The following is a 461,373-nucleotide window of genomic DNA, read 5'->3' on the forward strand; positions in this document are numbered from 1 at the left end:
CGACTGGGCCATTCAGCGCGAATGCGCCGATGTCTGTCTGCCAGCGCAGGAACCGTGGCCCCACGCGCCGCGCCAGACGCCGCCCGCGCCTTTCGGTACCCCCTTCGATTTTGCCCGCAATCTCGCCTATCTTGACACCCTGCTGGCCGCCTACGAACGCGCGCAGGGGCAGGCGGAAATCGATGGCGGCGATAGCGCTTACTGGGCATGCGCGGCCGCCAGCGTGGCTTACCAGGTCTTCTCGCTGCGCTACACGGCAGGCCTGCCCTTGCCCGAAGTGGAAACGGCGCTGGAAGCTGCCATCGGCGCCTGCGAAGCGGCACGCGCGGCCCTGGCCGAGGCCTACGATGACGATGCCTTGCCCGCCTTTGATTTCGAACAATTGACGGATTACGCGCGTACCCTGCAGCTGCTGGGCGCGGCCCTGCTGTTCGGCCGCCACGACCTGGCCGCCCGCCTGGCCGCCCTGCAGACGGCCTTCGACGGCGAAGACGGCGTGTACGAAGCGCTGCTGTCGACGATCGATGCGCAGCGTCCAGCCGTCGACGAATGGTATTTCGCCGAGCCCTATTCGGCCCTGTTCGAGTGCCTGGACGCGGACGATGCCGCGCAGCAGCTGGAACACCTGCGGCACTATCTGGCCAGCTGGCATGGCGCGCTGGTGCACGAAGACTGGTTCAACGGCCATTTGCGCGCGCACGGCCTGGGCGGCTACTACGGCCTGTGGGCCTTCGAGGCGGCCGCCGTGGCCAAACACCTTGGCCTGGAGCGCTGCGCGCTGGCCCACTGGGTGATGCCGCCCACGCCCTGAATGCCCCGTTTACTTTTAGATAAATATCAATGATCAATACCGCAGCCCTGTTCGGCACCGCATTTTTACCCGGCCAGGCCGGCTTCGACATCGAGACGATCACGGGCCTGGCTGAATGGCGGCTGGACGTACCCGTGCTGTTCAAGCTGCTCATCGGCGCCGGCACGCAAGCAGTCGCCTGGCCCATCTACGGCGATGGCGAAGACTGCCCCTGCGTGCTGGCCGCGCCGATGGCGCAGGCACAGGCCAGCTGGCAAGCGTTGTCCGCGCTGATGGACCGGCCGCGCGACGCGGCCGCCATCGTCGCGCGCAGCGCCATCAGCAGCCTGCTGGCCAGCGGCCAGGCGTGGCTGATCCTCGATTGCGTGCAGCTGATCGCGCACGATATCGGCACGCCGGAATACGCGGCCGCGCTCGAGGCCCTGCGCGCCGAGGCGCATGCCCTGCACTCTGCCCTGCAGCGCGGCGACCGGGACGCGTTGGCGCCGCTGCTGGCCGCTGGTTCCGCATCGCCTGCGACCGGCTACTGGTCGGCGTCCGCCAGCGCGCAACTGGCCGATGTCGAGGAACTCGATGCGGAAGATGTACCGTTCCTGCAAGGCCTGGAAGTGGCGGGATGGGAGGAAGACGCGCTGTGCTATGCAGTCAGCGCCGCCGCTGAACCGGACGTCACCGGCCTCGTCACGCCCTATGGCCGCTGGATCGTGCCGCTGTCGCAGCGCTATGTCGACCTGGGCGTTTACTACGCGGACGATGGCTGGATCACCTTTGCCACGGCGGACGCCCCCGATGCACACGGCGTGCTGGACCTGAACGGCACGGTGGTGCTGCCGCCGTCCCCCGGAGCCCTGTACGTCATCAGCCCCCATCTGGTACAGAGAATCGCGCCGGACGGCGCCAGCCGCCTGCTGCGCCTGCCCGACGGCGCGCTGCTGATGGACGGGGTGGACAACATCTGCCAGCGCGACGATGGTTTGATCGACATCGAACGCCAGACGGGCGATGACGACGAGCGCAATGTGCACGGCGTGGTCGACACCACGGGCAAGGTGGTGGTGCCGGCCTCCTACAGCTCCGTGCAGGATTTCGGCACGAAGAAGAAAATCGCCATCGTCAGCCAGCGCATCGCCGGGCGCTTCCTGTTTGGCCTGGTCAATAGCCAGGGCGAGCTGCTGGCGCCCTGCCAGTACGAAGCCATCGATAGCGCCACCACGTCGTCGCCGCCCAAGCTGCGCAAGAATCTGATCTTCGCCATCGATGCGCAAGGCCTGGCCTGCATGCTGACGCCCGATGGCAAGCAGGCGTTTACGCCGCTATATCCGCCCGCCCACTATCTGCGCGGCGTGGCCGTGCAAAGCGACTTTTTATATGTGGTCAACGATGGCATGGCCTGGAGCATGGATTTCACGGGCCAGCTGCTGGAGCAGTTCGACACCGTGGAGAACTTCAAGGCGGCCATCACGGCGCAATTGAGCGAGTCCATCGGCCTGGGCAAGAAAAAACCCGCCAAGCGCCGCAGTTTCACGCCGGCGCAGATCCTGGCCAAGGCCGACCGCGAGCAGTTGCGCGCGCTGGCCGCGCTGCTCTTGCTGGGCGATGCGGCACTGGCCGCACGCTGCGTGGACATCACCCTGGAAGAACTGGCGGATGACGACCCGGAAGAGGAATACGAAGGCGAGACGCCCGAAGCGGCGTGTTTCTTCCTGCTCTGGTCCACGGCCGCCGATGCGCTGGGCCACGGCACCACCCTGGACTGGAAATCGGTCGATGAAGTGCCGCGCATCGCCCGGCACATCGACCTGCCCGCGCTGCGCGATTTTTCGTGGGCGCAGCGCGAGGATGGCGACGCGATGGCCGAAGGCCTGGCCGCCATCGCCACCCACCTGGCGCCGCATCAGCTGCGCCTGGTGAACCTGCACGGCGGCGAGGACACGTATTATCTGGGCGTGGTACGCACGCAGGATGCGGCCGCGTTCAGCAAGGCGGCGCTGCAGGCGGTCCTGCGGCCCGTGCTGCTGTGACGGCTTGCCGGCCCGTCTGCTGATATCGCACCCGGCCGGCAACATGGAGCGCCGTTGCTGGCCGGGTGCATCTTTACTTGACGGAACGATCGAACAGCGCCTTGTCAAAACGCAGGGTAATGACTTCGGTATCGTCCGGCTTGCCTGGCTTGCGTCCGTCTTCACCGGGGTAGTTCGTGTCAATTGCCACGACTAGCGTGTGGGCATCGAGGACTTCAACGCTCTCCACCGAGTCGAAAGGCATGCTGAACTTACCCACGGGCATATTGCTCGCCTGCCCGCCGATGCCTTTGGGGTCGGAGATATTCAGCAAGTCCACCAGCAGCGTTTTCTTGAGGGCGCCATCAGCATCTTTCTCCTTCAGGTCGACCAGGTACAGGCGCTTGATCACGGCCTTGGCGCCCCAGAAGCCGTCGCGCTCGATGAGCACGAACTTGCTGCCGCCGACATTGGTCATGTCGCCGATCACGACGCCATTATCCTTGGCCGCGCCATCCTTGCGGTACACGAGGTTCTTGCCGGTATAGCGCATGGCGGCGGGGTCGAACTCGAAGATGTTCAGGTAGCGCTCATCCGCGGTAACGGGCCGCAGGGACGGGTCGCTTGGCGCCGCTTCCGGCACCGCGTAGAGCAGGCTGCGGTCGGCGTTATAGGCCAGGCTTTCGAAACCGCGGCTGCCTGACAGGGTGATGCTGGCGCCCTTGCCCAGCACTTCCGGATTGGCCGGGCTGCGCAGGAAGGGATGGGGAACGGGATCGCCCATGAGCGTGCCGTTTTTGTCGAAGTGCAGGATATACGGGCCGAACTCCTCGCCCACGAACCAGGTGCCATCGGCGGCGCGCGCGAGCGATTCAATGTCGAAGTCAAAACCGGTCAGCAGGCGGCCCGCGCGAATGCGCGCATCGACGGCGATACCGCTGTCGGAAAAGACCAGCCCGCCGGAGGTGTTGCTTGGGTAGTTGACATAGTCGGCCGTGATTTTCAGGTCGATGCCCTTGCCGTCGTTTAAGAAACCCCTGGCGTCGTTGAAGGCGAGAAAACTGTTGATCTTGATGCTGCCCGGCGTCTTGCTGGCGTCTGCGTCCGTGCGGAAGTTGATGCTGGCGTTATACAGGCCGAGCACGAAATCGGCCGAATTGCCCTTGGCGCCGTAGCCATTGTCGGCCATGGCAGTCCAGCTGCCGTCGTCATTCCTCAGCAGAGCGGAGAAGCCGGGAATCGGCACGCCATTGGCAAACGGCGGGCTGACGCCAAGCGCCGCGGCCATGAACTGTCCGGAAACCGGCGCCGGCCAGCGCGCCGTGTCAGGCAACGCTGCCCAGCCGACCAACTGGTGCGGCAGCCCTTCCCCCTCCTTGGGCACCGCGTCGGGAGCCGCAGAGGAACTGCCGCCGCAGGCAGCCAGCATGCCGCTCACCATCACGATGGCCAAGCCGCGGCTCCAATTCAAACCGCTCAAATGACAACGCATATTTGCTTCCTCTACAAGATGAATGGAGAGGAAAGCTTACCGGCCTTCGGTGACCAGTCTATGACATGCGTCGCTATCGCGCGGGGCAGATGCAGGCAGCGCGCGCACCGCCGGGCCCGTCAATTGCAGCGCACTTCCCCGAAATGCTGCGCCAGGCTCAGGCCCAGTCCCTGCTCCACGGCGTTTTCCACCTGCGCGGCCAGCGCGGCCGCCTCTTCCGCCGCCTTGATGTCGCGCTCGTTGGTGGAGCCGGCCGGATAGCCGGAGTTCACGCGCATGCCGCCGAAGACGAACAGGCGGTAGACGTCGGCCAGGCTGATGCGGTTGACGTTGCCCAGCAAGACCCAGTGGTCGGAACTGTCGGCCACGCGCTTGCCCCACTGTACCCGCACGGCGCCGTCCACGTTGACCCGTCCCACCCAGCCCTGCTGCACCATCTTGTCGAGCAGGGTTTCCATCTCTTCGAAGCCCAGGCGCGTGCTGCGGCGGATCTCGGCCGCGCCCACGAGGGCCGAATCGGCGCAGTGGCACGCCTGGTGCAGCACTTTCAGGATGGCGACGGCGTCGACGAATTCGCTGCCCGGTGCCGCTTCGTACCACCAGCGCTCGTATTTCACGACGGGCAAGGCGGCCACCAGCAAGGCGCCCACCAGGGTGATCATCCAGCTCAGGTATATCCACACGAGGAACAGCGGCAAGGCGGCCAGCGCGCCATAAATGCGCGAATAGGTGGGGAATTCCTGGATGAATTCGCCGAAGCCGCGCTTGGCCACCTCGAACGCCAGCGCCGCCAGCAAGCCGCCCCAGGCCGCGTCGCGCCAGTCCACGTCGCGGTTCGGCACGGCGATGTAGAGCAAGGTAAACGCCAGCATGGTCAGGCCGATCGACACCAGCGTGTAAAACACGGCGCCGATGAACGGCACGGCGCCCACCACGCCGCTGGTGGCCATGAAGAGGCGCGAGGTCACCGTCAGCGACACGCCCACCAGCAGCGGCCCCAGGGTGACGATGGCCCAGTAGACGAGCAAACGCTTGGTCCAGCGGCGCTCCTGGCGCACGCGCCAGATGCGGTTGAAGACGCGCTCGATCAAGCCCATCATGCCCACCGAGGTGACGATCAGGGCGCCCGCACCGATGGCCGACAATCGCGTCGCCTTCGAGGCAAACGTCGTCAGGTAGTCGAGGATGGTGTTCGAGATGCCCTTGGGCATCACGCTTTGCACGAAATAGTCTTCCAGCGCGTGGCGGAAGGTATTAAACAGGGGGAAGGTGGTGAAGATGGCCAGGGCCAGCGTGAGCAGCGGCACCAGCGCGAACACGGTGGCGAACGTCAGGCTGCCGGCCACTTGCGGCAGGCTTTCCTCGCGCACGCGGCGGCGCGCGAACTGCAGCAGGTCGCGCGTTTCGGACCACGTCAGGCCGCGCACGACGTCCAGCCCCATGCTCAGGGTGCGCCACAGGTATTGGAAGAACGGGAATATATATTTTGAAAACATGTGCAAAATCAGAACGGCGCCATGACAGCAGTCGTATCAGGCTGTAAAGCGCCCTATAATACCAATGATGAAGCCAACCAATCTGATTATTCTCGTATTGTTTTATTCACGCCATGGCGCCACGCGCCAGTTGGCCGAGCTGATAGCCCAGGGAGTGGAAAGCGTGCCTGGCTGCGATGCGCGCCTGCGCACCGTGCCCGCCGTCTCCACCGTAACGGAAGCGACGGCGCCCGAGGTGCCGCCTGATGGCGCGCCTTATGTGGAACTGGACGACCTGCAGGAATGCGCGGGCCTGGCCCTGGGCTCGCCCACGCGCTTCGGCAACATGGCCGCCGCCATGAAGTACTTCTGGGATGGCACGGCCAGCGACTGGCTGGCCGGCAGCCTGTCCGGCAAGCCCGCCTGCGTGTTCACGTCCACGGGCAGCCTGCACGGCGGCCAGGAATCGACCCTGCTGTCGATGATGATCCCCCTCTTCCACCACGGCATGCTGGTCATGGGCTTGCCCTACACGCACCCGGAACTGATGACCACCTCCACGGGCGGCTCGCCGTATGGCGCCACGCACTGGTCGGGCATAGACGGCGACAAGGCCTTGAGCGACGATGAAAAACGCCTGGCCGTCGCGCTGGGCCGGCGCCTGGCGGAAAACGCCGCGAAACTGGCAGGCGCATGATGCACGGCACACTGCACAAGTATTTTCACTGGGGCGCCATCGCCAGCCTCGTCACCCTGATCGTCTGGTGTCTGCTGTGGGAAACCGTCGTCGCGCCCCTGCAGCCGGGCGGTTCCTGGGTCGTATTGAAAGCGGCGCCCCTGCTCATTCCCCTGTACGGCGTCATCAAGCGCGACGTCTACACCCTGCAATGGTCGTCGATGGTGATCCTGCTGTACTTTACGGAAGGCGTGGTACGCGGCTACAGCGACACGAACCCCACCTCGGCCCTGATGGCCTGGGGCGAGGCGGCCATCGTCTGCGTCTATTTTGTCTGCGCCGTGCTGTATCTGCGCCCGTATAAAAAGGCGGCCAAGCGCATGGCCAAAGAGCTTCTGGAAAAAGTGAATAAAGTGAGCATCAAGAAATGACTGGTCAAACCGATTTCCTCGCCGCCTGCCGCGACCTGCTGGGCGACACCTACGTCCTCACCTTGGACGCCGACACGGCGCCCTTCCTCACCGACTGGCGCGACAGGTTTACGGGCAAGGCCCTGGCCGTGCTGCGCCCCGCCACCGTGGAGCAGGTGGCCGCAATCCTGCGCGCCTGCGCGCAATGGCAGGTGCCCGTCGTGCCGCAGGGCGGCAATACGGGCCTGGTGCTGGGCAGCATCCCCGATGCGGCCGGCACGGCCGTCGTGCTGTCGCTGGCGCGCCTGAACAGCATCCGCGCGCTCGATCCCGTCAACCGCACGATCACGGTCGATGCCGGCTGCATCCTGCAAACCATCCAGGAAGCGGCCAGTGCCGCCGGCTGTCTGTTCCCCCTGTCGCTGGCGGCCGAAGGCAGCTGCACCATCGGGGGGAATCTGGCGACGAACGCGGGCGGCACGGCAGTACTGCGCTACGGGAACACGCGCGAGCTGTGCCTGGGCCTGGAAGTGGTCACGCCTCAGGGCGAGATCTGGAGCGGCTTGCGCGGCCTGCGCAAGGACAATACCGGCTACGATTTGCGCGACCTGTACATCGGCGCCGAAGGCACTCTGGGCGTGATCACGGGCGCGGTCATGAAGTTGTACCCGCAGCCGAAGGCCTGCATCACGGCGCTGGCCGCCATGCCCTCGCCCGCCCACGCCCTGCGCTTGTTAAGCCTGATGCAGGACCATTGCGGCGCCAGCCTGACGGGTTTTGAACTGATGTCGCAATACTGTTTGCAACTGGTAGCGGAGCAATTTCCGCAGCTGCCGCGCCCGTTCGCCGACGCGCATGGGCAGTCGCATGGGCAATATGTGTTGCTGGAACTGTCCAGCAGCCAGTCCGAGGCGCATGCCGTGGAATTGCTCGAAGCGAGCATCGGCGCGGCCCTGGAAGACGAGTTGATCGAAGACGCCGTCGTCGCCAGTTCCGTGGCGCAGTCCGAAGGCCTGTGGCAGCTGCGCGAACATATTCCGCTGGCGCAGGCGCAGGCGGGCAAGAACATCAAACACGATATCTCGCTGCCCATTTCCCGCATCGCCGACTTCATCGCCGTCACGGATGCGGCCCTTGCGTCAGCCTTCCCCGGCTGCCAGCTCGTGTGCTTCGGCCACCTGGGCGACGGCAACCTGCATTACAACGTGGCGCCGCCAGCCGGCATGACGGACCGGGATTTCCTGGCCAACCAGGATGCCATCAACCGCATCGTGCACGACCAGGTCCACGGCTTTGGCGGCTCGATATCGGCCGAGCACGGCATCGGCGCACTGAAAAAGGCGGATCTGGCGCACTACAAGTCGCCGCTGGAACTGCAGCTGATGCGCGCCGTGAAGCAGGCGCTGGACCCGCAAAACATCATGAATCCGGGGAAGATATTGTGAAGCCATCGTCTCTCCTGCTCTGCGCCATGGCCTTGCTGGCCGGTTCCGCCAGCGCGCAGGACGTCTACAAATGTGTGCAGGATGGCCAGACCAGCTATAGCGCCACGCCCTGCACGGGCGGCCAGCTGCAGATCCTGGAAGTTCCCTCGCCTCCGCCCGCCGTCGACAAGGGCGCGGCCACGCGTCAGGAACGGGTGGCCAGCCAGATGGAAGCGGCGCGCAAGAAGCGCGAAAACCTGGAAGACCAGGCGCGCGAACGGGCCGCCAAACAGAAGGAAATGCACGAGAAGCATTGCGCCCAGCTACGGCTGGAACAAAAATGGGCGGCGCAGGACGCCGTCGGCGCGGGTGATAAAACCCGCAATGCGGCGCAACTGAAAGCGCGGCGCGCCGGCGAGCGCCTGGCCGTTGAATGTCTGAATTGAGTGCGCCGGCAGCCAATCCTGCAGGTATGCGCCTGTTGTCGCGCTGGCTGCTGCTGGGCGAATGGCGCGCGCATCCCGTGCGTGCCTTCGTCGCCATCCTCGCCATCGCCATCGGCGTGTCGCTGGGCTTTGCCATCCATTTGATCAACGCGGCCGCCTTCAATGAATTTTCCACGGCCGTCAAAAGCCTGTCCGGCCAGGCCGACGTGCAGGTGGCCGGACGCGAAGCGCTGTTCGACGAAGCCGTCTACCCGTGGCTGGCGCAGCGCGACGGCGTGGCCGTTGCCTCGCCCGTGCTGGAACTGCAAGCCGGCGTGAGCGACAAGAAGGACGGCGGCCCGCTGCACATCCTGGCGCTCGACGTCTTCCGCGCCGGCTTCATCTCGCCCGACCTGATCGGCGCGCCGGCCGAAGGCCAGCCTTTCGACACCCTGGCCGACGACGCCATCTTTTTATCGCCTGCCGCCTTGCGCTGGCTCGACGTCGCCGAAGGCGGCCAAGTCGCGCTGCAATCGGGCACGGGCACGGTGTCCCTGCGCGTGGCCGGTTCGCTGCAGCGCGCGCGCGCCGGCCAGCGCATCGCCGTGATGGATATCGGTGCGGCGCAATGGCGCTTCAACAAGCTGGGCAAGCTGTCGCGCATCGACTTGAAACTGCGCCAGGGCGTCAACCGCGACGCCTTCCAGGCCGCGCTGAGCAGCGCGCTGGAAACGCAGTACCCGGGGCGTTTCCAGGTAGGCCAGCCGAATGATGAAAACCAGAATAGCCGCAACAATAACCTGAGCCGTGCCTACCGCGTCAACCTGACGGTGCTGGCCCTGGTCGCCCTGTTTACGGGCGCGTTCCTCGTGTTTTCCACGCAGGCCCTGTCCGTCATCCGCCGCCGCGGCCAGTTCGCGCTGCTGCGCGTGCTGGGCATGGAGCGCAGGCCATTGCTGCGCCAGGTGCTGCTGGAAGGCGCCAGCCTGGGCGTGGTCGGCGCCGCGCTGGGCATCGCCGGCGGTTATGCCATGGCGGCCGTCGCCCTGCGCTTTTTCGGCGGCGACCTGGGCGCCGGCTATTTCGCGGGCGTGCAGCCGCAGGTGCAATTCACGCCCGTCGCCGCTTTCGTGTATTTCGCGCTGGGCCTCGGCGTGGCCTTGCTGGGTTGCGCCGCGCCCGCGCTGGAAGCGGCGCGCGCGGCCCCCGCCATCGCCCTGAAATCGGGCAGCGAAGAAGTTGTGACGACGCGCCTGGCCAAGACCTGGCCAGCGCTGGCGTGTCTGCTGCTGGCCGGCGCCTTGACGTTCCTGCCGCCCGTCTTCGAGCTGCCCCTGTTCGGCTATCTGTCCATCGCCCTGCTGCTGATCGGCGCCATCGCCCTGATGCCGCAGCTGGCGGCCGTCGTCTTCCGCGCCCTGCAAGCCGCCTGGCTGCGCACGGAAACGAGCAAGCATGCGCCCGTGCGCAGCCTGACCGTGGCCCGCCTGGCGAACGCCTCGGGCCAGGCCGGCATCGCGCTCGGTGGCGTGCTGTCGAGCTTTAGCCTGATGGTGGCGATGGCGATCATGGTGTCGAGTTTCCGCGTTTCCGTCGACGACTGGCTGCTGCAGATCCTGCCGGCCGACGTGTACACGCGCCCGGCGGCCAGCGGCGGCACGGCGGGCCTGAACCCGCGCGAACAGGCGAGCATCACCGCCCTGCCCGGCGTGGCCAGGGTGGATTTCCAACGCCTGCGCTCGCTGTCGCTGGCGCCGGACCGCCCGAACGTCATGCTGCTGGCGCGCCCCATCAACTTGCGGGACCCTGGCAAGAGCATGGTACTGGTGGGCGACACCCTGCCCGTGCCGGCAGGCAGCCGGCCCGTGTGGCTGTCCGAAGCGGCGGCCGACCTGTACAACGTCAAGCCTGGCCAGCAGATCGCGCTGCCGCTGGCGGGCGGCCGGCACAAGTTCTTCGTCGCCGGCATCTGGCGCGACTATGCGCGCTCGTCCGGCGCCATCCAGATGCCGCTGGACGACTACCGCGCCCTGACGGGCGATATGGACGTCAGCGATGCGGCCCTGTGGCTGGCCAAAAATACCACGGGCGAGCAGTTGCAGCAGCGCCTGAAAGCCCTGCCCTTCGGCGCCAGCCTGGAAGTATCGAACCCGTCGGCCATCCGCGCCCTGAGTCTGCAGATCTTCGACCGCAGCTTCGCCGTCACGTATTTACTGGAAGCCATCGCCATCGTCATCGGCCTGTTCGGCGTGGCCGCCACGTTCTCGGCCCAGACCCTGGCGCGCGCGCGCGAATTCGGCATGCTGCGCCACGTGGGCGTGACGCGCGGCCAGATCCTGTCCATCCTGGCGCTGGAAGGCGGCGCGCTGACGGCGCTGGGCATCGCCACCGGTTTTGTGTTGGGCCTGTTGATCAGCTTTGTGCTGGTCTTCATCGTCAATCCGCAATCGTTCCACTGGACCATGCAGCTGCACCTGCCGTGGTCCTTGATCGCCACTGTGGCCGGCGCCCTGCTGACGGCCGCCGCCCTCACTGCCCTCATCGCGGGGCGCCAGGCGCTGTCCGCTGGCCCCATCCGCGCCGTCAGAGAGGACTGGTAATGCGCCGTTTGACTTGTTTATTATTGTTTTGCAGCGCCGCCGCCATCGCCGCGCCGCCCGCGTTCGCCCCCGTCACGCCGCTGCCGGCCGGCCAGACCCTGCGCATGCCGCACGATTTCGGCGCCCATCCCGCCTATAAAACGGAATGGTGGTACGCCACGGGATGGGTAAAAACCGCCGGCGGCGAGCAGCTGGGCTACCAGGTGACATTCTTTCGCAGCGCCACGTCCGCCGACGCGGACAACCCCAGCGCCTTCGCGCCGAAACAGCTGATCATCGGCCATGCGGCCCTGTCCGATCCGAAAGTGGGCAAGCTGCTGCACGACGAGAAAAGCGCGCGCGAAGGCTTCGGCCTGGCCTACGCCAAGGTGGGCGACACGGACGTGAAACTCGACGACTGGCGCATGCAGCGCCAGACCGACGGCAGCTACAAGGTCAGCCTGGCCGCGCGCGACTTCAGCTTGCAGCTGACCCTGGCGCCCACGCAGCCCGTGCTGCTGCAGGGCGTTGGCGGCTATTCGCGCAAGGGCGCGCGGCCCGCGCAATCGAGTTACTACTACAGCGAGCCGCAGCTGCGTACCACGGGCACCATCGCCCGCGCGGGCGGCAAGCCGGAAGCGGTGACGGGCGCCACCTGGCTCGATCACGAGTGGTCGAGCCAGGTGCTCGATGCGGACGCCAGCGGCTGGAACTGGATAGGCGCCAACCTCGCTGACGGCGGCGCCCTGATGGCCTTCCAGATCCGCAGCAAGACAGGTGCTAAACTATGGGCGCACGCGACATGGCGCGATGCGTCCGGTAAGATGACGCAGTACGCGCCCGGCGACGTCGATTTCACGCCCACGCAGCTGTGGCGCTCGCCCCGCACACAGGCCGAATACCCGGTCGCCACCGAGATCCGCACGGGTGCCACGCGCTGGCAGATCAAGCCCCTGCAGGCGGACCAGGAGCTCGATTCACGCCGCTCGACGGGGGCCGTGTACTGGGAAGGCGCCGTGACGGTGGAGCGCGACGGCCAGCCGGTCGGGCGCGCCTACCTGGAAATGACGGGCTATGTCCAGCCGATGAAGTTGTAAGCAATGCATAAAATGCCGGGGTCAGACCCATCGGGTCTGACCCCGGACAAGCAAAAAAGTAAATCAAAGCGAAAAACAATGACAACCAGCACAGAAACAGGCAGCACCAGCAAAGCAACCGCCGCAAGTACCGCACCGACTCCCGACACCGGCAGCAGCCGCGAACTGAAAAAAGGCAGCCTGGCCGCCTTCAAGGGCTTGATGCCCTTCCTGACGCCGTACCGCAAGCAGTTCTTCCTGGCCGGTATCGCGCTGGTGGTGGCCGCCGCCTCGACCCTGGCCATTCCAGCCGCCTTCAAGCAGATGATCGACCTCGGTTTCGGCGGCGCGGCCGGCTCGAAAAGCATCCAGCACGTCGACCTGGTGTTCCTCGCCCTGTTCGGCGTGGCGTCCATCCTGGCCTTGGCCACGGCGGCGCGCTTTTATACGGTGTCGTGGCTGGGCGAGCGCGTCACGGCCGACATCCGCAGCGCCGTGTACCGCCACGTCGTCACGCAAAGCCCGGAATTCTTTGAAACGACGCAGACGGGCGAAGTCCTGTCGCGCATCACCACCGACACGACATTGATACAAGCCGTGGTCGGCACCAGCATCTCGATGGCGCTGCGCAATGTGCTGCTGTTCCTGGGCGGTCTGGTGATGCTGTTCGTCACCAGCGCCAAGCTGGCGGGCATCATCATCGGCCTCTTGATCCTGGTCGTCGTGCCCATCATCGTGTTTGGCCGCCGTGTGCGCAAGCTGTCGCGCGTTTCGCAGGACCGCATCGCCGACGCGTCGGCCATGGCCGGCGAAATCCTCAACGCCATGCCCACTGTGCAGGCGTTTACGCACGAGAAAATCGAATCGAAACGCTTTGGCGACTCCGTCGAAGGCGCCTTCATGACGGCCATGCGCCGCATCCGCGCCCGCGCCCTCTTGACCATGATCGCGATTTTGCTGGTCTTCGGCACCATCGTGTTCGTCCTGTGGCTGGGCGCGCGCGCCGTGCTGGAAGGCGCGATGACGGGCGGCGACCTGGGCCAGTTCATCCTGTACGCTTCCATCGTGGCCGGCGCCATCGGCGCCCTGTCCGAAGTTATGGGCGAAGCGCAGCGCGCCGCCGGCGCCACCGAGCGCCTGCTGGAACTGATGGCCGTCAAATCGGAAATCGAATCGCCTGCCACGCCGCTGCCGCTGCCCGCGCGCGCCGCGAACGGCGCTTCGCTGTCGCTGGACGACGTCATGTTCTCGTATCCGTCGCGCCCCGATACGCACGCGCTGGACCACGTCAGCCTCGACATCCGCGCCGGCGAAACGGTGGCCGTCGTCGGCCCGTCGGGCGCCGGCAAGACCACGCTGTTCCAGCTGTTCCTGCGCTTCTATGACCCGCAAAGCGGCAGCATCCGCCTCGATGGCGTCGACATCAAGCAGCTCGACCTGCACACCCTGCGCGACGCCATCGGCATCGTGCCGCAGGATACCGTGATTTTCTCGGCCGACGCCATGGAAAACATCCGCTATGGCCGCGCCGGCGCCAGCGACGAGGATGTCATCGCCGCCGCGAAGATGGCGGCCGCCCACGAATTCATCGAGCGCCTGCCGAACGGCTACAAATCCTTCCTCGGCGAACGGGGCGTGCGCCTGTCCGGCGGCCAGCGCCAGCGCATCGCCATCGCCCGCGCCCTGCTGAAAAACCCGCCGCTGCTGCTGCTCGACGAAGCGACCAGCGCGCTCGACGCGGAATCGGAACGCCTGGTGCAAAAGGCGCTGGAAGCGGCCATGGTGGGCCGCACCACCGTCATCATCGCGCACCGCCTGGCCACCGTGCAGCGGGCCGACCGCATCATCGTCATGGAAGACGGCAGGATCGTCGAGACGGGCACGCATGCGTCGCTGGTGGCGCTTGGCGGCATCTACGCGAATCTTGCCGCACTGCAATTTCATCACGTACAGCTCAATCCAGCGGAATAATCATGAACGCACTTTTCCACGCCAACCTGGGCATCACCGATTTCTGGACCTTTTTACTGGGGACCATCTTCATCGTCATCCTGCCCGGTCCCAACTCCATGTACGTGCTGTCCGTGGCCGCCCAGCGCGGCGTGCGGCCCGCCTACCAGGGCGCCTTCGGCATCTTCGCCGGCGACCTGATTCTGATGGTGCTGTCGGCCTGCGGCGTCGCTTCGCTGCTGAAAGCCAGCCCGGCCCTGTTCTACGTCGTGAAATACATCGGCGCGGCTTACCTGGGCTGGATCGGCCTGCAGATGCTGATAGGCTGCTGGCGCAAGCTGCGCGCGCCCGCTCCCGCTGAAGGCGAAGCGGCAGCCGTGCCGCCCCCCGTCAAGGAAAGCGCCCCGTTCCGCAAGGCGCTGATCATCAGCCTGATGAACCCGAAAGCGATTTTGTTCTTCATCTCGTTTTTCATCCAGTTCGTCGACCCGGCCTTTGCAAAGCCCGTGCTGTCCTTCATCGGCCTGGGCCTGATCTGCCAGGTGATCAGCTTTACCTACCTGACGGCCATCATCTTTGTCGGCGCGCGGCTGGCCGAGACCTTCCGCCGCCGTCGCCGCCTGTCGGCCGGCATGGGCGGCGGCGTGGGCGCCATGTTCATCGGCTTTGGCGCAAAACTGGCCACGGCCACCCTGTAAGGAAAACACCGTGAACGAGCTTGAACTGCGCCAGCGCTGCCACACCATCCTGCCGGGCCACCGCCAGCCCACGCCAGCGGCCACCTTCGCCGCCATGGCCGCCTGGTGCGATGCCAACGATGTTGCGCACGATACCTATGGCGAGGGCGCGCTGATCGAACAGTTCGAGAACAAGATCGCCGGCCTGCTCGGTTTCGAGGCGGCCGTGTTCTGCATCACGGGCACCATGACGCAAGTCACGGCCCTGCGCCTGACCTGCCAGGACCGGGGCTCGCGCCTCGTCGCGCTGCACCCGACCTCGCACATCCTGCGCCACGAGCGGGGCAACCATGAATTGCTCGATCACTTCAAGGGCTTGATGCTGGGCGACCCGCACCGCCCGTGGACGGTGGACGACCTGCGCGCCGTGCCCGATGCGCTGGGCGCCGCGCAGGTCGAACTGCCGATGCGCGAAATCGGCGGCCAGTGTCCGTCGTGGGATGCCTTGAAAGACATCAAGCGGCACTGCCGCGAACGCAATATCCACCTGCACATGGATGGCGCGCGCCTGTGGGAAGCGCAAGCCGGTTTTGGCCAGTCCCTGCCCGCCATCTGCGACGGTTTTGATTCCGTCTACGTGTCGCTGTACAAGGGCATCGGCGGCCTCGGCGGCGCCATGCTGGCCGGCAGCCGCCCGTTTGTCGAGCGTGCGCGCGCGTGGTTCCACCGCCAGGGCGGCAACATCGTGCACCGCACGCCCTACGTGGTGGCCGCCGCCATGCAGTTCGACGCGCGCCTCGCCGCCATGCCCCGCTATTTTGCGCGCACGCAGTGGCTGTACGCGCTGCTGCGCGATTTTCCATCGATCGCCGTCAACCCCGCCCAGCCGCAAGCGAACATGCTGCATCTGCACCTGCCCGTGTCGCGCGAGCGGGCCATCGCCATCCGCAACCAGGTGGCCGAAGACCACGGCATCTGGCTGTTCGGCCGCGCCAGCCACGCGGCCCTGCCCGGGCACAGCGTGGTGGAGTGGTATGTGGGCGACAACTTGCTGGAACTGCCCGACGACACCGTACGGCTGGCCTTGACCCTGCTGGATCAGGCCATGCGTAACAAGGCACCATCGGCACCATCGGCGTAGGTCGGGGTAGGTCGGGTTAGCGCATAGCGCGTAACCCGACAACACCACAGCAACAGCCATCGCCAACAATACCGTCGGATTACGCGCGGCTTCGCCACGCTAATCCGACCTACACCCTACCGCGCCCAACAGCGCACCACCGCTGGGGTCTGCCCAAAAAAAAAAGCGCCCGAAGGCGCTTTTTTCCTTTCATGGCGGCCGGGTTGGCCGCCACTACCTGCTTAGAACTTGTAGTTATAAGCGAGACCGATCAACTGCATGCGGGTCTTGAACAGGCCCTTGGTGGTTTCACCGTTGCCGGTGCAGCCCGTCTTGACCGGCGAGCAGTCGTTTGTGTAGTTGACGTCAGCATCCTTGAAGTCGATATAGCTGTAAGCCAGGTCGATCGAGGAATTGGCGTTCAGCTTCCAGTTCGCGCCGATCGAATACTGCATGCGGTCGCTGTCCGGCAAGGCCGGGTGGCGCAATTCGGCGCTGCGGACCGGCGCCTGGTCGTGGGCGATACCGGCGCGCAGCATCAGGCTTTCGCTGTACTTGTAGTTGGTGCCCAGCGACACGCGGTAGGTGTCTTTCCAGTTCTGGCGAATGCGCTCGGCGCCTTCGGCCGTCGGCGGGAACTGGATGTCCAGGTTCTGCAGGCGCGAAGTGCGGGTCCAGGTGACGTCGCCCATCAAGGCCCACTTATCATCCATCTGATGGAAGGCGTTGACCGACAGGGTTTCCGGCGTGCGCAATTCCACCAGCGCTTCCGAATTGACCTTGTTCGATGCCTTGGCGATGAAGGCGTTCACGGCCGGATTGCTCGTCACTTGCGAGAAGTCCCAGATGGTGCTGCCCTTGAGCTTGTGCGAAATCGACGAGCGGTAGGCGATACCGAAACGCGTGCCTTCGTTCAGCTGGTACAGGTAGCCCAGGTTGAAGCCGAAGCCCCAGTCATGGCCATCCATCGAGGCATGGCCATCCTTGATCGGGCCCTGCAGCGCGGCGCCCGCAGCTTGCGCCGCAGCCAGACCCTGCGTCTTGGCGATATTGGCCAGGAAGGCCTGCGATGCGCTAGGGGCAAACTTGCCCAGGAAAGCAACCGAACCCGGCACGTCCACGCCCTGGCCCAGTTCCGCCTTCATGTATTCGGCCGTCACGCCGAAACCGAACGAGTGGTGCTGGTCCAGCTTGAACGACACGGAAGGATTCAGGGCGATGGCTTCGAGCTTGATATTGGTGATCGCGTAGCGGCCATACCAGTCGTTGCCGTAGTCAAGCTTGGCGCCATACGGCACGAACAGGCCAGCGCCGACGGTCCACTGCTCATTGATTTTCTTGCTGGCATACAGCGCTGGCGCGAACACGGCATCCGGCGCATAGTCCTTGGTTGCCGCGTAAGGCGTGCGGTTGCCCGGGAAGAAAGGCTTGGAGCCCGAATCCGTGTAGGTCGAATGCGGTACCACCAGGGTGCCGCCGCCCACGAATTGCGTGCCTTCCAGGCGCGCCATGCCGGCCGGGTTATAGAAAATGGTCGACGCGTCGGCCGCTTCGGCGCCGCTGGCATCGGCCGTGCCCTGGGCGGAAACGCTTTGCGAGCCGAAACGGTAGCCCGATGCCTGGGCGGTGGAAGCGAAGCCGGCGCATGCGACGGCGATGAGGAGGGGCAGATATTTATGTTTCAAGTTAGTCTCTCTTTATTATATGAAGTGTCTTCGTCACATTGTCCCGGGTAGCTCAACCTCACCCGTCCTGCACTGTTCTTGCCGCCGTGAACTCCAATTCACTGACGGCATGAGCGAAGCATATAATATTTTTTAGAAAAAAGCGAACGTTCGCTCTTTTTATGAAACAGCGTTGTTTTCCATGCCAATCACGACGCACTACAGCGCCGGCGCCGGTGCTGGAAGCGGTATCAGGAAGCGCTGATGCATCAGCGCCAGCATCTGTTCGGCCGGCACGGGACGCGAGATGAAATAGCCCTGCACTTCATTGCATTGCAGCGCGCGCAGGATGTCGAGCTGCTCGCGCGTCTCCACGCCTTCGGCCACCACGCTCATGCCCAGCGCATGCGCCATCGACAGGATGGCGCGCACGAAGACCTCGCCCTGCTCCGAGCGGCCCAGCTCCATGGTGAAGGCGCGGTCGATCTTCAAGCCATCCATGGCGAACTTCTGCAGCTGCGACAGCGAGGAATAGCCGGTACCGAAATCGTCGACCAGCAGGCGCACGCCCAGCGCGCGGATGGCCGACAGCTGCTCCACGGCGCGGTTCTGCTCATCCATCATGGCCGATTCCGTGATCTCCACCTCGATCAGGCGCGCGTCGATGCGGTGGCGCGTCAGCGCCGACGCCAGCACCTGGTGCACGTCGCCGCGGCCGAACTGGCGCGCCGACACGTTGATCGATACGGGCACCAGTTCCAGTCCGCTGGCTTGCCAGCGTGCCATCTGCAGGCACACCTTTTCGATGACCACTTCGCCCAGCTGCGAAATCAGGCCGCTGCTCTCGGCCACGGGGATGAATTCCAGCGGCGGCACCATGCCATGCTGCGGATGGTGCCAGCGCACCAGCGCCTCCATGCTGCACAGCTGCCCGCTCATGGCGTCGACGCGCGGCTGGTAGACGACGAGGAACTGGTCCTGCTCCAGCGCCGCCACCAGGCTTTGCTCCAGTTCGCGGCGGCTGCGGATGGTTTCGAACAATTCCGGCTGGAAAAAGCGGTGATGGCCCTTGCCCGCCACTTTCACGGCGTACATGGCGATGTCGGCGTTCTTCAGCAGCACTTCCGTCTCGGCGCCATCGCGCGGATACAGGCTGATGCCGATCGAGGCCCCCATCTTGTGGCGTTCGCTGCCCAGGTAAAACGGTTCGTCAAAGGCGATGGCGATGCGCTGCGCCACCTGCTCGGCGCGGCTGTCGTCCTCCACGGGGTCGAGCACGACAACGAATTCGTCGCCGCCCAGGCGCACGACGTGGTCGCCCGGCCGCAGCACGGCCTTCAGGCGCAGGGAGGCGGCGCGCAGCACTTTATCTCCCTCGGCGTGGCCCTGCGTATCGTTGATATCCTTGAAGCCGTCCAGGTCGATGAACAGCAGCGCCAGCATGCGCCGCGCGATGGCGGCGCGGCCCAGGGCGCCGGGCAGGAATTGCTGCAGCCAGTATCGGTTGGGCAAGCCCGTCAAGCCGTCCTCGTTGGCCAGGCGGCGCAAGTCGCGCTCGTGCTCCTTGGCCGTGCTGATGTCTTGCAGAGTGACGGCCAGGCGGTCGCCGCTGCGCACCAGGCGCCGGCGTATCCAGCGCAGCTTGAAGGGATTGCCTTCCGGCAGCTCGATCTCTTCCTCGGAGAAGCCGGACTCCATGGCGGCCCGGTAATTGTGGATCAGGTCGCGGAAATACGGCTCATGGGCGCGCGACTGCAGGCGCATGCCCAGCAATTGTTCGCGCCGCACGCCGAAGTAGCCGGCGCCCGGCTCGTTGCAGTCGACCATCTCGAAATCGAGGATGCTGCCATCGGCGCCGCGCAGGGCGGCGATGATATAAAAGCCGTCGCTCGTGCCTTCGGTGGCCATGCGGTAGGCATTGCGCACGCCTTCGGACTGGTGGTGGCGCCACGCCAGGCGCAGCGACAGCACCGTGGCGACGGCGGCAAAGGCCAGCAGCAGCACGGTGACGGCCAGCGCGATGCCGATATAGATGGTGCGCGTTTCCTCGTAGGGGTGCAGCATTTCGCCGTCCGACAGGCCGACCACGGCCGCAAACGGATAGGCTTTCAACGCCTGCCAGCCCACATAACGGCTTTGCTTGTCGGAAAAAGCGATCCGGCCGCCCGAATGCAGGGCGCCGCTCTCCGTTTCCAGGAAACTGGTGTCGAGGAATGGCGTACCCTGTGCGCTCTGGGCCGGCAACACGCGCGCACCGAGACGCGTGCTGAACAGCTCGCCCTCTTCCCCCACCATGGCGGACATACCGAACTTGCCGAAATTGACACTGTTGTAGAATTCGGAAAAATAGCTGGAGTGGATGGAGATCAGCAGCACGCCGTCGAAATTGCCATCCACGTCTTCCAGCCGGCGCGTGAAATGCACGAGGCTTTCGTCGGCGCCCGGGGGTGCCGCCGCTTCGCTGGCGGCATTGGCCTTTCCCAGCGCGATGCGCAGCGCGCTGGAATTGCTGCGCCAGTGGCGCAGCAGGAAATCGCTGCGCTCGTTGACGCGCAGGCGCTGCAGCGGCGCCGTGGCCGTCACGGGATGACCCTTGCGGTCGAGAATGGCGACGATGGCAAATTGCGGCAAGGCATACATGCCCTGCGTCTTCAATTGGTCGAGACGCAACTGGCCGCGCGAATTTTCCCATTCATACTTGAGCTGCAAGGTCAGCTGGTCCATCTGCTCCAGGGTGCGCAGCAGATACTGGCTGTAGGCTTTCGACAACGAGGAAACGCTGTCGAGCGCCTGCTGCTGCGCCACCTTTTTTTCCGCCTCCAGCTGCAGCAAGGTGGCCGTCCACAGCACCGCGCACAGGACCAGCCCCAGCAAGGGCCAAGCCAGGATCAGGCGCAGATTGGCCTTGAAAAAATCGGCCCTGCTCATCTCCACTACGGCGCCGTTATTATTATTTACAAATTGTCGCAAGAACATGGTGCAGCGTCTGCCGTTTCTGTGTATTTCTTCAAGGACACACAAATTACCACAGAGTCATGTTTACAGGTAAGCCGGCCGCGTAATTATGTATGCGGCCCGCAGACCGCCTGTCGCGCCTGCGTTACAATCACCATCCTTACCGTTGGAGAAATACATGCAGCAATATCAAGATTTGATCAAGACCGTGCTCGAAACGGGCAGCTGGCAAGACAACCGCACGGGCATCCGCACCCTGAGCGTGCCGGGCGCCATGATGCGTTTCGACTTGGCCAACGGCAACTTCCCTGCCGTCACGACCAAGAAACTGGCTTTCAAATCCGTGATCGGCGAATTGTGCGCCTTCCTGCGCGCCTCGCGCAACGCGGCCGAGTTCCGCGCGCTGGGCTGCAAGGTGTGGGACCAGAACGCCAATGAAAATGCGCAATGGCTGGCCAACCCCTACCGCGAAGGCGAGGATGACCTCGGTCCCGTGTATGGCGTGCAATGGCGTCAATGGCCTGCGTACAAGCTGCTCGACGCCGACCAGCCCGCGCAAATCGCCGACGCGCAAGCGAACGGTTTTACCCTGGTTGCCCCCATCGTCGAGGACGGCGTGCAAAAAGTGCTGCTGTACAAGGCCGTCGACCAGTTGCGCGAATGCCTGGACACCATCATGCACAATCCCGGCAGCCGCCGCATCCTGTTCCACGGCTGGAACCCGGCCGTGCTTGATGCCGTCGCCCTGCCCGCCTGCCACTTGCTGTACCAGTTCATCCCGAACGCCAGCACGCGCGAAATTTCGCTGTGTTTATATGTGCGCAGCAACGATATCGGCCTGGGCACGCCGTTCAACATCGCCGAAGGCGCGGCCCTGCTGCACCTGGTGGCGCGCCTGACGGGCTACACGCCGCGCTGGTTCACCTACTTCATCGGCGACGCGCACATCTATGAAAACCACCTCGACATGGTGGAAGAACAATTGAAGCGCACGCCGTTCCCGGCGCCCAAGTTTGTCATTTCCGACCGCGTGCCCGATTACGCGAAGACGGGCAAATACGAACCGGAATGGCTGGAAAAGATCGAACCGTCGGATTTCTCGCTGGAAGGTTATGAACACCATGCGCCGATCAAGGCGGCGATGGCCGTCTGATGGCGGTCGCACCGCTGGCAGCCCTGCACCGCAAGCTGTTTGACGAAACGGACGGCGTTAAGTTTTCCAAGCTGAAAGACCGGTTGCTGAAAAAGCATGCGGCCGACGAGCGGCAAGCCGTGCTCGCTATCCTGACCGCCTACGCCAGGGAAGGCCAGTTGCTGCACTGGCGCGCCTTCCTGATGACGGATATCGTCGCCCTGGCCGAACCGGGAGAATACGGCGATTTTTTCAGCTGGAGCCTTGATATGGACGGCCTCGCCTACTGGGGCGTGGATGGCATGCTCAAAAGCATGGGCAAGGAGGCGTATGCTCCGCTCGTGGCCTTGGCCACTGCGGAAAATGCCAAGCTGAGCGTGCGCGCCAAGGCCGTGAAAAGCTTGGCCGTCTTCAGCCGCCAGCCTTTCGATGCCGGTTTGCCGTACGATCCCGGCCATTGGAAGGAAGAGCAGCTGCGACTGGAGGCTGTACAGGCCTGGCAGCGCGATGGCTACCCGGATGGCGCAGGCCATGCGGCGCCCGCCACTCACGCGGCGCTCGAGGATCCGCGCACGCCGCTGGAAAAGGCTGCCGCCAGGCTGGAGAAAAAACTGGCGGCCCGGCGCAAAAAGGAGCAGGACCTTGCGCAGCCATCGAACTGGCTGACCATCGCCAGCGCCGCCGACATGGCCGGCATCGCGCAGCGCTGGGCCTTGCCGGAGCAGTACCGGCGCTTCCTGGCTTGCCATTCGCCGCTGCGGGTGTTGATCGACAGCCCACAGTATTTCCAGGGCTTGAGCCTGTACGGCGCGGCCGGGCTGGTCAAGGCCCAGTCCGGTTACGCCTGGGATGCCGTCAGCGGCGCCGCCATCGCCGGCTGGCCGGAACAGTACCTGGTGATCGCCGACGCGGGCGCCGATCCGTATTGCCTGGACCTGGGCGCCATTGCCGGCGGCGATGCGCCTGTGTACACAGCCGAACACGGCATGGGCACATGGCGCTTCGAGCGCCATGCGGACAGTTTCATCGACTTCCTGAACGAGATCGCGGCGGCGGCCTAGCCTGCTTCGCCTCCCGGTCCGCCCGGGCCGGGACCGCCTGGGCCGCCCGGCCCCCGTCCGCCCGGCGGACCGAAGCGAGGTTCCCGTTCGCCCTCTTTCGCCGCCGACGTGGCGCCGCCCAGGCGGTACGACAGCCCCACGTAAATCATGCGTCCATCGAAGCGCCGCGTGCTCGTCTCGCGCAAGGAAGCGCTGTTGATGACGGTTTCCATCTTGTTGCTGCTGAACACATCGGTCACATTCATGACCAGGCTCAATTGCGGCGTCACAGTGTGGCGCCAGCTCACGTTCAAGGTGTTGTTCGGCGAGCGGTAGCCCTGTCCCGACAGCATCTTGCCCTGCATTTGCAGGGCCAGCTGCAGCTGGTTGGCCGGGTTGATCTGGTAATTGAGGCGCGCGCGGCCGCTCAGGGCATTCGCCGTGCGCGTGCTGCGGTTGCCCAGGTCGTCGGAACTCGTCTGCTGGCTGCGCGCCAGGTTGCCGCTCGTGTTCAGGGTCAACGATGGCGTGAGCTTGCCGCTGACGCTGAACTCCAGGCCGCTCGAATGGCTGCCCTCGCCGTTTTCCCGCGTTGTCAGCAGCACATTGTCACTGATGAAATAGCGGTAATCGACGATGGCATCCGTGTCGCGCCGGTGGTAGGCACGCAAGCTGCTTTCCAGACCAAACAATTTGGTTTCATAGCCGATCTCGAACGAATCCGTCTGTGTGGGTTTCAGCTTCGGGTTGCCGGCCGACACATTGAACTCGTCGCGGTAGATCACGTACGGATTCAGGTCGCCCGCGCTCGGGCGGCGCAGGCGGTGCGCATAGCTGAAGCGCAAATTGCTCTCGTCGCTGACCTTATACGTGGCAAACAGGCTGGGAATGTAGTTGACGTAATTGTTGCCGGCCTCGACGCCGCTGGTGATCTGGCGCACGTTCAAGTCCGTGTATTCGGCGCGCAAGCCGGCCAGCGCACCCCAGCGCTCGCTCAGGCGCATCTGGTAGGAACCGTACAGCGCGATGGTGCGTTCGTCGAGCTCGAAACGGTTGCTGCGCATGGGGTTGACGGTGGCAAGCAGGCTGATCGGATGGATGTCCGTGTACAGGGTGTCGAAGCTGCTCTTGTTGTCGGCCACCTTGTAGCCGAGCTTGGCCGTGCCGCCCGCCAGCGGACGCTCGTAGTCGCCGCTGAAGTCGACGATGCGGTTGCCCGTCTCGCTGTGCTGGCGCGCGCGGCTGTCGAAGGTGTTGACGGGCGCGACCGCATAGGTATTGGCGTAATCGCTGTCGCTCTCGTTGGTCGACGACGACACGCGCAGGTCGATCTTGAGGGTTTCGCCCGGCAACTCGCCCTTGTGGTCGTAGCGCGCGCCCCAGCTGTAGTTGCGGCTGTCGCCGTTGCGCACGGTGCTGCGCACATAGTCGCCGATGGTGCTGCCCGTGCTGTCGCCATTGAGGTAGCGGTCGAGCGAACGCTGGTCGTTGCTGCGCCCGTTATACGACACGCTGGCGGCCAGGGTATCGTTGGCGTTCAGGTTGTAATTGACGGTGCCATGCAAGCCCAGCGAGTCGTTCAAGCCATTGCTGGTGGACTGCTGGCTGCTGGGGGCGAACGCGCCCGTGTCACGCTCCAGGCGCTCACGGCTGACCTCGGCCACGGAATTGCGGCCGTCATGGCGCACATTGATGCCGCCCTGGTAGCCCCACGGCCCTTCGTTATAGGTGCCTGAGACGGAGCTGTTGTAGCGCCCGGCGATGCCGGCATTCGCGTTCACGGTGGCAAAGCCGCCCGGCTTGCGGTTGCGCCGCATCACCAGGTTCAGGATCGGGCCGCCACCGGCCTCATTGCCGAACTGGGCGCCGGGATTGTTGATCACTTCCACCGATTCGATATCGTCGGCGGCCATGGCGTTCAGGGTGGCGCCGCGCGAATCGCCCTGCAGCATGGCCGACGGCTTGCCATCAATCAATATCTGCACATTGCTGCTGCCGCGCAGGGAGACGGACCCATCGGGATCGACGGCCACCGACGGCACATTGTTCAAGGCATCGGCCGCCGTGCCATTGGTGCTGCCGACGTCGGACTTGACGTCGTAGACTTGCCGGTCGATGCGGCCCGTGGGACGTTCGGCCGTCACGCTGACGGAAGGCGGAGACCCGGCGGCCGGCGCCGGCTTGACGGCATTGTCGCCGGTGACGGTTTGCGCCTGAACAGCGGCGCCGGAGACGAGCAGGCTGCCGCCCGCCAGGCAATGGAAAAGAAGTTTATGCATTTGGCTAAAAGATAATCGAGACGCTACGGATGAGGCACTACGCCGCAGCGTGAGAGCACATGTGTGGGCACAGTTCAAGCATGCCACGATTACAAGGAGCAAAGCAAATGCGAACCATTGTTATTTACTTCAATTTACAAATCTCTTGCACTTGTGGCTGTACAGCCTCATCCGATGACCTTTGCGCTATCTTTACGTTACCTCAGCAAGCCATTGCCGCGCGCCAGTTTCAGCCAGCCCGGATATTCCGTCATCAATAAATCATACAGTTCTGCGTCGCTGTGCTCGTCGGGCGAGCTGACGGAAAAGTAATTGGCGTTGTCGACCAGGCGGCCCTGCAGTTCGTCGAGCTTTTCCAGAAACGGGAAGTCGGAATCGGCAAAGGCGGCGAGAAACTTGCTTTTCGACTTGCGCCCCTTGCCGATGCCCATGAATTGCCAGAAGATGGGCTCGTTACTGGCCCAGCGCAATTGCTTTTCCGTCGTCGCCTGGTCGCTGGTGCCGCCATCGGTCACGAACATGACGTACACGGGCAGCTCGGCCGCGACGGGCCGCGTGCGCTCGCCGCCACGGGCATCAGGAAAATAAAACGCGCGGATCGCCTGCATGGCGGCGCCGTAGCGCGTGTCGCCCTCGAGCGGATGGCGCTGTATGGCCTGGCCCACATAGGTATTGCAGTTGCTCAAGGCCATCGGTGCCGGATGGTGGACGTTCTTGCCGAACAGGAAAACGTCGATCTCGCCATCGTCGTCGAACTTGCAGCCCAGCGCCAGGATGCGCTCGGCAAAGCGCTGCACCAGCCCCTCTTTGTACAGCCGTCCCATGGAGCCGGAAATATCGAGGCACAGACACACCTTGGCCCGGTGCTCCGACAGGCCCACTTTTTGCAGGGACACGCCCGCCTGCTTGACCAGGCTCACCAGTTGCGGTGCCTCGCGTTCGACGCGCTTTTCCAGATTGATCTTTGCCTGCATGACGGCCGAAGCCTGCGCAGGCGCGGCAGGGGTGGCAGGAGTGGCCTGGTCGACTTCGCCGCCGAAGTGGCGCACCAGCGCATCGAGGCCCCCATTGAAGCCCTGGCCCACGGCCATGCAGCGCCAGCCGCCATCCTTGCGGTAAATTTCTGCCAGCATGACGGCTTTTTCTTGCGCAAAATCACTGCCCGCGAACGCGAAGCGGGCCAGCTCGCGCCCGCCCGCCTGCAAACGCACGTGGCCCGATTGCAGTTGCGACATCACGCCGCCGCCATCAATGGAAGCCGTCACGACGAGGCGGTTGATTCCGGCCGGCAAGCGCGCCAGCTGCAAGGCAAACTCGGCCATGTCGCCGCCGCTGCCGGCGCGCGCTTCCACGCCGCCGCACGGCGTGCGCGGCTGGTTGAAAAAAGTCATGTAGCGCTCGTCGGACAGCTTGCCGGCCGCATCGAGGCCGAAACAGGCCACGTCCAGCGCCAGGCCCTGGGCGGCAACGCCGACCTGCAAGACGCCATCGGGAACGAGATTGGCCAGCGGCAAGCGCTGACCCTTGGACAAGGTTTCCATCAGTGTCTCCTAGGCAATGTAGCGGCGTGGATTGTCCGCATTGCAATCATCTTCATCTTCCTTGTCCTCGCCCTTGAAGACGACGGGACCGTTGAAGGCCAGTTGCAGGTTCTCGCCCTGCCAGCTCAGCCACGGCGTCGCTTCGCTGCCGGGCTCCGACGTCTTGCCGGACGGCTCGAGGATGATGCTGTCGGGCGTGACGCGCGCCATGCCGATCACATAGGTGTAGACGGAATCGTCGTCGGCCGCCTTGGACAGGCGGAAATCAAAGTCGCACTCGACGATCTGCTGGCCATACTGCATGACCATCTTCGGCCGCATGGAGGCGACCGACACGGCGCCGTTGGCCACCGCCGAGTACACGCTGAAGACGAGGCCCACCGTGCCGCCGTAATGCTGCGCCAGCGCAGGATTGACTTCCACCGTTTCCGTGGCCGGTTCCTTGCCCGCCGCACCGGCCACGTCGCCCAGGTGGCGCACGAAAGGCATGCGGTCGAAGTTCCCGGCCGTGTCCGGCGCCTGGATGAAGCGCATCTGGCCGTTCGGCAAGAGGATGCCGACCCGCAAATCGAGGTCGTCGTTATCGTCGTCGCCATCGCCGTTGTCGACCCAGGTGGCCTTGACGGTCAGTTTGTTCGGCGCGCCCGCGCCCTTTTCCAGCGATACCTTGTGCGTCTGCCCCGCCTTGGTCAGCGAAATTTTCGACAAGGAAATCTTGGGTGCCGGCGCCGGTTCCGCCGCCGCCTGGGCCACTTCGCCGCCGAAATGCGCGACCAGTGCGTCCAGGCCGCCATTGAAACCCTGGCCCACGGCCATGAAGCGCCAGCCCCCGTCCTTGCGGTAGAACTCGCCCAGCATGACGGCTTTTTCTTGCGAAAAATCAGACCCGGCAAAGGCGAAGCGGGCCAGTTCGCGCCCGCCGTCGAGCAGGCGCAGGTAGCCGCTGCCGAGCTGCGCCATGGTGGCCGCCCCATCGATGGCGGCCGTGACGACGAGGCGCTCGATGGAAGCAGGCAAACGGTCCAGCTGATAGCTGAAGCCTGCCGCATCGCCGGACGGCGCCGATGTTTCCACGCCGCCGCACGGCGTGCGCGGCTGGTTAAAGAAAGTCATGTAGCGGTCGTCGGACAGTTTACCGGCGGCATCGAGGCCGAAACAGGCAAAATCCAGCGGCACGCCGGCACTGGCGAGCCCCAGTTCCACGACATTGCCCGTGACGAGGCCGGACAGCGCCAGGCGCTGCCCCTTGATCAGGTTTTCCATGGGATTATGTATTCAGGTGTGGGAGTTTCGGACAACGGCCCAGGGCAAGGCGCGTCGTCCGAAGACAGTACGAATAGTACGGCGAGGCGGCGCAACGCCGCCATGGGCCGCTTTTTTACATTGCAACGCCTGACAAAACCGTAGCGAGCGGCAACGAGTTGTGGCCGAGACGCGGAGCTGTGCTTTAGCACAGTGAGCATCGGAGGCCGCAAATCGCGACGCGCAGTAGGTTTTGACAGGTGTTATTAGGCGTTGATGCCGAAAGAACGTGCCAAGGGGCCCAGGCCGCCTTTGAAACCCTGGCCGATGGCCTTGAATTTCCATTCGCTGCCGGCGCGGTAGATTTCGCCGAAGATCATGGCCGCTTCCGTCGAGCCGTCTTCCGACAGGTCGTAGCGGGCGATTTCCGTGCCGTTGTCGCCGTTCAGGCAACGGATGTAAGCCTTGCCGACCATGCCGAAGTTCTGCTTGCGGTTTTCCGCATCGTGGATGGTGACGGCCACGGCGATCTTGTCGATGTCGGCCGGCACGTTGGCCAGGTCGACGGCGATTTTCTCGTCGTCGCCGTCACCGCCGCCCGTGGTGTTGTCGCCCGCGTGGACGATGGAGCCGTCAGCCGACTTCAGATTGTTATAAAAAATGAAATCAGCGTCGGAACGGGCCTTGCCATCCGTTTTCAGCAGGAAGGCGCTGCCGTCCAGGTCGAAAGCGGCGCCATCGGTGGCGCGCGGGTCCCAGCCCAGGCCAATCACGATTTTCTTCAAGCCAGGAGCTTCCTTGCTCAAGTTGACATTGCCGCCTTTTTGCAAACTGATCGCCATGGTGTTTCCTCTTTAATGTGTGGGTTGCATTCGGTGTTTCAGGTCACGTCGCCGGTACCCCGGCTTGATGAGCCATGAGCCTACCATAAAGTTCCTGCTTGTCAGCGGCGCACTATTGAAAATAATGCCATGCGGAAAATGCCGTACGGCTGTCCTAATACGCAAAATGACGGATAATGCCGCTCGACAAAAATTTTCACCCTCATGAGCGACTTGAACCCGGGTTTGTCCTTGAACAATACCAAGATACGGCTCGACTGCATCCCCGGCACCCTGTGCGACGAGCGCCTGTGGTCGCGCCTGGCCCCTGCCCTGGGCGGCGCCTTTGATCTACGGCATGTGCCGCTGCACCAGGCGCGCACGCGCCCGGAGATGCAGACACTGATTGCCAACCATAGCGCGCCACGGGCCCACCTGGTGGGCTTTTCGCTGGGCGCCTACCTGGCGCTCGAACACGCGCTGACGCACCCGCAACGCGTGCAATCCTTGACTTTGATCGCCAATTCCGCCAAAGGTTTGCTGCCGGCGGAAATCGAAGCGCGCCAGCGCATCGTCGCCATGCTCGAGCGCAATGCCTATGCGGGCATCACGCGCCAGCGCCTGCGTGAACTGCTGCACCCGTCGCACCTGGACGATGCCGCCATCACGGGCCTGATCCGGCAAATGGGCCTGGACCTGGGCAAGGACGTGCTGCTGGCGCAATTCATCACCACGATAGACCGCCCCGACCTGATGGCACGCCTGCCGGAACTCGATTTTCCCGTGCTGATCGTGGGCGCCGAAGACGACAAGCTCGTCCATCCCGACGATTTGCGCGCCATGGCGGCCCGCCTGCCGCATGCCACCTTGCACTTACTAAAAGACAACACCGGCCACATGATTCCGCTGGAAGCACCAAGCGAGCTGGCGCAAGCCATGCGTGCGCATCTGGAGGCTGCCGGCAATTTCAACGATAATGACGGGCATCGGGCCATGCCCCCACCACTTTGACAGAAGCAATGAGCCATTTGACCATCATCGTCGCCACCGACCAGCAAGGCGGCATCGGCATCAACAACACCTTGCCGTGGAAACTGCCGGAAGACCTGGCGCATTTCAAGCGCCTGACGACGGGCCACCCCATCCTCATGGGCCGCAAGACCTTCGATTCCATCGGCCGGCCGCTGCCGAACCGCCGCAACATCGTCATCACGCGCAATGCCGACTGGCGCCATGAGGGCGTGGAAGCGGTGCCGTCGGTGGAAGCGGCCATCGCCCTGCTCGATGGCGCCGAAGGCTACGTCATCGGCGGCGCCGAGATTTACCGGCAGTCGCTGGCCCTGGCCCAGCGCTTGATCATCACGGAAATCGGCCAGACCTTTGATTGCGACGCGTTTTTCCCTGCCGTTGACCATGCCGTGTGGCAAGAAACCGCGCGCGAGGCCCATGTTTCGGAGAAATCCGGCCTGCCTTACGCCTTTGTCACGCTGGAACGCAAAGCCTGATAAGGTGATGTCGATCGCCAGCATGTTGCTGTAATACCCCTGTCACACCCATGCGTCACGCTAGCGTACGCTTGTGACGCTTTGATGCGATATTTTTTTCCCGCAGACGCCGCATTTCTGCGAGAATCCCGTTCTTATTTTTTTTCTGCGGCTGCCGGGTTGTACGACCGCCTGACCGTCGCGCCCTAGTCCGCCCCTTCACATCTGTCAGGGGCGGCTTGCTTTTTTGGAGACATGCATGAAATTTCGTTTCCCCATCGTCATCATTGACGAGGATTTCCGTTCTGAAAATACGTCCGGCCTGGGTATTCGCGCCCTTGCCGCCGCAATGGAAAAAGAAGGCATGGAAGTGCTGGGCGTGACCAGCTACGGCGATTTGTCGCAATTTGCCCAGCAACAATCGCGCGCGTCAGCCTTCGTGCTGTCGATCGACGATGAAGAATTCGGCGGCGGTTCCATCGAGGAAACGGACCACGCGCTCAAGTCCCTGCGCGCCTTCGTCGAGGAAATCCGCTACAAGAACGCCGACATCCCGATCTATCTGTACGGCGAGACGCGCACTTCGCGCCACATCCCCAACGATATCCTGCGCGAACTGCATGGTTTCATCCACATGTTCGAAGATACGCCGGAATTCGTCGCGCGCCACATCATCCGCGAAGCGAAATCCTACCTGGACGGCCTGTCGCCGCCGTTCTTCCGCGCGCTGGTGCACTACGCCAACGACGGCTCCTACTCGTGGCACTGCCCCGGCCACTCGGGCGGCGTAGCCTTCCTGAAGTCGCCGATCGGCCAGATGTTCCACCAGTTCTTCGGTGAAAACATGCTGCGCGCCGACGTCTGCAACGCCGTCGAGGAACTGGGCCAACTGCTCGACCATACGGGCCCGGTCGCCGCGTCCGAGCGCAATGCGGCGCGCATCTTCAATGCCGATCATTGCTATTTCGTCACCAACGGTACCTCGACCTCGAACAAGATGGTGTGGCACTCGACCGTGGCGCCGGGCGACATCGTCGTCGTTGACCGCAATTGCCACAAGTCGATCTTGCATTCGATCATCATGTGCGGCGCCATTCCCGTGTTCCTGATGCCGACGCGCAATCATCTGGGCATCATCGGCCCTATCCCGCTGCATGAATTCACGCCGGAAAGCATTGCCCGCAAGATCGAGGCGAACCCGTTCGCGCGCGAAGCGAAGAACAAGAAGCCGCGCATTCTCACTATCACGCAATCGACCTACGATGGCGTGATCTACAATGTGGAAACCCTGCGCGAAATGCTGGACGGCAAGATCGACACCCTGCACTTCGATGAAGCATGGCTGCCGCACGCCACCTTCCACGATTTCTACAAGAATATGCACGCCATCGGCAAGGACCGTCCGCGCGCCAAGGAATCGATGATCTTCTCGACCCAGTCCACGCACAAATTGCTGGCCGGCCTGTCGCAGGCCTCGCAAATCCTCGTGCGCGAATCGGACACGGTCAAGCTGGACCAGGATGCCTTCAATGAGGCTTACCTGATGCACACCTCCACCTCGCCGCAGTATTCCATCATCGCCTCGTGCGACGTGGCAGCGGCCATGATGGAAGCGCCGGGCGGTACGGCCCTGGTGGAAGAATCGATCATGGAAGCGCTCGATTTCCGCCGCGCCATGAAGAAGATCGACCAGGAATGGGGCCAGAACTGGTGGTTCCAGGTGTGGGGTCCGTCCACCTTTAACGACGAAGGCATGGGCCAGCAGGAAGACTGGATGATACGCGCCGAGGACGACTGGCACGGCTTCGGCGACCTCGCTCCCGGCTTCAACATGCTCGACCCGATCAAGGCGACCATCGTCAACCCGGGCCTGTCGCTGGACGGCCAGTTCGGCGACACGGGCATTCCCGCGTCCATCGTCACCAAGTACCTGGCCGAGCACGGCGTCATCATTGAAAAATGCGGCCTGTACTCGTTCTTCATCATGTTTACCATCGGCATCACCAAGGGCCGCTGGAATACCCTGCTGACGGCCTTGCAGCAATTCAAGGACGACTACGACAAGAACCAGCCGATGTGGCGCATCCTGCCGGAATTCGCGGCGGCCAACCCGCGCTATGAAAAAATGGGCTTGCGCGACCTGTGCCAGCAAATCCACGATTTCTACAAGGCGTACGACGTGGCGCGCTTGACGACGGAAATGTATCTGTCGGACATGATCCCCGCCATGAAGCCCTCGGACGCGTTCGCCAAGATGGCGCACCGCGAAATCGAGCGCGTGGCCATCGACGAACTGGAAGGCCGCATCACGTCCATCCTGCTGACGCCGTATCCACCAGGCATCCCGCTCTTGATCCCGGGCGAGCGCTTCAACAAGACCATCGTCGACTACCTGCGCTTCGCGCGCGACTTCAACGAGCGCTTCCCGGGCTTCGAGACGGATGTGCATGGTCTGGTGAAACGCGAAGTCGATGGCAAGCGTGGTTACTTCGTCGACTGCGTCCGTCAGTAACGATTCATCCAATCTGCTGCGCGTCGCGACTTGCGGCCTGCGATGCTCACCGTACTTCAGTACGGTTGCGCTTCTCGGCCACAATTCGCTTCCGCTCGCTACGATTGGATGAACCGTCGTGACGTTCGTTAAAAACGGTTAATTCTGACGTTTGTTGTACGTCATTCAATAGCGCCGCCTGATGTGAGTCAGGCGGCGTTTTTCATTGTGTGCCTCCCGCGCACGCTTGTGCCAGATCAAACGGCTGGGGTATCGGGCTTCTAAGATGGGCGACTCGTGCCCTGTGATGGCTGGCATATGATGCTCAAGGTGTGGCTGGAAATCGTGCAGCAGGCGGCGGCTGGCAGTGGCGCCTTGCTGATGTCGGCCTTGAAGCAGGCTCAGGTAACTATAGCCCGGCGGCACGAAGGTGAGGAAGATGCAGCGGGCATCGTGTTGTTTGCCGAGGCCGATGCCGCGCTGCTGCGAGCACTGCCGGCGCTGTGCTGCCATGCCCGCGTGCTGGCCATTGCCGCCTGCGGCCAGTCCCCCAGCTGCGCGCAACAGCGCGCACTGATGGCGGCAGGCGTGCTCGACGTGCTGCTGTGGCCGGCGGGCAGCGTCGATGCGGGCCCGGTGCTGGCGCGCCTGCAGCGCTGGCAAGCCGTGGCGCAGCTGCTGACGTCCAGCGCCGTGCGCCGGCAGCTGGTGGGCGACAGCGCCGCCTGGAGCGCCCTGCTGCACCAGGTGGTGGAAATGGCCGCCTTCAGCCAGGCGTCGATGCTGATCACGGGTGAAACGGGCACGGGCAAGGATTTACTGGCGCAACTGGTCCACCGCCTCGGCAACTGCAGCGGCGGCTTCATCGTCCTCGACTGCACCACCCTGTCGCCGGAACTGGCGGGCAGCGAACTGTTCGGCCATGAACGGGGCGCCTTTACGGGCGCGGCGGCCGCGCGCGACGGCGCTTTTGCCCTGGCGGACGGCGGCGTGCTCTTCCTCGATGAAGTGGGTGAATTGCCGCTGCCGCTGCAGGCGCAGCTGCTGCGCGCCATCCAGGAGCGCAAATACAAGCGCGTGGGCGGCAATACCTGGCAACCAACCCAGTTTCGCCTCGTCTGCGCCACCAACCGCGAGCTGGAAGACGAAGTGGCGCGCGGCGCCTTTCGCGCCGACCTGTATTACCGCATCGCCGGCTGGCGTTGCCAGACGCCGCCCCTGCGCGAGCGCCAGGACGACATCCTGCCGCTGGCCCGGCATTTCCTCGCCGAACTGGCGCAACAAGAGCCGCCCCCGCTGGACGCCGCCGTGCTCGAATATCTGCTGCTGCGCGATTATCCGGGCAATGTGCGCGAACTGCGCCAGACCGTCACGCGCATCTGGCACCGCCATTGCGGCCCCGGCCCCATCACCATCGGTGCCTTGCCGCCCGAGGAACGGCTGCTGGCGCCGGCCTGGCCCGACCAGCATTTCGAGGCGGCCGTGCGGCGGGCCCTGGCCCAGGGCTGCAAGCTGTCGCACATCACACGCTGCGCCGCCGACGTGGCCATCCGCCTGGTGCTGGCCGAGGAACACGGCAACAACCAGCGCGCCGCCGCCCGCCTGGGCGTGACGGACCGCGCCCTGCAGATACGCCGCAAGGCGGCCGCCTGCACGGCGCAAGCCGCTACTGCCGCGACACCGCTGGCCACGCCAGCCGCCCTGTGATCTGCCTCACGCCAGGCCCGCCAGCCGCAAAAAATTGCCCCCCGTGATCAGCGCCGCATCCAGCGGCGGCAAGCCCAGCAAGTGAATCTTGTGCAATTCCAGCCCCGGATGCAACCAGGGGCCATCCGAGCCGAACAAGACCTTGTGCGGCCCGGCACGGCGCACGGCCTGTTCCAGCAAATCAAAGCGGCGCACGCCCGAGCTGTCCGTATGGATGTTGCGGTGGCGTACCAGATGGTCGATCAGCGCCAGCTGGGCCGCCCAGTCGTCGCCGAAACTGCCCAGGTGGGGCAGGATGAAGTTGACGTCGGGATACTGCTGCGCCAGCAGTTCGGCCACGGCCACCTCGCCGGCCGGGTCGTACAGCACGGGCAGACCGAAGAAACGGGCCGCGTCGCACACTTCGCCGCTGATGCGCGCGTCAAAGCGGTGCGCCTTGATGCCGACAAAACCATAGCGTTCGACGGCCGTGCGCACCAGGTCCATGATGCGGCCCCGGTCGCGCCGCGCATGCACGAAGGCAAAGCCATAAAAACGCTGCGGATCGGAAGCGGCCAGGCGCGCCACGCCGTGGTTGGCAATCGCATAATCGGAGTGGAAGGCGGCGAACAGCACGCTGCGGGCGATGCCGGCCGCCTGGGCCCGGCGCAGGTAGGCGTGCAGCGGCGCATCGCTGTCCCACGGCCCGCTCAAGCCGTCGCCTGGCCCCGCATGGCAGTGACTATCGATGACCAGCGCCATGCCCGCCTCCCTGCGCTCAGTTCCAGTCGCCCATGACGACGATGCGGTTGCCGCGTCGGCGCCAGCGCCCGCTTTCCTCTTCCTGCTGCGGCGCAGGCGAGCGGAAATGCGGCAATTGCTGATGCAAGGCCCGCGTCAGCGCACTCTCGATGGCGCGCGCACTGCCATCGCCGTCGGCCGCCAGACGGGCCGCCTGCCCCGCGATGCGCACGAAGCGGCGCGCCATCTCCAGTTCGCGCTCGGCCGGCGCCTCGGCTTCCATTTCCAGCTCCAGCGCATCGCTGGCCGCGCGCCCCAGGGCGGAACCGAGCGCCGTGCCCACGCCCGGTATCGGTATCATCGAACCGAGAGCGCCGCCGACGAAGGGCAAAGCCGTCTTGGCCACGGCCTTCAAGGCGCCGCCCAGGGGCTTGGCCACCTTGGCGATAGTGGAACCCACTTTCTTGACGCCCTTCCATACGCTCTTGAAGACCTTGCCGAGAAACTGCTCCAGTTCCTCCTCGCTGGCCACTTCCAGCAATTCCATGGCCAGCTGCAATTCCTCCTCTTCGCTCAAGACGGCCGGCGCCGCCCCCTTGCCGGGCCAGTCCGGGCCGAATTCCAGCACTTCAAACGCGGCGCCGGCCCGCTGCCGGCATTGCGCGCATGCGCATTCGAGTTGGTGCATGATGCTCTCCTTCGCAATGATCAAGGCGTGGCTTCCGGGTCCACATTCAGCTCCACATTTCACCGAGCACGGCCAGTTCCAGTTCGCGCCGCTGGTTGGTCAGCACGCCGCGCTGGTTGGCGAACATGTCGTCGTGGATGCGCTGCTCGATGCGGCGCCGCTGCGCCGCCGAGGACAGGGGCGCCACATACACCTGGTGCCCGCTCAGGTCCACGCCCATCATCTGGCCGCACAGCCGGTGCTGCAGCAGGCGCCGGTGCAGGTCGTCCGTCTGGCCGCTGTAGGCGCGGCGGCGCCCGCCCGCATCGAATTCGATCACATACAGGCCCGGCCCCCGGCCATTCGGATCGCGCAAGGCATTGGCCAGCGTCCCCAGCGCCAGGTAATTGAGGGCGGCCGCTTCCGGCACCCGGCCCATGGTGCCGGCCAGGGTCGGCGGGATTTCGCCCTGCTGCTGGCCGTCGTCCTGCCCCTGGTCCTGCCCTTGGTCCTGGTCAGGTTCCGGCTCCTGCTGGTCTCCAAACGCGGGTTCCGCCACGGGATAGGGCGCCGGATAAAGCGTGGGATAGATGGCCGGATAGCCGCCCCAGCCCCGGTAGCGCGGCGGCAGGTAGGACAAGGGCGGCGGCGCGGGGCGTGGGGGCCGACGCGCCGGATTCGCCTGGTAGCGCGGCGGCATGGGGCGGCGCGGGCCGCGCAGTGGGGGCCGCGCGCGCACGCCGCCGCCATAGCGCCCGCTGCCGGGCCGCCAGCGCTCGCCCTCCCACTCGGACTCGGATTCCCCCTCCTGCGCCCACTCCTGCTCCTGCTCCCACTCGTACTCACCTGCCGCTGCCGCTTGCCCCGCAAAGGGCAGCATTTCAAACGCGTCGTTCATATCGCCTCCTCGTGTGATGTTCAAGCAAATTCATCGCCTGCTCCAGTTGCCCGGGCGTCTGATCGGCCCGCAGCAGAAAAGTCAGCGCCCCGGGACCTTCCCCCGCTTGCGCCAGCGCCAGCACGCCCGCCGCGCGCAAGGCTGGCTGCAAGTGGGCGCGTCCGGGCAGGCGCTGCACGGGAAAGCTGCCGCCCCGGCAAGCGATGCCAGACGCCGCCATCCCCGTCCTCCATTGCGCCACCCTGTCCGCCAGCCTCGCGCGCAGCGCGTCGCCGTGGCGCGCATTGAGCGCCACGGCACGCCGCGCGGCCGCCAGCACGGCGGCCGACGGCGGACTGGCATGCACGCGCGTCTGGCTGTGCGCCGCAAAGCGCTGCAACAGGCCGCCGCTGCCCGCCAGCACGGCCAGCGGCACGCCAAAGCCCTTGGCCAGCGAGGCGCCGACGATCAAATGGCCGCCCGCCTCGTCGCAAGCGCCCTGCAAGCCGTGCAGCCGCGCCGAGCCGCCGCCTTGCGCGCCCGCCACGCCCAGCACCTGTGTATCGTCCAGCAGCAGATAGCCGCCGCCCTGGCGCGCCAGGGCCGCATAAGCGGCCAGCGGCAAGACCTGGTCGCTGCCCGGCACATAGCCGTCGGCCAGGATCAACGGACGCCGCCCCTGCCTGCCCCAGGCCGCCGCCAGGCGCCGCAGCGCCGCCATATCGCCGCTGGGAAACAAGCGCAGCGGCAAGCCCAGCGCCTGCGCCCGCTCGGCGCCCCAGCGCGCGATGGCATAGCTGCCGCCATCGACGAGGATCACCAGCCGCTCGGCAGCCAGCATGCCGAACAGGTCCCAGAACAGGTGCAGGGTCGACGGCAGCACGCAAGCGGCCTCGCAGCCTTGCAACGCAGCCAAGTCCGCGGCCAGCGCTTGCGCGCCCGGCGGCTCCCGCAGCGCGGCCGGCTGGCCCAGGGTCAGGCTGCTCCACGGCGTCAGCGAGGCCGCCGGATGGCGCATGCCCAGGTACAGGGCACTGGTAAAGTCGAGCATGCACGCGCCCCGCTCCCGCCCTAGACGCTGCGCAGCTGCTGGCTCAGGCGCTGGCGCAGCAACACCGAAGGCATCGTCGATTCGACCACCGGGTCGCTGCTGTCGACGGACAGATCGACCCCCGTGGCGGCGCGGTAGCCATGGATATAGCCTTGCACTTGCGGCCGCCAGAAGCGCGCCCAGTTGAATGCCTGGGTCGGTTCATAGATATCGCTCCAGTTGCCGTAACGCACGGAAAGCAGCAATTGCTCGCCAAAGATGGCCAGGTTACGGAAATGCATGACGCTCGTGTCCGTCCAGCCCTGCAGTTTCTTCATGGCGTCGACCCTGTCCATCCACGGTTCCGGATACGCCACCATCACGCGCGTGGGCAAAAATTCGCGGAATTCTGGCCGCGCCAGCATCCATTGCTGCATCAGCATCTCGATGCGCGCCGTCGACGGCAAGTCGCCGAACTGGTTGTGCGCGCCCTGCGACAGGATCAGGTGGATCTCCTTGAGTGCATTCAACACGGGGAAGGCATCCGCCTTCACGGTGGTGTCGTCATCCTGCTTGTAGAACGAGGTCAGCAGGCGCAGCAAGTGGTGGAAGGCTTCCAGGAATTTCGAGCGGCTGTCGGCTGGCCGGAAATGCTGCACTGCCTTGCCGTCCAGGCGCACACCGTAGTGATGGTCATACTCGTAGTTCCGGCGCATCACGGTCAGCCGATGCTGTTCATCCTGCGTGTATCCCCACAGTAAATTATTCAGCGGACGCAGCATGTCGATTTCCGTGTTCGACAAAGGATCGAGATGGTTGCCCGGCGCGCGCAAGTTCTGGAAGCGCTGCGCGATGGCGTTCATGGTCTGCACCAGCATGCCCTCTTCATGCCAGTACGACCAGATCAGTTCCAGCAGACAAGGATTGGCCAGCTTTTCCTGGATGATGCCAAAGCACAGGTCGACCTCGCCTTCCTGGCCGCGCGGGATGCTGATGGGGATGTCGGGCAGCTTGCGGCGGATCACGGCCAGGTAGGGCAAGGTCTGGAAGCCGTCGACGTTTTCCAGGTAGTCGTGGCGCAGCACGGTTTCCAGGTCGCGCCCTTGCGGTATGTCGCGGCGGTCCAGGTAGGCGTTGTCCTCGGCCGGATTGAAGGCCAGCGGCTGGTTCAGCACGCCGCAATTGACCATCACGAACGCTTCCGTCGCCACTTTCAGCACGCGGTAGGAGTCGGCATCGGAAAACGGCAGCGCGCGGCGCTGCTTGAGCTGCTGGAACATGTCGGCCTTTTTCACGAAGCGTTCCTGCTCGAAACCCCGTACGCTGGCCAGGTCGCCGCAAAACAGGCTGTCCATAAAATGCAGGTAGTTGGTAAACGACATCGCCTCGGTACTGTTGCGTATCAGGGTCCACAGCGGCAAGTCTTCCGTCGGCTCCGTTTCCGTGCGCGTCAGCGACACGCCCACGTTGCCCGTGATGGGCTGCGGCTGGCGCTCTTCCGTCTCGTATTCCGCGTCGAGCGCCAGCATGGCGTGCGGGCTCAGCCCTTCCGGCACGGGCAAGGCGTTGCGCAGTTCGGGACGCTGCGACAGCATCATCTGTCCCATGAAGCGGTGCATGCCGGCGCGCCGCACTGGCGTGGAAAACGCGTTCGGCGTACCGCGCATGGGCACCCACGGCGCGGCGGCCAGCAGTTGCACCTGGTCGCGCCCGTCGGCGCTCTGATCGCCGTCAAACGAGACGGTGGCGATGGCGCGGTCGCCCACCCTGCCGAACTGACAGTCGCTGGGATGGCAGTCGGCCGTTTCAAACGCCAGCGTCACCTGCGGGTTGAGTTGGGGCGTGAAGCACAATACGGCGCTGCAGCCGGCCTGCACCGTCACGCACTGGGGCGCCGTGGCGGGGAAATTGCCATACACCCCCACGTAACTGCCCGTCATCAGGTCGGTAAACACGGTGCCGCCACGCCCATCCGTCCAGCGCACGCCCACCAGCATGGCGGGATCAGGCACCCAGGTGGCGGCATTGAAGTTGTGGCAATCCGCCTCGGCTCCCCGGTACAGGCTGATGGCGGCATTGACGACCATGGCCCCGCTGTCCTGCTCGTGTACGGTGACCGCGATGCTGCCGCCGTGGTGTTTCGGACCCGCCTGGCCCGCCCCTCTGCTTTTGCTGCTCATCTTGCTGCTCATGTCGTTCTCCTCAATGGATAATCAAACGGGATGCCAGGGGCGGCAGCAACCTGCCGGACTGGCGGCCATGCCGCACGACGTCGGCGCACAGCTCCGACGTGTCCAGGGTGCTGCGCAAGGCCCAGTGGGTCAGCAAACGCCCCAGCAGCTCGCTTTCGTCTTCCGGACTCAAGGTACCGCTGGCGCGCGCCTGGCCCAGCACGGCGAACACCAGGGTCGGCGCGGCCTGGTACATCTGCGCCGGCGCCAGGGTCCAGCTGCGAAACAGCTGCGCCAGCATGGCGGGCTGGCGCGTGTGCACGGCCATGGCTTCGACCAGCGAGCCGCCGCGCAAGGCCGGTGGCCGGTGCTGCACCAGCAAGCCCACGAGGGCCGCCATGCTGGCCTGCAGCTGCTCCAGCAGCCGCTGCCGGGCCGGCGGCAGGCCGGTCAGCGGGTAGTACGACAGCCACAGCTGCTCCAGCCGGTCCCATTGCGGATGCGGATACAAGGCCCGTCCCATGGCACAGCTCAGGCGCACCCGCAGCCATGGCACCGGATGGGGATCGTCGATATTGAGGCGGAAGACAAACACGCGCGGCAGGCTGACCACGCCGATCAGGCCCAGGGTGGCGGCCACGCCGACCCGCGCCAGCGACCAGAAGTCGGCCACGATCTCGGAAATCCACCGCTCCCACAGCTGCCACACGTGCACCAGACCGCTGCCGCCGTGCTGCATGGCTTGCAGCACGGGCCGCAAGGACGCCACCAGGTCCAGCAGCGCCGCGCCCTGGTGGCCCACCTCGTGCACCAGCGACGAGGCGATGCTGCTGCCGATCATGCGTTCGCGCGGCAGGCGGATGATGGCGACGGGATTGTCGCCGCCGCCCGGCAGGCGCGTGCGCGCGCGGCGGATGGCGGCGCCCGGCCCCCGGTCCAGGTAGCAGATCACGGGCGGCGCCTGGTACACATTGCCGGGCAGCGCCAGCGCATCGGCGGCAACGATGTCGAGACCGGCCAGCCAGACGCCCGTCTTGTGCTCGCTGCGCTGCGTGATGACTTCGTTGAACAGGTCGAACTGGGTCAGCGCGGCATTGAATTTCAGGCGCAGAAAGGTGAAGCGGCGCTGCGCCTCGGCGGCGGTGGCCATGCTGGCGCCATCGGCGTGCTCGCGCCGCAGCCAGTGCTGGAACTGGGCCACCATGCGCCGCAATTCACGCCGGCCCTGCACCAGCTGGCTTTCGATGGCCGACTGGGCGCTGGGCATCAGGGCGGCCGCCAGCACCGTCGGCTCGATCAGCGCGAACGGTTCCAGCCGCGCCAGACGCGTCAGCAGCGAGCGCGCCTCCTGCGCCAGCATCCAGGCAGCATAAGCGCCGATGGCCATGATGTCAGACGCCGTACAGGACGATCTTGTGGCCCTGGCGCGCCCAGCGCCCGCTGGAGGGGCGCATGCCCGCCGAGCCCCTTGCCGCGCCGCCCTGCGCCATGGCCCCGCCCGCAGCGGCGCCACTGCCGTTCTGCGTGGCGACCTGGCTGCCGGGGCGGCCCAGCAGGCCGGGCGCGAACTGGCGCGCCGCCGCGCTGGCAGCCGCCTGGGCGATGGCGCGCGGGTCGCCCGAACCGCGTGCCTGCGCGGCGCGGTTGACGGTGTCGGCGGCCAGGCGCACGAACTGCTTGGCGCCCTCGAACTCGCGGTCCTCATTCGACGACGCTTCCGCTTCCAGCCCCAGCGCGCTGCCGGCCGCGGAAGCGAGGCCGCTGCCGATCTTGGCGCCCAGCGGGCCGCCGAAATAGCCGCCGATGGCGCCACCGGCCAGGGGAATCGCCTTTTTCGCTACACCCTTGAGCACGCCGCCGATGGCCTGGCCCACGGGCGACTTGATGATGCCGCCCGCCACCGAGGCGGCCTTGCGCAGGAAATTGCCGAGGAACTGTTCCAGTTCGGCTTCATTGCTGACCGACAGCAGTTCATTGGCCAGTTCCATTTCCTCGGCTTCGGAAAACATGGCGCTCGCGCCACCCTCGCCGCTCCACTCGCCCTGGCCAAACTCGAACTGTTCCGCTTCAAAGCCGGACATCTCCTGCCCGTATTCCAGGGTCGTACGATCTAAGTCATGCATGATGAGCTCCTAAAAGTTAGCACCTCGGTTGACACTACAGCGCCGGACAGACTGGCCGTCCGGCTAACAATCGAGCACGACGATGTGCCCGCCCTCGCGGCGCCAGCGGCCACCGTCCGGTCCTGGCGCTTGCGCCGCCTGCCTGAGCAAGCCTGGCGCCACGCTGCGTGCCACTTGCAACAGGGCCGTTTCCACCCGCGCCCTGGGCGCGCGCGCGCCCGTGCCGCCGTCCTGCGTCAGCGCCGTATTGACGGCATCGATCAGATGCACGACCTGGCGCGCCAGTTCGAATTCCTTGTCTTCCGGGCTCAAGCCCTCCAGTTCCATGCCGAAGATGCCCGCAGCGCGCCGCTTGAGCGCCTGCGGCGAACCGCCATGCAGGGGCAGCAGGGGCGCCACCACCTTGCCCAGCAGCTGGCGCAGCGGCCCTTCCAGCGGCGTGCCGCGCACTTGCTGGCCCGCCGCGGTGGCGCCCAACTGGCGCGCCAGGAACGCGTCGAACTGGGACGGCGCCTGCAATTCCAGCAACTGCGCCGCCAGTGCCAGCTCATCTTCGTGCTGCAGGGACAGCACGCCCGGCGCTTCCGGCAATTCCATTTCGGGACGATAGGCGAGCAGGCGGCTGGTCATGACAGGCTCCGGTGAAAGGCGGGCAGGTGGTCCATGCCTCCCTGACGCAAGGGCCATGCCAGCCGGGTGCAGGGGAAAAACGGGACGCGACGGCGAACGCCTTTTCGCCGATGCGATAAAAACCATGGTTTCCGGCGAAGCTGTTTTCGCCCTGTCCATGAGCTTTCAAACAAGCTTAATTAGAGGGAATTTATTACGTCGCCTATCGACCACAAGCAGGCGTTCGCGTAAAAATATTTTTCCATTTGTAAAAAATAAAGTTCATCAAAATACTATAAAAAATCACTTAACATCGGTCAAAAATGCATTAAATCGAAAAATAGACAAGACGCAAATGTTCTTTTGAGCACGCACTTTCAGTAGGCAGGCAATACAATAACGAGGTCAGATTTTGATTGCCACAAAGAAACTAAATGATCCATCCTACTTTGCGCCGCTTGCTGGCTGCTGTAACACTTCTGAGTTTGCTGAACGCCTGTGGTGGCGGTGGCGGCGACAGCCCGACCGCCACGGTGGCGCCGCCTGCGGAAATGAAGCCGGGCGAGCCGGCAGTTCCCGCAGAAACCGTCCCGCCGCCCCCACTGACCACGCCACCGGCCGCGAAGGTGACGACATTTACGCGCCAGCAGGCGTCACGCTTCCTGGGCCGGGCCACGTTCGGGCCGAATATCGCGGCCATCGATGCACTGGCCGCCAGCGACAGCAACGCCTGGTTCCAGTACCAGTTTTCCAGACCGCAAAGCTTGCATCGCAAATATCTCGATGCGAAATTTCCACCAGCGGACACGACGGCCAGCAAGGCCTTGCCTCAGAATTTTTATGAATCATTCTGGCAGCAGGCCGTAGGCGGCGACGACCAGTTGCGACAACGCACGGCGTTTGCCTTGTCGGAAATTTTCGTCATTTCCACGCAAAACGAAGCCGTGTGGCCGCACGTGCGCGGTGTTGCCAGCTATTACGACATGCTGGGACAACATGCTTTCGGCAACTTCCGCACCTTGCTGCAAGGCGTCGCCACGCATCCGATGATGGGTCTGTATCTGTCGCACCTGCGCAATCAGAAGGAATCGGCAACGCGTACCCCGGATGAGAATTTTGCCCGCGAAATCATGCAGTTATTTACGATCGGCCTGTATCAGCTGAACGCTGACGGCAGCTTGAAATTGTCCGGCGGCAAGCCCATCGATACCTACTCGCGCGACGATGTGAGCGGCCTGGCGAAAGTATTGACAGGCTGGAGCTGGGCCGGACCAGACCAGGCCGCTAACCGTTTCTTTGGCAGCGTGGCCGATCCGGACCGCGACTGGAAACCGATGCAGAATTACACGGCCTTCCATTCCACCGGAGAAAAACGTTTCTTGGGAGTCAGTATTTCGGGCGCCACTACCGGCGAAGCCGACCTGGCGCAAGCCCTCGACACTCTGTTCAACCACCCGAATACAGGCCCCTTCTTCGGCCGCCAGCTGATCCAGCGGCTCGTCACCAGCAATCCCAGCCCCGCCTATGTGGGCCGGGTAGCGGCCGCGTTTGCCAATAATGGCGCTGGCGTGCGCGGCGACATGCAGGCGGTGCTGCGTGCCGTGCTGCTCGATCCGGAGGCGCTGGCCCCGGCCGGCACAACCTTGCGTACGGGGAAATTGCGCGAACCGCTGGTACGCCTGGGCAACTGGATGCGCGCCTTTAACGCCAAGGATGCAGCTTCGCAATACCGCATCTATTACCTGAGCGATCCGCTCACGGGCCTGGGCCAGAATCCCATGAATGCACCCTCCGTCTTCAATTATTTCCGTCCCAGCTATGTCCCGCCCAATTCGCCGCTGGCCGCCGCCAGTCTGGTGGCGCCGGAAATGCAGATCACGGCAGAGCCGTCCGTCACCGGCTATCTGAACTTCATCCAGGACGCCATCAGCGGCGGCGTGGGAGAAAATGCCTCGGTGAAGGCGGACTATGCGGCCGAGCTGGCCCTGGCCGACCAGCCGGCAGCCTTGCTCGACCGCGTCGACCTGCTGCTCTTGGCCGGCAACATGTCGACCAAGCTGCGCGGCACCATCCTATCCACCGTCAATAGCGTGCCGATTCCGGCCGCCACCGGCAGCAATGCCGCACAGGTCAACCTCGCAAGAACCTACCGCGTACGCCTGGCCATCTTCCTGTCGATGGCCTCGCCTGAATACCTGGTCCAGAAATAAGGAAGCCGCATGTCCCATCTCCCCCCTTTTTCCCGCCGCCGCTTCCTCGGCTCCATGCTGAGCCTGGCCGGCAGCACGGCCGCGCCGTTCGCCCTCAACCTGGCAGCCATGGGCCAGGCTGCCGCCCAGTCGGCCGATGACTACAAAGCGCTCGTGTGCCTGTTCATGGCTGGTGGCAACGACGCCTTCAACACGGTGCTGGCAACCGACACATCGTCCTGGAATGAATACACGCGCCTGCGCAACACGGGCAGCAATGATTCGATCCACCTGCCCGCCGTCGGTGCAGCCGGTGGCGTGTTGCCCATCGTGCCGGCCACCGTGCAAGCGGGACGCAGCTTTGCCCTGCATCCCTCCCTCGTTCCGCTGAAAAGCCTGTTCGATGACGGCCGCGCCGCCGTCGTCGCCAATGTGGGCACCCTGATCCAGCCAGTTACCCTGGCGCAATATAAGGCGGGCGGCGTGGCCCTGCCGTCCAAGCTTTTTTCGCATAACGACCAGCAATCGACCTGGCAGTCGGGCCTGCCGGAAGGCGCCAGCGTGGGCTGGGGCGGACGTCTGGGCGACTTGCTTGGCGCGGGCAACAGCAACGCCATGTTCACGGCCGTATCCGCGGCATCGAACGCGCTGTTCCTGAGCGGACGCCAGGTGCGCCAGTTCCAGGTGGGCCAGGCCGGTGCGGTGCCGATTCGCAATATCGATCTCAGCGGCAGCCTGTTCGGCACGGCGCAGGGGCCGGCGGCATTGCGTGAAATCATCACGACGGCCGGCAGCGACCTGATGGAACAGGAACATGTGGCCACGATCGGGCGCGCCATCTCCAGCCAGAGCGTCCTCAGCGGCGCCATGCTGGCGGCCGGCGCGGGGGGCGTGCCGAATCCCCCGCCCTACGTCAATCCGAACACAGGCGCGTCCGGCGTCAATCCGCTGGCCGTGCAATTGCAGACGGTGGCGCGCATCATCGGCGGACGCGGCGCCCTGGGGGTGAAACGGCAAGTATTTTATGTGACCCTGGGCGGCTTCGACACGCATGACCGGCAAAAGGCGCTGCATGCCGACCTGATGGCCCGGCTGGCCCATGCGCTCGCCTACTTCGACACGACCCTGGCGGCCCTGCAGGGCGCGGATCTGCGGCGCCAGGTGACGACCTTTACGGCGTCGGACTTCGGCCGCACCTTCAGCAGCAACGGCGATGGCACGGATCACGGCTGGGGCGCGCACCACTTTGTCGTGGGCGGCGCCGTCAAGGGCCGCGACATCTACGGCACCTTCCCCGTCACGGGCCTGGGCCATGAGCTGGACGTCGGTTCCGGCGCCCTGCTGCCGACCACCTCCGTCGACCAGTACGGCGCCACGCTGGCCAAGTGGTTCGGCGTGGCCGACAGCCAGCTGGCCGAGGTGTTCCCGAACATCGGCAACTTCAGCCGGCGCGACCTGGGGTTCATGACGACAACTTAGCCATTCACGGCGATCGTCAGCGTGACGACGTAGCCATCCGTGGCATTGCCCGTCACCGTGGCCATCTGCAGGCTGGTGCCGTCGCTGAAGACATTGTCGCTGGCATAGCTGATCTGCGCCAGGTTGCGCACGCTGGCCGTGTAGCCGCTGGCCGTGTAGGCCTCATTCAACGTTGCCATTGGAAAAGTGAACTGCGAGGTCTTGATGCGGTTCGAGGCAGAGGCTGCCTTGGCCAGGCTGGGATAGACCTCGACATGCACGTGCGGCATGCGCCCCGCATAGCAGCCGGGAAAGATCGTCGTGAAGCTGAGGTTGCCGGCGCTGTCCGTTTCCTGCACGCCGCGCAGGTAATTTTGCGCCGTCACGCCGCTCGAATACAGCGAATACAGGCCGTCGCGGTCGCAATGCCATACATACACGGCGTAACCGGCCAGGCTGGCGCAGCTGCCGCTGGCGTTAAGCAACTGCAGCTTGATGGTGAGCGGCACACCCGCCGCCACACCCGTGGCGCCGTTAAAACTGGCGCGGATATCGCTGCGCACGACACCCGACTGGTTCAGCACGTTAATGATGCTGCCGCCATAGGTGTTCGTGCCATCGGCAGGATACGGCCCGCCCGTTTCCTCGGGAATCACTGTGCATGCGCCCGTGCTGGGTGTCGTGACCCCAGCGGCGGCGCTGCCTGCCGCCGCGCCGCTGGCGTCCGACCCGCCGCCGCAGCTCATCAGGGGCAAGGTGGCGGCGCCGGCCAGCAGCCAGCGCAGCACCTGTCGCCGCTCGGCCGCCTGTTGCCGCATCATTTCGAGGTCGGATGCCAGACCGTGATCATGTAGTTCCATAGATATTCCATCAAGTGGGGCAAGCCCGCCAAGGCGGGATTCAGGCTGGCGCACAGGTACAGCGCCTGCGTCGCATGGCGCGAGAGCGCCTGCAAGCTGCTGCCCGGACGCAAGGCATGGATGCGCATGCTGGCTCTCCCTGCGCTCGCGCCTGCCGCTTACTCGGAGCGCCGGAGGTCGCGCGGACCCTGGCGGCTGTCGTGCCGCTGCAGCGCCTGCTGGCGCTGTGCCGGCGTCAGCACGGCCAGCAATTGCTGCTCCAGCCGCGCATGCTGCAAGCTGATCTTCGCCATGGCTTGCGCCGCCGTGTTCGCCAGCGCGCTGGCTTGCGCATCATCGTAGGCGCTGGAGGCGGCCAGCGCGCGCAGCTGCTCGTGGGCCTTGAAAGCGATCTTTTCCTGTTCCCGCAGCAAGGGCGCCTGGGCGTAGGTGGCGGCAAAAATTTTATCCTGCTGCGCTTCGCTCAGGTCGATGCCATGCAGGAACGGCGGCAAGCCTGGCGCGCCGGGTCCGCCTGGGCCGTGACGGAAGCCGGACGGCGGCCCCGGCATGGCGCGCGGCGGCGGGCCGGACGGCGCAGCGTCCTGCTGGGCCAGGGCGAGCAGCGGCATGCTGCAGGCGCACAGCAGCAACAGGGATACGGCAATACTCAGGTATTTCATCGGGCGTTCCTTTCGTGGAGATCAGCGCTGATTGTCGGCGTCTGGCGTGTAAAGCAACGTCAGGGCCGCGTAAAAGCGTGTAAAGGAAGCTGCGCAAATGTAAGCGGACGTATGTAAAAGCGGGTAAAAGGGCCCTGAACCGCGCCTGTTGACTGCTATCATCGGGCGATATTCACCCGAAAAAAGCACAGGCATGAGCAAGGTTTTGTTAATCGATGACGACGTGGAACTGGTCGGCATGTTCCAGGAATACCTGACGCAGGAAGGTTTCGATGCCCGCGCCGTGCATGACGGCGAAAGCGGCGCGGCCGAGGCGCTGACGGGCCTGTACGCCATCGCCATCCTCGACGTCATGATGCCGCGCATGAATGGACTGGAAACCCTGCGCCGCATCCGCGCCGGCAGCAATCTGCCCATCCTGATGCTGACGGCGCGCGGCGACGATACGGACCGTATCGTGGGCCTGGAGCTGGGCGCCGACGATTACGTGACGAAACCGTGCACGCCGCGCGAGCTGACGGCGCGCATCCGCGCCATCCTGCGCCGCGCGCAGGCGGCGCCGCACGACAGCTCGGGTCTGGCGCCGCTCACCGTAGGGCAACTGACGATGTGGCCGGAACAGCGCCGCGTTTCCTGGGCCGGCGCGCACCTGGAGCTGACGAGCACGGAATTCAACTTGCTGGAAGTGCTGGTGCGCCATGCGGGCAAGCCCGTAAGCAAGAATCAATTATCGGAACTGGGTCTGGGCCGTCCCATGGCCCGCTTCGACCGCAATATCGACGTGCACTTGAGCAGCCTGCGCCGCAAACTGGGCAGCCTGGCCGATGGCCGCTCCTGCCTGCAGACCGTGTACCGTCTCGGCTACCAGCTGATCAAGGAGTAAGCGTGGGCCGTCTGTTCTGGAAGTTTTTTCTGTGCATCATGCTGGCGCAAGTGACGGCCACCATCGGCATCGGCGGCACCTTCTGGCTGAAAAACCGGGCGGCACAGCAGGAGCGGGCCCTCGACATCGACACCAGTCCGCCCGCGCAAATGATCATCGAGGCCGCCAGCGCCACCCTGGAAGCGGGCGGCAGCCAGGCCTTGCGGCAATTCCTGAGCAAGCTCGAGCGCATGCGCGTGTTTGCCGTCGATGCGCGCGGACACGAACTGATGGGCCGCGCGGTGCATCCCGCCATGCTGGCCAAGGCGCGCGCCATGCTGGAGCAAAGCCAGGCCCATCCCGTCGTGCGCACGGTCACCGGCAGCGACGGCCAGCGCTATCTGCTGTTCCTGCCCTCGTCCGAACGCTTCCGCAATGCCGAAGCGGGCGCCGCGCGCGACACCCTCAATGCCGTCACCCTGAGCGGCCCGCGCGCCATGGGAGCCGGTCCACGGCCCCACGAAGCGGGCACTGCGCCGCCACGCGGCGAATTCGGCCGCGGCCCGCCCCCGCGCATGGACACGCCCTACCGCACCTTCATTCCCCTGGGGGCGGCCATTGCCGCCAGCCTGCTGTTTTCTTTCCTGCTGGCCTGGTATTTTGCGCGCCCCATCCGCGACCTGCGGCAAGCGTTCGAGGCCGCCTCGCACGGCAATCTGGCGCCGCGTTTTCACGCCAGCGGCAAGCGCGGCGATGAATTGACGGACCTGGGCCGCGATTTCGACCGCATGACGGGCCGCTTGCGCAGCCTCATGGATAGCCAGACACGTCTGCTGCATGACGTCTCGCACGAGTTGCGCTCGCCGCTGGCACGCCTGCAGGCCGCCATCGGCCTGGCGCACCAGCAGCCGGAAAAGATGGCCGCCTCGATGCAGCGCATCGAACGCGAAAGCGAACGCATGGATAAACTGATCGGTGAACTGCTGACGCTGTCACGGCTGGAAGCCGGCGCCGGGCAAACGGGAGCCGGGCACATGCACAGCGAAGACGTCAGCATCGCCGACCTCGTGCACGACATCGTGGACGACGCCCGCTATGAGGCGCGGGCACGCCAGTTGAACGTCGAACTGGCGGGCGATGCGGCCATGCCCGACGCCAGCGTCACGGGCCAGCCAGAATTGCTGGCGCGCGCCGTGGAAAACGTGGTGCGCAACGCCGTCAAGCACAGCCCCGATGGCGGCACGGTGGAAGTGGAACTGTCGCGCATGTCCGACTGGCTGCGCATCGCCGTGCTGGACCGGGGCCCCGGCGTGGCTGGCGCGGACCTGGCGCGCATTTTTGAACCGTTCTTCCGCGCCAGTAATACCCAGCACAGCACGGATGGACACGGCCTGGGCCTGGCTATCGCCCGGCACGTCATCAACGCCCATGGCGGCCGCATCGGGGCCAGCTTGCGCAGCGGTGGCGGCTTGTGCGTGGAAATGCTGCTACCCGTCAAAACGCCAGGCTGACCTGTCGGCGAGCCTGGCGCGTGGATGTGTTGTTACGCCTGCGTATCGATGATGCTGCCCAGGGTCGACGCGCTTGACCTGGCGGGACTCGCCACGGTCTCGGCACTGCTGGCCGTTTGGGATTCGCCTTGCGCCGCCTGCTGCGCGGCCGCCGCCTGTAGCTGGGCAATTTGCGCCTGCAAGGCCTGGATTTGCTGCGCCAGCTGCTGCTGCAGCTTTTGCGACGCGTCCGTCTGCTCGCCCTTCTGTGACTCCGTCAACTGTTTTTGCGCCGCCGTGATCTGCTTTTGCAGCGCCGCGATCTGCGCACTGCTGCCCGCACTGGCGCTGCCGGCCGCGCCGACTGCGCTGCCGGAACCGATTGCCGCTACCATATTGCCTCCCTGATTATTCAACACCTTATTATCGGCGCGCAAGGTACTCAATACAGGGCGGCAAGTGTAAAGGCGGGTAAAGCCATGTAAAGACGCCGCGCGCACCATCCGATTGCACGCCAGCAAGAAAAACTGGCACACTGGCGCTTCCTGCCTTGACCACGATCCATGATGATGACGCCCCTGCTGCCCGCCCTGCCCGACCTCGTGCCCCGCCAACGCTGCGGCGTGATCGAGTTTCCCGTCCACCACATGCGTGGCGGCACGTCGACGGGCCTGGTCTTGCACGGGACCTGCGTGCCGGCCGAGCAAACGCTGCGCGAGGAATTGCTGCGCCACCTGATGGGCGTGCCCCAGTCCGGCCGGCAGCCGGGCAACCGGCAAATCACGGGCCTGGGTCGGGGCACGCCCACCAGCAATAAAGTCTTCCTCGCCGAGGTGGAACAGCATGCGGGCCAGCCGCGCCTGGTCAGCACCCTGGCCCAGCTGGCTGGCGAACACGGCGATATCGACTGGAGCGTGAACTGCGGCAATATGTCGTCCGCCCTGCAACTGTGGGGGCTGGACAGCGGCGTGATCGAGGCACTGGCCATCGGCGCGCACGATATCGATATCCGCAACACCAACACGGGCGTCATCACCACCTCGCGCATGGCGCGCGAACGCGACGGCAGCTTTACGGCCGCCAGCATTCCTGGCGTGACCGGCAACTTCCCCCGCGTGGACCTGTTCCTGCGGCAGCCGGCAGGCGCCAAGACGGGAAAATTATTACCAACAGGCAATGCGCAGGATGTGGTGCACGGTTATGTGGTCTCGTGCGTGGATGTGGCCGTGCCCATGGTCATCGCGCCAGCGAGCCAGTTCGGCAAGACGGCGCACGAGTCCATCGCGGAACTGGAAGCGGATACGGCTTTCATGCAGGCGATCCGCCAGGTGTGGAGCGCGGCGGGACTGCTGATGGGCTTGCGCAAGCGCGATGGCGGGTTGATGACGTTGGCGGAACTGGAACGCAGCGAAACCATCCCCAAGTTCTGCATCGTGGGGCCGGCGGCGGAAGAGGGAAATATTGCGGTGCGTTACTTTACGCCGCAATCGGGCCACGCCTCGCTGGCGGTCTCGGGAGGCTGCTGCCTGGCGGCCGCTTGCCTGATACCGGGCACGGTGGCGCATGCGCTGGCGCGCGGCGTGCCGCCAGTCAAGCAAGCGGAAACAGAGATGGAACTGGGCCTAGCCAACCCGGCCGGCATCCTGGACACCACCATCGTGGCGCGCCAGGACGCGGTGACGGGCAACATCGCCATCGACGGTGCGGCCTACCGGCGCAGCGCGCAAATCTTGCTGCGCGGCCATGTTCCCCTGTACCAGCCGTCAACCGCGCTGAAGGCGTGGCTGCTGAAACAGATTTAAAGCAGGACTGGCGCCCCGCCCGTTCAAGCAATCAATCAGGTCTTCGGCAATGTCACGCCGACCTGGCCCTGGTATTTGCCGCCGCGGTCCTTGTACGAGGTTTCGCACACTTCGTCGGATTCGAAAAACAGCACTTGCGCCACGCCTTCGTTGGCGTAGATTTTCGCCGGCAACGGTGTCGTATTCGAAAACTCCAGGGTCACATAGCCTTCCCATTCCGGTTCGAACGGGGTGACGTTGACGATGATGCCGCAGCGCGCATACGTGCTCTTGCCCAGGCAAATCGTCAAGACGTTGCGGGGAATGCGGAAATATTCCACGGTACGGGCCAGCGCGAACGAATTCGGCGGGATGATGCAATAGCCCTTGCCCGACACATCGACGAAGTTATTCGCGTCAAAATCCTTGGGATCGACGATGGTGGTGTTGATGTTGGTAAACAACTTGAACTCGTCGGCGCAACGGATGTCATAGCCATAGCTGGAGGTGCCGTAGGAAACGATGCGGTTGCCGTCGCGTTCCTTGACCTGGCCCGGTTCGAACGGCTCGATCATGCCCGTTGTTTCCGCCATGCGGCGTATCCATTTATCGCTTTTAATCGTCATCGCAGGGGTATCTTTCTAGAATATCGAATGGCTGGGGCGGCGCGCCAGGTGCAGGCGCGGCCCGAATGGCAGGATTTTACGCGAAAATCCGCCGCTGTTGGCCCCCATCCCCTGAAAATCCTTGGCGGAAGGCTATTGTTTCGACAGCAATGCCGTGATCATCTCGCGCACCACTTGCGCCGTCAGTTCCGGGTTTTCCATGGGAAACAGATGGCCGCCCGGCACCTGGCGGAAAAACTTGCCGACCAGCTTGCGCGTGGCCGTCAAGCCCGCCTGGCGGCATTCCACCGATTCCGTGCCGCCGATAAAGCCGATGGGCACGGGAAACCCATCCTTGACGAGGCCGCCGATATGGTGCGGCAAGCTGCGGTAGACCTGCGTTTCCACTTCGCGCGTAAAACGCAGCTGCACCCCGTCCGGATGGGGAGCCAGGCCGCTGTCGATGTAATCGCGCAAGACTTGCGGCGCCCAGATGGCGAACATGTCCTTGGCCGCGAAGTGTTCATACGCGGCTTGCGCATCGGGCCACAGCTTGCGCCGCCGGGCGGAAAAACGCGAGGGGGAAAACCGCTCGCCCAGCGCCGTGTTGCGCGCCAGGCGCACCAGCAAGGCGCGCCAGCCCGCCACCACGGGCGAATCGAGCAAGACCACGCAACGCACCAGGTCGGGCCGCTGCTTGGCCACCATCACGCTGAGCATGCCGCCCAGCGAATGGCCGACGAGGATCACGGGCGCGCTGTAGCGGCGCTCCAGGTCGTCGATGTACTCGCGCACCAGCTCGGGCCAGCCCGTGCTGACGGGGTAATCCGGATCGTGCGCATGCATGTCGAGCGCCTGCACGGTGTAGTGCTGGCCCAGCAAGCCGAACAGCTTGCGGTAGGTGCCGGCAGGGTAACTGTTGGCGTGGGCAAAGTGCAGTTGCGGGAGGGTCATCGTGGGACGGTGCCGGTGAATGCGATAGGCAATTGTAATGGCATGCCGGCAAGACGGATCAGAGGAAGACCTCTAATTTGCGAGCTGGCAGCGGGCGCGCTGGCGCCATGCCGGGCACGAACGAGGCCAGTACTTCGCCCAGCTCGGCGTTGGAATCGACCACGCAAAAAGCATCGTCAAACGCATGGTGACAGTTCATGGGATTGCGCACGACGATGCACTCCAGCCCGGCCGCCCTGGCGGCGCGCAAGCCGCGCGGCGAGTCTTCGACGGCCACGCAGTCGGCGGCGGCCAGGCCAAGGCGCTGCAAGCCCAGCTGGTAGCCGTCGGGCGCCGGCTTGCTCTCGCCATACATTTCGCGCGTCAGCACGAAGTCGAAGTGGCTGAGCAAGCCCGTGGCCGCATGGCTGATGCGGAAATGTTGCTCATAGGCGCTGGTGACGACGCCCATGGCCACATGCGGGCGCAGCGCCGCCAGCACTTGCCCGATGCCGGGGATGGCCAGCTGCCCCGCCTGGCGCAGGCGTTGCGCAAACAGCTCGGTGCGCTCGGCCCGCAGGCGCTCGACCAGCTCAATGCTGTGCCCCTGCCCCAGCAGCAGATGCCAGGCGCCGTAGTTATTGTCCAGGAACCAGTCAAAAAATTGCTTCGGCGTCAAGTCTATGCCGTAGGGCAAGAGCAAGTCGCGGTTGCTTTCGTAAAACAGCTGTTCGGTATCGACCAGCACGCCATCGTTGTCCCACAGCACGCCCCGGATGGTTTTCATGGCTTGTTGTCGTTCAAAAACTTACTTGAAGAAAATGTCGTAGGACAACTTCACGATCAGCAGCACCAGCAGCACGAGGAAGAGGATGCGCACGAAGGCGGCGCCGCGGCGCACGGCGATCCAGGTGCCCGTCAGGGCGCCCAGGATATTGCACACGGCCATGGGCGCTGCCACCGCGTAGACCACGTGGCCGGCGGGAATGAAGAAGGCCAGCGCGGCCACGTTGGTGGCGATATTCACCAGTTTCGAGCAGGCCGAGGCGAGGATGAAATCGAAGCCGAAGACGCGGATGAACAGGAAAATCAAAAAACTGCCCGTGCCCGGCCCGAACAGACCGTCATAAAAGCCGATGGCGCCACCGATGACGATGGCGAGGATGCGCTCACGGGGGCCGATGGGGCGCGCTTCGCGCGTCGTGCCGAAATCCTTCTTGATGAAGGTGTAGATGGCCATGATGATGATCAACACCAGCACCATTGGGCGCACCACTTGCTGCGGCACGTAGGACACGGCGGCCGCGCCGATGAAGGACATGACGAAGGCGCTGGCCACGGCCGGCAGCACCAGCAGCCACGGGATGTGGACCTTGCCGACAAACGAGCGGGCGGCAAACGTGGTGCCGCAGGCGGACGCCAGTTTATTCGTGCCCAGCAAGGAGGTCGACGCCATGTTCGGCATCAGGTTGAACAGGGCCGGCAGCTGTATCAGCCCGCCCCCGCCCACGGCGGCATCGATCAGGCCGGCAAAGAAGGCAAATAAACACAGCAGCGAGATGGTCAGCATGATAGGCAATATGGAATGGGCGACAGCGGCAGTATAGGCGTCAGGCACTTTTTCGGATGCAACTTCAAATTGCGGAAAACGCAATCAGGCGTAACGCTTGACGGAATGCGCCCCGTGCGGTCTACTGGCCTCTTTTGCCGGGAGTCACGCGATGTCGATGAAACTGATGTGGGAGATCCGCGCCTTTTGCACCGTGGTGGAAAAGCGCAGCTTCATCCATGCGGCGCGCATGCTGGGACGCTCGCCGTCGGCCGTCACGCGCGCCATCCAGTTCCTCGAAGACGCCATCGGCGCCGAGCTGATCCTGCGCACGCAAAAGCAGTTCACCCTGACGACGGCCGGCGAGACCTATTACGCGTCGGCCAAGCACTTGCTGGAAACGCAGGCCGAGGCGGAAGAGCAGCTGGCAGAGCTGAGCAACTCGCCGCAAGGCTGGGTGCGCCTCTCGGCGCCGGAAATTTTGTCGCTGGGCTTCCTGCCGAAAGTGGTGGCGCAATTTTCGCGCGACTATCCGAACGTGTCCGTGGACATCCATTTCTCGGACAAATCGATCGACCCCATCCAGGAAAAGCTCGATTTCGCCATCCGCGGCGCCTTCCCCCAGTCGAGCGAGCTGATCGGCTATCCCCTGTGGAACTACCGCCGCTACATGTACGCCTCGCCCGACTATATCGCCCGCATGGGCGCGCCCGAGGAACCGGAAGAGCTGGCCGGCCACGACATCATCATGCACTCGGCTCCCCGCATCCTGCGCGACTGGCATTTCGTTTCCACCGAGCGCAACGTGCGCTACCAGGTGCAGCCCCGCTTCCGCTTCACTTCCGGCATCGCCACCTTCCAGGCGGCCCTGGAAGGCGCCGGCATCGTGCGCCTGGCCAGCTGGCTGGCCGAGCCGTTTGTCGCCGCCGGCACCTTGCGCCGGGTCTGCACGGCATACCGGCTGACGTCATCTAAGGAGCTGGACCCGAGCATCCATGCCGTGTATGGCACGTCGAGGATGGCCAAGGGGGCCCGGCTGTTTCTGGAATATGTGCGGCAGCGAGGGCTGGAAATACCCGATGAACGGGCAAGTTAGCATCTATTTCGCGGCGATGACGTCGCTATACACGGCGAACTGCGCGCCATCGAAAACAAAGGCGGCCACCTCGCGCATGCCCAGTCGTTCATGCGCACGCAGCGAGCCGATATTGTCGCGCCGGATGAACAGCACCGCCTCCGCACCCCCATGCCGCGCGCGCATGGCAGAGTACAGCAGCACCAGCAAGCCCTGCCCCCGCTCCGAGTCCGCGATGCAGACGGGGCCATACACGTAGGCCTTGTCACTTCCCCGATACGCGGCCAGCATGGCCAGCACCACGGGCGCCTGCGCGGTGGCAGCTGCATCGCTGAACAACACGCCAACGACAGGCCCGTCCGCTGCGCGCCGCGCCACAATGACGGGCGATTCGCCATCCGCCATGCTGGCCACCTTGTCGCGCGAAAACTCGCCCGTCAGGCTGCCGCCCCGCGAGGGGGAATTAGCTTGCAACAAGGTCGTGATGGCGTCGATGTCGGCGGCCTGGGCCAGGCTGATCAGATAATGGCTGCTTAAATGTAACAATCAACGCTCCTCGATTGGGTTCTTCCGTTGAGATGCTGCTGAAGCGAATATGAAAACAGCTAGTGTGCAACTGCACAGTCCGCCACCTTGCTGGCCTTGGCGGCATCGGCCACCTGTACGGCGCTGCGCTTGACATCTCCCCACAGGTAAAAGATAAGAAAAATTCCCACCAGTGGAAAAATAAAGTGCAGGACCTCGTACTTTTTTTGCGGTGCAGGACACTCTTCGCCAGCGCAGCTCTTCTTTCGCCATAGCCCCACCACGCCGTAGCGACATAAATAAATAACTGCGTTCATCGTCACTGCGAGTATCCACACTATCGAAATAATAAGGAGGCTGAATAACCATTGTCCGATATTCGGCAGAAAACTCTTCGTCAGCACGTCCGAAAAGACGAGCGACAATAACATCCCGGTGCTAATTGACACTGTATGCGAGATGCCATGTATGACAGGCACCAGCACTTTCTGCCTGAAAAAATGCCCCCACTCGGCAGTCAACAACATGGTGCATGCCGCCAGAAAAAGGACAAGATTGAACAAGGGTGCTGGAATATCCTGGTAATGCACAATGAATTTGCGCTGTAGCGATTTGGCCATGTCATTGACAGGCTGATCAATCGTAAATTGCAATCCAAACAAGATCAAGCCAGTAAACAAGCCGCTCGCGATACCAATACCCGTATGCTGTATCGCCTGCGCCAACGCTGGCGAAATCCCCTCCACATAACGTAACCCCTGATCCCACCGAATCGAACGCAAGCGCCGGTAAGCAGCGTCGGCCTTCGCCAACCAGCGCTCGAAGGGATTGCATTCATCGCACATAATGGGTCTCCTGTCCGGCATCCGATGAGGCGCACTGCCTTATCGCCCATGCCAGTACCGTGGCCGACTGGCCCGGTACAACGTCGCATCGATATCGTCGCCAAATTCCAGCACCACCGCCCCCGTCACATCCGTGCGCAGCCGGGCAATGCCCATGTCGCCATAGCGCGCATACACTTGCGGCTTCGGATGTTTGTAGCGGTTCCGGTGCCCGACCTGGAAAATCGCCAGGGCCGGATGGACGGCGTTCAGAAAGGCCGGTGTCGACGAGGTGCCGCTGCCGTGGTGCGGCGCCAGCAGCACGTCGGCGGCCAGGTCGCCATCGGCCGAGCGCGCCAGCAACTGTGCTTCCTGCGCCGCCTCGATGTCGCCGGCCAGCAAGATTGCATGCTTGCCGGCCGTGATCTTCACGGTGCAGCTGCGGGCGTTCGGTTTCAGTGAAATGTCCGTGTGGCTGGCGGGTAATGGGTGCAGCATGGCGAAGCGCACGCCTTCCCAGATCCAGTTCTGGCCCGCCACGCAATGCAGATACGGACGCCGGGCTTGCCGCCGGGCCTCGACGGCCGGGTGGCCATCGAACAGGGACGAAGCCAGCCAGCCCACTTGCACGTTCTCCAGCAGAGAGATAGCGCCGCCCGCGTGATCGAGGTCGCTGTGCGAGATGATCACGCCGTCGAGCTTGCTGATACCCCGTGCGCGCAGATACGGCACGATGACACGGCTGGCGCCGTCGGAATCGAGACTGTAGGCGGGGCCCGTGTCGTACAGCAGTCGGTGATCGTGGGTTTCCACCAGCACGGCCATGCCTTGTCCCACATCAAAGGCCGTGATCCACATCTGGCCCGGCTGCGGGCTGGACGGCAAGGCCGTCAGCAGCGGCAGCCAGCCCAGCATGCCGGCCCAGCGCTGCGGCCATCCGCGTGGCGCCAGCAGCCAGGCCGTGCCGAACAATGCCCAGCAAAAACTCCACCATGGCGGCGCGGGCGCCGTCCAGACGGCAAAGCGGCGCGCACCGAGCCAGTCCAGCACCTGCGCCAGCATCTGCACGATGGCGTGCGCCAGCAGCAGCAACCAGTCGCACAGGGGCGCCGGCAGCAGGCTGCCCGCCAGGGACAAAGGCGTGACGACCAGGCTGATGACGGGTATGGCCAGCGCATTGGCGACGGGCGACACGAGCGAGACTTGCGAAAACAGCAGCATCGTCAACGGCACCAGCCCCACCGTCACCACGTATTGCGTATGCGCACCGAGCGCCACGGCCGCACGCAGGCGGCGCCAGCGGCTGGCGTTCTCCGGCAACGGCGCCGTGGTGCGGCCCGCCGTCGCGTACAGCATGGTGGCGACGGCGCCGAACGACAGCCAGAAACCGGGCCACAGCACGGCCCACGGATCAAGCAGCACGACCACGCCCAGCGCCAGGCACAGGATATGGATGATGCTGGTGATGCGCCCCAGCCACAGGGCCAGCGCCACCACCAGCAACATATATAAAGTGCGCTGCGCGGGCACGCCGAAGCCGGCCAGCAGCACGTACACCAATGCCGCCAGCGCACCGGCCAGCGCCGCCACCTTTTGCGCCGGCAACAGCAAGGGCAGTTGCCGGTCGGTAAAGAATGAGCGCCGCCACAGCGCGCCCGCGCCCAGGGCGAACAAGCCCGCGATCATCGTAATATGCAAGCCGGAAATCGAAATCAAATGACTGACACCCGTGCGGTTGAACACTTGCCAGTCCGACTGGGGAATGGCGCGCTGGTCGCCCACCACCAGCGCCACGATCACGCCCGCATACTGTTTATCTTCCAGGCTGCGCAGTATGCGCGCACGCAATGCCGCGCGGCTCGCTTCCACCACATTGCCGAAAGCGGGCACGAAGGCGGCCACGCGCACGTTCGGCGTATCGGCGCGCGGCTGCGGCCGCACATAGCCGGTGGCGCGTACGCCCTGCTCCAGCAGCCATGCCTCGTAATCGAAACCCATGGGATTCGCGTTGCCGTGCGGGCGCTGCAGGCGCACCGTCAGGCGCCAGCGTTCACCCGGCTGCACGTCGCCCACCTCGTTCGTCACCTCATCGCGAAAGCCCGCATACCAGGACAGGGCGATCAAGGGCGGCACCTTTGCATTGAGTGCCTTCTCCACGGCAAAATTGAAGCGCACGCCCTGCTCGAAGCGGTACGGCAAGCTGGCCACCGTGCCCGTCACGACGATGTCCTGTCCCTCGTCGGCCAGCGCCAGCTGCGGCGTCATGGCGGACTGGGCCAGCCAGGCGGCCCAATAAAAGCCCAGCCCCACGCCGGCCGAGAGCGCAATAGCGGAACGCCAACAGGAACGCCAGCGCGCGTGTCGGCACAACAGCCACGCCATCAGCAGCGCCGCGCCAGCGATCACCGACAGCAGCGCGCCCGCGTGCGGCGGCAAGCCTGCCTGCGTCTGCAACCAGGCGGCGCCAGCGGCAAAGCCGAGTATCAGGATGCGCATGGGAAGGCAGAATCAAGGCAAAATCGGCTCGCTGCGAAAGGGGCTCAGCTACTGTGATCGTTTTCCACGCCTTGCCGTCTGATCTGGCGCAAAGGTGCACTGGATAAGAACGCTCATGCACTGCATCCACCAGCTACACCTTGTCCTATGCCGTACTGACCGACCTCGTGTCGGTCAGCAATAACCCCTTGGCGGTGCTCGACCTGGTCTGCGGCGAAGGTCATGCGTTCATGGACGCTGCAGCGCCGCTGCAAGCCGGCGACGGATTGATCGCCACCGGCTGGGGACTACGCGCCGCGCACGCACGGGCAGCCTGAACTGCCATGGGCGGCATGGCTTGCTGGCGTCAGCGGCAACAGGCTACGATAGTGGCTGCCGCAGCGCGCAGTATTCCTCCCGTCAATTGCAGGATTGCAGGCAGGCGGACCGCTCGGCGCCGCACTCGGCTTGAGCGGTACCGGCGGCGATGCAAGCCCGCCATTCGGCAGCGCAGGCGCTATAGCAGCTGGCAAAGGCTGGCGTCGCCGTTACCGCCAAACCGAGACCTGACGCAAAAAGAAATGCAGCGAGCTTTTTATTCATGGAGTTCTCCCAAAGTCGGATGGCTGATGAATCCCCGCGCGCGCCATCCTCTGGCGCAGGGCCACATACACAGGTATGTCGGGTGTCATCGCGCGCTGGCCGTACGTCAGCGCGAAATGGAAAATCCTGCGGCCTCCAACGTATCCTGGAGCACCGTCAAATCAAAGCCGTGCATATCAACGGCACGCCCCAGCCGATAGCCAGAGCGGCATCCAGAATAATGCCGTAGTCGCCGTCAATTTCAGATATTTTGAAAAGATACCAAAATTCCCTTGCAAAATCTGAATCCATGATCAGCTCGCCATTATTAATTGTCAAGACAATTCAATTCATTTCACGCCATCGGCCAATTCCTTGCGCAATGAAAAATACAGACACGATACGAATATCATCACCATGGCTATCGATAAAAACATACTCTTTGTTACCATCGGCGCCACGGCAATTGAAATTTTAATGTTAAATTCAAAAAATTAACAAAGTTAATAAAAATACATTCATGGAAATTCCAGCCAAATAAAAATGCAGCAGGGAAAAACCGATAAGCGCAAAGCACCGGATATCGGATTCCCATTCCGCGTTCAAGCAAGATGATTGGCAAGCAGGCGGCAGCGCCGCCCTCCATGGTTGCCAGTTGCGTATCCGCCTCAAGGAATCATCGTTTTACAGATCAGCGCTCGTGCGGCGGCCGCACCGTGCTCCGGGGAAAAATCTTGCCCTGCGCACGGTATAATCGGCCTCGCTTACTTCAACACCCAGGCACGACATGACTTCCTCCGCACTTCCTCCCGATACTTCCACCGACCTTTCCGACAGCAGCGAAGACAATAACGACGCCACCCTGGTCGCGGAACTGGGGGAGCTGGCCGAGCATATCCGCCTGGTCAAGATGGAAGGCCGCGTCTTCGTGCGCTTTTCCGGCGTGGTCAAGGCAGGCCACCTGGTGGTGCCGTATGCACTGGTGCCAAGCCAGGGCGTGCTGGCGCGGCCGGCCAAATGGCGCAAGATGGACCGCGAGACCAAGCTGGCCCTGGTGCGCGAGCGGGCCAGCGCGGCCGTCTTCGAGGAACTGCGCCAGCATGTGATGGATTTCGTCGCCGATATCGCAGGCCTGAGCGAGGATGTAGACACGGACCCGATGGTCTTCCTGCACACGCTGGCCGACATGCAGACGTCGGAGCCGGCCGGCATGGTGTTCGACCGCATCCGCCAGCGCTTCAACCACGCCATCGAGCGCCAGCAGGAGGAACAGCACGCGGCACGCACGCGCCAGAGCATCAACCTGGCCGAGTATCCCGCCTCGTTCGAGATGGCACGCCGCCTGCCGCGCCGCTTCATCGCCCTGCTGGGGCCCACGAACTCCGGCAAGACGCACCGCGCCATGGAAGCGCTGGTCAAGGCGAAGAGCGGCATCTATCTCGCGCCATTGCGATTGCTGGCTCTGGAAAACTACGAACGCCTGCAGGAAGCCGCGCCGCATGGCAAGCCGCTGGCCGTGAGCTTGATCACGGGCGAGGAGCGCAGGGTCGTCGACGGCGCCACGCACGTGGCCAGCACGGTGGAAATGCTGGACACGAAAACCGTCGTCGAAGTGGCCGTCATCGATGAAATCCAGATGCTGGCCGATCCGGACCGGGGTGCCGCGTGGACGGCGGCCGTCTGCGGCGCGCCGGCCCACACCGTCTACCTGGTGGGGGCGCCCGAAGCGCGGCGCGCCATCGAGGCGCTGGCCGAACGCCTGGACTGCCCGCTGGAAGTGCACGTCCTGAAACGCATGGCGCCCCTGTCGATGGAGCCGACGGCCGTGCGCAAGGTGCGCAACCTGCGCCGCGGCGACGCCGTCATCGCCTTTTCGCGCCGCGAAGTGCTGATGTGGCGCGACATGATCACGGAAACGGGATTATCGGTGGCCACCGTCTACGGCAACCTGTCGCCCGAAGTGCGGCGTGCGCAGGCGCAGCGCTTCCGCGACGGCACGGCCGATATCGTCGTCGGCACGGATGCGCTGGCGATGGGCCTGAACATGCCGATCGCGCGCATCGTCATGACCACCTGCGTCAAATACAATGGCCGTGAAGAGGAAGAGATTTCGGCCGCGCTGGCGCGCCAGATCGCCGGACGCGCGGGCCGCTATGGCGTGCATGAAGAGGGACTCGTGGCCGGCTACGACAACGAGACGCATGAAGTGATGCGCGCGCTGCTGAAGGAAAAGCTGCACCCGCTGAACACCAGCGGCTTTGCCGTGGCGCCCTCGCTCGAACATCTGCACCGGATTTCGTCGGTGACGGGAGAGCTGTCGCTCAGTAAACTGCTGCGCCGCTTCATCCACAATATCGACGTGCCGGACGGCTTCTTCTTCCCGCGCATCACGGAAGACCAGAAGGAGCGCGCCGTTTGGCTCGACACCCTGCCCCTGTCCGTGGCCGACAAATTTACCTTGTCGCTGGTGCCGATATCGAGCAAGGTGCCGTCCCTGCAGACGGCGTGGGAGCACTGGGCGAAGAATCTGTCGCAGGGAAAAACGAGCACCTTGCGCCAGCACGCGCACGGCGGCGGCACGCAGAATCTGCAGCAGGTGGAAGACACTTGCCGCTACTATTCCGCGTATGCCTGGCTCAGCTACCGCCTGCCCGAATTCTTCCCCGATATCGCGGTGGCGCAACACCTGTCGCGCGATGCGTCCGAGCGCGTCGATTCCATCCTGCGCGCGCACAATGCGGCCTCGCGCGGACGGTCGAAGAAGTTCAAATAAGCGTCACCTGACGGGCCAGAACCAGACCTCGCCGCAATCCCAGTAGCATTCGCTGCCGCACACTTTCACGCCGATGGAGGGCAGCAGGATGTCGATATGCCCGCCCGCGCCGCCCAGGTAGCCGGGAATGCGGAAGAAGGCGACGACGCCCTGGCGCTGGCCGATGCCTTCCATGGCGTCATCCCTGGTAAATTTTTCCGGCGCGCCAAACATCGAGGGGCTGGCCAGCATGTGCGACAGCTTGGCCTGCCCCGGTTCGATCAGCGCGCCCTTGAATGCCCCCTTGCGTATCGCCATTCGGCCCTTGACCTGGACCCCGGCCTTGATCAGGGCCAGGCTGACGCGGATGGCGCAGGTGTTGGCAAAGCTGTCCTTGCCGATCAAGTCTTCCCAGCCGATTTCGCGGAACAGGGCCGCCTGATCGACGGCCGCCACGCTCGAGTAATTTTCACGCAGCTTGATGAATGCAGGTTTCACGTCAGCCTCCCGTCATCCCTGGTCGACAGGGACATCAGGCCGATTGTAGGAGGATGCGGCAGCTCCGCACTGAGCGAGATCAAGCGTAAACCGACCGCACCCGTAACGCCAACAACAACGTCGGATTACGCGCGGCATAGCCACGCCAATCCGACCTACTTGAGCATGTAGGTCGGCTTAGGCCAAAGGCCGTAAGCCGACGCCCGCCGTAACGCCAGCGAGGACGTCGGATGAAGGCCGCTTACGGCTTGCCCGGCGCCGCATAATGCAGCTTGAGCACCAGCCCGTTATGGTCGTCGGCCATGTAAATATCGCCATCCTGGCCCAGCTTCACGTCGACGGGCGCGCCCCTGCCCTGCTTGCCCTTGCGCTCCCAGTTGCTGATCAATTCAACGGACTTGCCCAGCGGCGCACCGGCCTTGTCGGGCAGCAGGGCCACCAGGCGGTGGCCGTTGCTGCGGTAGCCGTGGTAGCCGATGATCAGGCTGTTCTTGTACAGCTCCGGGAAGCGGCTGGCCGTGTAAAACGTCATGCCCAGCGGCGCGGCGTGGCCGGGCAGCAAGCGCTGCGGCGCCGCATATTGGGCGGCGCAAGCCGTCTTCGGATATTCGGGACTGGCGACATTGTCGTCGTAGCAGTACGGCCAGCCGTAATGCTGGTCCGCCTTGATCAGATTGAGCTCTTCATGCGGCAGGTTTTCGTCGCTTTTGAGCTGCGGCATGGCGGCCTGGATGGCGTCGCGCGCGTTTTCCGCCTGCCACAGTTCGCCCGTGACCGGATGGAAGGCCAGCGCCATCGAATTGCGCAAGCCGCGCGCATGCGTGCGCCAGCTCGTCACCGTGCCGGCCGGCCAGGCCATCTTGTATTCGCGGATGGCACCCAGCGCTTCCGGGCCTTCCGCCGAAGCACAGGCCTTGGCCGGATCGGGCGCCTTGCCATCGTTCTCGCAATGGTCGGTGCTCGATCCCACATTCACGTACAGGTCGCCCTTGGGGCTGAAACGCATGTTCGTCAGCAGATGCAAACCGAGGCCCGGCAGGCGCGGCGTCTTGGCCGTGCCGCCGATCACGTCGGTGGTGGCGCGGGCCGGGTCGCGCAGATCGAAACGGAAGATGCGTCCCACCTCGCCCACGTAGACCAAGCCGTCCGGTCCCTGCACGATGCCGTTCGGGCGATCAAGCTTGTCGAGCAGCAGCTTGCGTTCGTAGCCGCCACCGGCCGCCTTGGGCTGCAGCAGCCACAATTTGCCCTGTTTCGGCGCCCATCCCGTCATGTCCGTGACGAGGATGTCGCCATTCGTCAGCGGCAGCACGCCACGGGGAAATTTCAGGCCGTCGGCCAGCACGGCCACGCAAAAACCGGCCGGCGTGGTGACGTCGAGGCGCGGCATGCCGTCGCACTGGGCGCCGCCCGCCGCCATGGCGGGCGCAAACGCGCCGGAAAGGCAGGCCGCCAGGGCGCTCGCAAGCATTTTCTTGTTCATGGTCTCATTCCATCAAGGGTAATCGGGGCAGCACGGCGCGCGCGTTGGCGCTGGTTTGCGCCGCCACATCGGCAAGTTCCAGGCCGCGCAATTCGGCCAGCACGGCGCCGATGCGGGGCAATTCTTCGGGGCTGTTGCGGCCCGGGTGGATCCAGCTGGGCGAAATATCGGGCGCGTCCGTCTCCAGCACGATGGCGTCCAAAGGCAGTTCGCTCGCCATGCGGCGTATCTGCAAGGCGCGCGTAAACGTCATGGCGCCGCCGAAACCGAGCTTGAAACCGAGATCGATATAGCCCTGCGCCTGCTGGAAGCTGCCATTGAACGCATGGGCGATGCCGCCGTTCGGGCGGATCTGGCGCGCGTGTTTGAGGACGATGTCCTGCGAGCGGCGCACGTGGGCCAGCACGGGCAGGTCGAAGTCGCGGGCGATCTTCAGCTGCTCGCGCAGGAAGTGCTCCTGCTTGGCGCGCATGGCCGGTTCGCACAGCATGGGAATGAAGAAATCGAGGCCGATCTCGCCGATGGCGACAAAACGCGGATCATGCATGGCCAGCGCCACGGTTTCGCGCAGTGCGATCAGATCGTCTTCCGTGGCCTGCGGCACGTAGATCGGGTGGATACCGAGCGCATAGCAGGCGTTGGGCGCCGCCGCCAGGTCGCGCACGATGGCGAAATTGGCCCGTTCGACGGCGGGAACGACGATCATGCCCACGCCCTGCTGCTGCGCGCGCGCCGCCACCTGCAGCGATTCGCTGCCGAATTCATGCGCGTCGAGGTGGCAGTGCGTGTCGATCCACATGGCGGCTCCTTAGTACTGGTACGGCTGCAGCCCTTCGTCCGTCAGGCGCAGCACGCGGTCGCAGCGCCTGGCCAGTTCGATATCGTGTGTGACGATGACGAAGGCCGTGCCCAGGGTGCGCGACAGTTCCAGCATCAGGTCGAAAATCTGTTCGGCCGTGGCGTGATCGAGGTTGCCCGTCGGTTCATCGGCCAGCACGCAGGCCGGCTGCGTGACGAGGGCGCGGGCCAGGGCCACGCGCTGACGCTCGCCGCCCGACAATTCACCGGGCGTATGCGTGACGCGCTTGGCCAGGTTGACGCGCGTGAGGATTTGCTGCGCCAGTTCGGTGGCCGGAGCGCGCTTCATGCGCCGTATCATCAGCGGCATGGCGACGTTGTCCAGCGCGGAAAACTCGGGCAGCAGGTGGTGGAACTGGTAGACGAAGCCCAGCGAAGCATTGCGCAAGTCGCCGCGCGCCTTTTCGCTGAGGGTGGCGAAATCCTTGCCCAGCAGGGTCACCTTGCCGCTGGTGGGCGTATCGAGCCCGCCCAGCAGGTGCAGCAGGGTCGATTTGCCCGAGCCGGAGGCGCCGACGATGGCGACGCGCTCGCCGCGGTGCACGTCGATATCGATGCCGGCCAACACCTGCACCTTGTAGCTGCCCTGCGTAAAAGTCTTGCCCAGGCCACGGCAGCTAAGGACGGCGGAATCGGCGGAAGCGCCGTTGGAGGCAGGTTTGTTCAGATCGGTCATGGTCGTATTCAGTGGTTTATTCATAGCGCAGGGCTTCCGCAGGTTTGACGCGGGCAGCCCACCAGCTTGGGTACAGGGTCGCCAAAAAGGCGAGGATCACGGCCAGCACGCCGATCTTGGTGACGTCGGGCCAGCGCAGGTCGGACGGCACGGTGCTGATGAAATAGATGTCCTTGGAGAGGAACTGCACGCCCAGCAGGTGCTCGATGAAGGGCACGATGACGTCGATGTTCATCGCCACCAGCACGCCGCCTCCGACGCCCAGGATCGTGCCGAGGATGCCCACCAGCGCGCCCTGGATCATGAAGATCTTCATGATGGAACGGGGCGAGGCACCCAGGGTGCGCAAAATCGCGATATCGGCCTGCTTGTCCGTCACCGTCATCACCAGGGTCGAGACGAGGTTGAAGGCGGCCACGGCGATGATCAAGGTCAGGATGATGAACATCATGCGTTTTTCCGTCTGCACGGCGGCAAACCAGTTTGCGTTCAGCTTGGACCAGTCGCGCAGCCACAGGTCGCCCGGCATGGTTTTCTTCAGTTCCGCCGCCACTTGCGGCGCCTGGTTCATGTCGGCCAGGCGCAAACGCAGGCCGGACGGGCCGTCGAGGCGCAGCAGGCGCTGGCCGTCTTCGATATTGATGAAGGCCAGACCGGCGTCGAATTCATTGTGGCCCGCCTGGAAGATGCCGCTGACGGTAAAGCTGCGCATGCGCGGCAGCACGCCGGCCGGCGTGACCTGGCCCTGGGCCAGCATCAAGGTGACTTTTTCGCCGAGGTTGACGCGCAGGGCGCGCGCCAGCTCGATGCCCAGCACGATATTGAAGGTGCCCGGCTGCAGGGCCTTGAAGCTGCCCATGCGCGTCTGGCCCGCCACGTCGGACACGTTCGGCTCCTCCTCGGGCAGCACGCCGCGCACGATGGCGGGACGCAGCGCATCGTCGCGCAGCAGCATGCCCTGGGTTTCCACGAATGGCGCGGCGCCCTTCACGGCCGGATTCTTGAAGGCTTGCGCCGCTTCCGCGCGCCAGTCGGGCATGCTGCCGCTGTTGTCGAACACTTCCACGTGGGCCAGCACGGACAGCATGCGGTCCGTCACTTCCTTCTGGAAGCCGTTCATCACGGACAGCACGACGATCAGCGCCGCCACGCCCAGGCCGATGCCGGCCATGGAAATGAGCGAGATGAAGGAGATAAAACTGTTGCGGCCACTGCGCTTGCCGGCCCGCGTGTAGCGCAGGCCGACCAGCCATTCGAAGGGAAGATTTTTTAACATGCTTGTGAAGTGATTGATTCTTGTGTAAGCGACATGCCACCGTGCCAACCCAATGGCGAAGTGCCGGGGTCGGACCCTGAGGGTCCGACCCCAGGTTCTGCCTTAGGGGTAATTTTCTTATTCATAGCGCAGGGCCTCGGCCGGCTTGACTCTGGCGGCGCGCCAGCTCGGGTAGATGGTGGCCACCAGCGCCAGGCCAAAGGCGATCAGGCCGATCTGCGCCACGTCCAGCCAATGCACGTCCGACGGCACGGCGCTGATCTGGTAGATTTCCTTGGAGATGAAGTGCAGGCCGAAGATGCCTTCGATGAAGGGCACGATGACGCCCACGTTCAGCGCCAGCACGACGCCGCCGATCACGCCCAAAGCACTCCCCAGCAAGCCCACCAGCGCGCCCTGGATCATGAATATCTTCATGATGGAGAACGGCGAGGCGCCCAGCGTGCGCAGGATGGCGATATCGGCCTGCTTGTCGGTGACCGACATCACCAGGGTCGAGACGAGGTTGAACGCGGCCACGGCGATGATCATGCTGAGGATGATGAACATCATGTTCTTCTGGCTTTGCACCAGCGCATACCAGCTGGCACTGGCGCGCGACCAGTCGCGCATCCACAGCTGGCCCGGCATCGATGCCTTCAGTTCGCGCGCCACCTGGGGCGCCTTGTTCATGTCGTGCAACCGCAGACGCAGGCCGGACGGGCCGTCGAGCTGCAGCAGCTGCTCCGCATCCTGCATGTTCACAAACGCCAGGCTGCCGTCAAGTTCATTGTGACCCGCCTCGAAGATGCCGGCCACCTTGAGCGCGCGCATGCGCGGCATGACGATGCCGTTGGCCGGATCGCCCGCCCTGGGCTCGCGCTCGAGCATCAGGGTGACGTTCTGCCCCACTTTCACGCCGAGCGCCTTGGCCAGGTCGATGCCCAGCACGATGTTGTACGAGCCCGGCGTCAATTCCTTGAAACTGCCCTGCTTCATCTGGGCGGCCACGCTGGAGACGGTGGCTTCCTGCTGCGGCAGCACGCCGCGCACGACGGACGGGCGCATGGTTTCGTCATTGAGCAGCATGCCCTGGGTTTCCACGAACGGCGACACGGCTTTCACTTGCGGGTTGGCGTAGGCGGCGCGCTCCTGCGCCTGCCAGTTGGGCATGGAACCGCTCGTGTCGAACACCTCGACATGGGCCAGCACCGACATCAGGCGGTCGGTGACTTCCTTCTGGAAGCCGTTCATGACGGAGAGGACGACGATCAGGGCGGCCACGCCCAGGCCGATGCCGGCCACGGAAATGAGAGAGATGAAGGAAATGAAGCTGTTGCGGCCACTGCGTTTCCCGGCGCGCGTATAGCGCACGCCGACCTGCCACTCAAAAGGAAATTGTTTGATGATGCTCATGCGCTCCCGCGACAACGATGATATGCGAGCGCGCAGTGTGCCACACAATGGGCATTTCATGCATGATCTCTGCGTCATCTCTGTGTGAAACCGCGCACGCCGGCGCTATTTTACCTCCTGCGCCAGGCCGAAAACCCGCAGCAGCTGCCCCGCCAGCGCATATTGCCGCATCTGCGCCAGGGTCAGACGGTGCAGCTGGTCGATGCGCCGCTGCTGTATCGTGAAATAGCTGTCGCGCGTCTGGATGACCTGCTGCAGGTTGCGCCGGCCCGCCTCGTACTGGATGGTCCCGCCGCGCACGACGAAGGCCATCTTCTTTTCCTGCTCGTCAAGCAGGGCCAGCGTGCGCTGCGCATTGGCGATGCGCGGCAGCATGCTGGCCAGGTCGGCGCGCGTGCCCTGCTCGGCGCGCGCCACGTCCGCCTCGGCCGCCTGGGCGCGGCTGATGCTTTCGTCGCGCTGCGCCAGGCTGCCCCCGCCGAGCGGGATTTCCCAGGAGACCCCCACCGACCAGCCCCGCTGCTGGATGGTCGACGGCGGCGGCGTGGTCTTGTTATTGAGCAGATGGCTGACATTCAGATCGATTTTGGGGGCCAGGGTGGCCGCCACGCCACGCACGCGCAACTGGGCCGCGGCGGCCCGCTCGCGCGCGGCGCGCAACTGCGCCTGCTGCGTATCGGCATTCTCCAGCGCCTGCGCCGGCAGCGGCGCAAAGGCGAAATCGGCAAACTGCGCCACCGGCTCGAAGGCCAGCGCCTCGAGCTTGATGCGCGCCGCCTGCTGGTCCGTCAGCAAGCCGTCGTGCACCAGTTCCGCGTCCAGCTGCGAACTTTGCGCCAGTTCGCGGTCCACTTCCGACGATTTGCCCAGTTCCGCCTGGCGCGTCACCTGCCGCACCAGCTGCGTCACGTCGCGCAGGCGTTCCTGCGACTGCTGCAGGCTGCGTTCCAGGCGCTGCATGTCGAAATATGCTTCGGCCAGCTTTTCCGCGCTTTCCGCGCGCGCGCGCTCCACGTCGAAAGCGGCGCCCGCCATCTCGCGCTCGGCCGCATCAAGTTCGGCGCGGTCGGCGCCGCCGTTGTACACGTTCCAGCGCACGCTCGCTTCCACCTGGTGCGTGCGGCGCTCGACCTCCAGCGTCCCATCGAGGTCCTTGCTGCGCCCCCGCGTCGCCTGCAGCGCCGCAGTGGGAAACAGGCGCGAACGGGCCTGCTTGTAGCGCGCTTCGGTGGTGGCCAGCGCCGCCTGCGCCGCAATCACCTGCGGATCGCGCGGCACGGCGCGCGCCAGCAAGGCAGGCAAGCCGCGCGCGGACTGCGCCTGGAAAGTGGCCGGCGGCGCGGACTGGGCCGCCGCGTTTGCGCAGGCCAATGCCATGCAAATTAAGAAGGCACGCATCACCGCTCCTGCAGGGAAGACTGCAAGCCGCGCAGCACGGGCTTGAACACATATTGCAGCACCGAGCGGCGCCCCGTCAGGATGCCCACGTCGACGGGCATGCCTGGCGTCACCGGCAATACCTTGCCGTGCGCCGTCAGCTGGCTGCGGTCGGTGCTCAGCTGCACCTCGAAATACGGTTCGTTGCGCTCGTCGGGAATCGCGTCCGCCCCCACGCGCACCACTTGCGCCTGCATGCGGCCATAGGTGGTGGCGTCGTACGCCAGCACATTCGCCGACGCGCTCTGTCCCACATGGATAAAACCGATGTCCGACGGCTTCACGCGCACGGAGATCAGCATTTCCGAATCTGCCGGCACGATTTCCAGGATAGGTTTACCCGGCTGCGCCACGCCGCCGACGGTTGCCACCAGCACGCGGTTGACGACGCCGTCGACGGGTGCCGTCACGTCGCGCCGGCTCACCTGGTCCTGCTGGCCTTTCACGGTGCTGGCCAGGGCGCCGGCCTTGGTTTCATACTCGCTGCGCTGCGCGCCCCACTGGCCGCGCATGCGCGCTTCCACTTCGCCCGCCTGCGCCTGTGCCTCGGCCAGGGTGGCCGTCAGGCGCGGCACGGAGGTGCGCAGGCTGTCGAGTTCCGTGCGCTGCTGCTGCACACGCTGCTGCGCATTCAGGTAGTCGCCGCGCGAACCGGCACCCTCTTTGAAGAGCCTCTCCTCGATGGACAGGCTTTCCAGGGCGATCTTCAAGCCCGTGTCGAGCTGGGCGATGCGGCTGTGCGCCTCGGCCAGCTCGCCACGGCGGCGCGTCACGCCTTCGCGCGCGGCCGCCGTGGCCGACGCGAATTCGCGCTGGCCGTCGCGCCACAACTGCGTTTCCTTGGCGATCAGCTCGGGCGCCTCTTTCTGCCATTCCGGCGCAAACTGGGGCGTGCCGCCGGACAGCAGCGCGTCGAGGCGTGCCCTGCCCGCCAGCGCGGCCAGCCGGTTTTGCACGCTGGCGCCCAGGTTGGCCTCGTACTGGGCCGTGTCCAGGCGCAGCAGCAAGTCGCCGCGGCGCACGCGCTGGCCCGGCTTCACCAGCATTTCACGCACGATGCCCCCTTCCAGGCTTTGCACTTCCTGCAGGTGCGATGGCGGCGTGATGGCGCCCCGGCCATTCACGGACACGTCGAGCTGGGCGAACATGGCCCAGGCCAGCGCCAGCACCAGCAGCACGGACGTCAAGGCCAGCATGCGGATGACGATGCGCTGCGGTTCGCGTTCCGGGTCCGGGTGGGCCGCCGGCAGCGGGCGGGCGTTCGGGGCATTGAGGGCGCTCATGCCGCCACTCCCTGTTCCACCGCAGGCTTGGCCGCCTGGCTGTTCAAGACGCGCATGACGTCGTCGCGCGGGCCGTCGGCCACGATGCGCCCCTTGTCGAAGACGATCAGGCGGTCCACCAGCGCCAGCATGGCCATGCGGTGCGTCACCAGCACGATGGTCGTCTCCTTTAAGGTACGCAGCCGCCCGATCAAGCGCTGCTCGGTGGCCGGGTCGAACATGCTGCTCGGCTCATCGAGCAGCAACATCGGCGGTTTCACCAGCAAGGCGCGGGCCATGGCCACGGCTTGCCGCTGGCCGCCGGACAGGCGTTCACCGCGTTCGCCCACTTCCGTCGCCACGCCGTTGGGCAGCTGGGTGATGATGTCGTCGAGGCAGGCCAGGCGGATGGCGTCGAGCAGGCTGGCGTCGTCGGCCTGGCTGCGTCCCAGTTCGATGTTTTCGCGCAGGGTGCCGTGGAACAGGGTCACGTCCTGCGGCACGTAGCCTATCTGGCGGCGCAGGCTCAAAGGGTCCAGCTGGGTGCTGGCCAGGTCGTCGAACAGCACGCTGCCGCTTTGCGGGCCGTACTGGTTCAGCAGCAAGCGCAGCAAGGTGCTCTTGCCGGAACCGAGCTTGCCGATCACGCCGACCCGTTCGCCGGGGCGGATGTGCAGGTTGAGCTTATCGAGCAGCGGCGGCGAATTCGGGTAGGCAAAGCCCACGTCGCGAAATTCGATGCGCCCGGACAGGGGCGGCGCCTGCAGGCTGGCCGTATCATCGTCGGTGGGCGCTTCCATGATTTTATTGAGTGCGTGATACGACAGCTTGGTCTGTTCCCAGCGTATGATCAGGCCCGCGATCTGGCTCACGGGCGCCAGGGCGCGGCCCGTCAGCATGCTCACGGCGATGATCTGGCCCAGGGTCAGCAGATGCTCGCCCATCAGCAAGGCGCCCGTGGCCACCACGGCCACGCCGGACAGGGCCAGCACGGCCGTGTTGATGTAGTTGACCCGGCTGACGATTTCGCGCGTCTCGACGCTGTTGGCGGCGATGGCCACCGTCAGGCTTTCCCATTTGCGCCGGCTCCACGCTTCGGCGCCCAGCGCCTTGATGGTGTCGAGGCCATTCATGGTTTCAAACAGGTGCGCCGTGCGCTGCGCGCTTTCCTGCATCGAGGCGGCCACGTGGCGCGCCAGGGCCGCGCGCGAGGCGAAGGCGACCAGCAGCAGGATCGGGATGACTGCCAGGGGCACGAGCACGAGCCAGCCGCCGACCAGGGCGATCACCAGCAGGAACAGCAGCAGGAACGGCAGGTCGCCCAGGGTGGTCAGGGTGGTGGAGGCGAAGAATTCGCGCACGGATTCGAAATCGCGCACGGTATTGGCCAGGGTGCCCCCGGAAGCGGGCCGGCTGGCCGCGCGCAGGCGCAGGCACTGGGCGAAAATGTTCGACGACAGCGCCACATCCATGCGGCGCGACGCCGTTTCCACCAGTTCGCCGCGCAGCAGGCGCAGGGCCAGCTCGAAGCCCGTCAGCACCACGACGGCGATCGTCAGCACCCACAGGCTGGACGTGGCATTGTTCGGGATCACGCGGTCATACACGGCCATCGCATAGAACGGCACCAGCGCGCCGATGACATTGAGCACCAGGGTGCCCAGCAGGGCCCAGCGGAAGACCCAGCGGTTGCGGTTGAAGACATCCCAGAACCAGCGCCCCGCCACCGGCATGCTGTAAAGCAAGCTGCGCTGGTCGAAGAACATGACGGGACGCACGGCCACCCAGCGCCCATCGGGCACTTCCCGCGCCAGCGCGGCGGCGTCAAACCAGGCGCTGCCTTCGATGCCGGGCACGTGGCATTCATATTTGCCATCGGCAATGGCCAGTATCACCAGCGCCTGCCCTTCCCCGTTGAGCAGCAAGGCCGGCATTTCCGTGGGACGGCGTGGCTTATCTACCGGCAACACGGTGCCGGTCAGGCTGGCCTGCGCCAGCGCCTGTTCGAGAAAGTCAGCCGTGGCCGGTGCAGCCTGGGCCGCCACGCTGGCGCGCAGGCGCTCGGCCTGCACGGCAACGCCGAAAAAGCGCGCCAGGAAGACGATGGCGTCGGCGATGGCATCGGTGGACATGCCGGCGGAAGCGGTGGAAGTGTCAGGGGGTGGGGTCATGATGGATTCACAATAAAACGCTGCGGCGCGCCGGTCGGGCGCGCCGCAGCGGGAACGCTATCGCTTGCGCGATGAGTGATGACTAATGAGTAATAATTAAGTCAGCGCGGAAGCGCCCTTGCGGCGGCGCGCCATGAAGCCCAGCAAGCCCAGGCCCGCGACCAGCATGGCCCACGTCTGCGCTTCCGGCACTGGCGACACGGCCAGCAGGGTTTGCGAAGCTGGGTTGACGCTCGTCAAGCTCGTGTAGTTGTACAGGTTCTGGATGGCGCCATTGCCCGTGGCCACGCCCAACATGGTGTTGGCCTGGCTGACGACGGCGTTGCTCAGGTTTTTGAAGCGCAGGTCGCCCGTCAGCAGGTTCGTGTTGTCGTTATTCAATTCCCACAGGGCCAGCTGGAAGGCGGCGGCGCTGTTGGCGCTGGTCGCTACAGTCGCGATGGACGAAGCGTAATACCCTTCATACAGGCGCTTGACGGCATCGCTGGCGGCGAAAGCGCCGCTGCTGTAGCTGTTCGAACTGTTGCTTACGGCCACATGGGGATCGAGGCAAAACGCCAGGAAGGTGTTGCTGTCGTACTTGACTTCCCACAAGGTCGGCGAGATTGCGCTGCCCGAGCCGAAGGCGCCACCGGCAGCCGTAAACAGGCTGACGCTGTGCGAATCGACGACTTGCAGGTTGGAAGCGGCCAGGGCGCTGCCGCTGGCGAGGGCGAAAGCGGCTGCGGCGATGGCGCCGCGAACGATCAGGTGCATGGATTGTTTCATTGTGGTTTCCCTATTTCGATTATCAAGTGTGAAAAAAGCGTGGAAAGCGCCGGCGCCCCGTGACGGGCGCGCCGGTGCGGCATTGCCGGGCAGGCTCATGGCCCGGCAAGGGACATCAGGCAGCCATTTCCTGGGGCTGGGTATTTACGTGAGCCATGGCGCGGCGCAAGAGGTCGGCCATTTCGCACTGGGCCTGGGCTTCTGCGGCAGGGGTTGCTGCGGCGGCCGGCGCGGCGGCGACGGTGGTCACCGTGCCATCCTGGCCCAGCACCACGTCGAGCGTGCTGTCGTCGCGCAGCAGGTCCGCCATGCTGGGCAGATGCACGCCGGCGGCGGCCGCATCCTTGGCGTCGACGTTGAAATACACGTCCGTCATGTCGACCGTCTTGCCGTCGGCCAGGGTGGCGCTGCTGCGCTCGAGGTGCAGATTGCTGTTGGCGTCGAGGAAAGGCAGTTCCGTGTAGCTGACCGCCAGGCTGGCCACGCCGGCGTCGTGCAGGGACATCAGCTCGCCATCGTCCGTGACGCCATTGCTGTTGGCGTCGCGCCAGATGCGCAGTTCGGCGAACTTGTCGTCATGCGCATCGACCACGCCGTCGTGGTTCGAGTCATAGCTGGACAGCTTGGCGAAGCCCGTGCCCTTCTCGTTACCACCGAACAACTCGGAGATGTTGTCGATCTTGCCATTGCCATTGCTGTCGATGGCCAGCAAGCCGTCATGGGCCGAGACCCAGCCCGTCTGGATGGCGCTGCCCGTGCCCAGCAGGTCGAAGCTGCCGTGGAAGTCGGCGCGGGCGATCGTGTGCACGCCGTCACCGTTGAGGTCGATGACGATGGGCGTGATGGCCGCATCCCAGCTCATGTCGTTCTGACCCGACGCCAGCTTCAATATGTCCGTGTAGACCACGTTGGACGTCGTGCCGTTGCTGTTGACATCCGAATCGATATTGTCGTTCGTGCCCACGTTCTTCGCGCCCCATTTCCACGTATCCATGGCGTAGCCCGCGTGGTACACGCCCGACTTGTCGAATTTCAGGGAATAGCTGCCCGGATCGAGGTTGCTGAACAGATAATTGCCGTTGGCATTCGTGTAGGTGGTGGCCAGCAGCACGCCGCTGCCCGAGTACAGCTGCACCTTGATGTTGGCGATGCCCGCCTCGTTGTAGTCTTGCACGCCGTCATGGTCGGCGTCGCGCCACACCTTGTCGCCCAGGCTGGCCTTGCGGTAGATGCCCGCATCCCAGCTCATGTCGTTCTGGCCGGCGGCCAGGTTGATCAGGGACGAGCGCCCCGTGCTGACATCGACGTCGGAATCGGCCGTATCGCTGCCCAGATTGGCCTTGGTGTAATAAAAGCCTGATGGACGGATGACTTCAACCTTGTAGCTGCCGGCCGCCAGTTCGCTGAACAGGTAGTTGCCGCTGGCATTCGTCGTCGTCGAGGCGATGACCACGTTGCTGGCGTTGAGCAGGTTGACTTTTACGCCCGCCACGCCCAGCTCGCCTGCATCCTGCACGCCGTTGTAGTTATTGTCTTCCCACACGCGGTCGCCGATGGAGGCCGTGTTGAGTTTGACCAGGCCGGCATCCCAGTCCAGCTGCACATCGCCCGACTTCAAGCTAGCCCATGTGGTGGTGAAGCCGCTGGCCGGATTGACATCCGAATCCGTGGCGTAACCGCCGATATCGGCCTTGGTGAAGCCGTAGCCGGCCGGCGGCACGAAGCCCAGGTAATATTCGCCTGGCACCAGGTTGCTGAACAGATAATTGCCGCTGGCATCCGTGGTGGCGCTGGCCACGACGACGCCTTGCGCGTTGTACAGATTGACTTTCACGCCACACACGCCCGCCTCGCCCGCATCCTGCGTGCCGTTGCCGTTCGCATCGAACCAGACGCGGTCGCCGATGGACGCCGTCTTGTACAGGCCGGCATCGAGATCCTTGTAGTTCTGGCCCGCGGCGACCGTCACCTGGCCGCTGTTGCCCAGCGTGTTGATGTCGCTGTCGAGCGCGTCGCTGCTGCCCGCATCCTTGACGGTGGTCAAATAGCCCGCGGGGGCGACGACGGCGATGGAATAGGTGCCCGGATCGACATTGAAGTTGTAATAGCCGGTGGCGTCCGTCAGGGTCGAGCCGATCACGCTGCCGGCCGCATTTTTCAGCTGCACGGTAACGCCGCCGATGCCGGACTCGCCCGCATCCTGGATGCCGTTGGCGTTGCTGTCATGCCACACGCGGTCGCCCAAGGTGGCCGGCAAGGCCACGATGCCGGCATCCACGCTGTGGTTGCTGTCGCCCGAGGCCAGCAGCACTTGCGCCGTCCTGCCATCGGCATTCGCGTCCGAATCGCGCTGCTCGTCGCCGCCCTGGTCCTGGCCCGTGAAGGTATAGCCGGCTGGCAAGGTGGTTTTATCGAATTGCACGCTGTAGGCGCCCGGTTTCAAATTCGTGAACAGGTAGTTGCCGTTCGCATCCGTCACCACAGGGCTGCCGACGGCGTTGCCCGACGCATCGAGCAAGGTCACTTTCACGCCAGCAGCACCCGCTTCGCCCGCATCCTGCACGCCATTCTTGTTGGTATCGAACCAGACCCGGTCGCCCAGCTCGGCCGTGCGGTACAGGCCCGCGTCCAGGGTCAGGTTGGTTTCGCCCGGCGCCAGGGTGACGGGCGCCATCTTGCCGCTGGCATCGATATTGCTGTCCTTGCCCGCGTCGCCGCCCTGGTTCGCTGCCGTCGGCACATAGCCGGCGGGCGCCACCACGGTCACGGAATACGTGCCCGGGTTGACGTCAAAGTGGTAGCCGCCGCTGGCGTCCGTCGTGGTGGAGGCGACCACATTGCCGGCCGTATCCTTCAATTGCACGACCACATTGGCGATGCCCGCCTCGCCCGCGTCCTGCACGCCGTTGGCATTCTTGTCTTCCCAGACGAAGTCGCCCAGGTGGGCCATCGGCACCTTGAAGGTCAGGTAATGGGGCGCCAGGCTCAGGTCTTGCGCATTGCAGCCGGCCGTGCCGCCGTCATCGCGCACCTTGAAACCGAGGTCGAAGTCGCCCGCCACCGTCTGGCTCGGCACGAAGACCAGGTGGCCCGCGCGGATGTCGTCGATCGACACTTCCGTGCCCACCGCCACGGCTACGCCGTTGAGCAAGACCTGGCCCGCCGTGGTGGTATTCGTGATGACGATGGACTTGAAGCCGTCGTGCTCGACGTCGTCGTGGAAGCCGAAATCGCCTTCGCTGAGCACCACGCTGTTGCCATTGGTCAATGTAAACGTCTTGTCGGCCGCGTCGGGCGCGTCGTTGACGCGGTCGATGATGACTTGCAGGCTCAGCTGGACGATATCGCCATTGCCCTTGTCGATCGTCACTTCGATGGTCGAAAAGCTGCCGTTGTAGTTGGCGGCCCAGTCGCCGGGACGCACATACACGGTGTCCGCATCGAGCATACCGAACAGCGGTGTGTTCTCGGTCGATTCCGTATCGTCAGGCAAGAGCACGGTGAAATTCTTGATGTTCAGTTCGCCTTGCACCGAGTAGCCGGCCTGGATCAGCAGGTCGCGGATATCGAAATTTTTGTTGATGTCTTCGCAGACGTGGACCGTGGTCGACAGGTTGTAGGTAGTCATGCGGCCTCCTGACGGCATGCCACGGCGGCAGCAGGAGCGGAAATACGAGGGGCCAGGGCGCGATCAGCCTGGCCGCGCAAAGCGGCGAATGTATACATAAGTGGGCTTCCAAGAAGGGACTTGTTTAAAAATGAAGCCGGCAGATCTTGTATACAATTTCGAGGGACACAGGAGCCAGACGACGCAACCACGCAGCAGGGGGTGATTGTCTTTCTGATATTAAGTTAGCGCAATTATATCCACTATCTTTTCAAAAGAGAATCATTTTCCGATGATAAAGATAAAATTTCAATAATGAAGATGCTTTATTGATATTTTTAATATGCAAGGCGGCTGGCTTGCCCGCGCCAATCTGTGGCAATGATCGAGGCGAAAACACATGCGCCCTACTCGCACGCCGCCGCTATCGCCTACAATCTCGGGATGAATCAACTTACCCTCGTCTTGCCCTTCGCCTTGCCCAACGCCGAACTGGCTGCCGACCTGCTCAAGGTCTTGCAGGCGCCCGCGCTGGCAGCGCTGCTGTCGCGCACCTCCACATGCAATTTAGAAACTTTTGACAACGCCAACCGCTTGCTGCCGCATGAAGCGTGGCTGGCGCACGCCCTGGACCTGTCGCCCGCGCCCAACGGCGCGGCGGCGCAGGCGGCCTTTGCCGCCCGGGCCATGCGCGGCTACGGCCTCGTGCCGGAACCGGGCGCACGCTACTTCCTGCTGCATCCGGCCCACCTGGCCATCGCCCGCAGCCATATCAGCCTGGAAGACTTGCGCCAGCTCAAGCTGAACGAGACCGATGGGCGCGCCCTGTTCGACATCGCTGCCCCGTATTTCGACGAGATCGGCCAGCCGCTGGCGTATGGCGACGCGGGCACCTGGTTCATGCGCGCCGACGGCTGGTCCGACTTGCAGTGCGCCACGCCCGACGCCGCCACCACGCAAGACCTGTCCGTCTGGATGCCGGAAGGCGAGCACGCGCGCGCCGCGCGCCGCCTGCAGAACGAAGTGCAGATGCTGTGGCATGAACACCCCGTCAATGCGGCGCGCGAAGAACGGGGCTTGAAAGCCATCAATGCGTTCTGGATCTGGGGCGGGAGCGTGGCCACGAGCGAAGCTGCACGCTGCGCGGCCAGCCTGCATACGCAGAATGCACCGGGCTGGTTGGCAGCGCTGGCGGAACCGGCGCGGCGCGATGCCAGTCCAAACAGTGTGCTGACGGACCAATCCGACACGATCGTCGTGCTGGGCGGCTTGACCGAAGCGGCACAGGCCCAGGAATGGGGCATGTGGCTGCAGCAATTGCAAGCGCTGGAAACGGACTGGTTCGCGCCCCTGCTGGCGGCCTTGAAAGATGGCCGCCTGGGCCAGCTGCGCCTGGTGCTGAGCCACCGCGACGCCTGGCTGGACGTCAAGACCAGCAAGCATGCGCAGCGTAAATTCTGGCGCGCGATTACCCTGAACAAGTTGAAAGCATCATGACCCGTACCCGCATCGCCACCCGTCCCTGCCCTTACCGCGAATCCGAATTGCTGCGCCAGGGAGGCATCCACCCCGTGCTGGCCCGCCTGTACGCCTCGCGCGGCCTGTCCGACGCGAAAGAACTGTCGATTGAGGCCAAGGACTTGATACCGCCGTCCGGCTTGCTGCACATCGGCGCGGCCGGCGTCTTCCTGGCCGATGCGATTGCCGCCAAGAAACGCATGGTCATCGTGGCCGACTACGATTGCGACGGCGCCACGGCCTGCGCCGTGGCCATCCGCGGCTTGCGCGCCATGGGCGCCGACGTCGATTTCATCGTGCCCAACCGTTTTGAATACGGCTACGGCCTGACGCCGGAAATCGTCGAACTGACGGCGCGCGAAAAATCGCCCGACATCATCATCACCGTCGACAACGGCATCGCCAGCATCGACGGCGTGGCCGAGGCGAACCGGCGCGGCATGCAGGTCGTCGTCACCGACCACCATTTGCCGGCCGACACCCTGCCCGACGCGGCCGTCATCGTCAACCCGAACCAGCCTGCCTGCGGTTTTCCCAGTAAACATCTGGCCGGCGTCGGCGTCGTGTTCTACGTCTTGCTGGCCCTGCGCGCGGAGCTGCGCCGGCGCGGCATCTTTGATGCGCAGACGCAACCCAAGCTCGACAACCTGCTCGACCTGGTGGCGCTGGGCACGGTGGCCGACGTGGTGCGCCTCGATACGAACAACCGCATCCTCGTCGCGCAAGGCTTGAAACGCATGCGCAAGGGCAATATGCACGCGGGCGTGGCGGCGCTCTTTCGCGTGGCGGGCCGCGAAGCGCGCAGCGCCACGCCGTTCGACCTGGGCTTTGCCCTGGGACCGCGCCTGAATGCGGCCGGCCGCCTGCAAGACATGTCGCTGGGCATCGAATGCCTGATCACGGACGACGAAGGCCGCGCCTGGGCGCTGGCGCAGCAATTGAACGACATCAACCTGAAACGCCGCGAAATCGAGGCGGAAATGCAGGATACGGCCCTGCTGCACCTCGACGATTTCGAGCCGGCCAACAGCAGCACCATCAGCGTGTTTGACGAATCCTGGCACCAGGGCGTGATCGGCATCGTCGCTTCGCGCCTGAAGGAAAAATTCTACCGCCCGACGATTACCTTTGCACCCGGCGCCGACGGCTGGATCAAGGGTTCCGGACGCTCGATTCCCGGTTTCCACTTGCGCGACGCGCTCGACCTCGTGTCGAAACGGGCACCGAGCCTGATCGACAAGTTCGGCGGCCACGCCATGGCGGCGGGCTTGACCATCCGCGCCGACGCCTTCGACGCCTTTTCCCAGGCCTTCGAAGCCGTGGGCCAGGCTTGGCTCAGCGCCCAACAGCTGGAACGGGTGGTGGAAACGGATGGCCCGCTGGAAGACGCGTATTACACGACGGCCTTCATCGAGCTGATGGATGGCCAGGTGTGGGGCCAGGGCTTCGCCCCGCCCGTCTTCTGCGACGAATTCCGCGTCGTCAGCCAGCGCATCCTCAAGGAACGGCATTTGAAACTGTTGCTGGAAAAGAACGGCGTGCGCTTCGACGCCATCTGGTTCGGCCATACCGATGCCCTGGGCGAACGGACAAGGGTCGCCTTCCGGCTTGATGCGAATGAATACAATGGCACGACCAAGGTGCAATTGATGGTGGAGCACGCCGAGCCTGCCTGATGGCACCGGCCCAAACCTCGCGCGAAGCGCTTTGCCGCAACTTATGAAAATTTTGGTTGCGTGTACTAAATTTCAACACGCGGTATGACGGTTCCCCGCCATGCTCAACGATAGGAATATCTTTACACACATCGCCAGCCAGAGCTGGGCACCCCATCTACATGCAGTAAAGAGTAAAGCAGATATCCATCACTGTACTCAGCCGCGTGCTGCCAGCATAAGAGACAGATGTTAAGTCTGCTCCGCACATTCTGCTTCGGAGGTGTTCAACATCTTGCGTAGCGCCTTTGCGGACATGCCAAGATTTAGTTCAATCTCTGCCTGTCCAGCGGGATCCTTTAGCGTCTTCTGCAGTTCTTTAGATCTCAACAAAAGGGCACGGAGCCGGCAGGCAGCGGGTGGATGGGAGTCCTCTCTATATTGTTTGCTGAGTTCTTCATCACTGATGAAGGCCAGCAAGGTAGGAATGGCACCGATGAAGGAATATCCGGTCTTCTCTACCAAATCCAGTGCAAATTTATCTGCCGCATATTCATTCGCACGCGAAATCTTATTGTTTTGTGCATTATGCCTCAATGCAATATGCCCAATCTCATGAGCCACGACAAATGCAAGGGCCTCGTTCATGAGCATGTTAACAATGCCGCTAACCCGCACCTGTTCCTGTGGCGACCAAGATGCCATATCGACATGAGCCCATAATGGAAAAGTAAGAATTTCTAGCTCGACAAACACCATGCCGCGGCGCGCGGGCGGTTCCACAATAGCCCTAAGATACTGTATATATTTTAGCAAATTTCGACGCTGTGTTGGCCATTGCTCACATACGGCGAAGGCAATAGAAAGCAGCCATATCTGCGAACATAAACCTTGGTTAATGACGATCTGCATGCTATCGACTTGAGCCCGCGCGTTCATTTCAAGCCAAGGGACGATAGTAATGATATCTTCTTTATCTCTGATGTCTGGATATGCGGCCAATTTCGGGCGAAAAACTGCCAATGCACGGGACATGGATATCTTGCAAGCTGTATCGACTTGAGATGCTATTTGCGTCTGCATGGCTGTGGCGGCTTGCGCCCCCGAAGCAGCTAACAATGCCGCCAGCATGTAGCAGTACCGTAAACTTGTACAGGCTCTACTCATGGTTTTCCTTGGATGTTGATCAAACCTCGCTGCTGATCGAATTTCAAAGGTAGGCTCAAGTTGGTCGGCCGCACACGCTCGTCAGTGCGACGAACAAAATCTTCGAATTGCGATGCAGTTCCCTTCAGGAAAAATTCTTGCAGCGCCCCATCATATTGCTCTTTCGCTTGCTTCCATGCCGGTACGGTTTCTGCATTCCCCATGCCATTAAAACTGGGATCCCCCCAAACCTTGACGGCATCGCGATACACGATTGCTAAAGCTTCACATGGCGGCTTTCCGCGGTTAATGCTACGCATGGCTATATAAAAATTGTTATCACAAAGGTGTTTGCGGTTGATAGCATCAACAGTGGACTTTACCAGCCGTATATCCTGCGTGCATCGAGGAGAATGGTACAAGTCCCCGCCTTCTTTACAACGCATATAAGCACATTCGCCGTCTATCCGTCCCTCGCAATGACTGTAGCAAGTATCGTGATCGTTGCAACAGGAGGCGAACGAGCATACTAGCAATGGAATTGAATTCGGTACTACCCACACGTTCCAACCACTACCGCAACCGTTCGGTGCTGCGATTGCCCAGTTCCATTGAAATAATATTATTAAAAAAAGGAAGTAACGCATGGCAACTCCTTGATATAGGCTAGGACAGGGCGTCACGCAAGGCGCACCAGCAGCCCTTTAAGCATAGTCTTGACCAAGTACTTAACTTTGATAGTTATCAAGGCTAGATAGGCTGAATCTATGCAAACAGTATCCATATCAGCAATTGAGCGAGCTCTTGTTTGGACACTGCCAGTGGTGGCGTAAACAATTTTCAATCACAATAAGCGGATAAAAATGGCCGAATGCCATCACATAAATTCATTTAATTCGTTATATTCATCAATTCAACATAAAACCCTGCATCATTGCGACAAAATAACCTCTGATCTTCCCATGCTCTCTTGATAATCTTGCTTTTAAGACTTAACAAAGCTAACAACATTCCATCCGCAATGGGCAAAATCACCACATTTTATTGTAAAAATAAAAATCTTGATTGGAAATAGTTAACACTTATTTGGCAAATTCACTAGAATTGATAGCACATCAGGTAATTTCCAATGATGCATGATCAGTTCTGAGGGCAAACCCGTCGAAAGGCGGGGACGCAAAGCCACCGGCCTACCGCGCGCAAGCGCCATGGCAGCGGGGCTGCCAATGCAGGGCCGGGACCGCCAACGCGCGCCACCAGCCTCGATGCATTGTCGAGATGTGGCCCTCGCCCAACTCGGAGAGTTTCGCCATGAAAAAATTCATTCCCCCGCATGCCCGCCACGGGCGCCTGCTGCTGGGCGCCACGGCCGCCATCCTGCTGGGCGCGTGCGGCTCCGGCCAGGAGACGACGGCGCCGCCCGCCGCCATCGCCACGGCCGCGACACAGTTCAGCGTCGAGGTGCCCGTCATCCCCGCCGGCGTCGGCACGCTGGTGGCGCAGCCGATGTTCCATGCGGCTCCTGCCCTCCTGGATGCGCCGGACGGGCGCGACAACGCCAACAGCAGCGGCTCTGCCCACTGGCGCCCGCACATGCAGCGCGTGCCCCGCGCCATGGCGGACATGGCCACGCGGCGCCTGACGGCGCAAAAGATCGCTGCAGCGGAACAGGCGGCGCAGAATATCGCGCCGTTGCTGTCCGGCGGCACGAGCGACACCGTCGCGCCGATGGCCGGCAGCAGCGTGGTGGCGACCTACTCTCCCGCGCAAATCCGCGCCGCCTACGACTTGCCCGCCCTGCCTGCGGCGGGCACGGCGCTGACGCCAGCCCAGGCGGCCCAGCTGGGTGCCGGGCAGACGATCTACATCGTCGATGCCATGCATAACCCGAACACGGCGGCCGAACTGGCCATCTTCAACCAGAAATTCGGCTTGCCCGGCTGCACCACCAAAGCCATCGCCACGAATGCCGCCCTGCCATTGCCGCCAGCACCACTGAGTGGCTGCGAATTGTCCATCGTCTACAACACACCGTCGAGCACGATGACGGCCACCGCGCCCGCCTATAACTCGGGCTGGGCCATGGAAATCGCGCTCGACGTGCAGTGGGCGCACGCCACGGCACCGCTGGCGCGCATCGTGCTGATCGAGGCGCCCGACGCGTCCGTCAACAGCCTGCTGGGCGCCGTGCGTCTGGCCAACCTGATGGGCCCTGGCGTCGTCTCGATGAGCTTTGGCGCCGCCGAAGGCAGCTGGACAGCCTCCGTCGACAGCGCCTTCACGGGCAAGAACATGAGCTACCTGGCCGCCACGGGCGACTCGGGCAGCGGCGTGTCCTGGCCTTCCGTGTCGCCGAACGTGCTGGCCGTGGGCGGCACCACGCTCAGCTACAGCGGCAGCGGCGCGCGCAGCGAAGCGGCCTGGTCCGGCACGGGCGGCGGCATCAGCGCCTATACGGCCCTGCCCAGCTACCAGACGGCGAACGTGCCCGGCCTGACCAATCTGCTGCGGCGCAACGTGGCCGATGTAGCCTTCAATGCCGACCCCGCCACGGGCCAGTACACTGCCGTAATGGCACAGGGCAGCAGCACCGCAAGCTGGCTCAGCATCGGCGGCACCAGCCTGTCCACGCCGCAATGGGCCGGCCTCGTCGCCATCGCCAACGCCAGCCGCGCGCTGCAGGCGAAGACGGCGCTCGGCTTGCCGCACAGCATGCTCTACGGCCAGATCGCCACCGTGCCCGGCACCTTTGCCAGCAGCTTTGCCGACATCACGCGCGGCAGCAACGGCACCTGCAGCGTGTGCACGGCCAGGGTCGGCTATGACCCGCTGGGCGGCCTGGGCACGCCGAACGTGAAAAACCTGCTGGCCAGCCTGTCGGGCACGCAGATCGCCCCCGCCGCACCCGTGGTGGCGCCGGCCGGCATCAGCGGCGCGGCCGGCAAGCCGCTGTCGTTCACCGTCTCGGCCACCGCTTCCAATCCACTCAGCTACACCATGCTGGGCGCACCGGCCGGCATGAGCATCGCCGCCACGGGCGTGGTCAGCTGGGCCGCGCCCATTGCCGGCACGTATGCCGTGACCATGGTGGCCAAGGATAGCGTCACCGGCCTGACCGGCCAGGGCGTGTACAGCATCGTCATCGCCCCCGTCGCGCCGCCCGTCGTCGCGGCCGGCGCCATCACGGGCAAGGTGGGGACGGCGCTGACGTTCAATGTCAGCGTCACGGCCGCCAATCCCGTCACTTATGCGCTCGCCGGCGCACCGGCCGGCATGACCATCAGCAGCGCCGGCCTGGTGAGCTGGGCCGCGCCCGTGGCCGGCACCTATGCCGTCACCGTGACGGCCACGGACAGCAAGACTGGCCTGAGTGGCAAAGGCGTCTATACGGTGGCCATCGCCGCCCCGCTGCCGCCCGCGGTGACAGTTTCCAGCGTCAGCGGCAAACCGGGCGTGGCCCTGTCGTTCACGGCCACGGTGGTGGCGCCCAACCCCGTCACGTACAGCCTGTCGGGCGCGCCGTCCGGCATGGCCGTCAATGCCGCCGGCGTCATCAGCTGGGCCAGCCCCGTGCTGGGCAGCTACAACGTGACCGTCATCGCCAAGGATACGAAAACGGGCTTGACGGGCCAGGCCGTGGCCACGGTGAAAATCGCCGCCGCCGGCCCCACGATCAGCGCCGCCGCCATGACGGGCGTGGCCGGCAAGGCCATGAGCGGCAGCATCGTGCTGACGGCGCCAGGTGCGACCTCGCTGCGGATCTCGATCGACGGCGCGCCGCTGGGCATGCAGTTCTCCATGAGCGGCCTGACCATCACGGCCTACTGGCCGCAACCGGTGGCCGGCAGCTATGCGCTGAAGGTCGTGGCGCTGGACAATAACGGCTTGACGGCGCAACTGACGGTGCCGATCACCGTCACGGCAAGATAAACCAGCGTCGCCCGCCAACGGGGCGCAGCGGGACACACGTCCGCTGCGCCCCGTTTTGCATGCGCGCGGCCGTTGCAACGAATCCGAAAAAGGAGTATAAATAGTCCTTAAACAGAGTTTTATTGAAGGACATATCATGCATCTCGCCTATGCCTATCCCAAGAGCCGCTTCGAGCCGGCCGTGCTCGTCGACCTGAACGCCAAAGCCGAGCGCGAACGATTGTCGCAAGCGGCACTGAAGGGGTTTTTCAAGCTGGCCGCCGCGTGGAAACTGCGCGACGACGATGCGCGCGAATTGCTGGGCGGCCTGTCCAGCAGCGCCTGGTACGAGTGGAAGAAGCACCCGGACCGCGTGCTGGAAGTGGACCGCATCACGCGCATTTCCTATTTGCTGGGCATCTACAAGGCCTTGCACATCCTGTACGGCGACAAGCTGGCCGACGAATGGGTAAGTTTGCCCAACAAGAACCCGATCTTTGGCGGCCGCACGCCCCTGTCGCAGATGCTGGCCGGCGGCTTGCTGGCCATGCAGACCGTGCGCAAGCTGCTCGACGCGCGCCGCGGAGGGCTGTGATCGTGCCGGCCGCCGCGAATTCCCTGCTGCCGCCGCTGGCCGCCTTGCGCCAGATCGACACCTGCCGCCTGATCCCGTCGCGCTTCGCCGACATGGAGGATTCCGTGCTGGCACCGCTGGCCGAAGACGACGACCACCTGCGCGAGCTGTTCGAGCTCGATAACGCCACCAACGCGCGCCTGGTGGCCGAGTACGGCGGCGCGCCAGGAATTGGCGTGGACGAGCTGGTTTTTGGCGTGCCGCACTTTCGCATCATCAACGCCGCCTACACGTATGCCCGCCCGGAAGGGGCGCGTTTCAACGATGGCGAACGGGGTGCCTGGTATTGCGCCTTCGACATGAAAACGGCGCTGGCCGAGATCATTTTCCACAAGACCGTGGAATACCAGGAAATCGACTATTTCGACGACAGCGTCAGCTACCAGTCGCTGCTGGCCGATTTTTCCGCCAGCTTCCACGACCTGCGCGGCCAGGAGCGCTACCAGGCTTGCCTGGACCCGGCCAGCTACATCGCCTCGCAAGACCTGGCCGCCATCCTGCTCGACGCGGGTTCCATGGGCGTCATCTTCCCCAGCGTCCGGCACGCCAGCGGCACCAACCTGGCCTGCTTCCGCCCTGCCCTGGTGGGCAATGTTCGCAAAGGCGTCGCCTATCGGTTAACATGGCAGGGTACGCCGACGCCGCAGGTGGAAGCCTTGCCAGGCAAATAAACCGCGCGCATCGGCATCCGACTCACCGAACATTGATATTTCGCATGCAAACCAATCCTGAAAAAGACACCGAACTGCGCCTCAAAGTAAACAGCGAAACGGCCCGCCTGGCCTGGAGCGAACTCGAAAAGCACTTCGCCCAAGGCAATGTCGTCTGGATCGCCAACGAGCTGGACCTGGTCGAAGTGGCCGTGCGCATCTCGCACGACGACAAGGCCACCATCACGCAATGGATGGTCGACGGCAAGGTCGCCAAGGTCTCGGACCAGCAGGCGCTGGACTGGCAGGCGGCCGATGCGGCCCTGTGGGCCGTCGTCGTCAGCCCGTTCATTCTGGTGCAGCAGGAAAAGCCGACGAAACACTAAAGACTGCGTTCGAACAGCAGGCGCAGCGCGGCAAGTTTGACAATGCGCAGCAAGCGCATTGTCAGCGCATTCTCAACTTGCCTCAGTGCCCGCCCCCCAGATACGCCGCGATCACCTTCGGATCGGTTTTCAGGCTCTCCGCCGGCCCGTGCACGGAAATGCTGCCGTTTTCCAGCACGTAGCCGTAATCGGCCACGTTCAGGGCGGCGGCGGCGAATTGCTCGACCAGCAGCATGGTCACGCCTTCGGCCTTCAATCGCGTGATGATGCGGAAGACTTCTTCGACCAGGATCGGCGCCAGGCCCATCGACGGCTCGTCCAGCAGGATCACTTCCGGGTTCAGCATCACGGCGCGGGCCATGGCCAGCATCTGCTGCTCGCCGCCCGACAAGGTGCCGGCCAGCTGGTCACGCCGCTCCTTCAGGCGGGGGAACAGTTCCAGGGCCTTGTCCAAATCTCCCTTGATGTCGCCTTTCGGGCGCGCGCGCGTAAAGCGGGGGAAGGCGCCCAGCAGCAGGTTGTCCGTCACCGACATCGAGGCGAACACGCGCCGCCCTTCCGGCGAATGGGCCAGGCCGGCGCGCGCGATGCGGTGCGAGTCGAGCCCCGTGACATCCTTGCCGCCCAGGGTGACGGTACCGGATTTGGGTTTGAGCATGCCCGAAATGGCGCGCATGGTGGTGGTCTTGCCGGCGCCGTTCGAGCCGATCAGGGTCACCAGCTTGCCCTTCGGGACTTCGAGCGAAATCCCGTGCAGGACTTCGACTTTGCCGTAGGCGGCGTGCAGATTGTTAATGGTCAGCATGGTCTTCCTCTCAGTGCGCCGCAGGGCTCAGGGTGTCGGCGCTGCCGCCCAAATAGGCTTCGATCACTTTCGGATCGCTTTGGACAAGCGCGGGTGCGCCTTCGGCGATCTTCTGGCCGAAGTCCAGCACCGTCACCACGTCCGACAGGGCCATCACCACGTCCATGTGGTGCTCGATCAGGATGATGGTGATGCCATGCTCGCGGATCTTGCGGATGATGGCCATCAGTTCCTTGATGTCGGGCGCCGTCAGGCCCGCCGCCGGCTCGTCGAGCAGCAGCAAACGCGGGTTGAGGCCCAGCGCGCGGCCGATTTCCAGCAAGCGCTGCTTGCCATACGGCAGATTGCGCGCCTCTTCGTTGGCCAGGTCGGCCAGGCCCACGAACTCGAGGATGCTGGCCGCCCGCTCGCGCGCCGCCGTCTCTTCGCGCTTGTAGCGCGGCGTATGCAGCATCACGTCCAGCACATTCGACTTGAACGTATTGTGCAAGCCCACCAGCACGTTCTCGGTGGCCGTCATCTCGCCGAACAGCTGCACGTTCTGGAAGGTGCGCGCCACGCCGCCCAGCGCGATTTCGGACGGCGTACGCCCGGAAATGACGGCGCCCGCAAATTCCACCTTGCCCGCCGTCGGCTTGTAGATCCCCGTCAGCACGTTCATCATCGTGCTCTTGCCCGAGCCGTTCGGCCCGATCAAGCCGTGCACGGAGCCTTGCGTGACGTTCAGGTCCACCTGGTTCAGCGCTTTCAGGCCGCCGAACTGCATCAGCGCCTGCTCCACGCGCAGCAGGGTCGCGCCCTGCTGCCCGCCTTGGGCGTGGTCGAACGGCGCCACGCCGTGCGAAGCGACGGCCTGCACATGGCGCCGGCCCTTGCCGATAAAGCTCATCAAAAAGCCCACGATGCCGTCCTGCAGGTAGTACACGACAAACAGGGTCATCAGGCCGAAGATGGTCAAACGCCAGTCGACCATGTTTTCCAGCTTGTAGGAAAACGCGGCCAGGCCGATGGTGGCCGCCAGGGGCACGAGCACGCCGCGCACGGTGGAGCGTTTTTTCGCCAGCATGAAGGCGGAGCCGATCACGCCCAGCACGGCGGCGGACACGGCAATCTTGCGGAACAATTCGATGTCCGACAAGAGGCTGGGCAGCATGACGACGATCAGGGCACCGATCAGCGCGCCCGAACGCGTCTTGCGTCCGCCCATGATGACGGCCAGCAGGAACAGGATCGTCAGCTCGAAGTTATAGGTATTGGGCGAAATATACTCTTCCGAATACGCATACAGGCTGCCGGCCAGGCCCGCGAAACCGGCGCTGATGACGAAGGCATACACCTTGTAGCGGTAGACGGACACGCCCATGCAGTCCGAGGCGATGGGACTGTCGCGCAGCGCTTCGAACGCGCGGCCCAGGTTCGACTTCAGGATGCGGTGCACCACCACCAGCGAGATCACCAGCAGCGCGGCGACCATGTAGTAGTACTCCACTTCCGTCAGCTTGTGGCCGAACAGGACGGGCTTGTGGATCTTGATGCCCATCGGCCCTTCCGTCAGGAAGCTCATCTCGTTGATCAGGATTTGCACGATGGTGCCGAAGGCCAGGGTCACCATGGCCAGGTAGGGCCCCGTCACGCGCAGGGCCGGCAAGGCCAGGATGGCGCCAAACAGAGCCGCGCCCGCGATACTGGCGGGGATGGCCAGCCAGAACGACACGCCCAGCTTGAACACCAGCACGCCCGTGGCATATGAACCGATGCCGAACAGGCCCGCATGGCCGAGCGACACCTGCCCCGTGTAGCCGACGACGATATCGAGGCCGAACAGCAGAATGGCGTAGATCAGGATAGTCTCGGCCAGGTGAATGTAGTACGGGTTCGGGATAACGATGGGGAACAGCGCGAGCGCGGCCAGGCCCGCCGCGCTCAGCGCCAGCATGGTGATTTTCTTGTTCATGTGGTCCTCAGACTTTCTTGATCGCGGCTTTGCCGAACAGGCCGGACGGCTTGACGGCCAGCACCAGCAGCAAGAGCAGCAGGCCGGGCACTTCCTTGTAGCCGGTAGAAATGTAGTAGCCGGTGGTCGTTTCCGCGATGCCCAGGATCAGGCCGCCGACGATGGCGCCCACGCCCGAGGTCAGCCCGCCGATGATGGCCACGGCAAACGCTTTCAGGCCCAGCGAGGCGCCCATGGTGGCCCCCGTCAATGTCAGCGGCGCCACCAGCACGCCCGCGAAGGCCGCCGTGGCCGACGACAGCGCATAGGAAAAGGTGATGACCATGCCCGTGTTGATGCCCATCAAACCGGCCGCGTCGCGGTCGTTGGCCGTCGCCACGACGGCCTTGCCGTAGATCGATTTGCGGTTGAATACTTCGACGGCCAGCATGATGGCCAGCGCGCCGACGATGACGGCCACCTGCATCTGCTGCACGTTGGCGCCAAACACCTGGAACGGCGCGGCCGACAGGGGCGACGGGAACATCAGGTCATCCTTGCCCCAGATGTTTTCCGCCACGTTCTTGAAAATGATGGCCAGCGCGATGGTCGACATGATCCAGCCGAATTCGGACTTGATCTTGATGGCGGGCCGCACGCCTATCCATTCGACGAACACGCCCTGCAAGGCGCCGAAGACGATGACGATGGGGATCATCAGCAGGTAGCTCATGTAGGGCCCGCCGTGGATGGTGCCCACCAGCGACAGGCCCACGAGCGCGCCCAGCATCAGCGATTCGCCCTGGCCGAAGTTGAGGGTGCCGGACGTGGCAAAGGTCAGCTGGTAGCCGAAGGCGATGACGGCATAGATCATGCCCAGCGCGATGCCGCTGAAGACGAGCTGCAGGAAGATTTCCATGGTGTTCCCCGAAGGATGGGAGATAAAAAAATGGCCAGTCCTGATTCCTCAAGGCTGGCCACTGCGCGGCGAATGTCTGCCAGGCTTATTTCGCGAGGACGACTTTGCCGTCCTTGACTTCGCCGAAGACCGTCAGGTCGGCCGTGATCGCTTCATGGTTGGTCTTGCTGAACGGCTTGTTGTAGGTGGTGACGGCGCCTTCCACCTTCTCATTCAGGTTTTCCAGCGCGGCGCGCACTTTCGGACCATCCGTGCCGCCCGCCTGCTTGAAGGCGGCGGCCAGCAGGTAAATGGAATCGTAGCCTTGCGCGGCCGAGACGGCCGACGGCATGCGTCCGCCCGACGGCTTGTAGGCGGCCACATAGGCGTCGATGAAGGCCTTGCGCTTCGGCGTGCTGGCGTCCTGGATGAAGGTTTGCGGCATGCGCGTGCCGTTGCCGTTCTTGCCCGCGTTGTCGATGAAATTGCCCATGGCCAGGGTCCAGCTGCCGATCAGCGGCACTTTCCAGCCCAGTTTTTCCATGCCGTTGGCGATCTGCGCCAGTTCCGGGCCGATGCCGTAGGTCAGCACGACTTCCGCCCCCGCCTGCTTGGCTTTCAGCAGCTGGGCCGTCATGTCGACGTCCTTGATGTTGTATTTTTCAACGACGACGGGCTTGATGCCCTTCTTGTCGAGCGCCTTTTCCAGGTCTTCACGGCCCAGCTGGCCATAGTTGGTGGAATCGGCCAGGATCGCCACTTTCTTGAACTTGCGGTTCTCGATCGCTTCATGCACGATCATGCCGGACTGGATCGTGTCATTGGCCGCATTGCGGAAGATGTAGTTTTCCGGCTGGTCGGCGAATTGCTTGGTGACGATGGAGCCCGTCGCCACATTGTTCATGACGGGAATTTTCGCTTCCTGGTAGAAGCGCTGCGAAGCGAGGGCCACGCCCGTGTTGATGTAGCCGACCGTGGCGGCGACCTTTTCCTTGTTGATCAGTTCCTGGGCGATCTGCACGCCGCGTTCGTTCTTCGCTTCGTCATCGCGCTCGATCAGCAGCAAGGAACGGCCCAGTACGCCACCCTTGGCATTGATTTCCGCGACAGCCAGCTTGACGCCGTCGCGCATCGACACGCCCATCGGCGCGGAACCGCCCGTAAACGGTCCGGACACGCCGATCTTGATGGGGTCGGCTGCGACTGCCGCCTGCGAGAAACCCAAAACCAAACTTGCCACGAGCAATTTCTGTTTCAAATTCATTGTCATCTCCTCTGCTACAACGTTTTAAATGCCACTTATTTTTATTGTCGTACGCTGGATAACCGCCCCATCGATAAATCATTGTAGGTGAGTAAACATGCACCAGCAACAACTACATATGACGCGTCGCAACATGCAGAAAAGAGCTAATTGCTGGCCCGATGTCAGTCTTTTGTAAGGAAAATATGACGCAAATTGGAACACACTGCACCATTTGGCAACAGCCCTGGCGCCGATACGGGGCCGCCAGGCGACTTCACAGCGAGCTGATCTGGCGCAATACTGCGACTGCCCAGCATGCTAACGTCGGCCATGCCAGCGCGTGCGCGCCGGCCCCGTCAGCCACTGCTACCGCATGGAGGCCATATGCAGCGCCCGTCGAACTCGTCCATTTCCACCCTGCTTCTTTGCGCCAGCGCCAGCCTGCTGCTGGGCGGCTGCGCCGCCAACCTGGCGCCCGTGCGCAGCTTCGCCGAACAGACGCAAAAGGTGTCGCTGCACTTCGAACCCATGCTGGCAGGCGGCGTCCGCAGCTGCATGGACAAGGCCATGCGCAAGCGTCTGATCCTGGCCGAGCGTTTCGATGCGCAAGCGAGCGAACAGGCGGCGCGCGCCGATTGCGCCGCGATCGCGCAAGCCAGCGCGTCGATCGCCAGCCTGAACGACGTCCTGCTGCGCTATGCCCAGACCATGGCGGCGCTGGCCGATGACAAGCTGCCCGTCTACAAGGAAGAGTTTTCCGGCCTCGGCGATGCGCTGGGCAGCCTCGCGCAGCCGGGCGCCGGCGCGCCCCTGCTCGATGCGGACAAGCTGGCCAAGGTCGTCAAACTGAGCGAGCATCTGAGCCGGCTGGCCACGCAGCGCCGGCAGAAATCGGCCTTGCGCGAATTGCTCGACGAGCAGGAAGCCGTCGATATCGTCAGCAATGCGCTCAAGGAGTATGCGCAACGCAGTTACCGGGCCGGCTTGCAGGATGAATTGCGCGACCTGGATCTGCTGCGCGGCGCCGTCGATAACGCCGCGCCGCGCGAACCGCTGGCCGCCAACTACATCCGCACGCGCTTGCACCTGGAAGGCCGGCAGTTGCAGGAAAGGGAAAAGATCGTCGCCGCGTATGTCGCCGCCGTCGACGCGCTGCAAGCGAGCGTGGCCTCGCTGCGGGCCAATCTCGACCGCCTGCAGGCGCCGGAACTGGAGCGGCAGCTGGCGCAATTTTCACGCGACGTCGACACGCTGCAGCGGCAAGCGGCGTTCTATGCCCCCGCCCGCTGGTAAGCGGCGCGCACACAGGAGTATCCCATGGCCCCACTGACCGAACTGAGCGAACTGACGAAAGACCAAAGCTACGCCATCGCCGACAACCTGGCGCAGGCGTCGAGCCTGGTGCTGGAATTGCGCATCCGCGAACGCGAGGCGCTGGCGCCGGACGAGCGCGCGCTGCTGGAACAATATGAAAATCACCTGGACCAGATGGTCGCGCTGTTCCGTGCGTATGGCATTTACCTGACGGCCGAAGGCGCCGAGCAGGCGCGCGTCGACATCGAGGGCGCCATCGCCAAGGGCAAGTCGCAGCTCAAGCGCATCGCCGACATCAAGGCGGCCATCGGCACGGCGGCACGGCTGGTCGACCTGGGCGCCGCCATTTTGTCGCGCGACCCGTTCGCCATCGGCGAGGCGGCGGCCAGCTTGCGGGCCAAGCCTAAAAAAGACGCTCAGGCTTGACCCGGCCGCCAGGCAAGCGGCTTACTCGATGCTGAGCACGCCCTGGTCCGAGCTCAGATACGTTCCTGCGCCATCGGCCGCTTCGGCCAGGCTCCAGGCGTAGCCGCCGGCCGCCGGTGCCGACGTCAACGCGTAGTGCGCGCCCGGTTTCAGTCCTGTCGCCAGGATGGCGCCGCCGGCATGGGTAGAGACCCAGTCCATGCGGGCGGCGGGCGCCACGTCGCGGTTGAACAGCACATGCAGCTGACTGCCCAGCAACAGCGCCTCGGTGTTGGCCGCGGCAGCCAGGCGTAAGGCGCTCGGCGCAGCGGCCGGTCCCGTGCCGCCGTCATTGTCGGCAACGGCCAGCACATGCAGGAAGTACTCGGGCGCGTTCAGGGCGGGCGCCGCGGGCGCCGCCACTTCCAGGCGCCAGACGCCGACATCGCTGGTCGACGATTGCTGCTTGCTGACCAGCGGCGTCTGATTGCGCCACAGGTAACTGCCATCGGCCTGGCGCCGGCGCACAGTGAAGCGGCAATCGGCGCCGTTGCCGGCAACAGCACCAGTTTCGAGATCGGTCTGCGCGCAGCCATTGCCCCCCTCCTGCGCACCGCCCACCTTGCGCACGCTGGCATTGAGCGGCAGGATCGTCTGCGCCGTCAGCATACCGCCGCCATTGCGAATGGTGGCGATGCGCTCCTGGCCGGCCTTGTAGCCCAGCTGGTACTGGCCATTGCCCAGCGCCGTCACGCCCGACGCGCCCGATACGGGATCATTTGCCGTGTGCAGCAGGAAGGTGGCCGGCAAGGCCTGCTTGCTGCGCACGCTATCGAAGACGACAGTGACCGGCTTGCCCCAGAACGATGGCGAGCGCAGGAACAGCACATTGCGCACGAAACCGTTGGCCATATCGAGCTTGCTGGACGCATAGGCCTTGCTTGCATTGCCGCTGGTGTAGGTGTACTGCGGCGTATTTTCGTAGCGGACGATGCCGTCGAGCGCATTCGGTCCCGCAGGGCTGATTTCCTCGATCGTCGGATAGCCCTGTCTCGGCGCATAGAACCATTGGCCGCCGTCATTGCTGAATTCCCTGTCTCCGCGCGTGAACCGCTCGTTCTTGTCAAATATCAGCAGCGTATTGTGGGCAATGCTGCGCGTGTAGTAATTCCACCAGTGGCTGCTGCCATATTCTTCATACAAGCCCGTGTCGAGCAGCAGCGGAGCCTTGTAATTGAGCGAAAAACTGTTCTGGTCGAAGTGCTGGTGATTTTCCGCGATAAAGGACGTCGATTTGAATTCCAGTAACGTGGCATTCGCATAGTCCCAGCTATCACGCATCAGCACCTGGCCCGACGTCCTGAAATGGCGCGACAGTTCCAGCGATTCCAGCGGCGCCGCCGGCAGTTGAACGGGCCACAACAGCCGTTCCAGTATCAAGGCATCGTGCGCGCTGCGCGACGCCACGACATGCTCGCGATAAAACTTCCCTGCCACGCCATCGGCCGTATCCGTCACCGCGCCCAGCGCCAGCTGCCCGATCAATGTGCTGCCGAGCGGCGTTGTGAAATTGTCGCCGCTGGCGGGAAAGCTGCCGTCATGGCGCAAGCCGTAGATATACGGATAAATCAGCCTGGCTTGCCAGTCGGCCTGCAACAGGGGCGCCGTGCCCGTACTTTCCAGCGCGCTGCGCCACAGGAGCAGGCGCTCGGGAATGCTCGATACACCATAGGCAAAGCCCATATGGTGGCCGCCGTCGACCGAAATCAGGGCGCGTGCCGCAAGAAAGCCCTTTTCGTAGTGCGCATACGACGTTTCAATCATCGGCAACACTTCCGGATGCTCGTCGACGATGGCCAGCAAGCCGACGGTGACATTATTGACGGCGCTGAACGGGTGGCCGCTGATATAGAAACCGGCGATGGACGGCTTCGATTCGCTGCGGTCCCACTGTTCATACACGGGCTTCTTCTTGCAATCAAAACTGGTGCTGGTGATATATAACTGCTGATAGCCGCACATCGAGACAAACAGATTCTCGTGCCCCTGGCCCGTATCGGCGGCGATCGTTTCCTTGATTCGCTGCGCCGTCAGGTCGCGGTAGGTGCCGAAGCCCACGGCGTCGGGCACGGCGCGCGCGCCCGTTTCGGCAAACAGCCAGTCGTACAGGATGCCCATGGCGCCGACGCGCCCGCCCGACGACCACTCGCCGCCGGCCACGGGGGGCGTCACCAGCAGCTTGTCGAGGTAATTCAGGGCGCCATTCAGATATTTCGCATTGCCCGTCAGGCGGTAGGCCATGGCCAGCATCTGCGCAGTTTCATAAATCGTGCCGCGGCTGCCGGTGGCCACGTTGCACAGCTCCGGCACGCCGCTGGCAGGGGGAATCAGCGGGCAGGCTTGAAGCGTGCTCACCCGTACGTCGACACGCTCCATGAAGCCGTACCAGGCCTTGTTGAGCAAAGCATCCATCGCCGGTGCTTGCCACAATTCATGGCCAGCGCCATCGAGCAAACGGAAATTGCGCATGGTTTCGTTGCGCCGCATGCCTATCCTGCTGATCTGCCCATCCGCCTTCCATTCCATCGGTAGCGTGGCGCTGGTGCCGTCGACCGTTCTCCAGCCCGTGGGCACGGCAACGCCATTGACTCTCAAGTCAACTTTATGGGTCTGGCTGTTCCATGACAACTGGATGTTCGACCAGACATCGGGTTTCAAATCGATCCTGGCGACAGACAGATACTGGTCCAGTCCATTGACCTGGAAACCGACCTGGAAACCGAGGCTTTCCCCCGCCGCGCCGGCAGGGCTATCGTAGGAATCGACGTGGCGGATAAAAAAGCCGTTGCGGCTCGGACTGAATTCGCCAAAAATCGGCTGGTTGACGCTATCGAGCGGATCCTTGCGCCCGGCGAACAGCTCCAGGCTGATGCTGCCGCCTGCGGCTGGGAATGCGGCCGGCAGATTTGGCAATTGCGGTTTCAGCGCATCGAAACTGGCTTGATTCAGGAATAGCCGCGGATGGCCTTGCTTGATCGGCGCTGGCAATTGCGCCATCGCGGTAGAGGCAAGCAGGCAAAACATGCCGAGCATGGCATGCGCCATTTTCCTCGGCAAGAACGGTATACCGCTTCGGCGATGGTGAAACATTGTTTTTTGTTGGCGAATCATTTGACTTTGCACACGGGCTCCCGGAATCATCCAGTTAATAAAAAAACCATATGCCGAATACTGCCATACAATTTTTTAAAAAAGCCAATAGTGACTATCAAATAACAAATTATTGAAAGAAAATATAAGCAGTCAGAATGATCACGAAGAATTAATCTTTCCGATCAAAAACAAACAATTCCTTCAACACATTCCAATTGCAACAGGCCTGCCCCAGGCAGCCGGCCATGCCCTCAAGGCTCAGGCGGACGGTGCCCCATAGCATGCGTGGCCATCTTCAGATACAGGAACGATTGCTCCTCACTGTGCGCGTAGCCCATCTGTCCTTCGGCCAGGGCGACGGATTTCTGCTGCAGCGCTTCCGGGTATTCGAGGTCGCAGGCAGCGTCGAGCCAGTAGCGCGCCCTGGCTTCGTCGGTATCGAGCAGCAGGTTCGCCACGATGAACATGGCGGGCGCCACGCCCCGCTGCGCGGCAAGTTCCAGCCAGCGCAGCGCGGCGCCGCCGTCCTGCGGTCCGCCCATGCCGTTCTTGAGCATCAAACCCAGGTAATACGCGGCGGGACCGCTGCCCTGCCCCGCCTCGCGTTCAAACAGGATGCGCGCCTGCGGCTGGGCCGCGACTCCCGCGCGCATCAGGGTCTTGGCCTGGGCCGTCAGGTCCGGCCCTGCCGATGCCAGCGGCGATGCGGCCAGGGCGATGGCACACAACCATGCCTTCATTTCGACAAGTCGAGCTGGTACAGCGCAAAGCCCTTGCCTGCGCCATCGTCAGCTTTCAGCTGCGTGACGTTGTCGATGCCGGCCGCTTTCGCCAGGTCGATCACGCCCGGCGCCGAATGGAACACCACCGGGCCTTTGGTGGCAGCTTTGGCGAAGCGCCAGCTGCGCGCCGAACCGTTTTTCGCGCGCGTCAGGTTTTTCTGCTGCGTCACATACGCGATCAAGAGTTCGCGGTTGTTGTCGGGCGAGGCCACCACCGTCTTGCTGCCGTCGAGGCCAGGGAAATTGCCGCCGCCGCTGGCGCGGTAGTTATTCGTCGCGATGAGGAACTCCTGGCTGGAATCCACGGGCTTGCCCTTGTACGTCAGCGCCTGGATGCGCCGGCCCGGCGGCTGCGTGACGTCGATCTGGTAGCGCACGTCGGCGCTGGTGATGGCGTCAAAGTTGTAGCTTGGATGGGCCGTGTTGACCAGTTCCTGCGCTTCCAGCTTGTGCGGATCGATGGTATTGAAGCGCCGCGCCGACTGTTCCAGCCAGGCCTTCAGCTCCGCGCCATTCATCTTCACGCCGTACAGCGCGTTCGGATACAAATACAGGTCGGCCGCATTGTTCAGCGCCACATTGCCCGCCTTCACGTCCGTGTAGTCGGACACGCCGGCCGAGCCGCTCTTGAACGGCGACGACATCGACAGCACGGGCAAGTGCGCGTACTGCGGCAGGTTCGCCTTCACATACGCGGCCAGATAGCTCGATTGCGCCTGGTTCACGACCTCGATGGCGCTGACGTCGCCCACGTCGGCGAAATACGTCGACATGCGGAAATCCGTGGCGCCGACCGGTGTCTGTACGTAGGCGATCGTGGCCGCGTGCTCCTCGGCCACCAGTGTGGCGATGGCTGCATCGGGCTGCACGTAACTCTTGTCCGCGTTCTGGATGCCGCGCGCTTCCACCGTCGTGGCGCTCTTGTCGACCACCCACTGCTTGCCGTCGTGACGCAGGCGCAAGCCGATCACGCCCAGGTGCTTGCCCCACAAATTGGCCATCACGGTGGGCACGCCGTTGACCAATCCTTTGACCTTGTCGACGCCGGGCAAATTAAACTGCGGCACCGTGCTGGCCGCGTTCGGAAACAGCTGGTGCGAGTGGCCGATCAGCATGGCGTCCACGCCCGGCACTTGCGACAGATAGTAATTACCGTTTTCCATGGTGGCCGAATACGGGCTGTCATCGAGACCGCCGTGCGAAATGGCCACCACCAGTTCGGCGCCTTTCGCGCGCATCTCGGGAATGAATTTTTCCGCCGTCTCGCGCACGCCCTGCGTATAGACGCGCCCTTCCAGCCAACGCTTGTCCCAGGCCATGATGGTGGGCGGCGCGAAGCTGATGATGCCCACCTTCACGCTGCTGGTCACCGGTTTTCCATCGGGACCGGTGGCCGTGATCTGCTTGTCGATGATGTGATACGGTGCAAACAGGGGCTTGCCCGTCCTGGTGCTGTAGACGTTGGCCAGCACTTGCGGGAACGCGGGACCGGCGCAGCGCGGCTTGCCGGCATCGACGCTGTCGACGTCGAAGCGGTTGCCCGTCACCTGGCTCAAAAATGCGAGGCCGTAGTTGAATTCATGGTTGCCGATGCCGCCGCCGTCCACTTTCAGCAAATTCATCGCCTTGTAGATGGCCAGGGTCTGGTCGCAGGCGAGCGGTTTTACCAGTGCCTGGTAGTCGGCCAGCGCCGTGCCCTGGATGGTGTCGCCGTTGTCGAGCAGCAAATTGTTCGGGAATTGGGCACGCGCCTGGGCGATCAGGGCCGCCGTGCGTTCCAGGCCGATCGACGGTTCCGCCTGCAGCTTGTAGTAGTCATAACTGAGCACATTCGCGTGCAAGTCCGTCGTCTCCAGCAGGGCCAGGGTGGCGCTGCTGCCGGCCGGCGCGGCCGAAGGCGCCCGCGCGGGTCCCATGGCGGCGGGCGGCAAGGCGCCGCAGCCGGCCAGCAGCAACGGTAACAAGGCGAGACGGGGCAGTTGACGCAGGGGGTGGCGCATGAGATGTTCCTGTGGAAAGACAATATCGCCAGCATCATACGCAGCACGATAGCCATCATCAAGGCAAAAATATTGTCGCAAATACAGCAAAATACGCATTTTATTGCCCCGCGCGGCCGCAATTGCGCTGCGGCGGCAGCGGAAACGCGCCGCGCTCGCGTATAATTCAGGGTTTGATTTCACCATAGAAGACCAGAACATTATGGAAGCCGAACGCATCAATATCATCTCCGCCCTGCTCAACGACCTGACGGTCCGCGAAGCCGAACTTCGGAGGTATCTTTGACTTCACTGTCAAGTCGGAGAAACTAGAGCAAGTCAACGAAGAGCTGGAAGATCCCACCGTCTGGAACGATCCCAAGCGCGCCCAGGACCTCGGTAAAGAGAAGAAGGCGCTGGAAGCGATCGTCTTCACGCTGACCAAGGCCGATGCCGACCTGCGCGACACCCGCGACCTGTTCGACATGGCCCGTGAAGAAGGCGACGACGAGACCCTGGAAGCGATCGAGCAGGACGTGCAGGAAATCCGCAAGGTCATCGAAAGCATGGAATTCCGCCGGATGTTCAACAATCCGATGGACCCGAACAACTGCTTCATCGACATCCAGGCCGGCGCCGGCGGCACGGAAGCCCAGGACTGGGCTTCGATGCTGCTGCGCCAGTACCTGCGCTATTGCGAACGCAAGGGTTTTAAAGTTGAAATCCTCGAGCAGTCCGACGGCGAAGTCGCTGGCATCAAGACGGCCACCCTGAAGGTCGAGGGCGATCACGCCTACGGCTTCCTGCGCACGGAAACGGGCGTGCACCGCCTGGTGCGCAAGTCGCCGTTCGACTCGGCCAACGGCCGCCACACGTCGTTCACGTCGCTGTTCGTGTATCCGGAAGTCGACGATTCGATCGAGATCGACGTCAACCCGGCCGATATCCGCGTCGATACCTACCGCGCGTCGGGAGCCGGCGGTCAGCACATCAACAAGACCGACTCCGCCGTCCGCATGACCCACGCACCGACCGGCATCGTGGTGCAGTGCCAGAACGACCGTTCGCAGCACCGCAACCGCGCCGAAGCGATGGAAATGTTGAAAGCGAAACTGTACGAGCATGAACTGCGCAAGCGCATGAGCGAACAGCAAAAGCTGGAAGACTCGAAGACGGATGTGGGCTGGGGTCACCAGATCCGCTCCTACGTGCTGGACCAGTCCCGCATCAAGGACTTGCGCACCGGTTTCGAGACGGGCAATACCAAGGGCGTGCTCGATGGCGACATCGACGACTTCATCTCCGCCTCGCTCAAGCAAGGCGTATAAGGATGAACGCATCCGCTCCGGCACTGGCGCAGCGCGCCTTCCTGTTCGACATGGATGGCACGATCGTCGACAACATGGCCTTCCACACGACATCGTGGCTGGCGTTCTTTGAACGCCACGGCCATGCGCTGGATGCGGACGCCTTTTTCCGCGACACGGCGGGACGGCAGGGACACGAAATCATCGCCAAGTATCTGGGCGAGGATGCCGACCACGTCACCCTGCTGGCGGAAAAGGAAGTCGTCTACCGCGAACTGTATGGCCCGCACCTGGCCACGGTGCTTGGCTTCGACCGGCTGATCGCCAGCGCGCGCCAGCATGGCGTGGGGCTGGTGGTGGGCACGGCCGCGCCAAACGAGAATATCGCGTTCACGCTCGACGGCCTGGACCTGCGCCACCGCTTCGACGCCATCGTCGGCGCCGCCGACGTGGAACGGGGCAAGCCGCACCCGGACGTGTTCCTGAAAGGCGCACAGCTGGCCGGCGCGCTGCCGCAAGACTGCATCGTCTTCGAAGATGCGCCCCTGGGCGTGGAAGCGGCGCGCCGTGCCGGCATGCGCGTCGTGGTACTCACCACCACCCTGCCGGCCGAGGCGTTTGCCGCATTCGACAACATCATTGCCATCGTGCCGAATTTCTCCGCACTCGACGTCGACGCACTGTTTGCCAGCGTGGCGCCAGCGCCGGCACCACATCATCAATAATCACCAACGAAGAACACCATGACTACGGATATCCAAGAACAAGCCGCCGCCCCCGATGAAAACAAGATCATCGCCGAGCGCCGCGTCAAGCTGGCCGCACTGCGCGAACAAGGCGTCGCCTTCCCGAACGATTTCCGCCCCGAACACAAGGCGGCCGATCTGCACGCGCAATACGGCGGCAAGACGCGCGAAGAACTGGAAGCCGAACCTGTCACCGTGGTGCTGGCCGGCCGCATGATGCTCAAGCGCGAAGCGGGCAAGAAAGCCGCCTTCGCCACCCTGCAAGACGCTTCCGGCCCGAAGGCCGACGGCCGCATCCAGATCTACGCCACGCTTGATCTCACCGGCGAAGCGGCCATGGCCGCCCTGCACCACTATGACCTGGGCGATATCCTGGGCGTGACGGGCACCCTGTTCAAGACCAAGACGGACGAACTGACCATCAAGGTCACCGAACTGCGCCTGATCACCAAGTCGCTGCGCCCGCTGCCGGACAAATTCCACGGCCTGGCCGACCAGGAAACGAAGTACCGCCAGCGCTACGTCGATCTGATCATGAACGAAGAGACGCGCCGCACCTTCAAGGCGCGTACCGCCGCCATCTCGTCGATCCGCCGCTTCATGGAAAAGAACGAGTTCATGGAAGTGGAAACGCCGATGCTGCACACGATTCCGGGCGGCGCTGCGGCCAAGCCGTTCATCACGCACCACAATGCGCTCGACATGCAGATGTTCCTGCGCATCGCGCCCGAGCTGTACCTGAAGCGCCTGGTCGTGGGCGGCTTCGACCGCGTGTTCGAGATCAACCGTAACTTCCGCAACGAAGGCGTGTCGATCCGTCACAACCCGGAATTCACGATGATGGAATTCTACGCGGCCTACACCGACTACAAATGGCTGATGGATTTCACGGAAGCCGTCATCCGCCAGGCCGCCATCGACGCGCACGGCACCGCCACCCTGACCTACGGCGGCCGCGAACTCGATTTGGCAAAACCGTTCCACCGCCTGACCATCGTCGAAGCGATCAACAAGTACGCGCCGGGCTACACGCCGGAGCAGTTGAACGATGCGGAATTCATCAAGGAAGAGCTGAAGAAATTCGGCGTCAAGCCGTTCGCCACGGCCGGCCTGGGCGCGCTGCAACTGGCGCTGTTCGAAGAGACGGCTGAAGCGCAGCTGTGGGAACCGACCTACATCATCGACTACCCTGTTGAAGTGTCGCCACTGGCGCGCGCTTCCGACACGGTGGCCGGCATCACCGAACGTTTTGAACTGTTCATGGTGGGCCGCGAGATCGCCAACGGCTTCTCCGAGTTGAACGACGCGGAAGACCAGTCGGCACGCTTCCTGGCGCAAGTGGCCGCCAAGGACGCCGGCGATGAAGAGGCGATGTTCTACGACGCCGACTACATCCGCGCGCTGGAATACGGCATGCCGCCAGCCGGCGGCTGCGGCATCGGCATCGACCGCCTGATGATGATCATCACGGATTCTCCGAACATCCGCGACGTCCTGCTGTTCCCTCACTTGCGCCGCGAAGAGTGATGAACACCTGAAAAATCTACTGCGCGTCGCGATTTGCGGCCTGCGATGCTCACTGTGCTATAGCACAGTTGCGCTTCTTAGCCGCAACTCCCATCCGCTCGCTACGATTTTTCAGGCGTTCGATGCTTCAAGGCAAAAAAAAAGCCGCCTGATTTTTTTAATCAGGCGGCTTTTTTACTTATGCGGCCTGCCGTCAGCCGGCCAGGGTCACGCGCTGGTGGCTGCGGCTGGCCTGCTGCGCCGCCAGCGCCGTCGCCAGCGCGCGCATGCCGTCGTCGCCCGTGGCGGCCGGCTGCCCTTCGCCGCACATGGCGCGCTGGAAGGCACGCACCGAGCGCACGTACAGGTTCTCGTGCTCGACGGGGATGTCGACGCTGCCGCCGTCGCGCGTCAGGCTGATGGTGCCGACGGGGCGCTGCGTCATCACGCCGGTGGCGAAGATGGTGCCCTTGGTGCCGATGATTTCCACGCCGGACAGCGAATACGGCGCGTTGAACGCGTCGTGCACCTGCACCAGTGTGCCGTTGTCGAATTCGATGACGGCCATCAGCCCCTCTTCCAGCCCGGCCACCGTCATGCCGCCGCTGGTGGCGCAGGCGGTGACGTGGCGCGGTTCCGAATCCAGCAGGAAGCGCAGGGTGTCGACATCGTGCACGAACATGTCGAGCGTGACGCCGCCCGATTCCGGCGCATCCAGGCGCCAGCCGCGCAAGTGCTGCGGCAGGTTGTTCGCGTGCAGTACGCGGCCATACAGGGGCTGGCCGATCTCGCCCGCGCGTATCAGCTCGCGCACCTTGCCGTGGCTGGCCGCGTTGCGCAGGTGGTGGTTAATCCCCAGCACCACGCCCGCCTCGGCGCAGCCGTCGAGCATGCGGCGGGCGTCGTCCAGGTTCAGTGCCAGCGGTTTTTCGCACAGCACGTGCTTGCCCGCGCGCGCCGCCTGCAAGGTCTGCGCCATGTGCCATTCGTTGGTGGTGCTGATGTACACGGCATCCGCGCCCGGATGGGCCAGCGCCGCATCGAGGTCGGTATAACTGGCGGCGATGCCGAATTGCGCCGCAAAGGCGGCGCCGCGCACAGCATCGCGGCTGACCACGGCCAGCACCTCGGCGTCGCCCTGCTGACGGATCGCGTCGACCATCCATTCGCGCGCCACGGTGCTGGCGCCGACCAAAATCCATCCGGTTTTCTTCATTCGATTCTCCCGTTAAAAAGTGTGGCGCAGGCCCAGGTTCCAGGCCTGGTTGCCGGTGCCGTTGTCGGTGGCATTGCCCACCAGGTAGGCGGCGCCGTTGCGGTTGTCGATGTGCGCGTAGGCCGCGTACAAGGTGCTGCGTTTCGACAGCGCATACGTGTAACCGATGCCAATTTGAGAAGCGTCGCCGTTGGCGGCGCGCCGGTCGTCGCGCCGCACGTACGAGAACAGGATGCGGTGCGGGCCCACGGGCACGGTGGCGCCCAGCATCAGGTCCGCGCTGTCGACCGTGGTGGCGGCACCGGCCGTACTCTTGCTGACGGCGACGGCGCCATGCGCCTTGACCACGCCGAAGTCCCAGGTGGCGCCCAGCACCGTGTTGCGCGCCCGCCCCGTCAACAGCGCGCTTGACAGGGTGTTGGCGTCCTGGTGCGCCATGCGCACGTACAGCGGCCCGCTGGCATAGGTGGCCGCCGCGCCCATGTAGCGCTTTGCCGACGCGTCGCCCGGCACTTCGCCGAAGCCGTACGCCAGTTCGCCGGACAGTCCCCCGCGCACGGGCGAGCTGTAGGTGATGCTGTTGTCGACCCGGCTGATGTAGCCGGCCGTGAAGACATTGCTCATCCTGCCCGCAAAACCCAAGTAAAACGGGTCCAGCACGCCCAGGCTGCTATCGATGAACGTGTACTGGCGGCCCAGCCGCAAGGTGCCCGCCGCGCCGGCGAGGCCGACGAAGGCCTGGCGCCCGAACAGCAGGCCGCCCTGGGCCGAAGCGCCCGTGTCGGCCAGGATGCCCGCATCCATCGTAAAGATCGCCGTCATGCCGCCGCCCAGGTCTTCGCTGCCCTTGAAACCGAGCCGCGAGCCGTTGGCGATGCCGCTCGTCAGCTTGAGCACCCTGCCTCCGGGGCCGCCGCTCTCGGACACCATGCCCAGGTCCGCGATGCCGTACATGGCCACGTTCGACTGCGCCGCGCACAGGCCGCCGCAGGCGCCCGCGCCGATGATCATTGCCCTTGCTACCTTGTTCTTCATTTCTTTCCCTGTCTGTCTTTTTATGGATACCGTTCTTAGCTGACCAGGTGGCGCGGGCGCTCGCCGCGCAGGCCGGCCAGCAGGTTGTCCACGGCCTGCTGCGCCATGGCGTAGCGCGTTTCATGCGTGGCCGAGCCGATATGCGGCAGCGCCACCACGTTGGCCATGCCCGGCAGCGGATTGTCCGGCGCCAGCGGTTCGCGCTCGAACACGTCCAGGCCGGCACCGTGGATGGTGCCCTGCTGCAGGGCCTCGATCAGCGCCGCCTCATCGACGATGCGCCCGCGCGAACCATTGATGAAGATGGCGCCGGGGCGCATCAGCGCGAATTCGCGCCGCCCCATCATGCGTTCCGTCTGCGCCGTCAGCGGCAGGACCACGCAGACGAAATCGGAGCCGGCCAGCAGCTCGTCGAGCGCCACCTGTCGCGCGCCCAGCGCCGCTTCCACCTCGGGCACCGCTTCGCCGTTCACGTACAGCACCTGCATGCCGAAACCCAGCGCGGCGCGGCGGGCGACGGCGCGGCCGATGCGGCCCATGCCCAGCATGCCGATGGTCTTGCCGTGCACGTTGACGCCGTACTGGCTTTCGCCCACGCTGCGCGTCCAGCGTCCCGCCTTGACGAATTCGGCCAGTTCAACGACCCTCCGCGCGCTGGCGAGGATCAGCGCGAAGATCGTGTCGGCCGTCGTTTCCGTCAGCACGTCCGGCGTATTGGCCAGCAAAATACCCCGTTCGCGCAGGTAGTCGACGTCGAACTGGTCGACGCCCACCGAAATGGTGGAAATGATGCGCAGGTCGACGGCCGGGTCCAGCAGTTCGCGGTCCAGGCGCACGCTGGCGCCCAGCAAGCCATGCGCGCCGCGGATGGCGGCGGCGAATGCGGCGCGGTTGCCCGCGTCGATCGCCTCGAAATACGTCACATCGCATTCGGCGCGCAGGCGCGCCAGCAGCGGCTCGGCCAGCTTTTTATACACAAGCACATGTTTTTTCACGAGTGTTCCCCTGTTCGGTTCAAGATTGGCCCAGCGCGTCGAGTTGGGCGCGGGTCGGCAAGCCTTCCATGTCGCCGGCCACCTGGATGGCGAAGGCACCGACTCGGTTGCCGCGCCGTACCGCCTGGGCCAGCGGCAAGCCTTCCAGCAAGGCGCTGACCAGGCCGGCCGCGAAGCCGTCGCCGGCGCCTACCGTGTCGACCACCTTGTCCACGCGCTCGCCCGGCACCATGCCGCTGTCGCCGTCGGCCGTGCGGTAATAGGCGCCCTCTGCGCCCAGCTTGATGACCACCAGGCGCGCACCCTGCTGCAGATAAAAGCCGGCGACGTCGCGCGGCAGGTCGTGACCGGTGAGGATTTTTCCCTCCCCCAGGCCAGGCAACACCCAGTCGGCCCTGGCGGCGAGACGGTTGATCTGTTCGACCATGACGGCTTGCGACGGCCACAGCGAGGGCCGCAGATTCGGATCGAACGACACGGTCCGGCCATGCTTGCGCATGAAGTCGATTGCCTGGCCGGCGAACGCCAGGCTGGTGGCGGACAGCGCCGCGGCCACGCCCGTGGCGTGCAGGTGGCGCGCGGACAGGAAATAGGCGGGGTCGAAGTGCTCGGGCGCCAGCCGGCTGGCGGCGGAACCCTTGCGGAAGTACTCGACCAGCGGATCGGCGCCGTTCTCGGCCTTCTCCTTGAGCAGGAAGCCGCTGGACTGGCCGGCGACGGCCGCGACCCGGCTGCAATCGACGCCTTCGGCCTGCACGCTGGCGCGGATGAAGCGGCCGAACGAGTCATCGCCCACGCGGCTCAGCCAGCCGACTTTCAAACCGAGGCGCGCCAGGCCGATGGCGACATTCGTCTCGGCGCCGGCCAGGCGGCGCGTGAAATGCGCCACGGCCGCCAGGTCGCCCGTTTCCTCGGCAACGAACATCGCCATCGCTTCGCCGTAGGTGACGACGTCGAGCGCATGCGCTCCATGCATTATTTCGTGTTCCGTCATGCGGCCTCCAGCATCTGGATGTAGCGGCCCGTTTCGGCCACCAGGTCGGTAGCCTCGAGCGGGAATTCGATGGCCCGCTGCACGCCCGGCGCAAAGTGCGCGAAGACGGCGCGCCAGGCCGGATCGGCGGCGGAGACGGCGCAGGCGGACAGCCGGCCCCCGTCATCCTGGACGGCCTTGCAGTGCACATAGCGCACATACGGCGCCAGCAGGCGGGCCGCCTGCTGCGCATCCTCGCCCACCCAGCGCCAGTTGCCGATGTCAAAGGTCAGGCCCACGGGCAGCCCGATGTCGCGCGCCGCCGCCAGGAAGCGCGCCATCGTCGCCAGCTTGCCGCCATGGGCCGTCTGGTCGTTTTCCACCAGCAGCGCCACGGGCGCGGCCGCCAACTGGGCGCTCAAGGCGTGCACGTCCGGCGCGGCCGGGTAATGGCCCAGCGACACCTTCAGGTAGCGCGCCCCGAGGTGCGCCGCCTCGTCCAGCATCTGCTGCAGCAACTCGTGCCGCAGCAGCCCGTCCGCGTCCCACAATTCGATGGGCGTGGAATACACGCAGTACAGGCCGCGCGCAGCCACCGCCGCGCCCATGCGCGCCAGGTCCGGCAAGTCGGAGGTGAACAGTTCGCGGCGGATCTCGATGCCGGCGCCGCCCGCATCGGCCACCACGTCGATGAAATGGCTTTGCCCCAGCTGCCTTACCCTGCTTGCGCCATAAGCAGACGCCGCTACCAGGACGGGGCTCATTTGATCGCTCCCGCGCCGACGAACTGGCGCGCTTCAGGCGTTTGCGGATTGCTGAAAAACGCTTCCGACGGCCCGCTTTCCCACACCAATCCCTGGTGCATGAAGACGGTGACGTCGGCCATGCGCCGCGCGAACTCCATCTCGTGCGTCACCAGCAGCATCGTCATGCCCGCCTGCGCCAGCTCTTCCATCACCTTCAGCACTTCCTGCGTCAGTTCCGGGTCGAGCGCCGACGTCACTTCGTCGAACAGCATCACCTGCGGCTCCATCGCCAGCGAACGGGCGATCGCCACGCGCTGCTGCTGGCCGCCCGACAGCTGCTCGGGATAGGCTTCGCGCTTGTGGTCCAGGCCCACCTGCTTGAGCACGCGCAGCGCCGTGGCGCGGCCCTGGGCGTCGGGCACCTTCTTGACGATGCGCGGCGCCAGCATGACGTTTTCTTCCACGGTCAGGTGGGGGAACAGGTTGTAGCTCTGGAAGACCATGCCGACGTCCTTGCGCAAGTCGAGCAGGTGTTCCTGGCGCGCCGTCAGCGTGTGGCCGGCGACGACGATGCTGCCGCTGTCGATGGTTTCCAGGCCGTTGATACAGCGCAGCATGGTGCTCTTGCCGGAGCCGCTGCGGCCGATCACGGCGATCACCTGGCCCCGCTCGACAGCGAACGAAACGCCCTTGAGCACGTGATTGGCGCCGAAGCTCTTGCTGATATTGTCGATTTCAACGATGGGCATGGAATTTCCTTTCCAGTGAATGGCTGTAGCGCGACAGCGGATAGCACAGCGCGAAGTAGATCAGGGCGACGACGGGGAAGACGATGAAAGGCAGGAAGGTCGCATTGCTGACCAGTTGCCCTGCCCGCGTCAATTCCACCACGCCGATGATCGAGGTGATCGAAGTGTTCTTGATGATCTGCACCATGAAGCCCACGGTCGGCGGCAGCGAATGGCGCAGCGCCTGCGGCAGGATGACGTAGCGCAGCTGCTGGTAGCGGTTCAGCGCCAGCGCGGCCGACGCTTCCCACTGCTGCCGCTGCACGCCTTCGATGCAGCCGCGCCAGATCTCGCCCAGGTAGGCGCTGGCAAAGATCGTCATCGCCGCGCCGGCCGCGATGACCGGCGACAGCTTGTAGCCGAACAGGGCCAGGCCGTAATAGGTCAAAAACAGCACGATCAGCACGGGCGTGCCCTGGACCAGCTGAATGTACAGGGCGCTGATACAGCGCAGGAGCGGGCTGCGCGCCGTGCGCAGCAGCGCCACGGCGAAGCCGGCGATGCCGCCCGTGATGAAGACGATCAGCGACAGGCCGATGGTCCAGCGCGTGGCCTCGAGCAGGAATTGCAGGTTATCCCAGGAAAAGTCACTGATCATGTCAAGCTCCCATGCGCGCCGCGCCCAGACGGCGGCGGCGTTTGAAGACGATCTGGCCCAGCACCCAGAAGCCGAAGCGGAACAGCAGGGCCAGCACGATGTACAGCACCATCACGACGATGTAGATCTCGAAGCTGCGGAAGGTTTCCGCGTCGAGCAGATGGGCGGCGGCGGTCAGCTCTTCGGCGGAAATGGCCGACACGACGCTCGAGGCCAGCATCATCAAGGTGAACTGGCTGGCCAGCGCCGGATAGACTTTTTCCAGCGCCGGCAGCAGCACCACGTGGCGCATCACTTGCCAGCGCGTCATGCCCAGCGCCTGCGCCGCCTCGAGCTGCGACGGATGCACGGCGCCGATGCCGGCGCGCACGATCTCCGCCGCGTAGGCGCCCAGGTTGACCGTCATGGCGACGAGCGCGGCGCCGTTCGCGTCGAGCTGCAGGCCCAGCGACGGCAAGCCGAAGTAGATGATGAACAGCTGCACCAGGAAGGGCGTGCTGCGGATCACCTCGACATACGCGCGCACCACGGCGCGGGCATAGGCGGGACCGTTCTTCAGGATGACGGCGGCACAGACACCCACCGCCAGCCCCAGCACCATCGCCAGGGCGCTCAGGCGTATCGTCAGCGCCGCGCCCCACAAGAGGCGGTCCAGCGATTGCATGACGAGTTCGAAATGAAATTCATACGGCATACTCAACTCCTTGTCTGCGTGCGCGTCCCCGGCCGCGCCACCATGGCGGCGCGCCGTGCGGACGGGCACTTTCCTATGCGGCTTGCGGTATCAGAAAGTCGGCAGCGCCGGCAGCGGCGCGCCGCTCCACTTGCGCGCGATGGCGTCGAGTTCGCCGTTCAGCTTGACGTAGTAGATGAAGTTGTTGAGCCACTGATGCAGCTCGAAGTCGCCGCGGCGCACCGCCATCGAGTTCGGCTGCAGCGAGTAGGTGAAGCGGACCTCGATCTTGCCCGCGCCGCGCGTCTTGATGATGTCGAGCGCCATCGTGCTGGGAATCGAGACGGCGTCGACCTGCTTGCTGAGCAAGGCCTGGGTGACGGTGGCATCATCCTCGAAACGCACGATATTGGTGCCGGCCGGCGCCAGGCGGCTCAAGGCCGTATCGTTGGTGGTGCCGCGCGTCACGCCCACTTTCTTGCCCTTCAACTCGGCCAGGGCCTTGAATTTGCCGCCGACCGGCGCCACGATGGCCAGTTCGAACGCGCTGTAAGGCATGGTGAACATCAGGGTCTTGGCCCGTTCCGGCGTGGGCGCCAGGGTCGCCACGAGGAAATCGACCTTGCCCGACTCCAGCGACGGCACACGCGACGGCGCCGTCAACGGGACTATTTCCACGGGCAGGTTCATGTATTTGCCGATCAGGTTGGCGACGTCGACGTCATAGCCGACGGGCGCGCCCTTGGCGTCGATGCTGCCGAACGGCGGCGTGCCGCTGACCACGCCGATGGTCAGCTTGCCTTTCTTGATCAGGTCGCCAAGCGTCTGGGCGCCGGCATCGGCCGCCGCACCCAGGGCAAACGTTGCTGCGAGCGCGCACGCCACGATCTTCGAATACAACAGTGTAGTCATCTTCATGCTTCAGTCTCCTGTGATCCCGGTACCGGCCTCGTCGAGGCACTGCCGGGAATATTGTCAAATGGACGATTCGGATCGTCTCTTGCCGTGTCATTTCAACTTCATGCCAACCATTGCCCTGCCTGACTATCCGCGCTCCTTTCCCAGGTGAATACCATTTATGAAACCGGTTCCATAGCTGTCTCAAAAAAAAGGGCAAGGCCCTCTTCCCTTCCTCAAGCGTCGCCGCCCTTGCGTACTTCGCTACCTTGGGTGGAATTACGCACAATCAACTTGCCGGGCAACAGCACCTCGCGCGGCGGGCATTGATCGCCCTGCAGGCGCGACAGCATGCACGTCATCGCCGAAAAGCCGATGTCATAGGTCTGCTGCTCGATCGTGCTCAGGCCCGCCAGCGGCGACCACGGCAACTCGTCAAAGCCCAGCAAGCCCACGTCCTGCGGCATGCGCAGGGCCAGGCGCTGCAGCATCAGCGCCAGCTCCAGCGCCACCATGCCGTTCGAGGCCAGCAGCGCCACGCGGCGGCCGCGCCACTGCGCCAGGCATAGACGCACCTGCGCGTCGATGGCGGGCCGGTCGTCCAGGTCCACGGCCAGCACTTCGCCCACGCAGCCCGGATGCTCGGCCATCACGGCCTGGAAACCGTCGGCGCGCATCAGCCGCGAGCTGACGCCCGTCAATGGCGGCGCGACGAAGGCGATGGCGTCGAAACCCTGTTCGATCAGATGCGCGGTGGCCAGCCGGCCCGCCTGCACATTGTCCAGGCCCACGAGGTCGAAATCGGCGCCCTCGATGCGGCGGTCGACCAGCACGATGGGTATGTCCGCCTGCTGCAAGTCGGACGACTGAATATTGCGCCCCTGCGTATTGACGATCAACCCTTCCACGCTGTACGAGCGCAGCGCGGCCAGCGACTGGCGTTCGCGCTGTTCGTCATTGCCGGTATTGCACAAAATCAAGGTATAGCCATGCTGCTGGCAAGCCGCTTCGACGCCTTGCAGCACGGCCACCGTGTAGGGATTGAGCATGTCGGCCACGACCATGCCGATCAGGCGCGTGCGTCCCCGCTTGAGACCGCGCGCCATCTGGTTCGGCTGGTAGCCGAGACGCGCGATGGTGCTGGCGATCTGCTGGCGGATGTTCTCGGACAGGGCATCGAGTTCGCCGCCGAGAAAGCGCGACACGCTCGTTTTCGACACGCCCGCCTCGCGCGCCACCTGGGCGATGGTCACGGGCCGGGCCGGTTCGCCGGAAACTGTTTTTTTGCTGCCGCGTACTGAATCCAAGGGTGCTCTCCACTACCTGTTGATCTGCATATTTTTATTTTGGAACCGGTTCCAAAGATAGCACCCACGCATCGATGACGCAAGCGATTTGATTGCCTGTGGCGGCGAAGGAACACGATGGGGGCATGGATGGGAACGCGGATGAAAAAACGCCGCCCGCCCCTTGCAAACGCAGGAGGCGGGCGGCGCTGGCTGGAAAACGGCTTACTGGACCACGGTGTAGCACGGCACGTAGGCCGTGCCCGCCAGTTTCATGCGGTGCTGCGCGACGAACGAGGCCAGCAGCGCATCCATGGGGCCGGCGATGGATTTGTCGCCATGGATCTCGAAGTTGCCGTGCTTTTCGATCGAGCGGATGCCGTCATCCTTGACGTTGCCCGCCACCACGCCCGAGAACGCGCGGCGCAGCTGGGCCGCCAGCAAGTGCGTGGGCTGGTTCTTGTGCAGGCTCAGGTTGCGCATGTTTTCATGCGTGGGCTGGAACGGCTTCTGGAACTCGTGGTCGATTTTCAAGAGCCAATTGAAGTAATACGCGTCGCTGTGCGCCTTGCGGAATTCGCGCACCTGGCGTATGCCTTCGAGCATTTCGCGCGCCACCAGTTCCGGGTCGTCGATGATGATTTTATAGCGCTGCTGCGCTTCCGGGCCCAGCGTGTCGTGGATGAACTGGTTGATCTGCACGAAGTACTCGCGCGACGTTTCCGGGCCCGTGAAGATCAGCGGGAACGGAATCTCCGCATTGTCCGGGTGCAGCAGGATGCCGAGGATGTACAGAATCTCTTCGGCCGTGCCCGCGCCGCCGGGGAAGACGACGATGCCATGACCGGCGCGCACGAACGCTTCCAGGCGCTTTTCGATGTCCGGCATGATGACGAGGTCATTGACGATGGGGTTCGGCGACTCGGCCGCGATGATGCCCGGCTCAGTGATGCCGAGATAGCGGCCATTGTGCAAACGCTGCTTGGCATGGCCGATGGTGGCGCCCTTCATGGGGCCCTTCATGGCGCCCGGGCCGCAGCCCGTGCAGATGTCGAGGCCGCGCAAGCCCAGCTGGTAGCCCACTTCCTTCGAATAATTGTATTCGGCGCGGTTGATCGAGTGGCCGCCCCAGCAGACGACCAGGTTCGGGTTGAGCTGGGTTTGCAGCACGTTGGCGTTGCGCAGGATGTGGAAGACGGCGTCCGTCACGCCTTCCGTGCTCTGCAAGTCGAATTTCGGGTTGCCCGTCACTTCGTCGCTGACGAAGATGATGTCGCGCAGCACGGCGAACAGGTGCTCGTGGATGCCCTTGATCATCTTGCCGTCGACGAAGGCGATGGCTGGCGCGCCCTTGATGTCGAGCTTGATGCCGCGCTCGCGCTGGATGATGGAGATTTCAAACGACTGGTAGCGCTCCAGCAGGGCGCGGCCATCGTCGATGGTGCTGCCGCAATTCAAGACCGCCAGCGCGCAGCGGCGGAAAGTGTTGTACAGGCCGCCCTGGCTGGTGTCGAGCAGTTTGTTGACTTCAGTCTTGGAGAGCACGTCCAGGCGGCCTTCCGGTGAAACCAGAGTATCGATAACGTCGTGTTCCATAATGCGAAAAATCCTTTAAAAATCGATGCTCGAAGGTCTTGCAGCCTTAATATACGACAAGTCAGGCAAGTTGTGCTGTGCCGCCGCAAAATCGCCCGGGCCGTTCTTGCCTGCAAACCGGTTTGACTAATATGAAACAGTCATTCTTGCTAATGCGAATCGAAACCTTCGCTCCGCGCAATTTGTAGATTAGAATGCCAGCCTATTGGAATTCCCGTGCGTACGGTTCTTCATGAGAGTCCCCGCCGCCCGCAGGCTTCCATAAGTTCGTTGTATCGATTGACTATAATAATTTTTCAGGAGGAACCGCATGAGCGGTGCGACTACGCCCAACAAGGAAGCCGTTATTCCCGAGTTCAAGCAGATTATGGGCCATCCAAGCCCATTGTGGATGTTGTTCATGACTGAATTCTGGGAACGCTTCGCGTTCTACGGAGTTCGCTGGGCGCTGGTACTGTACATCGTGGCCCAGTTCCACGGCGGCGACGGTTCGGGACAGGCAGCGGCCAACCTGACCTACGGTTCCTTCCTCGCGCTGGTGTACGCCGGCGCCCTGTTCGGCGGTTACATCGCCGACCGGGTCATCGGTTACCAGCGTTCCATCCTGCTGGGCGCCATCTTCATGGCTGCCGGCCTGTTCTGCATCTCCGTGCCGAACCAGGACATCTTCAACCTGGGCCTGGCCACGATGATCGTCGGTAACGGCATGTTCAAGCCGAACATCTCGACCATGGTCGGCAAGCTGTACACGACCGCCGATCCGCGCCGCGACAGTGGTTTCACGATCTTCTACATGGGCATCAACATGGGCGCCATGGTCGCGCCTGTCTTCACGCAATGGCTGGCCGAGTCGATCTTCGGCACCAGCGCCATGCCGTCGTACAAGATGGTCTTCATGGCCTCCGGTTTCGGCATGCTGATCAGCCTGGTATGGTTCTTCATCGGCCGCCGCGCCCTGAAGGGCATCGGCGCTCCGGAAGCCGGTTCCGGCAACCCGATGCGCGTCGTCTGGGTGGCCGTCGGCTCCCTGTGCGTAATCCCGCTGATGTATTTCCTGCTGACCGTCGGCGCTGAAAAGCTGCAAATCGTCCTGACCGTGCTGTTCGTCGGTCTGGCCGTCATGCTGATGATCGAAGGCATCCGCAACGGCAAAGTGGCGCGCGACCGCGTCATCGCCATGCTGCTGATCTTCGTCTTCAACATCCTGTTCTGGATGTTCTTCGAACAGGCTGGCAGCTCGTTTACTTTCCTGGCTGACAAGATCGTCAACCGCGACCTGGGCTTCTGGATCTTCCCGACCGCCTACTTCCAGACCGTCAATTCGGTCGCCATCATCGTCTTCGCGCCGATCATCGCCGCCGTCTGGGTCTTCCTGGCGCGCCACAACGTCAACCCGTCGATCCCGCGCAAATTCGGCCTGGGCTTGCTGGGCAATGCGCTGGCCTTCGGCCTGCTGATCTTCGCTCTGTCGAGCCTGGTTGGCGCCGATAACAAGATCCCGTTCTGGACCCTGACCACCGTCTACGTGCTGCAATCGATCGGCGAGCTGTGCCTGTCGCCTATCGGCCTGTCCATGGTCACCAAGCTGGCGCCGGTGCGCCTGGTGGGCCTGGGCATGGGCGGCTGGTTCCTGTCGACCGGCATCGGCAACAACCTGTCGGGCATCTTCGCCAGCCACGTCAGCGGCACGAGCGGCATGTCGGTGCAGTCGGCCCTGTCCGGCTATACCTTCGGCTTCTGGTCCCTGCTGGGCGCCGGCGTCGTGTTGTTCCTGATCGCACCGCTGATCAACAAACTGATGCACGGCGTGAAGTAAGCGTTCTGCCTTAGCTGAAAACGGCGGCCTGCGGGCCGCCGTTTTTCATTCCGGCGCCGGTTATTGCCTTGGCGGGCGGTACAATACCGCCAGGGCCACCGGCCACTCCCCCCACATCACCAAAGAATATTATGTCCAGCATCTCCACCACCTCGCCCCTCTCCGACGACGAATACGCCGAACTCGACACCCTGCTGGCCGCGCCCGCGCTGGAAGGCCGCGCCATGGACGTGTCGATGCTCGAAGGTTTTCTCACGGCCGTCGCCCTGAACCCGAAGCAGATCGCGCCGGAACAGTGGTTGCCATGGGTATGGGACAAGGCGGCCGGCAGCGCCGCGCCCGCAGCGGATGCTGCCAGCGAACGGGCGGCCAGCCTGGCCCGCCGCCACCACGCCTACATGGTCGAATGGCTGGCGAAGGATCCGGACAGCTTCGAGCCCATCTACGTCTGCGGCCCCGAATGGAGCGTGCCCGCCTGGTGCGCCGGTTTTGTGCTGGGCACCAGCCTGGACAAGCCCCAGTGGGCGGCCCTGGCCGTCAGCCATCCTGATTACCTGGCGCCGTTCCAGCACCTGGCCAGCGCCAGCGAACTCGATGACGACGCGGCCGAAACGGCCATGGATGGCGTGATTCCCGCCGTGATCGCCATCAACGCCGCCTGGGCGCGCCAGCGCCACCTGAAAAGCCAGGTGCAAAGCCAGCCCGGCGCCACCGTGCTGCGCGAACTGCCGAAAACAGGCCGCAACGACCCGTGCCACTGCGGCAGCGGTAAAAAATACAAGAAATGCTGCGCCGACGCCGATAGCGCGGCCGGCTAAGGCGATTACTCCTTGCGCAAGCTGCTGACGGCCATCCTGCGCTTCCTGCTGCGCCACGCGCTGCAGTTCGCCCTGTTCATCGTCATCCTGCTGGCCGGCCGATTGCTGCTGGCCGAATGGCGCAGCTACAGCGCCGGCAGCGAGGCTGTCGCCGCCCTGCGCCAGGCTTCCGGCAGCGCCGATAGCCATGGTGCCAGCCTGGCCACTGCCGCCACGGACCGCATCAACGCCCTGCGGCTAGCATCACAAGCAAGCATCGCCACGCGCCTGACAGAAGTACAAGCGCAATTGACGGCCTTGCGCGCGCGGCAGCAACCGTCGCTGTTTACTATTCCCCTGCCCGACACGCACACCCTGGCCTTGCATGCGCAAGACGAAGCCACGCGCCGCGTGGAAATCGAAGTGCTGGCGCAGGAAGCCCGTTACCTGAGCGCCCTGCAGGCGGCGATCGGCGGCGAAGATGCACGCCAGACGCTGGCGCGCCTGCATGCGGAACATGTGCGCGCGTATGCCGCGCTGCAAAATAATGGGCGCCAGCGCCGGCAGCTGGAAGCGCAGCATCCCGTGGCGGCGCGCCTGCCCGGCAGCGACGCCTACGCGCAGCTGTCGCAGCTCGACGCGGAGGGCCAGCGCTTGCGCGACACCAATCTGCAAGCCTATCAGGCCTGGCTGGCGCAGCGCGCGCGCACCAGCAACGCCACCAACATCACCCGCCCCGCGCCATTCGCCGTCGATAATGCGGCGCTGGCCGGCGCGCTGGCGCCCGTACAAAAGGCGATTGCGGCAGGCGAAGAACAACTGGCGCGCAACTGGATCGCCCGCTGGCGCGCTCCCGTGCTCGACGTGGCGCCCACGGCCGCCTTGCTGGTGCTGTCGGCCATCCTGCTGCCCGCCGCCATCAAGGCCTTCTTTTACTTCGTGCTGGCGCCCATCGCTTCGCGCCTGAAGCCCTTGTCCATCGCGCACGCGCTGGGCGTGACGGCCACTGCGCTCCCCCTGCCGCCCGATGGCCAGTCCCGCATTTCCGCCGTCTCGCAGGGCTTGCTGCTGCAGCCCGGCCAGCGCATGCTGATCCATCCCGAATACCTGCAATCGTCGCCCGTCGGCACGCATAAACGCACGCAGTGGCTGCTGGACTGGCGGTTCCCGTTCACCAGCCTGGCCGCCGGCATGGCGGCGCTGACGCGGCTGGAAAGCGACGTGACCGCATCCGTGACGATTTCCGCCAGCGACGACCCGCTGCTGGAAGTGGCCGTCGTCCACCTGCCAGCCGGCAGCGCGCTCGTGTTCCAGCCGCGGGGCCTCGTGGGCCTGGTCTGTGACGCGGGCCAGCCGCTGGCGATATCGAGCCACTGGCGCCTGGGCAGCCTGCACGCCTGGCTCACCCTGCAGCTGCGCTTCATCGTGTTTCGCGGCCCCGTCACCCTGATCGTGCGCGGCTGCCGCGGCGTGCGCCTGGAACGGGCGGGCCAGGGCCGCTCCATCAGCCAGTCCGCCACCCTGGGTTTCAGCACCGACGTGCTGTACTCGACGATGCGCAGCGAAACCTTCCTGCCCTACCTGCGCGGCCAGCAAGCCTTGCTCAACGACCGCTTCGACGGCGGCAACGGCGTCTACCTGTACGAAGAAACCCCGCGCCACGGCAAGCAGCCGGGCAAGGTAGGCAGCTGGTTCGAGGGTTTTACGGACGCGATCCTGAAAGTGTTCGGCATCTAGCCGATGAGACCATATGAACGACTTCCTGTTTGCCGATTTTCTCGAAGATCAGGCCGCGTACGCGGCGGCTGAGGCCTACTGGCAGGCCCGCCTGGCCTTCCTCGACGGCCAGTGCACGCCGTATCTGCGCACCGCGTTTGCCAACGGCCAGCCATTTTATGACGGCAATCCCATCGTCAACCTGGCGGACCGCAACGCCGGCAAGGCGGCGCGCATCGTGCAGCAATGCCCGCAGGAGTGCGGTCCCTGCTACACGAGCTTCGGGCAAGCCATCGAGCTGGCCGGTAGCGATGGGCAGCATCGCCCGGCGCAGGAAATGGTCATCGTGCTCACGTTGACCGAAGACTCGGCGCAGAAGGCCGTCGATGAACTGCGCGCGTGGTTTGCGCCAGCATAAGGATGCCGGCTACGCCGCAATCGAATGCGACACCGTCAGCCACTCGCCCGGCTGCAAATTCGCCGCCGCCTCGCGCGCGGCCAGCACGCTATCCGGGTCCAGGTCGGACCGGTTCAGCTTGTAGGAATAGGCGAAATCGTCGGCATCGAATGCCTGCCCCGCCTTCACGTAATACTTGAAGCCGACAAACGAGTCGGGATTGGTGACGACCGAATACTCAAGCGTGACGGTGTTCATGGCGGGCCTCGTCGGCGATGGTGATACAGCCATTATGCGTCAATTCCCGCGGCAGCGACGCGGCGGCCAATCCTTGCGGTAAGTCAATAGCCCTGCCGATGGCCGGCGCTACAGTAGCCTGAGCCAACCACCGGATGGAAAGCCATGCGCGCCTTGCTCGCGAAACTCAGGAATACTCTTGCGCCGCAGGCGGGCCTGCCGGCGGCGGCGCGCATGGAGCGGCTGTCGGACCGGCGCGGCCTGCCCGCCTTTGATCCCGGGCCGCAAGCCGTCGTCAAGGCCTGCACGGCCTGGCTATGCGCGGCGCAAGACCATTCCGGCTCCAACGACGGCGGCGTCGCGCGCGATTACAGCCTGCTGACGGGCTGGGCTAGCTCCTATCCCGAAACCACCGGCTACATCATCCCCACCGTCATCGCCCTGGCGCAGCGAACGGGCGACGAGGGCGGGGATGATGCGCTGCACGAGCGGGCGCGCCGCATGCTCGACTGGTGCGTGGCCATCCAGTTCCCGGAAGGCGGTTTCCAGGGCGGGAAGATCGATTCGACGCCGCGCGTGCCCGTCACCTTCAACACGGGCCAGATCCTGCTTGGCCTGGCGGCCGGCGTGGCAGCGTACGGCGGGGCCTACGAGGACGCCATGCACCGCGCGGCACGCTGGCTGCGCGACAGCCAGGATGCCGACGGCTGCTGGCGCCGCCATCCGACGCCGTTCGCCAGCGCCGGCGACAAGGCCTATGAAACGCACGTGGCGTGGGGCTTGTTCGAAGCAGACCGCGTCGCGCCGGGCCACGGCTATGGCGCGGCGGGCCTGCGCCAGGTCGACTGGGCGTTGACGAAGCAGCGCCCCAATGGCTGGTTCGCCTCGAACTGCCTGGACAACCCGCTGCTGCCACTGACCCACACCATCGGCTACGCCTTGCGCGGCGTGCTCGAAGCGCACCGCTTTTCGGCGCGCGCCGACCTGCTGGAGGCCGCCGCGCGCACCGGCACGAGCGTCGCCAGGGCCGTGGCGGCAGACGGCTACCTGCCTGGCCGTCTTGGACCCGACTTCCAGCCGGGGGCCGGCTACGCCTGCCTTACCGGTTCCGCGCAAAACGCGCATTGCCTGTTCCTGCTGTACCAGCTGACGGGCGAGCGGCGCTACCTCGACGCGGCGCGCCGCCTGAATCGTTACGTGCGACGCGCGGTCAGCATCGACGGCCCCGCGCACGCGCGCGGCGGCGTCAAGGGCTCGTTTCCCGTCGATGGCGACTACGGCACCTGGGCTTACCTGAACTGGGCCGCCAAGTTCTGCATCGATGCCAACCTGCTGGAATTGGAGTCAGGCCATGCTTGACGGGGCCAGGCGCACCGCCAGGGCAGCGCTGCAAGCGTGGCGCCGCGCCGCCAGCGCCCGCAACATGCGCCACGGCGCGCGCCACGTGACGCGCACCGGACTGGCCGCCGATCTGGCGCGGCTGGGCATCGCGCATGGAGACACGCTGTTCGTGCACTCTTCGCTGAAAAGCCTGGGCTACGTGGAAGGCGACGCGGCGGCCGTGATTGGCGCCCTGCAGGACGCCGTCGGCCCGCAAGGCACCCTGCTGCTGCCCACCTACTATCTGCCGGGCGGCACCGTGCGCGCCACCTGCGACATGAAAGACTATGTGTTCGACCCGCGCCGCCATGGCACGCACATGGGGCGCCTGCCCGAAGCGTTCCTCGCCAGCGCCGGTGTCCGGCGCAGCATCCACCCGACCCACTCCGTGTCCGCGTGGGGCCGCCATGCCGCCGCGCTCACCGAGGCGCATCACCGCGCGCCGTCGATCTTCGGCGTGGATTCGCCCTGGCAGCGCTTCATCGGCTGCGAGCAGGCCAAGGTGCTTGGCCTGGGCATTTCCATGGGACCGGTGACGTTCTATCACGCGCTGGAAGACGCCATGGGCGACGCCTTTCCCGTGCCCGTGTGGGAAGGCGAGACAAAGCTGCTGGCCTGCCTGGACCACGCCGGCCGGCGCTGGGACGTGCCCGTGCGCTCCTTCGATCCCGCCATCGCGCAGCGCCGCATCGACCATCCCGGGCGCGGCGACCTGCGCGACTACTTTCACCGGGAGTTCGACGCCGCCGGCCTGCGCGTCAACGGGCACGTGGGCGATGCGGCGTCATGGTGCATACCGGCGCAGGCATTTTATGACCACCTGCGCCAAATGGCGTCCGAACACGTGACGATCTACGCAAGCGCTGCGCAACTGGCGGCGCGGCCTGTCTAGCCTGGCCTTTCACGGCACGGCCGGTGACGCTGGCAACGCCGCCGCGCGCCCGGCGCCGCTTGCGCTGCGCTGCAGGTCGTACGCACCGCCGCCATTGGCGACAAAATACAAGGCACCGCCGTCGTCACTCACCTCATCCTCGATGGGGCCGCCCGACCCGCGCTTGCGGACAGTCCAGCTTCCCGCCTGCAAATCCGTCACCAGCACCTGCATGGAGGCGCTTTGTGCCGGCAGCTCGAAGGTGACGGTCCCGCCCAGCGGCAAGCCGCTCCTGGAAAACAGCACCACGCGGTCCTTGATCTGCACGCCGGCCAGCAGCGGCGAAGCGATGGCCGTCGTGGGCAGCGCTGGCAGCGCGCTGCCGGCATCCATCACCTGCATGACATTGAGGAACAAGTCCGTTTCGCTGGCGGCCGGCGGCGACACTTCCAGCCGCCAGGCGCCCGCTTCCTCGGTCGAATAGTCCGCTTCAGGCTGGATGGAATAGTTGATGCCGCCGACGCTGAATTCATTGCCGCTGCCGCCCACCTTGGCCAGCACGGCATTCGTTGGCAACACGGTGCGATTGATCAGCTTGCCGTTGTACTGCAAGGTGCTGTTGTAGTCCCAATCCGTACGCTGGATGACCACCGTGTCGCCGCTGATTTCCGGCTCGGACTGGCTGTGCAACAGCCAGGTCTTCCTGAACCCCGCATCGCTGGCGCTGACCTTGTCGAACACGATCAGCGCGGCCGGGTGGTTCGCATCGTTGAGGTTCAAGAACACGAACGAGCGCTGAAACTGGCGCACCTTGCTGCTGTAGGCCGCCGTCAGGTCGCCCTTGATGTAGCTGAAGTCCGGCGCCTGCACCTGGGGGCCGGACTGGTGCCGCAGGACCGTGGCCACCTTGTAGCCGTTGGCCAGTTCCGCCAGGCTTTGCGGCTCCTCGCCAGGAAAGCGCTGTCCGCCGTCATTGGCATAGCCGTCAAAATTCTCGCCCGGGTCATACACCAGCATGGTGTTGTGCGCGATGCTGCGCTTGTGATAGTTCATGTCGTGCGCACTGCCGTATTCGAGCGGAATGGCGGGATCGGTCACATCCCTGCCGCTATAAATACCCGAATCGATGGCCAGCCCGCCCTTGTAGTAAATCTGGAAATGCCCGGCGTCATAATGCTCGTGGTTGCCGAACCAGTCGCCGCCCAGCTTCGTCGTCGCCACGACATTGCCCGACTCGACATGTATGCCATCGGTCCAGCCCGTGCGGGCGATCATCAAGCCGGCGGGATCGGGGAAATACTTGGTCAAGGGCAAGGTGGCCGGATTGGGCGTGCTGTCCATGCCTGTATTGCCAAGCAAAATAGGCCAGATGCTGTCCTTGGCATGGATAAAACTGGTCGACTGCTGCAGCGACTGCTTCAAATACTCATGCTTCAAGGTGGAATTGTTATAGTAGGTCGCGGGCAACATGAAGGCCAGCGGTTCGCTCCAGGTCTGCCTGCTGTTGGTATAGGAGGAATGATAGACGTCGCCATCACGCATCCATTGCCCGTCGGGGCGGCGCGTGTAGAGCCAATGATACGGCGTCATCTGCTGCACGGGATCGAACACGGGGGCAGCGCCCATGCGCCGGAACAGCCAGGCGGCGTACATGTCCGCCAGGAAACGCACCGTGCCATAGGACGCGCCCTGGTGATAGGCTTGCGCGGCGTAGGCATAGTTACGCGGCGCGATATAGTCGGCAAAGAAGCGCCCGGCAACGATGTTGTAGACCAGCGGCGCCTCGTCATAAAAGGCGATGGCGGCCGCTAGCTGGTCACGCAGCAGCTGGTTGTCGCTGCCATGGCCCACGACGGCGCCTTGCCGCGATGGCGGAAAGCCGATTTCCATCGTGGCCGCAATCTGCGTAAAGCGCGTGACCACATAGGCGCGCTGCTGCGCGCTCATCAGATGGAAGCACCAGTCATACACCATGGCGCTGGCCAGGATGATGTCGCCTTTTTCGTTCGGGTGGCTATACCCGGGCGAAAAGCGCACGGCCGCCAGGTAGTCGAGCAGCATTTGCACGGCTTCACCGCCCCGCTGCGCCGACGCCGGCGCGCCACCGCCTTCATACAGCAGCGAGAACAGCGCCTTCGCCTTGATCGTGCTTACCACGTCGACCTGGTGGTTGCTCCCGGCGGGGCCGCCTGGCACGAACACGGGTAGCGCCACGACCGCCGGTGATGCGATAAACCCATTCAGGACAGCGCGATGCGTAGCCATCTCCTGTGCATCAGATTCGAACCGGCTGCGTATGGCCGCCAGGTCGCCCACCCGGGCAAACAGGCGCGGATGCTCGCCTGGCGGCGGCAGCACGGTGGGCAGCGGGTACGCGCCATAGCCCTGCGGCACAAAATCGGCGAGCGCCGTCACCAGCAGGCAATCGATGCCCACGCCGCCCTCGCGGTACTGGAGCTTCAGTTCGCGTTCGCCCGCGGCCAGCCAGCGGGTGACGGGCACCCAGGTCCACTGCGCGACCTGGCCGGCAATGAACGGCACGGAGACGCTGGCATAGGCGCCATTGTCGAGCGCCAGGTACAGCGATGCGGCGTCCGCCGCCGGCGCCAACACGCGCAGCCAGACCGTGTAGTTGCCGTCGCGGGGCACGGCCACCGTGTACGACAACTCGGCCGCCGCACCCGGCGTATCGGCGCGCGCCAGGTCCGACGGCGTGGACAGGTAGCTGCCGCCGGAAATCACATTACTGCCAAGATACTCTTGCGTCCAGGGACCGCCCGGCGCCCCGGCTTCCGCCTCGAACATGGCCTCGACGGGAAATGCCGCCGCATGCAGGGGGGGACTGGCCGCCAGCAAGGCGACATGGATCAAATATTGCAACTTGTGACGGCATCGCAGCTTGAACATGGATGGAACTCCAGTTTGTTGTATTTTAAATATTGCTAACAATATACCGCCCTGAGCCAATCCGATTGCATTTTTACAACAAATACTGGCTGCAGCAGCCTGCACGGCGCAAAAAAAACCGCCCGGTATCACCCGGGCGGTTTTGGCTGGCAATGCGGATCGGTCGCGTGCTAGGCCTGCGATGCCTTCTTCTCGCGCGCCACGATATACAGCAGCACGATGATGACGGCATACGGCAGCAGGGACAGCGCATCCGCGTTCAAGCCCGCGTAGAACGGGTTGCCGTGCTCGGCCCAGTCGGCCATCATCTGGTCGAAGTGCGTGAGCACGCCGGCCGTGATCGCAATGATGATGCCGGCCAGCGCGCCGCCGGCGATGTAGCCGGACGCCAGCAGCACGCCGGAGCTGCGGTCGCCCGCCAGCTGGCGCTCTTCTTCATTCAGCTTGGCGTTGTGTTCCAGCTTGTTGTTGCGGCGGTCCGCCAGCCAGCGCACCAGGCCGCCGACGAAGATCGGCAAGGTCGACGACAGCGGCAGGTACACGCCCACCGAAAACGCCAGTGACGGAATGCCGGCCATTTCCAGCACCACGGCGATCATCACACCGAACAGCACCAGGGTCCATGGCAGCTGCTGGTCGAGGATGCCCTTGATGATGTAGGACATCAGCACGGCCTTCGGCGCATCGTATTTCTTTACTTCCGAACCGTCCGGACGCTTGCTGTAGTGGCCATTGATGCCCGGATCGACCAGATAAGCGAGCTGACCATCTTCCTTGACGAAGTATTTGCCGGCCGGGCCGCCCACGGTATCGGTCTTTTGCCAGACTTTGTACGTATTGTGGTCGGCCTCGGCTTGCGGGCCATGCAGCTCGCCCGTCACCGTCAGCTTCGATGCATCGACCGTCAGGCCGGGTGCCACCTGCGCGGCCGGCACGTAGACGGTGCTCGCCTCGTTCAGTTTCAGCAGGATCGGACCGAGGATCAGCGCGGACGACAAGGCGCCCGCCAAAATCGCGTACTGCTGCAGGCGCGGCGTGGCGCCCACCAGGTAGCCCGTTTTCAAGTCTTGCGAGGTGGTGCCCGCATTGCTGGCGGCGATGCAGACGATGGCGCCCACCGACAGGGCCGTCACATAGTAACGCCCGCCCGTCCAGCCCATGATCAGGAAGATCAGGCAAGTAAACAGCAGGGTGGCTACGGCCATGCCGGAGATCGGGTTCGACGAGGAGCCGATTTCGCCCGTCAGGCGCGACGAGACGGTGGCGAACAGGAAGCCGAAGACGAGGATCAGCAGCGCGCCGAGGAAATTCATGTGCAGCGGCGTGGCAAACGTGATCACGGCGATGATGGACAGGCAGCCGATGACGACCCACTTCAGAGGGATATCCTGGTCCGTGCGCAAGGTGGAATCGGTCTTGACGCCCTTGCCGATACCTTTCAGGCCGGCCGACAGGCTGCGCCAGATCATGGGCATGGCGCGCACCAGCGAAATCAGGCCGCCGGCCGCCACGGCGCCCGCGCCGATGTACAGCACGTAGGCGCTGCGCACGTCGTCGGCGCCCATTTCGCTGATCAATTTGGTGCCCGGCGAGAGCACGGTGGTCAGGCTGTCGCCGAAGAACTTGATCATCGGGATCAACAGCAAATACGACAGCACGCCGCCGGCGGCCATGGTGGCGGCGATGCGCGGGCCGATGATGTAGCCCACGCCCAGCAATTCAGGGGAAATCTCGGCGCCGATGGAGCCGCCCTTGAGCGGCGCGGCAAATTCCACGCCCGGCGTGTCCTTCCAGCCCTTGAACGAGATATTGAAGACCTTATACAGCAAGCCGACGGCAAAACCGCCGAAGATGATCTTGGCGCGGCGCTTGGCGTCCAGCGCTGCGGCCGAATCCTTCTCGATGCTTTCGCCGGCGGCGATGCGCGATTCTTCCGTGGCGGCCGCCTTGAGCACTTCGGCGCACGCCGTGCCTTCGGGGAATTTGAGTTCCTTGTGCTGGTCGACGATCATGGTGCGGCGCATCGGGATCATCATCAGGATGCCCAGCAGGCCGCCGAGGATACCGACCAGCATGACTCTGGAGATTTCCAGGTCGAAGCCGAGGATCAAAATGGCGGGCATGGTCACACCCAGGCCGAATGCCAGCGACTCGCCAGCCGAACCGGCCGTCTGCGTGATGCTGTTTTCCAGGATCGACGAATCCTTGCCTCCCACCTTCTTGGCCAGGCCGAACAGGGTGATGGCGATCACGGCGACGGGAATCGAGGCGCTGACGGTCAGGCCCACCTTCAGCACCAGGTACAGCGAGGAGGCGCCAAAGACCATCCCCAGGATGACGCCCATGAACAGCGCGCGGAAGGTCATCTCGGGCAGCTTCGCATCGGCCGGGATGTACGGCTTCACGGCGCTCGGCATTGCATCTTTTGCCATAAATAAATCCTTAATTGTATAAATTAAACAGCCCGGATCGATGCCCGGGCTATTTGCTTGAAGCCGAGACTATCGCACAGCCGCGTTTCGATGAAAAGGTTTTTTGCAGCCGATCCCGGCGCCCGGCCCGCACGGGAAGCGCCGCAGCATTGGTCTATAATCGCTGCCACCGTGCCCTGCACGCTCATGTGAGACTGCCTTGACTGCCAAACGATCCGGATTCCCCTGGCCCTCCCGCCGCGCCACCGTGCGCGGCTTCATCATCGCCGGCTGCGCCGCGCTGGCCGCCGCCGTGCTGCTGGCCGCTTATCTGTTCCTGTACGTGCGTCCCCGCCTGCCCGAGCTGGGCGTCATCACCGATTACCAGCCGAAGATCCCGCTGCGCGTATACACGGCCGACAATGTGCTGATCGGCGAATTCGGCGAAGAGCACCGCGATTTCGTGCCGATTGCGCAAGTGCCGGAAATGATGAAGAAAGCCCTGCTGGCCATCGAGGACAGCCGCTTCTACGAACACCACGGCATCGACTTCGTGCGCGCCGGCGGCGCCGTCCTGTCGAACCTGCGCCACGGCTTCGGCCATGGCGGCGGCTCCACCATCACCATGCAGGTGGCGCGCAACTTCTTCCTGACGCGCGAAAAAGTCGCCTCGCGCAAGCTCAATGAGATCATGCTGGCCCTCAAAATCGAGGCGGCCCTGTCGAAAGAGCAGATTCTCGAGCTGTACATGAACCAGATGTACCTGGGCCAGCGCTCGTTCGGCTTCGGCAGCGCGGCGCAGACGTATTTCGGCAAACCCTTGTCGGAACTGTCGATCGCGGAAATGGCCATGCTGGCCGGCTTGCCGCAAAACCCGTCGCGCCACAACCCGATCAGCAACCCGAAAAAGGCGCACGCGCGCCAGCAGCTGGTCTTGAAACGCATGCGTGAACTCGATTACATCAGCGAAGGCCAGTACCGGCAGGCGCTGGCGCAGCCGCTGCATATCAATACGCGCGGCAAACAGGGTTTCGACACGCACGCCGAATACGTGGCCGAACTGGCGCGCCAGGCCGTGTTTGCGCAATTCAAGGAAGACAGCTACACCAAGGGCATCAGCGTCTACACGACGATCCTGAAGGCGGATCAGGACGCGGCCTACGCCTCGACGCGCCGCAACGTCATCGCCTACGACCAGCGCCACGGCTACCGCGGCCCGGAAACCTTCATCGACATGCCGGCCGATCCCGAGCAGCGCGACGACGCCATCGATGCTGCGCTGCAAAAACGTCCGGACAGCGACGGCCTGATCGCCGCCGTCGTCACGGAAGTGGCCAGCGGCAAGGTGGTGGCCGACACGGGCGACGGCGACGCCAAGGCCATCACGGGCGACGGCTTGCGCTTTGCCGCCCCGGCCCTGTCCGCCAAGGCGAGCGCCGGCATCAAGTTGCGCCCGGGCGCCGTGATCCGCATCAGCCAGGACGCCAAGGGTAACTGGGCCATCACGCAAGTGCCGCTGGTGGCCGCCGCCTTCGTTTCGCTGGATGCGGACACGGGCGCCTACCACGCCATGGTGGGCGGCTTCGACTACAACCTGCAAAAGTTCAACCACGTCACGCAGGCGTGGCGCCAGCCCGGTTCGGCCATGAAGCCCTTCGTGTATTCGGCGGCGCTGGAAAAAGGCTTTTCGCCGGCCACCCTGATCAACGACGTGCCCCTGGAAATGCAGGCGGGCGGCAAGGTGTGGGCGCCGCAGAATGACGACTTCAAGTTCGACGGCCCCATCACCATGCGCTACGCGCTGGCGCAGTCGAAGAACGTGGCCTCGGTGCGCATCCTGCGCGCGCTGGGCGTGTCGTACACGCACGACTTCCTGGAAAAATTCGGCTTCGATCCGGCCCGCCAGCCCAGCAATCTGACCATGGCGCTGGGCACGGGTTCCGTCACGCCCGTGCAGATGGCGGGCGCCTACGCCCTGTTCGCCAATGGCGGCCACCAGGTGGAACCATACCTGATCGACCGCATCGTCGACGCCAGGGGCACCATCCTGATGCAGACCAAGCCGCCCGCGCCGAACGACGACAAGACCCTGGCGCTGGACCCGCGCAACGCCTTCGTGATGGACAGCATGCTGCGCGAAGTGGCCCGCACGGGCACGGGCGCGGCGGCGACGAAAAAACTGGGCCGCAGCGACATCGCCGGCAAGACGGGTACCACCAGCGACGCCGTCGACGGCTGGTTCGCCGGCTACAGCGGCGGCATCGTGGCGGTGGCGTGGATGGGCTACGACGAACCCAAATCGCTGGGCGGACGCGAATTCGGTTCGACCCTGGCCATGCCGATCTGGATCGACTACATGCGCACGGCGCTTTCCACGCGCCCGCAAGTCACGCGCGACGTGCCGGCGGGCCTGAGCCAGGTCGACGGCGAATGGCTGTACGATGAATTCATCGACATGAATGGCGTGAAGACGCTGGATATGGAGGCGGAGACGCCGACGGACCCGGCAGCACTGCCGGAGACGCTGCCGGTGGAAACCACGAACTGACACAGGTAACTTGTCGGATGACGCTTCGCTAATCCGACCTGCCTCTTACCGCATCAATCACCAGTCGTAGGTCGGGTTAGCCGGGACGGCGTAACCCGACAAGTGCCGCAGCGATTTACACCGTATCTTGTCGGATTACGCTTCGCTAATCCGACCTACCTCTTACTGCATCGATCACCAGTCGTAGGTCGGGTTAGCCGGGACGGCGTAACCCGACAAGTGCCGCCGAGGTTTACGCGGCGGTCATGCTCAAATATCCGCGCACCGTACCGACTACGCTGTCGGCAAAATCGTCGACATTGACCTTCGCCGCGCGGTACTTCCAGCGTTTCACGTACCAGTCCTGGAACAGGGCCAGGCAGTGCGCCGCCAGCAGGGTGGGATCGCCCTGCGGCTTCGGTTCGATTTCGGCGATGGTGGCGGCGATCAGGGTCTGCACATACAGCTCGGAATTTTTCGCCATGCTGCGCTGCTCCACCTGCAGCACGCGCGAATCCATGAAGACGAAATAAAACCACGGCTGCAGCACTTCGGACAGGTAGATCGACGAGCATATCATCGCCTCCAGGCGGTCCAGCGGCGACTTCACGTCAACGAACAGCAGCGGCAAGGCTTGCGTGGCGTGGCGCACCACGTCCTCGATCATTTCGGCCAATTGATCCTTGCTGGTGATGTAGCCATACAGGCCGCCCATCGACAGCCCCGTTTCGCGGCACAGGTCGCGCAAGCTCATGGCGCGGAAACCCACGTCATTGGCCAGGCGGAAGGTGGCGACGAAGATGCGTTCGAGATTTTCCAGCGCCGGCTTGCGGCGTTTGACGCCGATGCGCTCCGCGTGGCGGTCAAGAATATATTCCCAGATGTTTTCGCCATTCAAAGGCGTCATCTGCTGAAACTGTTCAAAATTAAAATGGGTCGACAAGTGCATTCCCAAGTAACGGTGTATGAGCAATGTAAGACAGCACCTGGGCGGCGCTGCAAGACGGCGGGACGGCGGATGCGGGGCCGATTATAGCTCAGGAAAACAACTATTTGACCTTTCAACTATGCAATGGGCCCATACGCAACGCCAAATGCGCACAGTTATTGCGCTGCATCATGCAATTCACAGCAATTTAAATCCAGCAATGCTACATTCAATAAACCGAGCGCTCGCTATTTTTAATGCATCGAGAATGTAAGGAGTGCACGGTTCATCGCTACAGCATCGACATTTCCACTATTCAATAATAACGGAGACAAAATGAAGACTCGCTTTTGGCAACTGCTATCCACCCTGCTGCTTTCCCTCGCCATCCTGCCCGGCAGCGCCGGCGCCGCCGGCTACACGCAAACGAAGTACCCGATCGTGCTCGTGCACGGCCTGTTCGGCTTCGACAAGCTGGGACCCGTCGACTATTTCTATGGCGTGTCCGACGCCCTGCGCAGCGGCGGCGCGCAAGTGTATGTGACCACCGTCTCGGCCGCCAACAGCACGGAAGTGCGCGGCGAGCAGCTGCTGTCGCAGGTGCGGCAAATCCTCGCCGCCACCGGCGCGGCCAAGGTCAATTTGATCGGCCACAGCCACGGCGGCCCCACGGCCCGCTATGTCGCCTCCGTGCGGCCCGACCTGGTGGCGTCCGTCACCAGCGTGGCCGGCGTCAACAAGGGTTCCAAGGTGGCCGATATCCTCAGCGGCGCCATTCCCAACACCAGCGGCGCGCTGGGCAATGCGCTCGCTTCCCTGATCGGCATTTTGTCGGGCAACAAGGGCTTGCCGCAAAACGCGGGCGCCTCGCTCACCTCGCTGTCCACGGCCGGTTCGCTGGCCTTCAATAGCCGCCATCCGCAAGGCGTGCCCACCTCCTCCTGCGGCGAAGGCGCCTACCAGGTGCAGGGCGTGCACTACTTTTCGTGGAGCGGCGCGCAACCGTACACGAATGTACTCGACGTGGGCGACCCGGCGCTGGCGGCCATCAGCCTGGCCTTCGGCGGCGTGAAGAACGATGGTCTGGTCAGCAGCTGCTCCAGCCACCTGGGCAAGGTGATCCGCGACGACTACGCCATGAACCACCTCGATGAAGTCAACCAGTTCGTCGGCATCGTCAACCTGTTCGAGACGAACCCCGTCACCGTCTTCCGCCAGCAGGCCAACCGCCTGCAAGGCCTGGGACTGTAAGGAGGCTGCGATGCGCACGAACGCGAGATGGCTCATCGGCGGCAGCCTGGCGGCCCTGGTCCTGTACCTGGCATTGCGGCCGGGGGAGCCGCCCGCTCCGCCGCCGGAGAAGGCGGAACCGGACCTGTTCGCGTTCGTGCGCTCGATGGAAGGCACGCGGCCCGACGGCAACGTGACGGTGGCCGCCGGCGACAAGCTGGTGGTCGACGCGGAACTGGGCCACCTGTTCGACTACTACCTGGCGGGCCTCGGTGAAAAACCGCTGACCGCCATCCGCAGCCAGATCGAAGCAGAACTGGACCGGCGCCTCGCGCCCGTCCCCGCCCGCGAAGCCAAGCGCCTGCTGGGCGCTTACCTGGCATACAAGCAGACGCTGGCCAGCGCGGAACAGGCCTTGCCGGCGCAGGCCGATCCCGCCGTGGCGGCGCGCGCGCGCCTGCAAGCGATGCGCGCCCTGCGCGGCAATTATTTTACGCCCGAGGAAAGCGCAGGCCTGTTCGGCGCCAGCGACGCATATGACGACGATGCCGTGGCGCGCATGGCTATCCTCGGCGACACCTCGCTCGACGAGGCGCAGCGCCAGGCGCAACTGGCCGTGCTGGACCAGAAAATGTCGCCCGCCCAGCGCGATGCGCGCGACGCACCCGCCAGGGTGGCGCAGCTGGACGCCTCGGTGAAGGCGTTGCGGGCCCAGGGCGGCGGCGAGAATGAAGTCTACCGCCTGCGTGCCAGCACCTTCACGCCGGCGGCAGCGGCGCGCCTGGCGGAACTGGACCGCGAGGAATCGCAGTGGCAGCAGCGCATCATCGCGTATCAGGCGCAGAAGGCGCAGCAGGCCATCCTGCCCGGCGGCGCGCAGGATGCGGCAGCCCTGCAGCAGCTGCGCGACGCCAGTTTCACGCCGGAGGAACAGCGCCGGCTGGGTGCCTACGAATAGCCATCAAGCCAGCTGCGCCAGCAACCGCGCCAGCAAAGCTGCTGCCGCCATCACGTCCGTGGTGTCGCGCCCCTGCCGGTAGCCGGCATGGACCGGGGCCAGCATGGCATGCGCGGCGGCGCCGTAGCCTTGCGCCTGCATCACGGCCGCCAGGCTGGTGGCGCAGCGCAGCTCCCAGCCCGGCGCCTGCTGGCCCCGGGCAAGCTGCAGCGCTTCTTCCAGCTGCACGCGCACCGCTTCCAGGCCGGCCGCATCGTCTTGCGCCAGCGCCCGCCAGCGGTGGTGCGCGTCGCGGCGCAGCACTTCCGGCGCGCTCCATGGCGCCAGTCCCGTGCGTGCGCGCCGCAGCGCCTGGCTATCGGCGGCCGCGTCGTGCAGCGTGGCCATCAAATCGATCTGTATCGGCCAGCTGCGCACGGCAGGCCAGGGAAATTCCGTCAGCGTATCGCCCGCGTCGAGCAGCCGCTGGTAGGCGGCGCCCCAGGCGCTCCAGTACATCAAGCCATAGCGGGCCGCGTGCTCGCACAGCAGGCAAGTCCAGGCATGCGCCAGTCCCCGCTGCCCGCACCACAGGGCGACGGGAATGGCATTGATGGCCAGCGCCACGCACAGCGTGACGCCATTGTGCTCGAAGCCCACCGTCACCGCCTCGCGCGCCAGCGCCAGTGCGTCGTCGGCGCGGCCCTGCATCCACAGGCAGCGCGCCAGCGTGCCGCGCAGGCAAACCTGGTGATCGGCCAGCAAGGCGTTGTTGAAGCCAAGCTGCCCGGCGCCCTCGGGATGCGCGAGCACCATGCGCGCCAGCGCCGCCGATTCAGCGTAGCGTCCGCGCAAGTACTCGCCCGCCGAGCGCATGCGCGCCAGCACCAGCCGCATCGCCGTGTCGTCGCGCGCTTCGCACAGGAGGGCCAGCTGGGCCACGTAACTGTCGGCGCGCTGGAAATCGGCGAGCTGCAGGCTGCAGATCCACATGCCGCAAATCGCTTCCGCACGGCGGCTGTCATCGTCCGTGCGCATGGCCAGCGCATAGCCGCGCTGGAACGAACGCAGCATGGTGCCGGTGACGCCCTGCGTATGCAGCAGCAGGTGTGCCTGCGAGGCATGCAGCTGCATCTCGCTGTCGGGGTCATCCACTGCCTGCGCGGCCATGCACTCGAGCGCCCGCGCGACGCGCACGCGGTATTCATCCATCAGCGACAGCTGATAGAACAGGGGTTGCGCGGCCAGAGTCAGGGCCACGCCCAGCGCCACGTCGCCCTCCTCGCCGAAGGTCCAGTCGATGGCGGCCCGCAGGTCATCCACATGGCGGCCGTAGCGCGCGCTCCAGTGCGCCGGCGGCATGCTCTCCCAGTCGGCGGCGATGCGTCCGGCCAGGCCAAGGCAATGGCGCGCATGGCGCCGCAGCACGGCGCTGGCGTCCCCGCCCGCCGCCAGCTGCGCGCTAGCATACGCGCGCGTGGTGTCGAGCAGGCGGTAATACACGTGCTGGCAGCAAAATTCGATGCTGACGAGGGACTTGGCCGCCAGATCGGCCAGCGTGTCGAACACGTCGCAACCCGCCACGGCGCTGGCCGACTCCAGGCGGAAGCGGCTCTTGAACACGCTCAGCGCCTGCAGCACCTGGCGCTCTTGCGCGTCGAGCAGGCAGTAGCTCCAGTCCAGGGTGGCGCGCAGGGTCTGGTGCCGCAAGGGCATGTTGCGCGCCCCGCGCGTGAGCAGGCGAAAGCGGTCGTCGAGCTGGCGGCGCAATTCATGCAAGCCGAAATGGCCGATGCGCCCGGCCGCCAGCTCCAGCGCCAGCGGGATACCGTCGAGCCGCCGGCAAATGTCCACCACCACGGGCACATCGGCGTCGGCCAGCACGAAAGCATCGTCGACGGCCGCGCAGCGTTCGCAAAACAGCTGCACCGCGGCGAAATGCCGGGCTGCCGCCGCATCGGGCACGGCATCGGCCGGCGGCAATTCCAGCGCGGGCAGGCGCTGCAGCTGCTCGCTGGTGATGCGCAGCGGCTCGCGGCTGGTGGCCAGCACGTGCAGCAACGGCGCGCCCTTGAGCAAGGCGTCGGCCAGCATGGCGGCCGCGCCGATCACGTGCTCGCAGTTATCGAGCACGATCAGCATGTGGCGCGGGCGCAGGTAGGCCAGCAGGACCGGCATGGCGTCGCCGGCCGGTACCGCCACCCCCAGCGCCGTGGCCAGCGCCAGCGGCACCAGGCGGGCCTCGTCCAGCGGCGCCAGGTCGACGAAACACACGCCATCGGCATAGCGGCGCAGCACGCGCGTGGCCAGGACGACAGCCAGCGTGGTCTTGCCGATACCGCCCGGACCGGCAATGCACAGCAGACGCAATTGCAGCAGCTGGTTGGCCATCGTTTGCAGCGCCTCGGCGCGGCCCAGCATGCGCGTCAGCATGACGGGCAGGTTGTGCCGCGGCTCGACGCCGGCCGTTCCGGGCGCCGGCTGGCCCGTGTGCGCCAGCGGCGCCAGGAAGCCATAGCCGCGCCCGGGAACGGTGGTGATGTAGCGCTGGCCATCGCGGCCATCGCCGAGCGCCTTGCGCAGCGCCGCCAGGTGCACGCGCAAGGTCGCGTCGTCCACCACGGCATTGGGCCAGACAATGGCCACCAGTTCATGCTTGTCGACGATGTCGCCTGCGCGCTCCAGCAGGGCCAGCAGCAAGTCCATGGCCCGGCTGCCCAGGCGCAGCGCGCGATCGCCCTCGAACAGCACGCGTTCTAGCGGCAAAAGGCGAAACGGGCCGAAGACATAGGCCGGGACGGGACTGTTTATCATTCTTGCGTGGGGGAGAAGTGTTAAAGCATGCGGCTTGCAGTGGCCATATTTTACTGAGCATCCACGCCAGGCCGCATGGCGCCATGTTTCGGCACTGTTACAAGGCCGGCCGGCGCACCGTCGGCCAGCAGTGCGGCCACGTCGGCCGCGGACGCCGGGCGGTGCAGGTAAAAGCCCTGCACCTGGGGGCAGCCCAGCCGCCGCAGCCGCGCCAGCTGCTCGCCGTTTTCCACGCCTTCGGCCAGCACCTGCAAGCCCAGGCCGCGCGCCAGCGCAATGGTCGAGGCGACGATCACAGTGTCACTATCTGCGCTGCCTGCGCTGCCCAGGTCGCGGATGAAGCAGCGGTCGATCTTGATGGTGTGAATCGGCAGCATCCTGACATGGCTGAGCCCCGAATGACCGGTGCCATAGTCATCGAGCGAAATGGCCAGGCCCAGCGCGCGCAGCCGGCGCAAGACCTGCGTCGCCTGCGCCATGTCGTCGATGCAGCAGCTTTCCGTCACTTCCAGCTCCAGCAGGCCAGGCACGATGGCGTGCCGCCGCAGGCAGCGCAGCACGAAGTCCGGCAAGTGCGGCTGGCACAGCTGGCGCGCCGAGACATTCACCGCGACAGGCACCAAGGGCAGGCCCGCCGCGCGCCACTGCGCCAGCTGGCGGCAGGCGGCATCGATACCCCAGTTGCCCAGCGCGACGATGGCGTCGGTCTGCTCGGCCAGGCCGATGAATGCATTCGGGTAGATCAGGCCGTGGCGCGGGTGGTCCCAGCGCAGCAGCGCTTCCAGGCCCACCAGGCGCAGTTGCGCCGTATCAAACTTGCCCTGGTAGTGAAAACAGAATTCGCCGTCGCCGATGGCGCTGTCCAGGCGCGCCTGCAGCTCCCGGCTGCGCGCCGACGCCATGCGCGTGCCGCCGCGCCCATTCAGCGCCCGCCACAGCATGGCGCAACCCGGCGCCAGCGCCGCCAGTCCCGCCAGCGCCACGTGACGCGGCTGCGCATCGTCCAGCCAGATGCCCAACGGCAGGCAGACGGCCAGCGCAGCGCACAGCAGCGACCGCGCGCGCGGGCCGTGCCAGAACCTTGCCAGGCGCGCCACTAGGCCAGCAGGCGCGGCAAGGCGTGCGCCGGCCCCTGCTGCAGGCGAAACACGCTGACCACCTGCAGCAGGTTCGCCGCCTCGCCTTCCAGCGATTGCGACGCGGCCGCAGCCTCCTCCACCAGGGCGGCGTTCTGCTGCGTCACCTCGTCCATCTGCACGACGGCCTGGCTGACCTGGCCGATGCCCGTGCTTTGCTCGGCGCTGGCAGCCGTGATGTCGGCCACCATCTGGCTCACGCGCCCCACGGCCGCCACCACTTCCTGCATGGTGGCGCCGGCCTGTGCGACCAGGGCCGCGCCCGCGTCGACCTGCTGGGTGGAATTGGCGATCAGGGCGCGGATATCGCGCGCCGCCGCGGCGCTGCGCTGCGCCAGGCTGCGCACTTCCGTTGCCACGACGGCAAAGCCGCGCCCCTGCTCGCCCGCGCGCGCCGCTTCCACGGCCGCGTTCAAGGCCAGGATATTCGTCTGGAAGGCCAGCATGTCGATCACGCCGATGATGTCGGCAATCTGCGCCGATGACGCGCTGATGGCGTCCATGGTGTGGATCACCTGGCCCACGGCTTGCCCGCCGGCGCCGGCGATGTTTGCCGCCTCGACGGCCAGGATGCTGGCATGGCGGGCATTGTCCGCGTTCTGCTGCACGGTGGAGCTGAGCTCCTCCATGGCCGACGCGGTCTGTTCGAGCGAACTGGCCTGCTCCTCGGTGCGCGACGACAGGTCGCTATTGCCGGCCGCGATCTGCGACGAGGCCGTGGCGATGGTGTCGGTGCCGCTGCGTACCCGCTGCACGATCTCGAGCAGGTTGCCGTTCATGATGCACAGCGCGTCGAGCAGCTTGCCCGTTTCATCGCCGCCGTGGCGGCCGAAGGTCGATGTCAGGTCGCCGGCGGCCACGGTCTGCGCGACGGTCAAGGCATGGCGCAACGGATGGACGATGCTGCGCGTGACCAGCCATGCCGTCACCAGCGAGAAACCGATGGCCAGGGCGCTCAGCGCCAGCATCATGGTGCGCGCCGACAGATATTCTGCGTGCACCTGGGCGCCCGCTTCTTCCATGCGGTCATGCTGGTGCGTGATGAGGCTTTCCAGCGCCGCCATGTAGCGCAGCTGGTCGTTGCGCACGGTACCGAGCAGCAGCTCCGCCGCCTCGTCGCGCGCATCGGCCTCGAGCAGGGCCAGCACCTTGTCGCGGCCCTCGTTGAAGGTGGCGCGCGCCTGCGTCACGGCCGCCATCAGCGCGCGTCCCTGCTCCGACAGCACGATGCGTTCGAGCTGCGCCAGGCGCTGCTCCGTGTCCGCGCCCGCCCTGGCGATGCTCGCGCGCTCCAGCGCCAGCTGCTGCGGCTCCGTCATCAGCAGCAGGTTGCGCGAGGAACGCGCGATGATGTTGACATTCTTGATGATGTCGTTGGCCAGCACGGTTTTCGGATATTTGTCATCGATCACGTCGCGCATGCGCAGCTCCAGGCTGGACAGGTGCAACATGCCCAGCGCGGCAGTCGCCAGCAGCAGCAAGGTCAACAACGCAAAAGAGCAGCGCAGGCGCGTGCCGATTTTCATATTTGCCATCATTATTCGCATCCTTCAATGTGGTGCATCATCGGTCACCGCGTCGGGCTCGCATGCAAGGCTGACGGCAATGGCTGCCGCCTGCCACGAATGGCTGGACGCAGCAGGCGGAGGGGTCAGCCGGGATGTGGCCGAGGCGGGAACAAGGGTGGTACGGCAGGCAGTGTGAGTTATCTCACAAGCAATGTCGCGTTAAGTTTTGAAAAGATTTGCTTAGATGACAAAACAGCTATTTTTATAACGCTGTTTTTTTAGTAAGTAGTAACCGCAGTGCGGGCTTGGGCGCACATGCAAAAACGGCCGCACAGGGCGGCCGTCCGGTCAGCGCATCCTGGCGCCGTCAATCCGTCAATCCGTCAGAACACTTCCCACTCGTCGTCGCGCGATGCGCTCTGGCGCTGGGACGGCACGGCGCGCAAGGCCGGGCGGCCTGCAGCGGGGCGTGATGCGGGAGGCGATGCCGGACCCGGTGCGGGACGCCTGGGCGCGGCGCTGGCCACCGCGGCGCGCGGCGTGGCAGGCTTCGCGGGCACGGCTGGCGCCTGTGCGCCATCGAGCTTGAAGACGCTGACCACCTGGGCCAGCTGGCCCGATTGCTCCTGCAGCGATTCGGCCGCGGCGGCCGCCTCTTCCACCAGGGCCGCGTTTTGCTGCGTCACCTGGTCCATCTGGCCGATGGCCTGGTTGATCTGGTCGATGCCCGAGCTTTGCTCCTGCGTCGCCAGGCTGATCTCCGCCATGATGTCCGTCACGCGCTGCACGCTGGAGACGATTTCGGCCATCGTGCTGCCCGCCTCGGCCACCAGCTTGCTGCCCGTGTCGACGGCCACGACGGAGTCGCCGATCAGGGTCTTGATTTCCTTGGCGGCCGCCGCCGAGCGTTGCGCCAGATTGCGCACCTCGGTCGCCACCACGGCAAAGCCGCGTCCCTGCTCGCCCGCGCGCGCCGCTTCCACGGCCGCATTCAGGGCCAGGATATTCGTCTGGAAGGCGATGCCGTCGATGACGGAAATGATGTCGACGATCTTGCGCGACGAGTCGTTGATGGCGTCCATGGTTTCGACCACCTTGCCCACCACGGCGCCGCCCTTCACTGCCACGCCCGAGGCGGAGAGCGCCAGCTGATTCGCTTGCTGGGCGTTGTCGGCGTTCTGCCGCACGGTCGACGTCAGCTCTTCCATCGACGATGCCGTCTCTTCCAGCGAACTGGCCTGTTCTTCCGTGCGCGAGGACAGGTCCAGGTTGCCGCTGGCAATTTCCGACGACGCCGTGGCAATCGTCTCCGTGCCGCTGCGCACCTGGCCGACGATGTTCACGAGGCTGGTGTTCATGTCTTTCAGCGCCTGCAGCAGCTGGCCCGTTTCTTCCGTCGTGTGCACTTCGATGTGGCTGGTCAGGTCGCCCGAGGCCACCGTTTGCGCCACTTTCACGGCCGAATTGATCGGCTGCGTGATGGCCCGCGTGATGTAGGCGGCGCAGCCGATGCCCAGCGCGGAAGCCAGCAAGCCGAGGATGACCATCAGGCTTTCCGAGCGGATCACGGCGGCGCTGCCTTCCTTGACGCTGGCATCGGCCACGCCGTTATTGAGCTTGATGATCTCGTTGAGCGTGGCTTCGGCCTTGCTGAACAGGCTGCGCGAATCCTGGTACTGCTTGTAAAACGCCACGAACAGCTCTTTCTGCCGCGGCTCGTCGCGGTTGTCGGCCAGCTGGCGCAGGATGGCGCGCACCTTGTCGTCATCGCCCTTCCAAGCCGCCCATTCGTCCAGGAAGCGCTTCCACAGCACGGCTTCCTCGGGGGTTTGCGGCAGCGGCTCGTACAGCTTGCGGCCTGCCTCGATATTGCTCCAGGCCTTGGTGCGCAGCTGCAGCGCTTCCGCGAACTTGTCCTGTGCCTGGTAATTGTTTTCATAGATGGCGGCCGTCAGGGTGGCGGCGGCGACGGCCGTCTGGCCCTCGTTCATCATCATCAGGCCCTGGATCGACGGCAGGCGCACCACGCCGATCTCATTGACGGCGGTCCCCACGGTGGCGATGCCCGTGTAGCCGCTGATGCCCACCACCAGCAAGGCCACCATCATCACGGCAACGAGCGTCGCCAGCTTCCATTTGATCAGTAAATTCTTAAACATGGCTAGGTCCTTTATAAAGTCACGACGACTGCTGGCGAAGTTGGGGCTGGCATGTTCGAGTAAAACAGCTGACACTTGTATAAAGGTGGCGGGGATAGGGCGTACGCTTCGTTACAATTGGCGAGATTTCATAAGTGAAAGCATAGTGGAAAATACGCTCGCTGGCTGCTACATACTTGATACAAAACAAGATTTCTTTCTTTACTGTGGCGCATATTGCACAGGGGACAGAAAAAACGGCCTGGCGCCCCGCTTTGGTGCAAAAAATCCAGATACGCCACTATTGGCTACGCAGTTGATAGTCGTATAAGATGAGCAACAAGCAAACAACAGGCAGACCATGGCTTATCCTATCGAACACAAACTGGTGATCGGGGTCGCTTCCAGCGCCCTGTTCGACCTGGCAGAATCGCACCAGGTCTACCTCGACAGCGGCCCCGAGGAATACCGCAAGTACCAGGAAGCGCATATCGACACGGTCCTGCCGCGCGGCGTGGCCTTCCCCTTCATTCGCCGCTTCCTGAACATCAACAAGCACTACCCGCGCCAGTCGCCCGTCGAAGTGGTGCTGTTTTCGCGCAATTCGCCGGAAACGGGCTTGCGCGTCATGCATTCCATCGCCCACTACGGCCTCGATATCTCGCGCGCCGCCTTCATGACGGGCAAGTCGCCCTACCCTTACCTGCCCGCCTTCAACGCCTCGCTCTTTCTCAGCGCGAACGAAGACGACGTGCGCAGCGCGCTGGCGTGCGACTATCCGGCCGGCCTGGTGCTGCCATCGCGCACGGAAGACGACGAAAACGACGAGGAACTGCGCGTGGCCTTCGATTTCGACGGTGTGATCGCCGACGACGAGGCGGAAACCGTGTTCAAGCGCAACAATGACGTCGATGAATTCCACGCCCATGAAACCCTGAACGTGGGCACGCCGCACCGCCCCGGCCCGCTGGCCGACCTGTTCCAGAAGCTGGCCACCATGCAGCGCCTGGAAGAAAAGGCGCAGCGGCGCGACCCCGGCTACAAAAAGATCCTGCGCATCGCCATCATCACGGCGCGCAACGCGCCCTCGCACGAGCGCGTCGTGACGACCCTGAAAAGCTGGGGCGTGGCGGCCGACGAGACGTTTTTCCTCGGCGGCATGGACAAATCGCGCGTGTTGTCCGTGTTCAAGCCGCATATCTTCTTCGACGACCAGTTGAGCCACCTGAAATCGGCGGGCGGCACGATACCCATGGTGCATGTCCCATTCGGCATTGCGAATGTCCGCGCAGGATAAAACCTGCTGCGCGTCGCGCCTTGCGGCCTGCGATGCTCACCGTACTAGCGTACGGCTGCGCTTCTTGACCACAAATCGCTGCCGCTCGCGACGGTTTTCTCAAGCGCGGAGGTGCGGGCGATGGTCTATAATCTCGCCTGTCAGCGCCGTCACTGGCGGCGCGGCGCGCATCACAGCTGTTCCACTCAACTGCCTCTGCCACTAGTGTCATCGCCTGCATGTCCTTAGACTTAACGAAAGCCCTCCCCAAGCCCGGCAACCGCTATGCGCTGCCCGCCCTGTATGGTTCATCCGACGCCTATGCCCTGGCGCTGGCCGCACTGGAATTGAAAGCGCGGGGCCAGATGCTGGCCGTTGTGGTGGCGCAGGCCAGCGACGGCCAGCGCCTGCTCGATGAAATCCCGTGGTTTGGCGGCAAGGAACTGCGCTGCCATCTGCTGCCGGACTGGGAAACCCTGCCCTACGACGCCTTTTCGCCGCACCAGGATCTGGTCTCCGAGCGCCTGGCCACGCTGCACGAAATCCAGACGCGCCAGTGCGACGTGCTGATCGTGCCGGCCACCACGGCGCTGGTGCGCCTGGCGCCGCCGTCCTTCCTGGCCGCCTACACCTTCTTCTTCAAGAAGGGTGAAACCCTGGACGAGGCGCGCCTGAAGTCGCAGCTGACCCTGGCCGGCTACAGCCATGTGTCGCAAGTGATGTCGCCGGGCGAATACTCGGTGCGCGGCGGCCTGCTCGACCTGTTCCCCATGGGGTCCGCCCTGCCCTACCGGCTCGACCTGTTCGGCGACACCATCGAAACCATCCGCACCTTCGACGCCGACACCCAGCGCTCGCTCTACCCCGTGCATGAAGTGCGGCTGCTGCCGGGCCGCGAATTTCCCATGGACGAAGCGGCGCGCACCACCTTCCGCAACCGCTGGCGCGAGCAATTCGAAGGCGACCCGTCGCGCTCCGTCGTCTACAAGGACATCAGCAGCGGCATCGCCTCGGCCGGTATCGAATACTATCTGCCCCTGTTCTTCGAGCAGACGGCGACCCTGTTCGACTACCTGCCGCCCGACGCCTCGCTGGCCCTGGTGGGCGAGATCGACGCCGCCATCGGCCGCTTTTGGACCGACACGCAGTCGCGCTACCGCTTCCTGAAGGCGGACCGCGAGCGGCCGATCCTGCCGCCCGAATCGCTGTTCCTGTCCGACGAGCAGTTCTTTGGCCTGGCCAAGCCCTACCCGCGCCTGGCAATCGCCAAATCGAACGATGCGCTGGCGTCCGAACTGTCGGCGCCGATTCCCAACATCGCCGTCAACCGCCGCGCCGACGACCCGCTGGCCAACCTGCGCAGCTATCTGCTGCAAGCGGGCCGCCGCGTGATGATCTGCGCCGAATCGAACGGCCGCCGCGAAACCCTGCAGCAGTACTTCAGCGAATACGACCTGCACCTGACACCGGTGGAAGGCAGCGACGGTTTTCTGCAGTCCGACGCCAAGCTGATGCTGGGCGTGGCGCCGCTGCACGCGGGTTTCGAGCTGTTTACGCCGGAAGGAAATCTATCCTTCATCACCGAGACGGAGCTGTATGCCGGTTCCGGCCGCCGGGTCGGCAGCAAGAAACAGGAAGGCGTGACGCAGGTCGAGTCGATGGTGCGCGACCTGTCCGAGCTGAAAATCGGCGACCCCGTCGTGCACATCAACCACGGCATCGGGCGCTACATGGGCCTGACCAGCATGGACCTGGGCGAAGGCGAGACGGAATTTTTGCACCTCGAGTATGCGAAGGACACGAAACTGTATGTGCCCGTGTCGCAGCTGCATGTGATCTCGCGCTATTCGGGCGCCTCGCCGGAAGACGCGCCGCTGCATTCGCTCGGCTCGGGCCAGTGGGAAAAGGCGAAAAAGCGCGCCGCCGAACAGGTGCGCGACACGGCCGCCGAACTGCTCAACCTGTACGCGCGCCGCGCGCTGCGCCAGGGCCACTCGTTCGAATTCTCGTCGCACGACTACCAGCGCTTCGCCGACAGCTTCGGCTTCGACGAGACGCCGGACCAGGCCGAGGCGATCCACAACGTCATCAAGGACATGACGTCCGGTAAACCGATGGACCGCCTCGTGTGCGGCGACGTCGGCTTCGGCAAGACGGAAGTGGCGCTGCGCGCCGCCTTCATCGCCGTCATGGGCGGCAAGCAGGTGGCGATACTGGCGCCCACCACCCTGCTGGCCGAACAACACGCACAAACCTTCGCCGACCGTTTCGCCGACTGGCCCGTGCGCATCGCCGAGCTGTCGCGCTTCCGCACCGGCAAGGAGATCACGCAGGCGTTCAAGGGCATGGCCGACGGCACCATCGACATCGTCATCGGCACACATAAACTGCTGTCGGACGACGTGAAATTCACGCGCCTGGGCCTCGTCATCATCGACGAGGAACACCGGTTCGGCGTGCGCCAGAAGGAGGCATTAAAGGCCTTGCGCGCGGAAGTGGACGTGCTGACCCTGACGGCCACGCCGATCCCGCGCACCCTGGGCATGGCGCTGGAAGGCTTGCGCGACTTTTCCATCATCGCCACGGCGCCGCAAAAGCGCCTGGCCATCAAGACTTTTGTCCGCAGCGAGGGCGAAGCCATCATCCGCGAAGCGTGCTTGCGCGAACTCAAACGCGGCGGCCAGATCTACTTCCTGCACAACGAGGTGGAAACCATCCAGAACCGCCTGGCCATGCTGACGGAACTGCTGCCCGAGGCGCGCATCGCCGTGGCGCACGGCCAGATGCACGAGCGCGACCTGGAAAAGGTCATGCGCGACTTCGTCGCCCAGCGCTTCAATATTTTGCTGTGCACGACGATCATCGAGACGGGTATCGACGTGCCGACGGCGAACACCATCATCATGCACCGCGCCGACAAGTTCGGCCTGGCGCAGCTGCACCAGCTGCGCGGCCGCGTGGGCCGCTCGCATCACCAGGCCTACGCCTACCTGCTGGTGCACGACGTGCAGGGTCTGACGAAACTGGCGCAGCGCCGCCTGGACGCCATTCAGCAGATGGAAGAGCTGGGCAGCGGCTTTTACCTGGCCATGCACGACCTGGAAATCCGCGGCGCCGGCGAGGTGCTGGGCGAGAGCCAGTCGGGCGAGATGACGGAAATCGGCTTCCAGCTGTATTCGGACATGCTCAACGAAGCCGTGCGCTCGCTGAAGGCCGGCAAGGAGCCGGACCTGGCCGCGCCGCTGGCCTCGACCACCGAGATCAACCTGCACGTGCCGGCCCTGCTGCCGGCGGACTTCTGCGGCGACGTGCACGAGCGCCTGTCGATCTACAAGCGCCTGGCCAACTGCGCCACGCAAGAGAAAATCGACGATATCCAGGAAGAGCTGATCGACCGCTTCGGCAAGCTGCCCGACGCCGTCAAAGCCCTGGTCGAGACGCACCGATTGCGCATCGCGGCGAAAACCGTGGGCATCGTCAAGATCGACGTGCATGGCGAGGCGGCGACCCTGCAATTCATGGCCAAGCCGCCCATCGACCCGATGCGCATCATCGGCCTGATCCAGAAGAACCGCCATATCAAGCTGCATGGCCAGGACAAGCTGAAAATCACGGCAGCCATGCCGGACCTGGCCGCGCGCGTGACGCAGATCAAGACCACCATCAAGCAATTGACGGTGTAGACCATTTCGACCATTTATGCAGGCCTGACCCATGACCAATACCACAACCATCACCATGAACCTGATCCTGCAGGGTCTCGACGGCGATAGCGCGCGCCTCGAACGCATCGCCGCGCTGGCCGCACCCACGTCCGTCACGCGCCTCGGTCCGAATGCCGTGCGCTGCGAGCAGATCGCCTATTCGCCAGCCCTGCGCCCCACCATCGAAGTGGCGGCCCAGGCGGCGCAGCTGGACGCGACCTACATGATGGGCCAGCGCGAACTTGCCGAATTCAAGCTGGTGGCGATGGACATGGATTCGACGCTGATCACCATCGAGTGCATCGATGAAATCGCCGACATGCAAGGCCTCAAACCGCAAGTGGCGGCCATCACGGAAGCGGCCATGCGCGGCGAACTCGATTTCGCGGCCAGCCTGAAGCAGCGCGTGGCCCTGCTCGAAGGCCTCGATGCCTCGGCCCTGCAGCGCGTCTACGACGAGCGCCTGAAACTGTCGCTGGGCGCCGAGAAGATGCTGGCGGCCGTGCAGGCGGCCGGCCTGAAAACCCTGCTGGTATCGGGCGGTTTTACCTTCTTCACCGAGCGCCTGAAAGAGCGCCTCGGCCTCGACTACACGCACGCGAACGAACTGCAAATCGTTGACGGCAAGCTGACGGGCAAAGTCTTAGGGGGCATCGTCGACGCCGAGGAAAAACAGCGTACGGTGGAACGCGTGTGCGCGGAGATGGGCATTTCCCCATCGCAGGCCATCGTCATGGGCGACGGCGCCAACGACTTGAAAATGATGGGCATCGCCGGCCTGTCCGTGGCCTTCCGCGCCAAGCCCGTGGTGCGCTCGCAGGCCGACGTGGCGCTGAACTTTGTGGGACTCGATGGCTTGCTCAACGTCTTGAGCTGAGCCGGGGCCAAGTTCGCGGCGCCGGACGGTGCGCGCACGGTTGCATAAGTTTGCTATATTGCAAACTTATATTCACCCCGCCCGCCCACCGTGAAAGAACACCGCATGCCGCCATCGCTGCCAGAAGAAATACAACTCCACCTGGATGTGTTCGTCGCCGCCGCGCAAACGGCCTTCGGCGCCGACCTTGCCGCCGCCGTGCTGTTTGGCTCGGCCGCCGACGGCCAGTTGCGCGCCACGTCCGACGTCAACCTGCTGTTGCTGCTCAAGCGCTTTACGCCGCAGGCGGCCGATGCGCTGCGCGGCCCCTTGCGCCTGGCGCACGCCGCCATCGACTTGCAGGTGATGTTCCTGCTCGAGAGCGAATTGACGCAGGCCGCCGACGCCTTCGCCGTCAAGTTCGCCGACATCATCGCGCGCCACCGCGTCCTGCTGGGCAATGATCCTTTCGCCAGCCTGCACACGAGCCGCGATGCCGTGCTGCGCCGGCTGCGGCAAGTGCTGCTGAACCAGCAGGTGCGCATGCGCGAACGCTATATGCTATTGAGCCTGAATGAAGAACAGCTGGCCGGCGCCATCGCCGACGCCGCCGGTCCCTTGCGCTCGGCCGCCGCCTCGCTGGCGCAGCTGGAGGGCAAGTCTGCGCTGTCCGGCAAGCAGGCGCTCGAAGCGTTTGTCGACCAGCTGGGCGAACCGTCGCTGCACGCAGCCTTGCAAGCGATGTCGGCGGCGCGCGAAACGGCGCGCCTGGCGCCGGGGCAAGCCCTGCCCGCCTTCACCAGCCTGATGACGATGACCGAACGCCTGCGCGAGCACGCGGAGCAGATGCGGTGAACGGTCTCAATCCCTTTGACTGGAGCGGACCGTGGTTCCTGCTGGCCTATCTGATCTTCGGCGCGCTTGTGTACTACGGCGTGCGCGAGCTGCTGATCCGCCAGGAATTGCGCAATCCGCATGCCCAGCTGACACTCGCCGACGATCCCTACCGCATCGCCTTCTTGCGCGGCGGCGCCCTCGAAGCCGTGAAGATCGCCGCCATCGTGCTGGTCGACCGCGGCTTGCTGCGCGCCGATGGCCCGCTGCTGGAAACGGCCAGCGCCGACAGCCTGCGCTTCGCCAGCCACGACATCGAACGCGACGTGCTGCGGCTGTACCTGGGCCGCCAGGGCCATAGCAAGGAACTGGCCGTGCAGGCCGGGATGCTGCCATCGTGCCGCGCCTACCAGGAGACCTTGACGCAGCAGGAATTGCTGGTCGGCCCGCCGCTGCTGCGCCGGCGCGAACGCATCACCTGGGCCGCGCACTGGCTGCTGGTGACGGTGGCCGGCGTCAAGGCCGTCATCGCCATCAGCCGCCAGCACTACAACCTGCTGTTCCTGGCAGTCCTGCTGGCGATTTTTCTCCTCATGCTGCGCGGCCTGCGCACCCAGGCGACCAGCTGGAGCGCGCAGCGGCTGCTGACCGACTTGCGCATGCTGTTTGGCCGCCTGAACATGCGCTCGGCGCGCCTGCAGGCAGGCAGCAGCAGCGCGGACATGGCACTGCTGGCCGCCATCTTCGGCATCGGCGCCCTGCCCTTGTCCGTGTACGGATATGTCGCCGAGCTGTACCCGGCGCCCCGGCACAGTTCGGGCGGCGACTCGTCGTCCGGCGGCACGGGCGACTCGGGCGGCTCTTCATCGGGCGGCGACGGCGGCGGTGATGGCGGCGGCAGCGGCTGCGGCGGGTGCGGCGGTGGCGGCGGCTGTGGCAGTTAGCCAGGCAAGCGCGCGCGACCGCGTCGGCCTGGGCTGGCGCGGCGAACTGGCCGCCGGCATCCTGTCCCACCTGGCGCGGATCGACGTGCTGGAAGTGATCGCCGACGATTACTACCATGCCCCGCGCGCCGGCATCGCCGCCCTGCGCCGCCTGGCGCGCCAGGTGCCCGTCAGCCTGCACGGCGTGGGCATGGGGCTGGCCTCGACGATACCCGCCGACCCGCGCCGGCTGCAGGCGATGGCGCGCCTGATGAAGGCGGTGCGGGCGGAATCGTGGTCCGAACACCTGAGCTTTGTGCGCGCCGGCGGCATCGAAATCGGCCACCTGGCGGCGCCGCCGCGCACGCCGCTCAGCGCCGCCGGCGCCGTCGCCAATATCGCGCTGGCCACGCGCATCGTCGGCAGCGCGCCGCTGATGGAAAACATCGCCACCCTCGTCGCCCCGCCGGCCAGCACCATGGACGAAGCCGAGTGGCTGGCGCGGATTATCCATGGCGCGCAAGTGCCGCTGCTGCTCGACCTGCATAATCTGTATGCGAACGCCGTCAATATTGGAGAGCGGCCGGAACAACTGCTGCTGCGCCTGCCGCTGGACAGGGTCGGCGCCGTGCACCTGAGCGGCGGCCACTGGATCGCTGCGCCGGGCGGCGGCCAGCGCCTGCTGGACGACCACCTGCACGACGTGCCGCCCGAAGTCTTCGCTTTATTGACCCTGCTGGCGCGCCATGCACCGCAACCGTTGACGGTGATCGTCGAACGCGACGGCAATTACCCGTCGTTCGGGCATGTGCTGGGCCAGCTGGAGCTGGCGCGCGCGGCCTTGCGCGCGGGGCGTGGCGCATGAGCTCTCCCGCACTGGAAACCTATCTGGCCAGGCTGTACACGGACGACGCCGTGCGCGAAGCCTTCCTGCTCGCGCCCCGCGCGCAAGCCTTGCTGCACGGCTTGTCGCCGCAGGAAGCGGACGCGATGGCGGCGATGGACCGCGTCGGCCTGCAGATGGCGGCGGCCAGCTATCGCGCCAAGCGGGCCGGGCACGGTAGCAGGGCCACGCCGGCGCAACCCTGGTGGCGCCGGCTGCTGGCCGCCTGGACCTGACCGCCTACATCTGCCACAGCCGCAGCGGCAGCAAGCCCCACCAGGCCAGCACCAGCAGCAGTTGCAAGGCCGCCAGCAAGGCCACCCAATCCCATTTCGCCCACGAGCCCGCCTCGGCCGCCGTACCGCGGCTGCGCCAGCAGCGGGCCAGGCCGAACGCCGTGGCCAGCGGCAGCGCGCCCGTCGCCAATGTCAGCAGCACGCTGGCCACGGTGACGTCGCCCAGGCGCAGATAGGACTGGAAATAGAAAAACGGCAGCGGCAAGAGCAGCGCCAGCAGCGACAACAGGGGCGCGAACAGATGGTCGCCCCGTCCCAGGCTGCGCAGCGCGGCGCGCCAGACGCCCACCACCAGCACGTACAGCAAGCCGGCGGCACCCAGGGCCAGGCTGCCCCACAGCACCAGCATGCGCAGCATCGACGCGCGCTCGTAGCTGCGCAAGCCGTCGCTGAGCACATGCTTGCCATCTTCCTGCATCAGCACATGCGACGCGGTGCTGCGGTCGCTGGCGCGGAACAGCAAGCCGCCCACCGGTTCCAGCTCCTTCGGCTCCCCCTGGAACGGGATCAGGAACAGCGATTCGCCATCCCATTTGAGGCGCGTAAAGCCGAAGACGGCATCGACCCAGGCCATGCTGGCCATGGCGCTGGGCGACGGCACGTAGACGCCCTGCCAGTTTTCCACCGTGGGCGCGGGCGTGCCCTGCGGGGCCGGCGCGCGCAGGGGCAGTTCCAGGTCGCGCAGCAGCAGGCGGTTGAAGCGTTCATAGTCGGCCCGCTCCGCATCCGTGTTGAAGGCCACGAAGAAGGCGCTGTCCTGCTCCGGATAGATGCACAGCATGGCGCGGAAACCCACGGCCGTGCCAGGGTGGCAGGCGCCCACGACATTGTGGCGGTCGCGCACGGCCAGCGCCAGACCGTGGCCCGTCGCCAGGCCCGCCTGCGCCGCATCCGTGCCGGCCGGTTCGGACAAGGCGCCCATCAGGGCCAGGTCGATGAACTGCGTACCCTGCAGCTTGCCGTCGCCCATCAGGAACTGCGCCAGCTTGCCCATGTCGGCCGCCGTGGTGGTAAATTGCGCGGCAGGACGCAGGTACTGGGGCACGGCCGGCTGCGCCACGCCATGCTCGAAATAACCCATGGCCAGGCGCGGGTCTGCCTGCGGGCCTGCCTGGCTGACAAAAGCAAACGTGCTGTCCGCCAGGCCCAGCGGCTGCAGCAGCTGCGCATCGAGGTAGCGTTCATACGGCTGGCCCGTGACTCGCTCGATCACCATGCCCAGCAAGCCATAGCCCATGTTCGAGTAGGCGTAGCGGCTGCCGGGCCGCGTGCGCACGCGCAGCAGATTGCCGCCGCCGTCAAAAGCGGCGGCCAACGGCGTGTCCGGCGCCGGTTGCAGGCTGAAGGCCTGCCAGAAGCGCACATTATCGAGGCCGGACGTATGCGCCAGCAGGTGGCGGATGCGCACGGGATCGCTGGCCAGCCACGGGTTTCTCAGCGCCAGTTCGGGCAGCACTTGCTGCAGGGGCGTGTCGAGCGCGAGCTTGTCTTCGCTGATCAGGCGCAAGACGCCCAGCGCCAGCGCCACCTTGCCCACGGAGCCCACCTGCATGCGCGTATCGGCCTGCATCGGTACTTGCCTGGCGGCGTCGCGCAAGCCGGATGCGCCGACCTTGACTGTGCCGTCGGGCAAGACTTCGCTCCAGACGGCGCCCGCCAGTCCCTCTTCCTTCAAGCCGGCGGCAAATTCCGCCTCCAGGGTGGGGCCGGCGGCATGGGCGACAGTGGCGCACAGCAGCAAGGCCGGCACGGCGCGCCGCAGCCAGGACCCGGCGCGCGCGGCCAGGGTGGAATATTGATTTCGCTTCAACAATGTATTCTGCCTTTTTCCATGGACTGCGCTGCCTCGCCGCTTTGCTTGTTACAATTAAAAATTGCGCAACGACGGGAGCTTTCATGTCACAAGATATTATTTTGGATACCCAACTCCAGCAGACCAAGAATCTGGCCTGGTGGTTGTACCTGATACATGGCGCCAGCTTCGTGTTTTCGCTGGGCGCGTTTTCCTTCATTCCGCTCATCATCAATTATGTGAAGCGGGACGAGGCGGCCGGGACCTTCGTGTACAGCCATCACAGCTGGATGATCCGTTCCTTCTGGTGGTATGCGGCCTGGATCGTCGTCGGCGCCATCCTGTGGATCACGCTGATCGGCATTCCGCTGGCCATCATCGTGTGGGGCGTGGCCTGGCTGTGGAAAGCCTACCGCCTGCTGCGCGGCTTCCTCGACCTGAACAACAACAAACCCGTGCCCATGTAGGCGCTTGCGGGCAAGCCGACATGCTTGCCCCATACCGCTACATCGCCGCGAACGCCCGTTCGATATCGGCGATCAGATCCTGCGGATCTTCCAGCCCCACATTCAGGCGCACCAGCTGACCCGGCAACTGCCAGCCCTTGCGCATGGCGGCGATGCGGTACGGCATCACCAGGCTGTTCGCGCCGCCCCAGCTATAGCCAATCTTGAACAACTGCAAGGCATCGACGAAGTGGTCCGTCTGCGCCTCCGTGTAGCGCGCGTCGAACAGCACGGAAAACAGGCCGCCCGCGCCCGTGAAATCGCGCTGCCAGATGGCGTGGCCCGGGCAATCGGCGAAAGCCGGATGCAGCACCGTGGCGATCTCCGGGCGCCCCTTGAGCCAGGCAGCCACCGTGCGCGCCCCCCTGTCGTGGGCGTCGAAGCGCAGCTTCATGGTCGGCAAGCCGCGCAGCACCAGGTAGGCGTCGTCCGCCCCCACGCCCATGCCCAGACGCATGTGCGCCTGCGCCAGGCGGTCGTGCAGCGCCCGCTCGCGCGTGATCAGGGCGCCCATCAGCACGTCGGAACCGCCCGACTGGTATTTCGTCAGCGCCTGCATGATGATGTCCACGCCCAGGTCGAAGCCGCGCAGGGCCAGGCCCGCCGACCAGGTATTATCCAAAGCCACCAGCACTCCGCGCGCGTGGGCGGCCGCGCAGATGGCGGGCAAGTCCGGCACTTCCATCGTCACGGAGCCCGGTGCTTCCGTCCAGATGAGCTTGGTATTTTCCTGGATCAAGGCCGCGATCCCGGCGCCGATGAGCGGATCGTAATAACGGGCCGTGATGCCGAAATCCTGCGCCAGCCAGCGTCCCAGTTCGCGGTTCGGGTTGTAGATATTTTTCGGCAATAGCACGTCGTCGCCCGTCTTCAGCAAGGCAAAGTCCGCCATCGCGATGGCCGCCAGTCCCGACGGCGCCAGCAGGCAGTGCGTGCCCCCTTCGATCTCGGCCAGCCGCGCTTCCAGGGTGAACGTGGTGGGCGTGCCGTGCAAGCCGTAGGTATAGGCGTTCTTCTCTTTCCAGTCGCCCGAGCGCATGGCCGCCACGTCCTTGAACAGCACGGTCGAGGCGTGATGGATGGCATTCGGAAACGCGGCAAAACCTTGCGGCGCCTGGTAATCGCTGTGGATCAGCGCGGTTTGCGGAGATTTGGGTGTGGTCATGGCGTCAGGAATAAAAAAAGGCGGATCAGCCTGTGCTGGTCCGCCTTGATTGTAAGGGCTTATGCCCTAGCCTGCCGTACGTATGACAGAGTGTTACACCTGCATAAAAAACCTTCAGGCCAAGGCGCGCTGCCGATGACAGTACTTTACTGTACGGCAAGGCAGCGCAACGCAGGCATGGACGTTTTTTACTCGGCGGCGCCCCACAGGTCATGCGCGTCGGCCGAGGTGATAGTCACGTCGACGAACTGGCCGACGGCCAGCTTGCGGTGCGGCTCGAACGGCGGCTTCACATACACGACGCCGTCGATTTCCGGCGCGTCGGCGGACGAACGGCCCACGCCGCCGGAGCGGGTGACTTCATCGATGAGCACGCGCACGGTCTTGCCGACCTTGGCTTGCAGGCGCTTCTTGGAAATTTCTTCCTGCAGCAGCATCACGCGGCCGCGGCGCTCTTCGCGCAGCTCTTCCGGCACGGGGTTGGCGATGGCATTGGCCGTCGCGCCTTCGACGGGCGAATAGGCGAAGCAGCCGAGGCGGTCGATCTGCGCTTCCTTGAGGAAGTCGAGCAGATACTCGAACTCCGCTTCCGTCTCGCCCGGGAAACCGGCGATAAAGGTCGAGCGGATGGTCAGGTCCGGGTTGATGGCGCGCCAGGCCTGGATGCGGTCGAGGTTTTTCTCGCCGCTGGCCGGGCGCTTCATGCGTTTCAATACGTCAGGGTGCGCATGCTGCATCGGAATGTCGAGGTATGGCAGGATATGGCCGCCGCTCATCATCGGGATGATCTGGTCCACGTGCGGGTACGGGTACACATAGTGCAGGCGCACCCAGGCGCCGTAGGACTTGGCCAGTTCGCCCAGCGCTTCCGTCAGCTGCGTCATGTGCGTCTTGACGGGACGGCCATTCCAGAAGCCGGAACGGAATTTCACGTCCACGCCGTAGGCCGAGGTGTCTTGCGAAATGACCAGCAATTCCTTGACGCCGGCCTTGAACAGGTTTTCCGCTTCGATCATCAGTTCGCCGATCGGGCGCGAGACGAGGTCGCCGCGCATCGACGGGATGATGCAGAAGCTGCAGCGGTGGTTGCAGCCTTCGGAAATTTTCAAATACGCATAGTGCTTCGGCGTCAGCTTGACGCCTTGCGGCGGCACCAGGTCGAGGAACGGCGCATGCGGTTTCGGCAAGTGGAAATGGACGGAATCCATCACTTCGGCCAGCGCGTGCGGGCCCGTGACGGACAGCACTTTCGGATGCACCTTCATGATGATGTCGTCGCCGGCAGCGTCTTTCTTGGCGCCCAGGCAGCCGGTGACGATGACCTTGCCGTTTTCAGCCAGCGCTTCGCCGATGGCGTCGAGCGACTCTTGCACGGCAGCATCGATAAAACCGCAGGTATTGACGATCACTAGATCGGCGCCAGCATAGGATTTCGCCGTTTCGTAGCCTTCGGCGCGCAGTTGGGTCAGGATTTGTTCGGAGTCGACCAGCGCTTTCGGGCAGCCGAGCGAGACAAAGCCCACTTTCGGCGCCGCACCTGGCATGGCCAGCATGGCCTCGGGCTGGGCGGAAGGAACGGGAATACGGTGAATTTCAGACATAGTTGGCAGCTAGAAAATGGTGAGGCGAATCGGCTATTGTACCCCGAGCCGCCCCTTGCTGTCAGCGCGGGTTCCTTTTGCTGGCGCATCTGCAACGCTACAACCGCAACTTTGTTCCGGCCACTGCCGTCATGGCAGTGCGCGAATCAGATCCCGCCCCGCATCACCGGTATCAAGAAATTAAAAAATAATGCCACAAAGAAACTAATGACTGACATATAATTGTTTTTTAAAAAACTAAATCAATCCCATGTCTTTTTCCTTTTCCAATCTGAAAGCGCGACGCTCGGCTGTCGCGGCTTGCGGTCTGAGCGTATTGCTGCTGAGCGGCTGCGCCGTCAACACCTCGGTGGTCGATCCACTGAAAATGAGCGCGCAATCGGGAGATAGCCCGGTGGTGCTCAGCATCACGTCGAACACCAAGGACATTTACGGTTTCAACACGATCAAGCTGCGCCGCGTGGTGGCGGGTGAGCAGCGCAGTGATTTCAAGCTGGTGTCCGAAAACCTGGTGATGAAAAAAGTCGAGAGCGCGATGGCAGGCGATACTTCCCTGTTCATTGGCGCACTACCGCCTGGCGAGTATGAATTCATCGAGTTGATCGACACCCGGGCCAACAAGCTCTTGCGTGTGTATTCGACCATCGTGGGAAGCTTCCAGATCGAAGCGGGCAAATCGGCGGATCTGGGCCGACTGATTGTGACACGCGGCAATTTCGGCGTGCAGTACGGCCGCAGTGCACAGGTAGCATCCAATGCGGAATTGATCCGGCGCTTTGCCCCCGACTACAGCGCCATGTTTGGCGCCGCTGCCAGCCTTGGCTGGAGCACCCCACGCCACGCGCGGGACGATGTCGAGCAATTTGCTCGCGCCCACCCGGCCGGGGCCGAGTGCGTCACCGAAATGCCCGATGGCCGGGTGGCCGCCGCCAGCCGCATGGGCGCCGTGCTGATACGCTCGACGCAAGGTCAATGGAAGATCATCAATGCGCCATCGGTGGAGTCGCTGTCTTGCGTCTTTCCTGTGGACCTGCCCAATGCCGAGTTGATCGCGGTAGGCGAATCCGGCTCCCTGCTACGCAAAGCGCGTGACAGTGACAAGCTGCTTCCTATCGATGCAGGCAACCTGCCGCCCGGCAATCTGCTGCGCATCGGTGGCAACTCCAACGATGGCTGGTACGTGATGCATCGCAAGGGAGATGAGTTAAACATTTTTCATGCGAATCAACTGGACGCTGGCGACTGGCGATCTGTGTACCATACCACCGTGCCCGGATCGTGGCTGCATGGCCCAGGCTTGTTGTGGACATGGCAAGACGCGGGTCGGATCGGCTATGCGCTGGAAAGCGGCTTGATCGGCGAGTTCGATTACCGCACGGGCAAGTTGACCGAACGCTTTAGTCCGCACAAGAAAAACCTGACGGAATTTACCCATCAAGCCAATGGCACAGAAAGCGTCCTGGTAGCGGCCGGCCTGGCAGGAAGATTTCCCGACGCCTATGTTTCACGGGATCGGGGCCAGAACTGGACGACTATCGTTTCGCCATTCAAGGTCCTGATGTCGCCCGTGGCGCCCCTCAATGACGGCAGATTGCTGATGGAGGCCGGCATGTATAACGAGGGCGCACTGCTGGTCAGCAGCGACGAAGGCAAAACCTGGGGGCCGTATGCGCCATACACACTGCGCCACGCACCATTGATTTTCCCCTCCGGCCTCGCTCTCAGCATCCAGGAAGATTTCAAGGGTAACGTCAGCATTTACAGCTCCATGGACAATGCCAGGACATGGAAACTCGAGCATTCAAACCAGGATCTACTTTCCACCTTGCAACAACTGAAGCAATAGCATTCAGCATCGGCAGCCGGCGGCAAGACACCCGCAAAGCACAACGGCACAGGAATTCCTGTGCCGTTGTGTGATACGCATCGGTTGCGGCCTACTTTTTGTCCGTTGGAGGCACCGGCGGAACAAACGGGAACGTGCCGAACAGATTCTTGCTCTGGCTCTGCATCTGTTCCTGCATCTGCACGAACAGGCTCTTGCTCTGGTCGATGTAGTTGTTCATCATGCCTTGCATCATCGGACCCTGGACATTCATGAACTGCGTCCACATTTCCGGGCTGAAAGGCTTGCCTTCGAAACTGCCGGCCGACGTGCCCGTGAATTTGTGCTGGATATCGGTGAACGCTTGCACGTTCTTTTCCAGGTAGGATCCCATCATGCCCTGCATGGCGTGGCCATAGTAGCGGATGATCTGCGACAACACGCTGCTCGAGAACATGGGCGCGCCGTTCGCTTCCTCTTCCAAAATGATTTGCAGCAAGATGCTGCGCGTCAAATCTTCATTGGATTTGGCATCGACGACGGTAAACACTTCATTGTCCAACACCAGCTGCTTGACGTCCGTCAAGGTGATGTAGGAACTGGTTTGCGTGTCGTACAGACGGCGGTTGGGATATTTTTTAATCAGGCGGTCTATACTTTTTTTTGCACTACTCATCACAAGTTCCACTTATTGCGCCGCAGCGCATACTGAGTTAATCCGAAAAAAAAGCGAACGTGGGTCCGCTTTCGCACCTGCCTACGTTTTCCATTATAGAGTGGAAAACGGCTCCATTGCACATCAGGGTAGTAGATTCCCGCATTTATTGCAACGCAACTAAAAGTAGATTCTTGACAAGACCGGAGATTACGCCGGCCTTGCCTGGCAAATCGCTTTGTGAATTAATCTGCCCTGACTTTAACATACCGCCCCGGCGCCGGCTCGATTGCCGCGTGGCGCTTGTTGCCCGGCTTGGCTGGCGCCTTCACCTGGGCGCCGCCGTGTTCGGCCAGGAAGGCCGCCCATTCGGGCCACCAGCTGCCCACGTGCTCGGTCGCGCCTTCCATCCATTGCTCGGCGCTCAAGGGTTTGGCTTTCGCCGTGCGGGCGCCTTTGCCTGCGTCGTTGCGCCAGTAGCTGCGTTTTTTCTTCGACGCCGGATTGATCACGCCGGCGATGTGGCCCGAGGCGCCGAGGATGAAACGGTTGGCTTTCGGCTTTTTCGGGTTCAGCAAGGCTGTGCTGGCGTAGGCCGCGCCCCAGGGCACGATATGGTCTTCGCGCGAACCGTAGATGAAAGCGGGCGCATCGATGCTGCTCAGGTCGACTTTTTCCCCGGCCACCGTCAGCTTGCCCGGCACTTTCAGGCTGTTTTCCAGGTAGGTGTTGCGCAGATACCAGCAGAACATGGGGCCCGGCAAGCCCGTGCCGTCGCCATTCCAGTACAGCAAGTCGAACGCGGGCGGCTCCTTGCCCTTCAGGTAATTCGACTGCACGTAGTTCCACACGAGGTCGTTCGGCCGCAGGCTCGAGAAAGTGCTGCCCAGGTCGCGGCCCGACATCAGGCCTCCCTTGGCCAGGGTTTGCTCGCGCAGCGCCACTTGCGGCTCGTCGATGAAGACGTCGAGCGCGCCCGTGTCGCAGAAATCGAGGAAGGTGGTCAGCAGCGTAAGGCTGGCGGCCGGATTCTCGCCGCGCGCCTTGAGCACGGCCAGCGCCGTCGAAACGATGGTGCCGCCCACGCAAAAGCCGAACATATTGAGCTTGTCCTGGCCCGAAATGTCCTGCGTCACCCGGATGGCTTCGATCACGCCCTGCTCCACATAATCGTCCCACGTCAGATGCTGCATGCTCATGTCCGGATTGCGCCAGGACATCAGGAACACGGTATTGCCCTGCTCCACCGCATAGCGCACGAGCGAGTTTTCCGGCTGCAAGTCAAGGATATAGAATTTATTGATGCACGGCGGCACCATCAGCAGGGGCCGCTGGTGTACCGTGGGCGTACTTGGCGTGTACTGGATCAGCTGGAACAAGGCATTTTCAAACACCACCGTGCCCGGCGTGGTGGCCACGTTGCGGCCCACTTCAAAGGCCGATTCGTCCGATTGCGAGATGCGGCCCTTCTGCATGTCGGCCAGCATATTGCTCAAGCCCTTGGCCAGGCTCTCGCCCTTGGTCTCGATCAGGGTTTGCTGGGCGTCGGGATTGGTGGCCAGAAAGTTGGCGGGCGACATGGCGTCGACGATTTGCTGTACCGCAAAGGCAATCTTTTGCTTCTGGTGCGGCGTCGCTTCCACGGCATCGGCCATGGCGCTGAGAAATTCCGCATTGAGCAGGTAGGCGGCCGCATTGAAGGCCGACAGGGGGCTGGCGTGCCAGGCGGGCGCGGCAAAGCGGCGGTCTTTCAGCTCCGGCGCCTTGCCAGCCATAAAGTCAGCCCATAAGCCCGTCAGCTTGGCCACGTAGGCATTTTTCAGTTGCTCGATCGCTTCCGGCTTGATGCTGGCGCCCGCATCCTGCAAAATGCCGGCAATCGGATTGCCCTGGGGCTGCGGTACCATGTTGAACCACGTCTTCCACTGCTCAGGATTGCTGATCTGCGCCATCCATTCCTTGGTCATCATTTGAGGATCGGGCATGTTCATAGCTATATAAGTCCATTCAAGAATTGGGGACGCCGAACAAAACCTACTGCGAGTCGGTATAGGCGGCCTGCGATGCTCACCGTACCTTCGTACGGTTGCGCTTCTTAGCCACCTCTCCCTTCCGCTCGCTACGGTTTTGCGCGGCGTCGAAACGTAGTCGAAAAATAGAAAACTTTAATATCAACTGCATGCAAACTCTTACTAATTGCCAATACCAATGATGCTCATGACCGCTGTTGCCTGGATCTATGTCGTCGGCCTCATGGCGCTGACGGAACCGTCCATCGTCGCCGGGGTGATGACCTTCGTGCTGTACTGCGTCATCCCGCTGTCCATCCTATTCTATCTGACGGGCTCGCGGCGACGCAAACGCAAGGCGGCGCGTATCGCTGAACTGAACGCCCGCGCGCTCGCCTCAGCAGACGATAAAACAAAAACGGCAGACACATAAGTGTCTGCCGTGCAGATTATTTGCGCCAGATCAAACTGGCCTGTCTTCCCGTGACGCCGTCGCGCCGGTACGAGTAAAACTGCGCCGCATCGCTGACGGTGCAATATTCCCCGCCCGCCACTTGCGCCACGCCATCGCGCAGCAGCATGGTACGCGCCAGCGCATAAATATTCGCCAGATACTTGCCCGGCTTGCCATCGATGGCGGCGAACGCATCCGACAACACTTGCCGCTCGACGTCATCGCGCGCGCCGTCGCGGAACGCCTGCAGCACGTCCTGCCCCACTTCGAATTGCTGCGGGCCAATGGCTGGCCCCAGCCAGGCGAGGATCTCCGTCGCGCCCTGCGCGCGCATGCTGTCCACCGTGCGCTGCAAGACGCCGTTGGCCAGGCCGCGCCAGCCCGCGTGGGCAGCCCCGACGACCAGGCCATCGGTCGAACAGAACAGCACAGGCAGGCAATCGGCCGTCATTACCACGCACACGGCGCCCGGCTGCGTTGCCACGCTGGCGTCGGCGTCGGGCACGTGGCCGTCCAGCTTGCCAGCATCGGCAACGGCCACGCCATGCACCTGCGACAGCCAGGCCGGCTCGGCAGGCAGGATAGCGGCCAGCCGCGCGCGGTTGGCCGCCACGTGGTCAGGGTCATCGCCCACGTGCGTGCCCAGGTTCAAACCGCCGCCGCCCTGCCTGTCACCATATGGCCCCTGGCTGACGCCGCCTGCGCGCACGGTCGCCAGCGCGCCCACGTTCGCGGGCAGGCCGGGCCAATGAGGAACAATGCAAGGCAACGGCGACGTCATCAGACCTGTTCCGGCTCGGGAATGCCGGCCGTGGCGATCAATTGCGCGAAATCATCGGCCAGCGGCACGATCCATTCGCACGCTTCCAGGGTGCCCGGATGCACGAGGCCCAGGCGGCGCGCCTGCAAGGCCTGGCGCGAGAACACGGACACCAGGTGCTGCTTGCCGTACACGGAATCGCCGACCAGCGCGAAGCCCAGATGCTGCATGTGCACGCGGATCTGGTGCGTGCGGCCTGTTTCCAGGCGACATTGCATCAGGCTCACGGGACGGCGGTCGAGTTCGCCGCTGCCGATCAATTCATAGTGCGTGATGGCGGGCTTGGCGGTGAAGTTCTCCGACACGGCCATCTTGACCCGGTCGCGCGGGTGGCGCGCGATGGACGCATCGATGGTGCCCGCCATTTTCGGCGTGCCCCATACCAGCGCGAAATATTCGCGCTTGACGGTGCGTGCCTGCAACTGGCGCACCAGGTCCGTTTGCGAAGCCAGGGTCTTGCCGACCACCATCAGGCCGCTCGTATCCTTGTCCAGGCGGTGCACGATGCCGGCGCGCGGCACGCCGGCCAGTTGCGGGCAGTGGTGCAGCAAGCCGTTGAGCAGGGTGCCCGACCAGTTGCCGGGGCCCGGATGCACGACCAGTCCGGCCGGTTTGTTGATGACGATGATATGCTCATCTTCGTGCACGATGTTCAATTCCATCGCTTCCGGCTTAAAAGCCTCGTCTTCCGGCGCGCTTTGCGGCAGAATGACGATCTTCTCGTCGCCATAGGCGGTCATGTTGCGTTTGGCAACTTTTCCATCGACGGTCACGAAACCGGCTTCCAGCCACAATTGCAAGCGGCTGCGCGAGTATTGCGGCACCAGCTGGGCGATGACTTTATCGAGGCGGTGGCCGCAGGCGTCCGGCGTCAGTTCCAATGTAATCGGGGCCATTTCCTCGAAGACGTCGTCGGCGGCAAAATCGCCGTCAAACGCCTCTTCGGCGGCATGGTCAGAAAGGGAGTCAAACGCGGGGTCAGCCAAATTAGGCTTCGGAGTTAATATCACAGCATTCCCATCGGCTATAATCAGCCTATTGTAAAATCTTGGTTAAAACCTTCTTGCAAAACGTCATGCAAAAAAAATTATCGTTGGTAGTCGCTTCAGTCGTTCTGCTCGGCATGTCCGCTTGCAGCTTGTTGCCTGAAAAAGTGGATGAGACCAAAAACTGGTCCGTTACGAAATTATACTCGGAGGCGCGTGAAGAAATGGCCGGGCAGCACTATGAAGCTGCAATCGGCCTGTTCCAGAAGCTGGAGGCTAACTATCCTTTCGGCAACTATGCTCTGCAAGCGCAGATGGAGATCGCTTACGCGTATTATAAGTCGGGAGATCAGGCGCAGGCATTGGCTGCCGTCGAACGCTTCATCAAGTTGCATCCGAACCACGCCAATGTAGACTATATGTACTACTTGCGGGGCCTGATCAGCTTTAACGATCAGATCAGCTTCCTGAACTTCCTGTACGAGCAAGATCCGACCGAGCGCGATCCAAAAGCCACGCGCGAAGCGTTTGCGGCCTTCAAGCAACTGGTCGACAAGTTCCCAAATAGTAAATACGCGCCCGATTCGCTGGCCCGCATGAACTATTTGATCGATGCCATGGCGAAATACGAAGTGCACGTGGCGCGCTATTACTACCGCCGCGGCGCCTACCTGGCCGCCGCCAACCGCGCGCAAACGACGGTCAAGGACTTTGCCGCCTCGCCCGCCATCGAAGAAGCGCTGTTCATCATGTACCGCTCGTACGACAAGCTGGGCTTGACCGACCTGCGCGACGACACCTTGCGCGTGCTGACCAAGAACTACCCGAACACGGCATTCCTCAGCCCGGAAGGGGTGAACAAGGAACGCAAGTGGTGGAAATTCTGGCAGTAAAATAAGAAAAAACCGGGCTAGCCCGGTTTTTTTACTTATTCGCCGACCTTGCGCCGGAACACCCAGCTGGTGTCGTTCGACGCTTCCGGCACGAAACCGTAGCCGTCCACGTCGAACTGCTTGAGCTGCTGCGGATCGCGGATATTGTGGACGGCCGCATAGCGGGCCAGCATGCCGCGCGCGCGCTTGGCGTAGAACGAGATGATTTTATATTTGCCGTTCTTCCAGTCCTCGAACACGGGCGCGATGACGGGCACGTCCAGCTGGCGCGGCTTGACGGATTTGAAATATTCTTCAGAAGCAAGATTTACCAGTACTTTGGCGCCCTGCTCCTTCGCTGTGCGGTTCAGGCCGTTGGTGATGGTATCGCCCCAGAACGCATACAAATCCTTGCCGCGCGTGGTGGACAGCCGCGTGCCCATTTCCAGACGGTGCGGGTGGATCAGGTCCAGCGGGCGCAGCAAGCCGTACAGGCCAGATAAAATGCGCACGCGCGACTGGGCATAGTCGAGCTGGGCCGGCTGCAGGCTGCGCGCCTCGAAACCGGCATACACGTCGCCATTGAAAGCCATGATGGCCTGGCGCGCGTCCTCCAGTTGCGGCGTCCAGGACGCGTAGCGGGCCACGTTGAGGGCCGACAAGGCGTCGGAAATGCCCATCAGGCTGCCCACTTCGGCGGGCGAAAACTGGCGCATGCGGGCTATGAGCTGGGCAGAATGGTCGAGAAAATCGGGGGTGCTGTGCAACGAGGTTGTTGGCGGCGTCTCCAGGTCGAGACTCTTGGCGGGCGAAAGCACGATCAACATAAATTATCACTACAGAATAGAATTGCCGACATGATACCTGCTCCACAAAAACTCGTCCTCGACACCAACGTTTGCCTCGACCTGTTCGTCTTCAACGACCCGCGCTGGGCGGGCCTGCTGGCGGCCATGGAAAGCGGCGCCGTGCACGCCATCACGCGCGAAGATTGCCGCGCGGAATATCTGGTCGTGCTGCATTACAAGCATTTGCCGCTCGATGAAGCCAGCCGCGCCGTCGCCGCCGCCCGCTTCGACGCCCACATCACGGTGGTGGCGCCGCCCGTCTCCGGCGTGCGCCTGCCCGTCTGCACGGACAAGGATGACCAGAAATTCCTCGAACTGGCGCGCGACGCCAACGCCGACATCCTCATCACCAAGGACAAGGCGCTGCTGAAACTGGCCCGCAAGACGGCCAAGGCCGGCATGTTCAAGATCATGGTGCCGGAAGGCTGGGCATTGCCCGGCTGAGCCGCCAAAGCCCCGCACGCGACGGGGCGCGCTGCGCTAGAATGGGAAACGATTCCACTTTCCGCACCGCGACCCTACCGTTCATGAACAGCCCGTCCCTGCCCCACCTGACTCCCACCCTGACCACCCGCTTGCCTCTGGTGGGCACCACCGTGTTTACCCGCATGTCCAGCCTGGCGGCACAGCATGGCGCCGTCAACCTGGGCCAGGGCTTTCCGGACTTCGATTGCGACCCGGCACTGGTCGAACGGGTCAGCGACGCCATGCGCGCCGGCCACAATCAGTACCCGATGATGACGGGCGCTGCGCCCCTGCGCGAGGCGATTGCCGCGAAGATCGCCAGCCTGTACGGCCACGCCTACGATGCGGGCACGGAAATCACCGTCACGGCCGGCGCCACACAGGCACTGACCACGGCGATTTTATGCTGCGTGCATCCGGGCGACGAAGTCATCGTCATCGAACCGGCCTACGACAGCTACCTGCCCGCCATCGCGCTGGCCGGCGGCGTGCCCGTGCTGGTGGCCATGCAAGTGGGTGAACAAGGTTACAGCGTGCCGTGGGACAAGCTCGCTGCCGCCGTCAGCACCAAGACGCGCTTGATCATCATCAATACGCCGCATAACCCGACGGGCACGATTTTGCGCCCGGCCGACGTGGCGGCGCTGGCCGACATCGTGCGCGGCACGCAAATCCTGATTTTATCGGACGAAGTCTACGAGCACATGGTGTACGACGGCGTGCCGCACGCCTCGCTCTCGCGCCACCCTGAACTGGCGGCGCGCAGCTTCATCGTGTCCAGCTTCGGCAAGACGTATCACGTGACGGGCTGGAAAGTCGGCTACGTGGCGGCGCCCGCGGCGCTGACGGTGGAATTTCGCAAGGTGCACCAGTACAACGTGTTTACCGTCAACACGCCCATGCAGCACGGCATTGCCGGCTACATGGCCGACCCGCAGCCCTACCTGGACTTGCCCGCGTTTTACCAGCGCAAGCGCGATTTGTTCCGCGACGGCCTGGCGGGCAGCCGCTTTACCCTGCTGCCGGCCGACGGCACGTATTTCCAGTGCGTGCGCTACGATGCCATTTCGCAAGAGACTGAAGCGCAGTTCGCCGAATGGCTGACGGCGGAAATCAAGGTGGCCGCCATTCCCGTCTCCGCGTTTTACGCGCAGGGCAAGGAGTCGGGCATCGTGCGCTTCTGCTTTGCCAAGCAGGACGAGACCTTGCGCCTGGCGCTGGAGCGCCTGCGCAGCATTTAACGACAGTATTTCTCCGCCACGGCGGAGTAAAGGATGACAGCATGGTACAGCGTCGCATCGGCCCGGCCGACCTGGTTCCCGGCGAACCCCTGCCCTGGGATCTGTTTCTGGCTGACCACAGCGCCGGCCCGCAACTGCGCAAGGGGCAGATCATCACGGACGGTGCGCAGCTGGGACGGCTCATGCAATTGGGCCTGTACGTGGGCACGCCGGAGCAGCCGTCCGTGTTGCGCTTGCTCAATGAAGCGGCGCAGCGCCTGGAGCGCCTGCTGCTGGCCTTGCGCAGCGAAAGCAATGCCGAGCGCGACGTGCGCGACATCGCCCGCGAACTACTGCGCGCACTCGAACACGATGCCGACATCGCCCTGGCCAGCATCCTGCTCAACCAGATCGCCGGCAGCTACGCCGTGCGCCACTGCATCGAAACGGCCTTGCTGGCCATGCTGGTGGGCCGCAGCATGCACAAGTCCCACGATGAACTCTTATTGATCGGCGCGGCCGCGCTGACGATGAACGTGGGCATGCTGCGCCACCACGACAGTTTCCAGGACCGGCGCGGCCCCCTGAACGACGAAGAAATGCGTATCGTGCGCCAGCATCCACAGGAAAGCACGGAACTGTTGCGCTGCGCCGGCGTCGACGACGAGGAATGGCTCAGTTGCGTGCTGCTGCACCATGAAAACGACGACGGCAGCGGTTACCCGCAGGGGCGCACGGCCGACGAAATCCTGCAAAACGCCAAGCTGATCGGCCTGGCCGACCGCTATTGCGCGCGCGTCTCGGCGCGCAACTACCGCCGCTCCATCGTGCCCGACCAGGCGCTGCAGCACATCTTCCTCGACCAGGGCGTGCCCATCGATCCGCTGCTGGGGGAACGGTTCGTCAATCTGCTGGGCAAGTATCCGCCCGGTACCCTGGTGCGCCTGCGCAGCGGCGAACTGGGCGTCGTCACGCAGCGGGGCGCCGCCCTCGTGCATCCGCTCAGCGACCCGCTGGGCGCGCCGCTGGCCGCCGCCCAGCTGGCGCAGATGACGCCGCGCGACACGGGCGACAGCCAGTTCGCCATCGTCTCGTCGCTGCATGAAGACGATGCGGGCGTGCACTTCAGCATGCGCCATGTGTGGGGCGATGAAGCGCGGCTGTAGTCTGGCCGGGCAACGCCGGCGGCCAGCGCCACCAAATGTTATTTCGCGGTTTTCGGCGGACGGATGCCCGTGTACTGTGCGCTGACGAGCAGCCATTGCTTGTCGACTAGCCGGGCGACGTACCCTGCGCGCATGGCGAAGTTGCGGGCAACCCCTTCCTGATTGACGCGGTAGGACAACCGGGCCGAGATGAGCGCCGTATCGCCAAAGAGGCGCACCGCCGGTTCATCGACCTGGACTTCCGGACTCGGCCGCTTCTGCTCGGGCGCATAGAAGGACAGCATTTTTTCACGCCCGTCCACCTCGCCGACCGGCGATATTTCCACATAATTCTCGGCCGTGACGGCTTTCAACGCGGCTTGATCGAAGCTGCTCTGGGCCTGCGCATGGCGCTGCACCAGGGCCAGCAGTTCCGCATCGGCGGGAGCCGCCTGCGCACCACCCATCGCGCCCAAGGCGCCCAGCAGGCAGGTGGAAAGAAGATATGAAAGGGGTAATCTCATGCGTATGTCATCCTGATCGAGGTCATTGGGAAGCATCCGTTGATGACGGCGCTACCGTCAGCATCGAACACTCGCTTGCGGGCAGCCCATCATGAGGAAACCCACCACATGCTATCGCCTTGCCATTTTCTCGCCCATGCCATTGCGACAAACTGCTGGATCCGGGGATTGAAACGCCATTCCACCGCCTCGGGATGCACATGGCGATGCTTTCAGATATGCCCGCAAGCCCTGCCTCAGCGCGCGTCGGGCAACTTCTGTTGCAGACCAAGGTTGAGCGCCCACTGCTCTTGCACGGAAATGATGCGCCGCGAACTGGTCTTGAGCGAGCCCTCTTGCGTCCACAGAAATGGATAAAAATTCAGACATAGCTCGCCGGACAAGGGCAATTCGGGCAATTCGTCAAAGCCCTCCGCGTCGCCAGGCTGGCGGCCGTAAAACTGCCGCAACTGGCTGGTAAAAGCCCATTGGACAAACATCGTGAAGCCGATCTCCAGCGCTTCCCACTCCAGCGTCTCGGGAGCCAGGTAATACATATTGCCCTGGTCGTCCCCGAGTGCGCCGCCATTGATGGCAAAAAATCCGCCCAGCACGTCGTCGGCGACCAGCAGAAAACCGTCGGCCTTTCCTTTGTTCCAGGCAGCGATATCCCTGCCCAGCCTGGCATGTCCCGACCCCAGTATGCGCAGCCAGCCGTCATCCACCAGGATGCCCCCCGTTTCATAGGCTATCGCCCCCAGGGGAGAACGCGTGGTGACCTGCAGGCTCAGCAGCACATCCTCCCTGCCGGCCGCGGGCGGCAGCAATTCCACCGGCAAGTCGGCCTCGTCGGCCCATTGCCTGATCAGGGGAAACGCCGGGTCTTCGCTATCGAGTAATTCATTCAATGTACGCATGCAATCTGACCTTATCGATGACCGCTTCCGGCGGTCGGAATGTGCACGGCGACGCAGGCACTGTCTGGCGGGCGGGACCCGGCACCGTTCATTTTGCGGACGTCAGATACGCCCGCAAACCATGCGTGAGCACAAAAGGAAACACGCTCGCATGGTCTTCGTCCTCGAACACGCGCAAACGCGTTTTCAGATTCGGAAACTTGCGCGATTTCAGCTTGCCGTCGAATTCGCGCACGTCGGCCACCATGTCGGCGTCTTCCTCGGAGCGCGAACGTTTCTTGCCTGCCGCCAGCTTTTCCAGGCCGCCGATGCCGAAGAACACGGAAGCTGGCAAGTCCTTGTGGCTGGCGGCATACGCCTGCTCGCGGTCGAACATCACGCCAGCGTCGTACCACAGCGACGGACTGCCAAGGATGTAGTGCTCGAAGGTGCGCGGTTCCGTCAGCAAAAATTGCAGGCCCAGCAGACTGCCGTAGGAATGGCAGATAAACACCTTGCGCTGCATATTCACGCGATAGTTACTGGCGATAAAGGGAAACACCTCGCCCGCGATGAACTGGCCATACGCCTTCGCTTCGCCGAACGCCGGCTGCCGCCCCGGCATGTCCGAGCGGTAATCGTGCTTGCGCGGCGTGGTGGGCGTGTAGTCGCGGCGGCGGCTGTACACCCCGCCGTCGCCGTTGGCGTACGACAGGCCGACCACCACCACTTCTTCCATCCCGGCATGCTTGTTCAGGCGCTGCGCGATATTGCGCACGACGGGAAACGCATAATTGGCATCGACGACGAACAGCACCGGGTAGCGTTTATTCCCCTGCCGATAGGAATCGGGCAAGGCCACATACACCTGATAATCGCGGTTCAAGGTTTGCGCATGGATGTCGCGCACTTCCGTATTCTCCAAAACGTAACTGGCGGGGGCGGTGGCGGGGGCGGCATGGGCATTGTTGAGCAGGCAGCAGAGTGCGAGCAGCAGGCTGAGGGATTTCAAACGGGGTTCCTTGACGTAGTCAGTGATGGCGCGATGACATCAACAATCTGAAAAAGAAATGACACTGTTCCAATCATGCCAAAAATACATCCGCACTACAATATCAAAACTCGCCCTCCATGAGCAAGTCTTCCGGCAAGGTCTCTGGCATGAGGGCCAGCAGCGCTGGCGGGATATATTGCACGGCTTGCCGCTCGTCTTCCGCCAGACATTGAAAATCGACGATGAAATGCGCGATATGGCTCAGATACTGCTCGATCAGTTTGCGATACGGCTCGCTGACAAGTTCTGCCTTCAACTCCAGCAGCGTTGCATGGGCGCGCTGGAGGAAAATAGGGATCACGTAATAGTTCTTGCTCAGGAAAAGGCCCGTCACATGGTTGACATGGCACACCAGCGCATACGTCGGGCTGGCCATGCGGTAACACTGGTCCGGACAAAGGCGCGGCGAATTGATATGTTCCTGGTAGCGCCTGATTTCCCGGCGCGCCTCTTTCGCCCCCTCGCGTTCATTGCGCATGGCGCGTCCTTTCAATCTTGTTCACTAGCAATATCCGCCACATGCAGGGGGTGGAACGCGAGCAGGTCGCCATAGCTGGCCACCGCATGCTGCGGATGGTTCGCGATGGTGCCGCTGTAGCAGCCTCGTATTTATCGATGCCGGTCACCTGCACCCACATCCGTTCGCACTGGCCGTCGCCGCGCGCACCATCCTCGGCGGCGAAGCGGAACACGCGTTTCACGCAGGCGCCGATGGGCAGCGCATCGCGTACCGCGGCCGGCGGCGGCTCGATATCCGTCAAATAGCGGGAAAGCCAGACGGCGTCTTCCAGGTAATAGCCCTGTTCGGCAAACGCGGGAAACGGCTTGTCCTTGAAACGCTCCCAGTGTCCCGCCCCGTCATCCCGCTGCGCGCCCCAGCCACGGGGCAAGCCATGCAACTCTGCCAGCAAGTCATCTCTTGGTATCATGTCTGCCAGACAGACAATCTTGACTGAACTTAACATCGTTTCAGTTGAGGCCGCGTGAAATTGCCAATCCCCTTCGTAGTCATGGGACACCAGCACGATGGGAGCGCCGTTCAAGACCTCCGTGGTCGTGAAGCAGGCGGTATTCGGGGCATCGGGGAATTTCCAGGCAGCGCTCATCTTGTCTTGTCCACGGATTCATCCGTTTCAGGCAATTGCCGTGGCGGCGGCTGTGGATAGCGCCAGCAACGCTGCCGACAGGAGAAGCGTACGTATCGTGCCCGCCCCGCTTGCCAACGGCGGCGCCGCAATCGGCCGCACTTACTTGGCCGCCGTCAACTGCACCAGCTTGCGCTCGACAAACGCCTGCAGCTGCGGCGACAGGGTTTGCAAGCCCTTGGCGCGCTCGAACGCCTGGCGCGCCTGGGCCGGGTGGTTGTCCGCTTGCAAGGCGATGCCGAGACCCATCCACCAGACGCCGTTGTCGGGCGCCGCCTGCAGGGCCAGCTGGTAGTGCTCGGACGCTTCGCGGTAGCGCTGCTCGCGCTGCAGCACGCCGGCCAGGAAGGCGTGGTATTCGCCGCTGTCGGCGGCGTACGGCAAGCTGCGCATCAGGGTGTCGAGCGCGGCCGCTCCGCCGTTGGTCTTGTCCAGCTGCAGACGGGCCAGCATCATCGCTTGCGCCGGCTGTTTCGGGTCCAGTGCCAGGCTCAGCTGCAACTGGCGGGCAGCCTCGTCGGGACGCTGCGCTTCGAGCAGCAGGCGCACCAGGGTTTCGCGCGCGCCCTGGTGGCGCGGGTCCAGCTGCAGGGTCTGCTGCAAACCGGGCAACGCTTCGGAGACGCGGCCATCCTGCAACTGGGCCAGCGCGCGCCGGTATGCATTCTCCACGCGCTGCTGCGCAGTCACTTGCTTGCCGTCGATGAGGCGTTCGCTGGCGGCGGGCGCTGCCGTCCTTACAACGGGCGCAGCGGCAGGCTTGGCGGGTTTTTCCGTGACGCGCCGCATTTCGGCGGGCCGCGCCCTGGCGGGCGCCGGGGAAGCTTCCTCGGCCTGGGACACGGGTTCGGGCTCAACCGCCGGGGCGGACACCACCGGCGCAGGCGCTACGGCGACAGGCACAGGAACGGGCACTGGAACGGGTACCGGGACAGGCGCCGGAAGCGGGTTGCTGGCCACATTCACCAGCACGGGCGGCACGGGCGGGCGCTTCAGGTAGACCCAGCCCAGGGCGATGGCCGCCGCCGTCAGGCCGGCAGCGCCGCCGAAGATCAGCGCGCGCGGCAAGCCCCGCTCGCGTTCGGGCACGGAGCGGATGCCGGCCGCGTCGCCGCGTCCATCGGGAGTGCCGCGCGCATCGAGGTCTTGCAACATCTTGTTAATCAGGCTCATCTACAGGCTCATCTTCGTCATCGGTTCAATAAAGTCCAGCTCACGCCGCAGGCGGCGGCCAGCACGCCGGCGCCAGCCAGCCATGGCCAAGGCTTCCGCCACAAGCGCGGCTTGCTGGCCAGGGTATCGCTGGCGGCCAGCGCCACGTGGCGCCCGCTGACCTGCTGCCGCCCTTCGCCATACGCCACCATCAGCGCCTTGTGCGCCATGATGTTGATCAGGCGCGGGATGCCGCCGGAGGCCTGGTACAGCTTGCGCACGCCGCCCCGGCTGAACAGACGCGCGCCATCGAAACCGGCCACGCGCAGACGGTGCGCCACATAGAAATCCACGTCGTCGCGCGACAACGGTCCCAGGTGGTAGTGAAAGGTGATGCGCTGCGCCAGCTGACGGATTTCCGGCAGGGCCAGCTTGACGTCGAGTTCGGGCTGGCCGAACAGCACGATTTGCAGCAGCTTGCGTTTTTCCGTTTCCAGGTTCGTCAGCAGGCGCAGCGCTTCGAGGCTGTCGACGGGAATCGCCTGCGCTTCATCCAGGCACAGCAGCACGCGCTTGCCTTGCGCCGCCAGGTTAAGCAGGCGCAAGTTGAGGGATTTGAGTAGCTGGTGCTGATCCGCATCTTTCTCCAGCAATACATCGAGGTCGTCCGCCAGCGCCAGGATCAGCGATCGGGGCGGCAGGTTAGGATTCGGGATATAGGCCGTGACGAAATCCCGCCCCAGCGATTGCATGAACTTGCGGCACAAAAAGGTTTTACCAGTGCCCACTTCGCCAGTGATCTTGATGAAGCCCTCGCCATTGCGCGCCGCCACCAGCAAGGTGTTGAGCGCCTTTTGCGACTGCGGGCCGTTGAAAAAGAAACTGGTATCGGGCGTGAGGCCGAACGGCGCCTCGCGCAAGCCGAAATGGGCCTGGTACATTTAGCGCCGCTCCGACGGCCGGCGCGGGTCGAGCGCCTCGATGCGTTTGCCCGAATCGAGCAAGTCCTCGTTCCAGCTGTTGGCGCCTTCGACGATGGTGGGCTTGATCAGCACCACCAGTTCGCGCTTCTGGATCACCTGGCCCGTGTTGCGGAACAGCGCGCCCAGCACGGGAATATCGCCCGCGCCCGGCACCTGAGAACGGTCCGAGGTCGTGGCCTGGCGCATCAGGCCGCCGATGGCGACGATCCGCCCATCCTGGCTGCGCACCATGCTGTCCATCTCGGACGTGCTGGAGGCGGCCAGCGGCAGTTTCAGCGAGCCGGCGCTGCCCAGGTCGATTTCCTTGCTGATGGTCGACACCTGGCTGACGGACGGGTGCACGTGCAGGATGATGTTGCCATCCGCATCGATCTGCGGCGTCACGTCCAGCACCACGCCGGAAAAGAACGGCTGCAAGGTCACGTTGGGGCTGGTGGTGGCGCCGCTGGCCGTCGTATTCGTGGTGGTGGACACGCCCGTCACGTAAAACTCGTCCGTGCCTATCTTCAGCACGGCCTTCTGGTTGTTCATGGTGGCGATGCGCGGACTCGACAGCACGTGCACGGAGCCTTGCGATTCCAGGAAGGAAATCATGGCGGCAAAGTTGGCTGTCTGGAACGCCAGGCCGAACATGGAGCCGGCCGCCGTCGCCGCCGAGCTGAGGCCGAAGCCGCTGCTGGCCGTCAGGCCGCTGCCATTCGTCATGTTGGGCGGCTGGCCGCCGTTGAACGGCAGCGGCGCCAGGCTGCCGCCCGGCTGGATGAAGCCCGTCGAGATGCGGTTCGTGTGGCCGCTCTTGATCGAGGCGAACGAGGCCCAGTTGATGCCCGTCTGCGTGTTGTCGTTGAGCTCGACTTCGAGGATTTTCGCTTCCAGGATCACCTGGCGGTCGACGGACAGCTGCGTGGCCTTCAGGTACATGTCGACGTTGCGCAGCTCTTCCGGCATGGCGCGGATGACGATCACGCCCGACTGCGGGCTCAGCACCACTTGCCGGCCGCCCTCGGTGCTGCCGACGATGGCTTCCAGCGCCGCCTTCAATTCCGGCCAGAAGTCTGCCGTGGACGAGGTGGTGAGGTTGCTGCTATCCAGGGTGCGGCCGCCCTGGCCGCCATTCGTCTGCTGGTTCTGCTCGCTATTCTGGTTGTTGCCCTGGTTGCCATTGCCGCCCGAACCGCCCGAATTGGTCGAACCGACCGAGCCCACCGAGGTCGACGACACGCGCAGGTTGGAACTGCCCCTGCGCGCGCCCGTCAGGTAATTGACATGGAACAAGCGCGTCTGCATGGTCAGCGGCTTGATGTAGATCTGCGTGCCTTCGACCTTGTAGTCGTAGCCGTACAGCTCGCGCACGGCGTCGAGCGCCTGGAACAGGGTCACGTCCTTCAGGTTGGCCGAAATCGTGCCGCCGATATCGGGATGGACCAGCATGTTGTAGCGCGTGCCGGCCACGATGGAGGTGAAGAACTGGCGCGCCGGCACATTGTTGAAGGCCACGTTGAAGCGCTCGTCGAGCGCGGCGCGGGCCTTCGGCAATTGCTGGGCCAGGGCCGCCACGGGCGGCAGCAGCGCCGCTTCCACGGCATCGGGCTGGGCTGCCGGCGTGGTGGTGGCCGCCGCGCCCTTGACGGCGTCTGTAATCGCATTATAGGTATCGCGCTTGACGGGCGCGACATTGCAGCCGCCCAGGCCCAGGCTGACGCTGACAAGCGCCGCCATCGTGCTGATCTTGAACATGCTCGCCTTGTGTTGATTGAATTGCTTGGCCACTTCTTCTACTCCTGCTTGCGGTCGGTCTTGCTGTCGGTCTGAGGCGGTATCTTGCTGCCCGGGTACAGCTTGAAGGTTTCCAGTGTTTTACCACGCCGCAATAATACGGCCGTGTCGCGGATCTCCGTCACCACGGCGTCGCCCACCTTGCTGCCGACCTTGACTGTCTGGCCATCGATGACGGCGAGGCGTCGGCCGCCCGGCTGGGTGGAGATGAGCACCGATTGCAGGCGCGGCTGCGCGGGCGCGACGGGAGCGGCGCTGGCGGGCGCCCACAGGGCCGCGGGCGGGCGCGTGGGGTCGTCCAGCGCCTGCGCCTGCACGCCGCTGCAGGCCAGGCACAGCGCCAGGAGCGGCGCCCAGCGGCGCGGCGCGCGGCCGGCGGTCACAGTGCGATCCATGTGTCATCCATGCTGAGGGTATATAAAGTCAGGGTCAGCGTCGCTTGCGGGTAAGTTTCGGCCTCCAGGCGGGCCTGGCCCCAGAAGACCCGCGTCGGCATCGCCTGCAGCGCCTGCATGTACTGCAGCATGTCGGCATAACTGCCCTGCAGCACCACTTCCACGCCATGCCGGTGCAGCAGGGGCGCCGGGGCGCTTGCCTTGGCGGCGCCGTCGCCGGACGCTGCGGCTGCCGGGGAAGCGCCCACGCCACCTCCAGACAAGGTTTTCAGCGCGACCACACGCAGGCCGGCATGCCGGCGCAGCAACTGTTCCAGCAGCGCCACCATGCGTTCGGGCGCCACCAGGCCGTGCTGCTTCTGGCGCAGCTGCTCTTTCATTCTCGCCCCTTCCGCCAGCAGGGCCGCCAGACGCGCGCGCGCATTCTGGTCCGGATCCACTGCGTGCGCCAGCATGGTCAGTTCGATTTCCTTGGCGATGGCTGCCTTCTGGTTTTGCTTTTGCGCAATGCTCGCATGCAGCGCCGCGCGTTTCGCGAACAGCGGATTAAAGAACAAAAAATAGAAGACGAACAGGAGCGCGGCCACGCCCGCGCCGAACAGCATCAGCCGCTCGCGCCGGCTGAGGGCGTCGAAGGCAGCGGCCCATTTTTTCAGCAAGGGCTGCATCAGTGTTTTCCTCCCGCTGCCGCGGCGGACGCCGCAAGCTGGCTTGATGATTGCAAGCTGAAAGTCACATACGGCGCCGCCGGTGCCTTGCCTTCGGTGACCGCCGGCACCGGCGGCTGGCCGATGTCGAGGCTGGCGAAGCTCTTGCCTGCCAGCACATCCTGCTGGCCCAAACGCGTGATATACGCGGGCAGCAGCGACGCGCGCAAGGCGCGGCCCTGCAAGCCGAGTTCACTGCCGGCACCGGCGATATTGATGTTCGTCAACCATACGCCTTCCACCCTGGCCTGCGCCAGCGCGCGGAAATAGCCGGCAAAGCCCTGGGTATTGCCCATTTCGCCACTAGCCAGCACGGCCGACGCATCCAGCAGCAACTGGCGCTGCGCCTCGGCGGCCGCGACTTCCTGCGCCAGCGCCGGATCTTTCTTGCGTGGCGGAAAATCACGCAAGGCCTGGTCGCGCCTGGCCTCTTCTTTTGCCAGCGCCGCCTGGACATCCGCGTCCTGGCGCTGCAGTTCCGTCAGCGAGCGCTGGCCCAGCACGCACAGCAGCAGCAAGCCCAGCGCCAGCGCACCGAGGCAGGCGCCGGCGGTGCGCGCCGACATCTGGTGGGTCGTCTGTTCGAACTGGGGGTTGAACAGATTGATCTGCTGGCTCATGCGCCCTTCCCTTCGCTCTTGCCCGGGAGCATGCCCCCCTCGCGCAAGGCCGCGCCCAGCGCCAGGAAGTAGCGCGCCTGCATGTCCGGCTCGCGCAAGGCGGCAACCCGGGAAAAGTCAAACACCTGATTCAAGTCCAGCCGTTCGACCGGCATGTACAGATTATCGGCCAGATAGCCGTGCAAGCCATCGCTGGCGCCCGTCATCAGCATCAGGCGCGAGAGCGAAATGAAGTGGAACTGGCGGTCGAAGTGGTCGAACGAGCGCTGCAGCTCCAGGGTGACACGATCGTAATACTGGCTGGCGTCGGGAGAGTGCAATTGCGGCAAGGTCACATCGATGCGGCGCGCCTGGTACAGCTCGCCATTGAAACTCATGGTCAGCAAGCCGCCGTCGCCATCGAAGGACAGCACGGCGATGCCGCGCCCCGGCGTTTCCAGCAGGGTGGCGATATTGCGCTGCGCCATTTCCGGGATATCGATCACGGACAGGCCGATCTTGCATACGCCATACAGCCCCTGGCGCCGCGACACGGCGCTGTTGCGCGCGGCGACGGCAAACACGCTGCTGCCGCGCTGGGTGCCGTTCGGGTCACCGGGGATGTCGAACACGTCGATGGTGGCCTCGGCCAGGGGAAAGTCCAGCATGTCCTTCAGGCGCCAGCCCACGGCCGTCTTCAATTCCTCGCGCGGCACAGCCGGCGCTTCCAGCGACAGCAGCTGGTACTCGCCGCCGGCCAGCACGGTACTGCAGTGGCGCGCCGCGGCCTGCAGTTCCTTGCCCAGCTTTTCCAGCACTTCGGCCGACGCGGGCCGTTCCGCCGCCTGGTAACTGGCGCACAGCACGCGCGGCAGGCCGTCGGCGGGACGCTCGACAACGACGGCGCTGACACCTTCGCGGCCAAACGCCGTCGCCAGCCAGCCATCGTATTTTCTTGCTCTTGCGAATAAACCCATGCGAACTATCCAGTGTAAGTGCCTGCCCGACTTGTCGCGCAGATAATGCATCAAGCCAATTCTAATTCATGAAACCAATTTTGTTGTGTAAAAACAATAAATTAGCGATCTTTTTTTCAAGCAGTTGACCTTACTGCGACAGCACGGCCTGCAGGCGGCGCTGGACGTAATCGGGGTTGTTGCCCGCGTGCGGACATAACGGCTCGGCCGCGGCCGGCTGGTTGCAGGACGTGGCCGTGATGGTCCAGCTGCTCAGTGTGCCCGGACCCGTGGCCTTGACACACTGTACGCTGACAGAAAAGGAGGACAGCGATGTGCCTGCCGGCAAGGCAAACGACACGGAAGGAGCGCAGTTTCCATCGATCAGCTGGCTGTACACGCCCCACTCGATGCCGGCGCGCGCGGCCTGCTCGGCGCGCACGCCCTGCACGTCCATCGCCGATTCAACTTGCTGCAGGGTAAACACGTTCACCATCACGGCGCCCAGCCCCGCCAGCACCACCAGCAGGAAGATGGCCGTCACCAGGCTGAAGCCGCGCATGCGGCGCGAGGGAAATATTCTCATGGCGCTCATGGTGTGTTACTGACCTGTACCTGCTGCACCAGGCGCAGCGTGCCGGTATTGCTGTTTTCCGCGCCGAGGCTCAGGACGATGCTGAGCAGGCCGCGCGGCCCGTTCTTCAACACCTCATAGGTAAAACAGCCTTCGGGGGGAGCCTCTGTTTGACCAGACCGCGTCACCGTGTTTTTCAGGATTTTTTGCGCCAGCAGTGCGCGCACGGGGGCCGTTAACAAAGGCGCCGCCGCCGCATCGAGCGGCTGCGTCGCCTGGATGACATAGCCGGAATAACGCATCAGGGTACCGGCCTGCGGATCGCAAACATAGCTGACAGGCGTCGTCACCACCTGAAAACGGTGCGATGGCGAGGGGAACTTCAGCGGCGCCTGCGCGAGGAAGGGATTGCTCTTCAGGGTCACCAGCGTGCCGCTGACGGCATCGACCTGCGCCAGATTGCAGATGCCGGCGTTGACGGCACAGCCGTAGGCATCCGGCAGGTTGTCGCCCATATTGTAGACGGCGATAAAGTCGCCGGGCGCGATCTCCGGCGCGCTCCCGACGACGGTAAATTGATTGGCGTTCGCGCCGGCGGCGACGGGATTGAAGGCCAGCACGGCTCCGAGACCCGGTGCATCGTCCTCGGACAGGTAGCGGCCGCCCGATTTCGTCAACAGCAACTCCAGGTATTTCCCGTCCGCGCTGACGCGCACGCTGTTCGGCAGGGCAAGGCGCACGTCGCGCGCGATGCGCCGCGTGGCGGTATCGGCCAGGTCGGCCAGGTCGGCGCGGGCATTGGCATCGATATAACCTTGCACGGGCAGGCGGATGAACATGGCCACCATGCCGCCGATGATGCCCGTGATGACGATCACAATGATCATCTCCACCAGGGTAAAGCCGCGCGCGCGGCGCCGGAAAGAAGAGGTATTCATGGGATGCTGTTCGGCGCGTAGCGCGTGCGATAGCCGTCGAGTACGACCTGCTGCTTGTCGCCATAGGCGACGCTGACCTGGATATGCAGCACCTTGGGCGCCGCGATGCCGTTCAGCGCAACGGTATTGATGCTCACCGTCGCCGCATACTGGCCGGCAAGCGCTGAGAACGGGTTGCCGGCCACATCCGTGGTGTATGTCGAGGTTCCGCCGTCGCTGGCCACGTAATCATTGACGTTGTCGTAAGGCCGCTGCGTGGTGGCGCCCTGTATGCCAAACGCTTCCTTCGTGGCGCAACCGGCCTCGCCGGTCGCCGTCTCGGCTGCCGGGTCGTCCACTGCGCAATAAGTGAAGCGCGCGCCCTCGATTTCGTCGAGCATGCCTTGCGCAATGGCCAGCGCCTGCTTGCGCAGCTGCGGGTCGACGCTATTGCGCGTCGTCAAGCTCATCACGCCAAGGATGGCCGTCACCGCCACGCCCACGATGACGATGAAGAGCACCAGTTCGATCAGGGTCACGCCGGCCTGGCCGCGCCTGGCGGCACGGCGCCTAGCGGTACACATAGCCGGTCTCCGGTGCGACGTTGACCTGGTATTGCTGCCCGCCCACAACCACGGTCAGCACCAGGATAGTGGAAAAATCGCCGTACGCCGCGTAATACGGGCGCCCCAGCGGGTCAAAGTAAAACCCCGCGCCGCCCGTCAGCGTAACGGCCGCAGGCCATCCTTCGCACAGCCAGTTGCTCCTGTCGCTGCAAGCGAGCAGTGTTTCCTTGCTGCCGCTGTTCGTGCCGGCGGGCGGCACCACCTTCTGCGCATCGCTGCAAGCGGCGTCGAAGCACAGCGCCACGCTTTTGCCGTCGATGCGCACAAACACGGGACGGTTTTGCGCCACCGCAAGCTTTTGTCCATAGCGCACGATACTCGCCACCTGATCGCTGGTACTGCGCGCATCAAAGGCATCGCGCTGGAAAAACCGCGAAACGGCAAACGTGGCCAGCAGGCCGGCGATCACCAGCACAGCGACCAGTTCGATCAGCGTGAAGCCGCGCGCGCGGCGCCGCAGCCTGGGCCGCGAGAGCGTCATACGTTGCGGCAAGGTGGTCGATGGCAGGGACAATGGCAATACCCGTAAAAAAGCCCAACCGGCATGGCCTGGCGTTGGGCGGGCGGAAAACATGGCGTGGCCATGCCGGCTTGCCGGCATGGCAGCTGCACGCCCGGATTAGCTGCAGTTGGCCGAGGTCAGGGCCGTCGCGTCAACCACCGCCGGCAGGACTGGCGTGGTGCCTGACGCAGCCACGGCAGTCGTATAGGTCACCTTGCAACTTGTATGCTTGTTATCAGGCAACACCGTCAGCACGGTTCCCGTCGCCGCAACGGTGGTCGTATCGTAGTCAACCAGACCGCCTGCCGCCGAGGCGATGCCAGGCGATGCGATGCCGGGGTAGCCGCTGATGCCCTTGATGTCCGTACCTTCCATGTTGACGGCAACGGCGTCGGCAGGCGAACCCTTGACCAGCCATTGTGCGTGGAACAGGGCCGAACCGGATTTCAAGGCGCCCGCTGCCGCCTGCATCTTGGCGATGCGCGCATCGGTCGACATGTCGACGAATTTAGGAATGGCCGTCGCTGCCAGGATACCCAGGATCACGATGACGACGACCAGTTCAATCAGGGTAAAACCCGCCTGGGAGCCGCTTTTCATACTACGTAAGGATTTCTTCATACCAGCTTCTCCAAAATCAAATAAAAACATCAAAACCAACGCCATGAAACGTGCGCTGCACGGCACGCCGTTGCAGCGCGTCAGGCTATTTCCACACCACAATATCGGGTTCCTGGACGAGCTTGTCAATATCGGCGTCTGCACCTGGCAAGATTACCTTAAATTTCACTGCATCAAGCTCTGAACCGGGAAAAATATTGCCATTACTAAACAAATAGATGATTTTTTGTTCTTTTCTGTCGTACAACCAATTCCCGCCGGGTAATTCATCGAGCACGGGGGCATCGAATTCGCCCAGGTAGTTGGCTGGCTTGTCGGCCAGCCAGTCGAACGGGTTTTGCCGCGCCAGCGCCGGTATGCGCGCGCGCCCGTCCGCCAGGTACAGCTGCAGCACCTGCACCCGCAAGCCGGTGCGCAAGGCCCCCAGCGTCTGCGCCATAGCCAGCTGCTGCGCCTGCTGCTGGTAGTAGCCGGCCCGGTTCAGGAACACGCCCACCAGGATGGCGAACACGCTCGCCACGACGGCCAGTTCGAACAGCGTGAAACCGCGCTGGCGGGCAGGCAGCGCCATCAGTGCAGGGCCGCGCGGCCCAGGTCCCAGATCGGCAGGAAGATGCCCAGCGCCAGCACCAGCACCATGGCGCCGAGGAAGACGATCAGGATCGGCTCGATCTGCGCCGACAGGGTTTTCAGCTCGTAATCGACTTCGCGCTCGTACATGTCCGCGATCTCGTCCATCAGGTCGTCGAGCGAACCGGACTCCTCGCCCACGGCGATCATCTGCAGCACCACGGGCGTAAACACGCCGGCCGCCACCGAGGTGCGCAGGATGCTTTCGCCCCGCTCCACGCCGTCGCGCATCTGCTCCACGCGCGCGCTCAGGTAGGTGTTGTCCACCGTTTGCGCCACCACCGTCAGCGCCTGTACGATGGGCACGCCGCTGGTGCTCGACAGGGCGAAGCTGCGGGCGAAGCGGGCCATCGTGCCCTTCAGGATGATCTTGCCGGCAATCGGCAGGCGCAGCTTGGCGCGGTCCCATTTATACAGGCCCTCTTTCGTGCGCAGCCAGGCGCGCCAGCCGAAAAAGCCGCCCACGCCCAGCATCAGCAGGATGGGCCAGTAGGTCACCGTGAAGCGCGAGATGCCGATCAGGAAGCGCGTCATCAGGGGCAGTTCCGCGTGGAAGCTGGCGAACACTTTTTCGAACTGGGGAATGACGAAGATATTCACCACGATCATCGCGGCGACCATGGCGAAGACGACGAAGCTCGGGTAGCGCGTGGCCGACTTGACGCGCGCGCGCATGTCGCGGTCGAATTCCAGGTGATCGAACAGGCGCAGGAAGACCTCATCGAGGCGCCCCGTCATTTCGCCCACGCGCACCATCGACAGATAAAACGGCGTGAAGATGGCGGGATGGCGCGCCATGGCGGCCGACAACTCGCGCCCCGCATCGAGCGATTCGCGCACGTCCTTGATGATGCGCCCGAACGCGGGGCTGATGGCGGATTCCTGCAGGCCGGCCAGTCCCCGCATGATGGGCACGCCCGCCTTGAGCAGGGTGTACAGCTGGCGGCTGAACAGCTGCACGTCCATGGGCGTGACTTTTTTCTCGGTCAGCTTGTCCCACCAGCCCAATTTGCTGGCGCCGGCGCCCGCCACCGTCTGTTTGGTGGCGCTGATGTCGACGGGCGTACTGCCGCCCGCCATCAACTGATCGGCCACGGCGCCGCTGTCGGCGCCCTCCATCACGCCCGTCAGCAGTTCGCCGTTGGCATTGCGCGCTTTGTAAGCAAAAAACGCCACGTCAATCCTCGCTCTGGTTGCTGATGCGCATCGCTTCCATCACCGTCGTGCGGCCTTGCACCACCAGCTGCACGGCGTGGCGGCGCAAGGTGTCGCCGGCCATCTGCGCCGTCGCCACCTTCATGAAGTGCGATGGATCGGCATGGTTGGCGGCATCGGCCACGGCGCGCGTAATTTCCAGCAATTCGTACACGCCCGTGCGGCCCCGGTAACCCATGCCATTGCAATGCGAACAGCCTTTGCCGTGGAAATACTGGTTGCGCTCGACCAGCTCGCCCAATTCCAGGCGCAGCCATTCGTATTCGTTCGGCGTGGGCTGGTACGGCGTGCTGCAGCTTTCGCAGATCACGCGCACCAGACGCTGCGCCAGCACGGCTTGCAGCGAGCTGCCCACCATGTAGCGGGGCACGCCCATGTCCATCAGGCGCAGCGGCGTGCTGATGGCGTCGTTCGTATGCAGGGTCGACAGCACCAAATGGCCCGTCATGGCGGCGCGCAAGCCGATTTGCGCCGTTTCCTGGTCGCGCATCTCGCCGACGAGCACGATGTCGGGATCTTGCCGCAAGGCCGAACGCAGCACTCTGGCAAAGTTCAGTTCGATCTTGTCGTTGACTTGCACCTGGTTGATGCCGGGCAAACGGTACTCGACGGGGTCTTCCACCGTGATGAGCTTTTTTTCCACGGAATTGAGTTCGGACAAGGCGCAGTACAGGGTCGTCGTCTTGCCGCTGCCGGTCGGCCCCGTCACCAGCACGAGGCCGTTCGGGCGGCTGACGATGGCGCGGAACTGCTGCACCAGCTTGGGCGGCATGCCGATCGCGTCCAGGCGCAAGGTCGTGCCGCCCTGGTTCAGCAGACGCATCACCACCGATTCGCCGTACTGCGTCGGCATGGTGGAAATACGCACGTCGATGCGCTGGTTTTTTACGCGGATGGCGAAACGGCCGTCCTGCGGCAAGCGCTTCTCGGAAATATCGAGGTCCGACATCAGTTTCAGGCGCAGCGCCAGCGAACTGGCGATCTTGCTGTCCGCTTCCGTCTGCAGGTGCAGCACGCCGTCGATGCGGAAGCGGATCTGCAGCCGGCCTTCCTGCGGCTCGATGTGGATGTCGGAGGCGCGCACCTGCGTGGCATCCTCGAACACCGATTGCAGCAGCTTGACGATGGGCGCCTCTTCCAGGCCCGGGTTGGCGGCCAGCGCGCCGAAGTCGACGGACACGTCGCCCAGATCCTGCTCCAGCTCGCGCGTCAGGGTCGAGATGTCTTCCGTGCGGCGGTAGATGCGGTCGATGGCGGCCAGCACTTCCGTTTCATTGACCACGGCCAGCTCGATCTGGCGCTTGACCAGGCGTGAGATTTCATCGTACGCGAACAGGTCGGTGGGATCGGACATGCCGACCAGCAAGCCCTCGCGGCGGTCTTCCAGCACCAGCGCGCGGAAGCGGCGCGCCTGGGTTTCCGGCAGCAGCCGCACCAGTTCGGGATTGATGTTGAAAAACTTCAGATTGATATAGGGAATGTCGAGCTGGCGCGCCAGCGCGCCCGAAATCTGCTCTTCCGTGACGAAGCCGTGCTCGACAAAAACGCGGCCCAGCTTGCGTCCCGAACGCTTCTGTTCCGTCAAGGCCTGGCCCAACTGTTCTTCCGTCAGCAACTTCTGCTGCACCAAAATTTCACCGAGCCGGACTTTCTCTGGCCTTGCCATTGCTTACTCCTCGACAAACAAATTTCACAGAAGATACACGCCTGCGGCGCGCACAGGCATTTTATTCCAGAACCTGTTGTTTCTTAAAGAAAATACATTCCATCATTTGATTTTTGCGCATTTCAACACGATGCAAGGAAACACTTGCCGCCCGCCTGCGCCCATGGCAATAATGGCGGTCGTTCACCGTCTTCCCTGCCGACCATTGCCCCTATGAACGCCTGCGCCATCGAGTTCCACAACGTACATCTGCAGCTGGCGGGCAGCGCCGTGCTGCGCGGCGTCGACCTGCAGGTGCGCGCGGGTGAACTGTTCGGCCTGGTCGGCGTGAATGGCGCGGGCAAGACTTCCCTGCTCAAATGCCTGCTCGACTTTTGCACGCCCGAGCGGGGCGAGATCGCCATTTTCGGACGGCCGCACCGGCATGGCGCGGCGCGCCAGCCCCTGTCGTTTCTGCCGGAACGTTTCCAGGCGCCTTATTACCTGACGGGCGGCGACTTCCTGCGCTACCTGTCGCGCCTGCACGATGTGCGGCCCGATGCGCACGCCGTGCGGCAAGCCCTGGACGCGCTGGACCTGGCGCCGGACGCCTTGCTGCGTCCCGCGCGCGCCTATTCGAAAGGCATGATGCAGAAACTGGGGCTGGTCGCCTGCCTGCTGTCGGGCAAGCGGCAACTGGTGCTCGATGAACCGATGAGCGGACTCGACGCGAAGGCGCGCGCGCAATTCAAGCAGGTGCTGCGGCAAGCGCATGCGCAGGGCCGCGGCGCCCTGCTCACCTCGCATGCGCTGGCCGATGTGGAAGAATTGTGCGACCGCATGGCCATCCTGCATGCGGGCCGCATCGTATTTACGGGCACGCCCGCCGAATGCCGCGCCCGCCATGGCGGCACGGAAGACGCCAGCCTGGAGCAGGCTTTTCTCAATTGCATCGCGGCATGAACACCGACACGCAGGTTTCCAGCCACTACGCGCCCTCGCCGTACGGCATGTATCTGCGCCATTTCGGCTTGCGCACGGCGCCGTTCGGCATCACGCCGGACCCGGCCTTTTTCTATCCCGGCAATACGCGGGGCGAACTGCTCGATGCGCTGCTGTATGCCGTCACGCAAGGCGAAGGCATCATCAAGCTGACGGGAGAAGTGGGCAGCGGCAAGACCATGCTGTGCCGCATGCTGGCCGAACGCCTGCCGCCCCAGGTCGACGTGCTGTACCTGCTCAATCCCTGCCTGGAGCCGGACGAAGTCCTGCACACCATCGCTGCCGAACTGGGCCTGGAACTGGACGGATGCCGCGCCGATGCCGCGCTGCGCGCCCTGCACGGCGAGCTGATCGCCAGGCATGCGGCCGGGCGCCAGGTGGTGCTGCTGGCCGAAGAGGCGCAAGCCATGCCGGGCGCCACCCTGGAAGCGCTGCGCCTGCTGACGAACCTGGAAACGGCCAGCCACAAGCTGCTGCAAATCGTGCTGTTTGGCCAGCCGGAATTGCAGCACACCCTGGACTTGCCCCAGTTCCGCCAATTGAAGGAACGCATCACCCACAGTTTCACCGTGCCGCGCCTGCCGCAAGCCTTGCTGAACGATTATCTGGCGTGCCGCCTGGCCGCCGCCGGCCGCCTGGCGCCGCTCGTTTTTACGCCTGCCGCGCTGCGCCGGCTGGCGCGCGCGGCGCAGGGCATCGTACGCAGGGTCAATATCCTGGCCGACAAGGCCTTGTTGGCCGCGTTTGCGGACGATGCGCAGGAAATCAGCGCGCGCCACGTGCGCCTGGCCATTGCCGACAGCCCCTTTCACCGCCCGCCCTGGCATGCGGGCAAGCTGCTGGCAGGCGTCTTGAGCGCGCTGATGCTGCTGCTGGCTGCGGCACTGCTGTGGCAATGGCTGGTACCGGGCCAAACGGCGGCTATCTCGGCCCCGGCTGCCGTCCCACGCGCACCGCTGCCGGCGCCGTCGACGCTGCTCGACAGCAAGCTGGCCGAATCGCGCGACTGGCTGACACGGCAAAGGCCGCAGCAACTGGTGCTGCAAATCGCCAGCCTGCCCGCCACCGAAACGGCCGCGGCGGAAACTTTCCTGCAGCAGGCGCAGCAAGCGATCGGCCTGCGCGATCTTCACGTGTTTCGCCTGCCTGGCGCAGCGCCCGCAAACGCCATCGCGCGCCTGGACATCGTCTACGGCAGCTTCGCCGACCGGGCCAGCGCCGAAGCCGTTTGGGCGAGGCTGGCCCCCTCGTCGCCACAGAAAATATTGCTGAACGACATAGATAGTATCCGTACGGAAATGAAAGCCACGGCACCGCTACAAACGACGCGTGGTAGCCCCTGACTTTATTTCGGTATATTGCCTCCGGAGCCCGCACAGCCGATTGATTTTAGGCGATCATGCTGGGTAAAATTGCAAAGGCACAACACGACTCCAAGGGCGAACTTTTCATGAATCAACTCCCTATTCCTGTGCTGGCCTCCTGGGTCGCCCTCGCCTGCGGCACCGTGCTGTCCGGCTGCGCCACGCATCAAATGCCGCTGTCGCCTGCCCACCTCAATACCGCGCCCGTCGCCGGCGGCGCCATTCCCGAACCGGTGCAGCAAAGCAGCGCGCTGGCCGCGCCCTTGCCCGCGCCCAAGGTGGAAACCTACAGCGTCACCGTGCACAAGGTGCCCGTGCAATCGCTGCTGTTTGCGCTGGCGCGCGACGCGGGCATGAATATCGACATCCACCCGCAGATCGAAGGCAGCGTCACCCTGAATGCGCTGAACCAGACCCTGCCGCAATTGCTGGCACGTATCGGCAAGCAAGTCGATATGCGCTACGAAATCGATGGCAAGAACCTGACGGTGCTGCCCGACGCACCCGTATGGCGCAATTACAAGATCGATTACGTCAACATCGCGCGCAGCACCAACAGCAGCGTGAATATCGCTACGCAAATTTCCACGGCGGGCGGCGGGTCGAACAACGCCAGCAATCCCGTTGGCAGCACGCAAGGCAGCGGCGGCAACGGCAATAACAATTCGACCACCCTGGTCGTGAATCGTTCGGAAAATAACTTCTGGTACAGCCTGGAAAAAAATATCCGCGACCTGCTGCGCGACACCACGCTCAACGACGTGCAGGTCGACCCGCTGGCGCAGCTGAACCAGCAATTGACGGCCGCACAGGGCAATACGCCAGGCCAGCAGGGACAAGCGGGTCAGCCAGGCCAGCCGGGCCAGCAGCAGAATCAGAGCGGCAGCCAATACGGCAGCCAGGCGCCGATGCAGACTGGCGGCCAGTATGCGCCAGGCCAGCAGGCACCCAACCAGAATGCGAATCCTGGCCAGCAGCTCGACGCGAACGGCCTGCCGCTATTAAAACTGGCCAACAAGGGCAGCCCCTCGTCCGTCGTCGTCAACGTGGAAGGCGGCTTGATCGCCGTGCGCGCCACGGGTCGCCAGCACGAAAAGATCGCCGAATTCCTCGATGCCGTGTTGCATAGCGCCAAGCGGCAAGTGCTGATCGAGGCGACCATCATCGAGGTGCGCCTGAGCAATGAATATCAGCAAGGCATCAACTGGTCGCGCCTGACGGGCAGCCTGAGCCTGAACCAGGGCCGTGTCGGCACCCTGCCCCTGCCCAGCGGCGTGCTGCCGGGTACGTCGCCCGGCATCTTCGTGCTCAACTACATGAAGGATAGTTTCAGGACCACCATCCAGCTGCTCGAATCGTTCGGCAAGGTGAAAGTGCTGTCCAGCCCGAAGATCAGCGTGCTCAACAATCAAACGGCCATGTTGAAGGTGGTCGACAACAATGTCTTCTTTACCATCAAGGTGACGCCGGCCGTGATCAGTTCGACTGGCACCATCACCACGCCCGCCACCTATGAGTCGAAACTGGAAACGGTGCCCGTCGGCTTCGTCATGAGCGTCACGCCGCAGATTTCCGACAGCGACGAAGTCACGCTCAATGTGCGCCCCACCATTACGCGCATCGTGGGTTATGTGCAAGACCCGAATCCGGCCCTGGCCACGGCCAGCGTGATCAGCCGCGTGCCCGTGATCCAGGCGCGCGAGCTGGAATCGATCATGAAAGTGGGCAATGGCCAGATCGCCGTGATGGGCGGCCTGATGCAGGATTCCATCGACAATGCCAAGGATGGCGTGCCCGGCCTGTCCAGCCTGCCCGTCGTGGGCAATTTGTTTACCTATCGTAATGAGGCAAGCAGCAAGACGGAGCTGGTGATCTTCATGCGCCCCGTCGTGGTCAAGGATGCCAGCATCGAAGGCGATTACCGCGACTACCGTTACCTGCTGCCCGGCCAGGCGCCGCTCAACAGCCAGCCGTACACGGATGGCCCGCCGGCGCCAGCCCTCCAGCCGCAGGCACGCCTGCAGGGAGACGTCCCATGAGCTTGTTGATGCAGGCGCTCAAGAAAGCCGAGCGCGCCAAGCAGAACAGCCTTTCCGACGAAGAACTGGAAAAGCCGTCCGAAGCCTACGACCAGGTGCTGGAACTGGCGCCGGCCGACGCCCTGCCGCCCCGCCCCGCGCCTGCCGCGCCACCGCCCGCGCAGCCGGCAAGCAGCTTGCGCCTGGAACCGCTGCAGGACGCTCCCGCGCCGCAGCCCGAGCCCAGCGGCGCGCAGCCCGGTTCACAGCAAGGCACGCAACCTGGCCCGCCCCCCGAGCCGCCGCGCGCCCGTCCGGAACCGCCGCCCGCCAAGCCACGCGCCAGCCGCAGCAATCCGCCGCCGAAAGGCCCCACCGGCCCCATCAGCGTCGACCCGGCCACCGTGCGCCTGGCCGTGCTGCTGGCGATCCTGCTGCTGGTGGCGGGATCGATGGCGTATTGGTACTGGCGCGCCAGCAGCAGCCCCGGCGCGGGCGCCAACCTGCCCGGCGTACCCATGCCGCTGACGGACGCCCCGGGCACGGCCGGCGTTGCCGGCCCCATCGTGGTGCTGCCCGGGGCCGGCGGCGTTCTGCCGGACGCCCCGGCGCCCGCTCCGCTGCCGCAGGACGCGCCGCGCGAACAGCGCCCGCCAGCCGGCGCGGCGGAACAGCAGGCGATGATCCAGGCCGCCGCGCAAGCGGCCGTGGCCGCCCAGCTGGCGCAACTGCCGCCGCCTGCGCAGCCCAGCCTGCCACCGGTAGCCGCGCCCGACAATAGCCAGATCCAGGTGCTGCGCAACGATACGGCGCCGCAAATCAACCCAGGCGTGCAGCAAGCCTACCAAGCCTTCAACGGGGGCCAGCTGGGCCTTGCTCGCCAGCAATATGAAAGCGTGCTGCGGCAGGATGCCAACAACCGCGACGCGCTGCTGGGCCTGGCGGCCGTGGCCCTGCGCGAGAACCAGGGCGCGCAGGCGGCGTCGCTGTACGTGCGCTTGCTCGAGATAAACCCGGACGATGGCGTCGCGCTGGCCGGCCTGATCGGCCTGCGCCAGGGCGACGTCGTGCAGAGCGAAGCCAGGCTGAAAGCACTCCTGGCCCGTACCCCCGACAGCGGCCCCGTGCTGTTTGCCCTGGGTAATGTGTATGCCAAGCAGCGCCGCTGGAACGAAGCGCAGCAGCAGTTTTTCCGCGCCTACGGCGCCGCGCCCGGCAATCCCGACTATGCCTTCAACCTGGCCGTGGGCCTGGACCGGTTGAACCAGCCCAAGCTGGCCGCCACGTATTACCAGCGCGCCTTGACCCTGGCGCAAACGACGCCCGCCGCCTTCGACCAGGCCGTCGTGCAAACGCGTTTGCGCGAACTGGCGGCCCCCGCACCGGCAGCACCGGCCCCTGCCGAGCCGGCCACCATCACACCCCGTCAGGAATAAGCACTACATGGCAGAACAGGCAAAACTTCCGCTGGGCAAATTGCTGATCCAGAAAGGGGTGATCAGCGAAGACCAGTTGCGCATCGCCCTGATCGAGCAGCGGCGCAGCAGCGAACCGCTGGGCAAGCTGCTGATCACCCTGGGCTTCGTCACGGAAGCCACTGTGCGCGAGGCCCTCAGCGAAAACCTGAAACAGGTCAGCGCGGACCTGTCGAGCCTGGTTGTCGACGCCATCGCCCTGAAGCTGATTCCGAAGGACGTGGCCAAGCGCTACCGTGTCTTTCCCATCGTCTACGAGCGGCAGGCGGACAATCTGATCCTGGCCATGGCCGACACCAGCAACATCGTCGCGCTCGACCAGATCAGCGCCATGCTGGTCAAGGGCATCACGATTTCCACCGTGCTCGTCAACGAATCGGACATTTCGCGCGCCATCGACCAGTACTATGGTTTTGAATTGTCGATCGACGGCATCCTGCACGAAATCGAAACGGGCGAAGTCAGCTATCAAAGCATGGCGTCGCCGTCGGACGAGTACAGCCAGCCCATGGTGCGCCTGATCGACGCGCTGCTGGCCGACGCCGTGCAGAACGGCGCCTCGGACATCCATTTCGAGCCGGAACAGTCGTTCCTGCGCATCCGCTACCGCATCGACGGCATCCTGCGGCAAATCCGCAGCCTGCACAAATCGTACTGGCCGGCCATGGCCGTGCGCCTGAAGGTGATGTCGAACATGAATATCGCCGAAGCGCGCGCGCCGCAGGATGGGCGCATCAGCATCAAGTTTTCCGGTCGGCAAATCGACTTCCGCGCGTCCGCGCAACCCACGACGCATGGCGAAAACGTCGTGCTGCGCGTGCTGGACCGGCAAAAGGGCATCGTCCCGCTGGACGGGCTGGGCCTGGCCGAAGCGGAACTGAACTTGCTCAAACTGATGATCGCCCGTCCCGACGGCGTGATCCTCGTGACGGGCCCGACAGGCAGCGGCAAGACCACCACCCTGTATTCGATACTCAACCATATCAATACGGAAAGCGTCAACATCATGACCCTGGAGGACCCGGTCGAGTATCCGATGAACATGATACGCCAGACCTCCGTCAACGAATCCGTCAAGCTGGGCTTTGCCGACGGCATCCGCTCGATGATGCGGCAAGACCCGGACATCATCCTCGTGGGCGAGATCCGCGACCGCGAAACGGCGGAAATGGCCTTTGCCGCCGCCATGACGGGCCACCAGGTGTATTCCACTTTGCATACGAGCTCGGCCATCGGTTCCGTGGCGCGCCTGCTCGACATCGGCATCCTGCCCGACATCATGGCCGGCAACATCATCGGCATCGTGGCGCAGCGCCTGGTGCGCCGCTTGTGTCCGCATTGCAAGGAAACCGTGATCGCCGACGACGTCGAGCGCCGCCTGCTGGGCCTGGCAGCAAGCGATGCGCCCGCGTCCATCTGCCGCGCCGTCGGCTGCGAGCGCTGCGCGCACCAGGGCTACAAGGGCCGCCTGGCCATCATGGAAATCCTCAAGATGACGGCTGAACTCGATGAATTGACGGCGCGCCGCGCCAGTTCGCGCGAATTGAAGAACGCGGCGCGCGCGGCCGGCTTCAAGGGCATCGTCGACGACGGCGTGCGCCGCGTGCTCGAAGGCGTGACCACGCTGGAAGAAGTGGGCCGCGTGGTCGACTTGACGGAAAGGCTGGCCTGATGGCGCAATATGTCTACCGCGCCATGGATGCCGCCGGCGCATTGATTCCCGGCAGCATGGAGGCGGCCAACGTGCCGGACCTGGAAGCGCGCCTGCACCGCATGCAGCTGGACTTGATCGACTGCAAGATCACGGGCCAGTATCTGGTGCTGCTGGGCAAGCGGGTCATCCACCGCCGCGACCTGATCAACTTCTGCTTCCACATGGAACAATTGACGGGTGCGGGCGTGCCCATCCTGGAAGGCTTGAACGACTTGCGCGAAAGCACGGACCACCCGCGCCTGCGCGAAGTCGTCACGGATCTGATCGAAAGCATCGAAGGCGGCTTGCCGCTGTCGGGCGCGCTGGCCCAGCATGGCGACATCTTCGACGCCACGTTTACCAGCCTGATCCTGGCGGGCGAACAGAGCGGCAAGATCGCCGAAGTGTTCAAGAACCTGTCGGAAAGCCTGAAGTGGCAGGACGAGCTGGCCTCGCAGACGCGCAAGATCGTCATGTACCCGGTCATCGTCGCGCTGGTGGTGGCGGGCGTGACGTTTTTCCTGATGATTTATCTGGTACCCCAGCTGACGGCCTTCATCCGCAACATGGGCGGCGAGCTGCCGCTGCACACGCGCGTGTTGATCTTTGTATCGAATGTGTTCATCGATTACTGGTATGTGCTGCTGGCCTTGCCCGTGCTGCTGTTTTTCGGCCTGCGCGCCCTGATCCGCCGCAGCGAGGCGGCCCGCTATGCGTGGGATGGCTTGAAGCTGCGGCTGTGGCTGGTCGGCCCCGTGCTGCACAAGATCATCCTGGCCCGCTTCGCCACTTTTTTTGCCCTGATGTATGCTTCCGGCATCACGATACTCGAATGCATCCGCCTGTCCGAAGGCATCGCCGGCAACCAGGTGGTGGCGGCCGGCCTGCGCCGCGCCGCCCAGCTGATCAGCGAAGGCCATGGCGTGACCGCCGCCTTCCAGCATACGGGCATCTTCCCGCCACTGGTGATCCGCATGCTCAAGGTGGGCGAGGCCACGGGCTCGCTGGACACGGCCTTGCGCAATGTCAGTTACTTTTACAACCGCGAAGTGAAGGAATTGATTGAAAAAGTGCAAGCCATGATCGAGCCGGCCATGACGGTCATCCTGGGCCTGCTGCTGGGCTGGATCATGCTGTCAGTGCTGGGGCCGATCTACGACACCATCAGCACGATGAAAACTTGAGACCCGAGACCTGAGACCGCCGTGTTCCGCAAACAATTACTCTACATCACCAGCGATGCCCTGTGCGCCTACGACTGGGACCACGGCGTGCTGGGCCAGGGCCAGGCCTTCCCCGCCAGCGCGGCCGGGCTGGACGGTTTCGCCGCGTGGCTGGAAGATCCGCAGGGGCAACGGCTGGACGTGCCCGCCTACCTGCTGACGGACTTGATCGAGGAAGATTTCCAGCGCCAGCTGCTGCCCCACGTGCGCGGCAAGGCCGGCCGGGCCCTGCTGGAGCGGCGCAAGCAGCAATTACACCGCGACACGCCCTACCGGGGCAGCACCCTGCTGGGCCGCGAAAGCACGGGCCGCCACGACGACCAGGTGCTGTTCTTTGCGCTGACCAACCCATCCTTGCTGCAGCCATGGACGGAGGCGCTCGAGCACTTGCGCGTGCCCGTGGCCGGCATTTATTCGACCAGCCTGCTCAGTATCGCGCTGGTCAAAAAGCTGTCGATCGCGCATGAACACTTGCTGCTGGTGACGCAGCAGTCGGGCGGCTTGCGGCAAAGCTACTATGAAAAGGGCCAGCTGCGCTTTTCGCGCCAGACGGCCACCATCGCGCTCGACGGCGTGGCCGTGAATATTGCGCTGGAAACGGAAAAAACGCGGCAATTTCTCACCAGCACGCGCATGCTGGCGCGCGGCGACGTCTTGAATACCGTCATCCTGGCGCCGGCCGCGCAAATCGCCAAGCTCGAACTGCTGTGCGACAACGGCGTCGAAGTGGCTTACCACTTCATCGACCTGCAGCTGGCGGGCGAACGGGTGGGCTTGCGCCGCACGCCGGCGCTGGCCGACGAATTGCTGCTGACTTTGTTGGGCAAGCATCCGCCGTCCAGCCACTATCCGCCCGGCGCGCTGGCCCGCTACTACCATTTCCAGCGCGCGCGCAAGACGCTGTATGGCGCCAGCACGCTGATCGGCGCATCGGCGGCCCTGTGGTGCGCGATTAACTTGCTCGGCGGCATAGCCGACGGGGCCGCCATCGAACGCCTGGCGCAGGAAACGGCGTCCTATCAGGAGCGCTACCGCAGCGTCATGTCGACCCAGCCGCCGGCGCCGGCCAAGACGCAGAACATGAAAGTGGCCGTGACCCTGGGCCACATGATCGCCAGCCAGGCGCCGGAGCCGGGCCGGCTGCTGGGCATGCTGAGCGCCGCACTGGACCAGGCGCCGCAAGTCGCGCTCGGCCAGCTGCACTGGCATGCGGGCCAGGCGAGCGCGCGCGTGGCGAGCAATCAGACGCCGCCACAGCAGCAGCAAAGTACGGGCGCACCGGCCGGCAGCGCCCTGGCCGGCATTCCCGTCGCGCCGCCGCAGGCCTTGCGCCTGGAAGCGGACGTGGCCATGCCGAACAACGATTACCGCGCGGCCCTGGCGGCCATCACGGCCTTCGCGCAAACCCTGGCGCGCCAGCCGGGCATGCAGGTGACGATCGAGGAAACGCCGCTCGACCTGCGCCCCAGCGCGGCCCTGTCCGGCAAGAGCGCCGTGCCGGCGCCGGCCAGCCAGGCCCGCTTCACCCTCTTGCTCGCGTGGCAGCCATGAGCGGCCCCGTCAAACAGCCGCCCCTGCCCGGCATGCAACGGAGCGGCACGCCCGCGCGCGCGCTGCCCGCCTGGCTGGGCGAACTGCACCTGATACGCCGCGCCCTGCTGTGCTTTGCGCTGACCTTGCTGGCCAGCGTGGTGCTGCTGAGCCTGAGTGCCGCCTACCGGGCGCGTGAAGCGCAGCAGCTGGACCTGGCCCAGCGCACGCGTTCGGCGGCCGCCCTCCTGTTCAACCATGCGGAGGCGGAAAAGCAGGAAATCCGCGCCTACGAACCGCAATTCCTGGCCCTGCGCCAGCGCGGCCTGATCGGCGAGGAAAACCGCCTGGCCTGGATCGACGCCATCCGCCGCAGCCAGGAACAGCGCAAACTGCTGCCGATCAGCTATGACATCAGCCCGCAGCAAGGGCTGCAAGTACCGTTGCCCATGGTGATGGGACAATATCAGCTGCGCGGCAGCCGCATGCGCCTGCAGATGGATTTGCTGCACGAGATGGATTTGCTGAACCTGCTGGACGATTTGCGCCAGGCCGGGTATTTCGCCGTGCAGGATTGCACGCTCAAGCGCCACGCTGCGGCCGGGGCCGGTCCAGGCAGCGGAGCTGCGCCCACCGTGGGCGCCGAATGCGAGCTGCTGTGGCTGACCCTGGGCAGCGCGCCCGTGCCGGGGCGGCCATGAGCGGCACCCCCGTCCTGCGCCGCCCCCTCCTGCGCGCCCCCCTCCTGCGGCTTCCCCTCCTGCGCCCCCTCGTCCTGGGCGTGCTGCTGGCCGGTGCCGCGCTCACGGCCCAGGCACAGTCGCCGCAACTGGGCCGTTTGTTCCTGTCGCCCGACCAGCGCGCCCAGCTCGACGCGCAGCGCTACGGCCCGCCGGCGCCCGATCCTGCCCTGGCGGCGCCCCCGGCCCCGCCGCCGCCACCGCCGCCTGCCCCGCCCGTGGAATTGAATGGCGTGGTACAGCGCAGCAGCGGCCGCTCTACCATCTGGCTGAACCAGGAAACGCAAAACGAACCGCACAACCGCCTTGCGCGCGACAAGTCCGGCACGCCCGGCGCCCTGACCTTGCGCCTGTCGAACGGCCAGGTGGTGCTGCTGAAGCCCGGCCAGCGCTACGACCCGGCCAGCGGCACGGTCACCGAGGCGCAGCCATGACGCCGCGCCAGGCGCATCGCCAACCCCGTTGCCAGCGCGGCGCCGCCCTGTTGCTGCTGGTGGCCGTGCTGGGCCTGGGCGCGGCCAGCCTGCTGATCGGCGCCTTCGGGCGCAACACGGGCGAAGCCGAACGCCAGCAGCGCACCCTGGCCACCCTGGCGCAGGCGCGCGACGCCTTGCTGGGCTTTGCGGCGGCCAATGGCCGCCTGCCCCGCCCTGCCGCGTCCGCCCTCGACGGGCGCGAGCGCCCCGCCGACTGCGCCGGCGACGCCGAGTGCAGCGGCTTTTTGCCGTGGGTGGCGCTGGGCGTGGACGGCGTCGACGCCTGGGGCAAGCTGCTGCGCTACAGCGTCACGCCGGAAATGGCGCGCGCCCCCATCGTCTCGTTTTCCGCTGTCGCCAACAGAGTCGTGCTCACGCGCGACGGGCGCGGCGCATTCGCCTTCGTGGCGGGCCAGGACCAGTGCGACGTCAGCGCGCAATGCCTGCCCGCCGTGCTGTTCTCGCAAGGCAAGAATCACTACGGCACGGCCGCCAGCGGCGTACCGCAGATCAATACGGCACGCGGCAATATCGACGAAGCCGCCAACGACGGCGCCAGCCGCCGCTTCATTAACCGCCCCGCCACCGAACTTGCCACGCCGCCCGGTGGCGCCTTTGACGACATGCTCACCTGGATTACCTTGCCCACCCTGTATCAACGCATGCGCGCCGCGCGCAACCTGCCATGAGCGCCCTCCATGCGCGCCGCCAGGGCGGCTTTTCCCTGATCGAGATCGCCATCGTGCTCGTCATCGTCGGCCTGATGATCGGCGGCCTGGTCACGCCCTTGACGGTGCAGCTGGAACAGCGCAAGGTGGCCGAGACGCAACAGGCGCTCAATGAAGCGAAGGAAGCGCTGACGGGCTTTGCGCTGCGCTACGGCTACCTGCCGTGTCCCGCCATCTCCGCCGGCAATGGCCTGGAAGACCGGCGCGGCGCCCGCTGCACGGGCGAAAAACGTGCGGGCTTCCTGCCCTGGGCCACCCTGGGGCTGCGCCAGGGCGACAGCTGGAACAATCTGTTCCGCTACAGCGTGACGCCCGCCTTCAGCGACAGCGAGCAGCAATTCAACCTGGGCACGCCGCGCGACATCAGCATCGTCACGCGCAACGGCGGCGCGCTGCTGCAGGCGACGGCGTTAAGGGACATCCCCGCCATGATCATGTCCCACGGAAAGAACGGCTTTGGCGCCACGGGCGTGCAGGGCCAGCGCCAGGCTGTGCCTTTCGGCAACAATGTCGACGAGCGCAACAATGCATCGAACGCCACCACTGTCATCAGCCGCGCCGCCAGCGGCCCGCAGCAGCCGGGCGGCGAGTTCGACGATATCGTCGTCTGGCTGTCGCCGAACATCCTGTTCAACCGCATGGTGGCGGCGCAAAGGCTGCCCCGCTGATGCCGATGCTCCTGCCCGCCCTCACCATCGCCCGCTACACGCTGCTCGAAGCGCTGCGCAGCCGCCTGCCGTGGCTGTTCGTGCTGGCCGCCTGCGCCGCCGCCGGCCTGGCCGGCTTTCTGCAGCAACTGGCGCTGACGGAAAGCGGCGCCGTGCAGGCGGCGCTGCTGGCGGCCGCCTTGCGCCTGGCCGGCGTCTTCCTGCTGGCCACGTTCATCATCACCAGCACGGCGCGCGAAGCGGCTGACCGGGGCCTGGAATTGCTGCTGGCCTTGCCCATGCCGCGCGCAGCCTACCTGCTGGGCAAACTGCTGGGCTACGGGGCGCTGGCGGCAGCGCCCGCCGTGCTATTCGGCTTGCTGATGGCGCTGTTCGCCGCGCCCGCGCAAAGCGCGCTGTGGGCGCTGTCCTTGCTGGGAGAATTGTGGATCGTCGCCGCCTTCAGCCTGCTGTGCGCGGCCAGCCTGCAGCAGGCCCTGCCCGCGCTGGCCGCGACTAGCGCTTTCTATGTGCTGGCGCGCATGCTGGGCAGCCTGCAGCTACTCGCGCACGGCCCGCAGGCGGGCGACTCCCTGGTGCAACGGGCCACGGCAGGCGCCATCGACGTGCTGGCCCTGCTCTTGCCCCGCCTCGACGCCTTTGCGCGCACGGAGTGGCTGCTATACGCCACCGGCGACTGGCAAGCCCTGGCCAATGTGGCGGCGCAAACGGCCATCTATGTGGCCTTGCTGGCCAGTTGCGCGCTGTGCGACTTTTACCGCAGGAACATCTGATGGCCGCCGCCCAGCGTCCGTGGTCGAGCGTGCCGCGCCCCCTGTGCTGGCTGCTGGCGGCCTGCTTGCTGCTGCAGCTGGGCTGGCGCCTGGCGCAGCAGCAGGCACCGCCACAGGCGCGGCCCCTGCCTGCCGCGCCGTCGGCAGCCGTGGCACGCCTGGCCAGCCTGGGCGAGCCGCTGGCCATGGCCAAGGCCATGCTGCTGTACCTGCAATCGTTCGAAGACCAGCCCGGCGTCAGCCTGCCGTGGCGCAAGCTCGACTATGACCGCCTGGCCGGCTGGCTGGAGACGGCGCAAACACTCGACCCGCGCAGCCGCTACGCGCTGGTGGCCGCCAGCGAAGTGTACGCGGGCGTGGCCGATCCGCAGCGCGCGCGGCGCATGCTCGATTTTGTCGCCGCCAGCTTCGCCGCCGACCCGCAGCACCGCTGGCCCGCCATGGCGCAGGCGGCGCTGGTGGCCAAACACCAGTTGCACGACCTGCCGCTGGCGCTCGCCTATGCACGCCAGCTGCGCCGGCTGGCGACGGGGCCGCAAGTGCCAGCCTGGGTGCGCGAGATGGAAGCGTTCATCCTGGAAGACATGGACCAGCTCGACAGCGCACGCCTGGTGATCGGCGGCCTGATCGCCAGCGGCCAGATCAGCGACCCGCACGAACTCGCTTTCCTCGCGCGCAAGCTCGATGCACTGGCCGACAAGAAAAAGGCGGCGCCATGAGCCACCGTCCGAAATGCCATGCGCGCGCGGCGCCATTTGCAGTAAACTGCCATCCCAAGCACCAGCACTTTTTCCAAGGACATCCCATGCTCCCACGCCGCCAGCACGGCTTTACGCTCGTAGAAATCGCCATCGTCCTGGTCATCATCGGCTTGCTGCTCGGCGGCGTGCTCAAGGGACAAGGCTTGATCGACAGCGCCAAGGTGAAGAACATCATCCAGCAGTCGAATGCGCTGACGGCCGCCGTCAACGCCTACCAGGACAAATTCCGCGCCCTGCCCGGCGACGATATCCAGGGCACCGTGCACGTGCCCAATTCGGCCGGCAACGGCAATGGCGACGGCCAGATCGGCGACGGCCAGCCGCGCGAATTCACGCTGGCGCCGCAGCACCTGGCACTGGGCGGCTTCATTACCGGCTCGTTCAACGGCACCTCGCAATTCATGACCAGCGCCCAGGGCGGCGCCGTCTACCTGTACAACGATGAAGTGGGCGGACGGGCCGGCAACGGCATCCGTTTCGACAACCTGCCCGAGAGCTACGCGGAGCAGATCGACAGCAAACTCGACGATGGCGTGGCCAGCACGGGCAGCGTCCGGGCGAACATGCCCTATGGCAATACCGGTGCTATCATCCCCCGCACCGCCGTCTTTTTCTGAGCCGCCAGTCACTATCGAAGGAATACCATGCCACTGCACCGCCAACTCATCGTCTCCCTGGCCGCCGCCTGCGCCTTGCTGGCCGGCGGCGCGCACGCCCAATACGTGGGGCCGTCGACCGGCCCCGCCGCGCCCGGCAATGTGGCCGCCATCCTGAAAAATCCCGTCGACGACCAGGCCGTCGTGCTGCGCGGCAACCTGCTGCGCAAAGTGGGGAACGAGAAATACACGTTTTCCGACGGCACGGCGGAAATCCGCGTGGACATCGACGACAAGGTCTTCATGAACCGCCAGATCGACGCCAGGACCCGCGTGGAAATTCGCGGCGAAGTGGAAAAGGATTTCATGGAAAGCCCGGAAATCGATGTCGACGTGCTGACCGTGGTCCCCTAAGTTTCCCTGCCCTCCCGCCGCCACGGCGGGAGGGGCGTCACCTCCCTTCTGTATGCCTTGCGCAACCTTTTTTCCACCCAAGAAACTAGGCTTGTCAGAACAATCAATTTCGTCTAGCATCTTTTCATTCAAGGTCAGCCAGCGCCAGCGTGAGCCTGCCTGTCGACTCATCCATTCTGGGAGCTTTCCGGGTGCAAGATTTGCCTTCGATACGCTCAAGAATTTCATGGCTGGTGTTCGCCTGGGTCATTCCGACGGCCCTCGTGTTTCTCCTGCTCGTGGCGCAAAGCTACACGCGCGAACGCGACCATGTCGTCAGCGAAACGGCGCAGGCGGCGCGCGCCGTCTCCGCCGCCATCGAACGCGACTTGAGCGGCGCCCAGATGGCCGCGCGCCTGCTGGCCGCCTCGCCCGCCCTGCAAGACGACGATATCGGCGCCCTGCGCGCCCTGGCCGGCAGCCTGCTGCAGCCGGGCCTGGCCGTCAGCGCCTTCATCGTCTCCGACGCCAAGGGACGCCAGCTGATCAATACATCGCTGCCCGCCGGCCAGACACCTCCCCCCTTGCCGCAAAAATGGGCCGCCAGCATGGACCGCGCGCGCGACTACGGCAAGCCACGGCTGACCAGTTTGCTGACGGCGCCGGACGAGGTGCCGCGGCTGGCCCTGAACCAACGCTTGCCGCGTAACAAGGGGCCCGCCTATGTGCTGACGGCGCTGTACCCGCCCGACTACCTGCCCTTGCTGCTGCGCGAGCTGCACCTGCCGGCCTACCTGGGCGCGGCCATCGTCAACGCCGACGGCATCAACGTGGCGCGCACCCTGGCGCCCCAGCGCTATGTGGGCCAGCGCAGCCCGGCGCCCCTGCTGGAGCAGATACGCCAGCAGCGCGAAGGCGTGCTGCGCCACGCCACCCTGGAAGGCATCGACGTGTATACGGGCTTTCGCCGCGCGCCGGACGACGCCTGGACGGTGGCCGTCACCATCCGCACCAGCACGGTGGCCGAAGCCCTGCTGCGCTCCGTCGTCACCGGCTCCCTCATCCTGGCCCTGCTGCTGGGCGCCGGCTTTGCCCTGGCCTGGCGTGTGGGCGGCCGCCTGGCCCGCACCCTGCAGGAACTGACCGTGCAGATCCATGCGCTGGCGCAAGGCAAACCCCTGCTTTCGAACAAGCACACGGACCGCGAATCGGCCGACATGGCAGCCGCGCTGGGCGCGCTGGAACGCGACTTGCGGCGCCACCGCACACAGCTCGAAAGCCTGGTGAGCGAGCGCACCCTGGCCCTGGAAAAATCCACGCGCCTGCTGGAAACCGTCTACGCGACGGCGCCCATCGGCATGCTGTTCGTGGGACTGGACTTGCGCGTCGTCATGATCAACCAGTACCTGGCCGCCATCCACGGGGCCAGCGTGGCGCAGCATCTGGGCCGTCCCGTGGGTGCCATGCTGTTCGACGACGCCGTGCGCATGGAGGTGGAACGCTGCGTGCGCCAGGTGCTCGAGACGGGATCGCCCATCGTCGACCTCGAATTGCAGGGTCATGGCGGGCGGCAGCGCGAGCAGCTCAGTCACTGGATCGTCTCGTATCACCCGATTTTCGGCCCCGAGCAGCAGTTGCTGGGCGTGTCGGGCCTGTGGCTGGACATTAGCGAGCGCAAGCGCAGCGAAGCGGAATTTCGCCGCTCGAAACACCTGTTCGGCACCATCATTGAAAACATCCCGGCCATGGTCTTCGTCAAGCGCGCCGACAAGCTGAGCTTTGAAATGGTCAACCGCCACGCGGAACTGACCCTGGGACGCTCGCGCGAGCAATTGCTGGGCAAGACGGACCACGACTTCTTCCCGCCGCAGCAGGCGGCCGCCTTCGTCAGCGCCGACCGCAAGCTGCTGGCCACGGGGCAGATGGTGGAAATCGACCAGGAGCCGATCAACACGGCCGACGGCACCACGCGCCACTTCACCACGCGCAAGGTGGTGCTGCGCGACGACGCGGGGCGCGCCAGCCACGTGCTGGGGGTGTCGATCGACATCACGGAACGCAAGCGCGCCACCGAGGTGCTGCACGCCACCACCTTGCGCCTGGAACAGAGCGAGCGCTTCATCCGCACCGTCACCGACAACCTGCCCGGCATGGTGTCGTACTGGGGCGCCGATTTGCGTTGCCGATTTGCAAATAATTTCTATAATGAATGGTTTGGCCGCAGCAGCGCCGAGCTGGCCGGCATCCACATGAGCGAATTGCTGGGGCAGGAACTGTTCGATGTGTATGCGCCCCACGTCGAGGGCGTGCTGGCGGGCCGGCCGCAAAGCTTCGAGCGCGACCTGCTCGATCCCGGCGGCCAGGTCTGCCATACGTGGACCAATTACATTCCCGACGTCGACGACGGCGGCGGCGTGCGCGGCTTCTTCGTGCTGGCCTCGGACGTCTCTGAACTCAAGCGCACGGAATTGCGCCTGCACGAACTCAACGAGCAGATGGTGCGCGCGCGCGACAAGGCCGAGGCGGCCAGCACGGCGAAGAGCGAATTCGTCGCCAACATGAGCCATGAAATCCGCACGCCGATGAACGCCATCATCGGCCTGGCGCGCCTGCTGGAAGAGTCGCCGCTGGAACGGCGCGAGCGCAGCTACGTCGGCAAGATCCAGATGGCCACGCAGTCGCTGCTCCATATCGTCAACGACGTGCTCGATTTTTCCAAGATCGAGGCGGGACAGATGGTGCTGGAACAGCGCCGCTTCCAGCTCGAACGCATGCTGGACAGCGTCGGCGTCTTGCTGGCCAGCAGCGCCTGGGCGCGCGGCGTGGAGCCCGTGTTCGTGCTGGCCCCCGGCGTGCCGGACGAGCTGATCGGCGACGCCCTGCGCGTGGAACAGATCCTGATCAACCTGGTGGGCAACGCCGTCAAATTCACTTCGCATGGCGAAGTGGTGCTGGCCATCGGCATGGCGGCCGAGGATGCGGCCAGCGTGACCCTGGAGTTTTCCGTGCGCGACACGGGCATCGGCATCGGCGCGGCCGAGCAGGAACGCATCTTCGACGCATTTTCCCAGGGCGACAGCGGCACCAGCCGCAAATACGGCGGCACGGGATTGGGGCTGGCCATCTGCCGGCGCATGGTGGAATTGATGGGCGGCCAGCTCAGCGTGAAAAGCGCGCTGGGCCAGGGTTCCGACTTCCGCTTCCGCTGCCGCTTCGGCAAGGCGGCGGCGCCGCACGAGCCGCGCCGCAAGGGCGCGCCCAGGGCCCTGTCGCTGCTGATCATCGACGACAACGCCAGCGTGCGCGCCATGCTGGAAGACTGGTGCGCGGCGCAGGGCTGGCACAGCCGCAGCGCCGACAGCGGCGCGGCCGGCCTGGCGCTGCTGCGCCAGGCCGGTGGCCCGGACGGCTTGCCGCCGGCAGACCTGGTGCTGCTCGACGCGGCCATGCCAGGCATGGATGGCATTTCCATGCTCACCGAGGCGCGCGCCGAGGCGCTCTTGGCGCTGCCGCCCGTGATCATGCTGGTGGCCGACCAGGACAGCGAAAACCTCGAACGCCTGGCCGACAGCCTGATGCTGGCCGGCATCGTCTCGAAACCGGCCACCCCGGCACGCCTGCTGGCGGCCGTCACCGCCGTGCGGGATGGACGCAATGGCCGCAACGCGCCATCCATGCTGCCCGTGTCCACGCCCTTGTCGGGCTTGCTGGAAGGCATGCGCGTCCTGCTGGTGGAAGACAATGAAATCAACCAGGAAGTGGCGCAGTACATCCTGCTGCACTCGGGCGCGCGCGTGGCCGTGGCCGCCAACGGCAGGCTGGCCGTCGACTTGCTGGCCAGCACGCCGGACGCCTGGGACGTGGTGCTGATGGATTTGCAGATGCCCGTCATGAACGGCTACGACGCCACCCTGGCCATCCGCGCGCTGGGCTTGCCGGACCTGCCCATCGTCGCCATGACGGCCAATGCCATGGACGAGGACCGTCTGCGCGCCATCGCCAGCGGCATGAATGCGCATGTGGCCAAACCCATCGATGTCGACGACATGATCGAGACCCTGACCCGGCTGGTGCCGGCGCCGCCGGGTGCGGGCACTGGCGGCAGCGCCATGCCGGCCGCGAACGCCGTCGCGTGGATGGCCGATGTGCCGGCCACGGTGCCCGGCATCGACCTGACGGCGGCCCTGCACCGCTTCGGCGGCGACTACGGCGCCTTCCTGGCCCTGCTCAAGCGCTTTGAAAATTCGCAAGGCGACGCCGTCGAGGACACGCGGCGCCTGCTGGCCGCCGGCCAGACGCGGCAGGCGGCGCAACTGCTGCACCGCGTGTGCGGCGTGGCGGCCAACCTGGGCGCCGCCCACGTCGCCAGCCTGGCAGGCGAGGCGGAAAAAACGCTGAAAACGGCGCAATCGCACGCGACACCCGCCTTGCTGGGACAGCTGGAACTGGCGATGGCCGAAGTCATCGAGGCGGCGCGCACCCTGCCCTCGCCCCTGCGGCGCGGGCAGCCTGCACCCGCCGCACCCGGCAGCGCCCCGCCCGACCTGCGCGCCGGCCTGGCCGACTTGCTTGTCCTGATCCGCAACAATAACCTGAAGGCGCTGGCCCAATTCCACGCGCTGCACCCCGCCCTGCAACAATCAGACCGGGAAGCGGCCCTGGCGCTGGCCAACGCGATCGAAACCCTGAATTTTTCCGAAGCGGAAAAACTCGTGCTCGATCAGCTGAAACGAGAGGAAAACAAGTGAGCTGGACCAACCTTGCCATGAACGGGCGCATCCTCATCGTCGATGACGCCATGGAAAACATCCAGATCCTGCACCAGTTGCTGCGCGAGGAACACGACGTGCTGTTCGCCCTGAGCGGAGAGAAGGCGCTGGAGATTGCGCATAATCAACTGCCGGACCTGATCCTGCTCGACGCCGTCATGCCCGGCATGGATGGCTACGCCGTCTGCAATGCGCTGCGCGAATCGGCCATCCTGAGCGCCATTCCCGTCATTTTCGTCACGGCCCTGAACCAGCCCGAGGACGAGACGCGGGCGCTGGAAGCGGGCGCCGTCGATTTCATCACGAAACCGTTCAACGCAGCCGTCGTGCGGGCCCGCGTGCGCAGCCAGCTGACCATCAAGCGGCAGGCCGACGCCATGCGCGAGCTGTCGCTGACGGATACGCTGACGGGCGTGGCCAACCGGCGCAGCTTCAATGACACGATGGACAGCGAATGGCGGCGCTGCGCGCGCGACGGCGTGCCGATGGCCCTCATCATGGCCGATATCGACCACTTCAAGGATTACAACGACACGTATGGCCACCAGGCGGGCGACCTGTGCCTGCAGCAGGTGAGCGACGCCCTGCGCCGCTGCGCCGTGCGCCCGCCCGACCTGCTGGCGCGCTACGGCGGCGAGGAATTCATCATCCTGCTGCCGCAGGAAACGCGCGACGGCGCCGAAGTGGTGGCCCAGCGCATCCTCGACGAGGTGCGCGCGCTGCAAATTGCCCACGCCAGATCGAGCGCCGGCCCGTACGTCACCGTCAGCCTGGGCATGGCCAGCGTCATGCCCACGGAAGGCATGGACCCCAGCGCCCTGATCCGCGCCGCCGACGCCCTGCTGTACCGCGCCAAGCAGACGGGGCGGGACAGGTATTGCGCGTCGGAGGGGGAGTAAAGAGGAGGCGCGCGCACCTGCGTCGGCTTACGCCCTGCGGGCTAAGCCGACCTACGCCGACCTGCGATGTGGGCTCAGATTGCCACTCAGGGATAGCAACGCATCAGAAATTCCGCCACGCACACGGGTTTCGTGTCGCCTTCCCTCTCCATGGTCACGGCCCAGTTCACCTGCGCCCCTTCCGGCACGTCCTCGACGGAGAGGATGTCGAGCCGCGCGCGCAGGCGGCTGCCGACGGGCACGGGCGCGGGGAAACGCACTTTATTGAGGCCATAGTTGATGGCCATGCGGATGCCGGCCATGTGCAACGCTCCCGCAAGCATGGCGGGCAGCAGAGATAAGGTCAGGAAACCGTGCGCCACGGTGCAGCCGTACGGCGACTCGCGCGCGCAGCGCTCGGCGTCCACATGGATCCACTGATGGTCGTCCGTGGCGTCGGCAAAGGTGTCGATGCGCTGCTGCGTGATGGTGAGCCAGTCGGAAACGGCCACGTGCTGTCCCGACAAGGCCTGGAAACCGGCGATGCCGGCGATATCACGCATGGTGCTCTCCGGCCGGACGGCGCCCGAACATACCCATGCCTTCGACGGTGGTCACCACTTCGCCATGCTGGTTGCGCACGCTCCACACGGAAATGACGATGCCGCGGTCCGGCTTCGACGTCGACGGGCGCACTTCCTTGACCTGGTAGGTCAGCTGCAGGGTGTCGCCCGCGCGCACGGGTTTGAGCCAGCGGATGCTGTCCAGGCCGGGCGAGCCCATGCTGGACGAATGCTTGAGCAGGTTATCTACCACCAGGCGCATCATCATGCCGCAGGTATGCCAGCCGCTGGCGATGACGCCTTTGAAAATGGTCTTTTCCGCCGCAGCATGGTCGACGTGAAACGGCTGCGGGTCGAAATCCGTGGCGAAGGCGATGATTTCCTTTTCTGTCACGTGGCGCTGGCCCAGGTCGATTTCCAGGCCTAGTGTAAAGTCTTCGAAATACCAGTGTTTCGGGGCAATAGCGGTCGATGCGGTCATGCGGTCTCCGTCGGCAAGAAGCCCGGCTGGGCGATAAAGCGCTCGATGTGATGGTCCACGTCGCCCAGGGTCAGGGCGATCATGGAGAGGCGCTTGAAATGATGGGCGGCGGGCAATTCGTCCGTCACGCCCATGCCGCCATGCAATTGCACGGCTTGCTGGCCGACAAAGGTGGCGGCCAGGCCCACCCGCGCCTTGGCGGCGGACACGGTACGGCGGCGCTCGGACGCATCCTCGCTGCCGGCCTTGGCGGCGGCCAGCATGGCCATCGACCGGGCTTGCTCCAGGTGGATGAACATGTCGGCCATGCGGTGCTGCAAGGCCTGGAACTTGCCGATCGGCGCGCCGAACTGCTGGCGCGTTTTTAAGTATTCAAGCGTGGCGGCAAAGATGGCGTCCATGGCGCCCACGGCTTCCGCGCACAGCAAGGCGGCGCCATAGTCGAGTGCGGCATCGAGCACGGGCCAGCCCTGCCCCTTTTGTCCGACCAGGGCCTCATGCCCCAGCACCACTTGCACGAGGGTCACGGTGGCGGCGCGCTGGCCGTCGATGGTGCGGTAGTCGCGCACGGAAACACCGGGCGCGTCGACGGGCACGAGGAACAGCGAAATGCCCTCCGTCTCATCCTGGCCGCCGCCGCTGCGCGCCGACACAATCAGAGAATCCGCCTGGGCGCCATGGATGACGACGGTTTTCTCGCCGTCGAGCACGAAGCCGTCGCCGCTGGCCGTGGCCGTCGTGGCGATGTCGTGCAGGTCGTGGCGCGACTGCCGCTCGCCGAGCGCGCAAGCCAGTTTCAGGCTGCCGCTGGCCACCTGTTCCAGCACCGCATCATGGCCGCCCGCCAGGGTCAAGAAGCGCGCTCCCAGCACGGTGGCGAAATACGGCTCGACCACGAGGCCGCGCCCCAGTTCCTGCATCACCAGCAGCATATCGACGGCCGTGCCGTCGAAACCGCCCGCAGCGGCCGGCAGCGGCAAGGCCGTCATGCCCAGCTCGGCCAGGGTGGCCCAGGCGGCATCGGACGTACCCGTGGCGGAATGGATGATGGTTTGCCGCGTCTCAAACGGGTAATCCTTGTCGACCCAGCGCCGGAGCGCGTCGGCGAATTGCTGCTGTTCCTGATTGAATTGGAAGTCCATGTCGTCTCCTTCTGGCTTACAGGCCCAGGATCATCTGCGTGATGATGTTTTTCTGGATTTCATTCGAGCCGCCATAGATCGATGTCTTGCGGTAATTGAAGTAGTACGCGGCCAGCGGCGCGGCCAGGTCGTCGCCAGCGCTGCTGTGCGGCGCGCTGCCGTCAAGAAATGCCGGGTCGAATGGCAAGGCTTGCGGGCCGATGGCTTCCACCATCAATTCCGTCAGTTGCTGCTGCAGTTCCGAGCCGCGCACCTTCAGCATGGACGCCTGCGGTCCCGGCCCCTTGCCCTCGTCGCTGATGACGCGCAAGACCGTCATTTCCAGCGCCATCAATTCGATTTCCAGGGTAGCGACCTTGGCGGCAAACGCGGGGTCGTGCAGCAGCGGCGCGCCGCGCTTGGTCTGCTGCATGGCCAGCTGCTTGAGGAAAGTCAATTCGCGCTTCGAGCGGCCCACGGCGGCGATGCCCGTGCGCTCGTGGCCCAGCAGATACTTGGCGTAGGTCCATCCCTTGTTTTCCTGGCCGACCAGATTGCTGACGGGCACGCGCACATTGTCAAAAAAGACTTCGTTCACTTCGTGTTCTTCGTCGAGCATGATGATGGGGCGCACGGTGATGCCCGGCGTTTTCATGTCGATCAGCAAGAAACTGATGCCTTCCTGCTTGCGCACCGTGCTGTCCGTGCGCACCAGGCAAAAGATCATGTCCGCGTGCTGGCCCAGGGTGGTCCAGGTTTTCTGGCCGTTAACGATGTAATGGTCACCGTCGCGCTCGGCCGTCGTTTTCAGCGAGGCCAGGTCGGAACCTGCGCCCGGCTCAGAATAGCCCTGGCACCACCAGTCGTCGCAGTTGAGGATACGCGGTAAGTAATATGCCTTTTGTTCGGCGTTGGCGAAGGCCATGATGACGGGCGCCACCATATTGACGCCGAAGGGCAAAATCGGCGGCGTGGCGGCGCGCGCGCACTCGTCTTCCCAGATATGGCGCTGCACGGACGTCCAGCCCGTGCCGCCGTATTCGACGGGCCAGGCCGGCGCGGCCCAGCCTTGTTGCGCGACAATCTTGTGCCAGCGCACATAGTCGTCCTTGGCCAGACGCAGATGCTGGCGCACCTTGCGCTGCAAGTCCGCCGGCAGATGGGTGTCGAGGAAGGCGCGCACCGTGTCGCGGAACGCCGTCTCCCCGGCCGTGTAATGCAGGTCCATGTCTGTCTCCTTGTTCTTATGAGTTGCCGTGATGCCTGCACGCAAGGAAGCTCAGCGCACAAAAAAGCACGACCGTTCTCAAGGATTGTACAACAGATTGGGAGCGGCGCCAGGGCTTTTACACAGGCCGGCGCCGGGTGGCATTGGCCGGCTGGCGGCCCGCAGCCGCCGTTGGCATCGCGTCTATGTGTGCGACAGAATATTGATGAGCTTGCCAAAAGGGTCGCGCACGAAAAAGCGCCTGACGCCCCAGGGCTCATCGCTCAGCCCATACTCGATGGCAAACCCTGCGGCAACCATGCGTGCAAATGCGGTATCGACGTCATCGACTTCAATCGACAGGTCTGGCACGGCCGTATTCGAGCCGCCTTGCGTGGCGAAGCTCACTTGAACACTCATCTCGGTTTGCGCACCATACGTCATGATCCAGCCGTGGTCCATCAGCAGGCTCAGGCCCAGCACCTCCTCGTAAAACCTCCGCGCCAGGCCCGGATCCGACACGGGGACATTGGCAACGATACGCTTGACTTGCATATTTTTCCTCCGTGTTAATGATTGAACCATTCAAAGCTCACCCCTGCCATTCCACATCCACAACCGCACCCAGAAGTGGTGGCGAATCGAATTGAAATTCATTCCATGGCAGATAGCCAATTCCACCACCTGCCGGTAGCAGGCAGCCAACTCGCCCTCTCGTCCGCCAAGTTCGGACGTAAGTACCATGGATGGTTCAGACCGTGGAAATGAAGGCGGCTGAAGGCACTGTGTACATGTTGACGTGTCCACGCCTGCATGTCTGTCCGGACCGAAATAGAACTCTTTCTTCAAGAGAAAGCAAAGCTCTACATTCAGCAACGAAACTGGTTTGGCTTCAGCCATCCAAGGTTTCATATGGTTGCAATAAAATTAATCTCAAGGGTTCTACGGAAAGGTCCGCTTCTGATGAGATTGCCACTTTTCACGATTACCTCTTTAGTAACAGCCCACGTAGAAGCAAATCCAATGCCGCAACTCCTTTTATCAAGCGCGCATTGCCTTCGTCACCGTCGGCGATCCAGAACGCCGCTTCTGCGAGACTGCCGTAGATCATCGAAGCCAGTGCCTCTGGGCAAGTGTCGGCCACGATGCCTTGATGAATCAGCTCGCGGATAAGCCCTTGCATCGACTCGAGGCAATGACGCTGCGAGTCCGGTGAAGCGCCTCCCAGCACCGCCCTGGCATCGCGTAAAACGATGCGCTGAATTTCCGGCTCCAGGGCCATCTCCAGATAGGCACGGCAGCGATGACGAAAGCCTTCCCACAGATCGCCAGCGCTGTCGGAGATGCTTTGCAGGCGACCATCCATTTCCGCGTCGATCTGCTCTACCACCGCCAGCAGCAAGCCCTTCTTATCGCCGAAGTGATGATACAGCGCACCACGCGTCAGTCCTGCCTGCGCGGTGAGGTCGTCCATTGACGTATCGGCATAACCGCGCTCGCTGAACACTGTGCGGGCGGTAGCCAGCAACGATGCTCGGGTTTCTTCCATCTCCACACGCGTGCGGCGAACCATTGCTTTCTCCTTACATACATAACGTATGATTGTTTACATACGGTGCGTATGAATATACACTATTCATACGCGATGTATGTATTATCACTGGGACGCGTCTCCGCTGCAAGCATCGCATGCAGGGACCGATATCGATCCCCTTTGGCATCCGCTGCCACTGCATAGCAGCGGTCCGACGCCGCCTTTACCGGCACAAGCCGTTTATCGAATGATCAAATGAAGGATATGCACCATGAGTACGTCCCCCTACGCTGCCGCAGAAACGGCTGTCCGCCACCCGTGGCTGGCGGTCAGCGCTGTCGGCATGGCCACCTTTTCGGTCGTGACGACGGAAATGCTGCCGGTCGGCCTGTTGACGCCGATCGCTGACACCCTGGGCACCTCCACCGGAACCGCCGGGCTGATGATCTCGCTGCCGGCATTGCTGGCGGCCTTGTTCGCGCCGCTGGTCGTGATCGTCTCGGGAAACATGGACCGGCGCACAATTCTCTGTGGCTTGCTCACTCTATTGTTGCTCGCAAACATAGCCTCGGCTCTGGCGCAGAACATGGCGTGGATGCTGGCGGCACGTGTTCTCGTCGGTTTTTGCATGGGCGGAATCTGGGCCATCGCCGGCGGTCTGGCGTCCCGGCTTGTTCCTGCCCGCTCGATCGGCCTGGCAACGTCGATTATCTTCGGTGGCGTGGCGGCCGCTTCCGTGCTGGGTGTGCCGCTAGGCGCACAAATCGGCGACGTTGCAGGATGGCGCTGGGCCTTCGGCGCCATGGCGCTGTTCAGCGGCCTGGCACTGGTGCTGCATCTGGCTGTCATTCCCGCCCTGCCCGCTGCCGGTTCGACGACCTTGCGCCAATTCGGCAAACAGCTGCACAACCGGCAGTTGCAGGCGGGGCTGCTCCTGACCCTGTTGCTTGTAACCAGCCATTTCACGGCCTTTACCTTCGTGCGCCCGCTGCTGCTGTCGATGTCGGGGTTTGATGCGCAATGGCTGGGCACACTGCTGTTTTCCTATGGCTTCGCGGGCATCATTGGCAACTTCCTGGCCGGCGGCGTTGCGGCGCGGCGCGCAGCGCCAACCATCCTAGCCATCGCGGGCGGCCTGCTGCTCACGCCACTGCTGTTTCTGGCTGTCGGCGACTCCAGCACCGCTGGCGGCGTGGTCTTGCTGGCGTGGGGACTGGCCTACGGCGGCGTATCGGTCGGCCTGATGACCTTGATGCTGAAGGCGGCGCCCGGGGCCGTGGAGATCGTCGCCGCGCTGTATGTGGGAGTCTTCAATATCGGCATTGCGCTCGGGGCGTGGGCCGGCGGTCAAGCCGTGGACAGGCTGGGCCTCTCGGCCAACCTCTGGCTTGCCGCAGGTTTCGCCGCTGCTGCTTTGCTGCTGGCTTTTGGCATCAACTTTGTTAATGCCAACAAACAACTTGGCCCTGCACGAGATTGACTCTTGCCGCCATCAGCCGTACAAATGCAGCAGCACCTGCACGGCGACGATCTTGACGATGGTCATGCTGGGGAAAATCATCGCATAGCCGAGGTTCGGGCGGTCCGACTTGGCCAGGCGGTTGGCGAACACCAGCACGGCCGGATTGCCCGTGGCGCCGGCCGCGATACCGAGCAACTCGGGAAACGGCAGGCGCAGGAAGACCTTGCCCAAAATCACCACGAGGGCCACCACCACCAGCACCGTCACTGCCCCGAGCGCCAGCATGGGCAAGCCGTCGGCGCCCACCTGCTGCACGAAAGGCAAGCCGGAGGCCATGCCGACGGAGGCGAGGAAAATCGTCAAACCATAGTTACGCATGACCAGGTTGGCCGACAGGGGCAGGCGCCAGCTGATCTTGCCCACCCTGCCCAGACGTCCCAGGATCAGCGCCATCACCAGCGGACCGCCGGCCAGGCCCAGGCTGAACGAGCCTATCCACGGCAAGGGGATGGGCACCAGGCCCAGCAGCACACCCAGCACCATGCCCATACCCAGCGACACATAGCTGAACTCGGCCGTGGCCGTGATGGAATTGCCGAACAGCTTGCGCACGTCGGCTGCATGTTTCGCTGGTGCAATGGCCATCACCCTGTCGCCAAATTCCAGGGTCAGGAAAGGATGGGGCAAGATCATGGCGTCGCCACGGCGGATGAAGGCGATCTGCAGGGGAAAATCTTTCGCCAGATTCAATTCGCCCAGGGGCACGCCGACGATTTCCGCATCCGACACGAACACTTCCGTGCCGTCGAACGCACTGCGGTCCTTCATCAGCCGTCCCGGGTCCAGGTGGCCCAGCGCCGTGCGCGCCGCTTCCACGCCCGCCACCGTGCCCGACACCATCAGCGCGTCGCCCACGCCGAGCACCAGGCCAGGATCGGGCAAGCGGTTCTGGTGGCCCTGGCGCACGCCGATCACTTGCACGCCCGCCAGCGGGCCGTCGGCCAGTTCGGACAGGGCCGCACCCGCCAGTTTCGCTTCGTCGATGGTAATTTCCGACACGACGATGGGTGCCGGCGGCGGCGTCAGCACGGGTTTCAGGATGCGCCCGGCCAGGTACAGGCCCAGCATGGGGCCGACGACGCCGAACGGATACGCGACCGCATAGCCGACGGCCGCGTCGCCATTGCCGTGCGACGCTTCCAGCGCCGCCTGCAAGGCGGCCGTGCTGGTCATGGCGCCGGCAAATACGCCGCTGGCCATGCGCAGCGAGATATCGATCCACTGCCCGCCCCAAACGGAGACAGCCAGGCCGCCCATGACGGCGGCAAAAGCGATCAGATTGTGTTTCTGGCCCGCCCCGCGCAAGCCGGCGAAAAACTGCACGCCGTACTGCACGCCTATGCCATACAGAAACAGCAGCAGGCCGATGGAGCCGACCATGGGCGGCGGCACGGAACCGGGTGCAAATGCGCCCAGCGCCAGCCCCGCGAACAGCACGCCGCCCACGCCCAGCGAAAAGCCGAACACGCTGATGCGCCCCAGCGCATAACCGGCGCCGATGACGAGAAACAAGGCGAGGATGGGCGTGGACTCCAGCGTGTGGCGAAATAATTGAAGCATCAGAAACCTTGGTCTGGGGAAGGCCCAGTTTAGCATGCACAAAAGCAACACCATGCCTCGATGACAAGCAAGCGTGCGCAGGTTTGCACCTTAAAAACGGGCAAAAAAAAAGCCCGCTACGGGAGCGGGCTGAATCTAATTCCTGTGAGGAAGTAGAGGAGACAGGTGCAATGATGCCGCGTCGCAACATATAAATCCAATTGCATGTTGTGATGATAGAAATATGCTTTATCAATATCTCGTTCAGGCCGTGCCAAAAATGACGAGTTTTCGATGCGATCGTTGTTCACGCGTCACCAGCACGCGGGCTTGCTCCACGCTTACGCAAACCTGCGGCGCAAACCCCGCTGGCAAGGTCTGCGCATCGCGCGCGATGCGTGGCGGCTCATTGATCACGTCATAATCTGCACGCTTGAAAAACAGTTGCTCGATACCGGCACCGGCGTTTTCCGCTGGCTGCGGCTTGACGACGATGAGCGACCAGTTCTCGTCACCGAGAAACTGCTTTTGCTTCAGGAAGGCGTTGACCCTGTCCGCAGGCGGCGCCGAACCGGGCAACTCGTTCTGATACAGCGCCAGCGGACACAGCAGCGTGCCGGCCGGCCACCCCATATCAGGCAACGCTGCGACCGTATCCGGCCGCAATAGGGCGAGATGGCGCTCAAGCGGATGCCGCTCGTCCGAGCAGGCGCCCAGCGCCATCAGCGCGAGCATGCCCGCAGCGCGAAACAAAGGCTGCATCAACTTGTCACCTTGTATGTTTATGGTTAAGCAAGCTTATACTAATGTGGTACTTACAGTGCATGCAGATTCGGCCTGACGATGGTTATCACGCGTTCCTTTTGATGCCCACAGCCTGATCCACGTAGCCGTCGGGACGTATGAGCAAGGCATGCGCGCCTGCCGGTGTTACTTGGGAGTCCGCAGGCACAGCTTTGATCGTATCGACCCATCGCATATCGAGCTCAGGCGTGTAGTTGCCACCCTCGCGATCCTCACTGGTCGTCAGGTGCAGCAGTAGCCAATGACCACTCCGCAAAAAACTGAACAGCGAGGCTTGACCACCGTTATCCAGTTTTAGCTGCCAGTCAGGCAGCCGCCGCCCTGTCCAATCGGGCAGCAACGCCCATCCCTGCGGAACATCGACAACTGAGGTCGGGTATCGAATCCCGTAGCCGGACAAGTCATGCGCAAGCACTGCATTAAGAGCGGGAATTTTCATCAGCTCACTGAACGTCTCTCGCAGCGCCTGTCCCGGAGCATCAAACGAATTCATCATTAGTGCACTTTGCGCCAAGGTATTTTGGTACAGCGCGGCACCAACGGCATGACGCTCTTTGTGGTAGCTGTCTAGCAGCGACTCTGGCGCATGTCCGTTCACTACGCCCGCCAGCTTCCAGCCCAAGTTCATCGCGTCCTGCATGCCCACGTTCATACCCTGGCCGCCCGCAGGAAGGTGGATATGTGCGGCATCACCGACCAGCAGGATTCGATCTTTGCGGTAGACACTCGCCAGGCGGGTTTCATTCGAGAAGCGTGATAGCCACGTCGGTGCATGCAGACCAAAGTCCTGTCCCGCCACCCGTGTGGTCGAATCAGACAACTCTTCGAGCGTGACGGGCGTGGTCGCAGGCACATCAACTCGGCCGGTATCGATCACGATGACGCGGAACATACCACGACCTAAGGGAACGATCATTAATCCACCTGCCGCGTTGCCTACACTGAATCCCGGCGTAGACGGCGGTGCGCTCAGACGAACGTCGCCAAGCATGACAGTCTTCGTAGCCGGCAGACCATGGAAGGCGATGCCTGCGTGCTGGCGAACCAGACTGCGCGCGCCGTCTGCACCGACCACGTAGCTGCCAGAAATATCGAAAGGGGTGCTGTGCTGTTGCCCCATCACGGAAATGCCATCGGCCGTTTCGACAATGCGCTCCACCGTAGCATTCCTGCGCAATTCAACCCCTAGCTCAAGCGCCCATGTCTCCAGCAGTTGCTCGGTCACGCTCTGTGGGATGAACAGTGTGTAAGGATAGGTGGTGTCGATCACCGAAAAATCAAGTCGCGTCTTCAATCCCGCAAAATGCCCGCTGGGAATCTTTATGCCGTTCGCCAGAAAGCGCTCAGCCACGCCACGTTGGGCCAGCATCTCCACCGTCCTGCCGTGCATGGTTAGCGCGCGCGACTGCGCTATTGGCGCGTCACGGCGCTCTAGTACTGTGACGCGTATTCCTGCCAACCGCAATTCGCATGCCAGAGTTAAACCTACAGGGCCTGCACCTACTACGATCACATCCACATTTTCATTTTTCATTTGCACCTCAATCTAACATCGTTAGTTAAAAAATTTATGTTAATCTAACGTCGTTAGCCTGTCAAACAAGAAGTTTATGAAGATCCAACGTAAAGCCGTAATTGCCACCGCTTTGAACCTGCTGGACGAGGTAGGTATAGAGGGTCTTACAATGCGCCGTCTTGCCCAGGAACTGGACATCAAAGCAGCATCACTGTATTGGCACTTCGCCAATAAGCAGGCTTTGATGAATGGCATAGCCGACGCTTTGATTGAAGGGGTCGCGCATGGGCATCCGGACGAACTGTCCCCCTCGACTGCTTGGTTCAATGCGGTCAGCGTGACCGCACATGAGATTCGAAATGCGCTGCGCAAGCGGCGGGACGGTGCACGCGTATATGCTGGCACCTACGTCATCACCGACAACACACTTCGCGTTGCCGAGGCGTTGATCGGCCCTTTGTGTGAGGCTGGGGCCTCCACTCGGTTGGCGTCTTGGGGTGCCTTCAGCATCATCTATTACGTAATGGGCTTCGTGATGGAAGAGCAACCGCTGGCTGACCCTAGTGAAATATCGCTGGCCATCGCAACTCACCGTGACCAGTTTGAAGCTCTGGCGGCTAAGGGCTATCCACATGTTTTGGCTGCGGCAGCGGATTTATTCAACCCGGATTTTGATGCGCGATTTGACGCTGGCCTCGATCTGCTTATCACAGGTCTTCGCATGAGGATCGCAGAAAGTTCCCATGCTTGAACTAATTATTAACTTTTTTTACTTCACACTTGCTCCGCGAACCTATGTCATACCCTTTGGAGGGTTATAGGTCGAGGAACACGATTTTTCTTCAAGGATTTATACTAAGCGAGCGAGCTGCATTGATTCTCACGTATTGCACGGCATGTCGCCAGGTCGAGCGATGCAGTATCTGGAGCCCTGGAATTCCTCGCCGTGGCGTTTTCAATACGAGGTGACGTATTAGCCACATCACGCGTTTTAAAGTCTGTTTTCGGCCGAAGCGGAAATTGCCTCTGAGGTATTGTCCGTACAGGTAAACCCATGCGAGGCGCCGCATCGAGACGATTTTCATGCCTCACATGGGTTGGTACGGAACCTTCGAGACATTGGCGCCCGATTGTCTAGACCCAAACGAGACGATGTCCATGGCCTTCGGGTGCTTGCACTTAAGAGATGCGGCCGTGGCAGCCCGCGCGATAAGGCGCAAGGGCAAAAAAAAGCCCGCTGCGGGAGCGGGCTGAATCTAATTCCTGTGAGGAAGTAGAGGAGACAGGTGAATGATGCCGCATCGCAGCATCATTATCCAATTGCATGTTGTGATGACAGAAATACGATTGTTCTATATCTCAGCCATAGCGGCCGCCCCTGCCCCTGCGATTCCTATGCCACGGTATCGGCACGCAAGGTTTTCGCTGCCGCCACCATGTTGGCCAGCGCGGGAATCACTTCCCTCCAGCCGCGCGTCTTCAGGCCGCAATCGGGGTTGACCCACAGGCGCTGCGCGGGAATGCGTTCGGCCGCCTTGCGCATCAGATTCACCATCTGTTCCTGGCTCGGAATATTGGGCGAGTGAATGTCGTAGACGCCGGGGCCGATGTCATTCGGATAATTGAACTCGTCAAAGGCGTCGAGCAATTCCATGTCGGAGCGCGAAGTTTCGATCGTGATGACGTCCGCATCCATGCCGGCGATCTGCGCGATGATGTCGTTGAATTCCGAATAGCACATATGCGTGTGGATCTGCGTTTCATCGGTCACGCCATTGGCCGTGATGCGGAACGATTCCACGGCCCAGCGCAGGTAGTCGGCCCAGTGCGACTTGCGCAGTGGCAAACCTTCGCGCAGTGCCGCCTCGTCGATCTGGATCACGCGGATGCCGGCCCGCTCCAGGTCCAGCACTTCGGCGCGCATGGCCAGCGCCAGCTGGTGGCACGAGACGGAACGGGGCTGGTCGTCGCGCACGAAGGACCAGTTCAGGATGGTGACGGGACCCGTCAGCATGCCTTTCATCGGCTTGTCCGTCAGCGACTGGGCGTAAGTGCTCCACTCGACCGTCATGGCGCGGGGGCGGCTGATGTCGCCAAACAAAATGGGCGGCTTGACGCAGCGCGAACCGTACGATTGCACCCAGCCGAACTGGCTGAAGGCATAGCCGTCGAGCTGTTCGCCAAAGTATTCCACCATGTCATTGCGTTCCGCTTCGCCGTGCACGAACACGTCCAGGCCCAGGGTTTCCTGTTCCCTGACGCAACGGGCGATTTCCCCCTGCATCAGCTTTTTGTAGCTGGCTTCGTCCAGCTGGCCGTTGCGGAACTGGCTGCGCGCCTGGCGGATTTCCGCCGTCTGCGGGAAGGAGCCGATGGTCGTCGTCGGATACAGCGGCAGTTGCAGCAGCGCAGCTTGCTTGACGGCACGCTCGGCATAGCCGCTCAGGCGCTGGCCCAACGTCGCATCGATGCGCGCCAGGGCCGCTTTCACGTGCGGATTGTGCACGCGGGTCGACTGGCGGCGCGCTTGCACGGCCGCAAGATTAGCATCGAGTGCCGCCTGCACGGAGGCGCGGCCCTGGTTCAGGGCGCCGGCGATGGTGTGCACTTCATCAAGCTTCTGGCGGGCAAAGGCCAGCCAGGACCGGATATCGTCATCGAGCTTATGCTCGCTGTCCAGGTCGACAGGCACGTGCAGCAGCGAGCACGACGGGGCGATCCACAAACGGTCTTGCAGGCTGGCGTGCACGGGTTCCAGCCACGCCAGCACTTGCGTCAAATCCGTCTTCCAGATATTGCGGCCATTCACCACGCCCAGCGACAGCACACTGCTGGCGGGCAATTGGGCGACGACTTGTTCCACCTCATCGCGGGCGTTGACGGCATCGAGGTGCAAGCCTTGCACGGGCAGCTTGCACGCCAGCGGCAAATTGTCTTGCAGCTTGCCGAAATACGTGGCCAGCAACAGTTTGACGTGCTTGACCTTGCTCAAGGCATCATAGGCCGTGACGAGGGCCTGCTGCCACGCGCCGTCGAGTTCCGTGACGAGGACCGGTTCATCGATCTGCACCCACTCCACGCCCTGGCTCGCGAGTTCCTGCAGTAGTTGCACGTAGACGGGCAGCAAGCCTTGCAGCAGCGCCAGCTTGTCGGAATCATCCTTGGCCTTGCCCAGCAACAAATAGGTGACGGGGCCGATCAGCACGGGTTTGGCTTTCACGCCGAGCTGGCGCGCTTGCGCCAGTTGCCGCAACAGGCGGCTGCTGTCGAGCTTGAATTGCGTCTCGGCCGAAAATTCCGGCACGATGTAGTGATAGTTGGTGTCGAACCATTTCGTCATTTCACCGGCGTGGACGCAGCTGCAATCGCTGTCGCTGGCCGAGCGGCCACGGGCCACGCGGAAATAGTTGTCGAGCGCGGCGCCTTCCAGGCCGCGCACGCGCTGCGGCAGGTTGCCCAGCGTAAAACTCAGGTCCAGCACCTGGTCATAAAAGGAAAAGTCGCCCACGGGCGCGAAGTCCAGCGCGCGCTGGTCTTGCCAGTGACGCTGGCGCAACTCAGCACCCTGGCCTTCCAGCGCGTCCAGGCTGCTTTGCCCCTTCCAGTAGTCTTCCAGGGCGAATTTCAGTTCGCGTTTGGCGCCGATGCGCGGGTAGCCCAAATTGTGTGTCGTGACGGTCATGGTGATTGCCTCCCAGTGAAGTGTGGGGTCATCATAGAGGCTTTCATCCATGAAAAATAATGGTAAAACTTCATACATCCATTAATAATACTCATGTATGAGCATGCTGAACGTATTCACGAGGCCGTGCCGCGCGGAGTCGGGCACCTCGTTCGCCGCGCGTGCCGGCCGGTGCCCAGGACCAAAACGACAGGCAAAAAAAAGCCCGCTGCGGGAGCGGGCTGAATCTATTTCCTTGGAGGAAGATAGAGGAGACAGATGAATGATGCCGCGTTGCAGCATATAAAACCACTTTATATTCGTGATGTCAGAAATACGCAGCAGTGATATTAGGGGCAACAGACAATTCCATGCGGCAACTTTTATGCTGCCGCTTCCGTCTTTCCGTCGCCGGAACGCAACATATTCTTGATGCCGCGCAAGGCTTGCCGCACGCGGGCCTCGTTTTCGATCAGGGCAAAGCGCACGTATTCATCGCCGTACTCGCCGAAACCGATGCCGGGCGACACGCTCACCTTGGCCTTTTGCAGCAGCAGTTTGGCAAATTCCAGCGAGCCCAGGTGACGGTAGGCTTCCGGGATATGCGCCCAGATATACATCGACGCCTTCGGCTTTTCCACCATCCAGCCTGCTTCATGCAAACCTATCACCAGCACGTCGCGGCGGCGCTGGTACTGCGCGCAGATTTCCGTCACGCAGCTTTGGTCGCCTTCCAGCGCGGCAATGGCCGCCACTTGCACGGGCGTGAAACTGCCGTAATCGTGGTAGCTCTTGATGCGCGCCAGGGCCGCCACCAGTTCCGCATTGCCCACCATGAAGCCGATGCGCCAGCCCGCCATGTTGTAGCTTTTCGACATGGTGAAGAACTCGACGGCCACGTCGCGCGCACCGGGTACCTGCATGATGGACGGCGCCTTCCAGCCATCGAAGGTGATGTCGGCATACGCCAGGTCGTGCACCACCAGGATATTGTGCTGCTTCGCCAGCGCGACGACGCGCTCGAAGAATTCCAGTTCCACGCATTGCGCCGTGGGGTTCGACGGGAAACCCAGCACCATCATCTTAGGCTTCGGGTAGCTTTCGCGGATCGCCCGTTCCAGTTCGGCAAAGAAATCCACGCCCGGCCCCATGCGCACGGAGCGGATATCGGCGCCCGCGATGACGGCGCCCCAGATGTGAATCGGGTAGCTGGGGTTCGGCACCAGCACCGTGTCGCCCCGGTCCAGGGTCGCCAGCATCAAATGGGCCAGGCCCTCTTTCGAGCCGATGGTGACGATGGCTTCGCTGTCCGGGTCGATGTCGACCTCGTAGCGCTTCTTGTACCAGTGTGCAATCGCGCGGCGCAGCCGCGGAATGCCCTTGGACGCGGAATAGCCATGCGTGTCGGGGCGTTTCACCGTTTCGACCAGCTTGTCCACGATGTGGGCCGGCGTGGCGCCATCGGGATTACCCATCGACATGTCGATGATGTCCTCGCCACGGCGGCGCGCGGCCATCTTGAGTTCGGCGGTGATGTTGAAAACGTAGGGGGGAAGACGATTGATGCGCGAAAAGCTGCGCGGAGCTTGGCTGTCGGTCATGGTATCTCTATACGTAAGCGCCCGGATCCGTCCGAGCGACGTTGGCGCAATGAGTGCGCCTGCAACGATACTAACCCGGTTTATCCAGCACTGGCAAGGGTGCTGCAGAGTCGTTACAATGCAGGCTGATCGAAAATGAGCGCACCGGTTGGTAACCCGGTAAGTGCCCGGCACAGTCCGGCATGCTCCCGCCCACGCGGACCCACGGCGCTGACCCTTGGCTGTTACACCAGCCGGGGAGGTGTTCTGGTTCGTGCATTTTCCCGCCGCGCCATCCCTCCCCTGCTTTGATTAGGAATATAAAACGGATGGCAACACACGACACCGCAGTAACTGGCATGACCCTGGACCGCGCCGGCATCGAGCAGCAACTGGCCCTGCCGGTGCGCCACTTCATCGATTGCGCCTTCGATGGCGAAGACCTGTCGCGCCTCGACTTGCAGGGCTGTACGTTTGAACGCTGCACCTTTGCCGACACCAGCTTGTTCGCCAGCAAACTCGCGCGCAGCACCTGGCGCCGCTGCCGCGCCGGCAGCGCCGATTTCGAATCCGTCGACGCCGTTGACGCGAATTTCGAAGGCTGCGACCTGAACAACACGAAATGGCGGCGCGCCAAGCTGGCATCGGTCACCTACCGGGGCTGCAAGCTGACGGGCGCCTCGTTCGAGGAAGCGGCCCACCTGGGCTTGACCTTCGAAGACAGCCTGCTGGTGGGCGCCGACCTGCGCGGCTTTTCGTTCCGCAAGGCAATACTCAAACAGCTCGATTTTTCCGACGCCTACCTGGCCGGCTGCGACTTCCGCGACGCCGTCTTCGAAGGGGGCAGCTTGCGCAACGCCACCATCAAACTGGCGAAGTTCCAGGGCGCGGACTTGCGCGGCGCCGATATCGACGGTTTCAAACTGAGCGAAGCTGCGCTGCTGAAAGGCGCTGTCATCACGCAGGCGCAGGCGGCCAACTTCATGCGGGCGCTGGATCTGGTGGTGATGTAAGCCTTGCCCACAGCCGTTCTTGACAGCAAGCTTGCGGTAAAAGCGGGTTGCCGCAACCAAGGGTTCAGGGCTGATGGCATTTTCCATGTCCATTGCCCACGCTGCGTCGCTCGCCAGTGGTTTTTCAGGCCCACACAATTTCTCACGCCACGCGATTCACCGCAGTCCATGCCAAATAATGCGTGCTATATTCCGCACGCAGGTTTCCATTTAAACATCCGCCGACAATACTGCCCAATAACAATGATGAAGATAATAAAAATAATCTTATTCATACTGCTGTGCATCCTGACATCCATCACCATTCCGCCAGCGGGAGTAATCTTCAGTTATATGGCGCTGCGTGAAAACAAGGAGAGCATCAGAAGATTCATCGTCAAGATATCTCCCGACACCGAAAAAATCATTCCTGCGCTGATCGAAAGATATAACGATCCCAAGACCATTCTTTCACTTGTTATTTTTTCCATTGCCACGATAGGCGGCCTGATCCTCCTGGTTTCGCACCTGCATATCCAGGAAACAGATGATTATGTAAATTACATCCTCGAACAGGTGGCGCTCACAGGCATTCTCGTCGTTGGGGTGTCAGGCATTGCATGGGTACTCTTTTCGCTGAATTCCGTTTTTGCAAGCCTGCTGGCAAAAGTGGGGGTTTCCCTGGCGGTGTCTGCCTGCGTGATTTTTTCGCGCCTGAGCGCTGTCGATTTTTTTGCGGCCAATTTTCCTTTTCCGCCGTCCTACCTGCCCTTTTCGTTTGGCCTCGCCACCCTGATATTTGCCTTCTCGTTCAGCGCCTTTGCCTATGCTGTGCTGGCAATCATTTTTGAGGTCATTTTCCTGTTGTTCTTGTTTATTTTCGATTTCAAGACCAATAAAAAAACCACTTACTTCCTCTTTGCAATCTCCATTGCTGGCTTTATCGGAAGTTATTCGGCGGCCCAGGCCATGATCCAGGGCATATCAAACAAGGGGCCACTGTTCATGATCAAGGCCGCTGAACGGTATGACTTCACTACCAATCATATGTGCCAGGTGCAGGAGGGCGAAACTGTCCTCTTCATTGACAATGTAGCGGATCGCGCGATTGCAGCGACTTTCCCGCCGCCCCCGCAAGGCGAAAAAATTTCCCCTCGAAATATCTCTGACGCCACATTAAAAAGCTATCTGCCGACACATTTCCGCACCGTGCATTGCAACCAGCTAGCCGAAGCACAAAAGGAAGCTGGCTGGTGCGGCAGTCCCCAACGTTATGGCTATTGTGATGCCGATGGCAAACTGCGCAAATAAAGAGGCAAAAAAAAGCCCGCTATGTAAGCGGGCTGAATCTATTTCCTTGGAGGAGATAGAGGAGACAAGTGCATCTTGCGGCATCGCGGCATATCACGCCACTTTATATTCATGATGATAGAAATATCCATCAGTGATAATGAGATGCCATCAGGGTTTCAAGCCGTGCGGCGCGTGCCCAAGGGTAAAAATTCTGCCAGCCACACCAGCAGGGCCAGGCCCGGAAACGCCATGCCGGTCAGCAAGGTTGCCTGCCAGCCATAGCTGGCATACACCCAGGCGCCGACGGCCGAGCCGGCCGCGCCGCCGGCGAAGAACAGCGCGAAATACAGGCCGTTCAAACGGCCCCGCACTTCCGCGCCCAGGCTGAAGATGGCGCGCTGGCCCAGTACCAGGTTGGCCGCCACGCCCATGTCGAGCACGATGGACGCCACCACCAGCAAGCCCAGCGCCACGTGCTTCGATTCCGGGGCGAACATGGGCAAGGCAAACGCGACGATACCCAGCGCCAGCGCAGCAGCCGTGGCCGGCAAAGTGTGGCCAGCATCGGCCAGGCGGCCCGCGATGGGCGAGGCGACGGCGCCCGCCATGCCCACCAGGGCAAAGATGGCGATGCCCGTTTGCGACAGACCGAACGCGGGGCTGGCCAGCACCAGCGGCGTGACGGTCCAGAACAGGCTGAAGGCGCCAAACAAACCCGCGTGATAGGCGGCGCGGCGGCGCAGCACGGGCGTGCCCAGCAGCAAGTGCCACAGCGAGGCCATCAGGGCTGGATATTTCATGCTCGACACGGGCTGACGCACGGGCAAGGCACGGCGCAGCACCAGCGCCAGCAATACCATCAGCACGGCGGCGCCGCCAAACACCACGTGCCAGCTGGCGTGCGCGGCCACCAGCGACGCCACGGGACGGGCCAGCATGATGCCTAGCAACAAGCCGCTGACCACCTTGCCCACGGTTTGCCCCCGCGTCGCTTCCTGCGACAGGTGGGCGGCAAACGGCACGATCACTTGCGCCGCCACGGAACCGAGGCCGATGGCCAGGGCGGCGGCCAGGAAGACGATGGCGCCCGTGGAGAGGGCCGCCACCACGAGGGCCGTGGCCGTCACCAGCAAGGCCGTGACGATCAGGCGGCGGTTTTCCAGCAAGTCGCCCAGGGGCACGACAAACAGCAGGCCCAGGGTATAGCCCACTTGCGTCAGGGTGACGATCAGCCCGGCCGCCTTGGCCGACAGGCCCGTCGAGGCGCTGATGGGGCCGACGAGGGTTTGCGCGTAATACAGATTGGCGACGATGAGGCCGGAAGCGATGGCCAGCAACAGCACCATGGCCGGTGCAATGTCGTGGGGAGTGGAAGATGAGGCCTTGTTCATGTTGTTTCCTCGGTTCGATAGGGATGTCGCCATTCTAGGGAAAACTATGGCAAAGATAATCAGGGCATAATCCACTTATACTTTTCACATAAAATGAACAATGAGAATGGACGATATCCTATGGACAAGATCAAGGCCATGCAAACCTTCGTGCGCATCGTCGAAGCCAACAGCTTTTCCAAGGCGGCCGAGACCCTGAATTTGCCCCGTGCCGCGCTGACGGCCACCCTGCAAAAGCTGGAAGCCTACCTGGGCACGCAATTGCTGCAGCGAACCACGCGCCGCTTGTCGCTGACGCCGGAAGGGGCTGAGTACTTTCGCCATTGCATTGATATTTTGAAAGCCGTCGACACGGCGGAACTGGCATTTCGCGGTCCCGACGCGAAAAAACCGCGCGGCTTGCTGCGCATCAACCTGCCCAATACGGTGGGCCGCAGGTTGGTCGTGCCGCATATCGCGCACTTCCACGCCGCCTGGCCGGACGTGCAATTGCAGCTGAGCCTGACGGATCGCCTGGTCGACCTGACGCAGGAAGGCATCGATTGCGCCTTGCGCGTGGGCACCTTGCAAGATTCCGCCTTCATCGGCAAACAGGTCGGCCTGATGCGCTTCGTCACGTGCGCCTCGCCCGCGTATCTGGCGCGGCACGGCACGCCGCAGACCCTGGCCGACCTGGCCACGCACCAGGGCATCATGCATTACTCGGGCCGCACGGGACGCGCCTTCGACTGGGATTTTCAACAAGGCAAGGAAGTGCTGCGCGTGCAGATGGCCGGCCCCATCGCCGTCAACGACGCGGACGCCAGCGTCGATTGCGCGCTGCAGGGGCTGGGACTGGCGCAGGCGGCCGTGTACCAGGTGCGCGCGCACCTCGACAGCGGCGCCCTGGTGGCCGTGCTGGCCGATCATCCGCCCACGCCCATGCCGATGTCGCTGCTGACGCCGCAAGGCCGCCTGGCCACGCCCAAGCTGCAGGCGTTTGCTGGCTGGATCACGGCCTTGCTGGCGGCACAGCCCGACGTGCAAGCGCCCACGCACAGAATCTGAGGCAAAAAAAAGCCCGCTGCGAGAGCGGGCTGAATCTATTTTCTTGGAGGAGAATAGAGGAGACAAGTGCATTATGCTGCATCGCGGCATATCAATCCAATTGATTGTTGGAATGATAGAAATACGCCAAACGGATAACTGATCGGGGCGAAAAAAAACCGGCTCCCAAGGAACCGGTTTTCTAGTGCATGAAAGCCTTACTTCGCTGCCGTCACCGGCGTCGCCTTGCCATCGGCGCCATACGGCAAGACCTTCGCCGCCATGCGCGTATCGGCCTTGATCAGCGCCACTTCGTCGGCCAGGATGCGCGCCGCTTCGTTCAGCAGCACGTCCTTGGCGCTCTTGGCGGCCGTTTCGGCATCGAGTTCGGCGCTCAGCGCGCGTTCGTCGCCCTGTAAGCCGTCGTCGGTGCGCAAGGCGCCCTTCACGGCGGCGATCTGCTTGGCCGTCTTGCTGGCCGCTTTCGCGCCCTTCAGCACGTCTTTCGGATCGGGAATCACCACCAGGTCGTCGGCCGGATTCGAAATCTGCGCGATCAGGCGTTTTTCACGGGCCTTCGCGCGCGCTTCCTGGGCATCGCGCTCCTTGCGGCGCACGGTTTCATTGAGCGAAATCTGGTTTTCCTTGCGCTGCTTGAAGACGAGAGCGATGTCATCGAGCAAGTACTGGAAATCCTTGTCCTTGGCCACGCGCGCTTCATGCTTCTTGTCCAGCAGCGGCACGATATCCTTCAGGTCGCCCGTCGGCATGTACGGCGCCGGCTTGATGGCCACCCATGGCAAGGCATTGTCATAGCTCGATTCGCCGAAGTTCTCCGTGTCCGACATGGCCGGCAGCTTGATGTCGGGCGTGACGCCGCGCAACTGCGTGGTGCCGCCGTTGATGCGGAAGAACTGGGCGATGGTCATCTTCAGCTCGCCGAAACGGGCTTTCTCGCTGCCGCCGAAACGGTCGAGGTTGAACAGAGTTTGTACGGTGCCCTTGCCGAAGCTGCCTTCGCCGATGATGACGCCTCGGCCGTAATCCTGCACGGCGGCGGCGAAAATTTCGGAAGCGGAAGCGGAACCGCGGTTGATCAGCACGCCCATCGGGCCATCCCAGGCCAGGCCCGCGTTGGTGTCGCTTTCCACGTCGACCTTGCCTTCGGCATTGCGCTGCATCACGACCGGTCCCTTGTCGATGAACAGACCCGTCAGTTCGACGGCTTCGTTCAGCGAACCGCCGCCGTTGTTGCGCAAGTCGATCAGGACGTTGTCGACCTTGTCCTTCTTCAACTCGGCCAGCAAACGGCTGACGTCGCGCGTAGCGCTTTTAAAGTCCTTGTCGCCACGGCGGCGCGCTTCGAAGTCCTGGTAGAACGTCGGCAGGGCAATGACGCCGATGCGGCGCTTGACGCCGTTCTCGCGCACTTCGATGATCGATTTCTTCGCCGCCTGCTCTTCCATGCTGATTTTCTTGCGCACCAGCGGCAAGACGACGTGCTTGGCATCGGGGCCGGCATCGGCCGGCAGGATGTCGAGGCGCACGACGGAATCCTTGGCGCCGCGGATCAGCTGCACCACATCGTCGATGCGCATGCCCAGCACTTCGGTGATGGGGCCGCTTTCGCCCTGCCCCACGCCGACGATGCGGTCGCCCACTTTCAGCTTGCCCGACAGGCCGGCCGGGCTGCCCGGCACCACTTCGCGCACCACCGTGTATTCGTCGCGCGTCTGCAGCACGGCGCCGATGCCTTCGAGCGACAGGCGCATGGCGATGTCGAAGTTGTCCGAGGCGCGCGGGCCCAGGTAATTGGTGTGCGGTTCGATCGACATGGCATACGAGTTCATGAAGATCTGGAACACGTCTTCGCTGTTGAGCTTGCGCGAACGGGTCGTGTAGCTTTCATAGCGCTTGTCCAGCGTCTCGCGGATGGCCTTGTCTTCCTTGCCCGCCAGTTTCAGGCGCAGCCAGTCGTTCTTGACGCGCTTGCGCCACAGGTCGCGCACTTCCTCGTCGTTCTTCGGCCAGGCGGCCTTTTCGCGGTCGAGCTGGTAGCTCTCGTCGGCGGTAAAGTCGAACTTGGTTTTCAGCAATTCACGCGCATACGCCATGCGCTCGTCGAAACGCTGCTGGTACAGGTTGTAGATGGCAAACGGCGCCGTCAGGTCTTCATTGATGATGGCGTCGTCGAGCTTGGTGCGCAAGGGAGCGAAGCGGTCGATGTCGGCCTGCACGAAGAACAGTTTTTCTGCGTCCAGGGATTTGAAATAGCGGTCGAAGATTTTCTCCGACATGGCGTCGTCGAGCGGCATGGCCTTGTAATGGACGCGCGTCAATACGCGCGATGCCCACAAGGCGGCCTGCGTTTGCTGGGCCAGCGGCTTCATGGTGAGCGGAGGAGCGGCGCTCTTGTCCGTCTGGGCTGCGCCAGCGTGGGCTGACAGGGCGAGCACCAGGGTGACCAGCATCATTTGCTTCTTCATCGGCTTCTCCGAAAATTAGTTAAATCAATTCCAGGCGGCGCAGAGATGCATGCGCCAGCCAGCAAGACAGTAAGGGGATACACGACTGGTCTGCATATTATTCTACAGGATACGGCCTGGCAGTCTCCCAAGGAAGATCAGTTTCTTCCTGGAAGCTTAAACGCGGATTAAAGGCGGCGTCTCATTCATTACAAAGTGAAACATTCGTGAGAAAAATCGCATCATTCAGCAGCGATGAATATCAACATGCGCCACTGGAATGAAAAAAGTCAATAGATTGAAGCGGCAATCCTTGATCTCAATGATGTTTTTATGTGAAAAAGTGATTCCTGCGGGAAACACTTAGTAACAAATGGCAAGCAACATGCTATCATCGCGCCCTGAAATACAGCTTGCCTGCGCGCCGCTCCCACAGCCGGCGCGCTTTCGTTTCAACAGTGTTCCCACCAGATCCCCTCCCCGCGTGTCATGTCATGACCTGGAATGGCCGAGCTGATTACCCTTTGCCAGACTCACACTATGCCTACAATTTCCTTCTCCCCCCGCCACTGGAGTGTCGGCGGCAAGATTACCGTCTTCACGTTTGCCCTCGTCAGCCTGATCCTGGCCAGCCTGACTGCCTTGATGAGTATCAATACCTCGCGCGTGCTGGAACAGCGTGCCGAAGCGGCCGTCACCAGCGAACTCAATAGCGTCATGACGACCACGCAAGTCTTCCATACTGCCATGGTCAACGAAGCGGCCAGCTTTGCGCGCCTGTTCGCGGCGGAATTTCCCGGCCCGTTCACGGTCGACGCGGGCGCCATGGTGGCCGTGGCCGGCAAGGCCACGCCGGCCCTGGCCAACGGCGGCAAGGTGCTCAACCTCGATACGGCCCTGGTCGACCGCTACACGGCGCAGACGGGCGTGATCGCCACCATCTTTGCCGCCAACGGCGATGAATTCGTGCGCATCAGCACGTCGCTGAAAAAGCAGGATGGCGAACGCGCCATCGGCACCCAGCTCGACCACAACCACCCCAGCTACGCGCCGCTGCGTGCGGGCCAGCGTTTCGTCGGCATGGCAACCTTGTTTGGCAAGCAATACATTACGCAATATGATCCCGTGCGCGACGCGGCAGGAAAAGTGGTGGGCGTGCTGTTCATCGGCCTCGATATCAGCAAGAATCTGGCCATGCTGAAAGAGAAGATTCGCCAGGTCAAGATCGGCCAGACGGGCTACATCTACATCGTCGACACGGCTCCCGGCGCCAATTACGGCCACCTGGTGCTGCACCCGAACAGCGAAGGCAAGAGCGCGCTCGACTTCAAGGCCAGCGACGGCCGGATGTTCATCCAGGAAATGCTGGCGCAGAAAGACGGTGCCATGCGCTATACGTGGACGGCGCCCGGCGAAACGGCTGCCAGCGCGCGCGAAAAGCAGCTGTATTACCGTCAATTCAAGGATTGGCAATGGATCATCGCGGGCGGCACGTTCACGGACGAAATCACCTTGGAAGCGCGCCAGCTGCGCAACCAGCTGGCCATTTCCGGCTTCGTCGCCCTGCTCGTCTTCGCCCTGCTGCTGTACTGGCTGGTACGCACCCTCGTCTCGCGCCCGCTGGCCGCCGCCGAAACGGCCGCCGCGCAAATCGCCGCCGGCGACCTGACGGTGCACCTCGATACGACCAGCCTGGACGAAATCGGCCGCCTGCTGCGCGCCATGAACCGCATCAGCGACAACCTGTCGCAAGTGGTCGGCAACGTGCGCGGCAGCGCCGGGCAAATCGCCACGGCGTCCGGTGAAATCGCCAGCGGCAACCTGGATTTGTCGAGCCGCACGGAACAGCAAGCCAGTTCGCTGGAAGAAACAGCCGCCTCGATGGAGGAACTGAGCTCCACCGTGCGCCAGAACGTCGATCACGCGCAGCAAGCGAGCAAACTGGCGCATGAATCGTCCAGCCTGGCAGCCGAAGGCGGCGCGGCCGTGGCGCAGGTGGCCAGCACCATGGACGCCATCCGCAGCTCATCTGGCAAGATCGCCGACATCATCGGCGTCATCGACGGCATCGCCTTCCAGACGAATATCCTGGCCTTGAACGCGGCCGTGGAAGCGGCCCGCGCCGGCGAACAGGGACGGGGTTTCGCCGTCGTCGCCACCGAGGTGCGCACGCTGGCGCAGCGTTCGACGGCCGCCGCGAAAGACATCAAGGACCTGATCCAGGCATCGGCCGGCACGGTGGACCTGGGCCACGCCCAGGTGAGCCAGGCCAGCGCCACCATGGACACCGTGGTGGCCAGCGTGCAGCAAGTGAGCACCATCATGGCCGAGATCGCGCAGGCGAGCGAAGAGCAGCGCAGCGGCATCGAGCAGGTCAATCAGGCCATCGCCCAGATGGACCAGGTGACCCAGCAGAATGCGGCCCTGGTGGAAGAAGCGGCCGCGGCCGCCGACGCCCTGCAGGAACAGGCGCATGAGCTGAACCAGGTGGTGGGCGTGTTCAAGCTGTAAAAGCGGGCGCGGTGCTAAGATGGCGCATACCACCTTGCCAGGAGACACGATGCACGACGACTATGTTTTGATTGCCCGGCTGATGATCCCCACGGATGCGCACGTAATCCGCGGCTGCCTGGCAGCGGCCGGCATCGACGTGCTGCTGACGGATGACCAGCACATGCAGGCCGACATGCTGCTGGCGGCCGCCATCGGCGGCGCCCGCGTCATGGTGCGCGAACACGACGTGGCGCGCGCCAATGACATCCTCGCCGCCTTCGAGCGGGGCGATCTGGCGCTGGCCGACGATGCGGACGTGGGAATGCCCGCTGCGGAATAAGGAATTAACTTAGGAGTAGAAACAGCGCCCGCAAGCCTGGCGGTAACTCTCGTTGCCGCCTATGCTGATCTGCTCACCTTCCTTGATGCGGCGGCCCTGCTCGTCCACGCGGATGTTCATCGTGGCCTTCTTGCCGCAAGTACAAATATTCTTCAACTCTTCGATATCGTCGGCCAGCGCCAGCAGGTAGGCCGAGCCGGGGAACGGTTCGCCCTTGAAATCCGTGCGCAAGCCGTAACAGATGACGGGCACGCCCTTCACTTGCGCCAGCTGGTGCAATTGCTGCACCTGGGCCGTGCTGAGAAATTGCGCCTCGTCCACCAGCAAACAGGCGACCTGGGGAATAGCGTCGAGGAAATTCGTGTCGGCATGGAAGATATCGACCTGGCGCTGCGGCCCCAGACGCGAGGTGACCCGGCCCACGCCGTAGCGGCTGTCGATGGCGGCCGTGTACAGGCGCACCTGCTGGCCCTGCTCTTCATAGTTGTGCGCGACCTGCAACAAGGCCGTCGACTTGCCCGCGTTCATCGCGGAATACCGGAAATAAAGTTTTGCCACCGCCGCCTGCCCTGTCTGGTTGATTTTCAATACTATTTAGTATCTTTTCGAGGCGTGATTATAAATCGCAATGGCGGGCTTGCGGCAGCTTAATAGTCGCGTCGTTGGTGCGGCAAGCGGGCCAAAAACGGCGCATACTCGAATCGCGCGCGTTGCAGCCGATATGCGCAGCGCGCATATGCAAGCATGGAAACATTCGTTCGCCGCACTCGTCCACCCGCCTACACTGCGCGGCACGGAAGGCGGCTCGGGACACGATCCTGAGCGGCTGTTTCTCTGACAGGAGCCACCATGAATGATCGAATGCCATCCCCCTCCCAGCCGCCAGCGCTATACAAGCTGATCGGCAACACCCCGCTGGTCGAAGTCACCAGGCTCGATACGGGCCTGTGCCAGCTGTTCCTGAAACTGGAATCGCAAAATCCCGGCGGTTCCATCAAGGACCGCATCGGCCTGTCCATCATCGAAGCGGCCGAAGCGGACGGCCGCCTGCAGCCGGGCGGCACCATCGTCGAAGCCACGGCCGGCAACACGGGCATCGGCCTGGCCCTGGTCGGGCGCATCAAGGGCTACCGCGTGATTCTCGTCGTGCCCGACAAGATGTCGACGGAAAAAGTGCTGCACCTGAAGGCGCTGGGCGCGGAAGTGCACACCACGCGCTCGGACGTGGGCAAGGGCCATCCCGAGTACTACCAGGATTATGCGGCGCGGCTGGCGCGCGAACTGCCGGGCGCCTTCTTCGCCGACCAGTTCAACAATCCCGCCAATCCGCTGGCCCACGAAACGACGACGGCTCCCGAAATCTGGGAGCAAACTGGCCATGACGTGGACGCCATCGTCGTCGGCGTCGGTTCGTCCGGCACCCTGACGGGCTTGACGCGCTACTTCCGCAAGACGCAGCCCAAGCTCGAATTCGTTCTGGCCGACCCGCAAGGCTCCATCCTCACCGAATACATCGACACAGGAAAAATCAGCGACACAAGCGGGTCGTGGGCCGTCGAAGGCATCGGCGAAGACTTTATCCCGGCCATCGCCGACATGGACAGCGTCACGAAGGCCTATACCATCACGGACCAGGAAAGTTTTGATTCCGCGCGCGCCCTCTTGCGCGCCGAAGGTATTTTAGGCGGCTCATCCACCGGCACCCTGCTGGCAGCGGCCCTCAAATACTGCCGCGAACAGACTAGCCCGAAGCGCGTCGTCACGTTTGTCTGCGACACGGGGACGCGCTACTTATCCAAAGTCTACAACGACGGCTGGATGCGCGACCAGGGTCTGTTGCAGCGCGCGCGCTCGGGCGACTTGCGCGACCTGATCGGGCGCCGCTACGACGAGGGCGACGTCGTCAGCGTGGCGCCGGGCGACACCCTGCTCACGGCCTTCAACCGCATGCGCGCCAGCGACCTGGCCCAGTTGCCCGTCATTGATGCAGGTCAACTGGTCGGCATCCTTGACGAATCGGACTTGCTGCTGCACGTCTCGAGCGACGCCGCGCATTTCGCATCGCTGGTGGGCGCCACCATGACGACGCAGATCGAAACGCTGGCGCCATCGAGCGGCTTGCCCGCCCTGCGCGCCACGCTGGACCGGGGCTTGACGGCCGTCGTCGCCGACGATACCGGCTTCTACGGCCTGATCACCCGCTTCGACCTTCTCAATCACTTACGCAGGACTTTATCTTGAGCCAAGACATCCCCCGCAAGAGCCATCTGGCCACCCGCGTCATCCACGCCGGCCAGTCGCCCGACCCGTCGACGGGCGCCATCATGCCGCCCATTTACGCCACCTCCACCTTCGTGCAGGACAGCCCCGGCGTGCACAAGGGCCTCGATTACGGCCGCTCGCACAATCCCACACGCTGGGCGCTCGAGCGCTGCGTGGCCGACCTGGAAGGCGGCAGCGCCGCGTTTGCGTTCGCCTCGGGCCTGGCCGCCATCTCGTCCGTGCTGGAATTGCTGGACGCGGGCAGCCACATCGTCGCCGGCGACGACATGTACGGCGGCACGTATCGACTGTTCGAGCGCGTGCGCCGGCGTTCGGCCGGCCACGCATTCACGTATGTCGACCTGACGAATCCCGAGAACCTGCTGGCCGCGCTGCGCCCGGAAACGAAGATGGTGTGGGTGGAAACGCCGACCAACCCGATGCTGAAGCTGGCCGACTTGCGGGCGATCGCCGGCATCTGCCGCGAGCGGGGCATCATCGCCGTGGCCGACAACACGTTCGCCAGCCCGCTGGTGCAGCGCCCCCTGGAACATGGTTTCGACATCGTCGTCCATTCGACCACCAAGTACTTGAACGGCCACTCGGACATCATCGGCGGCATCGCCATCGTCGGCGCGGAGGAACGCCAGGCGGAATGGCGCGAGCAGCTGGGCTTCCTGCAAAACTCGGTGGGGGCGATTGCCGGGCCTTTCGACAGCTTTCTGGCTTTGCGCGGCGTGAAAACCCTGGCTATCCGCATGCAGCGCCATTGCGAAAGTGCCCTGGTGCTGGCGCAGTGGCTGGAACAGCAAAAGGAAGTCAAACAGGTGTTTTATCCGGGCCTGGCGTCGCACCCGCAGCACGCGCTGGCGCAGCGCCAGATGGATGGTTTCGGCGGCATCATCTCGATCGACCTCGACACCGACCTGGCTGGCGCGCGGCGCTTCCTCGAGCGTTGCGAGGTGTTCGCCCTGGCCGAAAGCCTGGGCGGCGTGGAAAGCCTAATCGAGCACCCGGCCCTGATGACGCATGCCAGCATTCCCGCCGAACAGCGGGCCAAGCTGGGCATAGGCGACGGCTTGATCCGCCTGTCGGTGGGGATCGAGGATATCGAGGATTTGCGCCATGACTTGCGCACGGCGCTGGACGCGATTTGAGGGGAGAGGTGTCGGATTACGCTGCGCTAATCCGACCTACGCTATGCCGAGGGCGGTAGGTCGGATTAGCTCGGCAACGCCGGGCGTAATCCGACACACCACAAACCTCACTCCCCCGGCCGATACCTGCGCTCCAGGTGCTTCGCCACGTCCTCCGGATAAAACAACACCTCCTTGAATTCGCCGCGCGCATACATGGCCGCCTGGTCCTGGAAGTGCGGCGACTTCGGGTCGCCGCTCTGGCCGCCCGCGAGGATGCTTTTCGCCTTGATGCGGGGGCCGAATTCCACGGCCGCGACAAAGCTGTTGCCGCGTTCGCCGTAAATACGCTTCGTGGTACTCCTGCTGCTCTGGCCATACGCGGCCAGCGCGCCCCAGTTACCCGATGCATACGGCACGGACAAGCTGGCTTGCGCATCGTCAAACGGCTGCACGATGTCGCCCGTCAGGCGCTGGAAGCGGTTGATCTCGCCCCACGGCGTTTGCCAGTGGCCGAAATCGCGCTGCAGTTTGTCCGCCGCCGTCGCCAGGGCAGCCAGCCGCTGCGCCGCCGTAACCTTGTCCGTCGCCAGAAAATCGACCACGGGCACGCCTTGTTCCCGCGCCTGCTTGCCCGTCAGCTCGGCCAGCTCCTGGCCCCAGAACACGGCCAGCGAGGTAGCGGTGGAAGTGAGCGAATAGCGCCAGTCCCAGGCCCGCAGCAAGGCGATCTTGCCGGCCAGCGCCAGCTGTTGCGCGCCGCCGGCCGGCAGCGCATCGTAGGCCGCAAACAAGGGCGGCAGCAGCGCTTCGAAGGCCGTCAGTTCGCTGTCGTAGGAGGCGGCGATCAGGCTGTCGAGCGTGAAATCCTTCCTGTTCTGGAAGATCTTGACGGCATGCAGGCCGCGCGCGTTTTCGCCGTAGACCGACATGTAGGCGGGATAATCCTGCTGGCGCGGGCTGTTGGCACCGGCCGCCGAATACGGCCAGTTGTTCGTATTCTGGATCCAGCCATTCTTCGGATTGAACAAGGTGATGGTTTGCGCCACCGTGTGCAGCCCTTTCCATTCCGTGGCCGGGTCGCTGCCGTCGACGGGCTGCTTCCAGTTGAAGCGCGGGTCGCGCACGGGGATGAAATTGCCGTGAAAGTAGGCGATATTGCCGTCCCCGTCCGCATACACGGTGTTGTTCGACGAATTCGTGCGCAATTCCATCGTTTGATAAAACGCAGCATAATCGCGCGCCTTGGTGCGCGTGTACGACTGCATGAGCGCCTTCAACGGCTCGTTCATCAGGCGCACGGCCACCCATTTACCGTCCAGCGCGCGCACGATGGGGCCGTGGTGGCTGTAATAGACGGTGATGGTTGTCGATCCCATGCCGCCATCGGCCAGTTTATAGGGCAAGGTAATCGGCACGGTTTTCAAAGGGCGCAGCCCGCCGTCATAGCGATAGAACCATGCGCCGTCCTTGTCGACGATGCTTTCCAGGTATTCGTCGATGACGTCGCCGCCGCCCGATGTATGCATCCAGCCCAGGCGTTCATTGAAGCCCTGGTAGACGAAGAACTGGCCCCAGGTGACGGCGCCATACGCGTTCAGGCCTTCGCCGCTGGTCATCTGCACTTCGGGACGGAAGTAGAACGACGTATGCGGGTTGATCATCAAGAGCGCATGGCCGTTTTTGGTAATCGCGGGCGCGATGGCGAAGCCGTTCGAGCCGCTCGGTTCGGGGTCCAGACCTGACGCCAACCTGGTCTCCACGCTGGCCAGCGCCATGGCGACGGGCCTGGCCTGCTGGCCGTAGAACGCTTCGAGCTGCGTCAGGTTGACCGATTCGATATCGCCGCCGATGCTGCCCTCGCTGAAACTGAGGGCCATCCACGGCTCGAAATGCGTAATCAAGCGAGGTTTGACGTGCGGATGCGTGGCCAGGTAAAAATTCAGGCCGTCGGCAAAGGCATCCATAAGTTTCTGCAGCCACGGCGGGCTGGCGCGGTACTGCGCCTGCAGCTCCTGCGGATCGATGAAGAGCTTCATGCGCAGGTCGCGGTACAGCTCCCGCTCGCCCTCCACTTCCGCCAGCCGCCCCATGGCATTGATATAGTTCAATTCCACGCGGGGGAAATCGTCTTCGGCCTGCGCATACATCAGGCCGAAGACGGCATCGGCATCCGTCTTGCCCGTCACGTGGGGTATGCCCCAGGTGTCGCGCGCGATGCTGACGTTGGCGGCCTGCGCCTGCCAGCGGGCCACGTCCGTGACGGAAGCTGCGGGCGCCGCCAGCGCGGGAGGAGCGGCAACGATGCCGCAGGCGATGGCGGCGAACAAGGCACGGCGAACTGGCATGCACTACTCCAATATCAGGATGCGTCGATCAGGGCGGCGATACGCTGGTTGAGTTCCACATTTTCCGCCTGCAGCTGCGCCACTTTCTGCTTCAAGCTGGCGATCTCGCCGCGCAGGCGCTCCGTTTCGGACGGCGTTTGGGCCGCGTTTTCCGCCCACGGCTCGTTGCCCGTCTCCGGCGTATCCTGCGACACGTGCGGCGCCTTCGGCTCGCGCGGCGTGCGCGTGGCGGCGCGCTGTTCGCGGATTTCCTTGGCCGCCTGGCGTAATAATTTCTTGCCGCCGGCGACGGCCGCCACCTGCTCTTCCGGCGGCAGCGATGCCACGGTGGCCGCGGCATTGATCGAGATCGTGCCCGAACGGACGGCTTCCACCAGCTCGGGCGAAGCGGCTTTCTGGATCTTCTCGATCTGGCTGATCTGGTTGCTGCTCAATCTGGCCGCCTTGGCCACCTCTTCGCGCGTGCTCATGGGAGGCTTGGGCGCGTTTTCGCCATCGGGCGCGTCCTGGGCGCTGACGGGCGCCGGGCTTCGCGCGGCGACGATCTCCTTCTTGCGCAAGGCCAGCACGCCGCGCTGGAAGTCCGACACGCTGCGGCGCGCCAGGTGATTGTCGATCATCCACAGCATGACGTCGTCGAGCGAGGTAAAGCTGGTGTTCTGGATGGTCTTGAATTCGATGCCGTGCTGGCGGCAGATGGCGTAGCGGTTATGCCCGTCGATCAGCACGTCGTTCCACAGCACCAGCGCATCGCGGCAGCCTTCGGCCAGCAGGCTGCGCTCGAGCGCCGCGTACTCGCTGGCGGTGAGCGGGTCGATATACGACTGCAGCACCTGATTGATAGTGATATTCATGGTTGTCCTCAATATTGCGGCGCGATGGTCCGCGCCGGCACGAATGCTACACCATCCGCCCTCCATAAGGCTGACCGAGGTCCCCCATCGCTCGTCACGGCAGAAAAAAGCACATTTTTCCTTTCCTTCAGAAGCAACTGAACTTATCATTTGGCAATATTTAACGACCTTCCCCTTACTCGCGCCTGCTTGCGTATGAGCGCTTCGAAGACAAACAAGGAAATCAATGAAAAAGTTATGCCGCGTCGCCATCGCTGCCCTGGTACTCAGCGGGTGCGCCACCATGGAAGTGCGCGAGACCACCCGCACGATGGAACGCATCGGCCATGATCCGCAACTGAATGTCGTTTCAAAGGTCACTTCCGGTGAAGCACTGTTGTCCACATTTCAATACACAAGCAAAACGGGCTATCAGATTTACGATGGACGCGCCGTGTCGATTGGCGGCGGACGTGTAGCCGTCATCGAGGGCGACTTCCTGTACCGCGCCGATGTCGAGGGAAAACCTGCTTACTGCACTGAACGGCAGGTATTCAATATGCTGCTGCCCGGAATGACCAAGAATGCCTGTTTTGCCGACCGAAACAATGATGGCCTGCTGGACCAGGTGATGATCGCAGGCGATCTGGCGTGGTGGCACGAAGACGTCAGCCCCGGCATCAAATTCGGCCCGGGAGTGGAAACTGCACCTATCGACAGGTCCATCAATTCACAATTGCTATATCAGGGCTACAGCAATAAGACATTGCGCATTGCCTACCGGGAGTATGCGGGCAGCCTGGCAAGGCCGTCGTTTTCGCAAGATTTATCATTCGAGATCACAAGTTTTCCTGCGGAAATCACCTTCAGGAAAATCAAGATCCAAGTACGTAGCGCAGGAAATCAGGGCCTGGAATACCAAATCATTGGCGGCTACTGACACTCGCGGGCAAGTTGCGATCCAGGCAGATATAGCATGAAAAGAAAGTACGCCACCGCGATCATTTTTACCGTCGCCGCCATCGGCTTCACCTGGGTCAGCCCCTACATCGCCATGTACCGCATCAGCATCGCGGCGAAATCCGTGCGCCTGGAAAACTTGGCGCAGCAGGCCGACCTGCCTGCGATCCGCGCCAGCGTGGCGCGCCAGCTGCGCGCGGGCGGCGAAACGGCCAATGACGATGATTTCAAGGAAATGCTCGACACCATCGTCTCGCCGCCCGGCATCACGGTATTGATCTTGCACGGCAAGCAGGGGGCTGATGGCAAGCGCCACGACTTCGGCATGGCGTACCGCTCTTGGAATGAAGTGGTGCTGCGGCGCAGCGGCGCCGGCCCCGCCGCCAGCCAGTTTCTGCTGCGCCGCCATGGCATCTGGGACTGGAAGCTGATGGACATTACCCTGCCGCCGGAATTACTCTAAAGAAACTTGATCTAAAACAACACTTACCTAAACCGTCATATTGATTTTGGGAAATATTATGTAGAATGCCAACACCTCAGGCGCACCGGGTCGCCAGGCATCCGAGAGATTGCACGATGAAAAGAATGATGCTTCTCGCTGTAGCGGTACTGGTCGCGCTGGCCGGCGTCTTCTATGGCAGCCCGTACTTCACCATGAACAAGATCCGCGCGGCCACCATGGACGAGGATACGCAGGCGCTGGCCGCGCAGATCGACCTGGCCCGGTTGCGCGGCAGCCTGGGGCAGCAACTGCACACCCTGTTCTCGGCGCCGGAAGTGGCCGACGATATCAATCCCGAGGTCATCGATCCCTTGCTCGACACCATGCTGATGCCCGAAGGCATCGTCGCATTGATGAAGCTCAATGACCGCTACGAAAACCCGATCGCCAAGGTCAGCGACATCAGCGGCCGCAAGCGCAACACCAAGCCCGACTACAGGCTGCGCTACACCTCGTGGAACAGCGTGGTGGTGCAGCGCGCCCACAGCAAAAGCCATATCGGCGAACTGACCCTGACGCGCGACGGCCTGTGGCACTGGAAGCTGGTATCGGTGGCCCTGCCAAAGAACTTGCTGGCCGACGCGTAAAGCGCCCGCCCTTCGTGTCGTCAATCCAGCGGCTATCCGACACCGGACACTGCTATCATCGGATTTTGATTTCCAACGGAGGCAGCATGTCAGACCTGGTACAACACGCACTGGCCCACGCGGGCAAACCGGCCACCACGCCCTGGGTGGTGACCTTGGTCGGCGGTGAAAAACTCACCGGCCCCATTTCCCCGCTCAGCGACGGCTGCTACGCCATCGGCCTGGGACAAATCAAGTACTTTTCCAGCGACAAGGTCGCCTGCCTGAATGTATCGGGCGCGGGCGCATTTCCTATCTGAAGATCTTGCCAATGGATGACGCGCGGGATACTCAGCAGGACAGCCTGGCGGCGCAGCTGCAGGCGCTGGAAGCGGCGCTGCAAAGCCAGGCGGTGCGCGCCGACAGGGCCAGGCTGGCGGCCCTGCTGGCTGACGACTTCGTCGAGTTCGGCAGCTCGGGCAATCTCTGGACGCGCGCGGCAACCCTGGCGGACTTGCCGGTGGAAGACTTTTGCCAGCGCAGCATCCACGATTTTCAGGCCCGCTTGCTGGCCGACGATGTTGCCTTGGTTACCTACCGCTCGCAACGCCACGCTAACGGCACCCTGCCCGCCAGCGCCAGCTTGCGCAGTTCCTTGTGGAAATGGCGCGATGGCCGCTGGCAAATGATTTTTCACCAGGGCACGCCCATTCCCGGCTGATCCACCTCCCCGAAGATACTGTCCTGCGCCCGATCAAACGGCGCAGGAACCAGCATCCATGCCGAAAAGTTGTTTTTTGACACGCAAAATATCATTGATTTAATGAATTTTTTGTGCAACAATGAATTTAATAAATAAAACAAATAAATTATTGAAATCGGTTTTTTAAATTAATTCCATCCTTGCACCACGAATCCGTGTTCTGGATAGAAAAGCACTGCGTAGGACTCGACCCGTCGCCAGGCAAGCGCCTGCCACCGGTCTCACGCAAGCCCCCTTTCTAATCATCACCACGTATTTTGGAGAGACATCATGGACAAATTCACCGTACGCACCCAGCTCACTCTGGCTTTCGGCCTGCTGGTCTTTTTCCTCATCGGCATATCGATCCTGTCCGTGCGGAGCTTTTCCAACTTCAACGCCAGTTTTGACCAGTATGTCAACGGCATCACCGCCCGCGCCAATACGGCGCACCGCGTACGTGACGCAATCGACATGCGTGCCGTGGCGGCCAGGAATCTGGTGCTCGTCACCAAGCCGGAAGACCTGGAGATCGAACGCAAACAGGTCTTGCAGGCGCAGGCCGAGGTCGTCAAGAACATGCAGCATCTGCTGCAGCTGACACAGCAGCCTGAGGTATCGGATGAAGTGCGCGCCATAGTCAACAAGATAGACGGCATCGAAAAACGCTATTCTCCCGTAGCGATGGCTATCGTGGACCTGGCGCTGCAAAAGAAAACCGACCAGGCCATCGTCAAGATGAATGAGGAATGCCGCCCGCTGCTGGCCGCCCTCGTCGCCGCCAGCGATGAATATTTCGCCCTAACGGACCAGCGCTCTACCGCCATCTTGCAGGAAGACAACGAGCGTTACACGCTCAACAGGAATATTCTCATCGGCGCCAGCCTGCTGTCCATCGTGCTGGCAGCCCTGGCGGGCTGGCTCATCACACGCAGCCTGCTCAAGGCGCTGGGCGCAGAACCGAAGCAGCTGTGCGACGCCGTCAGCCTGCTGGCCGGCGGCGACCTGACAGGCAAACTCAACGTTGCACCGCACGATACCGCCAGCGTGCTGTCGGCGCTGCAGCGCATGCAGGAGTCGCTGACCACGGTAGTGTCGTCCGTGCGCCAGGATTCCGACACCGTTTCCCTTGCCGCCGCGGAAATTTCCAGCGGCAATAGCGATCTGTCGCTGCGCACGGAACAGCAAGCCAGTTCGCTGGAAGAAACCGCGTCCTCGATGGAAGAGCTCACCAGCACCGTGCGCAAGAATGCGGAAAACGCCCGCGAAGCCAATGTGCTGGCCACGACGGCATCGGACGTCGCCAGCAAGGGCGGCGCCGTGGTGGGGCAAGTGATGGGCACCATGGACCTGATCAGCGAATCGTCGCGCAAGATTGTCGACATCATCAGCGTCATCGACGGCATCGCCTTCCAGACCAATATCCTGGCCCTGAATGCCGCCGTGGAAGCGGCACGTGCCGGCGAACAGGGCCGCGGCTTCGCCGTCGTGGCGACCGAAGTGCGCGGCCTGGCCCAGCGCAGCGCCAGCGCAGCCAAGGAAATCAAGGCGCTGATCGACGATTCCGTCAGCCGCGTCGATGCGGGCTCCAGGCTGGCGGCGCAAGCGGGCACGACGATGTCCGAGGTGGTCGCCAGCGTCGCCCGCGTCAGCAACATCATCGCTGAAATCACGGTGGCCAGCCAGGAACAGTCCGCAGGAATCGAGCAGATCAATCAGGCGGTGACCCAGATGGATAGCGTCACGCAGCAAAATGCCTCGCTGGTGGAAGAAGCGGCGGCGGCGGCCGAATCGCTGCGCGAGCAGGCCAGCCACCTGGTGGAAACCGTGAGCATCTTCAAGACGCATGACAGCCATCTGGCGGCACCCGCACCGGCGCCAGCACCGGCACGCGCCAGCCACAAGCCGCTGCGCCTGGTACCGGCAGCAGCGGCCAGCAGCCCCGCCAAGCGCCAGGCCGCACCGGCAAAACCCCGTGCGGCGCAAGCGGAAGCCGTGACGGCCGGCGACTGGGAAGAGTTTTAAGCACGTACAGGCATGCAGCCACGCATGCCCCGCTTCACACGCACAGGGGAGAGCCGCAGCCGGCCTCCCCTGTCGCGTTGCAACAACACGCCCCTCACATAAAAAATCCGCGGCAACTGTTGTATTTGTGCCGCCCCGGATCTCGCTACTACGCCGAAATGGCGCATGCTTTTTTGCGCCGCCGCAGGAAACCGCGTCGTCTTGTCCAGCCTATTTTGTTCCCGCACAAGCCTGCCGGCACTCCACTATGCACCCGCCAGATAGTGACGACAAATACGATTTTATTCGCGTATTGAGTCGAAACGGATATGAATAGCCATCGTTGGAAAATGGCATGAATACCAAAATTTCCCGTGCTAGCATGATTTTTCGTTCAGCTGGCCAGCGCCAGCTTGCATGCCCCCAACAACCTTGACCGACAGGAGCCGTTTCATGATGACACCGCATGCCAGCACAGTACGCCACACCCTGATTGCCCTGGCAATCAGCGCCGCCTTTCCGCTGCAGGCGATGGCACAGGATAGCGTCCCGGCGCCAGCCGCCGACGCGCCTGCCGTCCCGGCGGCACAGACCGGTCCTGGCCAGCTGGAAACGGTGATCGTGACGGCGCAGCGGCGCGCGGAAAACATCAAGGACGTGCCCATGTCCATCGCCACCTTGAAAGGCGACAAGCTCGACACGCTGACGGCCGGCGGCGCCGACATCCGCTTCCTCAACAGCCGCTCGCCCAGCGTGTCCGTCGAATCGGATTACGGCCGTACCTTCCCCCGTTTCTACATTCGCGGCCTGGGCAATACCGACTTCGACCTCAACGCCTCGCAGCCGGTGGGCCTGGTGATGGACGACGTGGTGCAGGAAAACGCCATGCTCAAGGGCTTTCCCGTGTTTGACGTCGACCAGGTCGAAGTGCTGCGCGGCCCGCAAGGCACCTTGTTCGGCCGTAACTCGCCAGCCGGCGTGATCAAGTTCGATTCCGCCAAGCCCGTCTTCAAGACGGAAGGCTACCTGAGCGGCGGCTTCGGCAAGGATGGCATGAAGAACCTGGAAGGCGCGTTCAACGTGCCCGTCAGCGACACGGTGGCCCTGCGCTTTTCCGGCCAGACGCAGCGCCGCGACGACCGCGTGCACAACCCGCGCCCCACCGGCACGCGCGACTTCGAAGGCTATGAAGACAGCGCCGCCCGCCTGCAGGTATTGGTCAAGCCCACGCGCGACTTCACGGCCCTGTTCAACGTGCACGCGCGCAATCTCGACGGCACGGCCACCCTGTTCCGCGCGAATATCCTGAAACAGGGCACGAACGACCTCGTCGACGGATTTGATTACGACAACTACCCGACCGACGGCATCAACCGCCAGCACCTGAAAACCAAGGGCGCCAGCATGCGCCTGAAATGGGACTTGCCCGGCGTCACCTTGCATTCGATCACCGGCTACGAAAAGCTCGATTTCTACAGCCGCGCCGACGTCGACGGCGGCTATGGCGCCGTGTCCGCGCCGCCGATGGGTCCCGGCTTCATCCCGTTCGTCGTGGAAACGGCCGACGTGATCCCCAAGCACAAGCAGATTTCGCAGGAATTCCGCGCCGAGTCGTCTGCCCGCGGCCCGCTGCAATGGATAGCCGGCCTGTTCTACTTCAAGGAAGATATCCAGATCGACAGCATCGGCTTCAACAGCCTGGCGCCCGGCAACCCGCAAAGCCCGAACTACGCCACGCAAAACCAGAGCTCGAAGTCGTACGCGGCCTTCGGCTCGCTCAACTACACGGTCTCGGACGCCCTGAAACTGCGCGCCGGCCTGCGCTACACGACCGACAAGAAGGATTTCTCCGCCAAGCGGGTGGAAGCGACCACGGCCGGCCCCTTCGACTTGCACGACACCTCGCACAACGTCAGCTGGGACCTGAGCGGCACCTATGTATTGACGCCGGAAACGAATGCCTACGCGCGCATCGCCACCGGCTACCGCGCGCCGTCGATGCAGGGACGCCTGAACGGCCTGGCCGACCGCCCTTCGTTTGCGGGCGCCGAGAAAGCGCTGTCCGTCGAGGCGGGCATCAAGCAGGACCTGTTCGACAAGCGCGCGCGCCTGAGCCTGGCCATATTCCAGTACCGCGTGAAGGACAAGCAACTGACGGCCGGCAGCGGCGCCGTCAACATGAACCAGCTGATCAACGCAGACAAGGCCACGGGCCGCGGCGTGGAACTCGATTTCCAGGCGAACCTCAGCGATTCGCTCAGCATGACCCTGGGCGGCAGCTACAACCACACGGAAATCCAGGACAAGAAGCTGTTCGTGCAAAGCTGCGGCAACGCGCAAAACAACCCGGCCAGCGGCTGCACCGTGACCGACCCGCTGGGCCCGTTCAAGGGCACGGCCTACATCGACGGCAACCCGCTGCCGCGCGCGCCGGAATGGCAAACCAACTTCACATTAAAGTACAGCATCCCCCTCGCCAATGGCGAGTTCTACGCCTACACGGACTGGGCCTACCGCACCAGCTACAACTTCTTCCTGTATGAAGCGAAGGAATACAAGGCCAAGGAACTGCTCGAAGGCGGTTTGCGCGTCGGCTACAAATGGGACAAATACGAACTCTCCGCGTACGGCCGCAACATCACCAACCAGATCCAGTCGCTGGGCGCGATCGATTTCGACAACCTGACAGGCATCGTCAACGAACCGCGCACGTATGGGGTGCAGTTCAAGGCAGTGTTTTGATGGCGGGAAGCTGATAACAGGCCATTGATGCTGGCCCATCGCTCAGGCACAAGATGGCGTAATACACATCACCTGTGCTAGAATCTCGCCGCGCTGCCCGGATGGTGAAACTGGTAGACACTGGAGACTTAAAATCTCCCGCCTGTAAGGGCGTGCCGGTTCGATTCCGGCTCCGGGCACCAGCGCACAGAATTCAGAAACATCAAAAAAGCCATTAAACCCAATAAAATCAACGGGTTAGTGGCTTTTTTTACGTCCCGAGATTCCTGCTAATGCATAGTAAACCCGACAAAAACCTCTAGCGGTTACGCCAGATTTACGCCGTGATAGCGCGGGCGATGCCATCATGGTGGCCCTGCTAGCCTGGCTGAAAGTTCACCAGCTCGACCTGATGACCAATGAGAAAACGCGCAAGCACGGCATCGCCTTCAAGTTCGAATTCAACAACCGTGAAACAGTCGATATCTCGATCAAGCTGAACCTGACCGAGCGCATCGCGGTCAAACCGGCGAGGCCGGTTGCCTGGACATCCAGCATCCTGCCGAGATAAAGCACATGCCGCCCTACCGGGACAAGTTCTGACAGCAGTACGACGTCCCCCCTGCTGAAATGGGCCGCGCGGCACGCTGACAGCACGCCCACCTAGTCGGTGCGGACCATGGGCGAACAGTTGATCGTCTTTTCCCGAGAGACCACCTAACGCGCGGCGTGATTACGCGGCGATGTATCCGCAAGCGTCTGAGGCACGCGAGTCCGACGACACTATCCACACGAAGCATTACCCCGACGGCGACGTGGTGGAGTACGACCATGAGGACGACGCCCTGCCCCCTGCCCCGGCGTGATCGCCGCCGTCACCGCCCACAGAGTGACGTCAAACGCTCTCTAGAAAAGCGGCTGACCATGGCCGTGCGGCGGCGATAAAAGCCAGCGAGGACGAGCTGGCGAGCACCATCAGCTTGTTCAAGCAGCCTCACGCCGGCGTCAAGGCCGGCGGTGCCATTCGAATCCAAAAAAATGAACCTAATTAGCTCTCTGCTGACTAATAGAGAGCCAATCTTAACAATCCTTCAAAAAGAAAATTATATACAGTCACAGTTTCAAAAAACTGATGACGGAATGAAATTTAATTTAGCATCAAATTGTCAGATTGAGAAATTTACTCAGCCAATTAAGGAAGACGCACCGAAGCAACCAATAGAATCAGACACCATTTCTTATACCGATGAAATACAAAATACAAATTATCACACAATTTCATAAGCGCGTTTCGCACACTCTCACCTGCTCGACCTCATCGCCAGAGGAAAAAAATATTCGTAATGCTTAGGGATCTGTCCGCTTTCCAGCAAGAATCCTAAGCATGAATTCAAAGATGGTTCATACTGGAGAAATTATCATGCACAACAAAAATGTTTATTGGGACGAGACCATGATGCAGAACGATTTTCATCAGCCGTCAATATTGGCAATCGGCGACAGCTGGTTCTGGTATCCTCTTCCTGGTGGCTCATTATTAAGCAAATTAGGAAATTTGGTTGAAAAAAAGGAACATTACATTCTAGCTCACGGAAATAACGGTGCCGAAGCCTACGATTATGTTTACGGAACCTATAAAAGAAGAATCCAGACCGCATTACAACTACATGGGGATTCTTTGTCGGCTGTTTTCATAAGCGGTGGAGGGAACGACTTCGCCGGCCTATCCGATATGCGCCCGCTACTGCTAAAAGACTGCTCCGCCTGTACTTCGGCTGAAGCTTGCTACCGATCCGGTGATGACGAGCAAAGCCTGAACCGATTTTTAAATAAAGTTACGGGAAGCTTCATCGCTCTTATCGACAAGATAATTGGTGCAACTTGGAATACGACGCAAAATGCAACCGGACCAACGAAGATCTATTTACATAACTACGACTATGCTCGGCCAACAGGTATCGGCATCTTTGGTGCCGAAAGCAAATGGCTGCGAGCATCGCTAGTAGTCGCAAACGTGCCTACCCACCTGCAGGATTCCTGCATCCGTTTTTTGATCGACGAGTTCACTTTGCGGTTGAAGGGGTTGGTCGCTCGTTATCCCGGCCGCGTTCGTCTTGTCGATAGTCGCGGCACCTTAGGTGACGACGACTGGGCTAACGAGCTTCATCCAACGTCGACGGGTTTCGAAAAAATTGCGCACAATGTGTGGCTACCCATATTGCAAGGCGATGGACTTGCACCTAAGTGATAACTAGTTCAAGAAAGGTATGGAGGCTTCCTCAAAACCAGAAAATCCTCTTGTATCTTGCCCAATAGCATGTGCTGGCCGAGGTGCGGCATCTACGCGTAACTCTTCCTTGTCTGTAAATTCCGACACCTCCATCACCTCTACTTCTTCACCTTGCCGCGACTGTCATCACGATCAATTCCCACACCCGTGCTAACCTGCTCCCACTGACGTTTTTACAACACCCCGCCCCCCTCTCCCTCCTCCAGAGCCCCCTACTGATATAATACTTACAATCAAGTAATATTCCGAAATGTGCGCCTCCAGGCTCCCGCAACCGTCTGTGTACTGCTAGCCCATGCGCTCTCTTTTCGCCCACGAGATCATCAAACAGCTGCACAGCGGTGTCCGCTCACGGGTTTACCGTGCCAGGGCCGCCGATGGCACCGCGCTGATCGTCAAGAAACCCAATCAGCAGTTCCCCTCCTTTCAGCAACTGGCGCAATTCAAGCGCGAGTATGCGATCGCGCGCCGTTGCCGCCATCCTGGCGTGGCGCATCCGCTGGCGCTGCAGCTGCACGGCGGGTGCTGGACGATGATCGTGGAAGATTGCGGCGGCCAGGCGCTCGACCAGGTGTTGCGTGCGCAGGTGGCGGCGCGCAGGATGCCGTCGCAACCCGCCTTGGCGCTGGACGACTTTTTCGACATCGCGCTGCAACTGTGCGCGGCTCTGGACGAGGTTCATCGTCAGGGCGTGATCCACAAAGACATCAATCCCGCCAATCTGGTGTGGAATGGCGGCCGGCGCCTGCTGCAGCTGATCGACTTCGGCATCGCCTGCGAACTGCCGTACGAAAGCCATGGCATCGCCAATCTCCAGACGCTGGAAGGCACGCTGCGCTACATGGCGCCGGAACAGACCGGACGCATGAACCGGCGCGTCGATTGGCGCGCCGATTTCTATGCGCTGGGCGCCACCTTCTACGAGCTGCTGGCCGGCCAGGCGCCGTTCGAGACGGACGACGAGATGGAACTCGTGCATTGCCACATTGCGCGCAGTCCCGACTGGTCGCACCCGGCGCTGGCAAGCTTGCCTGGCCAGCTGCTGCCGATCATCCAGCGGCTGCTGGAAAAAAATGCCGATCAGCGCTACCAAAGCTTGCAGGGCTTGCGCAGCGATCTCGAAGCATGCCGCGCGCAAAAGCCGGCGCAGACGCTCAAGCTGTCCGACCACAACGGCCATTTCCTCGTGCCGCAAACGCTGCACGGGCGCGAGGATGCCATCGCCGTGCTGCTGGCGGCATTTGAACGCAGCGCCGCGGGCAGGTGCGAGATGCTGCTGGTGGCCGGCCATTCGGGCATCGGCAAGTCGGCGGTCGTCAACGAAGTGCAAAAGCCCATCATCGCGCGGCGCGGCTGCTTCCTGTCCGGTAAATTTGACCAGCTCCAGCGCGACGTGCCGTATGCCCCGCTGATCCAGGCCTTCCAGGAGCTGGTGCGCCAGCTGCTCGGCCAACCCGAGGAAACGCTGCGGCAGTGGTCCGCCAAACTGCACGAGGTGCTGGGCAGCGGCATCGGCATGCTGATCGAACTGATTCCCCAACTGGCGCTGATCGTCGGCCCCACGGACGCAGTGCCCGCGTCGGACCCGGCACAGGCCCAGCTGCGCCTGGACCGCCTCTTCCCCCGCTTCGTCGAAGTGTTCGCCTGCGCCGGGCATCCGCTGGTGCTGTTCCTCGACGACCTGCAATGGGCCGATGCCGCCACGTTGCGAATGATCGAACTGCTGATGGTCTCCTGCGACAAGAGCTGCATGCTGTTCATCGGCGCGTATCGCGACAACGAGGTGAGCGCCGATCATCCGCTGATCGCGCTGCGCGACAAGCTGCTCGCCCGCGAGGTACGCCTGTCGACGCTGTTACTGAGCGCATTGACCGAGCCGCAGGTGGCGCAAATGGTCTCGGCCACCGTGCGCGTGGCAACCCACGATTGTGCGCCGTTGACCAGTATTTGCTACCGCAAGACGGCCGGCAATCCCTTTTTCCTCAACCAGTTCCTCGCTTCGCTCAATGAGACGGGCCATCTGCGCTACCGGGCCGCCGACGATTGCTGGGACTGGGACCTGCCCGCGATAGAACAGGCCAAATATACCGACAACGTGGTCGAGGTGCTGCTGGAAAAAATCCGCCGCCTGCCCACGGTGACGCAGCATCTGCTGCAACTGGCCGCCTCCTGCGGCAACCGCTTCACGCTCGATACGCTCGCGCTGGCAATGGACCGCGCTCACCGCAAAACGCAGCAAGACCTGTGGCCGGCGCTCAGGGCAGGCTTGATCCAGCCGCTCGACGAACGCTATAAGTACGTCAGTGGCGACAGCGATGCGGCCAACAGCGGCGTCGCTTACCGCTTCCTGCACGACCGGGTGCAGCAGGCCGCCTACCTGGTCGCCGACGACGCTACGCGCGTGGCCAACCATCTGCTCATCGGCCGCTTGCTCCTGCGGCATACGGCGCCGCAGCACCAGGACGCAACACTGTTTGAAATCGTCGAGCAGCTCAACGCCGGTCGCGCGCTGATCAAAGATGCGGACGAGCGCGTGCAGCTGGCGACGCTCAATCTCCAGGCCGGCGTGAAGGCACGGCGTTCCGCCGCGTTCCAGTCCACGCTGGAACACATGCGCATAGGTCTCGAGCTGCTGCCGGAGCAGGCATGGAGCGTCCACGCCAGCCTTTGGCTCGACCTGCAGCTGGGCGCGGCCGAAGCGGCTTACCTGTGCGGCCAGTTCGATACGGCCGAGGCGATCTATCCACTGGTACGCGCCCGCTCCCTGAGTCCCTTGCAGCAGGTGCGCTGCATTGCCATCCAGGCGCACCAGTATCAATTGCAGGGCCGCCTGCTCGACGCCATTGCCGTGCAGCGCGACGGCCTGGCGCTGCTGCACATCGACATACCGCACGATGTGGCGCAGATGAAGGCGCGCTTCAGCGACATTCTCGCCGACATCGGACAGCAGCCTGGCGCGCACGCGCCCGACACCCTGCTGGCGGCCGATGACATGTGCGAGCCGGACGCCGTGGCCGCGATGCAGATGATGCAGGGCCTGTGGATGGCCAGCTACTACGCCGGCCAGCAGGATCTGAGCGCGCTGATGGTGGTGTCGATGACGCGGCTGTCGATGCAGCGGGGGAACAGCGATTTCAGCGCTGTCGCCTATGTCGGCTACGCGATGATGCTTGCGCTGTACAGCGGCGACATCGCGCGCGGCTACGCCTTCGGCGCGATGGCGATGGCGCTGGCCAGGCGCCGTGCCAACCTGCAGACGCGCACGCTCACGGGCCTGATGTTCGGCGCGCTCAGCAACCACTGGACGCAGCCGCTGCGCAGCTCCGACGCCCTGTACGAAGAAGCGTTTGGCTGGGCGCTGGAAATCGCCGACTTCGTGCAGGTCGGCGTGGTGGCGGCCGTGCGCGCCACCGACCGTATCATCCTCGGCGACTACCTGCCGCACCTGATGCACGACATCGAGCACGACCTGGCGCTGATGCGCGCCAACGGCCAGCAGGCGATGGCCGATTGCTGCGTCGCCGCCGCGGTCCAGCCGATCAAATGCCTGATGGGTCTCCTGCCCCGTCACGACAGCTACGATGATGGGGCCTTCAGCGAGGCGCGCTTCCTCGATCAGTATGGCGGCTCGCAGCTGTACCGCGCCTACTTCTTGCAGGGGAAAATACGCAACGCCTACCTGTTCGACAGCGCCGACGCCGAGCCGCTGGCCGGCCAGCTTGGCAGCGTCACCCAGATCATGCGCGGCCAGGCCAAGGTTGCCGAGTGCAGCTTCTACGCCGCGCTGATCCTGATCCGCGCCTTGCGGCGCGATCCTGCGCGTGACGATGCGGGCGATATGCTGGCCGTGGTCGGCACGCTGCAAACGAGCCTCGCCGAGTGGGCCAGGCAAGGCTCGGACAATAGCGACGCCAAGCATCTGCTGGTGATGGCCGAGATGGCACGCTACCGGGAAGACCTGCAGCTGGCCACGCGCTGCTACCAGCAGGCGATCGACGCGGCCGGCCTGGCGGGCTACGTCAACATACAAGCGCTGGGCAATGAACTGTGCGGCGAATGCTGGTTCGATCAGGGACAGGCGCGCGTGGCCGGCATCTTCATCCAGGACGCCATCGCGCACTACGGCCAGTGGGGCGCGCAGGGCAAGGTGGCGCAGCTGCAGGCGCGCCATGGCGCACTACTGTCAAGGATGGATGGCCGCGGCGCACAACGTCATTCCGTCTCCCACACGCACGGCAGTTCAGCGCTCGACCTGGCGTCGCTGCTGAAAGCGTCGCAGATCCTGTCGAACGAAGTGGGCCTGCGCAGCGTGCTGACGCGCCTCATTACCATCGTGTGCGAAAACGCCGGCGCGCAGGTGGCGCGCCTGCTGCTGCTGTCCGAAGGCAGCTACCAGCTGGAGGCCAATATCGATGGCGATGTCGTCACTGTCCTGCAATCGCGCCAGTTCGACCTGAACGCCGCCAGCGACCCGCAGTTCCCGCTGTCGCTGCTGCGCTACGTCATTCGCACCGGCGCCGAGGTGATCGAAGACTGCATCACGGGCGCCTCGCGCTTTGCCGCCGATCCGTACGTGCAGTTGCACCTGCCGCGCGCCGTCATGTGCCTGCCGATACGGCACGGCGGCCAGATCGGCGGCATCCTGTATTTCGAGAACCGGCTTGCAGAAGCCTCGTTCACGGAGGAACGCGTGGCGTTCCTGCGCATGCTCGGCGCCCAGGCGATGATCTCGATCTCCAGCGCCAGGCTGCATGACAGCCTCGAACGGCGCGTTGCCGAACGCACGGAACAGCTGGAAGACGCCAACCGCAAACTGGCGACCTTGTCCATCACCGACGGTCTGACCGGCCTGGCGAACCGGCGTCATTTCGACGACGTATTGCGTGCCGAATGTGCGCGTGCCACGCGCGTCGGCCGGCCGCTTGCCGTCATCATGCTCGATGTCGACTACTTCAAGCGCTTCAACGACAGTCACGGCCACCAGGCCGGCGACGCATGCCTGGTGCGGGTCGCGCATGCGCTGGCGGCCGGCATGCGGCGCGCGGGCGACCTGACGGCGCGCTATGGCGGCGAAGAGTTTTCGATCGTGCTGCCCAACACCGGCGCGGACGAAGCGCGCCAGATCGGCGAAGCACTGCGGCGGGCGATCGAAGATCTGGGTATCTCCCACGCGAATGCGGAGGCGCAGCAGGTGACGATCAGCGTCGGCATCGCGGTCCAGCCGGCACCGAAAGCCGCCGATCCGGACGCCCTGCTGCGCCTGGCCGATGCCGCGCTGTACCACGCCAAGGATGAGGGGCGCAATTGCGTGGTGCTCAGGGTGCTGCCGCCTGGCTGACCGGCAGCGCCGCGCACCGCATTCACGGCGCCGGCGATGCCTCAATCGCTGCCATGGCTGTTCTCGCGCGCCTGCTCCCGCGCTTTTTCGCTTGACGCCAGCCCGTTGAAGAACAGATTGAGCAGCACGGCAACGATGGCGGCCAGCAGGATGCCGCTGTGCAGCAACGGCGACAGGACTTTCGGCATGTGCTGCGCATATTGCTCGGCCACCAGCGGCAGCATGCCGAAGCCGATAGCCAGGGCCACGATGAACAGGTTGTTGCGGTTGCTCTTGTAGTCGACGCCGGCCAGAATGCGGATGCCCGTCGCGGCGACCATGCCGAACATCACCAGCCCTGCCCCGCCCAGCACGAACGCCGGCACGGCTTCGGCCGTCTGCGCGATCTTCGGGATCACACCCATGATTAGCAGGAGGATGCCGGCCGCCACGCAGACCCAGCGGCTGCGCACGCCCGTCACGCCCACCAGTCCCACGTTTTGCGAAAACGACGTGTACGGGAAGGTATTGAAGATACCGCCGATCAAGGTCCCCAGACCATCGACGCGCAAGCCGCGGCTGATGTCGGCCTGTTCGATACGCTTGCCCGTCATCTCGCCCAAGGCCAGGAACATACCGAGCGACTCGATCATGACGACGATCATCACCAGGCTCATGGTCACGATGGCAACCAGGTCGAAAGTCGGCATGCCGAACTGGAACGGCGTAACGATGGCGAAAGCCTTGGCGCTGGCCACCTTGGCGAAGTCGGCCTTGCCCAGCGCAAACGACAGGGCCGTGCCGGAGATGATGCCGATCAACACGGCGATATTCGACAGGAAACCACGGCCATACTTGGCCACTAGCAAGATGACGGCCAGCACGAAGAAGGCGATGCCCATGTTGTCCAGCGCGCCGTAGCCGGGGTTGGCGATCAGGGGCACGGGGCCAGGCGGCGCGGGCAAGCCGGCCGCCGTGGCGGCCGCGGCCATCTTGAGAAAAGCGGGATCGGCGATCTGCGCCATGGCGGGCGGCCCGCCCATGGCCCAGTTTACGCCCACGCGCATCAGCGACACGCCGATCACGGCGATGATGCTGCCCGTGACCACGGGCGGGAACAGGGCCAGCAGGCGGCTGATGAAGGGCGCGATCAGCATGGAAACGACGCCGGCGCCGATCACGGCACCAAAGATGCCGGTGATGCCCAGGGCCGGATTGTTCGCCATGGCCAGCATGGGACTGACGGCGGCAAAGGTCACGCCCATCATGACGGGCAGACGGATGCCGAAATGCTTGCCGATTCCCAAGGACTGAATCAGGGTCACGAGGCCGCAGCAGAACAGGTCGGCACTGATCAGCGCCGCCACCTGCTCGGGCGGCAGCTTGAGCGCGCGGCCGACGATCAGCGGCACGGCGATGGCGCCCGCATACATGACGAGTACGTGCTGCAAGCCCAGGGTGAACAGTTTCCCGGCCGGCAGCACTTCATCGACGGGGGACGGAGCGGCAGGCGTGGTAGCGGACACGCCGCGGTGGATGGATTTCAGACGGGGAGAGGCCATTTACGCTCCATTTCCTGGGTTACCGCGGCACGGATGGGTGCAGGTGAAAAGGAAAAGCAAGACAGAAACGGGACGACAGAAACACACTAGCGGCCGATGATGCATGCGAAGCTCCTTGGATGGAATGACCGAGGTAGCCATGCACGCTTCGTGCCAGGTGATTGTATACAGAGATTGTGCCGAAAGTCACCAGAAATCAGCTAATCAGGCGGTGAATGCACCGTTTTCTCGCATGCCGCCCCGCATCTGCACCAGAAGGCGGCGGCGCTGGCAGGCCACTGGTGAATGGGGACTGCTGCCTGGAACGCCTGTCAAAAACCAATGCGCATCGTCATTTGCGGCCGGCGATGCTCACTGCCTCGGCGGCACGCTGCTTCGTGCAGTGGCGTTTCTCGGGCCAGCGGGACGCCGGGCCTTCCTTGCGCCCGTCACGGTTTTGGTGGGCGCTATCAGGCGCAGTCAGGCGTTGTTAGCCGCCCGCACAGGCATCGAGCAGCGCTTCCAGCTGACGCACATGGGCAGCACGCAATTGCTCGCGCGCCAGCAAGGCTTGCACTTGCTCGAAGATGCCGTGGGCTGGCACCGCAGGCAAGGCGGGCGAGGCGGGGCGCGTGGCGATGCATGGCGCGCTCACCGGCCACGCTTGCACCTGCGATGCTGGCCCCCATGCCGCACAGCCGCTCAACAAGCTTACCAGCAACAAACTGGCTAAACGGTTGGCGAGGCTGCCGGCATGCCTTCCGGCACGTTCGCCTGGCGACCTCATGGCATTTCTCTGGCGATCAAGGCCTCGGCGGCACGACAGGCGTCGCCTTCGGGCGGCAGCGCCAGGATGCGCGCTGCCGCCGCTTGCGCCTCTGCCTGCCCGGTCTGCGCCGTGGCCAGCGCCTGGCGTACCCGCGCCGACCGGCGTGCGCCCTCTTCCCGCATCGTATCGAGCGCCTGGCTCTGGCGCCGCAACAGGGCTTGCACTTCGAGTACTTGCGCCGCGCACGCGGCACGGCCCGTTTCGCGGCCCCAGCGCTGGGCGCAAAACACGGCTGCCCCCAGCAACAGCAGCATGGCCACAATGCTCCAGGACGGCTTCATGCCAGCACCTTGCGCGCAGCCTGGTACAAGGCCAGGCGTTCGGCCAGGCCGTTCACACCGCCGTTGATGCGGCGCGTCACCCGTTCCTGGTCACCCGCGTCGGCCAGGCGGTTCAAGCCGCGCGATTGCCAGAACCAGCCCGCCGAGCGGCACGCGAAAGTCGTCTGCTCCAGCAACTGCGGCGCCGCCAGCAAGTCGATATCCAGCGCCACGCCGCACGCCGCGTAGTTGGCGCGCCCCGTCACCTGCAGCAAGCCGCGCCCCTTGAAGCGCACGCCATCGCCAGCGACCACATTACCCAGGTCCGCGCGTCCTTCATAGACCGTGCCGCTGGCCAGCTCGCGCACATAACGCAACTGTCCCGATTCGTGCCCCACCTGTGCCAGAAACGCCGCCTGGCGCAGCGGCGTATCGATGCTGAACTCGCTCATCGCCGCATTCAGCGGAGCCAGGAACAGCGTAGCGCGGCGGCCGGCCAACGGCATGATCTGCATCAATTGCGCGCCTGTCACAGCATGCCCCGCACATCCTTGACGGCAGCGGCCGCATCGGCCGCCAGTTCGCCGATATCCTTGCCGCGCCGCTTGTCGAACCAGCGCACGCAGGCGCCCAGTACCCACCAGGCAGGCAAGCCGGCCGCCACCATCAGCGGCGCGGCGATAAATAAAAATCCCGTGGCCGGGTCGCCGCCATACAGGCCCGCCACGGTTTTCGCACTGTCGAACAGGCTGGGCCACCACGACAGCACGGCGGCCACCAGCACGGGGCCAAGAAAGGTGGAAATGATGATGCTGGAACAAAAACGAATAAATGCCTCCTTGGTGGTTTGGGGCCACATGAACATGAAGCCCAGCGACGTGGCGGCGGCGCCGGCCAGCACGGGCACGCCAAACAGTTTGATCAATGCGCCGCCGGCGGCGGTGGTTTCGAGGGCCATGGTTGCCTTTCAGGTGGTGGAAATGAAAAAACCCGCCGAAGCGGGTTTGTGGTGACGATGAATAATATGGACTAGGACGCCTCGAGCGCAGCAAGGCGCGCCTCTGTTCTGGAGATACGAGCCACGAGGCCACGGGCGATAAACAGATTGAGCTGATCGTTGCGCAGGGAATACAGACTACCTGCCTCCCTGATGACCACTTGCGTTGCCTCCACGGCCTCAGCTGCAGGAACAACGACATTCCCATCGGCATCGGTAAAAGCAGGCTGAGGGGGCACGGCCGGCCGATAACCCAGCTCCTCCTCCCACTGGTCGAAACAGATGAATCCGTATTCGAACGGATCGAGTCCATGCTGCTCCATGATGGCAATGATGCCCTGGACCGTGCCGCCGACGTGCCGGCGAGCATCCGCCCCTTTGGCCTGGATCGACTCCAACCACTTGTAAGTGCCGACACTTTCAGCGATGGTCTCCGCCGCACTGATCTCAGCGTCTGTCATTGGGCGGATAGGTGTCTTCATCCTGGCGTCCGAGGTATTGATGGCGCCTGTAACGGCATATACGGTGGTGTATCTGGATGCGGGCGCGCCAAGGGACAACACGCTATCTGACGTTGGGTACAACTGTTGCGGATTAATGGCGACGATATCGCTTAACACGCCACCTTTTCGCAACTGAAATGCGAACGTAGAATCCACGGCACTGTTATTGCATAACATCCGCCCACACAGGCCATTGGCGTTATACGAATCCCATATTGAGGGATTCAGGCCCGAGGCCTTCGCAGAGAAAACGCCGTATCCGTTTTGTCCCTGGGAGATAATTTCAGTTGACCCCCCGGATGTTACCGTCAACGTAGGAGAATTCATCGCTACTGAAACTAAATTGCTGAACGTCATCACCCCGGTATCCGCTACACGGAATCGCTCAACCGAATTTGTAATCATTGACAGTGTGCCTGCTACAGGCGAGTACAGGCCATACCCGCTGGCACCGATCAGGTACCCGACAGTCGACCGCACTGGTCCTGTGAATGAAGGGTTGGACTTCGGAGCCAGTAAATTCATTGCCTCCTGCTGGAGAATACTCACGGGTTTGTTAGCATCAGATGTATTGCTCACTTTATCCAGGGACGCTGCATTTGCCTTGAGGTCCAGCGCTTCCTGCTGCAAAAGGCTGATCGGTTTATTCGCGTCGGCTGTATTGTCCACTTTACTCAGGCCCACATCGTTTTTGCTGCCTGACGTAGCCACCGCCGCAAACTGTGGCTTACCAGTAATGCTGCCCCAGGCCGGCACATACGAGCTAGGCTGCGCATCAGTAATGCCATAGCCAGCCAGCGTCGTCGCGCGCACCGCTTTTTTTGTATCCAATTCGGCCAGAGCCGCCTGCACGTTTGTCGCAACGATGCCACCCGCCGGCGTGCTTGCAACTTGCGACGCCACGTTCGTCGGAATCGTCACCCAGGCGCCAGCCTGGAATACGCGCAGGCAGCCGCCGTTCAGCACCGTGTCCCAGTAGGTCGCGCCGGCCAGCAGCGCACCGCCATTATTGTCAACGTCCGGCGGAAGCGCCTTGGCGCCAAGATAGCGCACTTCAAGCGATTTGAGCGCTGCCTCCGCCTTTGAGGCAGCGATGGCAGCAGTACCATCCGACTCTGCCGCCGCAGCGGCTGCAGCCGCCGAAGCAGCAGCGCTCGCGGCCGCCGCCGCGGAATTCTGCGGGATATCAACAATATCCTTCGCCTTGGCCAACTGGTTCAGCTGATAGATCAGATCCTGCTGGCCGTATTTAAAAGCATCAGTCATTACAGCTCCTCGACTTCAATGGTGGTGGTATATGCCTGGAAAGATGGCGTGGTGATGGCGGCCAAGTTGGCCAGGCGCCCATACACCTGGTGAGTCTGCTCGAGCTCGACGTCGTCGCTGTCCGGAAACAGGCTGACAAATAGCGGATGCGACAGACCATTCCCGCGCACGATGCGCCACAGCTCGGCTCGATCCATTGGCGTCATGTGGTCGAGAGAAATCGACAGTTTTCGGTACAACGCACCGCGCTCGACTTTCTGCTCGCCGGCGCCATTGCGGTACTGGCTGCTGGTATCGCATGGCGTGACGCCGGCGCCGTAAGATGCGTTCTGCTCGGGGCTCCACCAGGCGCCGGCCACCAGGCGCGCAGCCTCAATGTAGCCGGCAGGGTTGTCGGGATCGACCAGGTCGATCACCAGTTTTTTGACGCTGCGCATCTGGAACCAGCTGCGGCCATACGTGCCACCTCCGTAGCTGAATGCATTCACACCGAGGGGCAGCGCCCCCCAATTCCACATGCCCAGTCGCGCGTACTCGCATGCCGGCACGGTGCCGATATCGAAATCGGGTACGGCATCCCCTGGCTCGACGTAGCCGCGCACGCGAATCGTCGCCGTCGGCGTCAGGTTGCAAAATGGCAGAACCACGCCGCCGATGATCTCGGGCGTGGGCCAGGTGGCCGTAATGGTCAAGGCCTGACCGAGCGAACGCAGCACGTCATACTTGCCCTCGTGCTGCAGGTTGGCCGGCCCCAGCGCGCCAGCCTGGCTGGACGCGGTCAGCACCGCCCGGTCGCCGGCGTTGTCATGGATGATGCGCAAGTTGTTCATACGTCACTCCGCGCTGGCCAAACAATGGCCTCAAGTTCTTCAAAGGAATTCGCTGCCGCGATCTGCTGGCGCAAGTGAAGGCCAATGGCGAATGCCTCGGCAACTTGCGCCCCCAGAGCTGCGCCAACGGCGATCATGCCGGCAGCATCGAGCGTCAGGTGGGTGTTATTTGATAAGGTCCAGTCAATGCTGTATGGCCGGCCGGCAGCCTGCGCCATCAGGGCCAGCTGCGTCGCACCAACTATGCGATCCTTGTCTGCCTGGTACACGACGCCATCGCACGCGAAATCCGCAGCTTCAGCCATACAGCGTGCCGCCTTGATGCGATCCCAAGTGCGCGCTTTGACGCCATCCAGCGTTCTTGCATCTATCCACATGTCTGCCGCCACATCATATTCGTGATATTCGCTGGGCTGGGGCGGTATCGTTTTTCCTGTGCGCTCGTTTGTTTGAGTGCCGTCACTGTTAATAATTATTGTTCCCATTAAAAATTCCTTGCGATCACAATCGCCTGACATTGTTTAACATAAAGCTTGCCCATATTCGCAGCGGTAAGGTATGCATTGGTGCCGGAAACACCGAACTGCACGGTGTCACCCACGTTGATATCCAAGGTAAGTCCGTAGACCGTTGCGGCAGGAGCATCGCCATCCTGCCGCTCCTGGACTCCGCTCAACCAGAGCCAGTTCCCGCTATTGATGCGATACCAGATGCTCAGTTGATCGTCGACCACCGCCGTGCAAACGATTGAAAAAAAGACTCTGCCAGAGCGGATACGGAGCGCGGCAGGCCACCCTGGAGCGTTGTGCTTGAACAGCACTTCCAGATTCGTAAATACGGCAGCAGAATTGAGCGACGAAGCTTCAACAAATACTCCGGATGCGGACGATTGCAGGGAAATCGATGGATAACCGGGTTCGAAAAATGCCGTTGCAGCGGAGGCAGTGCCAACAGACACACGTGCAGATGAAAGATCGCCAGAGAATGTACCTTTCACAGCGTCCAGCTCACCGGAAAATTTTCCTTTGGCTGCATCCAACACACCGGCAAAGCTGCCCTTCGCCGCTTTTAACTCACCGGTGAAGCTCCCATCGACACTGTCCAGATTGCCGCTGAAAACGGCGCGGCCATTAATGATGGAAAAGCCAGGCGCATAGATATTGCCTGCCGCATCGATCTGCACATACTTTCCCAGGCCCGGATTGCCAAACAGCAATCCACTCTCGCTCAGATGAAAACCGCTACCGCCATTGCTTGGCCATGCATAGGCATTGTTGGGATAACCACTACCGCCGTGCAGCGTCGCGCTGTAAATATCGCCGGCAGTAACTTTGCCGAGATCGGCGGAAATCGCACTCAACTGCCCCACCTTCAGCGCATTCAGATACGGCGCCGCCCACTTGGTCGTGCCGCTGGCCGGATTGAAAATACCATCGGACCGGTACAGCGATTCACCTGCGCCAAACAGCGGCGGCGAACCTTCCCACACCGTGCCTGCGCCCCAGGTGTCAATTGGCGGGAAAGAGGCATCGCCCTGCGTACTGAGCGTCGCCGGGGCGCTGGCCAGCGACAGCAACGTAGTCTTGCTGTAGGCAACGCGAGCAGAATTGCCCGTCACGCCGTCGAAAATCTTGCTCACCGTCTGGCTGGCCGTGTAGGTCAGACCGTCAGCCACAATGGTCGCCGTGATCGTCACGCTGTCGCCCACCATGCCGGCATACGCCAGGCTGGCCACGTTGCCGACGCGCGTCAGCACGCTGGCATTGCTGGCGGTGAACGCCACCTGGCCCTGCATGTTCACCAGGCCAGCCGTGAAATCGATGCTGGCAGGAGCGGCAATAGTCGTGGCGGCCACCTTGAACGCCTGTGCAGTCGCCGCCAGCAGCAGCACGCGGTCGTTGGCCGGTGCGAAGCGCGGCACGGTACTCATGATCAACCTGTCACGCTCCCCCACAATCGCGCTCATACGAGCACCCCCACCGTCACCCGGCCCGTCAGCCAGAAGCGCGACAGCAGCACCACCACGCCCGGCACGCCATCCTGCAAGCCAAAGCGCTCGGCGCGCAGTTGTACGGGCTGCCCCAGTTCCAGCATCATCATTTCGGGTTCTCCATCGAATTCGTAAATGGTCCGCGGCACCTTGTTCAAGGCCAGGCGCCGTTGCGCTTCCGCGCGGGCGTCGGCCCGCGTCTTGAGGCAGGTATCGATCTGCGCCGGGTCGTCGGAAAGGCGGTAACGTGTGCGCACGGCTTCATCGACCACCGTTTCGGTCAGCCATTCCGTGGCATACAAATCCGCATGCGCGGGCGGAATGCTGGTCATCAGGCCGGCCTGCAGCGTGTAGTTGCGGTCGAAACCGATCTTCACGGCCGCCGTCACGGGCAAACGCTGCGCGGGACGCAGCGAGCGTTCGCGCATCTGCTCCAGACCGATCGCCACCGGCACGCCGGCGGCCGGCAATGCGATCTGCACCAGGCGCAGCTGGCCGGTGCGCGACATCAGCGCTTGCGCGCCCACGCTCGCCGCCAGCTGCTGGATGGCCTGCGCCTGGTTCGTGCGGTCCGCAACATACAGCCCCACCGGCTGCGGGTGGGCCGCATCGAAGGCAGCCAGGTTGTCCATATCCAGGTCCGCCACGGTAAAACGGTCGGCCGCCTTGCCGTAGGCCGTGGCGATGCGCTGCACCAGCGGCGCGATGCGCGGCGCATAACCGCCGCCCTTGTCGCCCTGCACGCTGGCCGTGATCGTGGTGGAAAACGGGTCAGTCGTCAGCTTGAAGCGCCCCGTCTGGTCATTCAAGCCCACGGCAATCGGCTTGCCGTTCGTGCGCACCTCGAACGTCGATTCGACCGCGCCGAGAAAACCATATTCCAGGGTGGCGGGATTGATCAGCAAGGGCGCCACGTTGTGACACTCGCCAAACGGTATCGGCAGGATGGCGTCCTTGTTGGGCGTCGTGCCGCCCAGCTTGGTTTCGGAGATCGGCGTATTCAGGCGCTGCAGCTTGTCGCGCAGCACCAGGTTGACCGACTCGCGCCCCGCACTGGCCACGTCGGCGATGATGCCGTCGAAGACCAGCTGGAAGTCGGCCCGTGGCCAGGAAGGATCGCCGGCCCAGGCCTTGATCGGCCGGTTCATCCAGACGTCATCCAGCCAGCCATCGAGAGCCCCGTCGGCGTTATCGAGTTCGATATCGCCGCCCGACAGTCCCGCCTCGCCGGACAGGCTGACCTGTTCCGTGAAGGCCAGGCCGCCCTTGGCCAGCGGCAGGTAGGCGGTATTTTCCGGCACCTCCTGCGGGCCGGTCACGTAGGGCCGCGAAGCGATATACCGCGTCACCTCGCTGCCGGCTACATTCACTTGCGCCTCGATCAGCACCATGCGGATGGCCGACGGGCTTTGCAGCCATTTCTGAAATTGCGCATCAGTCATGCGTATTCTCCTTTCACCGCATTGGCCCAGGCGGATGCCCGGGACGATTTATCCACGCCATCGACCACCGTCCTGGCGGCATTCGCGTTCGATTCAAAGGTGGCCTGGATGGTGGCGCCCGTTTGCGCCCGCTGGTCGGCGCGCAAGCCTTCCAGTTCCACGCGCATGGCCTGGTTGTCTTCGCGCAGGCCGCGGATTTCGGCGACCAGGACGTCGGAGCCGACGTTCGCCGCCGACGAGTAGCGCACGGGGTCGAAGACGGCCGCTGCAACAGGGGAAGTCATCGCGGCCAGTGCGGCGATGACGGGAGGATTACCGAGTTGTACACCCAGATCCGCCGCACCGCCCATCGCCGCCCGCAAGCCGGCAATGGCCTGCGCCACCGTCAGCACGCTGTCGTTAATGGTGATCAAGCCCGATACCTGGGCATTGAGCGCATCGAGGCTGGCCTGCTGCACGTCGACCTGCGCGGCCGCCCATTTCAATGCTTCCTTGTTCGCTTCCACCACACGGGCATAATCGGCCGCATAGCGGGCGTCGGACGCATTGACCACTTGCGATGCCGTCAAAAACGCCTGTTCGGCGGCAGACAAGCCCGATTGCGCCGTCGCGTCGCCCGCATTCGCGGCCGCCAGTGTCTTCTCGAACTGCGCCCGCGCCTCGGCGTACTTCTGCTCCGGCGTCAGCGTCGACTGGGCGCCCAGCGCCAAGCTGGAATTGAGGCCGTTCAAAGTCGTCACCCACGATTTCGACTTCTCCAGCGCCGACTTGGCCGCCGCCGATTCCGTCTCGTAGGCTTTGGCCAGCGCATCCTTCGCGCTGGTTACCGCTTTGACGGCCTGTATCTGGTCGAACAGCCCCCGATTGACTTCGGCAACGCTGCTGCGTTGAGCAGCCAGCAACTGCGCTTCCGTCTTCGTCATTTCGTTCAACTGCTGCTGCATATCTTTGCGCTCGCTGGCGATATCGCTGGCTGTCTTGCTCACTTCGGCGAGCTCGCCGGTGGCGGCGGAAAGGTCTGCCGCATAGTCGGCCGCCTTTTTGAACGGCTCGGCGATGGCAAGCAGCTGCACATACATGTTCTGGCCGGCGGCCGTGTTCAAGTCCTGTGCCAGCACCAGCGCCTTGAATTGCTCGCTCGTCGTCACGCCGGACTGTCCCATCGCCGCCATCGCGCTGCGCACCGATTTGGTGATGGGATCCATCTGCTCGGCTTCGCTCAGGAAGTTCTGCACGAAGAAGCTGGTGCCGCTGGTCAGGGTATCGAGATCGCCAGCCGCGTTAATCAGGCTTTCGCTCAGGGCCACGGCGGCAAGACCGGAGCTGTTGAACGACTTGCCCAACACGGCCAGCACGTCCGTCACCTGCATGTAGTCATTCGCAACGCGCGCCAAGGTTTCCAGATAACCCTCGCCGACCTTCTGGTACTGCTCCAGGCCACCAACGCCAAACTTGGCCATATCATCGCCCAGCTTGGAGAATGCGGCTTCCAGCGCTTTCTGAATCTCATCGCCCTTCAGGTCTTTCAGCGATATCTTTCCCATATCGACCACGAAGGACTTCAACCGCGCATTGAATGCATCACCGTCCATCCCAAGCACGCCGGCCGCAGCCTTGACGGTGTCGGACAGGCCGAGAATAACTTTACTGAACTGGTCGTTCGCTTCGCGATCAAGGCCACTCAAGGCCGTACGTTTCTTGTCACGGGAAAACCAGCCTCCCGACGTTTTGGTATCTGTGTACTGACTGGCTGATACGCCACCCGCCTGAATGCTGTCAAGCGAAGCTTTGTTCAACATTAGTCCTGTGTCAATCGTCGTCGTTTTACCACCGAAGATGGAACCAAGGATGCCGCCAGTGATTTTTCCTACCAGCCCACCCGTCAGCTTATCGAGTGTAAGTCCAATGACGCCGCCAGTGATTGCAACGGCAAGCGCGGAAGAACCAAATGCCGCCGCGCTGCCCTTGTTATCAGCGGCCATAACGCCAGTTACGCCGGAATTGCGCACCAACAGCCCGCCCAAGCCACCAATGCCTGTCGCCACCTGGCGCAGCGAATAGGCCATCGAGGCGGAATACGCCAGCCCCAGGCCGGAGTTTTTCTCCATGATTTCCAGTGAATTCGCAATCGAATTACTTTTCGCGGTGGAGTCCCCCAATACCGTACCAGTACCGGTGGCCGCCTGCCGGTCCCTGGCCGTAGTATCGGCACCGCCACCACCGGAAACAGCGACCCCAATTGCCAGCAGCATGCCAGCCACCATCGCAAATGCACCGATATTGGCGGGAAATGGCGCAGCCAACGACGCGGCGAGAGCCGACGTGCCATAAGCGCTGGACTTGGCAGCTTCTGCGGCAGCTACTGGACCAACAGAGGCCGCAGTACTGGTAATCTCGGCCGTCGTCGCCGCAGTTTTCGCCGTTGTCACCAGGGTGATATTCGTCAGCTTTTCAAACAGCGACTTGGCATTCATGGCAAATTCATAGGCGCGAAAACCCTTTTCCACCTTTTCCATGACTTCATAGCCAGTCGAATGTTCCTTGAAAAAGCCTTTTGCCGCCGTGGCCATTTCGCGGTACTGCCTGACCGTCGACATGTGTTTTTTATCTTGTGCCTTGTCCTTGTCTTTGTCGGTCTTTGCTTCGCCCATCTCCTTGACAAAGGTAAAATCGATATCGTCCTGTGCCTTACGGAAGCCCAGCAAGGCCGTCGTCATCTTGCCGATGGTGCCGCCGACCTTGCCAAACGCCGTCTCCAGTTTTTCAGCAAACGTCTTGGCAAACTCCCCCGCCTCCTTCCACTCCGCCTCGCTATACTTACGCGTGGGCGCCGCCGGTGCCGCTTTTGCCTTCGCATCGGCCGCCACTTTACCGGCGGTGTCCAGCTTGTCCTGGCGCTGTTCTTCCAATGCAAACGCACCATATTTGGCACCCGCGCCGGCTGTGGCAGGGCTACCTTTGGCGCGGAAAGCAGCCAGCCGCGAATAGGCATTGCCCAGGCCACTTACCACATTGAAGGCATCGACCAGCGATTTTTCCTCGCTGGCATTCACTGCACCCAGGGCCTTCGAGGCGGCGGTGGCGGCGCGTGCCTGCTCCGCCAGGGCGCGCAGCAACAGCGCCGACGATTCCGCCTCTGTATTGGCCGCCTTCATGCCCTCGGCCGCAGCCAGGCTGGCCTCGCTAATTGCTTTCAGTACCTGAGCGGTGTCGGTCGCCTTCGTCAAGTCAATGACAAGTTTTAATTCTGTTATCTCTGGCATGTTTGGCCCATAAAAAAAGCCGCGCATGGCGGCCGGGTTGAAAAATGCGGGTCAGCCCACCGCATGCTGGTGCGACAGGAACAGCGCGTCGAGCTGGTCCAGCAGCTGGTGCTCGAACGGCTCGATGGCGATGCCGTGTCGCGCCTGCCAGGCGAGGATTTCCGTGCTAGCGATGGGGTTGACGGCCATGCCGTTTTGCCGCTTGCGGTTCAATTGCGCGAACCATTCCCACACGTGGGCCAGCTCGAACGGCATGGGTGGCGTCGCCTCTTCGGGCGGCGCGCGGTACAGAGGATGGCGCCGGGCGGCATCGATATGCTCGCCCTTGGCATGGCCGTCGGCCGCCCGCGCCCCGCGCTCGAACTGGTGCCCGGCGTAGCGCAGCAGGCTGGCCGTCAGAGTTTCAAAAAATTCGACTCGTTTTCCAGCGCCGTGGTCACTTTTTCCTGCCAGGTCGGGTATTTTTCAAAGGCCGCTACCAGCAGCGCCGGATCGAGGGGCACGGGTGCGCCGTTGCTGGTAAAACCGTACCAGCCCGTGACCACGGCCAGCGCCAGACGTTTCTGGTTGCCGTCGATGGCTTGCACCAGCAGTTCCGCGCCTTCATCGGTGGAGGCGTCGATGGCCGTCTTGCGGCGCGCCGATTTTTTATAACCTTCGGCGCGCACGGCGTTGTTGGCCAGACGGTATTGCTCGCTGTTCTTGCCGACGATGGTCAGGCCGGCCACCGCTTCGCCGTCCGCGTCGAAGATGACGGGCACGTCGAACGTGACGGGCGTGGCAGCCGCATGGATATTGCCGATGTCGAAACCTGCCTGGATTTTTTGTGCGTTGTTCATGTGTGCTGCTTTCTGTATGAAGTAAAAAGTAAAAGGCCGCCATCACGGCGGCCCCGGGTCAAGCGTCAGCCGCTTACAGCGCGCTGTCCTGGATGCTCAAGGTGGTCGCTTCATGCTGCGCATCGGCGCCCTTGTAGCGCAGGACGTCAAAGGCGCAGGTGACGATTTTGTTTTTCTCGCCGTCGTCGATCTTGGCCGACGTGATCTTGATGCGGCCCATGGCCAATGCCAGCACGTCGGCGGTTGGCGCCGTGCCCGACGCCATGGCGTAGGCCAGCGGGATTTCCGTCTCGGACTTGAAGTAGTCGAGATAGGTGGCGTCCTGCAGCAGCACCGTGAACTGGCCCGAGCCCATGACCTTGCCGCGCGAGGCGGCCGTGGCGTACTTCGAGCCGATCACCGGGTCGACCTTGACCTGGCCGTCGAGCGAGACGGACATGCCGGTGCAGATCTGCGACGGGATGCCGTTCACGGACAGCATCGCCGTGGCGCCCGAGAACTTGCCGGTGCCCGGCGCGGCCAGCGGCGTGGGGAAGTACGGCACGGCCGTGGTCGGGCCTTCCGCCTTGCCCATCAGGGTGAAGTCCAGGCTGGTGATGCCGTTCGGCTGCACGGCGATATCCATCTTGCTGACCAGCTGGTCGACGAAGCTGCGGTGTACGCCGATCTTCGGGTCCTGCACTTCGGCCGTGAACCAGTCGGTGGTGTGGCCGCTCAAGGGGGTGAAGCTGCGCTTGCCCACCGCCGCCACGCCGACCGAGTCGCCGGCCGCCTTGACGATCATGGCCGAACCGTCCATGAACTGGCCATTCAGGTTGGTCGCCGTCACCGACGTGACGAAGAAATTCTTCGCGTTGTTGGCGGCGGCCGGCGCCGTCATGCCGGTGATGCGCACCACGCTGCCGGCGCGGAAACCTTCCGCCAGCCAGGAACCGGCGCTGCGCGTCAGGCCGGAGGCGGCAGCGGCGATAGTGGTTTGCGCGGCAGCGACGCCGCCGGCCGTGAAGTCGCGGCGCAGCAGCGCTGCCATCAGCGGTGCGTAGGTGCCGCACGCCGCTTCGGCCTTGATGGCGCCCGTGGTGCGGAAATTGCCCAGGCGGGTATCGCCCTGCTGCTGGCTGGCGTCGATTTCGGCGCTCGCATATTTGTCCGCTTCCGTGTCGAAGGTGGCCGTGACGCGGGGATAAATCTGGCCGCCGCCGGCGGCGGCCTTGCTGCCTTCGGCACTTTGTTTGCTGATAACGATCAAGCTGTCGATGCCGTTTGCTGTCGATGCCATAAGTAATACCTTTCGTGGGATGAAAAAAAAGACCACAGCTGTGGTCTTGAGGGGGGAACTGCCAAGTATCGGGAAAATAAAAAGCCCGCACGCGGTGAGGCGGCGGGCTGGCGTCCGGATGGCATGGGGCCATGCCGGATGGATGTTGGGCGAAGGGGCCATGAAGGCCGTTCGCTGCGCTGATTTCCCCTATCGGTGTCGCGCCAGAGGCGCGTCTATTACGAGTGGAGAAGCATGTGGTCCTGCGGTGTTGCCGGTGTTTCTGTTGCTGCGTGATCGAGACTCTATTGTAGGGGCGTTTTTTTCAGCGCCAGGCATATTGCAAAAAAACTTTTCAGTGCCCCAGGCGGCGCATGGCGCGGGCGCCGTGCGACTGGAAGATGCCTTCCAGCTCGCTGACCATGTCCTTGATGCGTTCGAGCTCGAAACCGCCGGAGCAGCTGATGGCCGCTTCGCCGGCGCCGTGGCACGCCTTGCAGACGACCGGCGCGCCGGCCTGCATGGCGGCGACGACGCCCGTGCCGTGGCAAACCTTGCACTTGCTGTCGAGCCAATGCGCGAGCGACGCTTCGGCCACGCGGCGGTACAAGGTATTGGCGGCCTGCGCATCCCAGGCCGTCTGCGCCTTGACCCAGCGCCGTGCGCGGCCCTTCTGCGTCACGGCCGCCGTCCAGGCGCGCAGCAGCTGCGCCAGGTTGCCGGCATTGCCCTCGAACAGGCGGCTGACGGTGCCGTCCGCGTATTTGACGCGGCACAGCAAGGCGCCCATGTCGCCGGCCAGCGCCGCGGCCGCGATCACGTCCAGGTCGTGGTGGACGGCATCGTCGCGCAGGTTCTGCGACGACAGCGATGCGATGAATTTTTCTGCAAACCCCATGATTTTCTCCTCGTTGATTCTTGTCTTAGTTTTCCCGCGCCGGCCCGAACAGGGCCGCCACCAGCGGATCGCGGCGCGCCGCACCGCGTGGCCAGCTGGCCGTACGGCGCACCTGCGGCGGCAGTTCGGCCCAGCCGTCGACCTCGTCGTCCTGCTCGCCCAGCGCGTACAGGGCGGGCCGCTGGCGTCCCGGCTCCGTGCAATGGCGCTGCGCCAGGTGGATCTGCCCCATGCCGCACATGTGGCGCAAATAGCGGCTCATGGTGCCCGCGTCGAGTCCCAGCAAGGCGGACAACTGCGCCGCGCTGGCCTGGCCCTGCTCGCGGATGTACTGCGCGATGCGGGCGATATGCAGCTGCGACTTCTTGCTGCGTCCCTGTAACTGGCGCCCCTGCCGCGGCACCGCCCTGCTTTCAACCGACTGACTGCTGTTCAACATCTGCCTGACCTCCCGTGGTGTCGCCAACCGGCAAACGCTGTAGTGCGTTTGCGACAGGCAACGAGTGGACTTTATCAATCGCTAATGTTAAAGTCAAGCATTTGGTAATTTATCAAACGGTAAATTTCAGGTTTAATGTGGAGATGAATATGTATCAATACAGACGCGACCGCCTGCTGGCCCTGATCCGCGAGCACTACGACAACACGCGCAAGAAAATTTCCGACGTCAGCGGCTGGAGCGAGGCGCGCATCTCGCAAATCCTCTCGCCCACCTACCGCGAGGGACGCGCGTTCAGCGAAAAGATCGCGCGCAAGCTGGAAGCGGATCTGCAGCTGGACAGCATGTACTTCGACCAGGGCGCGGCGCCCGACCAGGCGGCCATGGCCGCGCGCGCGCTGGCCGGCGTGCAGCCCGTGGTCGTGGAAGATGGCGAAGATGAACGCTTCTACCCGATCCGCAAGGTGAAGCTGCGCCTGTCGGCCGGCATCACGGGCTTTGCCATCGAACCGGAAACGCACGACGGCAGCACCATCAGCGTGCCGCGCAGCTGGGTCGAGCGCAATGGCTACCACCCTGAAAAACTGGTGGCGATCAAGGTCAAGGGCGAGAGCATGGAGCCGGCCCTGTACGAGGACGATGTGGTGATCATCAATACGGCCGACAACCGGCCGGCCGACGGCATCGTGTTTGCCATCAATTACGAAGGCGAACCGGTGGTCAAGCGCATGGCGCGCGACATCGGCGAATGGTGGCTGACGTCGGACAACCCCGACCAGCGCAAATACCACCGCAAGCTGTGCCGCGGCAATGAATGCCTGATCGTCGGCAGGGTTGTGCGCAAGGAAAGCGACCGGATCTGAGAACGAAGTTTATCGATTGATAAACTTCGTTCCCATCATGGCGCTGACGCCAATGCTGCCTGGATCTGCTGCAGCGATGCCGGATCGTCCATCGACGTCAGGTCCCCCGGACTGCGTCCTTCGCAGATGGCCTGGATCGAACGGCGCAGCAGCTTGCCCGAGCGCGTCTTCGGCAGCTGCGCCACGAACAGCACGCGCGCGGGCCGCGCCACGGCGCCCAGCTGGCGGTCGACCACGGCCATCACTTCGCGTTCCAGCGCTGTTTTCGCCTCGACGCTGTCAAAACCCTGCGGGTCCTTGAGGATCACGAAGGCCATCGCCACCTGGCCTTTGAGCTTGTCTTCCACGCCCACCACCGCCACTTCCGACACGTTCGGATGGCTGGTGATGCTTTCCTCGATTTCGCGCGTGCCCAGGCGGTGGCCGGCCACGTTGATCACGTCGTCCGTGCGGCCCAGAATGAAGTAATAGCCGTCCGCGTCGCGCACGCCCCAGTCGAAGGTCGAATACACTTGACGACCGCTGAAGGTGGACCAGTAGGTGTCGACGAAACGAGAGTCGTCGCCGTAGACCGTCTGCATGCAGCCGGGCGGCAGCGGGCCTTCCAGCACCAGCACGCCCTTCTCGTTGGCGCCGCACTCCTCGCCCGTCGCCTCGTTGAGCAGCTTGACGCGGTAGCCGTACATGGCCTGGCCGGGGCTGCCCAGGCGCGTCGGCGTGTCGGCAATGCCCTTGGCCACCGAGAGGATGGGCCAGCCCGTCTCCGTCTGCCAGTAATTGTCGATGATGTCCACCTTCAGTTCGTCGGCGATCCACTGCGAGGTGGTTTCATCGAGCGGCTCGCCTGCCAGGTACAGGGCCTTCAGGGAAGACAAATCGTATTTGCGCATCAGTTCCACCGGGTGCTTGCGCAGCACGCGGATGGCCGTCGGCGCAGAGAACATGCGCGTGACCTTGTATTTTTCAACGATGCTCCACCAGATGCCCGCATCGGGACAGATGGGCAAGCCCTCGTACAGGATGGTGGCCATGCCGGCGATCAGCGGGCCGTAGACGATGTAGGAGTGTCCCACTACCCAGCCGATATCCGAGGTGGCAAAGAAGGTTTCGCCGGGCTTGCCGCAGAAGTTGTACTGCATCGACGACGCCAGCGCCACCGCATAGCCGCCCACGTCGCGCTGCACGCCCTTCGGTTTGCCCGTCGTGCCCGAGGTATACAGCACGTACGACGGCTCGTTCGATTCGAGCCAGGCGACTGGCACCTGCGCGTCCAGGTGCCGTTCGCGCAGGGCCGCGTAATCGACGTCGCGGCCAGGCGTCCGTTCCATCGGCACCAGATGGCGGTCGACCAGCAGCACATGCTGCGGCTTGTGCGCGGCGATGCGGATGGCTTCGTCGAGCAGCGGCTTGTAGGCAATCGCCTTGCCATTGCGCGAACCGGCATCGGCGGAAAACACCAATTTTGGCTGCGCATCGTCGATGCGGCTGGCCAGGCTGTTGGCGGCAAAGCCGCCGAACACCACGGAATGCACGGCGCCGATGCGCGCGCACGCGAGCATGGCAAACGCCGCCTCGGCGATCATCGGCATGTAGATCAACACGCGGTCGCCCTTGACCACGCCCAGCGACTGCAATATGGCGGCGCAGCGCTCCACTTCGCGCTGCAGCTCGCGAAAGCTGTAGCTGCGCTCCGTGTTCGTTTCGGTGGAAATGGCGATCAGCGCGGCGGCATCGCCCTGGCGGTCCACCCAGCGGTCGACGGCGTTGTGGCACAAATTCGTGGTGCCGCCGACGAACCATTTGGCGAACGGCGGGCGGGAATAATCGAGGATCTGCGAAAACGGGGTGTTCCAGTCGATCTTTTCCGCTTCCTCGCGCCAGAAAACGTCAGGCGTGTCGATCGAGCGTTGATAAAATGCTGCGAAATTCATGTCTCCTCCGGTATGCGTGCAATCTGTGTTTTTTTGTTCGTGCATGTTCTGCTTATCTGTTCATCTGCTTCCTCCAGTGTGGCCATGCTGTGTGGCGAGCAGCTGCCTTGAAAACAATGCCGGCTGCGCCGCCGCGCAACTGTTGCGTTCCTGCGCGATCCGCGCGCGGTTTTGCTCGAGGCTGGCGTCATCGAGCGGCATGCCAAACTGCCCATCGCCAGGCGCAACATCCTGCGGCGACATCACGCGCTGCAATACGATATCGCCCAGCGCCTTCTTGAAATGTCCGGCCTCCCAGTACCAGCGCGTGGCAGTGCCGCGCTCATTGGCGGCGGGTATCGGCTCGCAGTTGTATGCGCCATAGCCGCTGAAATCCGTGAGGGAAATATGCGCATCCGGGTAGCGCGCCTTGACCGCGCCAATTTCCCGCACCAGCTGTGCTTTCCATACTTCGAACAGGGGCCACAGCCCGGCAGCCTCGAACATGGCCAGCATTTGCGCGTGATACGGATAGATCACCAGCTTGATATCGGCCTCGGTGGCCGCCATCGCCAGCAAAAAGGTGCGCAGCAATCGAAAGTCTTCGGTGGCAAGGCTCCGCGTCGATTTGCGGCGCAAGCTGGCGGCGCTTTCCTGCGCCCGCTGCGTGAACATCTTGTGGTAGCCATCCCGGCGCGCATGGGCGCCGTACTCCAGCAAGGGATTGAAGCCATCGGCCGACAAGGTGGCCGCCTCATCGTCGTGCTGAATGCGCAGCGTGTGCACGGCATCCTTGACGGAGGCCAGCGAAAAGAGCGCATCGAAGCGCCAGAACGCGCGGCCATGCGCCGGCGCGGCGGCCGCTGACGCAGCACGTGCGGACGGTGCGACGGCGGGATTGAGAAAATCGATGAATTCCATGCCCACGATGACCGTGCGTGGCCGGACGCCGGCCTGGCGCAGTTGCGCAAACTGGCTGGCGGATGTCGCCAGGCCCGTGCCCGGAATCGCCAGATTGTAGCCGGCGCCCAGCGCCGACAAGGCGCTGGCGCGCGGATCGAAGCCGATCTCCGCGCGCGAATTGCCGAGGATGATGAAGCGCGGCTGCCTGCGCAGCGCATGTTCCTGCTTGATCTGGTTCTGGTAGCGGCTCAGGCCCGGCTTGACGGCATTGAAATTATCGCGCCGGACGACGCCATACAGGCCATAAGGGTCGACAACGAAAACGAAGGCGCCCGCCAGCACGGCGCCCCCCGCCAGCACCAGCGCCAGTACGGCCAGATAGGATTTGAAAGGGGATGCCGTCATGATGCGCCCTTTCTAGAATTGAAAATACAGGAATTCAGCGGGCCGGTTCAGGGCCAGCATGCTCGCCAGCGCGAGCACGGCGATGGCGGTCGCCCACGCAGGCGAGGCGCGCCAGGTGAGCCAGGCGCGCAGGTGTCGCCCACCGGCAGGAAAATCCAGCGCCGGATCAAAGTGGCGCATGATCTGCTGCGTATTCGGCATGGAAAAAGTAATCAGCGCTGCCACCGCTATCCACGTCCAGCTTTCAATGAACACCGTGCCGCCGCCCAGGTAATAGCCCATGCCCATGGCGGCCAGCACAGGCTGAAGCGGCAGCAAATGGGGCGCCAGCGCATCGGGCAAATCCAGGCCAAAGCCGCCCGCCATGCCTTGGATGATTGTCAGGGCGGTTGCCATGTCGGGTGCGCGAAAGAAGACCCAGGCGACGCAGACGGCAATGAAAGTAAGGGCCGTCGCCAGGATGTTGCCAACGCGCGTACCGGACGGCAGGTGCAGCTTGCGCGTCACCGTGCTCCAGGCCTTGTGGATCGCCAGGTAAGCGCCATGCAGCGCGCCCCAGACGATGAAATTCCAGCCGGCGCCATGCCACAGGCCGCCCAGCACCATGGTGATCATCAGGTTCAGGTAGCGCCGCACGGGCCCGCAGCGGTTGCCGCCCAGCGGGATATACAGGTAGTCGCGCAGGAAGCGCGACAGGGTCATGTGCCAGCGGCGCCAGAATTGCGCGACATTGCGCGCTTTATAGGGCGAAGCAAAATTCAGCGGCAGCCGCACGCCAAATAGTCTCGACAAGCCGATGGCCATGTCGGAATAGCCGGAGAAATCGAAGTACAGCTGGAAGGCATACGCGAGCACGCCAGCCCAGGCGATCAGCAAGGATGGCGCGGCGGGATCACTGAACAAGGGCGCCGAATAGGCGCCGATATTGTCGGCAATCAGCACCTTCTTGGCCAGGCCGATGAAAAAAATCGTGCTGCCGATGGCGATATTGCTGGCCGACAGGCGGAAGGTACGCCGGTCGGCGAATTGCGGCATCATTTCCTTGTGATGCAAGACAGGACCGGCAATCAGATGCGGGAAATACGTGACGAACAGCAGATAGTGGACGAAGCGGCTTTCCTGCGCCTTGCCCTTGCAGGTGTCGACCAGGAAGGCGATCTGCGTAAACGTGAAAAACGAGATGCCAATCGGCAGAATCACGTGCAAAGCGGGAATTGGCTGCGCCAGCAATTGCGCCAGGCTGGCAACGAAAAATCCCGCGTATTTATAGTAGGCAAGCAAGCCGAGGTTGGCGGCAATGGCGGCAGCCAGTATCCATTTCTTGCGCGGCCGGGGGCTGGTCGCCAGCCAGGCCGCGCAGCCATAGTTAAAGACGACGGAGCCCAGCAACAGCGGCAGGTAGCGGTAATCCCAGTACGCGTAGAAGAACAGCGACGACGACGCCAGCCAGGCGGCAGCCCATAATTCGCTGCGCCGTCCCAGGATGAAAAAACCGGCCACCGTGATGGGCAGATACGCGAACAGGAAGACGTAAGAGTTAAATAACATCAGTTCACCCGTCGGGAAGTGTGGGAGGTCGCCAGCGTCTGCGCTGCACGCATCGCGGCTGACGCTCCCCCATTTTCCTTGTCGCTCCGTTTCTTTGCTAGCAGAAATATCAACTGATCTGCCTGCGCATCGGCCTACCTGGCCTTAAAACGCGTCGCCGGGAATGCGCACGCTGCCTTCCATCAGCACGCGCGCGCTGCGGCTCATGATGGCCTTGGTGACGCGCCATTGGCTATCGACCTGCTGCGCTTGCGCGCCCACCGTCAGGGTGCCGGACGGGTGGCCGAAGCGCACCGAGTTGCGGGCTCCGCCGCCGGCCGCCAGGTTGACCAGGGTGCCGGGAATAGCCGCCGCCGTGCCGATGGCAACTGCCGCCGTGCCCATCATGGCGTGGTGCAGCTTGCCCATGGACAGAGCGCGCACGAGCAGGTCGATGTCACCCGCCTCCACCTTTTTCCCGCTCGACGACACATAGCCGGCCGGTTTGGCGACAAAGGCCACCTTCGGCGTGTGCTGGCGCTTCGCCGCTTCATCGAGATGGGAAATCAAACCCATGCGCAGCGCGCCATGCGCGCGGATGGTCTCGAAGCGGGCCAGCGCGGCCGGATCGCCATTGACGGCGTCCTGCAGTTCCGTGCCCGTGTAGCCGATGGCGTGCGCATCGACGAAAATCGTCGGGATGCCGGCGTTGATCATCGTGACTTTCAACACGCCGATGCCGGGCACGTCGAGGTCATCGACGAGGTTGCCAGTAGGAAACATGGCTGAGCTGCCACCATCGCCGCCCTCCTCGTCCGCGGCCGGATCGAGAAATTCCAGCTTCACTTCGGCGGCCGGGAAGGTCACGCCATCGAGCTCGAAGTCGCCCGTTTCCTGCACTTCGCCCTGCGTCATGGGCACGTGGGCGATGATGGTCTTGCCGATATTGGCTTGCCAGATGCGCACCGTGGCGATGCCGTCGGCAGGCACGCGGGCCGCGTCCACCAGGCCGCTGGCAATGGCGAACGAGCCGACGGCGGCCGACAGGTTGCCGCAGTTGCCGCTCCAGTCGACAAAAGGCTTGTCGATCGAGACCTGGCCGAACAGGTAGTCGACGTCGTGCTCCGGCATCGTGCTTTTCGCCAGGATCACCGTCTTGCTGGTGCTCGACGTGGCGCCGCCCATGCCGTCGATCTGCTTGCCGTAAGGGTCGGGACTGCCGATCACGCGCAGCAGCAAGGCGTCGCGCGCCGCGCCCGGCACTTGCGCGCTGGCGGGCAAATCCTGCAGACGGAAGAACACGCCCTTGCTGGTGCCGCCGCGCATGTAGGTGGCGGGGATCTTGATTTGGGGTACGTGGATCATGAATTTTCCTGGAAGAGGTAGGTCGGATCAGCGGGGCATCGCCGCGCGTCATCCGACACATTGTTGGCGCGTTTTGGCAGACAGCGTCGGATTACGCGCAAGCGCTAATCCGACCTGCCGTTACGCGGCTTTCGAAGATTCGAGGAAATCCTGGGCAAATCGCTGCAGCACGCCGCCCGCCTCGTAGATCGACACCTCTTCCGCCGTATCGAGGCGGCAGGTGACGGGCACTTCGACCTTGTCGCCGTTCTTGCGGTGGATGACGAGGGTCAAGGTGGAGCGCGGCGTGCGCTCGCCCACGACGTCGTAGGTTTCGCTGCCGTCCAGGCCCAGGGTCTTGCGGTTCACGCCCGGCAAAAACTCCAGCGGCAAGACGCCCATGCCCACCAGGTTGGTGCGGTGGATGCGTTCAAAACCTTCGGCCACGATGGCTTCCACGCCGGCCAGGCGCACGCCCTTGGCGGCCCAGTCGCGCGAGGAACCCTGGCCATAGTCGGCGCCGGCGATGATGATCAATGGCTGCTTGCGCTCCATGTACACCTCGATGGCTTCCCACATGCGCGAGATTTTGCCTTCCGGCTCGATGCGCGTGAGCGAACCGGCCTTCACTTTGCCGTCCTCGATGACCATCTCGTTCTTCAAGGTCGGATTGGCGAACGTGGCGCGCTGCGCCGTCAAATGGTCGCCCCGGTGCGTGGCGTAGGAATTGAAGTCTTCCTCGGGCAAACCCATCTTCGCCAGGTATTCGCCGGCCGCGCTGTCGAGCATGATGGCGTTCGATGGCGACAGGTGGTCGGTGGTGATGTTGTCGCCCAGGACGGCCAGCGGACGCATGCCTTTCAAGGGGCGCGCGCCGGCCAGCGCGCCTTCCCAGTATGGCGGCCGGCGGATGTACGTCGTCTGCGGGCGCCAGTCGTACAGCGGGCTGACCTTGATGCCGTCATCCGCCTGCGCGGCGAACATGGGGATATACACCTTGCGGAACTGCTCCGGCTTGACGCTGGACGCGACGATGGCGTCGATTTCCTCGTCGGACGGCCAGATATCTTTCAACAGAATCGGTTTGCCGTCCGCGTCATGGCCCAGCACATCCTTTTCGATGTCGAAGCGGATGGTGCCGGCAATCGCGTAGGCCACCACCAGCGGCGGCGAGGCGAGGAAAGCCTGTTTCGCGTACGGGTGGATGCGGCCGTCGAAGTTGCGGTTGCCCGACAGGACGGCCGTGGCGTACAGGTCGCGCGACACCACTTCGTCCTGGATGACGGGGTCGAGCGCGCCCGACATGCCGTTGCACGAGGTGCAGGCGAAAGCCACCACGCCAAAGCCCAATGCTTCGAGTTCCGGCATCAGGCCCGCTTCCTGCAGGTACAGCTCCACGGTTTTCGAGCCGGGCGCCAGCGACGATTTGACCCACGGCTTGCGCGTCAGGCCCAGGCGGTTCGCATTGCGCGCGATCAGGCCGGCCGCGATCATGTTGCGCGGGTTGTTCGTATTGGTGCAGCTGGTGATGGCGGCGATGATGACGGCGCCGTCCGGCATCTTGCCCGGTTCGTTTTCCACCACGCCGGAAATCCCGCGCGCGGCCAGTTCCGACGTCGGCACGCGGTTGTGCGGATTCGACGGCCCGGCGATATTGCGCACGACGGACGACAGGTCGAAGCTCAAGACGCGCTCGTACTGGGCGTCCACCAGGCTGTCGGCCCACAGGCCCGTTTCCTTGGCGTACAGCTCCACCAGTTTGACCAGTTCGTCGTCGCGGCCCGTCAGTTTCAGATACTTGATGGTTTGCGCATCGATGTAGAACATGGCGGCCGTGGCGCCGAATTCCGGCGCCATATTCGAGATCGTGGCGCGGTCGCCCAGGGTCAGGTGCGATGCGCCTTCGCCAAAGAATTCCAGGTAGGAGGAGACGACCTTCTGCTTGCGCAGGAACTCCGTCAGCGCCAGCACCGTGTCCGTGGCCGTGATGCCCGGCTGCGGTTTACCCGTCAGCTTGACGCCGATGATGTCGGGCAGGCGCATCCACGAAGCGCGGCCCAGCATCACGCTTTCGGCCTCCAGGCCGCCCACGCCGATGGCGATCACGCCCAGCGCGTCGACCATGGGCGTATGCGAATCCGTGCCGACCAGGGTGTCGGGATAGGCCACGCCGTCCTGCACCTGGATCACGGGCGACATGCGCTCGAGGTTAATCTGGTGCAGGATGCCGTTCCCCGGCGGGATCACGTCGACGTTTTTAAACGCTTTCTTGGTCCAGTCGATGAAATCGAAACGGTCTTCGTTGCGGCGGTCTTCGATGGCGCGGTTCTTGGCGAAGGCGTCGGGGTCGAAACCGCCGCATTCGACGGCCAGCGAGTGGTCGACCACCAGCTGCGTGGGCACCACCGGGTTGACGAGCGCCGGGTCGCCGCCCTGGGCAGCGATGGCGTCGCGCAAGCCGGCCAGGTCGACCAGGGCCGTCTGGCCCAGGATGTCATGGCAGACGACGCGGGCGGGGAACCAGGGAAAATCGAGGTCGCGGCGGCGTTCGATGAACTGGCTCAGCGAAGCGTCCAGGGTGGCCGGGTCGCAGCGGCGCACGAGGTTTTCCGCCAGTACGCGCGAGGTGTAGGGCAAAGTGGCGTAGGCGCCTGGCTGGATCGCATCGACGGCGGCGCGCGTGTCGAAATAGTCTAGCTGGGTGCCCGGCAAGGACTTGCGGTACAGGGTATTCATGGGGGTGCTCATTATTTGCGGTCCTTGATTGGCACGAATTCCAGGTCTTCCGGGCCCACGTAATTGGCACTCGGGCGGATGATCTTGTTGTCGATGCGCTGTTCGATGATGTGGGCAGCCCAGCCCGAGGTGCGCGAGATGACGAACAGCGGCGTGAACATCGCCGTCGGCACGCCCATCATGTGGTACGACACGGCCGAGAACCAGTCCAGGTTCGGGAACATGTTCTTGATTTCCCACATGACCGATTCCAGGCGCTCGGCGATGTCGAACATTTTGGTCGATCCCGCTTCCTGCGACAGCGAACGGGCCACTTCCTTGATGACTTTATTGCGCGGGTCCGAAATTGTGTAGACGGGGTGGCCGAAGCCGATCACCACTTCCTTGTTGGCGACGCGTTCGCGGATGTCCGCTTCCGCTTCGTCGGCATTGTCGTAGCGCTTCTGGATGTCCAGCGCCACTTCGTTGGCGCCGCCGTGTTTCGGGCCGCGCAGCGCGCCGATGGCGCCCGTGATGGCCGAATGGATGTCCGAACCCGTGCCGGCGATCACGCGGCTGGTGAAGGTCGACGCGTTGAATTCGTGTTCCGCATACAGGATCAGCGACGTGTGCATGGCTTTTTCCCACGACGCCGAGGGTTTTTCGCCGTGCAGCAGGTGCAGGAAGTGGCCGCCGATCGAGTCGTCGTCCGTTTCCACTTCGATGCGCTTGCCGTTATGGCTGTAGTGGTACCAGTACAGCAGCATGGAGCCGAACGACGCCATCAGGCGGTCGGCGATGTCGCGCGCGCCCGGCGCGTTATGGTCATCCTTTTCCGGCAAGGCGCAGCCGAGCACGGACACGCCCGTGCGCATCACGTCCATCGGGTGGGCGGCGGCCGGCAGCGCTTCCAGCGCCGCTTTCACTGCAGACGGCAAGCCGCGCAAGGACTTCAGCTTGGCCTTGTAGCCTTTCAGTTCCGCCAAGGTTGGCAGCTTGCCGTGCACCAGCAAATAAGCGATTTCCTCGAATTCGCAGCTGTCGGCCACGTCCAGGATGTCGTAGCCGCGGTAATGCAAATCGTTGCCGGTCTTGCCGACCGAGCACAGCGCCGTGTTGCCGGCGGTGACGCCGGACAGGGCGACGGATTTTTTAGGCTTGAAAGTGGCGGCTTGCGGTGCGGTCATTGTGTTCTCCAAATTGAATAGTCTCGGGTGCGTCACTGCGGGACCGGCATGCGGTCCCTGTTTCTTTACTTATTTCTTTTGCGCGGCGAACAGCGCGTCGAGTTTTTGCTCGAAATCATGATAGTTGATCGATTCATACAGCTCCATGCGCGTCTGCATGGTGTCGACGACATTCTTTTGCGTACCGTCGCGGCGCAGCGCCTGGTAGACGTTTTCCGCCGCCTTGTTCATGGCGCGGAAGGCCGACAACGGGTACAGGGCCAGGCCCACGTGGGCGCTGCGCAGCTCGTCCAGCGTGAACAGCGGCGTGGAACCGAATTCCGTGATGTTGGCCAGGATCGGCACGTTGACGGCCTTGGCGAACGTGGCGTACATGTCCAGGTCCGTGATGGCTTCCGGGAAGATCATGTCGGCGCCCGCTTCGACGCAGGCGACGGCGCGCTCCAGTGCCGCTTCCAGGCCATCGACGGCCAGCGCATCGGTACGCGCCATGATGACGAAATTCGGGTCCGTGCGCGCATCGACGGCCGCTTTGATGCGGTCGACCATCTCTTCCTTGCTGACGATTTCCTTGCCCGGACGGTGACCGCAGCGCTTGGCGCCCACCTGGTCTTCGATGTGCAGGCCGGCCGCGCCGAACTTGATCATCGATTTCACCGTGCGCGCCACGTTGAAGGCTGAGGCGCCGAAGCCCGTGTCGGCGTCGACCAGCAGCGGCAGATCGCACACGTCGGTGATGCGGCGGATGTCGGTCAGCACGTCGTCCAGGCTGGAAATGCCCAGATCGGGCAAGCCCAGCGAGCCGGCCGCGACGCCGCCGCCGGACAGGTAGATGGCCTTATAGCCGGCGCGCTTGGCCAGCAAGGCGTGGTTGGCGTTGATGGCGCCGACGACTTGCAACGGGGATTCTTCCTGGACGGCCTTGCGGAATGCGGCACCTGCGGAGTATTGAGTCATGTGTTCACCTTATGGGTTTCGGACGGTCCCGAATGTTTCACGGAGTGGCTATGAACATTGATATTGCAAATGCCGTGCCAGCACCATGCGCTCGCGCGGAAAATGCACCACGGCACAGTGAAAACCAGGGAAATGGCCACGCATCGGCGCTGCACGCGTTGTCACGCCAGGGAACAGCGATGTCACGATTCAGGCCAATGATGTTTCAAATATGTTTCAACCATTCCATTTGAAACATTGAAACATGAAACATATGAGACTGCCACCGGCGACGCGCATAAAAAAACAGCCGGCGGGTGCCGGCTGCAGGTTTGCTGGAAATGCAGGGTCTACGCCAGCCGCACCAGCGGATTGGCGATGATGTTGTCGATCTGGCGCACGGCTTCTTCGCAGGCGGCGGCAATGGCGCCCTCCTCGTCGTCGCGCACGAATTGCATGGTCGAGCCTTCGAACACCTCCAGGCCTTCCGCCGTGGCGCGTTCAATGTCGCAGCTGGCCGACCATTTGCCATCGGTGGTGGGCACGGCCAGGGGAACGATTTCCCAGCCTTTATAGTGAATTTTAGAACTGCTATTCATGGGGTGCCTCCTTTGACTGACTCAATACTGGAAATCGTAGCATGAAGCGTGACCGCTAGCGACGTGTTTCACGCGCCGGCGCGCGGTCAGGCCGACTTTCAGGCTAAACGATTTACGCTGGCTCAAGGACGCAGCAGATTATCCACTTCCGTCCTGGCCACTTCCAGGCCCGCCGTGCAGGCGGTCTCGGGCGCCGCGTAGCCGCCCAGGGTGCGGCTGCGCGTGATCGCCTGCGCTTCCGGCTCACCGTCGCGCTGCAGGCGGTAGGTAAAATCCCATAAATCGTCGTTGTCCTTTTGCGGGGTCACGGAAATCGTAAAACCGCGGTACTGTTCGCTGCTTGCAGTGATATCGTTCATGAATTCCTCCTTGGAAGAATGAGGTTACCATGCTGCAAGCGCGAGCGTGCGCACGACTGCGACGGAGGCATGCATGCCCGCTTATCTGTTTTTCGCATGTCAAATGTCAATTTGCAGCATTTTTTTAGCGAACTCTGGCGATATAATGCCATTCCCTTGCCCGTCCCTTGCCGCCGCGATGACTCCACAAATCCAAGCTTTCTTCGACCCGACCACCGCCACCGTCACCTACGTTGTCTACGAAGCGGATGGCCGGGACTGCGCCATCATCGATTCCGTGCTCGATTACGACCCGAAGGCGGGCCGCACTTCAACCGCCTCGGCCGACAAGGTGATCGCCTTCGTGCGCGAACACGGCTTGCAGTGCCGTTGGCTGCTGGAAACCCATGCGCACGCCGATCATCTTTCCGCCGCGCCCTACCTGCAACAGCAGCTGGGCGGCGACGTGGCCATCGGCGCCGCCATCCAGACGGTGCAGCAGGCCTTCGCCGCCGTCTACCACCAGGACGGCGCCAGGGCCGACGGCTCGCAGTTCGACCAGCTGTTCGCGCCAGACCAGGTGTTTCATATCGGCAAACTGGAAGTACGCGCGCTGCACGTGCCCGGCCACACGCCGGCCGACCTGGCGTACCAGATCGGCGACGCCGTTTTCGTGGGCGACACCCTGTTCATGCCGGACGTAGGCTCGGCCCGCTGCGACTTCCCCGGCGGTTCCGCGACCCTGCTGTACCGCTCCGTGCAGCGCTTGCTGGCACTGCCGCCGCAGACGCGGCTGTTCATGTGCCACGACTACCCGCCCAACGGCCGCGCGCCGCGCTGGGAAGTGACGGTGGCCGAACAGCGCGCCAGCAATATCCACTTGCGCGACGGCATCACGGAAGAACAATTCGTGGCCATGCGCACGGGCCGCGACGCCACCCTGGACATGCCGACCCTGATCCTGCCTGCCATCCAGGTCAACATCAACGCGGGCAAGCTGCCCGAGCCGGAAGACAATGGCGTGCGCTATCTCAAGATACCGCTGAACGCGATCTGATCCCTGCGGGCACTGCCCGCCCGCCTCCCCTCCTTTCTTGACACCACGCAAGTTCCACCTCAGGCAATCCGCATACAGTGCAGATTGCCTGAGTTCACTTTGGCGCCGCTTTTTCCTGCTTAACGCTGACGGAGCGCCCGCATGTCGCCCGACCCTACGCTCGATACGAATTGCCTGCTGCTGGCCGAAGCCGAAGGCACGACATTGTTCAGCCACGCGTTGCTCGCGGCCGTCACGCGCCTGCCCCGTCCCGGCATCGTCATCTTTGTGCACGGCGTCAATTCCGACGGTGAATGGTATGAGCAGGCCGAGCAAGGCCTGTGCGCCGGGCTGAATGCCCGTCTGAAGCGCCGCGACGAAGACCTGGAGATCCCGGGCCCGGCCGCCGGAAAGATGCAGGCCGCCACTTACGCACGCGAACTGACGGATGACGGCTTCCTCAATCCCAAGCGCAATGCCACCACCTTCCTGCAGGCGGACGACGCCAATTCGCCCGTGATCCGCTTTCGCTGGGGCTACAAGGCCAACGGCGAGGAATTGCAGGCATTCGGCGACGGCATCTATCTCAACGAAAAGAATTACTGGGGCGGCGGGCCGTTCGCCAACGGCTGCAGCGCCCTGCCTGAGCTGTGGGGCCAGGGCTTGTCCGAGGAACTGTTCCTGTGGATGCATATCCAGCACATGAACCCGACGAATGACCGGCAAGTGTATGCCTGTCCGCCGCGCCCGTATTTCGTGTTCGCCGCGTGGCGCCTGGCGCGTCTCGTACAATCGATCAGGGCATGCCAGCACGATGCGCCCGTCACCATCGTCTGCCATAGCCAGGGCAATATGGTGGCCATAGCGGCCGCCTTTCTCGGCGAAACGCTGGGCGCTTCTGCCGTGGCCGACTCCTATGTGCTATGCAACCCGCCCTACAGTCTGCTCGACAGCAATTTCACGGAAAACTGGGTCAGCGGCCATCTGAAGGATGAGCATGGCAATACGGGCCGGCAAAAGTACGCGGCGCGCACGCAAACCTTGAAAGCGTTTTTCAACATCCTGCGCACCCGCACGGCAATGCAGCAGGATGCCGCCTTTGTCGACGAGTGCAGCGCGAATCGCAAGCCTGCACGCAAGGACAGCTATACGGCCGCGTTCGACCACGCAGACTACGGCTTGCATGGCTCCACCTATGGCCGGGTTACCTTGTATTTTAATCCGCACGACCAGGTGATTTCCGCCACGCCCGTGCAGGGCATAGGCTGGCGCGGCATGTCGGCACAGGAAATTGCCGATACGGGCGGCGAAGGGATCTTCACCCAGCGCGTGTTTGCGCAAAATCACCTTGTCGGCCAGGAAGATGAGAAGGACTACGATATCTGGCAGCGCAATGGCCAGCCCTTGACGCCGGACAGCCTCGATTTCTGGCACCCGCGCTCGCTGGTCGCCGAGTACTCGATCGAAAAGGGCATGCGGGCCAGCAAAGGCATCGGCCGCAAGATACTGACCTTTCTGTTTGCGCCCATCGTCATCATTCTCGCCAAGACTGCCGGCACGCGCATCAACGCCCTGCCGCCCAAGACCTGGCGGCTGCCGATGAAGGCGCCCAGGCTGCCCGAGCCCTTCCTGCCGCATTCGAAACGCTTTGCCGATACGAGCGAACAATTTGACGAAGACTGCGATGCCCCCGCCGACTCCCTGCACAAGGAACGCGCCGCCGACGCCGATGACGCGTTTGCGCCCTACCGTTCCCAGGGCAAGGGCGATGCGCAGACCGAGGCGGCGCTGCGCTACGAACAGGATGGCATGCTGCGCATGCAGGCCAGGCGCGACGGCTGGGTCGAAAAAGGCAAGACTGTGACGGCGGTGGACGAGCCGGAGGAGGCTAGCAAGGAATTCAATGCCTGGCGCAAGAACGAAATCCAGAGCTACCTGGCCGCCAATATCGACACCCACGCCACCGATCACTCGACCATCATGACCAATCCCGAGCATGCGGAAAAGGCGCTGGCGTATGACGTGGCGGTGGGGGTGTGCACGATCAGGCGGGAGGAACTGCAGGAATTAAGGGTTGCGGCGGATTGGAGCCTGTTGAAAGGCGCATCTTTCGAGTCTGGAGAGTTCTTTGAATACTACGACAATGGCACATTTAAAAATGTATCTTTATTTACATGGGCAAATGACAAAGACAGCCCTGCCAGAAAACCAAAAAACATCGTTGACGAGCGCCAGAATGCCAGGCCTGCCGACCCTTCCACCAACTTTGCACTGAGGACTGACGGTGCGTAAGTTCATTGCCACGCCGCGCCAGCGACTGGTCTGGGCGCTCACCACATTTCTCTTCGTCATTTTCCTGGCACTTTGGTCCATCTGGCCGGAATATGCCGGTCACCAGTACGCCCATTCACCTGGAGACCTCATGAAACAGTTCCTCGCGCTGCCCATGCTCGCCGCTTTCTCCATGTTTGCGCTATTGACGGCCTGCGCCGTGAAACCTGCACAGAAAGAAGACGATCTCCCACCAATCACGGCCCACGTTCCTTTCCGGGCACAAGTGGTGGGACTGCAGTGGCTCAATCCGCTGCAGCGGCTCGACTATCCGACCGAGTGGCAGTTGCTCTGGACGCTCGGCCTGGCCAAACCCAACAAGAATGACGATATGGTCAGGACGGATCCCAGGGGTTTCAGCACCCTGCAGGCCGTCGCCCCCATTGCCCACGATATCAATGGCAGGGAAACGTTCAAGGGCTATCACCATAAGTATCTGCGCGAGCTGATGACCAATTTTCACGACATTTACTATTCCAGCCCCACCTACTTCTACCACGTCTATCCCAAGGATCAAAAACAGAACTGGCGTGAACTGGCAGGCATCCGCGTGGAATATGCCCTGCCTGAAGGGAAATTCGATCTGGCAGAAGTACACCAATTCACGCAGCAAACCATCACCGACACCTTCAGCATCGGCAACACCCACTTCCCCACCCTCTGGACCCGCGCCACCCCGCCCGACGTGCGCATCACCCTGGGCGGCAACAATGCGGGCTTCGTCTCCCTGCAAGCCGCGCTGGCCTACCTGGAAGCGCATCCGCAGCAAACCGTATGGGTCATGAACTGGGACGCGCCGAGCCGGCCAAAAACCATGCAGATCAATGAAAACCTCGTGCTGCTGGTGCTGGCCGGCCCTGATTACAAAACGGAGCGGGCGGCGCTGGCGTGGATAGGCTATCCGGCCGCGCGCAAGGTGGCCGATTTTGAAACGGGCAAGGACAAGCCTCCACGCGCCGTGCAGGCGTGGCAGGCCGTGTTTGCCGAAGCGGCGCGCCAGGGCGGCAAGACGGAAGAAGAGATCGGCTACGTCATCCACGACGCCAACAAGACCTTGCCCACCTCCTCCGACCGGCTGCGCCAGCTTGCGCATGCCTTGAGCCTGGAAGTGCAGGGCTTCGACTTCCTGCCGCAGACTTTCAATACCCCGGCCCTGCTGGGCGAAATGGGCGCCGGCACGGCGCTGACCAATGTCGCTCTGGGCATCGCCCATGCCAACCACGTCGGCCAGCCCGTGCTGGTGGCGGGCACCAGCGATCCTGCCAGCGTCACTGGCGTGCTGGTGTCGCCGCCGGCCATCGTGCGCCCCATCAAGCACGACCAGCCGTGGTTCCGCGCGCGCGGCGAAAACCATGCCTACCTGCCGTGGTGGGGTATCCGCCACGACGCGGCGGACACTATGCGGGGTTATTCCGATTGAGTCCGAAGGCGACGCACATGACATGGCGTCAAACGCAACAACAAAATGCAAGTGATGCGCCTTCCGCCATACCATATCCCTCGGTACCATGTGGTGACCCTATTCGAGGATCCGCCACGCCATGCCTTCACAATCCAAAACCGCTCCATCCAACCAGCAGGCCACCGAGGCCGCTGGCGCCAAGCCGCCCGTGCGCGGCGCCCTTGCCAGCCTGTCCCTGTCGATGCTGCTGCCCGCGCTGGGCACCAGCATCGCCAACGTGGCCCTGCCCGACATGGCCAGGGCCCTGCATGCGCCGTTCCAGGACGTGCAATGGATCGTGCTGGCCTACCTGCTGGCCATCACCGCGCTGATCGTCAGCGTGGGCCGCCTCGGCGACATGATCGGCCGGCGCCGCCTGCTGCTGGCCGGCATCGCCCTGTTCGCCGCCGCCTCCATCCTGTGCGCCTTGGCGCCCACCCTGTGGCTGCTGGTCGCCGCGCGCGCCCTGCAGGGCCTGGGCGCTGCCGTCATGATGGCGCTGACCATGGCCTTTGTCGGCAGCATCGTGCCCAAGGCGCAGACGGGCAGCGCCATGGGCCTGCTCGGTACCATGTCGGCAGTCGGCACCACGCTCGGGCCCGCGCTGGGGGGCCTGCTGATCGCGCGCTTCGGCTGGCAATCCATCTTCCTCGTCAACGTGCCGCTTGCCGGCGTGGCGCTGCTGATGGTCTGGCGCTTCCTGCCGGCCGACCAGCACGGCGCGCACGCCAAGCGGCCCGTCTTCGACCACCGCGGCACCTTGCTGCTGGCGCTGACCCTGGCCGCGTACGCGCTGGCCATGACCCTGGGGCACGGCCATTTCGGCATGCGCAACGTGGCGCTGCTGCTGGCCGCCTGCGTGGGCGGCGCCCTGTTCGTGTATGTGGAACTGAAGGCGCCGGCGCCGCTGATCCGCCTGGCCATGCTGCGCGCGCCCGTGCTCAGCGCGGGCCTGGCGACCAGCATGCTGGTGTCGACGGTCATGATGTCGACCCTGGTGGTCGGTCCCTTCTACCTGGCGCACGGCCTGTGTCTGGGCACGGCCGTCACCGGCATGGTGCTGGCGGCCGGACCGCTGGTGGCGGCGTTCTGCGGCGTGCCGTCCGGCTGGCTGGTGGACCGCTACGGCGCGCAGCGCATGGGCGGCGCGGGCCTGTGCGGCGCGGCCGCCGCCTGCCTGGCGCTGTCGCTGATGCCCGCCAGCCTGGGCATCCCCGGCTACGTCGCACCGATCATGCTGCTCACGGCCAGCTACGCGCTGTTCCAGGCGGCCAACAATACGGCCGTGATGGGCGACATCGTCCCCGACCAGCGCGGCCTCATTTCCGGCATGCTCAATCTGTCGCGCAATCTGGGCCTCGTCACGGGCGCCTCCGTGATGGGCGCCGTCTTCGCCGCCGGCGCTGGCGATATCGCCGGCGCCCGGCCAGCCGCCATGATCCGTGGCATGCACGCTACCTTTGCCGTCGCCAGCGCGCTGATACTCGCCGCGCTGGCCATTTTCGCGCTCGGCCGCGTCCTGGCCAAGCCCCCTACGTCTTCTGGAGACCCCGCATGATGCGCCCCCGTCCGATCCCGTCCCTGCCCTTCCCACTGCTGCTGGCCCTGGCCTGCAGCGCCACTTTATCCGGCTGCGGCCGTTCCCAGGCCGCGCCTGGCGGCCTGCCGCCCAAGCCCACCGTGTCCGTGGCCCTGCCCGAATCGTCGATGGTGCAGGCAAGCCTCGACTACACGGGCCGCATCGAACCATCGCAGCGCGTGGAAGTACGCTCGCGCGTATCGGGCTACTTGCAGCAAATCGCGTTTCGCGATGGCCAGCAGGTCAAGGCCGGCGATGCGCTGTTCGTCATCGACCCGCGCCCCTTCGCGGCGGCGCGCGACCGCGCCCGAGCCAGCCTGGCCCAGGCCCATGCGCGCAGCAAGCTGGCCACGGCCCAGTTCGAACGCAGCAGCCGGCTGCAGCAGACGGGCGCGGCCAGCACCGAGGAGCTGGAACGGGCGCGCGGCGAGCTGGAAGGCGCGCAGGCGGCCGTCATGCTGAGCCAGGCGGAATTGCGCAGCGCCGAACTGGAACTGTCCTTCACCACCATGCGCGCGCCCATCGCCGGCACGGTGTCGGACCGCCGCGTCGACGTCGGCAACTACGTGGCCGGCGGCGCCGCGCAAAGTGGCGTGCTGACCACCATCGTCGCGCACAGCCCCGTGCGCGCCACGGTCGACCTGTCGGAAGCGGATTTCCAGCGCCTGCGCCAGCACAGCAGGCTGCCGTCCAAGGTGCAGCTGGCGCTCGACGGCGGCGGCCCCGCCCAGGAAGCCAGCGTCGATTTTGTCGACAACGAGATCAGCGTCCGCTCGGGCACGGTGCGCCTGCGCGCCAGCCTGGCCAACGCCGACCACGCCGTCATGCCGGGCAGCTTTGCGCGCGTGCGCATTCCTGTCGGCGCGGCGCAAGAGCGCCTGCTGGTGCCCGACGCCGCCATCCTCAGCGACCAGAACAAAAAGATGGTGTTCATCGTGGACGCGGCGGGCAAGGTGGCGCCGCGCAAGCTGGAACTGGGCGGCCTGCAGGGCGACAAGCAGATCGTGCTGTCCGGCCTCGGACCGCAGGAGCGGGTCATCGTCTCCGGCGCGGCCAAGGTGCGCCCAGGCGACCAGGTGCTCGTGGCCGCTCCCCGCGCCAGCGGCGCATAAGGAGCGGCCATGCGCTTTTCCCAATTTTTCATCCGCCGTCCCGTGTTCGCCATCGTGCTGTCGATCCTCATCACCCTGGTGGGCGCGGTGTCGGCCATGCGCCTGCCGATCTCGGAGTTTCCCGAGATCGTGCCGCCCACGGTGACGGTGAAGGCCAGCTATCCGGGCGCCTCGGCGCAGGAAATCGCCGATACGGTCGCCGCGCCGATCGAACAGGAAATCAACGGCGTCGACGGCATGCTCTACATGTCCTCGCAATCGGTGGGCGACGGCAAGCTGACCATCAGCGTGGTGTTCAAGCCGGGCACCGACATCGAACAGGCGCAGTCGCTGGTGCAGAACCGCGTGGCGGTGGCCGAAGCGCGCCTGCCCGACGCCGTGCGCCGGCTGGGTCTGGCCGTCAAGAAGGCCTCGCCCGACCAGCTGATGGTAGTGCTGTTCGATTCGCCGAAAGGCACGCGCGACCAGCAGTACATCTCCAACTTCATCGGCACCGCCGTCAAGGACCAGCTGGCCCGCATCGAAGGCGTCGGCGATATCTACACGCGCGGCGCGCGCGACTTCTCGATGCGCATCTGGCTCGATCCGGCGCGCGTGGCCTCGCTGGGCCTGAGCGCGCCGGAAGTGATCGCGGCGGTACGGCAAGCCAACTCGCAGGTCGCCGCCGGGGTATTGAACCAGCCGCCCAGCGGCAGCGATGGCGCCTACCAGGTGCAGGTGCAGGCGCAAAGCCGCTTGCGCGACGTGGCCGAATTCGAGGCCATCATCGTCGCCGCCCATGCCGACGGCGGCGTGGTGCGCCTGCGCGACGTGGCGCGCGTCGAGATGGGCGCGCAGGATTACGCGGAAAGCGGCTTTGTCGACAACCGCACGGCCATCGCGCTGAGCATCAGCCTGCTGCCCGGCTCGAACGCGCTGGCCACCGGCGACCGCGTGCTGGCGCTGCTGGCCAAAATGGAAGCCGATTTCCCGCAGGACGTCGCCTACCATGCCTATTACAATCCGACCGAATTCATCCGTTCCTCGATCGACAAGGTGCGCGACACCATCTTCGAGGCGGCACTGCTGGTGTGCCTGGCCATGCTGCTGTTCCTCGGCTCGTGGCGCGCCGCCATCATTCCCATCCTGGCCATTCCCGTGTCCCTGGTCGGCACCTTCACGGTGCTGGCCGCGATGGGCTATTCCCTCAATACGCTGTCGCTGTTCGGCCTGGTGCTGGCGATCGGCATCGTCGTCGATGACGCCATCGTGGTGGTGGAAAACGTCGAGCGCCACATGGAGGACGGCATGAGCCCCGTCGCCGCGGCGCAGCGCAGCATGAACGAGGTGGGCTTCGCGCTGGTCGCCATCGCGCTGGTGCTGGTGGCCGTGTTCGTGCCAACGGCCTTCATCGATGGCATCTCCGGCATGTTCTACCGCCAGTTCGCCGTCACCATCGCCGCCTCCACCGTGATCTCGGCACTGGTCTCGCTGACGCTGTCGCCGGCCCTGGCCGCGCTGCTGCTCAAGCCGCAGCACGATGCCAACAGCCTGGGCGCGCGCTGGATGGCCATCTTCAACCGCGGCTTTTCCCGCCTGACGGGCGGCTACGTGCAACTGACCGGGCGCATCCTCTCGCGGCGCTGGCTGATGCTGCCCGCGTATCTCGTGCTGGCGGGTCTGACCCTGTGGCGCCTGGACGCGACGCCGCGCGGCTTCGTGCCGCAGTTGGACCGCGGCTATGCCATCGTCTCGATCCAGCTGCCGGCCGGCTCGACCCTGGCGCGCACCAGCGCAGTGGTGCAGGACGTCACGGCACGCCTGATGAGCCACCCCGGCGTGGCCCACACGGCCGCCTTCGTCGGCACCGACGGCGCCACGTTTACGTCGGCGCCCAACACGGCCGTCATCTTCACCATGTTCAAGGACTTCGGCGCGCGCGCCAGCAGTGGCCTGGACGGGCCGGCCATGCTGGGCGCCCTGCGCGGCAAGCTGGCGCCCATCAGCGCGGCGCGCGTGATGGTGATACCGCCGCCTTCCGTGCGCGGCATCGGCACCGGCGGCGGCTTCAAGCTGATGCTGCGCGACACGGGCGGCCTGGGACCGCAAGCCTTGCAGGCGGCCGCGCGCGGCATCGCCGAGGAAGCGGGGAAACTGCCCTCGGTGACGGGCGCCTTCACGCCGTTCAACGCCATGAGCCCGCAGATCAAGGTTGAACTGGACAGCACCAGGGCCGAATACCTGGGCGTGCCGCCGCTGCGCATCAACGAGACCCTGCAAAGCTACCTGGCACCCGTGTTTGTCAACGACATGAACCTGATGGGCCGGGTCTGGCGCGTCACCGCACAGGCGGACGCGCCCTACCGGCGCAGCGTGGCCGACCTGGCCGCACTCAAGACGCGCACCGCCAGCGGCGACATGGTCCCGCTGGGCAGCGTGGCCACCTTCAGCGAAGGCACGGCGCCGTTCCGCGTGCCGCGCTACAACCTGTATCCCGCCGCCGAAATCCAGGGCAGCACCAGGCCCGGCTACTCCACGGGGCAGACCATCGCCGCGATGGAAGAACTGCTCAAGGCTCGCCTGCCGGCCGGCTTCGACTACGAGTGGACGGAACTGGCGCTGCAGGAAAAACACGCGGGCGCCAGCACCGGCATGGTGCTGGGACTGGCCGTTCTGCTGGTGTATCTGCTGCTGGCGGCCCTGTTTGAAAGCTGGCTGCTGCCCCTGTCCGTCGTGCTGATCGTGCCCAGCTGCGTGCTGGCCACGCTGATCGGCGTGTCGTGGCGCGGCCTGGACAACAACGTGCTGACGCAGATCAGCATCGTGGTGCTGATCGGCCTGGCCGCCAAGAACGCCATCCTGATCGTCGAATTCGCGCGCCAGGCGATGGCGGCCGGCGCCGACGCGCGCGCAGCGGCCATCGCCGCCGCCCGCACGCGCTTGCGTCCCATCCTGATGACGTCGCTGGCTTTCCTGCTGGGTGCGATACCGCTGATGCTGTCTTCCGGTGCGGGCGCGGAGATGCGCCAATCGATGGGCACGGCCGTCTTCGCCGGCATGCTGGGCGTGACCTTGTCGGGCCTGTTGTTTACACCCTTGTTTTTCACCTTGCTGAGCAGGCGCCGCGCGGCGCCGGCCACGCACACGGTCGCGCTGGGAGAAGCCGCATGATCCGCATGACACACTTGAACACGCGCCGCGCCGCGCCGCTGCTGGCGGCGGCCATGCTGGCCCTGGCCGGCTGCAGCGCCGGCACGCCCACGGCGACGCGGGCGCTCGATCCGGCGCAACTGTCTGCCCTGCCCTCAGCGGGCGGCCCGAAACTGCAGGCCGGCGCGCCGCCGGCGCTGTGGTGGCAGGCACTGGGCGATGCCAGCCTGGAGCAGCTGGTCAAGCGCGCCTGGCAAGACAACTACGACGTGCGCATCGCCGCCGCGCGCCTGGCCAGCGCCCGCGAGTTCGCGCAGGCCGCGCGCGGCGCCCGCCTGCCGGCGGTGGATCTCGACGCCCAGGCCGGACGCGCGCGCCTGGCGGCGATCGAGAGCCGCGGCGGCCAGCCGCACATCGCCTCGCCGCTGCAGTGGAGCGCCGTCTTCAGCTGGGAGCTCGACCTGTTCGGCCGCGTGCGCCACAGCATCACCGCTGCCGAGGCATCGTCGGACGAGCGCGCCGCCGTGCGCGACGATGTGCGGCGCCTGATCCTGGCGCAGGTGGTGGACGCCTACCTGGTGCTGCGCGGCGCGCAGCAGATGCGCGCCAGCCTGCAGGAGCAGCTGTCGAACCAGTCCGGCACCCTGCAACTGGTGCGCGAGCGCGAAAGCGCGGGCCGCGCCGCGCCGGCCGAGCGCATGCGCGCCGAGGCGCAGATGCGCCTGGCCAGTGCCCGCCTGCCCAGCCTGAACGCCGAAGAACGCCTCGCGCGCAACCGGCTGGCGACGCTCACCGGACAGCGTCTCGATGCGCCGGAACTGGCGGCGCTCGACCAGCCGATGCCGCTGACGCTGCCGCAAACCTTGTTGACGGATGAGCCGGCTCACCTGCTGCTGCGCCGGCCCGACGTGCGCGCGGCCGAACGGGCGCTGGCAGCGGCCAGCGCGCGCGAAGGCGCCGCCATCGCCGAACGCTTCCCGCGCATCAGCCTGGGCGCGCTGTTTGGCGCCTCCGGCGTGGCCGGCGACTGGAATGGCGGCGATGCGGCGCGCTGGCAGGCGGGCGCCGCGTTTTCCCTGCCGCTGTTCGATGGCGGCACGCGCCGCGCCCGCGCCCGCGCGGCCGGGGCCGAGGTGCAGGCCGCGCAGGCCGGCTTCGACAAGGCGCTGGCGCTGGCACTGGAAGAAGCCGACAGCGCCATCGCGCAATGGGTGCAATTGCGCAACCGCCAAGCGGAACTGCGCGAGGCGCACCGGCTGGCGCAGGAAAGCGCGCGCCTGGCGCGCGTGCGCTACCAGGAAGGCGCGGAAAGCCTGCTCGGCGTGCTCGAAGCGGAACGCATTGCGCTGGCCGCGCAAGAGCAGCTGGTGACGGCGCACCGCGACGTGGCCATCGCCACGGCGCGCGGCTACACGGCCATGGCCGGCGGCTTCGACGGGCCCGTGCAGCAGGCCGCTGCCGGCGCCATCAGCCGGCGCTGATCCGGGCCGCGCAGGCGTCGACCACGCAGCCGCGCAGCCAGCGGTGGGCGGGGTCGGCATCCATGCGCGGATGCCACATCAGCGACACGGTCAGGTCCGGCATGCCCAGCGGCAGCGCAAAGCTGAACATGCCGGCACGCAGATTGCCCGTATGCCGTTCCGGCACGGTGGCGATCAGGTCGGAGCCGGCGGCCAGCGCCAGCGCCGCCGTGAAGCCGCCGACGATGCTGGCGATCGTGCGCTGCAATCCCAGCGCGGCCAGCGCGTCGTCCATCGGTCCCGTATCCTGGTCGCGCCGCGCCACCAGCACGTGCTGGCCGGCCGCATAGCGCTCGGCGCTGATCGCTCCTTGCGCCAGCGCATGGCCGCTGCGCACCACGCCCACGAAACGGTCGCCGAACAGCCTGCGCGTGCGCACTTCCGGGCTGGTGAGACTGCCGATCACGCCCGTTTCCAGGTCGATGCTGCCCTCGCGCAGCTGCACGCTTTCGCGGTCGAGCTTTTGCACGAAGCGCAGGCGCACGCCAGGCGCCTGCGCGCCGATATGCGCGAGCAGGGCCGGGCCGAAATTTTCCACGAAGCCGTCGCTCGCACGCAGCGTAAACGTCTGCGCCAGCTGGCGCGGATCGAGCGCTTGCACCGGTCCCAGCACGGCCAGTGCCTCGCCCAGCAGGCGGCCCACCCGTTCGCGCAGCTCCAGCGCGCGCGGCGTGGGCACCAGTTCACGCCCGGCGCGTACCAGCAGCGGATCGCCGGTCGTCTCGCGCAGGCGCGCCAGGGCGCGGCTCATGGCCGATGGACTCAGACGCAAGCGCCGCGCCGCGCGCGTGACGCTACCTTCGGCCAGCAGGACATCGAGGGTGATCAACAGGTTCAGATCGGGTAGCGACATTGGCGCTTACTCGCCCTGCTCCGGCGCGCGGCCGATCTCGCCGTCGATATTGGCCAGGAACCACGCCAGCGACGCCATCAGCGCCACATTGCGCTTGAGGTTATCCGGGTCGACCTTGTCCAGCGTGTCGGCCGGCGTGTGGTGGTAGTGGAAGTAGCTGTGGCTGTCGACGAGCGGCTCGAAGCTGGGCACACCGCCCGTTTCCAGCCGGTGCAGGTCGCCCGTGCCCAGCGCATCGCGGCGCGTGAACGCGTGCGCGCCCATCGGCAGCAAGGCAGCGCGCAGCGGTGCGAACAGTTTTTCCGACTTCGGCCCCACGCTGGCGAGGATGCCGAACGGGCGGCCGGCGCCGCTGTCCATCTCGATGGCCGCGTATTGTTTGCCGAGCGCCTGCTTGTGGGCCTCGAAGTAGGCCTGGCCGCCACGGCCGCCGTTTTCCTCGTTCATCCAGGCGATCACGCGGATGGTGCGGCGCGGGCGGTAGTCGAGCTTCTTCAAGGTTTCCACCACGCCCATGGCCGCCACGACGCCGGCACCGTCGTCGTGCGCGCCCGTCGCCAGATCCCAGGAATCGAGGTGGCCCGAGACCACCACCACCTCGCCGGCCTTGTCCGTGCCGGGCCAGTCGGCGATCACGTTGTAGCTGTCCGCTTCCGGCAGATTTTGCGGCGTCAGGGTCAGGTGCATTTTCAAGGGCCCGCGCGCGGCCAGGCGGCCGATCAGCAAGGCGTCTTCCACGGTGACGGCGGCGGCCGGAATGCGCTTGTTGTCATCGAGGCCCGTGGCGCCCGCGTGCGGGATGCGGAAGTTCGCGCCGCCCACCGAGCGCACCAGCGCGGCGACCGCGCCCAGGTCGGCCGCCGCCTTCGGCCCGAGGAAGCGCGCGCGCGAACCCTGGCCGTAGGTAACGCCGGCCAGGCCCCGCTCGGCCATCTCCTGGTCGAACGGCGTGTCGATCAGCACGATGGCGCCCTTCACTTCCGGCGCGCGCGCCTTGAGTTCGTCCAGGCTCTTGACGATGATCACGGGTGCCGTCAGGCCGGCGGCCGCAGTGGCGCCCGAGCCGCCCAGGGCCGTGAGCACCACGCGCTGCGAGACACCCTGCGGACGGCCCGCATAGTCGACGATTTCCGCCGTTTCCACGCCGCGCACCCAGTGCGGCACTTTCACGGGCTGCAGGGTGACGGTGGCGCCCAGCTGGCGCATGGCGTCGGCCACCTGCTGCACGGCGGCGGCCGCGCCTGCGGAGCCGGACAGGCGCGGGCCGATCAAATCCGTCATGTCGGCCAGGCGGGCGTAGGCCCAGTCGCTTTGCAGCGCCGTGTCGCGCACCTGCGCCAGCGCTTGCGGCGTATTGCCCGGTGCGGCGGCAAAGGCGCCGGCGCTGACGATGCAGCCAAGGGCGATGGATAAAACGGAACGGCGCAATGGCGCGCCAGTCAGGATGATTTGCATGTGATGTCAGTTCCAGTCAACGAGGTCGAAGCGGGTACGCCGTGGCCATGGGCAAGGCGCGGCTGTCTACGATAGCGTATTTGTTCTGTCATTGCAGCAACTTTTACGGGACCGATTGCCTCTTGCCCCCAGAGTCGATTACCATGAAGATTCGTGATCGCTACCGGAAACCGACATGCTCAAGGGAACCCTCTGCACCATCCGGCATTTGCAGGCTGCCGACCTGAATACCTATATTTCCCTCGTCAACGACCTGCCCTCGCGCGGCGAGTTTTTCTCCATGCAATTCAAGTCGCCCGAGGCCATGCGGCGCGACTTCCTGCAATCGGGCTTTGTCACCGAAGACAGCGAATTGTTCCTCATCGAAGATCACTCACAGCACATCATCGGCACGATCACGCACTTCAAGAGCCGCACGCCAGCCTCGCGCGAAATCGGTTACCGCCTGTTCGACCGGCAGCGGGACGGGCGCGGCTACATCAGCGAAGCGACGCGCCTGGTGGTCGATTACCTGTTCAGCGCCTATCCGTATCACCGGCTCGAGCTGCTGATGGACCCGCTGAACATCGGCTCCGAGCGCATCGCGCAAAAGAACGGCTTTACCCAGGAAGGCTTGATACGCCAGGCTTTCTTTATCAACGGCGTGATGCGCGACGCCAAAATGTACAGCCTGCTTCGTCCAGAATGGCAGGCGCGCCGGCGCTGACTTGTTACCGCCCCGCCCCGATTGTAATAAGTTGTATTAGACGTGGAACAAGCTTGCGGCAGCAGATATAGTCCAGTTCATGCAGATCATTGTGATCTCGCCGGAATGGAAGGAAATGCCATGTTGAACAAGAAACTCCTGGGTGCGGTAATGGTAGCGGCAGTGGCTGTGTCTTCGGCCGCAGTCGCCGGTGACCGCGACTTCAATACCGTTGCAGGCGCCGTTGTCGGGGCGGCCATTGGCAACAGCACCGGCGGACGCAATGGTGCGATCGTCGGTGGCGTGCTGGGCGCCGCCGTCGGCAACAGCATCAGCACGAATGACCGCTACTACGACCGTGGCGGCTATCGCGGCGGCTACCGCGAAACCTATTACGCGCCTGCGCCGCAACCGGTGTACTACGCCCCGGCGCCGCAGCCCGTGTACTACGCGCCGCCACCGCGCTACTACGGCCCGCCGGCTGTCGTCTACGTGCAGCCGGGCCGCGGCTACTACCGCGACCATGGCCGCTACGACTACTATGACCGTGGCCACGGTCACGGCCACGGCTGGGGCCATCGCCGTTAAGCGACACCCGCCACCATATAAAACCTGCGCCAGCTTGCTGCCGCAGGTTTTTTTGCGAAACAGGCAAGGTATCGCCCCCGCACGATTTCGGCTAAGCTGTGTCCTACGATCAACATTGCTGGCCGCCTGGACCGCACCAACCGATGCATTTAATTAAAGACGCGCTCGACTTTGGCCCCTGGCTCGATGCCGCCGCCGGCACCAGCGTGGGCGCCGGCCCGATGCCCCGGCGCGAAAACCAGGACAACTTCCTGCTGATCGATGCCAGCGGCCATGCCGTCTGCCTGTCGCGGCAGGCGCCGTTCCACTGCCAGGTGCCGGGCTGGCCGCGCGGCCACGTGCGTGCCGCCGTGCTCGACGGCATGGGCGGCCACGGCCTTGGGCGCGAAGCGGCGGAAGCGGCCGTGCAAGGCTTGCTGGCCGTACCCGCCTGCCTCGACACGGCCAGCCTGGCAGCCAAACTCGACCAGTTGCACACGCGCTTGCAGGATACCTTCGCCAGGACGGCGCCAGCTCAGGCCCGCCCGCCGGGCACCACTCTGACCTTGCTGGAAGTGCCGCCCGGCGAAGCCCCGCTGCTGTATCACGTGGGCGATTCGCGCCTGTATGAAATTGCCGACGGGGTTGCCAGCATCCTCACCGTCGACCACGTGCCGGCCACCGTGTACGCCATGCGCGGCGCGCTCGACGAGACGCGCTGGCGCGCCGCCGTGCACGGCGAGCACCATCCGCAAATCTCGCAGGCCTTCATTTTAGGCAACGCCATCAGCGACAGCTTGCAGCTCGACAAGCCCTTGCGCGGACTCGATGCGGCCACCTTGCCGCCCTTCCTCGCGCACCTGGGCGACCGCCGCGTGCTGCGCGTGCGTCCCGGCGCCCACTATCTGTTGGCCAGCGACGGTTTCTGGGCCTGCGAGGATCCGCTGGCCCTCACGGCCCGCTGGCCCGCCTTGTGTGCCGGCAAGACTGCGGCTCAGGCCGTCAGCGACCTGTTCGACGACTTCCTCTTGCATCCGCCAAAAGGCTTGTATAGCGATAACATTACCGTGGTGGCGCTGCGCTTCGATGCGGCATTCACCGTCCCAGGCGGCTAGCAGCCAGGTAGCCGGCCGTGGCCGACACGGCCGACAGCACGGTGCCCCAGGCCATGTCGATCGCCGTCAAGGCCAGCGGCCAGCCGCGCAAGGTCGCATAGTTGCTCAAATCATAGGTGCCGTAGGCAAGCAGCCCCAGCAGCGCGCCCAGCGCCGCCGCCGTGCGTCCGCGGCGCGCCCGCAAGCCGGGCAGGATGGCAAAGACCAGCAGTCCGGCCACGTAGAGCAGATAAAACAGCACGGCCGGCGCCCAGCGGGGCGTGTCCGCCAATAGCGGCCCCAGCGCCGCGGCGTACACGGGTTTCATCAGCACCGCCAGCCACAGGGCGTCGATGGCCAGGAACACGCACAAGGCGGCGCCATAGGCAATGGCAAGCTGGAACGGGCGTTGGGCAGGCATGGTCGTCTTTCGGCGTCAGGCGGCGTTGAGGGGAACAGTTGCGCCAGCATAATGCAAAACGCCGCCACGCTCACGACAGCCTGTATAAATTGAACCATGCCCATGGCGCGCGGTCTGACGAAAGGATCTCTCCAACGTCACAGGAGCATGCCATGAGCAACACCATGCCTACACCGCAGGCCGGCGCCGCCGGCGCGCCCGACTACGCCGCCATCAAGCAGCGCCAGCAAGCAGGCTGGGCCAGCGGCGACTTCGCCGTCATCGGCGTGACCCTGCAGCCGGTCGGCGAGTCGCTGGCCGAGGCTGCCGATATCCGCGCCCACGAAGACGTCATCGACATCGCCGCCGGCAACGGCAACGCCACCTTGGCGGCGGCGCGCCGCTTTGCCCGCGTCGTCTCCACCGATTATGTGCCGGCGCTGCTGGACAAGGGGCGCGCGCGCGCCGAAGCGGAAGGGCTGGCCGTGACCTTCCGCGTGGCCGACGCCGAAGCCCTGCCCTTCGCCGATGCCAGTTTCGACGCGGCCCTGTCGACCTTCGGCGTCATGTTCACGCCCGACCACCGGCGCGCGGCCAGCGAAATGCTGCGCGTGCTGCGTCCCGGCGGACGCATCGGCATGGCCAACTGGACCCCGGACGGTTTGATCGGCCAGCTCTTCAAGACCATCGGCAAATATGTGCCGCCCCCGGCGGGCGTGGTGTCGCCGGCCCGCTGGGGCGAGGAAGCGTATGTGCGCGACCTGTTCGGCCAGGCGGCAGAGCAGGTGCACAGCCAGCGCAAGGTCTTCAATTTCCGCTACGCCTCCGCTCACCACTGGGTGCAGGTCTTCCGCGATTATTACGGCCCCGTCCACAAGGCCTTTGCCGCGCTGGACGCACCTGGCGCCGAGGCGCTGGAGCAGGAGCTGTTCGCCCTGCTCGAACGCCTGAATACAGCGGGCACTCACTCGCTGGTGGTGCCGGGCGAGTATCTGGAAGTCATCGTCAGCAAACAGCGCAGCTGAACGCAGCTGGACTGGCGATATCAAAATAACATATCCGGAAAGACATAAAATGTGTTTTTGAGCAATAGTTTCCATGACATGTATGGCAAGGTGTGACCAAGGGGATGAATTTGGGCAAAAAGAGCGCATTCAAGCGCCGCGAAAGTTGCCAAGCAGGCGCAAAAGCGCGTAAGCTCTCATGTAGAACAGAGGGCGCAATGTCCCCGCTCGATTCGAGTCAGAATGTCATGAAAAAATGCAGCAACCCGGAGCACCCGCACTGTACGTTCTGGGTCTTGCCTGGGGAAACAGTCTGCGCGGGCAACCACCCGCAAGCGACGAATGCCCCCAGCAGCTACGACCTGTTGAGCGCACTGCGCAGCGCCCGTTCCGAACCATCGGCAACGGCGCTTCCGCACGCCCGTGCGCATGATGCTGCGATGCGCGATGCGGTGATACGCGATGCTGCTCAAGCGGTGACCAGCCTGACCAGCCCCATGCCAGCCTCGCCCCCCGCCAGCCTGCCGGCATTTACCCCAGTGCCCGCCGCACAGCCGGCCACTGCGCCCGCTTACCAGCCGATACATGCCCACCTGCACATCAGCGGCTTCGATCCCCGTGCGGCAGGCGGACGGCAAACCCTGAAGATGGAATTGCGCGGCATGAGCGCCGCCTGCGCGCCGCAGCTGACCTTGCGCCTGCGCTCGGACCTGATCCCGCGCGGCGCCGTCCAGCATGATTTCGTGCGCACCACGCGCGGCGACTGGCGACCCGTATTTGTCGAGTTTTCCTCGCGTAACAAGGAGCACGGGCAATACCAGATCGAGGTGGAAGTACACAGCCACGTCGACGGCGCCGTGGCGCAGAAATGGGTATGCACGTTTGTCATCCTCGTACCGCGCCGCGACGCCACCCTGACGGAAATCCACCAGATCTTCCTCAGCACGCACAAGAACGTGCGCGTGATGGCCGACGACGCCTCGATTGCCCGCGTGACGGGCGGCGACGGCTGCAACCTCGACGTCACCGCGCGCAATGCCGGCATTGCCCACGTGGATTTGTCGGCGCCGCAAGGCAAGATCGACATGGGTTTTACCACCATCGCCTGGGACGAGGAATTGATCGAAGTCGACCTGCCCGCCGCCAGCCACTGCCATCCGCACCCGAGCCAGGCTGCCTGCCTCGTCAATGCGGCGCCGGAAGCGGGCGAGCAGCGCCAGATCCGCCTGTTCGCGCTGGAAGAATGCATGCTGGGACGCTTCGAGCTGGTGGACCCCGAAGCCGATGTGCTGCTCAGCCATTTCAGCCCCGACGGCCAGGACAACAATGGCTTGACGCGCCGCCTGTCGGGCCGCCACGCCATCATCCGGCGCAGCCAGCAAGGCTTTGAAATCGAAGACGTGTCGCGCTACGGCGTGCTGCTCGACGGCGTCTGGCCCGGCAAGCACAAACCCGTCGCCCTGCGCCTGGGCATGCGCATCGAATTGTCCGCCAGCATCAAGGGCATCGTCGTGCTCCGCGTCACGGCCATCCTCGCGCACGGCGTGATCCTGCACCGCATCGACCACGGCGCCCGCGCCGAGTGTTTTTACCTGCTGCTGCCCGACACCCAGCCCACGCCGGCCAGCCACCTGGCCACGCCGCAGGCCGGCTGCCTTCCCCTGCTGTTCCACCGCAACGGCGGTTTCTGGCATCTGGACACGGCCAGCGGCAAGGAAACCGCGCTGGCCCCGGCCACGGCGCTCGACAAGCTCAGCGGCTTCGCGCGGCACAACCGCTTCGCCAGCGAACCGTATCCGGAATGCTGGATCATCCGCACCGAAGGCGCAGCGCTGTGCGATAGCACCATGCAAACTGCATAAGAACACTGTTGTAAATCTGCAGTTATCCGCAAGGCACTAGCGTGGTATCAGTACGAGAAAAATCATCGACAATCCCAGAATAAACACCGCTTCCAGCGTAAACACGATGGCGGGAATCTGCAATTCGCGCGGGATTTTCATGGCGACACCTCTTAAAACGTAAGACTGCTTTCAGTATAGCGCGCCCTGCGCCAAATACATTATCAGCCGCACAACACACTTGACCGGCCGGCATCAGGCGCCGAGTTCGCCATCACGTCCATCCCGACACACAATTTAACACTTTAATAGCAGATATTGCGCAAATAGCCCCCAGCGACGCCCTTGCGTACTGTATATTCATCCAGTTAATATCCATGACATTTTACAAAGCGCCTGTGCGGCGTTTTACATTTCCTATGGCTTCCAACAAAGCGCATCATGCGACCGGTTGGGCTGCCGGCGTGATCGCCGCGGCCCTGGTCGCGCACGCTGGCGCCGGCGGCCCCTATCAAGTGCTGAGCATGCTCGCCTTTGTCATGGGGGCGCTGGGCGGCACGGCGCCGGACTGGCTGGAAGTGGCCTGGTGGGCGCGCACGCACAAGCTGTGGATCACGCACCGCACGTGGACGCACTGGGGCCTGGCCTGGATCGCCCTGCTCGTCTACACGTATCTGCAATTGCCGTACCACCTGTGGGCGCCGCCCCTGTTCGGCTTTGCCGCCGGCGGCATCATGCATCTGCTGGCCGACTGGCCCAATCCGCTGGGGGTGCCGTGGATTTTCCGCCGCCACTCGCTGCGCTGGTGGAAAAGCGGCCGCCACGACATCATCGTCATCATCGCCGCCTGGCTGGCCGCCACCATCGTGGCCGACCATGTGTTTTTCGACGGTATCCACTGGCAGCGCACCGTGCTGGCGTTCGACGGCCTGCTGCGCTGGTCCGCTACTGCCCTGCAGCAAGCCTGGGCGGATCTGCAACAGTGGCAGGAACGCTGGCGCCTCGGTGGCGGACAGTAATTGACGCCGCCCGCATGGCAATGTGATAATGAGTATCATTCTCAAACAGCCCAGCCAGCCGGCACCCCGCGTTCCGTCAGCCCAGCCCATCCCTTGCCTGGAGAACGCAGTGAGTACCGTCAGTCCCACCCATGCCAGCCACCTGAGCACCTTGTACAGCGAACACCATGGCTGGCTGTATGGCTGGCTGCGCGGCAAGCTGGGCAACCGCGCCGAGGCGGCCGACCTGGCGCAGGACACTTTTTTACGCCTGCTGGGCAAGCACGAGGTGGCACCGCTGGCGCCGCTGCGCGAGCCGCGCGGCTACCTGGCGACCATCGCGCGCGGCTTGCTGATCGACCGCTACCGGCGCCAGGCGCTGGAACAGGCCTATCTGGAAGCGCTGGCCCAGCAAGCCGAGCCGATATCGATCTGCGCCGAAACGCACGCCATCATCATCGAAACCCTGTTCGCCATCGACCGCCTGCTCGACCGCCTGGGCGCGCGCACGCGGGCCATCTTCCTGCTGGCGCAAATCGAAGAACTGAGTTACGTGGACATCAGCCGGCGCCTCGGCGTGTCCTTGCCCACCGTGAAAAAGCACCTGGTGCGCGCCTACACGGAATGCCTGATGCTGGCGGCCGGCTGATGTTTTCCCCTTCCACCCCGCAGTCAGCGCCCATCCCCCGCAAGGTGCTGGCCGCCGCCGCCCACTGGCATGTGGAACTCCAGTGCGGCAGCGCCGACCCGGCCGCCCTGCAGGCATGGCGCGACGCCAGCGCCGAGCATGACCGGGCCTGGGCGCTGCTGCAGCGCATGGACGGCCAGCTGGCCATCATACCGCCGGCGCTGGCAATTCCTGCCCTGCAGGCGGCGCAGCAGCGACGGCGCAGCGCCGCGAAAATGCTGGCCATGCTGGTGGCGGCCGGCGGCGGCATCATGTTGGGCCAGGCGGGCTTGCAGTCCGCCCCCTGGCAAGCGTGGACGGCGTCCTTGCGCACGGCGCCGGGCCAGCGCCGCCACGTGACGCTGGCCGATGGCGGGCGCATGGAGATGAATACGGACAGCGCCGTCGACGTCGATTACAGCGCCGCGCGCCGCCGCATCCGCCTGCATCACGGCGAAGTCATGATCACGACGGCGCCCGATGCGCGCCCCTTCCTCGTCGACACGCCGCACGGCGTGATCCGCGCGCTGGGCACGCGCTTCGGCGTGCGCTGCGATGACGGTGGCAGCGTCGTCAGCGTCTTCGAACACGCCGTGGAAGTGCGCGGCGCGGCGCGCCCGGATGCCGTGCGTCGCCTGGAAGCGGGGCAGCAGCTGCGCTTTGGCGGCACCGGTCTGGAAGCCGTGCTGGCCATGCCCGCGCACCAGGACAGCTGGCTGCGCGGCATGCTGGTGGCGGCAGACTGGCCGCTGCAACGGCTGGTGCAGGAACTGTCGCGCTACCGGCGCGGACGCCTGGCCTGCGACGCGAGCGTGGCGCAACGCCCCGTCACGGGCACTTACCGGCTCGACGATATCGACGCCGTGCTGGAAAGCCTGTGCGCCTCGCACGGACTGCAAGTGACCTACTTCACGCGCTACTGGGCCACGGTGGCGGCCCGTTCAAGCTAATTACTTTCAGTTTTTTTTGCGCCAGGGGTTGGTGTTTCGCTGCGCTGCTTCGGCTTGACAGGTAAGAAGCCGATTCATCCACCATTGACCATATCCTGAGCAGAAAGACCGAGCATGCAGCTGACCACCCCCGTCCTACATCCCGCCGCGCGCGCCATCCGCCTGGCCGTCCTCGCCATGGCGTGCGCCGCCCCCGCCGTCTTTGCCGCCGCGCCCGCGCTGGCGCAAGGCCAGGCCGCCGCTTCAAGCGCTGCGCCGCAAGCCTACGCCATTGCGGCCGGCCCGCTGGCCACCGCTTTGAACGATTTTGCCGTCGCCGCCGGCGTCAGCCTGTCGACCGATCCCGCGCAGACGCGCGGCCTGCGCTCGCCCGGCGTGCGCGGCAGCCACAGTGTGGCGCAGGGCTTTGCCCAGGTATTGGCCGGCAGCGGCCTGGAAGCGGTGCAGCTGCCGAACGGCGCCTACGTGCTGCGCCAGGCGGCACCCTCCTCCGCGCCGGCGGCCGGCGTGGAAAAGACCATGGCGCCCGTGGTCGTGAACGCCAGCATGGAGCGCGACCCCGTCAGTGAACACAGCAACTCGTACGCGGCGCGCGCCGTCACCGTCGGCAAGGGCGTGCAGACCGTGCGCGAGATTCCCCAGTCCGTCAGCGTCGTCACGCGGCAGAAGATGGATGACCAGAACCTCAACTCCATCGACGCCGTGCTGGCCAACACCACCGGCATCACCATGTACGACAGCCCCATGGGCGGGCGCTATGTATATTCGCGCGGCTTCATGGTCGACACTTACCAGTTCGACGGCGTCAACCGCGCCATGTACTACCCGCAGGCGAACAGCTTCACCAGCAATACGGCCATGCTCGATCGCGTGGAGATCGTGCGCGGCGCCACGGGCCTGCTGCAGGGCACGGGCTCGCCGGGCGCCGCCATCAACATGGTGCGCAAGCGCCCGATGGCGGAAAAACAGGTGCAGCTGGCGCTCAGCGCGGGCCGCTGGAACGACGTGCGCGGCGAAGTCGATGTCACCGGCCCCTTGAACGAATCGGGCAGCATCCGCGGCCGCGCCGTGGCCGCGCATGACCAGCGCGATTATTTTTATGACGTGGCCGACAGCCGCACGGACGTGCTGTACGGCGTGCTGGAATTCGACCTGGCGCCGGGCAGCAAGCTGACGACGGGCGCCAGCTACGAAAAACTGCACGCGACGCCCTTCTTTTCCGGCATGCCGCGCTACCGCGACGGCAGCGATCCGAAACTGCCCCGCGAGACTTTCCTCGGTGCCGACTGGAACCGCTGGGCTAGCCGCCAGACGGCCGTCTTCGCCGAATTCGAGCACCGCTTCGACGCCGACTGGTCGCTCAAGGCCAGCGCCAACTACACGCGCGAGCGGCATGACGTGAAATACATGTTCAGCCAGGGCGCGATCGACCCCGCCACCCTGGCCGGCATGATGATGTTTGGCGGCGTGTTCGACTACGGCAGCACCAACAAGGGCCTCGACCTGTCGCTCGACGGCAAATTCAACGCCTTCGGCCGCCGCCACGGCTTCAGCGCCGGCATCAGCACGAACCGCCTGGAAAGCGACAGCGATTTCAGTCTGGCCCTGCTGCAGCAAGCGAACAATCCGCTGCAGCCGAATCACGGCGTGGCCGAACCGAGCGACGCCTGGTTCCGCGAACACAGCTACCGGGGCGATCCCAGCGTAACAAAAATGACGCAGACGGGCGCCTACGGCGTGGCGCGCTTCAGCGTCAGCGATCCGCTCACCGTAGTGGCGGGCGCCCGCGTGTCGAACTACAAATGGAGCAGCGTGTACCGCGACACGGGCGAGGTGTACATCGACCCGTACCGCGAAAACGGCGTCGTCACGCCGTATGGCGGCGTGATCTATGCATTCGACAAGCGCTGGTCCGGCTACGCCAGCGTTTCCGACATCTTCCAGCCGCAAAACCAGCGCACGGCCGATGGCGCCCTGCTCGACCCGCTCAAGGGCCGCAACCTGGAAGTGGGCGTCAAGGGTGAACTGTTCGACGGCAAGGTGAACACCTCGCTGGCGCTGTTCCGCATCGAGCAGCGCAACCGCGCGGAACTCGACCTGGCTAATACCTGCTCCAGCGGCACGGAGTGCTATTTCTCGACGGGCAAGGTGCGCAGCGAAGGCCTCGATGCGGAAATCAGCGGCGAAGTGGCGCCGGGCTGGCAGCTGTTCGCCGGCTACACGCTGAACAATTTCAAGTACCTGGAGCAGACGTCGAACGCGGGCGTGATGTTCGCCAGCACCTACTCGCCGCGCCACATGCTGCGCGCGTGGAGCGACTACCGCCTGCCCGGCGCCTTGCAGCAGTGGAGCGTGGGCGGCGGCGTGAACTTCCAGACGGAGAGCTCGCGCGTCACGCGCGACGTGACCGTGGCGCAGGGCGCGTATGCCTTGTGGAGCGCGCGCGCCGCGTACCAGATCGACCGCAACTGGACGGCGTCGCTGTCCGTGACGAACTTGCTCGACAAGCGCTACTACCAGACGGTGGGCGCGCCGGCCTGGGGCAATTTCTATGGCGAGCCGCGCAAGGCGCAACTGACCTTGCGCGCGCGCTTCTAAGCCAGCTTATGCCGGAGGACGCAATGGCGCCTTCGGCAACGGGATGAATTCCGTCTCGCCCGGCACTTGTCCCATGCGCTGGGCGCTCCAGTCGTCGGCCGCCTGCGACAGGCGCTCCTTGCTCGACGAGACGAAATTCCAGAACAGGTAGCGGTGGCCGTCCAGCGGCTCGCCGCCGATCACGACGAACTGCACCGGGCCGCCGCCTGTCGTCACGACAGGCGCCTTACCCTCTTCCAGCAAGGCCATGGTGTTTGGCAGCAGCGCCACGCCGTCGACCAGCACCTCCCCGCTGATCGGATAGATCGCCGCTTCCGCCGGCAAGCCATCCAGCCGCAACTCGCGCCCCGCCTGCAGCGCTACATCGAGGTACAGCGTCTGCATGTAGGTGCGCACGGGCGAAGTCTGGCCAAACGCCGTGCCAATGAGGACTTTCACCACGGCGCCATCGAACGTCACGACGGGAATGTCGGCCTGCGGCGTGTGCGTGAAACTCGGCGCATCTTCCTCGTGCGCCTTTGGCAGCGCGGCCCACAGCTGCAAGCCGTGCGTGCGGTGCGGTTGTCCCGCCAGGTCGTGCGGCGTGCGCTCCGAATGCACGATGCCGCGTCCGGCCGTCATCCAGTTGATGGCGCCCGGTTCGATGCGCTGGCAGGAACCGATGCTGTCGCGGTGGTCGATCGCGCCCTCGAACAGATAGGTGACGGTGGCCAGGCCGATATGCGGATGCGGGCGCACGTCGTGGTTGGCGTCGGGCGCCACGTCGATGGGGCCGAAATGGTCGAAGAAGATGAAGGGGCCGACGGCCTGCTTTACTGCGGAAGGCAGCAGGCGCCGCACGACGAAGCCGCCGCCCAGGTCTTTTTCGTGGCTTTTCAGGATGGCCGCGCTCATGCCAGCACCGTCGTGATTTCCGTGGTGACGGCCGTCATCAGCTTGTGGATCGGGCATTTGCCGGCCACGGCCAGCAATTCCTGGCGCTGCGCATCCGTCAGCTCGCCCGTCAGGTGCAGGGTGGCGGCCAGGCGGTACACGCCCTTGCGCTCGTCGCTGGCATCGCGCTCGGTCGACACTTCCACGTGTTCCAGCGGGATGCCTTTGTGTCTGGCGTACCAGACGACGGTGAGCGCCTTGCAGGCCGACAGGGCCGCGTCGTACAGGTCGTGCGGCGAAGGGCCGGCGTCGCCGCCGCCCTCCTCCACCGAGGCGTCGGCGGAAATGATGTGATCGCGCACGTGCACGATGTGGCGCATGGGCTGCGACTGGTCGCGGATGGCTTTGATGGTCATGGCGTTCCTTGGTGCGTTTGGAAAGCCACAATTTACACCGTTTGCCCGCTTGGCGCAGCCCGCTCTCCTGCTACCTGGTCATATGATACGGAAGACGGCGTCGGCCATCAGCGCCATTTCTTCCGGGTCCGGCGTGACGACGCCAGGCGCCGTACTTGCCTAATCGAGCGTGCGCGCCACGCGGAAGCCCACGATGTCGTTCGACAGTACGGTGGAAAAACCGTTGCGCAGGGCCGAGCGCAGGTAGCGCGGGTGGTACAGCCACGAGCCGCCGCGCAGGATGCGCCGGCTGCTGTCGCTGCCCTCTTCCCATGCGCTGCCATCGACGGGCGCGCCTTCGTAATTGTCGTGCACCACGTCCTGCACCCATTCCCACACATTGCCATGCATGTCGAACAGGCCCCAGGAATTCGGCGCGAAGGTGCCCAGCGGGCTGGTGCCGCCCCGGTACACGCCGCGCGGGCCGCCGTTGTAGACATACAAACCGTCGTAGTTGGCTTGCTCGGTGCTGATCGTGTCGCCCACGTTGAAGGCCGTGCGCGTGCCGGCGCGGCATGCGTATTCCCATTCCGCTTCGCTGGGCAGGCGGTACTTGCGCCCGGTACGCTCGCTGAGCCACCCCAGATACAGCTGCGCGTCATTCCAGCTCACGCCCACCACCGGGTGCTGGTCGTTCTGCACGAAGCCGGGATTGTCCCAGTCCGTCTCGGAACCGCCCGCCCAGCCGGTCGCCTTGACGAAGGCGCGCCATTCGCCCACGCTGACGGGGTGACGCGCCAGCGCGAACGGGCGCTCGATGCCGACCCAGTGCTGCGGCATCTCGCGCTCGAGCCAGGCCTGTTGCGAGCCGGCCTGGATGGCGGCCTTGTGTTCCGTCTCGTGCGCGCCCATCTGGAAACGGCCGCTGGGAATGAGCACCAGTTCCGGCCCCTGTCCCGAGCCATCGAGAAAATCGTCACGCAAGACGCCTTCCGCATTGGGCACCGGTTCCACGTGTTCCGCTTCCGGCGCCGGCGCGGATGCCGGCGCGGGGACAGCGGCCGCGGCGGCGCGGCTGGCCTCTTCGCGGCGCGCGCGTTCCTGCTCGGCGCGGTAGGCTGCCTCCGCCTTGGCGACGATGGCCTTGCGCTGCAATTCCTGGTGTTCCTGCAAGGCGGTGGCGGCATCGGCTTCGCGGCGCGCGCGCAGCTGGCCGCGCAGCGCTTCCTTGCGCAGCTTGCGCGCCTCTTCCGCTTCGAAATGGCGCTGCGCCTCCTGCTCGCGGCGCAGTTTGTCCAATCGCTGCTTTTCCAGCGCCGCCGCCTGGATTTCCGCCTTGCGGCGCTGGTCCAGTTCTTCCTGGCGCGCACGTGCCTCTTTGAGCGCCGCCTCGCGGGCCTGTTCGGCGGCCAGCGCCGCCTCCTTTTGCTGCTGCGCCGCGCGCGCCTGCTGCTGGCGCGCCTGCTCCGCCAGTTCTTCGGGCGACGGCCCGGCCGCGCGCTCCAGGTTTTCCAGCAAGGCTTGCACCGATTGCGGACGCAATTCCGGCGTCAGCGAAAACCCGTTCTGCAGCACCTGCCACTGCTGCGCGTTGAGCGCTTGCGGCGCCGACGGCAGATGGCTGGCGCTGCGCGCGTCGTCGAACGGCATGCGCCCTTCGAGCATCTGGTAAATCATCACGGCCACCGCATACACGTCCAGGCGCGGGCTGGGCTGGCGCTGGTTGGCGCCGGCCTCGGGCGCCCGGTAGCCGTGCGTGCCCGCATTCGGCATGTCCAGTGCCAGGCTGCTGTCCGCATTGCGCACGCGCGAAGCGATGCCGTAGTCGAGCAGCTTGACGTCGCCTTTCGCCGTCAGGAAGACATTGCCCGGCTTGATGTCGCGGTGCACCAGCTTGTGCTTTTCCCACGCATACGACAGGGCGTCGGCCACCGGCTGCAGCAGCTGCTGCACCGTGGACAGGGGCAGCGCGCCCTCGCGCGCCAGATAATGCTCGAGGTCTTCGCCATCGAGGCATTCCATGATGATGAAATAGCTGGCCGTGGCCGGGTCCTGCGCCCACTCGTAGACGCGCACGATGTTTTCATGCGCGAGCTTCCTCGCCTGGGTCGCTTCCTCGATCAGCAACTTGGCATGCGTGGCGCTTTGCGTCAGCTGCGGCGGCAAGATCTTCAGCGCCACCATTTCGCTGCTGCCCAGTTCCGCGTGCGTGGCCAGGTCGGTCGCTTGCCACACCTGCCCCATGCCGCCCGTGCCGATCAGCCGTTCGAGCCGGTAGCGGCGGTTCTGCGGGCCGATTTCCTGGCCCGTCATGAAGCCCAGCTCCGTGCCCTGGCGTACGGGCAACGGCGCGGCCACGGGAGCGGCGCCGGGCGGCGCGTACTCGGCGTCGAGGATGGCGTTCTTGCGGCGTTCAAATTCCTGCTCGCTGAGCAGCCCGTCGTCGTGGAGGGCGCGCAGTTCCCGCAGTTTGTCTCGTGCTTTTTGCATCATCTGGGGTGAAACGCTTCCATCAAGGCTGCAGGGCGACACCGCAGGCGGCGCAGAATTTATCTTCCGGGTGACCCGCGCGCTGCGCATGGCCGTTCTTGCAGCGGGCCGGCGCCGATGCCGGTGCGGCGGAGGCAGAAGCCGCACCCGGCTGCAGCGCCTGCGCCACGGCCACGCCCAGCTGCGCCTGCGCCGACAGGCCGTGCGCGTGCGCCGCGTTCTGCAGGTTGATCAGGTCGAGCTGCTGGCGCCGTTCGCGCTCCGCCTGGCCTTCCAGGTAGCTGCGCTCCTGCGCCACGCTGTCCTGCGCCATGCGCAGCGCGTCCAGCGGCGCGACGCTGTTCTCGGCCGCCGCCAGCGCCGCCAGCGCGTGGATCTGCTCGGCGCTCATGCCCGCCTGCAGCTGCACTTTCAGTACTTGCGCCAACGCGGCCGCGTTCTGCCCGGCGGCCATGGCCACCTTGCCCGTGTCGCTCAGCGAACCGATTTTCTCGATGCGGTCGATATCGATGCGCGCCAGTTCGGCCGCATGCGCCTGCTGCGCCAGCAACGCCTCATATTCTCCCTTCCAGCGCGCGTAATCGCTTTCGCGCTGCTGCGCCATGGCCAGCAAGTCGCGCTGCCATTGCGCTTCCTGTTCCAGCTGGCGCAGCTGCTGGCGCTGTTCCTCGATGGCCAGCGCGTCGAGCTGCGCCAGCTGCGATTGCTGCTGCAGCTGGCGCGCGTGCACGCCGTCGGCCTCGATGGTGCGCAGCAGCTTTTCCTGCTGCGCGACGGCCTCCTCGCGCGCGCCGCCGCGCCGCAGCGCCGCCACCTTTTCCGCGATCTCCGCCGCCTGCACCTGGGCCGCTTCATCCTTGTGCGCCTCGGCGCGCAGCAGTTCGCGCTGGCGCGCCAGCTGCATCTGGTCTTCCCACTCCTGCACCCGCTCGGCCTCGCGCTTGCGCGCCGCGTTCGCCAGCATCAGGCCCTGCCAGGCCGCCTGGTGCTGCTCCGCCTCCAGCTGCGCCTCGCGCTGGGCCGCATCCGCTTCCGCCTGGCGCAGGCGCGCCAGCTGGGTGCGGCGGCCCGTCTCGTCGTCGATCAGCAGCGCGCTTTCCACCTGCTGCGCGATCGACTGCAAGTGGACCTGGTGGGTAAAGCGCTGCTGCGCCATCTGGATCTGTTCGCGTCCATGCAGCTGCGACAATTCCAGCTCGCTGCGCATCTTGATGGCGGCCAGCGCGCGCACGTGTTCCCAGTTGGCCGCTGCATCGGCGCGCTGCGCGCCCTTTTGCGCCAGTTCCTGTTCCAGCTCGCCCAGCGCCAGCGCGGCGCCATGGTCGAGCGCCTGGCGCCGCGACTTCGCTTCCAGGATGCGGCCATACAGGTCGATCTGGCGTCCGCGCAGCGCTTGCAGGCGTTCTGCCTCCTGGTGGCCCAGTTCCGCCTTTTCCAGCGTCGCGTCCTGCCGCAGTTCGGCGCGCCGGTGCGCGTGGCGCGCCGCCAGTTCCTCGCGGCGGATGCGCTGCCATTCTTCCTCGTCATACAGCTGGTCGAGCTGCTTCATGCGCTCCAGGCTGTGCTGTTCCAGTTCCTGCGCCGGCAAGCCGCCCAGCCACAGGGTGCCGATGCTGGTGCCAGCATCGCCCTCGCCCGCGCGCTTGTCGTGTCGCAAACTGAGCGTTTCCACGCGCGCCACGGCCAGGCCGGACGGCGCCAGGCGCTGCGTCAGGGCCGATTGCAGGCGCTCGTTCAATTCGGGCCGCAGGTCGCCATTCGCGTCCATCTCGCGCAGTGCGCGGCTGCCGATGAATTCCAGCGCGATCTGGCGCACGGACGGCAGCAGCAAGGCGTGCAGGTGGGCGCGCGTGACGGCGCCCGGCGCGCGCATGAACTGGCGCGCGAACGCATCGGGCTGGCCCAGCGCGATGTCCACGCGCAGCGCGGCGGCGACGTCCAGCAGCTCCGTGCTGGCCAGGCCGGGCAGATCGAATTCCAGGCTGACGGCGTCGGCGCGCGCGATCAGCACTTCGGCCGGGCGCGCCGGCAGCAGCGCCGGCAGGCGCGCGAAGAAGGCGGCGCTGTCGTAGTCGCCAGCCGGTATCAAGGTGAAAGCGTCCGATTGCACGATCCAGGCGCGCGACTCGGCGGGCACCTGCAGGCGGCGCGCGGCGCTGCCGAACAGCGAGGACAGTTCGCGCACGCCGAAGAACAGGGCCAGTTGCCCATCAGCAAGATGCCATTGATTGGCATGCAGCACCGCGTCGCTGTCGGGGGCGCCCAGCGACAAGCCGCATTGCGCGCAGTAGCCGGCGGCAGCGCCGTTCTTGTGCTCGCAGCGCGGGCAGCGGGCGCCGCCAAAACCAAACAATTGGAACATGTGTGACTCCTGATGAGAATGATTGCGTGCGCGCTGGCTACCGTAGCGATTCTAGCAGGAGCGCCGGCGGCGCACGCTACACCGCGCAGTATCAAATAATGCCACGCGGCAAGTACATTCATATGCACGGATACAGGGCTAATTAGGCCTCAATTCAAGCGGTCGCCCGCGCAGGCATTTCAGCGCCGTTTTTTTGCAGGCCATCCCGCCAAAACCACGGCTGGTCGCATGCGCATGGCGGGCCGGCGGGCGCTTGGCTACAGTGCATGCATACCCACCCGCCACACGAAAGGAACGATCATGAACACGCAAAAAAACGCCCTGAAAAACATGGAAGCCATCTTCACCGTCGCCGTCGCCATCGCCTGCGGTGCCAGCTATGCCAGCTTCACCAGGCCACAGGCGGCAGAAACCGGCAATACGGCGCAGGCGAACGCCATCCCCGTCGTCGTCGTCAGCGCCAAGCGCCTGACGGAACAGGAAAAGAAAATCTCGCTGATCGAGGAACGCCAGGCCTTGCTGGGCAACACCACCGCCAGCGCCCTGTGAGTCACCGATGCTGACCCCACGCCGCCTGGCGCCAGTTTGAATGCGACCGCGCCAGGCCGCCATTTGTATCGGCCACGGATACACGGACACACAGCATTGTGTCAATTGTAATAAGTTGAATCAAAGGCGAAAAACCGCCGGCAAGCGCCTATAGTCCATTTCACGCAATCACCGAAATGGAGCACATCATGAAACCCATCACACTCTACGCAGCAGCCATGCTTGCCATCAGCGCCGCAGCCTTCCTGCCCGCGCAGGCCATGGCACAGAATCAGCTCGGCGTCAGCATTGTCGTCGGCAACGCCCCGCCTCCGCCACGGTTTGAAAGCGTGCCGGCACCGCGCGCCGGCTATGTCTGGGCGCCAGGCTACTGGAACTGGGATGGCCAGCGCCATGTGTGGAACGACGGAGAATGGCTGCGCGAACGCGGCGGCAACCAGTACCGCCGCGCCGCCTGGATACAAGAGAACAACCGCTGGCGCCTGGACCGTGGCGGCTGGGTCGCCGCACAGGTGCAGCCGGTGCGCTATGACGACATCCGCATCGCTCCGCCGCCGCCGCGCCGCGAAGCCATCCCGCGCGCCCGCCACGGCTACGCCTGGGTGCCCGGCCACTGGGAATGGCGCAGCCAGCGCTACGCCTGGACACCTGGCGTATGGATCGCCGAACGCCCCGGCTACGTGTATGCGCCGCCCGCATGGAACCAGCGCGACGGCCGCTGGCAGATGGAGCAAGGCCGCTGGTCGCCACGCGGCCCGAACGGCGACCGCGACCACGACGGCATCCCCAACCGTTATGACCGCGACAATGGCAACCGCCACGACCGTGACGGCGACGGCATCCCCAACCGCTATGACCGCGACAACGGCAACCGCCACGACCGCGACGGCGACGGCGTTCCGAACCGCGACGACCGCCGTCCCGATAATCCCCATCGCAATTAATATGCAGCCGTAGTCCGGACAAGGCCACCCATCGCGGTGGCCTTGTCATTTTCCGGACACATCCGTGTATTAACATCGCGCGACGATCAATCACACTGCGCGAGAAAGATTCACGATGGCGATGGAAACTGCCGGTTTTACCTACGGCTCGGACACCTCGGGCCTGGTCTGGGGCTTCCTGTTTGGCCGCGAGGCGCAGCCGCTGGCGCTCGACTCGACGGCCGCGCTGGCCTGGCTGGCCGATGGCGCGGCGCGGCCGGCGCAGGAATTCGTCTGGCTGCATTTTAATTTGTCGCATGCGGCCAGCGAAAAATGGCTGATGACGCACACGCAGCTGGCCGACGAATTCTATGAAACCCTGCACCAGGGTTCGCGTTCCACGCGCATCGAGCAGGCGGAAAACACCCTCATCGCCGTGGTCAACGATGTGGTGCACAATTTCTCGTTCGAAGCGTCGGACATTTCCACCATGTGGGCCAGCGTGGCGCAAAACCTCGTCATCACGGCGCGCCGCGCGCCGCTGCAGTCGATCGAACGGCTGCGCCAGGCCGTCATCAAGAACCACGAACCGATCCGCTCGTCGGTGGAACTGCTGATCCACCTGCTGCGCGACCAGGCCGACGTGCTGGTCAACATCGTGCGCGATGCCGTGGCACGGGTCGACGATATCGAGGATCACTTGCTGGCCGGGCGCCTGGTGCCGAAACGCGAAGACCTGGGCGCCATGCGGCGCGTGCTGGTGCGGCTGCAGCGCCTGCTGGCGCCGGAACCGGCCGCCCTGTTCCGCCTGCTGCAGCGTCCGCCCGCATGGGTGTCGGAACTGGACAGCCTGGAACTGCGCCAATCGACGGAGGAATTTTCGGTGGTGCTCAGCGATATGTCCTCGCTACAGGAACGCATCAAGCTGCTGCAGGAAGAGATCGCCGCCAGCGTCAACGAGGAAAACAGCCGCAGCCTGTTCGTGCTGACCATCGTCACCGTGCTGGCCTTGCCGATCAATATCATCGCCGGCATGCTGGGCATGAATGTGGGGGGTATCCCGCTGGCCCAGCATCCGCAGGGCTTCTGGATCATCGTCGCCATCATCGTCACATTTACGGTCGTGGCGGGATGGCTGGTGGTGCGCGTGCAGCGAAACAGTTAATTTCCGTCCTGGCACGGCCTGGCAGGCGAACGGCAGGCGCCGTCCGCCGTCATTGCTTATCGGTGGTACTCGCCGGCCCGTTCAGGCTGATAGACGATTTCCTCGATCTTGACCTTCACCACGCCGCCCGGCATGGGCCAGGCGATGCTGTCGCCCACGGACAGGCCCAGCAGCGCGCTGCCGACGGGCGCCAGCACGGAAATGCGGTCGGCCTGGCCTTCCACATCCTTCGGATAGACGAGCGTGAGGCAGAATTCCTCCTTGTTTTCCACCGTGAAGCGCACGGTGGAATTCATCGTCACGACGGTCGGGGGAATCTCTTGCGGTTCGAGCACCTCGGCGCGGCCCAGCTCATCGAGCAAGGCGGCCTTGTCCGGCGATAAGTTATTACCCAAGGCATACAACAACGCTTCCAGTCGTTCCAGGTCTTGTGACGACAAAATAATTTTTGGTTTTTTTTCCAAGATATCCTCACTATTGATCATTAGGGCGGCGTCCGGTTTTGCTGGCGGCGACTTGCTTGGCCGCGGCAGACAAAACAAACAGCATCAGAACGTCCATCATCAGCGGATTATGGACGAACTCGCGAAGCAAGGCCATAGCGTTCGCGCATTCTTCATTAAAATTTATTAAAATCAATGACTTGCAATGGCCGACACAGTCAAAAAGTTAATCCGTGCCGGAATGGCCGGGCACATTGAAGTTATTCTTGGCGGTATTTTGTTTACCTTCAGCATGTTTTTAGAGAAAAAAACCGGCAGGCAAAAAAAGGATTAAACTTCAGTATGTATTATTAGAAAGACACGCCCGCCTTTTCCGCCTGTCTTGTCGCCTTGTCTGCCGCCAGCGGTGCCCGGCATGGATACTAAATTGCCGCACGCCCTGTACTTTCACGCTGCAAAATGACAATATGTCGGCCTTAGCAACACTTAGCAACACGTTGAGAGTTCCGGCTCACTTCGGTTTTCTTCAGACTGGAACGTAAAGTATGGCAGGGCGAGGCGCGATCACACGGGGCGGCGGCAAGCGGGGCCGGCAGGAGGAAGCGTCATGATGACGCCATTGATACTGCCGTCCGTGCAATTACGCGGCGACCGGATAGCCCGGCTGAACTTGCTGGCCGCGGCGGCCATGCTGGCCATGGCCAGCCTGCTGCTGATCCTCTTCCAGTTGTTTTCCCTCCAGGCATCCCTCCAGCGCAGCCTGCAGATCCAGGCCGACATGCTGGCGCCCGCCACCACCGAGGCCATGCGCCAGGACAATCGCCTGGCGGCGCAACAACTGCTCGCTCCCCTCGCCGCCGCCCCGCATATCCGGCAAGCCCTGCTCTACAGTCCCTATGGCGCGCCGTTTGCCCGCTATGCGCGCAGCAGCGTCGATAGCGTGCCCGCGGCGCCGCGCAACGGCGTGCACCTCGATTACCTGGACGGCAGCGCCGCCATCCTCAAGACCTTGCCCGGCGGCGGCGCCCTGTACCTGCGCGCCAGCCTGGCGCCGCTGTACGCCAGCCTGGCACAATTTGCCGCCTTCACCCTGCTCGTCTGCCTGTGCGCATTCGGCCTGACGTTCCTGATGGTGCGCCGCACGCGCACCGCCGCTCAGCATGCGGAAAGCCATTTGCACTACCTGGCCCACGTCGACTCCGTTACGCAGTTGCCGAACCGCCATGAATTCAACGACGCGCTGGCCTACGCGCTGGCGCGCGCCGACCGCCAGGACAGCAGCGTGGGCCTGCTGCTGCTGGATCTGGACAACTTCAAGATCGTCAACGATACGCTGGGCCACCACTGCGGCGACCAGTTGCTCAAGCTCGTCGCCGAGCGCCTCGTGGCCATCCTGCGCGGCACCGACATCATCTGCCGCATCGGCGGCGACGAATTCGTCGTCATCGTCGAACCGGCCGACGACGCCTCGGAAATGGCCAGCGTGGCGAGCAAGATCCTCGCCGTGCTGGCCGAACCGTTCGACCTCGAAGGCCACCAGTTGTATGTCAGCGCCAGCATCGGCGTGAGCCTGTACCCGTTCGACGCGCAGGACGTGGCCACCCTGACGCGCAATGCCGATACGGCCATGTACCACGCCAAGCACCAGGGCAAGAACCGCTACGCCGTGTTCAAGGCCGAAATGGAATTGCGCGCCCAGCGCCGCCTGCGCATGGAAGCGAACCTGCGCCGCGCGCTGCAAAACGAGGAACTGTATCTGCACTACCAGCCGCAGATCGACTTGCGCAGCGGGCGCATCGTCGGCGTGGAAGCGCTGGTACGCTGGAACTGCCGCGAGATGGGCCAGCTGAGCCCTGCCGAATTCATCCCCGTGGCCGAGGAAAGCGGCATCATCGTCGATCTGGGACGCTGGGTGCTGCAAAGCGCCTGCCGCCAGGCCGCCGTCTGGTGCAAGGCGGGGCTGCTCGACTCGCTCGAGCACGTGGCCGTCAACCTGTCGGCCTGCCAGGCGCGCGACCCGGGCCTGATGGACGACATCCGCGCCATCCTGCACGAAACGCAGCTGCCGCATGGCTTGCTGGAGCTGGAAATCACGGAAGGGGTCTTGATGGACAACGTCCACGCCAACGTGGAACTGATGCGGCGCCTGCAGGAGACGGGCATCCACCTGTCGATCGACGATTTCGGCACCGGCTATTCGTCGATGTCCTACCTGAAGCGCCTGCCGATCGACCAGCTGAAGATCGACCGCAGCTTCGTGCACGACCTGCCCGGCGAGGGCGAAGCCATCGTCACGGCCATCATCGCCATGGCGCACAGCCTGCACCTGAAAGTGGTGGCCGAAGGGGTGGAGACCTTGCAGCAGGTGGAATTTTTAAGAACAGCGGGCTGCGACAACGTGCAGGGCTACTTCTTTGCGCGACCGATGACGGCGGCGCAGCTGACGGCATTGCTGCTGGAGCGGCGCGACTGGAGCACGCGGACGATTTTGCCGGCTTGAGTTGCTGCCAACGATGGTGTCGGATTACGGCCGTTGGCCTAATCCGACCTACGCCATGCACAGGCAGGTCGGCGTAGGTCGGATTAGCGCAAAGCGCGTAATCCGACATCACCAGCTACATCAAGCCAATTTCGCCGAATGCTCGCGCGTCGCGTGGAATGTCAATTTCGGCCAGCGCTCTTCCGTCAGACGCAGGTTCACGCCCGACGTGGCCAAATAGGCCATGTTGCCGGCCGCGTCGTAGGCCACGTTGTGGCCCAGCGCGTTTTCGAAATCCTGCAGGACACGCTTGTCGTCGCAGCTGACCCAGCGCGCGCTGCTGATGCTGGTGCCTTCGAAGACGGCATCGACGCCATACTCGTTGAGCAAACGGCTAGCCACCACTTCGAACTGCAGCACGCCGACGGCGCCCAGTACCAGTTCGCCGCCCTGCACCGGCTTGAAGACCTGTACCGCGCCCTCTTCGCCCAGCTGCTGCAGGCCCTTGTGCAACTGCTTGATCTTCAGCGGATTACGGATGCGCACGGAACGGAAGAAGTCCGGCGCGAAGTACGGGATGCCGGTAAAGGTCAGCATCTCGCCTTCGGAAAAACTGTCGCCGATCTGCATGTTGCCGTGGTTCGGCAAGCCGATGATGTCGCCCGCGTACGCCTCTTCCACCTGTTCGCGCGAGGAGGCCATGAAGGTCACCACGTTCGACACCTTGATCTCGCGCCCCAGGCGCAAGTGCTTGACCTTCATGCCGCGCTCGAAACGTCCCGAACACACGCGCAGGAAGGCGATGCGGTCGCGGTGGGCCGGGTCCATGTTCGCCTGGATCTTGAAGACGAAACCGGTGAATGGCTGCTCGGTCGGATCGACGGAACGCACGGTCGCGTCGCGCGGGCGCGGCGCCGGCGCCCAGTCAACCAGCGCGGAAAGAATCTCGCGCACGCCGAAGTTGTTGATGGCCGAACCGAAGAACACGGGCGTCTGCACGCCGGAGAGGAATTCCTCCAGGTTGAACGGGTTCGAGGCGCCGTGCACCAATTCGACTTCCATGCGCAACTGGTCCATCTCCAGCGGGAACATCTCCTGCAGGCGCGGGTTGTCGATGCCCTTGATGATTTCGAAGGCGCCGTCGGCCTTCTCTTCACCGGCCTTGAACAGCATGATCTCGTCGTTCAGCAGGTGGTACACGCCGCGGAAGTTCTTGCCCATGCCGATAGGCCAGGTGACGGGCGCGCACTGGATCTTCAGCACCGATTCGAGTTCGTCGAGCAGGTCCAGCGGATCGCGCGTCTCGCGGTCCATCTTGTTCATGAAGGTGACGATGGGCGTATTGCGCATGCGGCAGACGGCCAGCAGCTTGATCGTCTGCGCTTCCACGCCCTTGGCCGCATCGATCACCATCAGCGCCGAGTCAACTGCCGTCAGCACGCGGTAGGTATCTTCCGAGAAGTCCTGGTGGCCCGGGGTGTCGAGCAGGTTGACGACGTGGTCGCGGAATTCGAACTGCATCACCGAGGAGGCGACGGAAATGCCGCGCTGCTTCTCGATCTCCATCCAGTCCGACGTCGCGTGGCGGCCCGATTTGCGGGCCTTGACGGTGCCGGCCATCTGGATCGCGCCCGAGAACAGCAGCAGTTTTTCCGTCAGCGTGGTTTTACCCGCATCCGGGTGGGAAATGATGCCGAAGGTGCGGCGGCGCTGCACTTCGCGCGCGATCACGGCCGGCGCCTTGCTGCTCGCTGGCGCTGCGGCGTTGTCCGCATTGTCCGCATTGTCGCTGGAATCGGGGGTAGTGATGTCGTTCTCGTTGGCCATATTGGTGACCATAATATGGCCCTCGCAAAAAACCCTCGATTTTACAGAAGGATCGGCCTTCCGTGTGAACTGCTTCACTGTGGAGAAAAGCAAAATCGCCCGCTTCATCAAGGGGTCACAATCCGCAGGCAACATTGCACTGCAGAAATGTTGTCACCCTACCCTGGAAACCCCATGAAAATGCTCCTCACTCCCGCCATCCGACTCATGCAGCGCCTGCGCCTGCTGCCCAAATTCATGCTTGTCTGCCTGGTCTTCCTGCTGCCGCTGGCGCTGGCGACCACCCTGCTGATCTCGGAGCTGGGCAAGTCGCTGGCCCAGGCGCAGGATGCGCAGCGGGGCGTGGCCTATGTGCGCCAGTTGCAGGAAGGCACGCGCCTGCTGCAGCAGCGGTGCGGCCTCGAGCACTTGCGCCTGAGCGGCAAGGCGGGCATGGACAACACGGCCCTCAACGCGCGCATCACGGCTTCTCTGGCGGCCCTGGCGCGCCTTCCGGCCGGCACCGGCCTGCCCCAGGCGGTCGAACTGACGAAACAGTGGCAAGCCCTGCTGGGCCGCCAGGCGGGCCTGGCGGCGCGCGACAGCTACGCGGCGCACACGGCGCTGCTGCGCCAGGCGGCCAAACTGGGCCAGCTGGTGGCCGACCGTTCGCACCTGAGCCTGGACCCGGACGCGGGCGCCAACCATCTGAGCGCCGTCTTCACCGCCACCCTGCCCGACCTGGCCGAAAGCCTGTCGGACATCGGCGGGCGCGGCGCCGCCTACATCGACACGGGCCTGTTCGAGGCGAACGAAGATCAGCTCGTCAACGCCAATGCCCTGATCGCGCGCCACGAACTGGAACGCCTGCCCTCCCGTTTCGACGAGATCCTTGCCGCCAGGCCGGAACTGCGCGCCAGCCTGCAGCCGGCCCTGAAAGCCGTGCCGGCCGCGCTGGCCTTCCTCGAACGCACGAAAAATGAAGTGACGAATTCCTACGACCAGACGTCGGGCGCGCAATTCCACGCGGCCGGCATGCAGGCGATCGACGCCCTGCACGCGCTCTCCGGCGCCTCCGCCACCGCGCTGGACGACTTGCTGGCGCAGCGCATCGCCCGCGACGAGGCGCGCCGCGCCCTGATCCTGGCGGCCATGCTGCTGGTGCTGCTGGCCGCCGCCTACCTGTGCGCAGGCTTTTATACCGCCTTCGCGCGCGACGTGACGCAATTGCGCGTGGCCGTCGGCGCGGCGGCGGCGGGCGACCTGTCGCAGCGCATCACCTCGCAGGCGCACGACGAGATCGGCGACCTGGTGCGCGACTTCGGCGCCATGACGCACGGCCTGGCCGCACTGGTGCAGGAAATCCGCGGCGGCGCGGCCGTCATCGCGGCGGCCGGCGCCGATATCGCCCAGGGCAACGCCGCCCTGTCCGGCCATACGGCCACGCAAGCGGACGCGCTGGGCGCCACCGTGGACTCGATGCGCGAGCTGACGGCCACCGTGGGCCGCAACGAAGCCCACGTAGGACAGGGGCGCACGCTGGTGGCGACGGCGGCCGACGTGGCCCTGAAAGGCGGACAGACCGTCGGCGCCGTGGTCGAGACCATGGCCTCGATCAAGGCCAGCTCGCACAAGATCGTCGACATCATCAGCGTCATCAACGGCATCGCCTTCCAGACGAATATCCTGGCCCTGAACGCGGCCGTGGAAGCGGCACGCGCGGGCGAACAAGGGCGCGGCTTTGCCGTCGTGGCATCAGAGGTGCGCAGCCTGGCGCAGCGCTCGAACGAGGCGGCGCTGGAAATCAAGCGCCTGATCGGCGATTCCGTCGCCACCGTGGATGCGGGCGGCGACCTGGTCAATGCAGCCGGCAGCACCATGCGCCAGGTCGTCGATGCGGTGCAGCAGGTGGCCGTGGTGATCGGACGCATCAGCAACGCCGGTGCCGAGCAGAATGGCGAGATCGCCCGCATCAACCAGGCGTTGGCGCAGATCGACGACATGACGCGCCAGAACGCGGGTCTGGTCGACGAGGCGCGCGCCGGTTCGCAGCGCCTGCACCAGGAAGGCGAAGCACTGACGCAGGCCGTCAGCCGCTTCCGCCTGGGAGAACACGAGGCGCCAAACGCGCGCCAGGCGCCCGCCGCGACCGTGCGCGACGGCTTGCCCAGCGTGCGTCCGGCCGGCCTGTGGAGCGCCAACAAACCGCGCGTCATATCACAAAATCGCGCAGAACGGCGCAAGGCTAGCTAGTCAAAAGTGTGCGCGTAGGACAAGGACTACAATTTCGCCTCAAAAGAGACTACAAAGTGGCGACTGCTAATCTTATGTTCGCCACTTACATAAGCTCTTAAAGTAGCTACATCGCGATCTGCACCGCGCGGTCGAACAAAACGCCGTTATCACATGAGCACGGCACTTTCTTTGACCAGCAACGCGGCAGTCGCACTCCGATGTAAAAAGCCTGTGAGGAATACTATGAACCAAACTCAACTTAGCACCCCGGTCCAGAAGAACCAGTTGCTGCCGCGCGCCATGCCGGCGGCCGGACGGGAAATCAAGCTTGCGTCGCGGGTTAGCCTCAGCAGTGCCCAACAGAATGAATTGCTGGCCGCCCTGCCGCGCGCCGCGCTCGAATCGCTGTTCGAAGACCTGGAACTGGTTGAACTGCCGTTCGGCAAGGAATTGTATGCCTATGGTAACAACCTGGAATATAGCTACTTCCCCACCACCGCCATCATTTCACTGCTGTATGTCATGGAAGACGGCGCCACGACGGAAATCGCCGTGGTCGGCCATGAAGGCGTGGCCGGTGCCTCGCTGCTGGCAGGCGAGCGCGCCATGTGCACGGCCGTCGTGCAAAGCGCCGGTTACGGCTACCGCCTGAAAACGCAAAGCCTGCGCGACGCGTTCAATCAAGGCGGCGCCCTGCCCCAGCTGCTGATGCGCTACACCAACGCCCTGTTTGCGCAGATGGCGCAGAACGCCGTCGGCGGCCGCCACAGCTCGATCGAGCAAAAGCTGTGCCGCTGGCTGCTGGACCGCCTGGACCGTTCGCCATCGAATGAATTGAAAGTGACGCAAGAGCTGATCTCGATCATGCTGGGCGTGCGCCGCGAAAGCATCACGGCCGCCGCCGGCAAGCTGCAGGAAGAAGGCTTGATCCACTATCGCCGCGGCAATATCACCGTGCTGGACCGCGCCGGCCTGGAATGCTATGCGGGCGAGTGCTACAAGGTCGCCAAGACGGAATACGACCGCTTGCTGCGCGACGTTTCACGCTGCTGATCGGGCAAGATAGTTAGCAGAATGGCCGGGCTGCATGCCCGGCCATTTTTTTATCTCAAGGAAAATTACGCTTCGGCATCCGCATCGATATCTTCCAGCTCCGGCGTCAGCGGCATGGGAATCACGGCCTCCACACACGTCCCCTTGCCTTCCGGCCCCTGGCGCACGGTAAGCGTGCCACCCAGCAGCAGGGCCCGCTCGCGCATGCCCAGCAAGCCGTGCGACATCGGTTTTTGCAGCGCATCTTCCGTGATGCCGATGCCGTCGTCGATCACGCGCAGCACGAGGCCGTGCTCGTTGCGTTTCAAGGTCACGCTGACCATGCCGGCCCGTGCATATTTGAGGATATTCGTCAGCGATTCCTGCACGATGCGGAACAGGGCGATCGTCAAGGTCGCTTCGCGGTTATCGATATTGATGGCCACGTCCGTTTCGCAGCGCACCGAGCTCATGCGCGCAAAATCCTCGCAATAGCTTTCGATGGCGGCGCACAGGCCCAGGTTGTCCAGCAGGCTGGGGCGCAGGTCTTCCACGATGCGGCGCTTCAGTTCCACCGTTTCCAGCAAGGTCGCCTTGGCATGGCGCAGCTGCGCGGCCAGTTCCGGCTGCGTATGCGCCAACTGCTGCGTGACGGCGCCCAGGTCCATGCTGATCGAGGTCAAGTTGGCACCCAGTTCATCGTGCAGCTCGCGCGCCAGCCGCGCTTTTTCCACTTCGTTGACACTGATCAAATGACGCGACAGCACGGATAACTGCTCCGTGCGCTTGCTGACCGTCGATTCCAGGGTGTCGTTGGCATTTTGCAATGCATACTCGACGGCTGCCCGGTTCTGGAAGCTGCGCCGCACGAGCTGGTAAAACATGATCAGCACGAGGATGGCCAGGGCATTGATGCCGATGCCGAGCAGCACGGCTTTCTGGTACTCATGATAAAAGGCGGCGCTGCCGGTCGACAGCGCTTCATTCTGCTCGCGCGTCATGATCACCACCTGCAGACGAATCTCGTCCATGGTGGCGCGGTCATCGGTCACGCGGGAAATGTTGACGATCTCGGCCAACCCGCCCTGCTTGTAGACGTCGATAGACTGTTGCAACATCGACATTTTTCGGCGGATCAGGCTTTTCAGCTGGCCCAGGTTTTTCAGCTGGGTGGGACTGCCCGCGAGCAAGGTTTGCAGCTCGTTGAATTCGTTGTCGATTTCGGTGGCAGCGGTCTTCGACGGCCCCAGATAGGTTTCGGAGCCGGAAATGAAATAGCCGCGCAAGCTGCTTTCCGCATCGAGCACGAGCACGTTCAGATACTGCAGGCGGTCGGCCACGCGGGCGCTCTGGCTGAGCAAGGCATTCGTGCCCTTCAGCGACTCCAGGTTATGGTAAAGACTAAAACCATTCAATACAAGCAACAAGGCGCACGTCACGCACAGGATCGTCTTGTACAGGGGCAGGCGGTGATTCGGGGCCGGTTGAGCGGTGAAATACATCCTGGTGTGCATCCTTAGCAAGGTTCGGCGCGGGAGAGAGCGCCGGCGCCGGCCAATTATAGTCCTCGCCACAAACTGCTGCACTGCACAACATCAAGTCGTGCCCGGTTAGCTGGCTGAGCGATCATGTTTCCATGATCGCACCGCAGCGCTAGTCAAGCAAATTGTTTTTCATTGCGTAATAGGTCAAGTCGCTGTTCGATTGCAAGCCCATTTTTTCCATGATGCGCGTACGGTAGGTACTGACCGTCTTGATGCTCAGCGACAAGGCCACGCCGATATCGGACACCGTCGCGCCGCGCGCCAGGCGCAGGAAGACCTGGAACTCGCGGTCCGACAATTCCGTATGCAGCGCGGCATTCGTATCGCGGTCGAACGACTGCGCCAGCAACTCGCCCACGGTGGAGCTGACATAGCGGCGCCCCTGGAATACGGTGCGCACGGCCGTCATCAGCTCGTCGGCTTCGCATTCCTTGTTCAGATAGCCATTCGCGCCCATCTTGAACAGATTCAGCGCATATTGCTGCGCGGGATAGCCGCTGAGGATCAGCACGGGCAATTCCGGCTGGCCCTGGCGGATCGTGCGCAAGGTATCGATGCCGCTCTGATCGGGCATGGCGATATCGAGCAGCAATACATCGCAAATTTCGCGGCGGGCGATATCGAGCGCTTCGCGCCCGGTACCGGCTTCCGCCACCACACTGAAGTCGCTTGACGACGAAAAAATCTGTTTGAACCCAGCTCGTACTATTTGGTGATCATCACAAATGGCAACGCGTATCATTGTTTCCCCTTAAATTTTCCTGGCCTGGGAAAGACTACCGGAACCTGAACGCTGCTCCGGCTTAGCGTCACTAACAAAAACGCAACATTAACATTATATTCAAAATATGGCGCGCCGTACGGTAGCGTCAGCACCAAGGCGGAGCGCCCATGCAGTATAGTCAACTTAGTCAACCGCTACCGGACAACCCGACCTATATTGGTACAAATCTTATTTTAGCAAGTTTAAAATCGCAATTAATTCATTGCGTATCCACACGCGGTCCAGCGGCGCTTCCTGCGGCACGGCAGGCATGGCCGGCAGCACTGGCAGCTCGTCGGCGATGGCATGCGATGCGCCACGGCTGTCGAGCTTGTTGCGCGCGCCGCTGATGGTAAAGCCCTGCTCGTACAGCAATTCGCGGATGCGGCGTATCAGCAGCACCTCATGATGCTGATAATAACGGCGGTTGCCGCGTCGTTTGACCGGCTTGAGCTGGGAAAACTCCTGCTCCCAGTAGCGCAGTACATGCGGTTTGACGCCGCACAACTCGCTCACCTCGCCGATCGTGAAATAGCGTTTCGCCGGAATGGGCGGCAAGGGGGCGATCAACTCGGTTTTACTGATGCGCTCGTTCATCGCCACTCACTCAGGCAGCACGTGCCAGCGGACTGGTCTCTTCGACCATGCTTTTCAGCTTCTGGCTCGCATGAAAGGTCACGACACGGCGCGCCGTGATGGGAATCTCTTCACCCGTCTTCGGATTGCGGCCCGGCCGCTGCGGTTTGTCGCGCAACTGGAAATTGCCGAAACCGGACAGCTTGACGGCTTCGCCACGCTCGAGCGCATTGCGGATCTCGTCGAAAAAGGTCTCGACCATATCTTTCGCTTCGCGCTTGTTCAGGCCCACTTGCTCGAACAACAGTTCGGCCAGTTCCGCCTTGGTCAAGGTGGGTAAATCTTTTTCCGCTTCCTGGCGCACTTTGGCAACCAGCATGGCCCGATGCAAATCGGCGGCCAGTGCGGATTGCAGTACGGCGGAATCAACGTCGCTGTTATTAATTTTCCTGCCCTGCCTTTTCTGTGCGCCCGAGCTCGCCACATGGCAAGCTCGTCTACGATTGACGACGGAAAGGCCGTCACGCAAAAAGCGACGGCCAGTCCGGTAATTACGAACGCAGTTTCGCGTCGTGGCCCTGCTTGGCGGCATCGATCAGGACAGCCATCAGGCCATCGACCACATCGTCTTGCAGGGTGTTTTGAGTATCTTGCAAGCTAATCCGGAAAGCAAGGCTTTTTTCATCCGCTTCCAGACCTTTTCCACGATATTCATCAAATAAAACAATGGCTTGCACGATACGCGCCGCCGGGCTTGCCTTGGCGGCGGCATGGAAGCTGTCGAGCAGATCCTGCACGGCCACCGATTGCTTGACGACCACGGCCAGGTCGCGGCTGGCGCCAGGGAATTTCGAGATTTCCTGGTACACGGGCACGACTCTTTGCGTCAGGGCAGCGGCATCGACTTCGAACAGCACGGGCGCCAGCGGCAAGTCGTACTTTTGCATCCAGCGCGGGTGCAATTCCCCGATGAAACCGATGACCTTGCCATCGAGCTCCACGTTGGCCGAACGGCCCGGATGCAGGGCCGGATGTTCCGCCTTGGTGAAACGCAAGACCAGCGGCGCGAACAGCGCTTCCAGGTCCGCCTTCACGTCGAAGAAGTCGACCGTGCGGGACGGCTGGCCCCACTGTTCGTCGGCCACCGCGCCGTAGGCCATGGCGGCAACGCGCTTGGGCTGGGCATAGCCGGCCACCGACAAGGGGCCGTTTTGCACGCTGTCGTCGCGCTGGTAAATGGCGCCCACTTCGAAGATGCGCACGCGGTTCGTCTTGCGGTTCAGGTTGTAGCGCACGTTGGCGATCAGGCTGCCGATCAACGAGGAACGCATCACGCTCATCTGGCTGGCGATCGGGTTTTGCAATTTGATCGGGTTCGTGTTGCCCGAGAAATCGCGCTCCCATGCCGCATCGACAAAGCTCATGTTAACCACTTCCTGGAAGCCCAGGTCGGCCAGCTCATGACGTACCGCAAACAAGGAGCGGGTATTTTCCGGTGCGATCTGCATCACGTTCGCGGCCACGGGCGGCAAGGTCGGGATGTTTTCAAAGCCGTATACGCGCGCCACTTCCTCGATCAAGTCTTCCTCGATCTCGATGTCGAAACGGTAGCTGGGCGAGGTCACGGAAAACACGCCGTCCGCCAGGGTGAACGGCAGGGCCAGGCGCGTGAAGATGTCGGCGATCAGCGCATCGTTGAGCGGCACACCGATGACTTTTTGCGCGCGCGCCGTGCGCATGGTCACGGGCTGGCGTTGCGGCAAGTTCACCACGTGGTCGTCGACGGGGCCGACGGTGGTGGCCGGCGTGCCGCAGATTTCCACGATCAGGGCCGTGATACGCTCGATGTGCTCGACGGTGGTGGCGAAATCGACGCCGCGTTCGAAGCGGTGCGCCGCATCGGTCGAGAAATTCAAACGGCGGGCGCGGCCCTGGATGGCGTTCGGCCACCAGAATGCCGCTTCCAGGTAGATGCTGTCCGTATCGTCCGAGACCGAGCTGGCGTCGCCGCCCATGATGCCGGCCAGCGATTCGATTTCCTGGTCGTCCGCAATGACGCCGATCCACTCGTCGACGGCAACGGTGTTGCCATTCAAGAGCTTGACGGATTCGCCCGCCTTGCCCCAACGCACGTCGAGGCTGCCGTGGATCTTTGCCAGGTCAAACACGTGGCTGGGACGGCCCAGCTCCAGCATGACATAGTTGGAAATGTCGACCAGGGCCGACAGCGGACGCTGGCCGCTGCGCTCGAGGCGCTGCTTCATCCAGTCCGGCGTGGCTGCCTTGGCGTTCAAGCCGCGGATGACGCGGCCCGTGAAACGGCCGCACAGGTCCGGCGCGCTGACTTTCACGGGCAGGATTTCATCGCTGGAAACCGGCACGGTGCGGAACTGCGGCGCATTCAGGGGCACGCCCGTCAATGCCGACACTTCGCGCGCCACACCCAGCACGGACAGGCAGTCCGCCTTGTTCGGCGTCAACTTGATGGTGAATTTCAAGTCATTGAGGGCAAAGTAATCGCGGAAATTCTGGCCGATCGGCGCGTCGTCCGGCAATTCCATCAAGCCGGCGTTTTCTTCCGACAATTTCAATTCGCGCGCGGAGCACAGCATGCCTTGCGACTCGACGCCGCGCAGCTGGCCCACCTTGATTTCAAACGGCTTGCCATCGGCGCCAGGGGGCAGCACGGCGCCGGCCATTGCGCAGACGACTTTCAAGCCCGGACGCACGTTCGGCGCGCCGCAGACGATGTTGAGCATGGTGCCCGTGCCGACATCGACCTGGCATACATTCAGGCGGTCCGCGTTCGGATGTTTTTCCATCTCCAGGACCAGGCCCACCACCACGTTCGAGAACGGGGGCGCGACAGGATCGACGTCCTCGACTTCGAGACCGGACATGGTCAGCAGATGGGCCAGTTCGTCCGAAGTCATCTTCGGATCGACCATGGTACGGAGCCAGTTTTCGGAAAATTGCATAATCAAGCCTTCAAATGGTCAAAGCTCACAGCGCGAGCGCACGGGCGCTCCAGCGCCATGAATCAAACGGAACAACGCTTAGTTGAATTGCTTCAGGAAACGCAAGTCGCCTTCATAGAACAGGCGCAGGTCGTTGATGCCATAGCGCAGCATCGTCAAGCGTTCCAGGCCGGAGCCGAAAGCAAAACCGATGAATTTCTCGGGATCGAGGCCGAAGTTCTTCACCACGGTCGGATGCACCTGACCGGCGCCCGACACTTCCAGCCAGCGGCCCTTCAGGGGGCCGGAGCCGAAGGCGATGTCGATCTCGGCCGACGGTTCCGTGAACGGGAAGTACGACGGGCGGAAGCGCACCTGCAGGTCGTCCGTTTCGAAGAAGGCCTTGACGAAGTTCAGGTACACGCCCTTCAGGTCGGCAAAGCTGATGTCTTCGGCGATCCACAGGCCTTCGACCTGGTGGAACATCGGCGAATGGGTGGCGTCGCTGTCGACGCGGTAGGTGCGGCCCGGCGCGATGACCTTGATCGGCGGCGTATGCGTGCGCGCATAGCGCACCTGCATCGGGCTCGTGTGCGTGCGCAGCAACAAGGGCTTGCCGTCGGTGTCGTTGCCATCGATGTAGAACGTGTCTTGCATGGAACGGGCTGGGTGGTTTTCCGGGCTGTTGAGCGCCGTGAAATTGGTCCAGTCGTTCTCGATTTCGGGGCCGTCGGCCACGTCGAAGCCGATCGAGCGGAAGATTTCCTCGACACGCTCCCACGTGCGCATCACGGGATGGATGCCGCCGGGCATGCGGCCACGGCCCGGCAGGCTCACGTCGATCGCTTCGGCGTTCAGACGGCCTTGCATCTGGGCATCAGCCAGCGCATCACGGCGCGCCGTCAGCGCGTCTTCGATCTGCACTTTGACGGCGTTGATCAGGGCGCCCTGCGCCTTGCGCGCGTCCGGGTCCAGTTTGCCCAGGCCCTTCATCATTTCGGTAATCTGGCCAGTCTTGCCCAGGTAGCGGGCTTTGGCGTTTTCAAGTGCGGCAGCGTCTGCGGCGGCGATAAAGTCAGCCTGGGCCGAGACGACGAGTTCTTCTAGGGAGTTCATGCGGCTTTTCCTGTTTTGGAAATCAATCCTGGATTTAGTAATCTAGAACCCAACAATCAAAAACGGAAACGGGGCATAAGGTTCACACCCCTGCCCCGCTCTTTTATAACGTCACCCTACGGATGACGTTGTGCAATGACCGATGCTTACGCAGCGATTTTTGCTTTCACTGCGTTGACAATCGCAGCGAATGCTGGCTTGTCCATCACAGCCATATCGGCCAGGACTTTACGGTCCAGTTCGATATTTGCTTTTTTCAAGCCGTTCATGAATACGCTGTACGTTACGCCATGCTCACGGGAAGCGGCGTTGATACGGGCGATCCACAGGCGGCGGAAAACGCGCTTCTTGTTGCGGCGATCGCGGTAAGCGTATTGGCCAGCGCGCATAACTGCTTGCTTGGCAACACGGTATACACGGCTGCGGCGACCACGGTAGCCTTTAGCTTGAACAAGAATCTTTTTATGACGGGCACGAGCTGTAACCCCACGTTTTACTCTAGGCATAGTAACTCCTTAAATTGAGTGTGAGATTAAGCAGTCGGCATCATGCGCATAACGGATGTGACATCCGATGCGTTGATGTTACGGGTACCGCGCAACTGACGTTTGTTCTTGGTGGTCTTCTTGGTCAGGATGTGGCGCTTGAACGCGTGACCCGACTTGACAGTTCCACCTGGACGCACGCGAAAACGTTTTTTCGCGGAGCTTTTGGTCTTCATTTTAGGCATAGCAATCTGTCCTCTTACGGACAGCTCCATTTATAACAGGATTGCAGGTGGCAACACGACGCTGCGCTTAGATGCCTGCTTTCACATGTTGTGCAGCGGATGCGAGTCCGCTACAGTTCACGCGGCCCGCACATTGCTGAGCGGGCCGCGCAAATTCTGCCTGGGGTTTGACGCCGCGCCAATGCTGGCACGCGCTGTGTCCACCCACAGTAAAACGCTATTGTAACTTACTTCTTCTTCTTAGGCGAAAGAACCATGATCATTTGGCGGCCTTCCATCTTCGGGAACTGCTCGACCTGGCCGTACGGCTCCAGATCGGCTTTCAGACGTTCCAGCATGCGGAAGCCAATATCCTGGTGCGCCATCTCACGACCGCGGAAACGCAAGGTGATCTTGGTTTTATCGCCATCTTCAAGGAACTTGATGAGATTACGCAACTTGATATTGTAGTCACCATCATCAGTCCCCGGACGGAATTTGACTTCCTTCACGAGGATGATCTTTTGCTTCAATTTGGCTTCGTGAGCTTTCTTTTGCTCCGAATACTTAAATTTGCCGTAGTCCATCAAACGGCACACCGGTGGCTGCGCGGTAGGCGCAATTTCCACCAGGTCGACGTTTGCCTCTTCCGCCAGGCGGAAGGCTTCAGCCAAACTTACGATACCGAGTGGCTCGTTATCGACCCCGCTTAAACGCATTTCAGGGGCAGTGATTTCGCCATTGATGCGATGTGACTTGTCAGTAGCTATTGTAATTTCCTTTAAAAATCTTGTAAGACGGTCGTGCAGCGAGTTTCCTCGTCAGGCCTTGGTGTCGACTTCATGTTTGAGTCGCTCAATCAGGGCATCGACGGACATGACGCCCAGATCGACATTGCCCCGCGCCCGCACGGCCACTGTATTCGCATCCCGCTCTTTGTCGCCAATTACTAAGATGTAAGGCAATTTTTGTACGGAATGTTCACGTATTTTATAGGTAATCTTCTCGTTACGCAAATCAGCCTGTACGCGCAGCCCCGCTTTGCGCAGTTTTGTTGTTACTTCTTGTACATAATCAGCTTGGGCGTCGGAAATATTCAACACTGACACTTGCACCGGCGACAGCCACAACGGCATGGCACCCGCATAGTGTTCGATCAGGATGCCGATGAAACGTTCCAGCGAACCCACGATCGCGCGGTGCAACATGATCGGCACCTGGCGCGTGTTGTCCACGGCCACGTATTCAGCACCCAGGCGGCCCGGCATCGACGGATCGATCTGCACGGTGCCCACTTGCCATGCGCGGCCCAGACTATCCTTCAGGTGGTATTCGATCTTCGGACCATAGAACGCACCCTCGCCCGGCAATTCCGTCCATTCCACGCCGCAGGCGCGCAAGGCCGAACGCAGGGATTCCTCGGCGAAATCCCACGACTCTTCCGTGCCGATGCGGTTTTCGGGGCGCAAGGCCAGTTTCACGTCGATATTCGTGAAGCCGAATGCCGTGTACACATCCATCGCCTGCTGGTGGAACGCCGTCACTTCGCCGGCGATCTGCTCTTCCAGGCAGAAGATGTGGCCGTCATCCTGCGTAAAACCGCGCACGCGCATCATGCCGTGCAAGGCGCCCGACGGTTCGTTGCGGTGGCATTGGCCGAATTCGCCGTAGCGCAATGGCAAGTCGCGGTAGCTGCGCATGCCATTGTTGAAAATCTGGATATGGCCAGGGCAATTCATCGGCTTCAGCGCATAGGCGCGGTTTTCCGATTCCGTGATGAACATGTTTTCACGGTAATTATCCCAGTGACCGGTCTTTTCCCACAGGCCACGGTCGAGGATTTGCGGCGCCTTGACTTCCTGGTAGCCGTTGACCTGGTACACATTGCGCATATATTGCTCGACTTGCTGCCAGATCGACCAGCCTTTCGGGTGCCAGAAGATCAGGCCCGGCGCCTCTTCCTGGAAATGGAAGAAATCGAGCTGCTTGCCCAGTTTGCGGTGATCGCGCTTTTCCGCCTCTTCCAGGTTGTGCAGATACAGTTCCTGGTCTTCCTTCTTGGCCCAGGCCGTGCCATAGATACGCTGCAGCATCTCGTTTTTCGAGTCGCCGCGCCAGTAGGCGCCGGCCAGCTTCATCAGCTTGAACACTTTCAGCTTGCCCGTCGACGGCACGTGGGGGCCGCGGCACAAGTCCGTGAACTTGCCTTCGGAATACAGCGACACTTCCTGGTCGGCCGGGATCGAGCCGATCAGTTCAGCCTTGTACGCTTCACCGATACTGTTGAAGTAGTCGATAGCTTCGTCGCGCGCGACAACCTTGCGCGTCACTTGCTCATCCTTCTTGGCCAGTTCCGCCATTTTCTTTTCGATCGCGACCAGATCTTCCGGCGTGAACGGACGCTTGTAGGCGAAGTCATAGTAAAAGCCGTTGTCGATCACGGGACCGATGGTCACTTGCGCGTCCGGGAACAATTCCTTGACGGCATACGCCAGCAAGTGGGCCGTCGAGTGGCGAATCACTTCCAGGCCGTCGGCGTCCTTGTCCGTCACAATCGCCAATTCCGCGTCTTGCTCGATCAGATAGGAGGTATCGACCAGCTTGCCGTCGACCTTGCCCGCCAGGGCAGCCTTGGCCAGGCCGGTACCAATATTGGCCGCAACCTGGGCCACGGTGACCGGACCGTCAAATTGACGGGCGGAACCATCGGGAAGTCGGATTGTAAGCATATTGATCTCCATATCGGCGCTGGCGCCAGGTAAAACTGCAATGAATGGTGTGGACTGAAAAACTGAAAGGAAAACGCAGACGCAAAAAAACGCGGACTAGCCGCGTTTTTCACTTTTTTGAGACAAAGGAAACCCGTTCGACTAGCGTCACTCCCAAAGCTTGGTAGTAGTTCGCGGTGTCATAACCGGTTTTACCTTTCTCTCTAACTGCATTCTGGTGGGCGGTGAGGAATTCGAATCCCCGACCCCTTGGATGTCGACCAAGTATTCTAACCAGCTGAACTAACCGCCCGTAAAACTTTTGTTGATCATTGTATTTCAAATGACCGCTTGCGGCTTGCGCCAGCTTAAAACTCTTTAAAACCACTTACTGCTAAATTCTGGTGGGCGGTGAGGAATTCGAATCCCCGACCCCTTGGATGTCGACCAAGTATTCTAACCAGCTGAACTAACCGCCCCGAAGACCAGCATTATAGAGAGGCTTTCCCAGAATGACAAGGGCTGTTTTACAGGAAACTTTAATCTGTTTTTCATCCGCTTCCCGGGCGTCAGCCTCCTTTATAGAGAGTCGGCCCGGCACACGCGGAATGCCGCTAGAATCGCGGCATGAACTCCACTCTATTCGCCTGGCTGAAAACCCTGAGCCGCATCTGCGGTTTTGAAACGGCCGACTGCTTCCCGCCCAATCATCCCTATGCGCGCACGCGCTGGGAAGCCGCGTATTTCGATATCGCCTCCGACGTGAAGCCCGACGAGATCGAACGGCGCATCTGCGCGGCCATCGCCAACACGCCGAGCGTCTTCGCCTACATCAGCAATCCCACGCCGCGCATGCAGCGCGCGCTGCTGAACGTGATCCACGACCGGCTGCGGCGCCAGCCCGGCGCGGGCGCCACGGACCTGGTCTTGTTACTGATCAATGCCTACGCCAGCCCCCACATCACGGAAGCCGTGCCCGGGCTGCGCACCTTGATCTACAACACGGAACACGAAGACACGAATCTGCGCGTGCATGCGATCCTGGAATTGCTGGTCGGCACGCCACGGGGGCTGGACGTGATCGACATGTAATCGTCATGCATGATTGGCGGGAACGTAGCGCGCCCGCAAGCGCATGAATGGCGTTTCCACAACTCTATACAAAAGCCAGCCCGTCAAGATGCTGACGGCGGCACTGAGCAGTATCGCCGGCGCGCCGTCCGGCCCATAACCGAGATCCTGCAACACCGGCCGCAGCAGGATGCATAACTGCTTGTGCAACAGATAAATCGCATACGACCACAGGGCCAGGCTGGCCGCGCCCGGCACGCGCAGTTTATATAATGCACTGCCGGGACTGAGCGCGGCGATCAGCAGCAAGCTGAAACTGGCGGCCAGGGCCGGATAGCCGAACACGGTCACCGCATAGCCATAATGATCGGTGAGAAACATGTAAAACATCAGCGCCGTGCCGACCATTCCCGCCAGCAAGGTGCGGTTGCCGTGCGATGTCAGGCGCGTCCAGGCGGTCGGGTGGTAATTCTTCAGCAGCGCCAGCGCCACGCCCGCCACCAGTTCGTCAAAACGGCACCACGAGGCATAGTAAATGTACTTGTAATAGCCGAGGCCGCCGCGCGGCAGGTGCACGTATTCATCCCACAGGTAGGCGCGCGCCAGCATGCCGACGATCAAACTGGCGGCCACGGCCAGCCACGCCCACAGCAGCGACTTGCGGCAGGCGGCGATCAACAACGCCACGGCCGGCAGCAGCACGTAGAACTGCTCTTCCACGCACAGCGACCACGCATGGGAAAACGCCGTGCCCGGCGTCAGATTGATGTTTTGCGTAAAGGTCAGGAATTTCCACAGGGGCAGCAGCGCGCTGTCGCCGCGAAACGCGGGCCACACATAATACAAAGCCAGCACGACATAAAAATTGGGCAAGGTGCGCAGGAAACGCCGCGCATAGAAACGGGGCAAGGAAAATCCGTGCTCGCTGCGCAGGGCCGCGAAGATCTGGTTGCCGATCAGATAGCCGCTGAGGGCAAAGAACAGGTCCACACCCGTCCAGCCGATTTCTCCCCAGAAACCAAACGCCCCGCCCTCGCTGACGAACAGCAAATAGTGGTTCATGAAGACGAGCACGATGGCCAGCGCGCGCAAGGTATCGAGGCCATACAGGCGGGAAGGATGGGACGTACTGGACATGGAATCGGCAAGGGAAAACAACGGTGGCGCCGATCATGCCACGCCAGAGTGCGGCATGGCCACATTTTTGCAGGCGTGCACGGCGAATCCCGCTAAAATATGCCGACCCCGCTTTCCCTTCCCGCAACAGCATAGGATATGTCCAGCATGAGCAGCGCACTCCACTTCAAGTCCATCAACTACACGGGCCAGGGCAGCGGCCCGCGCCTGATCGTCACCGGCGCCGTGCACGGCAATGAAACCTGCGGCACCAAGGGCATCCACCGCGTGATGGCTGAACTCGACAGCGGCGCCCTCTCGATTCTGGCCGGCAGCGTCACCTTCGTGCCCATCACCAACCCGCTGGCCTACGCCAAGGGCGTGCGCAGCGGCGACCGCAACCTGAACCGCAATCTGTTTCCGAACGACAATCCACAAGATTTCGAAGACCGCATCGCCAATTGGCTGTGCCCTTTGCTGGGCCAGCACGACGTGCTGCTCGACTTGCACTCGTTCAATGCCGACAGCCAGCCCTTCGTCATGGTGGGGCCGCGCAACAACGATGGCCCGCTGCAACCGTTTCAACACGAAGACAAGGAACGCGCGCTGGCGCGCCGCCTGGGCGTGCGCCGCTTCGTCGACGGCTGGCTGCATGCGTATGGCCAGGGCGTACAGCGCCGCCTGGGCAATAGCGATCAGGTGGGCCTGGTCTTGCGCTATGGCGTGGGCACGACGGAATACATGCGCTCGACGGGCGGCTATGCGCTGACCCTGGAATGCGGCCAGCACGCGGACCCGGCCGCGCCGGACGTGGCTTACCGCGCCATCATGAACACCCTGGCCTTCCTCGGCTTCATCGATGCGCCGCAGCCTGAACCGATCGCCGACGCGGACATGGAAGCGTTGAACATGGTCGTCGTGCACGACAAGCTGCATGCAAGCGACCGCTTCATCAAGACCTGGTCCAGCTTTGACAAGGTCAAACAGGGCGAGCAGATCGGCGTGCGCGCGGACGGCACGCCCGTGACGGCCGAATTCGACGCCTACATCCTCTTCCCGGACGTCAACGCGCAAGCCAATGCCGAGTGGTATTACCTGGCGCGGGTGGCCAGCAGCTTCTGATCAATGCCCCACTGATTTGGAGAAAAGATTAATCACCAGCACGCCGGCAATGATCAGCCCCAGGCCGATCAGGGCCGGTGTATCGAGGCTTTGCTTGAACCAGAACCAGCCCACGGCGGAAATGAGCACGATGCCCACGCCCGACCAGATCGCATACACGATGCCGGTAGGAATAACCTTCAAGGTCAGGGACAAACACCAGAAGGCGATGCTGTAGCCGACAACGGTGATGACACTGGGCCACAAACGGCTGAAGCCCTCGGATGCCTTCAAGGCGCTGGTGGCGATGACTTCGGCGATGATGGCGATGGCCAGGTAGAAATACGTCATGGTGAGACTCATGCTGGCATCCTTTATTGCGGGCTGAGCAATTTCAAGCCCAGGATGCCGGAGACGATCAGGGCGATGCAGGCGATGCGCGCGGCGCTGGCCGGTTCGCCCAGCACCATGATGCCGAAGATGGCCGTGCCCACGGTGCCGATGCCCGTCCAGATGGCGTAGGCCGTGCCCAGAGGCAAGGTGCGCAAGGCCAGGCCCAGCATCACCACGCTGCCCAGCATGGACACCGCCGTCAAGACGGAGGGCACGAGACGGGTAAAACCGGCGCTATATTTGAGGCCGATGGCCCAGCCGATTTCCAGCAAGCCCGCCAATACCAGAATGATCCACGCCATCTATTTCTCCCGAGGCGGCAGGGTCGTCCCCGCCATGCAGCCCCCACATCGAGCGGGGTCGTCCCCACAGGAGCAAAAGGAAAAGTATACCATCGGGTGAAAACTCTTGCCGCAAGCACATTTTTTCTAGTGCGGCCGCTCCAATCAAATATTGCCAAAAAACATGCTTGTGGCAGCATAATTGCTACATCCACTCACTCTCGGGAACAATGATGCTGCTACTGGCCCAAATCCTTACCGCCCTCATCCTGCTGCTGCACGTCTATATCGTGCTGCTGGAAACCGTGCTGTTCGATGCGCGCGGGCGCAAGGTGTTTGGCTTGTCCAAGGAAAAAGCGGAGATCGTGCGCCCCGCCATGTCGAACCAGGGCTGCTACAACGGTTTTCTTGTCGCCGCGCTGGCGCTGGGCTTTTTTCACCCGGACGCGGCCATCGCCCATGCATTCACCGTCTTCGGCCTGACCTGCATCGCCGTGGCTGGCGTGTGGGGCGCGGCCACCGTCATGACGCGCATTCTCTATCTGCAAACGGTGCCTGCCGTCATCGCCCTGCTGCTGTTCCACTTCGCCTGATACCTGCCGGGGCGGCCGACCGGCCGGCGCTGGCACCCGCCCCTGCCTGATAAATCCACCGGCCAGCACGTTTTTTATTTATATCGTAAAATTCCGATATTGAAATTCATAAAAGACGATACATATATCGCTTGAAGACGAACATCGACCAGGAGAAACAGCATGGACATCGACGCCATTCACAAGGCGCTGGCCAATCCCGTACGGCGGCAGATTTTGCAGTGGCTGAAGGAGCCGGAGCAGTATTTTTGCGAACAGGACCATCCGCTCGACTTTGGCGTCTGCGCCGGCCTGATCGACCGGCGGCTGGGGTTGTCGCAATCGACGGTCTCGGCGCACTTGGCCACCCTGCAAAAGGCCGGTTTAATTTCCGCCAGAAAAGTTGGCCAATGGAGCTTTTTCAAGCGCAATGAAGCCACCATCCAGGCCTTTCTGGAGCACATGCAGCAAGGTTTGTAACAGCACCCCCATCCATATCGCCGTTCGCGGCATTCTCGACAGGAAAGATAGCAACCATGGCAACTTTATTCGACTCCATCACCATAGGCAGCCTGCAACTGAAAAACCGTATCATCATGGCGCCGCTGACGCGTTCGCGCGCCGGTAATCCTGGCCGCGTGCCCAACGCCCTGATGGCCGAGTACTACACGCAGCGCGCCTCGGCCGGCATGATCATCTCGGAAGCGACGGCCGTCACGCCGCAGGGCGTGGGCTATGCCGACACGCCCGGCATCTGGTCCGACGAGCAGGTGGAAGGCTGGAAACACATCACCAAGGCCGTGCATGACGCGGGCGGCCTGATCGTGCTGCAACTGTGGCACGTGGGCCGCATTTCCGCACCCGTCTTCCTCGATGGCGACCTGCCCGTGGCGCCCAGCGCCGTCAAGCCGGCCGGCCATGTCAGCCTGGTGCGCCCGAAACAGGAATTCGTCACGCCGCGCGCACTGGACACGGAAGAAATCCCCGGCATCGTGGCAGCCTACCGCCTGGGCGCAGAGAATGCGAAAAAAGCGGGCTTCGACGGCGTGGAAATCCATGGCGCCAATGGTTATCTGCTCGACCAGTTCTTGCAAGACAGCACCAACTTGCGCACCGACAACTATGGCGGCTCGATTGAAAACCGCGCCCGCTTGATGCTGGAAGTGACGGACGCGTGCATCGAAGTATGGGGCGCCGACAGGGTCGGCATGCACCTGGCGCCGCGCCGCGACGCGCACGACATGGGCGATTCGAACCCGCGCGCCACCTTCGGCTATGTGGCGCGCGAGCTGGGCAAACGGGGCATCGCCTTCATCTGCGCGCGCGAAGCGCTCGGTGAAGACCGCCTGGGCCCGTACCTGAAGCAGGAATTTGGCGGCGTGTACATTGCCAACGAGAAAATGGACAAGGCGGCGGCCGAAGCCTTGCTGGCCAAGGGCGAAGCCGATGCCGTGGCCTTTGGCCTGTGGTTCATCGCCAACCCCGACCTGCCCATCCGCCTGCGCAGCGACGCGCCGCTCAATCCGCTGAACCCGGACACCCTGTACGCGCCGGACGCGACCGGCTATACGGACTACCCGGCACTGGCGGCACAAGCCTGAACAGCGCCCTGAGCACGAGCGGCTCTGCGCCGCTCATTCCCCCACGCGGCGGGCGCAACGACACAAACGCAGTTCGCTGCGCAATGATCGTGGCGGCCGCCGTTTTTGCCTGTCTTTCAGCGCCATCGGCGCCGTGCCGGCCGGGCCGGGCGGCGCGCCTGCACGCTGCTGAAGACGCGGCGTATCACTTCGGCCGGCACGGCGTGCTCGCGCAAATAGGCCGTTGCGACCGTCCGGCCCAGGGCGTGATGAAACGCCACGCCACGCTCGACGAGCTCGGCCATCACTTTGTCCGTTCGGACATTGTTTCCATGTACATCATCGACACTGTTTTTCATGCCATGGCTCCCTATCGGGTGAATCAACCCTGCATCAAGTTTTGACCACATACCGTGCATTTAGTGCCCGGCACAGGAAGCAAGCATGGTTAAAATGGCAGTACAAACGGCGCCGACACCGCATGGATAGCGGCCTCGGCTGCTTGTCGCCACCGCCAGCCCCGTATAGAATGCCTGCGCAGAATTTTTGCTTCAAGGAAAATGGCCACCAGCGCCATCCCATTAAAACAGTGTCACTGAAGGGTATCAATGGACGATTTATTTGTACAAGCGGGCGACTTGCCGACCTGGCACCAGCGCTGTGCGCTGCGCGTGCTGCACCTGTTCGGCTGGCGCCTGCGCTTCCGCCCCTTGCCGGGGCCGCGCGGCATCGCCGTCGTCTACCCGCACACGTCCAACTGGGATTTCATGGTGGGCCTGTTCGGCAAATGGGCGCTGTCCTTGCCGTTCCGCTGGCTGGCCAAGGATTCGCTGTTCCGCGGCCCCATGGGCAAGGTGCTGCGCTATCTCGGCGGCGAACCCGTCGACCGCAGCACCACCAGCGGCACGATCCAGCGCCAGGCCGAACGCATGCTGGCCGCAGACTGGTACTGGCTGGCCATCACGCCGGAAGCGACGCGCAGCTACCGCCCGAACTGGAAAAGCGGCTTTTATCACCTGGCCCTGGCCGCCAAGGTGCCGCTGCTGCTGGTCTACATCGACTACCCGAACAAGGTGCTGGGCGTCGTCGACCATTTATACTTGACGGGCGACAAGGAGGCCGACATGGCGGCGATTGCCGCCGTGTATGCGGGCCACCAGGGCTTGCATCCTGAAATGGCGGCGCCCATCGTGCTGTCCGACAAGCGCCCCGGCGCTTAAGCCGCTCAAGCAACCCCCATCAGCACCACGCCGGCGGCCGTCAAGGCCACGCCGGCCACACGCAGCACGCGCTCGGCCAGCACCTGGCCGACGACACGTCCCACACACAGCAGCATGGCCGAGGCCAGCATGAAGCCGCACGCGGCCGAGCCGGCCGGCAATTCCTGGCCATGCGCATTGCCATGCGCGAGCGCAAACATACCCACCAATCCCAAGCCTAGCCAGTTCGGCAAGGCCAGCGCCAGCGCGATGGCCAGTCCCACCAGCGCCACCGTGGCGGCGATGCCCGTTTCCAGCCCGGGCACCGTCAAGCCTGCCATGCCGGCAAGCGCGCCGAGCAGCATCATGCCGAGAAACGTGGCGGGCTGCCCCCAGCCGCGGCGCTGCTGGCCGCCCCAGAGACCCACGCCCAGCATGGCCAGCAAATGGTCGATGCCCGTGAACGGATGGGCGAAGCCGGCCAGAAAGCCCACGCTGTCGCCGTGACCGGGATGGGCCATCGCGGGCAAGGCCAGCAGGCACAGTGCCGCCACGGCGGCTGTTTTCTTCGTCAGTGTTGCGCTCATTGCAGCTCCTTGCCGGGTTGATCGAGCAAACCTTGCTCGCGGATAAAATCGATGACGACCTGCACGCCGTCGCCGCTGCGCAGGTTGGTGAACACGAAGGGGCGCTCGCCGCGCATGCGCCTGGCATCCTGCGCCATCACGTCGAGGTTGGCGCCCACATACGGCGCCAGGTCCGTCTTGTTGATGATCAACAAATCGGAGCGCGTGATGCCGGGCCCGCCCTTGCGCGGGATTTTTTCGCCGCCGGCCACGTCGATCACGTAGATCGTCAGGTCCGACAGTTCCGGGCTGAAGGTGGCGGCCAGATTGTCGCCGCCCGATTCGACCAGGATCAAATCAAGATGCGGAAAATCTGCCTGCATGCGCGCGATCGCTTCCAGGTTGATCGACGCGTCCTCGCGGATCGCCGTGTGCGGGCAGCCGCCCGTCTCCACTCCCATCAGGCGTTCGGCCGGCAAGGCATCGGCGCGCAGCAGGATTTCCATGTCTTCCTTGGTGTAGATATCGTTCGTGATGACGGCCATGTCGTAGCGCTCGCGCATGCCCTTGCACAGCATTTCGCACAGGGCCGTCTTGCCCGAGCCGACGGGGCCGCCTATGCCCACGCGCAAGGGATTGGAGGTAATCGATGTCATGTTTGCTCTCTCATTGAATAGTTCAGGAACGGTACAAGCGGCTGTACTGCACTTCGTGCCGCATCGACAGCAGCGACAGGCCTGGCGCCCAGTTGCCCATCTCGTCGTCTGGTAACGTTTGCGCCGTGAGGGCCGCCGCTTCCAGGTCCGGCCGCAGCGACAGCAGCAAACGCTGGCCCGCCACCTGCCCCAGCGGCACGGATTTCACGCAGACGAGCACCTGGTTTTCCGCCCAGGCGAACAGCATGGCCAGCAGCGCTTCCTCGCGCGGAATGGCCAGCGCCGCCACGGCGCAGGCATACGCGGTGGGTAAAGCCACTTCCGGTTCGCCCTGCAGCATGTCGATCAAGACGCCATCGGCCACGCCCAGCTCGGCCAGCAGCTTGGTCAAGGAATAGCCCATCTGGATGGTTTCGGCGCGAAATTCCGCCGTGTCGCGCGAAGCGATGAAGCGCTCGCTCCAGCGCTGCACGGCGCGCAGATCCTGCGCTGCAAACGCCTGCATCAAGCGCCAGCACAGGGGCGCTTCCCAGCGCGCCACCACCTGCGCCAAGTGTTGCGCGATCCATGCGCGCGCCGTGGCCGCGTCGTGCACCAGGCTTGACTCGAGCGCCGCTTCCAGCCCCTGCGAATAGCTGTAGGCGCCGATCGGCAAGGCCGGGCTGGCGAACTGCAGCAAATGCAGCAGGGCCGACGCCTGCATCACGCAGTGTCACCGGGGCGGTGGATTTTCTGCCGCAGCGGCACGGGTGCCAGCAAGTGCTGGCCGTGGCCGTCGTGGTGGCCATGGCCGCCGCCATACGCGCCCGCTTCCGGTTCGAACGGCGCGCTTTCTTCCGTCACGGTCGCCCGCAAGCCTTCGAGCATCTCCTTCAACACCACGTCCTTGCGGATGCGCAAAAAGCCGTCGCCTACCTGCGCCTGGGTGTGGCGGTTCCCCAGGTGGAAAGCGCAGCGCAGCAAGGTGTGGGCATCCGCGCAGCGCACCAGATAGGTCGGTTCGCGCGCGGCGACGATCTGCACCACCTGCCCGCCCGGCCCCGTCATGCGCTCGCCGTCGCGCAGCACCGTGCCGCGCACGGCGAACACGGCCACGTCCTCGCCATCCGACAGCACGGCGCGCAGCCGGCATTTTTCGCGCTGGTCGTAGGGCAGCACGAGTTGGGCAGCGGCGGCGCGAGGATCGTCAGCCGCCAGTTTGGTATGCAAAGTCAGCATGATGTCTCCCGCTTAAAATAGAAAATAGCGCTGCGCCATGGGCAGCACGGCGGCCGCCTCGCACACGAGCAGCTGGCCGTCGGCGCGCACGGCGTAGGTTTCCGGGTCCACTTCCATGTGCGGCGTGGCGCCGTTGTGGATCATGTCGTGCTTGCGCAAGCCGCGCATGTTTTTCACGGCGATGACGGATTTATTCAGTTTGAGCTGGTGCCCGATATCGAGGTCGTAGGCCGCCTGCGAGACAAAGGTGAACGACTTTTTCAGGCCGCCGCCGAAGGCGCCGAACATCATGCGGTAGTGCACGGGCTGCGGCGTTGGAATCGAGGCGTTCGGGTCGCCCATCTGCGCGGCGGCGATCATGCCGCCTTTTAAAATCATCGATGGCTTGACGCCGAAAAACGCGGGCTTCCACAGTACGATGTCGGCGATCTTGCCCGCCTCGATGGAACCGACCACGTGCGAAATCCCGTGCGTGATGGCCGGGTTGATCGTGTACTTGGCGATGTAGCGCTTGGCGCGGAAATTGTCGCTGCGCGCCGTGTCGGGTGCCAGGGCGCCCCGCTGCACCTTCATCTTGTGCGCCGTCTGCCAGGTGCGCATGATCACTTCGCCGACGCGGCCCATCGCTTGCGAATCGGACGACATCATCGAGATGGCGCCGATATCGTGCAAGATATCTTCGGCGGCGATGGTTTCGCGGCGGATGCGCGACTCGGCAAAGGCCACGTCTTCGGCAATCGCCGGGTCCAGGTGGTGGCAAACCATCAGCATGTCCAGGTGCTCGTCGAGCGTGTTGACGGTGAAGGGGCGCGTGGGGTTGGTCGACGAGGGCAGTACGTTGGACTGGCCCACGGCGGCGATGATGTCGGGCGCATGGCCGCCGCCCGCCCCTTCCGTGTGAAACGTGTGGATGGTGCGGTCCTTGAAGGCGGCCAGCGTATGTTCGAGGAAGCCGCCCTCGTTGAGGGTGTCGCTGTGCAGCGCCACCTGGATATCCATGCGGTCCGCGACGGACAGGCAATTGTCGATGGCGGCCGGCGTGCTGCCCCAGTCCTCGTGCAGTTTCAGGCCGATGGCGCCCGCGCGCACCTGCTCTTCCAGGGGCAGCGGCAAGCTGACGTTACCTTTTCCCATGAAGCCCAGGTTCATCGGGAAGGCGTCGGCGGCCGCCAGCATGGCGTGCAAGTGCCATGGCCCCGGCGTGCAGGTGGTGGCGGCCGTGCCTACGGCCGGCCCCGTGCCGCCGCCCAGCATGGTGGTCACGCCGCTCATCAGCGCTTCCTCGATCTGCTGCGGGCAGATGAAATGGATGTGCGTGTCGACGCCGCCGGCCGTGACGATCATGCCTTCGCCGGCGATGATCTCGGTGGCGCCGCCGATGGCCAGGGTCACGCCGGGCTGGATGTCGGGGTTGCCCGCCTTGCCGATGCCGAAGATCAGACCGTTTTTCAGGCCGATGTCGGCCTTCACGATGCCCCAGTGGTCGAGGATGACGGCATTCGTGATGACGGTGTCCATCACTTCGGCCGCGCAGCGCTGCGACTGGCCCATGCCGTCGCGGATGACTTTACCGCCGCCGAATTTCACCTCTTCGCCGTAGATCGCGTAGTCATGCTCGATCTCGATGAACAGTTCCGTGTCGGCCAGGCGGATGCGGTCGCCCTTGGTGGGGCCGAACATCTCGGCATACGCGCTGCGGGGAATGCTGGCCATCTCAATCCTTTCCCGGTGGTGTGTCTTGCAGTTCGCCCATCACTTCTCCGTTGAAGCCGTAAACCTTGCGTTCGCCCGCCAGCGCCACCAGTTCCACCGTGCGCTGCTGGCCCGGTTCGAAGCGCACGGCCGTGCCGGCCGTGATATTGAGGCGCATGCCGTAGGCACGCCAGCGCTCGAAGGCCAGCGCCGGATTGACTTCAAAAAAGTGAAAGTGCGAGCCGACCTGGATGGGCCGGTCGCCCCGGTTGGCCACCACCACGGTGGCCGTGGCGCGCCCCGCGTTCAAGCTGATTTCGCCTTCTTCCAATTGGTATTCGCCTGGGGTCATGAGGGGCTCCTGTCAATGTCGCTTGTAGGGTTACGGTATCGGGTGGTGCACGGTCACCAGCTTGCTGCCGTCGGGGAAGGTCGCTTCCACCTGGATGTCGGGGATCATCTCGGCGATGCCGTCCATGACGTCGGCGCGCGAGAGTATCTTGGTGCCGTCCGACATCAGCTGCGCCACCGACTTGCCGTCGCGCGCGCCTTCCATGATGGCGGCGCTGATCAGGGCCACCGCTTCCGGGTAATTCAATTTCAAGCCGCGCGCCAGGCGCCGTTCGGACAGCAGCGCGGCCGTAAAAATGAGCAGCTTGTCTTTTTCGCGGGGAGTCAGGTCCATGGTTTTCCTTGCGCTTCTTTCCTGATTAAGTGTTCCAGATGCTAAGTGTTCCAGATGCGGGGCACGACGGCGTCGCGTCCCAGCATGGCGGGGCGCAGCAGCTGCCAGGCGGCCAGCATGACGCGGCGCGCCGCTTCGCTGTCGCCGCACAGCAGGCGCACCACCACCAGCGATTTCATGTGCGTGGCGCCAAACGCGGCGCCGGCCGGCACGGCGATCTCGCGCACGGCCGCCAGTACGGCGGAAGAAACGGGCCGGCCGACGGCGATCAGGGTGGCGCATACCGTGTGTCCGCCCAATCCCAGGGGGCTGGCCATCAGGGCGCCGCCGGCGGCCAGCACGCCCTGCTCCCACCACAGCAGCTTGCCGCCGCGACGGATCCGCACCTGCTGGCTGATGCTGCCCGTATTAAAAATTTCGCCTGCGGCGCTGCGGCCCAGGCAAACGATGTCGCAGCCGATGTAGCCGGCGTCCGCCGCCAGGTCCACCTCATGGCGCAGGCGCACGCAGGCCTGGTCGAAGAAGATGCTCTCCTGCGGCAGCCACTCGATCGCCGCGCCGCTGCCCGCGCGCAGCACGATGTGCTGGCCCGAGACATGGCCGTTGGCGCGGTACCATTTGGCGGCGCCCGGCGACGTGAGCAAGGCGTGTGCGCCCTCGCCCACCGTGGCGTCGGCGGCCAGCTGGTCGCCGCCCACCACGCCGCCGGGCGGATGGATGATGATGGCGTGGCAGACGGCATCGCCTTCCGGATACAGGGGCTTTTGCACGCGCAGGGGGCCGCTGTGCGTGCGCTCGACAAGGCGGCTGACGCCATCGTGCAGCGCGAAGCCCAGGCGCAGGTGCGCCTGCCAGGCGCCGTGTGCGCTGGCTGGTGGAGGCATGACTGGATGGCTGCTGTCTGGCATGCGGGGCAATCGCGTAAATAAGCGATTACCTAAGCAGGATATGTGCCAGCATCAGGTGAAGGAAACGTGAGAATCGTGCACCGCGTTGCAGCGAATGCACCGGCATGGTGCAGCGACCGCACCGCGGCGTTTATGCCTGGGCCATGGCCAGGGTGCGCCGTTCGCGCAGCAAGGCCGTAAACAGTGCGGCGCCCAGGGGGCGGCTGAAATAATAGCCCTGCATTTCATCGCAGCCGTGTTCCGTCAGGAAGGCGACCTGCTCGCGCGTTTCCACGCCTTCGGCGATGACGCGCATATCGAGGTTGTGCGCCAGCGAGATGACGGAACGGGCGATGGCCGCGTCGCTGCTGCTGGTGGTGACGTCGTCGACGAAGGATTTGTCGATCTTCAGCACGTCGATGGGAAAGCGCTTCAGGTAACCGAGGCTGGAATAGCCGGTGCCGAAGTCGTCGAGCGAAATGCCCACGCCGATGTCCTTCAGGCGCGTGAGGGCCGCCACGGCCTTGTCCGGGTCGCCCATCACCGTGCTTTCCGTGATCTCGATGCCCAGGCAGGCGGGCGCGATGCCGTACTTGCGCAGGGCCGCCTCGACGAAGGGCACCGTGCGGTCCTGCGCGAACTGCTTGCCGGACAGGTTGACGGCCACCTTGATGCTGCCCAGGCCCGCGTCGTGCCACACGCGGATCTGCGCGCACACGCTTTCAAGCACCCATTCGCCGATGGCCGTGATCAAGCCATATTCCTCGGCCAGCGCGATGAACAGGCCGGGCGGCACCTTGCCCAGCACAGGATTATTCCAGCGCAATAACGCTTCCGCGCCCAGCATGGCGCCCGTGCGCAGGCACATCTGCGGCTGGTAATGCACTTCGAATTCATCGCGGCCGATGGCGCCGCGCAGCTGCTGCTGCATGGCCAGGCGGGCGCGGATATCGCTGCCCATGCGCTCCGTGAAGAAGGCGTAATGGTCGCGCCCCATTTCCTTGGCGCGCACGAGGGCCGTGTCGGCATGGCGCAGCACGTCGTCGAGGCTGTCGCCGTCGGCCGGGCACATGGCGATGCCGATGCTGGTGGTCAGCGCCAGGCGCTCGCCGTCAACACTCAATTCTTCGCGCAAGCCGGCCAGGATGGTTTGCGCCAGCCCCAGGGTACGTCCCAGCAGGGCATCGTCCTGCAGCAGGATCTGGAATTCGTCGCCGCCCTGGCGCACCACAGTGTCGCCCTCGCGTACGCAGCCGGACAGGAAGCGCGCCACCACTTGCAGCGCCTTGTCGCCGACGGCCTGGCCGTGCGAATCGTTGATGTTCTTGAAGCGGTCCAGGTCCAGGCACATCAGCACCACCTGCTGGCTGTCGCGCACGGCGTTCGCGCGCGCCTGTTCGAAGCGCTCGCGCAGCAGCACGCGGTTGGGCAAGCCCGTCAGCGCGTCGTGGTAGGAGAGGAAATCGATCAGATGCTGCTCGGCCTTGCGCTCGCTGATGTCGAGGAAGACGCCCACATAGTTGACGACGGCGCCATCGGGCCCGTGCACGGTGGAGACGCTGAGCAGGCAGGGATAGGTGTCGCCGCTCTTGCGCCGCGTCTGCACCTCGCCCGACCAGCAGCCGCTGCTGCGCAAGCCCTGGCGCAGGGCCAGCAGCACCGCTTCGCCCGTGTATTCGGCATGCAGGCGCATGATGTCCGTGCCCACCACTTCCTGCGCCGCGTAGCCGGTGATGCGGGTAAAAGCGGGATTGGCCGTGACGATGATGCCGGCCGGATCGGTGATCAGGATGGCGTCCTGGGTCGCTTCGAAGACCTGGCCCGACAGGCGCAGCAATTCTTCATTGGCGCGGCGGATCTGCACTTCGCGCGCCAGCGTGCTGGCCACCTGTTCCAGTTCGGCCGTGCGTTCGGCCACCCGGCGTTCCAGGTTGGCGCGCTCCTGCGCCAGCTGCAGCTGCGCCCGCGCCAGACGCACGTGGGCATCGGTACGGGCGAGGATTTCCTCGGCCTGGAAGGGCTTGGCGATGAAATCGACGGCGCCCAGCGCAAAGCCGCGCACCTTGTCGTCCGTATCGTACTGGGCCGACAGGAAGATCACCGGCACCTGCTGCAGGGACGGTATCTCCTTCAGGCGGCGGCACACTTCAAAGCCGTCGAGGCCGGGCATGCGCACGTCGAGCAGGATCAGCTCCGGCGGGCGCGCCTGGGCCGTCCACAGAGCCAGTTCGCCGTTCGGCGCCTGGCGCACCGCGTAGCCGGCGCCGCCCAGCAAATCGCTCAACAGCTTCAGCGAAGCCGGCGTATCTTCAACGATCAGTACTTCGCCCTTCGAATTCACTTCCGAAAAATCGCGGTGCATGTAGCAGTTCTCTCAGCTTTGGATGAGGCGCGGCGGTCCGTTGCCACGCTGGACAAGACATTTTCTTTGCGATGAACTACGTACTATCATCATAATCTTTATTGCAATTTAGCACCATCCATCGGCCCTACTTAGTCCGTCTTTTCAGCGAAACCGATGTTGTCAGCCCACACTTTTACGTGTGCGCCAGCGCCCCCTCATTTTCCAGCAAGCCGCACAGCTGGCGGTACTGATGCTGGTCGAGCATGGCCTGCAGCGGCGCCAGCAACGGCGCCGCCACCGCTGGCAAGGCCGCCAGCAGCAGGGCCACCCTGGCCAGGTTCAATTCGCGCAGCGCCACCAGCAAGGCGGCGCGTTCTTCCCCCGTCAGCAGCAGCAAGTCTTGTGCCCGCAGTGCCGGCAACGCCTCGGGCGCCTGCGCCACGGGCAGCGGCACAGGCGCCGGCACGGGCGCTTCGGCCGCCTGCGCGGGGATGCTGAAGCGGAAGGTGGCGCCCTGCCCCGGCGTCGACTCCACCGTCAGTTCGCCGTTCATCAGCTGCACGAATTCGCGCGAGATGGCCAGGCCCAGCCCCGTGCCATCCTTCGGTCCCGCGCTGTCGGCCTGCACGAAGGGCTCGAAGATGCGCTGCTGGTCCTCCGGGGCGATGCCGATGCCCGTGTCGCTGACGGCGAACGACAGCCCCCATTGGTCGCCAGCGCGCCGCTCGCCGCGCACGCGCAGGGTGACTTCGCCGCCGCCGGCGAACTTGACGGCGTTTGACATCAGGTTCAGCAGCACCTGGCGCAAGCGTGTCGCATCGAGCACCACGGCCGCCGGCAGGTTCGCGCAGTCGAGGCGCAGGGCCAGCCCCTGCTGCTCGGCGCGCATGCCCAGCATGTCCATCACTTCCTGCAGCAGCGGCGCCAGCGCCACCACGGCCGTCTGTGCCTGCAGGCGCCCCGCCTCGCCCTTCGACAGTTCGAGAATTTCATTGATCAGGGTGAGCAAATGGTTGCCCGAGCGGTGGATAATGGCCAGATTGCGCTTCTCATCGTCCTGCATGTTCGGCGAGGCGGCCATCAGGCGCGAAAAGCCGATCACGGAATTCAAGGGCGTGCGCAGTTCATGGCTCATGTTCGCCAGGAAGGTGCTCTTGGCGCGGTTCGCCGCCTGCGCCTGGCTGACGGCCACCGACAGGGCGCTCGTGCGCTCGGCCACCAGTTCTTCCAGGTGATGGCGGTGGCGCAGCAGTTCCAGTTCCGCCTCGCGGTGCGCCGTGATGTCGTAGTTCGAGCCCACCAGGCGCATGGGGCGGCCCTGGCCGTCGCGGAAGATCACGGCATCGGCCTTGATGTAGCGGATGGCGCCATCGGGCCACAGGATGCGGTATTCGTGCGTGAACGCCTGGCCGGCACCCAGCGCGGCGCGCAGGGCCTCCTTGGCGGCGGGCACGTCGTCCGGCACCAGCGCCCTGCGCCAGATCGCCGCCGGCGCCATGCCGCTTTCCGCGTCGGCCTTGAACTGCGCATACATCTGCTCATCCCACTGCAAGGCATCGCTGCTGACGTTCCAGTCCCAGATGCCGATGCTGGCCGCGCCGGTGGCCATCTGCACGCGCTCCTCGCTGCGCTGCAGGGCGCGGTAGCGGCTGTCGAGCAGCGCCACCATGTCGCGGATGGAACGGTACAAGGTGCGCAGCTCGCCCAGGAACCACGCTTTCGGCGGCGTGCCGGGCGCTTCGCCCTGCCCCGCCTGGATGCCGGCCGCATACTGGCCGATCGCCTTCAGGGGCTTGAGCATCAGACACCACATCAGCAGCCAGATGCTGGCCACGAGGATCACGTCGAGCGCCACGATCATGGCGCCGATGCCCAGCGCGCGCTGGCGCAGCTGCGCGTGCAGCAGGGCCGGCGTCGCATACACGGCCACGCTGCCGATGACCTGTCCGCCCATCGTCACGGGGCGCCGCTGCACCAGCCAGCCGGGTTCCGCGGACAGCGAAGAAAAGCTGCCGATGGCGCCGGACGCAGTGCGGCGCAGGACCAGCGCTTCCTTGCCGATGCCCGGCGTGAGGGAACTGGCCACCAGGTCGCGCTTGCCCAGCATGCTGCGCATGATGGCCTGCATCTGCTTTTCATCGAGATTCCACAATGGCAGTTCGATGGCCACGGCCAGCTGGTCCGCGCTCACGGACAGGCTGCCCTGCAGCTGCTGCCAGCGCTGCTCGCGTTCGGACTGGTAAAACAGCACGGCAAACACCAGCAGCAGCGCGGTGACGACAAAGGTCAGCGCTACGCTGACGGCCAGCACGATGGAGACGCCGCCCAGGCGCGCATCTTTGGGGGCGTATGGCGTCATGCGCCTTCGCCCTGCGGCTCGCTGGTTGGCTGCGCCAGCAGGGCGCACAGCGGCTGGTACTGGTGCTGCTCCAGCATGGCGGCGATGTGCGCGGTCAGCTGCGGCAGGCTGGTCGCCACGCCGGCCAGCACGATGGCGCTGCGCCGCAAATCGAGGGCTTGCACGGATTCGAGCAGCGCCTGCCGCTGGGCGGCGCTCAGCTGGCCCAGCGCCTGTTGCAGGTCGAAGGCGGCGGCCGGCACGCGCGGCGCTTGGGCGGCAGTGCGCTGGAAGCGCAGGCCCAGTTGCTGCTCCAGCATGGCGAACAGATGTTCCTGCTCGATCGGTTTGCGCAGGAAGCCGTCGGCGCCGGCCGCCAGCGCCTCCTGCTTTTCTTCCTCGAAGGCTGAGGCGGTCATGATCACCAGGCGCGGCTGCACCAGCGCCGGCTGCGCGCGCAGCCAGCGCGTCAGCGCCAAACCGTCCAGGTCCGGCATGCGCCAGTCGCTGAGCACGATGTCGTAGCGCTGCGCCGCCAGCATCGCTTGCGCCTGCACGCCGCCCGCCGCTTCCTGGAGCTGAAAGCCCAGCGGCGCCAGCAAGCCGGCCAGCAGCTTGCGGCAGTTGTCGTCATCGTCGACCAGCAGCACCATGCGCCCGCGCTGGGATGGCGGCAGGCGCGCCACGCGGCCCGGCGCCTGCACTGCGAGGGCCGGCTGCCGCAGCGCGGGCGCGTGCAGCTCGAAACTGAAGCGGGAACCGGCGCCCAAGGTCGATTCGACGCGCAACTCGCCGCCCATCAGGCGCACGAATTCGCGCGAAATGGTCAGCCCCAGTCCCGTGCCCGCCTGCGCCACGGCGCTGTCGGCCTGCACGAACGGTTCAAAGATGCGTTCCAGGTCCTCTTCCGCGATGCCGCTGCCCGTATCGCGCACGGCAAACGCCAGCGCCATCTGCCCGTCGCCGTCCGCCTGGCAGCTCAGCGACAGGGTCACGCTGCCCTGCTCGATGAACTTGAGCGCGTTCGACAGCAAATTGAGCAGCACCTGGCGCAGCTTGGCGCCGTCGAGGCGCACCAGCGGGGGCACGCCGTCGCGCTCGAGCCGCAGCGCGATGCCCTGGTCGCCCGAGCGCATGCGCACCATCTCGAGCACCTCGTCGAGCAAGCCATTCAAGTCCACGGGCCCCGCCTGCAGCTGCATGCGGCCCGCCTCGATTTTCGACAATTCCAGGATATCGTTGATCAAAGTCAGCAAATGGTGGCCGGCGCGGTTGATGATGGCCAGGTTGTGTTTTTCTTCCTCGAACATGCTGCTCGAATCGGCCATCATCTGCGAAAAGCCGATCACGGAATTCAAGGGCGTGCGCAATTCGTGGCTCATGTTGGCGAGAAAAACGCTTTTCGCGCGGTTCGCCGATTCGGCCTCGGTGACGGCCACCGACAGGGCGGCCGTGCGCTGCTGCACCAGTTCTTCCAGGTGGTCGCGGTAGCCGAGCAGCTCCTGCTCGCTTTGCTTGCGCTCGGAAATGTCGACGATGCCGCTGCGCACCAGGCGCCGCCCTTCCATCGGCAAGCGCACCAGCCGCACTTCGCAGGGAAAGACGCTGCCGTCGGCGCGCCGCACATGGCGCTCGACCAGGATGGGTTCACCGAGCATGGCGCGGCGCAGATGCTCTTCCATCATCAGGCCCAAAGGCATGCCGTCGGGCTGCTCCGTGCTATACAGGTCGAACGGCCCGCGCGCCAGCAGCGCTTCGCGCGACATGCCCAGCATGCGTTGCGCGCTGCTGTTGGCGTCGATGAAGCGGTCCTGGTCCAGGTCATACACGACGATCGCTTCAGGCGCATGCTCGACGAGGATGCGGAAGCGCTGTTCGCTTTCGCGCGCCTCGCTCTCTGCGCGGCGCAAACGCCGCCGCTGCAGCAGCAGTGCGCTCAGCAAGCCGGCCATCACGATGAAGACGCCGGCCGCCAGCAGCACGGCGGCGCGGTGTTCGTGCCACAGCTGCGGCGGGCGGTTGAAGAACAGCGTGTCCGGCGGCAGCTGGCTGCTGTCGGCATCCCAGCGCTGCAGCTGCTCCCAGTCGTACATGGGCACGGGGCGGACCGGCGGCAGCAAGGCACCCGGCGCGGCAGGCGCCTTGCCGGCCAACACGGCCAGCGACATCTGCGCCACCTGCTGCGCAGCCCCTTCGATGTGCAGGAGGGAGCCGCCCAGGATGCCCTTGCCCACGTTCGTGTTATACATGCCGAAGGCGGGCACGTTCGCCAGCCGCGCCAGTTCGCCGGCAAACTGCACGGGTGTGGCGATGGCGCCGGCCACGTCGCGGTTGACATTGCCGGCCACCAGCAACGTATCGGCGGGCAGGTGCGCCACCTTCACGCGCATCTGCTCCAGGGTCAGGCCGTCGAGATACTCGATGTAAACCCTGCCCTGCCACGCCTGCGCCGCCTGCTGCAGGCTGCGCTTCAAGGCCTGGTCGGCCTCGCTGACGCCAACGGCCATGACGATGGTTTTGGTCTCCGGGAACAGCGCCATCGCTTGCGCCAGGGTGCCGGGAAAATCGACGTTCGCCTTTTGCTGCCAGATGGCCAGCGGACTGCCGGCCGGCAAGGCCTTGCCCGAGGTGTTAATCGCCAGCACGGGCACGCCGCGCGCCAGCGGCGCCAGGTCGGACAACAAAAAATCGAGCGCCGGCTGCTGCATGGCGATGATCAGGTCGGCCTTGCGCCCCATCATCTGGGTGTATCTTAAAAGCAACAAATCACGCATCTCGTTGCGCAGCGCCGGGTCGCCCTGGGTATTGAGGTTCAGGTGCTCGACCATGATGTCTTCGCTGGCCAGGCCCGCGGCGGCCATGGCGGCCACGTAGGTGCGCGTGTACGATTCCACGCCGGCGCGGCCGTAATCGTAGGCGTTGAGGACCAGCACGCGCTGGCCCTGGTGCGGCGGCGCAGCGGCTGGCGCCGCTGCCGGCACGGCGGCCGGGGCCGCGGCGACACAGAATGCCAGCAGCAATGCGCGGCCGCAGCGGTACACCGCTGCCCTGCTCGTCCCGCCGCCAGGCACATCACGCATCATTCGCCATGCCCATGCTCACCCTCGCCTGTCACCATGTTTCAACTATGCGCCGGCCATTCAGCCACCGACACTTACAAAAACATGATAACGTCAACTGCCGGGGCAAGTCTATTCCTTAGGGCAATCTTTTGACAATACCCCGGCGCGTCAGGCCAAGCATCATTACGCGGCGGCGCTACTGATACCGAACAATTCCAGCTTCAGCCCTTTTATGCCAGACGGCACATAAATCGCAATCGCCTGGGCCTTGATCATGCTGTCATAGATACTGCCCTTGTTATCGATCGAAAAGTAATACGTATTGGGCCGTACTGGCACCTCGGCGGGAACCTGGGCCATATGGCGCAACTCGGCACCCGGCAGCGCCCTGCCCAGTAGCAGTTCGATATTGTCCGGAGATGAAATCTTGAACTGCAACGGCACCGTGGCGACCAGTTCCAGCGCCGGCATATCGGCGTTTACCGCAAGACAGAGTTCGGTCTGACGGTCAATCCGCTTGGCATCGAGCAAGCCGTAATAGTGGGTGTTCTGTTGCGCGTCGTTCGATAGCGCGATCGGGAAATAGCGCGACAGGAGCACAGTATCGATCAGGTCACGAATGATGCCATCGAGCTTGCCGAAGCCGGCAGCCGCGTCATCGTGACAATAAGCGGGCAAGTCGCTCAGTGTGTATTTCTTCGAAAACGTCATCAAGCCACCGGCCAACGCCATCAATTTTTCAAACAAATACACGGGATGGTGGCGCCGGTAACTGGCGCAATGACTGAGCGTGGCGCTGGCCATGCTCAAAGTATGGAGCATCCAGAACGAGGCAACATCTCCGCTATGAAATTCCACCGTATTGTTACCAGGCTGACGGTGGCGGCTGTACAGCGCCTCAATTTTCGCCCCCACGCGATCGATCAGCGAATCGAGCATTTTCTGCAGCGAGGACTCTGCACTGATGGTCAGGCCAGGTGGGATGAAGGAGGCATCGATGTCAAAGCCGCCATTGCCAGCGCGGTACAAACGGATCACCGGGATGGCAAGGTAATCATTCAGAGGGTCCAGTTGGGACAGCAGATACACGCGTTTCTTCAGGTAAGCCACGTCTATGCTGACTGCCTCGCTGTACAGATCCGGTGTTTCGATATCCGCCTGGACATAGCGCGCACCGGCAGAGCTCACATTGCCGCCATGTGCCTGCAGCGCGGGCAGCGCGGCATAAAAAGTAAAACTATGTTCGCTGGAAGGGAGTTTGGACAGGTCAACCGCACTGGGCAATACATCGCCCAGCGGCGCTTCAAACAGCTCTCCATCCTGAAAGACGAGCGACATGGCATCTGCCCGCAGGCTATTGTTGGCCAGCGCATCCGCATTCCAGCTGACGCCATGCACGCCCCATAAATGTGGGTTAATGAGCGAGGCCAGACGTTGCAGGCGCGCTTCATGGTAGCGGTCCAGCTGCTGGAATTGCTGGGGACCGATGGCCAGGCCTTCGGACCAAAGTAATTTGGATGGCAATGTCATTGCGTTCTCCGTGTTGACCGTTGGAATCTTTCTGCTTTGCCAGTCTGATGTTGCCAGCGTGGAAGTCCTTGATGTTGCGCAGTAACCCTGTTCAATTATTTGCGCAAACGCAATTTTCCTTGGAGCAAACGCTCGGATACTGGCCATTCCGCCGCGAAGACACAGGAAAAGAAAGATGGAAGACTTGCTGCCGTATTTCGAACGCGAGCTGGTGATGCTGCGGCGACATTGCCGTGAGTTTGCCGAGCGCTATCCGAGAATCGCCGGCAAATTGCATATGTCCGGCGAATCTTGCGAAGATCCGCACGTGGAACACTTGATCGAATCGGTGGCCATGCTGGCGGCACGCATCTCAAAACGGCTCGATGACGACTATCCGCAATTTACCGAAGCCTTGTTCGAAGCCCTGTTCCCGCATTACCTGCGTCCCTTTCCATCCTGCAGCATCGTGCGCCAGTGCGCCCCGGCGGCGGGAGCGGGTGCTTTGCAGCTGCCTGCCGGCAGTGAAATGGATACAGCGCCCGTGCGTGGCGTACGCTGCCGTTTCAAGACGGCCTACGATATGACGACCGGCGCATCGGTACTGGACAGCGCCGTTTTCGATGCGATGATCAAGGCGCCACCGGGCCTACGCCTGCCAGCATCGGCCAGCTCCTCGCTGAACATCGGCATCCGGCATCCCGGTGCGGCGCCCGCGTCGCTGCGCGTTTTCATCGATGGCGAGGCTTCTTTTTCCGCCGCATTGCGCGATGCCTTGTTCATGCATACCGTCTGTGCTTTTGTGTCGACCGACGCGGCGCAATGGACGGCCTTGCCCGCCGTCCCTTTGGCCCCCGTCGGCTTCGCCGACGCGGATGCCTTGATACCTTTTGGCGCCCGTTCGCAGCCGGCATACCGCATCCTGAGCGAGTATTTTGCGTATCCGGAAAAATTCAATTTCTTTGACATCGATATCGCGGCGCTGAGTGCCGCCTTGCCGCTTGCTTGCCAGCGCTTCACCCTGCATCTGTGCATGGCCGGTTTGCGACCCGATTCCGCGACGGCGCGCATGTTGTCCAGCATTTCCAGCGAAAACTTGAAGCTGGGCTGCAGTCCGGCGGTCAATCTCTTCCGCCAGGAGGGCGTGCCGATCTCCGTCACCCGGCAGAAAACCGACTATCCCGTGCTGGCCCATGCCACCCATGCGCATGGCTACGAAGTCGTTTCCATCGACTCCGTGCGTTTGCTGCGCCAACGCGGCGGCGAAAGCACGCTGACCGAATTCCGCCCGCTGTACAGCCTGCGGCATGGCGAGGGTACGGCGCAACAAGGCCATTACTGGATCATGCGCCACGATACGGCGTTGGCCATCAAAAGCCCTGGTCATGAAAAGAAAATCACGCTGATCGACAGCGACTTCAATCCCCTGATCCATGAAAAGGCCAGCTTGTCGCTGTCGCTGACATGCAGCAACCGCGATCTTCCCCTTGCACTCAAATACGGCCAGCCGCAAGGAGACTTGCAACCGTGCGCTGGCGGACCCGCGCTGCACATGCTGCGACGCCCCAGCCAGCCGCGACGCTTTTCGCCAGGCGCAGGTCTGCACTGGCGCCTGATTTCGCATCTGGCGCTGAATCATCACGCACTGGTCCAGGAGGGACTGCCGGCGCTGCGCGAAATGCTGACGCTGTACGACCTGTCCCAATCGGCAAGTTCGCAACGCCAGATAGGCGGCATCGTCGCGCTGGCGCACTCGCCAACCACGACATGGCTGCGGCACAGGCGCGGCACCTCGCTGGCGCATGGCGTGGAAGTGCGCATCACGCTGGACGAAGAAGCCTTTATCGGCAGCGGCATGCACCTGTTTGTGCAGGTGATCGACCACTTTCTTGGCCTGTATGTGCAAATCAACAGTTTCATCGAGCTGGTGGTGCTGTCACTGCAAAGCGGAGAGGAGCTGATCCGATGCAAACCAAGAAGCGGATTGCAGAATCTGGTGTAATGCAACACTTGCTCGCCGAGCCTTACCGCTACCAGTTCGTGCAGGCGGTGCGTATTCTGCTGTGCTGGCTACGTCAGCAGAACGTGTCCCATGCACAAGCCTTCAGCCAGGTGTTGCGCTTCAAGAACAGCCTGTCCTTGAACTTTCCAGCCAGCGAAATCGAGCAGCTCTCGCTCGACGAGCATGAACAACTGATCCTGACACCGACTTTCATGCGTTTTCTGGGCGCCAGCGGCACCTTACCCTTGCATCACTCGGAACGCATCGCCGCCTGCCGCCTGTCGAGCAAGGATGCCGGCGTCTCGGCCTTCCTCGATATCTTTTCACACCGCATGGTCTCGCTGTATTGCCAGGCATGGGAAAAATATCGCCTGGAGTCCGCACGCGAGACCCATGCAAAAGATGCGCAACTGCCCTTGCTGACGGCACTCGCTGGCGTACCGCGCGATGCGCTGCCATCGAACGGCGAGGCCGGCGCCGTGACGCAGGACGTCGCAGCCTGGTACGCTGGCCTGCTGCGCTGCCGCCCCGTTTCAGCTCAGGCGATAGGTCCCGTGCTGGCCGAATACTGCGGCGTACCCGTCACCCTGCAACAATTTGTCGGGGGCTGGGACTATCTGGAAAAAAACCGGCGCAGCCTGCTGGGCAGTGTCAACTTCGTTCTGGCGCGCGGCGCAACGCTTGGTCTGCGGCTGTGGCGCCAGGACATGCGCGTCTGCCTGCATATCGGCCCGCTGGATACTGCCGGCCTGCAACGCTTCCTGCCGCACAGCGCAGGTGCGGCGGCACTGGCAAAGATGCTGGCGCTGTTTGGCGTGCCGGATGTGCAATACGAAGTGCGGCTGATACTGAGTCCGCCGTGCATCCGGCCCCTGCTCCTGAGTTCCAACCCTTCAGAAAGAAGGCGCCTCGGCTGGACGACGTTCTTGCAGACGGCACAAGGCAAGGTACACGGCGCGCAGGTGCGTTATTTGCTGCAACTGGCTTGAGCAGTTTATCCCTGAAAGCGAGGCAAGCATGAAACATGCGGGACGCGGCGTCATCCGGCTAGGAGACGCAACCGATCACGGCGGCAAGGTCACCAGTGCATCGTCGGGCAGCACCGTGATGGGGAAGACGGCGGCGCTGGCCGACGACATGACTTTCTGTCCCAAGTGCAAGGGCAGCTTTCCCATCACGCCAGACGGCGCCGGCGCAAAGCACAGGGGCAAGCCGTACGCCTATGACGGCGATGCCACCGCCTGCGGCGCCCGCCTGATCACATCGCTATAACGGAGGCTGTCCATGCATGCAAGCATACAGGCGGCGTTATCGGCCTTCGACCTCGCCGCGCAAGAGCGGCGCCTGCTGAAAATCGACTTCCCCCATGACGATGGGCCGGCCGGCGCCATCCTGCTGGTCAATTCGCTGACCGCCAGGGAAGAAGTATCGCGCGACTTCCGTTTCGAAACCGAGCTGCTGTCGGACGACGCGCACATCGCGCTCAAGGCCATGCTGGGCCGCATGGTCACCATTTCCATGGTGCGCGACGATGGCACGCTGCGCCACTTTAACGGCTATGTGGGCGAATTTTGCCTGCTGCGCGCCGACGGCGGCTTCGCCTGGTACCGGATGGTGCTGCAACCGTGGCTGGCCTTTGCCCGGCTGCGCCAGGACAACGTCTCCTTTCATGGCCAAAGCGTCATGCAGCTGACCGAAACAACGTTTGCGCATTACGAGCAGCGCGACTGGAAAACCAGCATCCATGGCGACGATCCACAGATCACCTGCGCCAACCAGCACAATGAAACCGACTACAACCACCTGCACCGGCGCTGGGAAGCGCTCGGCTGGCATTACTGGTACGAGCACCGTGCCGATGGCCATACCTTGTGGCTCGCGGACAACAGCACCCTGGCGGACATGATCGCCACAGCATCCGGCGACGGCGCCATGCGTTTCCACGCCGAGTCGGGTTCCCTGGAAGACGATGGCCTGCAACAATGGCAAGCCGTGCGCAGGATCGGCTCCGGGCAGCTGACCTTGGCCAGTTTCGACTATAAAAATCCGCAGCCACGCCTTGCCAGCGGCTACTCGCTGAATCGCCAGGGCGACGTATTTGCCCACGAGTTGTATGAAGATACGGGCGCCTATGGCTACAGCAATGTCGATGACGGGGAGTCCCTGGCACAGCGCCGCATGGAAGAAAGCGACCATCTGCGCCAGTATTTCGAGGCGGCAGGCAATCACCGTGGCGCGCAGCCCGGCCTTTGTTTCCGGCTCGATGGACATTTCAGCGCCGAGGAAAAGCGCTATCAGCCTGGCCAGGAACGCCCGGACAGTATTGCCGAACGCGAATACCTGATCCTGTCAGCCGAGCATATCGCCAGCAACAATTATCAAGCGGGGCCCAGCGCGCCATCGGATTATGCGAACACGCTGGTGTGCGTGCGGCGGGACATCCGCTGGCGCCCGGGGCGCGGCTACAACAGCACGCCGTGCGTGGTTGCCGGCGTGCAGACGGCACTGGTGGTCGGGCCGGCCGGGGAAGAAATCCATACCGATGCCCTGGGACGCATCCGCCTGCAATTTCACTGGGACCGCCTGGGCAAATTCGATGAACGCAGCTCGCCATGGATACGGGTCATGATGCCGATGGCGGGACCGCAAATGGGACAGATCGCCTTGCCCCGCGTGGGACAGGAAGTGGTGGTGCAATTTCAGGACGGCAATATCGACCATCCCATCGTCATCGGCGTGGTCTACAACAGCGCCAATCCGCCGCCATGGCAATTGCCGCAGCAACGCGCCCTGTCCGGCGTGCGCAGCCGCGAACTGGGCGCCCGCAGTGCCAACCACCTGGTACTCGACGATACCAAGGGCGCGATCCAGGCACAGCTGCGCAGCGAGCACCAGGATAGCCGGCTGTCATTGGGCAACATCACCCGCATCGACGACAATGCCGGGCGCAAGGAAGCGCGCGGCGCGGGCTTTGAATTGGCCAGCAATGCCTGGGGCGCCCTGCGCGCCGCCAAAGGCATGCTGATCACCACGGAAACATCAGCAGGAACGGGATCGGTCAAACAGCTCGACGAAACACAGTCCCGTCTGGCGCAGGCACGCCAACTGCATGAGGGACTGGCCGGCATGGCCGTCGATGCGGGCGCGCAGGACAGTACCGCACAGCAAGGCGCCGTGGCCGACGCCATCCAACGGCAAAACGCCGCCATCAAGGGCAGCGGCGGCGATTTCCCGGAATTATCGGAACCACATCTGGTGCTGGCCAGCCCGGCCGGCATCGAGCTGAGCACGGCCCAGTCCATCCACCTGGCCGCCAGCGAGCATGTGGCACTCAGCAGCAGCAAGCATATTTCACTCGCCAGCGGCGACAGCATGTTTGCCAGCATCGCCAGGAGCTTCAGCCTGTTCGTGCACAAGGCCGGCATGAAACTGATCGCCGCCAGCGGCAAGGTGTCCATCGAAGCGCACAGCGACGAGGTCGAAGTCATTGCGAGGAAAGTGCTGTCGCTGATCAGCGAAGCGGACTGGGTCAACATCAAGGGCAAGAAAGGCGTGCGCCTGCACGGCGCCAGCCACATGCTGGAAATCAGCGACAAGGTGCAGTTCTTCACCTCCTCCCCCGTGCTCTTCAACGGCAACCTGGAGACCCTGGCGCCGAAGAGCGTGTCGCAGGAATTCAATGAGAGGCCAGTAGCGCGTTTTGATCAGGCCGTTCGACTGTTGCAAGTCGATGGCACACCCGCTCCCGATATAGCTTTTGAGTTAATACGCGAAGATGGCCACAGAATCAGTGAAAAGAGTAGCAGTGACGGACACACCCCAGTACAGAAAGGAGACGGCATGGATAGCTACACAATACGCTATAAGGGAGAACTTCCATGAATGACGATACGGATCTGAATGAACACGGCAATCACCAAGGCGAGTTTCGGCAGACTGTTGGCGGATGGGCTGAGTACACAGTCAATATGACTGAAATAAACGACACGATTCGTCATGACGTAACCATTCCTCCTGGGAAAATAATTCCTATCATCTTTTTACCAGGCGTGATGGGTAGTAATTTACGCATGAGCAAGGTACGTCAGAAAGAGCTGGACAAAAGCGATAACATCTCCTGGAGGCCAGATGACATGATGAGCGTGGCCGGAAAATGGAGTGTCGTAGAAGGTTATGGCATCGGTGGATGGTATAAAAATGCATCACCGAGAGATCGACAGATGGCCCTCGACCCAAATGAAACCGAGGTCGAATATTATATTTACAGCACAAATCAAGGAAGATTTGAACCAAGTGGCAACATCACAGGACTTTCCGATTTTCGTCACACCAACATTCCACATGATTTTGCTGGAGTGCCGCCATTGATTGCCATTAGTCCAAGAAAAATAAAAGAGAATGCAAAGTACAACATTCCAGGAATAGTAGATACCTCCTTACCCCCAGCCTTGCGTGAAACACCAGCACAAATTGCACGTTGGCGCGGCTGGAGCGAGATACTTTTTATTGGGGCTTATGGTGAAATGCTAAAGACTGCGGAATTTTTCATGAATAACATTGTCAGAGACAAAAATATTCTTCCCCATTGGCAGATAAGAGATATTCACTCCAAGAAAAATCAAGGTCCATATCCTGAAATTTCAAAATTAGTGCTACAAGCACCCAGCGCCTTCGGTGCCACATCGGGTACTGCAATTACAGAGACTGATCTAAAAAAAATATCTCCATGCTGGTATCCTGTTCACGCCATGGGCTACAACTTCTTGCAGAGCAATGCTATCTCCGCCGGCGTCATCGCTGAGCGGATACGTGGACTTGTCAAAGGCTATGTGGGCTGCGGATTCAAATGCGAAGAGGTCATTCTCGTCACACATAGCATGGGAGGTCTGCTTGCACGCACCTTAATGCATCCAAGTTATGGAAATCTTGTTAACGACAAGGAAGTAAAAGTACTTGGCGTCTATCATAACGTCATGCCGTCGATAGGTGCCGCAAGCGCCTATAAACGTATGCGCTTCGGTTTTCTGGAAAAATCTGGCCCATTCAATAAAAAGACGGCACAAGTTCTGGGAATTGACGGAGAGCATGCAACTGCAATGGTAGCAAATGCTCCAGCTGCATTGGAAATGATGCCGAGCGTTGCCTACGGCGCGAATTGGCTCAAAGTCGTGGACGACAAAGATCGAATTTTATGGAGCTGGCCGCAAGAAGGTCAGAACGCACTCGATAGCATTTATCTACGACCAAGCAGTAATTGGTGGCGCCTTATTAATCCAATGTGGGTGAATCCAGCAAACATTTCCCATGAAAAAGGTGGCGGACTAAAAAATGTAACCCAGCGAATAAAAGATGCTTTTGCATTTTCACAGTCCATCGAAAAATACTTCCACAAACAAACATACGCTAGTTACTGCGAATCAAAAGACTACCTGTCTTATGGCGAGGTAATCTTCAAAGTTACTGACGGCATGGGCGGTGGACTGACAGATTTTTTTAAGAAATTTACGCCTCCTCATGCAGAGAAATGGAAACTAATCAACGATGATGCAAAAGGAATCCTAACCGTTCAAACTGGATCACGCATACTAAAACTCAAGTTGCAGCCTGCAAAAGAGCTTGGAGATGAAACAGTTCCAGCAATCCGGTCTGCCCGCCATATTACAGGAAATATTTTTCGTCATGGATTAGCAGATGGTAGCGGCTATGAACACCAAAATAGTTACTTGAACAAAAACGTGCTTGCATCTATGCTTTACTCCATAATTCAAATCGCAAAATTAGCAAATTGGGATAAAAAATGAAATCAATTTTTATTAAATATATTTTAATAATTTTCATATTTCTCCCCATAATTGCTTGCACAAAAAATTCTATGATTAAGGAGGAAATTATGACAAAAAAAACGAAATTGAATGGGCGATTAGAAAAAATGTTTTCAAAAACTAAATTATTATGTTTCGGCCGCTATGCTTTGGAAGTTCCAGTCGAATCAAAACTTATTATTGGAAGCAATACTATTGACGTGGAAAAAATAACAATAAATAATTTACATTTTAAAATAGAAAAAGACATAGAAGAAATTTTTAAAAAAAATAAGAGCGCAGAAATCACATACAACCTTGAAGGCCCAATTAAAAATAGTTGGCAATTGCGCTATTACAATAGCATTCATGCAAAGGAAATGAAATTTCTATTTTTTAAAACTTATATTACAAAAGGAGATTTTACATTTATTGCTGGAGATGCTGTAGATGTGGATATCGGGGAACGAGAAGAAGAAATTGCTCGCCGACAGCTGCTTCTCGCAAAAAACATACGGCTGCGTGATACGGACGAAATTCCTTCAGATCCTGGGGTTTGCTTCGAACATGGCTTCCTGGCAGAAAATTTATATAAAGAGCAAGAGATTGACAACGTCGGAATTCATTTCCCAAGTATCCCTGATATAACTTTTTCGGTGAGTTCTAATAAGGATGCATACGGCGATTACTCTTCAGAAGAATTTGAGAAGCGACTGCGTAGCGAATTATCTTTGCTCAACCGCATACAGAGTGCAAAAGACATACAGGGGGCGACTTATCCCAAGCGGAACTTGTTACGCGAAGGGAAGCGGGACGTTCAGCATTGGAAGGGGGAAGAGTCACTCATCCTGCGCCCTGATGGAGTACATGATTTTGAATGGGCATTGGTAGGCAAACCGAAAGACATCGCAAATCCATCTGTGCTGGAAGTCAAGATGTACACCAAAGTCGCCCACAACATGGTCGGCGCAGCCGAAGCCGCGTCGCTGACGGACGAAGAGGCCATCGCCTTGTGGGACAAGCTGCTCTCCGGCCTGAAGTTCCGGGTGAAAGTGCCGGGTGCGCCGCCGGGTTCGTATTACATCGATCCGGACAAGCCGGCGCAGTGACAATTGACAAACTCATGCTGGCGCCGTGCAAGCCATTGCGCTAGCATGCTCCTTTTGCCCGGAAAGCCCCCATGCCCATCACCCTGCGCCCCGCCCTGCCCTCCGACATCGACGCCCTGTGGGCCCTGCGCACGGTGGCCGTGCGCGTCAGTTGCGCCACGCACTATGCGCCGGAACAAATTGATGTTTGGACCGCCTCGCCCGTGCCGGCATCGTATGGCGCCATGCTGGCTGCCGGTGGCGGCATCGTGGCCATGCAGGACGAGGCCATCGCCGGCTACGCCATGCTCGATGCGGACAAGCAGGAAGTCGATGCCGTCTTCGTCGATCCCGCGCGCGCGGGTCTGGGTATCGGCAAGCGGCTGCTGGCGGCGCTGGAGCAGCTGGCGCGCCAGCGCGGCATTGCCCATTTGCACCTGTCCGCGTCGCTCAATGCGGAGCCGTTTTATCGGGCCGCCGGTTTTGTTGCCTTGCGCGCGGAATCGTATGCGCATCCGAGCGGCATCAGCCTGGCCAGCGTGGCGATGGAAAAGGCGCTGGCGGCCGCCTGAACCTTTAGTCCGGCACCGCTCCTGCCTCGGACTCGGCCAGGCATTGCTGCAGCTTCGCGATCAGGGCGCGCACTTCGTCGTCGCCCAGGTCCAGCGGATCGCCGTGCGCACCGACGGCGATCAGGCAGATGGCCGAGCCGTCGTACCAAGCGTCCAGGCGATCCTGGCCCTCATTCATATTGCTCTGACTCATATTGCAAATCCCTCCGTAAATCGTCCGGCGCCGCGATGCTGGCGCGGCCCTGCGGCACGGGAAAGACGGACGCCAGCTGGCCGTTGCCCGCCATGCCTGGCAGCCATTTATGCAAAAAATCGCCCAGCGCGATGGCGCGCGGCTGGAAATGTCCCCACTCGCCGCCGGCACACGCTTGCGCGTATGCCGCTTCCGGCCAGAATGGAATCGCCACCTTGCCGTCGGCTTGCGCCGTGGCCCAGCCGTCGTGGTGCAAACCCCACACTTCTTGCGTATCGGCTACCTTGCGCACAAAATAGCCATGGCGTTCGGCGGACGGCAGGCCCATCACCTGCTTGAACTTTTCAGGATGCACGGTTTCCCCCTGCCTCGTCCCATACCCGCAGCTGCGGCGTGCACCAGCCCGTCACCAGGTCGAGGGCATCCAGTATCACGTCTTCCCGCGCCTCATCCTGCGTGCCGTCCTGCGCAGACGCGCGCAATTCCTGCAGCAAGCCGGCCACTTGCGCCGCCGTCACACCGCTGGCCTTGTAGCGCAGCAGGATGGCGCGCAGCGTCAATAAACCTGCCCCGGACTCCAGCGCGGCGAGCAGGTCTCTGTCGATCTCGGCGATGATGGTGTGCGGCATGTCAATCCGCCTCCCACGCGATGGCGGCCGGCCGCGCGCCGCCCGTCCTGAAAAAATCGACGAAGGCGCGCTGGCAGTGTTCCACGTCCACGCACCAGGCTTCCGGATACTCATCCACCTGGCCATTGGCCAGCAGATAGCTGCAACCGCCGTCTGCCTCCTCGTCGCCCAGCGAGTGAAAACTCAAGTCTTCCTGGCCCGACAGATACATCAGCCAGGCATTGCCGCCATTGCGCAGCATGCACAGGGCCGGGCCCTGCTCCGCATCGCTCGCCATGGTCAGCCACAGCTCGCACTGGGCCAGGGCGCGCGCTTTCATCAGCGCCTGTTCCAGCGCAGCGATGGTGTCGACGGCGCGCGCCTCCCCATGCAGATTCAATTCCATCGTCATGTTGTGCTCCCGCTCAAATCGTTCGTCGCCAGCGCCGTGCTCAAGTACAGCTTGCCGCTGAGGTCCTTCAATAAACTGCTCTGGCGCAAACGGTCCATCACGGGGCCCTTCACCTCGGCCAGGTTCAGGCTAATGCCGCGCTTGGCCAGCGTGCTGTTGAGCTCGATCAAGCCCAGCAAGGCGGTGCTGTCGATCTGGTTGACGGCCGACAGCACCAGCACCAGATGGCGCGCCGTCGGGTGGCCGCGCAGCTCGTCTTCCACGCGCTCCGTGACGGCTTCCACGTTGCCAAAGAACAGGCCCGCATCGATGCGCAGCAGCAAGACGTCGGGCAAGGTCTGCGCCTCGTAGCGCTCCACGTTGCGGAAGTGCTCGCTATTCGGAATACGCCCCAGCACCGCGATATGCGGGCGGCTGGCGCGCCAGATCAGGGTGCCCATCGACAGCAGCACGCCGATCACCACGCCCGCTTCCACGCCCAGCACCAGCACGCCGGCCGTCGTCGCCAGCAGGGCCAGCGCATCGCTGCGGTCGTAGCGCCACGACAATTTCAAGGTATCCCAGTCCAGCAAGCTGCTGACGGCAAAGATGATGGTGGCGGCCAGCACGGGCAGCGGCAGCAGGGCCAGCCAGCCCGTGGGCGCCACCAGCGCCAGCGCCAGCAGGCTCGCCGTGATGATACTGGCCAGGGGCGTGTTGGCGCCCGCCTGGAAATTGACGGCCGAACGCGAAATCGAGCCCGTGACGGGAAAGCCGCCCGACAGCGCACTGGCCACGTTGGCCGCGCCCAGGCCCAGCAGTTCGCGGTTCGTATGCAGCTTTTCACCGCGCTTTTGCGCCAGGGTCTGGGCGGCGGACATGCTCATCAGAAAGATGATGAAGGCGATCAGGAGCGCCGGCGACAGCAAGGTGCGCCAATGGGCGGCCGAGGTGGCCAGGTTCAGCCCGGGCAAGCCGCTGGGCACGTGGCCCGTCGTCTGCACGCCCATCGCTGCCAGGCCGCCATAGGCGATGAGTGCGATGCCGGCCAGCACCAGCGCCATCGGCGCCAGGCGCGCGCCCACGTCGGCGGCCACCTTGTTCAGCCCGCAGCGCTGCAGCAGGCGCGATGCGTAGCGCTTGGCCAGCCACAGGAACAGCAGGCCGGACAGCCCCAGCACGAGGCTGGGCGTGTGCCAGTGTGGCCAGGTGGCCCCCAGCAGGGGCGTGATCTGGCCCCAGATGATCAGGATCGCCGCGCCGTTGCTGAAACCGCTGATCACGGGACGCGACAAAAAGCTGGCCATGAAGCCCAGCCGCAGCACGCCGCACAGCAGCAGGACCAGGCCGCTGATGAAGGCCAGCTGGGCGGCCAGCACGATGTACAGCGAGGAGCCGGGGTCGGCCAGCGGCGCCAGGGCGGCGGCCGTCATCAGCGAGACGATGGCCATGGGGCCCACCGATTGCGTCATGCTGCTGCCGAACAAGGCGTACAGCACGGGCGGCAAGATGCTGGCGTAGATGCCCACGACGGGCGGCAAACCGGCCACCAAGGCGTAAGCCATGCCTTGCGGCACCATCATCATGGCGACAACGATACCGGCGGTGATGTCTCCGGCCAACAGAGGACGCCGGTATTGCCTGAGCCAGAGCAGCATGGATGATCCCAAAATCTGAAAACCGAAGCCTATCATGCGACGAGGCCGGCTGACAGGGGGAACGCCATCAGTCTGGCAGCAATTGCGCCTTCACGGCATCGAGGATTTCCGCCGACAGCGCTTCGTCATCGACGGAACGGGCCAGCACCATGGCGCCCACCATGGCGGCAAACGTGGCAATGGCCTGCTGGCGCCGCCGCTCCGGCGTACCATCGAGCGCGCCGTCGGGCAGCAAGCCTTCCAGCAGCGCGAACTGCTGCCGCGTGGCTTGCGTAAACGCGGGGCGCGCGCCGGGCGACATGCGCGCCACGTCCGCGCCCATGGCTGCCGCCGGGCAGCCCGTGCCCGGCTGGTCGCGGTGCCGGGTGGTCAGATAACTGTCGATGATGGCCGGCAGCGCCCGCTGCGGGTCGCTGGCAATCTTCGCCCGCCAGCCTTCCAGCGACTTGTTCAAGGCGTGCTGGCACGCCTCGATCATCAAATCTTCCTTGGACGCGAAATGGCCATAGAAGCCGCCATGCGTGAGGCCCGCGTTCTTCATCAGGTCGGCCACGCCGATGCCGTCATAGCCCTTTTCGCGGAACAATCTTGCCGCCACGTCGACGATGCGCTCGCGGTTCAGCGCCGCCTGCTCCCTGCTTACTTTCATGCTGCCCTCCTACATTTATGTCAATCATCATATAACTTTACGCCCGTTTGCGCCACTCTGTTAGCAAGCGCACCGTTTGATGGCGGCGCCGCGCCGATACTGGATCTTCGTTTCCAGGGAGGCCAAGCATGAACGAAAACAAAGACCAGTCCGCCGGCAACTTGCAGCGCGCCATCCAGCAGGAACAGGATGGCCGCGACGCCGTAGCAAAAGGCAAACGGGACAGCAAGCCCCCCGTGCAGACGGGCAGCCGCAGCCAGCCGGCGCCCCCCCTGCCCGCCCAGCACCTGGACAAACCGGGCATCGAGGGGCAAATGCAGTTAAAACCGCGCTTCCTGGCGCCCGATTACTGCGGCAGCGGCAAGCTAGCCGGCATGGTGGCCATCATCACGGGCGGCGATTCGGGCATCGGCCGCGCCGTGGCCGTGCTGTATGCGCGCGAAGGGGCCGATGTCGCCATCATTTACCTGAACGAACACGCGGACGCCAACGAAACGAAGCGCTACGTGGAAGCGGAAGGCCAAAGCTGCCTTTTGATCCCCGGCGACGTGCGCGACCAGGGCTTTTGCCAGCAAGCCGTCAGCCAGGTGCTGGAACGCTTCACGCACATCGACGTGCTGGTGAACAACGCCGCCTTTCAGGAACACGCCGAATCCTTGCTGGAACTGAGCGAAGAGCGCTTCGACCTCACCATGAAAACCAATGTCTACGGCTACTTTCACATGGCCAAGGCCGTGCTGCCCCATTTGCGGCGGGGCGCGTCCATCATCAACACGGGTTCCGTGACGGGCTTGCAGGGCTCGAAACACCTGCTCGACTATTCCACCACCAAGGGCGCCATCCATGCGTTCACCATGGCGCTGGCCGGCAACCTGCTCGACAAGGGTATCCGCGTGAACGCCATCGCGCCCGGCCCCGTCTGGACGCCGCTCAATCCGGCCGACAAGTCGCCCGAGGAGATCGAGAAATTCGGCCAGGACACGGACATGCGCCGCCCGGCCCAGCCCGAGGAACTGTCGCCCGCCTACGTCTTCCTGGCCTCGCCCGCCTGTTCCAGCTACATCAGCGGCATCGTCCTGCCCGTCACCGGCAGCGTGGGAGACTAGCCGATGGCGCGCGCACTCTGGAAAGGCGCCATCAGCTTCGGGCTCGTGCACATTCCCGTCGAGCTGATTTCTGCCAGCCTCGACCACGAACTGGACTTGTCCATGCTGGACCGGCGCGACTTCGCGCCCATCGGCTACAAGCGCTACAACAAGCACACGGGCAAGGAAGTCGAGTGGGACGACATCATCAAGGGCTATGAATACAAGACGGACGAGTACGTGGTGCTGTCCGACGAGGATTTAAGGCAGGCGAACGTGAAGGCCACGCAAACCATCGATATTTTGACCTTTGTCGATGCGGCGGAAGTGCCGCTGACCTTTTACGAGCACCCGTATTACCTGCTGCCCGCCAAGGGCGGCGAGAAAGTCTATGCGCTGCTGCGCGAAACCTTGCGCAAGGCTAACAAAGTGGGTATCGCCAGCGTAGTCATGCGCACCAAGCAGCATTTGTGCGCGCTCGTCTGCGTGGGCGACGCCATCGTGCTCAACACCCTGCGCTACGCTGATGAAATCCGCCCCACGGATGACCTGGACTTGCCCGCCAGCACCCTGAAGGCGGCCGGCATTTCCGACAAGGAACTCAAGATGGCCCTGTCGCTCGTGGAAGGCATGAGCGAAGCGTGGGAACCGGAGCAATACCACGACAGCTACCGCGAAGACGTGCTGGCGCTGGTCAAGAAGAAAATCAAGGCGAAACAGACCAAGACCATCACGCCGCCCGCCCCCGAACCGGAAGAGGAGCACGCCAGCAATGTGATCGACCTGGTCGCCCTGCTGCAGCAAAGCCTGGGCAAGAAGGCGTCCGCGGCGCCGGTCCGCAAGCGGACGGCCGCGTCCCCCGCGCGCAAAACGGCGTCCGCCAGGCGCAAGGCGGCCTGAGGCACGCCCCACGCCACCGAGAATAGTCAATACTATAAATGCATTGACTTTGATCAAGCTTCTCGCTACGTTATGCACAGGCCTGCCAGCCGGCAAGCCCTGTCTCGCGTGCGGAAAAAAATGGATGCCGAGTTAGATCAGCTTATCCTCAGCGGCGCCCCTGGCGGCGTCGTCATCACGAACGAAGAGCACGCCGTCGTGCGCTGGACGGTGGGTGCCCAGCGCATCTTCGGCTATGGCAGCGACGAAGCGCTGGGCCGCACGCTGTGGGAGCTGATCTCCTTGCCCGGACAAGCCGAGGCGGCACAGCTGATCGACGAACAGCTGACCCTGCACGGCAGCTACGACCGCGAATCGCTGCGGCGGCGCAAGGATGGCGAACTCATCCACGTCGATGTCGCGTGCCAGGTCGCACAGGCCGGGGCGGATGCGCCCCGCTACCTGATTTCCACCATGAAAGACACGACCTTGCTGAAGGCGGCACGCGACGCCCAGTTCGTCGAGGTGCGCTACCGCGTGCTGTTCGAATCGACGCCGGACAGCGTCATCATGGTCAATGCCACGGGCGCCATCGTGCTGGCCAACCAGCAGGCGCAGCGCCTGTTCGGCTACGCGGAAGGCGAATTGAACGGCAGGCAAATCGATAGTCTGCTGCCGCAACGGCTGCGCCATTCGCACGTGGCGCACCGCGCGCGCTATTTCGACCAGCCCCGCACGCGCACCATGGGCGCCGACCTGGAATTGCTGGGCTTGCGCAAGGACAACGTCGAGTTTCCCGTCGAAATCAGCCTGTCGCCCATCCAGACGGAAATCGGCACCTTCGTCATCAGCGCCATCCGCGACGTCAGCGACCGCCGCCGCGCCGAGCAGAAGTTCCGCGGCCTGCTCGAATCGGCGCCGGACGCCATCGTCATCGTCAACGGCGATGGCGAGATCGTGCTCGTCAACTCGCAGACGGAACGCCTGTTCGGCTACTCGCGCGCGGAGTTGCTCGGGCGCAATGTGGAAGTGCTGATCCCGGCCCGCTACGCGATGGACCATCCGCGCCACCGCCATGCGTTTTCCACGGCGCCGCGCGCCCGCTCCATGGGTGCAGGACTGGAACTGTACGGCTTGCGCCGCGACGGTACCGAATTCCCCGTCGAAATCAGCCTGTCGCCGCTGGAAACGGACGAAGGCGTGCTCGTGTCGTCGGCCATCCGCGACATCTCCGAGCGCAAGCGCATCGAACGCACGCTCAACGAACAGAAAGTCGAACTCGAGCGGGCCAGCCAGGCGAAGGACCGTTTTCTCACCAGCATGTCGCACGAGCTGCGCACGCCGCTGAATGCCATCCTCGGCTTTGCCCAGTTGCTGGCCAACGAAGCCTTGCCCGCCACCGTGCTGCAAAAACGCACCTTCGTGCAAAACATCGTCACCTCGGGACGCCACCTGCTCACCCTGATCAATGAAATCCTCGACCTGGCGAAGATCGAATCAGGCAGCCTGAGCCTGTCGATGGAAGCGGTGACGCTGCCCGCGCTGATCGAGGAAGTGCGCGTGATGGTGGAAGAACAGGCGCAGCAGCGCCAGATCCACCTGATCTTTCCCGCCTGCGAAGCGCTGACGCTCAGGGCCGACCATACGCGCCTCAAGCAAGTGCTGCTGAACCTGCTGTCGAACGCCATCAAGTACAACCGCCCGGCCGGCAAGGTGGAGCTGGAAATTTCGCAGCCCGATGCGCTGTGCGTGCGCATCGCCATCCGCGACACGGGCAAGGGGCTGGACGACGCGCAGATGGCCGAACTGTTCCAGCCGTTTAACCGCCTGGGGCAGGAGGCCGGCAGCGAAGAAGGCACGGGCATCGGCCTGGTCGTCACCAAGCGCCTGGTCGAACTGATGGGCGGACGCATGGGCGTGCACAGCTGCCTTGGCGAGGGCAGCGTGTTCTGGATCGAACTCGACACCATGGCCGCGCCGCCCGACAGCATGCCGCTGGATACGGAGGGGTTATCCGAGCCTGCCGGCGACGCCGGGGACGACGCCAGCGGCCAGGCGCTGCTGCTGTACGTGGAAGACAATCCGGCCAGCCTGCGCCTGGTGGAAGACATCGTCAGCTTCCTGCCGCATCTGCGCATGATCTCGGCCACCGATGCGCGCCAGGGCATCGCGCTGGCGCTGGAACGCCAGCCCGATGTCATCCTGATGGATATCAACCTGCCCGGCATGAACGGCAACCAGGCGCAACGCATTCTGCGCAACGATCCGCGCACGGCGCACATTCCCGTCATCGCCCTGACGGCCAACGCCATGAAGGGCGACATCCGGCATGGCCTGGCCGCGGGCTTTTTCCGCTACCTGACCAAACCCGTCGAGATTCCCCAGCTCAACGCCGCCATCGACGAAGCCCTGCAGCTGGCGCGCGCCACCGTGACATTCAAGCCGGAGGCGTAAAGGCCAGCTTTTTCATCGCCGCACCGAGCCCTTTCGCGCTGCGCGCATAGCCAGCCCACGGCGCGTTGCCCACGTCGAGACGGCTGTGGACATTGCCCACGTTCCATTGGTCGCCCGCCTTCAGCTGGTCGAGCTCCTCCCAGGCCAGCGGCACGGAAATGCCCAGCCCCGAACGCGTGCGGGCCGACCACGCGCACACGGTGGTGGCGCCCCGGCCATTGCGCAAATAATCGATGAAGATCTTGCCGACCCGGTTGGACGGTCCGCTTTTCAGGACAAAACGCTGGGGAATGAGCTGCGCCATGTGCGCCACGATGGCTTGCGAAAACGCCTTGACCGTATCCCAGTCGTGTTTCGGGCGGATCGGCACGACCACGTGCAAGCCCTTGCCGCCGCTGGTTTTCAGCCAGGCGGGCAAGCCCAGTTCCGTCAAAAAGGCGCGCAGCAGCACGGCCGCTTCGCGGATGGCGGGCCAGGCCACGCCCTTGCCCGGGTCCAGGTCGAACACCAGGCGGTTCGGCGTGTCGTAGGCGCTGGCCAGTGCATTTTGCGTGTGAAATTCCACCACATTCCACTGCGCCGCCGACAACAGGCCCTGTACGCTGGCCACTTCCAGCATGCTGGCATGCTCGGGATCGAGGCCGGGATCGAGCTGTTTGACGCCGGGCATGGCGGACGTGTCCGCATGCTTCTGGAAAAACAGCTCGCCGCCCACGCCGGACGGCGCGCGCACCAGCGACACGGGCCGGCCCCGCAAATGCACGAGCATCAGCTTGCCCACGAGCGCGTAGTAGCGCACCAGGTCGATCTTCCTGGCGCCGCTGTCCTTGTCGATCACCCTGTCCGCATGGCTGACCTTGAAACTGGCCGGCAAGACGCTGTCCGGCCTGGATTGGTTTGGCATCGTCTTCTCCCTGTCGATTCGCTGTGGCCGCTCGCGCACGATGGCGGCCGGCTGTTTATCCGCATGCAAGCCGTGAAACACGGCGTGGCGCACGGCGCCGCCGCTGGTCCATTGCGCAAAGCCGACCTCGGCCACCAGCGCCGGCTTGACCCAGATGGGCTGGCGCACGCCGCCCGCCTTGCCCGCAAACGGACTCGTCTCGATGGTCAGGGTGTCGAGGCGGCGCCGCAAGTCGCGCAAGGCCGCATCGTCAAAGCCGCTGCCCACATTGCCCGCATAGCGCAGCTTGCCCTGGTCATCGTGCACGCCCAGCAGCAGCGAACCGATGCCTTCGCGCGCGCCTTGCGGCGCCGTATAGCCGCCGATGACGAATTCCTGGCGCAGCCCGCATTTGAGCTTGATCCAGTCGCCGGAACGCCGCGTGACGTAGGGCGAGCCGCGCCGCTTGCCAATCACCCCTTCCAGCCCCAGGCGGCAGGCGTGGGCCAGCAATTGCCGGGGTTTGGCGTCGAGCGCTTCGCTGAAGCGCAGCAGCGGCGAAGCCGGCAAGCGCTGCAGCAGCTGTTCCAGCAAGGCCCGGCGCGCCTCGACCGGCTGGCCGCGCAGATCGTGGCCGTCGAAAAACGGCACGTCGAACAGGTAATACACGATCTCGCTGGTCGTGTCTGCCTCGAAGGCGCGCTGCAAGGCGCCAAAATCCGGATGGCCGCTGGCGTCGTTGACGACGATTTCGCCGTCATACCAGCCAGGCGGCAAGCCCAGCTTTTCCAGCGCCTGGCGCAGCTTCGGCAGTTTCGCCGTCCAGTCGTTGCCATTGCGCGTGATCAAACTGACCCGTTCGCCATCGCAACGCGCGAGGATGCGGTAACCGTCGAATTTCACCTCGAACATCCAGTCTTGCGCGTCTGGCGGCGGCGCATCGACGAGCGTGGCCAGCTGCGGCGACAGGGCGGCTGGCAGCTTCGCGGCTGGCGCAGCCGCCTGCTCCGCGCTGTGTTTGCGCCTGGGCATGGCCTTGTGCTTGACGCTGTCGGGGAATTCGTCGACGACAGAAAATTCCAGCGCCGGCCGGGCATATTCATCTTTTTCCTTGATCAGCAGCCAGGCGGGCTGCTTTTCGCCCTTGCCCTTCATGCGCACGAGCACCCACTTGCCGTGCATCTTGTGGCCATGTACGGTGAATTTCAGCTCGCCGGCCGCCAGCGCCTTGCGCGCATCGGGCGTGGCCGGCTGGGGCTGCCACGTGCCCTTGTCCCAGATGATGACCTTGCCCGCGCCATACTGTTTTTCGGGGATCGTGCCTTCAAAGCTGGCGTAGGCAATCGGGTGGTCTTCCACTTGCACGGCCATGCGCTTGTCGCGCGGGTCGTAGCTGGGGCCTTTCGGCACGGCCCAGCTTTTCATCGTGCCGTCCAGTTCCAGGCGAAAGTCATAGTGCAGGCGGCTGGCCCAATGCTTCTGGATGACGAAGGTAAGCCCGCCGCCCGCCGCCTCGCCGCCCGCCGCAGGCTCGGGCGTGACGGCGAAGTTGCGCTTGGCTTGATAGGTTTTCAAGGCGGCTTTCATGGCGGACCCATGCGGTGACGATGGCATCGAGTCTAGGCCGCCAGGGGCCAAGGCGCGGTACGCCAGCTAACAGAGCGCCTGCCCCGGCAAATGTAAGTGTTTGTAATTGAGAGAAAACGTGTCAACGCAATTGCCGCACGGCGCGTTTTTGGCTCAGTGACAGGGGAAATGCATCTCCTGAACTACAACCCCACTTCTCGAGGAACTGCATCATGAAAAAACGCACTGTCAACATTGTCGCTACTCTGATCGCCGGCTTGTTCGCTACCGCAGCCTTTGCTCAAACCCCAGCACCAGCAGCGCCGGCCAAGGCCGAAGCCAAGCACACCAAGGAAGTGGCTAAAGCAGAAGCCAAAGAAACCAAGGCCGTCGTGAAAGCCGATGCGAAAGAAGCCGCTGTTGCCGCCGATGCGAAAGCCGACGTCGCCAGCGCCAAGGCCGATGCCGCCGTCACCAAAGCCAAAGCCCACAAAAAAGCGAAAAAAGCCAAGGCCAAGGCTGACGAAGCCAAAACTGAAGCGACCGCAGCAGCAGCCAAGTAATCCCCACAGCGCATTTTTTGCGTCACACAAAAAGACAGCTTCGGCTGTCTTTTTTTATTTTCATGCCAGCATCATGCAGCAACATCCTATAAAACACCTGATTGTAAGAAAGTGTAAACAAGGTCAACGGTAAGCTTCCGGGGCGCGTTTTATGCTCAGTGACACGGGAATCATCCCACCACCAACAGATACACCAGACAAACCACCACTGAGGACTGCACCATGAAAAAAGTAATCGCTACCCTGATCGCCGGCCTGTTCGCAACCGCTGCCTTTGCCCAGACGCCCGCAGCCCCAGCAGCTCCGGCAGTGCCCGCCAAAGTCGAAGCGGCCCATACCAAGGCCGTCGTAAAAGCCGATGCCAAGGAAGCGCAAACGGTCGTGAAAGCGGACGCCAAAGAAGCGAAAGCCGTCGTCGCCGCGAAAACGGAAGTCGCCAGCGCCAAAGCGGAAGCGGCCACCACGAAAGCCAAGGCCCACCACAAAGCCAAGAAAACCAAGGCCAAGGCTGACGAAAAGCTGGCATCGGCCACCGCTGAAGCAGCACCGGCAGCAGCCAAGTAATCACCCAGACAATCGCTTACCACTCTCCAGGACAATACAATGAAAAAAGTTATCGCCACCCTCGTCGCCAGCCTGTTCGCTACCGCCGCCTTCGCCCAAGCCCCTGCCGCCCCGGCAGCACCGGTTCCCGCCAAGGCGGAAGCGGCCCACACGAAAGCCGTAGCAAAAGCGGAAGCCAAGGAAACCAAGGCCGTCGTGAAAGCCGATGCGAAAGAAGCGGCCGTCGTCGCCGATGCGAAAGCCGACGTGGCCAGCGCCAAGGCCGACGCCAAGGTCAGCAAGGCCAAGGCCCATCACAAGGCCAGCAAAGCGAAAGTGAAAGCGGACGCAACGAAAGCGGCAGAAGCCGTACCGGCAGCGCCAGCGCCAGCGAAGTAATCGCGGCAATCGCCACGGGAGCGCGTCCGCCGGGTCTGCGCTTCCGTGGCGGCTTCGCCCGCAGTATCAAAGACAGCTTCGGCTGTCTTTTTTTTTCGCGGCTGGCACTGGTAGCGCATGAGCGGCACTGACGACCGGAAGCAAAACCTCCAACGTAAAACCGTGTAAAGATGTAAAAAAACAACGCTTTTCAGTCACAAAAAGTCCCCATTCCGGCCCCTCCTCAAATAGAATTGAGAATTATTCTCATTCTCATCCTTGATTCAGGAGCCGTTTCAATGCCAGGTCGCACCGTTCTTTCCGCCGCATCGTCCACCCCATCCTGCCCCGCCGTGCTGTCGCTGCGCCCGCTGGCCCTGGCCATTTCACTGGCGCTCGGCGCCGGCATGGCACATGGCGCCGACGGCGCCCCCGCCGATGACGCTGGCGAAGACACGCCCATGATGCAAACCATTACCGTCACGGGCAGCAGCGACGCGAACGCCTACACGGCGCGCAAAAGCGCCTCGGCCAGCAAGTTCGACCTGTCGCTGCGCGAGACGCCGCAGGCCGTTTCCGTGGTCACGCGCGCGCAAATGGACGATTTCAGGCTCGATAACGCCAGCAAGGTGCTGGCGCAAACGACGGGCGTGACGGTGGAAGCGGTAGAAACGGACCGCACCTATTACACGGCGCGCGGCTACGACATCACCAACTTCCAGTTCGACGGCGTCGGCATTCCTTTCGTCTTCGGCAATGTGATGGGCGACCTCGATACGGCGCTGTTCGAGCGCGTCGACATCGTGCGCGGCGCGAATGGCCTGATTTCCTCGACCGGCAATCCGTCGGCCACCGTCAACTTCGTGCGCAAGCGCCCGACCCAGGGCCTGGCCGCTGCTGCCGGCGTCACGCTCGGCTCCTGGAACACGCGCCGCGTCGATGCCGACGTCTCGACGCCGCTCGGCAGCGACGGCAAGGTGGCGGCCCGCTTCGTCGCCGCGCACGAGGAAGGCGATTCCCACCTGGACCGCTACTCGCCGCGCAAGGATGTCGCCTACGCCATCGTCGAAGCGAAACTGACGCCGGACACCCGCCTGGCCGTGGGCCACAGCTACCAGAACAACCTAGCCAGGGGCGGCATGTGGGGCGCCCTGCCCGTCGCCTACACGGACGGCACGCCGACCGACTACCCGATTTCCGCCTCGACGTCGGCCGACTGGTCGCGCTGGAGCATCCTCAACAACAGCACCTTCGCCGAACTGGCGCACCAGTTCAATGCCGACTGGCGCGTGACGGCCACGGCCACCTACAACCGCTCCACCTCCGATTCCAAACTGTTCTACGTCTACGGCACGCCGGACAAGGCCACGGGCGACGGCTTGTTCAGCTACCCTTCGCGCTATGCCTCGGCCAACAAGCAGCGCCTGCTCGATGTCGCCGCCACGGGCACATTCACGCTGGCCGGGCGCCGGCATGACCTCAGCATGGGCCTGGCCTGGTCGAAGTCCACGCTCGACGACGTGTCGTATTATGGCCGCGGCATCGGCACGGCCCTGCCGAACGGCACGGCCTTCGACGGCTCCTACCCGGAACCGCTCTTCGATGCATCGACCAATGGCAGCGCCTACAAGGACGAACGCAAGAATGCCTACCTGGCCGCCCGCTTCAACCTGGCCGACAACGCCAAGCTGCTGGTGGGCGTGAACACCGTCAAGGCCGACAGCACGGGCAGCGCGTACGGCGTCAGCCAGGCCAAGTCGCAAAGCGACACCACGCCCTATCTCGGCCTGGTGTACGACATCGGCCGCCATGTGTCGGCCTACGGCAGCTACACGGAAATCTTCAACCCGCAAAGCAGCATCGACCGCACGGGCCAGACCCTGGCGGCGGCCACCGGCAAGAGCCTGGAAGCGGGCTTGAAAAGCGACTGGTTCGACGGCCGCCTGAACCTGTCCGGCGCCCTGTTCAAGACGCGCCAGAAGAACGTGGCCGAGGCGGCCGGCACCACGCCCGACCTCAAGACGTTCTACAAGGGCGTCGATTCGGAATCGCAGGGTTTCGAGCTCGATGCCTCGGGCGAGCTGGCGAAAGGCTGGCAGGCGAACGCCGGCTATGCGCAGCTGCGCATCGAAGGCGACGACGGCCAGGATGCGCGCACCTTCATCCCGCGCAAGCGCTTCCACCTGGCCACCACCTATCACGTGCCGGCCGTGCCGGCGCTGAAGCTGGGCGCCAGCCTGACCTGGCAGGACGCCATCTACAACAAGGTCGATGACAGCACCACCCTGCACCAGGGCGCCTACGCGCAACTGGGACTGATGGCCAGCTATGCCATCAGCCGCAACGTCAGCCTGTCGCTGAACCTGAACAATGTGACGGACAAGAAGCACCTGACCAGCCTGTACTGGACCCAGTCGCTGTACGCGGCAGGCCGCAATGGCAGCGCCACCCTGAGCTGGAAGTACTAGGGAGCCGCCATGCGACTGCGTCCTCCCATGGTTGTTCTGCACCGCTGGTTCGGCCTGGCGGTGGCGCTCTTCCTGTTCATTTCCGGCCTGACGGGCGCCGTGATCTCGTGGGATCACGAGCTCGATGCCTGGCTCAATCCGCAGCTGTTCCACGCCGCAAGCGCCGCCAGTGACGGCCCCGCAAAATCGGGACTGGAGCTGGCGCAGCAGCTCGAGGCGCAGGACCGGCGCCTGCGCGTGAACTACACGCTCACGGCGATCGAGCCTGGCCACACGGCGCTGATCGCGGTGGAAGGCCGGCCCGACCCGGCCACCGGCAAGCCGTTCGAGCCGGGCTTCAACCAGGTGGCCGTCGACCCGGCCACGGGCGCCATCCAGGGCACGCGCCAGTGGGGCGTGGTCTCGCTGACGCGCGAAAACCTGCTGCCCTTCCTGTATAAACTGCACTACACCATGCACATTCCCGATGGCTGGGGCATCGAGCTGGGCGTGTGGTTCATGGGCATCATCGGCATCGTGTGGGTCCTTGACTGCGGCATCGCCCTATACCTGTCGTTTCCAAACTGGCGCAGCTGGCGCAAGTCGCTGGCCTTCCGCTGGCGCGAAGGGGGCCACAGGCTGAACTTCGACCTGCACCGCTCGGGCGGCGTGTGGGTCTGGTTGCTGCTGCTGGTGCTGGCCGTCACGTCCGTGTCGATGAATCTGCAAACCCAGGTGATGCGTCCCCTTGTGGCGAAGTTGTCCACGCTCAGCCCGAACGCCTTCGACAGCCGCACGCCGCAGCCGCCCGGGCATCCCATCGAACCGCTGCTGACGCGCGAAGAGGCGGTGGCGCTGGCGAAGACGGAAGCGGCAAGGCGGGGCTGGACGCTGCCGGCCGGCGGCGTATTCTATTCTTCCGCCTACGGCCTGTATGGCGTCGGGTTCTTCGCGGCGGACAACGACCATGGCGACGGCGGCCTGGGCAATGCATGGCTGTACTTCGACGGGCGCGACGGCAAGCCGGCGGGAGGCGTGGTGCCCGGCACGGGCAGCGCGGGCGACATCTTCCTGCAGGCGCAATTCCCCCTGCATTCGGGCCGCATCCTGGGCCTGCCCGGGCGCATCCTGATTTCCGCCATGGGCCTGGTGGTGGCCATGCTGAGCGCAACGGGCCTGATCATCTGGCTGAGAAAGCGCCGTGCCCGCGCGGCGCAGACCGGTAAGGCGCCGGCGCCGCTGCATGCCAACTTCAGCAAGCAGGTGCAGTAAAACGCCACAAAACGGCGCAACTGGGCGACACTGGCGATCCGACCATCGCCACGAAAGCTGTCCATGCGCCGCCTGTCCTTGTCCTTGCTGACTACCCTCCTCCTGTCCTGCGCCGCCCTGGCACAGGACAGCGCCCCCGCCGCCATCGCGCAAGTCCTGCAAGCCCAGGACCGCGACAGCCATGGCGACCTGCGCGCCGTCGTCGTGCTGCGCGACGGCGCCATCGTCGCCGAACGCTATTACAACGGCGAGACGGCCGATACCCTGCACGACATCCGCTCGGCCGGCAAGAGCATCACCGCCCTGCTGGCCGGTGCGGCCGTGGCGCGCGGCCAGCTGGCGACGACAAAAACCGTGGGCGACTACTGGCCCGAAGTGGCCGGCAGCCCGGCGGGCAAGATCGTCCTCGACGACGTGCTGACCATGCGTTCGGGCCTGGCCGCCTTCGATGAAGACGAACAGTCGCCCGGCAATGAAGACAAGCTCGATGCGGCGCCCGACCCCGCCGCCTTCGTGCGCGGCGTGCCGGCCGCAACAAAGCCGGGCAGCGCCTACCGCTATAACTCGCTGGGGGCGTACATCGCCGGCAGGGTGGTGGAAAACGCCAGCGGCGCCGACCTGGAAGACTACGCCGCCAAGGTGCTGTTCGCGCCGCTGGGCATCACGCGCTGGAGCTGGGGCCGCGACGTGGCCAACCATCCGAAGGGACAGGGCAATCTGTCGCTGCGGGCGCGCGACACGGCGAAGATCGGCCAGATGGTGCTCGACGATGGCGTAGTTGGCGGCAAGAGGGTCATCGACGCCGCCTGGCTGCACGCGGTGCTGGCGCCACGCGTGGCCATCGGCGCCGTCGACCGCTACGCCGACAGCTACGGCTATTTCTGGTACGCGAAGACGCAGGAGATCGGAGGACAAAAAATCGCCGTGTATTTCGCCTCGGGCAATGGCGGCAACAAGATCTATGTGATTCCCACGCACCGCATGGTGGTGAGCGTGGCATCCAGCGCCTACGGCAAGGCGCATGGGCAGCGCCGTTCGGAAGACATCCTGAAAGCCATCCTGAAAGCCGATGCCACGCAGATGTAAGCGTTTGTAATGACCGTCAACGCAAGCGTCCGGGGCCGCGTTTTATGCTCAGTGACACGGGAATCATCCCGGCACCAACAGATACACCAGACAAACCACCACTGAGGACTGCACCATGAAAAAACGCATTTTCAACCTGAGCGCTACCCTGATCGCCGGCCTGTTCGCAACCGCTGCCTTTGCCCAGACGCCTGCAGCTCCTGCAGCCACCCCGGCAGCCTCGGTTCCCGCCAAAGTGGAAGCGGCCCACACCAAGGCCGTCGTAAAAGCCGATGCCAAGGAAGCGCAAACGGTCGTCAAAGCGGACGCGAAAGAAGCGAAAGCCGTCGTCGCCGCCAAGACGGACGTCGCCAGCGCCAAAGCGGAAGCGGCTACCACCAAGGCCAAAGCCCACCACAAAGCCAAGAAAACCAAGGCCAAGGCTGACGAAAAGCTGGCATCGGCCACCGCTGAAGCGGCTCCAGCGAAGTAATTTCTTCCCACTGCATTCACCCGAAAAAACACCAAGGATCTCATCATGAAAAAAGTTATCGCCACCCTGATCGCCAGCCTGTTCGCCACCGCCGCTTTCGCCCAGACGCCAGCCGTCGCGCCAGTCGCTCCAGTGGCACCGATTCCTGTCGTCGCCCCTGTCGTCAAGGCTGAAGCACCGGCAGCAGCCGTCAAGCCGGCCGCGCACAAGAAAGCCAAGCATCACAAGGCAAAGAAAGCCGCTCCAGCCGTCAAGGCAACGCCTGCGGAACCGGCAACGCCAGCTACGCCAGCAACACCGGCCAAGTAATCACGGACGCAGCAAGCAAAAAGACAGGGTTTTCCCTGTCTTTTTTTCGTCCGCTTATTGTGGCATCAGCACCGTCTCGATGACATTGATCACGCCATTCGACTGGTACACGTCATAGGTGCTGATGTTGGCGCTGTTGCCGCCTTCATCCATCACCACGATGTTGTGCATGCCGTTCATGGCGAACATCAGCTTGCCCCCGCTGGCCGTGGGCAAGGTGGCTTTACCGTCATGCATCTTGATTTCCTTCGCCAGCGCCTTGAAGTCGTATTTGCCGGGCACCACGTGGTAGGTGAGGATTTTCGTCAGGGTCGCCTTGTTTTCCGGCTTGACCAGGGTGTCGACGGTGCCGGCCGGCAGCTTGCCGAAGGCCGCATTCGTCGGCGCGAACACGGTGAACGGTCCCTTGCCTTTCAGGGTGTCGACCAGGCCGGCCGCCTTGACGGCGGCGACCAGGGTCGTGTGGTCGGCCGAATTGACGGCGTTGTCGACGATATCCCTGGACGGATACATGCTCTGGCCACCGACCATGGTCGTCATATCGGCGGCAAAGGGGGCGCTGGCGGCCAGCATGGACGTAATGAACAGTGCTGCGGGAACGATGGTGCGCATGATGATATCTCCTGAATGACTGCGTTTGCGTGATTGCAGGAGTATTTACGCGGCCTGTCCGCAAACGGATTCAACTGATTTTGCTGGTCTTGTCTGGATTGAGGGCGCGGGTGTTGTCGGCTTACGCGCTGCGCGCTAAGTCGACCTACGCTGCGTCAACGTCCGCGCATATAAAAAAACGGCGCCGTGCTGTGCACGACGCCGTTCTTGGCAGGCTTATCGCCGAGATACTAGTTGGCCGCGACTTGCGGCTCCGTCTCGCCCCAGCCGCCGCCCAGGGCGCGGATCAGCGCCACCGTGGTGACGGCGCGGTTGCCGCGCAGCTGCACGGCATTGCGCTCGATGGCCGCCAGGTTGCGCTGCGCGTCGAGCAGATCAAGGTAGCTGGAACGGCCCGCGTCGTACAGCTTTTGCGCCAGGTCGGCCGAGCGGCGCGCCGAGACGACGGCTTCGTCGATCTGCTGCGTCTGGCCCGACAGGATGCGCAGGCCGGCCAGGTTGTCTTCCACCTCGGCGAAGGCCACCAGCACGCTCTGGCGATACGTCGCCACCGATTCTTCCAGCTGCGCTTCGCTGCGGCTCACGGCCGCCTTGTTGCGGCCACCGTCGATGATGGGCATCGACATCAGGGCGCCCAGCAGCCAGGAGCGGCTGCTCCACTTGAAGATGTCCGAGAAGGTATCGGACGCGCCGCCGCCGGAAGCGTTCAGGCTCAAGGCGGGGAACATGGCCGACTTGGCCACGCCGATGCGCGCATTCGACGCTTCCATGGTGCGCTGCGCCGACGCGATGTCGGGACGGCGTTCCAGCAGGGACGACGGCATGCCGGCCGGGATCACGGGCAGGAAGCCGCTGTCCTGCAGGGGGTTGACGCCGGCCGTGAAGCTGGCGGCAGGTTTGCCCAGCAGGACGGCCAGCGCATGCTCGCTGGTGGCGCGCTGGCGCTGCAGGCCGATGGCTTCGGCGCGCACGGTCGACAGCTCCGTGCGGGCACGGGACAGGTCAAATTCGCCGATGTCGCCCAGGTCGTAACGGCGCTGGTTCACATGCACGCTCTCCTCGCGCAGGCGCACCGTCTGTTCCAGGGTCGCCAGTTCGGCGTCCGTGGCGCGCAGCTGGAAGTAGGTTTGCGCCACGTCGGCCTGCAAGGACAGCAGCACCGAGCGGTAAGTCGCTTCCACGGCCAGCGCATCGCTGCGCGAGGCGCTGACGTTCGATGCCACCCTGCCGAACAGATCGACTTCGTAGCTGGCCGTCAGGTTGGCCTGGTAGACGTTGGTCGCCGCCACCGGCGCGCCGTTCGGCAAGCCGAGCGACACGGCGGAAGCGCGGTTGCGCTGGCCGCCCACGTTCACGCCCACTTGCGGAATGCGGTCCGCTTCGGCGATGCCGGCAATCGCCCTCGCCTGCTTGACGCGGGCGGCGGCGACCGCCAGGTTGGCGTTCGCCTGCGTGGCCTCGTTGATCAGGCCAGTCAAAGCCGGATCATTGAACGCCAGCCACCACTCGCCGCGCGCCTGGCGCTCGGCCGGCACGCCCTGCTTCCAGCGCGTGCCGTCGGCTGCCGTCTGCACGGCAGGCAAGGTTTGTGCTTCCTTGAACGCCGCCGGCGTCTCGATCTGCGGCTGCTTGAACTCGGGCGCCGCGCAGGCGGCCAGCAGGACTGCGGCGGCCATGGCGCTCAAGACGGGCGCCGCGCGCCGGATGATTGCATTGGTTTTCAATATATATCTCCTTCCAGGTCCAGCGCTGGCGCGGCGACAGGCTTGGCGGCAGCGGCGGCTGGTTTTTTCTCAAAACGCTGCGCCAGGGTGCGCAGCAGTACGTAGAACACGGGCGTCAGGAACAGGCCGAAGAAGGTCACGCCCAGCATGCCGGCGAATACCGCCACGCCCATCGCATGGCGCATTTCCGAACCGGCGCCGTGCGAGAACACCAGGGGCACCACGCCCATGATGAAGGCGATCGACGTCATCAGGATCGGACGCAGACGCAGACGGCACGCTTCCAGCGCCGCTTGCACGACGGTGCGGCCATGCTCTTCCAGTTCGCGGGCAAATTCCACGATCAGGATGGCATTTTTTGATGCCAGCCCCACCAGCACGAACAGCGCGATCTGGGTGAACACGTTGTTGTCGCCGCCGGTCAATTTGACGCCCAACAGCGCGCAGAGGATCGACATCGGCACGATCAGGATCACGGCCAGCGGCAGGGTCCAGCTTTCATACTGGGCAGCGAGCACCAGGAACACCAGCAGCACGCACAGCGGGAAGACATAGATCATCGTATTGCCGGACAAGATGTCCTGGTAGGTCAGCTCCGTCCACTCATACGAAATCCCCTGCGGCAGCACTTCCTTGGCGATGCGCTCCAGCGCGACTTGCGCCTGGCCGCTCGATACGCCAGGGGCTGCGCCGCCGTTGAAATCGGCTGCGGCATAGGCGTTGTAGCGCTGCACGCGGTCAGGACCATAGCTGTCCTTGACGCGCATCAGCGACGACAGCGGGATCATCTCGCCCTTGTCATTGCGTACCTTCAGCTGCGCGATGTCCTGCGCATGCGAACGGAATGCCGCATCGGCCTGCACGCGCACTTGGTAGGTGCGGCCAAACTGGTTGAAGTCATTCACGTACAGCGAACCGAGGTTGATCTGCAAGGTCTGGTAAATCGTTTGCAGCTGCACGCCCATCTGCTTGGCTTTCACGCGGTCGACGTCGGCGAACAGCTGCGGCACGTTGATCTGGTAACCCGAGAACACGCCCGCCAGTTCCGGCGTCTGGTACGCTTTCGCGGCCAGTGCCTGGGTGGCGTTGTACAGCGCGTCGTAACCGAGGTTGCCGCGGTCTTCGATCATCATCTTGAAGCCGCCGATGGTACCGAGGCCGTTGACGGGCGGTGGCGGGAAGACCATGATGAAGGCGTCCTGGATACCGCCCAGGCGCTTGTTGATCTCGGCCGCGATGGCGCCGCCGGACAGCTCCTTGGTCGTACGCTCGTCGAACGGCTTCAGGGTGGCGAAGACGATGCCGGCGTTTGGCGCGTTGGTAAAGTCGTTGATCGACAGGCCGGGGAAGGCGATGGTCGATTCGACGCCCGGCACCGACTTGATGACGTCGGACATGCGGCGCACGACATCTTCCGTGCGGTCCAGCGAGGCGGCGTCAGGCAATTGCGCAAAGCCCACCAGGTATTGCTTGTCCTGCGCTGGCACGAAGCCGGCAGGCACAGACTTGAAGGTGAAGATGGCGGCAACGACCAGCAGCGCATACACGCCCAGCGAGGCGCTCTTGCGGCCCAACACGCCCTTCACGCCCGCTTCGTAGCGGTGCGAGGCGCGGCCGAAGAAGCGGTTGAACCAGGCGAAGAAGCGGCCGAAGACCATGTCCATGCCGCGCGTCAGCGCGTCTTTCGGCGCATCGTGCGGTTTCAGCAAAGCGGCCGACAGGGCCGGCGCCAGGGTCAGCGAGCTGAAAGCGGAGATCACGGTCGAAATGGCGATCGTCAGCGCGAACTGGCGATAGAACTCGCCCGACAGGCCGGGCACGAAGGCGATCGGCACGAACACGGCGCACAGCACCAGGGCGATGGCGACGATGGGACCGCTCACCTCTTTCATGGCCTGGATGGTGGCGTCGCGCGGCGACAGCCCTTCCTCGATGTTGCGCTCGACGTTTTCCACCACCACGATGGCGTCATCGACGACGATACCGATGGCCAGCACGAGGCCGAACAGCGACAGGGTGTTGATCGAGAAGCCGAAGCCCAGCATCACGGCAAAGGTACCGACGATCGACACGGGAACGGCCAGCAGCGGAATGATCGATGCGCGCCAGGTTTGCAGGAAGATGATCACCACCAGCACCACCAGGGCGATGGCCTCTAACAGGGTGTGGATCACGGCTTCGATGGACGAGCGCACGAATTGCGTCGGGTCGTACTCGATGCGGTATTCCACGCCTTGCGGGAAGTCTTTTTTCAGTTCGTCCATCTTGGCGCGCACGTCGGAAGACAGTTGCAGCGCGTTGGCATTCGGCGCTTCGAAAATACCCATGCCGACGGCCGGATTATTGTTCAGCAGCGAACGCAGCGAGTAGCTGTTGGCACCCATTTCCACGCGCGCCACATCCTTGAGGTGCGTCACGGCGCCGTCGGCATTGGTGCGCACGATGATGGCGCCGAATTCCTCGGGCGTCTGCAGACGACCCTGCGTGTTGACGGTCAGCTGGAAGTCCGAGTTCTTCGCTGGCGAGGCGCCGATCACGCCGGCAGCCACCTGCACGTTCTGCTCGCGGATCGCGTCGACGACGTCATTGGCCGTCATGCCGCGCGCCGCCACCTTTTGCGGGTCGAGCCAGATGCGCATCGCATAGTCGCCGGCGCCGAAGATCTGGATGTCGCCCATGCCGGGCAAACGGGCCAATTGGTCCTTGACGTTCAGCACCGCGTAGTTACGCAGGTACATATCGTCATAGCGCTTGTTCGGCGACACCAGGTGCACGACCATGGTCAGGTTGGGCGAGGACTTGACGGTCGTCACGCCGATCTGGCGCACTTCCTCGGGCAGGCGCGGCAAGGCGCGCTGCACGCGGTTCTGCACCTGCGTCTCGGCCTGCTCGACGTTGGTGCCGATCTTGAAGGTCACGGTCAGCATCATCGCGCCGTCGGACGTGTTTTGCGAGGACATGTAGAGCATGTTCTCGACGCCGTTGATCTGCTCTTCGAGCGGCGCGGCCACGGTTTCGGCGATCACTTTCGGATTGGCGCCCGGGTATTGCGCGCGCACCACCACGGATGGCGGCACGACGTCGGGATATTCGGAGATGGGCAGGCCGAATATCGACAGCAGCCCGGCCACGAATATGACGATCGACAGCACCCCCGCGAAAATCGGCTTGTCGATGAAAAAGCGGGAAAAATTCATGTTTATTCCTTGGAAGTCGATGCTGCTTTCGCGGCGATCTTGGCGTCTTTTGCTTCAGGTTTTGCGGGAGCGACGGGCGCGGTCGGGTCGAAATCCATCGCCACCATCTGCGGCGTCACGGGCGCGCCGGGGCGCACGCGCTGCAAGCCGTTGACGACGATTTTTTCGCCCGCTTTCAAGCCTTCTCGCACCACGCGCAAGCCGTCCGAGGTCGGGCCCAGCTTGACGGCGCGGTATTCGGCCTTGTTGTCGGCGCCCACCACGTAGACGTATTTGCGGCTTTGATCCGTGCCGACGGCGCGGTCGGAGATCAACAGCGCCGTGCTTTGCGCGTGCGGGCCGTTGCCGCCATCGAGCTGGATGCGCGCGAACAGGCCCGGCACCAGCTGGCGCTCGGCGTTGGCGAAGGTGGCGCGCATGCGCACGCTGCCCGTGGCCGGGTCGAGCTGGTTGTCGACGAATTCCAGCTTGCCTTCGTGCGGGAAGCCCGTTTCATTGGCCAGGCCCACCTTGACGGTGACGGGCGTGCCCTTTTGCGCCGTGCCGGCCACGCGCAGGTAGGTATCTTCATCGCCGTCGAAGCTGGCATAGATGCGGTCCGTCGACACCACCGACGTCAAAATGGCGGAAGCGTCGATCAGGTTGCCGACGGTGATTTCCGCCTTGCTGACGCGGCCGCTGATCGGCGCCTGCACCTGCGTGTACGACAGGTTCAGCCTGGCCGCTTCATACGCGGCTTGCGCCGAGCGGACATTCGCGTCCAGCTCTTTCAGACCCGAGGCCTTTTCGTCGAATTCGCGCTGGGCGATGGCTTTTTCGGCCAGCAGCTTTTCAGCGCGCGACAGTTCCAGCTTGGCCAGTTCCGCCTTGGCGCGGGCCGATGCGGCCGTGCCTTCGGCGCGCGACACTTCAGCCTGGAATGGGCGCGGATCGATGACGAACAGCACATCGCCCTTCTTCACTTCGCTGCCCGGCTTGAAGTTGACGGCCGTGATGAAGCCGCCGACGCGCGAGCGGATTTCCACGCGCTCGATCGCTTCCAGGCGGCCCGAGAATTCCTGCGTTTCCGTGATCTGTTTTTCAACGACGGCGGCGGCCGAGATGGGCGGGCCGCCGGCCGCTGGCGCGTCGGGCACCTTGCTATTGGCCGAATCGCAGCCGGCCAGGCTCACGGCCACCAGTCCCGCCAGCGCGAGCGAGGCCGCCAGGGGCTTGATGAGTGTACCTAAGGTGGAAAATTGTTGAACGTTTTTCATTTTATTTCCCTGTTTTATGAAAATTTCTAATGATATGGGCGGCAGGAAGCAACCCAGCTGAAAAAGTGAATGGTGGTGCCATGGCGCCCGACGGCGCTCGATCAAAGGTAAACAGGCCGCCAGCTGCTTGAAAGCGGACGGGGACGACGAAGCTGGCTGTGCGAACGCACAACGCAGACAGGAAGGGAACTACACTGCGTAGTGTAGCAACCGAAACTCAAAAAGTAAACTGATTAGTGTAAGTTTTTTTGCAGTGCCGCAGATGGCGGCTTTATGACTCGGGCTCCTGCCCCAGTCCGGCGACGAAACTGCTAATTTCGCTCAATACCTGCACCTTGCAGGCGCATTCATTACGGGCGGTCGCGTCTTGCAGCGGCGCGGCGGCCATGCGCCGCACGGTGGTCTTGATGCCGCAGGCGATCAATTTACTGCCGTATTGTTCAGCCTCGTCGCGCAATGGGTCATCTTCGCTGGACAAGATCAAGGCTGGCGGCAGGTTCTTCAGGCGGCTCGACTGCAATGGCGACGCGTACGGGTGGGTGCGGTCAGCGGCGTTCGGCAGGTAGCCGCGGTAGGCGGCGGCGCACTGGTCCGCCACTTCGGCCAGGTCCGGACAGGTCGGCAAGTGGCGCATCGAACAGGTCGACAGGCCGGGGTCGAGCATGGGCATGATCAGCACCTGGCCCGCGAGGGGCGGGCCGCCCCGGTCGCGCGACATCATCGCGCACACGGCAGCCAGGTTGGCGCCCGCTTCGATGCCCGACACCACCATCTGCTTGCCCGTCCAGCCCAGCTTGGACTTGTTCTTTTTCGCCCACAGCAGCACGGCATGCGCGTCTTCCACGGCGGCGGGGAATGGCCGCACCTTCGCCAGCGTATAGTTCGCGGCCAGCACCACGTGGTCGGGATTGCTCAGCACGAGGCAGCGCAGGAAGTCGTCCGCGTCGTCCAGGTCGCCGGCCACAAAGCCGCCGCCATGGAAGAAGACCATCAGGTTCGGCTGCTTGGCACCCGGCACGCCGGCCGTGTAGACGCGCGCGCCGAGCGCATCCTGCGCGCCCTGCACCTGGATGTCGCGTATCTTCAGCGCCTGGCCAGGTGCCAGTTCGGCCGTGGTGTCGGCAATGCTCATTGCGCCACCACCGGCTGCACCGCCACATCGCGTACCGCGTCGTTCAGGCACAACAGGGCGACGCCGCCCACTTCATGGGTCAGGGCGCTATAAGCGCTGGCTTCGCTTTGCGCCGCCAGCGAGTAGGCATCCGTCGATACCATCGCGGCCAGAGCGAGCAGGCTCGCCGCCAAGGCGAATACTGCAAAGTTTCCATTCCGATGACCCATGATGTTTCTCCTGTTGTACTTCCTGCGGCATCACATTTATGCTGCAGTACAACAACTCTAGACTTGATCTACAATCTGATAAAGAGTGCAATGCCGAATTGATTGTTCAGGATTCTGAATAATCACGAAGAAAGTGATAGGAAATCAAGTGAACAAGCTGCAAGCCATGGAAGTTTTCATCCAAGTCGTCGATGCGGGCGGTTTTACGCGCGCGGCGGAAAACATGCAGTTGCCCAAAGCCACCGTGTCGACCCTGATCCAGTCGCTGGAAGCGAGCCTGTCGGTCAAGTTGCTCAACCGCACCACGCGCCATGTCAGCATCACCTCCGACGGCGCCGCATATTACGAACGCTGCGTGCGCATCCTGTCGGACGTGCGCGAAGCCGAGGAATCGCTGTCGCGCACGCGATTGAGTCCCAGCGGACGGCTGCGCGTGGACGCGCCCACGGCCCTGGCCAGCGAACTGATCATCCCTGCCCTGCCCGACTTCTTCGCCCGCTACCCGGATATATCGCTGGAACTCGGCTGCAGCGACCGTCCCGTCGACCTGATCGAGGAAGGCGTCGACTGCGCCGTGCGCGGCGGCGAACTGGGCGATTTGAACCTGATCGCGCGCCGTGTCGGCGTACTGCATTTCATCACCTGTGCCGCGCCCGGCTACCTGGCGCGCTATGGCACGCCGCTGCACCCGAACGACCTGGCGCAGCACCGGGGCGTGAATTTTTTCTCCGCCAAGACGGGCAAGACCTTTGAATGGGATTTCACGCGCGCAGGCGAACGCATCCAGATGTCCATGCCCAGCCATATTGCCTTGAACGACTCGAACGCCTACGCGGCGGCCGGCCTGGCGGGCCTGGGCATCGTGCAAATGACGCATTTCATGCTTGCGCCCCTGATGGAACAGGGCAAAATGGTGGAATTGCTGGGCGATTGGGAATCCGACCCGTTGCCCATCCACGTGATCTATCCGCCCAACCGCCACCTGTCCGCCAAGGTGCGCGTGTTTGTCGAATGGGTCGCCGACATGTTTACCAACCACCCGGCCACGCAGCTGAAGGGCAAGAGCACCCTGCCCGCGCGTGCCGCCCTGACCGAGGCCCAGCCATGACCGCAGCAAGCACATCACCGCACCTGCACCTGCACCCGCACCGCATCGTCTTTCTCGACCGCGACAGCCTGATCGCCACCGTGCGCCCGCCCGCCTTCGCCCACGGCTGGGAAGAATATCCGCATACCAAGGGCAGCGAGCAGACGGTAGCCCGCCTGCAAGGCGCCAGCATCGCCATCACGAACAAGGTGCCGCTGCGCGCGGCCGAACTGGCGCAGCTGCCCGACCTGAAGATGATCGCCGTGGCCGCCACGGGCACGGATATCCTCGACCTGGCCGCCTGCCGCGCGCGGGGCATTATCGTCGCGAATATCCGCGACTATGCGCGCGCCACCGTGCCCGAGCACACGCTGGCCCTGATGCTGGCCCTGCGCCGCCAGCTGGTCGCCTACCGCGCGGACGTGGAAGCGGGCCTGTGGCAGAAGTCCGACCGCTTCTGCCTGTTCGGCCACCCGATCCGCGACCTGGCCGGCAGCCGCCTCGGTTTGCTCGGCTACGGCGCGCTGGGCAAGTCCGTGGCCCAGCTGGGACGCGCCTTCGGCATGCAGGTGATCGTCCACAACCGTTCCCCGATCCAGGAAGACGGCGTGCAGGAAGTGAGTTTTGATGAACTGCTGGCCAGCTCCGACGTGCTGAGCCTGCATCTGCCGCTGACGGACAAGACGCGCAACATCATCGGAGAGCAAGAGCTGGCGCGCATGCAGCCCACGTCGCTGCTGATCAACACGGCGCGGGGCGGCCTCGTCGATGAAGCGGCGCTGGCCGACGCATTGACCCGTGGCGTGATCGCCGGCGCCGGCTTCGACGTGCTGTCGAAGGAACCGCCGCCGCCCGACAACCCGCTGTTGAACTTGCGCCTGCCCAACTTCATCCTCACCCCGCACACGGCCTGGGCCAGCGGCGAGGCCATGCAAAAGCTGGCCGACATTCTGATCGGCAATATCGAAGCGTTCGAGCGCGGCGCTCCCGTGAACGTGGTGGCATGAGCGCCTTGCAGGAACTCGATGAACTGCTGGGGCTGGACGGCGACGAATACGACCGCCTCGACCTGTTCCAGGAGGCGGACGAACTGATCGGGCAACTGCGGACCGCCGACGTGCCCGCGCTGCTGGCCCTGTGGCCGCAGCGCGAGCCACGCTGGCAGCAGCGTTTCACGCAAGCGAGCGCTTCCATCGACGGCGCCGTGCTGCGCGCCCTGCTGGCCGGTTTGCTGCAGATCAAGGAGACGTGCCACGGCGTGTTCGAACTGATGTCGCGCCTGCCTGCGACAGCCGACGCCTCTGCGCTCAGCGACGCGCTGCTCGATTACGCCGAGCGAGCCTGGTATGCGGACCAGGGGCGGCACCGGCAAATCCAGATCAGCTGCTGGAGCTGCGGGCTGTCGGGCCGGCTGCTGAAGCGGCTGGGGCTGTCTGCCTGGAAGGATGCGGGGCTGTAGCCGCTACGGCGCGGCAGGCCGCTCGAATGAAAACCCGGGCGCATACGCGTGATAACCGTCGAAATCGCCCTTGCCAATGGCGGCACCTTGGCTGCGGGCAATCGCATACGCCATGCTGAAGTGAAAGTAGAAATTCGGCAGGATGTACAAATTCAAATACTCGCCGGCCGGCAGCGCGATGTCGGCAAAGCCGGCGCGGTCGCGGCAGATGCGGTCTGGCGGCCCGTCGAAGCGCTCTGCGGGAATCGCCTTGAGATAACGCATGGTCTGCGCGATCTGTTCCTGCAGGCTGGCGGCGGCGCTGAAATCGGCCACCTCCAGCCCCGCCAGCGGGCAGCAGCCGCGCAGCGAAAAGCTTACGGCTGCGCGCACTTGCTGGGCAAACGGCAGCATGTCCGGGTGCAGCCGCGTGGCCAGGATCTGCGGCTGGGCCTCGAGCTTGTCCAGCATGGCCGACAACTGACCCAGCGAGCGGCAAAAGATGGCGACGGGGTGGCTGTTCATCATTTCCTTGTGCAAGATTCACGATGACAAGAGTGTGCCACAGGCACCCGCGTCGCCGCAGCGTTATCGCCGGTGCTTGCTGAAAAATTCCCACATCACCTCGTTCGCATCGACGGCGCGCGTGGTCTTGCCGATGGGCAGGCCAACATTGAAAGCGTCGGCGCCCGGCCACGTGTGGCCGCCATCCTTGACGGTGAGCAAGGCCACCTTGGCGCCGCCCTCACCACTGCCCTGCTCCAGCCAGTTCACTTGCGTGGCGTCGCCCGCAGGACCAGGCATCAGGCGCGGCTGCGGCGTGGCGCCGTCGATGCCGTTGTGCCTGCGCCAGTAATCATACGTGCCTTCGGCCGACAGGTAGCTGGCGGCCTTGCCCTCAAACAGCACGACCTTGTCGGCCATGCCCTGTATCAGCAGCATGCCGACCTTGTCCTTCTGCTTGTGATGCTGGAGCACGGGTTCCGGCATGGGCGCGCCCACCGAGGCAACGGCGGCGAACTGTTGCGGCAGTTCCGCCGCCAGGCGCAGGGCAAAGAAACCGCCGCGCGACAGGCCCGTCGCATACACGCGCTTGTCATCGATGCGATAATCCTGTTTGAGTTTGCTCAATATCGCTTGCGTAAAGCCGACGTCATCGGTGCCTGCCAGGTAATCCATGCCGAAGCCCACGTTCCAGTCTTGCTTGATGCCTTGCGGATACACAACGATGAACCGGTGCCGCTCGGCCGCCTTGTTCATCTGCGTGTACAGCATCTGTTCCGCCATGCTCATGCCGCCGCCATGGAAATTGAAGACGACGGGAAAGGTCTGCTGGGGCTGGCTTTGATAAGCCTCCGGCGTATAGACGATGTAGCGGCGCTTTTCCTCATTGTGGACGAGGCTGCTCACTTGCGCCAGAACCGGGATGCTGGTGCACGCCAGCACCAGCAGGCTGATAAGAAACTTCATGCGGTTTTCTCCATTCATCAAGAGCTTGCAGCTTACGCAGGCGCCGGTGAAATCGCGGTGAAATCTCCCTGCTTTTTATCGTATCTGGAGGGGAATGATGTCGACGCGATAGTGCGCCTCGCCCGGATGGAAACGGATATCCCAGCGCATGGCCTGCGCCACGCGCCCCAGCAAGCTTTGTCCATGCGCAAATCCCTGGACGCGCCGCGGCTGCCCCGCCTGCACTGTATTGCTGATGCTCAGGCAACCTTGCGCAAACGCAATGTTGATGCGGCAAGCGGGGCCGCCATGGAACAGGGCATTCGCCAGGCAGTTATTGATGAGCAACATCGTCAACGGCGGGTTGCCGACAACCTCGAGGCGCTCGGGCAAGTCCAGGGTCAGCAGGCTGGCGTCCCACGGATGTTCGTCGAGCAGGCGCAGCAGGCATTGCTCGATGCAGGCGCGCAACTCGACCACCTGGCCAGGCAGCTGCTCGGCCCGCGCCAGCGCGAACAGCACCTCGATGGTGGCGCGCATGTCGTCGACACCCTGGCGCAGCTGGACCTGCCCATCTGCCGCCAGGGGCTGCGCGCCGGCCAGCGCCAGGCTGTTGTGCATCAAGGTCAGCGGCGTGCGCAGTTCGTGGCTGACGTCGCGCGCGAATGCCTGTTCGCGCCGCAACACCGTTTGCAGTTCGGCAAACGTGGTTTCCAGGCGGCGCGCCAGGAAACCGATCTCGTCGGGGCGATCGCGCTCGCTGAAATGGACGGCGCCGCCGGGCGCCAGCTGGCGCGCTTCCTGCGCCAATCTCTGCAAGGGCAGCACGAGGCGCCGCGCCAGCCAGTATGCCTGCAGCAAGGCCAGGGCGATCAGCGCCAGCGCCACGCCAGCGACGACACCGCCCACCTCCCGCACCAGGCGCTGCACTACCAGCACGGGTGCCACGTCGGCCAGCAGATACGCGCGCTGCGGCTGGCCGGCGGCAGCGAGGTCCAGCGCCAGCACGTGATAATGCTGGCCCGTCGTCGTAAACACTTCGCCGCGCGGGGCAGACGGCGGCACGTGTGCGCGCACGGCTTGAGGCAAATCAAGGTAGCGGCCATAAACCGTGATGAGGTCGCTGCCAGACGGCGTAAGCTCACCGTGCTGGCGCAAGCGCTGGCTGACCACCGCCGCTTCGCGCTCGAGCAGGCGCTGCACCAGCATGTCTTCCGTCACGTAGGCGATCACCAGCGCCAGGCCCGTGTAGCACAGGCACAGCAGGACGGTGAAGCCGGCCAGGGCCGCAAACAGGCGCTGCCGGATTGACCTAACCATCGCCGGCCGCCGCATCGAAGGCCAGGCGGTAGCCCAGCTGCGGGATGGTCACGAGTACACCCGCCGCGCCAAGCAACTCCAGTTGCTTGCGCAACGCGTAGATGTGCGATTTGAGGGCGTCACTGTCGGGCGGCTGGCTGCCCCACAGGGCTTGCAGCAAGGCCGAGCGCGACACGGCGTGCGGATGCTCGCGGCACAGCAGCAGCAAAATTTTAAAACCCGTCTGCGTCAACGGCAGCGGTACGTCGCCGACCAAGGCGCGCCCTGCGCGCGTCTGCAAGGTGAATGGGCCCACGCGCATTTCCTGATGCACGTGCAGCTGCTGCCGTCGCGCCAGCGCTTCGCAGCGCAAGGCCACTTCGCGCAAGTCGAAGGGCTTGGTCAGATAGTCGTCGGCGCCGTCGCGAAAGCCGCGTGCCTTGTCTTCATAAGAGTCGCGCGCCGTCAGCATCAGAATCGGCACATTGCTGGGCGCACTGGCCTTGATGGCGCGGCACACCTGCAAGCCATCGATATCGGGCAGGTTCAGGTCCAGCAGCACCACGTCATAAGTGTTGAGCGTGGCCAGCGCGACACCGAGCGCGCCCGTGCCCGCATGGTCGGTCTGCCAGCCCAGACCGTCGAGGAAATCCAATACCTGGCGCGCGATGGCCAGGTGGTCTTCCACCAGCAGGATGCTCAAGGGCGCTTTGCTCATGGAATACCGGCAAGGCGCGCATACAGCCAGAAGTTACCCGATCTTCCACGGATTTGCCGGTAGCAGCGCAGATAGCCTTCCCGCTCGAAAGCGCAGCGTTCGAGCACGCGCAGCGAACGTGCATTGCTTTCCAGCACGGTCGCCTGGATACGCAGCAAGCCCAGGCGTTGAAAACCCCAGTCCAGCATGGACTGGACGATGGACGTGGCCACGCCCTGCCCCCACACGACAGGAGAAAGATCGTAGGCAATCTCGGCTGTGCGGTGCTGCGGAGAAATGGCATTCAAGCCGATGGTACCCACCAGCTGGCCGCCGTCGCGCAGCACCACGGCCAGGCGCATGGACGAAGACGCGTCTGCCGACGCGTACTCATCGAAATTGGCCTGCAAGTCATCGATGGAATGCAAATCCCAGCTCGTGTGCTCGACGACGACAGGGTCGGCCAGGTAAGCATACCAGGCGGGCGCGTCGCTGCGTTCCAGCGGGCGCAAGGTCACGAGGGGATGGGTGGAACAGGGCAAGTCAGCCGGTTTCATCGTTTGCTCATGGAATAGTCAATCGACGGGGCAATCAGCGGCCAGCCAGGCCGCGAAATCATCGGCGGCCCGCTCGAAATCGCCGCGCTGCATCGAGCCATGGCCCACCAGGTACACGGCGCGGTCGCTCCCATCGAGGGCCAGCATGACGGCGCGCCCGCCGCTGTCGTCGCCGATGGTCATGTAGCCGGGGCAAAATTGCTGCGTCTCATACGTTTCATTGCGTTCCCGTAAGCTGTCCACGCCGTACAGCAATACCTGTTCGCCCCGCAGGCTCTCTTGCCCATCCTGCAGAAAACGCAGGTAATGCGCCGGCAAGGGGGCACCCAGCCAGCGTTCAAGCGCGTCGATCGCTTGCCCGCTCACGCGGCGCCCTTGCGCCGTGCTTCCCACTCGCGCCGCAGCAAGCCGTACAGTGCCGAATCGCTGACGTGGCCGCCGACGATCCAGCGCTCCGGCAAGAAGCCTTCCCTGTTAAAACCCTGGCGCTCGAGGGCGCTGGCCGAACCGGCGTTGAGCGGGTCGATATCGGCTTCCAGACGGTTCAGGTCGCGCTCGACGAAGGCGTACTCGATCAGCGCCGACAGCGCTTCGTGCATATAGCCACGACCCCAGTGCGGACGCGCCAGCGCGTAGCCGATCTCGGCGCGGCGGTTCTGGCGGTGCACGGAAAACAGCGTGCAGCTGCCCACATATTCGCCCGTCTGCTGCAGTTCGATGGCGAAGCGGAAGAACTCTTCGTTCTCGAAGGCGGCACTGTCCTCGGCGATCTGGCGCGCGGCGCGGCCGGCATCGTCCCAGGGCGGCTCGCTGAAATAGCGCATCACTTCGGGATCGGCATGCATGGCGAACAGGGCCGCCTCATCGGATGGCTGCGGCTTGCGCAGGATCAGGCGTTCGGTGGTGATGGTCTTGCTGTAAGTCATGGCGCTCCAGTCTGGCGGCAAACGGACGAATGCTTATTATTCCATGCAACTATAACGAAGTGGCAATTTTGTGACAGTGCTTTTAATGTAATATGGCAATATTTAGACCATATCATTGATGCAACTTCATGATCCGCTCATGCACGCAGTAAAACACGCAGCCAACACCGAAGCCGACCATGTCCATCCCTAAAATCCACCTCACCATGCCGCTTGCCCTGGGCGCACTGGCCGTCTGGCTGGGCTTGAGCATGGGCGGCCGCTGGCTGGAATCGGCCGGCTACGCCTTGCCGGGCGCCGCCGTCACCGGCCGTATCGGCCTGTCGTGGGCGCTGGCCGCCCTGTTCGCGCTGGCGCTGCTGCTGGCATCCAGCCGGCCCCGCGAAGCGGGCCTGTGCGCGCCGCAGCCATGGAAAAGCACGTGGCTGGTCTGGCCGCCCCTGCTGTATGCGCTGCTGATGCTGTTGCTGGCCTGGGCCGGCGGCTGGCCGCAGCCGCGCGTGCTGCTGATCGTCGCGTGCAATGCGGCGCTGGTGGCCGTCTCGGAAGAACTGATGTTCCGCGCCATCTTGCTGCAAGGCATGCTGGACCGCTACGCCGTCTGGCCCGCCGTATTGCTTTCCTCGGCGTTGTTCGGCCTGGCCCATACGGCCAACGGCCTGGCCACGGGCGACGTCAGCGGCGCCTTGTGGCAAGCCGTGGCCGCCACCTTGCAGGGCGTCGGCTACGCGGCCATCCGCCTGCGCACCCGCTCCATCTGGCCCATGGTGCTCGTGCATGGACTGTGGGATTACGCGCTGGTGACGGCCACCTTGCCGCACCCGGCCGAAGATGGCGCATCGATCCTGCCATATATCGCCCTGCTGGCCGTGCTGCCCCTGTGCCTGTACGGCGTCTACCTGCTGCGCCCCAGCCAGCGGGCGGTCATATATCAACTGCAACGATAAGGAATGTGCATGGCGTTTTTTTCACGTGATTACGAGGTATTCCTGCTGCTGGCCGCGCCCAATGCCATACCGCTATGGGATGCGGCGCAATGGACGCCGTTCGCCGCCAGCCTCGACGGCCTGATGGCGCAGGCTGGCGCGAGGGGCAAGGCCGCCGTGCGCAGCCATCAATACAATCCCAAGGGCAAGCCGATTCCCTTTGGCCGCCTGGGCTGGGACGCCAAATCGCACGCGAAGTGGACGCACACGCCGGCCACGACGCAAGCGCGCTTCATGAGCCTGGAAGCGTGGGCGCCCACCTGGACCGTCTGCGAAAAGGACGACCAGGCGCCCGACGTATTCCTCGCCCTGGCCAACGAATCGCTGCTGGGACTGGCAGGCAAGCCCTTGCAGTTCAGCCAGCGCCTGGTGTGCGCCATCGCCACGGACATGGGCCCGGAAGCGGCCGCCACCTTGCGGCAAGCGCTGGCGCAACTGGCCGCCCGGCAAGACGCCGTCGTCTTCGCCCACACGCGCCGCCAGTGGGGCCGCGCCTCGTCGTACGGCGGTTTCACGGGTGCCATCCAGGACATGCTGATCGGCGGCCTGTTCCGGCAGGACGACCCGCATGCGCGGCCGTTCGATGACACCGCGTTCCAGGATGTGTGGAGCAAACTCGACATCCACCATGCATGAACGCACTCCCATGCCACGTCTGACCTGCGCCATCCTGCTGTGCTGGAGCGTCCATGCGGGCGCCTTTGAGCTGAGCGGCATTATCCGCAGCAATGGAACGCCGCTGCCGCAAGCCATCAGCATCGTTGCCGAGCGCATGCACGGCGAGCCGCAGATACATGGCACGGTCGAAAATGGCCGCTACCGCATTGATGTACCGGAAGGTGCCACCCTGGCACTGCTTTTGCAATCGCCCGGCTGGGAAGCGGAACCCAAGCTCATCTTCAGCGTGGCCACGGCGGGCGCGCTGGACTTCCTGCTGTATCCGGCCGCGGTGCCCGAGGCGGCGCTGGCAGCCGAATTGCGGACCATGGAACAGGAAGACCAGTCCCTGCGCGCGGGATTCCCGCCAACGGGGCCGGACCTGGCCACGCGCCAGCGCATGCTGGCCACGGATAAGGCACGCGAGCAACGCTTGCGGCACATCATCGCCAGCAAGGGCTGGCCCACGCAAACGATGGTCGGCTACAAGGCGGCGGGCAGCGCCTGGCTGATCGCCCAGCATGGTTCCAGTGCCTTCCTCAAAAGCAGCCTGGTCCTGATGCGCGCAGCAGCGGCACGGGGAGAGATCACGCCCTCGAAGCTGGCACTGGCGATCGACCGCGACTTGAGCAATGACAAGCTGCCGCAGCTGTACGGCAGCCAGTTCCGCACGGATAGCACCGGCAAGACGGTGCCCTTCCCCATCGACGATCCGCAGCGCCTGGAGCAGCGCCGCGCCAGCATGGGCATGGAACCGTATGCGCAGTACCGGCAGTTATTCGAAAAGGACAATTGACAACGCCAACCGTCGCATGGCATCGTTGCGCCATGCCATCGCCATTCCCGCCCCTGCCATCGATTATTGCCGCCATTTCACACATGGTGGCTGGACAGGAATGACATTGACCAAGCCGCCTGCAAGGCGGCTTTGATCGGCAACAAACAATCAAGACGTCTCGCAGGCTTTGTTTTCACTTTCAGCGAGCGACCATGCACACCACTTCCAGCACCCCGGTTACCCCCACCCTGCACCTCGTGTGCGGCAAGATTGCCTCGGGCAAATCCATCTTGACCAGCCAGCTTGCGCAAGCGCCGCATACCGTGCGCATCAGCGAAGACACCCTGCTGGCGCAGCTGTATCCGGGCCAGATCGCCAGCCTGGCCGACTATGTGGCCTGCGCGGCGCGGCTGCGCGCGGCCATCGCGCCTCTGGCCATGCAAATGCTGCGGGCGGGCGTGTCCGTCGTGCTCGATTTCCCCGCGAATACGCCCGCCAGCCGCGCCTGGATGCGCGAGCTGTTCCAGCAGGCGGGCGTGCCGCACGTGCTGCACTACCTCGACGTGAAGGATGAGGAATGCAAGGCGCGCTTGCACCGGCGCAATGACAGCGGCTTGCACCCGTTCTCCACCAGCGACGCGCAATTTGATGAAATCACGCGCCACTTCACGCCGCCCGACGCCTCGGAAGGCTTTGATATCGTGCGGATTGCCGCTTAAAACGTCCCCGGCAGCAGGATTTTCTTGTCCACCTGCTGCAGGTCGCGCAAGCCGCAAAACGCCATCGTCAGATCGAGTTCATTGCGGATGATATCCAGGCATTTGGTCACGCCCGGGCCGCCCATGGCACCCAGGCCATATAAGAATGGGCGGCCGATGTAGACGCCTTTCGCGCCCAAGGCCACGGCCTTGATCACGTCCTGGCCCGAGCGGATGCCGCCGTCCATGTGCACTTCGATCTGGCTGCCGACGGCGTCGACGATGGCGGGCAAGGCTTCGATCGACGATTGCGCGCCATCGAGCTGGCGCCCGCCGTGGTTCGAGACGATCAGCGCGTCGGCGCCGCTGTTGACGGCCAGGCGCGCGTCTTCGGGGTCCATGATGCCCTTGATGATCAGTTTTCCGCCCCAGCGCTGCTTGATCCATTCCACGTCCGCCCACGACAGGCTCAGGTCGAACTGCTGCTGCGTCCAGGCCGACAGCGACGACATGTCGGACACGGACGTGGCGTGGCCGACGATGTTGCCGAAGCCGCGGCGTTTCGTGCCCAGCATGCCCGCCACCCAGCGCGGCTTGGTGGCCATGTTGAGGATGTTCGGTATGGTCAGTTTCGGCGGCGCCGACAGGCCGTTGCGCAAGTCCTTGTGGCGCTGGCCCAGCACCTGCAAGTCCAGCGTCAATACGAGCGCGCCGCACTTGGCCGCCTTGGCGCGGTCGATCAGGCGGTTGATGAATTCGCGGTCTTTCATCACGTACAACTGGAACCAGAACGGTTTGCTCGTGTTCGCCGCCACGTCCTCGATCGAGCAAATGCTCATGGTCGACAGGGTGAACGGCACGCCGAAGCGCTCGGCCGCCTGGGCCGCGAGGATTTCGCCATCCGCATGCTGCATGCCCGTCAAGCCCGTGGGCGACAGGGCCACCGGCATCGAGACGGCCTGCCCCACCATGGTCGAGGCCAGGCTGCGGTTTTCCAGGTTGACGGCCACGCGCTGGCGGAATTTGATCTTGGCAAAATCGCTGTTGTTGGCGCGGTACGTCGATTCCGTCCAGGAGCCGGAATCGGCGTAGTCGTAAAACATGCGTGGCACCCGTTTCTGGGCCAGCACGCGCAAGTCTTCGATGCAGGTGATGATACTCATGCGTTTCCTCGGTCGATGGCTAGTCAGGCCATGATCGTGCATTTGCCGGTAATTGTCTATCCGGCAGGCAAGCCTGCCGGATGGCGCTTCGCTTACCAGTCGCGCGCGCCGAGGATCTGCTCGCCCAGCGCAGTCAGGCGCGCCTGCGGGTAGCGCAGCTTTTCCTTGTCCTCGGGGTCGCCGGGAAACGCGTAGCCCTGCGGCGCGCTGCGTTCGCGCCAGCTTTGCACCCTCCAGTCGCGCAAGGCCTGGTTGTCTTGCTGGGCGGGCGTAAAGGAAATGTATTGCGCCAGCCGCACCTGGTCCGTCGACGTGTTCGGGCGGATGCCATGCGCCAGCAGGCTGTTGAAGATCAGCAGTTCTCCCTTCTTCATGGCGATGAATTCCATCGGGTACGGCACCGTCGCCAGGTCCGGCTGCCACGGGTTGCGATCCGCCGGCACGGTCTTGCGCCATGCGAGCAAGTTGTTGAACAGCTCCGGATAGCACTGGAAACCGCCGCTCTCGGGCGAGGTGTCGGACAGGGCCAGCACGCCCTGCACGTTGACGGGCAGCGGGTCGAGCGTGGTGTCGGCATCCCAGTGGATGAAACCGCCAAACTTACGCTTGCCATGGTTGGGCGTGTTCAGGTTGGCGCGGTCGATCGTCACCCACAAATCCTGACGGTCCCAGATGTCGACGAAGGCGTCGTAGACGCGCGGGGTCTGGCGGTTATCCCACAGGGTCTGGTTGTGATAGGCCTCGACCATGCCGGAGCCGTTGAGTTCCTTCATCGCGTGATCGCGCAATTGCTCCCGGTTCCAGGTGGCGGGGTCATGCTGGTCGAGTCCCTGGAATTCCCACAGGAAATCTGTCGTGCGCCGCACTTGCTCGGGCGACACCGCATCCTTGACGATGACGTAGCCATAGGTTTGCCAGTGCAGGAAATCGCTGGCGGACAGCACGCGCAGGGGCAGCTGTTTTTGTATGTCGCGCAGCTGGGTCTGTTCCGTGTAGGCCACGGACGGGTTGCCGGGACGGTCTTCGCCGTATTGATATCGATCTTCTTGCATCGCTGTCTCCTGTGTTGGTGTGAGAAAGATTGTGCGATGGCATGGCAGGCTGAAATGCGCGCCAAGCGGCCAATACTGATACTATCCTGACTATTCATACGCTTCAAACGTCACAATGACGCCTTTATTCGAACAAGTCACGATACCGGCGGGCCACTCCTGGGGCTTGCTGTGGCGCGAACTCGACACTATTCCCTTCATCTGGCATTACCACCCGCAGTTCGAGCTGACCCTGACGGTCAATGCGCGGGGGCAGCGCTACATCGGCGACCACCTGGGCGACTTCGAACCGGGCGACCTGGTGCTGCTGGGACCGAATTTGCCGCACACATGGTCGGCCAGCGAGCGCATCGATAGCAGCCAGCCGATGCTGGCCGTCGTCGTATGGTTTTCATTGGAATGGCTGGAGCGGCTGGCGGCCTGCTTTCCGGAATTGCACAGCTTGCGGCAACTGGCGGCCCGCGCCGGCCCGGCCCTGCATTTTTCGCCGCGGACGAGCGCGCGCAGCGCTGATAAACTGCTGCAACTGAACGCCCTGCCCGTGCCGCAGCGCTTGCCGCTGCTGCTCGACGTGCTGCTGGACCTGGCGGGCGATACGGGCGCGCGGCCGCTGGCCTCGACGGCGCAGGCGCCGCTGCCCGATGGGCAGCAAAAACGCATGGCCGGCGTGTTCGATTTCATGCACGCGCATTTTCGGGAAGAGATCGCACTGGAAACCCTGGCGCAGCGGGCGGCCCTGTCGCTGGGCGCGTTTCACCGCTGCTTCAAACGCCACGCGCATTGCACGCCGGGCGAGTACCTGGCGCGTCTGCGCATCGGCCGCGCCTGCCAACAGCTGATCGAGAGCAATCTCGCCATCGCCGTCATCGCGCAAGAGGCAGGCTACCGCAACCTCGCGCATTTCAACCGCCAGTTCCGCGCCGCCAAGCACGTCACGCCGCGCGCGTTTCGCCTGCAGTACCGGCGCGGCGTCAAAGACCCATCGTAAATCCGTTCGGAAACGAAAAAGGGGATCAGATTTTACAATCTGATCCCCGATATTCTGGTGCGGCTGGCAGGAATTGAACCCACGACCCCTTGGTTCGTAGCCAAGTACTCTATCCAGCTGAGCTACAGCCGCCTAAGACAAGATTATAGCAGGGCTTTGCAGAATGGCAAAGGGCGTGGCGGCGATATTTCACAATTGACGCCCTCCCCGGTTTTTCACCGGCCGCCCCGCCACTTGCATTTTTAATCACATTGATTTTCTGATTGCGGCGCAAAACCGACACGCTGATGACTGATTGGCCATTATTAATGCATTCAAGAAAAATAAATTGCAATTCATGGAAAACTTTGAGAATGTTTACTAGCAGTAATTCCAAAAAAAATACCAAGGGGATGTCATGAAAATAAACTTGCATAAATTGCCTCTGGCCGCCGCCTGCGCGGCCGCCCTCCTTCTTGCCGCCTGTGGCGGCGGCAGTAGCAGCAGCCCCGCTGACCCGGTTCCGCCCGTCGTGCCGCCGCCGGCAACGACGCTCAGCGGCACTGCCGCCGTCGGCGCGCCCATCTCGGGCAGCGTGGTGGCCATCGATAGCAAGGGCAAAGTGTCCACGGCGGTCAATACCGGCGCCGGCGGGGCATTTACGGTGGACGTGGCCGGCATGACGGCGCCGTTTTTCCTCAGCATCACCGGCTCGTCCGGCGGCAAGCAGGTGACGCTCAATTCCATCGCCACCGCGGCGGGACAAACCGTCAACATCACGCCGCTGACCGACCTGATCGTCTCCACGGCGTCGGGCCAGCCCGGCGGCACGGCCCTGGCCGCCGTCTGCGCCCCCGTCGCCAATACGGTATCGGCCGCCTGCACTGCGGCCCTGGCCAATGCCGCGACGCAGCAACGGCTCGATGCGGCCGTGGCCGCCGTCGTCGCCATGATCAAACCGATTAATACCGGCAATACCAATCCGCTGACGGGCGCCTTTGTTGCCAACGGCACGGGCATGGACGCCGTGCTGGACCAGATCCTCGTCGCGCCCGCGGAAGCGCAGGGCGCCATGGCCACCGTCACCCTGATCGCCACCAACAGCGCGCTGGGCAGCGTAACCCTGCCGGCCGCCGCCGGCGGCGCGCCGACGATACCGGCAGCGACGCCGCCATCGGACGCCGACCTGGCCAGAGCGACGGCCGCGGCCAGTGTCTTGCCGGAAATCCGCGCCTGCATGGCCTCGCTCAGCGCCCTGTATCCGAAGACGGGCTTCGTCGTGCCGTCGGCGGCGGCCGTGTCGCCGTTCATCGACAGCAGCTTCAACATGGGCGCGGCGGTGGGCAAGGCCGACATTGTGTCCGCCCTGAGCAGCGCGGACCAGGCTGCCCATGCGGGCCTGACGATCGAGGCGCTGGGCCTGGCCAGCGTCAGCATGCAGCCCTTGAGCGCCGATGAAATCGCCACGCTGACGTCCGCGAGCAGCACTTCGACGACGCGCGTCGCCGACTTCATCGGCAATCGCCTCGGTGCCGGGGCGACGGCCATCGCCTTTACTTCAGGCAAGCCCAGCAGCGCATGGGTACAGTTACGCATAGGAACAGATGCGGGCATGCTCAACTGGAAGCTGGTCAAGACGGGCGACACCAGCGGCTGCGCCGGCGGCTGGAAACTGGCCGGCAGCGGCCACCTGGACATGCACATGAATGCGCGCATCCAGCGCAACTTCGATACGGCCGGTACGGCCAGCTTTGCGCGCGAATGGGCAGCCCACGTCGAGCTCGACACCGTGCTGCAGGAAAATCCGGCCGTCAACAAGATCGACGTGCGGGGACCGGGCCTGACGACGTTCGGTGACTTCCAGATACCGGGCTCGGCCGGCAGCAAACTGCAGCTGATCCTGCCGGCCACCGGCTACACCCACATGCGGGTAGCCGACAGCAATGGCGCCGCCAGCACTTTCTACAATAACGCGGAAGCCATCCAGAGCTGCCAGGACCTGGCCAGCCTGCCCGCCAGTACGCCGGGCCTGGGCGCGGGTACGGCTTGCATCGACGAAACGAAAGTGGCACCTGGAAAAATCTACGTGTGGACCCTGAAAACGCCGAATGGCGCCGTCAGCGCCTTCCCGTTCCAGATCAATGCCGTGCCCCTGTCGAAAGCGTTTGCCAAGGCCAACCAGGCCAGCCTGTTCGCCACGCTCACCAGCATCACGCCGGCGAAACTGTCGTCCATCCCGGCCGCCGCCCTGCTCGATGGCGCGGTGACCTTCAATTACACGCAGTCGGCCACCTACGGATCGAAAATGGATAATTGCGGCCTGTATCTGTTCAATAACACCACGCCGGTGCTGAACGCGGAGCAAAATGCGGTTGGACAGGAAACCTCGTGCACGTTCACGACCTCGGGGCTCAATGCGCTGGCCTCGAACGTGGCGGACCCGGCGCAATCCGGCGCCTCGCTGTTCAAGTTCACCGGTCCCGTGACAAGCGGCGGACTGTGGGTGACCACCATCGTCCTGGGCAACCAGGCGTCGTCGGGCCAGCCTTACCCGAATTGACGGGGCCCGGCCACTGCAGCGCGCCGCGATGGGGGCGGCGCGCTGCACGCTTGCCTTTCGCTGGACGAAAAAAAACCCGGAAAGCGAACTTTCCGGGTTTTTTCACTACTGCTGATACTGGTGCGGCTGGCAGGAATTGAACCCACGACCCCTTGGTTCGTAGCCAAGTACTCTATCCAGCTGAGCTACAGCCGCAAACTCTGACACACTTCGCCGAACGGCGCGAAGCTTGAAACTTTCATCAGAACGAAGCGAACTTCATTCCGGCAACGATACTAATCAATACTGGTGCGGCTGGCAGGAATTGAACCCACGACCCCTTGGTTCGTAGCCAAGTACTCTATCCAGCTGAGCTACAGCCGCAAAACTTCTACAACATTCCATCAACAACATGGAGGTGAAACTTGTCACAACAAAACCAGGCAAAGTCTGATTTTCAGTATTCTGGTGCGGCTGGCAGGAATTGAACCCACGACCCCTTGGTTCGTAGCCAAGTACTCTATCCAGCTGAGCTACAGCCGCGCAGGCAAACATTATAGCGTATTCATTTCGCTTTGAAAAGTTCGATTTTTCAATCGCTTAGCTGATTTTGCAGAATACCGCCCCGCATGATCGACTACCTTTTCACTGCCAAAAAGCTGACGCCTTTTTATCGCAGGGCACTTTTGCTTCCGCAGTCGCGTCCAGCGAATCGAGGAGTTGCTGCCTCGAAAGAAGCGGGATTATAGGGACTGCTTTCCAGCCTGTCCAGTGCTATCTGCAGGCGGCGCGCAAGCGTGCGGTGGCGGTGCCCCGCTTGGGGCTACAATACCAGCCAGACAGGGGCGCTTTTGCCTCCCCTGATGCATGACGGCGGACATTGAGCATCATGACCTATTTAACTGAGCTTAGCGACGGCGGCCCGGCGGGACAAGCGCCCGTGCGGCAGATTCATTGTTGCAGGATTTCCGATGGCCAAGCATGACCGCGAGCAAGATCTGCTTCCCCCATCAGCGCCGCTGAGCCTATCGGACGAGCGCCTGTCCAACTTGCTGGAAGGTATTACCGACGGCTTTTGCCTGCTCGACCGCGACTGGACCATCCGCTACCTCAATACGCGCGGCGCCGCCATGCTCGCGCCGCAACACGCGCCTGGCCCCGGCATGGCGGGCAAGAACCTGTGGCATGCCTGCCCCGCCCTGCATGGCACGGAACTCGAAACCCAGTACCGGCGCGCCATGGCGCAGCAGCTCAGCTGCAGTTTCGAACTGCTGTATCCGCCGCTGGGGCGCTGGCTGGAAGTGCGCATCTTCCCTTCCAGCGAAGGCTTGACCACGTATATCCAGGACATCAGCCAGCGCAAGGCGGCCGAGGAAAACTTGCGTCACAGCGAGGAAGACTTGCGCGCACTGGCCAATTCCATTCCGCAACTGGCCTGGATCGCCAGCTTCGATGGCACCATTGCCTGGTACAACCAGCGCTGGCACGACTACACGGGCACCACTGCCGAACAGATGGCGGGCGACGGCTGGAGCATCGCCTATGACGCGCAGCACCTGCCTTCCATGCTGCAAGCCTGGAAGGCCGCCTTGCGCGAGGGCACGCCCTTCGAAATGGAGTTCCCCATCCGCGGTGCCGACGGCCAGTACCGCTGGTTCCTGACGCGCGCCAATCCCGTGCGCGACCGGGGCGGCCAGCTGCTGCGCTGGTTTGGCACGAGCACCGACGTCGATCAGGTCAAGCGGGCGCAGGAAGCCTTGCGCGATGAAACGCGCGTACTGGAGCTGCTCAACAATACGGGCGCGGCCCTGGCCAGCACCCTCGACTTGCCGGCCCTGCTGCAGGAAACCGTCGATGCGGCCACGCGCATCAGCGGCGCGCGCTTCGGCGCCTTTTACTATGATGATGCGGGCGATATCCACGACGATCCCGACGCTCTGCCCGCGGCACGCGCCGTCAACGGCATCAGCCTGCGCCAGGCAGATGCCATCGCCACGGAACTGCGCCAGGGAGCGGCCATGCGCCAGAACGACTTGCTGGCCGCGCCCGACGCCAGCGCCGGCGGCGCGCCGCCGCTGCGCAGCTGCCTGAGCCTGCCCGTCAGCTCGCGCTCGGGCCTGCTGCTGGGGCGCTTGCTGCTCGGCCATCCGCAAGCGGGCATGTTCAGCGCGCGCAGCGAACGCATCGTCTCGGCCATCGCGGCCCAGGCCGCCGTCGCGCTCGACAATACGCGCCTGTACGCGGCCGCCACGCGCGCCGCCGAAGAGCGCAAGGTGCTGCTCGACAGCGAACGCGAGGCACGCGCCGACGCCGAGCGCACGAACCAGCTGAAAGACGATTTTCTCGCCACGCTGTCGCACGAACTGCGCACGCCGCTGTCGGCCATCCTGGGCTGGGCGCAGGTGCTGCGGCGCGGCACGCGCGACCAGGCCGACCTGCACCGCGGCCTGCAAAGCATCGAACGCAATGCGCGCGCGCAGGCGCAACTGATCGAAGACTTGCTCGACATGAGCCGCATCACTTCCGGCAAGGTGCTGCTGGACCTGCAAACCATCGTGCCCGCCAGCATCATCGCCTCGGCCATCGAAACCCTGCGCCCGGCGGCCGACGCCAAGCACATCGCCATCCACAGCAACATCGCCAGCGATGCGGGCAGGATCACGGGCGACCCCAGCCGTATCCAGCAAGTGATCTGGAACCTGTTGTCGAATGCCCTGAAGTTCACGCCGCAAGGCGGCCGGGTCGAGATCGGCGTGCGCCGCGAGGCAAGCCGCCTGGCCATCACGGTGAGCGACAACGGCGTCGGCATCAAGAAAGACTTCCTGCCCCACGTGTTCGACCGCTTCCGCCAGGCCGACGCCTCCACCACGCGCCGGCATGGCGGCCTGGGGCTGGGACTGGCGATCGTCAAGCACCTGGTGGAGCAGCATGGCGGCACGGTCACGGTCAGCAGCGCCGGCGACATGCAGGGCGCCAGCTTTACCGTGCGCCTGCCCCTGGGGACGCGAACCGCGCCGGCGCGGCCAACGGGCGGCGACTTGCCCGCCAGCCATGACTTGCGCGGCGTCACCGTCCTGCTGGTCGATGACGAGGCCGATGCGCGCGAACTGACGGCGCGCATCCTGCGTGACAGCAACGCTGAAGTGCATGGCGCCGGCAACGTGGCGCAAGCGCTGCAACTGCTGGACCAGGTACACCCGCATGTGCTGGTCAGCGACATCGGCATGCCTGACGCCGACGGTTTCGACCTGCTGGCGCAAATCCGCGCGCACGCCTCCCCTGATGCGGCCCGGCTGCCCGCGCTGGCGCTGACGGCGTTCGCGCAACCGCAGGACCGCCAGCGGGCACTGGCCAGCGGCTTCCAGGCCTGGGTCTCGAAACCGCTCGACCCGGCCGAACTGCTGGCGGCCGTGGCGCAACTGGCCGCAACGCGCTCCCTCGCGCAGCGTCCTGAAGAGGGCAGCAATACGCCGCCCTAAAAAGATGATGCAAAGAAATACATGATGCAGTACAAAATGACTATTTTCATGGGCTAGCCTTCCTACTTTCAGACGCGGCTCTGTCCTACAAGCAACTAAGCTAAAGTTTGCTACACTGAAATGCAGAAACGCACCTGCACGGCAGGCTGGAGATGGCGGCCTGGGCCGGCGAGAACGTCAGAAGCGAGCTCAAGCGCTGTTGTGCGCCCTAACTTGTTGCAAGGCGCTACTATCTTCCCCACTGCCGTCAGCCCATCATCTGCGGTGGAAGCCAGCGTTGCATAGACCGTATAACCGAGACCTTACATGCCCAGCCAAGATGAGATTTTGAAAGCCAAAATTTTGGTCGTCGACGATTCACCCGACAATGTTGACCTGATGCTGGAAATCCTGCGCGATGCCGGCTACACCAATGTGACGGCCACCATGCGTCCGGCCCAGGTTTGCCCCCTGCACCGGGAGCATTGCTACGACCTGATCTTGCTGGATCTGCAAATGCCGGAACTCAATGGTTTCCAGGTCATGAAAGGCTTGAAGGAAATCGAGCATGGCGGCTACCTGCCCGTGCTGGCCCTGACGGCACAGCCGAGTTTCAAGATCGCCGCCCTGGAAGCGGGCGCGCGCGACTTCATCAGCAAGCCCTTCGACCTGATGGAAGTGCACAAGCGCATCCACAACATGCTGGAAGTGCGGCTGCTGTACAAGGAACTGGCGCAATACAGCAAGCAGCAGCAGGAACTGGCGCTGCACGATCCGCTGACGGGCTTGCCGAACCGGCGCCTGCTGGAAGACCGCATCGAGCATACCTTGCAGCAATCGGCCCGCAGCCGCGGCAAGTCGGCCATCCTGTACCTGGACCTGGACGGCTTCAAGGCCATCAACGACAGTTACGGCCACGGCTATGGCGATGAAATCCTGAAAATGGTGGCGGCCCGCCTGGTGAGCGCATCGCGCAAGGAAGACACGGTGGCGCGCATCGGCGGCGACGAATTCGTCATCGTGCTGGGCAACCTGGCCGGCAAGGGCGACGCACGCGAACCGGCCGCCAAGCTGATCGAAGTCATTTCCGAGCCGTATTTCATCAACGACCTGACCCTGCGCCTGTCGACCAGCATCGGCATCGCCATCTACCCGGACGACGCCAGCACCGTCGAATCCCTGCTGGGCGCGGCCGACACGGCCCTGTACGAAGCCAAGCGTGCCGGCAAGAACCGCTTTTGCTGCATCCCGCACGAGGTGATCGCCTCGCAGGTAAATATGCAAAAAAACAACATTCCGTCGATCGCCTGAGTTTTTACGCCGCACCGCACATGAAAAAAACCGGCAAGCCACGTTGATGGCTTGCCGGTTTTTTCATGAGCACGATGTTTTATTTCTTGCCAGCCGTCACTTCATGCTGGCCCGCATGCTGGTGGTCCGTCTGCGCATCGACGGTTTCCGGCGGTACTTCGATGCGCGTGATGCCGGCATCGACGGAGATCGGGTCGCTGGCGGGGAAGGTCATTTCCACGGCGTCGTCAAGCAACTCTTCCTTGGCCCGCTCTTCGCCGCTCATGCCTTCTTCATCGGCCAGGATGGCCAGCGCGCTGGCCCATTTCACGAAATTAAGGTTGGACAATTCGCGTACGGTGGTCACGCCAAACGCTTGCTGCAAGGCCTTCGCATCCTTCGCGCTGACGCCGCGCAAGGCGCTGATGGGGGCATTGACGATGTCGCGGAAGCTTTTGTCGAGGTATTCCTTGTCGACGATGGTTTCGATATTCATGGCATGTCCTTTCGTTTCGGTAAACGGGCCTGTACTGCACCCTGCGCCGCGGGGCGGCTATGCTGCATGGAAAAATGCACAACCCCACTATGGCAGCGTGTGGCGTCCCGGTATGTGCGCAGCCGTACGTAAAGACGGGAACAACTTCCTGCTGGCGCAAACAGAAATATTGCCTATCATATAAAAATGATGGGAGGAGATTAAAATTGCCGAAAAGACAGAAATTTTCCATCCATGCGCCCCGCGATGAAATCCTCATGTATGATCCACAACTTGAATTTGGTCCACCTTTCACCATTCACGGGGCGCTATGTCCGCACAAACAGATCCGAACAAGGAAGCGGCCCAGGCCGATGCGGAACGCGCCGCCGATCTCAGCGAGTTGCTCGGTCATGTCAACACCAGTTGGGACAATGAACGGCGCGCCCTGTCGCGCCAGCTGCACGACAGCCTCGGCTCGTCGCTGACGGCGCTGACCATGCACCTGTCGCTGCTGACGCAAAAAATGCCGCAGGAAGCGGCCTTGCTCGACCGCGCCGCGACCATGAAGCAATTGCTGCTGAATGTCATCGAGACCAACCGGCAAATGCAGATGAAGCTGTGGAACGACAAGCTGGAGTTTCTCGGGGTGAATGTGGCGCTGGGCGAGCTGGCTGCGCAATTTGCGGAACAGCACAAGATCACCGTGCGCTGCAGCCTGCCCGAAGATGAACTGATCTGCCCGCGCAACGTGGGCGTGGCCCTGCTGCGCACCCTGGAAGAGGCGCTCAGCAATATCGCCGCGCACGCGCAGGCAAGCGAAGTGGATATCATCATTGACGACAACGACGAGGCGCTGATGATGACCGTCAAGGACAACGGCAGCGGCTTGCCGGCCAGCGTGCCCGTCGAAATGAGCAAGCACGGCCTGCGCGCCGTGCGCGAGCGCGTGCATTACCTCGGCGGCAGCCTGAGCCTGACGGCGAATCCACAAGGCGGCATGGCCCTGACTGCCGTCTTGCCGCGCATTAGCCCGAAAGAATAATCCCTGCCAGACAGCATCGGGCCGGAACATCGCCGGGCGCCCTGCCCCGCTCAACGATACGACGAGGAGACCGCATGCAACGACTGATCCCCACCCTGCTGGCAGCGCTGCTGGCCATGGGCGCCGCCCAGGCCGCCGACAAGACCGTGCCGCCGCCGGAAACCGTGGACAAGCTGGCCTGGCTGGCCGGCTGCTGGAACGTCGACGGCGCCGAACCCGGTTCCGGGGAACAATGGAGCACGGCCGCCGGCGGTACCATCCTCGGCACCAGCCGCACCGTCAAGGGCGGCAAGACGACGGCCTTTGAATTCGTGCAGATCCGCCTCACGGAACCGGGCCAGCTGGCCTACATCGTGCAGCCGTCGGGCGAGCCGCCCGTGATCTTCAACCTGCTGCGCCAGGACAAGCCGAATGAATTCATCTTCGCCAACCTGGACAATGACTTCCCGAGCCGCATCACCTACCGCCAGGACAGCGAGCGCATCTTGCACGCCAGCATCACCGGCACCTTGAAGGGCAAGCTCACCACCATCGCCTTCCCCATGACGCGGGGCCGCTGCGACGCGGCGCCCCTCGCGCGCGGCAAATAAAAAGGGGCCGCAAGGCCCCTTGTTTTGTTACGGCGCAAACTGCTTAATGCAGCTTGACCTGCGGCGAGCTGCGCTTGATCAGGAAACGGCCCATGGCCATGACGGCCGTGCGCACGGTGCCCAGCACGGCGTTGTGGTGCATCAGGTGCAGGCTCACATACATCATGCGCGCGACAAAGCCTTCGACGAACCAGCTCAGGCCCTTCAGCGACCCCATCAGGGTGCCGACCGAGGTGGTGCGGCCAAACGACACCAGCGAACCGTAGTCCAGATATTCGTACGGCCTGGTTTGCGGCGGCTTGCCCTTCGCCTGCAGCAGGAACGTTTTCAGCAGGTAATCGGCTTGCTGGTGGGCAGCCTGGGCGCGCGGCGGCACCAGCTTGCCGTCGGGACCCGTACAGGCGGCGCAATCGCCCAGCGCGAAGATATTCGCATGGCCCTGCACATTGAGCATGCCCGTCACTTCCAGCTGGCCGGCGCGGTTGGTAGGCAAGCCCAAAGTGGACAGGAATTCCGGCGCGCGGATGCCGGCGGCCCACACGCAGATGTCGGCCGCATAGCTGGTGCCGCTGGCCACCGTCACCTTGTCGGCTTCGATCGTGGTGACGCGCGTATCGGTCACCACCGTGATGCCATGCTGGTGCAGCAGTTTCGAGGCGGCAAGGGAGACGCGCTCGGGCAGCGGCGCCAGGATGCGCGGCGCCCCTTCGAGCAGGGTGATGCGCACATCCTTGATGGCGTTGAGATTCTGGAAACCATACGCGGCATACACGCCGCTCGCTTCGCGCAATTCGGCCGCCAGTTCTACGCCCGTCGCGCCGCCGCCGATGATGACGATGTCGACGCCGGGATGTCCCGCGTCGCCCTGGCGCTGTTCGGCCATCGCCAGCAGTTTCAGCAGGGTCAAACGGAAACGTTCGGCGTCTTCCGTGGCATTGAGGGAAATCGTGTTTTCCTGGGCGCCGGGTACGCCGAAGTAATTCGAGGTGCTGCCCACGGCCAGCACCAGCTGGTCGTAGCTGACCTGGCGCTGCGGCAAGAGCTGCTCATCCTTGTCCGTGGCGATGGCGCCCACGGTGAGGCTGTTCGACGCTGCGTCGAGCCCGATCAGGGGACCATAGACATAGGTAAAACCATTGTCATGCGCCAGCATCTGGTACGACAGGCCCTCTTGATGAATGTCCAGGGTGCCGGCCGCCACTTCATGCAGTGACGGCTTCCAGATATGGTACAGGCGGCTGTCGACCAGGGTGACCTGGCCGGGGCCGAGCTTGCGGCTGAGTTTGCAAGCCAGCTCCAGGCCGCCTGCACCTCCCCCTACGATTACGATTTTACTGTGCAAAGATCCTCCTGCTTATTTGTTTAGTCCCTGTGCCCGTTGCCGTTGCCGTTGCCACGACCATTGCCATTGCCATTGCCTCGGCCCGGCTTGTCATCATGCTTGTCGCGCTTGTCATAGTGCTTGTCATGCTTGTCATCGTGACGGCCGCGGTCGCCGTAATCGGGACGGCCATGATCGCCATGCTGCTGGCGGTAACGGGGCACATATTGGTTGTTGTACCAACTATCTTGGACGAAATATACCTCTTGGTTACAGGCATTATACTTGCGGCAGTGCTTGGACCAGTTTTTCGCATGGCCGGGCGGCACGCGCAAATAAATGGGACGGGCCGCATAGTATTGCGGGCGCTGCACGATGACGGGCTGGGCGTAGATCAATTGCGGCGCGGGATAGTCGCCTATGTCGATGCGGCCGTAAAAGCCTGGCTGGCCGACGGTGACGGAAACCTGGGCAACGGCGGCGGTACCTGCCGACAGCAGGACGGCGGCGAGAATGAGGGTTTTCATGAGGACACTCCTTTTATCAGTTATGCCGCAATTGTAGACCTTGTGTGACTAACTGTTTGTTCGCAAGGACACATAAGGAATCGCGTCGCAATCTCACCACAGTTTGCCCAAAGGCACTACCAAGCCGCTGAACAGCGACCAGTCCGGCGACGCCGCCGTCAAGCCACGCGCCACGCCGATATCGATGGCCAACCGCGGCGTGGGGCTGTAGGTGGCAGCCAGCAGCAGCTGCGCCGTGGCTGGCGCGCCGCGCAGGCGCGTGCCCGACACTTCCGCCGTGGCGCCCCAGCGGTCGCTGACGGGCGTGGAAAAGGAGGCCGCCCAGCCCGTTTGCACCCTGCCCGTGCCAGGGTCGGAAGCCCCCAGGCGCGTGGCGTTCAGGTTGGCGTCCATGTGCACGGCGCCCAGGTCGCGGCTGAAAATACCGTTCAACGAGACGTCGCTCTTGCCGCTGCCGATGCTGTCCTTGGCAGTGGGCAACTTCCAGCCCAGTTCCAGGCCCAGCGCCGTGGCGCTGTCGAGCAAAAAGGCGCGTTTGAGCACGACCGTCGTGTCGCCCACGCCCGTCTCGCGCCGGCCCGTGTCATCGCGCGCGCGCACGAAGCCCTCACCTTCGAGCAGCACGCCCCATTCGGGCGTGAACGCCAGCTTGAACGTGTACGGCAAGCTGGCGCGGCGCGCGTCGTCCGTTTTCGACAGCAGGCCGCCCGCCTCGAATTCCAGCTGGCCCGGCACGGGCAGCTGGGCGGGACTGGCCACCGATGGACGATAAGGCAGGACGGGATCGCCCTCCTGCGCCTGCGCCAGGGGCGCCAGCGACAGCAGCAACAGGGAAAAACTGAAGGAGGACAGGAAAGAAGATGGCATGGGGAACCCGGAAGTGGCAAACGCGCAATAGCGACAGCCTACCACCGCCGCGCCGATCGCGCCCGGTCCAGCCGCCGTCAGGCCAGGCGCCGCACGCCCGGCCTGGCCGCCGGCGCGGGCCGGCGCAGCGGCGTGACGTTGCTGGCCGCCGGCACGGCGATGCCTTCGGCCTGGGCATGCAGGCGGAACACGCCCACCAGTTCCGTCAGGGTCTGCGCCTGGTCCTGCAGCGATTCGGCGGCGGCTGCCGCCTCTTCCACCAGGGCCGCATTCTGCTGCGTCACCTGGTCCATCTGCAGCACGGCCTGGTTGACTTGCTCGATGCCGGCGCTTTGCTCGGCGCTGGCGGCCGTGATTTCCTGCATGATATCGGCCACCTGGCGCACGCTGGTCACCACCTCATCCATCGTCCTGCCCGCGTCATGCACGAGTTTGGAGCCGATTTCCACCTGTTCGACGGAGTCGCCGATCAGGGTCTTGATTTCCTTGGCGGCACTGGCAGAACGCTGGGCCAGGCTGCGCACTTCGGATGCCACGACGGCAAATCCCCGCCCTTCCTCGCCCGCCCGGGCCGCTTCCACGGCCGCGTTCAAGGCCAGGATATTCGTCTGGAAGGCGATGCCGTCGATGACGCTGATGATGTCGACGATCTTGCGCGACGACGCATTGATCGATTCCATGGTCTGCACCACCTGCCCCACCACGGCGCCGCCCTTGCCGGCCACATCGGACGCGGCGCCGGCCAGCGCATTGGCCTGGCGCGCATTGTCCGCGTTCTGCCGCACGGCCGAGGTCAGCTGTTCCATCGAGGACGCCGTTTCTTCCAGCGAACTGGCCTGCTCTTCCGTGCGCGACGACAAGTCGAGGTTGCCCTGGGCGATTTCGCTCGAGGCCGTGTTGATGGTGTCCGTACCCGAGCGCACCTGGCTGACGATGCCCACCAGCTTGTCGCGCATGGCTTTCATGGCGAACAGCAGGCTGGCATTGTCATGGGTGGCCGTGCGGATATCGATGGTGAGGTCGCCCTCGGCGATGGCGCCGGCGATCCTGACGGCGTACGCCGGTTCGCCGCCGAGCTGGCGCGTCAGTCCGCGCGTGATCAGCGCCCCCAGCGCCAGGCCGGCCGCCATGCTGCCCAGCACGAGCGCGATCATGAAGCTGCGGCTGGCCTGGTACACGCCCGAGGCCTGTTCGGAAGCCGCCTTGGCGCGCTCTTCCTTCTGCAGCGACAGTTTATCCAGCATACCGTCGAGTTCATCGGCATGCTGGCGCGTCTTGTTGAGCAGTTCGACCAGTTGCGCGCTGCGCTGCGCCAGCGGCTCGGCCGCCGCCAGCGCCAGGGCTTGCTGCATGGTGGCAATGTACTCCGCTTCGACAGCGGCGAAGCGGGCAAACAATTCCTTGGCGGCCGACGTGACGAACAGCGGCTGGGCCTTGGCCAGATAGCTTTTATTTAGCTCGAGGAATTTGCCGATGTCGGCCTGGCGCGTGGCGCGCTCCTCGGCGGTCGTGGCCAGCAAGAAATTGCTGCGCGCGCGACCCACCTTGATCAAGGCAATATTGGCCTCTTTGATGTACGACAGCCCCAGCAATTCATGGTTGTACATCTGCCCCGCCATGGTATCGATCTTGCCCATGTTGAAGATGCCGATGCCGGCCACGATGGCCCCCATCAGCGCGACGCAAAAGAAGGCAGCGAGCAGGCGCGTCCCCACTTTCATTTTACTCAACATGTTTCCTCCCAGACAAGACGGTAGCCAATAATTTAAGCTATGACTTGAATATAAGGAAAAAACTGTCACTAAAATGCTCGGATTGTCACTAACCAACAATTCCTTGATACAAAGCAACATGCCCCGGGGCGTGCCATGTTAGCAATCCCCGGGAGAGCGTCAATGGCCGCTGTGCCCGCCTGGCTTGCGCACCGTCATTTCCACGCCGCTTTTTGCCGCCGGCTTGCCCGCGCCCTGGCCCCGCACCGGTTCCGGCAAGGCGCCCGTCCATTCATAGGCCACGCTGCCGGCCGGGTGCTTGTACCAGCCCGGGTCGCGGTAATCGCCCGGTTTCTGATCCTTGCGCACCTTGACCGTGGTAAACATGCCGCCCATGCCGATGGCGCCGAAGGGGCCGTCGCCCGCCATCATCGGCAAGGTATTGTCGGGGATCGGCATCTGCATCTCGCCCATGTCGGCCATGCCCCGTTCGCCCATCACCATGTAGCCGGGCACCAATTGATTGATCTTCGCCGCCACGCCCTGGTGGTCGACGCCGATCATGGTGGGCACGTCATGCCCCATGGCATTCATCGTGTGGTGCGACTTGTGGCAGTGGAAAGCCCAGTCGCCGAGGTCCGTTGCCGTGAACTCGACGGCGCGCATCTGGCCCACGGCGATATCGGTCGTCACTTCGGGCCAGCGCGATTCGGGGCGCGTCCAGCCGCCATCGGTGCCCGTCACCTCGAATTCATGGCCGTGCATGTGGATCGGGTGGTTCGTCATGGTCAGGTTGCCCACGCGCACGCGCACCTTGTCGCCCTGGCGCACGACCATGGGGTCGATGCCGGGGAAGACGCGGCTGTTGAAGGTGAACAAATTAAAATCCGTCATGGTCATGATCTTCGGCGTGTAGCTGCCGGGATCGATGTCGTAGTTACTGAGCAAGAAGACGAAATCGCGGTCCACCTTCATGAAGTTCGGATCTTTCGGGTGCGTGACCCAGAAACCCATCATGCCCATGGCCATCTGCGTCATTTCATCGGCATGCGGGTGGTACATAAAGGTGCCGGGCCGCTTGGCGACGAATTCATAGACGAAGGTCTTGCCGGGAGGAATACCCGGCTGGGTCAGGCCCGTGACGCCATCCATGCCGTTCGGCAAGCGCTGGCCATGCCAGTGCACGCTCGTGTGTTCCGGCAACTTGTTGGTGACGAAGATGCGCACGCGGTCGCCCTCCACCACTTCGATGGTGGGACCGGGCGACTGGCCGTTGTAGCCCCACAGATTGGCTTGCATGCCGGGCGCCAGTTCGCGCACGACGGGCTCGGCCACCAGATGGAATTCCTTGACGTTGTTGTTCATGCGCCAGGGCAAGGACCAGCCATTGAGGGTGACGACGGGGTTGTACGGACGCCCGTTCGGCGGCGGTGGCGGCGCTTTCGTGTCTGCGCCAGCCATGCTGACGGCTTCCGGCAGGGACGCCGCACCGACTCTGCTCACCGCTGCCGCACTGAGGGCGACGGCGCCCGCATTCATGAAAAAGTTTCTACGTGTAATCATCATTATTCCTTGTTGGCAAGACCGCTGCCGTTGATGGCGCCTTGCAGTTCGGTTTGCGCGATCCAGAAATCGCGCTGGGTTTCGATGGCGCTGTTCACGCTGGCGACTTGCTCGCGTGCATCGGCCAGCAGTTCGAACACGCTGGCCAGCATGCCGTTGTAGCGCAGCAATACTTCATGCGAGATCGTCTTGCGCAGCGGTACGACTTCATCGCGGTAATGGCGCGCCAGGTCGTAGGCCGTGCGGTAGCTCGAATACGCTTCGCGCACTTCCGAGCGGGCCTTCACCGCCGTGCCCGCCGTGCGCTGCAGCGACTGCTCGTACAAGGCTTGCGCCTTGGTGTTGCGCGCCGCGCCCCAGTCGAACAGCGGCAGTTCCAGCGATACCTCATAGCCGTTTTCGCGCGGCGCCCCGCTCGTGCTCTTGTTGGTATAAGCCACGTCGAGCACATTGATGAAACCCGTCACCTTGGACAGGCCCAGTGCACTGGCCGTGGCATGGGCGTCAAGTTTGCTCATCTGCACGTCGAGGCGCTGCTCCATCGCCTGCGCCTCGATATTGCCAGGCTCCGCCGCCTGGGCCGGCAAGTCGGGCAGGCGCGACGGCAAAGTAAAGCTGGTCTGCTTGCCCCACAGGCCCAGCAAGCGCGTCAGGTGTTCGCGCGTCACCAATGCCTGGTGGCGGGCGCGGGCCAGGTCGCCGACGGCGTCCGCATAAAACACTTGCTGGCGCGCCTGGTCGAGGCGGCTCCAGTTGCCCGCCTGCCGCAAGCGCGTGGCCAGTTCGGCGCCCGCCTCGGCCGACAGCAGCGCCCGCTGCATGAACGCTTCCGTCTGCACGGCGGCCACGGCATTGAAGTAAGAGCGGCGCGTCTCAAGCGCCAGCTGCACGGCGCTGCCGGCGGCCTGCAGCTTGGCTTGCTCGAAGCGGCCCCGCTCGATGTTCACGCGCATCGGCATGGTCAGCAAGCCCGCCAGGTCGAAGCTGACGCCGCGGTCGATTTCATTGCCGTGGCTGCCGTGCGAACGGCCGAACGACAGGCCCGGGTTGCGCAAGCGCCCCGCCTGCACCAGGTCCGATTCGGAGGCGCCCAGTTCGGCCAGCGCCACTTTCATGCCGTGGTTGTTCATCAGGGCAATGCGCACGGCGCTGTCGGCGTCCAGGGGCTGGGCCAGCAGGGAAGCCAGCTTTTCCTCGCCGCCCTTGTCCGTCAATGCCGCAGGGGCGCCCGTGCGGGCGTCTGCCAGCGCGGACACGGCCTGCATGCCGCCATCGGGGCTGAAGCTGGCGCAGCCGCTGAGCAGCAAGGCGGCCGCCAGGGCCAGCGGCGTGAGGCAAGTTGATTTTGTAAAACGTGCCATCTCAGTGTCCCTCATGCTGGTGTTGCGGGGCGGGCTGGGCGGCCGGCTTGGGGCCGGGCTTCTCCATCGGCATCTTGTGGCCTTCCATCTTGTGCCCTTCCATCTTGTGGCCATCCATCTTCATCATGCCCATGTGGCCGCCGGCCTTGCCGACTTTCTCGTTGACGGCGCGCCAGGTCTGATCGGGCGTGGCGTCGTCCTCGGCGGCGGGACGGTAGCCGGCGAAGGCGGAGCGGTAGGCGGCGGCCGGCACGGGCGCTTGCGCCTCTTGCGGGGCGGATGGGGGCCGCGATTGGGCGGCGGCCAGCGGCAGCGAGGCAAGCGCAACGCCGGCGGCCAGCGCGAGGCTGAATAATTGCTTCATGGTATTCCTTGAATGACGGGGTATGGCGCGGCGGGCGCGCGACTGGAACGCTGGCGCGACCGGTACAAGCTGCAAAATCAAGATGCAGGGACGTGCGACGGCGGCACCGCCAGGTTCAACGGGCGGTCAGGCGGAGCGCGTGCTTCTCGGGGGACGTTCAGGGCCAGGCGGGATATGCCCGGCGAACAGGGAATCGGGTGCCAGCGCCGGAGGCGGCGCGCGCAGGGTCAAGGCGTGCAAGGCAGGCATGCCCGGGGGGCAGTGGCGCCCACCGTGCAGGCGCCGTGGTTGCTGCAATCGTGGCCAGGGTGGCCGGCGCCGCCATCGTCCATGGCCATTTTTAGCGGCTGGTCCTGCATGTGGGACATGCCGGCCATGTCGCCCATGTCGTGGCACTGGGGCGCCTCCATCGCTACGGCGGTGACGGTGACCGCTGCCGCCCGCTCGTCCACGCAGCAGCTGCGCATGGCCGACGCAAAGCCCTGCAAGGGCAAGGTGACGGCCAGCAGCCAGAGCAGCGAGCGGGCGAGAAAGCGGAAAAAGGCACGGTTCATGGCACGACTATAAACCTTCCCACATGAGGAAGGTCAAGTGCCTATTTGATCTCGCCGGCCCTGCGTCAGCCAGATGATGTAGGTGCCGTAATAGCCCTGCCCTTCCAGGATGACCTTGCCATCGGCAAAATGGATTTTCTCCACTTTATTGACGGTAAAATACGCGCGGCCATCGGCCGCCTCCACGTCGCCCAAGCAACGGGCGCGGGGCCGGCGGTAGCCGCTGGCGCGCCCGATGGCCCACATCAGGTCGCCGATCATGAAGTCGTCAATCATTTCGGCCAGCAGCGGCCGGTGACCCGCCAGCATGGCCGTGATGTCGGGGTAACCGGCGTCCCTGAGCTCGGGCAAGTCGCTTTCCTCGTATTGCAGATCGTCTTCGCGGCAATCCTGCACGAAACTGTTGAACGGTTCGTCGAGCAGTCCCGCCAGCGCCGCTTCCGGCACGCTCAGGCGGAACGGGTGCAGCGGCAGCACGCTGTGCTGGCCGTAATTGAGTTCGCGGCAGTCGAGCAAGGCCAGCGGGTGGGGCTGATCACCCACCTCGCAGCGGATGCCAAGTTCTTGCTCAAACGTCATCAATATTCACCGTTGCCATGCACATTGTCCCCGTTGTACACCATCAGGGCCATATGGTAAGCGCTGTCGGGCAAACGGGACAGGCTCAGATGCAACAGAAAACAACGGATCAGTTCATCCCGCACGGCACGCCTGTCAGGCGGGTTCCGTGATGCCCACGCAATTGCGCCCGTTTTCCTTGGCCACGTACAGGGCCGCGTCGGCGGCCAGCAGCACGGCGTCCGTGCTGCGCTCCCCGTGCGACGATGCCACCACGCCCAGCGAGACCGTGATGGCGCCCGCGCCGGGAATCACGGCGGCGGCCACCTTGGCGCGCAGGCGCTCGGCCACCTGCATGGCCACGTCCAGGTCGGCATCGGGCAGCAGCATGATGAACTCGTCGCCGCCATTGCGGCACAGCACGTCGGCATCGCGCGAACAGGCGCGCATCAGCTGCGCCAGTCGCAGGATGACTTCATCGCCCACGGCATGGCCCCATTTATCGTTGACTTGCTTGAAATGGTCGATATCGATGGCGATGACAGAAAACGGCCGCGCCTGCGCCTGCCAGACGTCGAGCGCCGCCGCCATGCCGCGCCGGTTCGACAGGCCCGTCAGCGGGTCCGTCTCCACGTCGGTCTTCAACTTGCCGATCCTGTTCTGCAACAACGCCAGGCCCTTCAGCAAGGCTTTCTTGATCTGCGCCGCCTCCACATACCAGGCACGGATGGAGGCGATGTGCTCGCTCGTACCAGGCACATCCATGCGCCGCGCCCCCTCGGCCAGTTGCATCAGGGGCCGCGAAATCAGGCTGGCCAGCCACCAGATGAATGGCAAACTCAGCAAGGCGATTGGCAGGGAATGCCATACGGTATTGGCCATCAGCTGGTTCAGCGGCGCCAGGGTCATGGCCGTGGGCCGCTGCGCCACGATGCCCCAGCCCGTCGACGGCATGACGGCGTAGCCGGCCAGCATGTCCACGCCCAGGCTGTTATGCATGCGCCGGTTGCCGCCGCCCCGCTGCGCGATGATGGTGTCGATAACGTCATTGCGGCCGGCCACGTGGCCCAGGCGCTCAGGATCAGGGTGATAAAGCAGGCGCCGGTTCTGGTCGACCACGTACAGGTAGGAGCCGTCGCGGTAATAATGCTGGCCCAGCATGGTGTACAGGATGTTTTTCTGTTTCAGGTAGATGCTGCCGCCCACGTAGCCGAGGTAGCGGCCATCCTTGCCAAGGATGGGATGCGAGATGAACACCACCAGATTGCCGACCGAAGATATGTACGGCTGCGTGACCAGCGGGCGCCGTTCGCGCAGCGCCTGCGCGGCGCCGGCCGAGTCGAGCGTGCGGTTTTTCAGGGCCAGGGTTTCCGGCGACACGCCCAGCACCTTGCCCTGGGCATCGACGATAAGCACGGAATTGAAGCTGTTCGTCTGCAGGCGCAGGCGCTGTGCTTCTTCCGTCAGCCATTGCTCGTCGTCCATGCGCGACGGCAGGCTGCCGGCGCTGTAGGCCAGCTGCTGGCGCGCCGACTGCAGGAAATCCTCGGCCGTGCTGGCCAGCTTGCTCGCGTAGGCGTGGTTCGCTTCCAGGGTGGTATCGATCAGCAGCTGGCGCTGCACGCTATAGCTGGCATAAAAGGTGTTGGCCAGGGACACCAGGGCGCTGGCAAAGGCCACGAGCACGATCAAACGGCGCAAGTTCATGCGCGGAACAGGTTTAGTCCACATGGAGTCGGCAAGAAATTGGAAAGTATTGCGCTACAGAAAGGGCGCATTATACCGAGACAGCCGTGCCAATATTGAAATCCTGGCATCGTTGGTCAAAGAATGTGAACAAGCGGCAACGCTGAGCGCTGCCGCCTTGACTTGCATCAAGCGTGGAATCAAGCGTGGATGGCGTGCTTGCGGACCCAGTCCACGTAGCGCTGCATCCAGCCCTGGAAGAAACCGAGGCTGGCCGGACCGATGCCGCCGTGCTCGTCAAACAGGCCGTCCTTGGCCTGGATAAACATTTCAGGCTGCCCCAGCAGCGGCACGTCCAGGTAGGCGAGCACATTGCGCAAATGCTGCTGCGCCAGCGCCGTACCGGTGGCGCCCACGGATACGCCGAGCACGGCACCGGGCTTGCCGCCCCACACGCTCTGGCCATACGGACGCGAGCCGTGGTCGAGGGCGTTTTTCAGCACGCCGGGGATAGAGCGGTTGTATTCGGGGGTGAGGAAGAGCAAGGCTTGCGATGCGGAAATGTCGGATTTGAGGCGCAGCACCTGCTCAGCCTGCGCGCCATCGTCATCCTGGTTGTACAGCGGCAAGTCGCCGATTTCAATGTGCTTGAAGGAAAACTCGGGCGGCGCCAGCTTGATGATGGCGTCGGCCAGCTTGCGGTTGAAGGAATCCTTGCGCAGGCTGCCGACGATGATAGCAACGTTATATTGACTCATAGAAATCCCCGATGATGGTTAAAAGAAAGCCCTGAGGTGCGATGCACGTCAGGGCTATCTTGCCACACAATCATCGGTTTCGCGCTGCTTAGCGTGCGAAACCAGCGCACCTGAAAAAATGCTCAGGGCTAGGCGCCTTGCCGAAGACAGTACGAATGTACGGCAAGGCAAGGCAACAACGCCATGGGCGTTTTGGCAGGTGCGCTAACGTGCCAGGCCCCGGTACTCGCGGTAGTAGCGTCCGCCCAGGTTCGTCAGCACCTCGTAGCCGATGGTATTGGCCATGGCCGCCACGGCATCGACCGGGTGTTCGGCGCAGATCAGGTCGACCAGGCTGCCCGGCGCGACGCGCTCCTCGGCGATGGCGCTCACGTCCAGGGTGATGGAATCCATCGAGATGGCGCCGATCTGCGGCACTTTCACGCCATCGACAATGGCCAGGCCCTGGTTGCTCATGCTGCGCAGCCAGCCATCGGCGTAGCCGACGGAAACCGTGGCCACCTGGCGCGGCTCGCTGGCCGTGTAGCGGCGGCTGTAGCCCACGTGGTCGCCGGCGGCGATCGTGCGTGTCTGCAAGACCTTGCCTTGCAGCCGCACCACGGAGCGCAGCGGATTCGGTTCGCCGCCCTGCGGTCCGATGCCGTACAGGGCCGCGCCGGGGCGCACCAGGTCGAAGTGGTAATCGGGCGACAAAAAGATGCCCGAGGAATTGGCCAGGCTGGCGCGGTACTGCGGCAAACGGGCGCGAATGGCGATGAAACGGGCCAGTTGCTCGCCATTCATCGGGTTGGCTCGCTCGTCGGCGCAAGCCAGGTGGCTCATGACATAGCGCACATTGATGCCGTCGAGAAAGTGCGGGTCCAGCAGCCAGCCGTCGATTTCCTGCGGCGACAAGCCCATGCGCGACATGCCCGTGTCCACCTGCACGATGGCGTCCAGGGTGGTGCCCAGCGCTGCTGCGTGCCGGCGCCAGCCCGCCACCTGCGGCTCGCTGTTGAGCACGGGCGTCAGGCCATGGGCCGTGAATTCGCCTTCCGTGTCGACGGGTGGGCCGTGCAGCACGAAGATGGCCGCGTCCGGCGCCACGTGCGGGCGCAGGCTGATGCCCTCTTCCAGGTGGGCCACGAAGAAATGGCGGCACCCTTCTTCATACAGGGCCGCGCCCACTTGCGCGGCGCCCAGGCCATACGCGTCGGATTTCACGACGGCTGAGCAGGCGGCCGGGTGCGCCTTGTCGCGCAGCAAGCGGTAGTTGGCGCGCACGGCATCGAGGTCCACCGTCAGGATGGCGCCGCTACGTTCCTTTGGAGGCATGCTTCCCGCCATCTCAGGCTCCCGCGTATTGCAACTTGCCGCCGCGCTGCGCGCCGCTGTAGCGGCTGACGGACAGGTCGTCGGCCAGAATCGCCGGCTGTTTCGACGACATCAGGTCGGCCAGCAATTGCGCCGAACCGCAGGACATGGTCCAGCCCAGGGTACCGTGGCCCGTGTTCAGGAACAGGTTGCGCAGCGGCGTGCGGCCGACGATGGGCGTGCCGTCCGGCGTCATCGGGCGCAAGCCCGTCCAGAACGTCGCCTCGGCCGTGTTGCCGCCGCCGGGGAACAGGTCGTTGACGACCATTTCCAGGGTTTCGCGGCGGCGCGGATTCAGGTTCAGGTTGTAGCCGGCGATTTCCGCCATGCCGCCCACGCGGATGCGGTCGTCGAAACGCGTGACGGCAATTTTATAGGTTTCATCGAGGATGGTCGACACGGGCGCCTTGGCCGCGTTGACGATAGGCACGGTGATCGAATAGCCCTTCAATGGATACACGGGGATGTCGAGCAGCGGCTTCATGAAGCCCGTCGAGTAGGAACCGAGCGCCACGACATAGGAATCGGCCTTGACGATTTCCGCGCCGCATTGCACGCCGGCGATTTCATCGCCCTGCGTCAGCAATGCATCGATGGAGACGCCATAGCGGAACTTCACGCCCAGCGCCTCGGCCATCTCGGACAGGCGCGTGGTAAACAGCTGGCAATCGCCCGTTTCATCGTTGGGCAGGCGCAAACCGCCAAACAGCTTGTCCTTGACAGCTTCGAGGGCCGGCTCGGCGCGCGACAACTCATTGCGCTGCAGCACTTCGTACGGCACGCCCGCGTCTTTCAACACTTCGATATCCTTGGCGGCGTCGTTGTATTGCTTTTCCGTGCGGAACAATTGCATCGTGCCTTGCTGGCGGCCTTCATACGTGATGCCGGCCTCGGCGCGCAACACCTTGAAGCAGTCGCGGCTGTACTCGGCCAGGCGCACCATGCGTTCCTTGTTCACGGCATACGCTTCCGGCGTGCAATTACGCAACATCTGCCACATCCATTTGAGCTGGGCGGCGCTGCCGTCGAGCGAGATGGCCAGCGGCGCGTGGCGCTGCATCATCCATTTCACGGCTTTCAGGGGAATACCGGGCGCCGCCCATGGCGAAGCGTAGCCGGGCGAGATTTGCCCCGCATTCGCAAAGCTGGTTTCCAGTGCGGGGCCCGGCTGGCGGTCGATGACGGTCACTTCATGTCCTGCCTTGGCCAGATAGTAAGCACTGGTGACGCCGATGACGCCGCTACCCAGAATCACGATACGCATAGTTTCCTCATTATATTTTTTTAGGCTGACGCCAGATTAACCGCTATCATATTGGGAAAGAGCCAGTATTTGTTCACGTATAAATCGAGATATTCAGCAATAAATCATGAGAATCCTTAAAGAATCGGCACGTGGCCTCGACAAGCTGGACCGCCACATCCTGCGCATCCTGCAGCAGGATGGCCGCATCTCGATGAAAGACCTCGGCGAACAGGTGGGCTTGTCGATTACGCCCTGCATCGAGCGGGTCAAGCGCATGGAGCGTGACGGCGTCATCACGGGCTACCACGCCAAGGTGAACCCGGCCGCGCTGGGCGCCAAGCTGCTCGTCTTTGTAGAGATTACTCTCAATCAAAAGTCGGCGTCCGCCTTCGAGCAATTCCGCCGCGAAGTGCTGCAGATTCCCGAAGTGCAGGAATGCCACCTGGTGTCGGGCGACTTCGATTACCTGATCAAGGCGCGCATCCATGAAATGGCCGAATACCGCAAGCTGCTGGGCGACATGCTGCTGCAGCTGCCGGGCGCCGCGCAATCGAAAAGCTATGTGGTGATGGAAGAAATCAAGGAAACCCTGGCACTGTCGACCGACGTGCTGCAGAACCGGTAAAAGTACCGTCATCCGGCACCACCGGCATCATTTTTTGCGCCTTTGTATAATCTTGTAGCACATTCGCGGCGACGCAAGCACACTCCCGGCATGACATCACGCCCGTCCCCTCTGAGATTGGAAGCAGTGATGCACACCGGGAGTCCCTATGAACACATTGATCAAACTGGCAGCTTCCTGCCTCGCGGGCCTGGCCGTGGCCATGTGCACCGCCAGTGAATACAAGGTCAACCGCGCGCCCGACAACGGCGCCATCTATCAAAACATCAAGGTCGGCAAGACCACCCGCCTCGACCTCGACGCGGCTCTGGGCAACGCCACCGTCGTCAGCTTCGATCCCGGCTATGAAGTCTGGGTCTACAAGAACCAGCTGCAAGCGCCCAAGGTGACGCGGCTGATCCCCCTGCTGGGCGAAAAAGGCACGCGCGAAGTGGCCGTCATGTTCGACCAGGCGGGCGTCGTGAAGAAATTCCGCATTCACGAGCCGCGCAAGTAGGCGCACAGCGAACGGGCGCCGCCTGCCGCGCTGGCTGGCTATACTGGCTGCTGGCTCCCGCCGCCCACCGCTCACCTACCCAGCAAGGAGTTCCCATGCGCCTGCCCCTGATCGCTCCGCAAGACCTGACGCCCGAACAGCAGCCGCTGTACGACGATATGCGCAAAGGCATCACCAGCAATTTCAACGATTTCATCGCCGTGCGCGAAGACGGCGCTCTGATGGGGCCATGGAATCCGTGGCTGCACGAACCGGCCATCGGCAAGGCCATCTGGGACCTGACCCTGGCCATGACGGCCAACGCCACGCTGCCCGATAACGTGCGCCAGATTGCCATCCTGGTGGTCGGCGCGCGCTACAACGCTGCCTATGAAATCTATGCCCACATCGCCGTCGCAGAGCGCGAAGGCATGTCGGCCGAGCGCCTGGCCACGCTGGTGGCCGACGTCAAGCCCGTCGACCTGGACCAGCATGAGAGCATCGCCTACGATATGGCCTACGCGCTCAGCGGCGGCGGCACGCTGCCGGAGCCGCTGTACCGCCTGGCGCTGGCCACCTTTGGCCAGCACGGCATCAACGAGCTGATCTACCTGGTGGGCCTGTACGCGCTGGTCTCGACCACCTTGAACGGCTTCAACGTGCCGGTGCCGGAACGCGACTGAAGGGCCTGGCCCCTCACTTGCCCCCTTGCGATGGGGAACGCCGGTGGACGCGGTCTTGCTCTACACTGGCGTTTTATCCTCTGCAACCTCCATGCAACTACCTGCAAACCTCGCCCCCATCTCGGTCGAACAAGACTGGCAACACACGACAGCGTATCCGCCGCTCGGCTTCACCCCGTTCGCCGAAGGCGCACTGGGCAATGGCGACACGTTCGGCCTGTACTGGCCCATCGGCCGCGAAGCGTACGAACCGATCGTCGTCGAGACCTGGCACGACGAGTGGCGCTTGCAGCCGCACTTTTCCAGCCTGGCGGCGTTTCTGTCAGCCTACGCAACGGCGGAAGACGAGTACGTCGCCACGCCATCGCTGGCCGACGACCCCGCTTCGCCGCGCGCCGCGTTCCTGGAAGCCAAGGAATTGATTGCGCAGCGCAATCCCGCAGCGGCCATCGCGCTGCTGGAAGCGGCGCTCGCCATCCTTCCCGAATATACGGACGCGCTGGTGCTGCTGCATGGACAGTATGTGCGCGCGGGAAGAATCGACGAAGCCGTCAAGCTGGCCATCCAGGCCATCATCTCTCCACCATCGTTTGGCGGCCCGCCATTGAAGGCCTTGCAATGGCTGCGCTCGCAGCCGATACCGGACGGGGAACCAGACCCCATCTGGCGCGCCTGCGGGCAATTGTCGTTCAACTTCGGCGGCAGCAAGGAAAATGCCGATTACCCCGTACTGCTGGCCGCCATCGACACCTATCTGGAACAAGGCAAGCATCTTTCCGCCTCGACCCTGATGCAGACGTATGCCGAACTGATGAGCGCGGAAACCGTCTCGTTCCAGGAACGCTACGCCTTCGAACCGGCCGCCTTCATCGCGCGGCAAATCGCCGTCAGCGCGCAGCTGCCCAACGGCAGCCGGGACACATCCACGCTATGGCTGCCTGATCTGGTCTGATTGCTGCCGGAATAGCTTGCGGTACGCCGACGGCGACGTCTGCAAGCTGGCCCGGAAATGCTGGCGCAGCGACAGGGCCGTGCCGAAACCGGCTTCTTGCGCCACGACATCGATCGAGGCCGCGCTTTTTTCCAGCAGGCTTTGCGCATGCGCCAGACGCTGGTTCAATAGCCACTGCTTGAACGAGGTGCCCGTGGCCTGGCGGAAGTGGCGCGTGAAATTGCGCCGGCTCATGGCGGCCCGCTCGGCCAGCGCATCGATGCTGTGCGCCTGGCCCAGGCTGGCCGTCACGCAGGCAAGCACTTCGGCAAAGCGCCCTTCGCTGCCGGACACGGGCAGCGGGCGTTCGATGAACTGGGCCTGCCCGCCCTGGCGGTGCGGCGCCACCAGCAGCCGGCGCGCCACGCGGTTGGCCACCTCGGCGCCCGCCAGCTGGCGCAGCAGATACAGGCAGCAATCGAGGCCGGCCGCCACGCCCGCCGACGTCAGCACGGCGCCATCGTCCACGTGCAGCACTTCCCGGTCTACCCTGACCCTGGGATAGCGGGCCGCCAGCCGGTCCGCCATGCCCCAGTGCGTGGCCGCGCTCTTGCCATCCAACAAGCCCGCCTGCGCCAGGGGAAACGCGCCCAGGCACAGGCCCACCATGCGCGCGCCGCGCCCGCTGGCCGCCTGCAGTGCCGCGACCAGTGACGCCGCCGCGTCGCGGCAATCGTCGTGCCAGGCCGGCATGATGACGATATCGGCGCCCTCCAGGCCTTCCAGGCCGAACTCGGGCGTAATGGCGAAGCCGGCCGCCGTGCGCAAGGGCGCGGGGTCGGCGGCACAGACGCGCACGTGGAAAGGCGGCAGATCGGCCTCGTCCGTCTGGGCGCCAAACACGAGACAAGGCACGGACAAGTGGAAAGGCGTCATGCCGTCGAAGGCGATCACGGCCACGCTCAAAGGCGAAGAAGAAGAAATGGCAGGCATGGCCCGATTTTATCGCAGATAGGCCTTCGGGCCACTTTTTGTTTATGCCGTGCGGCTTGAAAATGGCTGTATCGGGGAAGTCCTTCCTCTTTCAAACATTCAGGAGTCAAGCATGTCCACCACTACCGCACCGCGCCGCGCCCTGCTCGTCATCGACGTGCAAAATGAATACTTCACGGGCGACATGCCGATCGAATATCCGTCCGTCGATATTTCCCTGCCCAACATCGTCACCGCCATGGCCGCCGCCCGCGCCGCCGGCGTGCCCGTCATCGTCGTCCAGCACGATGCGCCGGAAGCCTCCCCCATCTTTGCAAAAGGCAGCGACGGCTGGCAGCTGCACCCGCAAGTGGCCGCCTTTGCCGCCGACCACCGCATCAACAAGAGCATGGGCAGCGCGTTTGCGGGCACGGACTTGCGCGCCTGGCTGGAGAGCCGCGGCATCGACACCCTGACGGTGATCGGCTACATGACGCACAACTGCGACGCGGCCACCATCTACCAGGCCGCGCACGACGGCTTGCAAGTCGAGTTCCTGCAGGACGCCACCGGCACGCTGCCCTACGCCAATGCGGGCGGCACGGCCAGCGCCGAGGAAATCCACCGCGTCTTCAGCACGGTGTTCCACTCGAATTTCGCCGCCGTCGTCAGCACGCAGGACTGGCTCGATGCCGTGCGCGCAGGCAAGCCGCTGGACAAGGACAATATTTATCTGTCGAACCAGCGCGCACGCAAGGCGCAGGCGAACTGACGCCGGCGGGAATGGACGGGTATCATGCGTCCATTCCCAACTTGATGATGAACGATGCGAAAAATAACTGTGCTGGGCTTGACGACTGCTGGTGTTTTCCTGCTGGCCACCGCTGCCCTGGTGCTGGCGGGCCTGAACGACAAGCTGGCCCCGGCCGACGTGATCGTCGTGCCCGGCAACACGATCCTGCCCGACGGCACGCCCAGCCCCCGCCTGCAGGCGCGGCTCGACGCGGCGCTGACACAGTTCCAGGAACGCAGGGCGCCGCACATCCTCGTCAGCGGGGCGACGGGCAAGGAAGGGTTCGACGAGGCCGCGGCTATGGCCCGCTATCTGCAATCGCGCGGCGTGCCGGCTGGCGTCATTATTGAAGATAATCAAGGCTGGACGACGGACGCCACGGCCCGCAACGCTGCGGCCCTGATGCGCCAACACGGCTGGCACACGGCCATGGTGGCCACGCAATACTTTCACGTGCCCCGCTTCCGGCTGGCGCTGGAGCGCAGCGGCATCACCGTCAGCGGCCACGTGCACGCGCCCTATTTCGAGCTGCGCGACCTGTATTCCGTGCCGCGCGAAACGGTGGGCTATGCCGTGTATTTCATGCGCCATTGATCCTGGCTTATTCCCTGACTCACTCGCTCCAGTCGCGCGAGCGTTCCACCGCGCGCTGCCATTTATGCAAGCGCGTCAGCCGTTCGTCGGCCGCCATCTTTGGCTCGAATCGGCGCCCCACCTGCCACTGGGCGGCGATCTCGTCCTGCGAGGCCCAGAAGCCCACGGCCAGGCCCGCCAGGTAGGCGGCGCCCAGGGCCGTCGTTTCCGTCACCACGGGGCGCACCACGGGGACATTGAGTATGTCGGCCTGGAACTGCATCAGCATGTCGTTGCGGGCCGCGCCGCCATCCACGCGCAACTCGGATAGCGCAATGCCCGCGTCGTCCTGCATGGCGGACAACACATCGACGTTCTGGTAGGCCACGCCCTCCAATGCGGCGCGCGCGATGTGGGCCTTGCCCGTGCCGCGCGTGATGCCGATCAGGGTGCCCCGTGCATACGGGTCCCAGTACGGTGCGCCGAGCCCCGCGAAGGCGGGCACGAAGACCAGGCCGCCCGAATCGGGCACGCTGGTGGCCAGCGCTTCCACTTCGGACGAGTCGCGGATGATGCCGATGCCGTCGCGCATCCATTGCACGGCCGCGCCCGCGATAAAGGCGCTGCCTTCGAGCAAGTAATCAGTCTTGTCGCTGCCGGCGCCCAGGCTCCAGCCCACCGTCGTCAGCAGCCGGTTTTTCGATGGCAGCGGGCGCTTGCCCACGTTCATCAGCATGAAGCAGCCCGTGCCGTAGGTATTTTTCGCCATGCCCGGTTTCAAACAGGCCTGGCCGAACGTGGCCGCCTGCTGGTCGCCCGCGATGCCGGCGATGGGCACGGACACGCCCAGCAATGCCGCATGCGTGTGCGCGGCCACGCCGCTCGATGGCACGACGTCGGGCAGCAGGGAGGCGGGAATGTCCAGCAGCGCCAGCAAATCCGTGTCCCACTGCAAAGTATGAATGTTGAACAGCATGGTGCGCGCCGCGTTGCTCGTGTCCGTCAAGTGGGCGCCGCTCATCTTGTAGATCAGCCAGCTGTCGACGGTGCCGAAGGCCAGCTCGCCCCGTTCGGCGCGGGCGCGGGCACCCGGCACGTTGTCAAGCAGCCATTTCAATTTAGTTGCGGAAAAATAGGCGTCCAGCACGAGGCCCGTTTTTTGCTGGATCACGTCCGCCTTGCCCTGCTCCACCAGCAGCTCGCAGAACGCGGCATTGCGGCGGTCTTGCCAGACGATGGCGTTAGCGACGGGTTCGCCCGTGGCGCGGTCCCACAGCACCGTCGTTTCGCGCTGGTTGGTCACGCCGATGGCGGCCACGTCGCTTGCCGCCACGCCGCTGTCGCGCAGCACCTGCTGCAGCACGCCCTCTTGCGAGGCCCAGATGTCGCCCGCGTCATGCTCGACCCAGCCCGGCTGGGGGAATATCTGGCGAAATTCGCGCTGCGCGCTGGCGTGCGGCCGGCCCGCATGGTCGAACAGGATGGCGCGCGAACTGGTGGTGCCCTGGTCTAAAGCAAGTATGTATTTGGTCATGGTCGCTACTACGGCTATACAGTGAAAAAAGGGCACGGACAAGCGCCCGTGCCCCGGGAAAGCGGCGGCAGAAGTTTACACGACTACCTTACCTTGCCTTCTTTCCAGGCCTGCAATAATTTATCGTAGGCAATTGTTTCACCCTTCGGCTTTTCATTCGCCAGCTTTTTCCACGGCGCGTGCTGGTCCGACAGATACTGGTTCGGGTCGCCTTTCGGATTGAGCTTGGGCGCGCACGCCTTCATGCCGGCCCGCTGCAGGCGCGCCATGACCTGGTCCATTTCCTCGGCCAGGTTATCCATGGCGGCCTGCGGCGTTTTTTCCGCCGTGATGGCCGTGGCCACGTTCTTCCACCACAGCTGGGCCAGCTTCGGATAGTCGGGCACGTTGTTGCCCGTCGGCGTCCACGCCACGCGGGCGGGGCTGCGGTAGAACTCGATCAAGCCGCCGTACTCGTTCGCGTGCTTCGTAAAATAATCGTGGCGGATGTCGGAATCGCGGATGAAGGTGAGGCCGACGATGGATTTCTTCAGCGACACGGTTTTCGACGTGACGAATTGCGCGTACAGCCAGGCGGCGGCCTTGCGGTCATCGGGCGTGGACTTGAACAGGAACCAGGAACCGACGTCCTGATAGCCGTTCTGCATGCCCTCTTTCCAGTACGGGCCGTGCGGCGACGGCGCCATGCGCCATTTCGGTGTGCCGTCCTTGTTGACCACTGGCAAGCCTGGTTTCGTCATGCCGGCCGTAAATGCCGTGTACCAGAAGATTTGCTGGGCGATTTCGCCCTGGGCCGGCACGGGGCCCGATTCCGAGAAATTCATGCCGTTCGCCTGCGGCGGCGCGTATTTCTTCATCCAGTCGATATATTTCGTCAGCGCAAACACGGCCGCCGGCGAATTCGTGGCGCCGCCGCGCGACATCGACGCGCCCACGGGCGTGCACTTGTCGGCCGCCACCTTGATGCCCCACTCGTCGACCGGCATGCCGTTCGGAATGCCCTTGTCGGCCGCGCCAGCCATCGACAGCCACGCATCGGTGAAGCGCCAGCCCAGGGACGGATCTTTCTTGCCGTAATCCATGTGGCCATAGACTTTCTTGCCGTCCAGTTCCTTCACGTCATTCGTGAAGAAATCGGCGATGTCTTCATAGGCGGACCAGTTCTGCGGCACGCCCAGTTCGTAGCCATACTTGGCCTTGAACTTGGCCTGCAAATCCTTGCGCGCGAACCAGTCGGCGCGGAACCAGTACAGGTTGGCGAATTGCTGGTCGGGCAGCTGGTACACCTTGCCGTCCGGCGCCGTGGTAAAGCTGATGCCGATGAAATCTTTCAAATCGAGACCGGGATTCGTGAATTCCTTGCCCTTGGCGGCCATGTAGTCGGACAGCGGTTCCACGGCGCCATAGCGGTAATGCGTGCCGATCAGGTCGGAATCGGAAATCCAGCCGTCATAGATGCTCTTGCCCGACTGCATCGACGTTTGCAGCTTTTCCACCACGTCGCCTTCCTGGATGATGTCGTGGCGCACCTTGATGCCCGTGATTTCCTCGAAGGCCTTGGCCAGGGTCTTCGATTCGTAGACGTGGGTGTCGATGGTTTCCGAGACCACGGAAATTTCCTTGATGCCCTTGGCTTTGAGCTTGGCCGCCGCATCGATGAACCATTTCATTTCAGCAAGCTGTTGCTGCTTGCTCAGGCTGGATGGCTGGAATTCCTTGTCGATCCAGGTTTGCGCCTGCTTGGCGTCGGCCAGGGCCGCGTTCGACACGAGCATGGCCGCAGCCGCGAAGACCGTGAACTTCAATTTCATCGTGAATCTCCTTTTATTTTATTGCCGGCCGCCTGCTGACGGTCCGGCCTCCATCAACACCGGCAAGCCGGTCATCCCCAACGCATTACCACTAATAAAATGACAAAACTGATGGCGGCGCCTATCGCCTGCTGCATTTCCGTGAACCCCGCCCAGGCCAGATTCACGTAGGCCGCCGTGAGCAAGCCGATGAACAGGCGGTCGCCGCGCGTCGTCGGCATGGGCAAAAAGCCCTTGCGTTCGATGCTGGGCGAGCGGATTTGCCACACCGTCATGCCGGCCAGCATCAAGCCGATGCAGATGAAGAAGATGGCCACTTCCGGCGTCCACGCCATCCAGCCGAACAGGCTGGCTGTGCTATCGGTATTTTCCATGTCACACCCTCCCCATCGCGAAACCCTTGGCAATGTAATGCCGCACGAACCAGATCACCAGCGCGCCGGGCACGATGGTCAGCACACCGGCCGCCGCCAGTACGCCCCAGTCCATGCCGGCCGCCGACACGGTGCGCGTCATGGTGGCGGCAATGGGCTTGGCATTGACGGAGGTCAAGGTGCGCGCCAACAGCAGTTCCACCCAGCTGAACATGAAGCAGAAGAACGCCGTCACGCCCACGCCCGACTTAATCATCGGCAAGAAGATGCGGATGAAGAAGCGGGGAAAGCTGTAGCCGTCGATATACGCCGTCTCGTCGATTTCCTTCGGCACGCCGGACATGAAACCTTCCAGTATCCACACGGCCAGCGGCACGTTGAACACCATGTGCGCCAGCGCCACGGCCAGGTGCGTATCCATCAGGCCCACCGTCGAATACAGCTGGAAGAACGGTACGAGGAAGACGGCGGGCGGCGTCATGCGGTTGGTCAAGAGCCAGAAGAACAAATGCTTGTCGCCGACAAAGTTATAGCGGGAAAAAGCGTAGGCTGCCGGCAAGGCGACGGTGACGGACATGACCATATTCAAGGCCACGTAAATCATGGAATTGATGTAGCCGCTGTACCAGGAACGGTCGGTAAAAATCGTGTGGTAGTTGGCGAACGTCCATTGCTGCGGCCACAGGCTCAGCACGCCCACGATTTCCTCGTTGGTCTTGAGCGACATATTGAGCATCCAGTAGATGGGCAACAGCGAGCCCAGCAAAAAGACGATCAGGATGGCGCTGCTCATTTTCTTGTGCATCATTTCTGGTCTCCCGTGCCGACTCTCTGCATCCAGGTGTACAACACAAAGCAGAACAGCAGGATGATGAGGAAATAGATCAGTGAGAAGGCCGAGGCCGGCCCCAGGTCGAACTGGCCCACGGCCTTTTGCGTCAGGTATTGCGACAGGAAGGTGGTCGCATTGCCCGGTCCGCCGCCCGTCAGCACGAACGGTTCCGTGTAGATCATGAAACTGTCCATGAAGCGCAGCAAGACGGCGATCATCAGCACATTGCGCAGTTTCGGCAGCTGGATGTAGCGGAACACGGCCAGGCGCGAGGCGCCGTCGATGCGTGCCGCCTGGTAATACGCGTCGGGAATGGCGCGCAAACCCGCATAGCACAGCAGCACAACGAGCGGTGTCCAGTGCCAGATATCCATCACCATCACGGTCAGCCAGGCGTCGAGCGAATTGCCGTTGTAGTTGTAGTCGAATCCCAGCTGATTCAGGGTATAGCCCATCAGGCCGATGTCGCCGCGGCCGAAGATTTGCCAGATGGTGCCCACCACGTTCCAGGGAATGAGCAAGGGCAGCGCGATCAGCACCAGCGCCAGCGATGCCTTCCAGCCATCGGCCGGCATGCACAGGGCAATCAAGATGCCGAGCGGAATCTGGATGGCCAGCACGGAGCCGGAAAACAGCAGCTGGCGCAACAAGGCGCTGTGCAAGTCGCCGTCGAGCATGACCATGCGGAACCACTCGGTGCCCACGAAGACCTTTTGCGTGGGGCTCAGAATATCCTGCACGGAATAATTGACCACCGTCATCAATGGCAGGATGGCGGAAAAGGCCACGCACAGCAGCACGGGCAAGATCAGCAGCCAGGCGCGGCGGTTATTATCGGTTTTACCGTTATGTATCATCAGGCCACCCGCTTATCGTTGACATAGAAAAGGGTGCGTTGCGGCGGAAAATGCAGCCGCACAGCATCACCGGCGACGGCATCGATGGCGCGCAGCTTGGCCGCCACCGTCGCGCCGCCCAGCTGGAATTCCGCCAGGTAATGCGTACCCATGTTGCGCACGGCCGTCACCGTGGCGTGCAGGCAGTGATCATCACCCTCACCCGCCTTCAGGCATGCGACGAATTCCGGCCGCACGCCCAGCGTGATTTTCCCTTGCGCGCCAGCCAGGGCCTCGCGGGCGGAGGCGGACACGGCCAGCGCCTGCCCCGCCACGCGCACGCCGCCATCGTCCAGGGTGCAATCGAGCAAGTTCATTCCCGGGTTGCCGATGAAATAGCCGACGAACGTATGCTCGGGTTCCTCGAACAGCGCCTGCGCGCTGCCCGTCTGCACCACTTCGCCCTGCGTCATGACGACCACCTGGTCGGCAAAGGTCAAGGCTTCCACCTGGTCGTGCGTGACGTAGATCAGGGACAATTTCAGTTCGTGGTGGATCTCCTTCAACTTTCTGCGCAACAGCCATTTCAAATGCGGATCGATCACCGTCAGCGGTTCGTCGAACAGCACGGCCGCCACGTCGGGGCGCACGAGCCCCCGTCCCAGCGAAATCTTTTGCTTGGCGTCCACGGACAAGCCGCTGGCGCGCAGTTTCAAGTCGCCCGTCAGCTCCAGCATCTGCGCCACCTGCTGCACGCGCTTTTTCACCTCGCTCTCTTTCCAGCCGCGATTACGCAGCGGAAACGCCAGATTGTCGTGCACGGTCATGGTGTCGTAGATGACGGGAAACTGGAACACTTGCGCGATATTGCGTGCTTCCGTGGGCAGCTGCGTGACGTCCTTGCCGTCGAACAGCACCTTGCCATGCGACGGTTTCACGAGACCGGAGATAATATTGAGCAAGGTCGTCTTGCCGCAGCCGGACGGCCCCAGCAAGGCATAGGCGCCGCCGTCATGCCATTCCATGCTCATGGGCCGCAGCGCATAGTCGGCGGGTGCCGTCGGGTTCGGTTTGTAGGCGTGAGCCAGGTCCACCAGTTCGATGCGCGCCATGTCACACCCCTCCTTGCACAGGAGCGAACAATAGCCCGCCATCGTCGGCGAAGATCAGCAAGGCGTGCGGCTGGCAATACACGGTGCAGGCGCTGCCGATCTCCAGATTGTGCACGCCGCCGAGCTGGGCCACCAGCGCCAGCTCGCCGCGGCGCGCATGCACATAGGTTTCCGAGCCGCTGATTTCCGCCAGGTCCACCGTAGCTGCGATGGCCACGTCGCCTTCGGACTGGGGCGATAAATGCAGGCTGTGCGCGCGCACGCCGAGGATCACGTCGCGCCGCTCGCCGAGGCGGGCGCGCTGCGCGCCGCTCAGGTGGATGGCCAGGCCGTCGGCCGCCTGCGCCACGCCATCGGCGCTCACGCGGGCGGGAATCAGGTTGATGGGCGGGTCGCTGAAGGTGCGCGCCACATCGATGGAATTGGGGGCGTTGAAGACGTCCAGGGTCGGTCCCTGCTGCAGCAGCCGTCCCTCGTGCAGCACGGCCACGTGGCCGCCCAGTTGCAGCGCTTCCAGCGGTTCCGTGGTGGCATACACGACCGTCGTGCTGCCGCTGGAAAACAGTTCCGTCAATTCGCGGCGCAATTCCTCGCGCAGTTTGTAGTCGAGGTTGACCAGGGGCTCGTCGAGCAGCAGCAACGATGCATCCTTGATCAGCGCGCGTCCCAGCGCCGTGCGCTGCTGCTGCCCGCCCGACAATTCTCCGGGCGTGCGCTGCAGGTAGGGCGTGATGTGCAGGCGCTCGGCCAGCGCCAGCACTTTCGCGCGGATCTGCTCTTCGGGCACCTTGCGCAAACGCAAGGGCGAAGCGATATTGTCGTAGACGGTAAAGGCCGGATAGTTGATGAATTGCTGGTACACCATGGCCAGGTTACGTTTGCTGACGGGCACGCCCGTCACGTCGACGCCGTCGGCAGTCACGGTGCCCCCGCTGGGCTTGTCCAGCCCCGCCATCACGCGCATCAGGGTCGTCTTGCCGGCACGCGTGGTGCCCAGCAAGACGTTGATGGCGCCCGGCACCAATGCCAGCGACATCGGATATAAAAAATCGTCAGCCCCCTGCTTCCTGCTGATCTTGTCCAGTACCAGTTGCACGCGCTTCTCCTCCAGTGATGGTTTCTTATTCTTCGCCGCGCCCTCTGCGGGGTGCGGTCGCCAACGTGTGCTGCCTACGACGACAACGGGTGCTGCAACAGCCAGGCGTCGAGCGTGTCCGCCGTTTCGCGCGGCAGGTGCAGGCCCAGCTTGGAGCGCCGCCACAGCATGTCGGCCGCGCTGACGGCCCATTCGTGGCGCCGCAAATAGTCCACTTCCGCCGCGTACAGGCCGGCGGCGACTTCCTCGCCCATGGCCGCCACATCCGTCCGCCCGGCGAGCAGCACGTGGATGCGCGTGCCGTAGGCGCGTGCATAGCGCGCCACCAGCGCCGCCGGAAGCCACGCATAGTCGCGCTGCAAGCCTTGCACGAACTGGCCGAACTCGCGCACGGACCGGTTCTGCGGCGTACTGCCGAACACATCGCCGCCGGGCAGGCAGGCGTTGGCCGTCCAGGCCGGCCGCGCACTGCCCGGCACCGGCGCCAACAACGGCGCGAGCACATCGAGCGCTTCCTCGGCCAGCTTGCGGAACGTGGTGATCTTGCCGCCGAAAATACTGAGCAGCGGCGCGCCTTCCCGGTCCAGCTCGAAGCGGTAATCGCGCGTGACGGCCTTGGCATCGGCCGCCGCGTCTTCCACCAGCGGGCGCACGCCGGCATACGTCCACACCACGTCGGCCGGCACGATGGGCTTGCTGAAATAGTAACTGGAAAGCTCGCACAAGTAACGAATTTCCTCGTCGTCGATTTCCACCTTGCCGCTGTCGCCGTGGTAGTCGAGATCGGTGGTGCCGATCAGGGTGAAATCGTGCTCATACGGAATGGCAAACACGATGCGCCCGTCCGGATGCTGGAAGATATACGCGTGATCGTGCTCGAACAATCGCTTGACGACGATGTGGCTGCCCTTGATCAGGCGCAAATGCCGGCCCTGTCCGCCCGGCGCCGCCTGCTGCAGAAATTCGGCCGTCCACGGCCCGGCCGCATTGACGACGCTGCGCGCACGCACGGACAGCTCACGTCCGTCGCCTTGCAGCAGGGTCGCCAGCCAGGAGGCGTCCGCACCCGCGCCGTCGCGCCGCAGGGCCGTGCAGCGCGTCTGCGTAAGGATCGTCGCCCCCTTGTCCGCCGCGTCGATGGCGTTCAAGACCACCAGCCGCGCATCGTCGACCCAGCCGTCGGAATACACGAAGCCCCGCTTGAATTCGGGTTTTAACGGTTTGCCGGCCGCGTGGCGCGTCAGGTCGATGCCCTGCGAGCCAGGCAGGATTTCCCGCTTCGCCAGCATGTCGTACAGAAACAGGCCGGCGCGTATCAGCCAGGCCGGGCGCTGGCCCTGGGCGTGCGGCATGACGAAGCGCAAGGGCCACATGATGTGCGGCGCCGAGCGCAGCAGCACTTCGCGCTCGATCAGCGCCTTGCGCACGAGGCCGAATTCATAGTATTCGAGGTAGCGCAGGCCGCCGTGTATCAGCTTGGTGGAAGCGGACGAGGTGTGGGAAGCGAGGTCGTCCTTTTCGCACAGCACCACGGACAAGCCCCGCCCGGCCGCGTCGCGCGCGATGCCGGCGCCATTGATGCCGCCGCCCACCACCAGCACGTCGCATGCCATCGTTGTCTCCACACCTTGCTGTGCTGCCGCCATCGGGACTCCGTGTCTGTCAGGGAAAGGCCGGCGAGGAAAGACTAGGCATCGCCGGCGACTGTCGTTAAGATCAATACAGCTGTAATTCGAATGCAATATGGATAAGATACGCCAGATTGCGAATCGATAGCAACATATTTTTATCACTATTTGTTCGTTTTTGTTCGTTTGTGTTTTTTAAAGAGACAAGCCCATGATTTTGAATCCCCGCCAGCGCCGCTTGCTCGAAGTGGTGCGCCAGAAGGTCACCATGTCCGTCGAGGAGCTGGCGCAGCAGCTGGACGTGACGCCGCAGACCGTGCGCCGCGACGTCAAGCAGATGGAAGAAGCGCGCCTGCTGGCCCGCTACCACGGCGGAGTCGGCTTGCCCTCGTCCGTGGAAAACATCGATTACAGCCAGCGGCAAGTGTTCAACAGCGACGCCAAGCGGCGCATCGCCGCCGCCGTCGCCGCGCAGGTGCCGCACGGCTGTTCGCTCTTGATCAATATCGGCACGACGACCGAGGAAGTGGCGCGCGCGCTGAGCCGCCATACGGGCTTGCACGTGGTGACGAACAACCTCAACGTGGCCGCCATCCTGGCCGACAACGCCGCCTGCGAAGTCATCGTGGCCGGCGGCGTGGTGCGCGGGCGCGACCGCGGCATCGTCGGCGAAGCCACCATCGACTTCATCCGCCAGTTCAAGGTCGACATCGGCATCATCGGCATTTCCAGCATCGACGAAGACGGCAGCCTGCGCGACTTCGACGCGCGCGAAGTGAAGGTGGCGCAAGCGATCATCGAGCAGTCGCGCGAAGTGTGGCTGGTGGCCGACCAGCATAAATTCGGCCGCAAGGCGCTGGTGCGCCTGGCCGACCTGGCGCAAGTCGACATCCTGTTTACGGACGCGCCGCCGCCGCCCCGCTTTGCCGAGGTGCTGCGCGACGCGAACGTGAAAGTGCACGTCGCCGCCTGATGGCGACAGTGTTGCGGCCGGCTCAGTGCGCGATGGCAAGCTTGCCGAAATGGCGGCCGCCGGCTGCCAGCTGCGCATACGCTTCGGCCGTGTCGCCGAGGCCGAACACGCGGTCGATGACGGGCACGATGCCATGCGCGGCGATGGCCTGGGCCGCCTGCGCCAGGTCCGCCACGGAACCGGTGTTGTTGCCGACGATGTGCAAGGCCTTGACGATGACGGGCAGCAAGTCGATGCTGGCGGCCGTGCCGCCGACAAAACCCACCGTGAAGACCGTGCCGCCCACCGCCGCCGCGTTGAGCGAGCGCACGATGGTGGCGCCGCCCACCGTCTCGACCACCAGGTCGGCGCCCCGCCCGCCGGTCAGTTTCAGCACTTCCGCATCCCAGGCCGGCGTGGCCCGGTAGTTGATCAGGTGATCGGCGCCCAGCTGGCGCGCTCGTTCCAGCTTGTCATCGCTGGACGACGCGAGGATCACCGTGGCGCCCGACGCCTTGGCGAACTGCAAGGCAAACAGGCTGACGCCGCCCGTTCCCAACAGCAACACCACCGATCCGGGGCGCACTTGCGCCGAACGCACGGCATTCCACGCCGTCGTGGCTGCAATCGGCAGGGCCGCACCCTGGATAAAATCGAGGTGGGCCGGCAAGGCGACCAGGCTGGCGGCGGGGACGGCCACGTATTCGGCCAGCGAACCCGGCAAGGTGACGCCGCGCATCGCGCCCACGTTGTGCGGCGCGATGGCACCGCCCTGCCAGCGCGGCATGAAGTGCGGGATGACGCGGTCGCCGACGGCCAGCCCGCTGACGCCCTCGCCCAGCGCCGCCACTTCGCCCGCGCCGTCGGCGACGGGAATCAGCGGAAAGGCCGCGCCGGCAAAGTTGCCGGTCGCAATGGCCACGTCGAGAAAGTTCAGCGTGGCGGCGCGCAGGCGCAGCAGCACCTCGCCCCGCCCGGCCTGCGGCTCGGGCAGCTCGGTCTGGTGAAACGCGGTGAGGGAAGGAGCGGTCAGTTGGATGGCTTGCATGGTCTGTTCTCGGGCAATGGGTCAGGGTGGCCGCGCGCTGGCGGGACAAACAGCAGTGTCATTTAAAATCATTAATAGATAAACTATGGTTTGATTCAATGATTTGACAGCAGGGATTGCCAATGGATTTGCTAGACAGCATGAAGGTGTATGTACTGGCCGTGGAAAAAGGCAGCTTGAGCGCCGCCGCGGCCGCCTGCGGGATCTCCGCGACGATGGCCGGCAACCACCTGCGGACGCTGGAAAAGCGCCTGGGCATGCAGTTGCTCCAGCGCACCACCCGGCGCCAGCACCTGACGGCCTTCGGCGAGGATTACTATGCGCGCTGCAAGGAAATCCTCAGGCTGGTGGCCGAAACCGATGTCCAGGCGCAAAACCTGCAACTGGCGCCCGCCGGCAAGCTGCGCATCACGGCGCCCCTCACCTTCGGCGCGGAAGCGCTGATGCCCGCCATGGCCGCATACCTGGAGCGCTATCCCGACGTGAGCATCGATGTGTCGCTGAGCGACCGCGTGGCCGACCTGGTAGAGGAAGGTTTCGAGGCCGCCATCCGCATCGGACAGTTGCCCGATTCCTTGCTGATCGCCAGACCGCTGGCGCCCTACCGGCTGATGATCTGCGCCGCTCCCGACTATCTGGCGCGCAGGGGAACGCCGCGCCACCCGGCCGAGCTGAGCCGGCACGAATGCCTGTCCTTCTCGCCCGCCGCCCTGGCGCATTGGCGCCTGACAGGCGAGGACGGCGTCTGCAGCGTGCCCGTCTCGGGCCGCCTGCAAGTCAACCACGGCCAGGCGCTGCGCGTTGCTGCACTGCATGGCATGGGCATCGTGCTGCAACCGGCCTTCCTGCTGGAAACGGACGTGCAAGCGGGCCGCCTGGTCCAGCTGTTTCCCGCGCATGCGCTGCCCAGCCGCCCCTTGAACGTGGTCTACCTGCCGGACCGCTATCGCTCGCCCAAGCTGCGCAGCTTCGTCGATTTTCTCGTGGAACGGTTCAGCTAAGAGCCTATCCCAGTAGGGAGCGTCTTTTGCAAGCAGCACATCAGGAGCGCGGACAAGGCGCGAGGAGGACGCGTGGCGAACCACGCGACGACGAACAACGCAGTCCCCGCTTCTGAGGGGCGCTTGCAAGAGATGTATTCATCTACTGGGATAGGCTCTAAGTAGCGCCGGCAACACACCTGTGCCATGCGACAGTGATCGCGCTTGAAATATTTATCAATTCGGCAAAATTCATGTTACCATTGATACAACATGAGTTATTTTTTTAATCTTCCTCTCTAGCAATACGATTATTTGCTTGATATTGCTTTTTATATATTTAGAGCAAGAGAAAAAGGAAAAACTTTTTGCCGCTGAATGATTTCCTGTGAAAACAGTGTTAGAAATACCTCAAGCACGACGATTGTTCCCAAACAAACCACTCGACAGCAAGCGTGAAGGCCTTAACCATGCCGGCAACGCCGCCCAGTGAAGGAAGAGAAATGAGCCATAATTTTGAATCGGCCGCCACGCAAGCCGCCCATCCCAACAGCGTTCCCGTCAGCGAACTGGAAGCCCATCTCGGTTACTGGCTGCGTTTCGTTTCCAACCATGTGTCCCACAGCTTCCAGAAGAAAGCCGAAGCCAATGGCGTGACGGTGTCCGAATGGGTGGTGCTGCGCGAAATGTTCCGCCTGGGCTGCACCTCGCCCACGGTGCTGGCGCAGGTGTCCGGCATGAGCAAGGGCGCCGTGTCGAAACTGATCGACCGCCTGGAAAGCAAGGGCATGGTCAGCAAATCCATCCTGCTGGCCGACCGCCGCCAGCATTCGATCGAACTGACCACGGAAGGCGAGGCGCTGGTACCCGTGCTGGCCGAAATGGCCGACCAGAACGACGAGGAATTCTTCGGCAAGCTGCCGCGCCAGCTGCGCGACGATCTGCTCGAAGCGATGAAGGAAGTGGCGCGCACGCACCACCTCAAAAGCGTCCCGCTGAACTGACAGCCAGCGCACTGCCGACAAGGATGACACGGTGGCGCGGGCGCTTCGGCTATGATGCTGGCCTGACTGTTTACCAGGAACACGCATGGCCCTGCACATCGAAACTCCCTTGCTCAACTCGCGCGCCCTGAGCCTGCTCAGCGAACGCGCCATCTGGCTCAAACTCGAAGCCTTGCAGCCGCCCGGCTCCTTCAAGATCCGCGGCATCGGCCTCGCCTGCGAAGAATACGCGCGGCGCGGCGCCAGCCGCTTCATTTCCTCTTCCGGCGGCAATGCCGGCATCGCCGTCGCCTATGCGGGACGCCAGCTCGGCATTCCCGTCATCGTCGTCGTGCCGGAAACGACGAGCGAACGGGCCAAGGCCCTGATCGCCCAGGAAGGCGCCGAAGTCATCGTGCACGGCGCCGCCTGGCAGGAAGCGAACGCGCTGGCCCAATCGATGCTCACGCCGCAAGACGCTTTTTTGCACCCGTTCGACGACCCGCTGCTGTGGCAGGGCCATGCCGGCATGATCGATGAAGTAGCGCGCGCGGGCCTGAGACCGGACGCGGTGGTGCTGTCGGTGGGCGGCGGCGGCCTGCTGGCCGGCGTGGCCGAAGGCTTGCAGCGCAACGGCTGGGATGACGTGGCCATCGTGGCCGTCGAAACGCAAGGCGCCGCTTCGCTGGCGGCGGCCGTGTCCGCGCGCGAACACGTGGCCCTGCCGGCCGTGAGCAGCATCGCCACGTCGCTGGCGGCGCGCCAGGTGTGCGCCCAGGCATACGCCATCAGCCAGACCCGCCTGCTGCACAGCGTGGTGGTGTCGGACCGCGCCGCCGTCGACGCCTGCCAGCGCTTTGTCGCCGACCAGCGCCTGGTGGTGGAACCGGCCTGCGGCGCGGCGCTGGCGGCCGTCTACGGCAAGGCGCCGGAACTGGCTCCCTACCGCAATGTGCTCGTCATCGTGTGCGGCGGCGTGACGGCCACCACGCAGCAGCTCGATCACTGGAGCGCCATCCTGTAGTGGCTACGGCGCCGCCTCGCGCAGCGCCACGCCGTCGCGGCCCTGCCCCTTGGCGGCGTACAGGGCCTGGTCGGCCAGATCCAGCAGCTGCGCCGGCGTCAGCGCGCCCTCGCGGAAGATGGCCATGCCGACGCTGGTCGTCACCGGCAGCGGACCGCCGGCCAGCGCAAACGGCTGGCGGATGGCCTCGACGATCTTGGCGCCGACCTGGCGCACTTCGGCCGCGCCGTTCACCCCTTCGAGAATGATCACGAATTCATCGCCGGCCAGGCGCGCCACCAGGTCGCTGGCGCGCACGCTGCGCACCAGGCGCGCGGCGAACTCCTTGAGCACCTCGTCGCCCGCCTTGTGTCCCAGGCTGTCGTTGATGGCCTTGAAACGGTCGATATCGAGATAGGCCAGCGCCATCGGCGCGCGCGCGGCCCGCGTGCGCTGCATGCTCAATTCCAGCTGTTCGTCGAAACGGCGCCGGTTGGCGATGCCCGTCAGGATATCCGTGGCGGCGGCGAACTGCAGCGCCGTATGCACGGCCCTGGTCTTGGTGATTTCGTGGATCAGGCCGTACACGCCCTCCACCGCGCCGCTCTCGCCCACATCGGGCACGTAACTGGTCTGGAAGGCGCGCTGGCCGGCGTCTCCGTCGCCGCCGATGGTGAACTCATATTCAACCTCCTCGCCCGAGAAGGCGCGCCGCAGGTATTGTTCGCGCAACTGGTAGGCTTCCTCGCCCAGCACCTCGCGGATCGACTGCATCATGCTTTCCTGCTGCGATCTGCCGAACCATTTTTCAAACGTCGCATTGATGAACTGGTAGCGGTGCTCGCGGTCGATGTAGACGATCACCACGGGCACGTGGTCCGTCAGCAGTTTCAAACGCCGCTCGCTGTCGCGCGTCTGCGCCACGGCGATTTCGCGCTCGGCCATCAGCGAGTAGAAATCGCGGCTCAAGTCGCCGATCTCGTCGCGCCGCTCGATTTGCAGCGCCTCGATGCCCAGGCGCTGGCGGCGGATTTCATGCACATGGTGGCGCAGCCGCGCCAAAGGCAGCAGCAGGCGCAGCACCACGCGCCAGCCGGCCAGCCCCGCCAGCGCCGCCAGCAGCACGGCGGCCAGCAATATCTTGCTGCGGATGGCGTGCAGCGGCGCGAACGCGTCACGCATGGGATACACGGACGCCAGTATCCAGCCCGTCGACGCGATGCGGTGGTAGGCAAACAGGGCATCGACGCCTTGCGTGGTGGTGCCCGTCAGCCAGCCCTCGAAACCCTGCAAGGCGCGCCGCGCGGACATGCTGATGGGACCATGCGCCTCGATATGCTGCATGATGCGCGACTTGTCGGGATGCTCGACGATGATGCCTTCGCCGGTCATGATGTACAGGTAGCCGCCCGTGCCCGGCTTGAGCGCGCCCAGGCGCCCCAGGAAATCGGGCTGGCGCAGGTTGACGCTGGCCGCCAGCACATAACGCACGGCGCCCTGCGCGTCGAACACGGGTTGCGTGACCACGACGATGGGCATGCCGGAAATGCTGCCGTTGAGGGGCGCGGAAATCACCGAGCGCCGGGTCGCCAGCGTCTGTTCAAAGTAAGGGCGGCCCTTCACGTTCAGCCCCGCCTGCGGCTTGAAGGGACTCACGCTGGCCAGCACGGCCCCGTCGATACCGACCACGCCGGCCGAATAAAATTCCTTGCGCAGCACCGTTTGCGCAGCCAGGTAACGCTGCAGGCTGGCGCCGTCGTGCGCGCCGCCGGCCGGCAGGCTGTCGGCGATGGCGCGCAGTACGTTGCGCTTCGCGTCGAGTTCCTCATCGATGAAGACGGCGGCGCTGGACAGCGATACGTACTGCTGGCGCCCCGTCACATCGCGCATGCCGCGCTCGGCCACGGACAGGGTGGCCAGCGCCAGCGAGGCCACGGCAGCGAGCACGAGCAGGAAGACGACCACGCTCATGCGCGCCTTCAGGCTGGCCGGCAGGCGCCGGCGCAATCGTTTGCGCCAGGTCGTCACGGCCGCTGCCGCAGGTAGCGGCAAATGCGCTCGACCGACTCGTCCAGCGCCAGGGTGCCCGTGTCCAGGGTCAGCGCGGCGGCCAGCGGCGCTTCATAGGGTGCGGAAACGCCCGTGAATTGCACCAGCTGCCCTGCCCGCGCCTTTTCATACAGGCCCTTGGGATCGCGCGCCTCGCACACGGCCAGCGGCGTGCTGACGTGGACTTCAATGAAATGCGCCGCGCCGATGATGGCGGCGGCCATGGCCCGGTCTGCGCGGTAGGGAGAAATGAAGGCGGCGATGACGGTCAGGCCCGCCCCATTCATCAGGCGCGCCACTTCAGCCACGCGGCGGATGTTTTCATGCCGGTCTTGGGGCGTAAAACCGAGGTCGCGGTTCAAGCCATGGCGCAGCTGGTCGCCATCGAGTACTGCCACGGCGCACCCCTGCGCCTTGAGCTGGCGCGCCAGCGCGTCGGCGATGCTGGACTTGCCGGCGCCGCTCAAGCCCGTCAGCCAGACCGTGTCGTATTGTCCTGCCGTCATCACATTGCCTCTCCCCTTGTAGAGCTGGCAATATAGCAAAGCCGCGCGGGAAAGGACAGATGATCAGGCCGCGCTGCGCGCTTCAAGCAGCAACTGTCGTATCTCCGGCACGCAGGAGCCGCAATTGCCGCCCGCCTTGACGCAGGCCGTCACCTGCGCCGTCGTCTCCAGTTTTTGCCCGGCGATGGCCGCGCAAATGGTGTTGCGCCCCACGCCAAAGCACGAGCACACGATGGGACCGGCGTCCACGCCCTTGCCGATGGGCTGGCCCAGCAGCACGCCGGCGCGATCAAGCGCATCCATTTGCGCATGCGCAAACAGGCTGGCCAGCCAGCTGCGCGACGGCAGGTCGGGACGGGGCGAGACATACACGCATTGCGCGATGCGTCCCTCGTCCAGGTGCACGGCGCGGTACACGCCGGCGCTGGCATCCGCGTAATCGAGCCAGTCGGCGTTGTCGTCCGTGACGCCGAGCAGCGCGCGCGCCCAGGCGCCGAGATCCTCGATGCGCTGGCGGCCCGCCAGTTCGTAGCGCAGGAACTGCTCGCCCTGGATGCGCGTCCAGTGCGCCACGCCGTCCAGGGTCAAGGGCGTGCGGCTCAGGACAAACGCATGCCAGTGCACGCGGAACTGTTCGATGCGCACGGGCGTGTGCTTGAATTCCGGCTCGCCCGAGACGGGGTCGACGACCGGATTGACGACGGCGCCCACGCGCGCGTCGGACGCATTCGCGTCGCTCCAGTGGATGGGCACGAAGACCTGGCCGCGCGCGATGCCGCCGCCATGCACGACGCGCGCCACCATCGCGCCCCAGGCGCTGGAAATGCGCGCCAGCTCGCCCTCGCGCACGCCGTACAGCAGCGCATCCTGCGGGTGGAGGTCGATGAACGCTTCGACGACGTGGCCCGACAGTTTGGCCGCCTTGCCCGTGCGCGTCATCGTATGCCACTGGTCGCGCACCCGGCCCGTGTTCAGGATCAGCGGATAGTCCTCGCCGGGCATGTTGTGCGGCGCGCGCGGCGCCGTGGGCACGAAGCGCGCGCGCCCGTCCGCATGGGCGAAGCGGCCGTCGCCGAACAGGCGCGCCCGGCCCTGCGGCCACTGCTGCGGCGCCAGGGCGTCGTACTGCGCCGCATCCAGATTGTCCAGGCCCGCCAGATTGAACAGGCGCGCCATTTCCGCTCCGTTGCGGAAGGTCGACAGCCGTGCGTGTTCGGCAAAAATGGCTTGCGGCGCCGCGAAATCGAAGCCGTCATAACCCATGCGGCGCGCCACGTCGCATAGCACGTCCCAGTCGGCGCGCGCCTCGCCCGGCGCCGGCAGAAACGCGCGCTGGCGCGAGATGCGCCGCTCCGAGTTCGTCACCGTGCCATCCTTTTCGCCCCAGCCCAGGGCCGGCAGCAGCACGTCGGCATGGACGTTCGTGTCCGACTGCGCGCTGATGTCCGACACCACCACCAGCTCGCACCTGGCCAGCGCGCGGCGCACCTGGTCGGCGTCCGGCATGCTGACCAGGGGATTGGTGGCGATGATCCACACGGCTTTGACCTTGCCCGCCTCGATCGCGTGGAACAGGTCCACCGCCTTCAAGCCCGGTTTGGCGGCGATGCGCGGAGAGTCCCAGAAGGTTTGTACGGTGTCGCGGTGCAGCGGATTGTCCAGTTCAAGGTGCGCCGCCAGCATGTTGGCCAGCCCGCCCACTTCGCGCCCGCCCATGGCGTTCGGCTGGCCCGTGAGCGAAAACGGTCCCATGCCGGGCTGGCCGATGCGCCCCGTCGCCAGGTGGCAGTTGATGATGCTGTTGACCTTGTCCGTACCGGAGGACGACTGGTTCACGCCCTGCGAAAAGGCCGTGACGACCTTGCGCGTGGCGGCAAACGCCTGGTAAAACGCCAGCAGGGCTTGCGGGTCGACCTTGCAGATGCGCGCTACCTGCAAGGGGTCGCCGCAGTCCGCGTGGGCGGCCGCCAGCGCTGCGTCGAGGCCGCGGCTGTGCCGCGTGACGAAAGCGTCGGCGATCACGCCCTCCTTCGCCAGATAGCACAGCAAGCCGTTGAACAGCCACACGTCGGTGCCCGGTTTCACGGGCAAATGCAGGTCGGCCAGCTCGCAGGTGGCCGTGCGGCGCGGGTCGATCACCACCAGCTTCATCTCCGGCCGGGTTTCGCGGATGCGGGCGATGCGCTGGAACAAAATCGGGTGGCACCAGGCCGTGTTCGAGCCCACCAGCACGACCATGTCGGCCAGCTCCAGGTCTTCATAGCAGCCGGGCACGATGTCTTCGCCGAACGCGCGCTTGTGGCCGGCGACGGCCGAGGACATGCACAGGCGCGAATTGGTGTCGATGTTCGCGCTGCCCACATAGCCCTTCATGAATTTGTTGGCGATGTAATAGTCTTCCGTCAGCAGCTGGCCCGAGACATACAGGGCGACGGCGTCGGGGCCGTGCTCATCGATGATGGCGCGCAGGCCGCCGGCCACCTGGTCCAGCGCGGCATCCCAGGAAGCGCGCCGCAGCACGCCGTCGGCGCGCACCTGCGGGTAGAGCAGGCGCTGTTCGAGGTCCAGGGTGTCGCCCAGGGCCGAACCTTTCACGCACAGGCGGCCCAGGTTGGCCGGGTGCGTTGTATCGCCGGCGATGCGGATGGCGCCGTCGGGCAGGCGTGTCGCTTCCACGCCGCAGCCGACGCCGCAGTACGGGCAAGTGGTTTTCACGGGCGTGCAGCTGGTCATGGGCGTATCCTGTTGGTCGCTGTCAGGCGGCCTGGGCGCACAGCGCCTGGCCAAACAATAAATGGGCGCGCAGCTTGCTGATGTCGCGGCGCTGCTGGATCAGGTCGAAATACCACGGACCGTCCTGCACGTCGCCATACAGCACGGCGCCGGCCAGGCGGCTGCCCTGCACCACGAGCCGCTTGTAGACGCCACGCCTCGGATCGCGCAGCACCAGGTCTTCGCTGCCCTCGCCGCCGATGATGTCGCCGGCCGAATACAGGTCGATGCCCGTCACTTTCAATTTGGTGGCGCTGGCTTGCTGCACGTAGCGGCGGTGCCCGGCGCCGGCCAGATGCGCGCCGCACACGCGCGCCTGTTCCCATATGGGCGCGACCAGACCGAAGGTGGCGCGCCGGTGCTGCACGCATTCGCCCACGGCGTACACGCGCGGGTCGTAGCTTTGCAGGCAGTCGTCGACGACGATGGCCCGTTCGCAGTGCAGGCCGGCCGCTTGCGCCAGCGCGATGTTGGGACGCACGCCGGCCGTCATCACCACCAAGTCGGCGGGGATCGACGTACCATCGGCAAAGCGGACTCCCTGCACGCGGCCGGTGCCGAGGATTTCCGCCGTTTGCGCCTGCATCAAAAACCGCAGGCCGCGCGCTTCCAGCGCCGATTTCAGCAGCATCGATGCGGGCGCGTCGAGCTGCTGGTTCATCAGCGCGCCGCTCATGTGCACCACGGTCACATCCATGCCCTGGCGCTGCAGGCCGTTGGCCGCTTCCAGTCCCAGCAAGCCGCCGCCGATGACGACCGCGTGGCGGTGCTGGCGCGCCGCCCGCAGCATGGTGTCGACATCGTCGATGTCGCGAAAACCGATCACGCCGGGCAGCTCGTGGCCCGGCACGGGCACGATGAAGGGCGTGGAACCGGTGGCCAGCAGCAGGCGGTCATAGCGCACCTCGATGCCCGACAGCGCCTGCACGGTGCGCGCCTGGCGGTCGATGTGCACCACGGGGTCGCCCGCGTGCAGGGTGATGCCGTTGTGGGCATACCAGTCGCGCGTGTGCAGCATGATGTCGTCCACCGTCTTTTCGCCGGCCAGCACGGGAGACAGCAGGATGCGGTTGTAATTGCCGTGCGGTTCGGCGCCGAAGACGGTGATGTCGTACAGGTCCGGCGCGAGTTTCAGCAATTCCTCGACCGTGCGCATGCCGGCCATGCCGTTGCCGACCACGACTAAAGACGGCCGTGCGGCGGTGTTCACAGGGCCACCCACACCATGCCGCCGAACACGCGCGCCGGCCAGGCGGCCACCGAGTGTTCAGGTGCTTCGATGCACTCGCCGCTGGCCAGGTCGAAGTGCTGCTTGTAGATGGGCGACGCCACCACGACGCGCTCGCCGATGCTGCCCACCAGGCCGCGCGACAGCACGGAAGCACCGGCGTTCGGGTCGACATTGTCGATGGCGTACACGCGCGGCGCGGCATCGCCGACGCGGAACACGGCCACGTGCCGGCCGCCCAGCAGCGCGCACACGCCCGTGTCAGGCACGATGTCCGTCAAGGGGCAGATGGCCACCCAGTTGTCGGCGCTGGCGCTGTTCAATTCATTCATTGCATTCATGGCTCACGCCTCCACGGCAAGGATGGGGATCACGGTGTTGCGGCGTTCAAGGGGCGTGGCGGGCCGGATCTGGCCCCGCTCTTCCACGAACACCACGTTTTCATCGTTCTTCCCGCTGTTGACGAAATGGCGGAAACGCTGGCGCACGGCAGGGTTGGAGACGGCTTCCTTCCACTCGCAGGCATAGGTGTCGACCACGTGCTGCATGTCCGCTTCCAGCTCGTGGGCGATGCCCAGGCGGTCGGCCACGACGACGGCTTTCAGGTAGTCGAGGCCTCCTTCCAGGTTGTCGCGCCACACGCTGGTGCGCTGCAGGCGGTCGGCCGTGCGCACGTAAAACATCAAAAAGCGGTCGACATAGCGCACCAGGGTCGCTTCATCGAGATCGGATGCCAGCAATTCCGCATGGCGCGGCTTCATGCCGCCGTTGCCGCACACGTACAAATTCCAGCCTTTTTCCGTGGCGATCAGGCCGATGTCCTTGCCCTGCGCCTCGGCGCATTCGCGCGTGCAGCCGGAGACGCCGAACTTAATCTTGTGCGGCGTGCGCAAGCCCTTGTAGCGGTTCTCCAGTTGAATCGCGAAGCCCACGCTGTCGGCCACGCCATAGCGGCACCAGGTGGAGCCGACGCACGATTTCACCGTGCGCAGCGACTTGCCGTAGGCGTGGCCCGACTCGAAGCCGGCCGCGATCAGCTCTTCCCAGATGGCCGGCAACTGGTCCACGCGCGCGCCGAACAGGTCGACCCGCTGGCCGCCCGTGATCTTCGTATAGAGACCGTATTTTTTCGCCACCATGCCCACGGCGATCAAGCCGTCGGCCGTCACCTCGCCGCCCGGCATGCGCGGCACGACGGAATACGTGCCATCCTTCTGGATATTACCGAGAAAATAATCGTTACTGTCCTGCAGGCTGGCGTGCACGGGCGACAGCACGAAATCGTTCCAGCAAGACGCCAGGATATTCGCCGCCACAGGCTTGCACACGTCGCAGCCGAGACCCTGTCCATGCGCGGACAGCAGCGCGCCGAAGCTGCGGATTTTCCCCACGCGCACCAGATGGTGCAATTCCTGGCGCGAATACGCAAAGTGTTCGCACACGTGATTGTTGACGGCCAGGCCCTGCTTCTGCATTTCCGCCTTCATGATCTGCGTCACCAGCGGCACGCAGCCGCCGCAGGCCGTGCCGGCTTTCGTGCAGGATTTTAATGCGCCGATGCTGGTCGCGCCATCGGCCACGGCCGCGCACAGCGCGCCTTTCGACACGTCGTTGCACGAGCAGATTTGCGCCGCCTCGGGCAAGGCATCCACACCGAGTCCCGCCTTTTGCTGGCCGTCCGCCTGCGGCAGGATGAGGAATTCCGGCGATGCCGGCAGCTCGATCTTGTTGAGCATCATCTGCAAGAGCGTGCCGTATTCGCTGGCGTCGCCCACCATCACACCGCCCAGCAGGTACTTTCCGCAGTCGGAAACGACGATCTTCTTGTAGATCTGCTTGCGCTCGTCCATGAACTGGTAGGAGCGGCTGCCCGGCGCATTGCCGTGCGGGTCGCCCAGGCTGGCCACGTCCACGCCCATCAGTTTGAGCTTGGTGCTCATGTCGGCGCCCTTGAACGAGGCTTCGCCCGCTTCTCCTTCTTCCTCCTGCAGCAGGTGGCGGGCAGCGATGCGCGCCATTTCGTAGCCGGGCGCCACCAGGCCGAACACCAGGCCGCCCCACAGCGCGCATTCGCCGATCGCGTAGATGTCCGGGTCGGAGGTGAGGCAGCTGTCGTCGATGGCGATGCCGCCGCGCGGTCCCACGTCCAGGCCGCAGGCGCGCGCCAGCTCGTCACGCGGGCGGATGCCGGCCGAGAAGACGATCATGTCCGCTTCCAGGTGGCTGCCGTCGGCGAACTGCATGCGGTGCGTGGCTGATTCGCCCTCAACGATGGCCAGCGTGTTCTTTTGCGTGTGCACGGTCACGCCCAGCTCCTCGATCTTGCGGCGCAAGACACGCGCGCCGCCCTCGTCCACCTGCACGGCCATCAGGCGCGGCGCGAATTCCACCACGTGGGTGTCGAGCTTCAAGTCGCGCAAGGCTTTCGCGCATTCGAGGCCCAGCAAGCCGCCGCCGATGACCACGCCCGTTTTCGACTTGGCACCCCAGGCCAGCATGGCTTCCAGGTCTTCGATGGTGCGGTAGACGAAGCAGCCATCGCGCTCCTTGCCCGGCAGCGGCGGCACGAACGGCGTCGAGCCGGTGGCGAATACGAGTTTGTCGTAGCTCAAGACCTCGCCCGTGCTGGCAGTGACGGTTTTCGCCGCGCGGTCGATGGACACGGCGCGTGCATTGAGCTTTAACACGACGTTGCCCTTGTCGAAGAAGCCGGGCGCCACCAGCGACAGGTCCTCGGCCGATTTGCCGCTGAAAAATTCGGACAGGTGCACCCGGTCGTAAGCGGGGCGCGGCTCTTCGCACAAGACCGTCACGGACAGGTGCGGCGCGTTGTCCAGGGCCAGGCGTTCGAGGAATTTATGCCCGACCATGCCATGGCCAAGGACGACGATGTTCAAGGGGTGGTTCATTGCGCTCTCCTCAGGCCGCGGCCATGTTCGGTTCGGCCGCCAGGCCCGTGAAACGGGCGGCGATGGCGCACAGGGCCGAAATCACCACCAGCGCGCTCAGGATGATCAGGGTCTGGCGGATGTCGCCCGTGCCTTTCATCAGGAAACCGGCCGCCACGGCGCCCACGTTGCCGCCCGCGCCGATGATGCCGGCCACGCCGCCGAGAGCCTTGCTGTCGATGAAGGGCACCAGCGCGTAGGTGGCGCCGCACGCCATGTGGGTGAACAGGCCGAAGACCAGCATGGCGATGACGGCCCAGGTGATGCTGTCGACCTTGGCAAACCACAGCAAGCCCACGCCTTCGCCTATCATCAGCATGAACAGCAGGGTCACGCGGCTGTTCAGGTTGCCGCGCAGGGCCAGTTTGTCGGACATCCAGCCGCCGAGCGCGCGGGCAAACAGGGCCAGCAGGCCGAAGCTGCCGGCGGCCAGGCCGGCCGATTTCAACGACAGGCCGAAATGGTCGACGTAGTAGACGGCGGCGATGTTGTGGATGAAGATTTCGATGCCGAAGCAGGCGCCGTAGGTGACAAACAGCAGCCAGACGCGATAATTGCTGCTGGCGGCCTTGAAGCTGTCCCAGCCACCGCTTTTACCACCACCTTTACCGCCTTCGATTGCGGTGCCGGCGGCGCGCAAGTCCGAGTAATTACCTTCAGGGCAATCCTGCGTATAACGCCAGTACAGCACGGCCATCACCAGCATCAGCACGCCCGGCACCAGCAGGGCCACGCGCCAGCCCAGCGATTCGGACACGCCCAGCATCAGCACGGCGCCGAGCAGCAGCGGCATCAGCGCCTGCGCCGCGCCGCCGCCCGCATTGCCCCAGCCGGCGGCGGCCGCGTTTGCCGTGCCGACAACACGCGGGGCGAACATCACGGAGGTGTGATATTGCGTGATGACAAAGCTGGCGCCGACGGCGCCGATGCCCAGGCGGAAGAACAGAAAGCTTTCATAGCTTTGCGACGCGGCCACGCCCAGCACGGGAATGGCGCCGAGCAGCAGCAAGCCCGTGTACGTCTTGCGGGGGCCGTAGCGGTCGCACAAGGGCCCGACGATCAGGCGCACGAGGATGGTGATGGCGACGGCCGCGATATTGATGTTCGCCACTTGCGCCAAGGAAAGACCGAACTCGCCCTTGATGACCGGCATCAGGGGTGCGCAGGCGAACCAGGCGAAGAAACACACGAAAAATGCCATCCACGTCAGGTGGAATGCCCGCATGGGCGGCGTGGCGAGGGAGAAGAGCGCGATGCGCGTTGCTTTTTGGCTGGCCATGATGGTTTCCCGAAGTATCCCGAAAATAACAAAGATGCAAACAAAAACGGCGCCCGCCCCCGCCGATGAAAAAATCAGCCAGAGCGGACGCCGTTGTCCAAGTGGTCCGTCGTTGGACCGTTGTGCGTTTATTCAGGGGATCGCCGTTGATCCGTACCTTCTGTTTAGCAAGCGCCGTGCCAGGCCCGTCCCAGGGGCAGGGTGCGTATTTGTAGGGACTTTGCGCCAGGTCATGGCACCTGGCGGTGCAGGCGCGCCTCTTCTTGGTGCGTTGCGGAACTCGAAAGTGCAATGTTTGTCTAATTGATATTGAGTTCATGAAGCGGAGGCCGGCATGTTCGGGCAACTGCGGCAATGGCAGCCACGGCGCGGCTTGGCGCGCGCACTGGCATGCGTCTGCGTGGGTGCGCTCTTGATCGCCTGGAGTAACACTGCCGCAGCGCAAGATGGCTCTCCCGAACCGAGGGAGCACAGCGAGCTGGACGCCACCGTGTTCGCACCGTTCCACGCGGCGCGCGGCGAGCGGGTCACGCAGGCGCGCACATTCGTCGTGCACCTCACGTATCCGGACGAAGGCCGCGCCCATGCCGTGCGCTGGACCCTGACCTTGTCCGGTCCCGGCCCGCAAGGCGCCGTGCTGCGGCGCTGGTCGGGCACGGAACAGGTGGGCGCCGGCGGCAAGCGCGTCAACTTGCCCTGGGATGGCCGCGCCGATGCCGATGCGCGCGAACGGCGCATGCTGGCGCCGGACGGCTTGTACGAGCTGCGCCTGCTGGCCGTGGTCGATGCCGGCACGCCGCACGAAGCGCAGGTGGAACAGCAATGGCAAATCGCGGTGCAGCGGGGCGCCAGCACGGCGCCCCGGGTGCCCGCCTTCCAGGCCGGCCTGCAACAACTGTCCCGCCTGGATGAGGAGCCCGGCTACCGCATCGTCTACGCCAACCTGCACAGCCAGACGCGCCACAGCGACGGCGGCGCGGCGCTCGACGCCTGCCATGGCGCGCAGGAGCCGCAAACGGCGCCGTTCGGCCCCATCGACGCCTATAAATATGCGCAGGATCACGGCCTGGACGCCCTGCTGACATCCGAGCACAACCATATGTATGACGGTTCGGACGGAACCAATCCCGCAGCCACGCCTGCCGAAGCGAAGGCCTTGTACCAGACGGGGCTGGCCGAAGCGGCCGCCTATACAAACGCCCACCCCGGTTTCCTGGCCCTGTACGGCATGGAATGGGGCGTCATCAACAAGGGCGGCCACCTGAACATCTTCAATAGCGAACAATTGCTGGGCTGGGAAAGGAATGCCCGGGGCGAATTGCTGGCCGACCTGGAAACGCCGAAAAGCGACTACGCCGCCCTGTATGCGCTGATGCGCGAACGGGGCTGGATAGGCCAGTTCAACCACCCCGCCTATGCGGGCCAGTTTCTCGTCGATAGCCAGCCGCTCGGCTACACGCCGGACGGCGATGCGGCCATGGTGCTGTGCGAAGTGATGAACACGTCCGCGTTTTCCACCAACGACCAGGAAACGGAAACGCGGCGCAGCAATTACGAGGCGGCCTGCAACCGTGCCCTGGCGGCCGGCTACCACGTGGCCTTCAGCAGCAACCAGGACAACCACTGCGCCAACTGGGGCGCATCGTACGGCAACCGCACGGCCGTGCTGGTGGCCAGCCCGGCCGCCGGCATGCCCGTGTCACGCGACAGCTTCCTCGACGCGCTGCGCGCGCGCCGCGTGTTTGCCACCATGGACAAGCACGCGCAGCTGCTGTTCACGGCCAATGGCAAGCTGATGGGCGAGCGTTTCGACAACCACGGGCCTTTGCAACTATCCACCCATTTCAGCAACAGCGCGGGCCGGCAAGCGGCGGCCGTCGCCATTTTCCACGGCGTACCGGGCGGCAACGGCTCCGTCACGCAACTGTCGGACCAGGCCGAGCTCACCGTCACGCCCGCGCCCGGCCCCCATGTCTATTACGCGCGCCTGACGCAGGACGACGGCAACATCGTCTGGTCGGCGCCCGTGTGGGTCAATCAGCTGCCGTGAACGCCGCGCATCAGGGCACGGCAACGGCACGGACTGGTACACCAAGTGCCGCAGATTCTACGGCCCTGCTCTTTTCCAGCAAACAATATTGGAAAAGTAACTATTTTTTCAGGTAGCCGTCCATAGACACTGGTTCCTCACAGCAATCCATGGCACCATGGCTGCGCCGTTTTGCCTGCAACGCGGCCTCCACCGGACCAACCAGGAACCTTACATGTCGTCATATCGCACTCTCGCCGGCAGCATGCTGCTCGGCCTGGCCGCAGCGGGCCTCGCCCACGCGCAAGCCCCCGCCCCTGCCGCCGCCAACACCGATCCCCACCTGTGGCTGGAAGAAGTCCTCGGCGACAAGCCGCTGGCCTGGGTCAAGCAGCACAATGCCGTCACCACCAAAGAGCTGGAAGCGCAGCCCGGCTTCGCGGCCCTGCAGACGCGCCTGAAAACCATCCTCAACTCGAAGGAGCGCATCCCCTACGTCAGCAAGGAAGGCGCGTTTTACTACAATTTCTGGCGCGACGCCCAGCACGTGCGCGGCATCTGGCGCCGCACCACCCTGGCGCAGTACCAGCTGGCCGAACCCGCGTGGGAAACCGTGATCGACCTCGACCAGCTGGCCGCCGGCGAGAACGAAAACTGGGTCTGGGGCGGTGCCTCCTGCCTGTATCCGAAGGGCGAACGCTGCCTCATTTCCCTGTCGCGCGGTGGCGGCGACGCCAAGGTGGTGCGCGAATATGACGTGGTCAAGCGCGCCTTTGTCGACGGCGGCTTCACCCTGCCCGAAGCGAAGGGCAGCGTCAGCTGGATCGACCAGGACACCTTGTTCGTGTCCACCGATTTCGGCCCAGGCTCGATGACCAGCTCGGGCTACCCGCGCATCATCAAGCAGTGGCAGCGCGGCACGCCGCTGGCGCTGGCGCACACCTTGTATGAAGCCAAACCCGACGACCTGAGCGCGGGCGCCTACAAGGACTTCACGCCCGGCCACGAACACCAGTTCATCGAGCGGCAAATCGATTTCTACAGCGGCGAAATGTTCCTGCGCGAAGGCGCCGATCTGAAAAAAGTGCCGAAGCCGGACGATGCGACGGCCTTCACCGTGCGCGATCAATTGATCATCACCCTGCGCTCGGACTGGAAAGTGAACGGCAAGACCTACGTGCAAGGCTCGCTGCTGGCGTCCGACTTCAAGGCCTTCATGCAGGGCAAGCAGGAGCTGGAATTGCTGTACGCGCCCACGGCCACCTCGTCGCTGGACAATGTCACGGCCACCAAATCGGCCATCCTCGTCACCACCCTGGACAAGGTCAAGAACCGCCTGACGGAACTGCGCCACGTGAACGGCAAGTGGCAGCGCCGCGCCGTCGACGCGCCGAAGCTGGGCACCCTGGCCGTCAGCGCGCTCGACCCTGTCGATTCGGACCAGTACTTCCTGACGGTGACCGACTTCCTCAATCCGACCACCCTGTATCTGGCCACGGCGCAAAGCGACCAGCGCACGAAAATCAAGTCGCTGCCCGCCTACTACGATGCGGCGCCGTACAAGGTGGAGCAGTTCGAATCGACGTCGAAGGACGGCACCAAGGTGCCCTACTTCGCCATCATGAGCAAGAAGACGAAATTCGACGGCAGCAACCCCACCGTGCTGTATGGCTATGGCGGCTTTGAAGTGTCGCTCAAACCGAGCTACAGCGGCACCACGGGCGTGGCGTGGCTGGAAAAGGGCGGCGTGTATGTGCTGGCGAATATCCGCGGCGGCGGCGAATTCGGCCCCCGCTGGCACCAGGCGGCGCTGAAGGAAAACCGCCAGCGCGCGTATGACGATTTCATCTCGGTGGCGCAGGATCTGATCAAGCGCAAGGTCACCAGTCCGCGCCACCTGGGCATCATGGGCGGCAGCAATGGCGGCCTGCTGACGGGCGCCGTGCTGGTGCAGCGTC

Annotated in this window: 394 protein-coding genes, 7 tRNA genes, 1 pseudogene and 1 riboswitch (2 of these 403 cut by a window edge); of the genes and pseudogenes, 171 read left to right on the plus strand and 231 right to left on the minus strand. The window is 63.8% G+C overall.

Annotation, left to right across the window (positions count from 1 at the left end; all coding sequences use genetic code 11):
* Together D9M09_RS15080 and D9M09_RS15085 are read left to right on the plus strand one after the other, a co-directional pair.
* A protein-coding gene (locus D9M09_RS15080; protein ID WP_162995704.1) for a PoNe immunity protein domain-containing protein crosses the window boundary here: on the plus strand, window positions 1-811 show its 3' portion. Its footprint begins 593 nt before the window's first position; 811 of the gene's 1,404 nt are visible here — the last part of the coding sequence; its start codon lies off the left edge, out of view; it ends in the stop codon at window positions 809-811.
* 29 nt (window positions 812-840) lie between these two features.
* The gene (locus D9M09_RS15085) at window positions 841-2,832 is read left to right on the plus strand and encodes a DUF6630 family protein (protein ID WP_121669767.1); all 1,992 of its coding nucleotides are present in this window, start codon (window positions 841-843) and stop codon (window positions 2,830-2,832) included.
* Between the two features lie 73 nt (window positions 2,833-2,905).
* On the opposite strand, the gene D9M09_RS15090 is transcribed toward D9M09_RS15085, so the two are convergent.
* Together D9M09_RS15090 and D9M09_RS15095 are read right to left on the minus strand one after the other, a co-directional pair.
* Window positions 2,906-4,255, minus strand: a complete 1,350-nt coding sequence (locus D9M09_RS15090) for an esterase-like activity of phytase family protein (RefSeq protein ID WP_240453666.1) — start codon at window positions 4,253-4,255, stop codon at window positions 2,906-2,908.
* 167 nt (window positions 4,256-4,422) lie between these two features.
* Window positions 4,423-5,799 carry a YihY family inner membrane protein gene (locus tag D9M09_RS15095; RefSeq protein ID WP_227741983.1) on the minus strand — a complete coding sequence of 459 codons (1,377 nt, stop codon included), beginning with the start codon at window positions 5,797-5,799 and terminating at the stop codon, window positions 4,423-4,425.
* A gap of 67 nt (window positions 5,800-5,866) precedes the next feature.
* Here D9M09_RS15095 and wrbA point away from each other — a divergent pair, with 67 nt between their 5' ends.
* The 9 genes from wrbA (at window position 5,867) to D9M09_RS15140 (ending at window position 16,136) form a co-directional block, all read left to right on the plus strand.
* The gene (wrbA, locus tag D9M09_RS15100; RefSeq protein WP_121671103.1) at window positions 5,867-6,475 is read left to right on the plus strand and encodes an NAD(P)H:quinone oxidoreductase; all 609 of its coding nucleotides are present in this window, start codon (window positions 5,867-5,869) and stop codon (window positions 6,473-6,475) included.
* Window positions 6,475-6,885, plus strand: a complete 411-nt coding sequence (locus D9M09_RS15105; protein ID WP_070224481.1) for a DUF2069 domain-containing protein — start codon at window positions 6,475-6,477, stop codon at window positions 6,883-6,885. The genes wrbA and D9M09_RS15105 overlap by 1 nt, the downstream gene beginning before the upstream one ends.
* On the plus strand, window positions 6,882-8,309 hold the full coding sequence (locus D9M09_RS15110; protein ID WP_121669769.1) for an FAD-binding oxidoreductase: 1,428 nt from the start codon (window positions 6,882-6,884) through the stop codon (window positions 8,307-8,309). Before D9M09_RS15105 ends, D9M09_RS15110 begins: the two co-directional genes overlap by 4 nt.
* Window positions 8,306-8,734: a DUF4124 domain-containing protein gene (locus tag D9M09_RS15115; protein WP_083287885.1), complete on the plus strand. Its 429-nt coding sequence runs from the start codon at window positions 8,306-8,308 to the stop codon at window positions 8,732-8,734. The genes D9M09_RS15110 and D9M09_RS15115 overlap by 4 nt, the downstream gene beginning before the upstream one ends.
* Window positions 8,722-11,313 (plus strand): FtsX-like permease family protein, encoded by a 2,592-nt coding sequence (locus D9M09_RS15120; RefSeq protein ID WP_070313247.1) that lies wholly within the window; start codon window positions 8,722-8,724, stop codon window positions 11,311-11,313. Before D9M09_RS15115 ends, D9M09_RS15120 begins: the two co-directional genes overlap by 13 nt.
* Window positions 11,313-12,389, plus strand: a complete 1,077-nt coding sequence (locus D9M09_RS15125) for a lipocalin-like domain-containing protein (RefSeq protein WP_121669770.1) — start codon at window positions 11,313-11,315, stop codon at window positions 12,387-12,389. The genes D9M09_RS15120 and D9M09_RS15125 overlap by 1 nt, the downstream gene beginning before the upstream one ends.
* Before the next feature lie 78 nt (window positions 12,390-12,467).
* Complete coding sequence (locus tag D9M09_RS15130; RefSeq protein ID WP_121669771.1) at window positions 12,468-14,339, plus strand: ABC transporter transmembrane domain-containing protein; 1,872 nt, start codon at window positions 12,468-12,470, stop codon at window positions 14,337-14,339.
* Window positions 14,340-14,341: 2 nt separating this feature from the next.
* Complete coding sequence (gene leuE, locus D9M09_RS15135) at window positions 14,342-15,016, plus strand: leucine efflux protein LeuE (protein ID WP_121669772.1); 675 nt, start codon at window positions 14,342-14,344, stop codon at window positions 15,014-15,016.
* Between the two features lie 10 nt (window positions 15,017-15,026).
* Complete coding sequence (locus D9M09_RS15140) at window positions 15,027-16,136, plus strand: threonine aldolase family protein (RefSeq protein WP_121669773.1); 1,110 nt, start codon at window positions 15,027-15,029, stop codon at window positions 16,134-16,136.
* A gap of 221 nt (window positions 16,137-16,357) precedes the next feature.
* Here D9M09_RS15140 and D9M09_RS15145 read toward each other — a convergent pair whose 3' ends face one another.
* Both D9M09_RS15145 and D9M09_RS15150 read right to left on the minus strand, forming a co-directional pair.
* A complete protein-coding gene (locus D9M09_RS15145; RefSeq protein WP_070224443.1) occupies window positions 16,358-17,800 on the minus strand; it encodes an OmpP1/FadL family transporter in 1,443 nt (480 codons plus the stop codon).
* Window positions 17,801-17,998: 198 nt separating this feature from the next.
* Window positions 17,999-20,707, minus strand: a complete 2,709-nt coding sequence (locus D9M09_RS15150; protein WP_070224482.1) for a bifunctional diguanylate cyclase/phosphodiesterase — start codon at window positions 20,705-20,707, stop codon at window positions 17,999-18,001.
* 205 nt (window positions 20,708-20,912) lie between these two features.
* Between D9M09_RS15150 and D9M09_RS15155 the strand changes: the two genes are divergently transcribed.
* On the plus strand, window positions 20,913-21,887 hold the full coding sequence (locus D9M09_RS15155) for a thymidylate synthase (RefSeq protein ID WP_070224444.1): 975 nt from the start codon (window positions 20,913-20,915) through the stop codon (window positions 21,885-21,887).
* Window positions 21,887-22,927, plus strand: a complete 1,041-nt coding sequence (locus tag D9M09_RS15160) for an SMI1/KNR4 family protein (RefSeq protein WP_121669774.1) — start codon at window positions 21,887-21,889, stop codon at window positions 22,925-22,927. Before D9M09_RS15155 ends, D9M09_RS15160 begins: the two co-directional genes overlap by 1 nt.
* Here D9M09_RS15160 and D9M09_RS15165 read toward each other — a convergent pair.
* The 4 genes from D9M09_RS15165 to D9M09_RS15180 all read right to left on the minus strand — a co-directional run bounded on the left by D9M09_RS15165 (window position 22,924) and on the right by D9M09_RS15180 (window position 28,810).
* Window positions 22,924-25,185 (minus strand): outer membrane beta-barrel family protein, encoded by a 2,262-nt coding sequence (locus D9M09_RS15165; RefSeq protein ID WP_121669775.1) that lies wholly within the window; start codon window positions 25,183-25,185, stop codon window positions 22,924-22,926. The two genes, D9M09_RS15160 and D9M09_RS15165, sit on opposite strands and share 4 nt — an antisense overlap.
* Before the next feature lie 197 nt (window positions 25,186-25,382).
* Window positions 25,383-26,726: a VWA domain-containing protein gene (locus tag D9M09_RS15170; protein ID WP_070313239.1), complete on the minus strand. Its 1,344-nt coding sequence runs from the start codon at window positions 26,724-26,726 to the stop codon at window positions 25,383-25,385.
* Between the two features lie 9 nt (window positions 26,727-26,735).
* Window positions 26,736-27,989, minus strand: a complete 1,254-nt coding sequence (locus D9M09_RS15175; protein WP_121669776.1) for a TerD family protein — start codon at window positions 27,987-27,989, stop codon at window positions 26,736-26,738.
* A 245-nt stretch (window positions 27,990-28,234) separates the two neighbouring features.
* Window positions 28,235-28,810 carry a TerD family protein gene (locus tag D9M09_RS15180; protein WP_070291613.1) on the minus strand — a complete coding sequence of 192 codons (576 nt, stop codon included), beginning with the start codon at window positions 28,808-28,810 and terminating at the stop codon, window positions 28,235-28,237.
* 204 nt (window positions 28,811-29,014) lie between these two features.
* Between D9M09_RS15180 and D9M09_RS15185 the strand changes: the two genes are divergently transcribed.
* From D9M09_RS15185 to D9M09_RS15200, 4 genes are all read left to right on the plus strand, one after another.
* Window positions 29,015-29,800, plus strand: a complete 786-nt coding sequence (locus D9M09_RS15185) for an alpha/beta fold hydrolase (protein ID WP_121669777.1) — start codon at window positions 29,015-29,017, stop codon at window positions 29,798-29,800.
* 8 nt (window positions 29,801-29,808) lie between these two features.
* Window positions 29,809-30,294 (plus strand): dihydrofolate reductase, encoded by a 486-nt coding sequence (locus tag D9M09_RS15190; RefSeq protein WP_121669778.1) that lies wholly within the window; start codon window positions 29,809-29,811, stop codon window positions 30,292-30,294.
* A 238-nt stretch (window positions 30,295-30,532) separates the two neighbouring features.
* The gene (locus D9M09_RS15195) at window positions 30,533-32,785 is read left to right on the plus strand and encodes an arginine/lysine/ornithine decarboxylase (protein ID WP_121669779.1); all 2,253 of its coding nucleotides are present in this window, start codon (window positions 30,533-30,535) and stop codon (window positions 32,783-32,785) included.
* Window positions 32,786-33,082: 297 nt separating this feature from the next.
* Window positions 33,083-34,471, plus strand: coding sequence for a sigma-54-dependent transcriptional regulator (locus tag D9M09_RS15200; protein WP_205602258.1), 1,389 nt, complete (start codon window positions 33,083-33,085; stop codon window positions 34,469-34,471).
* Window positions 34,472-34,477: 6 nt separating this feature from the next.
* On the opposite strand, the gene D9M09_RS15205 is transcribed toward D9M09_RS15200, so the two are convergent.
* From D9M09_RS15205 to D9M09_RS15245, 8 genes are all read right to left on the minus strand, one after another.
* The gene (locus tag D9M09_RS15205) at window positions 34,478-35,212 is read right to left on the minus strand and encodes an amidohydrolase family protein (RefSeq protein ID WP_240453383.1); all 735 of its coding nucleotides are present in this window, start codon (window positions 35,210-35,212) and stop codon (window positions 34,478-34,480) included.
* 16 nt (window positions 35,213-35,228) lie between these two features.
* Window positions 35,229-35,879 carry a hypothetical protein gene (locus D9M09_RS15210; protein WP_162995705.1) on the minus strand — a complete coding sequence of 217 codons (651 nt, stop codon included), beginning with the start codon at window positions 35,877-35,879 and terminating at the stop codon, window positions 35,229-35,231.
* Between the two features lie 46 nt (window positions 35,880-35,925).
* The gene (locus D9M09_RS15215) at window positions 35,926-36,756 is read right to left on the minus strand and encodes a GIY-YIG nuclease family protein (RefSeq protein ID WP_121669781.1); all 831 of its coding nucleotides are present in this window, start codon (window positions 36,754-36,756) and stop codon (window positions 35,926-35,928) included.
* Window positions 36,740-37,786, minus strand: coding sequence for an aminotransferase class I/II-fold pyridoxal phosphate-dependent enzyme (locus D9M09_RS15220; RefSeq protein ID WP_121669782.1), 1,047 nt, complete (start codon window positions 37,784-37,786; stop codon window positions 36,740-36,742). The genes D9M09_RS15215 and D9M09_RS15220 overlap by 17 nt, the downstream gene beginning before the upstream one ends.
* Before the next feature lie 20 nt (window positions 37,787-37,806).
* A complete protein-coding gene (locus D9M09_RS15225) occupies window positions 37,807-39,957 on the minus strand; it encodes a hypothetical protein (RefSeq protein ID WP_121669783.1) in 2,151 nt (716 codons plus the stop codon).
* Window positions 39,958-39,967: 10 nt separating this feature from the next.
* Window positions 39,968-41,272: a hypothetical protein gene (locus tag D9M09_RS29680; RefSeq protein ID WP_368858626.1), complete on the minus strand. Its 1,305-nt coding sequence runs from the start codon at window positions 41,270-41,272 to the stop codon at window positions 39,968-39,970.
* Between the two features lie 55 nt (window positions 41,273-41,327).
* Window positions 41,328-42,059 (minus strand): hypothetical protein, encoded by a 732-nt coding sequence (locus D9M09_RS15240; RefSeq protein WP_121669784.1) that lies wholly within the window; start codon window positions 42,057-42,059, stop codon window positions 41,328-41,330.
* 63 nt (window positions 42,060-42,122) lie between these two features.
* Entirely contained in the window at window positions 42,123-42,689 is a 567-nt protein-coding gene (locus D9M09_RS15245; protein WP_070224459.1) for a hypothetical protein, read from the minus strand.
* On the opposite strand from D9M09_RS15245, the gene D9M09_RS29060 reads away from it, so the two are divergent.
* The 3 genes from D9M09_RS29060 (at window position 42,688) to D9M09_RS15255 (ending at window position 46,336) form a co-directional block, all read left to right on the plus strand.
* Window positions 42,688-43,035: a hypothetical protein gene (locus D9M09_RS29060; protein ID WP_162995706.1), complete on the plus strand. Its 348-nt coding sequence runs from the start codon at window positions 42,688-42,690 to the stop codon at window positions 43,033-43,035. The two genes, D9M09_RS15245 and D9M09_RS29060, sit on opposite strands and share 2 nt — an antisense overlap.
* 67 nt (window positions 43,036-43,102) lie before the next feature.
* Window positions 43,103-44,878, plus strand: coding sequence for a DUF1800 domain-containing protein (locus D9M09_RS15250; RefSeq protein ID WP_121669785.1), 1,776 nt, complete (start codon window positions 43,103-43,105; stop codon window positions 44,876-44,878).
* 9 nt (window positions 44,879-44,887) lie between these two features.
* Window positions 44,888-46,336: a DUF1501 domain-containing protein gene (locus D9M09_RS15255; protein ID WP_070291603.1), complete on the plus strand. Its 1,449-nt coding sequence runs from the start codon at window positions 44,888-44,890 to the stop codon at window positions 46,334-46,336.
* Here the strand turns inward: D9M09_RS15255 and D9M09_RS15260 are convergent.
* Genes D9M09_RS15260 through D9M09_RS15265 form a run of 3 tightly spaced genes read right to left on the minus strand, consistent with a single transcriptional unit; the run spans window position 46,333 to window position 47,837 of the window.
* Entirely contained in the window at window positions 46,333-47,175 is an 843-nt protein-coding gene (locus D9M09_RS15260; RefSeq protein WP_121669786.1) for an intradiol ring-cleavage dioxygenase, read from the minus strand. The genes D9M09_RS15255 and D9M09_RS15260 overlap by 4 nt on opposite strands.
* Window positions 47,133-47,303: a hypothetical protein gene (locus D9M09_RS29065; protein WP_162995707.1), complete on the minus strand. Its 171-nt coding sequence runs from the start codon at window positions 47,301-47,303 to the stop codon at window positions 47,133-47,135. The genes D9M09_RS15260 and D9M09_RS29065 overlap by 43 nt, the downstream gene beginning before the upstream one ends.
* A 30-nt stretch (window positions 47,304-47,333) precedes the next feature.
* The gene (locus tag D9M09_RS15265; RefSeq protein ID WP_121669787.1) at window positions 47,334-47,837 is read right to left on the minus strand and encodes a Spy/CpxP family protein refolding chaperone; all 504 of its coding nucleotides are present in this window, start codon (window positions 47,835-47,837) and stop codon (window positions 47,334-47,336) included.
* A 193-nt stretch (window positions 47,838-48,030) separates the two neighbouring features.
* On the opposite strand from D9M09_RS15265, the gene D9M09_RS15270 reads away from it, so the two are divergent.
* Both D9M09_RS15270 and D9M09_RS15275 read left to right on the plus strand, forming a co-directional pair.
* A complete protein-coding gene (locus D9M09_RS15270; RefSeq protein ID WP_070224464.1) occupies window positions 48,031-48,720 on the plus strand; it encodes a response regulator transcription factor in 690 nt (229 codons plus the stop codon).
* Window positions 48,721-48,722: 2 nt separating this feature from the next.
* Window positions 48,723-50,210 carry a sensor histidine kinase gene (locus D9M09_RS15275; RefSeq protein ID WP_121669788.1) on the plus strand — a complete coding sequence of 496 codons (1,488 nt, stop codon included), beginning with the start codon at window positions 48,723-48,725 and terminating at the stop codon, window positions 50,208-50,210.
* A 32-nt stretch (window positions 50,211-50,242) separates the two neighbouring features.
* On the opposite strand, the gene D9M09_RS15280 is transcribed toward D9M09_RS15275, so the two are convergent.
* On the minus strand, window positions 50,243-50,584 hold the full coding sequence (locus D9M09_RS15280; protein WP_162995708.1) for a FlxA-like family protein: 342 nt from the start codon (window positions 50,582-50,584) through the stop codon (window positions 50,243-50,245).
* A gap of 168 nt (window positions 50,585-50,752) precedes the next feature.
* On the opposite strand from D9M09_RS15280, the gene D9M09_RS15285 reads away from it, so the two are divergent.
* The gene (locus D9M09_RS15285) at window positions 50,753-51,991 is read left to right on the plus strand and encodes a PrpF domain-containing protein (protein ID WP_240453384.1); all 1,239 of its coding nucleotides are present in this window, start codon (window positions 50,753-50,755) and stop codon (window positions 51,989-51,991) included.
* A gap of 35 nt (window positions 51,992-52,026) precedes the next feature.
* On the opposite strand, the gene dcd is transcribed toward D9M09_RS15285, so the two are convergent.
* The 4 genes from dcd to D9M09_RS15305 form a co-directional block, all read right to left on the minus strand.
* Window positions 52,027-52,596 (minus strand): dCTP deaminase, encoded by a 570-nt coding sequence (gene dcd, locus D9M09_RS15290; RefSeq protein ID WP_034755486.1) that lies wholly within the window; start codon window positions 52,594-52,596, stop codon window positions 52,027-52,029.
* A gap of 132 nt (window positions 52,597-52,728) precedes the next feature.
* The gene (locus D9M09_RS15295) at window positions 52,729-53,529 is read right to left on the minus strand and encodes an alpha/beta fold hydrolase (protein WP_121669790.1); all 801 of its coding nucleotides are present in this window, start codon (window positions 53,527-53,529) and stop codon (window positions 52,729-52,731) included.
* 58 nt (window positions 53,530-53,587) lie between these two features.
* Window positions 53,588-54,295: an HAD family hydrolase gene (locus tag D9M09_RS15300; protein ID WP_121669791.1), complete on the minus strand. Its 708-nt coding sequence runs from the start codon at window positions 54,293-54,295 to the stop codon at window positions 53,588-53,590.
* A 21-nt stretch (window positions 54,296-54,316) separates the two neighbouring features.
* A complete protein-coding gene (locus tag D9M09_RS15305; RefSeq protein WP_034756294.1) occupies window positions 54,317-55,078 on the minus strand; it encodes a sulfite exporter TauE/SafE family protein in 762 nt (253 codons plus the stop codon).
* A gap of 151 nt (window positions 55,079-55,229) precedes the next feature.
* Here D9M09_RS15305 and D9M09_RS15310 point away from each other — a divergent pair, with 151 nt between their 5' ends.
* Window positions 55,230-56,153 carry a LysR family transcriptional regulator gene (locus D9M09_RS15310; RefSeq protein WP_070291595.1) on the plus strand — a complete coding sequence of 308 codons (924 nt, stop codon included), beginning with the start codon at window positions 55,230-55,232 and terminating at the stop codon, window positions 56,151-56,153.
* A gap of 3 nt (window positions 56,154-56,156) precedes the next feature.
* On the opposite strand, the gene D9M09_RS15315 is transcribed toward D9M09_RS15310, so the two are convergent.
* From D9M09_RS15315 to D9M09_RS15325, 3 genes are read right to left on the minus strand one after another with little or no spacing between them, the layout of a single operon-like run.
* Window positions 56,157-56,678, minus strand: a complete 522-nt coding sequence (locus tag D9M09_RS15315; RefSeq protein WP_083287881.1) for a GNAT family N-acetyltransferase — start codon at window positions 56,676-56,678, stop codon at window positions 56,157-56,159.
* 59 nt (window positions 56,679-56,737) lie between these two features.
* Window positions 56,738-57,502, minus strand: a complete 765-nt coding sequence (locus tag D9M09_RS15320; RefSeq protein ID WP_121669792.1) for a hypothetical protein — start codon at window positions 57,500-57,502, stop codon at window positions 56,738-56,740.
* Window positions 57,503-57,541: 39 nt separating this feature from the next.
* On the minus strand, window positions 57,542-59,977 hold the full coding sequence (locus D9M09_RS15325) for a DNA internalization-related competence protein ComEC/Rec2 (protein ID WP_121669793.1): 2,436 nt from the start codon (window positions 59,975-59,977) through the stop codon (window positions 57,542-57,544).
* Window positions 59,978-60,117: 140 nt separating this feature from the next.
* Here D9M09_RS15325 and D9M09_RS29070 point away from each other — a divergent pair, with 140 nt between their 5' ends.
* The gene (locus tag D9M09_RS29070; protein ID WP_162995709.1) at window positions 60,118-60,294 is read left to right on the plus strand and encodes a hypothetical protein; all 177 of its coding nucleotides are present in this window, start codon (window positions 60,118-60,120) and stop codon (window positions 60,292-60,294) included.
* 82 nt (window positions 60,295-60,376) lie between these two features.
* On the opposite strand, the gene D9M09_RS29075 is transcribed toward D9M09_RS29070, so the two are convergent.
* Complete coding sequence (locus D9M09_RS29075) at window positions 60,377-60,559, minus strand: hypothetical protein (RefSeq protein ID WP_141749921.1); 183 nt, start codon at window positions 60,557-60,559, stop codon at window positions 60,377-60,379.
* A 156-nt stretch (window positions 60,560-60,715) separates the two neighbouring features.
* Window positions 60,716-60,877, minus strand: coding sequence for a hypothetical protein (locus D9M09_RS29080; protein WP_162995710.1), 162 nt, complete (start codon window positions 60,875-60,877; stop codon window positions 60,716-60,718).
* 448 nt (window positions 60,878-61,325) lie between these two features.
* Between D9M09_RS29080 and D9M09_RS15330 the strand changes: the two genes are divergently transcribed.
* Window positions 61,326-63,311, plus strand: a complete 1,986-nt coding sequence (locus D9M09_RS15330) for a helicase-related protein (RefSeq protein WP_121669794.1) — start codon at window positions 61,326-61,328, stop codon at window positions 63,309-63,311.
* 3 nt (window positions 63,312-63,314) lie between these two features.
* Here D9M09_RS15330 and D9M09_RS15335 read toward each other — a convergent pair whose 3' ends face one another.
* From D9M09_RS15335 to D9M09_RS15385, 11 genes are all read right to left on the minus strand, one after another.
* Window positions 63,315-63,788 (minus strand): T6SS effector amidase Tae4 family protein, encoded by a 474-nt coding sequence (locus D9M09_RS15335; RefSeq protein ID WP_070310881.1) that lies wholly within the window; start codon window positions 63,786-63,788, stop codon window positions 63,315-63,317.
* Window positions 63,789-64,029: 241 nt separating this feature from the next.
* A complete protein-coding gene (locus tag D9M09_RS15340) occupies window positions 64,030-65,271 on the minus strand; it encodes a PQQ-dependent sugar dehydrogenase (protein WP_099410189.1) in 1,242 nt (413 codons plus the stop codon).
* A gap of 4 nt (window positions 65,272-65,275) precedes the next feature.
* Window positions 65,276-66,070 carry a TatD family hydrolase gene (locus D9M09_RS15345; protein WP_070310879.1) on the minus strand — a complete coding sequence of 265 codons (795 nt, stop codon included), beginning with the start codon at window positions 66,068-66,070 and terminating at the stop codon, window positions 65,276-65,278.
* A 9-nt stretch (window positions 66,071-66,079) separates the two neighbouring features.
* Window positions 66,080-66,805 carry a lipoprotein-releasing ABC transporter ATP-binding protein LolD gene (gene lolD, locus D9M09_RS15350; protein ID WP_076571574.1) on the minus strand — a complete coding sequence of 242 codons (726 nt, stop codon included), beginning with the start codon at window positions 66,803-66,805 and terminating at the stop codon, window positions 66,080-66,082.
* Between the two features lie 16 nt (window positions 66,806-66,821).
* Entirely contained in the window at window positions 66,822-68,081 is a 1,260-nt protein-coding gene (locus tag D9M09_RS15355) for a lipoprotein-releasing ABC transporter permease subunit (protein WP_034755460.1), read from the minus strand.
* A 117-nt stretch (window positions 68,082-68,198) separates the two neighbouring features.
* Window positions 68,199-69,476: a lipoprotein-releasing ABC transporter permease subunit gene (locus D9M09_RS15360; protein ID WP_121669795.1), complete on the minus strand. Its 1,278-nt coding sequence runs from the start codon at window positions 69,474-69,476 to the stop codon at window positions 68,199-68,201.
* A gap of 105 nt (window positions 69,477-69,581) precedes the next feature.
* The gene (locus tag D9M09_RS15365) at window positions 69,582-70,874 is read right to left on the minus strand and encodes a TolC family protein (protein ID WP_227741985.1); all 1,293 of its coding nucleotides are present in this window, start codon (window positions 70,872-70,874) and stop codon (window positions 69,582-69,584) included.
* Window positions 70,874-72,196, minus strand: coding sequence for an HlyD family type I secretion periplasmic adaptor subunit (locus D9M09_RS15370; RefSeq protein WP_070291586.1), 1,323 nt, complete (start codon window positions 72,194-72,196; stop codon window positions 70,874-70,876). The genes D9M09_RS15365 and D9M09_RS15370 overlap by 1 nt, the downstream gene beginning before the upstream one ends.
* Window positions 72,193-74,346 carry a type I secretion system permease/ATPase gene (locus tag D9M09_RS15375; protein WP_070291585.1) on the minus strand — a complete coding sequence of 718 codons (2,154 nt, stop codon included), beginning with the start codon at window positions 74,344-74,346 and terminating at the stop codon, window positions 72,193-72,195. The genes D9M09_RS15370 and D9M09_RS15375 overlap by 4 nt, the downstream gene beginning before the upstream one ends.
* A 96-nt stretch (window positions 74,347-74,442) precedes the next feature.
* Entirely contained in the window at window positions 74,443-75,114 is a 672-nt protein-coding gene (locus tag D9M09_RS15380; protein WP_070291584.1) for a PEP-CTERM sorting domain-containing protein, read from the minus strand.
* A 115-nt stretch (window positions 75,115-75,229) separates the two neighbouring features.
* On the minus strand, window positions 75,230-78,742 hold the full coding sequence (locus tag D9M09_RS15385; RefSeq protein WP_070291583.1) for an SdrD B-like domain-containing protein: 3,513 nt from the start codon (window positions 78,740-78,742) through the stop codon (window positions 75,230-75,232).
* Between the two features lie 423 nt (window positions 78,743-79,165).
* On the opposite strand from D9M09_RS15385, the gene D9M09_RS15390 reads away from it, so the two are divergent.
* Together D9M09_RS15390 and recJ are read left to right on the plus strand one after the other, a co-directional pair.
* Window positions 79,166-80,218: a hypothetical protein gene (locus D9M09_RS15390; RefSeq protein WP_070291650.1), complete on the plus strand. Its 1,053-nt coding sequence runs from the start codon at window positions 79,166-79,168 to the stop codon at window positions 80,216-80,218.
* Window positions 80,215-81,915: a single-stranded-DNA-specific exonuclease RecJ gene (recJ, locus tag D9M09_RS15395; protein ID WP_070313578.1), complete on the plus strand. Its 1,701-nt coding sequence runs from the start codon at window positions 80,215-80,217 to the stop codon at window positions 81,913-81,915. The genes D9M09_RS15390 and recJ overlap by 4 nt, the downstream gene beginning before the upstream one ends.
* A gap of 231 nt (window positions 81,916-82,146) precedes the next feature.
* On the opposite strand, the gene D9M09_RS15400 is transcribed toward recJ, so the two are convergent.
* Both D9M09_RS15400 and D9M09_RS29085 read right to left on the minus strand, forming a co-directional pair.
* Window positions 82,147-83,025 carry a M48 family metalloprotease gene (locus D9M09_RS15400; protein WP_070313576.1) on the minus strand — a complete coding sequence of 293 codons (879 nt, stop codon included), beginning with the start codon at window positions 83,023-83,025 and terminating at the stop codon, window positions 82,147-82,149.
* Window positions 83,026-83,057: 32 nt separating this feature from the next.
* A complete protein-coding gene (locus tag D9M09_RS29085; protein ID WP_141750090.1) occupies window positions 83,058-83,687 on the minus strand; it encodes a hypothetical protein in 630 nt (209 codons plus the stop codon).
* Between the two features lie 494 nt (window positions 83,688-84,181).
* Window positions 84,182-84,268, plus strand: a riboswitch (cyclic di-GMP riboswitch).
* An 83-nt stretch (window positions 84,269-84,351) separates the two neighbouring features.
* On the opposite strand from D9M09_RS29085, the gene D9M09_RS15405 reads away from it, so the two are divergent.
* The 4 genes from D9M09_RS15405 (at window position 84,352) to D9M09_RS15420 (ending at window position 88,619) form a co-directional block, all read left to right on the plus strand.
* The gene (locus tag D9M09_RS15405; protein WP_121671107.1) at window positions 84,352-86,970 is read left to right on the plus strand and encodes a S53 family peptidase; all 2,619 of its coding nucleotides are present in this window, start codon (window positions 84,352-84,354) and stop codon (window positions 86,968-86,970) included.
* A gap of 136 nt (window positions 86,971-87,106) precedes the next feature.
* Complete coding sequence (locus D9M09_RS15410; RefSeq protein WP_070219985.1) at window positions 87,107-87,544, plus strand: MbcA/ParS/Xre antitoxin family protein; 438 nt, start codon at window positions 87,107-87,109, stop codon at window positions 87,542-87,544.
* Window positions 87,541-88,254, plus strand: coding sequence for an RES family NAD+ phosphorylase (locus D9M09_RS15415; RefSeq protein WP_240453385.1), 714 nt, complete (start codon window positions 87,541-87,543; stop codon window positions 88,252-88,254). The genes D9M09_RS15410 and D9M09_RS15415 overlap by 4 nt, the downstream gene beginning before the upstream one ends.
* A 44-nt stretch (window positions 88,255-88,298) precedes the next feature.
* A complete protein-coding gene (locus D9M09_RS15420) occupies window positions 88,299-88,619 on the plus strand; it encodes a DUF2288 domain-containing protein (protein WP_121669796.1) in 321 nt (106 codons plus the stop codon).
* Between the two features lie 82 nt (window positions 88,620-88,701).
* On the opposite strand, the gene D9M09_RS15425 is transcribed toward D9M09_RS15420, so the two are convergent.
* The 4 genes from D9M09_RS15425 to D9M09_RS15440 form a co-directional block, all read right to left on the minus strand.
* Entirely contained in the window at window positions 88,702-89,424 is a 723-nt protein-coding gene (locus D9M09_RS15425; RefSeq protein ID WP_099410178.1) for an ABC transporter ATP-binding protein, read from the minus strand.
* Window positions 89,425-89,434: 10 nt separating this feature from the next.
* Window positions 89,435-91,378, minus strand: coding sequence for a branched-chain amino acid ABC transporter ATP-binding protein/permease (locus D9M09_RS15430; RefSeq protein ID WP_121669797.1), 1,944 nt, complete (start codon window positions 91,376-91,378; stop codon window positions 89,435-89,437).
* A 7-nt stretch (window positions 91,379-91,385) separates the two neighbouring features.
* Window positions 91,386-92,276 carry a branched-chain amino acid ABC transporter permease gene (locus tag D9M09_RS15435; protein ID WP_010398938.1) on the minus strand — a complete coding sequence of 297 codons (891 nt, stop codon included), beginning with the start codon at window positions 92,274-92,276 and terminating at the stop codon, window positions 91,386-91,388.
* Between the two features lie 85 nt (window positions 92,277-92,361).
* Entirely contained in the window at window positions 92,362-93,519 is a 1,158-nt protein-coding gene (locus tag D9M09_RS15440; protein ID WP_070219975.1) for an ABC transporter substrate-binding protein, read from the minus strand.
* A 366-nt stretch (window positions 93,520-93,885) separates the two neighbouring features.
* On the opposite strand from D9M09_RS15440, the gene D9M09_RS15445 reads away from it, so the two are divergent.
* Both D9M09_RS15445 and D9M09_RS15450 read left to right on the plus strand, forming a co-directional pair.
* Window positions 93,886-94,794, plus strand: a complete 909-nt coding sequence (locus D9M09_RS15445; protein ID WP_121669798.1) for a hypothetical protein — start codon at window positions 93,886-93,888, stop codon at window positions 94,792-94,794.
* A gap of 24 nt (window positions 94,795-94,818) precedes the next feature.
* The gene (locus D9M09_RS15450; protein WP_121669799.1) at window positions 94,819-95,241 is read left to right on the plus strand and encodes a hypothetical protein; all 423 of its coding nucleotides are present in this window, start codon (window positions 94,819-94,821) and stop codon (window positions 95,239-95,241) included.
* 21 nt (window positions 95,242-95,262) lie between these two features.
* Here D9M09_RS15450 and D9M09_RS15455 read toward each other — a convergent pair whose 3' ends face one another.
* The 3 genes from D9M09_RS15455 to D9M09_RS15465 form a co-directional block, all read right to left on the minus strand.
* A complete protein-coding gene (locus D9M09_RS15455) occupies window positions 95,263-98,313 on the minus strand; it encodes a heparinase II/III domain-containing protein (protein ID WP_162995711.1) in 3,051 nt (1,016 codons plus the stop codon).
* Between the two features lie 311 nt (window positions 98,314-98,624).
* Window positions 98,625-99,113 carry a tetratricopeptide repeat protein gene (locus D9M09_RS15460; RefSeq protein ID WP_121669801.1) on the minus strand — a complete coding sequence of 163 codons (489 nt, stop codon included), beginning with the start codon at window positions 99,111-99,113 and terminating at the stop codon, window positions 98,625-98,627.
* Window positions 99,110-101,155 (minus strand): bifunctional 2',3'-cyclic-nucleotide 2'-phosphodiesterase/3'-nucleotidase, encoded by a 2,046-nt coding sequence (locus D9M09_RS15465; RefSeq protein ID WP_121669802.1) that lies wholly within the window; start codon window positions 101,153-101,155, stop codon window positions 99,110-99,112. Before D9M09_RS15465 ends, D9M09_RS15460 begins: the two co-directional genes overlap by 4 nt.
* Before the next feature lie 202 nt (window positions 101,156-101,357).
* Here D9M09_RS15465 and prfB point away from each other — a divergent pair.
* The 3 genes from prfB (at window position 101,358) to lysS (ending at window position 104,714) form a co-directional block, all read left to right on the plus strand.
* Window positions 101,358-102,462, plus strand: a protein-coding gene (gene prfB, locus D9M09_RS15470) for a peptide chain release factor 2 (RefSeq protein WP_121669803.1) whose coding sequence is annotated in 2 segments (ribosomal slippage) — window positions 101,358-101,438 and window positions 101,440-102,462 — 1,104 coding nt in all. Because the reading frame shifts where the segments join, the coding sequence is not laid out codon by codon here.
* Between the two features lie 2 nt (window positions 102,463-102,464).
* Window positions 102,465-103,166 carry an HAD family hydrolase gene (locus D9M09_RS15475; RefSeq protein ID WP_070219961.1) on the plus strand — a complete coding sequence of 234 codons (702 nt, stop codon included), beginning with the start codon at window positions 102,465-102,467 and terminating at the stop codon, window positions 103,164-103,166.
* An 18-nt stretch (window positions 103,167-103,184) separates the two neighbouring features.
* Entirely contained in the window at window positions 103,185-104,714 is a 1,530-nt protein-coding gene (gene lysS / locus D9M09_RS15480; RefSeq protein ID WP_070219960.1) for a lysine--tRNA ligase, read from the plus strand.
* A 193-nt stretch (window positions 104,715-104,907) separates the two neighbouring features.
* On the opposite strand, the gene D9M09_RS15485 is transcribed toward lysS, so the two are convergent.
* From D9M09_RS15485 to ppnN, 11 genes are all read right to left on the minus strand, one after another.
* Window positions 104,908-105,909, minus strand: coding sequence for a Gfo/Idh/MocA family protein (locus tag D9M09_RS15485; RefSeq protein ID WP_070219959.1), 1,002 nt, complete (start codon window positions 105,907-105,909; stop codon window positions 104,908-104,910).
* 12 nt (window positions 105,910-105,921) lie between these two features.
* The gene (locus D9M09_RS15490; protein ID WP_070219958.1) at window positions 105,922-106,944 is read right to left on the minus strand and encodes a porin; all 1,023 of its coding nucleotides are present in this window, start codon (window positions 106,942-106,944) and stop codon (window positions 105,922-105,924) included.
* A 35-nt stretch (window positions 106,945-106,979) separates the two neighbouring features.
* Window positions 106,980-107,939, minus strand: coding sequence for a 2-hydroxyacid dehydrogenase (locus D9M09_RS15495; RefSeq protein WP_070219956.1), 960 nt, complete (start codon window positions 107,937-107,939; stop codon window positions 106,980-106,982).
* Between the two features lie 19 nt (window positions 107,940-107,958).
* Window positions 107,959-108,933, minus strand: a complete 975-nt coding sequence (locus D9M09_RS15500) for a sugar kinase (protein WP_240453386.1) — start codon at window positions 108,931-108,933, stop codon at window positions 107,959-107,961.
* The gene (locus D9M09_RS15505) at window positions 108,930-109,676 is read right to left on the minus strand and encodes a sugar phosphate isomerase/epimerase family protein (protein ID WP_121669804.1); all 747 of its coding nucleotides are present in this window, start codon (window positions 109,674-109,676) and stop codon (window positions 108,930-108,932) included. Before D9M09_RS15505 ends, D9M09_RS15500 begins: the two co-directional genes overlap by 4 nt.
* A complete protein-coding gene (locus D9M09_RS15510; protein ID WP_034755389.1) occupies window positions 109,673-110,407 on the minus strand; it encodes an amino acid ABC transporter ATP-binding protein in 735 nt (244 codons plus the stop codon). Before D9M09_RS15510 ends, D9M09_RS15505 begins: the two co-directional genes overlap by 4 nt.
* On the minus strand, window positions 110,394-111,044 hold the full coding sequence (locus tag D9M09_RS15515) for an amino acid ABC transporter permease (RefSeq protein WP_070219952.1): 651 nt from the start codon (window positions 111,042-111,044) through the stop codon (window positions 110,394-110,396). Before D9M09_RS15515 ends, D9M09_RS15510 begins: the two co-directional genes overlap by 14 nt.
* Window position 111,045: 1 nt before the next feature.
* Window positions 111,046-111,738 carry an amino acid ABC transporter permease gene (locus D9M09_RS15520; protein ID WP_121669805.1) on the minus strand — a complete coding sequence of 231 codons (693 nt, stop codon included), beginning with the start codon at window positions 111,736-111,738 and terminating at the stop codon, window positions 111,046-111,048.
* 90 nt (window positions 111,739-111,828) lie between these two features.
* Window positions 111,829-112,635 (minus strand): transporter substrate-binding domain-containing protein, encoded by an 807-nt coding sequence (locus D9M09_RS15525; protein ID WP_070219948.1) that lies wholly within the window; start codon window positions 112,633-112,635, stop codon window positions 111,829-111,831.
* A 215-nt stretch (window positions 112,636-112,850) separates the two neighbouring features.
* A complete protein-coding gene (locus D9M09_RS15530) occupies window positions 112,851-113,921 on the minus strand; it encodes a LacI family DNA-binding transcriptional regulator (RefSeq protein WP_121669806.1) in 1,071 nt (356 codons plus the stop codon).
* A 204-nt stretch (window positions 113,922-114,125) separates the two neighbouring features.
* On the minus strand, window positions 114,126-115,496 hold the full coding sequence (gene ppnN, locus D9M09_RS15535; protein WP_070219944.1) for a nucleotide 5'-monophosphate nucleosidase PpnN: 1,371 nt from the start codon (window positions 115,494-115,496) through the stop codon (window positions 114,126-114,128).
* Between the two features lie 310 nt (window positions 115,497-115,806).
* Between ppnN and D9M09_RS15540 the strand changes: the two genes are divergently transcribed.
* The 4 genes from D9M09_RS15540 (at window position 115,807) to D9M09_RS15555 (ending at window position 120,243) form a co-directional block, all read left to right on the plus strand.
* Window positions 115,807-117,312, plus strand: coding sequence for a peptide MFS transporter (locus tag D9M09_RS15540; protein ID WP_070219941.1), 1,506 nt, complete (start codon window positions 115,807-115,809; stop codon window positions 117,310-117,312).
* A 131-nt stretch (window positions 117,313-117,443) separates the two neighbouring features.
* Window positions 117,444-118,130, plus strand: a complete 687-nt coding sequence (locus D9M09_RS15545) for a UPF0149 family protein (RefSeq protein ID WP_070219939.1) — start codon at window positions 117,444-117,446, stop codon at window positions 118,128-118,130.
* A 12-nt stretch (window positions 118,131-118,142) separates the two neighbouring features.
* A complete protein-coding gene (locus D9M09_RS15550) occupies window positions 118,143-119,846 on the plus strand; it encodes a hypothetical protein (protein ID WP_121669807.1) in 1,704 nt (567 codons plus the stop codon).
* A 13-nt stretch (window positions 119,847-119,859) separates the two neighbouring features.
* Complete coding sequence (locus tag D9M09_RS15555) at window positions 119,860-120,243, plus strand: hypothetical protein (protein WP_121669808.1); 384 nt, start codon at window positions 119,860-119,862, stop codon at window positions 120,241-120,243.
* Window positions 120,244-120,252: 9 nt separating this feature from the next.
* Here the strand turns inward: D9M09_RS15555 and D9M09_RS15560 are convergent, their stop codons facing one another.
* Window positions 120,253-120,480, minus strand: coding sequence for a hypothetical protein (locus tag D9M09_RS15560; protein ID WP_070219933.1), 228 nt, complete (start codon window positions 120,478-120,480; stop codon window positions 120,253-120,255).
* Window positions 120,481-120,624: 144 nt separating this feature from the next.
* Here D9M09_RS15560 and D9M09_RS15565 point away from each other — a divergent pair, with 144 nt between their 5' ends.
* Both D9M09_RS15565 and D9M09_RS15570 read left to right on the plus strand, forming a co-directional pair.
* A complete protein-coding gene (locus tag D9M09_RS15565; RefSeq protein ID WP_083287324.1) occupies window positions 120,625-121,818 on the plus strand; it encodes a hypothetical protein in 1,194 nt (397 codons plus the stop codon).
* On the plus strand, window positions 121,811-122,731 hold the full coding sequence (locus D9M09_RS15570) for an AAC(3) family N-acetyltransferase (RefSeq protein WP_162995712.1): 921 nt from the start codon (window positions 121,811-121,813) through the stop codon (window positions 122,729-122,731). Before D9M09_RS15565 ends, D9M09_RS15570 begins: the two co-directional genes overlap by 8 nt.
* Before the next feature lie 9 nt (window positions 122,732-122,740).
* Here the strand turns inward: D9M09_RS15570 and hepB are convergent, their stop codons facing one another.
* Window positions 122,741-125,617 (minus strand): heparin/heparin-sulfate lyase HepB, encoded by a 2,877-nt coding sequence (hepB, locus tag D9M09_RS15575; protein WP_121669810.1) that lies wholly within the window; start codon window positions 125,615-125,617, stop codon window positions 122,741-122,743.
* A gap of 170 nt (window positions 125,618-125,787) precedes the next feature.
* Window positions 125,788-128,049, minus strand: coding sequence for an OPT family oligopeptide transporter (locus tag D9M09_RS15580; RefSeq protein WP_240453387.1), 2,262 nt, complete (start codon window positions 128,047-128,049; stop codon window positions 125,788-125,790).
* A 199-nt stretch (window positions 128,050-128,248) separates the two neighbouring features.
* Between D9M09_RS15580 and D9M09_RS15585 the strand changes: the two genes are divergently transcribed.
* The gene (locus tag D9M09_RS15585) at window positions 128,249-130,576 is read left to right on the plus strand and encodes a penicillin-binding protein 1A (protein WP_240453388.1); all 2,328 of its coding nucleotides are present in this window, start codon (window positions 128,249-128,251) and stop codon (window positions 130,574-130,576) included.
* Window positions 130,577-130,808: 232 nt separating this feature from the next.
* Here the strand turns inward: D9M09_RS15585 and D9M09_RS15590 are convergent, their stop codons facing one another.
* Window positions 130,809-131,462: a TetR/AcrR family transcriptional regulator gene (locus tag D9M09_RS15590; protein ID WP_240453389.1), complete on the minus strand. Its 654-nt coding sequence runs from the start codon at window positions 131,460-131,462 to the stop codon at window positions 130,809-130,811.
* 357 nt (window positions 131,463-131,819) lie between these two features.
* Here D9M09_RS15590 and D9M09_RS15595 point away from each other — a divergent pair, with 357 nt between their 5' ends.
* On the plus strand, window positions 131,820-132,734 hold the full coding sequence (locus D9M09_RS15595; RefSeq protein WP_121669814.1) for a lipase family alpha/beta hydrolase: 915 nt from the start codon (window positions 131,820-131,822) through the stop codon (window positions 132,732-132,734).
* A 10-nt stretch (window positions 132,735-132,744) separates the two neighbouring features.
* Window positions 132,745-133,671, plus strand: coding sequence for a lipase secretion chaperone (locus tag D9M09_RS15600; RefSeq protein ID WP_121669815.1), 927 nt, complete (start codon window positions 132,745-132,747; stop codon window positions 133,669-133,671).
* A gap of 3 nt (window positions 133,672-133,674) precedes the next feature.
* Here the strand turns inward: D9M09_RS15600 and D9M09_RS15605 are convergent, their stop codons facing one another.
* From D9M09_RS15605 to D9M09_RS15620, 4 genes are all read right to left on the minus strand, one after another.
* Window positions 133,675-136,416, minus strand: a complete 2,742-nt coding sequence (locus tag D9M09_RS15605; RefSeq protein ID WP_162995713.1) for an ATP-binding protein — start codon at window positions 136,414-136,416, stop codon at window positions 133,675-133,677.
* Window positions 136,417-136,514: 98 nt separating this feature from the next.
* Window positions 136,515-137,561 (minus strand): putative bifunctional diguanylate cyclase/phosphodiesterase, encoded by a 1,047-nt coding sequence (locus D9M09_RS15610; RefSeq protein ID WP_070219917.1) that lies wholly within the window; start codon window positions 137,559-137,561, stop codon window positions 136,515-136,517.
* Entirely contained in the window at window positions 137,561-139,138 is a 1,578-nt protein-coding gene (locus D9M09_RS29970) for a methyl-accepting chemotaxis protein (RefSeq protein ID WP_276208637.1), read from the minus strand. The genes D9M09_RS15610 and D9M09_RS29970 overlap by 1 nt, the downstream gene beginning before the upstream one ends.
* Window positions 139,139-139,491: 353 nt before the next feature.
* Window positions 139,492-141,267, minus strand: a complete 1,776-nt coding sequence (locus D9M09_RS15620; protein ID WP_121669818.1) for a methyl-accepting chemotaxis protein — start codon at window positions 141,265-141,267, stop codon at window positions 139,492-139,494.
* Between the two features lie 340 nt (window positions 141,268-141,607).
* Between D9M09_RS15620 and D9M09_RS15625 the strand changes: the two genes are divergently transcribed.
* The 7 genes from D9M09_RS15625 (at window position 141,608) to D9M09_RS15655 (ending at window position 149,958) form a co-directional block, all read left to right on the plus strand.
* Window positions 141,608-142,543 (plus strand): 5'-nucleotidase, encoded by a 936-nt coding sequence (locus D9M09_RS15625; RefSeq protein WP_121669819.1) that lies wholly within the window; start codon window positions 141,608-141,610, stop codon window positions 142,541-142,543.
* 218 nt (window positions 142,544-142,761) lie between these two features.
* Window positions 142,762-146,205 carry a transcription-repair coupling factor gene (gene mfd / locus D9M09_RS15630; RefSeq protein ID WP_121669820.1) on the plus strand — a complete coding sequence of 1,148 codons (3,444 nt, stop codon included), beginning with the start codon at window positions 142,762-142,764 and terminating at the stop codon, window positions 146,203-146,205.
* A gap of 55 nt (window positions 146,206-146,260) precedes the next feature.
* Window positions 146,261-147,103, plus strand: a complete 843-nt coding sequence (gene serB, locus D9M09_RS15635) for a phosphoserine phosphatase SerB (RefSeq protein WP_121671110.1) — start codon at window positions 146,261-146,263, stop codon at window positions 147,101-147,103.
* A 105-nt stretch (window positions 147,104-147,208) separates the two neighbouring features.
* Entirely contained in the window at window positions 147,209-147,937 is a 729-nt protein-coding gene (locus D9M09_RS15640) for a nucleotidyltransferase domain-containing protein (protein ID WP_121669821.1), read from the plus strand.
* Entirely contained in the window at window positions 147,934-148,860 is a 927-nt protein-coding gene (locus D9M09_RS15645; protein WP_121669822.1) for a TIGR04222 domain-containing membrane protein, read from the plus strand. The genes D9M09_RS15640 and D9M09_RS15645 overlap by 4 nt, the downstream gene beginning before the upstream one ends.
* Window positions 148,850-149,704: a DUF692 domain-containing protein gene (locus D9M09_RS15650; protein WP_162995714.1), complete on the plus strand. Its 855-nt coding sequence runs from the start codon at window positions 148,850-148,852 to the stop codon at window positions 149,702-149,704. The genes D9M09_RS15645 and D9M09_RS15650 overlap by 11 nt, the downstream gene beginning before the upstream one ends.
* Window positions 149,701-149,958, plus strand: coding sequence for a hypothetical protein (locus tag D9M09_RS15655; protein WP_121669824.1), 258 nt, complete (start codon window positions 149,701-149,703; stop codon window positions 149,956-149,958). The genes D9M09_RS15650 and D9M09_RS15655 overlap by 4 nt, the downstream gene beginning before the upstream one ends.
* 4 nt (window positions 149,959-149,962) lie before the next feature.
* Here the strand turns inward: D9M09_RS15655 and D9M09_RS15660 are convergent, their stop codons facing one another.
* Window positions 149,963-151,828, minus strand: a complete 1,866-nt coding sequence (locus D9M09_RS15660; RefSeq protein ID WP_162995715.1) for a serine hydrolase domain-containing protein — start codon at window positions 151,826-151,828, stop codon at window positions 149,963-149,965.
* 86 nt (window positions 151,829-151,914) lie between these two features.
* On the opposite strand from D9M09_RS15660, the gene D9M09_RS15665 reads away from it, so the two are divergent.
* Window positions 151,915-152,277: a DUF4870 family protein gene (locus tag D9M09_RS15665; RefSeq protein WP_070220215.1), complete on the plus strand. Its 363-nt coding sequence runs from the start codon at window positions 151,915-151,917 to the stop codon at window positions 152,275-152,277.
* A 37-nt stretch (window positions 152,278-152,314) separates the two neighbouring features.
* Here D9M09_RS15665 and D9M09_RS15670 read toward each other — a convergent pair whose 3' ends face one another.
* Window positions 152,315-153,481: a cystathionine beta-lyase gene (locus D9M09_RS15670; protein WP_121669826.1), complete on the minus strand. Its 1,167-nt coding sequence runs from the start codon at window positions 153,479-153,481 to the stop codon at window positions 152,315-152,317.
* Between the two features lie 188 nt (window positions 153,482-153,669).
* Window positions 153,670-155,025 (minus strand): 30S ribosomal protein S12 methylthiotransferase RimO, encoded by a 1,356-nt coding sequence (gene rimO, locus D9M09_RS15675; protein ID WP_170846336.1) that lies wholly within the window; start codon window positions 155,023-155,025, stop codon window positions 153,670-153,672.
* Between the two features lie 307 nt (window positions 155,026-155,332).
* Here rimO and D9M09_RS15680 point away from each other — a divergent pair, with 307 nt between their 5' ends.
* Entirely contained in the window at window positions 155,333-156,928 is a 1,596-nt protein-coding gene (locus D9M09_RS15680) for a hypothetical protein (RefSeq protein ID WP_121669827.1), read from the plus strand.
* A 91-nt stretch (window positions 156,929-157,019) separates the two neighbouring features.
* Here D9M09_RS15680 and phaR read toward each other — a convergent pair whose 3' ends face one another.
* Window positions 157,020-157,583, minus strand: a complete 564-nt coding sequence (gene phaR / locus D9M09_RS15685) for a polyhydroxyalkanoate synthesis repressor PhaR (protein ID WP_010399000.1) — start codon at window positions 157,581-157,583, stop codon at window positions 157,020-157,022.
* A gap of 224 nt (window positions 157,584-157,807) precedes the next feature.
* Complete coding sequence (gene phaC, locus D9M09_RS15690) at window positions 157,808-159,553, minus strand: class I poly(R)-hydroxyalkanoic acid synthase (protein ID WP_162995716.1); 1,746 nt, start codon at window positions 159,551-159,553, stop codon at window positions 157,808-157,810.
* Between the two features lie 217 nt (window positions 159,554-159,770).
* Here phaC and D9M09_RS15695 point away from each other — a divergent pair, with 217 nt between their 5' ends.
* Window positions 159,771-160,004 carry a hypothetical protein gene (locus D9M09_RS15695; RefSeq protein ID WP_227741988.1) on the plus strand — a complete coding sequence of 78 codons (234 nt, stop codon included), beginning with the start codon at window positions 159,771-159,773 and terminating at the stop codon, window positions 160,002-160,004.
* A gap of 16 nt (window positions 160,005-160,020) precedes the next feature.
* Here D9M09_RS15695 and pgeF read toward each other — a convergent pair whose 3' ends face one another.
* Both pgeF and D9M09_RS15705 read right to left on the minus strand, forming a co-directional pair.
* The gene (pgeF, locus tag D9M09_RS15700; RefSeq protein WP_121669828.1) at window positions 160,021-160,806 is read right to left on the minus strand and encodes a peptidoglycan editing factor PgeF; all 786 of its coding nucleotides are present in this window, start codon (window positions 160,804-160,806) and stop codon (window positions 160,021-160,023) included.
* On the minus strand, window positions 160,806-161,831 hold the full coding sequence (locus tag D9M09_RS15705; RefSeq protein WP_070220225.1) for an RluA family pseudouridine synthase: 1,026 nt from the start codon (window positions 161,829-161,831) through the stop codon (window positions 160,806-160,808). The genes pgeF and D9M09_RS15705 overlap by 1 nt, the downstream gene beginning before the upstream one ends.
* Window positions 161,832-161,920: 89 nt before the next feature.
* Here D9M09_RS15705 and D9M09_RS15710 point away from each other — a divergent pair, with 89 nt between their 5' ends.
* The gene (locus D9M09_RS15710) at window positions 161,921-162,724 is read left to right on the plus strand and encodes an outer membrane protein assembly factor BamD (RefSeq protein ID WP_070220227.1); all 804 of its coding nucleotides are present in this window, start codon (window positions 161,921-161,923) and stop codon (window positions 162,722-162,724) included.
* Between the two features lie 35 nt (window positions 162,725-162,759).
* On the opposite strand, the gene yaaA is transcribed toward D9M09_RS15710, so the two are convergent.
* A complete protein-coding gene (yaaA, locus tag D9M09_RS15715; RefSeq protein ID WP_121669829.1) occupies window positions 162,760-163,530 on the minus strand; it encodes a peroxide stress protein YaaA in 771 nt (256 codons plus the stop codon).
* Window positions 163,531-163,560: 30 nt separating this feature from the next.
* Between yaaA and D9M09_RS15720 the strand changes: the two genes are divergently transcribed.
* From D9M09_RS15720 to D9M09_RS15730, 3 genes are all read left to right on the plus strand, one after another.
* Complete coding sequence (locus D9M09_RS15720; protein ID WP_034755336.1) at window positions 163,561-163,995, plus strand: putative toxin-antitoxin system toxin component, PIN family; 435 nt, start codon at window positions 163,561-163,563, stop codon at window positions 163,993-163,995.
* 83 nt (window positions 163,996-164,078) lie between these two features.
* Window positions 164,079-165,257, plus strand: coding sequence for a pyridoxal phosphate-dependent aminotransferase (locus tag D9M09_RS15725; protein ID WP_121669830.1), 1,179 nt, complete (start codon window positions 164,079-164,081; stop codon window positions 165,255-165,257).
* 41 nt (window positions 165,258-165,298) lie between these two features.
* The gene (locus tag D9M09_RS15730; protein ID WP_070220233.1) at window positions 165,299-166,402 is read left to right on the plus strand and encodes an HD-GYP domain-containing protein; all 1,104 of its coding nucleotides are present in this window, start codon (window positions 165,299-165,301) and stop codon (window positions 166,400-166,402) included.
* Window positions 166,403-166,440: 38 nt separating this feature from the next.
* Here the strand turns inward: D9M09_RS15730 and D9M09_RS15735 are convergent, their stop codons facing one another.
* From D9M09_RS15735 to D9M09_RS15830, 20 genes are all read right to left on the minus strand, one after another.
* Entirely contained in the window at window positions 166,441-166,905 is a 465-nt protein-coding gene (locus D9M09_RS15735) for a nuclear transport factor 2 family protein (RefSeq protein ID WP_162995717.1), read from the minus strand.
* 236 nt (window positions 166,906-167,141) lie between these two features.
* Window positions 167,142-167,801: a DUF2625 family protein gene (locus D9M09_RS15740; protein ID WP_121669832.1), complete on the minus strand. Its 660-nt coding sequence runs from the start codon at window positions 167,799-167,801 to the stop codon at window positions 167,142-167,144.
* Between the two features lie 88 nt (window positions 167,802-167,889).
* The gene (locus tag D9M09_RS15745) at window positions 167,890-168,792 is read right to left on the minus strand and encodes an alpha/beta hydrolase (protein WP_121669833.1); all 903 of its coding nucleotides are present in this window, start codon (window positions 168,790-168,792) and stop codon (window positions 167,890-167,892) included.
* Between the two features lie 103 nt (window positions 168,793-168,895).
* On the minus strand, window positions 168,896-169,312 hold the full coding sequence (locus tag D9M09_RS15750; protein WP_070312052.1) for a hypothetical protein: 417 nt from the start codon (window positions 169,310-169,312) through the stop codon (window positions 168,896-168,898).
* On the minus strand, window positions 169,302-169,940 hold the full coding sequence (locus D9M09_RS15755) for a hypothetical protein (RefSeq protein WP_121669834.1): 639 nt from the start codon (window positions 169,938-169,940) through the stop codon (window positions 169,302-169,304). Before D9M09_RS15755 ends, D9M09_RS15750 begins: the two co-directional genes overlap by 11 nt.
* Window positions 169,941-170,081: 141 nt before the next feature.
* Window positions 170,082-171,152, minus strand: a complete 1,071-nt coding sequence (locus D9M09_RS15760) for a tetratricopeptide repeat protein (protein ID WP_070291535.1) — start codon at window positions 171,150-171,152, stop codon at window positions 170,082-170,084.
* Between the two features lie 17 nt (window positions 171,153-171,169).
* Window positions 171,170-172,072, minus strand: coding sequence for an ExeA family protein (locus D9M09_RS15765; protein WP_070312055.1), 903 nt, complete (start codon window positions 172,070-172,072; stop codon window positions 171,170-171,172).
* Complete coding sequence (gene mshL / locus D9M09_RS15770) at window positions 172,073-173,851, minus strand: pilus (MSHA type) biogenesis protein MshL (RefSeq protein ID WP_070220282.1); 1,779 nt, start codon at window positions 173,849-173,851, stop codon at window positions 172,073-172,075.
* A 38-nt stretch (window positions 173,852-173,889) separates the two neighbouring features.
* Entirely contained in the window at window positions 173,890-174,285 is a 396-nt protein-coding gene (locus D9M09_RS15775) for an MSHA biogenesis protein MshK (RefSeq protein WP_121669835.1), read from the minus strand.
* Complete coding sequence (gspM, locus tag D9M09_RS15780; RefSeq protein ID WP_070220254.1) at window positions 174,270-174,953, minus strand: type II secretion system protein GspM; 684 nt, start codon at window positions 174,951-174,953, stop codon at window positions 174,270-174,272. Before gspM ends, D9M09_RS15775 begins: the two co-directional genes overlap by 16 nt.
* On the minus strand, window positions 174,953-175,612 hold the full coding sequence (locus D9M09_RS15785) for a PilN domain-containing protein (RefSeq protein ID WP_121669836.1): 660 nt from the start codon (window positions 175,610-175,612) through the stop codon (window positions 174,953-174,955). The genes gspM and D9M09_RS15785 overlap by 1 nt, the downstream gene beginning before the upstream one ends.
* Window positions 175,609-176,568 (minus strand): agglutinin biogenesis protein MshI, encoded by a 960-nt coding sequence (locus D9M09_RS15790; RefSeq protein ID WP_070312058.1) that lies wholly within the window; start codon window positions 176,566-176,568, stop codon window positions 175,609-175,611. Before D9M09_RS15790 ends, D9M09_RS15785 begins: the two co-directional genes overlap by 4 nt.
* A gap of 130 nt (window positions 176,569-176,698) precedes the next feature.
* Complete coding sequence (locus D9M09_RS15795) at window positions 176,699-177,133, minus strand: agglutinin biogenesis protein MshP (RefSeq protein ID WP_227741989.1); 435 nt, start codon at window positions 177,131-177,133, stop codon at window positions 176,699-176,701.
* A gap of 5 nt (window positions 177,134-177,138) precedes the next feature.
* Complete coding sequence (locus D9M09_RS15800) at window positions 177,139-178,059, minus strand: prepilin-type N-terminal cleavage/methylation domain-containing protein (protein ID WP_121669837.1); 921 nt, start codon at window positions 178,057-178,059, stop codon at window positions 177,139-177,141.
* Complete coding sequence (locus D9M09_RS15805) at window positions 178,056-178,622, minus strand: type IV pilus modification PilV family protein (RefSeq protein ID WP_121669838.1); 567 nt, start codon at window positions 178,620-178,622, stop codon at window positions 178,056-178,058. The genes D9M09_RS15800 and D9M09_RS15805 overlap by 4 nt, the downstream gene beginning before the upstream one ends.
* Window positions 178,609-179,145 carry a pilus assembly FimT family protein gene (locus tag D9M09_RS29695; RefSeq protein WP_162995718.1) on the minus strand — a complete coding sequence of 179 codons (537 nt, stop codon included), beginning with the start codon at window positions 179,143-179,145 and terminating at the stop codon, window positions 178,609-178,611. Before D9M09_RS29695 ends, D9M09_RS15805 begins: the two co-directional genes overlap by 14 nt.
* Window positions 179,146-179,283: 138 nt before the next feature.
* Window positions 179,284-179,766: a type II secretion system protein gene (locus D9M09_RS29975; protein WP_205602259.1), complete on the minus strand. Its 483-nt coding sequence runs from the start codon at window positions 179,764-179,766 to the stop codon at window positions 179,284-179,286.
* 106 nt (window positions 179,767-179,872) lie between these two features.
* Window positions 179,873-180,358, minus strand: coding sequence for a type II secretion system protein (locus D9M09_RS15820; protein WP_070291526.1), 486 nt, complete (start codon window positions 180,356-180,358; stop codon window positions 179,873-179,875).
* Window positions 180,358-181,593 carry a type II secretion system F family protein gene (locus tag D9M09_RS15825; protein ID WP_121669841.1) on the minus strand — a complete coding sequence of 412 codons (1,236 nt, stop codon included), beginning with the start codon at window positions 181,591-181,593 and terminating at the stop codon, window positions 180,358-180,360. Before D9M09_RS15825 ends, D9M09_RS15820 begins: the two co-directional genes overlap by 1 nt.
* 1 nt (window position 181,594) lies before the next feature.
* Complete coding sequence (locus D9M09_RS15830; protein WP_070291524.1) at window positions 181,595-183,298, minus strand: GspE/PulE family protein; 1,704 nt, start codon at window positions 183,296-183,298, stop codon at window positions 181,595-181,597.
* 213 nt (window positions 183,299-183,511) lie between these two features.
* Here D9M09_RS15830 and D9M09_RS15835 point away from each other — a divergent pair, with 213 nt between their 5' ends.
* The 17 genes from D9M09_RS15835 to D9M09_RS15925 all read left to right on the plus strand — a co-directional run bounded on the left by D9M09_RS15835 (window position 183,512) and on the right by D9M09_RS15925 (window position 204,385).
* On the plus strand, window positions 183,512-184,240 hold the full coding sequence (locus D9M09_RS15835) for an ABC transporter ATP-binding protein (RefSeq protein ID WP_121669842.1): 729 nt from the start codon (window positions 183,512-183,514) through the stop codon (window positions 184,238-184,240).
* Window positions 184,237-185,622 carry an ExeA family protein gene (locus tag D9M09_RS15840; protein WP_240453390.1) on the plus strand — a complete coding sequence of 462 codons (1,386 nt, stop codon included), beginning with the start codon at window positions 184,237-184,239 and terminating at the stop codon, window positions 185,620-185,622. Before D9M09_RS15835 ends, D9M09_RS15840 begins: the two co-directional genes overlap by 4 nt.
* 107 nt (window positions 185,623-185,729) lie before the next feature.
* Window positions 185,730-187,682 carry a pilus (MSHA type) biogenesis protein MshL gene (locus D9M09_RS15845; RefSeq protein ID WP_240453391.1) on the plus strand — a complete coding sequence of 651 codons (1,953 nt, stop codon included), beginning with the start codon at window positions 185,730-185,732 and terminating at the stop codon, window positions 187,680-187,682.
* Entirely contained in the window at window positions 187,679-189,097 is a 1,419-nt protein-coding gene (locus D9M09_RS15850) for a tetratricopeptide repeat protein (RefSeq protein ID WP_240453392.1), read from the plus strand. Before D9M09_RS15845 ends, D9M09_RS15850 begins: the two co-directional genes overlap by 4 nt.
* A gap of 7 nt (window positions 189,098-189,104) precedes the next feature.
* Entirely contained in the window at window positions 189,105-190,808 is a 1,704-nt protein-coding gene (locus tag D9M09_RS15855) for a GspE/PulE family protein (protein ID WP_121669843.1), read from the plus strand.
* Complete coding sequence (locus tag D9M09_RS15860; protein WP_070224564.1) at window positions 190,808-192,013, plus strand: type II secretion system F family protein; 1,206 nt, start codon at window positions 190,808-190,810, stop codon at window positions 192,011-192,013. The genes D9M09_RS15855 and D9M09_RS15860 overlap by 1 nt, the downstream gene beginning before the upstream one ends.
* A 21-nt stretch (window positions 192,014-192,034) precedes the next feature.
* Window positions 192,035-193,603 carry a hypothetical protein gene (locus tag D9M09_RS15865; RefSeq protein WP_121669844.1) on the plus strand — a complete coding sequence of 523 codons (1,569 nt, stop codon included), beginning with the start codon at window positions 192,035-192,037 and terminating at the stop codon, window positions 193,601-193,603.
* Window positions 193,600-194,283, plus strand: a complete 684-nt coding sequence (locus D9M09_RS15870; protein ID WP_227741991.1) for a hypothetical protein — start codon at window positions 193,600-193,602, stop codon at window positions 194,281-194,283. Before D9M09_RS15865 ends, D9M09_RS15870 begins: the two co-directional genes overlap by 4 nt.
* Window positions 194,280-194,756: a hypothetical protein gene (locus D9M09_RS29090; protein WP_162995719.1), complete on the plus strand. Its 477-nt coding sequence runs from the start codon at window positions 194,280-194,282 to the stop codon at window positions 194,754-194,756. Before D9M09_RS15870 ends, D9M09_RS29090 begins: the two co-directional genes overlap by 4 nt.
* Window positions 194,753-195,487, plus strand: a complete 735-nt coding sequence (locus tag D9M09_RS15890; protein ID WP_121669846.1) for a hypothetical protein — start codon at window positions 194,753-194,755, stop codon at window positions 195,485-195,487. Before D9M09_RS29090 ends, D9M09_RS15890 begins: the two co-directional genes overlap by 4 nt.
* On the plus strand, window positions 195,484-196,194 hold the full coding sequence (locus D9M09_RS30045) for a type II secretion system protein (protein WP_121669847.1): 711 nt from the start codon (window positions 195,484-195,486) through the stop codon (window positions 196,192-196,194). The genes D9M09_RS15890 and D9M09_RS30045 overlap by 4 nt, the downstream gene beginning before the upstream one ends.
* Entirely contained in the window at window positions 196,194-196,967 is a 774-nt protein-coding gene (locus tag D9M09_RS30050; RefSeq protein WP_162995720.1) for an ABC transporter permease subunit, read from the plus strand. Before D9M09_RS30045 ends, D9M09_RS30050 begins: the two co-directional genes overlap by 1 nt.
* A complete protein-coding gene (locus tag D9M09_RS15905; protein ID WP_121669848.1) occupies window positions 196,967-197,686 on the plus strand; it encodes a hypothetical protein in 720 nt (239 codons plus the stop codon). Before D9M09_RS30050 ends, D9M09_RS15905 begins: the two co-directional genes overlap by 1 nt.
* 86 nt (window positions 197,687-197,772) lie before the next feature.
* The gene (locus tag D9M09_RS15910; protein WP_070313522.1) at window positions 197,773-198,345 is read left to right on the plus strand and encodes a prepilin-type N-terminal cleavage/methylation domain-containing protein; all 573 of its coding nucleotides are present in this window, start codon (window positions 197,773-197,775) and stop codon (window positions 198,343-198,345) included.
* Between the two features lie 27 nt (window positions 198,346-198,372).
* A complete protein-coding gene (locus tag D9M09_RS15915) occupies window positions 198,373-198,738 on the plus strand; it encodes a YgiW/YdeI family stress tolerance OB fold protein (RefSeq protein ID WP_070313521.1) in 366 nt (121 codons plus the stop codon).
* Window positions 198,739-198,971: 233 nt separating this feature from the next.
* A complete protein-coding gene (locus D9M09_RS15920; RefSeq protein ID WP_240453394.1) occupies window positions 198,972-203,465 on the plus strand; it encodes a PAS domain-containing protein in 4,494 nt (1,497 codons plus the stop codon).
* On the plus strand, window positions 203,462-204,385 hold the full coding sequence (locus D9M09_RS15925) for a diguanylate cyclase domain-containing protein (RefSeq protein ID WP_121669850.1): 924 nt from the start codon (window positions 203,462-203,464) through the stop codon (window positions 204,383-204,385). The genes D9M09_RS15920 and D9M09_RS15925 overlap by 4 nt, the downstream gene beginning before the upstream one ends.
* An 86-nt stretch (window positions 204,386-204,471) precedes the next feature.
* Here D9M09_RS15925 and D9M09_RS15930 read toward each other — a convergent pair whose 3' ends face one another.
* The 6 genes from D9M09_RS15930 to D9M09_RS15955 all read right to left on the minus strand — a co-directional run bounded on the left by D9M09_RS15930 (window position 204,472) and on the right by D9M09_RS15955 (window position 209,309).
* On the minus strand, window positions 204,472-204,927 hold the full coding sequence (locus tag D9M09_RS15930; RefSeq protein ID WP_121669851.1) for a MaoC family dehydratase: 456 nt from the start codon (window positions 204,925-204,927) through the stop codon (window positions 204,472-204,474).
* Window positions 204,920-205,408 carry a MaoC family dehydratase gene (locus tag D9M09_RS15935; RefSeq protein WP_099411438.1) on the minus strand — a complete coding sequence of 163 codons (489 nt, stop codon included), beginning with the start codon at window positions 205,406-205,408 and terminating at the stop codon, window positions 204,920-204,922. Before D9M09_RS15935 ends, D9M09_RS15930 begins: the two co-directional genes overlap by 8 nt.
* Window positions 205,405-206,550 carry an acyl-CoA dehydrogenase family protein gene (locus D9M09_RS15940; RefSeq protein WP_121669852.1) on the minus strand — a complete coding sequence of 382 codons (1,146 nt, stop codon included), beginning with the start codon at window positions 206,548-206,550 and terminating at the stop codon, window positions 205,405-205,407. The genes D9M09_RS15935 and D9M09_RS15940 overlap by 4 nt, the downstream gene beginning before the upstream one ends.
* Before the next feature lie 16 nt (window positions 206,551-206,566).
* Window positions 206,567-207,757 (minus strand): acyl-CoA dehydrogenase family protein, encoded by a 1,191-nt coding sequence (locus tag D9M09_RS15945; RefSeq protein WP_121669853.1) that lies wholly within the window; start codon window positions 207,755-207,757, stop codon window positions 206,567-206,569.
* Window positions 207,758-207,940: 183 nt separating this feature from the next.
* A complete protein-coding gene (locus D9M09_RS15950; protein WP_070222911.1) occupies window positions 207,941-208,291 on the minus strand; it encodes a VOC family protein in 351 nt (116 codons plus the stop codon).
* 430 nt (window positions 208,292-208,721) lie between these two features.
* Complete coding sequence (locus tag D9M09_RS15955) at window positions 208,722-209,309, minus strand: TetR/AcrR family transcriptional regulator (protein WP_070222914.1); 588 nt, start codon at window positions 209,307-209,309, stop codon at window positions 208,722-208,724.
* A 232-nt stretch (window positions 209,310-209,541) separates the two neighbouring features.
* On the opposite strand from D9M09_RS15955, the gene D9M09_RS15960 reads away from it, so the two are divergent.
* On the plus strand, window positions 209,542-210,750 hold the full coding sequence (locus D9M09_RS15960) for an MFS transporter (RefSeq protein ID WP_121669854.1): 1,209 nt from the start codon (window positions 209,542-209,544) through the stop codon (window positions 210,748-210,750).
* A 12-nt stretch (window positions 210,751-210,762) separates the two neighbouring features.
* On the opposite strand, the gene D9M09_RS15965 is transcribed toward D9M09_RS15960, so the two are convergent.
* The 3 genes from D9M09_RS15965 to D9M09_RS15975 form a co-directional block, all read right to left on the minus strand.
* A complete protein-coding gene (locus D9M09_RS15965) occupies window positions 210,763-212,352 on the minus strand; it encodes an aspartate:alanine exchanger family transporter (RefSeq protein WP_121669855.1) in 1,590 nt (529 codons plus the stop codon).
* Window positions 212,353-212,595: 243 nt separating this feature from the next.
* Complete coding sequence (locus tag D9M09_RS15970) at window positions 212,596-213,093, minus strand: hypothetical protein (RefSeq protein WP_121669856.1); 498 nt, start codon at window positions 213,091-213,093, stop codon at window positions 212,596-212,598.
* A gap of 88 nt (window positions 213,094-213,181) precedes the next feature.
* Complete coding sequence (locus D9M09_RS15975; protein WP_121669857.1) at window positions 213,182-214,669, minus strand: FAD-dependent oxidoreductase; 1,488 nt, start codon at window positions 214,667-214,669, stop codon at window positions 213,182-213,184.
* 76 nt (window positions 214,670-214,745) lie between these two features.
* Between D9M09_RS15975 and D9M09_RS15980 the strand changes: the two genes are divergently transcribed.
* Window positions 214,746-215,402: a TetR/AcrR family transcriptional regulator C-terminal domain-containing protein gene (locus tag D9M09_RS15980; protein ID WP_121669858.1), complete on the plus strand. Its 657-nt coding sequence runs from the start codon at window positions 214,746-214,748 to the stop codon at window positions 215,400-215,402.
* 642 nt (window positions 215,403-216,044) lie between these two features.
* Here D9M09_RS15980 and metE read toward each other — a convergent pair.
* Together metE and alaC are read right to left on the minus strand one after the other, a co-directional pair.
* Window positions 216,045-218,333: a 5-methyltetrahydropteroyltriglutamate--homocysteine S-methyltransferase gene (gene metE, locus D9M09_RS15985; RefSeq protein ID WP_121669859.1), complete on the minus strand. Its 2,289-nt coding sequence runs from the start codon at window positions 218,331-218,333 to the stop codon at window positions 216,045-216,047.
* 362 nt (window positions 218,334-218,695) lie between these two features.
* Window positions 218,696-219,913, minus strand: a complete 1,218-nt coding sequence (gene alaC / locus D9M09_RS15990) for an alanine transaminase (RefSeq protein ID WP_121669860.1) — start codon at window positions 219,911-219,913, stop codon at window positions 218,696-218,698.
* 308 nt (window positions 219,914-220,221) lie between these two features.
* On the opposite strand from alaC, the gene D9M09_RS15995 reads away from it, so the two are divergent.
* Together D9M09_RS15995 and D9M09_RS16000 are read left to right on the plus strand one after the other, a co-directional pair.
* Window positions 220,222-220,905: a pentapeptide repeat-containing protein gene (locus D9M09_RS15995; RefSeq protein WP_070222929.1), complete on the plus strand. Its 684-nt coding sequence runs from the start codon at window positions 220,222-220,224 to the stop codon at window positions 220,903-220,905.
* A gap of 3 nt (window positions 220,906-220,908) precedes the next feature.
* Entirely contained in the window at window positions 220,909-222,195 is a 1,287-nt protein-coding gene (locus tag D9M09_RS16000; RefSeq protein WP_162995721.1) for a hypothetical protein, read from the plus strand.
* A 158-nt stretch (window positions 222,196-222,353) separates the two neighbouring features.
* Here the strand turns inward: D9M09_RS16000 and D9M09_RS16005 are convergent, their stop codons facing one another.
* Window positions 222,354-223,568: an MFS transporter gene (locus D9M09_RS16005; RefSeq protein ID WP_070222933.1), complete on the minus strand. Its 1,215-nt coding sequence runs from the start codon at window positions 223,566-223,568 to the stop codon at window positions 222,354-222,356.
* Window positions 223,569-223,688: 120 nt separating this feature from the next.
* Here D9M09_RS16005 and D9M09_RS16010 point away from each other — a divergent pair, with 120 nt between their 5' ends.
* On the plus strand, window positions 223,689-224,615 hold the full coding sequence (locus tag D9M09_RS16010) for a LysR family transcriptional regulator (protein WP_070222935.1): 927 nt from the start codon (window positions 223,689-223,691) through the stop codon (window positions 224,613-224,615).
* Window positions 224,616-224,812: 197 nt separating this feature from the next.
* On the opposite strand, the gene D9M09_RS16015 is transcribed toward D9M09_RS16010, so the two are convergent.
* Window positions 224,813-227,080 carry a carboxy terminal-processing peptidase gene (locus tag D9M09_RS16015; protein WP_121669862.1) on the minus strand — a complete coding sequence of 756 codons (2,268 nt, stop codon included), beginning with the start codon at window positions 227,078-227,080 and terminating at the stop codon, window positions 224,813-224,815.
* Window positions 227,081-227,599: 519 nt separating this feature from the next.
* On the opposite strand from D9M09_RS16015, the gene D9M09_RS16020 reads away from it, so the two are divergent.
* Both D9M09_RS16020 and D9M09_RS16025 read left to right on the plus strand, forming a co-directional pair.
* Window positions 227,600-229,570, plus strand: a complete 1,971-nt coding sequence (locus tag D9M09_RS16020) for a methyl-accepting chemotaxis protein (protein WP_162995722.1) — start codon at window positions 227,600-227,602, stop codon at window positions 229,568-229,570.
* Window positions 229,571-229,619: 49 nt separating this feature from the next.
* Complete coding sequence (locus D9M09_RS16025; protein ID WP_099411417.1) at window positions 229,620-229,892, plus strand: putative signal transducing protein; 273 nt, start codon at window positions 229,620-229,622, stop codon at window positions 229,890-229,892.
* Between the two features lie 9 nt (window positions 229,893-229,901).
* On the opposite strand, the gene D9M09_RS16030 is transcribed toward D9M09_RS16025, so the two are convergent.
* Window positions 229,902-230,450: a thymidine kinase gene (locus D9M09_RS16030; protein ID WP_070313504.1), complete on the minus strand. Its 549-nt coding sequence runs from the start codon at window positions 230,448-230,450 to the stop codon at window positions 229,902-229,904.
* Window positions 230,451-230,753: 303 nt separating this feature from the next.
* Here D9M09_RS16030 and D9M09_RS16035 point away from each other — a divergent pair, with 303 nt between their 5' ends.
* Both D9M09_RS16035 and D9M09_RS16040 read left to right on the plus strand, forming a co-directional pair.
* Window positions 230,754-232,133 (plus strand): pyridoxal-phosphate dependent enzyme, encoded by a 1,380-nt coding sequence (locus D9M09_RS16035; RefSeq protein ID WP_070313503.1) that lies wholly within the window; start codon window positions 230,754-230,756, stop codon window positions 232,131-232,133.
* A complete protein-coding gene (locus tag D9M09_RS16040) occupies window positions 232,130-233,311 on the plus strand; it encodes a trans-sulfuration enzyme family protein (RefSeq protein WP_121669863.1) in 1,182 nt (393 codons plus the stop codon). Before D9M09_RS16035 ends, D9M09_RS16040 begins: the two co-directional genes overlap by 4 nt.
* Window positions 233,312-233,418: 107 nt before the next feature.
* Here the strand turns inward: D9M09_RS16040 and D9M09_RS16045 are convergent, their stop codons facing one another.
* Together D9M09_RS16045 and D9M09_RS16050 are read right to left on the minus strand one after the other, a co-directional pair.
* Complete coding sequence (locus D9M09_RS16045) at window positions 233,419-235,638, minus strand: acylase (RefSeq protein WP_121669864.1); 2,220 nt, start codon at window positions 235,636-235,638, stop codon at window positions 233,419-233,421.
* 14 nt (window positions 235,639-235,652) lie between these two features.
* The gene (locus D9M09_RS16050; protein WP_121669865.1) at window positions 235,653-236,492 is read right to left on the minus strand and encodes a hypothetical protein; all 840 of its coding nucleotides are present in this window, start codon (window positions 236,490-236,492) and stop codon (window positions 235,653-235,655) included.
* Window positions 236,493-236,718: 226 nt separating this feature from the next.
* On the opposite strand from D9M09_RS16050, the gene D9M09_RS16055 reads away from it, so the two are divergent.
* The 11 genes from D9M09_RS16055 (at window position 236,719) to D9M09_RS16105 (ending at window position 251,597) form a co-directional block, all read left to right on the plus strand.
* Window positions 236,719-237,411 (plus strand): hypothetical protein, encoded by a 693-nt coding sequence (locus D9M09_RS16055; RefSeq protein WP_121669866.1) that lies wholly within the window; start codon window positions 236,719-236,721, stop codon window positions 237,409-237,411.
* A 36-nt stretch (window positions 237,412-237,447) separates the two neighbouring features.
* Window positions 237,448-237,894 carry a DUF2939 domain-containing protein gene (locus D9M09_RS16060; protein WP_070222953.1) on the plus strand — a complete coding sequence of 149 codons (447 nt, stop codon included), beginning with the start codon at window positions 237,448-237,450 and terminating at the stop codon, window positions 237,892-237,894.
* Between the two features lie 125 nt (window positions 237,895-238,019).
* A complete protein-coding gene (locus D9M09_RS16065) occupies window positions 238,020-238,523 on the plus strand; it encodes a DUF2939 domain-containing protein (RefSeq protein ID WP_162995723.1) in 504 nt (167 codons plus the stop codon).
* 86 nt (window positions 238,524-238,609) lie between these two features.
* Window positions 238,610-238,822, plus strand: a complete 213-nt coding sequence (locus tag D9M09_RS16070; RefSeq protein WP_070222955.1) for a hypothetical protein — start codon at window positions 238,610-238,612, stop codon at window positions 238,820-238,822.
* 11 nt (window positions 238,823-238,833) lie between these two features.
* On the plus strand, window positions 238,834-239,223 hold the full coding sequence (locus tag D9M09_RS16075; protein WP_070222956.1) for a DUF4440 domain-containing protein: 390 nt from the start codon (window positions 238,834-238,836) through the stop codon (window positions 239,221-239,223).
* A 312-nt stretch (window positions 239,224-239,535) separates the two neighbouring features.
* Entirely contained in the window at window positions 239,536-241,269 is a 1,734-nt protein-coding gene (locus D9M09_RS16080; protein ID WP_121669868.1) for a methyl-accepting chemotaxis protein, read from the plus strand.
* A gap of 435 nt (window positions 241,270-241,704) precedes the next feature.
* Window positions 241,705-243,990, plus strand: a complete 2,286-nt coding sequence (locus D9M09_RS16085; protein ID WP_121671117.1) for a TonB-dependent receptor — start codon at window positions 241,705-241,707, stop codon at window positions 243,988-243,990.
* Between the two features lie 95 nt (window positions 243,991-244,085).
* Window positions 244,086-244,172 (plus strand) — tRNA-Leu (locus D9M09_RS16090).
* Between the two features lie 164 nt (window positions 244,173-244,336).
* Window positions 244,337-244,540 (plus strand): phage tail protein, encoded by a 204-nt coding sequence (locus D9M09_RS16095; RefSeq protein ID WP_121669869.1) that lies wholly within the window; start codon window positions 244,337-244,339, stop codon window positions 244,538-244,540.
* An 813-nt stretch (window positions 244,541-245,353) separates the two neighbouring features.
* Complete coding sequence (locus D9M09_RS16100; protein WP_205602260.1) at window positions 245,354-246,217, plus strand: SGNH/GDSL hydrolase family protein; 864 nt, start codon at window positions 245,354-245,356, stop codon at window positions 246,215-246,217.
* Window positions 246,218-246,554: 337 nt separating this feature from the next.
* Window positions 246,555-251,597, plus strand: coding sequence for a diguanylate cyclase domain-containing protein (locus D9M09_RS16105; RefSeq protein WP_121669870.1), 5,043 nt, complete (start codon window positions 246,555-246,557; stop codon window positions 251,595-251,597).
* 41 nt (window positions 251,598-251,638) lie between these two features.
* Here the strand turns inward: D9M09_RS16105 and D9M09_RS16110 are convergent, their stop codons facing one another.
* The 16 genes from D9M09_RS16110 to D9M09_RS16185 form a co-directional block, all read right to left on the minus strand.
* Complete coding sequence (locus tag D9M09_RS16110) at window positions 251,639-253,138, minus strand: nucleobase:cation symporter-2 family protein (RefSeq protein WP_240453396.1); 1,500 nt, start codon at window positions 253,136-253,138, stop codon at window positions 251,639-251,641.
* A 469-nt stretch (window positions 253,139-253,607) separates the two neighbouring features.
* Window positions 253,608-253,772: a hypothetical protein gene (locus D9M09_RS16115; protein ID WP_162995725.1), complete on the minus strand. Its 165-nt coding sequence runs from the start codon at window positions 253,770-253,772 to the stop codon at window positions 253,608-253,610.
* Between the two features lie 128 nt (window positions 253,773-253,900).
* On the minus strand, window positions 253,901-254,227 hold the full coding sequence (locus D9M09_RS16120; protein ID WP_070313496.1) for a hypothetical protein: 327 nt from the start codon (window positions 254,225-254,227) through the stop codon (window positions 253,901-253,903).
* A complete protein-coding gene (locus tag D9M09_RS16125; RefSeq protein ID WP_121669872.1) occupies window positions 254,224-254,721 on the minus strand; it encodes a glycoside hydrolase family 19 protein in 498 nt (165 codons plus the stop codon). Before D9M09_RS16125 ends, D9M09_RS16120 begins: the two co-directional genes overlap by 4 nt.
* A gap of 14 nt (window positions 254,722-254,735) precedes the next feature.
* Complete coding sequence (locus D9M09_RS16130) at window positions 254,736-255,164, minus strand: hypothetical protein (protein WP_070313495.1); 429 nt, start codon at window positions 255,162-255,164, stop codon at window positions 254,736-254,738.
* 71 nt (window positions 255,165-255,235) lie between these two features.
* Window positions 255,236-256,972, minus strand: coding sequence for a tail fiber domain-containing protein (locus D9M09_RS16135; protein ID WP_121669873.1), 1,737 nt, complete (start codon window positions 256,970-256,972; stop codon window positions 255,236-255,238).
* On the minus strand, window positions 256,972-257,802 hold the full coding sequence (locus tag D9M09_RS16140) for a hypothetical protein (RefSeq protein ID WP_070313494.1): 831 nt from the start codon (window positions 257,800-257,802) through the stop codon (window positions 256,972-256,974). Before D9M09_RS16140 ends, D9M09_RS16135 begins: the two co-directional genes overlap by 1 nt.
* Window positions 257,799-258,287 (minus strand): DUF4376 domain-containing protein, encoded by a 489-nt coding sequence (locus D9M09_RS16145; protein WP_070220928.1) that lies wholly within the window; start codon window positions 258,285-258,287, stop codon window positions 257,799-257,801. Before D9M09_RS16145 ends, D9M09_RS16140 begins: the two co-directional genes overlap by 4 nt.
* The gene (locus tag D9M09_RS16150) at window positions 258,287-259,768 is read right to left on the minus strand and encodes a hypothetical protein (RefSeq protein ID WP_139143776.1); all 1,482 of its coding nucleotides are present in this window, start codon (window positions 259,766-259,768) and stop codon (window positions 258,287-258,289) included. The genes D9M09_RS16145 and D9M09_RS16150 overlap by 1 nt, the downstream gene beginning before the upstream one ends.
* Window positions 259,765-261,234 (minus strand): hypothetical protein, encoded by a 1,470-nt coding sequence (locus tag D9M09_RS16155; RefSeq protein WP_070313493.1) that lies wholly within the window; start codon window positions 261,232-261,234, stop codon window positions 259,765-259,767. The genes D9M09_RS16150 and D9M09_RS16155 overlap by 4 nt, the downstream gene beginning before the upstream one ends.
* Window positions 261,231-264,497 carry a hypothetical protein gene (locus D9M09_RS16160; RefSeq protein ID WP_141750080.1) on the minus strand — a complete coding sequence of 1,089 codons (3,267 nt, stop codon included), beginning with the start codon at window positions 264,495-264,497 and terminating at the stop codon, window positions 261,231-261,233. Before D9M09_RS16160 ends, D9M09_RS16155 begins: the two co-directional genes overlap by 4 nt.
* Before the next feature lie 51 nt (window positions 264,498-264,548).
* A complete protein-coding gene (locus tag D9M09_RS30100; protein ID WP_430886699.1) occupies window positions 264,549-264,959 on the minus strand; it encodes a phage tail assembly chaperone in 411 nt (136 codons plus the stop codon).
* Window positions 264,893-265,336: a hypothetical protein gene (locus D9M09_RS16170; protein WP_121669875.1), complete on the minus strand. Its 444-nt coding sequence runs from the start codon at window positions 265,334-265,336 to the stop codon at window positions 264,893-264,895. Before D9M09_RS16170 ends, D9M09_RS30100 begins: the two co-directional genes overlap by 67 nt.
* A gap of 73 nt (window positions 265,337-265,409) precedes the next feature.
* Window positions 265,410-266,615 carry a phage tail tube protein gene (locus D9M09_RS16175; RefSeq protein ID WP_070220940.1) on the minus strand — a complete coding sequence of 402 codons (1,206 nt, stop codon included), beginning with the start codon at window positions 266,613-266,615 and terminating at the stop codon, window positions 265,410-265,412.
* A gap of 334 nt (window positions 266,616-266,949) precedes the next feature.
* Window positions 266,950-267,492 carry a zinc finger-like domain-containing protein gene (locus D9M09_RS16180; RefSeq protein ID WP_034783962.1) on the minus strand — a complete coding sequence of 181 codons (543 nt, stop codon included), beginning with the start codon at window positions 267,490-267,492 and terminating at the stop codon, window positions 266,950-266,952.
* Between the two features lie 25 nt (window positions 267,493-267,517).
* The gene (locus D9M09_RS16185) at window positions 267,518-267,931 is read right to left on the minus strand and encodes a FeoC-like transcriptional regulator (protein ID WP_086142938.1); all 414 of its coding nucleotides are present in this window, start codon (window positions 267,929-267,931) and stop codon (window positions 267,518-267,520) included.
* A gap of 149 nt (window positions 267,932-268,080) precedes the next feature.
* On the opposite strand from D9M09_RS16185, the gene D9M09_RS16190 reads away from it, so the two are divergent.
* Window positions 268,081-268,794 carry a S24 family peptidase gene (locus tag D9M09_RS16190; RefSeq protein WP_070220944.1) on the plus strand — a complete coding sequence of 238 codons (714 nt, stop codon included), beginning with the start codon at window positions 268,081-268,083 and terminating at the stop codon, window positions 268,792-268,794.
* Between the two features lie 35 nt (window positions 268,795-268,829).
* Here the strand turns inward: D9M09_RS16190 and D9M09_RS16195 are convergent, their stop codons facing one another.
* The 9 genes from D9M09_RS16195 to D9M09_RS16235 all read right to left on the minus strand — a co-directional run bounded on the left by D9M09_RS16195 (window position 268,830) and on the right by D9M09_RS16235 (window position 280,679).
* Window positions 268,830-270,770 (minus strand): propionate--CoA ligase, encoded by a 1,941-nt coding sequence (locus D9M09_RS16195; RefSeq protein WP_343216231.1) that lies wholly within the window; start codon window positions 270,768-270,770, stop codon window positions 268,830-268,832.
* A gap of 15 nt (window positions 270,771-270,785) precedes the next feature.
* The gene (locus tag D9M09_RS16200; protein WP_070220946.1) at window positions 270,786-272,012 is read right to left on the minus strand and encodes a hypothetical protein; all 1,227 of its coding nucleotides are present in this window, start codon (window positions 272,010-272,012) and stop codon (window positions 270,786-270,788) included.
* Window positions 272,013-272,024: 12 nt separating this feature from the next.
* On the minus strand, window positions 272,025-273,560 hold the full coding sequence (locus D9M09_RS16205) for an MBOAT family O-acyltransferase (RefSeq protein WP_121669877.1): 1,536 nt from the start codon (window positions 273,558-273,560) through the stop codon (window positions 272,025-272,027).
* Between the two features lie 144 nt (window positions 273,561-273,704).
* Window positions 273,705-274,904 carry a 2-methylaconitate cis-trans isomerase PrpF gene (gene prpF, locus D9M09_RS16210; RefSeq protein WP_121669878.1) on the minus strand — a complete coding sequence of 400 codons (1,200 nt, stop codon included), beginning with the start codon at window positions 274,902-274,904 and terminating at the stop codon, window positions 273,705-273,707.
* 120 nt (window positions 274,905-275,024) lie between these two features.
* Window positions 275,025-277,619 (minus strand): Fe/S-dependent 2-methylisocitrate dehydratase AcnD, encoded by a 2,595-nt coding sequence (acnD, locus tag D9M09_RS16215; RefSeq protein ID WP_070313534.1) that lies wholly within the window; start codon window positions 277,617-277,619, stop codon window positions 275,025-275,027.
* Window positions 277,620-277,630: 11 nt separating this feature from the next.
* Window positions 277,631-278,785 (minus strand): bifunctional 2-methylcitrate synthase/citrate synthase, encoded by a 1,155-nt coding sequence (prpC, locus tag D9M09_RS16220; protein ID WP_121669879.1) that lies wholly within the window; start codon window positions 278,783-278,785, stop codon window positions 277,631-277,633.
* 69 nt (window positions 278,786-278,854) lie between these two features.
* Window positions 278,855-279,742, minus strand: a complete 888-nt coding sequence (gene prpB, locus D9M09_RS16225; protein ID WP_070220951.1) for a methylisocitrate lyase — start codon at window positions 279,740-279,742, stop codon at window positions 278,855-278,857.
* A gap of 329 nt (window positions 279,743-280,071) precedes the next feature.
* Window positions 280,072-280,320, minus strand: a complete 249-nt coding sequence (locus D9M09_RS16230; protein WP_034751890.1) for a hypothetical protein — start codon at window positions 280,318-280,320, stop codon at window positions 280,072-280,074.
* Window positions 280,321-280,442: 122 nt separating this feature from the next.
* The gene (locus tag D9M09_RS16235; protein ID WP_070313486.1) at window positions 280,443-280,679 is read right to left on the minus strand and encodes a hypothetical protein; all 237 of its coding nucleotides are present in this window, start codon (window positions 280,677-280,679) and stop codon (window positions 280,443-280,445) included.
* A gap of 178 nt (window positions 280,680-280,857) precedes the next feature.
* Between D9M09_RS16235 and D9M09_RS16240 the strand changes: the two genes are divergently transcribed.
* The 7 genes from D9M09_RS16240 to D9M09_RS16270 all read left to right on the plus strand — a co-directional run bounded on the left by D9M09_RS16240 (window position 280,858) and on the right by D9M09_RS16270 (window position 292,767).
* Window positions 280,858-281,715 (plus strand): MBL fold metallo-hydrolase, encoded by an 858-nt coding sequence (locus D9M09_RS16240; RefSeq protein WP_070313485.1) that lies wholly within the window; start codon window positions 280,858-280,860, stop codon window positions 281,713-281,715.
* Window positions 281,716-281,856: 141 nt separating this feature from the next.
* On the plus strand, window positions 281,857-283,986 hold the full coding sequence (locus D9M09_RS16245; RefSeq protein WP_121669880.1) for a T6SS effector phospholipase Tle3 domain-containing protein: 2,130 nt from the start codon (window positions 281,857-281,859) through the stop codon (window positions 283,984-283,986).
* Between the two features lie 130 nt (window positions 283,987-284,116).
* Window positions 284,117-285,445 carry a hypothetical protein gene (locus D9M09_RS16250; RefSeq protein ID WP_121669881.1) on the plus strand — a complete coding sequence of 443 codons (1,329 nt, stop codon included), beginning with the start codon at window positions 284,117-284,119 and terminating at the stop codon, window positions 285,443-285,445.
* A 121-nt stretch (window positions 285,446-285,566) separates the two neighbouring features.
* Entirely contained in the window at window positions 285,567-287,024 is a 1,458-nt protein-coding gene (locus D9M09_RS16255) for an MFS transporter (RefSeq protein ID WP_121669882.1), read from the plus strand.
* Window positions 287,021-288,157 (plus strand): efflux RND transporter periplasmic adaptor subunit, encoded by a 1,137-nt coding sequence (locus D9M09_RS16260; protein WP_121669883.1) that lies wholly within the window; start codon window positions 287,021-287,023, stop codon window positions 288,155-288,157. The genes D9M09_RS16255 and D9M09_RS16260 overlap by 4 nt, the downstream gene beginning before the upstream one ends.
* 9 nt (window positions 288,158-288,166) lie before the next feature.
* Window positions 288,167-291,307: an efflux RND transporter permease subunit gene (locus D9M09_RS16265; protein ID WP_121669884.1), complete on the plus strand. Its 3,141-nt coding sequence runs from the start codon at window positions 288,167-288,169 to the stop codon at window positions 291,305-291,307.
* Window positions 291,304-292,767: an efflux transporter outer membrane subunit gene (locus D9M09_RS16270; protein WP_121669885.1), complete on the plus strand. Its 1,464-nt coding sequence runs from the start codon at window positions 291,304-291,306 to the stop codon at window positions 292,765-292,767. The genes D9M09_RS16265 and D9M09_RS16270 overlap by 4 nt, the downstream gene beginning before the upstream one ends.
* Here the strand turns inward: D9M09_RS16270 and D9M09_RS16275 are convergent.
* Window positions 292,754-293,659: a LysR family transcriptional regulator gene (locus D9M09_RS16275; protein WP_070224663.1), complete on the minus strand. Its 906-nt coding sequence runs from the start codon at window positions 293,657-293,659 to the stop codon at window positions 292,754-292,756. The two genes, D9M09_RS16270 and D9M09_RS16275, sit on opposite strands and share 14 nt — an antisense overlap.
* A 6-nt stretch (window positions 293,660-293,665) precedes the next feature.
* Window positions 293,666-295,114 (minus strand): M20/M25/M40 family metallo-hydrolase, encoded by a 1,449-nt coding sequence (locus D9M09_RS16280; protein WP_121669886.1) that lies wholly within the window; start codon window positions 295,112-295,114, stop codon window positions 293,666-293,668.
* Window positions 295,115-295,289: 175 nt separating this feature from the next.
* On the opposite strand from D9M09_RS16280, the gene D9M09_RS16285 reads away from it, so the two are divergent.
* The 3 genes from D9M09_RS16285 to D9M09_RS16295 all read left to right on the plus strand — a co-directional run bounded on the left by D9M09_RS16285 (window position 295,290) and on the right by D9M09_RS16295 (window position 297,481).
* Complete coding sequence (locus tag D9M09_RS16285; protein ID WP_070224661.1) at window positions 295,290-295,820, plus strand: GNAT family N-acetyltransferase; 531 nt, start codon at window positions 295,290-295,292, stop codon at window positions 295,818-295,820.
* Between the two features lie 120 nt (window positions 295,821-295,940).
* Window positions 295,941-296,387 (plus strand): glycine zipper 2TM domain-containing protein, encoded by a 447-nt coding sequence (locus tag D9M09_RS16290; RefSeq protein WP_070289651.1) that lies wholly within the window; start codon window positions 295,941-295,943, stop codon window positions 296,385-296,387.
* A 143-nt stretch (window positions 296,388-296,530) separates the two neighbouring features.
* Window positions 296,531-297,481, plus strand: coding sequence for a PP2C family protein-serine/threonine phosphatase (locus D9M09_RS16295; protein ID WP_070313479.1), 951 nt, complete (start codon window positions 296,531-296,533; stop codon window positions 297,479-297,481).
* Here the strand turns inward: D9M09_RS16295 and D9M09_RS16300 are convergent.
* Complete coding sequence (locus D9M09_RS16300) at window positions 297,462-297,881, minus strand: DUF2177 family protein (RefSeq protein WP_070289674.1); 420 nt, start codon at window positions 297,879-297,881, stop codon at window positions 297,462-297,464. The genes D9M09_RS16295 and D9M09_RS16300 overlap by 20 nt on opposite strands.
* 152 nt (window positions 297,882-298,033) lie before the next feature.
* Between D9M09_RS16300 and D9M09_RS16305 the strand changes: the two genes are divergently transcribed.
* From D9M09_RS16305 to D9M09_RS16330, 6 genes and pseudogenes are all read left to right on the plus strand, one after another.
* Window positions 298,034-298,885 (plus strand): class I SAM-dependent methyltransferase, encoded by an 852-nt coding sequence (locus tag D9M09_RS16305; RefSeq protein ID WP_121669887.1) that lies wholly within the window; start codon window positions 298,034-298,036, stop codon window positions 298,883-298,885.
* Between the two features lie 227 nt (window positions 298,886-299,112).
* Window positions 299,113-300,726: an FHA domain-containing protein gene (locus D9M09_RS16310; protein WP_240453397.1), complete on the plus strand. Its 1,614-nt coding sequence runs from the start codon at window positions 299,113-299,115 to the stop codon at window positions 300,724-300,726.
* Between the two features lie 398 nt (window positions 300,727-301,124).
* A pseudogene (locus D9M09_RS16315) lies at window positions 301,125-301,619 on the plus strand (metal-dependent hydrolase); the annotation flags it as partial.
* A 214-nt stretch (window positions 301,620-301,833) separates the two neighbouring features.
* Window positions 301,834-302,352 carry a sigma-70 family RNA polymerase sigma factor gene (locus D9M09_RS16320; protein WP_240453398.1) on the plus strand — a complete coding sequence of 173 codons (519 nt, stop codon included), beginning with the start codon at window positions 301,834-301,836 and terminating at the stop codon, window positions 302,350-302,352.
* Entirely contained in the window at window positions 302,352-303,320 is a 969-nt protein-coding gene (locus D9M09_RS16325) for a FecR domain-containing protein (RefSeq protein ID WP_162995726.1), read from the plus strand. Before D9M09_RS16320 ends, D9M09_RS16325 begins: the two co-directional genes overlap by 1 nt.
* 114 nt (window positions 303,321-303,434) lie before the next feature.
* On the plus strand, window positions 303,435-305,918 hold the full coding sequence (locus tag D9M09_RS16330) for a TonB-dependent siderophore receptor (protein WP_121669891.1): 2,484 nt from the start codon (window positions 303,435-303,437) through the stop codon (window positions 305,916-305,918).
* A gap of 6 nt (window positions 305,919-305,924) precedes the next feature.
* Here the strand turns inward: D9M09_RS16330 and D9M09_RS16335 are convergent, their stop codons facing one another.
* The 4 genes from D9M09_RS16335 to D9M09_RS16350 all read right to left on the minus strand — a co-directional run bounded on the left by D9M09_RS16335 (window position 305,925) and on the right by D9M09_RS16350 (window position 312,038).
* Window positions 305,925-306,812 (minus strand): pirin family protein, encoded by an 888-nt coding sequence (locus D9M09_RS16335; RefSeq protein ID WP_121669892.1) that lies wholly within the window; start codon window positions 306,810-306,812, stop codon window positions 305,925-305,927.
* A complete protein-coding gene (locus D9M09_RS16340) occupies window positions 306,809-307,207 on the minus strand; it encodes an OsmC family protein (RefSeq protein WP_099411573.1) in 399 nt (132 codons plus the stop codon). Before D9M09_RS16340 ends, D9M09_RS16335 begins: the two co-directional genes overlap by 4 nt.
* A gap of 159 nt (window positions 307,208-307,366) precedes the next feature.
* A complete protein-coding gene (locus D9M09_RS16345) occupies window positions 307,367-309,679 on the minus strand; it encodes an SUMF1/EgtB/PvdO family nonheme iron enzyme (protein WP_162995727.1) in 2,313 nt (770 codons plus the stop codon).
* Between the two features lie 19 nt (window positions 309,680-309,698).
* Entirely contained in the window at window positions 309,699-312,038 is a 2,340-nt protein-coding gene (locus D9M09_RS16350) for a hypothetical protein (protein WP_121669894.1), read from the minus strand.
* A 300-nt stretch (window positions 312,039-312,338) separates the two neighbouring features.
* Here D9M09_RS16350 and D9M09_RS16355 point away from each other — a divergent pair, with 300 nt between their 5' ends.
* The 3 genes from D9M09_RS16355 (at window position 312,339) to D9M09_RS16365 (ending at window position 314,675) form a co-directional block, all read left to right on the plus strand.
* Entirely contained in the window at window positions 312,339-312,587 is a 249-nt protein-coding gene (locus tag D9M09_RS16355; RefSeq protein WP_070224650.1) for a hypothetical protein, read from the plus strand.
* Between the two features lie 188 nt (window positions 312,588-312,775).
* On the plus strand, window positions 312,776-313,531 hold the full coding sequence (locus D9M09_RS30055; RefSeq protein WP_343216318.1) for a YXWGXW repeat-containing protein: 756 nt from the start codon (window positions 312,776-312,778) through the stop codon (window positions 313,529-313,531).
* Between the two features lie 115 nt (window positions 313,532-313,646).
* Window positions 313,647-314,675 carry a transporter gene (locus D9M09_RS16365; RefSeq protein ID WP_175444840.1) on the plus strand — a complete coding sequence of 343 codons (1,029 nt, stop codon included), beginning with the start codon at window positions 313,647-313,649 and terminating at the stop codon, window positions 314,673-314,675.
* 56 nt (window positions 314,676-314,731) lie between these two features.
* On the opposite strand, the gene rnk is transcribed toward D9M09_RS16365, so the two are convergent.
* Window positions 314,732-315,139, minus strand: coding sequence for a nucleoside diphosphate kinase regulator (gene rnk, locus D9M09_RS16370; protein WP_162835757.1), 408 nt, complete (start codon window positions 315,137-315,139; stop codon window positions 314,732-314,734).
* Window positions 315,140-315,323: 184 nt separating this feature from the next.
* Here rnk and D9M09_RS29980 point away from each other — a divergent pair, with 184 nt between their 5' ends.
* Together D9M09_RS29980 and D9M09_RS16375 are read left to right on the plus strand one after the other, a co-directional pair.
* Window positions 315,324-315,452: a hypothetical protein gene (locus tag D9M09_RS29980; RefSeq protein ID WP_256267358.1), complete on the plus strand. Its 129-nt coding sequence runs from the start codon at window positions 315,324-315,326 to the stop codon at window positions 315,450-315,452.
* A gap of 273 nt (window positions 315,453-315,725) precedes the next feature.
* Window positions 315,726-317,618: a putative bifunctional diguanylate cyclase/phosphodiesterase gene (locus D9M09_RS16375; protein WP_121669895.1), complete on the plus strand. Its 1,893-nt coding sequence runs from the start codon at window positions 315,726-315,728 to the stop codon at window positions 317,616-317,618.
* A 120-nt stretch (window positions 317,619-317,738) separates the two neighbouring features.
* On the opposite strand, the gene D9M09_RS16380 is transcribed toward D9M09_RS16375, so the two are convergent.
* Window positions 317,739-319,424 (minus strand): peptide chain release factor 3, encoded by a 1,686-nt coding sequence (locus D9M09_RS16380; RefSeq protein ID WP_121671122.1) that lies wholly within the window; start codon window positions 319,422-319,424, stop codon window positions 317,739-317,741.
* A 174-nt stretch (window positions 319,425-319,598) separates the two neighbouring features.
* On the opposite strand from D9M09_RS16380, the gene D9M09_RS29985 reads away from it, so the two are divergent.
* The gene (locus D9M09_RS29985) at window positions 319,599-321,656 is read left to right on the plus strand and encodes a methyl-accepting chemotaxis protein (RefSeq protein WP_121669896.1); all 2,058 of its coding nucleotides are present in this window, start codon (window positions 319,599-319,601) and stop codon (window positions 321,654-321,656) included.
* A 225-nt stretch (window positions 321,657-321,881) separates the two neighbouring features.
* Window positions 321,882-322,691 carry a Crp/Fnr family transcriptional regulator gene (locus tag D9M09_RS16390; protein WP_034751913.1) on the plus strand — a complete coding sequence of 270 codons (810 nt, stop codon included), beginning with the start codon at window positions 321,882-321,884 and terminating at the stop codon, window positions 322,689-322,691.
* Window positions 322,692-322,756: 65 nt separating this feature from the next.
* Here D9M09_RS16390 and D9M09_RS16395 read toward each other — a convergent pair whose 3' ends face one another.
* The 12 genes from D9M09_RS16395 to D9M09_RS16450 all read right to left on the minus strand — a co-directional run bounded on the left by D9M09_RS16395 (window position 322,757) and on the right by D9M09_RS16450 (window position 333,522).
* Window positions 322,757-324,172 (minus strand): sensor histidine kinase, encoded by a 1,416-nt coding sequence (locus tag D9M09_RS16395; RefSeq protein ID WP_070289321.1) that lies wholly within the window; start codon window positions 324,170-324,172, stop codon window positions 322,757-322,759.
* A gap of 151 nt (window positions 324,173-324,323) precedes the next feature.
* Entirely contained in the window at window positions 324,324-324,956 is a 633-nt protein-coding gene (locus tag D9M09_RS16400; RefSeq protein ID WP_034783185.1) for a response regulator, read from the minus strand.
* A 210-nt stretch (window positions 324,957-325,166) separates the two neighbouring features.
* A complete protein-coding gene (locus D9M09_RS16405; RefSeq protein WP_070217963.1) occupies window positions 325,167-325,574 on the minus strand; it encodes a MerR family transcriptional regulator in 408 nt (135 codons plus the stop codon).
* 10 nt (window positions 325,575-325,584) lie between these two features.
* Entirely contained in the window at window positions 325,585-325,932 is a 348-nt protein-coding gene (locus D9M09_RS16410) for an integration host factor subunit alpha (protein WP_010399205.1), read from the minus strand.
* 172 nt (window positions 325,933-326,104) lie between these two features.
* Entirely contained in the window at window positions 326,105-328,531 is a 2,427-nt protein-coding gene (pheT, locus tag D9M09_RS16415; protein ID WP_070217966.1) for a phenylalanine--tRNA ligase subunit beta, read from the minus strand.
* A gap of 78 nt (window positions 328,532-328,609) precedes the next feature.
* On the minus strand, window positions 328,610-329,626 hold the full coding sequence (pheS, locus tag D9M09_RS16420) for a phenylalanine--tRNA ligase subunit alpha (RefSeq protein WP_070217968.1): 1,017 nt from the start codon (window positions 329,624-329,626) through the stop codon (window positions 328,610-328,612).
* Window positions 329,627-329,772: 146 nt separating this feature from the next.
* Complete coding sequence (rplT, locus tag D9M09_RS16425) at window positions 329,773-330,132, minus strand: 50S ribosomal protein L20 (protein WP_010399214.1); 360 nt, start codon at window positions 330,130-330,132, stop codon at window positions 329,773-329,775.
* Window positions 330,133-330,158: 26 nt separating this feature from the next.
* Window positions 330,159-330,356: a 50S ribosomal protein L35 gene (gene rpmI / locus D9M09_RS16430; protein WP_038493025.1), complete on the minus strand. Its 198-nt coding sequence runs from the start codon at window positions 330,354-330,356 to the stop codon at window positions 330,159-330,161.
* A gap of 227 nt (window positions 330,357-330,583) precedes the next feature.
* Window positions 330,584-331,144 carry a translation initiation factor IF-3 gene (infC, locus tag D9M09_RS16435; protein WP_205711303.1) on the minus strand — a complete coding sequence of 187 codons (561 nt, stop codon included), beginning with the start codon at window positions 331,142-331,144 and terminating at the stop codon, window positions 330,584-330,586.
* A gap of 12 nt (window positions 331,145-331,156) precedes the next feature.
* The gene (gene thrS / locus D9M09_RS16440; RefSeq protein ID WP_121671123.1) at window positions 331,157-333,064 is read right to left on the minus strand and encodes a threonine--tRNA ligase; all 1,908 of its coding nucleotides are present in this window, start codon (window positions 333,062-333,064) and stop codon (window positions 331,157-331,159) included.
* A 215-nt stretch (window positions 333,065-333,279) separates the two neighbouring features.
* Window positions 333,280-333,356 (minus strand) — tRNA-Val (locus tag D9M09_RS16445).
* 89 nt (window positions 333,357-333,445) lie between these two features.
* Window positions 333,446-333,522: transfer RNA gene (locus D9M09_RS16450), tRNA-Val, on the minus strand.
* Window positions 333,523-333,670: 148 nt separating this feature from the next.
* Here D9M09_RS16450 and D9M09_RS16455 point away from each other — a divergent pair.
* Complete coding sequence (locus D9M09_RS16455) at window positions 333,671-334,135, plus strand: hypothetical protein (protein WP_070217970.1); 465 nt, start codon at window positions 333,671-333,673, stop codon at window positions 334,133-334,135.
* A gap of 3 nt (window positions 334,136-334,138) precedes the next feature.
* Here the strand turns inward: D9M09_RS16455 and D9M09_RS16460 are convergent, their stop codons facing one another.
* On the minus strand, window positions 334,139-335,251 hold the full coding sequence (locus D9M09_RS16460; protein WP_121669897.1) for an acyltransferase family protein: 1,113 nt from the start codon (window positions 335,249-335,251) through the stop codon (window positions 334,139-334,141).
* Between the two features lie 138 nt (window positions 335,252-335,389).
* Between D9M09_RS16460 and D9M09_RS16465 the strand changes: the two genes are divergently transcribed.
* The gene (locus D9M09_RS16465) at window positions 335,390-336,352 is read left to right on the plus strand and encodes a succinylglutamate desuccinylase/aspartoacylase domain-containing protein (RefSeq protein ID WP_083293722.1); all 963 of its coding nucleotides are present in this window, start codon (window positions 335,390-335,392) and stop codon (window positions 336,350-336,352) included.
* Here the strand turns inward: D9M09_RS16465 and D9M09_RS16470 are convergent, their stop codons facing one another.
* Window positions 336,353-336,682, minus strand: a complete 330-nt coding sequence (locus D9M09_RS16470) for an SMR family transporter (RefSeq protein WP_070217979.1) — start codon at window positions 336,680-336,682, stop codon at window positions 336,353-336,355. It abuts the gene before it with no gap.
* A gap of 23 nt (window positions 336,683-336,705) precedes the next feature.
* The gene (gene sugE / locus D9M09_RS16475; RefSeq protein ID WP_070217981.1) at window positions 336,706-337,026 is read right to left on the minus strand and encodes a quaternary ammonium compound efflux SMR transporter SugE; all 321 of its coding nucleotides are present in this window, start codon (window positions 337,024-337,026) and stop codon (window positions 336,706-336,708) included.
* 209 nt (window positions 337,027-337,235) lie between these two features.
* Between sugE and D9M09_RS16480 the strand changes: the two genes are divergently transcribed.
* The 5 genes from D9M09_RS16480 (at window position 337,236) to D9M09_RS16495 (ending at window position 340,377) form a co-directional block, all read left to right on the plus strand.
* Complete coding sequence (locus D9M09_RS16480; RefSeq protein ID WP_070289319.1) at window positions 337,236-337,598, plus strand: DUF1304 domain-containing protein; 363 nt, start codon at window positions 337,236-337,238, stop codon at window positions 337,596-337,598.
* Window positions 337,599-337,760: 162 nt separating this feature from the next.
* Window positions 337,761-338,057: an ArsR/SmtB family transcription factor gene (locus tag D9M09_RS16485; protein ID WP_121669898.1), complete on the plus strand. Its 297-nt coding sequence runs from the start codon at window positions 337,761-337,763 to the stop codon at window positions 338,055-338,057.
* Window positions 338,058-338,113: 56 nt separating this feature from the next.
* Window positions 338,114-339,178 carry an alkene reductase gene (locus D9M09_RS16490; RefSeq protein ID WP_121669899.1) on the plus strand — a complete coding sequence of 355 codons (1,065 nt, stop codon included), beginning with the start codon at window positions 338,114-338,116 and terminating at the stop codon, window positions 339,176-339,178.
* Between the two features lie 83 nt (window positions 339,179-339,261).
* Window positions 339,262-339,561: a hypothetical protein gene (locus tag D9M09_RS29095; RefSeq protein WP_162995728.1), complete on the plus strand. Its 300-nt coding sequence runs from the start codon at window positions 339,262-339,264 to the stop codon at window positions 339,559-339,561.
* A 204-nt stretch (window positions 339,562-339,765) separates the two neighbouring features.
* Window positions 339,766-340,377, plus strand: a complete 612-nt coding sequence (locus D9M09_RS16495) for a 1-acyl-sn-glycerol-3-phosphate acyltransferase (protein ID WP_070289317.1) — start codon at window positions 339,766-339,768, stop codon at window positions 340,375-340,377.
* 5 nt (window positions 340,378-340,382) lie between these two features.
* On the opposite strand, the gene D9M09_RS16500 is transcribed toward D9M09_RS16495, so the two are convergent.
* From D9M09_RS16500 to tssK, 12 genes are all read right to left on the minus strand, one after another.
* Window positions 340,383-340,943 carry a HupE/UreJ family protein gene (locus D9M09_RS16500; protein ID WP_121669900.1) on the minus strand — a complete coding sequence of 187 codons (561 nt, stop codon included), beginning with the start codon at window positions 340,941-340,943 and terminating at the stop codon, window positions 340,383-340,385.
* Window positions 340,940-341,578, minus strand: coding sequence for an urease accessory protein UreG (gene ureG / locus D9M09_RS16505; RefSeq protein WP_100873508.1), 639 nt, complete (start codon window positions 341,576-341,578; stop codon window positions 340,940-340,942). Before ureG ends, D9M09_RS16500 begins: the two co-directional genes overlap by 4 nt.
* A gap of 22 nt (window positions 341,579-341,600) precedes the next feature.
* Window positions 341,601-342,281: an urease accessory protein UreF gene (locus D9M09_RS16510; protein ID WP_121669901.1), complete on the minus strand. Its 681-nt coding sequence runs from the start codon at window positions 342,279-342,281 to the stop codon at window positions 341,601-341,603.
* Window positions 342,281-342,796 (minus strand): urease accessory protein UreE, encoded by a 516-nt coding sequence (ureE, locus tag D9M09_RS16515; protein WP_121669902.1) that lies wholly within the window; start codon window positions 342,794-342,796, stop codon window positions 342,281-342,283. Before ureE ends, D9M09_RS16510 begins: the two co-directional genes overlap by 1 nt.
* A gap of 12 nt (window positions 342,797-342,808) precedes the next feature.
* On the minus strand, window positions 342,809-344,509 hold the full coding sequence (gene ureC, locus D9M09_RS16520) for an urease subunit alpha (protein ID WP_099411588.1): 1,701 nt from the start codon (window positions 344,507-344,509) through the stop codon (window positions 342,809-342,811).
* A gap of 1 nt (window position 344,510) precedes the next feature.
* Window positions 344,511-344,840 (minus strand): urease subunit beta, encoded by a 330-nt coding sequence (locus D9M09_RS16525; RefSeq protein ID WP_034751935.1) that lies wholly within the window; start codon window positions 344,838-344,840, stop codon window positions 344,511-344,513.
* 30 nt (window positions 344,841-344,870) lie between these two features.
* Entirely contained in the window at window positions 344,871-345,173 is a 303-nt protein-coding gene (locus D9M09_RS16530) for an urease subunit gamma (RefSeq protein WP_121669903.1), read from the minus strand.
* Between the two features lie 41 nt (window positions 345,174-345,214).
* On the minus strand, window positions 345,215-346,057 hold the full coding sequence (locus D9M09_RS16535) for an urease accessory protein UreD (RefSeq protein ID WP_162995729.1): 843 nt from the start codon (window positions 346,055-346,057) through the stop codon (window positions 345,215-345,217).
* A gap of 154 nt (window positions 346,058-346,211) precedes the next feature.
* Complete coding sequence (locus tag D9M09_RS16540) at window positions 346,212-348,422, minus strand: EAL domain-containing response regulator (RefSeq protein ID WP_070313461.1); 2,211 nt, start codon at window positions 348,420-348,422, stop codon at window positions 346,212-346,214.
* A gap of 175 nt (window positions 348,423-348,597) precedes the next feature.
* Window positions 348,598-350,763, minus strand: coding sequence for a sensor histidine kinase (locus D9M09_RS16545; RefSeq protein ID WP_121669904.1), 2,166 nt, complete (start codon window positions 350,761-350,763; stop codon window positions 348,598-348,600).
* Window positions 350,760-353,825: a sensor histidine kinase gene (locus D9M09_RS16550; RefSeq protein WP_121669905.1), complete on the minus strand. Its 3,066-nt coding sequence runs from the start codon at window positions 353,823-353,825 to the stop codon at window positions 350,760-350,762. Before D9M09_RS16550 ends, D9M09_RS16545 begins: the two co-directional genes overlap by 4 nt.
* 162 nt (window positions 353,826-353,987) lie before the next feature.
* The gene (gene tssK / locus D9M09_RS16555; protein WP_121669906.1) at window positions 353,988-355,334 is read right to left on the minus strand and encodes a type VI secretion system baseplate subunit TssK; all 1,347 of its coding nucleotides are present in this window, start codon (window positions 355,332-355,334) and stop codon (window positions 353,988-353,990) included.
* A 175-nt stretch (window positions 355,335-355,509) separates the two neighbouring features.
* Between tssK and tssF the strand changes: the two genes are divergently transcribed.
* The 7 genes from tssF (at window position 355,510) to D9M09_RS16595 (ending at window position 364,776) form a co-directional block, all read left to right on the plus strand.
* The gene (gene tssF / locus D9M09_RS16560) at window positions 355,510-357,315 is read left to right on the plus strand and encodes a type VI secretion system baseplate subunit TssF (protein ID WP_121669907.1); all 1,806 of its coding nucleotides are present in this window, start codon (window positions 355,510-355,512) and stop codon (window positions 357,313-357,315) included.
* Complete coding sequence (gene tssG, locus D9M09_RS16565; protein WP_162995730.1) at window positions 357,315-358,304, plus strand: type VI secretion system baseplate subunit TssG; 990 nt, start codon at window positions 357,315-357,317, stop codon at window positions 358,302-358,304. Before tssF ends, tssG begins: the two co-directional genes overlap by 1 nt.
* Before the next feature lie 28 nt (window positions 358,305-358,332).
* Window positions 358,333-358,587, plus strand: a complete 255-nt coding sequence (locus tag D9M09_RS16570) for a PAAR domain-containing protein (RefSeq protein WP_121669909.1) — start codon at window positions 358,333-358,335, stop codon at window positions 358,585-358,587.
* A gap of 12 nt (window positions 358,588-358,599) precedes the next feature.
* Complete coding sequence (locus D9M09_RS16575) at window positions 358,600-361,197, plus strand: type VI secretion system Vgr family protein (RefSeq protein WP_121669910.1); 2,598 nt, start codon at window positions 358,600-358,602, stop codon at window positions 361,195-361,197.
* Entirely contained in the window at window positions 361,194-363,116 is a 1,923-nt protein-coding gene (locus tag D9M09_RS16580) for an esterase/lipase family protein (RefSeq protein ID WP_121669911.1), read from the plus strand. Before D9M09_RS16575 ends, D9M09_RS16580 begins: the two co-directional genes overlap by 4 nt.
* An 89-nt stretch (window positions 363,117-363,205) precedes the next feature.
* Window positions 363,206-364,225: a T6SS immunity protein Tli4 family protein gene (locus D9M09_RS29730; protein WP_240453399.1), complete on the plus strand. Its 1,020-nt coding sequence runs from the start codon at window positions 363,206-363,208 to the stop codon at window positions 364,223-364,225.
* 71 nt (window positions 364,226-364,296) lie between these two features.
* The gene (locus D9M09_RS16595; RefSeq protein ID WP_121669913.1) at window positions 364,297-364,776 is read left to right on the plus strand and encodes a GNAT family N-acetyltransferase; all 480 of its coding nucleotides are present in this window, start codon (window positions 364,297-364,299) and stop codon (window positions 364,774-364,776) included.
* 4 nt (window positions 364,777-364,780) lie between these two features.
* On the opposite strand, the gene D9M09_RS29105 is transcribed toward D9M09_RS16595, so the two are convergent.
* The 6 genes from D9M09_RS29105 to D9M09_RS16620 all read right to left on the minus strand — a co-directional run bounded on the left by D9M09_RS29105 (window position 364,781) and on the right by D9M09_RS16620 (window position 368,275).
* The gene (locus tag D9M09_RS29105) at window positions 364,781-364,969 is read right to left on the minus strand and encodes a hypothetical protein (RefSeq protein ID WP_139143560.1); all 189 of its coding nucleotides are present in this window, start codon (window positions 364,967-364,969) and stop codon (window positions 364,781-364,783) included.
* A complete protein-coding gene (locus tag D9M09_RS16600; RefSeq protein WP_121669914.1) occupies window positions 364,947-365,324 on the minus strand; it encodes a DUF2750 domain-containing protein in 378 nt (125 codons plus the stop codon). Before D9M09_RS16600 ends, D9M09_RS29105 begins: the two co-directional genes overlap by 23 nt.
* A complete protein-coding gene (locus D9M09_RS16605; RefSeq protein WP_121669915.1) occupies window positions 365,314-365,598 on the minus strand; it encodes a hypothetical protein in 285 nt (94 codons plus the stop codon). Before D9M09_RS16605 ends, D9M09_RS16600 begins: the two co-directional genes overlap by 11 nt.
* Window position 365,599: 1 nt before the next feature.
* On the minus strand, window positions 365,600-365,989 hold the full coding sequence (locus D9M09_RS16610; RefSeq protein WP_121669916.1) for an Imm1 family immunity protein: 390 nt from the start codon (window positions 365,987-365,989) through the stop codon (window positions 365,600-365,602).
* Window positions 365,986-367,626, minus strand: coding sequence for a SulP family inorganic anion transporter (locus tag D9M09_RS16615; RefSeq protein WP_121669917.1), 1,641 nt, complete (start codon window positions 367,624-367,626; stop codon window positions 365,986-365,988). The genes D9M09_RS16610 and D9M09_RS16615 overlap by 4 nt, the downstream gene beginning before the upstream one ends.
* A gap of 67 nt (window positions 367,627-367,693) precedes the next feature.
* Window positions 367,694-368,275, minus strand: a complete 582-nt coding sequence (locus tag D9M09_RS16620; protein ID WP_121669918.1) for a TetR/AcrR family transcriptional regulator — start codon at window positions 368,273-368,275, stop codon at window positions 367,694-367,696.
* A 128-nt stretch (window positions 368,276-368,403) separates the two neighbouring features.
* On the opposite strand from D9M09_RS16620, the gene D9M09_RS16625 reads away from it, so the two are divergent.
* The 3 genes from D9M09_RS16625 (at window position 368,404) to D9M09_RS16635 (ending at window position 372,693) form a co-directional block, all read left to right on the plus strand.
* The gene (locus D9M09_RS16625) at window positions 368,404-369,381 is read left to right on the plus strand and encodes an SDR family oxidoreductase (RefSeq protein WP_121669919.1); all 978 of its coding nucleotides are present in this window, start codon (window positions 368,404-368,406) and stop codon (window positions 369,379-369,381) included.
* 3 nt (window positions 369,382-369,384) lie between these two features.
* Window positions 369,385-370,260 carry a Ku protein gene (locus tag D9M09_RS16630; protein WP_121669920.1) on the plus strand — a complete coding sequence of 292 codons (876 nt, stop codon included), beginning with the start codon at window positions 369,385-369,387 and terminating at the stop codon, window positions 370,258-370,260.
* A gap of 120 nt (window positions 370,261-370,380) precedes the next feature.
* Complete coding sequence (locus D9M09_RS16635; protein ID WP_070289295.1) at window positions 370,381-372,693, plus strand: PAS domain S-box protein; 2,313 nt, start codon at window positions 370,381-370,383, stop codon at window positions 372,691-372,693.
* Here D9M09_RS16635 and ligD read toward each other — a convergent pair.
* Complete coding sequence (gene ligD, locus D9M09_RS16640) at window positions 372,677-375,163, minus strand: DNA ligase D (RefSeq protein ID WP_121669921.1); 2,487 nt, start codon at window positions 375,161-375,163, stop codon at window positions 372,677-372,679. The genes D9M09_RS16635 and ligD overlap by 17 nt on opposite strands.
* A 212-nt stretch (window positions 375,164-375,375) precedes the next feature.
* On the opposite strand from ligD, the gene D9M09_RS16645 reads away from it, so the two are divergent.
* From D9M09_RS16645 to D9M09_RS16680, 8 genes are all read left to right on the plus strand, one after another.
* The gene (locus D9M09_RS16645; RefSeq protein WP_070289293.1) at window positions 375,376-375,705 is read left to right on the plus strand and encodes a hypothetical protein; all 330 of its coding nucleotides are present in this window, start codon (window positions 375,376-375,378) and stop codon (window positions 375,703-375,705) included.
* Between the two features lie 222 nt (window positions 375,706-375,927).
* Window positions 375,928-376,269, plus strand: a complete 342-nt coding sequence (locus D9M09_RS16650) for a hypothetical protein (protein ID WP_070219505.1) — start codon at window positions 375,928-375,930, stop codon at window positions 376,267-376,269.
* A 39-nt stretch (window positions 376,270-376,308) separates the two neighbouring features.
* A complete protein-coding gene (locus D9M09_RS16655; RefSeq protein ID WP_070313444.1) occupies window positions 376,309-376,647 on the plus strand; it encodes a hypothetical protein in 339 nt (112 codons plus the stop codon).
* 278 nt (window positions 376,648-376,925) lie between these two features.
* Window positions 376,926-379,094, plus strand: coding sequence for a TonB-dependent siderophore receptor (locus D9M09_RS16660; RefSeq protein WP_121669922.1), 2,169 nt, complete (start codon window positions 376,926-376,928; stop codon window positions 379,092-379,094).
* Window positions 379,095-379,109: 15 nt separating this feature from the next.
* The gene (locus tag D9M09_RS16665) at window positions 379,110-380,345 is read left to right on the plus strand and encodes a PepSY-associated TM helix domain-containing protein (RefSeq protein WP_162995834.1); all 1,236 of its coding nucleotides are present in this window, start codon (window positions 379,110-379,112) and stop codon (window positions 380,343-380,345) included.
* Window positions 380,346-380,408: 63 nt separating this feature from the next.
* Window positions 380,409-381,431 (plus strand): serine hydrolase domain-containing protein, encoded by a 1,023-nt coding sequence (locus D9M09_RS16670; protein ID WP_121669924.1) that lies wholly within the window; start codon window positions 380,409-380,411, stop codon window positions 381,429-381,431.
* A gap of 115 nt (window positions 381,432-381,546) precedes the next feature.
* Window positions 381,547-381,903, plus strand: coding sequence for a hypothetical protein (locus D9M09_RS16675; RefSeq protein WP_121669925.1), 357 nt, complete (start codon window positions 381,547-381,549; stop codon window positions 381,901-381,903).
* Between the two features lie 45 nt (window positions 381,904-381,948).
* Window positions 381,949-382,212 (plus strand): hypothetical protein, encoded by a 264-nt coding sequence (locus D9M09_RS16680; RefSeq protein WP_099411462.1) that lies wholly within the window; start codon window positions 381,949-381,951, stop codon window positions 382,210-382,212.
* Window positions 382,213-382,266: 54 nt separating this feature from the next.
* Here the strand turns inward: D9M09_RS16680 and D9M09_RS16685 are convergent, their stop codons facing one another.
* The 6 genes from D9M09_RS16685 to D9M09_RS29110 form a co-directional block, all read right to left on the minus strand.
* Window positions 382,267-382,824 (minus strand): fasciclin domain-containing protein, encoded by a 558-nt coding sequence (locus D9M09_RS16685; protein WP_205602261.1) that lies wholly within the window; start codon window positions 382,822-382,824, stop codon window positions 382,267-382,269.
* A 230-nt stretch (window positions 382,825-383,054) separates the two neighbouring features.
* Window positions 383,055-384,500, minus strand: a complete 1,446-nt coding sequence (locus D9M09_RS16690) for an efflux transporter outer membrane subunit (RefSeq protein WP_070219510.1) — start codon at window positions 384,498-384,500, stop codon at window positions 383,055-383,057.
* A gap of 44 nt (window positions 384,501-384,544) precedes the next feature.
* Window positions 384,545-387,745 carry an efflux RND transporter permease subunit gene (locus D9M09_RS16695; protein ID WP_121669926.1) on the minus strand — a complete coding sequence of 1,067 codons (3,201 nt, stop codon included), beginning with the start codon at window positions 387,743-387,745 and terminating at the stop codon, window positions 384,545-384,547.
* Window positions 387,746-387,747: 2 nt separating this feature from the next.
* Entirely contained in the window at window positions 387,748-389,001 is a 1,254-nt protein-coding gene (locus tag D9M09_RS16700) for an efflux RND transporter periplasmic adaptor subunit (RefSeq protein WP_121669927.1), read from the minus strand.
* Between the two features lie 271 nt (window positions 389,002-389,272).
* Window positions 389,273-390,133, minus strand: coding sequence for an alpha/beta hydrolase (locus D9M09_RS16705; protein ID WP_121669928.1), 861 nt, complete (start codon window positions 390,131-390,133; stop codon window positions 389,273-389,275).
* Window positions 390,130-390,342 carry a hypothetical protein gene (locus D9M09_RS29110; RefSeq protein ID WP_162995731.1) on the minus strand — a complete coding sequence of 71 codons (213 nt, stop codon included), beginning with the start codon at window positions 390,340-390,342 and terminating at the stop codon, window positions 390,130-390,132. Before D9M09_RS29110 ends, D9M09_RS16705 begins: the two co-directional genes overlap by 4 nt.
* 148 nt (window positions 390,343-390,490) lie before the next feature.
* Here D9M09_RS29110 and D9M09_RS16710 point away from each other — a divergent pair, with 148 nt between their 5' ends.
* The 3 genes from D9M09_RS16710 to D9M09_RS16720 are packed head-to-tail and all read left to right on the plus strand — an operon-like array spanning window position 390,491 to window position 392,888.
* Entirely contained in the window at window positions 390,491-391,450 is a 960-nt protein-coding gene (locus D9M09_RS16710; RefSeq protein ID WP_070219497.1) for a LysR family transcriptional regulator, read from the plus strand.
* Window positions 391,447-392,436, plus strand: coding sequence for a D-2-hydroxyacid dehydrogenase (locus D9M09_RS16715; protein WP_121669929.1), 990 nt, complete (start codon window positions 391,447-391,449; stop codon window positions 392,434-392,436). The genes D9M09_RS16710 and D9M09_RS16715 overlap by 4 nt, the downstream gene beginning before the upstream one ends.
* Window positions 392,433-392,888, plus strand: a complete 456-nt coding sequence (locus D9M09_RS16720) for a hypothetical protein (protein ID WP_121669930.1) — start codon at window positions 392,433-392,435, stop codon at window positions 392,886-392,888. The genes D9M09_RS16715 and D9M09_RS16720 overlap by 4 nt, the downstream gene beginning before the upstream one ends.
* 3 nt (window positions 392,889-392,891) lie before the next feature.
* Here D9M09_RS16720 and D9M09_RS16725 read toward each other — a convergent pair whose 3' ends face one another.
* From D9M09_RS16725 to D9M09_RS16755, 7 genes are all read right to left on the minus strand, one after another.
* Window positions 392,892-393,395, minus strand: a complete 504-nt coding sequence (locus tag D9M09_RS16725; RefSeq protein WP_240453400.1) for a DUF1993 family protein — start codon at window positions 393,393-393,395, stop codon at window positions 392,892-392,894.
* A 60-nt stretch (window positions 393,396-393,455) separates the two neighbouring features.
* Window positions 393,456-394,337: an alpha/beta hydrolase family esterase gene (locus D9M09_RS16730; RefSeq protein ID WP_121671129.1), complete on the minus strand. Its 882-nt coding sequence runs from the start codon at window positions 394,335-394,337 to the stop codon at window positions 393,456-393,458.
* A gap of 75 nt (window positions 394,338-394,412) precedes the next feature.
* The gene (locus D9M09_RS16735; RefSeq protein WP_121671130.1) at window positions 394,413-395,636 is read right to left on the minus strand and encodes a sensor histidine kinase; all 1,224 of its coding nucleotides are present in this window, start codon (window positions 395,634-395,636) and stop codon (window positions 394,413-394,415) included.
* Window positions 395,629-396,333, minus strand: a complete 705-nt coding sequence (locus tag D9M09_RS16740) for a response regulator transcription factor (protein WP_099411469.1) — start codon at window positions 396,331-396,333, stop codon at window positions 395,629-395,631. Before D9M09_RS16740 ends, D9M09_RS16735 begins: the two co-directional genes overlap by 8 nt.
* Entirely contained in the window at window positions 396,330-396,869 is a 540-nt protein-coding gene (locus D9M09_RS16745; protein WP_121669931.1) for a GNAT family N-acetyltransferase, read from the minus strand. Before D9M09_RS16745 ends, D9M09_RS16740 begins: the two co-directional genes overlap by 4 nt.
* Window positions 396,870-396,887: 18 nt before the next feature.
* On the minus strand, window positions 396,888-397,235 hold the full coding sequence (locus D9M09_RS16750) for an SMI1/KNR4 family protein (RefSeq protein WP_162995732.1): 348 nt from the start codon (window positions 397,233-397,235) through the stop codon (window positions 396,888-396,890).
* Window positions 397,232-397,795 carry a GNAT family N-acetyltransferase gene (locus D9M09_RS16755; protein WP_121669933.1) on the minus strand — a complete coding sequence of 188 codons (564 nt, stop codon included), beginning with the start codon at window positions 397,793-397,795 and terminating at the stop codon, window positions 397,232-397,234. Before D9M09_RS16755 ends, D9M09_RS16750 begins: the two co-directional genes overlap by 4 nt.
* A gap of 179 nt (window positions 397,796-397,974) precedes the next feature.
* Between D9M09_RS16755 and D9M09_RS16760 the strand changes: the two genes are divergently transcribed.
* From D9M09_RS16760 to D9M09_RS16775, 4 genes are all read left to right on the plus strand, one after another.
* A complete protein-coding gene (locus D9M09_RS16760; protein WP_083293720.1) occupies window positions 397,975-398,742 on the plus strand; it encodes a CPBP family intramembrane glutamic endopeptidase in 768 nt (255 codons plus the stop codon).
* A 9-nt stretch (window positions 398,743-398,751) separates the two neighbouring features.
* Complete coding sequence (locus D9M09_RS16765) at window positions 398,752-399,417, plus strand: hypothetical protein (RefSeq protein WP_083293719.1); 666 nt, start codon at window positions 398,752-398,754, stop codon at window positions 399,415-399,417.
* A gap of 10 nt (window positions 399,418-399,427) precedes the next feature.
* Window positions 399,428-400,234 (plus strand): DUF6624 domain-containing protein, encoded by an 807-nt coding sequence (locus tag D9M09_RS16770; protein WP_121669934.1) that lies wholly within the window; start codon window positions 399,428-399,430, stop codon window positions 400,232-400,234.
* Between the two features lie 194 nt (window positions 400,235-400,428).
* Complete coding sequence (locus D9M09_RS16775) at window positions 400,429-400,935, plus strand: AAA family ATPase (protein ID WP_121669935.1); 507 nt, start codon at window positions 400,429-400,431, stop codon at window positions 400,933-400,935.
* On the opposite strand, the gene D9M09_RS16780 is transcribed toward D9M09_RS16775, so the two are convergent.
* Together D9M09_RS16780 and D9M09_RS16785 are read right to left on the minus strand one after the other, a co-directional pair.
* The gene (locus D9M09_RS16780; RefSeq protein ID WP_070289276.1) at window positions 400,932-402,077 is read right to left on the minus strand and encodes an alpha-hydroxy acid oxidase; all 1,146 of its coding nucleotides are present in this window, start codon (window positions 402,075-402,077) and stop codon (window positions 400,932-400,934) included. The genes D9M09_RS16775 and D9M09_RS16780 overlap by 4 nt on opposite strands.
* A 92-nt stretch (window positions 402,078-402,169) precedes the next feature.
* A complete protein-coding gene (locus D9M09_RS16785; RefSeq protein WP_121669936.1) occupies window positions 402,170-403,129 on the minus strand; it encodes a phytanoyl-CoA dioxygenase family protein in 960 nt (319 codons plus the stop codon).
* A 115-nt stretch (window positions 403,130-403,244) separates the two neighbouring features.
* On the opposite strand from D9M09_RS16785, the gene D9M09_RS16790 reads away from it, so the two are divergent.
* Window positions 403,245-404,117, plus strand: a complete 873-nt coding sequence (locus D9M09_RS16790) for a helix-turn-helix domain-containing protein (RefSeq protein WP_121669937.1) — start codon at window positions 403,245-403,247, stop codon at window positions 404,115-404,117.
* A 55-nt stretch (window positions 404,118-404,172) separates the two neighbouring features.
* Here D9M09_RS16790 and D9M09_RS16795 read toward each other — a convergent pair.
* Window positions 404,173-404,249: transfer RNA gene (locus tag D9M09_RS16795), tRNA-Arg, on the minus strand.
* On the minus strand, window positions 404,227-404,532 hold the full coding sequence (locus tag D9M09_RS29115) for a hypothetical protein (protein WP_143450075.1): 306 nt from the start codon (window positions 404,530-404,532) through the stop codon (window positions 404,227-404,229). The genes D9M09_RS16795 and D9M09_RS29115 overlap by 23 nt, the downstream gene beginning before the upstream one ends.
* On the opposite strand from D9M09_RS29115, the gene D9M09_RS16800 reads away from it, so the two are divergent.
* Complete coding sequence (locus tag D9M09_RS16800) at window positions 404,527-406,656, plus strand: hypothetical protein (protein ID WP_162995733.1); 2,130 nt, start codon at window positions 404,527-404,529, stop codon at window positions 406,654-406,656. The two genes, D9M09_RS29115 and D9M09_RS16800, sit on opposite strands and share 6 nt — an antisense overlap.
* Before the next feature lie 118 nt (window positions 406,657-406,774).
* Here D9M09_RS16800 and D9M09_RS16805 read toward each other — a convergent pair.
* The 3 genes from D9M09_RS16805 to D9M09_RS16815 all read right to left on the minus strand — a co-directional run bounded on the left by D9M09_RS16805 (window position 406,775) and on the right by D9M09_RS16815 (window position 407,178).
* Window positions 406,775-406,851 (minus strand) — tRNA-Arg (locus D9M09_RS16805).
* A gap of 91 nt (window positions 406,852-406,942) precedes the next feature.
* Window positions 406,943-407,019, minus strand: a tRNA-Arg gene (locus D9M09_RS16810).
* Between the two features lie 82 nt (window positions 407,020-407,101).
* A tRNA-Arg gene (locus D9M09_RS16815) sits at window positions 407,102-407,178 on the minus strand.
* A gap of 428 nt (window positions 407,179-407,606) precedes the next feature.
* Here D9M09_RS16815 and D9M09_RS16820 point away from each other — a divergent pair.
* Together D9M09_RS16820 and D9M09_RS16825 are read left to right on the plus strand one after the other, a co-directional pair.
* Complete coding sequence (locus D9M09_RS16820) at window positions 407,607-410,114, plus strand: hybrid sensor histidine kinase/response regulator (protein WP_121669939.1); 2,508 nt, start codon at window positions 407,607-407,609, stop codon at window positions 410,112-410,114.
* 306 nt (window positions 410,115-410,420) lie between these two features.
* Entirely contained in the window at window positions 410,421-411,404 is a 984-nt protein-coding gene (locus D9M09_RS16825; protein WP_070219228.1) for a GGDEF domain-containing response regulator, read from the plus strand.
* 79 nt (window positions 411,405-411,483) lie between these two features.
* Here D9M09_RS16825 and D9M09_RS16830 read toward each other — a convergent pair whose 3' ends face one another.
* Window positions 411,484-411,879 (minus strand): hypothetical protein, encoded by a 396-nt coding sequence (locus D9M09_RS16830; protein ID WP_070219229.1) that lies wholly within the window; start codon window positions 411,877-411,879, stop codon window positions 411,484-411,486.
* Window positions 411,880-412,189: 310 nt separating this feature from the next.
* Between D9M09_RS16830 and D9M09_RS16835 the strand changes: the two genes are divergently transcribed.
* Both D9M09_RS16835 and D9M09_RS16840 read left to right on the plus strand, forming a co-directional pair.
* Window positions 412,190-412,903 carry a sensor histidine kinase gene (locus tag D9M09_RS16835; protein WP_070219230.1) on the plus strand — a complete coding sequence of 238 codons (714 nt, stop codon included), beginning with the start codon at window positions 412,190-412,192 and terminating at the stop codon, window positions 412,901-412,903.
* Between the two features lie 74 nt (window positions 412,904-412,977).
* Window positions 412,978-413,493 carry a DUF6265 family protein gene (locus D9M09_RS16840; protein ID WP_121669940.1) on the plus strand — a complete coding sequence of 172 codons (516 nt, stop codon included), beginning with the start codon at window positions 412,978-412,980 and terminating at the stop codon, window positions 413,491-413,493.
* 43 nt (window positions 413,494-413,536) lie between these two features.
* Here D9M09_RS16840 and D9M09_RS16845 read toward each other — a convergent pair whose 3' ends face one another.
* The 13 genes from D9M09_RS16845 to D9M09_RS16905 form a co-directional block, all read right to left on the minus strand.
* The gene (locus D9M09_RS16845) at window positions 413,537-414,835 is read right to left on the minus strand and encodes an NAD(P)/FAD-dependent oxidoreductase (protein ID WP_070313360.1); all 1,299 of its coding nucleotides are present in this window, start codon (window positions 414,833-414,835) and stop codon (window positions 413,537-413,539) included.
* 20 nt (window positions 414,836-414,855) lie between these two features.
* Window positions 414,856-415,341, minus strand: a complete 486-nt coding sequence (locus D9M09_RS29120) for a hypothetical protein (protein ID WP_162995520.1) — start codon at window positions 415,339-415,341, stop codon at window positions 414,856-414,858.
* A 93-nt stretch (window positions 415,342-415,434) separates the two neighbouring features.
* Window positions 415,435-416,208 carry a transporter gene (locus D9M09_RS16855; protein WP_240453401.1) on the minus strand — a complete coding sequence of 258 codons (774 nt, stop codon included), beginning with the start codon at window positions 416,206-416,208 and terminating at the stop codon, window positions 415,435-415,437.
* A 77-nt stretch (window positions 416,209-416,285) separates the two neighbouring features.
* Window positions 416,286-417,941, minus strand: coding sequence for a methyl-accepting chemotaxis protein (locus tag D9M09_RS29990; protein WP_121669942.1), 1,656 nt, complete (start codon window positions 417,939-417,941; stop codon window positions 416,286-416,288).
* Between the two features lie 159 nt (window positions 417,942-418,100).
* Complete coding sequence (locus D9M09_RS16865) at window positions 418,101-419,483, minus strand: multicopper oxidase family protein (protein WP_121669943.1); 1,383 nt, start codon at window positions 419,481-419,483, stop codon at window positions 418,101-418,103.
* 2 nt (window positions 419,484-419,485) lie between these two features.
* Window positions 419,486-420,844 (minus strand): TolC family protein, encoded by a 1,359-nt coding sequence (locus D9M09_RS16870; RefSeq protein ID WP_240453402.1) that lies wholly within the window; start codon window positions 420,842-420,844, stop codon window positions 419,486-419,488.
* A 1-nt stretch (window position 420,845) separates the two neighbouring features.
* Complete coding sequence (locus tag D9M09_RS16875) at window positions 420,846-421,208, minus strand: hypothetical protein (RefSeq protein ID WP_121669945.1); 363 nt, start codon at window positions 421,206-421,208, stop codon at window positions 420,846-420,848.
* A 227-nt stretch (window positions 421,209-421,435) separates the two neighbouring features.
* Complete coding sequence (locus tag D9M09_RS16880; protein ID WP_121669946.1) at window positions 421,436-421,762, minus strand: hypothetical protein; 327 nt, start codon at window positions 421,760-421,762, stop codon at window positions 421,436-421,438.
* A gap of 33 nt (window positions 421,763-421,795) precedes the next feature.
* Window positions 421,796-422,341 (minus strand): hypothetical protein, encoded by a 546-nt coding sequence (locus D9M09_RS16885; protein ID WP_121669947.1) that lies wholly within the window; start codon window positions 422,339-422,341, stop codon window positions 421,796-421,798.
* Window positions 422,342-422,476: 135 nt separating this feature from the next.
* Window positions 422,477-424,051: a sensor domain-containing diguanylate cyclase gene (locus D9M09_RS16890; protein ID WP_121669948.1), complete on the minus strand. Its 1,575-nt coding sequence runs from the start codon at window positions 424,049-424,051 to the stop codon at window positions 422,477-422,479.
* A gap of 155 nt (window positions 424,052-424,206) precedes the next feature.
* Window positions 424,207-424,764, minus strand: coding sequence for an NADPH-dependent FMN reductase (locus D9M09_RS16895; RefSeq protein WP_070222187.1), 558 nt, complete (start codon window positions 424,762-424,764; stop codon window positions 424,207-424,209).
* Between the two features lie 204 nt (window positions 424,765-424,968).
* Window positions 424,969-426,078, minus strand: a complete 1,110-nt coding sequence (alr, locus tag D9M09_RS16900; RefSeq protein ID WP_227742002.1) for an alanine racemase — start codon at window positions 426,076-426,078, stop codon at window positions 424,969-424,971.
* 13 nt (window positions 426,079-426,091) lie between these two features.
* Window positions 426,092-427,381, minus strand: a complete 1,290-nt coding sequence (locus tag D9M09_RS16905) for a D-amino acid dehydrogenase (RefSeq protein WP_099411493.1) — start codon at window positions 427,379-427,381, stop codon at window positions 426,092-426,094.
* 106 nt (window positions 427,382-427,487) lie between these two features.
* On the opposite strand from D9M09_RS16905, the gene D9M09_RS16910 reads away from it, so the two are divergent.
* The 4 genes from D9M09_RS16910 to D9M09_RS16925 all read left to right on the plus strand — a co-directional run bounded on the left by D9M09_RS16910 (window position 427,488) and on the right by D9M09_RS16925 (window position 430,098).
* Window positions 427,488-427,988 (plus strand): Lrp/AsnC ligand binding domain-containing protein, encoded by a 501-nt coding sequence (locus D9M09_RS16910; protein WP_070222192.1) that lies wholly within the window; start codon window positions 427,488-427,490, stop codon window positions 427,986-427,988.
* A gap of 148 nt (window positions 427,989-428,136) precedes the next feature.
* On the plus strand, window positions 428,137-428,484 hold the full coding sequence (locus tag D9M09_RS16915) for a hypothetical protein (RefSeq protein ID WP_070222194.1): 348 nt from the start codon (window positions 428,137-428,139) through the stop codon (window positions 428,482-428,484).
* Window positions 428,485-428,579: 95 nt separating this feature from the next.
* Entirely contained in the window at window positions 428,580-429,146 is a 567-nt protein-coding gene (locus D9M09_RS16920; RefSeq protein WP_121669949.1) for a carboxymuconolactone decarboxylase family protein, read from the plus strand.
* 91 nt (window positions 429,147-429,237) lie between these two features.
* Window positions 429,238-430,098, plus strand: a complete 861-nt coding sequence (locus D9M09_RS16925; protein WP_121669950.1) for a tetratricopeptide repeat protein — start codon at window positions 429,238-429,240, stop codon at window positions 430,096-430,098.
* Here the strand turns inward: D9M09_RS16925 and D9M09_RS16930 are convergent.
* Window positions 430,075-431,043: a GlxA family transcriptional regulator gene (locus D9M09_RS16930; protein ID WP_121669951.1), complete on the minus strand. Its 969-nt coding sequence runs from the start codon at window positions 431,041-431,043 to the stop codon at window positions 430,075-430,077. The genes D9M09_RS16925 and D9M09_RS16930 overlap by 24 nt on opposite strands.
* A gap of 139 nt (window positions 431,044-431,182) precedes the next feature.
* Here D9M09_RS16930 and D9M09_RS16935 point away from each other — a divergent pair, with 139 nt between their 5' ends.
* Together D9M09_RS16935 and D9M09_RS16940 are read left to right on the plus strand one after the other, a co-directional pair.
* Window positions 431,183-431,821: a cysteine hydrolase family protein gene (locus D9M09_RS16935; protein WP_121669952.1), complete on the plus strand. Its 639-nt coding sequence runs from the start codon at window positions 431,183-431,185 to the stop codon at window positions 431,819-431,821.
* Window positions 431,822-431,875: 54 nt separating this feature from the next.
* Window positions 431,876-432,436: a YdcF family protein gene (locus D9M09_RS16940; protein ID WP_240453403.1), complete on the plus strand. Its 561-nt coding sequence runs from the start codon at window positions 431,876-431,878 to the stop codon at window positions 432,434-432,436.
* 19 nt (window positions 432,437-432,455) lie between these two features.
* On the opposite strand, the gene glpK is transcribed toward D9M09_RS16940, so the two are convergent.
* The 8 genes from glpK to glpD all read right to left on the minus strand — a co-directional run bounded on the left by glpK (window position 432,456) and on the right by glpD (window position 441,623).
* Window positions 432,456-433,949, minus strand: coding sequence for a glycerol kinase GlpK (gene glpK, locus D9M09_RS16945; protein WP_121669953.1), 1,494 nt, complete (start codon window positions 433,947-433,949; stop codon window positions 432,456-432,458).
* Window positions 433,950-434,032: 83 nt separating this feature from the next.
* Window positions 434,033-435,760, minus strand: coding sequence for an ABC transporter substrate-binding protein (locus tag D9M09_RS16950; protein ID WP_092794480.1), 1,728 nt, complete (start codon window positions 435,758-435,760; stop codon window positions 434,033-434,035).
* A 71-nt stretch (window positions 435,761-435,831) separates the two neighbouring features.
* Complete coding sequence (locus D9M09_RS16955) at window positions 435,832-436,107, minus strand: DUF2160 domain-containing protein (RefSeq protein ID WP_070222334.1); 276 nt, start codon at window positions 436,105-436,107, stop codon at window positions 435,832-435,834.
* A gap of 28 nt (window positions 436,108-436,135) precedes the next feature.
* Complete coding sequence (locus tag D9M09_RS16960; RefSeq protein ID WP_070313375.1) at window positions 436,136-436,942, minus strand: carbohydrate ABC transporter permease; 807 nt, start codon at window positions 436,940-436,942, stop codon at window positions 436,136-436,138.
* A complete protein-coding gene (locus D9M09_RS16965) occupies window positions 436,939-437,823 on the minus strand; it encodes a carbohydrate ABC transporter permease (protein ID WP_034754965.1) in 885 nt (294 codons plus the stop codon). The genes D9M09_RS16960 and D9M09_RS16965 overlap by 4 nt, the downstream gene beginning before the upstream one ends.
* Window positions 437,823-438,914 carry an ABC transporter ATP-binding protein gene (locus D9M09_RS16970; RefSeq protein WP_121669954.1) on the minus strand — a complete coding sequence of 364 codons (1,092 nt, stop codon included), beginning with the start codon at window positions 438,912-438,914 and terminating at the stop codon, window positions 437,823-437,825. Before D9M09_RS16970 ends, D9M09_RS16965 begins: the two co-directional genes overlap by 1 nt.
* 1 nt (window position 438,915) lies before the next feature.
* On the minus strand, window positions 438,916-440,010 hold the full coding sequence (locus D9M09_RS16975) for an ABC transporter ATP-binding protein (RefSeq protein ID WP_121669955.1): 1,095 nt from the start codon (window positions 440,008-440,010) through the stop codon (window positions 438,916-438,918).
* Window positions 440,011-440,084: 74 nt separating this feature from the next.
* Window positions 440,085-441,623, minus strand: a complete 1,539-nt coding sequence (gene glpD, locus D9M09_RS16980; RefSeq protein ID WP_205602262.1) for a glycerol-3-phosphate dehydrogenase — start codon at window positions 441,621-441,623, stop codon at window positions 440,085-440,087.
* Window positions 441,624-441,849: 226 nt separating this feature from the next.
* Between glpD and D9M09_RS16985 the strand changes: the two genes are divergently transcribed.
* A complete protein-coding gene (locus D9M09_RS16985; protein WP_175445210.1) occupies window positions 441,850-442,611 on the plus strand; it encodes a DeoR/GlpR family DNA-binding transcription regulator in 762 nt (253 codons plus the stop codon).
* 22 nt (window positions 442,612-442,633) lie between these two features.
* Here D9M09_RS16985 and D9M09_RS16990 read toward each other — a convergent pair whose 3' ends face one another.
* The gene (locus tag D9M09_RS16990; RefSeq protein ID WP_121669957.1) at window positions 442,634-443,638 is read right to left on the minus strand and encodes a zinc-dependent alcohol dehydrogenase family protein; all 1,005 of its coding nucleotides are present in this window, start codon (window positions 443,636-443,638) and stop codon (window positions 442,634-442,636) included.
* Between the two features lie 122 nt (window positions 443,639-443,760).
* Here D9M09_RS16990 and D9M09_RS16995 point away from each other — a divergent pair, with 122 nt between their 5' ends.
* The 3 genes from D9M09_RS16995 (at window position 443,761) to D9M09_RS17005 (ending at window position 446,625) form a co-directional block, all read left to right on the plus strand.
* Window positions 443,761-444,639, plus strand: coding sequence for a LysR family transcriptional regulator (locus tag D9M09_RS16995; RefSeq protein ID WP_121669958.1), 879 nt, complete (start codon window positions 443,761-443,763; stop codon window positions 444,637-444,639).
* Window positions 444,640-445,121: 482 nt separating this feature from the next.
* On the plus strand, window positions 445,122-445,622 hold the full coding sequence (locus D9M09_RS17000) for a MarR family winged helix-turn-helix transcriptional regulator (protein ID WP_070222220.1): 501 nt from the start codon (window positions 445,122-445,124) through the stop codon (window positions 445,620-445,622).
* Between the two features lie 85 nt (window positions 445,623-445,707).
* Entirely contained in the window at window positions 445,708-446,625 is a 918-nt protein-coding gene (locus D9M09_RS17005; RefSeq protein ID WP_121669959.1) for a pyridoxal-phosphate dependent enzyme, read from the plus strand.
* A 3-nt stretch (window positions 446,626-446,628) separates the two neighbouring features.
* Here D9M09_RS17005 and D9M09_RS17010 read toward each other — a convergent pair whose 3' ends face one another.
* From D9M09_RS17010 to D9M09_RS17040, 7 genes are all read right to left on the minus strand, one after another.
* Window positions 446,629-448,632, minus strand: a complete 2,004-nt coding sequence (locus D9M09_RS17010) for a diguanylate cyclase domain-containing protein (protein WP_162995735.1) — start codon at window positions 448,630-448,632, stop codon at window positions 446,629-446,631.
* Window positions 448,629-449,159 carry an adenylyl-sulfate kinase gene (cysC, locus tag D9M09_RS17015; protein ID WP_121669961.1) on the minus strand — a complete coding sequence of 177 codons (531 nt, stop codon included), beginning with the start codon at window positions 449,157-449,159 and terminating at the stop codon, window positions 448,629-448,631. The genes D9M09_RS17010 and cysC overlap by 4 nt, the downstream gene beginning before the upstream one ends.
* Window positions 449,160-449,222: 63 nt before the next feature.
* The gene (locus D9M09_RS17020; protein ID WP_121669962.1) at window positions 449,223-451,892 is read right to left on the minus strand and encodes a nitrate reductase; all 2,670 of its coding nucleotides are present in this window, start codon (window positions 451,890-451,892) and stop codon (window positions 449,223-449,225) included.
* A 22-nt stretch (window positions 451,893-451,914) separates the two neighbouring features.
* Complete coding sequence (locus tag D9M09_RS17025) at window positions 451,915-453,141, minus strand: NAD(P)/FAD-dependent oxidoreductase (protein ID WP_121669963.1); 1,227 nt, start codon at window positions 453,139-453,141, stop codon at window positions 451,915-451,917.
* Window positions 453,138-453,500 carry a nitrite reductase small subunit NirD gene (gene nirD, locus D9M09_RS17030; protein ID WP_373632986.1) on the minus strand — a complete coding sequence of 121 codons (363 nt, stop codon included), beginning with the start codon at window positions 453,498-453,500 and terminating at the stop codon, window positions 453,138-453,140. The genes D9M09_RS17025 and nirD overlap by 4 nt, the downstream gene beginning before the upstream one ends.
* A gap of 3 nt (window positions 453,501-453,503) precedes the next feature.
* Entirely contained in the window at window positions 453,504-456,068 is a 2,565-nt protein-coding gene (gene nirB, locus D9M09_RS17035) for a nitrite reductase large subunit NirB (RefSeq protein WP_121669964.1), read from the minus strand.
* A gap of 10 nt (window positions 456,069-456,078) precedes the next feature.
* On the minus strand, window positions 456,079-457,386 hold the full coding sequence (locus tag D9M09_RS17040) for an MFS transporter (protein ID WP_121669965.1): 1,308 nt from the start codon (window positions 457,384-457,386) through the stop codon (window positions 456,079-456,081).
* A 334-nt stretch (window positions 457,387-457,720) separates the two neighbouring features.
* On the opposite strand from D9M09_RS17040, the gene D9M09_RS17045 reads away from it, so the two are divergent.
* Entirely contained in the window at window positions 457,721-459,436 is a 1,716-nt protein-coding gene (locus D9M09_RS17045) for a CehA/McbA family metallohydrolase (RefSeq protein WP_121669966.1), read from the plus strand.
* Between the two features lie 214 nt (window positions 459,437-459,650).
* Window positions 459,651-461,373, plus strand: partial view of a prolyl oligopeptidase family serine peptidase gene (locus D9M09_RS17050; protein WP_121669967.1) — the 5' portion only. It continues 383 nt past the right edge of the window; 1,723 of the gene's 2,106 nt are visible here — the first part of the coding sequence; it begins with the start codon at window positions 459,651-459,653; the stop codon falls past the right edge of the window.

The sequence above is a fragment of the Janthinobacterium agaricidamnosum genome (genome assembly GCF_003667705.1).
Classification (GTDB): domain Bacteria; phylum Pseudomonadota; class Gammaproteobacteria; order Burkholderiales; family Burkholderiaceae_D; genus Janthinobacterium.

Coding starts and splice junctions, on each gene's coding strand:
- D9M09_RS15085 (WP_121669767.1), top strand. CDS start 841: ATGATCAATACCGCAGCCCTGTTCGGCACCGCATTTTTACCCGGCCAG.
- D9M09_RS15095 (WP_227741983.1), bottom strand. CDS start 5,799: ATGTTTTCAAAATATATATTCCCGTTCTTCCAATACCTGTGGCGCACC.
- wrbA (WP_121671103.1), top strand. CDS start 5,867: ATGAAGCCAACCAATCTGATTATTCTCGTATTGTTTTATTCACGCCAT.
- D9M09_RS15105 (WP_070224481.1), top strand. CDS start 6,475: ATGCACGGCACACTGCACAAGTATTTTCACTGGGGCGCCATCGCCAGC.
- D9M09_RS15110 (WP_121669769.1), top strand. CDS start 6,882: ATGACTGGTCAAACCGATTTCCTCGCCGCCTGCCGCGACCTGCTGGGC.
- D9M09_RS15120 (WP_070313247.1), top strand. CDS start 8,722: ATGTCTGAATTGAGTGCGCCGGCAGCCAATCCTGCAGGTATGCGCCTG.
- D9M09_RS15125 (WP_121669770.1), top strand. CDS start 11,313: ATGCGCCGTTTGACTTGTTTATTATTGTTTTGCAGCGCCGCCGCCATC.
- D9M09_RS15130 (WP_121669771.1), top strand. CDS start 12,468: ATGACAACCAGCACAGAAACAGGCAGCACCAGCAAAGCAACCGCCGCA.
- leuE (WP_121669772.1), top strand. CDS start 14,342: ATGAACGCACTTTTCCACGCCAACCTGGGCATCACCGATTTCTGGACC.
- D9M09_RS15150 (WP_070224482.1), bottom strand. CDS start 20,707: ATGAGCAGGGCCGATTTTTTCAAGGCCAATCTGCGCCTGATCCTGGCT.
- D9M09_RS15155 (WP_070224444.1), top strand. CDS start 20,913: ATGCAGCAATATCAAGATTTGATCAAGACCGTGCTCGAAACGGGCAGC.
- D9M09_RS15160 (WP_121669774.1), top strand. CDS start 21,887: ATGGCGGTCGCACCGCTGGCAGCCCTGCACCGCAAGCTGTTTGACGAA.
- D9M09_RS15165 (WP_121669775.1), bottom strand. CDS start 25,185: ATGCATAAACTTCTTTTCCATTGCCTGGCGGGCGGCAGCCTGCTCGTC.
- D9M09_RS15170 (WP_070313239.1), bottom strand. CDS start 26,726: ATGGAAACCTTGTCCAAGGGTCAGCGCTTGCCGCTGGCCAATCTCGTT.
- D9M09_RS15175 (WP_121669776.1), bottom strand. CDS start 27,989: ATGGAAAACCTGATCAAGGGGCAGCGCCTGGCGCTGTCCGGCCTCGTC.
- D9M09_RS15180 (WP_070291613.1), bottom strand. CDS start 28,810: ATGGCGATCAGTTTGCAAAAAGGCGGCAATGTCAACTTGAGCAAGGAA.
- D9M09_RS15185 (WP_121669777.1), top strand. CDS start 29,015: ATGAGCGACTTGAACCCGGGTTTGTCCTTGAACAATACCAAGATACGG.
- D9M09_RS15190 (WP_121669778.1), top strand. CDS start 29,809: ATGAGCCATTTGACCATCATCGTCGCCACCGACCAGCAAGGCGGCATC.
- D9M09_RS15195 (WP_121669779.1), top strand. CDS start 30,533: ATGAAATTTCGTTTCCCCATCGTCATCATTGACGAGGATTTCCGTTCT.
- D9M09_RS15200 (WP_205602258.1), top strand. CDS start 33,083: ATGATGCTCAAGGTGTGGCTGGAAATCGTGCAGCAGGCGGCGGCTGGC.
- D9M09_RS15205 (WP_240453383.1), bottom strand. CDS start 35,212: ATGGCGCTGGTCATCGATAGTCACTGCCATGCGGGGCCAGGCGACGGC.
- D9M09_RS15210 (WP_162995705.1), bottom strand. CDS start 35,879: ATGCACCAACTCGAATGCGCATGCGCGCAATGCCGGCAGCGGGCCGGC.
- D9M09_RS15215 (WP_121669781.1), bottom strand. CDS start 36,756: ATGAACGACGCGTTTGAAATGCTGCCCTTTGCGGGGCAAGCGGCAGCG.
- D9M09_RS15220 (WP_121669782.1), bottom strand. CDS start 37,786: ATGCTCGACTTTACCAGTGCCCTGTACCTGGGCATGCGCCATCCGGCG.
- D9M09_RS15225 (WP_121669783.1), bottom strand. CDS start 39,957: ATGAGCAGCAAGATGAGCAGCAAAAGCAGAGGGGCGGGCCAGGCGGGT.
- D9M09_RS15240 (WP_121669784.1), bottom strand. CDS start 42,059: ATGCATGACTTAGATCGTACGACCCTGGAATACGGGCAGGAGATGTCC.
- D9M09_RS29060 (WP_162995706.1), top strand. CDS start 42,688: ATGACAGGCTCCGGTGAAAGGCGGGCAGGTGGTCCATGCCTCCCTGAC.
- D9M09_RS15245 (WP_070224459.1), bottom strand. CDS start 42,689: ATGACCAGCCGCCTGCTCGCCTATCGTCCCGAAATGGAATTGCCGGAA.
- D9M09_RS15250 (WP_121669785.1), top strand. CDS start 43,103: ATGATCCATCCTACTTTGCGCCGCTTGCTGGCTGCTGTAACACTTCTG.
- D9M09_RS15255 (WP_070291603.1), top strand. CDS start 44,888: ATGTCCCATCTCCCCCCTTTTTCCCGCCGCCGCTTCCTCGGCTCCATG.
- D9M09_RS15260 (WP_121669786.1), bottom strand. CDS start 47,175: ATGGAACTACATGATCACGGTCTGGCATCCGACCTCGAAATGATGCGG.
- D9M09_RS29065 (WP_162995707.1), bottom strand. CDS start 47,303: ATGCGCATCCATGCCTTGCGTCCGGGCAGCAGCTTGCAGGCGCTCTCG.
- D9M09_RS15265 (WP_121669787.1), bottom strand. CDS start 47,837: ATGAAATACCTGAGTATTGCCGTATCCCTGTTGCTGCTGTGCGCCTGC.
- D9M09_RS15270 (WP_070224464.1), top strand. CDS start 48,031: ATGAGCAAGGTTTTGTTAATCGATGACGACGTGGAACTGGTCGGCATG.
- D9M09_RS15280 (WP_162995708.1), bottom strand. CDS start 50,584: ATGGTAGCGGCAATCGGTTCCGGCAGCGCAGTCGGCGCGGCCGGCAGC.
- D9M09_RS15285 (WP_240453384.1), top strand. CDS start 50,753: ATGATGATGACGCCCCTGCTGCCCGCCCTGCCCGACCTCGTGCCCCGC.
- dcd (WP_034755486.1), bottom strand. CDS start 52,596: ATGACGATTAAAAGCGATAAATGGATACGCCGCATGGCGGAAACAACG.
- D9M09_RS15295 (WP_121669790.1), bottom strand. CDS start 53,529: ATGACCCTCCCGCAACTGCACTTTGCCCACGCCAACAGTTACCCTGCC.
- D9M09_RS15300 (WP_121669791.1), bottom strand. CDS start 54,295: ATGAAAACCATCCGGGGCGTGCTGTGGGACAACGATGGCGTGCTGGTC.
- D9M09_RS15305 (WP_034756294.1), bottom strand. CDS start 55,078: ATGCTGACCATCTCGCTGCTGTGTTTATTTGCCTTCTTTGCCGGCCTG.
- D9M09_RS15310 (WP_070291595.1), top strand. CDS start 55,230: ATGTCGATGAAACTGATGTGGGAGATCCGCGCCTTTTGCACCGTGGTG.
- D9M09_RS15320 (WP_121669792.1), bottom strand. CDS start 57,502: ATGTGCGATGAATGCAATCCCTTCGAGCGCTGGTTGGCGAAGGCCGAC.
- D9M09_RS15325 (WP_121669793.1), bottom strand. CDS start 59,977: ATGCGCATCCTGATACTCGGCTTTGCCGCTGGCGCCGCCTGGTTGCAG.
- D9M09_RS29075 (WP_141749921.1), bottom strand. CDS start 60,559: ATGAATAAAAAGCTCGCTGCATTTCTTTTTGCGTCAGGTCTCGGTTTG.
- D9M09_RS15330 (WP_121669794.1), top strand. CDS start 61,326: ATGACTTCCTCCGCACTTCCTCCCGATACTTCCACCGACCTTTCCGAC.
- D9M09_RS15340 (WP_099410189.1), bottom strand. CDS start 65,271: ATGAACAAGAAAATGCTTGCGAGCGCCCTGGCGGCCTGCCTTTCCGGC.
- D9M09_RS15345 (WP_070310879.1), bottom strand. CDS start 66,070: ATGTGGATCGACACGCACTGCCACCTCGACGCGCATGAATTCGGCAGC.
- lolD (WP_076571574.1), bottom strand. CDS start 66,805: ATGACCGATCTGAACAAACCTGCCTCCAACGGCGCTTCCGCCGATTCC.
- D9M09_RS15355 (WP_034755460.1), bottom strand. CDS start 68,081: ATGTTAAAAAATCTTCCCTTCGAATGGCTGGTCGGCCTGCGCTACACG.
- D9M09_RS15360 (WP_121669795.1), bottom strand. CDS start 69,476: ATGAGCATCATCAAACAATTTCCTTTTGAGTGGCAGGTCGGCGTGCGC.
- D9M09_RS15365 (WP_227741985.1), bottom strand. CDS start 70,874: ATGCGTGCCTTCTTAATTTGCATGGCATTGGCCTGCGCAAACGCGGCG.
- D9M09_RS15370 (WP_070291586.1), bottom strand. CDS start 72,196: ATGAGCGCCCTCAATGCCCCGAACGCCCGCCCGCTGCCGGCGGCCCAC.
- D9M09_RS15375 (WP_070291585.1), bottom strand. CDS start 74,346: ATGACCCCACCCCCTGACACTTCCACCGCTTCCGCCGGCATGTCCACC.
- D9M09_RS15380 (WP_070291584.1), bottom strand. CDS start 75,114: ATGAAACAATCCATGCACCTGATCGTTCGCGGCGCCATCGCCGCAGCC.
- D9M09_RS15385 (WP_070291583.1), bottom strand. CDS start 78,742: ATGACTACCTACAACCTGTCGACCACGGTCCACGTCTGCGAAGACATC.
- D9M09_RS15390 (WP_070291650.1), top strand. CDS start 79,166: ATGAATCAACTTACCCTCGTCTTGCCCTTCGCCTTGCCCAACGCCGAA.
- recJ (WP_070313578.1), top strand. CDS start 80,215: ATGACCCGTACCCGCATCGCCACCCGTCCCTGCCCTTACCGCGAATCC.
- D9M09_RS15400 (WP_070313576.1), bottom strand. CDS start 83,025: ATGCTGGCGGCATTGTTAGCTGCTTCGGGGGCGCAAGCCGCCACAGCC.
- D9M09_RS29085 (WP_141750090.1), bottom strand. CDS start 83,687: ATGCGTTACTTCCTTTTTTTAATAATATTATTTCAATGGAACTGGGCA.
- D9M09_RS15405 (WP_121671107.1), top strand. CDS start 84,352: ATGAAAAAATTCATTCCCCCGCATGCCCGCCACGGGCGCCTGCTGCTG.
- D9M09_RS15410 (WP_070219985.1), top strand. CDS start 87,107: ATGCATCTCGCCTATGCCTATCCCAAGAGCCGCTTCGAGCCGGCCGTG.
- D9M09_RS15420 (WP_121669796.1), top strand. CDS start 88,299: ATGCAAACCAATCCTGAAAAAGACACCGAACTGCGCCTCAAAGTAAAC.
- D9M09_RS15425 (WP_099410178.1), bottom strand. CDS start 89,424: ATGCTGACCATTAACAATCTGCACGCCGCCTACGGCAAAGTCGAAGTC.
- D9M09_RS15430 (WP_121669797.1), bottom strand. CDS start 91,378: ATGAACAAGAAAATCACCATGCTGGCGCTGAGCGCGGCGGGCCTGGCC.
- D9M09_RS15435 (WP_010398938.1), bottom strand. CDS start 92,276: ATGGAAATCTTCCTGCAGCTCGTCTTCAGCGGCATCGCGCTGGGCATG.
- D9M09_RS15440 (WP_070219975.1), bottom strand. CDS start 93,519: ATGAATTTGAAACAGAAATTGCTCGTGGCAAGTTTGGTTTTGGGTTTC.
- D9M09_RS15445 (WP_121669798.1), top strand. CDS start 93,886: ATGCAGCGCCCGTCGAACTCGTCCATTTCCACCCTGCTTCTTTGCGCC.
- D9M09_RS15450 (WP_121669799.1), top strand. CDS start 94,819: ATGGCCCCACTGACCGAACTGAGCGAACTGACGAAAGACCAAAGCTAC.
- D9M09_RS15455 (WP_162995711.1), bottom strand. CDS start 98,313: ATGCTCGGCATGTTTTGCCTGCTTGCCTCTACCGCGATGGCGCAATTG.
- D9M09_RS15460 (WP_121669801.1), bottom strand. CDS start 99,113: ATGAAGGCATGGTTGTGTGCCATCGCCCTGGCCGCATCGCCGCTGGCA.
- D9M09_RS15465 (WP_121669802.1), bottom strand. CDS start 101,155: ATGCGCCACCCCCTGCGTCAACTGCCCCGTCTCGCCTTGTTACCGTTG.
- D9M09_RS15475 (WP_070219961.1), top strand. CDS start 102,465: ATGAACGCATCCGCTCCGGCACTGGCGCAGCGCGCCTTCCTGTTCGAC.
- lysS (WP_070219960.1), top strand. CDS start 103,185: ATGACTACGGATATCCAAGAACAAGCCGCCGCCCCCGATGAAAACAAG.
- D9M09_RS15485 (WP_070219959.1), bottom strand. CDS start 105,909: ATGAAGAAAACCGGATGGATTTTGGTCGGCGCCAGCACCGTGGCGCGC.
- D9M09_RS15490 (WP_070219958.1), bottom strand. CDS start 106,944: ATGAAGAACAAGGTAGCAAGGGCAATGATCATCGGCGCGGGCGCCTGC.
- D9M09_RS15500 (WP_240453386.1), bottom strand. CDS start 108,933: ATGACGGAACACGAAATAATGCATGGAGCGCATGCGCTCGACGTCGTC.
- D9M09_RS15505 (WP_121669804.1), bottom strand. CDS start 109,676: ATGAGCCCCGTCCTGGTAGCGGCGTCTGCTTATGGCGCAAGCAGGGTA.
- D9M09_RS15510 (WP_034755389.1), bottom strand. CDS start 110,407: ATGCCCATCGTTGAAATCGACAATATCAGCAAGAGCTTCGGCGCCAAT.
- D9M09_RS15515 (WP_070219952.1), bottom strand. CDS start 111,044: ATGATCAGTGACTTTTCCTGGGATAACCTGCAATTCCTGCTCGAGGCC.
- D9M09_RS15520 (WP_121669805.1), bottom strand. CDS start 111,738: ATGCCGTATGAATTTCATTTCGAACTCGTCATGCAATCGCTGGACCGC.
- D9M09_RS15525 (WP_070219948.1), bottom strand. CDS start 112,635: ATGAAGATGACTACACTGTTGTATTCGAAGATCGTGGCGTGCGCGCTC.
- ppnN (WP_070219944.1), bottom strand. CDS start 115,496: ATGGAACACGACGTTATCGATACTCTGGTTTCACCGGAAGGCCGCCTG.
- D9M09_RS15540 (WP_070219941.1), top strand. CDS start 115,807: ATGAGCGGTGCGACTACGCCCAACAAGGAAGCCGTTATTCCCGAGTTC.
- D9M09_RS15545 (WP_070219939.1), top strand. CDS start 117,444: ATGTCCAGCATCTCCACCACCTCGCCCCTCTCCGACGACGAATACGCC.
- D9M09_RS15555 (WP_121669808.1), top strand. CDS start 119,860: ATGAACGACTTCCTGTTTGCCGATTTTCTCGAAGATCAGGCCGCGTAC.
- D9M09_RS15560 (WP_070219933.1), bottom strand. CDS start 120,480: ATGAACACCGTCACGCTTGAGTATTCGGTCGTCACCAATCCCGACTCG.
- D9M09_RS15565 (WP_083287324.1), top strand. CDS start 120,625: ATGCGCGCCTTGCTCGCGAAACTCAGGAATACTCTTGCGCCGCAGGCG.
- D9M09_RS15570 (WP_162995712.1), top strand. CDS start 121,811: ATGCTTGACGGGGCCAGGCGCACCGCCAGGGCAGCGCTGCAAGCGTGG.
- hepB (WP_121669810.1), bottom strand. CDS start 125,617: ATGTTCAAGCTGCGATGCCGTCACAAGTTGCAATATTTGATCCATGTC.
- D9M09_RS15580 (WP_240453387.1), bottom strand. CDS start 128,049: ATGGCAAAAGATGCAATGCCGAGCGCCGTGAAGCCGTACATCCCGGCC.
- D9M09_RS15590 (WP_240453389.1), bottom strand. CDS start 131,462: ATGACGCCTTTGAATGGCGAAAACATCTGGGAATATATTCTTGACCGC.
- D9M09_RS15595 (WP_121669814.1), top strand. CDS start 131,820: ATGAAGACTCGCTTTTGGCAACTGCTATCCACCCTGCTGCTTTCCCTC.
- D9M09_RS15600 (WP_121669815.1), top strand. CDS start 132,745: ATGCGCACGAACGCGAGATGGCTCATCGGCGGCAGCCTGGCGGCCCTG.
- D9M09_RS29970 (WP_276208637.1), bottom strand. CDS start 139,138: ATGATGGCAAATATGAAAATCGGCACGCGCCTGCGCTGCTCTTTTGCG.
- D9M09_RS15620 (WP_121669818.1), bottom strand. CDS start 141,267: ATGTTTAAGAATTTACTGATCAAATGGAAGCTGGCGACGCTCGTTGCC.
- D9M09_RS15625 (WP_121669819.1), top strand. CDS start 141,608: ATGGCTTATCCTATCGAACACAAACTGGTGATCGGGGTCGCTTCCAGC.
- mfd (WP_121669820.1), top strand. CDS start 142,762: ATGTCCTTAGACTTAACGAAAGCCCTCCCCAAGCCCGGCAACCGCTAT.
- serB (WP_121671110.1), top strand. CDS start 146,261: ATGAACCTGATCCTGCAGGGTCTCGACGGCGATAGCGCGCGCCTCGAA.
- D9M09_RS15640 (WP_121669821.1), top strand. CDS start 147,209: ATGCCGCCATCGCTGCCAGAAGAAATACAACTCCACCTGGATGTGTTC.
- D9M09_RS15655 (WP_121669824.1), top strand. CDS start 149,701: ATGAGCTCTCCCGCACTGGAAACCTATCTGGCCAGGCTGTACACGGAC.
- D9M09_RS15665 (WP_070220215.1), top strand. CDS start 151,915: ATGTCACAAGATATTATTTTGGATACCCAACTCCAGCAGACCAAGAAT.
- D9M09_RS15670 (WP_121669826.1), bottom strand. CDS start 153,481: ATGACCACACCCAAATCTCCGCAAACCGCGCTGATCCACAGCGATTAC.
- rimO (WP_170846336.1), bottom strand. CDS start 155,025: ATGCCAGGTGCGGCGCCGAAAGTGGGCTTTGTCTCGCTCGGCTGCCCG.
- D9M09_RS15680 (WP_121669827.1), top strand. CDS start 155,333: ATGTCTTTTTCCTTTTCCAATCTGAAAGCGCGACGCTCGGCTGTCGCG.
- phaR (WP_010399000.1), bottom strand. CDS start 157,583: ATGAGTAGTGCAAAAAAAAGTATAGACCGCCTGATTAAAAAATATCCC.
- phaC (WP_162995716.1), bottom strand. CDS start 159,553: ATGAACATGCCCGATCCTCAAATGATGACCAAGGAATGGATGGCGCAG.
- D9M09_RS15695 (WP_227741988.1), top strand. CDS start 159,771: ATGATGCTCATGACCGCTGTTGCCTGGATCTATGTCGTCGGCCTCATG.
- pgeF (WP_121669828.1), bottom strand. CDS start 160,806: ATGACGTCGCCGTTGCCTTGCATTGTTCCTCATTGGCCCGGCCTGCCC.
- D9M09_RS15710 (WP_070220227.1), top strand. CDS start 161,921: ATGCAAAAAAAATTATCGTTGGTAGTCGCTTCAGTCGTTCTGCTCGGC.
- yaaA (WP_121669829.1), bottom strand. CDS start 163,530: ATGTTGATCGTGCTTTCGCCCGCCAAGAGTCTCGACCTGGAGACGCCG.
- D9M09_RS15720 (WP_034755336.1), top strand. CDS start 163,561: ATGATACCTGCTCCACAAAAACTCGTCCTCGACACCAACGTTTGCCTC.
- D9M09_RS15725 (WP_121669830.1), top strand. CDS start 164,079: ATGAACAGCCCGTCCCTGCCCCACCTGACTCCCACCCTGACCACCCGC.
- D9M09_RS15730 (WP_070220233.1), top strand. CDS start 165,299: ATGGTACAGCGTCGCATCGGCCCGGCCGACCTGGTTCCCGGCGAACCC.
- D9M09_RS15735 (WP_162995717.1), bottom strand. CDS start 166,905: ATGAGATTACCCCTTTCATATCTTCTTTCCACCTGCCTGCTGGGCGCC.
- D9M09_RS15740 (WP_121669832.1), bottom strand. CDS start 167,801: ATGCGTACATTGAATGAATTACTCGATAGCGAAGACCCGGCGTTTCCC.
- D9M09_RS15750 (WP_070312052.1), bottom strand. CDS start 169,312: ATGCGCAATGAACGCGAGGGGGCGAAAGAGGCGCGCCGGGAAATCAGG.
- D9M09_RS15755 (WP_121669834.1), bottom strand. CDS start 169,940: ATGAGCGCTGCCTGGAAATTCCCCGATGCCCCGAATACCGCCTGCTTC.
- D9M09_RS15760 (WP_070291535.1), bottom strand. CDS start 171,152: ATGAGCCTGATTAACAAGATGTTGCAAGACCTCGATGCGCGCGGCACT.
- D9M09_RS15765 (WP_070312055.1), bottom strand. CDS start 172,072: ATGTACCAGGCCCATTTCGGCTTGCGCGAGGCGCCGTTCGGCCTCACG.
- mshL (WP_070220282.1), bottom strand. CDS start 173,851: ATGTTCAAGATCAGCACGATGGCGGCGCTTGTCAGCGTCAGCCTGGGC.
- D9M09_RS15775 (WP_121669835.1), bottom strand. CDS start 174,285: ATGGATCGCACTGTGACCGCCGGCCGCGCGCCGCGCCGCTGGGCGCCG.
- gspM (WP_070220254.1), bottom strand. CDS start 174,953: ATGCAGCCCTTGCTGAAAAAATGGGCCGCTGCCTTCGACGCCCTCAGC.
- D9M09_RS15785 (WP_121669836.1), bottom strand. CDS start 175,612: ATGAGCCAGCAGATCAATCTGTTCAACCCCCAGTTCGAACAGACGACC.
- D9M09_RS15790 (WP_070312058.1), bottom strand. CDS start 176,568: ATGGGTTTATTCGCAAGAGCAAGAAAATACGATGGCTGGCTGGCGACG.
- D9M09_RS15795 (WP_227741989.1), bottom strand. CDS start 177,133: ATGAGAATATTTCCCTCGCGCCGCATGCGCGGCTTCAGCCTGGTGACG.
- D9M09_RS15800 (WP_121669837.1), bottom strand. CDS start 178,059: ATGAATACCTCTTCTTTCCGGCGCCGCGCGCGCGGCTTTACCCTGGTG.
- D9M09_RS15805 (WP_121669838.1), bottom strand. CDS start 178,622: ATGTGTACCGCTAGGCGCCGTGCCGCCAGGCGCGGCCAGGCCGGCGTG.
- D9M09_RS29695 (WP_162995718.1), bottom strand. CDS start 179,145: ATGACGCTCTCGCGGCCCAGGCTGCGGCGCCGCGCGCGCGGCTTCACG.
- D9M09_RS29975 (WP_205602259.1), bottom strand. CDS start 179,766: ATGAAAAGCGGCTCCCAGGCGGGTTTTACCCTGATTGAACTGGTCGTC.
- D9M09_RS15820 (WP_070291526.1), bottom strand. CDS start 180,358: ATGGCGCTGCCTGCCCGCCAGCGCGGTTTCACGCTGTTCGAACTGGCC.
- D9M09_RS15830 (WP_070291524.1), bottom strand. CDS start 183,298: ATGGCAAGGCCAGAGAAAGTCCGGCTCGGTGAAATTTTGGTGCAGCAG.
- D9M09_RS15835 (WP_121669842.1), top strand. CDS start 183,512: ATGAACGCCTGCGCCATCGAGTTCCACAACGTACATCTGCAGCTGGCG.
- D9M09_RS15840 (WP_240453390.1), top strand. CDS start 184,237: ATGAACACCGACACGCAGGTTTCCAGCCACTACGCGCCCTCGCCGTAC.
- D9M09_RS15845 (WP_240453391.1), top strand. CDS start 185,730: ATGAATCAACTCCCTATTCCTGTGCTGGCCTCCTGGGTCGCCCTCGCC.
- D9M09_RS15850 (WP_240453392.1), top strand. CDS start 187,679: ATGAGCTTGTTGATGCAGGCGCTCAAGAAAGCCGAGCGCGCCAAGCAG.
- D9M09_RS15855 (WP_121669843.1), top strand. CDS start 189,105: ATGGCAGAACAGGCAAAACTTCCGCTGGGCAAATTGCTGATCCAGAAA.
- D9M09_RS15860 (WP_070224564.1), top strand. CDS start 190,808: ATGGCGCAATATGTCTACCGCGCCATGGATGCCGCCGGCGCATTGATT.
- D9M09_RS15870 (WP_227741991.1), top strand. CDS start 193,600: ATGAGCGGCCCCGTCAAACAGCCGCCCCTGCCCGGCATGCAACGGAGC.
- D9M09_RS29090 (WP_162995719.1), top strand. CDS start 194,280: ATGAGCGGCACCCCCGTCCTGCGCCGCCCCCTCCTGCGCGCCCCCCTC.
- D9M09_RS15890 (WP_121669846.1), top strand. CDS start 194,753: ATGACGCCGCGCCAGGCGCATCGCCAACCCCGTTGCCAGCGCGGCGCC.
- D9M09_RS30045 (WP_121669847.1), top strand. CDS start 195,484: ATGAGCGCCCTCCATGCGCGCCGCCAGGGCGGCTTTTCCCTGATCGAG.
- D9M09_RS30050 (WP_162995720.1), top strand. CDS start 196,194: ATGCCGATGCTCCTGCCCGCCCTCACCATCGCCCGCTACACGCTGCTC.
- D9M09_RS15905 (WP_121669848.1), top strand. CDS start 196,967: ATGGCCGCCGCCCAGCGTCCGTGGTCGAGCGTGCCGCGCCCCCTGTGC.
- D9M09_RS15910 (WP_070313522.1), top strand. CDS start 197,773: ATGCTCCCACGCCGCCAGCACGGCTTTACGCTCGTAGAAATCGCCATC.
- D9M09_RS15915 (WP_070313521.1), top strand. CDS start 198,373: ATGCCACTGCACCGCCAACTCATCGTCTCCCTGGCCGCCGCCTGCGCC.
- D9M09_RS15930 (WP_121669851.1), bottom strand. CDS start 204,927: ATGCGTGATATCGCCGGCATCGCCGGTTTCCAGGCCTTGTCGGGACAG.
- D9M09_RS15935 (WP_099411438.1), bottom strand. CDS start 205,408: ATGACCGCATCGACCGCTATTGCCCCGAAACACTGGTATTTCGAAGAC.
- D9M09_RS15940 (WP_121669852.1), bottom strand. CDS start 206,550: ATGGACTTCCAATTCAATCAGGAACAGCAGCAATTCGCCGACGCGCTC.
- D9M09_RS15945 (WP_121669853.1), bottom strand. CDS start 207,757: ATGGACCTGCATTACACGGCCGGGGAGACGGCGTTCCGCGACACGGTG.
- D9M09_RS15950 (WP_070222911.1), bottom strand. CDS start 208,291: ATGCAAGTCAAGCGTATCGTTGCCAATGTCCCCGTGTCGGATCCGGGC.
- D9M09_RS15955 (WP_070222914.1), bottom strand. CDS start 209,309: ATGGTTCGCCGCACGCGTGTGGAGATGGAAGAAACCCGAGCATCGTTG.
- D9M09_RS15960 (WP_121669854.1), top strand. CDS start 209,542: ATGAGTACGTCCCCCTACGCTGCCGCAGAAACGGCTGTCCGCCACCCG.
- D9M09_RS15965 (WP_121669855.1), bottom strand. CDS start 212,352: ATGCTTCAATTATTTCGCCACACGCTGGAGTCCACGCCCATCCTCGCC.
- D9M09_RS15970 (WP_121669856.1), bottom strand. CDS start 213,093: ATGCAGCCTTTGTTTCGCGCTGCGGGCATGCTCGCGCTGATGGCGCTG.
- D9M09_RS15975 (WP_121669857.1), bottom strand. CDS start 214,669: ATGAAAAATGAAAATGTGGATGTGATCGTAGTAGGTGCAGGCCCTGTA.
- D9M09_RS15980 (WP_121669858.1), top strand. CDS start 214,746: ATGAAGATCCAACGTAAAGCCGTAATTGCCACCGCTTTGAACCTGCTG.
- metE (WP_121669859.1), bottom strand. CDS start 218,333: ATGACCGTCACGACACACAATTTGGGCTACCCGCGCATCGGCGCCAAA.
- alaC (WP_121669860.1), bottom strand. CDS start 219,913: ATGACCGACAGCCAAGCTCCGCGCAGCTTTTCGCGCATCAATCGTCTT.
- D9M09_RS15995 (WP_070222929.1), top strand. CDS start 220,222: ATGGCAACACACGACACCGCAGTAACTGGCATGACCCTGGACCGCGCC.
- D9M09_RS16005 (WP_070222933.1), bottom strand. CDS start 223,568: ATGAACAAGGCCTCATCTTCCACTCCCCACGACATTGCACCGGCCATG.
- D9M09_RS16010 (WP_070222935.1), top strand. CDS start 223,689: ATGGACAAGATCAAGGCCATGCAAACCTTCGTGCGCATCGTCGAAGCC.
- D9M09_RS16015 (WP_121669862.1), bottom strand. CDS start 227,080: ATGAAGAAGCAAATGATGCTGGTCACCCTGGTGCTCGCCCTGTCAGCC.
- D9M09_RS16020 (WP_162995722.1), top strand. CDS start 227,600: ATGCCTACAATTTCCTTCTCCCCCCGCCACTGGAGTGTCGGCGGCAAG.
- D9M09_RS16025 (WP_099411417.1), top strand. CDS start 229,620: ATGCACGACGACTATGTTTTGATTGCCCGGCTGATGATCCCCACGGAT.
- D9M09_RS16035 (WP_070313503.1), top strand. CDS start 230,754: ATGCCATCCCCCTCCCAGCCGCCAGCGCTATACAAGCTGATCGGCAAC.
- D9M09_RS16045 (WP_121669864.1), bottom strand. CDS start 235,638: ATGCCAGTTCGCCGTGCCTTGTTCGCCGCCATCGCCTGCGGCATCGTT.
- D9M09_RS16050 (WP_121669865.1), bottom strand. CDS start 236,492: ATGAATATCACTATCAATCAGGTGCTGCAGTCGTATATCGACCCGCTC.
- D9M09_RS16055 (WP_121669866.1), top strand. CDS start 236,719: ATGAAAAAGTTATGCCGCGTCGCCATCGCTGCCCTGGTACTCAGCGGG.
- D9M09_RS16060 (WP_070222953.1), top strand. CDS start 237,448: ATGAAAAGAAAGTACGCCACCGCGATCATTTTTACCGTCGCCGCCATC.
- D9M09_RS16065 (WP_162995723.1), top strand. CDS start 238,020: ATGATGCTTCTCGCTGTAGCGGTACTGGTCGCGCTGGCCGGCGTCTTC.
- D9M09_RS16070 (WP_070222955.1), top strand. CDS start 238,610: ATGTCAGACCTGGTACAACACGCACTGGCCCACGCGGGCAAACCGGCC.
- D9M09_RS16075 (WP_070222956.1), top strand. CDS start 238,834: ATGGATGACGCGCGGGATACTCAGCAGGACAGCCTGGCGGCGCAGCTG.
- D9M09_RS16080 (WP_121669868.1), top strand. CDS start 239,536: ATGGACAAATTCACCGTACGCACCCAGCTCACTCTGGCTTTCGGCCTG.
- D9M09_RS16085 (WP_121671117.1), top strand. CDS start 241,705: ATGACACCGCATGCCAGCACAGTACGCCACACCCTGATTGCCCTGGCA.
- D9M09_RS16095 (WP_121669869.1), top strand. CDS start 244,337: ATGGTGGCCCTGCTAGCCTGGCTGAAAGTTCACCAGCTCGACCTGATG.
- D9M09_RS16100 (WP_205602260.1), top strand. CDS start 245,354: ATGAATTCAAAGATGGTTCATACTGGAGAAATTATCATGCACAACAAA.
- D9M09_RS16105 (WP_121669870.1), top strand. CDS start 246,555: ATGCGCTCTCTTTTCGCCCACGAGATCATCAAACAGCTGCACAGCGGT.
- D9M09_RS16110 (WP_240453396.1), bottom strand. CDS start 253,138: ATGGCCTCTCCCCGTCTGAAATCCATCCACCGCGGCGTGTCCGCTACC.
- D9M09_RS16120 (WP_070313496.1), bottom strand. CDS start 254,227: ATGAAGCCGTCCTGGAGCATTGTGGCCATGCTGCTGTTGCTGGGGGCA.
- D9M09_RS16125 (WP_121669872.1), bottom strand. CDS start 254,721: ATGCAGATCATGCCGTTGGCCGGCCGCCGCGCTACGCTGTTCCTGGCT.
- D9M09_RS16130 (WP_070313495.1), bottom strand. CDS start 255,164: ATGGCCCTCGAAACCACCGCCGCCGGCGGCGCATTGATCAAACTGTTT.
- D9M09_RS16135 (WP_121669873.1), bottom strand. CDS start 256,972: ATGACTGATGCTTTTAAATACGGCCAGCAGGATCTGATCTATCAGCTG.
- D9M09_RS16140 (WP_070313494.1), bottom strand. CDS start 257,802: ATGAACAACTTGCGCATCATCCATGACAACGCCGGCGACCGGGCGGTG.
- D9M09_RS16145 (WP_070220928.1), bottom strand. CDS start 258,287: ATGGGAACAATAATTATTAACAGTGACGGCACTCAAACAAACGAGCGC.
- D9M09_RS16150 (WP_139143776.1), bottom strand. CDS start 259,768: ATGAGCGCGATTGTGGGGGAGCGTGACAGGTTGATCATGAGTACCGTG.
- D9M09_RS16155 (WP_070313493.1), bottom strand. CDS start 261,234: ATGACTGATGCGCAATTTCAGAAATGGCTGCAAAGCCCGTCGGCCATC.
- D9M09_RS16160 (WP_141750080.1), bottom strand. CDS start 264,497: ATGCCAGAGATAACAGAATTAAAACTTGTCATTGACTTGACGAAGGCG.
- D9M09_RS16170 (WP_121669875.1), bottom strand. CDS start 265,336: ATGAACAACGCACAAAAAATCCAGGCAGGTTTCGACATCGGCAATATC.
- D9M09_RS16175 (WP_070220940.1), bottom strand. CDS start 266,615: ATGGCATCGACAGCAAACGGCATCGACAGCTTGATCGTTATCAGCAAA.
- D9M09_RS16180 (WP_034783962.1), bottom strand. CDS start 267,492: ATGGGGTTTGCAGAAAAATTCATCGCATCGCTGTCGTCGCAGAACCTG.
- D9M09_RS16185 (WP_086142938.1), bottom strand. CDS start 267,931: ATGTTGAACAGCAGTCAGTCGGTTGAAAGCAGGGCGGTGCCGCGGCAG.
- D9M09_RS16190 (WP_070220944.1), top strand. CDS start 268,081: ATGTATCAATACAGACGCGACCGCCTGCTGGCCCTGATCCGCGAGCAC.
- D9M09_RS16195 (WP_343216231.1), bottom strand. CDS start 270,770: ATGCACGAACAAAAAAACACAGATTGCACGCATACCGGAGGAGACATG.
- D9M09_RS16200 (WP_070220946.1), bottom strand. CDS start 272,012: ATGACGGCATCCCCTTTCAAATCCTATCTGGCCGTACTGGCGCTGGTG.
- D9M09_RS16205 (WP_121669877.1), bottom strand. CDS start 273,560: ATGTTATTTAACTCTTACGTCTTCCTGTTCGCGTATCTGCCCATCACG.
- prpF (WP_121669878.1), bottom strand. CDS start 274,904: ATGATCCACGTACCCCAAATCAAGATCCCCGCCACCTACATGCGCGGC.
- acnD (WP_070313534.1), bottom strand. CDS start 277,619: ATGAATACCCTGTACCGCAAGTCCTTGCCGGGCACCCAGCTAGACTAT.
- prpC (WP_121669879.1), bottom strand. CDS start 278,785: ATGACCGCACCGCAAGCCGCCACTTTCAAGCCTAAAAAATCCGTCGCC.
- prpB (WP_070220951.1), bottom strand. CDS start 279,742: ATGACTCAATACTCCGCAGGTGCCGCATTCCGCAAGGCCGTCCAGGAA.
- D9M09_RS16230 (WP_034751890.1), bottom strand. CDS start 280,320: ATGAATAGCAGTTCTAAAATTCACTATAAAGGCTGGGAAATCGTTCCC.
- D9M09_RS16235 (WP_070313486.1), bottom strand. CDS start 280,679: ATGAACGATATCACTGCAAGCAGCGAACAGTACCGCGGTTTTACGATT.
- D9M09_RS16240 (WP_070313485.1), top strand. CDS start 280,858: ATGACTCCACAAATCCAAGCTTTCTTCGACCCGACCACCGCCACCGTC.
- D9M09_RS16245 (WP_121669880.1), top strand. CDS start 281,857: ATGTCGCCCGACCCTACGCTCGATACGAATTGCCTGCTGCTGGCCGAA.
- D9M09_RS16250 (WP_121669881.1), top strand. CDS start 284,117: ATGAAACAGTTCCTCGCGCTGCCCATGCTCGCCGCTTTCTCCATGTTT.
- D9M09_RS16255 (WP_121669882.1), top strand. CDS start 285,567: ATGCCTTCACAATCCAAAACCGCTCCATCCAACCAGCAGGCCACCGAG.
- D9M09_RS16260 (WP_121669883.1), top strand. CDS start 287,021: ATGATGCGCCCCCGTCCGATCCCGTCCCTGCCCTTCCCACTGCTGCTG.
- D9M09_RS16265 (WP_121669884.1), top strand. CDS start 288,167: ATGCGCTTTTCCCAATTTTTCATCCGCCGTCCCGTGTTCGCCATCGTG.
- D9M09_RS16270 (WP_121669885.1), top strand. CDS start 291,304: ATGATCCGCATGACACACTTGAACACGCGCCGCGCCGCGCCGCTGCTG.
- D9M09_RS16275 (WP_070224663.1), bottom strand. CDS start 293,659: ATGTCGCTACCCGATCTGAACCTGTTGATCACCCTCGATGTCCTGCTG.
- D9M09_RS16280 (WP_121669886.1), bottom strand. CDS start 295,114: ATGCAAATCATCCTGACTGGCGCGCCATTGCGCCGTTCCGTTTTATCC.
- D9M09_RS16285 (WP_070224661.1), top strand. CDS start 295,290: ATGCTCAAGGGAACCCTCTGCACCATCCGGCATTTGCAGGCTGCCGAC.
- D9M09_RS16290 (WP_070289651.1), top strand. CDS start 295,941: ATGTTGAACAAGAAACTCCTGGGTGCGGTAATGGTAGCGGCAGTGGCT.
- D9M09_RS16295 (WP_070313479.1), top strand. CDS start 296,531: ATGCATTTAATTAAAGACGCGCTCGACTTTGGCCCCTGGCTCGATGCC.
- D9M09_RS16300 (WP_070289674.1), bottom strand. CDS start 297,881: ATGCCTGCCCAACGCCCGTTCCAGCTTGCCATTGCCTATGGCGCCGCC.
- D9M09_RS16305 (WP_121669887.1), top strand. CDS start 298,034: ATGAGCAACACCATGCCTACACCGCAGGCCGGCGCCGCCGGCGCGCCC.
- D9M09_RS16310 (WP_240453397.1), top strand. CDS start 299,113: ATGAAAAAATGCAGCAACCCGGAGCACCCGCACTGTACGTTCTGGGTC.
- D9M09_RS16325 (WP_162995726.1), top strand. CDS start 302,352: ATGTTTTCCCCTTCCACCCCGCAGTCAGCGCCCATCCCCCGCAAGGTG.
- D9M09_RS16330 (WP_121669891.1), top strand. CDS start 303,435: ATGCAGCTGACCACCCCCGTCCTACATCCCGCCGCGCGCGCCATCCGC.
- D9M09_RS16335 (WP_121669892.1), bottom strand. CDS start 306,812: ATGAGCGCGGCCATCCTGAAAAGCCACGAAAAAGACCTGGGCGGCGGC.
- D9M09_RS16340 (WP_099411573.1), bottom strand. CDS start 307,207: ATGACCATCAAAGCCATCCGCGACCAGTCGCAGCCCATGCGCCACATC.
- D9M09_RS16345 (WP_162995727.1), bottom strand. CDS start 309,679: ATGATGCAAAAAGCACGAGACAAACTGCGGGAACTGCGCGCCCTCCAC.
- D9M09_RS16350 (WP_121669894.1), bottom strand. CDS start 312,038: ATGTTCCAATTGTTTGGTTTTGGCGGCGCCCGCTGCCCGCGCTGCGAG.
- D9M09_RS16355 (WP_070224650.1), top strand. CDS start 312,339: ATGAACACGCAAAAAAACGCCCTGAAAAACATGGAAGCCATCTTCACC.
- D9M09_RS30055 (WP_343216318.1), top strand. CDS start 312,776: ATGAAACCCATCACACTCTACGCAGCAGCCATGCTTGCCATCAGCGCC.
- D9M09_RS16365 (WP_175444840.1), top strand. CDS start 313,647: ATGGCGATGGAAACTGCCGGTTTTACCTACGGCTCGGACACCTCGGGC.
- D9M09_RS29980 (WP_256267358.1), top strand. CDS start 315,324: ATGGCCGACACAGTCAAAAAGTTAATCCGTGCCGGAATGGCCGGGCAC.
- D9M09_RS16375 (WP_121669895.1), top strand. CDS start 315,726: ATGATGACGCCATTGATACTGCCGTCCGTGCAATTACGCGGCGACCGG.
- D9M09_RS16380 (WP_121671122.1), bottom strand. CDS start 319,424: ATGGCCAACGAGAACGACATCACTACCCCCGATTCCAGCGACAATGCG.
- D9M09_RS29985 (WP_121669896.1), top strand. CDS start 319,599: ATGAAAATGCTCCTCACTCCCGCCATCCGACTCATGCAGCGCCTGCGC.
- D9M09_RS16390 (WP_034751913.1), top strand. CDS start 321,882: ATGAACCAAACTCAACTTAGCACCCCGGTCCAGAAGAACCAGTTGCTG.
- D9M09_RS16395 (WP_070289321.1), bottom strand. CDS start 324,172: ATGTATTTCACCGCTCAACCGGCCCCGAATCACCGCCTGCCCCTGTAC.
- D9M09_RS16400 (WP_034783185.1), bottom strand. CDS start 324,956: ATGATACGCGTTGCCATTTGTGATGATCACCAAATAGTACGAGCTGGG.
- D9M09_RS16405 (WP_070217963.1), bottom strand. CDS start 325,574: ATGAACGAGCGCATCAGTAAAACCGAGTTGATCGCCCCCTTGCCGCCC.
- D9M09_RS16410 (WP_010399205.1), bottom strand. CDS start 325,932: ATGCTGGTTGCCAAAGTGCGCCAGGAAGCGGAAAAAGATTTACCCACC.
- pheT (WP_070217966.1), bottom strand. CDS start 328,531: ATGCAATTTTCCGAAAACTGGCTCCGTACCATGGTCGATCCGAAGATG.
- pheS (WP_070217968.1), bottom strand. CDS start 329,626: ATGAACTCCCTAGAAGAACTCGTCGTCTCGGCCCAGGCTGACTTTATC.
- rplT (WP_010399214.1), bottom strand. CDS start 330,132: ATGCCTAGAGTAAAACGTGGGGTTACAGCTCGTGCCCGTCATAAAAAG.
- rpmI (WP_038493025.1), bottom strand. CDS start 330,356: ATGCCTAAAATGAAGACCAAAAGCTCCGCGAAAAAACGTTTTCGCGTG.
- thrS (WP_121671123.1), bottom strand. CDS start 333,064: ATGCTTACAATCCGACTTCCCGATGGTTCCGCCCGTCAATTTGACGGT.
- D9M09_RS16455 (WP_070217970.1), top strand. CDS start 333,671: ATGAACTCCACTCTATTCGCCTGGCTGAAAACCCTGAGCCGCATCTGC.
- D9M09_RS16460 (WP_121669897.1), bottom strand. CDS start 335,251: ATGTCCAGTACGTCCCATCCTTCCCGCCTGTATGGCCTCGATACCTTG.
- D9M09_RS16465 (WP_083293722.1), top strand. CDS start 335,390: ATGTCCAGCATGAGCAGCGCACTCCACTTCAAGTCCATCAACTACACG.
- D9M09_RS16470 (WP_070217979.1), bottom strand. CDS start 336,682: ATGACGTATTTCTACCTGGCCATCGCCATCATCGCCGAAGTCATCGCC.
- sugE (WP_070217981.1), bottom strand. CDS start 337,026: ATGGCGTGGATCATTCTGGTATTGGCGGGCTTGCTGGAAATCGGCTGG.
- D9M09_RS16480 (WP_070289319.1), top strand. CDS start 337,236: ATGATGCTGCTACTGGCCCAAATCCTTACCGCCCTCATCCTGCTGCTG.
- D9M09_RS16485 (WP_121669898.1), top strand. CDS start 337,761: ATGGACATCGACGCCATTCACAAGGCGCTGGCCAATCCCGTACGGCGG.
- D9M09_RS16490 (WP_121669899.1), top strand. CDS start 338,114: ATGGCAACTTTATTCGACTCCATCACCATAGGCAGCCTGCAACTGAAA.
- D9M09_RS29095 (WP_162995728.1), top strand. CDS start 339,262: ATGATCGTGGCGGCCGCCGTTTTTGCCTGTCTTTCAGCGCCATCGGCG.
- D9M09_RS16495 (WP_070289317.1), top strand. CDS start 339,766: ATGGACGATTTATTTGTACAAGCGGGCGACTTGCCGACCTGGCACCAG.
- D9M09_RS16500 (WP_121669900.1), bottom strand. CDS start 340,943: ATGAGCGCAACACTGACGAAGAAAACAGCCGCCGTGGCGGCACTGTGC.
- ureG (WP_100873508.1), bottom strand. CDS start 341,578: ATGACATCGATTACCTCCAATCCCTTGCGCGTGGGCATAGGCGGCCCC.
- D9M09_RS16510 (WP_121669901.1), bottom strand. CDS start 342,281: ATGCAGGCGTCGGCCCTGCTGCATTTGCTGCAGTTCGCCAGCCCGGCC.
- ureE (WP_121669902.1), bottom strand. CDS start 342,796: ATGCTGACTTTGCATACCAAACTGGCGGCTGACGATCCTCGCGCCGCC.
- ureC (WP_099411588.1), bottom strand. CDS start 344,509: ATGGCCAGCATTCCCCGCAGCGCGTATGCCGAGATGTTCGGCCCCACC.
- D9M09_RS16525 (WP_034751935.1), bottom strand. CDS start 344,840: ATGACCCCAGGCGAATACCAATTGGAAGAAGGCGAAATCAGCTTGAAC.
- D9M09_RS16530 (WP_121669903.1), bottom strand. CDS start 345,173: ATGGACCTGACTCCCCGCGAAAAAGACAAGCTGCTCATTTTTACGGCC.
- D9M09_RS16535 (WP_162995729.1), bottom strand. CDS start 346,057: ATGCCTCCACCAGCCAGCGCACACGGCGCCTGGCAGGCGCACCTGCGC.
- D9M09_RS16540 (WP_070313461.1), bottom strand. CDS start 348,422: ATGCACCGCGATTTTTCGGAAGTGAATTCGAAGGGCGAAGTACTGATC.
- D9M09_RS16545 (WP_121669904.1), bottom strand. CDS start 350,763: ATGACGCCATACGCCCCCAAAGATGCGCGCCTGGGCGGCGTCTCCATC.
- D9M09_RS16550 (WP_121669905.1), bottom strand. CDS start 353,825: ATGATGCGTGATGTGCCTGGCGGCGGGACGAGCAGGGCAGCGGTGTAC.
- tssK (WP_121669906.1), bottom strand. CDS start 355,334: ATGACATTGCCATCCAAATTACTTTGGTCCGAAGGCCTGGCCATCGGT.
- tssF (WP_121669907.1), top strand. CDS start 355,510: ATGGAAGACTTGCTGCCGTATTTCGAACGCGAGCTGGTGATGCTGCGG.
- tssG (WP_162995730.1), top strand. CDS start 357,315: ATGCAACACTTGCTCGCCGAGCCTTACCGCTACCAGTTCGTGCAGGCG.
- D9M09_RS16570 (WP_121669909.1), top strand. CDS start 358,333: ATGAAACATGCGGGACGCGGCGTCATCCGGCTAGGAGACGCAACCGAT.
- D9M09_RS16575 (WP_121669910.1), top strand. CDS start 358,600: ATGCATGCAAGCATACAGGCGGCGTTATCGGCCTTCGACCTCGCCGCG.
- D9M09_RS16580 (WP_121669911.1), top strand. CDS start 361,194: ATGAATGACGATACGGATCTGAATGAACACGGCAATCACCAAGGCGAG.
- D9M09_RS29730 (WP_240453399.1), top strand. CDS start 363,206: ATGACAAAAAAAACGAAATTGAATGGGCGATTAGAAAAAATGTTTTCA.
- D9M09_RS16595 (WP_121669913.1), top strand. CDS start 364,297: ATGCCCATCACCCTGCGCCCCGCCCTGCCCTCCGACATCGACGCCCTG.
- D9M09_RS29105 (WP_139143560.1), bottom strand. CDS start 364,969: ATGAGTCAGAGCAATATGAATGAGGGCCAGGATCGCCTGGACGCTTGG.
- D9M09_RS16605 (WP_121669915.1), bottom strand. CDS start 365,598: ATGCCGCACACCATCATCGCCGAGATCGACAGAGACCTGCTCGCCGCG.
- D9M09_RS16610 (WP_121669916.1), bottom strand. CDS start 365,989: ATGACGATGGAATTGAATCTGCATGGGGAGGCGCGCGCCGTCGACACC.
- D9M09_RS16615 (WP_121669917.1), bottom strand. CDS start 367,626: ATGCTGCTCTGGCTCAGGCAATACCGGCGTCCTCTGTTGGCCGGAGAC.
- D9M09_RS16620 (WP_121669918.1), bottom strand. CDS start 368,275: ATGAAAGTAAGCAGGGAGCAGGCGGCGCTGAACCGCGAGCGCATCGTC.
- D9M09_RS16625 (WP_121669919.1), top strand. CDS start 368,404: ATGAACGAAAACAAAGACCAGTCCGCCGGCAACTTGCAGCGCGCCATC.
- D9M09_RS16630 (WP_121669920.1), top strand. CDS start 369,385: ATGGCGCGCGCACTCTGGAAAGGCGCCATCAGCTTCGGGCTCGTGCAC.
- D9M09_RS16635 (WP_070289295.1), top strand. CDS start 370,381: ATGGATGCCGAGTTAGATCAGCTTATCCTCAGCGGCGCCCCTGGCGGC.
- ligD (WP_121669921.1), bottom strand. CDS start 375,163: ATGAAAGCCGCCTTGAAAACCTATCAAGCCAAGCGCAACTTCGCCGTC.
- D9M09_RS16645 (WP_070289293.1), top strand. CDS start 375,376: ATGAAAAAACGCACTGTCAACATTGTCGCTACTCTGATCGCCGGCTTG.
- D9M09_RS16650 (WP_070219505.1), top strand. CDS start 375,928: ATGAAAAAAGTAATCGCTACCCTGATCGCCGGCCTGTTCGCAACCGCT.
- D9M09_RS16655 (WP_070313444.1), top strand. CDS start 376,309: ATGAAAAAAGTTATCGCCACCCTCGTCGCCAGCCTGTTCGCTACCGCC.
- D9M09_RS16660 (WP_121669922.1), top strand. CDS start 376,926: ATGCCAGGTCGCACCGTTCTTTCCGCCGCATCGTCCACCCCATCCTGC.
- D9M09_RS16670 (WP_121669924.1), top strand. CDS start 380,409: ATGCGCCGCCTGTCCTTGTCCTTGCTGACTACCCTCCTCCTGTCCTGC.
- D9M09_RS16675 (WP_121669925.1), top strand. CDS start 381,547: ATGAAAAAACGCATTTTCAACCTGAGCGCTACCCTGATCGCCGGCCTG.
- D9M09_RS16680 (WP_099411462.1), top strand. CDS start 381,949: ATGAAAAAAGTTATCGCCACCCTGATCGCCAGCCTGTTCGCCACCGCC.
- D9M09_RS16685 (WP_205602261.1), bottom strand. CDS start 382,824: ATGCGCACCATCGTTCCCGCAGCACTGTTCATTACGTCCATGCTGGCC.
- D9M09_RS16690 (WP_070219510.1), bottom strand. CDS start 384,500: ATGGCCGCCGCAGTCCTGCTGGCCGCCTGCGCGGCGCCCGAGTTCAAG.
- D9M09_RS16695 (WP_121669926.1), bottom strand. CDS start 387,745: ATGAATTTTTCCCGCTTTTTCATCGACAAGCCGATTTTCGCGGGGGTG.
- D9M09_RS16700 (WP_121669927.1), bottom strand. CDS start 389,001: ATGAAAAACGTTCAACAATTTTCCACCTTAGGTACACTCATCAAGCCC.
- D9M09_RS16705 (WP_121669928.1), bottom strand. CDS start 390,133: ATGAGCATTGCCGACACCACGGCCGAACTGGCACCTGGCCAGGCGCTG.
- D9M09_RS29110 (WP_162995731.1), bottom strand. CDS start 390,342: ATGGGTCATCGGAATGGAAACTTTGCAGTATTCGCCTTGGCGGCGAGC.
- D9M09_RS16715 (WP_121669929.1), top strand. CDS start 391,447: ATGACCGCAGCAAGCACATCACCGCACCTGCACCTGCACCCGCACCGC.
- D9M09_RS16720 (WP_121669930.1), top strand. CDS start 392,433: ATGAGCGCCTTGCAGGAACTCGATGAACTGCTGGGGCTGGACGGCGAC.
- D9M09_RS16725 (WP_240453400.1), bottom strand. CDS start 393,395: ATGATGAACAGCCACCCCGTCGCCATCTTTTGCCGCTCGCTGGGTCAG.
- D9M09_RS16730 (WP_121671129.1), bottom strand. CDS start 394,337: ATGAAGTTTCTTATCAGCCTGCTGGTGCTGGCGTGCACCAGCATCCCG.
- D9M09_RS16735 (WP_121671130.1), bottom strand. CDS start 395,636: ATGGTTAGGTCAATCCGGCAGCGCCTGTTTGCGGCCCTGGCCGGCTTC.
- D9M09_RS16740 (WP_099411469.1), bottom strand. CDS start 396,333: ATGAGCAAAGCGCCCTTGAGCATCCTGCTGGTGGAAGACCACCTGGCC.
- D9M09_RS16745 (WP_121669931.1), bottom strand. CDS start 396,869: ATGAAACCGGCTGACTTGCCCTGTTCCACCCATCCCCTCGTGACCTTG.
- D9M09_RS16755 (WP_121669933.1), bottom strand. CDS start 397,795: ATGACTTACAGCAAGACCATCACCACCGAACGCCTGATCCTGCGCAAG.
- D9M09_RS16760 (WP_083293720.1), top strand. CDS start 397,975: ATGTCCATCCCTAAAATCCACCTCACCATGCCGCTTGCCCTGGGCGCA.
- D9M09_RS16765 (WP_083293719.1), top strand. CDS start 398,752: ATGGCGTTTTTTTCACGTGATTACGAGGTATTCCTGCTGCTGGCCGCG.
- D9M09_RS16770 (WP_121669934.1), top strand. CDS start 399,428: ATGCCACGTCTGACCTGCGCCATCCTGCTGTGCTGGAGCGTCCATGCG.
- D9M09_RS16775 (WP_121669935.1), top strand. CDS start 400,429: ATGCACACCACTTCCAGCACCCCGGTTACCCCCACCCTGCACCTCGTG.
- D9M09_RS16780 (WP_070289276.1), bottom strand. CDS start 402,077: ATGAGTATCATCACCTGCATCGAAGACTTGCGCGTGCTGGCCCAGAAA.
- D9M09_RS16785 (WP_121669936.1), bottom strand. CDS start 403,129: ATGCAAGAAGATCGATATCAATACGGCGAAGACCGTCCCGGCAACCCG.
- D9M09_RS16790 (WP_121669937.1), top strand. CDS start 403,245: ATGACGCCTTTATTCGAACAAGTCACGATACCGGCGGGCCACTCCTGG.
- D9M09_RS29115 (WP_143450075.1), bottom strand. CDS start 404,532: ATGCAAGTTTATTTTCATGACATCCCCTTGGTATTTTTTTTGGAATTA.
- D9M09_RS16820 (WP_121669939.1), top strand. CDS start 407,607: ATGGCCAAGCATGACCGCGAGCAAGATCTGCTTCCCCCATCAGCGCCG.
- D9M09_RS16825 (WP_070219228.1), top strand. CDS start 410,421: ATGCCCAGCCAAGATGAGATTTTGAAAGCCAAAATTTTGGTCGTCGAC.
- D9M09_RS16830 (WP_070219229.1), bottom strand. CDS start 411,879: ATGAATATCGAAACCATCGTCGACAAGGAATACCTCGACAAAAGCTTC.
- D9M09_RS16835 (WP_070219230.1), top strand. CDS start 412,190: ATGTCCGCACAAACAGATCCGAACAAGGAAGCGGCCCAGGCCGATGCG.
- D9M09_RS16840 (WP_121669940.1), top strand. CDS start 412,978: ATGCAACGACTGATCCCCACCCTGCTGGCAGCGCTGCTGGCCATGGGC.
- D9M09_RS29120 (WP_162995520.1), bottom strand. CDS start 415,341: ATGAAAACCCTCATTCTCGCCGCCGTCCTGCTGTCGGCAGGTACCGCC.
- D9M09_RS16855 (WP_240453401.1), bottom strand. CDS start 416,208: ATGCCATCTTCTTTCCTGTCCTCCTTCAGTTTTTCCCTGTTGCTGCTG.
- D9M09_RS29990 (WP_121669942.1), bottom strand. CDS start 417,941: ATGTTGAGTAAAATGAAAGTGGGGACGCGCCTGCTCGCTGCCTTCTTT.
- D9M09_RS16865 (WP_121669943.1), bottom strand. CDS start 419,483: ATGATTACACGTAGAAACTTTTTCATGAATGCGGGCGCCGTCGCCCTC.
- D9M09_RS16870 (WP_240453402.1), bottom strand. CDS start 420,844: ATGGCACGTTTTACAAAATCAACTTGCCTCACGCCGCTGGCCCTGGCG.
- D9M09_RS16875 (WP_121669945.1), bottom strand. CDS start 421,208: ATGAAGCAATTATTCAGCCTCGCGCTGGCCGCCGGCGTTGCGCTTGCC.
- D9M09_RS16880 (WP_121669946.1), bottom strand. CDS start 421,762: ATGAACCGTGCCTTTTTCCGCTTTCTCGCCCGCTCGCTGCTCTGGCTG.
- D9M09_RS16885 (WP_121669947.1), bottom strand. CDS start 422,341: ATGACGTTTGAGCAAGAACTTGGCATCCGCTGCGAGGTGGGTGATCAG.
- D9M09_RS16890 (WP_121669948.1), bottom strand. CDS start 424,051: ATGTGGACTAAACCTGTTCCGCGCATGAACTTGCGCCGTTTGATCGTG.
- D9M09_RS16895 (WP_070222187.1), bottom strand. CDS start 424,764: ATGAGTCAATATAACGTTGCTATCATCGTCGGCAGCCTGCGCAAGGAT.
- alr (WP_227742002.1), bottom strand. CDS start 426,078: ATGCCTCCAAAGGAACGTAGCGGCGCCATCCTGACGGTGGACCTCGAT.
- D9M09_RS16905 (WP_099411493.1), bottom strand. CDS start 427,381: ATGCGTATCGTGATTCTGGGTAGCGGCGTCATCGGCGTCACCAGTGCT.
- D9M09_RS16910 (WP_070222192.1), top strand. CDS start 427,488: ATGAGAATCCTTAAAGAATCGGCACGTGGCCTCGACAAGCTGGACCGC.
- D9M09_RS16915 (WP_070222194.1), top strand. CDS start 428,137: ATGAACACATTGATCAAACTGGCAGCTTCCTGCCTCGCGGGCCTGGCC.
- D9M09_RS16920 (WP_121669949.1), top strand. CDS start 428,580: ATGCGCCTGCCCCTGATCGCTCCGCAAGACCTGACGCCCGAACAGCAG.
- D9M09_RS16925 (WP_121669950.1), top strand. CDS start 429,238: ATGCAACTACCTGCAAACCTCGCCCCCATCTCGGTCGAACAAGACTGG.
- D9M09_RS16935 (WP_121669952.1), top strand. CDS start 431,183: ATGTCCACCACTACCGCACCGCGCCGCGCCCTGCTCGTCATCGACGTG.
- D9M09_RS16940 (WP_240453403.1), top strand. CDS start 431,876: ATGCGAAAAATAACTGTGCTGGGCTTGACGACTGCTGGTGTTTTCCTG.
- glpK (WP_121669953.1), bottom strand. CDS start 433,949: ATGACCAAATACATACTTGCTTTAGACCAGGGCACCACCAGTTCGCGC.
- D9M09_RS16950 (WP_092794480.1), bottom strand. CDS start 435,760: ATGAAATTGAAGTTCACGGTCTTCGCGGCTGCGGCCATGCTCGTGTCG.
- D9M09_RS16960 (WP_070313375.1), bottom strand. CDS start 436,942: ATGATGCACAAGAAAATGAGCAGCGCCATCCTGATCGTCTTTTTGCTG.
- D9M09_RS16965 (WP_034754965.1), bottom strand. CDS start 437,823: ATGATACATAACGGTAAAACCGATAATAACCGCCGCGCCTGGCTGCTG.
- D9M09_RS16970 (WP_121669954.1), bottom strand. CDS start 438,914: ATGGCGCGCATCGAACTGGTGGACCTGGCTCACGCCTACAAACCGAAC.
- glpD (WP_205602262.1), bottom strand. CDS start 441,623: ATGGCATGCGACGTGCTGGTGGTGGGCGGCGGCATCAATGGCGCCGGC.
- D9M09_RS16985 (WP_175445210.1), top strand. CDS start 441,850: ATGATTTTGAATCCCCGCCAGCGCCGCTTGCTCGAAGTGGTGCGCCAG.
- D9M09_RS16990 (WP_121669957.1), bottom strand. CDS start 443,638: ATGCAAGCCATCCAACTGACCGCTCCTTCCCTCACCGCGTTTCACCAG.
- D9M09_RS16995 (WP_121669958.1), top strand. CDS start 443,761: ATGGATTTGCTAGACAGCATGAAGGTGTATGTACTGGCCGTGGAAAAA.
- D9M09_RS17000 (WP_070222220.1), top strand. CDS start 445,122: ATGAGCCATAATTTTGAATCGGCCGCCACGCAAGCCGCCCATCCCAAC.
- D9M09_RS17005 (WP_121669959.1), top strand. CDS start 445,708: ATGGCCCTGCACATCGAAACTCCCTTGCTCAACTCGCGCGCCCTGAGC.
- cysC (WP_121669961.1), bottom strand. CDS start 449,159: ATGACGGCAGGACAATACGACACGGTCTGGCTGACGGGCTTGAGCGGC.
- D9M09_RS17020 (WP_121669962.1), bottom strand. CDS start 451,892: ATGACCAGCTGCACGCCCGTGAAAACCACTTGCCCGTACTGCGGCGTC.
- nirD (WP_373632986.1), bottom strand. CDS start 453,500: ATGAATGCAATGAATGAATTGAACAGCGCCAGCGCCGACAACTGGGTG.
- nirB (WP_121669964.1), bottom strand. CDS start 456,068: ATGAACCACCCCTTGAACATCGTCGTCCTTGGCCATGGCATGGTCGGG.
- D9M09_RS17040 (WP_121669965.1), bottom strand. CDS start 457,386: ATGGCCAGCCAAAAAGCAACGCGCATCGCGCTCTTCTCCCTCGCCACG.
- D9M09_RS17045 (WP_121669966.1), top strand. CDS start 457,721: ATGTTCGGGCAACTGCGGCAATGGCAGCCACGGCGCGGCTTGGCGCGC.